This is a genomic window from Paenibacillus albidus (assembly GCF_014644435.1).
In the GTDB taxonomy this organism is placed as follows: domain Bacteria; phylum Bacillota; class Bacilli; order Paenibacillales; family Paenibacillaceae; genus Paenibacillus_AQ; species Paenibacillus_AQ albidus.
Genome location: NZ_BMKR01000005.1, coordinates 1 through 331462, shown reverse-complemented (window position 1 = coordinate 331462; position 331462 = coordinate 1). Strand labels below are relative to the sequence as shown.

The following is a 331462-nucleotide window of genomic DNA, read 5'->3' as shown; positions in this document are numbered from 1 at the left end:
AGTTTGATCTATTATCCATGAGTTGTACTTTCCGTGTCCACCTCTTAGTCTAAATCACTGAGTCCGCTTCCTTGCACCGCCGGCCTTTTTATTTACTATATTCTCTTAAACTCCTCCCATCATTTACCGTAATATAGTAAAATTAGATTAAAGGAGCTGATAATTTGTGAAAAAAGCAATCATTGGACTGGTAGCCGGACTGCTGATCGGATCGGCAGGAATGGCCGCCGCCGCGACTACGCCAACCGTACAGGCTGTATTCGCCAAGTTTACCTTTACCGTCGATGGCCAGAAGCAAACACTTAAGAATGATCCCCTGCTCTATAAGGGAACTACATACCTGCCGGTCCGTGAAGTGGCGCAAATGACCGGTTATGCGCTGGAATATGACAACACGCAGAAATCCATTGCGCTTAAATCCAAAAAATCCGATGTAGCCGTGCTTACTGCCGAGAACTGGATTCCCCTCGACGAGCTCAAAAACTTCAATATCACCGTAACAGGCAATTTAACGGATACCATCACCTTGATCTTAGGGCCCAAAACCATAGACATTCCCGTTCCGGCTAGCAAGTCAGGCCTTTACACCTCCAAAACCGTATATGGGAATGTTGAACTTCATTTTACCGAAAAAGACACTCTGATTGAATTAAACAGTTTAAAAAAGGCCGGTTTCATTCAGTAGTTCCATAACCATCCTATTATTTCATTAGTGGGAAGACCGAAATAAATAAGCCCTTTCAATTCCCGGTAGGAATTCGGAAGGGCTTATTTACATTCGCGATCAGAAGTCTTTATTATTGAAGGACTGAACATATTTTTTAAAGTCTGGCCTATATAATTCTGTGTAGGTATCATTCGTATATTCTGTAATCACACTTCGCCAAAAAAGGACAGCAGCTTCATTTGAACTCATCTGAGCAACCTTCCAATTCGCCTTATACAGATTAAATGCTTTAATGGCAGCTTCCTTTCCGAACCCATTCCTTCTATGTTTCTTGAGAATCATGAAATCATAAATAACATGTGTTGGATCCGGATCAACGTCATAGTTTTCAAAGAGAACAACTAGGAAGCCCATAATTTTCCCATCGTGAACAATAAAAAAAGGATTCCATCGAGGGTCTTGCCAATAGTGATCCAAACTAACACCAAATAGTCCGCAGCTGTTTATGTCTTCCTCGGTAAATTGGCTAAAATCATAAAGATATAACTGATATATATTGTGCAGCGTAACCTTACTTTCCTCCGAAACAGAAATGAGTTGAACCACTTATCTTACCTCCTCGAAAGGTTATTTAGGGCTCTTTTATCCTCCATACAATCTGACCAGTCTGATTAACATATACTTCTCCATCGTCGCTATAAGCATAGGAGAGCCCATTTGAAAATGGCTGCGCCCATGAAAGTGTTGGTTGAATAACCCAATCCCCTTTTTTATTGATGAAGCCCGTCTTGCCGCCCGATTCAGCTGCTGCGAGCCCCTCATAAAAGTCACTTGCTGCATCAAACTGGTTGGAAATAATCATCGTCCCTTTATGATCTATATAGCCTGCTTTCCCCTTCACTCTAACTGCGGCCAATCCCCCGGAAAAGGAGTGAGCTTCCTCATAAATAGCAGGAATCGCTATTTCTCCTTTTTTATTAATAAAGCCAAATTCAGATCCCTTTTTCACAGCTGCCAAACCTTCAGAAAAAGAATCTGCCTTTGAATACTCTGCATTTATCAGAACATTACCTTTTTTATCGATATAAAAGAACGCTCCATGGAGCGTAACCAAAGCAAGCCCCTCTGAAAAATCTATAGCGCTGTCATATTGCGCCTTTATAATTATCTTCCCTAGAGAATCAATATATCCATAGCTACTACCTATTTGAACAGCCGCCAAACCTTCGGAAAAACTGTTAGCTTTTTTAAAGTGCGGCTTTATAATACTAGCTCCAGTAACGTCCATATAGCCATACTTAGATACGGGATCAAGAGTTCTATACGCTGCAAGCCCCTCTGAAAAATCTTTTGCATCATAGTAGTTCCCTTTTGGGATAACTAATTTCCCCTGCTGATTGATGAACCCAGCAAATTTCCCACTTGAATATACAATGGCCAATCCTTCACTAAAAGGATAAGCATTTGTAAACTTCGTTTGATAATCAATTACATTCTTACCTTGCGCATTGATATAACCAAATTTCCCTCCGTTTGATGCCGAAAAAAGATTTTGCTTGGAGTACAGAGAGACAATTTGCGACTTACCATACCACTTTACTTCCAAACCACTTGCTTCACTGATAACTCGAAGAGGTACATAGGTTGCGCCATTTATAATCTGGGGTGCTACCTGAAGCGTAGCAGGAGTATTATTAATCCATGCAGTGTTCTGATCAATTACTAATTGAATAGTAGTCCCTGACTTATCTCCGGAGATAGTTTTACTTACAGAGTCATAACTAACACTAAAGCCCAATGTTTTGAAGATTTCTTTAAAGGGAACCAGGACAGTGTTATTCTTCATAACTGCCAAGTGCTCTCCTTGCATGATACTCCCATATAAAACAACTTTAATTCCACTTTTCGCCAAGGCTGTCCCTTGACTGACTAACGCAATCATAAATAGAGTAAAGAAAAATAAAAAAGGCTATTTTTGATACTTTCCTCATCCCTTACAACTCCTTATATCCTAATATTTGCGATCTTGATCACCCCTAAAACGGAAATGCAACAATAACTAATATCAACAAAACAATTCCTATAATCGACATTAGAAGGCCTTGTTTGCCTTGCTTGCCTTGCTTGCCTTGCTTGCCTTGCTTGGATTTGCTTTTCATATAGAAGTACCCACCATTAAAAATCAGTGTTCCGCACACCATTACCATCGACCAAGATCGTAAGGACTGATCTTCGACGTTATAATCCTTGTTAAGCAAAAACAGACTTGATAGAATGGTTGCCACTGCAAAAAGAATACCAAGCACTCTAAAGACCCTTTTCATTTCATCGCTCCTTCAATTCACATCCCCAAGCAAAGCTATAGAGTATCGGCATTTCCAATCTTAATAGGGTAAGTATATTTTATATGGAGTATTCTGTAAATGAAACCGGTAATGTACATTTCTCTATTAGATCCCCGCTGCGAATGGATTGGTTTTATCTCATCTAGTCCCCATTCTTCCGTATCTAATTCCGGCTTTATGCGCGATGACTGTTGTTTGTTCACTTCCCTGCTCCCTCCTTCTAAACCATTCCAACGTACGCTATGTATTAAGCCGGCCGTCAAGGGGCACAACCTGATGATCTCGACCGTGATAACATCGGGGATCTCCATCAGCATACATTTTGCTACGACGTGACATAGGTGAAATCCGAATCTCATCTATATCCCTACATTGCAAAACAATAGATACTGGAGTTTAGGAATTGGATCTCCTCAAAAAAAAGTAACTCCTATTCTAGACTAACATACAGACCAAGTAACTTAGGCATTCATAACATAGACATGAATACAGAGGAGGCGATATTGTTATGAGAGAACATCGAGATTATAAAAAAATTAAAAGAGGCCTTGTGCGAGGAAAAAATTGTCACAGGAAATTTAAATGCCCTAAGATCATCAAGTTGAACAAGTTTTCACCTAAGATTAAAATAAATGCCCCAAAAGGGCCGCAAGGGGTGCCTGGCGTACCAGGTGTGCCAGGAGTGCCAGGGGTCCCAGGCATTCCCGGAGTGCCAGGGCCGACAGGGCCGCAGGGTCTGCAAGGTCTGCGAGGGCCGCAAGGGCTGCAAGGGCCGCAAGGGCTGCAAGGGCTGCAAGGGGCACAAGGGCTGCAAGGTAACTTAGGCGCGCCTGGCGCTCCAGGGGCTGCAGGCGCCACGGGGGCTACAGGGGCTACAGGCGCTGCCGGTGCTACAGGCGCTACAGGCGCTGCAGGTACTATCGGTACTGCAGGCGCCACAGGGGCTACGGGGGCTACGGGCGCTACAGGGGCTACAGGGGCAGGAATTGGTGATTTTATAAGTATCTTTAGAGCGGATCCAGGTCCTGGTACAGATGCGATTCCTGGAAACACAGCTATTACATTTACTGGAGTTTTAGCTTTACTTGGAACTGCATTTACTTTTACAGCTCCCTCAGACACAGTTATTATAAATGAAGTAGGCTTTTACGATATTAGTTTTGCTGTCCATAATCAGGGGAATGCTGCCTTTAATGTTTTATTAAATGGAACGCCTATAACTCCGTTACCTTTTACAGGGAATGGTGGAGGTCCGACAACTGCAGAAGTAATTATTCAAGTAACCACAGTTCCAAGTACCCTTCAGATTGTTAATGCTAGTGCTACTCCAGTCCTGCTTCATAATGCACTCAATACAACACTTACAATCACTAAGCTTACCTAAAATAAGCCCAGATTGTCGAGAAACCCAGGTCTTTTGGAGATCTTGGGTTTCTTTTTAGGTTCTAGCGTATATAGAATGGGAAAAGTAAGGGGGTTCCCCCGTTTTTCCAGGCGACCCAGGTGGAGCGCCATCTTCTTCACGTTCTGCACGACTGTTGTCATCAGCGCTTGTTCCCTGACGTTTTAAGTCCACGCAACCAACAATATCGAAACCCATGGAGCTCTTGGCATCCGCGAAGCTTCGCTCTATCGTCTCTACATGCCGGGTCACGACTCCCCTGTGGTTTCGGGATTGTGTACACTCACTCAGCAGCGGACAGGTCCTTGCAATGCTCCGGATCGGAAGCGTACGGTCGGTAACCCTTTTTTAAAATTCCCTCATCCCAAATTGTAGTCGGCGCAGATATCGCTCAGGAAGCTCATATTTCTCTCGCGCGGTCAGTCGGGGATTACGCTGGGATTACCAAATGAGTCCGGTAGACGCGACGAGGGCTTTCAACGGTTTAGCCGGTGGATTCATGTGAGCAGGTACCCGCCGGACATTACTGGCTAAGCGCTTCCTCGCTGGCTTTCAGACAAAGGAGTTATATATAGTCCCAAAATTCTGGAGGTTCATGAATAAGCACAGTGTTATTTGGAAACCCATCCTGAAGGGCCTTAAATACCGTATTCCGCAGATCTCTGGAAATCATCGCGATCATATACCAATTACATGAGGGGTATTCAGGATAGTTCCATGTTCCTTTTCGATAGTTCTCATACAGGAGAAACCTCGAAGGATCACCATCCCGATCTTTCCATGTAGGGTGAACGGCATTTCTAGAGACAAATATGCCGTCTTTCGCCTCAGTCTCTTCCTTTGTAAATGTACAGTCCAAAATATTACTAAGTTTTTTCATAAGACTGAAATCATCGTCAGCAATATTTTCAAATCCAAAAACAAAACTGTGGTAGTTATCATAAAGCTTATCTGTAAACTCTTCAAAATTATCGGCAAGATGGGTTATAGTAAATTCTTCAGTATAAACATGTGTGATTGAAGGTTCACCAAGAGGGCCACAATTACGATAGTCAAAACAGTATAAATCATGACCATCACCAGCAAACGGAAGCAGACCTTTTGGCAGCTCATATTCTTCAGCGGTTTCTAAGCTTCCAAGGATACCTCCGAACTTTTCTCCAATCCCTTCAATTTCATTTATAGTATAATGGCCCTCATCGTCATCAGAGAAACCATCGAAACGAAGGCTTCCTCCATTGTATTGATATGTTAATAATTCAAGATAGAATTTAGGCAGAGATACTTTCAATATCTTCTCTGCGTTTTCAATCATCTGTTCCGTAAGGGGAGGATGAGTAAAATATTCACTCTCTTCCAGTAAGAACTTCCTCATAAATACGCCTCCGATAATTAAGCAACTTATTATTTCCCAAAATGTTTTGAATTCAATAAACTTCGACACCAGGCAACCAATCCCTTTATTTGTAACTCCACAAAAAAGCACCCATTGAGGTGCTCTATTCCTCAAGAGTGATGTAATCATAATCCGTGTTCAACTATTACACTTCAATAAAGAACCTTTCTATTCTAGGCATCCTACTTACCGACAAGCTTTATCGGTTCACCATACTCCCGCCTCGCGCTCCTCGAATGTCAGGAACTTATTAATCCGGTATCGCTCAAAAGCCACTTCCACTGCCGGTCATACAGGTTCTGCCTCCTAAAGCCCAATGGTATATATTTTTGCGATTTATGATAAAATTAAGTGGATTTTATTTCTAATTGAGGGAACTGCGAGGAAATGGTAATGTTAATATTAGGTGTGATAATTTTAGTGTTGGGCTTTATAGACTATAAATCCAACGGTTTCCGCTTCTCTTCTCTTGTCCCCTTAATTCCCTGTAAGGGTAGAGGGTGGTTAACCCTATGCCTTTTTTATAACAATGCCGTCGGGATCAACCTCATCTGAAATCCCTTTGAAGTAAGGATTCTCGGCAGATACAGTGCCATCGGGCCAAGCCTTGCCCTGGCACACATCCCCCACAAAAGACACCCGTCTTAGTTGACCCAATCTTCCCAATAAACGAATGACTTCAAATTCGCAGGATGTTGATTTCCATTCATCAGTCATTGTTTATCTCCCCTTATGGGCTATAAGTCAAAATGCTGTATCATAAATAGAAAACAGACCCTTTTTAGGAGGTAATATGAAATATTTCACTCGGCTTTTGTTCTTTGTCTCCCTTGTAGTGTTCGTAACTTACTCTTTTGACGCTGTTGTTGAGTACAATAAAATGTTTCTTTATATCATCATGTTTGGATTGACTGGTTCATTTATAACAAGTTTTCTCGGAGAAAAAAGTAAAATGAACTCTTTTATAAGATGGGTCTCGGCTGCTTTTGTGATTGTTTTTTTAGCTTACGTTTTTATTTTTGCATTCCTATGGTCATCAGCAAATAGACCTTAACTGGCTGACCGGCCGATATTCCTCACCTCTGAAACTGTGTATGCGGATCTTGTCTTGTCCCTTCCTGATTCCGTGTTCAAACGATTCCCTTTAAAGGTAAATAAGGGAATGAACTCTTGGTTGGCGGTGGAGCGAGAATATGTATTCGCAAATAAAAAAAGATAAGATTTCAAAACCTTCGACACAGCTGCGCTACTTTACTTATCGATGACGGAGCTCCCATGAAGGCCATTCAGAAACAACTAGGCCGTGCAAGAAAACAAACGGCCTCTGACACTTATGCTCATGTAACTAAAAAACTTAGTCGAGACACTGCGGACAGATTCAATAAATTCGCTCCTGAAAATTCCCGTCCCCAATCCGTCCCCAAATTGTAAATCAAATTAAATAAAGCACCCAGTTCATTTTCAAACAAAAAGAAAAAAGCCTTATAAATCAAGGCTTTTCCGTGGTAATTCAATATAGGACGGATGGGGTTCGAACCCATGACCCCTACCCTGTCAAGATAGTGCTCTCCCGCTGAGCTACCGTCCTGCAACGAAATTTATAATAACATATTTACGGCATAAATGGCAATTGTTTTTTATAAATCTGTGGGCACAGTTGTTTAATTAACATTCTGGTAGTCTTTAAACTATCGAAAAATAGCAGCTCACTGGCACCTTTTTACGCTTCAGGTGGCTAGCAGCATGCCAGAATAGGCGCTCAAGTCTTTTCACTGCATTTTGTACATCAGGCTGCGGGTAATCCCGGCTAATTTTCGATTTGAGTGTATTTGGTGCATCAGAAATAGCGGAAAGGGCTGAAAACCGCCTGTTTTCTAAATTCCCACTGTACGAAATACATCAGAATTGATTTTTGAGCCACTTCAGAGTGATTCTAATGCACGAAATGCATCAGAATTGCCTCCGCTCCCATTGGACTTAGACGTGGGCTAGTCACACACCATAAAACTCTCACTTTCATCGCAGATAAGGTGCGGTAGGTTTACTTTTGCCCTGCTCCTGCTCCTGCTCCTGCTCCTGCTTCTGCTTCTGCCCCTGTCCCGCTCCTATCCCTGCCCCACCCCCTGCTCTTGACCCCGCTCCTGCCCCCCTGCTTTGATCTTCTTTTCGGGTGGCATTGAACGTGGGTCTCTACAGCCATCGAATAGCAGCGTGCGGGCAGCAGTGACCTTAGTAACAATGTCGCAGCACCTCGCGCACTTCACTTCACTTCACTTCACTTCACTTCACTTCACTTCTCTTCTCTTCTCTTCTCTTCTCTTCTCTTGTCCTGTCCTGTCCTCTCTGCACATTAGTTTCGCCACAAACGGAACAAACCCCGGCTCATAAAGAGCCGGAGCTTGCACCAAGCACATCTTTTATTTCTTACGCCAGGAAGGCTTTGGAGATGATAACCAGCAAAATAAACAGCACCAAAATGCTGGTAGTCGATGTAAATCCACCATAGCCACCTACATTGTTACCCCCGCCACAACATTCGCTCATTGTTTATTCCTCCTTTGTGTTTGATACATCATAGAATATGCATAGAGGCCTTGCATGCTTGGGTGTAAAGGAAAGGAGTTACTTCCTTCAACTGCCCGGAGAGCTGCTCGAAAGCAACAATTTTACTTTTCAGGAAGAATGAGCTTATCAAAAGGCGGTTCTTATTTTATAATAAAAGCAGTTATTCTTATAAGGAGGCGCTTTTGTTGAATAAGTTGCTAAGGAAACTATACTCCGAATATTTGGTTATTCCCCGCCCCTTTCGGCTACTGATGTTATGGGGATGGATTATTTTGTTCTTCGTGGCCGGCTATAAATTTAAGTGGTTCTACTAAAAGCCTTCAAGCCAGCACCCGCAGCACATCGTCGATCTTCCGTCTATGGGATAACACGCCATAATTCATCCAGGCCATAAAATCCACCTCATGTACACAACCGTTGCGGACAGCCTTTAGGCCTCGCCAGAGCGGGCTATCCAGCAGTTCACGCCCTTCGCCCTCCTGCTTGTCAAAAGTAATGAACAGGTGGTCCGCATGCAGGCGGGACAACCTCTCCTGTGTGAGTTGCACACGCCGTTCCCCTCTTGTCCACTCCGCTGCCAGCGGATGAGCCAACAGGCCCAACTCCCGGTATAACACATTTCCTATGTAACCAAGCTCCCCGCATCCATACAAGACCACCGCACGGGCAGATATCCGCAGTACAGCCACCGTTTGTGTACGTACCGAGCGCCGGAGCAGGTCAGCAGCCTTTTCAGTTTGCTGCTTATAGTCCTGCAGGATATCCTCGACCCGGTCCGTTTGTCCGAAGACAGACGCTATGGAGCGAAGAGTCGAACGCCAATCCTCACACCCAAATGGCAGCTTGAATAACGGGGCAATCCGGCCGCATTCTTCCAGGTTCCACCGCTCATGCCCGCTATTCAGCATAATCAGCTCAGGCTTATGATCCGACAACCTCTCTAAATCTCCGGAAGAAACATCGAATTCGGGAATGTGGTCAAGACCCAGATACTCTTGTTTGCCCCACTGGGCGTGAGTGTATTGCAATACCGGCATAATCCCCAGTGCCACCAGATAATCCTCCAGAAACGGAGCAAATATACGCATTGTCCCCTGATGGGAATGCCGGTATTGCCCGGGTGTCACCCCAAGCGTTCCTTTGAACCGCCGGCTAAAATAATACTCATTGCTGTAGCCCACGGCCTGAGCAATGTCATTCAGACGGTCTTTTGTGAGCAGCAGCAGCTGTTGAGCCCGCTCGATGCGGATGCCATTCATATAATCCAGCGGAAGTTGTCCGGTAATCTCTTTGAACAGTCCCGTATAACGGGCCCGGCTGATCCCTGCCATTGCTGCCAGCTGATCTACGGTGAGCGTCGTGGAGTAGTTCTCCTGTATATAACGAATGGAACGCTGCACTGCGTGCTTCGGGTCTTCTTTTTGGGATGACGGAGGATTGGCCCGAAATATCAGCAGCAGCAGCTCCTGAAACCGGGTATGGCTTGCGAACTTTTCGATTTCCTCCACGGACCCGCGTTTCTGATATAAGGCATCCAGCAGCAGCAGCGCTTGGGAGAACGGTTGACAAGCTGCCGGACCACAACGGATCAATCCACCAGTTGGAGCGAAATTAAGGGAGGGTATACGTTCGCCTGAGCTGCCTACGACGTCGATCTTCAATCGGTAAAAGCTCATTCCGCCCTCCCCGCTCTCCATCTCGCCAAACATCCCCGGCTCAAACATCAGGCCTGCGCCTATAGTTAAAGGAACATGAACCCCATTCAGAATGATCCGGCCTACACCTGCCGTGATAACGATTAAGGTATATTCCTGGAAGACCTCTTTACTGCTTCTGATCCCGGATGGCTGCCTAACCTGCTCTATATCCAGCAAAGAGTAGAATATCATTTCCCGCTGTCCTGTCCCGGGTCCTTCTTTCATCCGGCTCCCCTCCTAATTGAGAATGATTTTCACTGTTTACAGTGTAAAACAAAAAAGAAAGCCAATCAACCGTAGTTGAGTTGCTTTCTTTATTTGTTCTTCGTATGTCCTTCGTGTGTCCTTCGTATGTTCTTCGTTTGCTTCGTTGTTATTTCACCATATATTTGAGCAGATCATCCAGCTTCATGGAGTTAGCCGTAATGGCGCCCGATTGCCAGTGGGAGCGTTCCATTTTGTACACATTGCCGTTTTGGATCGCCGGGATGTTCTTCCAGAGCGGACCTTCCAGCGTTTTGTAGGCTTCCTGATTCTCCGGGTCTTCCCAGGTTCCATTGGCCGGAAAAACAATAATATGGTCTGCCGCAAGCTCAGGCACCACTTCCTCTGAGAGGGCGGACTGGTATTCAGTCATCTCGGCGGCCATGGGAATAGGCTCAAGCCCGAACTGGTCGTAGATTAATCCGGTAAGTCTGTTCTTGACACCAAAAAGTGCAATGGATTTATCCGCTACATTCAGCCGCAATACCGCCACCTTCTCTTGCCCGACGGCCTGCTGCAGCTTCGCTTTTCCGTCCGCTGCCTTTTGTTCATATTCGGCCAGTACGGAGTCCGCTTTGTCCGGAATATTCATCACATCCGCCACTGCCTTCAGAATTTCGGTAGAATCCTGGAGAATGTTTTCTTTCAACCGGTACGTTGGAGCAATTTTGGAATAGAGCTCATATTTGGCCGCATCCACTGCACCATCCACGATAATGAGATCGGGATTCTGGTCCAGCAAAGCCTCCAGACTGCCGGTGATATCGAATTGCGGGACCGAAAGATTCAGATAATCCTGCTTGCCCCAGCTCGGATGATACCACTGCACAACCGGCGTAACCCCCAGTGCCGTGAGATAATCCTCCAGATACATACCTGCTACACGCTGTGGATGCGCCGGAATTTCCACCTCACCGAACTCGTCCGTTACGATACGGGTAGCACTTTCTTTATCACTTTTTGCTGTACTCCCCGGTGCTGCACTTGGCAAGGCGTTCGCTGCATTGCCTTGTCCCGCTGCTTCCGGGGATGAAGGGCTATTGGCACCGCATGCAACAATTCCCATCATCATCCCCAGGATTAACGCCGTTCCGGCCATCTTTCTACCCCATCTATACATCTTGATCCCCACTCCTGCCTGTTTATCGTTGATAATCATTATCACTAGAATGATTACAACGACAATCATAGCGCATGAGCGTTCTGCAATTCAATGCACTTTCTCTTGCGATTTCTTATACAAACTCTTTTCAATTGATTTCTCTACTCCGCTGTCTTCCATTCACCCTTCTCTTCGATGAACTCCAGAAAAAAAGGACGTTCGTCCGGCGTCTGATTGGGTGAATGGACGGCCAGCATAAACTTGTTCTCAAATGTCTTGAAGACCATGCCATGTCCACCGTCTTGATGAAAAAGCGGCTGTTCCTGGTGTATCCACGGCCCCGCAATCCCTCCGCCCTCCGAATGTGCGATGCCAAGGGCATAAGTATTGTGGATGAAGCTCGCCCACAATAGATAAAGAGTGCCATCGTCTGCCTGGAACAGAAAGGGACCATCCGTCACATAATTCTCCTGTCCCTGATATTTGATAGAACTGTAAGGTGTCGTCCAAGGTGCTTCCGAACCCCGGAACAGAACAACCGGCTTGTCTGCGGCCTGCCGCAAATCTCCGGAAAGACGCATGGCGCAGATCTCCCCGTCCCCGGTCTGCTGCCATTCATGGCAGAATATCATCCACGGCTGCTGCTGTTCATCCACATACAGGGTCCCGTCAAGCGAGCTCCATTCTACAGGGGTTACCGGACCTTCACTATGCGGCAGGAACGGGCCGAGCGGATGTGCTGCCGTCAGAACTGCGGTCCCCAGCAGCTCATTGTCCTTGCGGCGGAAGGTAGCGAACATGAAATAACGCCCGTTGTATTCATATACCTCCGGCGCCCAGAAGTTCTTCTCCGCATAGAAATCCGGTCCGGGGCGAAAGGCCGCAAACGGCCCTTCACAATGTTCCAAATCCGTACCCGTATAGACATCGAATCCTGTTCCCCGGCCCCAGATATTGCTGTCGGTACTGCCGAATAAATAATAGAGCCCTTCACGCTTCACCGGCAGCACAAACGGGTCCCGGATCTGCAGGCTGACATTCTTAATCATCCCTATTCCCCTTTCTTGAGTTTTTTCAAAGTATAGGTCTTGGTCGTAACTGCGGTGAATGTTTGGACTTCCGGCCGCTGTAATGTTCTGGTTCAATCTATCTAGCAGTATTCCGGCACAATGACACCTATATCGCTGATGCTGGTCATAGCCCCGTTGTTGTAAGCTAGCTGTTCATTGCCTTTGACTGCGAAAGCTATCTGCTTGCCCTCATACCAGATGCTTCCCTCAATCGTCCGGCTGCTCATCCCGATCAGCTTGAGCAACCTGCCCGCCCGGTCCGTTACAACACGTACGCCAAAAGGAAAGCTCAGATACTCCTCACCGTTCCGGCAGATGACCGCCCTCTCCCGTGTTGTAAGCAGCTCATACGCATGGCCATCCACCGTCCGCGCATATTCCGTCTCCTCCGCTGCTGCCTCTCCGTTATCCATGGGATAGGGAAGCAATCCGGTGAACCAGAGCTCCCCGCCAGCCACAGGCAGAATGCCGCATAGCCGTTCCACATAATCCAACAGGCAAAGAATAGCCGGGGAATAAGTCTCTGTATACCCTTCTTCTCCCGTCCATGGACTCAAGCATTGTCCGAACCGGCTCATCCGGGACAACGCCCCGAGGATCGGCTGGATCACCCAGGTCAATTCCACATAACGGCCATGATGCTCAAAAGCATGCGGGGCGCGGATTAGACTCAGGAAGTTGGAAGCCCCGCCCCAGCTGTTGTAACTGGAGAAGGGGTCGAACCTGGGATCATCCATGGCCAGGGACGTAAAGGGATATTTGGCAAAAAATTTACGGGTATTCAGCAGATACCGCCTCAGCATAACATCAAAAAATTCGCGGTCCCCTACTTCACAGGCCAGCACGCGCAGCAACACATCCGATTGTACACGCACAAAGCGGCCGGTTCGGTCACGGTCATAGAAGAAGTGATCCTCTTCATCGAAGCAGGACTGGAACAGGCTGGCCCGGCTCGCTGCTGCTTTCGCCAGCCAGACGCAGCCATCCTCTCCCAGCTCCTCGGCGATCTTCGCCAGATACAGCCGCTGGCAATAGACATTGGCTGTTAAATCCGGGGCCAGAAAGGGCAGGATCGGCGAATCCGGATCACACTGGGCCGCATCCTCCATATGCGCCGTATCAGGCACATGCCAAAAACGCGGAGACAGGTCATGTCCGGTGTCAAAGGTGCAGAAAGCTTCCACGCAGCCGCTCCCGCGCGTATTCCGGTGGAGGGAGAGCCAAGTGTCAAACCGTCCCATTGCTTCGTACATCCGGCGGAGGAACGCCTGGTTGCCCCCCTGCTGTTCATAGTGATTCCAGACACTCCGGGCCAGTGGGGTGACCATCTGAATCTGCCGGAAAGCCGGGCCTGCCTGTGTGACTTTATAGGGCAGCAGCCCATCCTCCCGCTGATGCTCTGCGAACAGGCTGAAGGTAGAACCGGCCACTCCGGGCAGGAAGCGGGACAAAAGTTCGGCACTGATCGTCCCCGTGCTCTCCAGCCAGCAGCCCGGGTAAACACCTCCCTCATGAAGCACCGGAGCCTCTCCGGAATCAGCGGGCACTATACAGTCCATAAGCTTGTGCAAGGCTGAGTAGTAAACGGCTTCCAGCCTGCCCGAAGAGGCGGTAAATTTGACCCCGGACGACTTCCACTCCGCAAGTGCAAGGTAATCCGACGGTTTCTTCAGCATCCCCAGCCGATCTTCGGGGGATAACTCCCGTAGCCTCATCAGCCGTTCATGGTCCATTTCCTCATCTCCTTATGCTCCGTTTAAGGGGTGCTGCCGAAAATTTGCAGCGCGCCGTTATAGAAATCCGCTACCCCCTGCTCCACGCTTTTTTGACCAAACCCTATTTCCTGCACCGCTGTCTCCGCCAGCTTGGAGAATTCCGTAAAGTTCGGCGGGTTGTAGCTTACGGCAAAAGGCTCCTTAAGCGTCGCCTCAGACACACGGTTGGTGTAGTCATAGACGATCTGCTCCTGCGCAGAGGCATCCAACATCAGCAGCTCGCGCATCTTGGAAGTAACGGGAACGCCGCGGTCACTGCCTAGAATACGGGCGGCATCGGGATCGTTGACCCAGTAATTCATCAGTGTGGCAACTTCCTTCGGATGCTCGGTCTTCGCATAACCGGACAATCCTTGGCTGGATTCAAAAACAACCCCTGTTCCTTTTGGACCGCGCGGCACCTGAACCATGGTCAAGGTGTCCTGAATCAGGTTCTGATGGGCAGTGAATTGATTCGAGGGAATCAGGCTCATGGCCACCTTGCCGGTGACGAGCAGCGATTTGCTGGTATCTCCCGGCGGATTGGATACCTGCAGGTCTGGAGTTACAATGCCGCCTTTTTTATACATGTCGTTCCAGTAATTGAACCAGTCCACAGCATCCTGCTCTTCAAAGCTCAGCTTACCTTGCCCCATGTCGTAGAGCTGCTTGCCTCTTTGCTTCAGGTAAATATCCATCCCTTCTACGGTGAAGTTGTAGGTGCCATAATAGCCTTTGCCCAGCTTCTTCGAGATCTCTTGGCTGATCCGGCTGTATTCTTCCCAGGTCCAGCCATCGGCCGGAACCGGGACCCCGGCTTTTTTGAATAATTCCGTGTTGATGGCCATGCCCCGGGCATTCGCTCCGGCGGAAATATGGACAAGCTTGCCGTCCAGTGTGCCGTATTCCACCATCGCCTTGTCCATATCGGCAAGCTTCAGCTCTTTGTCAACATAAGGCTGCAAATCGAGCAGCACTCCTTTTTCCGAATAATCTATGACATTGCCGCCGAGAAAAAACACATCGGGCGCCGTCCCCGAGGCCAGCTGGGTATTCAGCTTATCAAAGTAACCGGAGCTGGGAGCAAACTCCCCTATCACCTTGATGTGCGGATGTTTCTCCTCAAATTTGCGCAGCGCCTCATTGGTACGGTCTGCCCGTTTCTGGTCGCCCCACCACATGATGCGCAGCTCAACCTGATCCACGGATGTTTCCGGACCGCCGCCCGCTGCCCCTGCATTCTCCTTATTTCCGCTCCCGCCGGAGCATGCGGTCGTTCCAGCCAGCAGCAAAGCCATCATGCCTACCCCTAAATGTCTTCTCATTCAGACTAACCTCCCATGATATGGTGTAATCGCTTGCAGGTCTCATTTCAGGCCTGTGGTCGCAATTCCTTCGAGAAAATGCTTCTGAAACAGCAGAAAGATGGTCATAATCGGCACCAGTGAAAGTACCGACATCGCCAGCAGAGCTCCCCAGTCGGAATCGCCGGAAGGGTCATACAACGAACGGATGCCGAGCTGCACCGTAAACAGCTTGATCTCGCTCAAATAGATCATCTGGCTGAAGAAATCATCCCATGTCCAGATAAACGTGAAGATCGCTGTCGTGATCAGCGCCGGAACCAGCAACGGAATGATAATGCGGAAGTAGAGCTGGCCGGAGCCGCAGCCGTCAATGGTCGCACTCTCATCCAGCTCGCGCGGGATGCCGCGGATGAACTGGATCATCAGCAGAATGAAAAAGGAGTCATGCGCCAGCCACTTGGGCACAATCAGCGGCAAATACGTGTTGATCCAGTCCAGCTTGCTGAAAATAATATATTGCGGGATCAGGAGCACGTGGTAAGGCAGCATAATCGTCACGAGCATGCAGGCAAACAGCACACTTTTGAAGCGGAATTCCAGCCGGGCAAATGCGTAGGCGGCCAGCGAGCAGGTCAGGATATTGCCAATTACCGACAGCACGGAGATCACAGCGGAATTCAGAAAAAAACGGCTGAAAGTAATGCCCTGCAGCCCCTTCCACCCATTCACATAATTGTCCAGGGTAAAGGTCTTGGGCCACAGCCCGGAGCTTGCGAAGATCAGATTATTGGGCTTAAAAGAGCTGGCCAGCAGCCACATCACTGGATAAAGCATCAGCAGGCCGCAGGCGATAATTAGCAGGTGTTTGCCTGCCTTGAAGAGGTTGGGCCGGTTCGCCATCCGTCACTTCCCCTCCCTTCCGTCACCGTAGAAGACCCAGAATTTCGAGGTCACAAACACGATCGATGTGAAACCGCCAATGATAATCAGCATGATCCAGGCCAACGCTGCCGCATAGCCCATGTCGAAGAATGAGAACCCTTTCAGATAGAGGTACAGCGTATAGAACAGCGTGGAGTTGACCGGACCGCCGCGGCCGTCGCCAATCACATACCCCGGGGTGAACACCTGGAACGAATTGATAATGCCCATGACCAGGTTAAAAAAAATAACCGGGGACAACATCGGCAGGGTAATCTTGAAGAACTGCCGCAGCTTGTTCGCCCCATCCACCTGGGACGCTTCATACAGATCGGCGGGAATCTGCTTGATCCCGGCCAGAAAGATGACCATCGCGGAGCCAAACTGCCAGACGGACAAGGTGACAATCGTGGAGAGAATGTAGCTCGGATGGGATATCCAGGCCGGTCCTTCAATTCCGAATAGGCCGAGGAAATGGTTCACCAGCCCGTCGCCGGCAAAGATCTGCCGCCAGACAATGGCGATGGCCACACTCCCCCCCAGTAAGGAGGGAATGTAATAGACCGTCCGGTAGATACCCAGCAGCCGGATGCCTTTGTTCAGAGCCAATGCGACCAGCAGGGCAAAGATCATTTTGAGCGGCACCGAGAACAGCACATACTTGAACGTCACCGCCAGGGAACGGTAGAAATAATCATCGGCCGTAAAAATCTGCCTGTAGTTGGCGAGGCCCAGCCACCGTGGGGCGTTCAGCAAATTATATTTGGTCAAGGACAGATACAGGGAACCCAGCATGGGGCCCAGGGTTAAGCCGAAAAAGCCGATCAGCCAGGGAAGCAGGAACAGGTAAGCCGTGCCGCCGCCGTGCCTGAAAGCCGATCTGTGAGCCATTTTCATATGCGCCTTCTCCTTTGCTTGGATTGGATATAGGCTCATTATAGAAAGGTTCACGGCCGGCTTGAATGCTATTTCTTCGGCTCTGTGTTATCAAATTTTTCGGGTGGCTGGCGGAGGCGGTAGTCGGAGGGTGACTGCCCGAACCTTTTTTTGAAGGTGGAGCTGAAATAGCTGGCGCTTGAGAATCCGCTCAATTCGGCAATATCCGCCAGGCCAAGTGTGGTATTCTCCAGCAAATGAACGGCCTGGGCCATCCGGGTCTCGGTCAAATAGGCAATAAAACTTGTGCCAACCTTTGTTTTGAACAGCTCCGAGAAGTAGGAGACATTGTAATTGAACCGCTTGGCCAGTTGTGTCAGATGGAGATCATACATGTAATTTCCGGCGATATATTGCTTGGCCTTGGCGACCGCCGAGTCGTCGGCATCCCCGGCGGCCTGACCCCTGGAGGCCTGCCCGGCCAACTCCAGCAGGAACCGCAGCGCTTTGTCGACGTTGTCCAGCCGGCGAACCATTTCAGGGCGCAGCCATAGCTGCTGCGCTCTTTCCCGTCCTTCCGGGGAGCCGCCCAAGGTCGTATCGATCAGCAGATTGAGCTGAAAGATCAGCTTCACAAAAGCGGACTGCGACTTCACAAAAGCCAGCTCCAGTTCCCGGTGAACCGCAAGCCCGAAGCTGTCCAGCCGCCCTTGAACCAGTTCCCCGCGAAGAACGCGGCTTCTCTCCTCGGTGAGCAGGTTGTCTGCCTCAGGATGCTCTTCTCCCGGGTCCCCGGCAATTCTTTCGGCCAGATTCCAGGCCAGCAGTGCAGACATAAAACCTTCTTTCCATTGTTCAAAACCCTCCACCCGGCCGCTGCAGCCGAGGGCAGGCTCCACGCCCAAATGTCCGGTGATGCAGGCCGCCAATTCCGCCGCCAATCGGGCGGCATCCACAGCTTCATCCCGTACGATGTAGTGAATCAAGGCGGGGTAGCCGGGATCACGGAAAACCTCGCAGACTTCGGCATGCCCGGCGGCAAATTCCCTGCCCATCAGCTCAAACGCCAGACGCAGCTTGTCCGGCGTACGCCCCTCCCGGCTGCACCCGGCTGCCCATTCGCGCAGCCCTGCGGTGATGAAACGAACGCCACAGTGCTCCCATGTCTCCAGCTCAAAAAGCCTGGCCCGCTCTTGATAACCGCCACTGTTCTCTGCTTCCCCTTTTACTAGCTGAACCAGAAAATGCTCCTTCATCTCCCGGTAGTATTGGGAGAGCCGCCACTCGGTCAGAGCCCGCCTGTCCTGGCCGCTGCGCTCCTCGTCCAGTTCCTGCTTCACCCTGTGCAGTACGGCCATTAACTCATCCCCCGCGACCGGCTTCAGCAGGTAATCGCGGGCCTGATTACGCACCGCAGCCCGGGCATAGCCGAAATCCTCGTAGCCGGTGATAACGATCATCTTCAGCTGCGGATACAGCCTGTGTCCATCCTCCAGAAAGGACACACCGTTCATCACCGGCATGTCCATATCTGTAATTACGATATCGACAACCTCCTGCTGAAGCCGCTCCAGCGCTTCCGTTCCATGACCCGCTTCACCGACAACAGTCATCTTAAGCGCCTCCCAATCGGCTTTTAGACGCAAGCCCTGGCGGATCTCCGGTTCATCATCCACGATCAATACGCGATACATGCTCATTCCTCCTCTGAACGGGCAGACTTAATTCGATGTAGGTACCCCGCTCCGGTTGCGATGCCACCTTAAACACAAATAACTCCCCGTAGTACAGCCGGCAACGGGCCAGCACATTGCGCAGCCCGATCTGGCGTGATTTGCTGACCAGGATCTGGTCCAGCTGCTGGTACACGGAGCTGGCTTCCAGCTCCCGGACCAGCTCCGGTGCCATGCCGATTCCGTTGTCGGCAACCGATAGACAGACCCGGCCCTGCTCCTGCCGCACCATGACCGTCACCCTTGCCTCGGATTGCCGGATAAAGCTGTACTTCACGGCGTTCTCGATCAGGGGCTGGAGCAGGAATTTGACGATTTCCAGATCCTCCAGCTCCCCCTCCTCCTCGATCCGCAGCTGCAGCCCCGCGCCGAAACGGACCTCCAGGATAGACACATAATAACGTACATATTTCAGCTCCTCGCGGAGCGGGATCAGATCCTCGCTGATCCGCAGCGAGAAGCGCAGCATTTTGCCCAGGGAATCAATCACCGTGACCGTCTCTTCGGTCCGCTGCTGGATTGCCAGGCTGCTCATCAGCTCCAAGGTGTTGAACAGAAAATGGGGATGGATCTGCATCAGCAGCGCTTTGTATTCGGCCTGCTGTCGCAGGAGCTTTTGCTCAAATTCGGTTTGGATATGATGGCGCAGCTGCTTCACCATAGTGTGGAACGTATCCGTGGCATAATCGACTTCGCTGCGTACCCTGCGCCCCTGCGGGGTCAGGCGTTCCGCCTGGACGAAATCCCCTTTCTGCACATGGCGCATCGCCGATACCAGCCGGGAGAGGGGTTTCGTCACACCCGATGAAATCCAGTAGGCTAGCAGCAGCGCGGCAATGAGCAGTACGGTAGCAAAACCGATGATCGTGCTGCGCAGCTTGAAGAGCTTCGCATAAAGATCCTGTTCCGAGACAAAGCCCACGAGCATCCAACCCGTGATGGGCAGCTTTTTGTAGACAAGTATGTGACTGGCCCCCTGCGCGTCCTTGAGATAATCAACCCCCTGCATCGCCTTATGGGCAAGGATCGACTGGACTTCCCTGGCGGCACCCGGATAAGCCTGATATTCCTCCTGTGACAGAATCGGGTGCCCCTGCTGATCCAACAAGAAAATGGTACCGCTTTCACCAAGGTGTATACGATTCAGCGGCTCCAGCAGGAACTCGGCTTTGACATTGACCTTCATCACATTCCGGGCCAGAGACGGCTCAAAAATACCAATCGGCAGCAGCAGGCTGACCACCTCATAGGGTTTCGCTCCCCTGATCTCAGCCTGATCCTCATGCGCGGGGACCCAGTGATTGCTATGCCGGATAAAATTCCTGTACCAGTCCTCCTGCTTATAAGAGGCATCTTTTACCACCTGGTTATCTGCGCTGATCCTCATCCCCTCTTCCCGATAAATAGAGACGGAGGAGACACTTGTATAGTTATTGGTGGTCTGGGTCAGCAGCTTGCTCAGCGTGATATTGGACAGCATTTTCTGTCCGTCGGTGGAGTCCGGATCGGACAGCACCGCATCCCATTTCTTCGTTACATCGCTGTTGAAGATCAGGGACGACAAGTCATAGCTTTGCAGCAAGGCCATATGGATAAAGGAGCCGTATTCGTCCATTTTCTCCAATGCCGAAGACTCAATATAGGAGCGGATAATGGAGCGGGACTGGTTAAAGAGCAGCCATGACATCGTCCCGAACGACAGCAAAAGCAGCACCACGAAAAAAGCGATCAAGCGGTTTTTGAGCGAATAAAAGATAAGACCCCCTCCTTCTTGCAGCAGAATTACGGTCTATTATATAACAGAATAAAAAAAATTGATTTCTGGCTCCATCTATTCTACAATAAGCTCATAAACGCGCGTTTACGATTAAAGGGGGGTACACCATGCGCAGCGAAGATATTGCTAAGTTAGCCGGGGTTTCGCGAAGCACGGTATCCCGGGTGATCAACAATTACGCAAATGTCCCTGAAGAGACCCGGCTCAAGGTGCTGAAGATTATTGAGCAGCATCAATATGAGCCGAACAGCTTTGCGCGGGCGCTCGCCGGCAAGAAGACCGATACCATCGGGCTGTTCGCAATCAGCATGAATGAGAAGGAGAACACGACCCGGATCTATCAGAATAACTATTTCGCCCCGTTCGTGGATGCCGTAGTAGACACAGCGAACGTCCGCGGGTGTTATGTCCTGATTCATACGGTCTACTCTCCCGACGATTTCCTGAAGGTCAAGCAGGCTTTCCTGCAAAAGCGGATTGACGGCGGCATCATCGTCGGCACACAGAAGGATATCGATATCGTCCGGGAGATGGTTGGACTGGAATCCCCGCTCGTGCTGATTGATTACGACATTTCGGAGATTATGACGGAGCACCTGGACCGCAACCATCTGGCTATCGTGAATTCCAAGGATTATGAAGGCACGACGGAAGCGATTGAGTATTTGATCGGCCTGGGCCATAAGGAGATTGGTATCATCTGCGGGCAGATGAATACGTATTCCGGACGGGAGCGTTACATGGCTTATGAGGATACACTGAAGCGGCATGGACTTCCTTTGCAGCAGCAATTCATTCTGAAAGGGGATTTCCTGAAGGAAACCGCCTATGAAGAGGTCACCAAGCTGCTGGAGTCAGGCACTGCCTTGCCTACCGCCTTCTTTTCTTCCAATGATGATATGGCTATATCGGTCATGGAAGCGTTCTCTGCACATGGAATCTCCGTTCCCGAAGATATCTCTATCGCCGGATTCGATGATATCCAGCTGGCCTCGCGTATTCAGCCCAAGCTGACGTCCGTACGTCTGCCTATCTATGAAATGTCCAAGGCTGCCGTTGAGAAAGTCATCGAGCTGTGCGATGCGCAGCATCCGACCTTCAGCACGATCAGTTTTCCGGCCCGGCTGATTGAGCGGGATTCCTGCCAGCCGCCTAAGAAGTAAGCTTTACAGCAGCTTGTACCGCACTGATCTATAGTTTTTTGAAATCTCCCTTTCCCCCGAGGGACTTTTTTCCCGCTTCAATAAACGCGCGTTCACAATCGAAAGGAGAGTTTTCTCTTATGAAATTCGGAACCTTTGACGACAACCGTAAAGAATATGTAATCAACACCCCCAAGACACCTTATCCTTGGATCAACTATTTGGGCAATGAGCAATTTTTCGGCCTGATCTCCAATACTGCCGGCGGTTACACTTTCTACAGAGACGCCCGTCTCAGAAGATTGACCCGCTACCGTTATAATAATATCCCGCTCGACACAGGCGGCCGCTACTACTATCTGTATGACAACGGCGATTTCTGGACCCCTGGCTGGATGCCGGTGAAACGCGATCTGGATTCCTATGAATGCCGTCACGGTCTGGGGTATACCTCCATTACCAGTGAGCGCAACGGTATCTCTGTGAATCAATTGGCGTTTATTCCGCTCGGCCACAATGCCGAAGTGCACCGTCTGGTGGTGAAAAATACAGGTTCTGCGGAGAAGTCCGTGAAGCTGTTCTCTTTTGCCGAATTCTGTCTGTGGAATGCCCAGGATGATATGACCAACTTCCAGCGCAATCTCAGCACCGGTGAGGTTGAAGTGAAGGATTCCGTAATTTATCACAAAACCGAATACCGCGAGCGCAGAAACCACTACGCGTTCTACTCCGTGAACAAGCCGATTGACGGCTTTGATACGGACCGTGAAGCTTTTGTCGGCATGTACAATGGTCTGGACAACCCGCAGGCCGTAGCTGCCGGAGAAGCCACCAATTCTGTAGCCAGCGGCTGGTCCCCTATCGGATCGCACGCGCTGAACATTACCCTTGCACCGGGCGAGGAACAAAGCTTCATCTTCGTGCTAGGCTATATCGAGAATCCGGAAGATGAGAAATGGGAAGCTCTGAATGTCATCAACAAGAAACCGGCACTGGCCGTTATGGAGCAGTTCGCTACCGATGCCCAAGTAGATGCGGCCCTTGCGGATCTGGCGGCATACTGGGATAACCTGCTGTCCAAATATCAGATTCAAAGCGGCGACGACAACCTGAACCGCATGGTTAACATCTGGAACCCGTATCAATGTATGGTTACCTTCAACATGTCCCGTTCCGCTTCTTATTTTGAATCCGGAATCGGCCGCGGTATGGGCTTCCGCGATTCCAACCAGGATTTGCTCGGCTTCGTGCATCAAATTCCTGAACGTGCCAAAGAGCGTATTCTCGATATCGCCGCGACACAGTTTGAAGACGGCAGCGCTTATCACCAATATCAGCCGCTCACCAAAAAAGGAAACAACGAAGTCGGCACCGGCTTCAACGATGATCCGCTCTGGCTGATCCTCGGTACGGCCGCTTACATTAAGGAGACTGGCGATACTTCGATCCTGGATGAGCAGGTTCCTTTTGACAGCAACCCGGATAATACAGCGACCTTGTTCGAGCACTTGAAACGCTCCTTCGAGCATGTAACGAACAACCTCGGACCGCATGGTCTGCCGCTGATCGGCCGCGCGGACTGGAATGACTGCCTCAATCTGAACTGCTTCTCTACCGAACCTGGTGAATCGTTCCAGACTACGGCGAACATCGAAGGCCGTGTAGCGGAATCCGTCTTCATCGCCGGATTGTTTGTTTTCGTAGGGCCGGATTATGCGGAAATCTGCCGGATGCGCGGGCTGGACGATGTGGCTGCAGATGCTGTAGCGAAGATCGACAACATGCGTGAGATCACGTTGACCCACGGCTTCGACGGCGACTGGTTCCTGCGCGCCTACGATCACTATGGCGACAAGATCGGCAGCAAGGAGAATGAAGAAGGCAAGATCTTCATCGAGCCGCAAGGGATCTGCGTGATGGCCGGTATCGGCGTGGAAGACGGTCAAGCCGCGAAGGCGCTAAGCTCGGTTGAAGAACATCTGGATACCGAATACGGCATCGTGCTGCAGCAGCCGCCTTACTCCAAGTACTATCTGAACTTGGGCGAAATCTCCACGTACCCTCCGGGCTACAAAGAGAATGCCGGTATTTTCTGCCATAACAACCCGTGGATCATGATCGCGGAGACGGTGCTGGGCAACGGTAACAGAGCTTTTGATATTTATAAAAAGATTGCTCCAGCCTACCTGGAGGATATCAGCGAAGTGCACCGTATGGAGCCTTATGTGTACTCGCAAATGATCGCAGGTAAAGACGCCGTCCGTCACGGCGAAGCCAAAAACTCCTGGCTCACCGGTACCGCTGCCTGGAACTATGTGGCGATTACCCAGTCCATTCTCGGCATTCAGGCAGACTTTAACGGTCTGAAAGTAGACCCTTGTATCCCTGCCGAGTGGGACAGCTTCGAAATCACCCGTGTCTTCCGTGGAGATACGTATGTGATCCAGATCAAGAACCCGAACCATGTGTCCAAAGGTGTGGCCCGCCTGACCCTGGATGGCACGGCCGTTGAAGGCAACATTATCGCTCCTGTGGGCGACGGTGCCGTGCATCAGGTCGTTGTGGAATTAGGTTAAACCACCAAGCAAAAACCCCGTGCTCCGCTGATTACAGCGGAGAGACGGGGTTTTTGTTATCTGATTTTATGAGCACAAGGCGTAGGTGTTATCCCTCATTGTGCGGAGGTGTCAGGGCCGGAGCTAGTGGGATCTCTCCACCCGTTGACTGGCACCGGCGCAATCAAGGTAGGAAATGATTATTTTTTTGATAACTGATTTAGAGCAACTTAATCAGCTCTTCTAGCTCATCAAGCAATACTTTTGCAAGGACAAAATCAGTATCTTTTAAAGCCAATTCTATTTTCGTTTCAACTGACTTTTTCTTTTGTTCAATTTCTAAATAGTCTCTATCAAAATGACTAGCATAAATCATCTTTTTAAATTTTCGTATATTCATCTTTCTAATCGTCTTATCGTCAATGATTAAAACATAATCCATACCATTTACCACAGAATAGAAATCATGCGAAATCATAAGAATCGCACCTTTATAGTCTTCAATGGCTTTTTCCAGTGCTATTTGTGAATAGGTGTCTAAGTGACTTGTCGGTTCATCAAGAAGCAATACGTTTGCTTTACTTGCACAAACTTTAGCCAATTGAAGCATATTTTTTTCTCCACCAGATAAAGATTCTATCTTTTGATTAACGATTTCTCCTTCAAAGCCATAGTCTGAAATATATGATCTAATTTCTTCATAAGTTTTAAACCCAGCATCGATGAATTCCTCTAGTATTGTATTAGAATCCTTCAGCATTTCGCCTTGAAGCTGAGATAAATAAGCCACCTTAACATCAGCATTTATTTCAATTGAATCATGATTATTTTTAAAGATTTCTCGGAGTAAAGTCGTTTTTCCGGTACCATTTGGACCGATAAGGGCTACTTTATCAGTAGATTTTATCTCAAAGTTAACATTTTCCAAAAGCAACTCATCAAAGGCAACACTATAATTATTGACATTTAAAACAATGGTGTCTTCTTCAATTTCATTATCAATTCCAAAACTGATATTCGGTTGCTTAATATCTACAAACGGCGCTTTAATTCTACGAGCTTCCAATCTTTCTTGAAATTTAACTCTGGCTTTTAAAGCTTTCCCTCTAGATGCTTCTGAATTATAAGTTGCGATAGCTCTAAGATTATTGATGATGTTCTCATTTCTCTCAATTTCTTCATCCTCTGCGATTGTGAGTTCTTGTAACTCAATTTTAGTTTGAAGTAATGAGAAGTTATAATCAATATATCGTCCATCAAACTCTTGGATCTCCATGTTTTCAAGGTGCATAATTTTGTTAAAACAATGATTCAATAGATATCGGTTGTGCGTAACCACTAGCAGTATTCCTTTATGAGAATTAATAAGATTTTTAAGCGCATTTAGGTTTTCAAAGTCTAAAAATACATCCGGTTCGTCCATAATCATTATGTCTGGACACTCAAGCATTTCCTTTATCACTTGAATAAGTTTGAATTCCCCACCACTAAGGTCGGCTACCCTAAGATCTTTTCGCTTCATGAGGTTTGCTAGATTTAGTTTCTTATTAATATTGCTTTCAAAATCATCCCCACCCATTGCATCAAATGCGTCTAAAGCTAATTGATACTTTTCTAGTAACGGATCAATATCCGATGATGTTTCCATTTCAGTGCAAATCAATTGAATTTCACTTTGAATCTTAATAAATTCTTCTCCTATATATTCAAAAACAGTTGTTTCTTTAGTTTTGTCTGGTTGTGAGAACTGACTTACATACCCAATTTTGCAAGTCGGGTCAATCTCTAACAAGCCATCAAACAAATATCTTTCTGGATCCATCAGTATATCGATCAGTGTACTTTTCCCACTGCCACTTGTTCCTATAAAAGCGCAATGTTGTGCCTCTTCAAGCGTAAATGAAATGTTTTTATATAGTTCTTTTTGCGGAAATGAGAAGGATAAGTTATCAGCTTTTATCATAATATTACCTTTCTTTATAACTAAATTTGTGACTATTATTAGATGTATTGAAGAGCATAGGTTTTGAGTTTACCGTTGACAGAATAACACTGTTTACAACCAACTTCAATCATTTCACATCAAAGTTGTTCGTGAAATCGAATGAGAGGTATTGATTTACAAGCGATTACGTATGGTTTTGAATGATCATATATCCACTTTAAAAGCACGTATGTCATGAGTGCTGCGAATAATTGCACCAGCCGAACCCGTTTCGCCTTCAGATCGTGGACTTCCAGCAGTTCCTGGAAAAGAGTCGCCATTATATACTCAAATCGACCGTAATTAAGACTAAATAAGCTGCCTCCGGTAAAGTCCCGGAAGCAGCTTATAGTTTAAGATCCTTAATCTGTCTTCTATAATATGGCGTCGCTACCAAAGAGTTAGGACCGGCCTTCGGCGATCCATACCTTCATCTCTCCGCTGCCGCGGTTGCCCCAGAGGTAATAAGGGACCGCCTTGACTGGGACTGGCTCCACAGGTGCCTTGGTCCTGCCATACAGCCCTCCGTTCCAGCCTGACGGGTTCACCCGCAGCCCGGAAGTCTCGACCACAACCGCCCCGCCAAGCAGCGTCTCCTCGAACCTTTCGCTGAATCCGCTGTCTGCAGACAGTGAAATTGAGCTGAGCGGCTCGCCGTTGTCGACGCCTTCCAGACAATATACCAGCGGTCCACGCTGAATAGCAGCTTTGTGGGCATCCTCCCGCAGCTGCGGATGGGCGAATACAAGATGTGCCTCCATCGGCAGCCGTATTTCAATCACATCTCCCGCCTGCCATGCTCTCCGGATTATCCGGTAGCCCTGCTCGATCTCTTCATCCATCGCCACTGCCTTGCCGTTCACGGTAATCTCCATCCCGGTGCTCCACGCCGGAATACGCAGGGCCACCCCGAACTCCGCTGCTGCACCCGGGGCCGGATTCACCTCCAGGCTAATATGGCCTTCCCACGGATAGCTGCTTTTTTGCTTGATGCTTACCTCCGCACCGCCCAGCTTCGTGCTCAGCTCACTGCCGATGTACAGATTCGTATAAAGTGTGTCGCCGTGCACCGTATATACATACTGGTTCAGCGAAGTCAGCAGGCGGGCCACATTGGGCGGACAGCAGGCGCAGCCGAACCAGCCCTGCCGCTCAGCTTTGACATGATGTTTGCCGGGATTGCAGCTGCAGGCCTGCGGCCAGACCTCCAGAGGATTCACATAGAAATAGTGTTTGCCGTCCTGTGCCATGGAACCAAGCACATTGTTGTAAAGCGCCCGTTCCATCACCTCGGCATACCGGGCATCCGGTGTCAGACGTAACATCCGCTGGGCGAAAAAAATCAGGCCGATGGAAGCGCAGGTCTCCGCATAAACCGTATCGTTCGGAAGATCATAATCGAAGGTAAAGGCTTCTCCGTGATGGGTGGAACCAATGCCGCCGGTGATATAAAGCTGCTTCTTCTCGATATTGTTCCATAGCCGTTCGCAGGCTTTGCGTAGCGTCTCATCTCCGGTAAGCGCGGCAAGGTCGGCCATTGCAGTATACATATATACCGCCCGTACAGCATGCCCGGTTGCTTCGTTCTGCTCTCTTACCGGTACATGGGACTGATTGTAGCTAAGATCCAAGGAATCCGTCTTGCCCGTCCAAAAGTTGGTTTTCCCGCGCTTTTCCCACTCTTCTTGCAGGAAATGCGGCTGCTGCCCGCGCTGGTCGATAAAAAAGCCGGCCAGCTGCAAATATTTCTCTTCTCCTGTCAGACGGTACAGCTTCACCAGTGCCAATTCGATTTCCTGGTGCCCGTCGTATCCCTTCAGCTTGCCTTCTTCCGGCCCAAAGACGGAAGCGATATGATCGACCATCCGGCGCATAATATCCAGCAGCTTCGGCTTGCCGGTGGCTTCATAGTATGCCACAGCCGCTTCAATAAAATGCCCCGCACAGTACAGCTCATGGCAGTCGTTCAGGTTGGTCCAGCGCTTCCCTGGTTCTTTTATAGTGAAATAGGTATTTAAATACCCATCCTGCTGCTGGGCCTCGCCGACCAGGTCGATCACCGCATCCGCCTGCCGTTCCAGCTCCGCATCCCGCTGAATAGCCAGCGCGTAGCCTACCGCTTCCAGCCACTTGGCGACATCACTGTCCTGAAACACAAAACCGTGGAACCCCCCTTCTCTCCGGCCTGCCGCAATCTCAAAGTTGGCAATGGCGTGGCTCGGCTCCGCCTCCGGCACCCTGTCATGAAGCGCCTCATATTGATAGGGAATCACAACCTCCTGTACCAGCCGGATATACCGGCCCCAGAAATCGTCCTGAATGCTGACCTTAGGATTTATTGTAACGTTTTGAACCTGCGTAGTTCTGCTCATCGCGCTCTCCCTTTCTACTTGTTTCCTACTCGCTATTTGTAATTATAGACGGTACAATAAAGTAAAAACAGCAGCATACACAACTTAGTTTTTGTACTATTTCACACTCATAAACAAGAGAAAGCCCGGCGTTCGGCACCGGGTTTTAAAAGGAGGATCAAATGACATTTCCACCTGGCTTTATCCATCTGGCTGCCCCGCCTTTTCCTTATTTTCTGGAATGCAGCCGCACCCTGTATGAACCCGGCGATTCGCACCCGAGCCGCAACAGCATCGGTCTATTTGACCTGATTATTGTGGAACAGGGATGCCTGTTCCTCGGCGAAGGCAGCAGACAATGGGACGTTCCGGCCGGCCACACGCTGCTGCTGCTTCCGGACCGTTATCATTATGCTGTGAAACCTTGTGAAGAGGTGACCTCTTTCATCTGGATACATTTCCATACTGTCGGTTCCTGGACGCTCGCGGAAGGAGATCCGGTCTATATGAACCGCGAAGCGCATTTCCGGGATTTCCTGATTCATCCGTACACGATCCGTATCCCGCAATTCGGTCCTCTGCCGGCTCCTTTCGAGCGCAGCGGCCAGGCGGAGCTGCTGCTGCAGCTGTCCGCAGGACGGCGTTCCAGTGCCGTGTGGCAGCAGCAGCGGATCTTTGAAGAAATGCTGCGGATGATGGACCTGGCCCAGCATGATTCCACCGGCAGCCAAGCCATGGATATCGCCGAGAAGACCGAGGCCTATCTCCGGAATCATTATGCGGAGCCGCTGACGAATGCTTCGCTTGCGGACGCGCTGCACTTTCACTACAACTACCTCGCCCGCTGCATGAAGCGGGTATATGGTCTGACACCGATGGAATATCTGACCGATTACCGGCTGGAGCAGGCCAAGCTGCTCCTGCTCAAGACGGAGATCCCGATCTCCGCTGTTGCCGAGCGTACCGGCTTTGAGAGCACCGCTTATTTCTCACGGCGTTTTGCCCGCAGAATCGGTACCTCTCCGCTGCGCTTCCGCAAGCAATATTCCCGTTAACTTCGGGAAGCCGAATTTCCGGGCCAAGGACCCGCATAAAACAAGCCCCGCCGGACAAGCTAATTTCACATTCTTACTTCATCCATCCTAAAGGAGCTGTTCCCATATGGTTATTCCAAGCAGCAACCCCAAAGACGAAGCGATGCATACTGGCCCAACCTTCACAGCATGGCAATTTGCCGCCAAAGCCCAAATCACCCTGTCCACGCTGCAGGCTTTTCATTATCATGCTGCGGATCAGGAACTGAAGCACTTAATTGATGACCTGATGGATCAGACCCAGCGCGGAATCAAGGACTGTGACAAACTCCTTAGGGCGGAAGGGATTCCGCCTTTCCCTCCGCTGCCTGACCGTCTTTCTGTGAAACCTGCGGAGATTCCCTCCGGTGCCCGCCTCTCCGATCTTGAAATTGCGGCCGCACTTTCCGGCGTAATCTCAATGAGCCTGGCAGAATCCAGCCAGCTTATGAACATGTCCATCCGGGCAGACCTTACGGCTTTATTCATGAAAATACACGCGGCTTTGGCAGCCTCGGGGCTTGCTCTGCTCAAAATAAACAAACACAAGGGCTGGCTGCCCCCCCTTCCCGTTCAGATCAGACAGCCGGAGCTCGTTCACGCCTGAACCCTTTGTCTCTATCCTGCGCCAAGCAGGATTTTTTTGATGAGAAGCAATTTTTTTCCATGATAAAGCATATTCATAAGACATGCCTTATTAGGAGATGTTGAATATGCGGTTCTGGTCAAAATTCATGGTCATCTTGATGGGCAGTCTGCTGATTGCCGCAGGGACTAATTTTTATCTCGTACCTTATAAAATTCTGGATGGCGGAATTATCGGAATCGCCCTGATTATTAATTATTTATCGGGGCTCAAAATCGGACTGGCCATTGTTATCTGCAGCGTTCCTGTGTTTCTGCTTGCCTGGCTGAAGAACCGGGAGCTTTTTGCAAGCAGTCTGCTCGGTCTTCTGTCCTCCTCCATCCTCATTGAACTGCTGAGTCCGCTGCAATATCACTTCCTGTATTATTTTGAGCTCGGCCCGGTCTCAAGCGCCATTATCGGCGGTTTTCTGATGGGCAGCGGCCTGGGACTGATGCTCCGTTTCAAAGCCAGCACCGGCGGAACCGATTTACTCGCACAATACATCACCCGCTATTTCCCCCTTAATGTAGGCCTCATTATTTTCATGACCGATTTCCTGATTATCGGGGCCGGAGGCTTGCTGATCTCCAGAGAAACCTTCCTGCATTCGCTTTTCACCATCGCAGCCGGCGGTGTCGCCACAGGTCTGCTCACCCTGAAAGACTGATTCCTTGGTGGAAATAACTATGCATATACACGATCATATGTTCGTATTATAATAAAGAAAATTCCCTTCACGCAAACCCAAACACTGGAGAGTGTCTCATGAATAAAGAACGCATCATTATGCTGTCTGATTGCCAAAGCTTCTATGCCTCTGTCGAGAAGGCGGCCAATCCCGAGTACAGCAATAAGCCGCTTGTGGTTGCCGGTGATCCGGCACGGCGGAGCGGCATTGTTCTGGCTGCCTGCCCTATAGCCAAAGACTCCGGCATCACTACGGCCGAGACCTTGCGCGAAGCGCTGGGCAAATGTCCCGAGCTGGTGGTAGTCAGGCCGCGCATGCAGCATTATATCGACGTCTCTGCCCAGATCACCGATATTCTGCGCACCTTCAGCGATCTGGTGGAGCCTTATTCCATTGATGAACAGTTCATTGACATCACCGGCAGCTTGTCCCTATTCGGCAGCCCCCGGCAAATCGCTTCGGCGATCCAGCAGCAGATTCGCACAGAGACCGGCGTCTATACCCGTGTCGGCATTGGCTACACCAAGGTCACAGCCAAGATGGCCTGTGATCTGTGGGCCAAGAAGAACAGCGATGGCCTGTTCACCCTTACCCGGGAACAGCTACCGTGCCTGCTCTGGCCGCAGCCCATCAGCCAGTTGTTTATGGTCGGCCGCCGCATGTCCGCCCATTTTCACAGCATGGGCTTAACTACCATCGGCCATCTAGCCCGCTTGCCTTTGGCTGAGCTGAAATGGCATATGCGGGAGAAGTTCCGCAAGAACTGCGACATTGACGCTGAGCTCTATTGGCGCATCGCCAACGGCATAGACGACAGCCCGGTGCAACCGTCTACCCACGAGACCGCCCCCAAAAGCGTCGGCCACCAGATGACGCTCCCCCGCGATTACCGGACAATGGCGGAGATCAGGACGATCCTGCTGGAGCTGGCTGAGATGGTCTGCCGGCGCTGCCGCAGCCTGATGGTCAATGGGGCGGTCCTGTCCGTCGGCTGCCAGGGAGCCAGCTTCGACAGGCCGACCGGATTCTCCAGACAGTCCACCATGAGTGATCCTACCAATGCCACCAATCTGGTGTATGAGGCGGCGGTCTCTCTTTTTCGCTTACACTGGGACGGACAGCCCGTGCGCCGGGTCCACCTGAGCCTCTCCAATCTGTCCGACGAGAACCAATACCAGCTGACCCTGTTCGAATCCCGCCCCCGCTACCGCGAGCTGGAGCGGGCTACCGACGGTTTGAAGAATAAATATGGAGATACGATTATCGGGCGGGCCGTTTCCTTTACGGGTGCCGGACAGATCAAGGACCGGGCCGGCAAGATTGGCGGACATTATAAGTAAGCAAAAGTTTAGGGTTGATCTTTTTAACCTCAGCGGCGACAATCGGATATATAACATTCAAGGGGAGGATCGAAAGAAGTTGGAAAGCACAGGCAGTGACAGCAACCAAAGCAGCTTCAACACAAGCGCAACCACAAGCCCCAGCTCTACCTATGAGATCATAGACCTCTGCCTGCTGGCCGGTAAAATCATGCTGCAAAGCGGTGCGGAAACCTATCGTGTAGAGGATACCATGACACGTATGGCGGCTTCGCTCGGGTGCCCGGGCGCCCACAGCTACGTAACCCCAACCGTCATCATGTTCGCCACCAGCCGGACCGAACCTGCCAAGCTGTTCCGGATTGCCGAGCGGACAACGGATTTGCAGAAGGTGTCGGAGGTCAATGATATCTCCCGCCGTCTCAGCCAGCAGCTGATTACGGCTGAGGAGGCACGCGTGCGGCTTGGCACCGTGGATGACGCTGCCCATGCTTACCCGGTATGGCAGCAGATTGTGGCAGCCGCCCTGACCGGCGCTTGCTTCACCGTCATGTTCAAAGGCAGCCTGTGGGATGCACTCCCGGCACTGCTGGTCTCGGGACTTGGGTATGCCGCCGTAATTTATCTGCACCGGCTGGTCCAAATCCGTTTCTTCGCAGAGTTCAGCGCCTCTTTCCTGATCGGCATGTTGACCTTCTTCTCGGTTAAATATGGCATTGGTCAGGAGATGGACAAAATTATTATCGGCTCGGTTATGCCTCTGGTACCGGGACTGCTGATCACGAATGCCGTTCGCGATCTGATGGCCGGCCATCTGGTGTCCGGCTTATCCAAAGGCGCCGATGCTTTTCTGACCGCCTTTGCCATCGGCACCGGAATCGGGCTGGTACTCTCACTTTTATAACACCTACGCGAAAGAGGTTAGCCCTTCATGATTTTGCAGCTTATAACCAGTTTTATCGCCGCTGCCACGTTCTGCATTCTCTTCAATGCACCGAAACGGGCTCTGCTGCAGTGCGGAACCGCCGGCATGGTGGGTTGGGTTGTCTACCTGCTGCTGGATGAACGGTGGGACACCGTGATCGCCACTTTCTTCGCGACCGTGGTCGTCGGAGTGGTCAGCCAAATGTTCGCCCGTTCCTTCAAGATGCCTGTCATTATCTTCAGCGTCGGCGGCATTATTCCGCTTGTCCCGGGAGGCCTTGCTTATGATGCCATGCGGAAATTCGTAGAGAAAGACTATATTGACGCTGTCCAGATTGCCACTCAGGCTCTGCTGCTGTCGGGAGCGATTGCCACCGGCCTTGTGCTCAGTGAAGTGCTGGGGCAGTCCATCCGCCGCAAGAGCAGATAATCTGGACAAGGACCGCACGCAGCAAGAGGGTGCCCTCCAGCCGAATGGCTGAAGAGCACCCTTTTTGTTGTAAATAAAGAATCAGCCAAGTATGCTGTTGATCTTGTTGTTCTTGATCCAGGATAACGCCAGCGTCCCTTCCCCCGCATGAATGCCGACTACAGGGACAAAGGTCATAATCTCCGTCCCAAGCCCGGGGGCCAGCTCCTGGATATCCCGTTCCAGCCGCAACGCTTCCTCCATATTGTTGGCATGCATAATGCATACCTCCTTGATCAGCCCTAGATCCCTCTTCAGGGTATCCAGCAGCTTCTGCTTGGCTTTCTTGAAGGTGCGGATCTTCTCCTCCACGATTACTTTGCCTTCATCAAAACGCAGCAGCAAATGAATGCGCAGCAGTTGACTGAGGACCAGCTGCGAGCCGGATACACGTCCGCCGCGGTGCAGCTGGGTCAAGCTTGAAGGGAGCAGGTAAAAGGACATATTGTGGACGATATTCTCTATCTTTTCTTTAATCTCCCGCACCGGAAGGCCCTGGCTGTGCCAGTGCACGCCCCGCATAATCATCTCACGAATCGGGTAGGCGCCAACCTTGGAATCAATACCAACCACAGAGGCCCCGGCAATCTCGGCAGCCTGCATAGAGGTATGATAAGTACCGCTAAGCTCGGACGAGCAGTGCACGGCAATAATCTCTTCATATTGGTCTTTCAGCCGTTCATACAGTTCAATGAACTCGCCGATCGGCGGCTGCGAACTGCTCACCTCTTCATGCTGGCGCATTTTGGCATAGAACTGGTCTGCGGTAATCTCCACATTCTCCTGAAAGCACTCTTGATTGACAATGAGGCGCAGAGGAACAATATAGACATGATTATTCCGGGCAAATTCGTGGTCGAGCGTACTGGTGCTGTCGGTGACCCAAGCGATAGGTTTCATAGATTCACTGCTCTCTTTCATGAGTGAGGTTACTTCTTCCTGTACCGTTGAACATGTATAGAGTATACAGGATAACTGTAGCCACACGGGGAAAACAGAGCCGGAATCGCATAATATTTTCTACAACATTCGACAAAATTTCACATCGCACATGACAAATATACCTAGGAATTGAAGATAGATTTATGTTATGAAAACCACGGCTTGCAGCAAAAATCCCCTTCCCCGCCCTCATCGGACCTTCCTAAACCAGCGCTCGGTAGTTACATTAAGGTGTACCCTTTACATCCATGCTAAGACGCATTCCTGTTACATTACTTGGGCTAATTTATGATTGCTCAGATCTGGCCCTGCATCTGCCATTTTGGAGGTCCAACATTCCCTGTTGGCGGGTTGCGCTCGCTTTTAGGAGAAGAACCGATTACCTTCGGCCGCAAGCCGTATTTGTCAGGAACCGATCAAGGTTATCGTCCAGTTCTTCTCCTGGATTCTAAAATCAAGCTCCCGGTAATCCCGCGACAGATCGTCCACCTGCTTCTGAATCTGCACCACATCCACAGTCCGCTGGTACCGGACTTCTGACCGGCTGAAGCGGTCCTGTGTTATAGAGGCTTGCTCCAGCAGGTCACTCAGCAGCTTGCGCAGTTGAAGCATCCGGTCACGTTCCGCCAGAGCGTCAGCAAGCGTCCAATGCTCGTCAAAAGCTACTCCCGAGTTGGTCCTGTTGATCGCTCTGACCAGTTTGGCCAGCTCATTTACGCTATGCTCCAGCTCACGCAACAAATCCTTCGGCTGCTCTGCCGGCTCTTCGCCCTCCTGTACCTTCACTACCCTCTCCAGCCGCTGCTTAAGCTGGGCTATTTTACGCTGAAGATCACTTCGGTTAACCAGCGCTTCTGCTAATTTCATACCTGCATCCTCCCTATAATTTTCTGGTAGCTGGCGATATCCAGCCTTCTGCCGAATTTAGTGCCGATTTCCTTGAAATAAGCACTTCGTTCATATCCATTCTTAAGAAACAGCCGGCAGCTGCGTTCATTCTCAGAACATACAGTGGCCACCAGCACGTGGAAATCAAGCTCGGCCGCTCTTTTTTCAATAAATTGCAGCGCATGTTCCCCTATACCTTTACCCGTACAGCCGGGTTTCAAATACACACTGATTTCTCCCGAGCTGTCATATGCCTGCTTGTTTTTATGTCTGGCAATCCCCACATAACCCTGAAGTTCGGCACCAAGCTCTATCGCATAGGATTTAAACCGTGGTTCCCCGGTTAATACGGATTCACGCATAACTGGCAACGTCAAAGGTTCAGTGTGAAAAGAAACCGTGGTGTTAAGCACGTAATAATTGTAGATATCCAGCACTTGGGGCAAATGCTCTTCCCTGATCTCTGAAAAAGACACCTCAGCAGCAATGTCGTCGCTCATCTGTAAACCTCCCAAAAGACTCATCTGCTTACAGCAGGTATTTATTTGCAATTAGTATAACGCAAAGAGGGAAGCCAGAGCAAAATGTACCAAAAACACGAATTACGCACCTTGACAAAAATAAAATTATGTGTTATAATAATAAATTAATCTATTGAACTGAAATTTCCTTTCGGTTATGATATGCATTAGCCTCACGGCATCGCTCTTATTCCATTAACGGAGGGAAACTATGCATATTGCCAAAGGAATTGAAATGTTGGAAATCACCCTGCAAGTCATGAACAAGAACGAAATGATCTACCCCACCTTGCTCTGGGATGAGGACACAGCTCTACTGGTGGATACCGGTTATCCGGGCCTGCTCAATGCCTTTAAAGAAGCCCTGGACAAATGCTCTGTTCCATGGTCTAAGCTGCGGCAGATTATAATTACGCATCAGGACCTGGATCACATCGGCAGCTTGACTGATATACTGAAGGAGCACGGAGCCTTGCCAAAGACAGTTCTGGCCCATAGGCTGGAGAAGCCTTATATCGAGGGCAGTTCAATGCTGCTCAAACATACCCCCGAGGCCCTCGCCGCGGCGGAAGCCACACTGCCCCCGGAGGTGCCGGAGGAATGGCGCCGCGCTTTTCTGCATGTACTGTCCAATCCGCCCAAAGGAAGAGTAGACATCACGTTGGCAGATGGAGAGCAACTGCCTGTTGCCGGAGGCCTTACTGTCATTCATACACCCGGCCACAGCCCGGGGCATCTTAGCCTGTATCATCACACCAGCCGGACGCTCATTGCCGCAGATGCTCTGACGGTTGCGAACAACGGGGAATTATGCGGACCCGATCCCGCCGCCACCCCCGATATGGAGACAGCCCTTGCCTCCCTGGCGAAGCTCGCAGCCTTTGAGATCGACACCGTGATCTGCTATCACGGCGGCCTGTACCGCGGAGAGGCGAGCCGCAGAATCGCCGAATTGGCACGCGGGCTTCACTGAACAAAAGGCCAAGCCGGTGTTAGCGGCTTGGCCTTTATAGAGCTGGGCAAGGGTGCGAGGGGAACCACTCAGCTTCTGCTGCATTTTGTACATTAGAACGGCCCGATTTATGGGTTGGAGCCGATTCTAATGCATTTTGTGCAGCAGGATGTGGAACACCCCAACAAAATTAAGGATTTCAGCAGATTCTGCTGTACGAAATACATCAGGATGCTCTTTTTCACTTAAAACAGGAGATTCTGCTGCACAAAGTGCAGTGGAATCTCCTGTTTGTTTGCCCCAGGTACCTGAATTAAGATTCAGACACCACTGTGAAGCGCTCACGGATATGCTGTGGCTGCTCAATCTCATCCACTATGGCAATCGCATAATCTTCGTAGCTGACATAACTCTCGCCTTTGGAGTTGACCAGCAGATGGTCTTTGCCTTTTACATACGAGCCGGTCCGCTCACCAATTGCAAAGTTGGCCGACGGGCTGACAAACGTCCAGGACAACGAATCGGTTGCTTGCAGTGCCTCCAGATTCTTCGCTTGATTCGAGGCCGTAGGCTTCACAAAATCAGGGAAATCCGGCGTATCCACCACTTTCAGCGTCTTGGCTTCATCCACATAAAGACTGCCTGCGCCGCCGACCACGATCAGTCTCGTCCCAGACACATTCTTCAGCGCATCAATCAGCACATTACCGGCATCCACATGTTGGTGTTCCTGACCGAACGGAGCCCCGAAGGCATTAACAACAACATCAAAGCTTTTCAAGTCGTCCGTAGTCAACGCCAACACGTCTTTTTCGATAATGGCAGCTGCACTTCCGGCCATCTTCGAAGCCTCCCGCACAATAGCGGTAACCTCATGTCCTCTGTCCAAAGCTTCTTTGACGATACGGCTTCCCGCTTTGCCGCTTGCTCCGATAACTGCGATTTTCATCTTGTATTACTCCTAAATTCTGTTGTAAGTACGGTTTATGCTTTCAAGACCAGCCGGATGCCGATATTCCAAGGATCTGCAAAAGCAGGTACTCCGCCCTCTTCACGAACGGTATAACCCGCTTGGCGCACGCGCTCCACCACAGCAGAACGTTCCTCTTCATTCGGCAGCAGCAAAGTGAAATAATCGATTCCCGGGGCATCTGCCGGTGCGGCAGGAGCACCTTTGCCGGCCCAGGTATTAAGGCCAATATGATGATGGTAGCCGCCGGCTGAAATGAACATCGCCGCATCCCCGTAGTTCGCCATCAGATCAAACCCAAGCAGATCCACGTAGAATTCCTTCGCCTGGCCCAGATCGCCAACATGAAAATGCACATGCCCCATCACAGTACCTTCAGGAAGCCCATTCCACACCAGCCCTTCGGAAGCCTCCAGCAATCCCTCCACATCCACCGGATCTGTAGTCATGACTACATGGCCTTGCGGATCATGCCTCCACGTATCCCGCGGACGGTCACGGTAAATTTCAATGCCGTTATTGTCAGGGTCCTGAATATATAAGGCTTCGCTGACCAGATGGTCCCCCTGTCCAACCTCTATGCCCTCCGCAATCAGATTGCGCACCACCAGCCCCAGACTCGGACGGTCCGGAACCAGGATGGCAAAATGGTACAGTCCGGCTGCCGAATTTCGGCGCAGTACCTTGGCATTCGCAATCTCCCGCAGGATGAGGAGTACGTTCCGGCCATCCGCCGTCATCTCCACTTCATGCCCTGCCTGGCGCAGCACCTTTAGCCCCACCACGTTTTGGTAAAAAGCCAGCGATCTCGCAAGATTGCTCACGCGAATCTGCACCAGCCCGATCTGGACATCCTGATGCAATGTTGTTGCTGTCATAATTCTATTCCTCCTCTTTCCTAACTTCGCTAAGTTGTAGAATGCGTCAAAAACCCTAAATTTATAGACTATACACCCGATGCAAAGGATGATTGGCACAAGCACCCTGTAACTATATTCGTTACAATATAACTATATTTAGTATAGCTGGTTTCATTAAGTTTGTAAAGATGAGGGATTCATTTATTATGTTTGGATAAAAAAAAGCCAACCCCTGAGGTTGACGAAGATAAACCTTCTTCTATAAGAGTGAAGGGTTGCAGCTACTTCTGCAACCCCCTGTATTGCCCCGTTCTAAGCTCCTTCATATACGGCTCAAGCAACGGCATTTCCGCCACCGCCGCACGCTGGATCTCCAGCTCAATATCATAGGGGACGCGCACAAACTGGATATTCAGAGGACCTGTCGAAGTTTCCCCGTAATGACCTTCCATAATGACATACGAGGCTAACGTCAGATCCAGCGGATTGCCCACACTGCCCGCATTAAACAAGGTTTTTCCTTTCAAATGTTGAATAAATGCATTATGAACATCCCCGTAACCCGCGATATCGGCTTCTCTCTGCTCTGTACAGAGTTCGGAAGATTCAAACAAGGAGAGACGCAGCGCCAGTTCATCCCAAGGCTGAACCCGCTCATATAAGCTGCGGGGCGACGCATGGAACAAACGGACAAATTTACCGCTCATCATAAATTCTATGCAAAAAGGCAGCTTGCTTAAATAATCCAGACGCTCCTCGCCGGCTACCTGCTGATGCCACTTCACCGCTTCAAATTCACTTTCTCTGCTCACAAAATCATCCCAATTGCCCTGAACGACGCGTTCACAATGGGTTCTGACCCCATCGATGGCCGTGTCCCCGCCCGGTCCCTTGCCGATAATATCCCCGAGACAAAAAATCCTCGTGATCCCGCGTTCCCGGATATCGTCCAAAACAGCTTGCAGCGCCGTAACATTACCATGCACATCTGATATGATTGCAATTTGGTCCATACAACGTCCTCCGTCCATTCCCTTTTTCAAAAGCCTTTTACAAAAGCTAAAACTAATGACAATCACTTAGTTTATCTGCATAGATCCTGTAATTTTCCTCATCAAAACAAACAAACTGAATCTCAGCGATCCCCATGTGGGTCCTGATGAATGATAACACCTCACCAATAGCAATTTCAGCCGCCTTGGGTTTGGGAAATCTATAGATGCCCGTGCTGATATTCGGAAAAGCGATGCTTGTACAGTTCAGACTACGTGCCAGCGCAAGTGTATTCCGGTAACAACGTCCAAGCAGTTCCGGCTCCTGCTGCCCCCTGTTCCAGACCGGACCAACGGTGTGAATAACGTAATCCGCCTGAAGCTGTCCGGCCGTGGTATAAACCGCCTCTCCAACAGGGCAGCCCCCTTGCCTGTTCCTTATCTGCACACATTCCGCAAGGATGGCCGGGCCTCCGGCTTTATGAATCGCCCCATCAACCCCACCGCCGCCAAGGAGACTGGTGTTGGCGGCATTCACAATTATATCGGCTTTGCATTTCGTAATGTCGCCCCGGATTACTTTTAAGCTGACTTGATTATGGATTATGATTTCTTTCATCATTGTACCTCTCTATAGATAAATTGACGATACACCTGTTTAGAACACACTCCAGCAAAAAAAAGACCAGAATCCCGTGCGAACACGTTCTGATCTTTCGCTGCCGCTCCCCGGGATTACAGCCTCTTAGCTGACAGGGATTCCATTTACGATCTGCTCAAGCGTGACTTCCTGCAGCACGTTCTCCATCGCCTTCTGGGCGAGCGAGAACACGGGAATAATGGCACCGGCAATATTTTTGCCGACGGGACAGTCCGGATTCGGATGTTCATGCACGGAGAACAAGGAGTCCTCTTCAACAACATTTACCGCCTTGTAGATCTGGAGCAAGGTAATCTCGGCAGTGCTGCGCGCGAGCGTAGCTCCGGCAACGCCTGGACGAACGTCTACAATACCCGCTTTGTGCAGCATCCCTGTAATTCTGCGGATGACTACCGGGTTGGTATTTACACTCCCGGCAATCCATTCGGAGGTGCTTTTACCTTCTTTGTTGCTGTCAATCAGTGTACAAATATGAATAGCAACCGCAAACCGGGTGCTGATGTTCATCGGAATCTCTCCTTTGGTCTCGCGTGAAACAATAGATGCAACAATAATAGTTACATTCTACATCATTGTCAATCCCTACATATCATCCATCTTCTTCTCCCCGTGCCTGGTGTCCCCGCGCTGCTGCGTAAGCGGCGAATCAGACTCCCGCTTACGCACTCGTCAGAATAATCGGCGCTCCCTTAGTTACAATGATTGTATGCTCAAACTGCGCCACCCGGCTGCTGTCGGTCACGCTGAGCGTCCAGCCATCCGGCTGCTGCTCGACATAATCAATACCGGTAGACAGGAATGGCTCAACGGTTATAACCTGCCCTTCCTTCAATACCCTTGTATCGCGCGGGTTAAAAAACGGCAATATTTCGTAAGGCTTCTCATGCAGCGCTTTGCCGATGCCATGGCTGCACAGGTTGCGGACAATGGTGTAGCCGTGGTGGCGGGCTTCCTGCTCCATCACCCGCCCGATCTCATTGACCTTCATCCCGGCCCGCAAATGGTTAATCACGCTCATCATCGTCTTTTCGGTACTGCTGCACAGGTGGAGAAGCTTGTCATTGTAAGGGGGCAGCTGAAAAGAAACGCCTGCATCCCCGTAATACCCGTTCAGTTCTGCTGAAACGTCTATATTAATCAGATCTCCGGCTTTAATTACCCTTGAACCGGGAATGCCATGGGCTACCTCTTCATTTATACTGATGCAGGTACTTCCCGGAAATTTGTAGGTGACCTGCGGAGCCGACTGCGCGCCGAATTCCTTCAAGATAGCTGACCCTGCCTGGTCCAGCTCCGCAGTCGTCATACCGGGCGTTACCTTTTTCTTCATCTCTGCTATCGTGAAGCCTACCACCTTGCCTATGGCTGTTAATCCAGCCAAATCTTCTGCTGTTTCGCTTGTCATCTGTCCTTCTTCCTCCCGATTCTGTATGTATACCATCCTCTATACCCGGCCGGTTTCCAAAGGAAACGCGCGCACTTTCCATTCTATTCCATAAACCCTCGTCAGGGAATAGGATACGCTGATCTGCCGTACAGAATCCCCCGGAGCTTATCGGCATTTTTGGCCGGAATGCTGTACCCTTTGCTTGTGCTGTCGAAGGCTGCCACCAGCAACCCCTCATTCCCCCGTTCCTGGCCCAGCGCCAAATCGTACTCCTGTGTATAGCCGTCGCCGTAGATCAGCAGCATGTCATAATCGGCTGCGTAATCCAGATCCCCATTAATTCTTGTGCCTTTGTTCATCGCATCGGCGAATGCCTGAATATAGGAAGCTTCCGTAATCGCCTTGTTCTCCAGCGCCTTCTCCAGCTGCGGATTCGGAGTCAGGTCGATTTCCTCCACCCACCTCGCATTAATATATCCATAATCGTTCTGACATCCGCTTAATACCGCAGCCAATAAGACAGGCACTATCCACAATAACCTCCTGATGGGAACCACCTCCGCAAGTAAATGTCCATATCCTAACTGCGTCCAACCGGGTATTTTTGCGCGTTTTTCGCCATCTTGCTGCGGATAATGCCTTCAATGTCAAAGTCCATGCCGTGGGCCATCGTAATACAATAGATCAGTACATCCGCCAGCTCATCGCCAATCTCTTCCCGTTTCTCAAGAGCCGGTTCTTTCCATTCCCCCCATTGAAAATGCTCCAGCAGCTCCGAAGCCTCCAGACTGATTGAGATGGCGAGGTCCTTCGGATTGTTTTTTCCGGTCCAGCCGCGCTCGTCGCGGAAGGCGATGATTTCTTCAATTAACTTGTCCATGCAGCTTCTCTCCTTAGACTTCTCTCTTTTCTTCCGGATGATAAATGATCCGAATGTAGTCCGAATCTTTGCTGTCCATATCTCCGAGGAACATCCGTTGATGTTCGGGAACGTTTTCGTACAGCTCCTTCAATCGGGTCCGGTTGTACTCTGTCGGGTATTCCAGATAATTATAGTAGGCTTGCCTGCACAGCTCATGTGCTGTTTTGCCGCCTTTTAAACGAAGCTCCAGCTCCTCCAGCTCTTTGTATTTCTCTTGGAGATCTGCGGCATATCCGCCCTCGGCCAGAGTTAATTCCCCCAGATGATCAAGAATGACCACGGTCGGCTGCTCTACAGCCGTGAAAAAGATCCCATCCTGAATATACGCCTTTACCTGCTCCAAATCCAGCTCCAGACAGACGGCAGCACTATGACATATTACCCGCCCGTCTTCATATACGACCAGATGAACCAGGTGATTGCCACCTTCGTGCTTCATGAACAGAGTAAACCCTTCGCCTTCTTTAGTCTCATAGAAAAGTTCACGCTTGAGGTAAAAGTCTACAGCTTTGGGGCTGTGGGAAACTCTCCGCCGCTCATTCCGCTCTTTCTCCGCCGCTGTGACCTGATAAATATTGCTCCAGTCCGGGTTCAACTGGCGAATCGTCTGTACTACCTGCTCATAGTAACTCTCCGCACTGTATTGCCAGTCAGCCGCCAGCACCTTGTAGCTGCCCAGGCCATGAATCGAAAGGTGCTGCCCTGCCGGAATCTCTGTGACCAGCCAGCCTTTCTCCAGCTTCTCCTTCAGCCCTGCCAGATCTACCAGCTCCCAGCAATTCATCATTCCGTCTTCGTAGACTTCCAGCCCGATATAAAAATAACTGCCATTATGAATGATTCCGCCAATCTTCGTACCTTCCACTCTTTTTGTTCTATAGATGTGCTGCATCTGCTGTACATCCTCCCTGCTCTTCTGAAAAAAAGACCGAGCCCATCCTGTATCGGAGGCAGTCTCAGTCTTCTCAGGCGATATATGTAGTCCTGTCCGGCCGGGCTAGCTTAATACGCCTACCGCTTTGAGCCAAGCCTCTGTAATCAGTGCATGTCCTGCAGTGGATGGATGTACACCGTCCGGAGCCCAATAGGCCGATTCGGCTTTGGCCGATGCTGCGGCGAACAGGCCGTCCAGCGGAACCAGCACTGCGCCATATTCACGCGCCAGTTCACGCACGATGTGGATTTTGGGATCAAGGTCCTGCCGCCAGCCCTTGCGGTCTTCCGGTACCGGAAGTACAAATGGCTCGACAAGCACCAGCTTCGTATCCAGCGATTGCTTCGTGCGCTCGATCAGATCACGGTAAGAAGCCTCGAATTGCTCCGGTGTGGTCTCCTGGCCCGAATCATAACGGCGCCAGGTGTCGTTGACACCTATATAGATGGATACCCAGGTAGGCTTATGCTCCAGACAGTCTTTCTCCCAGCGTCCCTGCAGATCTACGGCACGGTTGCCGCTGATGCCGCGGTTGATAAAGGTAAGCTTCTTCTCGGGATACAAATTCCCCAGTCGCCCGGCGATCATTAAGGCATAACCGACACCGAGGGATGAAGCGTCTTCATAATTGCGTCCACAATCGGTAATGCTGTCGCCCTGGAACAGGATAATGTCATTTTCCTTAAATACCATAAATGGAATCCTCCTCTGACTGCTTCTATATGAAACCCTATCTATTATAGCAAAATCATCCTAATAAACGGAAACGCATTCTCGTAAAATAAATCAATAACATGGATATTTTTTCATTGACGAACTTCTGCAGACATGTTATCTTAACTTTAGCAGGTAACAATTAGTAAGTTCATTTAATATAATCAGTTATTAATAAATATTAACCTATTAAATACAATAATGGAGGAATGCGATATGAGTACATTTACTGAATTGGTCCAGGCACGCAGATCGGCAATGAATTTTGTGGAAGGCATCAAGATCCCCCAGGCGGAGCTGGAGGAAATGTTCTCTTACGCCCGGCTTGCCCCATCGGCTTTCAATCTTCAGCATACCCATTACAAGGTGGTGGCTGACGAGAATCTGAAGGAAGAAATCCGCAAAGCTGCTTACGGACAATACAAAATCCACACTGCCTCGGCCGTTATCCTTGTGTTAGGTGACAAACAGGCTTATCTGCAAGCACCTGAAATCTACAGCGGCCTGAAATTGCTCGGCGCAATGTCTGAGGAGGAGTTCGATAAAACCATCGAATCGATTAACAGCTCCTACATAGATAATGATGCTTTTCAGCGGGATGAAGCGATTCGCAATGCTTCCCTGTCCGCCATGCAGTTTATGCTGATCGCCAAAGACAAGGGCTGGGATACCTGCCCGATGATCGGCTTTGATGCGGAGGCTGTCAGCAGAACGCTGAATTTGCCGGAGCATATGGTGCCGGTAATGATGATCACCATCGGCAAAGACAACCAGCGCAAGATCAGACCCCGCGGCTACCGCAAGCCGGTTAACGAGTTCGTAGAATTTTTCTAAGATTAGCCGGAAGACCCGCCATAAATGGGGAATCATCCGTCATGCCCGTCCAAGCACCTTCTGATTGATCTCATAGAATAGAGTATCACATGAGAAGGAGCTGAAAGACATGACCAAAGTCATTATTGATTACAATGCTACTGTAGTTACCCCCATTGCCAATGGCGTGAATATTCCAGTACCCAACACCCCTGTGGGCGTTTCCATTGCCACAACCTCGGTGTACATCGATCCTGCGAATCCCGCCTCTGCTACCAACAGAGTGGAGTTAACAGCAACCTTCGGGTACCGCTCTATTGCCGGAGAGCCGGAGATTATTGTACGTATATGGCGTGCAGGCACGGAAATCTACTATGCACTGGCAGGGGACGCCTTCAATGGTGTCGATGAATACTCGCTTGTTTCCTTGCAAATGATCGAGCATGCTCCGCTGGGAACACAAAACTATCAATTAATCGTAGAAAACCGTAACCCTCTTTCAACAGCAAGGGTTATTGGCCCGATTACATTCACGGCCATAGCCATTGGCGGCTAAACTATACTAAAAAACACGGACACCTTCTAAACAAGGGTGTCCGTGTTTTTTTAACGTTATATTTTCTTAAAGCGCCATAGCACACTTTGGAAATCGCCGTGGAGGTGCGGCACAGGCAAGCCCGCATACATAAGGTGATCCCCTCCATACACGCCACCGCCTTCAATCCACTCATAATCACTTTGCGGATCGAGACCTTTCAGGCGCAAATGGTACAGCTTGTCGTTCGGCTCAGCGAGCACCCGTACATAGATGGCCACCGCTTCGGATTTATCTTCGGCCACAATCATCCAGGCCGTCTCATTCCCTTCAAAAGGGCTGAGCAGTCTGTACTGCTCCCCGAACTGAACCAGAGAACGCAGCTCCTTGTAAAGAGCTACCTGTTCCTTCACTGTAGCCTTCTCTTCTTCCGTGAACTTTGTCAGGTCCAGCTCATAGCCGAAATTGCCGGACATGGCGACATGCCCGCGCAGTTCAAGCGATGTATTGCGGTGCACCTGATGATTCGGCACCGCCGATACGTGGCTGCCCATCGAGCTCAGCGGATACACAATACTGGTACCGTATTGAATCTTCAATCTGCTGATCGCATCGGTGTTGTCGCTTGTCCAGGTCTGCGGCATGTAGTAGAGCATACCCGGATCGAACCGTCCGCCGCCGCCGGAGCAGCTTTCGAACAGGACGTTCGGGAATTCGGAAGTAATCCGCTCCAGGACACTGTACAGTCCCAGCATATAACGGTGCGCCGTTTCACGTTGCCGCTCTGGCGGCAGCAGTGCCGAACCGATCTCCGTCATATTACGGTTCATATCCCATTTCACATAGGAGATTGGAGCACTGCGCAACACGTCGGCAATCTGGTCGCCGATCGCCTGGCACACATCAGCGCGGGAGAAATCCAGCACAAGCTGCATCCGCCCTTCAGTCCGGCGGCGGTTCGGCACATGCAGGCACCAATCCGGGTGCTGGCGGTACAGCTCACTGTCCGGGGAGATCATCTCCGGCTCGAACCAGAGACCGAACTGCATGTCCAGCGCATTCACACGTTTGGCCAGATCTTCCAGCCCTTCCGGCAGCTTCTTGCGGTCCACGAACCAGTCGCCGAGCGAGCTGCGGTCATTATCCCGGTGCCCGAACCAGCCGTCATCGAGTACGAACAGCTCCATGCCCAGCTCACTGCCCGCCTTGGCAATGGCTTCGATCTTGCCGGCGTTGAAGTCAAAATAAGTAGCTTCCCAGTTGTTCACAAGGACCGGACGGGTCTGGTCACGGAAGACACCACGGCACAGCCGGGTCCGGTACAGCTTATGGTACGTGCGGGACATGGCCCCGATGCCATCCGCCGAGAAGACCAGTACGGCTTCCGGGGTCTGGAACGACTCGCCTGCTTCCAGCAGCCAGCTGAAATCAAACGGGTTGACACCCATGGACAAGCGGGTAGTCTTGTACGGGTCCACTTCGGCTTGAGCCGTGAATCCGCCGCTGTAGACCAGGCTGACCCCGTATACATCGCCGTGATCCTCATCCGCACCCTTGGCAAGCAGCGCAATGAAAGGATTCTGTCCATGGCTGCTGGAGCCTCTGCGGCTCTCTATTCCCTGCAGACCTGGAGCAAGTGCTCTGCGCTCCACATTCCGCTCTCTCGCCCAGGTTCCGGACAGATGCAGCAGATCATAATTGGAGTCGCGGAAATCCACGCTCATGCTTAAGGTCCGCAGCAGCTTCAGGGAATCCGTTCCTTCATTAATGAAGCGCACAGAACGCGTGAGCGCGTTAAGCTCACCGAAGACAGTATAGGTCAGAATAATCCGCAGTCCCGCTACGGCATCCACCAGTTCCAGTTCCAGGGTCTCCGCTTCATCCTCATGTTCGGCATAAGTCGCAGGCAGCCCTTCCAGTGTTGGTTTGCCTTTGTAGATACGGTGCTTATCATAAATCGCCTCGGACGTGGTCGTTCCGTTCGGTGCCTGGATCTGATAGGCCGGATTGCGGAAGTCTCCTACGCCGTAAGCCGGATATTCCTGGGCAAGCGTATCGTAAGAGAGCGACATATCCTCCGGAAAGGGAGTGGGCGAGAATGAACAGCGTTCAGTCCGTTGCAGAATCGTAGCCAGCGGGCCCGAACGGATTTTGCGGCCCCAATACACATGTGCAGGTATGCCGGTGTGCAGCAGTTGAATGACATAGCTGGTTTCTTTGCTTTGCAGATGAAAAACACGGTCCTTCGAATCGTAGAAAATACTCATGATTTCCTCCATATCCAATTGATAATTGAGTAGCTTGCCATATCTGTTTTAAATCATACCCATTATACAATATAAGCCGCGTAAACGCTTTATTAATGCATAGCTTTTGTGTTTATTTCCATAACTCCATTCGCGCTTTATATTTCTCATTTACGATGGTCTCCAGCTTGGCCATGCCGATCGCATCCATCTCCTGAATCATATTGTCATACAGGGAGAGGGCTTCACTTTCAGTTTTGGCCATGATAATTTTGGCGATGGCGCTTTTTTTGATATCTTCATATTTCTGGGCAATCAGTGCTTCCGGCGTCCCCGCATCCGGCCCCAGGTTCTCATATTCGGAGGTATCCCATACACTGTCGGCCAGAGCCTCTGAAGCATGCAGATTTCTTACATCACGTCTATATTTGGAGGCCATATCAAACGGGGTTCCGTCACTGCCGCTGCCGTTGTTGATGAACCAGGTATATCTTCTGATGCCGGTCGCTTCCACGGTTTTATCCCATTCGCTCTGGAACTTCTCTACAATGTCTCCAATCGGCGTGTGTTTGCCGTCTTTCAATTCCCAATCCTTGCCTTCGACGCCCCACATCAGCAGATATTGCCCTTCTTCACTCGCCAGATAGTCAAAGAATTTAATGGTCCGCACAGGGTCCGGATTGCTTTTGGTAATCCCGATTGCGTCCCAACCCAGCGAGCTTCTGCCGCCGTAGGTGGTTTTGTCCGCATCCACTCCCGGTGCAACCACTTTGTAGGCAAACAGCTGGCGGTCCTCTTGATCCGTGCCGTCACTGTTTTTGCGCAGAATGGAGTTCGGAGTATCGAGCTCCCAATAGGAGCCTTCCGTCGAGAACACATTGCCGTTGGACACTTTTTGCTTCCAGGTCTCTTTTTTGTTGACCACAAATTCAGGATCTACAAGCCCTTCGCGGTAGAGCTTGTTCATATAAGCCAGCATCGCTTTATATTGCGGATCACGCACATCCTGCTTGAGGGTACCCTGGTCATCGTAATAGGTCTTCATCCCGAACATGCCCTTGAAGGTGGACAGCAGAGAGATGTAATTGCTGTAATCCCAAGTCGCTCCCAAGGAAGCTTTGCCGTCGATGGTTGGATATTTCTCTTTGAATTTTTTCAAAAGGGTATAATATTCTTCCGAAGTAAACGGAGCAGCCGGATTATTGGCGCGTTCCGCCTCGCCCAGTTCAATCAACAGATCCTTGCGCATCTGAATGCCGGCCACCGGCTCTTTTTCCAGCGAGTACCAGTTATTCAGGTAATAAGTCTTGCCGTCCGCGCTTCTGGATTTATTGATGGTATCTCCGTACATTTTTTTAATATTCGGCCCGTATTTCTCAATCAGGTCATCCAGCGGAATCAGCGCCTCTGCGGCGATATATTTATTGATTAGATCATCCGTCCGTGAGATCAGTACAATGTCGGGAAAATCATTGCTGGCCAGCATCAGGTTCAGCTTTTCTTCAGCGTTGCCGGTGGTTGGCACCATTTCGATGGTCACGCCCGTTTTTTTGGTGATCTCCTGTGCTACCGGGTTGGTGAACGGCTGGTCGAAGTTTTTGTCAAAAAACTTAAAGGTGATTGGAGCTGTATCGCTGTTCCCGGCATTGGCATTGCCGTTTGTGGTTGCTGCCGCATTGTTCCCGCCTCCGCAGCCTGCCAGCAGAGTGCCTGCCATCCCTAATGCCAGCCCCAGCAAGATTGGTTTCTTAGCTTTCTTCATCATAAATTCCCCCATGTCGTTTGTATTCTATGGTTACATTTTAACGGAACCCAACGTCATGCCTTCGGCAAAAAAGCGCTGCACCAAAGGATAAACCAGCAATATCGGCAAGGTGGCAATAATCGTAATTGCCATGCGGATGCTTTGCGGCGAAATGGCCTGCCGGATGGAAGCATTTGCTCCACTGGTCATTTGGCTGGTATCTGCCTGGTTAAGAATCTGCACCAGCTTCGCCTGCAGCGTCTTCAGTTCCATGCTGCTGGTAAAAGCATAAGAGTCAAACCACGCGTTCCATTGGTCAATTGCCAGGAACATCCCTACGGTGGCCAGCACCGGCAGGCAAAGCGGCAGGTACACTTTTAAAAAAATCTGCAGGTCATTCGCACCATCGATCTTCGCCGATTCTTCCAGTTCGTGCGGCAATTCGTTGATAAACGTGCGGACAATAATCATATAGAATACATTCACCAGATTCGGGATGATAAATACCCAGAACGTATCCAGAAGCCCCAGTGACTTGAGCACCATATAATACGGAATCAACCCGCCGGAGAAATACATGGTGAAAAGGAAAATAAAGGTAAGTGTTTTCCCGCCGATAATATCTTTTCGCGACAGGACGTAGGCCAGCATGGTGATTGTAAATAAGGACAGCGGCACGCCGACCACTGTTCTGGCGATGGTCACACGCAGGGCACTCCAGATTTGCGAATCCCCCAGCACCGTCTCGTAACTTTGCAAGCTGAATTGTCTCGGCCAGAAGGATATGCCCCCCCGCACCGAATCCGTGGCATCATTCAGAGAAATGGCCAGAATGTTCAGGAACGGCAGAAAGGTAACACAGAATACAGCCAATAATATCAAATACACGATGCCCTTAAAAATAAAATCATCCCAATGGGGCGCTTGTCTCAAGCTCCTCACTCCTTATCCCGTATAATCTTAGAACAACGCTCTTTTGAATACCTTATTGATGGTGGTCAGCAATATAATCGACACGACCGATTTGAACAGCCCCACAGCGGCTGCATAAGAGAACATCCCTTGGCTCAGACCGTAACGGTACGTATAAGTGTCAATAACATCGGCGGTCGCCATAATGGATTCGTTCTGCATCAGGTAATACTGGTCGAACCCGGTATTCATTACGTTTGCCACGGCCAGAATAAGCAGTATAATGGCTGTTGGCTTCAGGCTTGGCAGCGTGATATGCAGCATTTGCTTCCACTTGTTCGCGCCGTCCACTGTGGATGCCTCATACTGCTCGGGATTAATCCCGGCAATCGCCGCCAGATAGATGATCGAATTATAGCCCATGGACTTCCAGGTGTTAGCGCTTGCGACAATACTCCAGAAATAATTTTTTTCCTGAAAAAACAAGATGCTTTCGTCGATCAGCCCCAGGCTTTTCAACATGCCGTTGACCATTCCGTCCGAGGACAGCAGCGTGATAAAGATATTGGCAGCAATGACCCAAGAGACGAAATAAGGCAGATAAGCTACGGATTGCACCGTCTTTTTAAAAAATTTATTCTTCACTTCATTCAGCGCCAGCGCGATAATAATCGGGGCCGGAAAGCTGATCAGAATCGTCATCGCACTGGAGAGAAGCGTATTGCGCATCAGACGAAGGAAATCGCCGCTATTGTAGAAATATACGAACCAGTCCAGGCCCACAAATTTGCTTGTGAAAAATTGTGACCAGAACTCTCCTCCCGGCTGATAATTGACAAACGCCATGTATAACCCGAACATGGGCGCATAAGCGAATGCAATGACCCAAACACAAGCCGGAATCAGCATCAGATATAAATATTTGGCCGATTTGAGACGGCGCCAGGTCTCTCCTTTGTCCCGCTTGGCCTGCTTGTTCTTGAATGATGATGAAGCCAGCTCCACTCTCATGTGTTCAACCCTTCCTTTCCTGCTCTTCTTGCTGTAATGTCTACCGTGCACCGGTTATAGCTAAATTATAAGAGCGCTATCATCGGTCAATCCATACAACAATTTAAGGATTGATACCGCAAATCGCCTTAATTGCAGGTCTCATCTTTCAATTTTCAACAAAACATAACCCAAACCGCCGAATCTGCTCCGGCCTTCATTGTTCAAATCTTTTTCAGAGCCTAGAATAGAAAGACGTAAGGGGGTTATTGTATGTATTCGCTGCTGCTCGTGGAAGATGAACGAATTGAGATGGAATTGCTGGAGCACTATGTGCCCTGGAAGGAGATGGATATCGAGGTTGCAGGCACGGCTAAAAACGGGAAAGAGGCTCTGTTGAAACTGGAGTCGCTGGCACCCGATATCGTGCTGACCGATGTCCGGATGCCCATTATGGATGGGCTGGAATTTGCCCGCCGGGCGAGACAATGGAACAAGGACATCAAGATTGTGTTTCTGAGCGGGCATAATGAATTCCAATATATTAAAGAGGCGTTGACCGTGGAAGCTGTGGGTTATCTCCTCAAACCTATAGATATGGAAGAACTGCGCGATTTGATGGAAACGGTGAAAAAAAAGTGTGATGAGGATGACCTGATCCGCCGTAATCTGGACACGGCCAAAGAACGCCTAATGGCCAAATGGCTGATGGAGAAGGACGGAAATGCCCGCCGGGAATGGGCTGACCAGTTGTTTAAGTTGTCCCTGCCCTTGCCCTCCCGCGCAACCTATGCAGTAGTCCACATCACACTCGATCAGGCCTATGGAAGCCAAGGCCAACGCCGTTATCCAAGGGCCTCGCTGATTGCCGCCTTGCAGTCCACGGTGTCCGGAGATTTCGACTACGCCATGGGGGTGGAGCTGGAGGAACGGGCCATCGGACTGATCCTGATGTCACACAAGCCGCCTGCGGCTGCGGACAAGTCTTATTGGGAGGAAGTGCTGTACAGCGTATCCCCCTCATTGGATGCTTGGCGCCTGACGCTGGCCGTATCGGATGAAGGTGAATCCGTGGATGAATTGCCCCAGCTCTACAGGCAGGCCAAAAAACGCAGCGAATGGAAGTTCCATCTGGGTACAGGCAGGGTGATCACTGCCGGAGATGCCCTAGAGACAACCGACACGGAGATCAAGCCTGAGGGGTATGCCGCTGAACTATGCCGGGCGCTTACCCTTGAGGACGAGCCCGGGATGAAGACGGTCATTGCGGAATTCATAAGCAGGCTCAGGCAGGAGCGGGTCCGCAGGAATGGGGTCATCTCCCACCTGCTTGGCTTGCTTAGCGAAGTCGAGCATGAATTCTCGGCGCTGCTCGTGAACACGTCGGGCAGTATGCTTTTTATGAATCATTGGGAGCAGTTGTCCCAACTTCCTTCCATCGACGATCTGGAGCAATATGTGCTGGAAGTATGCCGTCAGATTCTCGCTATAATCCAGAGCAGATCGGACACACAGCCCCAGAAGCTGCTGCACAAGATTACAGAGCTGATCCAGCAGCGCTTCTCCACTCCACTGACGGTTGAAGAGATTGCCAAGGAGGTCTATCTCTCGCCCAACTATGTGCGGACCCTATACAAGGAAGCAGCTGGTGAAACGATCCTGGAAGCGATCACAAGGTACCGGATACAGCGGGCTATTGAACTGCTGGCGAGCAAACACCTCAAGATTCATGAGATCTCGCGTTCGGTCGGTTATGAGAATGTATCGTATTTCTGTTCCGTGTTCCTGAAGCACAAAGGCTGTACGCCTAATGAGTACCGCAAAAAATTGATATGGTAAAGTTGGTGAACCGTTTGGTTAAGCTGCGGAATTGGATGGGCACTCTTTTGATGAACATGAATCTGCGAAGAAAGCTGTTTGCTGTTTTTTTTGTGGCTTCCATTCTGCCGTTGTCTCTGCTGATCTATTTCTCGTATACCTCAATCAGAAACGAGCTTAGGGATCAGTCTTATGAGACTATGATCTCAACCACCGCACAGATTAACGCCAATCTTCAGAATAAACTGGATTATTATGTGAAAATATCCAACTCCCTGTTCCTGGACGGCACCCTGCGCGGCTATCTGACCCATACTTACAACGATAATCGTTTGTATTTGGAAGCCTACACTTATTTCGACAATTTGTTAAGTTCGGTAAGGATCAGCAACCCGGACATTTCCGGCATTACCATCTACACGGACAATCATTCCCTGCCCAAGGACAATGTGCTGATCAAAGCACTGGACGAAACTGCGGACAAGGAAGGTTTCTTCAAGGCGCTTGAGGGGACTTACGGGAATGCCGTCTTTCTTACACAGTCCTCCGGGAACAAGCAGGCCCCCACCTTGAGACTGGCCCGTCTGCTCAACAATTACAGTCTGAATTATCCCTACGGAATCCTGTCCATGGACATCGCCGAATCGGATATTTATTCGCTGATTGCCGAAGAAGATGAGAACAAAAGCATCTATATCGTGAACAGCGAAGGGAACATTCTGTCCAGCAAGGACAAATCGGTCTTGGGCTCACCGCTCCAGGAGCTGCTGCCCGACCCTTTTCCCGAAGAAGGTTCGGGGAAATTTGACAGCATCTATAAAGGAGAACAGGTTCTTGTCGTGTACGACACGCTGAATTACGGCTGGAAGACGGTGACGATTGTGCCCTATAACAATTTCGCCGCTCTGGCCAAAGCCGCCGCCGCGCGCCTGATGCCCGTGGCCTTGATCTGTCTGCTGCTTGCAGTCTTTCTTATCTATATTACGGCGGGATTATTCACACGCAGGGTTATTGCTCTCCTAAAAATGATCCGCCGGGCAGAACGGGAGGAATTCACAGATGCACCGCAGGAGATGGGCAATGATGAAATCGGGCAGCTGAGCCAGGCTTTTCATAGTATGTCCGGCCGGATCAGCAGTCTGATTAACGAGGTGTACAAGAAGGAAATTGCCAAACAGGAGATTGAGATGAATGTATTGCAGGCCCAGATTAACCCCCATTTTCTTTACAATACGTTAGCCTCCATCTCCTCGCTGGCGATTAAATATGAGGATGCCCGCATTCACAGGATGGTGACCGATCTGGCAAAGTTTTACCGGATATCACTCAATAAAGGGAAACATATCATCTCGATTAATGAAGAGATCACCTTAACGAAACATTATATGGCTATTCAACAGACGCGTTTTGCCGGGCTGCTGAATATGCATTATCAGATTGAAGACAACCTTCTGCCGAAGAGAATCGTGAAGCTGACCCTTCAACCTTTTGTGGAGAATTGCATCAACCATGCCATTTGGGATGATGAAGCCAGATTGAATATCATTATTCGCGGTTATCCGGACGGGGAGGATCTTGTGCTGGAGGTTATTGACGACGGTATGGGGATGTCTGCGGGAAAAACCGCACATATTCTCGAACAGGGGAACAGCGGCGGTGAACATTCCTCGGGCTATGGGATCGCCAACGTCAACCGCCGTCTGAAGCTCCTGTTCGGTGAAGGTTATGGCGTACAGATTTTCAGCGCCCTTGGCATTGGGACACAGGTCAGCATCCGGATACCGGGTTCGGGAATCCCGCGTGAATGAACGCCTCTTATTTGGCGTACTGCAGAATCGCAACCGCTGCCCGCTCCCTCCGCTCGGCATCCTCACTGCCCAGCGCCTGCTTCAGAATGTCCAGGGCGGCCGCGATGGTTGCTTCATCCACCCGGACCCGGTGTTCTACAGGTTCGCTTATGGCTGCAACGTCTGTGATCCACAAATCCAGCCGGGCAGCGGCAATCGGTTCCTGAAACTGCGTAACCGCACCTTTCTCTGCAAGCAGCTGCTGCACACCCGGCTGCAGCGCCACCCGCGGAATATGGGTTAGCCAGGTAACCCCGCGCCGATGTGCGTTGTCCCCGTCCGCAGCTTCGGCCGGCTCCACATAGAAATAGTCCCCCAGATCACCCAGGTGCACCCAATCGCCGTCCGCAACCAGCACATAATCGCCGTCCTGTATCGTATGGGCGAAGATGACCGCTGCTTCGACATGCTCTTGCAGCTCCACTCCCCGGTATCCATAGAGGCGGATCATTTTCTCTTCGATCTCGGCTCTTCCGGCATTCTCCAGATCGCCTAACCCGGGATGGCCGATGCTGACCATATTATTGTTCAGGAACTCAGCGACCCGCTCACTGCCGCGCGGCCCTGCCTTAAGTTGAAACAAATTCATGGCTATCCCTCCGTATCCTAAACTCGGGCTGAAACCCGCTGAATCGCTTTTATAATACCATAAATTTCTCGTGTATTTAGCAGTTATCGCTATCGGGGGGCCAAGAATGCAGATCAAGCGAAATACTAAGTATAAGCAAGATATGAAGCGCTTACATTTGAATGCCGGATGATTTCCCGGAATATCTGAGGATTCTGGGATTTTACTAAATGTACGCAGTCCTGTACAGTATAGATATCAACAACAACACAGGTTGTTGATCCTATATCTTAGTCCTGACGGTGATATCATAGCTTCCCTCTTGGTTTAAGCGAAACGGGCTGAGCTTCCTAAAGCTCAAAGGACGACCATTAATCCAATCGTGCCAGTAGGGTAAGACCTGAATTACACGGACAGGACGGGCAACATGCCACTCTCGGACGATTCTATCCGGGTTGAGAACAAGGGTAGATAAGGAGTCTGAGAATACGATGGGTATAGTGAGTATAACGTAAAACCCCTATTATTGATGAATTTATCATAATAGGGGTTTTACGCGTCTTATGAGTTATTGTCCGTACTGGCTGAGTTTCAGATAGACAACCTGCCACAGAGCAAGGTCAGATCAACCGTTATTTGTTGAAGACCCTTCACCCGAATCCGCTCCACCTGCTCCTCTTCTACTCCCCATAATAGCGGAGTCATATTCAGCAATGAATCCAGCAGACTGCTGCTCACCGGCAGGCTGTAACGCAAATGCTCCACATCCATATTGGCAAAATGATCTTTAAAGCGCTCCAGGGTCCGCTTATTGGAATAAGCCTGTGTATTCAGCGGCTTCCTGATTTGCTCTCTTAATTCTCCAAGATAATCACGACCGGGAATGACCTTAATAACCTCACCCTCCCTAGACAGCATTCTGTGAAACTCGGAGTAATTGGAAGGTGACAGTATATTAAGGATGAAATCGAACCCCTTGTCGGCAAATGGGCAACGGGCGAGGTCGGCCACACACCATATGCTGTTCCGGTAGGCCCGGGCTGCACTGATGATGCCTTCTTTAGAGAGGTCAATACCTACTCCCAGAGGTTCCGTTTGTGTGCTTCCAGCGATGTTGTCGAGAATGGCCGTCAGATGAGAGCCTTCTCCGCACCCCGCATCCAGCAGCCGGACCCCTTGTGGTCTCCCGCTGCCGCTCGCCGCAATCCTTTGGCCGATGATTTCATACAAAGGATCATAGAATCCGCTTTGGCATATCGCTCTGCGGGCTGCAAAGAGCCGTTTATCGTATTTGGTCTTAACCTCCCGGCGGGAGAAATTAAGTGTTCCATATTTGGACAGATCGTAACAATGTCCCCTGGAGCAAATGAAACTTTGGAACTTCGCCACTTCCATTGAACTCCCGCACAGGGGACAGCGGAAAATCTGCACATAACTGACCAGAGGGAAAGAAGAATTATGATTTATAGACAAAATAAAGCACCCCGTTCATTCGTTATTGGTGAATGAAAAAAGGCACAGTCAAATAAACATAAGCCATTCTTAAAAAAACGGCCCATGTTCAATGATCTGTACCTCTTTTACCGTAAACGAATGAACTTGATAATCATAAGAGAACGCTCCTCTATACTCCTATAGATTTAAACTGCTCCCCTATCGTACCATAATCCTGCTCTTGCAGAAACTGTGCAAGTCTCGCACTGGCGACCTTTAGCGGGTAATCGGAAATCCGGCACAGGATGCCGCAGACCATATCAATGGTCTTACCCTGGAGCGTCCGTTGCACAGTTCCGTGAGGCGGTGGATTCAGGACAATCCCGGGCACAAGGGCTATTCCCAAACCGGCAGCCACATAATATTTCAGTGCCGTCATGCTCCCAATGACTCTCGTGTCCAGCGGAGGACCGCCCGACTCCTGAAGTACGCTTTCCAGTTTTTTGCGGTAGGGGCAATTCACTGCAGTGATCAGCAGACGGTGGCCACGCAGGTCCTCCGCAGTAATCTCCTCCTTATACGCAAGCGGATGCTGCCCGGGCAGCAACAGGGCAAACGTTTCCGTAAACAGTGGTTCAAAATACAGCTGCTCGCCCAGCTCCGGGGCCGAACACAATGCCAGGTCAAGCTCTCCATGTTGAAGTTGCTTGCTGAGCGCCGCTGTACCGGCGATTTCAACACTGACATCCATTTTGGGGAAACAATCCAAAAACGCTTGCAACAGCTGCGGGAAACGATAGCTGGCCGTCGGGTCGGTTACTCCGATGCGAATCCGGCCGCCGTCCCCTGACCGGATATCCTCCATGCTGCTGTACAGCCGTTCCATATCACTGACAATGAACCGGCTCTGTTCATGAAACAGTCTGCCCGCTTCCGTTAAGGTGATCTGCTTGCCGCGTTCGATCAGTTGAACTCCCAGATCCGCTTCAAGCTTCTGAATCTGCATCGTAACGGTAGACTGCGCATATTTCAGCTCATCTGCCGCTTTGTTGAAGCTGCCGGCGCTCACTATCGTCTGAAAGGTTTTTAATGTTTTTAGATCCATTCTCTATCCCGCTCCCGGATTCAATATTATTGAACAAACAATTCACATAATTCAATTATACAGAATCAACTAAAACATATACACTGGTTCTAGCAGCAAATTGTTTTAGAATAAGGAGGAATGACCCATGGATTTGATCAACAAAGTTGCCTTGGTAACCGGAGGGGGCACAGGAATCGGCAGCGCTATCAGTCAGGAACTGGCCAAACGCGGCGCCAAGGTGGCAGTGAATTATTCCCGTTCAGAAGCAGGAGCACAAGAAATTGTGCAACGGATTAAGGCTGGAGGGGGCGAGGCTATTGCCGTTCAGGCAAATGTAGCTGATGACGAAGAAGTACGCCGGATGGTTGCAGCAATTGCAGAGGAGTGGGGGACTGTTGATGTGCTTGTGAACAATGCCGGCATTACCCGGCATATCCCGCTGGAAGATCTGGAAGCTGTTACAGATGAGGTATGGAACGAGCTCTACAATGTGAATGTAAAAGGTATGTTTTTCTGTGCCCGTGCCGTTGCGCCTTACATGAACAAGAACAAACACGGCGCAATCGTCAATCTTGGCAGTATTGCCGGAACAACCGGCTCTGGCTCTTCCCTTCCCTATGCCGTATCCAAATCGGCTGTCCACGGGTTAACCAAATCGCTGGCCCGCGCTTTGGCCCCGGCAATCCGGGTGAACTGCATCGCTCCGGGCGCAGTAGTGACCAGGTGGTGGGCTGGCCGGGAAGAGCAGATGCACAAGCTGGCTCCGAATCTTCCGCTGCAGCACCTCTCAACCCCGGAAGATATTGCGTCTTTTGTCTGCGCTGTTCTGGAACAAGAGGCCCTCACCGGACAGGTAATCACTCTCGATAGCGGACAGACGATGTGAGTTAACTTCGTCTTCTGAACAATCCAACAATTGACAGCAGCAGGGCCAATATCGATACGCCTAAAGCCACATAACCCGCCGGGGATGTAGAAGACTCTGCATCGCCTGCTTCCTGCGCTGGCTCCTCCATGTTCATGGAACCGTGGGAATGATCGTGTCCCGATGCCGATTGGACGATCTCTGTCACAGCGTGCGGGGTGTCTGTCCCTTCCTCACCGGACCACTGCACCAAACTTCCGTCAGCGTAGTGTTGGTAGGCATCCCAGGCGATATCGCCCGCAGTGTCAGGGTTCTTGGCAGTAAAGTAAAAGCGCTGGAATTGGCCGGCCAGAATACCTTCTCCTGTAGCTTTCCAGCTTACTTTGTTGCCTTCAATAGTCACTTCCCAGCCTGGCGAAGGCTCATATTGCTTAAATTCTGCCCCTTGCGGGATACGCAGGTCAATCTGGATGGTGGCGCTGTCTTTTTCGGAAGGGACTTTGAGGGTGTAGGTCTCCCAGGCTCCCGTCCCGGACAAAGCAGGCGCTACGGTGACATGTGCACTGGCAACTGCTGTGAATAATAGCAGCAGGGCTGCCGAGGGCATAAGTAGAGTGATAAGTTTGCGTAATAAGTTATTCATGGTTCTCCTCTTTCCTTCTCATCGTTTGGGGAAATCCCGTTCCCGCGAAGCCAGCCCCTGTTCCAGGGCGTATCGTGTCAGCTGGGTGCGGTTCTGCAGCTGGAGCTTTTGCAGAATGTTCTTTAAGTGATTTTTGACCGTATGTTCCGAGATTCCAAGACTCACCGCAATCTCTTTGTTGGTGGAGCCGGAAGACACACAGCCCAGTATTTCCTTTTCACGGGCTGTTAATGCTTCGCCTTCCTCCTTGACAGCCGTCACCGAAAATTCCTTCAGGATTTGAAAAGCCAGCTCCCGGCTGAGCGGAACCTCCTCGCTCACTATGGCCTGGAGGTATTCGATCCAGGTGGAGGGAGCCAGGTTCTTCAGCAAATAACCCTGTGCGCCCTGCTTCAACGCTTCGAACAGATAGGAAATCTCATCGGAAACGGTTACCATGACGATTTTGACATAGGGATATTCCTGCTTGATGCGCCGTGTGGCTTCCAGCCCGTCCATATCCGGCATCTGCACGTCGATCAGAAGCAGATCCGGCATCCACTGGCCTGTAAAAGCAATAGCCTCCGCCCCGCTCTTCACAGCTCCAATCACCTCAAAGCGCTCATCTAGCGACAAAATCTCGCACATGGCCTCTCGGGCATGCGCATGGTCATCCACAATCAATACCCGGCAGCGGTTCATCTCACAGCCCCCCTTTGACAATCTCCACAAGCGTACCTTCATCCACGGAAGAGACCCGCAGGTTCCAACCCATGCTGGCTGCACGTTCCTTCATGATCTGCAGTCCATAACTTCCGCTGACGGTAAACGGATCATGCCGGAATCCGCCTCCATTATCTCTGACCGTTACCCTCCAGTGTTCCCGGCTCCCCTGGCCCGAAATAGATACCTCAGTGGCACGGGTATGCTTGCGTACATTAATCATGGCCTCCCGGATACAGGACAGCAGCTCTGCTTGTTCCAAAGGCATTAAGCTCTCATCCGGCAGGCCCCAGTCCAGCGATGCATCGATCATCACCTCTCCGGCAATTTGCGCAAGCTGGCCTCTTACGGACTGCTCAAGAGTTAAATTTATTGGACCTGAAGCCGGAACCTTGAGGCTCGCAATCGCTTGCCTGACATAATGATTGACCTCATGAACCGTCTTCGCAATCTGCTGAACACTGTCTTCACTGACTTCATTATTTCTGCGGTTTTGCTCCAGCCGGTCGATCTTGACAGACAGCAGAAACAGGGACTGGGCGATCCCGTCGTGCAGCTCCCGGGCCAGTCCTTCACGCGCTTCCATCGCATGTTTAGCCGCACGCTCCTGTTCCAGCTCACGCTGCCCGCGCTCCATCATCGAGAACAGCGGGAGCAGCAGGACGATGCTTACAGTGAACACAAGTACCGGTGTCAGATAGTTCCCCATATCCATGGAGAGATACGGCATCAGAAACTGATGCCGTACAATTTCCCATATCCCGACCATCAGCGTAGGCAGCAGCAGGATCATTAGCTTGATTCGTGTATACGTGGCTGGTCCCCTCCTGTACAACTATTGATAAACATAGCATCACAGCCACAGGGCTGACATGACTCTTTTGGGCTATATGGACCGTTATTTGTTACAAATTTAAGTATTATTAATTTAGACAATCAAGAAGCGGACAGGCCTCCCCAATACCCGGATGTGAATAGCCCTCCCCTGTACAACCCATTCACTCTGCATATTTTGCCATCCAATCGGCCCGCCATTCCTGAAACGACTTCGGCTGGATCTCCTCCAGAGATTTGCCTTCCAGATTCCAGTATCCACCGTCCTCGTCTTCTTTTCCTTCCGGAAAAGAAGTTCCCCCAATCACTTCAGCCCCGTCCATATAGACGTATACATGTACATTAACTTTCGCTAAGGGATGGTTTCTGACCGTAAAGGCTTCCACTTGAATGGTGCGGCCTAGATACTGTGAAATATCACCGGACTGCAACCCCCAAAAGATCATGTAAGGAAGGTTCGTAAGTTTGTCCCGGGTAAGCTCGTAACGCTCTGCCATGCCTTCGTATGAAACAATCTCGTACCCCTTCCGCTCCAAATACGGCTCCACAATACGCCGTTCCTCGGACACTTCATTCGGCTTCGCCAAGCAACCGGCAAGGAGCAGGACCAGCACTACAGCTGTAAAATATTTCATATCAGTCACCTCTACAGCTAGACGGTATACTCACTCCGAAGGTTGCAGCCCGCTAAGGCTAAGAGGATCACTACGGCGAGATATAGCGTCCATATTGAATATCCAGTTCCTTGAACTGCTCCCCATCCTGGTTCAAAAAGAACGTACTCACACCTTCCGCTCCCCACCAGTTTAGTCCAAGGAGTATCCCTTGTTCCGTTCTTGCGGCCAAAAGAACCGAGAACATCTCCGGGGTGATCTCTCCACCATCATCTACCCGCCAGACCGAATACTCATCTCCCTGTATGACCGCGGGATAGTCCATATACGTGTAATCCTCGCCGGACTTCAGCACGATGCTGAACAACATATCGTTGCCGTCCCGAACGAATTGGGTGACGTAGACTTCTCCTTCGGTTCCGAGGTCAGCCAGCTTCCAGATCCGCAGGATCTCCCGTCCCTTGGCCGTTGCAATTGTACTGCCAATAGCCTCATCTACCGCCGGAGCCTCCGTATCTTTGGCAGCAGGGGTTACAGATACAAGCGCCTCCACATCAAACACACTGTCATCCGCCATATAGTAGGTCTCGTTGGGGGCCGCAGCCCCCTCTTCCACAGCATAGAGGTATCCTGACAAGTTGGGAATATTCACAGCTGTTTCTCTCGCAGTATTATCCTCGCTTGCCGGCTGCCAGTTCAGGTATTTCACCTTAAGTGTCTGACCGTTATGGCCAACAGCAAGGGTAAGCTTGGACATCTGCTGTTCCTTGCCTGCGCCATCGGTAATCAGAATCCGCTTCCCTGTCGTATCTCCAAAGCCCAAAGTAGACTGCAAAGTACCAGGCTCCAGAACGCTGCTAGGCGGGGGTGTCTGTGTAGGCGGGGGTGAAGCGTTTGGCGTTGCAACGGCAGGAGAGGCCCCAGGACTAGGCTCCGGCACAATATTATTCGTTCCTGAACACCCTGCCAACAGCAGACATAGGACAAGACCCATGATGACTTGCTTCATCTGTATCCCTCCATACTGATTAGTCGCGGCAAACTATTATTATTTAAATATATCCATGCTCAAATAACGCTCACCGGTATCCGGGGCCATGCAGAGCACACGCTTGCCAAGGCCCAGCCGCCGCGCTTCCTGCATCGCCGTCCATACCGCCGCACCGCCGGAAGGTCCGAGCAGAACACCTTCCCGCGCAGCCATGTCACGCACGGTTTGCAGCGCATCCTCGTCTGTTACCTGTACGATTTCATCGTACACCTTCGTATTGAGAATGGCCGGCACAAAACCCGGGCTCGTACCAACCAGCTTATGCGGCCCAGGTTGTCCGCCGGACAACACCGGTGAACCCTGCGGCTCCACAACAACAATGCGCACATCCGGCAGATGCTGCCGCAGCACTTCGCCTGTACCGGTAATCGTTCCGCCCGTTCCCGAAGTGGCTACGAATACATCCAGCTTTCCTTCCATCTGCTCAATGATTTCAATCGCAGTGGTTGTGCGGTGAATGTCCGGATTGGCTGTATTCTCGAACTGTTGGGGAATGAAGCTGTTCGGCACCTGCAGCCCAAGTTCCACGGCTTTGGCTATAGCTCCCGGCATCCGCTCTGCCGCCGGGGTCAGCACGACTTCAGCACCATAGGCTTTTAGGATGTTGATCCGTTCCCTGGTCATATTGTCCGGCATCACCAGAATGGCTTTGTACCCTTTGGCTGCCGCATTCATCGCCAGTCCAATCCCGGTATTCCCGCTGGTCGGTTCGATAATGGTGCCTCCCGGCTGTAAACGTCCATCTTGTTCGGCTTGCAGGATCAAATTATAAGCAGCCCGGTCTTTCACACTGCCGCTCGGATTGAAGCTCTCCAACTTCACATAGACTTCCGCGTCCCGGGGCCCGGTCAAGCGGTTCAGACGCAGAACCGGTGTATCTCCTATCAGTTCGGTAATATTATTAACCACTTTGGGTAACATGGGCCTGAAACCTCCTTTGATTGCTTGTACTAACTTTCCGACTATCCTTCATTGTAACTGGAGAGCATACTTCTGTCGATTCTGTGCTCAGGGCTGAACGTTTGCTTAAAGAAGTAACAGGCATATAAAAAGACCGCCGGCCCTGCCCTCTTGGCAGGTTCCACAGCGGTCTTAAATAGCTAAAAAATAAACTTCTATTCATACAGATTCCCATTGGCCAATTCGGCCAGCTTGACCTCATTAAGCACACTCAGTCGTCCCCGCTTGCGTTCAATAATGCCCTGCTCGATAAACTGGCGCACCACACGGTTCAAATGCCGGTAGCTTGTGCCGAGCAGTTCGGCGGTCTCCACCAGAGTCGCGGTCCGGATCTCTTCCATACGCCGGACGCCGGTGTTGTCAGCGAATAAAGACATCAAATAGCTGGCAAAACGGTTCTCTACCGGATATAACAGGTTAAGCGCCGTAGTCTGGCCCAGCGTATACAGCTTGTGGCTGAGTTCGCCAACCATGAAGCGCAACAAGGCTGCGTTATTCTCCAGCTCTTTGAGCAGCCAACGCCTTCCGGCAAACAGAATCAGGCTCTGTCCGACGGATTCGACCTGATTTTTAACTATGTACTGGTGAAGCAACTCCACATCGCCAATCACGGACATAGGTCTCGCAAACCGTACCAGCATCGATTTCCCATTGGGCAGCAGCGTGTGAATCTTCAGCTTGCCTTCCACCAGCACAAACAGACCCTCCATCTGATCGCCTACAGAACAGATCGCCTCGCCAGCCTCATAGCGCCTTAGTTCCATTTTTTGCGTAACAGCCGGACTAAAAATGCCGTCAAGACCGTTCTTTACCACCAGCGCGCGGACCGCTTCCCGGTCGTTGATCATTTGCATTGAACGCAACCCCTTTGCTTGCTCCAGTGTAAATTAGATTGCCCCGCAGCAAAAGGACATATGTCCTTCGTTATTCTCTCCTATGTTAAATGGTTCTGCCCAATCCCTGCAAGCCAAAAAGCCGGACAGCTTCGGCTCCCGGGTACAGGAATTCCGAAATGTCCGGCCAGATGAAACGTAAATGACAGGCGAACTACAGACTGTTAATATTGACCGAACCCACTTGGCGAATCCGGATCTGGTAAATATCCTGGCTGCTGTAGTTGCTCATGTAATCAATATAAGCAGACGTTAAGCGCTTCGGCAGCAAGGCCATGATTACTCCGGCAAATCCGCCCCCATGCACGCGGCAAGCACCTTCTCCATGTTGTGCAATAAACAGCTCGGTCAACGCGAGGTACAACGTTACGCCTTGCAGCTCAGGTGTGGTATTGGAATAACAGTTCTGCAGCCATTTCCAGGATGAATTTCCGGAGGCTGTGACGAGCCTCAGGAAATCCTCGGCACGGTTCTCGTTCAGTGCAGCAACCTGCTGGTCCACACGGTTATTCTCCTCAAAAAAGTGCAGCGCTCTCAGCACCGCGCGGTCTCCCGCTTCGGCTCTGACCTCCGCCAATTTCCCCAGCACTTTGCCGGCATCCAGTTCGCGGAGCACCTTTGCTCCAAAATAACCGGCTACAGCCTTCATCTCACTTGGTATTGAGGAATATTCATCGCTCAGATTGGCATGATTCGCACCGGTAGGAACAATCAGGAGATCATATTGTTCATTGATGGCAGCAAAATCAAGATTCTGGATCACTGGCACCTGAGGGTCCGCAAAGTCAATTGTGATCAGGCCGCCGTAACCGCAGGCGATTTGATCCAGCAGACCGGATTGCTTGTCCCATTCGATATTTTCGGCATATTGTCCGATTTTGGCGCAAGCCACAACATCCATCCGGTTATCGTTATAGAAATAATTAAGAATGGAACTAATCAGCATCTCAAAAGAGGCCGAAGAACTGACCCCCGCTGCACTGATGACATCACTGGTAATGCAAACCTTGAATCCGCCGGTGGCAAATCCGAATTTCCCGAACCCTTTCAGGATGCCTCTCACCAAAGTTTCTGTGCCGGAGCCATCGACATGCTCCTCAAGACGGCTCAGGTCAATGGTGAAATCTTCATTATAGGTGATGCTTTTGATGCTCACGATCGGGTCATCTGTTTTTTCGGCTACACCGATACAGTCCATGTTGATGCTGGCTGCGATAACTTTGCCCAGATTATGATCCGTGTGGTTCCCGCTGATCTCGGAACGCCCGGGCGAACTGAACAAATATACATCCTGCCCGCCGTATCTTTGTTCAAAATCTTTAATCAATTGGCTATAACGCTCGATCTGGCCGGAAATTACGTTCTGGTCATCCCCGTACAGCAGGTTGAATTTCTTTTTCAGGCTCTCTGTTCCCAGCAGTTCCAAGGTTTCTGTAATGGACGGCATTCATAAATCCTCCTAAGTTCAGTTCTATACCTCCTTAAGTATAGTAAAAAGAAGCAGAACCTGAATAGAATTTTGTTACTTCATCATGGATTAATATGATTTAAGCCGGTAATTCCTATACCGCCGCTTCATGGTTCAAAGTAATCCGCCAGTGCCCGGTCCGCGCGAAACTGCGCCAGATTAAACGAAGGCCATTTATGTACCGTCCGTTCCATGTCCTGCCATTTACTCCGCATCTCTTCGTCCAGGATACCGCCTTCCTGGCGGCTGAATTCAAGCAGGTCCGGTACGGTACCGGGGGAAAGCGTGGTTAAATAATACGTATCCAGATTGCCGCTCGCCTTGTAGCGCTCGATATTTTTGTTCGCAATGATGTGATCCATACCTATATAATTCATCAGCACGTAGGACAGTAACCCCAGCACAATATAACATTTGGCCAGTGGAAACTTCGCCAGCCGGATACGCACAGCCGCCAGCACCAGCAGCAGCCCCAGAAAGATCATAAAGGCATGCACCAGAAAACGGATATACGTGTAGCCATAGGCTTCTTCATACAAGGCCAGCCGTGTGTACGCGGAATAGAGCATGACCATCGAGCAGAGAACCATAATGTACAAGAAGGTATTGATGACAGTTCGCAAAAGACCGGAGGTTATTCCTGAAGGCTTCAGACCCAGCAGCAAAATCACAAAATTGATGGCCGTCACCAGCATCAGCTCCAAAAATCCGCTGCGCGCATAGTCGGCATACGTGCTCCCCTCCGGTACTACCCCTTCCCAGGCCCCAAACAAATAGGAAAACTGCACAAGGACATACAGGACATATACTGTATTAATCACCGCCAGGACAGTGGTCAGAATAACGGGATCGATGGTTAAGGGCACTGGCTGCGGATGGGGAACGGACCTCAGCTGCGGCCCGAATTCCTGGCGCGTCGTACCCCATACATAGGTTTTGGCATCAACGAATCCCCAGAGGAATCCGAACAGGCCAAAGCTCAGCAGAACGATCCAGAGCGTACGTGTAAATCCTTGACCAAATGAGATATGATCCAGTATATTCGGCAGCTCCAGCATTACATGATGGAAGACTCCGTCCGCCGAGGACAACAGCGTAAACACTATCAGCAGCAGCGGGAAAGAAATCACCAGCCCGGTCAGTACCTTGACCACCACTTTCTTCCGCTCATCCTTCACTTTGCCGCCCCTGCTGCCCCGGAGAACAACAAGCGCCGTGCTCCAATGCCGGAAGCTCTGCAGAAAGAAATGCTCCAGCGCGATGCCGGCCAGTCTCATCCGGCTCCAGTCCGGACGCCGTTCACTGAGCATATAAGTCATGTGCAGCACAATCAATACAGGAACAACAAGCAGATTCAGACCATAAAAAAACAAATTGTAAAAGAAAGCAAACGTCAACGACAGAAGAAAAATGGCCCCCAGCCAGACAGAGCTGAAGAATGTGAACGTTCTTTTTTGGTCCTTGGCAAAATACAGCATAAAACCGTAAAACAGACACACATAGATTGGATAAGAGACTCCGGGCATGGTTCCATAAAAAAGATACTGATGAACAACAGCGAGTACAGCAGCAGCAATCAAAGCGGCCAATGCTCGTTCCGGCTTGAATACAGTCCGCTCAGTTACCGTTTCATCGCTCATGGTAGATCCCCCCATATAAGTACTATCTATCCCTAATTGTAGATGATAAAATAAGAAGAAAAAGAGAAATTAAATTTCGATTATTTCCTATTTTACGAAAGGAACCTGAGCCAATGAAGCTGCACAGCCAATTTTTGAAGCTGCATTCGCATTATGGCGGAGAAACCGAAGTCTCAGCCACACTGGATGAACTCGCGTTGATCCTCGGCTGCACCCACCGCAATGCCCTGCATATTGTAGGCAAAATGGTTCAGCAGGAATGGATCATCTGGACACCCAGCCGGGGACGGGGTCGCCGCTCCCGGCTGGAGTTCCGGGTGCAATCCGAAGAGATTGCACTGCAATCCATGATGCAGGCGATCAGCCGCAAGGATGTGCACAGTGCTATCGAGGGCATCCGCACCCATGCCCGTTCTTCGTCGCTGCAGGATACGCTGCAAGGCTGGCTGTTCACCTATTTCGGGCATCACACCGAGATCCGCAGCGACAAGCAGATCGATACGCTGCGGTTGCCGATTACCCAGCAGCTCCATACCTTTGACCCGCTCTACATGAATCTGCTCACCGAATCGTTCGTGTCCAGCCATGTTTTCGATGGACTGGTGCGGCAGAGCGGCAATCATGGCCAGATTATGCCGGGTCTCGCCCATGCTTGGGATACCGATGAGAGCCGGACGGTCTGGACCTTCTATCTGCGCAAGGAAGTCTTGTTCCATCACGGCAAAGTACTGACGGCCGAAGATGTGGTCTATTCGTTCCAGCGCCTGATGCAGACCTCGCAGCGGACGCTGTACAGCTATATCTTCAAAGAAATTCAAGCGGTTGCTGCGCTGAATCCCACTACCGTCCGCATTCAGCTAAAGAAGCCGAACGAACTGTTCCTCCCCTTCCTTGGAACGAGCCGGGCGGCGATTGTGCCGCGGGACTTGGACGGGCTGGGCGAGAGCGGCTTTGGCCGCAGACCGGTGGGAACGGGGCCGTTCAAGGTGGCCGAGATGAGCGAGGATACTTGTGTGCTGGAGGTGTTTCCGTATTATTTTCAAGGCCGCGCCCATCTGGACCGGGTCGAGATCCTATATGTTCCCTGGCACATTGAAGGCGCTGCTGCCGAGACCGGCTCCGCCTTTCATATTATCCAGAACCCTTCTTCTTCCGCCGATCCTTCCTCCTGGAGCCGGATTCATTCCGAGTCCTGGGTAAGAAAGTTTGTCACCTGCAATACGAAGAAAAAGGGGCCGCTCAGCGATCCCCTGCTCCGGGCGAAACTTGTTGCGTGCCTGCGGGAGTCCACAAACTCAGATTCGAACACGGAAGCGGACTTGGCTGATCCTGCGGACATTGCCGGAAGCGGCGCGGTTTCCCCCGTTGCCCTGCAGATTGCAACAATTCCGCAATACACCGCCGATGCGGAGGCCATCTCGGCCAGACTGGCTGGGCATGGCTTCGCCTGCACCGTGGTCTGCGTTTCCCCCGAGGAATTCAAAGGCCCGATCCGGCTGGAATCCGACCTGATCGTCTTCTCCCTGTTCCGCGATCAGGATGAACAGCTGCGGCTGTTCGATCTATACCTGACGCTCTCCCAGCATGTCGAGCCGCTGACCCGGGTCGATATCGAAGGCTGGCTGCACATGATCTCACGGGAGCCTGATCCGCAGGCCCGGGCTGAGGATTTCAAACGGATTGAGGATCGCCTGATCGGCGAGCATCATTTGCATATCCTCTACGAGAGGCCCAGCCAGACCGATTATCTCCCCTCCGTGCGCGGCGTAACCTTCAACAGCCAGGGTTGGGTTGATCTTCGCCATGTCTGGTTCCCGCCCAAGGTATAGAAATGCCCCGAAGCCAATGGGACACGGCTTCAGGGCATGGTTGTGGAATAAAGGGAAAATCACGCCTTAATTTCACCGGCAGCGGATGAATTTTGACTACTATATAGAATGAACTTGAGATTTTTCCAATATAGGTTTTGGTCGTAACTGCGGTGAATGTTTGGACTTCCGGCCGCTGTTGTCGTAAGAATTTCTTGATTTTACCGCTATTCGCAGTGGAAATCTGGGAACAGCTTATGCTTACGATGCGAGCTTTCCTGCGGAAAGCATTCGGGCGGACGCTATCGCTCCTACAGTTCCAAAATTCCCCCTCCGTTACTCTCAACCTGTTATTGTATTTTTCAGTTCATTCTATATAGAGGGAAAATTGCCCGCTAATAGGTTCCGTTTTGCCACCAGAGGGGCTTTTCATGAAATTAAGGGGTGGAATTCCCTATAAAATACCGATAATCAGCATTTCCATGTATTTAGCGGGTAATATTCCCCTTAATGCTTTTGACGCATCCGATTGTGTCAGCCGGGCGGGTTGATGCAGCATCCGTTCCGGTATAGATGATATTGCTCTCAAACTGCTTCAGACAATGGTATTACATTCGGCCGGGCAAGCCATCCATTAACCCTTTGCCGATAAGGTTGGCGGAGACCGGCGGTTTGCCGATTTCTCTTGACCACACGGACAGCTGGCCAATATGATGAATTTCATGGGCGATGACATGCCGCATCACTTCGCCCCAGGCATCGGTCACCGCTCTCCCATCCGGAAGGTGGTCTTCAAAGATCCTCCGTTCGAGCCCATCATGCCAGGCCTCAACGAAAGGCTCCACATCGAGACGGAATTTGGCATCCAGTGCCCGTACTTTGTCCAGACTGTTATACTGCTCGAAATCCTCCTGGAAATCCGGCTTGCCCTGGATGGCCTGAATCCAGCTCCATTCCACATCTGTGATATGAAACAGGGTCTTCAGAATGCCCCCGACGCCGCCCGTGCGGGTCTTCAGCAGCTCTTCTCCCGAAACGTCCTCGCACCACTGGTACCATTCTTCTCTAATCATCCAGTTATAATGAAACAACGTCTGCATGAATCAGCCTCCATAAGTTCGTTTTGTGTCCTATGTACCAGTGTATCATGTGTAAATAAGTCCCGGCAGGCCCCGAATGATTTTATACAAACTTTCCTGACGGCTGCGTGAGCGGCTGATAATGCTCAGATTTCCAGATCATTTTATTCCTATTTCTTCATTTAAAGGAGAGTCCACATGAAACGTATAACCAAACGAGTGCTGCTGGGCACAGTGTCAGCCCTTTTATTCTATATCCTTTTCATACCCCTTCCAACTCCCGAATTAACCATAAGACGTTATATGTTATTCAGATCACCAATCACTGCACTAACCGGGGATATCATCGAGGGACAAATTAAGAATGACCCCAAATACGGGAACCTGTATGTTCTACCTAAAGTTGAAATATCTTTCATCTATGTCCAAAAAAATAATTTCGGGTGGTATGTTACCACTCAGGGTACTGCTCCTTAAAGCACCTGAGGCAAGCAAGCCCCTTTGCTGAACAAAATCACCCTATGGGTGAATAACAACCCGGAGCTTGCGAGGCCCGGATTGTTGTTCAATAGGCATGATTATCGTCATATGGCTTGCTTAGAGCTCACATTGTTATACAACGTGTCATCTCTCGCCCATATAGGTGGTTAGGACATGCATTGTTGAGCGTGCGATTTGGCGTGGATCCCTCTGCGGATATGATGAGGTCCCTTCACGTTCTATCCACGGCTGATGCGGACAGGAAATCCCTTATTGGGGAGGATTCGTCTATTCAGCGGGATAAACGGACAGAGATTCCGCTAATTGTCCTATCTTCCCTCATTCCAGGGTCAATCGAACGATATAACGGCTCCTGAGTCCGAATCCCCCTGGAAAGCAGACTTTTTCGTAAAATAAGGTTTTCTCTGTCCGCTTCACTCCGCTGATGGAGCCCAATCCCCCTGCACAACAAAGAAAAAGTCGCAATTCCCAATAAGCGGAGAATTGCGACTTTGTTTTATTTACTGCTTGTAGAGCAACAACTTATTTCCAGGCCCGGGAAATCGTAAATTCATATTCCAATATGCCTTCGGAGCTAATGCGATACTCCGGATGGACCGGAGCGCCCCAGCTGTCATCTCCGCCGACACCCATCTGATCACCGGCTACGGTGACAACGGTATAATGAACCGGCGGCAGCTCGTACTGATGATAAGCATTCTCCAGTTCAAAAGCTGTAAACGGAGAAATCCGGCACTGCACCGGCTTAGTGGAGGGTGCGGTAATTACAATCCCTGCTCCGCCAGCATTCGTTATTGCAACGCGGCGTACACCGGTGCGGTTGCCCGACTCCTGCGGCACTACATAACCTGATACACTGTCAGCGGCCACAGTGCTGAATTCACCCAGTCTCGCGCCCTCACGGCGGTCACTGTAATTTTCTTCCGGTCCCAGTGCCAGCCATTTCAGCTGATTGTAGTCCGCCGGGATTTTGAAAGCACAGGCAAAAATCGGCAGTTCAGGCAACCCTGCAGTCCCTTCATAACGCGACTTCACCACAAGGCTTCCGTCCGGCAGCACCGTATAGGCGACATTCACCAATACATCCGGACTGATGTTCAAGCGGTAACTAAAGGCTACTGTCACTGCTCGTTGTTCCTCAGTAAGCTTCACCTCAAAACATCTGGGCATCAGACTGGCCGCGTACCAGGCTCCTGCCTGGAAACCTTGCCCCAGGCCCTTGTCGTTATCCGTAGTCGCTCTCCAGAACAGCGGTGCCGGCGGATAAGCAATCAGCTCCTTGCCCGAGTAATTCAGGGAAACCAGACTGCCGGCCTGCTTGGAGAAAATGATGCTGAAGCCCCGGCCTTTAACGCCGATGTTCACATCCCCTTCTACAACGCGCAGATCCGGTTCGTCTCCCTGTACGGCAGCAGGGACATTGCCTCCATTCGCTGCTGCCGTAAAGATGTGCTGGCCAAAGGCAACCTCGTGTCCGGCTTCGGCCCACAGCGTACTTTCCTTGAGACGCAAGGATGTATTGATCCAATACTCCCCTGCACCGGTGATCCACTCCTCCAGAGCAAACTCCACAAATCTATCCGTTTGCGGGGCTACGTGAAGCTCAAGAATACCGCTGTGCAGCTCTCCGCCTGCATTATGCAGGCTATAGTGCAGAGCATACTCGCCTGTTCCCCGGAAAAGACTTTCATTGCGGATCATCACACCCTGCCGCTCCGGGTGCAGCTTAATATCCTGATAGAGGAACTTCACTTCCTGCATCTTCGGGGACAGCTGGCGGTCGGCGTAGACGATCCCGTCCGTACAAAAGTTATAATCGGTTGGCCGGTCGCCGAAGTCTCCGCCGAAGGCCAGGAATTCCTTGCCGTAGCGGTCTTTTTTAACAAGCGCCTGATCGATATAATCCCAGATGAATCCACCTTGATACAGCGGATATTTATTCTCCAGCTCGGCGTATTTGTTCATGCCGCCCAGTGAATTGCCCATAGCATGCATGTATTCACAGTTAATAAAAGGTTTCTGCGGATCCGCCTGCAAATATTCCTCAATGCTCTCCACCTTGGCATACATCCGGCTCTCCATATCGCTCGTATCGTTATAACGGCGGTCGTTAAAGACTCCTTCGTAATGCACCAGCCGGCCCGGGTCCGTCTTGCGGAAATATTCGGAGACCTTATAGATCACTTCGCCCCCGAAGGATTCGTTGCCGCAGGACCAGATGATTATCGACGGATGGTTTTTGTCCCGTTCTACCATGGAGACTGCGCGGTCCATGACAATATCAAGCCATTCCGGCTTGTCACCAGGGATGACCCAGGAAGGTTCAATGGCACCTATTTTTTGCCATGAGCCGTGGGTTTCAAGATTCATTTCATCAATGACGTAGAGACCATATTCATCACAAAGTGCATACCACTCTGACTGGTTAGGATAATGTGAAGTCCGCACAGCGTTCATGTTGTTCTGCTTCAAGGTCTTGATATCATAGAGCATATCCTCCATGGTCACCGCCCGGCCTCTGCGGCAGTTGAACTCATGGCGGTTCACACCTTTGAACATGATCCGTTTGCCGTTAATCGTCATGATCTTGTCCTTCATCTCGAATGTACGGAAGCCGACTTTTTGCGGCACAACTTCAATGAGCTTCCCGGAATCGTCTAGGACATGGATATAGAGGTTGTACAGATTAGGGAGTTCTGCACTCCACAGAGCTGCCGCTTTAACCTCTATAGACAAATCAAGCGGTGCTCCTGTCCAATTGCCCTCGCTCCGGCCCGCCTGCTGTCCCTCAGGATCAAGCAGGGTTACCTGTACCTTGCCACCCGTTGCCTTGCCCTCCAGCTCCAGACTCAGGTGTAGAACACCATCTGTGTACGTGTCATCCAGGTCCGTACGTACGAATACATCTCTCACATGCAGTTCAGGCACCGTATACAAATATACTTCACGGAAAATTCCGGAGAACCTCCAGAAATCCTGATCCTCCAGCCAGCCGCCGGTACTGCGCTGATACACTTCAACCGCCAGCTTGTTATCCCCGTTCTGGCGTACATACGGCGTCAGATCAAATTCCGCAGGGGTGAAACTGTCCTCGCTGTAGCCGACGAACTCGCCGTTCAGCCATACATAGAACGCCGACTCCACGCCCTGAAACGAAATATACAGCGGCTTATCCTGCATCCCGGCAGGTACCGCAAAGTACTTCACATAGCTGCCCACCGGGTTGTGATCCTGCGAAATGTGCGGAGGCCGCAAATGCTCCAGCCCGTCCCAGGGATACATCGTGTTCACATATTGCGGGTTGCCAAAGCCCTGCAGCTGCATATGGCCAGGAACCTCAATCTCCGCCCAGCCTTCGGACGAGAAGTTTTCCTTATAGAAATCTGCGGCCCGGCTCGCCGGATTCACCGCATAATTAAACTTCCAGCTCCCATTCAGGCTATGGCGCAGCGCCATGCCCGCTCCCTGCTCCGCCTCTTCCAATGTCTCATAATATTTATGATCCGAATGTGCCTTCATACGGTTCACCGCAAATACACTTACATCCTCCAGCCAATCCAGGCCGGGCACTTTTTTGTTCACAGTCACTTCCGTATCCCCTTCCCTTCTTACTTGTATAGGTGAAATCTAGCCCGTCTTTAGAATTACGCTGCAAGGGGTTTGGGTATGGATCAACTTAAGGAACGAAGAGAAAATTTGGAACTGTAGAAGCGCAGCGTTCGCCCGAAAGCTTTCCGAAGGAAAGCTAGCATCGTAAGCATATGCTATCTTGGATTTCAACCGCTAATAACAGTTCAATTCAGAAATCCGAAGATAACAGCGATCGGAAGTCCAAATGTTTATCGCAGTTCCCATGGTTGATCCTTGACTTAACGCCTTACAGCAATCTAACAACGGCCTATTTCACCGATCCCGTCATTCCGGCCACAAACTGCTTCTGCATCAAAAAGAAGACTAGCGCCGTTGGAATCGTACCGATCACAATGGCAATCAGGATCATCCCGTAATCCGGGGAGTACCCTGAGCCGAGCGTGGAGATCAGCAGCGGCATCGTTTTGGTCTCCGGCGTCTGCAGCACAATGAGCGGCCACAAATAGTTATTCCAGCTGGACATGAAGGTGATAATGGCCGCTGCGGCGTAAGTGGTCTTCATTGTCGGGAGAAAGATCCGCAGGAAGATGCCAAACTCCGTCAATCCGTCAATCCGTCCGGCTTCCAGCAGCTCTTTGGGAAACATTTTGGTGCTTTGTCTGAAAAAGAAGATCAGAAACGCCGTCGTCATGGTCGGAAGAATCACCGAAGCCATGGTATCAATCCCCAGCACCGGAACCACATTGGAGATCCGGGCAAACATGCGGTAGAGCGGCACCATCATGGCCGCAAAAGGAATCATCATCGACAGCAGCAGAATGTTGAAGACGATGTCTTTGGAACGGCTGCGGTAGACCTCAAACCCGTAACCGGCCAAGGAAGCGATCAGCAGAGACAGCACTGTAGTGGTGATCGAGATTTTGGCCGAATTCAGCAGGGACAGCTGAAGATCCGTCGTTTCCAGCAGCTTGCGGAAGTTCTCCATCAGGTAGCTGCCCGGCAGCAGCCGGCCCCCCGTTACATCTACGGATTTATTGGTCGAGCTGACCAGCATCCAGAGGAACGGAAAAATTGAAATGAACGACACAATGCTTAAAAAAAGATAGGTGAAGAAACGTTTACCCTTACCCATTTTTCTCACCTGCCACTTTAAACTGTAAGAACGAAAGCAAAATAATCATGATTACAATGGAATAGGATACGGTAGCGGCATATCCGAAGTCAGCCGAATATTTGAAGGACAGGTTGTAGATATACTGCGAAATGGTTTGCGTCGCATTCCCCGGTCCGCCTTTTGTAATATTCATAACCTCATCGAACAGCTGCAGGGTACCAATAGTAGACGTAATCGAGGTAAACAGGATGATTGGCCTCAGCAGCGGGATGGTAATCCCGAAAAACTGCCGGGTTGCCGAAGCCCCATCAATTCTGGCTGCCTCGTAAATCGAGTTGTCGATATTTTGCAGAGCGGACAAGTAAAAAATCATGTTATACCCTGTCCAGCGCCACGTAATCGCAATGATAATGGTGATTTTGGCCCAAAACGGATCGGTGATCCACTCAATCGGAGCGCTGATCAGATGCAGCTTCATCAGGAAGGTGTTGACCAGTCCATTGCCTGCAAACAGATATTTGAACACGATCGAATACGCTACCAGTGAAGTTACGCAAGGCAGGAAGATCGCCGTCCGGAAAAAGCCCTTGAATTTCAGCTTGCTGTCATTAAGCAGCACGGAGATGAAAAGTGCAAGCACGATCATTACCGGCACCTGGACGAGCAAATAAATAAAGGTATTTTTAACGGAAGTGATAAAGGTAGCATCCTGAAACAACCGCTTGTAATTGTCAAGGCCGGTAAATACCAGATTGGTTCCTGTTCCTGTCTGGAAGGACAGGATAAGCGCCTCGACCATCGGATAGAAATAGAAGATAACAATCAGAATGACGGAGATCAGGACGAAAGACCATCCGGTTAATCCGCTTCTTCTGCGAGAATGTAGAGTTGCATTTGCACTTTTCACATCGGTCCAGCCCCTTTGAATATAGGTTGAATGTGCTTCTCAGGTATGAATAAACCCTGGACGCGGGTCTCACTCCCAAAAGAAGGAGGAGCGGGATGCACGCCCAAGGTTTACTGGTGAAACCCTCAGTTATTTAATCTGTGATTCGGCTTGCGCCTGGGCATCGCTTAATACCTTGTCAATGGCCTTGCCGTTCAGGTAATTCTGCATTTCTACAATCAGAATATCTTCGATCGCATACGTATGAACACCGTAGTTGACACTTGGAATTTGCTCTGTCCAAGCGGCAAAGTCCGAAACCACTTTTTGACCGCCGAAGAATTCATTGGCCTGACCATACGCTTCTCCGCTCGCAGCGGCTTTGAATGTACCAATGACACCGATATCCGTCAGTAATTTCTGGTACATTTCTGTATCCGCACCAAAGGTTTTGGCCATGAAATCCGCAGCCGTTTCCTTGCCGTCGACATTCATAACATACCAGGAGCTGCCGCCAAGGTTGGAAGCATGAACCGATTTATCGTTGCCTGCCAGCTTCGGAAGCGGAGCCACTGCCCATTTCCCGGACTGGTCAGCTGCTGCTGTAATCGAAGGCGTGATCCAGTTGCCCGTTGGAACCGAAGCCACATCACCGTTATTCAGGGCAGCTACGAACTGGCTCCAGTCCGCATGTACATTGGCAACATTGGAATCTGTAAGATTCTTGTAGACCTCAAAAGCTTCCTTCAGAGCGGCATTGTCCGCGATGTTCGGGGTTTTGCCGTCTTCCGTCAGATACCAGGAGCCGGCGGATTGAATCATCATCCGGATCAGGCCGAGGTCATTCGGATCCAGTGTGATCAGTGCTTTGCCGGTTTTGTCCTTCACCTTTTTACCGATTTCAATATAATCGTTCCAGGTGATATCCTGCAGATCGGACAGCTTGTATCCGGCCTGCTCCAGATAGTCGGTTCTTACATACAATCCGGTTACGCCGGAATCGAACGGGATACCGTATTGCTTGCCGTCAAGGCTGGTGGGTCCGCTTTTGTAATCGGCGAAGTCAGCTCCTTTGATTGAATTGCTCAGGTCATAGAACGAATCTTTATAGGACTGAAGGAACCCTTGCGAGCGATAGTCCTCGATCAGAACAATGTTGGGCAAACCTTTTGTGGTTCCGGAGTTCAGCCCGGTGTTCAGCTTCTGAATGATATCATTCTGAGCATACTCCACAATATTGATCTTCACATCGGGATTTGCAGCAGTGTACTGCGCTTTGGCAACTTCGAGGGCAGCGATATTAAAAGCCGGGTCCCAAGCCCAAATGGTAATCTCCTTGGCTGCTTCAGTGTTGCCTCCGGCATTGCCGGTATCCGCTGTATTCTTGTTGCCCCCATTCGCACCGCAGGCACTCAGGATCAGCATGCACATCAGTAATAACGCAAAGGTCTTTTTCATTGTCTTCCTCCCCATTTTCTGTATAGTGTGTTTTGAAAGCTTTTTCTGTAAGCGTTTGCTTATCTACATGAATATCTTATCACTGCCTCCACAGGTTTCGTTAGAAATTACTTTGTGCGGATTTGTCATTCTATTGACACATTGAAAGCGTTCCCTTTCCCTCCGTTTGTACTTTTTTTGGGTATTAGGATTAATTTTGTGTCGTAATCAGCGGCAGTCGGATTTTAATGGCCGTTCCTTCATTTATGTTGCTCGTAATTGTAATTCCATATTCTTTTCCATATAAAAGAATTATCCGGTCATGAACATTTTTGATGCCGATGCCGTTAAACAGCTGTCTTTTACTCTCCGGTCCGAACAAGGACCGTTCGGGGCTCATATTCTCCATCCCATCCCCGTTGTCCACGACTTCCAGAATCAGCATTCCCGCATCCTGTGAAGCGAGTACATGGATATAACCTTCGTTTTTACGGTTAAAGGCATGAAAAAAGGCATTTTCTATAAAGGGCTGAATAATCAGCTTCGGGACCCGGGCCTCCGTACAATCCGGCGAGACAAAAAAGTTCACCCTGATCCGTTCCCCATAACGTACGTGGTTAATAAAGACATAGGACTTCAGATTCTCCAGTTCCTCTGCCATTGAGATGGTCTCACTGACATTGCTGAGTGCATGCTGCAGCATGGAAATCAGGGCATGAATGGTCTGTACCGCCTTGTCCTTGCTGCCCTGCTGCACCAGGAAATTCACCGACGCAAGCGTATTATACAAAAAATGCGGATTGATCTGGTGCTGAAGCGCTGCCAGCTCGGCATTGCGCTGCTCTTTTTGCGTCAAGACAAGTTTGTCCACGTAATCGTTTAATTCATCCAGCATGTAATTGTAGGCGTGTCCCAGCTCCTGAAATTCAAAGCTTCCGGTTACAGTAATGTAGTTGTGGAAATTTCGCTCCGTAATCTTGGACATTTGGCGGCTAAGCAGCGTTAAGGATTTGGTAAGCCTTCTGGAAATCAGAAAAACAACAATCAGTGCAACGAGCACAATGGCCGAGCAGAAGAGCGCTACCATTTTGGTGTCAACCATCTGGCCAAGCGCCGTTTGTTTATCAATCAGATTCACAATGTAGAAGTCGTACGAGGGCAGAACATCGGCAAGCACAATCAAATCTTTGCCACGGAAATCCACGTTCACATAATCGAGGCCTTCCTGTTCAATCTTGCGGGCGTAGCCGAGCAGATCAGTGGCCTGCTGACCCAGCAGCTCATTCCGGTTACTGGAGACAATCTGCCCTTCCTTGTTCAGAATCGCCACATCATTGCCGGTACTGACAAAACTTTCGTAAAAAGACTTGAAGTCCCCCTCCTGAATGGTGATATACAATGAACCGTAGATATCCCCGGTAGTCCGTTCCATCAGGGCCTTACTGGCCACAATCACCGATTCTTGGGAAGTTGGTTGGTTGTTTTCCTGGTAAAAGTGGTACATCAGCCTTTTCGGCTCCGCCAATGTACTCTGGGTCAGCTTTTGTTTATTCAGCTCACTGTCGGTCAACAGCAGATTGTTCGTATTCGTAGCATAACTGCGGCCATTCTCCCCCATAATCTTGATCCCGACCTCATACCTGTCCACATTGGATTGAATCCGTTTCATCTGGGTGGTCATGTTGTAGTAGGTTCGCAGCATCGCCTGGGAAGTGGAGTCCTTTTCGCTCAAAAAGCTCTTAATCGTCCCGCTGAGCTGAGTGTTATTGGTGGCCGTAACAATGGAATAATGAAAAGATTCAAAGTTCGCCTTGATCTGGCTGATCACTTTGGAGTTGGTAATGCTGAAAGTCCCCATGAACAAACGCTCCGACATCCGGACCGTGGTCCATGATGCAGAGAGCGCAACCGCTATGATGCTGATAACCATCACAATGAATATCTTGATGAACAGACTGTGAAATTTGAACCGCTCCCAAAAAGCTTTCATGCGTATCTCCTATTCCTGACCGTAATGTTGGCGTCTATATGCGCTTGGAGACAGGCCCGTATACTTCTTAAAGACTTTGCAGAAATAACTGTGATCCCCGTACCCTACCATGCTGCTGATCTCCGAAATTGGCGCCTCACCTGCACGCAGCAGTTCCGCGGCCTTGCCGGTGCGGATACTGTTCAAATGCTCCTTAAATCCCTCGTGGTTATGAGCGGTGAACAGACTTGACAGATAGGATGGGTTAAAGTGAAAATGACGGGCCAGGTCGGTCAGACTCAGCGGCTCCGCATAATGCTCCTCAATGTACTCCAGCAGCTTTTTCATATTGGTAATACTGCCCGCAGACGGGGCCGCCGAGGAGACCAGCACCAGCACCCGGTCCAGGAACCGCTCCAGAACTCCCACCGCTTCGTCGGCAAACAATGCTTCGTCAATGGCCCGGAAAAGCGAATATTTCTGTTCCTCCAGCTCTTTGATGTGGCTGAATTGATTGGTGAGATTAAAGATAATATTGCCCAGAAAAGATTTAAACCCGAAGATATCGCTTTCATAATGGCCAGCTAAAGCGGCCACATGCTCCCGCAGATTCGTAAAGGCCTCATCCAGATGCAGCCGTTTGATTTGCTCGGTAAATGCAGCCAGGTTAAATTTCTCCGGGGGATGACCCGTCCTTGGCAGTTCATCATGGATCAACAGCACCTTATTCGGAAAAAAGAACCGGTATTCCAGCAGCTTGAGATAGCTCTCTTTATAGACTTCCCCCGCTTCGGCAAATGCCCGGAAGCTTGTACTGAGCCCCCAGCGCAGCTGCGGCTGGCGTTTGGCCAATGACAGCGACAAAGACTTCACATCCTGCATCAGATTAGGCCAACGTTCCTCCGGCAGATTCAGCAGAAGCACTCCTGCTTGTTCTCCGGGAACCGCAAAGCAGACGATTTCGGGGATGCTCTGCTTCAGAGATTGGATAATCTCTGCCTGTTGTGAGTCTATGCCCTCGCGTTTCTTGTCCTGATCAGCACTATCGCAGCCGAGGAAACTGAACACTTCATGAGGAAATTGCTCATGCAGCGCAGCAGCCTCCACCTGAACTTCATAACCGGAGATCAGCCTGCTGAGCAAATAATCAATGGATAACGTCTGATCCCCTGCCTCCACGGCAGATTCCAAGCCGGGAATCCGAGCGCTCGTCTTCTGGAGTACCTGCAGCAGCGCAGCAGCCTCCAGCTTAGGCTTCAGAATGTAATCAGCTACTCCGTTCTGAAAAGTGGAGCGGACATAATCGAATTCACTGAAGCTGCTAAGCACAATAACCTCCATTTGCGGGTAGTCCCGCTTCACAAGCCTTGTCAATTCTTCGCCGTCCATTACCGGCATAACGATATCGGTTATAATAATATGCGGCTTCAGCGCTTCCAGACAATCCAGCGCTTCCTGCCCATTGGATGCTTCTCCTACAAGCTGAAAGCCTTCGCGCTCCCAGTCAAGCACATATTTAATTCCCTGGCGAACTAGGATCTCATCATCCACAATCAGTACCTTGCACAGTTGGTTCATAGAACCTCCACCTACCCTTAAGTCATTTCGTCACGCTTTCAGAACCCATGAAGGGATTATAGAGCGCGATCCTCCGCAAGGTCAAATGGCAGATTTGCCAAGACTCACCGCAGGATATGCGGTTTACAGGTTAAAAAGGCCGGAAGCATAAGGCTCCGGCCTGCATTAAGTTCATATATTTTTATAGGTAGTCCTGCTCAGATATATTTCCGGTACCCCTCAACCTGCTCCTCCCGGTACCCCAAGGCTTCATAAAAAATATGCGCCTCCTTGCGTTTCTCTCCGGATACCAGAATAATGTAATAACAGTCCCGCTCCCGGGCAGCCTCTTCAATGGCCAACATCAGCTTCTTGCCTACTCCCTGACGCCGGGCCCGCGAGGAGACCACCACATTCTCAATCACCATAAACGGTCTGCAGTCGCCGACCAGATCATGACAGACAATCCCCATCAGCGATCCCAGCAGCTCCCCATCCACAAAAGCCCCCAATAAGATATATTGGCTGTCATCTTTAATTCTTCTAAAAGCCGCTTCAAATGTGCTAGTATCCGAGGGGGTATCGATCAGTTCCTGATATAAATTCTGCAGCGCATGGACCGAGTCCAATTCGATTTCTTTTGTAATTACCATCTGTTCATCCTGCTTTCAGCTTTTGCAAATAGTATACCTTATTTACGGACCTGCAGGTCAAACTCCTCCTTCTTACCGTCCCATTCCACTTCCACCCGGATCACGGATTCTTCTTGTTCGTGTGCTCCATTCCCTCCCAAACTCTGGATCTTCAAATCATTCATACGTATGGGCCCTTTCATCGTTTTACCTCCGCTGCTCATTCCTTTATAGCTATATTTAAGCTGCTTGATTTTTGCCTTTCACATCGTCTCTATCGCCCAATTTACTCCAACGAAAGGCATTTTTGCCTTTCACTTCGCCTCTATCGCCCGATTTCACTCCAACGAAAGGCATTTTTGCCTTTCACTTCGCGACTCCACATCCCCAGCATATATAGATGCAATAGAAATATCGAGCGTTATCAGGCGCTGGGATTTTTTTCATCAGTTTTGAGCTTATCCTATTTAAATCGGCAAGTAGAAACGGCTGCGCCGTCCTTAAAAGGACGGTATCCGTTTCAGCGAGAAATATAAGGATAAAGTATAGGGTGAAACTTATACTTTCTTATATTTCAAAAAAAGGACCGCACTCACTTACAAGTACGGCCCTCTTGTATGCTATTTGCCTTCCTCGGTAATATCCTTCGGAATACGGCGGGCAATATCCGTGGCAATGGCCGCCTGGATGACCGCAAGGCGCACCTGCTCCACCACTTTTTCATTGAAAATACTTGGAATAATGTATTGCTCGTTCAGTTCATCCAGATGAACGACCGAAGCAATGGCCTTGGCTGCCGCCAGCTTCATCTCCAGATTCACCGTTCTGGCCCGGCAGTCCAGCGCTCCGCGAAAAATCCCCGGAAAACAAAGCACATTATTGATCTGGTTCGGATAATCGCTTCTCCCGGTAGCAAGCACCCGGGCAAAGGGCTCGGCCAGCTCCGGCTCAATCTCCGGAGTCGGGTTCGCCATCGCAAAGACAATATTGTCAGAGTTCATGCTCTTCAAGTGATCCACCGTCAGAATCCCGCCTTGAGAGACACCAATAAATATATCTGCGCCCCGTACTGCATCGGCTAATCCGCCTTTCAGGCCTTCGGGATTGGTAACCTCGGAGAGTCGTTTCCATTCCGGATTGGCATATTCGGCGCCTCTGGCGAGAATGCCATCACGATCCACCGCATAAATGTGGCGTGCACCTGCCGCAAGCAGCAGATTGCAGATGGAGACCCCGGCAGCTCCAATTCCCACTACAACAATTCTGGAGGTTTCAACGGTCTTGTCCACAACTTTGAGCGCATTCAGCAGACCTGCGAGCACCACCACGGAGGTACCGTGCTGGTCATCATGGAACACCGGAATATCCAGCTCTTCCGTCAGCCTGCGTTCAATATCAAAGCAGCGCGGCGAACTGATATCCTCCAGATTAATTCCGCCAAACCCCGGTGAAATCGCTTTCACAATATTGACGATTTCATCCGGATCTTTTGTGTTCAGGCAGAGAGGGAATGCGTCAATTCCGGCAAGCTGCTTGAACAGCATCGCCTTCCCCTCCATCACCGGCATGGCTGCTTCCGGCCCAATGTCTCCTAAGCCAAGTACGGCGGTCCCGTCGGTAACAACAGCGACTGTGTTTCTTTTCATAGTTAGTGTATACGCTTTGTTCGGATCTTCGTGAATCGCCATACTGACACGGGCCACCCCTGGGGTATACACCTGGGACAGGTCCTCCCGGTTCTTGATCGGCATCTTGGGTGTAACTTCAATCTTACCGCCGATATGGGCCAGGAATGTCCGGTCCGAGACATTGATCACCCGGATTCCCGGCATACTTGACAAAGCACCGACAATCTCTTCATTTCCCGCATCCGCCACATTTACCGTGATATCCCTGGTCGTCACGTCCTTGCTGGCCCGAATGACGTCAATGGCCACAATATCTCCGCCCAAAGCAGTAATTCTGGATGCAACATCCCCAAAAGACGCCACCGATTTACGAATCTCCAGCCGGATAATCATCGTTGTCGCAATCGACATAGATTAAGCCCCCCTTTTCTTCACAAGCTTGTCTCCAATATACTACATCCGGGGGGGTAAATCATAGCTGGCCGTTTTTAATACCACTTTCAATCAGCGGTAATGGTATGTTTTAGTAAAATACAACACACTCATCATCTAATTTCGGGGAATGCCATTCTCCAGGAAAAACGGATAACGCGGTCGTTCTATGTATTCCAGCTGCTTTCCGTTCTCAAGATCTCCCTGCTACTCATAAACCAGCAGCCACTGCAGTTCCTGCTCCTTCACCCCAAGCTGCAGCAACGCCAACCGGTATTTGGCCGCACGGGCTGCATCTTTGGGTGTGCGCAGCTCTGGCGGAATCCGGCTCACATCCGAATTATCCACGATATCGCATACCTTGGCGATGGACGCGATCTGATTCTCCATGCAGCGCCGGATAAAGTCGGGATAAGTCTCCCCTTTCACCTTGGTCAGGTGCTCAATGGCCAGCACGACTTCTTCTTCCAGCCCCTTGTCCCGAAGGTCATCAAGTGTTACGGCGGTGTCCTCGATCAAGTCATGTCCAATGCAGGCTTTGACCGCCAATTGAAAGGTCTCTTTGGGAATGCCCCGGAAAACCTCCAGCTCCACCGCCTTTCCGAACACGTTCAATGCAACGCGCATGGGATGCAGGATATAAGGTTTGCCGGATTTGTCAGTTTGTCCTTCATGAGCCGCATAGGCTAATGCCATTAATTCATTCAGATTCATCCCGGTTCCTCCTGTACACATCTTCTTCCTCCAATGTACCATTCTTGCCAGGAAATAAAAATAGAGCGCCCGTGAAAACGCCCCTAATCTTAAATGAAGCTCGTATTTCACCGGTTTGGAAACTAACAGACCCGCAGAACGCTGCCGCTCTCCTTCTCGTAATGGTTCCCTGCATTTTATACATCAGAACAGACTTTTGAGCGATCCGAGCACGATTGTGCTGTACTAAATACATCAGAAACACTCAAGTTGGCTCAACTTTTGTTCTCAAAGGTATACAATCGGCCATTTGCCGGAGTGAAAAAATAATCTCCTGCATACCCTCTGCGGTGCAGCTCTTTACGGAGCACTTTCATAAAAGCGCCATGAGTCACCAGGAGGACATCTGCCCTTGGCCCCGACTCTATCTGATCCACCAGACGTTTGGCTCTGTGCGCTGTCTCCTGACGTGTCTCGGCTTGGGAACGGTGGGAAATATACCAGGCGATTCTCCCCAAAATCAACCATACGTATAGCGGCAGCTTAATCGGCCAATGAAAGACAGCAGCGATCTCTATTTCCCTCAGCTGGTCTGTGGACTGAAATTCCTGGGGCCAAACGGCCTTAGCCGTTTCACATGCCCGCTGCAAATCGCTTGACAGACAGTAGCTCCATTCTGCATGCAAGGGTGGAAGCTCCTGCGGAGGCGCAAGCGCACCTACATTGTATCCCTCTACCCACTGGTTGAATTGTTGCGGAGTCATCCACTTCCCGGTGCTGGGGTGTACAACTTTGAAGTGACGGATTAGTCCTATTCTCATGGTTTCCTGCCGATATAAAGCAGATGTGAAGAGATGCCGAGAATCGACGAATCATTAGCGGTCTGAATAAGCAGATCCAGCAGTTTCTCGTATTCGCCTTGATCCCGCCAATGCTGCATTTGTCCTTCATTCAGTGTAGCTGCAAAGCTGGAAGAACCAATGAGTTCAAGGGTTTTGAACCCCTTATTCTCCATGTATGGCACCACTTCTTCCAGATGAAAATAATAAGCCCCCGTGAAACGGCCCTCATCCTTATGATTAAAAACCCCATCGCTAAAGAAGGTTTGAATGGCGTCAAGGTTATCGTTGGGTCTCCACTGAGACGGGGATTGCAGTGAATTTATCACCATTCTCATCCGGCTCTGAACAGCAATAAACACCACCCCGTTCGGCTTCGTTACACGGTACAATTCTTCCAGTGCAGCTGCCCGCTCCCCTTCTTCCTGCAAATGATACAAAGGCCCCAGCATTAAGCAAACGTCAAATTGTTCATCCGCTATTCCCTTCAGATGGGTTGCATTCAATACGTGGAATCCATGAAACTTCGTGGTCAGGCCGAGTTCGGAGGCTTTTTCCCTTGCGATCCGGATATGTTTGGGTGTGATATCCGTAAGCGTCACACGAAGACCCAGCTTCGCCAGCTCCATTGCATATTTGCCGGGTCCGGCACCATTATCAAGCACTTCCCCTGTTACGGGCAAATACTTTTTGATGTAATACGAATTAATGATAAATTCGAGGGGTTCTCTTTCCAGCCGTCCCCATTCATCAAATCCTGAATAATAATCAATGATTTTGTTCATCTCAAGTGACTCCTTCGGCTAATTTGAATCCTGTCTACCCTTTCAAATCGTCTGCCGGCCTTAGGCACAGACGCGAAGCAGCTTCATGATGGCTTCCATACATGATTGTTTGTATAACTCGTGCTGGTCATCCGAATCCGTCATCAGCCACTGAATCAGGCAGCCGTCGATGACCGCACGGATGAGCGGTGCCGCCCTATCAGGTGTGAGCTCCCGTGAGAAAACCCCTTCCTGCTGGCCGAGCAGCAGAATCTCCGTGCTGATGGCAGAACAATTGTCATAGAAACGCTGATTGATCTCACGGTAAGCGGGTTTCCGGCTGGCACGGGCCAGAAAGTCCAGGTAGACACGGTAGAACTTGCGATTTTTACCCGGGGACACAAACACAGACTCGATATGAGCCGTAAGTTTCCCCATCGCTGTATCCTGCTGCTGGGCGGCAGTTTGCTCTTGTTCAAATATCCTGCCCGTCAGCCATTCCAGCAGTTCAATCAGGACCGCGTCTTTGTTCTCAAAATAATAATGTACAACTCCCTTGCTGACCTCTGCATGATCGGCAATGCCCTGAAGGGTTACCGCATCGTACCCCGACTCGGACAATGCCTCAAAAGCCGCGAACAGAATTTGCTTGCGTTTCTCTTCAGATTTCTTGTAACGGACCATACAACCTCCACATTTCAGGAAATAATGCATATTATATCACAGACATTAAAAAGTTGACCGGTCAGAATAAATCATATATAAAGAACATAACTACTCTTTCGTATTAAGGAGACCTCCATGATGACAGAAACATTTCAAGCCCTGGTAGTTGAGAAAGCAGAAGCGTCTTTTTCCGTCACCGTAAAGCCTTTAACTTTCTCGGATTTGCCCGAAGGGGATGTGCTCATTAAAGTAGCCTACTCCAGTGTGAACTATAAGGACGGCCTGGCCAGCATTCCGGATGGCAAAATCTTAAGAAGCTACCCGTTCATCCCCGGCATCGACTTGGCAGGTGAAGTCGTATCCTCCACAGACAGCCGTTATCGCGAAGGGCAGCAGGTCATAGCCAGCGGATATGGCATCGGCGTCTCCCACTATGGCGGGTATAGTGAATATGCCCGAATTCCTGCCGACTGGATCACGCCGCTGCCCGCCGGATTGACCCCGAGAGAGGCCATGATCTATGGCACTGCCGGCTTCACAGCCGCTTTGTCCATTCAGGAGCTCGAAGCACACGGCATGACCCCGGACAAAGGCAAAGTACTCGTCACCGGAGCTACAGGCGGTGTAGGCGGAGCCGCTGTGGCCATACTCGGCGCAAGAGGATACCATGTAGTTGCCAGCACCGGCAAAGCTGCTGCAAGCGAATATCTGATGAGCTTGGGCGCTGCCGAAGTGATCTCCCGTGAAGACGTAACGGGCGAAACTAACAAGCCGCTCGACAAACAGCTGTGGCAGGCGGCGGTTGACTCCGTTGGCGGGAATACACTCGCTGCAATTCTAAGCAAAATCGCTTATAAAGGCTCTGTTGCCGCCAGCGGTTTAACCGCAGGTACGGCCCTTACGACTACTGTGCTGCCTTTCATTCTGCGGGGGGTTAATTTGCTCGGCATTGATTCCGTGATGTGCGATTTGCAGACACGGCACAAGGTATGGAACCGCATGGCCGGTGACCTGAAGCCGGATTCGCTGGACCGCCTAGTGGATCGTGAAGTGACACTACAGGATGTATCCGGGGCTTTGGCGGCGATCCTAAAGTCAGATACGCAAGGCAGGGTGCTCGTCCGCATAGCTTAGAGAACAACAAACGGTTGCCGTCCTTGAGGATGGCAACCGTTTTTCCTAAGAACACTATACCTTCCTCACCGCCTGCTGCTCTACTCCTGTTCAACCACTGGCTGGACAAAGGGGGGCTGCTGCACATACGGCTGCCGGTAATACTGGGCATACCCCTGATTATAAAATCCTTGTGCCGGCTGTGTGGGGGTCTGGTAAGGATAAGCTTGCTGAGGCAGGGGCTGGACATAGGGATAAGGCGCATTGGCACTGGGCGCATTGGCACTGGGCGCATTGGCTGAGTTCATCGCATGGGCCTGATTCATCGCATGAGCTGTATAAGCCGCATTTTCGGCCTGTACTGGACCTTCCTTGCAGCAATCCGCAGGCGGACCAATAAAAGTGCCGGGTTTCACCGGTGCCAGCGCCTCTTTCAGCGAAGCTTCGTTAAGGCAGTAAGTATGGGCAAGTACGTTCGCAGGTGTCTTGCACAGGATGTCGGAACCTAGGATCACATTCGGAACCGGTGCGTTAAAGACAGCCAGCAGATGGGTGTTGTCTGCTGTTGCCACTTCATAATGCCACCAGCCCTGGGGTACATTTGCAACCTGCCCGGGTTGTATCGGGAAATGCAGCAATTCATTCGTAAACGGATTGATCAGAGAGACCACCGCAGAGCCGCAGATACAGTAGACCAGCTCTGCTGCGTTTTGGTGGTAATGGGGCTCCACTACGTTAGATTTGCTCAGAAAGATATCAAGCAGTGATACATTATCGAGCGTATTCAGCTGTTTGACGGATAACATGTTGATGTAGTTGCAGGCATCTTTTTTAAAGAGAGTATTCCGGTTCACATCGTAAGTAAACTGCGTATCGGGTGAGGTGTAATCCATATAAGACGTCATTATGCATTCCTGCCCTTCTCATAGCTTTTGTAAGCTTCCTGAGGATAAGATATGCATTCGCCTATGCCCGGGTGCAGAGTAACCCCTATAACACTGACTTCCGGGATCTATTCTTCTGCAACGACGGTCCTGTTTCTTCCCGAGCTCTTGGCCAGATACAGCGCCTGATCCGCTTTTTCCAACAGCTCCTCCCGGGACCCGGCATGGGTTGGGTAATGGGCAATCCCCTGAGAAACCGTAACACGGGTCGGTATGGGGACATTGCTGTTCTCCACTGCGGTACGGACTCTCTCGGCCACGATAAAAGCATCCTCAGGTTTGGTCCGTGACAACAGGATGACAAATTCCTCGCCTCCATAACGGCAGCATACATCATCAGGCCGCATGGAACTGCTGATCATTCGGGCAACATGCCTCAGCACCTGATCGCCAGTCAAATGGCCGTATGTATCATTCACAAATTTGAATTTATCGACATCGATTACAATAAGAGAAAAAGGATGCTCCTGTACGATCCACTCCTTCAGGGTAAGCTCCAGCGTCCTGCGGTTAAGCAGTCCTGTCAGGGGATCGGTAGCTGCCTCCTGAGTCAATAGGTCCGTCTTCTTCTGGATATTGGACACGGCAAGATAAACGGCATTGGTCAACAAATCGGCTTCCCTGTTCCAATGCGGCTTAGCACTCGGCAACTTAACCTTTTCCTTGCCGACCTTGTTTACCAGATCCGCCAGAGACACAAACGGTTCGGCCAGTCTGCGTGCCAGGAGAATTACGCCGAGCAGCAGAGCCATAAACGGCAGCAGCGTATACCAGATAATGGTCCTGAGGTGGCTCACTAGCTGTTTGTGCATCACATCCGCCGGTGAGACAACCACCACTCCCCATCCGTTGGCCGGCACACTGGAATACCCTGCGAGCATTTCTGCCCCCCGGCTGCTAAGGGTTTGCTGCTCTCCGCTTTGCCTGTCCATCAGTTTCTGCACGACCTGGCTGCTGCTGACATCCTCTCCTATGCGGGTAATATCCGGGTGAAACAGCAGGTGCCCGTCGGAATCCACAATATAATAATAGGACCCCATTTCATCGATCCCGCCGTTGCCAAACATCAAATTCATCACATTATTCTCCTGAAGGTACAAGGTTCCGGCGAGAATACCCAGGTAGAGGCCATCACGGCTGATAAGCGGCTCGCTCATAAATACAATCAGCCTCTTGGTGGTCGATGTCATATACGGGGCTGAAATAAAAGGGGCTTTCAACGCAAGCGCCTCCAGCCCGGCCTTTGAGGTCAGCTTTTTGCCTGCGGTTTTGAGAGTAGACGGGGCCACATTTTGAACCACTCCGTCTGCATTCACCAATGAGATGGAATTAAAATAATTGCTGCTGTTGCGCAGGACTTCGAGATATCGATCCACTTCCTCAGGCATCATGGTATCGGAATTGGCCAGCATGCCGGCATTATACTCCAGGCTGCTCTGCATGGATTGAAACAACGAATCCATAGTATGGCTTATTCTAGCCGCCTTGGAGTAATTCAGATGCATCGTGGTTTCGATTAATGATTGTTTCTTCGATTCATAGGAAGCTATAAGAAGAATGGTTGAAGTTAGCAGAACCGCCAGAGTCACGAGGCCGGTAAGCAGCGAGGTGAGACTTATCTTGTTTTTCTCTCGGGGTTTCCCGCTTCTCGTGGACAACAACAAATAAACCCCCTTGTGTACTGAAAAAGCAGCGTTTCGTATTTTTCATTATATATTATATTTCGGGTATATTCGACAAAATAAACAGCTCAGCGCATGCCAAACATTCTGGCGGCGAACGACTTCCGCTTCAGCTGCGGTCCCTCCAGAAATTTGCCGCTGATCCAAAAAGAGCCGGAGAGGATGCTTCCGGCGGTTAAAGGCTCCGCAAGCAATCTTGTATCCGTCACCACATCGATCTCTCCGCCCAGTGTATTCACCAAGGCCCATGAAAAAGAAAAGCCGGTATATTCGTTGACAATCTCCCGTGTCTGCAGCACTTGTCCGGTAAAAAAGGCGGTTGCTCCCGGATCATCTGTCTCACCGAACAGGCCTGAAGGAATAAAGGATTCCGGAGCCAGCTTGATCTCCGTCTCCTGGGAATTCATGAACTGCTCTTCATCCCTGTACACGTATAGTTCATGGGAAAATGCGGTCAGCTGTACACGGAGAATCTGCGGCAGCTCAAGGATTCCATATAACGCACGGTCCGGAATATCAAAGACCAAAGGATAAATGCCACTTTTCCCTCCCGGCTCAGGATCAGCCCATCCGTGAAAGGCTCCATCCAAAACCGCATCCGTCTTCCGGACCACTTCGGCAGTAATACCGAGACAACGGTCAGATTGCCCTGTATAGTGCGGGTTCATGCCGATTATTTCATGTTTTGGATTGAGCTGCAGCCACAGCTCAATCCCTTCGTTTGCTTCCAGATGGACATAGATTCCTTTGCCGGTCAGAATTCGTTTGCCCTGCTTTAGGGCAAACTCCGCCAGCTTGTTCCAATCAGATTCCTGCTCTACGTCGAACCCGATTGATGTCATATGATTGACCATCTCTGCACACCTCACCCTGTACGTTTGTGATACTAAAGAGAAGAAATCCTCAGCATTTTACCATAAAATAAGTAGATAGGGGACAATCATTGTGAAAAAAGTCATCAGTCTTGGCGCGGCAAAACCAAAAACAAACCTTATGTGTCCGAGGAACTATACGATGCCAAGAACAAAATCACCCTACGGGTGAATAACAACTCGGCTTACGAGGCCCGGATTGTTGTACAATAGGCAAGATTATCGTCATTTGGCCTTCACGATCTATCCGCGGCTGATGTGGACAGGAAATCTATTGGAGAGGATTCGTCTATTCAGCAGGACAAACGGACAGAGATTCCTCTATTGGCGAGGATTCGTCTATTCAGTTGGATAAACGGACAGAGATTCCGCTAATTGTCCTATCTCCCTTCATTCTAGGCTCAATCGAACGATATAACGGCTCCTGAGTCCGAATCCCCCAGGAAAGCAGACTTTTTCGCAAAATAGGGTCTTCTCTGTCCGCTTCACTCCGCGGATGGAGCCCAATCCCCCTGCACCGCTATATCATCTGAAGGTTCCAAGATATCCACTGGTCATTGCATCATTTCCTAAACAATAAAAAAAGCGACCGCGATAAAGACGGGATCGCCTGTGAGAAGTAACTTTTAGAAAACACTTCGGACAAGCCCGCCATCCGCGCGCATTGCCGCACCATTGATCTCCGCGGACAAGGGGCTGCTGAGGAACGCAACAAATTCCGCTATCTCCTCGGGCCGGATCAGCCTTTCAATGATGGAAGTTGGCCGATTCTCCTTCATAAACCGCTTTTCGGCTTCTTCAATGCTGAACTGCTCATCTGGATACAGGGTCTGGAGCATCGTTTCCACTCCTTCTGTCAGCGTGGAGCCGGGAAGCACCGTATTGACGGTCACCCGGGAGACTGACAGCAGCATGGTTTTGGTCGCACTGTAATGGGCCATTTCCCGATCATGGACTGCAGATAATGGCGCGCCAGAACACATCCTTTTCCACCAAAGTTAAACCATAAGGTAGTATTACACTTGTCCAAAACCTTCAATGAAGTGTAATATTATGGTATAAAAGACAATCCCGTGCGGATTGTACTCCCACATCCACGGAGGGTCTTATGACTCTATTAAAAGACAGTTCCAACCTTGACCAAGCAAAAACAAAACATGAACAGCTTTGGGCTGATTTTCTGAATACGGATGAAGAAACCGTCGATCGTATTTTGGACAAAGCAAGAGTAGGCTTACTGCCCATGCCCGAGAAACTGCGCAGCCGGCTTCGCCCTTTCCGCACACCTCTGCTATGGCTCATTCCGCTTGGCGCGCTTGCAACCGCTGTTTTGCTGTATGTGGTTTTCATTTGGGCTGCTTTATGGGTGGAGTAACCTTAGCTATTCCCCGAGCAGCTTGATAAAGTTCGCCGGAAGTGTAAATTGCTGATTGTTAATAATGATCCGGCGGAGCTCTTCATCCGAATCTTCGCCCTGTGCATCCTTGATTTCCTTGATCTCACGGTGCAGGCGCTCCATTTGCAGATCAAGCGCGTTGGCGGAATCCGCCGCATGCTTGAGTTCACGGGTCAGATGTTCGGGAACCGCCTGATCGTATTTATAGAAGATTTTATGCTCCAGGCTGGCCCAGAAGTCCATGGCAATCGTCCGAATCTGAACCTCCACACATACTTGCTCCTGGCAATCCGACATAAACACGGGAACCTCAACTAGCAGATGCAGGCTTTGATAGCCGTTGGGCTTGGGGTTTTTGATATAATCCTTAATATCGAGAATTTTCAGGTCGTCCTGCTTCTGGAGCATTTCACTGACATGATAGATATCAGAAATAAAAGAACAGGTAATGCGAAGACCTGCGATATCCTTAATGCTGTTTTTGACGGCGGTCAAGGAAAACTCCTTATTTTTACGAAGCATCTTGTTCATAATGCTCTCCGGGGATTTAATCCGCGATTTGGTATGCTCAATTGGACTGTAATCATGGAGTGACTGAAACTCCTGCTTCAGGATTTCAATCTTGGTTTCGATCTCATCCAAGGCAAATTTGTAGATTAACATAAAGCGGGTAAGCTCATATTTGATCTTTTTAAACTGTTCAATCTGATTTAGGGTATTCATTGTCATTCTCCTCTTCACAAACTCTCTATCATTAATCATAGCCTAACCGGCTCCCGGAATTCAAATATGCCTGATTCTAGGGCGTGTATTCAAACCCGAACCAAAGGAGAACAGAGGGAAGTAAGGGAGAGAAACCGGAGGAAGGCTTCCCTATTCCCCCTGCTTTGCATCCTCTCATTCCTCCCATTCCGGGGGTTTGAATACACTGCCTAGACTACCTGTTATCAAAATAATGCTACTTCCCCGGAGGATCCCGCTGAATTGGCCAAGACAATTCCATCCAAAAGCAGTACAATAGGCGAGGTGTATCTGTCGGTAATTCAACAGGGCTAAAGCAGAACCGACGTTTCACCAGCACTGAAATCTGCCCTGCTCAAGGAGGATATTCCCCGTGGCCCCAAATCCCATCCAAGACACTAAAGACCCTGACGGTGTTTGCCATCACCTGGCCGATTTTTGTAGAAATGCTGTTCCATATCATGATGGGAACTGTGGATACGTTTATGCTCAGCCATATATCCGACGAGGTCGTCTCGGCGGTCGGCATTTCCCGTCAACTTATTGAATTTTCGATTATCCTGTTCAATTTGCTCGGACTGGGTGTAGGCGTTGTTATCTCCAAGCTGCTCGGTGCGGGGCGTCTGCAAGCCGTCAGTCAGACAGCTGCCTCGGCGTTAACCTTCAATCTATTGTTCGGACTTGTGATCAGCCTAATGTTCATTGTCAGCAGAGATGGACTTCTCTCCTTCTATAAAGTGCCTCAAACCGTCCATCAGGATGCGGCCCTTTATATGATGCTGGTCGGAGGTTCTCTATTCCTCGAAGCCTTGATGCTGACGGCTGGACCTGTCATCCGCTCACATGGCTTCACCCGGGATACGATGGTGGTAGGCATTGGTATGAACATTATCCACCTTATCGGCAATGCACTGCTGATTTATGGGTGGTTTGGACTGCCGCAGCTTGGGATCATGGGAGCCGCATTGTCCACTGTGATCAGCCGTGTAATCGCCTGTGTATGGATTTTTTGCCTGCTCTACAAACGGGTGGAGCTGCCTATCCGATTAGCTTATTACTTCCGGATGAAGTGGCAGGAGCTGATGGCTATTCTGAAGATCGGAATTCCCTCCGGCCTCGAATGGTTGTCCTATCATTTCAGCAACATGGTGGTTACCCGCTTTGTCAGCTTCATGGGTCTGACTGCGGTAACTGCACATGTCTACAGCAATACTATTATTTATTTCTTTATGCTGTTCGGCATGGCTATCGGGGAGGGAACCGAGATTATCGTAGCACGGCTAATCGGCTCGGGACAAAAAGAAAAAGCCTACCGCCAGCTGTTAACAAGCCTGAAATGGGCCATGCTCATTACCATAGCCACACTTATCGCCGGCATCCCGTTCCGCAAGCAAATCTTTGACTTTTTCACAGACGATCCGAGTGTCATTGCCATTGGAGCTTCCATTCTTCTGCTCTGCCTTTTCCTGGAGCCCGGACGGGTATTCAATCATGTCGTCATTAATTCGCTGCGGGCCGCCGGTGACGTTCAATTCCCGCTGATGATGGCGGTGATTTCCATGTGGGGAATTAAGGTGCCGTTAGCCTACGTGCTCGGGATTCATCTGGGTTATGGTGTTCTGGGGGTATGGATCGCTCATGCCTTCGATGAATGGGTGCGCGGTGTATTCCACTATTTTCGCTGGAAAGGGCGCAAATGGCAGCATAAATCATTGCTGTCCCCGCAAATGCTGGAGGCCGACTCGGCTTAACCAAAGGACTTATGCCGGCCCATCCAGGCAGAGCTCAAAAAGGCTATCTCCGGTCAATGACCTGGAGATAGCCTTTTTGAGGTCTAAACACTAGACCAGTATTTCCTCAACGGATAAATTGCGTTCCTTGGACAGATCTCTGAAGGTATCATTCACCTTCACGAGCGGTTTGAACATATCCGCCGGGTTATTCATCACGATGATTCCCGTCTCACCATTGCTGAGCTGTACGCTTTTCCCGACAAAGTTGGGCAGCAGATGACTGGTCAAGGCTTGTACCGCATTGCCGTTCAGCTTGCCGAATCCCATCTCGTGCACCTGGCGCAGTACGGTGACCAGTCCCTGCTTGGGACGATTCCCTCTTGCCGTTGTCATTCCCATATATACATTCGCTACCGAAACGATTTGAGTATAGGGGTGAATCTCGTTCTTGCGGATCATCTTGGGGTAACCTGAGCCATCCTCGAATTCATGATGCTGCAAGGCCACCAGTGCCGTCGTCTCATCTGCCATAGACTTGCGGATAATATCGTATCCGTACAGGGTATGGCGTTTCATTTCTTCCTCTTCCTCTGCGGTAAGGGGGCTTTGCTTGCCAAGAATGGACGGGGAAATCTGGCTTTTCCCAATATCGTGCAAATAACCCGCCCGGCTGATCTCATACCGTTCAGCTTTGGTATGACCGAGCCATGAGGCTATATAATAAGACAACAATCCGACTTGCAGGGAATGGTTATATGTATCGATGTCATCTCGTTCAAGCAAGAGCAGAAGGGATACAACATCCTTGCGCTCATCCAGCGTTTCCAGAACCGGCTGCAGAGTACTGTCCACCATGGTTTGCGTGAAGCTTCCTTTGGCCAATGCTTCCAGAAAAAGGCCTTCATAGTTTTGAATAGCTGTGTCAAAATTTCCTTTTAAATCCTGGCCGAGACCGGAAATGTTTTCTTCTGGCGCTGCCGTACGCGGTTCGATATCCACATAATCAATTTTATGTCTGATGAGAATCGTGATTTCTTCACTTTGGACAACCGTTTTTTTGGGAAGCACGTGCAGGCCCACACTATTGAAAGTGTCTGTCATAAGACAATCGCCGTGTTTGAGATCCGTGACATGAACTTTCAAGAATCAGCACCCCTTCATATGTATTAGGAATATTTTCCTTAAGCGTTGATTTGATCATAGTCTATAAGTATCCAAAGTGACAATATGGTTAAAGTCTCAAACAAACTGGTGGCTAGTTCCAGAGAATCCCCTACTTTCGACTCCCCACACCTTTGAAAATAGAGGATTAAGTCTCACTTCTCACCTCCTCAAGACCCATTCTTTCAATTACTTTATAACTACTCCACCTTGTAAATCTACATTACTGTGACACAAATCGCCAAATATTCAGGAGTTCAGGTGCCAAAGAGCCCGTTCCGGTCCTGTTCTACAATTTCCAGCAGCTTCTCAAAATCCTCATCCGGCTGCAATTTGTCAACAAAATGCCAGTCATTCTTCCGGTCTCTCCAATAAATGGCCCAGCGGTTGTCGTTCATACGGAACTGGGCTACGCCCAATGTTGTCCATTGCCCATACAGGAATACAGGCCGGTCTTCAACCAGAGTGACCATATTCTCATTGATTGTATAGCTCAGTTTGGTGTGATGATTAAAGAAGCTGGAATTTTTGGTGTTTATATATTCATCCATTATTTTACCGATTCTTTTTTTGGTAAACGGGTCTAACATGTAGATCACCTCATTCAATACAATACATGTGTCGGAATCTCGGCTATCACTTTGCCGATCAACTCATCTTTCGAAACAAAAGGTTCATCCCATAAATGGGCGTCGTAACTGATATTCCGGTTGTCGCCAAGAAAGAAGTAATGATCTGCGGGAACCGTAACCGGTCCAAAAGCATAGTTCATGGTCTCCTTCAGGTAGGGTTCCTCCACCTTGACTCCATTGCGGTAGAGCGAACTCTCCTTAATCTCGACGGTATCCCCAGGAAGTCCTATTAAGCGTTTTACATATCTGTTCTCTTCTTCCCCCGCTACCGGAGGTGTAAAGACCACTATATCACCATGCTCCAGAGTGGTCAGCCACAGCATTTTTTCCACAATTAGATGGTCATTGACCTGAATAGTAGGTATCATCGAACCTGTCGGCACTTTCATCGCCTCTGCAACATACACACGGACAAATAAAGAGATGACGACTGCAATAAGAATACTTGGCACGTATTGTTTTAATATTTTGTACATGATTATTCACCTCTTCCTAGGGTTACAGCCGGAATCAGATCCCGAAGCGCCGGGTAATGGCGCTCATCTCAACATCCACATCTATAGCGCATGACTGCGGCACATGTATGACCAGCAATCCGCCAAATATCTGTTCCCACTTTCCCTGGCTCTCTGTTATTTTTTGCTTGAGCATCCGCAGCTCGGCAGAGTGTACAGCTTCCTCGCTCAAAAGCCAGGCATACCGCTTAAGTCCGGATTTCTGCACCGTCTCCTGGTAGTAGTAAATGCCGCTCTCTTCTTTTAATCGGATAATATCGCCCATCGCAACAGCCGGATTAAAAATCGGCGTTTCTTCAATTCTGTAATTGTCCTTTTCCACCAGCGTGACATCCAAAATCTCAATCTCGCGGCTAAGTTCATCGAAACATATATGAAGTCCCAAGGGTTCTGGCATCGGTACACCCCTCATTTACATTAAAATAAATCAACTTATATAAAGACATTATATTTTATGAGATTCGCAGCTTCATATATACCTAAAATATCCAGTTCACCGGATTAGCCGTTTCTCTGGCCCAGCCCTCTGGCAATAATCCGCTCCAGCCATTTCCAGGGCAGCAGGGTTTTGCCGACAATCAACAGGCGGGCGCCTTTGCCGATGGGGTAACGCAGCCGCGGTGCCTTCAGCGTGGTTATATAGCCAATCAGATCAGCCACTTCCTGCGGATCGGGTGCCGTCTCGGCAGATTTCCGCGAGTAGTTGAGTACCGAATCCAGCATGTTTTCATACGGGGAACCGGCTGTCCGGCGGATATGCCCGATCCCTTTGTTCCAAATAGGGGTACGGTAGGAGCCGGGTTCAAGCAGAACTACGTGAATTCCAAAAGGCCGCATTTCATGGCGCAGGCTTTCACTGAAGCCTTCAACGGCAAATTTGGAGGCGGCGTATGGGGCGTACCCCGGGAAACCCGCCAATCCGCTGACGCTGCCAATGTTGACGATAGTGCCGTGTCCCTGCCGGCGCATTACAGGCAGGACTGCCCGGGTAACCGCCACCAGTCCAAAGAAATTGGTCTCCATCTGCAGCCGCCAATCCTCCATGCTGACCTCCTCCACAAAACCGCCCACCGCAAGTCCCGCGTTGTTAATCAGGAGGTCAATACGGCCAAAATTCCTGTTTATGTCCGTTACGGCTGCACTAATCGAATCCTCATCCGTCACATCCATGCCCACCATATGTATCCCCTGGAGAACCCCGGCCTGTGCCGCCTGTCTCTCCAGCCCCTCTTTGCGGTTCAAATCGCGCATGGTAGCAATGACTGTGTAGCCCTTCGCAGCTAAAGTAACCGCCGTGAGCAGTCCAAAGCCGCTGGATGTGCCGGTAATCAAAGCCACTGCCCCCTCTGCGCGACTGGTATTGGCTTTCATGCTTGTTCCTCCTTGCATCTGTATATCAAGCTTAAACGCTCAGCGGCGCTTATAATTTCAATTTCTGCATGAGCGGAACACCGACACGGTTCAGCAGCTTGTCCAGCACAGTCCAGCAGATACGGGTGAGCCAGGGAAGATGCCGGTCATATACCGCTGACACTTCAATGGCAGCGGCAGCGCCCCGGTTCCTCTTGAATTGGCCTACTCCCGAGCTTTCATGAAGCAAAGCTCCATGCTCTTCGGCAAGACCGATCAGCACAGCCGACAACATACGGTACAAGCCCGTGGTTTGCGGAAGGGCCGTATCATACCCGAACAGCGGAGCAGTCATTGCGCCCTCACGGCTATAATAGCCGAGCACACCGTCAAGCCTGCCTTCCTTTCGCAATCCATATAAACAAAGCGTTCCGCTCTCCAGCGCCAGACGGATATAAGCTTCCGTGAATTGTGGATTGTGAGTGGAATATTTCTCAATATACAGGAGTCTGTACAATTCCACGATTCGCGGAATATCAGCATCGGCGAATTCATGTGGCGGCACGACCTGATAGCCATGTTTTGCAATCAGAGCCCGGTCGCGTTTCAAAAGCCATCTGGCTTTGGAACCGACAGGGTGCCGCAATAGATAGATTTGCCGGCTGGGTACAAGCTTGCAGCCATATTGCTGCAGCTTCTCCAGCCATCCCCGGCCCGTCTCTTCACATAGTGAGCGGTACATCAGTGCATAACCGGGAAATTGCCGCGCAAGATAATCCAGCAACGCCGTCAGCTCTTCCCCATCTATCCCGGGATACAGGTTCGTGGACAACAGCCAATTATTAATCTGCACGACCCGGTTGAAACGGGCCCGCCGCAGAAGGATTCCAACCCCGCTAAGCGTAATGCCGAGAATCCCCTCCAGGAGCTTGTTATTCAGGAGCGCCAGTTCTTCCCTGGCATAGCTGACATAATGAGTGTACGGTGAGCTTACATAACTGTTCCCATACTCTTCCTCATTGATTGTTATCGGAACCGGCAGCCCATCAATCGTAACTACCTCTATTCTTGTACGCACATTCCCTATAAAATGTTCTGCTGTCTGCTCCATAAAAGGTAAAAAATATCGTTTCGCATAACAGCCATATTCCGTATCCGGCCAATCCAGTTCCCCAATATTATGCCGGTCATAGCGTTTAAAGGTATAACTCAAAGAACCCAGCGCCTTTCCACCCGCCGCAGCTTCTGCGGACCGGGAGTGAATTCATAGTCTGTGAATGTGAGCTGTGGAGAAATGCAGCCGAGCCGCGAACAGAGCTGTAACAGCTCTGCGCCAATTAATCTCCCTGTTTCTTTCCTGCTCCTGCCGCCCGGGCGGCTGCAGAATGAGATCTCCATATCAAGCGGACTATGCTGGATCACACGATAATGCTCGATATCCGGGGAAGCCTTTATCACTGCCCTTGTTACAAAATCCGGAAAGAGGGTAATCAGCTCACCATTTACGTAATGTGGAAGATACAGGATATCGTCACAGCGCCCTTCAATACGTTCGATGGATGTAAAAGGCGAGCCGCAGACGCAAGGCTCCACGGCCTCTGTCAGAATGTCATTCAGACGGTAGCGGATAATCGGCTGTGCAGTTCTGGAAAAGTCCGTCACGATCGGCACAAACCTCCGGGAGTTTTTGTCCAGATATTCCTTTTCGATGTGAACAATATCTTCGTTCAGGTGCAAGGTGCCATGTTCACAGGTAGCCCCCAGAAAACCTTCCGTACATTGATACGCCTGCTGAACCTGTTGGCCAAATGTCTCTTCAATTACGGTCCGGTCCAGCGGATCAAGCACTTCAGCGACCGAGATAACCGTCCTTGGAACCAGACCCAAACGCCCTGCCTGCCGTTCATCCGCGAGCAGCCGCAGCATTGAAGGCGGGGCTATCCAAATGTCAGGACCAAAAGCTTCCATTCGTTCAATCAGCTGCGGGATCGGTTCCAGCAGGTCAAAAAATCGAAATTCCAGACGTCCCCGGCTGACCGATTCGTACAGATTGCTGTTCGCCCTTAGAAAAAAGGCGATCCTGGCGCGTTTCCAAAGTCCCCCGGGCAGAAGTTTGCCAAGCACGGCTCCGGTCCAGGCCGCCTGCTCTGCTTCGCTCACGAGAAAGATACCGCGGTTGCCGGATGTCCCTGAAGACAAACCCACGGTTATTCCGTTTATCGTTGGTTTGAAGTGACGGCTGGACTCGGCCTCATAAGCAGTGGCAAACGCCTGGGTTTTGGTAATCCCTACCGTATTAAGTGCCGTGAAGTTATCCATCATCACCGCTTTTTCGATTATAGGGAAACGCCGCCACTCGCTTGCAGAAATCCCCGACCACAGCTCCCGGTAAAACGCGGAGCTCCTGCGGATCTTCTCCACATGCCGCCGGATACGCCGCTCCTGCCACGCGGCAAGTTCGGTTTCGTTCTTCCATCTGTTCTTGCGTCTGGCCTGGAAATAGTGATAAACAATCAGCAGTACACTCCTCACCGGATCCCCCCCGTTCCCCATGCTGCCAGGGCCTCACGGCAATGACTCGGCACAATTCTCAGCTCCGGGTACTGCATATGTATCTGGCGCAGCCTCTGGAAATTCATTTCATAATCAGCGCGGCTGTCCATGATCAGGCCCGCTACCGGATGTGGCCTGCGGTTCTCGCGGAAGGCCCGGCTGGACCAGACCGTGTCGGCGCACAGCAGATAGTCATGTTCTGCAGTAGATACGAACAGGCCCATCATTCCGGCAGCATGTCCGGACATCTCTACTGCCAGCAGACTGCCGTCTCCAAGCAAATCAAAGGCCTTTTCAAACGGCAGGCTGTGTTGAAACTCGCGCTGCGCCGACTCAGGCGTTACCGGCAAGGAGCGGGCCAGAAAGTCCTCGGGCAGCAAGCCCGGCAGAAACCCTGCCCGCAGAGCCTTGATCCGTCCCAGACTGCGGACAGCATCATACGATTTCTGCAGGTAAATGAATTTAGCCTGAGGAAAATCGCGTACCCCGCCAATATGATCGGCATGAAAATGGGACAGCACCACGTATCGGATATCCGCTGGGTCAAATCCCGCTTCCCGCAGTCTGTGCAGGGCACTGTCCCGTTCTTCAAACACTACGGGTGTGATATGCCTGTATAAGGAATCGGGCAGGCTTGCCGTTTCCTGAAAAAAGCGGACACTGTAACCCGTATCGAACAAAATGGGTCCCAAATCCGGGTGCCGGATCACCGCATACCCGGCGGGAAACTTAACCGGTCGCAGCGCGCCGCCCCGGAGGGTTAGAAATTCCGGGTGCACACAGTAACCGGCTGACAAGATCGACAACGAAACGGGGCGGGCACTTATCATCGCTGTTCCCTCCACCAATCCGCAAAGTGCCTGAGCCCTTCTTCAATGCTGGTTCGGGGCTTATAGCCCAGCATCTCCTGTGCCAGCGTAATATCTAGCGTCTGGGACAAGGCCAGGGTGCCTGCTGAATACCTGGTGAGCAGCGGTTCGCCGAGCCCGGGGATTATCCGGTGCACCCCTTCCAGCACGGCGGCCGCCCCGTAAGCAGCACGGTAGGAAATTCTACGGGCATGCAGCGGAAGCTTCAGCAAAGCGAACAGCTCAGTAATCAGCTCCCTGAACACAACCGGTGTTCCGTTGGAGATATTATAGATTCTGCCAACGGCGGAAGCAGGAGCGTTATGGCTTAGCAGCATCGCATCCACTACATTGCCTACATACGTCAGATCGATCAATGCATCGCCACCGTTCATCAGCGGCACCCCTCTGCCATTATTGGCCAGCAGAATCCGCGGAAACAAGGCATTGTCCATAGGTCCAAAGATAGCCCGCGGGCGCAGAATGACCGTCTCCAGCCCTTCCGCTCCCGCCTGCATCACCACCTGCTCTGCCACACGTTTGGTAGCCGCATAAGCATTGGCATATTTATGCGGCAGCGGATCATTTTCCTTGATCCCCACTCGGGGTTTGAAATTAAAATACAGACTGGGTGTGGAAATATGGATGAGCCGCTTCACCCCATGCCGGATGCAGCCATCCACAACGTTGCGGGTGCCTTCCACGTTGCAGCCATAAAATTCCCGGTATCTGCCCCATGGAGCAGATAAGGCTCCACAATGAAATACGTAATCCTGTCCCTCACAGGCCTTGGCGACAGCGTCTCCTTTCCGGAGGTCTTCCCCGAGAAAAACAGCGCCTTCCTTCTCGATTTGGGCTCCGATCCCCGAATTGCGCCCAAGCCCGCTGACCTGCCAGCCCAGCTCTGTCAAGCGCCGCACCGTATGGCGGCCCAGAAAACCCGTGGCTCCCGTTACCAATGCTTTTGTCATGATTCACCGTTCCATTCTATGTCATCAGTCAAAGCTTCCGTTATCGATATCTTTTTCTGCCTGGAGGTGCGGAAGGCCGCATAGACTACGCGCAGCTGTTCAGCAAAAGGCCGCCTGTCCTCCTTACGGCAGACGGCATCCTCCGCTTCCCGCAGCGCCTTCCCCCAGGCCTTCCAGGCACCAAGGTTCCGGTTGCGCCGCAATCCGCAGGCCAGCATCGGAAGGGTCAGCATCACCTTCCGGCCTGATTGCGGCCTGATCACCCCGCCGCTGCGGACCAGCTGCTCTGGATCAAGCAAGGCCCGTTCCAATCCATCAGCCGGAGCGAATAAATGTATGCCGCTTGTGGCCCGGGGATTGCATTCGATCGGATACAACATTCCCTGCCTGTCTTCAATGAAATCAAAACCGATCTGACCACTGAACCCTATGCCTCCTGCAAATCTGCGAACCCACTCCAGCACCCGCGGGTGCTCCAGAGACTCGAAATGGACGCTTGCACCCACATTTCCTGTGCGGTACACACTTCCATAAGCGGCATGTGCGACCACAGTGCCTTCATGCACCACGGAATAAGTGCATATTGCCGTTCCCTGAATATACTGCTGGGCGACCCAGGGAGAGGCAGAGGATACTTCAGGATATACTTTCCTGTACCGATCTTGAACTTGCACAGGATTGGTGTGTTGCACTCTCCCCGTCTTGCGCGGCACGATGGCTTGGGCCGCAAACCGGGAATACGCCGGTTTCAGGACCACCGTCCTTTTAATACGTACATCGTCTTCCAAAAGGCGGCGCCATTCCTCACGCTCTGTTACCAGTACGGTTTCGGGGACGGCCAAACCAAGCTCTTTGGCCCATGCGATAAAATCCCCTTTATGATGCAGCCTGCGCAGCATCGCCCTCTCGCTGCAGAGCACCCGGCAATGGCTGCCCAGCCGCTCCAGTCCCCGGGCAATATAAAAAATCTCTTCGCATGTCGGTATCAAGATGTCCATTTGAAACTGGAGGATCAACCGCTCAAGCTCCTGAAGGTACGCCTCTGGCTGCTGCCGGGGCGGCGGCACCTGAAAAGATTGCTCCACAGCCGCAGATACCCGGCAAAGATGGTAAGCCGCACTCTCTGCCACGAATACCCGATGGCCTGACTGCTTAAGCAGCCTTGCGAGCTCCAAAGCCACCGGAGCCCGGCCGCCGGTAATCAGAATCTTGTACCCGGTTGAGACTTGCTTGTGCTGGCTGCTAATAGTCAATAATCATGCCTCCCAAAGACAACCCGGCGGCGGTGCCAATCAGCAGCAGACGCTCACCGCGCTTGATCCTCCCCTGGTGAATGGCTTCATGCAGTCCCATCGGAATGGAGGCTGCAATGGTATTGCCATGATTGGGAGTGATGTTCAGGAACTGCTCCTTGGTGATCCCCAGCTTCTTGCGAAGCAGCCGCATGGCCATGGCACTGCCTTGATGCGGGATTACAAGCCGGAAATCCTCCATTGACGTTCCGGACTCCTCAAACAATTCCTGAATAAAACCGGGAAGCAGCTTGGAGGCCATACGGAAGATGCCCTGTCCGTCCATATGAAACAAATAAGGCCGCTTATTCTCATTAGTGTAATGCTGCGCATGTTGCCTCGTGCCGCCTCCGGCGATTTCCGAGTAACGTGCCCCCTTGCTGTAGGTCTTCAGCGCCGTATGTACAATCTGCGCGGAATCTCCGGCTGGCGAGGGTCCTATAATAACCGCTGCGGCTCCGTCACCGAACAACGCTGCACTCTCTTTGTCTTCCCAGTTCAGACCGGCCGAAGCGATCTCAGTAGCAACCAGCAAGACATGCTTGTAGCGTCCAGCCGCAACCATATATGACATTACGTCCAGCCCTGCCAGAAAACTCAGGCAGGTGGAATCGATATCAAAGGCGGGCACCCCGGATTCCGCCTGTCCCATAGCCTGCTGAATAAAAACAGCGGTGCTCGGGAGCGGCTGCTCCTTCGTACCGCTTGTGCAGACCAGGCAACCGATGTCGGCGAAGCTCAAACCGGCATCGGCCAGAGCAGCCTCGGCGGCCCTGGCGCCCATACTGGAGGCGGTCTCCCCCTCACTTACATAATGCCGATGTCCGACGCCAGTTGCTTTGCTTACCCAGCCGTCCGGGACTCCCATTCTCCGATCCAAATCTTCATCTGTTACAATAAGGCCAGGCAAATATTTGCCGGTACCCAGAATTTTAACGCGTCTAAGCTGCATGTCCTTCATCTCCTCGTAAACCCCTGGCATTGACCACATTGTCTAGCTGCCGTAAATTAATCAGTGGCAATCTATGAAACTTATAGAGATCCCCGTCTGGGATTTAAATGTAAACCTTACCTGTATTCTACTAGATTTCTGCCTATAAGGACATGCCTATTCACACAATAAGCAAACATCCGTTCTATTTCCGATTGACTATCCATTAATTACAAGCTATAGTAAAAGAATAATTACACAATGCGTGCGGGCGAAGCACCTCGCAGGAACGGCAGATCTCTGCCGATCCTGGGGGTGCTTTTTTTTGCGCTCATACACTATTTTCCATAGGAGCTGAGGACAATGTCAAATCTCGTACACAGAAACGCAGACCGGAAGAACAAACATGGAAGAAAGAATAATTGGAAGGTAATATCCGTAATGATTCTGTTGTCTTTCTTCATCGGCATTCCCCTGCAGTCCGGCGCTGCCGCAGCCGCAGATTGGGATGCTGCTCTGGATACCATTCATAATCTTTACGGCAGCTATTCCACGCTGCAGGATACCCTCAAAGAGGATACACTGAAGATCCAAACCCTTCGCAAGCAGAACAACGCCGAGTTGAAAGCAATCAAAGCACAGCTGCAGGCGGTAGACCAGGCTCTTTTAACCCGGCTAAAGACAGCTGCCGACACCATCCGCAAGAAACACGCCCCGCTGCTGGAGCAGTACACGGCGCTCGGACAGCAGGCAACGGCAGCCAGGAAAGCGAAGGATATCAAACGCGCCACTATGCTTGACTTGAAGCGCAACAAGCTGAAGACTGCCGCCGCAGCAGCAAGGGCCGAGGTAAAGAAAGCCGCAGAGGCCCTCGCTGCAGCCCGCAAGCTGACCGCCGGCAAAATCCAGCCGGCCAAAAATGCGCTCACCGGAATTCCGGCACTAAAAAAACAGATCAAGGAAAGCGGCAAGGAGCTGAGTACAGCACAAAAAATCCGCTCGGAAGCGGACAAAGGGTACAAAGCCGGTGTTAAACAGGGGGATGCGGTAAGTGCAGCGGCACAGCTGAAATTATCCTTTAGCCAAATGGGCCTCATCCATAACCTGCAGCAGAAAATTTACGATTGGGAGAAGCGAATTGCTGTGTCGCTGGGTACAGCAAAGAGCAAACTCCCCAAATAAATTAAGCAGTCTACAGGAGCTTCACAAGCATGCTAATGAAACCCGCTGCCGGTACCAGCATCAGTTGGCCCAGCAAGGTGCCCAGAAATCTAGAGCCCATAAGCACCACGTATATTTTGCCCAGCTGGCTCCGGTACTCCCTGTTTTCAGTGGCTTTATGTGTAATAATGCCGAGCTGCGGATCAATAAATACCGTCAGCAGAATGGTCGCCATCCCATTGATCAGACCCGATGCCTGGGAAGCTGTGGTGCTGAACTCTGGCACCAGATGTGCAGCATACAGTGAAGAAAGTACACCCACTGTGTAGAAAGCAGTGACAAATATATTCATGACAATAAAACGTTTGGGAATGCCCAGGTACCGGAAATAATAAAGCGATAGCTTGGGCTTTCGTATGTATTTTCTGGTGTTCTTCAACTGCCCGATAGTCACGCTGGTCAATAGCTTCGGAATGGATCCTTCAATCTCCAGCCTGGATATTACACGTTCGAATAAACCAACAAAAGTAGGGAATATGGCGATGGCGATCAAAGTGCCGAGAGAAGAGGCCAGCATGATTATCTTTAAATAATTCAGCAGCGGAAAGCTGTCATGATCCTTGGCATAATCCACAAACTTGGCGGTCAGAGGGGCTTGAACCAGGTTGGCTGTGCGGGAAATCAGCACAATGATGCCTGTCAGGGACAAGGCTATGGCAATTTTGTTCAGTCTCACACCCGCCAGCCGCACCGAGTAGGATAACGTCTCCGCCGTATGGATAATCATGGTAAGAATGCACACAATGATCAGACTGTTCGTCATATTCTGAATTCAACTCCATGAGTGTATTTAACGCTGTGGCGGTGTCACTGGCGCGGTTTTATGATCCGGACCCCACACCAGTCCAGAAGTGAGGCAGCCCCTATTCCCGCAGTATATCTGACCAGGTCCAGCCACAAGAAACCTTTGCCCAATATTAAACCTCCAAGAACAGTGGCTCGCCATGCATTAATCCATTCGGCCTGATACAACTGGCTGCATTCAATACCGAAGCAGAAGAGCAAACTCAGTATCACTGCCACAGGCCATGCTTGCCGTGTCCACAGAAGCCGGAATCCACAATAAATCATGACGGCCCACAGCGCATCTCCAAAATGCAAGGAGACGAAGCGGGGCAGATGCTCTGCAAAGTTCCTCGTTAAGAGACCGAGCACAATTGCTGCGAGGACCGCACCAAGATAAACCAGCTTCGCCTTCAAGTCAGTCATTCCCTTTGCTCCAAAGCCGCTCTGCCAGAATCAGCTTCATTCCTTCAAATTCCAGCTTGTAGATATCCGGTTTGGAGATTTGTGTGAAGAACTCATAACCATATTTATCGTCGAAATAATTCATAATAATGGTCATGATGTTCCCATGTGTGCCCAGTGCAATTTTGCTGCCTGCATGCTGCTGGATTAGCTGCTCTATGACAGGGATGGCTCGCTTCTGCGCATCCCGTGTGCTTTCACCGCCGGGCATTGTATAATCCTTGTCGGCAAACGATTGCCGGATCCCTTCCATGATCACTTGATCGTCGATTTCCCGCTCCGTGCTGGCAATCGCCCTTTCACGCAATTCCTCATACAGCTTTATCTCGAGCCTTCCAGTATCAGCCATAATCTGCAGGGTGTCTATCGCTCTTTTGTAGGGACTGGATACCAGATAGCCAATCCCTTCCACCGCCAGAATTTCATTAATTCGGACAGCATCCGCTTTGCCCTGCTCGGACAACCCCCGTTCCCTCTCATTCCCCACTACAAAAGGCGAAACGGCATGTCTAATCATATATAAATAAGTTCTCATAATCTCTCCTATCGGACCCGTCCCGCGACCAGTCTTTCCCTGGTATGCGGCCATACCGTCCGGGGATGTAGCTCCATCGTCCGGGCTGTATCGAAACATAAGGCGACGGGTGCGTTGATGATGATTTCTTCATGGATTTGTGCCATATTTTCCACCCGGCTGTAATTTATTTATAGCTTCTTATTCCATTCATCCGTTGTTCTGCCGTCAAATAAGGCTTGTGCGCTGGCGGAGTCTTTTTTGAAAATCTCAGGAGGGAAGGGAATCCCCAGCTGCGGGAAGTCCTCCTCTTTGAAAAACTTTACCTCTTCAGCCTCGCCATCCAGGCCCTTGAGACTGCGGTTAATCATAGAGCATTCGAACACAATCGCCAGGTATTCCACTTCATCGCCGTTGGCGTAGGTATACTTGAACTTCTCGCCCCCGTATACTCCTATAATCCTGTCCGGATTCACCATCAGTCCCGTCTCTTCATATACCTCTCTGCGCAAAGCACGGGCCGGGGGCTCCCCCGGTTCAATGGCTCCTGCGGGCAGCCCCCAAAAACTTTCCTCCGGTTTGCGGATCAGCAGGATCTCATCCTCCGCATTTCGGATCACAGCAGCGACGGATGGCATCATTAATAAACCGGAGCCCACATGTTCTCGCAGATTCCGGTAATAGTCCGACATTGGCATGTTTCCCATTCCCTTCCTTCTTGAAATCCTTCTACTATGTTGAATTATATTCCAAGCCTATTCGTTTAAATCCCTGTCGACTGTTTATTGTAGCGTATATTCCAGAAAAATACAGCCCCTCTGTTCTGTGACAAGCAAAAAAACCAACGTCTCCCACTAACTTGGGACCCGTTGGTCTGAGTGTTTCCAGCTATAATTCATAATTTTCCCTGGCCAAGCTCCAAATCCTTCTCTTCCCGGCCGCGCAACCTTGTCCGGCAGGTCCACAGCAAATCTGCAGCGAACAGAACAGCCGCCCCGGGCAGCATGTAGCCCCACAGGAATTGAATCTGCCGGTATAACAATACCATCAACGGCTGGATGGTAAATACACAAGCCATAATCAGAATCCACCAATACAGGGAGAACCGTAAGCAAATATGACCTTGCCATTGACAGCGCAGGCCGGAATAATCCCACCACTGCTTATGAAACAGCCTTTGCAGCAGCCAGCCGCTGGCGAATTCCACGCCCGTTGGAACAAGCAGTCCCAGCAGCAGAAACAACCACCATGGCGGAGCAAGCTCACCGGCCAGCAGCATCAGCAGCGGTGCACAGCCATACATCGGCTTGAAGGGACCTTTCAGGAAGCCTTCTTTGCGAAAGCTGCCTTTGCTGTACAGATTGTAGCTCCCTTCCAGCACCCAGCCCAAAAAGGAATACATGATGAAATAAAAGAACAACTGTCCTGCCGTTGCTCCCGGCGCAAGCCTCTCCATTGTTCCGACCTGTACAAACATGATATTCCCCCCGAATGACTGAATTCTCCTTAGACAGATAACGAGGAATATTATGCCTTTCTCAGGCAGAGGTTATGCGTCCAAGCGGCCGGTTGTGATATCCATTTCATGCAAAAAGGAGCAGATTGCTCTGCTCCGGCTTCATTCCTTATGTTGTTCCTTCTGTTCCTTCAAGAGCGGTGCCAGCGGCAGAACATCCCCGGGACTTTTAAGGGAGTCCAGCTTCATGTCACTGCGGACCCCAAAGTCAGAACCGTATTTCTTCTCGTAATTACCCGCCAGAGCATCTCCGCGTTTGTGCCGATACCTGCCGTTCTCGTTCTGACTACGCATGTCCTTTCCTCCCCGCCATAAATTTCCGTGCTGCTTGAGAAATCTGCGATGATCCTGGAGAATACGCTGTGCTAAGCCTGTATCACATTTTTAGGCAGTGTAATCAAACCCATTCCGGGGGTTTATTACACTGCCTAGTATACAATATTTGGGCCGGTAAAAAAACAGACACTCCCGCACCTGAACCGGCGGGAATGTCTGTGGTCTTGACGAATTCATCTATTTAACATTCTTGGGCAGCGGATCGGGATGGGCCGATTCTGCCGGTTTGGCTACCCAGTCATCCGCTTCCGGCTCAATGTCCACACCATTCTCCATCTTTTTCTGTTCCGCAAGAGAATCTCCGTCTTTGTTTTCCTTGTTGCGGATCGCCGCTTCGTCTTGAATATGATCTGACATGTGAATTCCTCCTTTGGTAAACTACGCTATAGGCTTGCCTTAGTTATAGTTACCCGATGAGGCATTTTGCAAACATAGCTGCTTGAAAGGAACATTTATAATTTCATGAAATCTAATCATAGTATGCCCTGAACACTATATCCTGCTCATAGTTGCCGAATCCGCGTCCAAACAAGGTTAATCCGCCCCGTCTGCGGCTGTTGTCCTCAGCCGTGAAACGGAACGTCCATTGATCCTGCTGCCAGTGCACATCATCAAGCGTTGCTTCCGAGATCTGCTGGCCATCCATGAATGTGCCTCCGGCATTGATCTTAAGCACCTTAAGCAGCCCGTATTGATTGACATCCGGATGCCACCAGGCAGGGGTCAGCCGCCCCCGCGAAATGCCGAAATCCCCCGGACTAGTCCACTGGCCAACATTCAGCCCGTTCAGCATAAATCCGATATCTGAAGGCCATTTCTCATTGACATGCGGGGCCTCAGAACCGATCTCCATGGAGATTTCAATCTCCCGTACCACCTGATCTTTAAACAGATAGTTCGGCACCTTGTACTCCACATAACCTTTGGCAAACCAGAGGATTCCCGCATCCACCCGTTCCGGGTCCAAAAAATACCGCGGATCGTCATAATAACCGATCAGCTTCTCGGGAGTGGCAATTCCGCAGGTAGGCGAAGCCTGCAAATCCGTATATTGCCCGACTGGCACCGCTACCTCAAGCACCTTCCCGGCGACGGTGCGCTCACCCGACAATTTGATCTGCAAATAATTCGCGGACAGTGAACAATATTTATAGGTTCCACCCTGGATTCTCTTCATTTGCGAGCTGACAATGCCGGCTTTCTGCAGCTTGGACACATGGGAGCTGACGATGGCACTGCTGAGAAAAAGAGCTGCGGCCAATTCCTTAATATGCATTTCCCGGACGCTCAGCAGATCAATGATCCTCAAACGGGCTTCACTGGCGAGCGCCTCGTAGACCCGGAGTGATTCGGAGTCGGTTGTTAAGTACATTTTATAATCCCCCAATGGATAGAATTCGCTTTTATATTAATCCTCAATAATTATATTGCCTATTATATAACGATATGGGTATTATGTAAGCATAATTTGCGAATTCGATTAATTTATTCATTAATTCTAATTTAGGGGGATACATGATTATGAGCATTCAATCCACTATGATTGTTGACAAGGATTTCAAGCTGGCTGAGGTAGACCCGCGGGTCTACGGTTCATTTATTGAACATCTGGGACGGGCGGTATATGGAGGAATCTATGAACCGGGCCACAAGACGGCTGACGAGCAGGGCTTCCGCTCCGATGCGCTCGCAGCCATCCGCGCCCTGAACGTGCCAATCATCCGCTATCCCGGAGGAAATTTCGTATCCGGTTATAACTGGGAAGATGGCGTTGGCCCCCAAGAGAAACGTAAGCGTTCTCTTGAACTGGCCTGGTGGACCACCGAAACCAATCAGGTAGGCACGAACGAATTCGCGGACTTTGCCAAGCTTGTTGGCTCGGAAGTGATGATGGCCGTGAATCTGGGGACACGCGGAATTGATGCTGCCAGAAATCTGGTGGAATACTGCAACCACCCCTCCGGTTCCTACTACAGTGATCTGCGGATCGCTCATGGTTATAAAGAACCGCATGCTTTCAAAACCTGGTGCCTCGGCAATGAAATGGATGGCCCCTGGCAAATTGGAGCCAAAACGGCGGCAGAATACGGCAGACTGGCGAATGAAACAGCCAAAGCCATGCGTTGGGTAGACCCGACCCTGGAACTGGTCGCGTGCGGCAGCTCGGGCAGCGGGATGGATACTTTTGCCGAATGGGAAGCCACGGTACTTGATCTCTCTTACGACAACGTGGATTTCCTCTCCCTGCATACGTACTATAACAACAACGAGGATGACACACCAAACTTCTTGGCCCGGTCGCTGGATATGGATCAATTCATCCGCAGTGTAGCCGCAACCGCCGATTACATCAAAGCCAAGAAAAAAAGCAAAAAGACCATTTATCTGTCCCTCGACGAGTGGAATGTCTGGAAGTCGCAAGGCAGCAGCCGGGCCGAACAGCTGTGGCAGGTAGCGCCGCCGGAATTTGAGGATGTATACAATATGGAGGACGCGCTGGTCGTGGGCTGCTGCCTGATTACCCTGCTCAAACATGCCGACCGGGTCAAAATGGCCTGTATCGCCCAACTGATCAACGTGATCGCACCGATCATGACCGAAAACGGCGGTCCACTCTGGCTGCAGACAACCTACTATCCATACCTTCACACTTCAATTTATGGCCGGGGAACAGTATTGCACCCGTTAATTACAAGCCCGAAATATGATTCCAAGGATTTCGCAGATGTTCCTTATCTGGAGGCCATCAGCGTATATAACGAGGAACTGAGCGAGGTGACCGTCTTTGCCGTGAACCGGCATCTGTCCGAAGGCCTGGAATTGACCGTCGATCTGCGCAGCTTTGGTGCGGTACATGTACTGGAGCATATTGTCCTGGAACATGAAGAGCTTAAAGCCTGCAACACCAAACAAAGCCCTGAAACTGTGGTCCCGCATAACGGCGGCTCCGCGCAGGCAGAAGGCGGACGGATGACCGCCCTGCTCGCAAAGGCCTCCTGGAATGTGATCCGGCTGCGGGTCAACACCTGATCTCTTTCGGCCCGTGCGACTCACTGGCTCACGGATTAGTGAACCATGAGCCAGACAATCAACGGGCCGATAACGGAACCGGCGATGGCACAGACTGTCATCGCAACAGAGCTCATGGAGACCGACTGCTCGCCATATTCCAGCGATTTGGCTGTGCCAAGCGCATGCGAGGCTGTTCCCAGCCCGATGCCGATTCCGGCCTCGCTTTGAATGCGGAACAGCTTCAGGATATAGGGTCCGCCAATCGCTCCGGTGAATCCGGCGATCATTACAAACACGGAGGTCAGGGAAGAATCCCCGCCCAAGCTGCCCGAGATCTGGATTGCTACGGGTGTAGTAATCGATTTGGGCAATACGGACAGGACGTAAAGTCTGGAGAACCCAAGCCAGGTTGTCAGCAGCATCCCGCTGCACATGCCAATCAGCAGACCCGCGATGGACCCGCCTAGTATGGCCAGCAGATTCTGGCGCAGCACATGACGTTGTTTGTACAGCGGATAGGCCAGTGATACTACTGCTGGTCCCAGCAGACGGTTAATCCACTGGCCTCCAATCATATAAGTCTCATACGGGATTTCAAACACCAGCAGCAGCGCGACCACCGCAGCAGTAGCCGTCAGCGCCGGCAGCAGAACCGGGTGGTGAAAGCGTCTGTAGATCAGGGACATAACGATATAAATCGCTACGGTTAGCAGCACAATTCCGGTGGCGGTTATTATCATTATAGTTCCTTTCCTTTCGCTCTCAGGCTGCGGCCGCTAAGGCCCCTTCCGTTCCTCCTGCTACTGAGGGCTGCAAGCCACTGGCTGGAGTGTGCAGCCACACCAATCGTCAGAGCCGTGCTGACAACCAGGACCAGAATCAGCAATACGCCTCTGCCGCTAAAAATATCCATATGATTTACAATTCCGGCTGTTGCCGGAATGAAGAATAGTGGCAGATATGACAAGATGGCGCTGGCTCCATAATCAATAAAGCGGACAGGAATCACCTTGCACAGCAGCAGCACAAACAGCAGGAGCAGGCCAACTATACTGCCGGGAATCGGAAGATGCAGCAGCTTTTGCAAGTAATCACCAGCCATGTAGAACACATACAGCGGCGCGATTTGGGCGAGGATGCGGATGATTTTCAAGGGTGTGTATACTCCTTCATAAGTGAAATCGGTGTTTATCTGTTCAGACAGACCTTTATAAGACTAACAGAGATTTCATGTAAATATCTATGATTTTTCGCAATTTTTCTGATCAATTTCAGGAAATTCAATAGGGTAACGCAAAAAAGTTCACAGTTCCTCCGTTATCCGAAAGAACTGTGAACTTTGTATTTTGGCTAAAGACGGATATAGATACCCGACTTGTCATCGGATATTTTGAAGCGGGGGTAACGGATGCACTCTGCATCGTCCTGCTCCAGCTGCAGCAGCCACTTGGCATAGTGTTCAAGCCCCTGCTCAGAGATGTGACGGATCAGCGCCGGGGTGGCATCTTCCTTCCTAATGCTGCCTTCTTCCGGATAGAACAGCCCCTCAGTGACATCTCTCGACCCCAGGTCGATACTGCAGCGTTGCATTTCCTGGCCAAGCTTGGTGTTGGCTTGTTTATTATACCCACTGAATCACTTGCTCCGCCGATTGCCGTGTTTTGGGACGCGGCTCCTTCAGGCGGTAGCCAAACGCGGCCATGCAGGAAATTCCGAAATGCGCCGGGTCCATAATCCCCTCTTCCGTCAGAATCCGCTCAATTTCCTTCTTGTCAAAACCTTCTATCGGGCAAGAGTCGATGCCAATCTGGGCAGCGGCTGTCATCATGTTGCCAAGGGCCAGATAGGTCTGACGGCTGCTCCATTCAAACATGGCCCGCTCGTTACCCCATAAGCCGAAATCAGTTCTGAGGAATTTATCATACATAACTCCTTTGCCTGCTGCGACCTCTGCCGGCAGCTGCTGCACCTCCTGCATCATCCCTTGAATATAGTCCGAAGCGGCACCCATATCTTGGGGAAGCCTGGATAACAGCAGAACGAAATGACTCGCTGTCGGCAGCTGTTTCTGCGCTCCCCAGGCATAGGGACGCAGCTTTTCACGAATCTCCGGGTTCTGTACAATGACAAAACGCCAGGGCTCAAAGCCAAAGGAGCTTGGGGATAAACGGCCGGTCTCCAGAATAAAGTCGAAATCGGACTTGCTGATCTTCCGGCTGCTGTCAAATTCTTTGGCCGCATGTCTGAACTGGTAGGCGGACAAAATGTCTTGCTGGGTAGCGGTTAAGGTCTTCATCATGCATACTCCCTTTCTTCATCCATAGGTTGACTGTTTATTAATCACATGACTAATATTAAATCAAGTATAATGATTATAGAAGTACTTACATTATTGTTATGTAGTATACAAAATGATACTTAGGGAGTTGAGAGGACCTTGCGAAATCGAAAAGGCGGATTCGGGGATTTTCCCGACAGCAATAAGGAAGCTTGCCCAGTGGAATTCACTCTGGATGTCATTGGAGGGAAATGGAAGGGCATTCTGATCTATCATTTAATGGACGGGACCAAACGGTTTAATGAATTTCGCCGGATTTGTCCGGGCATTACACAGCGGATGTTGACTTTGCAGCTGCGGGAGCTGGAAGAGGACGGTGTGATCCACCGGGAGGTCTATCATCAGGTACCGCCCAAGGTAGAGTATTCTTTGACTCCTTTTGGCCAAACCCTGGGACCGATCATTAATCTGATGCGGATTTGGGGCGAGGAATACCAAACAAAACAGCTTTCCGCAGAAAGCTGCCCTGTTGAAACGGATATTCAGCTGTAGCCAACCTTTAATCCTTGGATTCACCATTAAAAAAAGCCTCTGACTTACTCCTGTGCTCATCCGTAACCTGACCGGCAATCGCCCGGACCCCTGCCGCTATAACAGCTGCATCATCCGTAAATCCAAGGCCGATGAACGCATCCGGAATCGTGTCCAGGGGGGAGATGAAATAGGCCAATGCTGCAAAAGCGATTCCTTTTGCCCAAAGCGGCGTCTTGGCGTCCACGGCACAATAATACATGGCAATGGCATCTTTGGTGAACGGGATCTTGCCGGCGAATTTCTTTGTTTTGGACCAGAAATTCTGTTTGACGAGTTCTTCGTTCTCCTTGCTGAATGGCAAATGCTCCACGGGGACTTTGGCGCTGCTGTTATCTGCTTGCATCATCAGGCATTCCTCCCGGAAGTGTCAGTAAATATGAAGATACGTCATTATATCATAATACGAGCCCTTATTAACTTCGGGCGGTCAGATTCTCCCCATCCTGATCAGGAGAAAACGCCGCCCTCCCCATATGTAGAATAAACTGGTCACGGCTAAAATCAGAATAAAAGGCAGCACATCAAGCCGTGGCGACAAGGCGGTCCCGCGCGGGAACATCACATAATAAGCGGCTGTAAAGGGGAACCAGGCCCCAATCGTTGCATGCAGCCCGGTGAGCACAATGTTGGGTATGACCATGGACACCGATAAAATCAAAGACGAAGCAAAGGAGCTCAGCCTCAGGGAAATCCATAATTGCAAAGCGGCAAAGGGTAAAATGGATAACCAGCCCCCCACTATGCCAACTAACAAGGCCCTCCCATCCAATTGACCTGGAACTCCCGTTCTGAGGCCCGCCAGCAAATAGGTGAGAACAAAACAAATCTGAGTTAACCCCATAAGCAGCATCAGCATCCCCAGTTTGGACCAGTAAATTCCGGTGCGGCGAATGGGCAGCGTTAACAGTTGCTTCCAGCCACCGTGGATATGCTCATACCGGCAGAGCAACGAGGCAAATATCCCCACGTACAACGGATAAAAAAACAAGGCATGAAATTCAATCATGTGATGATATAAGGTATCCCAGGAAGGCGGGAAAAAGGAAGCCAGATTGTCCAAACTATTGATTCCTAGCACCGTGACAACGGCCAGGTCAATTCCAATGAGAAGGAGAATGATCAAACGCTGCACCTTCATCCACTCCGCTGACATCAACCGTTTCATAACGGCCTCCTTTATTTAATAAAATTGTTTTTTGTGAAAATGGAACGCTCCTGCCGTTAGCAACACAAGACCAAATACCAGGCTGCATCCGATCCACAGCAAGTGCTGCGGGTTGAACGGGGTGGCCAGGGCAGGATATGTCCATGGCCATATTTTTATCCACCAGCTATGCGTATCCCGCGCCAGAAACAGACTGGTAACCGCCCCCAGGAACCCGATGGCCGCCGGAACAGCCTGATTGGAGAACTGGACCGACAACCACCATTGAAATGCCAGTGCCGCTATGGAGGCCAAACAGCTGTATAAAACTTGCTTGACCAGAAACAGAAACGGCAGCGGATCAGAAGTATAGAAGGACCACAGGATGCTCATTCCGGCAATGATCAACAAGGCTGTGCCCAGCAGCAGAGATAAGATCCAGAGGGTCTTGCTCCAATAGATCAACTGCCTGGATACAGGCAATGTGACGAGCTGCTTCCACTGCTGCGCTTCATATTCCACTCCGGCGAACATGCTGGCGAACAGCGCCGTATTGAGCAGCATCGTAAAGGGCAAAAACATATATATCACATTAAATGCGGCATATACTCCTTGCGGGGTTTTGCTGAAGTATAAATGCCATTCGAGCGCAACAAACGCAACGAACAAAATGGAGCTGATCACCGGAAGCAAGATGGCGGAAGGTTTAAGTTTCATCCCCTCTGCCAGCATCGCACGCCTGATCATAAGCTCGCCCCTTTACCCGTCAATTCCAGAAAAATATCTTCGAGCGATTTGGCCGTTTCCTTCACCTCGAGAATGTTGAACCCGCTCAACGCCTTAAATATTTGCGCCTGCATAAGAGGGGTTTCCCCTTCCAGCGATACCGATATCGTACGACCTCTACATTCCACCCCAATCCCCTGTTCTGCAAGGGTACGTGCGGCTTCTTCCGGACGGTCTAGCGCAAGGTGCAGTACTTTTCGGCTTTTATTTTGCAAGGTAACAAGGCCGCCCTGAAAGACCAGCTTGCCGCCGTTGATAATGCCGATCTCATCCGCTATAGTGTCCACCTCGCTCAGCAAATGGCTGGAGAGCATAATCGTTAGCCCCTGCTCGCGGGTCAAGGTCAACATCAGCTGCCGGATTTCCTGAATCCCCGCCGGATCAAGCCCATTTGTCGGCTCATCCAGAATCAGCAATTGCGGTTTCCTCAGCAGCGCGGAGGCCAGTCCGAGCCGCTGTTTCATCCCCAGCGAATAACCGCCCACCTTTTCCTTGGCACTTTCGGTCAGCCGGACAATGGCCAGGACCTCATCGATCCGGGAGTCCGGCAACCCAAGCAGCGTGGCAAGAATTTTTAAATTTTTATAACCTGTCAGATGCCCGTAATAGATGGATTCTCCACCAGCGAGCCCACCTTGCGCAGTATGTCCAGGCTGTTCTCCGGCATCAGCTGCCCAAAAAGGCGAATCGTCCCGGCATCGGGACGTATCAATCCGAGCAGCATTTTGATACTGGTTGTTTTACCGGCTCCATTGGGTCCCAAAAACCCGTAGATTTTCCCCTCCGGCACCCTCAAGCTCACATCATTTACCGAAATCCGTGTTCCGAACCGGCGTGTCATTCCCTCCGTCTCCACAATCAGCTGCGACACTCACAATCACCTCATATTCTGTAATACAGACAATTGTAGTCACCGGGAGTTGCAGCCAGGTAAACAAAAGTAAAAATCAAGTAAAAAAACCTGAAGCTACTCTGAGGGTTGAAGAAGCGAACCGGCAACGTAATTCAGATGGACAGAAACTACAGTGCCCTGATGCTGTTCGCTATGTATGGTCACCGTTCCTCCATGTTTTTCCACAAAATCCCTGGCAAGTGCAATCCCCAAACCGGAACCGTGTAGCCTTGTATGGGCGGACAGCCCCTCGTTTTGGCCGCCGGCATTCAGATGGGCAAGCTTACCTGGAGGGATCCCCTGCCCATTATCACGGATAAACATCGTTACTCCTTGTGGCATACAGCGCAGCTCCATAAGAATATGGCTTCCTGCAGGATTATGTACAACAGCGTTCCACAACAAGTTATGCAGCGCACGCTTAAGTAATCGGCGGTCAATAACAAGCTCCTGCTGTTCCTTATTGGTTTCAAAAGCAAAGGTAAAAGTTTCGGCAAGCGTCTGCTCAGCCAGGTCTGTAACAATCTTTCTGGTGAACTCAACGATTTCCGTCAGTTCCTTATGCAGCGGGAGTTCACCGCTATCCAATTGGTAGGAAGCATTCATATCCTCGATCAGCTGCTCCACCTGGATTGTTTTTTGTTCAATCAGTGCACCGAACTGCGCCATTTCTCCGGCGGACCAGTTATACTGCTGAACAGCAGCAATCATGGAACCATACCCGCGAATATAGGCCAGCGGTGTTTTAAGATCATGCCTTACCCCGGCGATCCAGTTCTTACGGTTCTCATCCCGTTCACGACGCTCATTCTCCGCCTGTCTAAGCACACGTGTTAACAAGGTCAACTGCCCGATAATTTCTTGATAAAAAGAATACGGCACCCGGATTTCATCCCCGGCAGCAGGCCTTCCCCGCCAATCGGTTCTTACCGGCTCCTCGTAATTCCCCTGTGCCAGCTGTCTCAGCCAGGTGAGCATATAAGAGACAGGTTTCGTCAAACTCCAGATAAACAGTACCAAGGCCAATAAACATAGCAGCAAAAAGACACCGGTCTGAGTCCAGCTCATGCTTCCTTTCTTTAAAAAAGGGAAAACTTCACGCAGTAAAATTAGGACAGTAGTAATGACTACCCAGCCAGCCACAACGCACACACTGAGGAGCAGCAAAAAAAGTGCGAGGCGTATTCCGATGCGCAGAAAGGTTCTCATGGCTTCCCCGCTGGCGCAGCCTCGGTATCAAACGGGGGACGCGGGACAAATTTATAACCCAATCCTCTAAAATTGACGATATACCTCGGCTGTTTGGGGTCCCGTTCAATTTTGCTGCGGATTTTGGATATGTATATCACGACTGTTTTTTCATCGCCAAGCTGCATCTGACCCCAGACCTGTTCATATAACTGTGCCACATTGAACAGGCGGCCCGGATGCTCGACAAAAAACAGCAACAGTGAAAATTCCTTGGCTGTACAGTGAACCCACTCGCCGCGAACACAAAGTTCTCCCGTTTCTTTGTTCATCTCAAAGTCGGCAAATTGATAGGAGGCCGGAGTTTTGTCCTGCAAGTATAACCGTCTTCTCGCCAGCTGTGCCTTTATCCGGGCCATAACTTCCAGCGCATTGAAGGGTTTCGTAATATAGTCATCTCCGCCCATGGCAAAGCCGGTCAACTTGTCATAATCGGCTGTTCGGGCCGTCAGAAACAAGATAGGGGCATACGTCCGTGTCCGCAGCTCCAGACACAGCTCGAACCCGTTCCTGTCCGGGAGCATCACATCCAGCACGATTAAATCCGGATTATAGCTGTCCAGCACCTGCAGCGCTTCGGCTCCGGTTCCCGCAATCTGCACGTCCATGAATCCCTCTTTGATCATCAGCAGCTCCAGCATATGGGCAATTCCAAGTTCATCTTCAATAATGAGTATACGTTCCTTCATATTGCCTTCCTCCTTTTACCATATTTATTATACTGCATAATTAAAGTCCGTTTCCAAGTAGGATAGACGCTAGTGCCCCGGGTGAACGCTACGCGAACGGACCGTTGTTCCAATCGCTCTGGTCCCCAGATTTTTTTCATTCCCCTTAGCGGTGAAAATCCGGTGACCAAGGCGAACGCTATCGCTTTTCCACAATCGTTCCGTCCTCTCCGCTGTTTAAGTGGGAAAAATTTCTATATCCACCCACGCATTTCAAAAAGAGCGGTTTTGGGCAACTGAAAAGCTACCGGGGATTCCGGTATTCAAAGCAAACTGCCAATGACCAAAAACGAGGACGTCCCATAAGTAGATTTTTCGATGAATGAGACAGTTCTGTGATTAAAAAAGGCCGTAAAATGTCAACAGAGCAACAATCCTCCCGTTACTGGAGAATCGTTGCTCTGTGTTTTTTGGTCATTAGCTGCTTGCTACCCCATGCCTTCTTAGACTCACCGTGACCTCTCGGTGGCCAGCAGCCTTGGTGCACTGGGCTCTAGCGGAGATTCCTGGCAATCGTCAATTCGGTAATGGACTATCGTTCCCCGGATTGCATGCGGTGTATCACTGTTCTCCTGTTGATAAATATCTTTTTAATAACAAAACTGCTTTAGCCCGGTCATTGGTACCGATCTTGGTATAAATGTCACTTAAATAGTTCTTTACCGTTCCCTGAGTCAAAAATAGTTTTTCGGCAATTTCCTTTGAGTTATATCCCTCTATAAGCAGCCTTGCTAGGTCAAGCTCTCTTTGCGTTAGCTCAGGTTCCTTACCTGCTATTCCAAAGCTGCTGTTCTTATTGCGGATATTGAGAGCAAGCTTTTGTGCCACTTTACCAGTAAGCAGCAAATTACCGGAAAGCGCTTCATTGATAGATTGAACAAGCTTCTCTCCATCGATGTCTTTAAGCAAATAACCGGAAGCTCCGTTGCATAAAGCCTCTATGATATACGCATCATCGTCAAAGGTCGTTAAGATGAGTATGATCACATGCGGGTGGAGCCTCTTAATGGCTTCGGTTGCCTTTACGCCACCCATACCCGGCATGCGGATGTCCATCAGGATGACATCCGGAACAACCGAGTGAAGCCGTTCAAGCGCTTCTTCGCCGGTTAGAGCCGTCCCAACGATCTCTATCTCCGATCTTATCGAAAGCAAAGTTTCCAGACCTTCAAGCATAATTCTCTGATCATCCACAAGCATGACTCTGATGTTGCGATTGCTATCCATTAACCGTCCCCCTTTGCAACAGGCATCCGGACATGGAGTGTAAATCCCTTCATCGGTTCACTTTGCACACTCAATTGACCTCCGATGGCTTCAATTCTTTCTTCCATCGATTTCAGACCAAACCCATATATGAATGAATCGCAGCCGCTTCCATTGTCCTTTACAATAACCTGAATCGTATCTTGCTCCTCAAGGACAGAGATCTTAATAGCACTTGCTTTGCCATGTTTTAGCGCATTGGTGATCGATTCCTTTATGAAGTTGATCATGACATACTCCTGAAGTGAGATTAGATGGGTGACCGCCTCATAGTGCAAAATAAATTGAACACCCGTCTGCTTCTCAGTATCGGTCATGATCTTCTGTATTCCTTCCATAAGCCCCAAGTCGCCAACAGTCCCGTCTTTTGCTTTTAATGTTTTGACAACCTGTCGGATGTTGCCGAGTCCTTGCTTCAGCTGCTCGCGTGCGATGAGGATCTTCCGAAGTGATTCCTCCGGTTTTCTATTGAAGAGCAGTTGGGCTCCCTCAAGGGCGACAATCGCTGTAGTTAACGTATGTCCCACCGTATCATGAACTTCTTCCGCAATCCGCGTTCTCTCTTTTAATGCCGCCATCTCTTCTCTCGTTCTAGCTTCCTGAATCAAAGATTCGTTTAATCGAAGGTTAATATCCCTTTGATTGAGCAGTAGCTTGGTGCTCCAGATGGGTATTACCAAAAACGAATAGCTCAAAATATGGAACATATTCCGCCATAAATCTTCTCCGCCTGGTGACCACAAAAAAATGTAGGCTAAATATCCACCATAGGCAAACGGAAAGGCGTACCACGACTTGTAATGCAACAGAAGATCCGCAATAAAGAGAACAAATACGATACTCTCAATTTCTGTTCCGCTTCGCAGGAATAAAAAAAAGAGGAGAACGATTTCGACAATCGGGGATACGGCTACAATCGGATGATACTTGGGATGATTTAACACTTGTTTCGAATGTCTTATGAAATAGAGCCCGATCAGGATCGTAACAACCATAAAGCCTTTATATTGAGATAAAACAAAGTAAAGCAATAGCAGGATCACGTAAGCGCACGCCAGTCCATAGAAAAATAATCTCGATACTTTCGTATTGCTTAGTGTATGAACTGTTGAAATATTTATGAGACCACACATCCCTTTAAATGGATCACTTACAGGAATCCTAAAACGACCGCAGTAACGGCTAAAAGCAAGGGAATAGCTTCCACCCCATGAATGATGACCGACGGCCAAAAGCTACGATATTTAGCGTTCAAAAAGCCGTAAAAAAACGATCCGACGAGAAGTATAGGGATATTCGATATTTTATGCAGGTGATAGGCAGCGAACAAAACACCGTTCATGGCCCAATCCCATTTTCCAAAAGCTCCCTTCATCTGGGGTAACAGAATGCCTCTGAAGAATAATTCTTCTCCAAGTAAATAGTTAAACAAGCAACTGACAAGCGCAATTCCGAGCAAATACCAGTCACCTACAAATTCAGGGCTCACCAGATTTTGTATATCTGCATAATCCTTAGGAGTCATGAAAGGGAAAAGCCGGTTCATCGCTTCTCCTATAAACGTGAACAAACCTGAGCTTTCAAAGAAAAAGGCGTACAGAATGATCGGAATCGTGAATAAATAAGCGAGTTTGTAGACTTTAAACGTTTTCGGATGAACCGGATGATTCAGCCACAGTCTTTTTTTCAGGTTCGCCCAGCTTAAACGGCCAAGTTCCCTTTTCAAAAGGATGACGGATAGTACAAACTGCCAGATCATGCCGACAATCATAAGCATCCAATAGAGAATACCCGGATGTATACTGACCATTGGTACCAGAATCGGCATCAGTACGAATCGAATAAAGAACATCGGCAACGTGACTAAAGCCCATAAACCCAATATTTTTCCAACACTATACTGCTTGACTACTATTTCGTTATCCAACCTTCCCACTCCTTCTCGACAAATATATTTCCCGAAGTAAATATATTAAAAAAGACCGTCATATGATAAGTGACGATCGTCATAAACCATGGATAACATCTCTTCCCACAATTACTTTCAGAAAAAAACCCTCAATCCCGAAGGAAAGAGGGTCTTAATGATGTGCTTATTGTGCGATTTTCTTCTCAATCGTTTCAAATCCCTTTGTGTCATTCCACATTCGATCAGCTCTTATCTTTTCAGCAACACTTCCTGCTCATATTTCTTCACTTCGCTCAACCAGCCTTCACGGACAGGCACACCTTGCTTCGCACAGTAGTAATCCCAGACCGCTCCGAAGGGATAGGATTTGAACTCCTCAACCAAGGCCAGTCTGGAGGTGTAATCTCCGGACAGCTCGATTTGCTTGAGCGTTTCCACCGGCTCCAGCATCGCCCGCAAGAGCGCTTTAATCGTGTTGCGCGTACCGATGACCCAGGCGGCAATATGGTTAATGCTGCCGTCGAAGAAATCGAGCCCGATATGGGTCCGGTCCAGCAATTGGCCGCGGACCAGCTCACGGGCGATCTCCAGCAGCTCGTCGTCCATCGTAACCACATGATCGCTGTCCCAGCGTACCGGGCGGCTGACATGCAGCAGAAGCCGGTCGCCGAACATCAGCCAAGAGGACAACTTATTGGAGATCACCTCGGTCGGATGGAAATGTCCGGCATCAAAACAGACGGCCTTGCCCATGCTCAAGGCATAACCCATATAGAACTCATGCGATCCGACGACATAACTCTCCGAGCCAATGCCGAACAGCTTGCTCTCCACAGCATCGATGTTATAGCTCTCGTCAATCTTTTCGCTGAAGATTTCATCAAGCGATTCCTTCAGCCGCACCCGTGGAGACAGCCGGTCGACCGGAGTATCCTTGTAGCCGTCCGGCACCCAGAAATTCGTTACGCACGGCTGGCCCAAGGCTTGGCCGAAGGATTCGGCGATCCGCCGCGAAGCTTGGCAATGCTTGATCCAGAAGTCACGGATCTCCTTGTCAGGATGGCTGAGGGTAAAGCCGTCTTTCGCTTTTTCATGGGAGAAGCAGGTAGGATTGAAATCAAGTCCCAGCCCCTGCTCCTTGGCCCAGTGCACCCAATTCTCAAAATGCTTGGGTTCGAGCTTGTCAAGCTCTACCTCCTCCTCCGTATCGGCATAGATCGCATGAAGATTGACCTTGTGACGTCCCGGAATCAGGGCCAGCGCCTGCTCCAGGTCCCGGCGCAGCTCTTCCGGCGTACCCGCCCGCCCGGGATAACTGCCTGTAACCGCAATCCCCCCGCCTAGCTCTTTGTCCTTATTCAAAAAACCTTTTACATCATCACCCTGCCAGCAGTGCAGCGAAATCTTGATCTCGGCCAGCTGTTCCAGCACCTGCTCCACATCAATGCCGTGCAACGCATAGAGTCTCTTCGCCTCATTATAGCTATTTAGTATGCTTTGCTCCATAATTCTCCTCCTTATGACCTGATAGTAAGATGCCAGCCAGAAAATTTCGCCAAAGCCGCCGCCTTCATGTCTTCCAGCGTGGCCTGCGGTTCATATACGGTTACTCCGAATGAGCGGTGAATGACGTCCCGGACCTCATGGATATCCCTGATCTCTCCGGAGCTGATAAGCTGCACAGCCAGGTTGCCCAGCGCCGTGGACTCGGTCGGTCCGGCATGGACCGCAATGCCGAGAAGATCGGCAGTGATCCGGCACAACAACATGTTGTTTGATCCGCCGCCCACGATATGAAGCCTGCCAATCCGTTCGCCAGTCAGCTGTTCGAGGTCTTTGACATAGCAGTAGTAAGACAGCGCCAGGCTGTCAAATATACATCTCGCGATTTCACCCAGGGTATGCGGCAGCGGCTGGCCCGTCTCGGCACAATACCGGCGGATTTCCCCGGTCATCGACGAAGGGTTCAGAAACCGCTCTGCATTGGGATAAATGATCGACCGGAACGGCTGGACGCTTGCCGCCAACTCCACCAGCTCCCCGTAGCTGTAGCGCCCTCCATTCTCCTCATGCACCTTCTGGATCAGCCACATCCCCATAATGTTCTTGAGAAACCGGGTCGTGCCGTACGCCCCCCACTCATTCGTATAATTGCTCTTCAACGCGTCGGGACCGGCAATCGGGGCTTTACGCTCGACGCCGATCAGCGACCAGGTCCCGCTGCTCAGATAGGCCCAGGGCTCATGGCCTGCCGCCGGAACTCCCAGCACAGCCGAAGCCGTATCATGAGAAGCTGCGGCAATGAATTGACATTCCGGCAGCTCTCCGCTGGCAGCCATTGCGGCATCCAGCCCTCCGAGAGCTTCTCCCGGCTCCGTAAGCGGCGGAAATTGGGTTCTGGCAAGTCCCAGCAAGGATAACAATTCTTCATCATAGTCCCGGGTATGAAGGTTCAGCAGCGCCGTTGTGGAAGCGTTGGTAACTTCGCTGATCTTCCGGCCCGTCAAGCGGAAATACAGATAGTCCGGAACCAGCAGAATGGATTCGGCTGCCTGCAGCTCCTGCTTGTCATGCACGTACAGCTGATACAATGTATTAAAAGAAAGATACTGGATTCCTGTCTTTGCGTAGATAGCTTCAAAGGGAAACTTCCCGTGCAGCTCTTCAGCGGCACCCTCTGTGCGGGAATCACGGTAAGCATAAACCTCATGTATGCGCTCTCCATTCCGGCCGACAAGCACGTAGTCCACCGCCCAGGTGTCAATCCCTACGGTACAGCGGTCAATCCCCCTCGTTTTGGCCTGGCGCAGACCCTCCACGATTTCCGCGTATAAATAATCCATATCCCAATAGAGATGCCCGCCCTTTTCTGCGAATCCGTTCTTGAAACGATGAATCTCCGTCAAGGTCAGGTTCCCGTCCTGCTGAATTTCTCCCCAGACCACACGTCCGCTGGAGGCACCAATATCAACGGCAATATGATGCTGATCACGCTTGCTCATCTGCACCTCTCCTCTTACTCAGTTCAACCAACCAGCAGAGCGAATACGATGCCTGGACCGTGTACGCCGATGGTCAGATCATTCTCGATATCCGCCGACCGGCTGGGGCCGGAGATGAAATGAATCCCGGCCGGCAGCGCCCCCTGCCCCGCTTCATCAAAGGTAACCAGCACCTCACCCAGCCGGGTTTTGAGCCGATCCAGCGGAATGATGGCAATCAGGGCCGTGGGCAGCAGGCTGACCGAACGCCCTTTCTCCGGGGCGGATAATACCGTAATTGATCCGGTATAGGCTACCGCATAATCGGCAACCACGATCCCGATGTCGGCTTCGGCGGCGCGGTCCTTCCAGGCCTCTTCGGCATCGGTATTCCAGACGGAGATCTGCGCTTCCGCCAGCTCCTCTTCCAGCCGCAGTACAGCCAGCTCGGGAACATTCTGCCGCAGAATATACCGGGCCAGCATCTCTTCTGCCTTGCCGGTAATATAAGCCTTCACCCCGTCCATATCCGCCAGCCGGGCAACGATTCCGCCGGCCGCCTCGAAATTGGCGGTGAAGTGTTCAATCCGCTCCTCCGGGCTCCACTGGAACTCCTGCCAATACTCCGGCGCCCCCCGGAATGGGTGAGCCGGCGGTGCGGTTGTTCTGGGCCGCTTCAAGCGGCGGGCGATATCCTCCATGAACGCCTGCTGTTTGGCCTTGGACGCTTCGTCCATCTGCGCCAGCCACTCACTGTGCGTATCCTTAGCCATGCCCCCCGCCTCCTTGTAATCCCGTCTTCCGGTTCTTCAGCACCGCTTCCATCCGTTTCAGCATGGCCGGTTCCATCGGCTTCGAGCTCTTGCCAAGCTCCTGCTTCAGCCCTTTCCAGCCCTCGCGGAAAGATTGATCCGCCAGCTTCGGAGCGATCCGGTAATTGTTCCAGCCCTTCAACGGGCCCAGCTTCGAGGGGATGCCGCCGTCACGCACCAGCAGCTTCTGCCCGATCCGGCCGAGCTTCATTACGGCGCTGAACCGCTGTGACTTGGACATAATGGCCGCAAAGCCTTTCATCCCGGCCCCTTCCGCCTTGTCCCCGTATCCGCGCTCCACCTTGCGGCGGCGCAGATAGATCAGCATGTCATGCAGCGGGATTTTGACCGGGCAAGCTTCGTAGCAGGCCCCGCACAGACTGGAGGCTGAGGCGATATCGTCCCATTGATCGACATTTTTATTGAGTGCAGGGGTCAATACTGCCCCGATGGGACCGCTGTATGTCCCGCCGTAAGCATGGCCGCCGATATGCCGGTACACGGGACAGGCATTGAGGCAGGCACCGCAACGGATGCAATTCAGCAGCTCCTGGAATTCCGGATCACCAAGCTGCTCCGAGCGGCCGTTATCCAGAATAATGATATGCTGCTCTTCAGGTCCATCGCCATCCTCTTTGCGGCGTGGTCCGCTGATACCCGACATATAGACCGTCAGCTTCTGGCCGGTCGCCGAACGGGGCAGCAAGGTCGCCATGACTTCCAGATCGCTCCAGGAAGGAATGATCCGCTCCATGCCCATCAGGGTGATCTGTGTCTTCGGCACCGTGGTCACCATGCGGGCATTCCCTTCGTTCTCGAACAATACCATCGAACCGGTCTCGGCAATGGCAAAATTGCAGCCCGTCATCCCGATATCCGCCTCCAGGAATTTCTCCCGCAGCTTGCGCCGGACAAATCCCGCCAGGATCGTCGTCTCGGGCAGTAGCTCTTCTCCTGCTTCCTTGGAGAGCAGCTCCGCAATCTGATAGCGGTTCTTATGGATCGCCGGAATGATAATATGCGAAGGGGTCTCTCCGGCAAGCTGGATAATATATTCACCCAGGTCCGTCTCTACCGTCTCCACGCCAATGGATTCCAGCGCGTGGTTCAGATGCAGCTCCTCGGTGACCATGGATTTCGACTTGACGACAGAGGACGCTTTTTTCCGCTCGGCTATTTCCAGGGAAATTCTCACGGCTTCCTCACCGGTAGCTGCAAAATGAATATGCGTCCCATTGGCCCGTGCATTATCCGCAAACAGGTTCAGGTAATAATCCAGATGGGCAATGGTATGCAGGCGGATTTGCCGCCCGCGCTCGCGCCATTCCTCCCAGTGGCCGTGGTCATTTGCAGCCTTTTGCTTGCCGTCCCGCAGCCGTTCGGTAGTGAAACGAACCGCTTTGCGCAAAAAATCGTTGTTCAGTGCCAGATCGGCACGTTTTTTCACTGTGGAGGGTTTGGTTTCCTGCGCCAATCTATGCGCCGAAGCTTCCGCTGTCCGTTGGCTCATGCTCCATTCACTCCCTCGTACAGCAGCTCGGCCAGGTGCATCACCCGGACCGGTTGGTTCCGGTAACGCAGATTGCCGGCAATGTTCATCAGGCAGCCCATATCGAGGCCTGTAAGAATTTCCGCTTCCGTCTCCAGGACGTGATCCGACTTCTCGGTAACCATCGCTCCGGAAATATCGGACATTTTGACCGCGAAGGTTCCGCCAAATCCGCAGCAATCCTCGGCAAAAGGCAGCGGCACAAGCTCCATGGCCTTGATATTCTGCATCAGCAGCATCGGCTCGTCTTTAATGCCGAGAATCCGCGTGCCGTGGCAGGAAGGATGATAGGTTACCCGGTGTGGAAATACCGCCCCCAAATCGGTTACGCCCAGCACCTGCACCAAAAACTGGGTGAATTCATAGGATTTCTGCTGCAGCTCCTGTGCCTTGGCCAGATGGATAGGGTCATGCTCAAACAGCTTCGGATAATGGTGCAGCATCCCGGTACAGGAACCTGAAGGCGCTATCACAAAATCACTGTCCTCAAAAGCACGGATAATCGTCACAGCGGCAGCGCGTGCTTCATTCCAGTACCCGCTGTTAAACGCAGGCTGGCCGCAGCAGGTCTGCACTTCCGGAAAATCCAGCTCTACCCCGTATCTGGCGAGCAGGCGGGCCATGGCTTCACCGACCCGGGGAAATACCGCGTCACTGACGCAAGTAATAAACAGCGATACCTTCATCCCTTCACCTCCCCTTCTTATGTTGTTGAACCCGGCCGGCTGGCGCTGGCCGGGCTGTAATGTAGTCTTCCTATACTCTATTCAGCTTGATGTTCAGTTTGCTGAGCTGCTCCAATTGTCCGCTCGAAGGTCTGTAGTCGGTAACAATCTCATGCAGCTCTTCCGTCTTGGCCACATGGGTGAACGCCTGAATTCCAAATTTGGAGGAATCGGCGAGCAGAATGACCCGGTCGGCAATGCCGATCATCTTCCGCTTGACCATCGCCTGTTGCTCATTGGATTCACTGGCCCCGCGTTCAAAATGAAATCCCTTGCAGGAAAAAAACAACTTATCCACGTGGTACAAATCGAGCGAACGCTCCGCGAGCGGTCCCACAAAAGACATGGAGCGGCGCGTCAGCTGGCCGCCCGTGGACAGCACCTCGATCCGCTCCTTGCTGCTCAGCTCAGCAGCCACCTTGATCGAGTTGGTGAGCACGGTGAGCGGCATATCCGGCAGCTGCGAAGCCATGTACCAGGCAGTCGTGCTGGCATCCAGCACTATCCGGTCCCCTGGCTTGATCATCATTACCGCTTCGCGGGCGATGTTCTGCTTCTCGGCGGCGCTGGTAATTTCACGTTCGGTGAAGGGGGTCTCCGGCTGGCGGTCACGCAGACTGACCGCGCCGCCATGGGAACGGAGCAGCCGCCCGGCTTTTTCCAGCCGGTCCAGATCGCGCCGGATCGTTTCCTCCGTCACCTGGCATAACACGCTCAGTTCCGAGACCCGGATGCTGCCGCGCTCATTGACCAGCTCTACTATTTTTTCATACCTGTCTGCAATCAGCATGGCTTCCCTCCATCAAGAGTCCCGTAAAAGAGCCTCGAGTTGATTATTTGTTGTCTCTTATCTAGTAAACGCCGCCGGCACACCGCCGTCAATGGTCAGCATGCAGCCGGTCGTCTTCTCCGATTTGGAAGAGGCAAAAAAGGCCACGCCTTCGGCAATATCGCTCGGGTAAATGTTAACCAGCAAAGTTGTGCGTTTGCGGTAGTATTCTTCCAGCTGATCCGGCTCGATCCCGTAGGCGGCGGCCCGCTCATTACGCCAGTTCGAGTTCCAGATCGCCGAACCCTGCAGAATGGCATCCGGCAGAATCGTGTTGGCACGAATGCCGAATTCTCCGCCTTCCGCCGCAATGCAGCGCGCCAGGTGGGCTTCCAGGGCTTTGGCCGAGCTGTAGGCCGAGGCGCTTTTGCCGGCATAGACCGAATTCTTCGACCCGATGAACACCATGCTGCCGCCGATCGCCTGCTCCTTCATCAGCTTGAAGGCTTCGCGGGCCACAAGGAAGTAGCCGGTACCAAGTACGGCAATATTCAGATTCCATTCTTTCAATGAAGTCTCGGCAAAAGGACTGGAGGTGGCCAGGCCCGCATTATTCACGATGATGTCCACGCCGCCATAAAAAATGGAGGTATCCGCATAAGCCGCCGCCACCTGCTCTTCCGAGGTCACATCCATTTTTACCGCAAACGCCCGGTTCTCACCGAACTTGCCGTTAATCTCATCCGCTACCTTCTGTGCACCTTCCAGGTTAAGGTCGGCCAGCACCACATGCGCGCCTTCAGACACCAGCCTGCGTGCCGTTTCACTGCCGATGCCGCCCGCTCCGCCCGTAATGAACGCCACTTTGCGCGAGAATTCAGCTTCCGCAGGGGCCAGCGACAATTTGTAAAGCTCCAGCGGCCAATATTCCACATTGTAGGATTCGTTCTCGCTCAGGGAGACAAAGTCGCCCAGGGCTGTCGCACCGCGCATAACGGCAATTGCCCGGTGGTAGAGAGCTCCGCTCAGCTTGGAATTGCTCCAGCTTTTGCCGGTATTGATCATCCCGACTCCCGGAATCAGAATGACGCGCGGTGCAGCTTCAAACATCACGTCGCCTTCATGCTTGTTGCGCTCAAAGTACGCTTGATATTGCCCTTTGTACGCGGCAACGGCTTCCTTCAGCTTCGCTTTCAGGCCCTCAATGTCGTTCACATCCGGGGTCCACGGAACAAACAGCGGAACCACCTTGGTATGCACCAGATGATCCGGACAAGCCGCACCTACGCTGCAGAGCTCTGCCGAGTTGGCCCCTCCGACAAAACGCAGCACATCCGCTTCATCGTCAAAAGTCAGGATCATCTTCTTGTCATCGCTTACGGCCCCGCGGATCAGCGGCATGACAGCAGCTGCAACAGCCCGGCGCTCATCTTCAGGCAGCGCCTCCGTCTTCAGCCCGCCGAACAGATTCTCCTCCTCCACTTTGCTCTCGATGTAGCTCTCTGCCTCATTAATGATCTCGATGGTCTTGGCATAACAAGCTTCCGGGGTATCGCCCCAGGTGACCAGACCATGTTTCTCCATGAGCACCAGTTCGGCATCGGGGTTCGCAAGTACACCTTCGGCGATCATTTTGGACAATGTAAAACCCGGGCGGATATAAGGCACCCACACGAACCGGCCGCCGTAGATTTCACGGGCAATTTCCTTGCCGTTATGGGCGCAGCACAAGCTGATTATCGCATCGGGGTGGGTGTGGTCCACATGCTTGAATGGTAAAAAAGCATGCAGCAGCGTCTCAATCGAAGCACGCGGATGTTTAGCATCAATCATACAGTTGGTCAGATATGCAACCATCTCTTCGTCCGGCATTTCATCACGTTCAAACAATGGGACAATATCCTCAAGACGCAGTCCGGTGAAGTTGCCGGCTTTCATCGTCGCCAGATCGGACCCGCTGCCCTTCACCCACATCACTTCCACATCGCGTCCGCGGAAATCCTGTACAGTTGTCTTGGTGGAGGTATTGCCACCGCCCCAGTTGCAGACTCTGCGGTCCTCGCCGAGCAGATTGGAACGGTAGACCAGCCCTTCGAGTCCGTTATTGGCTGCTGCAGATTTGGATGAGTCCCATAAGTTTTGTACCATTTTGTGAAAACCTCCGTTTTTGAATGTTTATTTTTTTGTTTATTTTTCTTTGTTTTGATTTTAAACTATTTGTTTGTGTTTGAATAGAGCGTTTTCACAAAAAAGACAAAAAAAATCGGGCCGCTTATATGCGGCTCCGATTGCGACATTGCAATACACCTTGTGCTGTCCCTCGATGATCAGCATCCGGCAGGCATCAAACCTGCGGCCTTTCCCTCTTCTTCGCCTGCCTCCCTAGGGTGCAGCCCGCTCCCCTAAGCTCGTCCGTGAAGCTTGCGGTATTCACTGGGCGGGCAGCCGTGCAGACGGCGGAACACCTTATAGAAATTGGATGGAGTCTGGAAGCCGGTGGCGTAGCAGATTTCCAGATTGGTCAGGCTGCTGCTTCTGAGTAGATGGGCGGCTTTGCCGATGCGTATTTTTTCCAGATAAGAACGCGGGGTGTCGGATGTCTCCTGCTTGAACAGGCGCTCCAGATAATAGGGGCTCAGGCCTGCGTGCTCGGCAATATCCTGCAATAACAGCGGCTCTCTGTATTCCTTCAGCAGAAAAGCGGTGACTTTCCGCACCACGGCAATGTCCGGTGAGTGGTCCACTTCCGGCTGGCATCGTTTGCAGGCGCGAAAGCCTGCCCGCTCCACCTCGTTAAGATTAGTGTAGAAATCGACATTTTGCGGTTTCGGCTTGCGGGACCGGCATGAAGGACGGCAATAGATGCCCGTGGTCTTGACTGCGGTGAAGAACAGCCCGTCATACGTCCGGTCGCAGGCCATGATTTTTTCCCACATTTCCTCAAAAGTCAGATTAATGTTGGCCTCCATCCGGTCCCCCCCTTTCCGATAAGCTTCCTCAACGATATAAATGTGCTGTGGATTGCCCCTCTATGCATTGTGCTGCGTGATGCTCCAGGCAAGCGGTAATCTTGTCAAACAAAGCATTGCCGAAGCTGAACCGCTTCACGCCCCATTCCTTCAGTGTATTGCCTTCCGTCAGTCCCGGTAAAGACATCACATTCAGAGGAACGTGTATTTCCTGCGCAATTAACCTAATGTCCGCCTCCGCCTTCAGCCCCGGCACAAATATTCCGCTTGCCCCGCTCTCCACATAAACAGCAGCCCGTTCCAGCGTCTCCGCCAGCGGTTCAGGTTGTTGCAGATAGGTATCAATCCTGGCATTGATATACAAATCCTTGAACCCGCGCTGTATGAGCGCTGTTCTGATGTCGGACAAGAGCTTGCCATGCCGGCTGCTTTCGCGAAGTCCGGTCTGGCCTTTTAGCGAATCCTCCAAATTGATGCCGGCCACACCGATATCCGCCGCTTTGAGCACATTATGAACAATAGTTGCCGTGTGTTCTCCGTAACCTGCTTCCAGATCGGCAGTCACCGGGACTTTCACATGGTCTACTATTGATTTGATAATGCCAAGATGGCGGTCAAAATCGACGAGCTCTCCGTCAGCCAGCCCCAGCGAACCGGCAATTCCCCAGCTGGTAGTCCCGATAGCGCGGAAACCCGCTTGCTCCAGTTGGAAGGCCGATAACAGATCCCAGGCGTTGCCCAAGAATAAAATCTCTTCTGCAGTGTGCAGTTCATTGAATTGCTGAATATGGTTCATGTGTGCTGCCCCCTAAGATTGGATGTACCTCATTCTAACAGGGGGCAGCGTTACATTTCGTCCTTATTCTTGCGCTTATAGTCGGCAGGTTATCTCGCTGAATTCCCCAGATGCTGCTGAAAAAACTGTACCGCCTGCCGGTGCTGATATTCACTGACCTCATGCCCGGAGAACGGATAATCATTGATCTGCTTGGGCGATTCAATCCGGTTATAGGCGGCATAAATGGTCTCGGGCATGCAGACCGTATCCTTCCAGCCTGCGGACATCAGCACAGGAGCCGTAATCCGCGGAGCCAGATTGACGATGTCAAAATGGGCCAGCGTGTACAGGATCTGCTCCAGCCGCTCCGGATAACGCCGCACATGATCGGCAATCTCCGTCAGGGAGCTGCTGGAATTCAGCACGCCGAAGTCCAGGCGGCACAGGTTGGGAATATCCGCCACAATAGCCGCCACACGTCTACTCAGTGCCCCGGTGAGCAGCGCAAGGCCACCGCCCTGGCTGCCGCCGATGACGCCAATCCGGGCAGGGTCTACGCCCGGCAGTCCGGCGGCTACCTCGATCGCGCGAACTGAATCAATGGCCACCGCCATATAATAGGAGCGCTCCTTATCCAGCAGTCCCTGCGTAATCCAGCCTCTGATCGTCCCGCTCTCGTGTGGCAGCAGATTGCCGGTCTCGCCGCCCTGCCCCCGTACATCAACAGCCAGGACGGCGTAGCCCAGCAGCAGCCAGGAGGCGTAACGTTCCGGGTAGCCGCGGTCGCCGCTATAACCGGGGAAAGTGACCACACATGGCAATTTCCCGTCTTCCTCTTGGTAGCCGGAAGGCAGTATGTACCAGGCATTGACTGTCGTGTCGTCGAACCCCTGGAAGCTTACTTTGCGGACCTCCATCCCGGAATACGGGGTGGTTTCAGGAACACTGACCATCTGCAGCGGCTTCTGTTCATAATGCTCAAGCCTTTCATCCCAGAAGCGGTTCACCGTTGCAGAATCAAGCGTCGGCTCCGGGCGGCAGTTCTCCAATTCCTGCTTGCGAAGTTCAATCGTATTCATGCAAAGTCTCCTCTGTACCTCTAAATTTCGCCTTAAGTTCAACAAGCTTAAAGCTTCAGCCCTATTATACAGAAAAAACAGGCGCTTTGCGGAAGAAAATGGAACTGCCGGCCCCATCAATAACCTATAAATTCCCCTTCGGTTTGTCCCCGATTAAGCCAAGCAAAAACATTTGGGAAAAAGCGAACCCTTTATACGTTTTCGTAACATTTGAAGGGATCGTCAGATCAAGGTCCAAATAGGTGGTTAGTAAAAGCTGTGTAAATTCCTTTTGATTCGTTAAGGAATATTCCTGCAGTTGTTTTACAAACGCCTTGTTAACCTGCTCTCTTCCGCCAAGCGCTTGTTGCAACTCGTACCCTGCTATATACATTTCTACAGCCATCTCTTCATTAGATCTCTGATGTTCAGCTACATAGGCCGAAATCCAGTCACGCACCAGGGACGAGGTATCTTTATTATTTTCCTTGGCAACCTGCTGAAAACTTTCTTTTAGGTCTTTTGATATACGTATGTTCAAATTCATATCCACCCGGCTCATACCTCCTTAAAAGAATACACTAATTGTATTCATCCGCAATCACGTTGTCAACACATTGTAATCACATTGTGATCACATATATAAATCATCCCAGCGCTATAGCAAACAATCATATCCAGTTAGTCAATGCTTATTCTTCACAGTGCCGGGTGACGGACAGGGATGAAGAAGGAATGCGAAAGGAAATGGCGCCGCTAAGGGTGAATTCGTATTTCAATGCACTTTGTACATCAGGCTGCGAGTAAACCCGGCTTTTATTCGATTTGAATGTATTTGATACATCAGGAATCGCTGAAAAGGCTGAAAACCCCCTCTTTTCTAAACATTCGCTGCACGAAATACATCAGAATGGACTTTCGAGCCATCCCAGTGCGATTTCGCTGCATCAAATACATTAAAATTACTTTTAGCCCTAAAACGTACTGGTAGGTACTGCTTCGGCTGGGCCATACCGGTAGAGCTCCGGCAGAGTTCCAGCAAAGTTCCAGCAGAGTTCCGGTATAGTTCCATTAGAGTTCCAACGCCCCGCTACCGTTCAACGTGTCCGCCACAAAATGTTCATATTGTTACCGCCAGATTATTCATGTGTCCAGGTACCCTGGTGTCCCGCCTCCCTTTTGAAGAAAGCGCTCTATATTTCCTCCCCTGATTTGGCAGCCGCAGACAACTTTATCCTTGCAACCCTTTACAACCCTTATTATGATTAATATTAATGCTAAACGTTTCATACATTTCAAAAGGAGTGATTGTCTGATGAGATACGGAACACTTGCCCACACCGTGGGCTGCCTGCCCCTTAACGAACTGACGGCGGAGCTGCAGCGCCACGATATCAGCTTCGTACAACTGGCCTTGTCCAAAGCTATTCAGGACCTTGATACCTCGACCGGCAAGCTGAGTCCCGGCTTGGCCAATTATATCGGAGAAGCCTTCGAGCGGGCCGGCATCCGCATTGGTGTACTGGGCTGCTATATCAACCCGGTCCATCCCGATCCGGCAGTCCGCAGGCAGGAAATCGAACGCTTCAAGGAGCATCTCCGGTACGCCCGTCACTTCGGCGCCCCCATGGTGGCCACCGAGACCGGCGCACTCACCACCTTTCAGGAGCTCGATCCTTTCCGTTATGAAGAAATAGGCTGGGAGACCTTGCGGGCAACCGTAGAGGAACTGGCGGAGGAGGCTGATAAATGGGGGGTATTCCTCGGACTTGAGGGAGTGTCCTCACATACCTTGTCCTCTCCCGAGAAAATGCGGCGGATCCTTGACGAGGTTCCTACAAGCTCGATTGGCGTGGTGTTTGACCCTTGCAACCTGATCGGGGAAGACATCGACCGCCAGGACGAAATTGTCGACAGCTCCTTCAAGCTGTTCGGGGACCGGATCATTCTGGCCCATCTGAAAGATATCTACTATTCGGACAATACGATGCACCAGGGTCCTCCCGGAGGCGGGGCTTTCCACACGGCAACATTCCTGTCCAAGCTGCAGGAGCATAAGCCCATGATCGATGTGTCGCTGGAGAATATCACCGGCCCGCAAATCAATGAGACCGTAGCGCTGCTGAAGAAACTGTCCAGCAAATAACAACAGCCTGTATCACCCGTGTCCAGAATGGCTTGAAGTTCAAAGCCAGCCTCTGACACGGGTCTTTTTATCGCCATTTCATGGATTGGCACCCATTGTCCGTCAAGTCTGGAACTTTAACAGCCGGATTGAATAAAATAGTATACATAATGGATTGGAGTTTATGCAGTTCTTGCAGAAGGGGTGGATTATACGATGAGGTTCACATTTCCCATTCTGACCTTATGCCATGGCGGTGCGCAGCGTATGCTGGTCGAGCTCACTAACGGTCTTACCGCCCGGGGGCATCATGTGACCATCCTCATGCCGCTGGATGGCGTAGTTTGCTATGCGGTACATTCCCATATCCATCGTACAGACCATACGGTACTGCGGGAATCCGATTTCCCGGGCGCCGACGTGATCGTCTCCAACTTTTATACAACTGTCGCTGTAGCCGAGGCTGCCAGCCAGAATGGAAAAGGGCGACACGTCAGATTGTCCTTGTGCTACGAGCCGCTTTTTTTGCCGGAAAATGAAGTGTCATTCCCCTCTTATAACACAACCCGCAACCTGATTGTATTGTCAAAATGGCAGCAGGAGCTGATCCGTCTGAATCACGGGATCACCGGACATATCGTTCCGGTCGGCATCAGCCCCGCCTTTCATAATATGCATATCCGCCACACCCTGCAGGAACCGCTTAATGTCAGTGCCATCCTGCGCAAAACCGAGCACGGCTTCTCCTGGCATCGTGAGCAGGACTATTTGCTCCGCCAGCTGGATCTGGTCCATGCGGCATGCCCGGAGGTAACGATTAATCTTATTAGTCCGCCGGATGAGTTCTACTCCTCGGGTTGGCTGCAGAGCTTGAAGGCCAGCGGATACTACCGGTTCTTCACGCCAAATGACGATCAGGAGCTATGTTATCACTACAATGGGGCCGATATTTTTGTAAGCTCAAGTATTTTTGACACCGGCTCTCTGCCGGGACTGGAAGCGATGCGCTGCGGCGCGGCCTTGGTATCCGTATACTCGGGCGGTAATCTGGAATATGCCCGTCATGAAGAAAACTGCCTGCTGTCCTACCGGCATGAGAACCGGCTCGCTGAAGATATCATCCGGCTCGCAAAAGATGTGGGCCTTAGACAACGTTTGGCCCGTCAAGGGGAGCTGGACACCTTCAGCTGGACTTGGGAGAACAGTGTACTGACATTTGAGCAAGCCGTTACTTCATTTTTCTAAACCAATCTTCTAATTGCCAAAAATAACATCCTGTTTTCCTGTGCGTGTATCATTCCAGACCGCAGCCAGGGTATCCGGAAAAATAGTCGCCGCAGTAATATAATCCCCGATAAGCAGAACTGGCGTTGGAGAAGTGCCGTTAGGATTCGTGGATACATCCGTTAAACGCCGGTTGCTGAAAGACAATCCGCTGTTGAAGGACTCCGCGACAAAAACATCGAGCAGGAAGCCGTCCAGCCGATTCGTATAATAGATTACTCTTATGGTTCCATTGAACGGCGAAACGGTGATGGAAGGGGAAAAATTCTGCGAGCCGGCCGGTGCTCCCGTAATGTTCACGGGGGTGGACCATAACAAACCATCCTGAGAACGGGAAAAGAAAATATCGGCATAACCCAAACGGAAATCGTTCCAGACCGCATACACGAAGCCTCCAAAGGGTCCGGCGGAAATATCGGTTCCCAGGCTCAGGTTGGTCTGCACCCGGAAGGCATAATTCGGCACCGGGAGAGGACTGGGCACCGGAACGGTGTTGGCCAGAAATGTCGCCTCACGTGTGACGGGCGGACTGAAAGTGAGACCGCCGTCCTGCGACACGCGGATATAGGCATATTTGGGGGCGGGACCAAGCTGGATATACCCTGCATACACCTCTCCCGCCAGGCCCACAGCCAAAGCCGCACGATTCAGTTGCCCTCTGGGATCGGAGATTCTTTGCGGCCGCTCCCAGCTTAAGCCTTGATCGACAGAACGCTGAAAAAAGATCGCCGAGTTCACCGACAAATCATAAATAGGTGTATACCCGATATAGGCATTTCCCCGATAAGGGCTGGAGGGCGACCGGTCCACGGCTATGAATGGCTCATCGTTATGAACATACAGCCCATAACCTAATTGTGCCAGAACGGGCGGATTAAACGTAAGGCCGTTATCGAAAGAGGTGTAGGTCGCAATCGTACCGTCATTAAACTCATTGAAAAAATGGACAGCCACAATAAACGTATTCGGAAAGGTATAGTCAATGGTTGGAGCTTCCGCACTCATATACCCCGGGGCCTGCGGCAAAATGGTGCCGGACCAGGTTTGGCCGCCATTCTCTGAACGGTAAACGCCTGTAAGCGCAGTTCCGGTACTGTCATCCACAGAGACCGCCACCAAAAAGTTCGGGCTCAAGGTGTTTACCGCAATAGAGGGTTCAATATGGTTGCCCGGTAAATTGGCGGTAACATTCACGTTAACCAATGCTGATCCTCCATTTCATGTTGAAATCAGGGACAACCTGTCAATATAGGTTAGCTGAGTCTGAAGAATGTTATGCAGAACCGTCCCGGCCGCATCCACGGTATGGATATTTACAATCGTATTGACCGCGCTGTAAAAGTTGAGCTGCACTTCATAATAATCAGCCAGATTCACAGAGTAGGACTGGACTATAAGCTGCTGGGGATTAACCTGAAACAGCGCTTCGCCGACCGGTATCCGGGTAAAGCTCGCGCCCCTGAACTGAAAAATCAACAAAGAAATGTTGATTGTATTACTATTGGAATCATTCAGGCATGAGACCTGAACCCTGTCGGCATGGGTAGAACCTGCTGCCGGGTTGTATACCGCTCCCGTCGTGAAGGGCATTATCCGCCTCCTTCCAGACTTCATTTTTTTGTGCTTCCCAGTGACCTTGTGATCGTCTCTTATACATATGTATGCTTAAATTGTCCTATACCGGGCAGTCATTTAGATGGAGCACAACGGTCCGTTCGCGGTGCGTTCACACCGAGCGCTGACATCAGGCCTACTCACAAACAATAAGGGCTATCCCAAGCAGCCACTTCATGGCTTTGGGACAGCCCCGCTGTCATTTAAACAATCGACAAGCCCGAAAAGATAATGGGCCCTATAACACTGGGAGGATTCACGCTGGAAATGGAAGAAACGGTTAATGCATATGCAGTGTATCCTGCAGGAATGCCTGTATCCACATACGCTATTGAAACCGCGTCGAACAGATGGTCCACCGGACTGCTGGAACGGATCATGTAAATGTTCATCCCATTCCGTTTAATCGTCAAGATCACATCGGAAGCAGAGATTCCGGAGTTTTGAAGCCCTACCGTTGCCTGCAGCTGTACAGAGCCATTCGTACCGACGTTCACTCCGAACTGGCCCAGAATCATGCTGTCCGGAACGCTGATTACGGAAAGTGAGGCGGATTGACTGAAGCTGGTCGGGAGACTTTTGCCGAAATCGATAATTGTCCTCATGTCCGTCACCCCAGCGAAAGTCCCGAAAAATTCACAGGACCTATCAAATTTGCCGTATTGGACGCACTGGGGTTGACAATGGATACCGTCAGTTTATACGAAAAATACCCGGCAGGCACATTCGTGTCGACATACGAAAAACAATAGGACTCATACAATTTCACAGCCATCGCACTAGCCTTAACTGTAAAAATCGTTGTATCGCCGCGTAGAATCGAAAACAGAAAATCGGGACTCCCCAGAACCGTTTGTATACCTACAGAAGCATTGAGTATGACATTACCAGCCTGGGCCGTGGCCAGACCAAATTCAGGCAATGCATTGCTTGACGGTGAACCGGCTACCGGTATCGAAATGGACTGGCTAAAGCTGGACAATACACTTTTTCCAAAGTCAATCACCTGAGTCATCCGCTACCCCCTCTTCATCGTACCCTTCCTCTTGAACAACATATGAACTCAGCTACAAAGTGTCTGGACAAAGCGGACATACCGCTCCATAATCTTATCCTATGTCTGCAGCTCCTCGTACTTGTCACCCAGTACTTCCCTGAAATAATTCCGGTTATAAATCATGCTCGGATGGGAGGGATAATAGCGGATTGCCGTTTCATTATGAATATTCGCCTTCTCACGCTCGCCCAGCCGGTCATAACATAAGGCCAGCTGCAGGTGCGGCAGCCAGGTGGAATAAGCGGCATTCCTTAGTCCCATGGAATCGTCCAGACTCGGCAGACCCACCGCAGTCTCATACCAGTACACCGCAGCCTGCAGCCTGCCCCTCTCGAACAGCCAGGCACCCAGACGGCAGCAGCATTCCGGGCGGGGGCTGTCATATTGCAAGGTTCGGCACAGTGCCTGAAATGCGCCTTCCGCATCGCCAAGCCGCTCCCGGCATTCTGCAAGCTTCATGCAGGCTTGAATATTATCTTCAATCCAGCCAAGGCCGCCGGTGAGGAATGTCTCATAATAACGGCAGGCTTCTTCATTCAGCCCGTGATCCCGCAGCTCATTGGCATAATAATACTGGTCCCTTGGAGAGAACACTTCGCCCTGCTGCGCACGTTTTTGATAGATACGCAGGTTTCGGTCCGTATGCTCCTTGTCTTTTGCATGGCTGACACAGACATCACTTCTGAAAGAAGGGCCGCTTACCTCCAGATATTCATGCACCGGACCGATCCATTTGAAATTGCAGCTTCGCCGGACGAGACGGTTGCGGCGCAAGCTTGAAGTAACATTCCCTTCGGAATCAAAAGCCAGATTATACTGCATATTGACAGTGTGTATGGACTCCGGCAGCTCTTCTTTTAGTTTCATAAAAAGCTTGTAATCCTTTTCTTTCAGATAATCATCCGCATCGAGCCATAGAATATACTCCTGGGTCGCTTTACTGAAGGCAAAGTTGCGGGCGGCCGAGAAATCGTCGATCCACTCAAACTCATACAATACAGCTCCGAAGGAGCTGGCCACCTCTGGGGTCCGGTCCGTAGACCCGGTGTCCACTATGATAATCTCATCTGCAATCTCGCCCACGGAAGCCAGGCAGCGGGGCAACCCTTGTTCTTCATTGCGGACGATCATACACAAGCTGATCGTAATCATGTACACCCTCCTATAGTTATTTTGGTTATGTGATCGCGCGGGGTCCGGTTCTATATTGATATGCAAGCAACCGAGCTAAGCATCCCTGCACTTCCCCCAAAAATAACTAAGGACCGTAAATTACCCGAAAGAAGCTATCTGTCCCCTGCAAAACGGGTCTTGAGAAGGCTGTTGATCTTCTCCGAACTGAACATCATCGCCACTGCGTACAGCGTCACCAGATACGGAAAGATCCCCATCCCCAAAGGGGTGCGTGTGGCCATCAGCCCCAGCAGCGGCGGCAACAGAGTCGTCCCTGTGTAGGCCATCGCCATCTGATACCCCATAATCCGCTGGGAATGGTCCTTGCCGAAACGGGCAGGCGTCTCATGCAGCAGGCACGGGAAGATAGGCGCACAGCCCAAGCCTACGAGAATAAAGCCGGCCAGCGAGCAATAAAGCGGCAACGGAAGCAGCAGCAGCACCGCACCCGTTAAGGCTGTCAGCTGCCCGGCCCGGATGAGGATGCGGCTTTTGACCTTCAGTGTAATAAAGCCCGTGATTAGCCGGCCGGCAGTAATGCCTGAAAAATACAAAGATACCCATTGCGCCGCTACTGCAACGTCAACTCCCTTCACATTGACCAAAAAACTGCTGCCCCATAACCCCATTGTCGTCTCAACGCCGCAATAGAGCAGAAAAGTTAGCAGCGTTAGCTTGACACCTTTAATCTGCAGCGGCTTCACAACACCGGATTTCACGAAATGACGCGAGCCGTCGCCCGCCTCCTGAACCGGCTGTTCTGCAGCAGCCGGCCCGGGTGAGCCGGCCGCCTCATGCCCGGTCCTTTTCCACAACGGGAGCGTTAAGAACAGCAGCGCCACCAGAGCGAACTGAATCCAGGCCACCGCAAGGTATCCGCTTCTCCAGGAGTGCTCCGAAAGAATATAACGGGACATGATAATCGGTCCAAGGGTAGCGCCGATTCCCCAGAAACAATGCAGCCAGCTCATATGATGCGCCTTGTAATGGGACGCGACATAATTGTTAAGTCCAGCATCCACCGCTCCTGCACCCAGTCCAAGCGGCACTGCGAGTAAGGCAAGCCATAGAACCGAGGTTGAGAAAGAAAAACCCAGCAATGCGCATGCTGTCAGCATGCAGCTGACCAAAGTCACTTTTCCTGTGCCGAACCTGTGTATGACGAAGCCGCTGGCCAAGCTGGACACGATAGTTCCGCCTGCCACCGTCATGGAAAGATAACCTGCCGCCGCAAGCGGGGCTCCCAGTTCCGGCCGGATGAGCGGCCAGGCCACACCCAGCAGGGAATCCGGGAGCCCCAGACTGATAAAAGCCAAATAAATAATAATCAAGAAAAGCGTTGCCATATATCAATTACCACCTTTATCCACGGAATGCCTTGAGAGTACAATATCCGGTTCGAGTGTTGCGAGGGTCCGTTCGATCATCCCGCCGATGTAATCAACGGCAAAATCTTTGGAAAGCAGCAGTTCCGGAACAGCACCGGCCGGAAGCTGTGCACGGCATGACCCCGTTATGGCCGGAAGATGCTCCGGAGTCAGGGAGCTGCCGTACAGAACCACCGTGTCCGGATTCAAAATACTGCTGAGGGTGACGATCAGCTTAGCCAGGGCCCCGCTGAGCCGTTCAAAAGAAGCATACAGCCCCGCCTCTGTCCAATCAATTCCTAAGGGCAGCCAGGATATTTCACCCGCAAAGTTGCCCTTTCCCTTGTGAAGCTTGCCTTGAATCATAATTCCCGATCCGGGCGGGTACAGCTCGGGAAAATAAATGTATACAACCGTCCGGTTTTTCGGGAGTCCACTGTTTTTGCTGAAGCCAAGGACTGCCGCATTCACATCGTTCTCCATAATGACCGGCACGCCGTAGCGTTCCTGCAAATGCGCCGTAACTGGTTGTCCTATAAGCTCCTTGTAGTCGGAAACAACCATTGTACCCGCGAATTCCGCCCCCGGCAGCCCCAAACCGATGGCCTGAACAGCCGGGTATTCCGCCAGCAGTCCGTCAATGATCCGCTCCAAGACGGGAATGTTCACCCCTTCAACTTCACATTCCGCCTGATGTACAGCCTTGCCGTACAGGTTGACCACCGTGCTGCGGACTGTAATCCGCCCATCTTGTTCATGCGTATAAACAATAAGCGCCTGTGCATAATCCTCGTTGTACTTGAATTCCTGAGCCGGACGCCCTCCTCTGGAGGAAGCCAGTCCCCCTTCTTTAACCTCTTGGGTTTGCAGCAATTGCTGCAATACGGTTCCTACAGTTACAAGGCTTAGTCCCGTAGCTTCCGCAAGCTGCTGTTTCGTTCCGCTTCCCCGCTCCCGCAGCGCTTTGCGTACCAGGTTCATATTCACCTCTTTGATGACAATCGCGTTGCCGCTGATCCGTTCCATCTTCCCCCTCCAATATATAAATACTTTATTAAAGTATTTTAATAACTTTGAACACAATAACAACTTCCTTTATATCTGTCAACAGAAAGCTGTCTGAATATAAAAAAGGGGCTTTCCAACCCCGGACAGTTACGGGATTGAAAAACCCAAGTACAGTGGGGCTTGCGCTTAGGGTTTCCCCTTGTAACCCGCAAGCTGTACGATCATAATAACAAGAACGAGCAAAGAAATGAGTTGATCAATACTCATCGCGTCCGCCTCCAATCCCGCTTTAGGATGGCTCTTCGGACGGCATTTCCTCTCCCAAGGACTGCTTCGTTCCCCCTACCAGATTATGAGCCTGAAGTGCAGTTTATGACCCCACTTCAGTCTATTCCATGCCGGCTGACGGACAAAAAGCAACTTTTCCGCAGCTCTAAAGGTCAATAGAGTTATAGAACAAAGGAGGGGCAGCATGTCAAGCGAACCAGCGGAATTCTCCAGCATGAACGCAAGCGCATTAACCACTTTAATGGAAACCTACGGCGAAGACGTGTGGAATTATGCCTATTTTCTCGCCCGCAACAGGGCCGTTGCCGATGATATCGCGCAGGAGACATTCATCAGAGCCTACAAATACCTTCACTCCTTCCGGGGTGAAGCTTCCGTGAAGACCTGGCTGCTGCAAATTGCCCGCAACCGCTGGTATTCATACCGAAGCACCGCTTTTGTCAGGAGGGTTACGTTAAAAGAAACGGCGGGACTGGACCTCACGGCGGAATCCGCTGAGGAAGACTTTCTGCGCCAGTCGTTAAGCGGCGAGGTCTGGGGGCTTGTACTCAGCCTCCCCCGAAAATACAGGGAAGTCCTGATCCTCCAGGCACATTATGGCCTGACCATGGATGAATTGGCGCAGACCCTCGGTGTGTCTCTGTCTGCAGCCAAGTCGCGCCTGCGGCGGGCCCGCCGTCAAATGAATGATCTCTGGGAAAAGGAGCTGACACCCGAATGAACAAACCTTCTACAGATTGGGAGAAACAACTGGCCTCAAAACCGTTCAAAGGCAATCACTTCACCCCGCAAATGCAGCAGGATGTGGAGCAGCGTGTCAACTCCAGGCAGCGGCGGCGTCCCCGCACCTGGACTTTTGCCGGAGCGCTGGGGCTTGTGCTTGCAGTTGCCCTATTCATCGGATATACAGGGATCGGCCGGATCTCCGGCGGACAGAACCTTCCGGGCCTAGCCGCTCCCAGCCCGTCCGCTACGGGCAACGGAACATTGCCGGGATCGGATGCCGCGTTAACACTGGCCTTTCCGTCTACGGATGGCAGTGGTGAAGTCGAGCTTCCGCTTCAGGTCACGCGCGCAGTTCTGCATGTGGATGACGGAACCCATCCGGTGAATACACGAGTTCCTGAACTGCCGCAAATGTCCTTCCCGATCGCCGGGGAGCTTGCGGATCAGCTGGAGGCGGTTCTGGTGTACCGCCCCGATATGGAGGGCGGTTATCTGCTTCTGGCCCCAGCCGGCTGGCAGGCTTCCGCATTGGTTGGGGCAAACGGTTCTTATGGCGTAACCCTCCAGAACCCGGACGACCCGGGAGAAACTCTCCACTACACCGACAATGCGTGGGGTTGTGCAGGCTGCGCCATTGGCAGCATCGGGACTTATTTTCCGGGCAAAGCTGCCTGGGCCGAGGAGCAAGGATTTGCCGTATCGGACGCCGATTCTCCGGAATTCGTCGAACGTTATGTCCTGGGTACTGCCGGAACCGGGGCACGCACCGTAAGATATACGCTGGCTGCCGATGCTGAGGGGTACGAAGCCTCCGGCTCCGCCTATTATGAAGAAGGAGAATGGGGATATTTGCACCGGCAGCTGGAAATACGTTTAACCTCCATCCTGAAGCAGCAGCAGATGCTGGATACGATCATGAGCTTTTTTGCGGAGAATCAGGGTCCGCCTCGACTTCCGCCCGCAGAATCCAAGAGCACGGAACCAAATGCCTACACTATCGGTACACTGGTGACCGCCTTACAGGAGCAGGGCATGAAGCTGAGCGGGGTCAAGGCTGGAGAAGAGCAGCTTTTCCAAAAAAAGCTCAACGGCGTATGGCCGGACGAACTGATCATCGATCGAACGGATTCGCCTTCCCGGCCGGAACGGTTGTCCGTGTATACTTACGCTGACCAAACAGAGACCGCAGCCGGGCTGGATGCGCTCAAGCTTGAGATTAACCGCACGACCTACGACGGGGGCGCCCGCATCTACCCGCATGTCTTTCGGGGCGCCAACCTGCTGGTAGTCTACTGGACCGGAGGCGACAGTGAGGTGCCTTTCCACTATGACAAGACAATCAAACAGGTGCTGCTGGCTTTGGAGCATCCGGAAGAATAAGCGAAAGGAAAGACGCGGGTGCCGATTTTTGCTATAATCTATTCAATTCGTATTTTATGAATTGAGATATCGCAGAAGGAGACGTTCACCTTGTCAAAAATTATCACAACCCTAACCATCGCCGGAAGTGACTCCAGTGGAGGCGCAGGCATACAGGCCGATCTCAAAACCTTTGAAGAATATGGCACCTACGGCTTCAGCGCCTTGACGACCATTGTGACGATGGACCCCGACAACGGCTGGCATCATAATGTATATCCCGTGGATGCCGCTATCGTTGCCGAGCAGCTGAAGACCATCTTTGCAGGCGGTCCGGTAGATGCCATGAAGACCGGCATGCTGGGCAGTGTCGATATTGTACGTGTGGCCGAACAGGCCATTAAAGAGAATTTACAGACCAATGTCGTGATCGATCCGGTTATGGTGTGCAAAGGCGAAGATGAAGTGCTTAATCCGGACAGCGCCCAGGCCATCCGTGATTTGCTGCTGCCCCTGGCCACCGTAACGACACCCAACCTGTTTGAGGCCGGTGTATTGTCAGGTCTCGGCAAGCTTACTACGCTTGAGGATATGAAGGAAGCCGCCCGGCTGATCCATGGCCTCGGCGCCCGGAATGTTGTCGTCAAAGGCGGCAAGGCACTCGGCGGTGATCAAGCCATAGATGTATTCTATGACGGCTCCGGGTTCACCGTCTTTGAAGTGGCCAAGATCGAACCGGCACATAATCACGGCGCAGGCTGCACCTTTGCCGCCGCGATTACCGGCGGTCTGGCAAGCGGGCTTCCGGTAGACAAGGCAGTGGCCAAAGCCAAAGACTTTGTCTCGGCAGCCATCCGCAGCGGTTTCGCCCTGAACCAGTATGTTGGACCAGTCTTCCATGGCGGCTACCGTCTGGAGAAATAAAATCGCCACAAGAATCAGCCGGATTCCACTTGCGAATCAGGCTGATTTGCTGTGCCCAGTCAGGTTAACCTGCTTGAGTCCCTGCTGCCATTGTAACGATAGTGATCAGGAGGTATACGTTCTGCCAAGCCCGATCTCGGTTAACAACTGGCGGTAGGCAATGGAGGTGCGGTCGGCGGGAATATGGGCTTCGGCCAACAGGTCCAGCGGCAGATCTTCCGGTGTCTGGGATTCGACCATCTCCCGGTCCTCCTGAAACACTTGCAGATTGAATCGGATCGTATCCTCAACAGGAGCATTTTTGTCAAAATTTCTCGAGATCGGGCAGAAAAGCCGGGTGTAGCGGGCAGATACCGGTGACGCGCAGTTCAAGATCATCAGTCTGCCGTTCTCCGGAAAATGTACGGTGAGCGAGGCCGCAAACGGCGGGAATACGCGGAATTCGCGCAGCCACATGAATCCTTCCGGGGCCGGGTTCTCCTGGCCTTTTCCATAGTTGCTCACTGTACTCCAATATTCGGCCAGCAATTGATCGCCTTCGCGTTTGACTTTATATTGCGGAACCTCCGTGTTATTGCGGTCCCCAAAGGTTTCCGTGTGGACGTAAGCAAAGTGTGAGACGTCCAGAAACCCTTCCATCTGCCGGCCGGATGAACCTGCAATATCAAAGCTCGGCGGCAGGATATTGATAAAATCGGGATCCTCCCATCCGGGGAATGTTGGTATTTGTTCCACAGCCGAAGCCAGCGACGTCCAGATCAAGCCATAACGCTCAACTGCGGGATACACCGTCAATTTCAGCTTGGGTGAGATTTTGGCGCTGGGATGCGCCGGAACGGCGGTGCATTTGCCCTCGCAATTATAACGAAATCCGTGATAAGGACAAACAATCTCTCCTTCCTCCACCCAGCCAAGACTCAGAGGGGCCCCCCGGTGAAAGCACAGGTCGCGGGCAATGACCACCTTGCCATGACTGCGGTAACAGACCAGCTTCATATCCAAAAGCTTCACAGCAACCGGCTTCTCCTGAATCTCATCGGCAATCGCAACCGGGTACCAGTACTCCGATAATATGCGCCAATCCTCAGGCGAGAAGGTGCAATCACGGGGAAGTTCTGTATCTGACGGCAGTTTCTTTATTTCTTCGATCATGTTTGCTCCACCTCTCTGATTCGCTATATGTTTACACAGTCAATAGCAGTATATGTTATCTTATATTACTCGTTGCGTATATTTTACTACCATAATTCATGAATGAGCAACGAGGAAATTGTGTTTTTCGTTCAACATTCCAAAAATACACTCCAAATGTTATGCATTCTGACGCAATTGAACTTTCATTGTTCTACATCCACACAAAAAAAATCACCCTAACGGGTGAATAACAACTCGGAGCTTACGATGCCCGGATTGTTGTACAACAGGCAAGATTATCGTCATTTGGCTTGCTAAGAACTCACATTGTAGTACAACGTACACAACTCTCGCCCATATACAGTGGTTAAGACCATTGTTGTACTTTTCGATTTGGCCTGGGTCCCTCTGCGGACACGATGAGGTCCCTTTACGATCTATCCGCGGCTGATGCGGACAGGAAATCCCTTATTGGGGAGGATTCGCCTATTCAGATGGACAAACGGACAGAGATTCCGCTAATTGTCCTATCTCCCCTCATTCCAGGCTCAAACGAACGATATAACGGCTCCTGAGTCCGAATTCGCCAGGAAAACAGACTTTTTCGCAAAATAGGGACTTCTCTGTCCGCTTCACTCCGCTGATGGAGCCCAATCCTCCTGCACCGCCTATTTCATCTGAAGCTTAAGCCATGAAATGGCTGTATGGAACGTCCCTTTGTTTTTACAGGCGTGCGCTCCGCGAACAGCCCCTTGTTCGGGTCGCTGTTTTATGCGGGACAAGTTTTCACCATTGAAATCGAGTGATTAGTTGGAGGTTTTCCTATTACAAAAATCCACTTCCTTTGCCGGGCGCCGATTTCTTCATTAAATTCATAAACTCATTTATAAAGTTGGCAGGATCTTTTTCCACCATATAAGGGAATACCCCTTGCTTGGCGTGCAAATACAGCACCCCGTGGCCGGGGTTTTCCCCGATTCTTTTGAACGACAGATCATACACCTCACTCAAGGGAAACTCCCGGTAAGCCGAAACAATCTTGCTCTCATACAATTGCAGCGTTCGATAATGTGTAACCGTCTGCTGCTCCAGTGGGGTGACAACCCTCTCCACTTTGTAATACGGCTGAACAGAAATCATAACGTGCCTATCACTCCCTTAGATGCTGATCCATCAAGAAATTTAAGAGCAGCCGGTTAAAATCCTGGGGCTGACATAAATGACTGGGGTACATCGCATCAGGCAGAACCGCCAGCTGGGCCGCAGGAAACAGCGCCGCCGTCCTCCGGGCCTGCTTGAGGCCCCACTCATTCTGGCTCCCTGCCACGCACAGGACGGGAATCCGGAGCCGCTCCGCATAAGCAAACATGTCAATCTGACGTAAAGCGATCCGCTGTTTGATTAACTCCGTCGGCCGTTTATGCAGCAGCTCTTTGCGGAGAATATGGTAGGCCGGCAGCCACTTGTTATAGGTCATTCTTAAGGAACGGATGAAGAACTCCGCCGGCAGATAATGGGATATCCAGGTGCAGGTCTCAATAAAATCCCACAGCTTCCGGTTTTTCATAGAGATATGGTCAAACAGCCCGCTGTCCACCAGCACCAGCGCACTGACCTGTTCGGGGTGCTGCACGGCAAATTTCTGAGCCAGCACTCCACCGCTGGAGCAGGCCACCAGAATTACCTTGGGTATCCCCAGGTTTTCCAGCAGCGCTCTCAAGTCTTCACACTGTGTATCCAGGATACGGTTGACCTCCACATTCATTTTGCCCGACAATCCGCTTCCTCTCAGATCCAGGACTATGACCTGCAGCCGCTTACGGAAATATTCGACTTGCGGCTCGAACAGATGATGTGAGGTAAGGTGATCGTGGATGAACACCAGGGGGACACCGGCACCGTATTTTTCATAATAAAGGGAAGTTCCATTCAATTGTATCTGCGGCAAAATCATCTGCCTCCTCTCTCCTACGCTTACGGGGTTAGCTGACGGATTCGGACCCGAAGAGTGGCCCTACTCGAATCTATTCGAGATTCACCCCTGATGATTGCGGCCGTAGACCGGCATCCATCATTGGTTCCCCCGCTTCCTGTCTGGAATTCAGCGATTATAACCATGTCTTGAAAAGACTATCATTTCCTGTGTACAGATGCATCTTTCTGTGCCTTTTCCAATACAGGCTTTAGATCATCCTGAACGCTGTTCTCCCATAAGGGAACTCCTGAGCGGTAAGCCGATCTTCCATTAAGGTGCCCGGCTACCGGTGAAGTAATAAAGACAAACGCAATAGCAAGCAGCAGCTTAACACTGACCGTATCTAGATAGAACCAGAAGTAAAGGAAGGCCCCGAGCAGGACACAAAGTACACCAAGCGTGGCACTTTTGGTTGCGGCGTGGGAACGCAGGTACACATCCGGCAGGCGGATCAGCCCAAAAGCGCTCAAAGCGCAGAACAAGGCCCCCAGCAATACCAGCAATGCAATAAGCAGCTCACCGATCATAGTCCTCACCCCCTTGTTCGATTACGGACCCTCTTTCAATATATCTGGCCAACGCCGTTGTTCCTATAAAGGTAAGAATGCCTATCACCAGAACAATTTCAATAAAATCCTGCGTCTTCAGCTGCATACAAAGGACAGCAATCATAGCCAGAAGATTGATCCCTATCGTATCCAGGGCGGCGATGCGGTCCGAGCGCGTCGGGCCTTTAATCAAGCGGTAGGAGCAGGCCAAAGTGGCCAAGGCGAGAATGGTCAGGGCTGTTGTCAAAAGTATCGGCACCATCACCGCGTCACCTCCAGGATCGCTTGTTCAAAGGTTCCGCGAATCTGCTCTCTGAGTTGCTCCGCATCTTCGATATCCATCGCATGAATATAGAGGGTCCGGCCTTCCGGGGATACCTCAAGGGTCAGGGTTCCCGGGGTCAGACAAATCAGACAAGACAGAATCGTAACCTCCCAATCCGAGACGAGAGTGGTCTCATAGGCAAAAATACCGGGACGGATGGTCAGCTTCGGACGCAGAATATGCCTGATGACTGTCAGGCTCGACACCACAAGTTCACGTCCGAATAATAGCAGCAGCTTCAGTATGGACCATACCCGCTTCAGATAAAACGGCTCCTTGCGAAATTTACGCAATACGAGCAGAACGGCAATTCCGAGCAGGAAACCCATTGTAAACCGGGATACCGACCAGTCATTATATAGCAGCATCCACAGAATTGCAATGAACAGATTTAATAAGATTTGATAGGCCATTCTTGATCTACTCCTTCATTACAGCTTCGATGTAAAGTGCGGGAGAGACAAGCACCTCACCTGCTTGTGACACATAGCTGTACACCTGCTCGGCTCCCACGCCCATGCAGATCACGAGAGCAAGCAGTCCGGCTGCCAATACTGTCACACCTCTTATATGAACCTTCGGATATTCTCGATCCGGCTCATTTCCCCAGAACGCCAGACGGAACATTTTGATTAAGGAATAGAGCACGAGGAAGCTGGAGCCGAGACCTATCAAGGACAGGGTGAGCATGCCGGACTCAAGTCCTCCCCGGATAATCAGTACCTTTCCGGCAAAACCGCTGAATGGCGGTATGCCTACAAGGGTAAGCGCCAGGGCAAAAAACATCCAGCCGAGCAATGGATAACGTTTGATAAGCCCCCCCATGGCTTTTAACTGATCGGTTCCCGCGGCAGTGATGATGATACCTCCAAGGATAAACATCAGACCTTTGGCCAGCATATCGTGCAGCAGATAAAATACTGCACCGTCCAGTGAATCCGGGGTCGCCGAGGCTATACCAAAGGCTACAAAACCTACGCTGATAATAACGTTATAATTAAAAATGCGGGGGATGTCATGATAAGCAGCAGCACCCAGCCCGCCCAGAATCATCGTGGCCCCTGCCATCCAGGCGATCCACGTGTGCGTAAAGCCGGGATCATTCACAAAGATAAGAGTAAAAGTGCGAATGATTGCGTACAGGCCGACTTTAGTCAGCAAGGCACCGAACAACGCTCTTACAGCCGAGGGCGGAGCACTGTAAGAACCCGGCAGCCAGAAGAACAGAAATAAACCTGCCTTTAGCGCAAATACGATCAGGAACAGCATTGCTATCACATTAAGCACACCGCCCTGTCCTGCCTCAGCCACACGCTGGGACAAATGAGCCATATTTAATGTGCCAACCGCTGCATACAGATAAGCTACTGCGGCCACAAACAATGTGGAGGACACAATATTAATTAACAGATACTTGGAGGTTTCCCGCAGCTGAAGTTTCGTTCCGCCGATCGAGATCAAGGCATAGGACGCGATCAGCATGACCTCAAAGAAGACGAACAGATTAAAGATATCTCCCGTAAGGAAGGAGCCGTACACCCCAACCAGCAAAAAATGAAAAAAGGTATAGTAATAAAACCGTTCCCGTTCTTCTCCTATACTGCGGAAGGAATAGAGCAGAATCGCCAGACCCACCACAGAGGTCGTCAACACAAGCAAAGCGGCCAGCATATCCCCTACAAAAACGATGCCGTAGGGGGGCATCCAGCCTCCCATCTGCAGTGTCTGTATACCTTCCACATGAATACGCTGTACGAGAATTACAGCAACCATCACATTCAGAACCGCACTGACCACACTTATAAGACGCTGTAAAGGAAGCTTTTCCTTCAGAAAAATCAGTACAACTGCGGAGCATAAGGGAATCAGAATCGGAAGCACCAAAAGATTGCTCATTGCTCCTCCCCCTTAAGACTGTCCATTTCATCCGTGCCCAAGGTCTGGTACGCACGGTAGGCCAGAACAAAAAAGAAGGCGGTCACTCCAAAGCTGATTACGATGGAAGTCAGAATCAAAGCCTGCGGCAGGGGATCTACATAAGTTTCCCCTTGACCGCCCAGGACAGGAGCGGACCCCGTCTTGAGCCCGGCCATCGTCAGGAGAAGAAGATGGACTCCATGGGTCAGCAAGGACGTACCCAAAACAATACGCAGCAGGCTCTTGGAGAGAATCAGATACACGCCAATCGTAAATAAAATACCAACAGCTACAGCCATAATCAGTTCCATGTTACTCATCCCCCCCTATGGTAAATATAATGTTCATAGTCACACCCACTACAGCCAGATAGACCCCGAGGTCAAATAACACCGCTGTAGCAAGCTCCGTATCCCCCATAACAGGAAGCATGAAATGGCCGAAGGAATGGCTGAGAAAAGGTGCTCCAAAAATAAACGAACCTGCAGCAGTCAAAATCGCAATGAGCAGTCCCACCGCCGTAATCATACGGTAATTCAGCGGAAGGACTTTGCGGACCGTATCCATCCCAAAGGCAATGGCCATCAGAACCAAAGCTGCCGAGGTCATCAGTGCTCCAATGAAGCCCCCGCCCGGCTGATTATGTCCGGCAAAAAACAAATACATGGAAAAGGTGATAATTATGATTACGATAACTTTGGACATCGTCCGCAGGATGACATCATTACTCCGGAGCAGCAAAGCCCGATTTTCCCGCTTCTCTCCCGGAATGCGGCCTGACACTCCAGGCTCCATTCTCAGGTTAACCAAGCCATAAATCGCCAGGGAAGCAACGGCCAGAACCATAATTTCAAACAGGGTATCAAACCCCCGGAAATCCACGAGAATGACATTGACTACATTTTTGCCGCCTGCCAGGGAATAACTCTCTTTAAGGAAAAATTCCGAGATGGCTGGAAACGGACTGCTGCCCATCGCAGCCAAAGCAATAACCGTCATCGTCAGACCCACACCCACAGCGATCAGCAGATTCGGCAATCTAAAGCCTGACCGTTCCTTCACCGTCTTCAGCTTCGGAAGATACTTGAAGCACATGAGGAACAGGATAACAGACACCGTCTCCACGATCATTTGGGTTAAGGCAAGATCGGGAGCACGGAAAATGACGAACAGCAGAGTCACCATGTAACCTACGGCTCCGGTGAACAGAATCGCATTCACCCGCGACTTAGCAAAAGGAACAGCCAGGGCCGCAAGCAGCATGACCGCAACAACTACCGTTTCATATAAAGACAGCGGGGCATAATGACTCATCCCCAGCGTAATCCCTTCGGCCCCCAGCAACGCACTTCCAAGCGCAAGGATAAAGAATCCAAAGATATACAGCAGATAATGCCGGTTGGAGCCGGTCATATACAGGCTCGTCAAACGGGCCGATCCCCGTTCCATAAGAACCAGCGATCCGTCATACAAACGGTTAAGCGAATCCCTTCCTTTCCATTCCCGCTCCAGGAACTTCAAGCGGCTGTAACCTCTGTACAATATAACGCCTACAGCGACAACGCCCAGTGTCATAAAGATTTCCGGGGTCCAGCCATGCCAGAAATGAATGGAGACCGGGAATGTCTCTGCCGGCGGCAATAATCCGTAATGAACTGAGGCCACGGCCGGCTCAATCAGAGAATGGGACAGGAGATTCGGGAAAAAACCGAATATCACCGCCAGGGAAACCAAAAGCACCGGCGAAAGCAGCAGACCCAGCGGGGCTTCATGCGGTACTTTATCCAGCTTCTCTTTCTGAAGCTTGCCGGTAAACGTCTTGAAGACCAGAATCATGCTGTACACAAAAGTGAATACACTGGCCGTCCAGGCGATCACAGGGAACAGGATGAGCCACGACTTCACCTCCAGAACATTGAGGTCCCGAATATTCAGCAAGGCGGTAAAGAACATTTCTTTACTCAGGAAACCGCTGAACGGCGGCAGCCCGGCCATGGAAAAGGCTCCGATCAACGCCACGGAGAACGTAACCGGCATTAAAGAGATTAACCCGCCCAGCTTGCGCAGGTCCCGGGTGTTCGTCTCATGGTCAATGATGCCCACCACCATGAACAGAGAACCTTTGAAGACTGCGTGGTTAATGAGATGAAAAATAGCTGCCGTTGTAGCCATAGCGTACAACACTGACTCCTCCGTTCCCGGGAAAAAGGCGGCGGCGGAACCAAGTCCAAGCAAGCACATAATCAGCCCCAATTGGCTGATCGTCGAATAAGCCAGCAGGGCTTTCAGATCCGTTTGTTTAATGGCTTTGAAGGAGCCGAACAGGAGCGTAATCAGACCCACAATCGATATCAGCCAGAACCATTCGGACTGACCGGCGAACACCGGGCTAAGCCGCGCCACCAGATACAGCCCTGCTTTTACCATTGTAGCGGAATGCAGATATGCACTGACAGGCGTCGGCGCCTCCATCGCATCAGGTAGCCAGATATGAAATGGGAACTGTGCCGATTTGGTGAAAGCCCCCAGTAAAATCAGCAGCAGCGCCGGAATAAACAACGGTTCACCGGTCAATCCGTCAACTTGCGTTATAATTTCCCGGATACTGTAGCTTCCACTCATCACATAGAGCAGGTTGAACCCGGCGAACATGGCCAGACCGCCAAAAACTGTGATCAGCATGGACTTGAGTGCCCCATAACGCGATCTTTCCCGGCGGTGCCAGAAGGCGATCAGCAAAAATGACGTAATGCTGGTTAACTCCCAGAAACCATAAAGCACCATGAGATTATCGGACAAAACCACACCCAGCATCGCGCCCATAAACATAAGCAGATAGATGTAGAAGTGATGGATGGATTCTGTCCGTTTATTCAGATAATAAATGGAGTATAGAATCACAAGCGCGCCCATACCCGTAATCAGCAGAGCAAACAGCAGACCTAACCCATCCAGATACAGGGTTATATTTATCCCCAGCGAAGGCATCCAGGGTATCGTCGACAGTGTATATTCTCCAGCCCGCACACCCTGTATTTGCATCAGAAAGTACAGGAACAGAGCCACCGGTATGGCCAAAACAGTCCATCCCGCATGCAGGCGCGGAACACGCCTTGTAAGCGGCACGAGGACAGCTATCAAAAAAGGTATCCAGATTGTTGCATGCAGCATCGGTCAAGCTCTCCCCCGGTTCAAATTTTAGTTTGTTTAAGGTTCTTCATTTAGTGTCCTTTATGGGGCTTCACCCATTCACTTTGCAGAATTCTTAAATACTGCGCTTCCCCATTGTTCACAATTTTGAATAAGCCGCTGTTGAAATCCGTGTCCAGCTCACGAAAAAATATCCCTTTTAGCGTCTCCGCTCCGCCAGGCTCATCGCTAAGCCTATAACTGTCTCCAGGGTTCTGCTTGACGAGATACGCGGCCACTCCTTGTTCATGGGACTGCTCCAGCAGCTCAGGATAACGCTGTACGGCCACAATATGAAGATCAATCGGCCCCAGCCTTTCCATTAATTCATCGATAATATCTCCACGGGTAATCTCCTCCCACAAGGTTTGACTGGACCTGCCAATAATAATCTGGGTAATTCCTCTCTCCCTGGCCGTTTCCACGATAACCTCGGCTGTTTTCTTCCCATTGCAGCTGCGAACCAGAAATTCTCCACCGGAATCCTCCGTCTGTTTTTTCCATCCTGCGAGATATCGCTCTTTATCCTGGTTATATTCATTGTCCTTGGGTGCATCTACCGTCAGTACGCTTAAAGGAGCCCCTAGCAGCCCGGAGAGCTGGCTCCCCCGCTCAATCAAACGCTGCCCGTGCGGTCCATAGTGAACACATACCATAATGTTTTCATTGTTCTGCCGGATCGTCATTCCTTATACCACCTTCCACTATTTTCCATGTAAAAACACAAAAAGAGCCCGCTGTTGGCAGGCTCCTCCGGTCAAACTCATATACAATTACTGTTCATTATATCGCCCGGCCAAAAAATTGTAAAGGTCCAGTCTGAAACCGTTCACCTCTAAGTATAATCTGTCGTAACCTTCGCTATACAGTGAGCCTCTGCCCATTTTCAATGTAGGCTACAAACCGCCTCGCAGCCGGAGAAATATGGCGATCTTCTCTCCACTTCAAGCCTATTTCCCAATACCATCCCTCATCAGTAATCGGAATCCACACAAGCTCATCCAACATCAATCCCATAGTCTTAGGCAGGACAGATATACCGAGATTAGCCTTAATAAATCCGGCTACTGTGATTAAATCCTCGGCTTCATACGCCGAACCAAGTACAAAACCAGTATGTTGGAAACGCGACATAATGGTCGCTTTTAATCCACAGTTGTTTTTCAAACCAATGAATGGTTCGCCCGACAACTCCGCCAAACTCAAAGCTGAACGATTCGCTAAATGGTGCTGGGAGGATACAACAATATACAAGGGGACCTGCTGGATAATTATCCATTTATGATTGTCTAAAGTAGATTCCTTCGATGTAATCATAAGATCCGAGTGTCCTTGTTCCAAATGCGCATCTATATCTCCAAGATTCCCTTGTGTCAATTCAAAGCGGACTTTGGGATAGTCTAATTGATAGCTTCGGACTAAATTGGGGATTAAGTCAACGCCAAGGATATTGAGATAGGATAAAGTAATAACCCCCGTATCCGGGTTAGACCATTCTTCAATTTCTTTTACGCCGTTTTCAATGTTTTGCAGTGCTTTGCCGATCCATTTAGAGAACATGGCGCCATTTCGGTTCAGCTTCACATTTCTTCCATTGCGCTCAAACAAAGGAGCGCCGATTTCGTTCTCAAGTTTGGCAATCGCATGACTTAGCGCCGGCTGGGTAATGCCGAGTGCCTTAGAAGCCATCGTCATGTGTTCTAACCGTGCAACCGTCATAAAATACTCTAATTGTGTGAGCTCCATTATTTGACCCTCTTTATATTAATATTATTCATGAGTTTCATTAGTATAATAAATTGGACGTTATAAAAGAGTCAAGTGTAATATTATATTCAGCTCCTCTTGAACATCACCTAAAAGGTTAAGGGACTGAGCGCTGAACTCACGGATTCAGTTATTCATCATAAGGAGGGATAGATATGAGTAGAACATTCGAGTACTCGGCAACAGAATTCAGAGGCAAGAAAGTGCTTGTAACGGGCGGGACAAAAGGAATGGGACGAGCTGTTGTGAATAGACTTGCAGGCAGCGGAGCGACAGTCCTGACAACGGCCCGTTCCGTATCAGCTGACATGCCAAATTCGGTTGCATTTGTTCAAGCAGATCTTGCATCACCTGAAGGGGTAGAGCAAGTGATTACAGCAGTGAAAGAACAGCTTGGCGGAATCGATATTATTGTCCATTGTGTAGGCGGATCAACTACTCCACCAGGTGGCGCTCTTGTTCTTAGTGATGACGATTGGCTGCAGGCTTTAAATTGGAATCTTCTGACCGCAGTCCGGCTTGACCGCAGCCTAATTCCATTAATGTTGGACAATAAATCAGGTGTTATTCTTCATTTCACCTCAATCCAAAGAAGATTGCCTCTTTATGAAACCACATTAGCTTATGCAGCGGCTAAAGCTGCTCTCGCTAATTACAGCAAAGGGCTGTCTAATGAATTTTCTCCCCGTGGTATTCGGGTTAATTCATTGTCCCCTGGTTTTATTCAGACTGAGGCAGCAGATGCGCTAATTGACCGGATGGCAACTGCTACAGGAAGCAGAGAGAGTGCACTCCAGCAGCTTATGGATTCGCTTGGAGGTATTCCAATCGGCCGGCCGGGATTTCCTGAAGAAGTCGCTGAGCTAGTTGCATTTCTGGTTTCCGACCGTGCAGCATCCATTACAGGAAGCGAATATGTCATTGATGGCGGAACCATTCCGACAGTTTAATTATTCAAACTAACTAAGGGGGAGAAATAATGGAGATCGATCAATTACCTTCTGTGATCCGTAAATATATTGACGCCTCGAATAAACCCGATCCGGAAGCATTTGTCAATTGCTTTTCAGAAGATGCCGTTGTGGTGGATGAAGGAAAAAAGCGGATTGGTCAAAAAGCGATTAAGCAATGGAGTGATCAATACCATTTTGGAGCAAACGTAACGTTAGAACCAAAAGCAGTAAAAGAAAATCAGGATGAGGTTATTGTAACCTGCAAGCTCGATGGAACTTATGACAAAACAGGTTTACCCGATCCGTTATTGCTGGAATATCATTTCAGTATTGTAGATGATAAAATTGTGAGCTTATCGATTTTTTAAGCGCCCACGTCTATCTCGCTCCAAAAAACAAGGGATGTACCCAGAGCCATATCATGGCTCTGGGTACACCCCCTCTGTTCAAAATTACTTTGGATAATAAGAGAACCCGGGATATTTAACAACCGGCCATTTTTCCTTCCTCAAGGCATTCATGAGTTCAGGACCTACATGTAAATTGCTTGCGACCAGTTCGGCAGGAGTAAGCGCCATCCACTGATTGAGCGATACATCCTGAAATCTGTCACTTTTGAAAATTTCCAGAAACCATAACGTCTCTGTGCCGGTATTCTGAATATAATGACCGTACGCGAACGGTACATAGCCGACATCTCCAGCACGGTAATCAAAGGTTCTTGCTATACCGTTCGGTGCGAAGACAGTCATACGCCCTTGCCCGGTAAGATAATATTGCCATTCATCATTGTTGGGGTGCCAGTGCATCTCCCGCATGGCACCGGGTTCAATTTCGACGAGTGCAGCGGCCACTGTTTTTGAAATCGGAAAGTTAGAGGAGTCCACGATCCGTACACTGCCACCAGGAGTTTTTATAGGCGGCTGGGCCAATAACCGGTGTGTGAAACTCTGTGGAATTGTACCGTATGGAGAGTCAAGTTTTTGAGATTCAATCGGTCCGGGGACATTATCCTGATAAATATAAACTTGTTCGGATGGAATATGATTAAAGGCGTCTATCGGCACTCCAAAGTTTGCTGAGAGAACATCTTTGGGTGTGTGGGCAAACCAGTCCGATATGGACAATGTATCAAGGTCTGAAAAATGCCCGTCATCGAAAACAAGTAAAAATTCACATCCATCCTCCAGCCCTTGTATCGAGTGGGGGAGTCCAGCAGGGAAATACCATAAATCTCCCGGTCCGACATCGGCAATAAAGTTACGCCCATGTTGGTCTACAGATGTTATTCGTGCATGTCCAAGCAGCATGTAGGACCACTCCGCTTGTTGATGCCAGTGCAGTTCGCGCACCCCTCCGGGGGTTAAGCTCATATTGACAGCGGCTAGGGTTGTTGCGACCGGAAGTTCCCGAATGGTAACTTCTCTTGACCACCCACCATGGTTGAGCGTCATATGCGCATCGGAAAAGGAGAACCGCAGGTTCGGGAGGAGTCCGGCATCAGTCACTGGAGGAACCAGCAGATCGGGATTTTGCATATCCCTCATCACATCTCTTGGGCCTCTATCCACTCCACCGGCGCCGTCGCTGCGAATCGGTTGTGGAATAGTTTTAGACGGAAACGGTCTATGCGTCTGATTATCCAATTCATTCACCTCACAATTCGGAAAAATATCCGTTGTGAAATATTTATGTTACCCCACACGAAATATGCACATCACTCCCGCCCTGATCATCAGCGGTTGTACAAACGCCGATATTCCTGCGGGGTCTGTCCGGTATGCTTCCGAAAGCGTGCAATGAAGTAACTGCTCTGGGAAAATCCGGAACTCTCCGCCACTTGCTTAATAGTCCACCCGGTAGACATTAAGTGCTGTTTGGCTACAACTAGACGGCATTCAAACAGCCACTCCATGGGAGTCCGCCCCATCACTTCGTGGAACATCCTGCTAAAATAATAAGTACTGAAACCCGCCTGCTCCGCCATTTGCAGAAGGGTCAGCGGTTCTGTACAGCGGGTTCGGATATATTCCGCAGCCTCTCTCATCCGGGCGCGCTTGTCCAGCATGGTTGCTGTTCCAACCGTCTCCGCGCTCATCGCCAGCTCAGCAAGCAGTTCATATAGCTTGACCGCCAATTGCACCTCGTTCCTATCGCCGGGAGAAGCCAGCTCCAGCAAACTCCCGCTTAAGCGTTTTAACTTTGGCACATCACCATAGGTAAACATCCAAACAGATGAAATCCCCTTGCCGTTCAGCAGCCTGTCCAGCCCCTCGTCTGCGATGTGTACCCAAAACACTTCCCAAGGGTCCTTTGGATCCGTTCGATACCCCTGCGCCAGTCCCCGCCCATAATAAAAACCTTGTCCTGCTTCCAAAGCATATTCCTTACCGTTATCTAATACATATCCTCTTCCGCTTAACACCAGATGTAAATTTGCCTCTTGCAGCTGTCCCTTAGCCCGCCGTTCCTGGTGTTCGGGAAAATCGGAGTATTGGCCAATCATAACCGGATAACCTGTGTAGTATTTGTACATAGGTTCAGGCAGCACATAGTGAATGATCATAACGCCTCCAAAACGCAATATTCTAATATACTGAACAAAATGATGTTATTTCGCTTTATATATTAAAGGATTATAATGAATTTATAAAGGGCTTTATACAACAAAAAAACACTATACTAAAATAAGGGAATGATCATTGTGGACAAATCCATTCCGGGGGAAGCCTTCCAGCTGGGAGTATGCTACTACCCTGAACAGTGGCCGGAGCAGATGTGGGATGACGATTACAAGCGGATGCGGGATATCGGCTTTAGCATAGTTCGCATGGGGGAGTTTGCGTGGAATTTTTTTGAACCGGAGGAAGGGGTATTTGCTTTCGATCTGTTCGACCGTGCCATCAACCTTGCTTATCAACACGGACTGAAGGTTATTCTCGGCACCCCGACGGCGACGCCGCCCGCCTGGATGACCCATAAATACCCTGAAATTCTTAATGTCACATCAGATGGTGTACAGTATCAACACGGGATGAGACGGCACTACAATTACAGCAGTCCGGTGTACCGCAACTATTGCGCCAAAATCACCGAGGCGATGGCTGTTCATTATGCGGACCATCCCGGTGTAGTGGGCTGGCAGATCGACAACGAGCTTAACTGCGAGGTGAACGTATTCTACTCCGAAGCGGATCATGCGGCTTTTCGCGCTTGGCTGAAGGAGAAATACGGTTCGTTGGACGTTTTGAATCAGGCCTGGGGCACTGTCTTCTGGAACCAGAGTTACTCAGACTGGGGACAGGTCCATTTGCCGCGTACTACTCCAAGCAACTCCGCTAACCCTCACCAAACACTGGACGAAAAGCGGTTTATCTCGGATAACACGATTTCCTTTGCCCGTTTGCAGGCAGAGATCTTGCGAAAGCTTGCACCACAGCAGTGGGTCACAACCAACGGCATGTTTGGTCATCTGGATAACCATGCCATGACGGACGAGCTTCTGGATTTCTTCTCTCATGATTCGTACCCGAACTTCGCTACCCTATGGAACGATGCCGGTCGGGAGAATCCGCTCATGGACCGCATCTCATCCAACCAACTGGCCAAAGTTCGTTCAGTTTCCCCCAATTTCTGTATCATGGAGCAGCAATCGGGCCCGGGCGGCTGGGTGAACAAGATCGCCCAATCTTCACCCAAACCCGGACAGATGAGATTGTGGACTTATCAGTCTGTTGCTCACGGGGCGGATATGCTCTTATATTTCAGATGGCGGACGGCAACATTCGGCACCGAGATTTACTGGCATGGAATTAACGACTACCATAACCAGCCCAACCGGAGGGTGGCTGAGGCAGCAGACATCAGCCGTGAGTTGGCCAAAATAGGGGTTGCCATTGCCGGGTCCCGTTACGTGTCAGAAGTCGCCATTCTGCAGGATTATGACAATGAGTGGGACGGTGAATTCGACCTGTGGCACGGCCCGCTGACGAAAGAAAGCCTATACAGCTGGGCCAAATCCCTGCAATTCAATCATATCCCTTACGATTACCTGTATCTGAAAGACACGAGTGCGCTGGATGATCTCATTCAGTACAAGGTGCTGATCTACCCTCATCCAGCCATCATGTCAGAGGAAACGGCGGAACTGCTCAAGCAGTATGTGGCAGGGGGAGGCAAACTTCTTTTCGGAGCCCGCACGGGTTACAAGGACAAGCGGGGACATTGCCGGATGTCGCCATTCCCAGGTCCCGTGGCGGACTTGTGTGGGGTGACCGTGGAAGACTTTACGCTTATCGTTAACGAGAAATCCACACCAAACATCCGCTGGACCGACGGCGGGAATGAAGCCGGGACGCCAGCAGATCTGTTCAACGATATTCTCCGCCCGGCAAACGAAAAAGTAGAAACGCTCGCCGTATTCGATGGAGACTATTATGCAGGGAAACCGGCACTTACCCGGAACCCATATGGTAGCGGTGAAGCCTACTATTACGGGGCTGCATTCAGCCGCGAAGTTGCGGATGCATTGATCGTTCGCTTGGGAATAAAGCCTGCTTTACAAGATTGGGCGGAACTCCCTCCTGAAGTGGAAGTTGCCATCCGCGAAAAACAGAATCGCCGTTTTGCTTTTTTATTGAACTACTCGGACCATCCAGTCCAAGCCCGTCTCCTGCGGGGGACCGAAGACATGCTGGAAGGAGTAAGACTTGCAGCGGGAGAATTGAACCTTCCCCCTTACGGGGTTAAGGTTTTAGAGTTGGAGTAAAATATTTAAAAGAAAGGGGCTGTCTCATAAGTGGATTTTCCACGACAGAGACAGCCCTGCTTTTTTTAGAAGGATTGTAGATACGATACCCGCTTAAACAGCGGAGAGGACGGAACGACCCGCGGAAAAGCAATAGCGGCCGCCTTTGTATCCGGATTTTTACCGCTAAGGCAAATAAATAAAATCTGGATACAACAGCGGTTGGAACAACGGTCCGTTCGCGCAGCGTCCTCGCCAAACACTCACGTATATCCTACTCAAAAATAAGGACTACTCCAACTCAGTCCCAATCCCCTTTTCCCTGGCCTTCTTCACGTAATATACCGCTGTAGCGATATCGAAAACGGCCATACCCATCGGGCAGAAGAAGATCGGCTCATCCGCGGCGAATTCAGTGAGGCTGCGGCGGGAGACGACATCGGTAATCCTTTGGGTGCCGGCACGGGTCAGCCCCTGTTCCAGATGGAGCCGCTCTACGTCAGTATTCTCGCGGCAAACTTCATCCCAATCGTCGACGATGATGGCTTTTACCGAAGCTAACGCCTCAGGCTTGTAATCACGCAGCGAAACATTCAGCAGAAGACTGCCTTTGGCAGGGGGAATATCGATATACCGGTGATCGGATACGGTACACGTGATGCAGATATTGGAATGCCGGTAAACGTCCGCCCACGTCTCTGCCACTTCCACCCTCTCCCTGTAGAGAAGCGGGATTCCTGACAAATCCGCTCTTTTTATATCGAAAATGCGGATACGTTCAATTTGATCTCCGTACAGAGCTGCCGCCATTTGCAAATGATATTGCCCAATCGGGCCCCAGCCGATAATACCGAGATGAATCCGTTCCAGCAAGCGAGCCTGCAACAAGTGATGGATCATCAGCCCGCTGATGGAAGCCGTCCTTACGATGCTGGGGAGCGGCGAATTCAGGACGGCTGAAGGCTGGCCCGTAATGGGGTCATTCAACACGATGATGCTATGCGCGCGGGGAAGACCTGCCTCTATATTATCCGGGAAGCTAGATATCCACTTGATCCCTGCTGCTTGTACGTCTCCCCCTACGTATGCGGGCATGGCAATAATCCGGTTGTGAGGTTTCTTATACCTTAGGTAAGGCTTTACCGGCTGCGCGTAATCGCCAGAATCGATAATGCGCACCGCAGATTCTACCGACTCCACAAGGGTAGGCCACTCAAGGCCTACTGCCCGAATGTCCTGGTCGCTTAAGTACAGCATACCGTTTCCTCCTTTTGCCGTTATTAGGCAAGGACATCTCCACCTTCAGCCGAAAGCTCCCCGCCGAACTGGCTCTGAATCCATGAGTCCGAGTATACGGTATCGAGGTAACGTTCCCCCTTGTCATGCAGAATGACCGCGCAGACAGACCCCGGAGTCAATTCTTGCTCCATTTGCTTGACGGCGGCAATGACCCCTCCGGAGGATGCGCCGGCCAGGATCGATTCATTCTGCGAGAGCGCCCGGCAACCTTTTACAATATCTGAGTCCGAGACATACACGATACGGTCGATCAGATCCGTTCTACAGAAGGGCGGCACGATGCCGGCACCCAGTCCCGGGAACCGCCGTCTCCCTTTATTCCCGCCAAAAATAGCACTTCCCTCCGCGTCGACGGCCACGATCTTGGTCTTAAGCCCGTGATCCCTTGCATATTCCGCCAGGCCCCGAATGGTGCCGCATGTACTGACGCTGCAGAACAAATAATCCACTTGGCCAAGCTCAGCCACGATTTCTTTCATTGTCGTATGGTAGTGGGACAGATAATTATTGGGGTTCGCATACTGATTCGGCCAGTAGCTGCCCGGTATTTCCGCCAGAAGCTGCTGCACACGCTTCAGCCTGGCAGGCAGAAATTCACCTGTCTCGGGGTCTGGATCGGCAACATAATCAATTTTTGCGTTCAATGCCTTCAGGATTTGAAGATTCGTCTCCGTTGTTCTGGGGTCGACAACGCTGATCAAACGCATCCCCAAGTATTTACAAATCATGGCCAAGCTGATCGCCATATTTCCGGAACTCGATTCAATGACTGTAGTTCCCGGCCCTATTATTCCTTCCTTCCAAGCCTCTTCTATCATCCGCAGGGCAGGACGGTCTTTCGCGCTTCCCCCCGGGTTCAGCAGCTCCATTTTTGCGTAGACCTCAAACCCGCTGTTCTGGAACAGGTTGGCAAGCTTGATTAAGGGGGTATTCCCTATGGCCGACAAAATGCCTCCATGGATATTCCTCTCTACCCTATCTTTGTCTTTCTGGTAATATAACTTTTTGTTCTTAACCTTCCCGCTGTCCAGCGGTTCGCCTTTGGCTACTATAATCACCTCAATATCGTCAAGCAGATGATTACGAATCATCATACCGATTTCCGGAATGCACTCCCTGATCTCCTCCCTGATAGCCGGAATAGTGGAGTGAACCGCAGATTTACTTTTGATATAAACGGTCAGCGCATTATTCCTTACTTTGACCCGGATGATCGCATCTTCAATATGACGGTAGACGACCTGTTCGATATCGTACAGGCTGATTTTCTCCCCGTGTTTCAGTTCCCGGCCCACCCGTTTAACAATAGACTCAAAGCTCTGCTTCTCTACGCCATTGATCATTACGGGCCTGAAGTCCCTTACGACATCATAGGTAACGAAACGAAGGGCAGGCAGCATCTTGCGGACGCTAGAGGTAAGTACCAGAACACCTTCATCTTTACCCAGCGGCCTCAGTTCCTCGCCTAATTCATGCGTCCCGATCCCTTCTGCAAAAATCCCATCGACAAAAATATACCGGCCATGATCATGGGAGTAATAAGCGATTGTACCCATTTCAATGGAGCCGTACGTATCGGTAATGTCGCGCGGATCAAGACCGAACAGGCGGGCCATATTCCGCTGCCACCCCTGTGAGGCGATTTCCCCGACCAATATGATTTTGCGTATTCCGAAAACGCGCGGATCACCGGCGGCATATACGATATGGTCAAGGATGGAAGGCATCGTGTACAGCAGGTCAGGCTTAAAAGCTTGAAGCCGTTTAATGTGCTGTTCGATCGGTAGCTCAAAAGGGATGGAACTCCCCTCCAATCCTAACCGTTCAAATATGGACAAAATAGTGTTCGCTGCATGTCCGGTGCCCATATCCGCCAAAGCTCTTGTGCATCCGCTTCCTGCAATTAGCTCACCGAACAGCTTTGTTTTGATATCAATGTAGTGCTTATCGTCTTCCTCTGAGTAAAATATGGCTTTTCTGCGGCCGGTGCTTGTGCCCGATGTCCTATATACAGCCAGAGAAGGGTCGAGGGATTGGGTATAATAATACGTTTCAAGAATTTTCGACGTCAGAAGTGGAAGGTTCTGCAGATTATAATTCGTGTTCTCTCTGCCGATCAGCTCCTTGTACCAAGGAAATATCTCAATGACTTCATGCACCTTATCCTGCAATTTGTCTAACGGCATCATGGGCCGCCTCCTGCTCCGCCGCATGCTGCAGCCTCATTAGATTAACACCTGCAATAATCATATGTAGCATTCGTATGGTGTGTTCTTTTATTGTGTGCTGCCCAATCAAAAGCTGAATTGTTCCCGTAATATAGCCTATAGGCTAATTGAGACGGAGGGATACAATGAAGGAGCAGATCCGGCGTATATCCAATAAGCTGACGAAGACAAGGGTTCTGGCAAGAAGCCAAAAGTTAAGGAGGCATATCCCGGTAACGAGAAAAATGAATCAGAGTGTACTGCATGAGATGCTGCAAAAATATCAGATGGTGTACATTAAGCCATGCTGCGGATCTTTGGGGCAGGGTGTGATCCGGGTTGAAAAAACGGCAGGCAATAGCTTGAAAAGCAAGAACGGCGGTGATCATGCCCGTAGGAAAAGGATGTCTTACCGCTATCAGACCGGTACGCAAATACACACATTCTCTGACTATGACAAGGCATATCGCGCAATCCATAGGGAAACCCAGGGAAAGTCCTATCTGGTACAGAAAGGAATCCGGCTCCTGGTTTACAAAGGCCGCCCCTTCGATATCCGGGTGATGGTACAGCGAAATCTTAAGGGCCAATGGGAAGCTACGGGTGTTGCAGGACGCGTGGCTCATCCTCATAAGGTGGTTACCAACGGGAGCCAAGGGGGGACGATTTATCCGGTTGAGGAATTATTGAACGCCTACACAAGCACAAAGACGCGCAAAGCATTGATTGCGGCAATGAAAAAAATTGGCGTGAAGTCCGCCCGGCAGCTAAGCACTGCCTACCCCGGCCTTCAGGAAATCGGCGTGGACATTGCCCTCGATCGGCGTCTTAAACCATGGATCCTGGAAGTGAATACGGCCCCCGATCCTTGTCCGTTCACTAAGCTGAAGGACAGCAGGATGATTCACCGAATCGTTAGATATGGTAAGGCATATGGGCGAACTTATAATCTGAAGTGTATGAAGGCTAGGCAGGGTGTGGTGTAAGATAACAGGTTGTCCACTCGCACGAAGTAATCGGAAGCCTCCTTCATAATAACCATAGGACTACTAATCGGATCACTTCCTCTCGAACCCCCCGGATTGCTTTAAAAGGCTCCTTGCCTCTTCCGCCAGTGCTCCGGCCTGAATCATCACAATGCGGTCTTAACATGCTGCCTGGAAGCCTCGTAGGCTTTATCATAATAGAGTTTAAGCACCCATACCCTGGGAAACATATACAAGAGGCCGCCCTCTGGTCATTTTCGACGACTTGAGAGCGGTCCGTTTTCTTCTTCATAGTTGTTCACACAATAAGGTGCGACACCGAGACGTTTCTTGAATGCTTTCGAGAAAGAGAAGATATTGGGGTAGCCTACCGAGTGGGCAATTACTGACAAGGTAGAAAAGCTTGTCGTTCTGCAGGTGGTTCCGCGTGAGTTTCTTGATCAAGACACGAAATATTTCATTAACCCGACCGGGCGGTTCTGGGCATCGACGACTTTGCCATTAAAAAAGGACACACGTACAATACGGGCATTCACAATCTTGGGGGCGAAACCATGTTGGATTTGCTGACTGGACGCAGGCTGGAAGACCTGCGTGCCTATGCTCGCCAGCACCCCGACTTTCTTACGAACGGGGCAGCTCTATGGAAAAGCATATTTGATTGTCAGAGCTTGATGCCGAAATGCGGCCATGATGCAATTCAACAACTTGTTTTGCAATCGCTAGGCCGAGTCCGGCACCTCCATACTGTGTTGATCGTGAGGAATCTAATCGATAAAATTGTTCGAAAATGCGCCCAATTTTTTCAGGCGGAATGGTATACCCGCTATTCATAAAATAAAGCTTCACCGTGGAATCCGATAAATTAGCATGAATTTGAATTTCACTATGATCAAAGCTATAGTAAACAGCATTGCGTAATAAGTTATCAAATACGCGTTGCATTTTATCTACATCACACGTCAATTCAATTTCGCTTGGTAAATCTAAACGATACGTGAGATTTTTGCCTGAAAGCAGGGGATGTAACTCAAAAAGCATTTGTTCGAGCATTCGGTTTAAGTTAACGGTGCTATAATTTAGCGAAACATGCGCCAAATTGAATCGCGTAATCTCAAAAAATTCGTTAATTAATTCATCTAATCGTTCAGCATTTTTCAATGTTACCTGGATATAGCGATCATGCATTTCATGAGAGATTTGTTTTTCATCGCGTAACAGAGTTAAGTAGCCAATGATGGAGGAAATAGGCGTCTTTAAATCATGCGCTAGATACACCACTAAATCATTTTTTCGTTGTTCAGCTTGCCGCGCAATGATATCTTTTTCTTTTATGCTTGCTTTTATTTGATTGAGTTGATCTTCTGCCTCTTTTAAAACAGAGGGTAAGACGATTTTTTCTGTATCCGGATTGTCAATCGATTCTAACCTAGCGGCAAGCGAAGATAAATAAGAGATAAGTTGCTTCCATTGAATGAACACGATGATAATGGGACTTGCAGCTAATGCAATGAGACCCAATAAATCAATGCGGTTATTTATCCATTTTATTGTATTGGACAATCCCTTGTATCCTTCCAAAGGTGGGAAGGAATTAAGCCAAAGCATGGTAAGCGCGGCAGCAAAAATTAATGTGAAACTGATTAATAACGATATAAGAAACCGCAGAAGCATTCGCTTGGTTATGCGTTTTTTCATCTGTTTTTCATTCAATTTTGTACCCGACTCCCCATACAGTTTTGATGAATCCCGGCTTTCGTACAGGCTCCTTTAGCTTCTCACGAAGTCTCGCAATATGTGCCATCACCGTGTTATTGTTGTCTAAAAATTTTTCGCCCCAAACTTCTTCGAAAAGTTGTTCAGACGATACAACTTTTCCTTGGTACTCGCATAAATGCCACAAAATCGAGAACTCTATTGGTGTTAATGACAATTCTTCACCGTATAGGGTACAAGTATGGGTTTCTTTATTGATCACAAGCCCTCGAATATCATACTCTACGTGTTCTTTTACTGAAGCATGGCTTTTCTCGTTATATCTTTTATACCTGCGTAATTGAGTTTTTACTCTCGCCATCACTTCCATGGGGTTAAACGGTTTTGTAATATAATCGTCTGCACCGATTGTAAGTCCTGTTATTTTATCCATATCTTCTACCTTAGCTGTTAGCATAATGACCGGATAAAAAAATTGTTCGCGAATTTTGCTGCATAGCTTGAATCCGTCAATATCAGGCAGCATAACATCAAGAATGGCCAAATCGAATTCCATCTGTTCAATTTTCTTCAATGCTTCTGTTCCACTATGAAATTTATAAACAACATAACCGTCATTTTTCAAATATACTTCCAATAAATCTGCGATGTCTTTTTCATCTTCTACGATTAAAATGTTTACATCCACTTGTTATTTCACATTCTTCCATCTTGTATTTGAAAACGGATATTCACTTTTGATTACCCCTTTCTTGTTTATTATATGCCAAGGGATTCGCCGATGCACGAATGATCCTATCTATCTCGTGAATTCACTCCGCTTCAGTATGACCTTATGGAAGAAAGATATTCAGAATGAAAAAATCCCCTCAAGTAAACGAAAATGAGCTATTCTCACATTGTTTATCTAAAGGGAATCATATCAAAATTGGCGCTCCTGCCTCATGTTTTTATCAACGATCGCTTTCTAGGAGTTTGGGTGAACCATCCAGACCGTAAACTTCATCATAGGCGTCGAAGATCTTTCGGGCCACTGGCGCAGCGCTTGAACCATAACCGCCTTCAGGTATGACGACAGCGACGGCTAGTTTCGGTTTTTCACGGGGGGCGAAAGCAATGAAAACACTATTCTCTAGCCTTTTTCTTTGACCGTCCACGTAGATATCTTGCTCCGATGTACCTGTTTTTCGTGCAAAATCAAATTTGAAATCGTCAAACGCTCGAAGTCCCTGCGTGTTCATACCGGCTATCACTTCCTCCCAATATTGCTCTGAAAATACTACTGTATTTAATACCTCGCGCTTGTATTCCTTAATGACTTGGCCATTTTGATCTTCGATCTTGCTGACAAGCTGCGGCTTGATGCGCTCACCTCGATTCGCTAGGGTACTTGCATATTGCGCCAATTGAAGGGTTGTATATTTCCCCGACTGACCGAATGATGCATACGCCATAGCTGCCAAATAACTTCCTGCCTGTTCAATATTATTATATTCGACGGTTCCAACGTGCTCATAGGGCAACCCGGATTGAGTCGAAACGCCTAAACCGAAATCCTTCATATATTTGTCCCAAATTTCAATGGATTGGGATCCATACTTGTCATAGAGCTTTTCCCCGATCCAATCGACCATAAAAGCGTTAGAGGAATGCTCAATTGCTTTTCTGGCATTTAACGCTCCAAACGCTCTCCCCCGGGCGTTCCGAACTTTTGAATTATCCTTTCCAAAAAAAGCAGCCCCCTGGTCGTTGTAATAATCGTTAAGACCAAACAATTTCTCATTGAGCCCAATTAATACGGTTAACGGCTTGATCGTAGATCCCAGCAATACCAGTGATTCTAATTGGTTACCGGATCGACCGGAGGAGTAAGGCGATATGGTTCCGTTCCTATAGTGATTCAATACGGTGCTCCAATCATCGGAACCATGTTCCCATACATTAGGATCATAGTCAGGTATGCTGGCCATAGCTACGACGTTGCCTGTATCCACTTCAAGGGCTACTGCATAGCCCGTCTGGGCGTTGGGATGTAATTTCTCCGAAACGGGATGGGTACGAAGCCATTGTAATTGATCGACAATTGCCTGTTGCGCAGCTACCTGAATATCCTTATGGATCGTCGTATGAACATTGTAGCCTTTCTCGGGGGATATCATCGTCGGTACGCCGTCAACCATGTTTCGCGGATTAACCGGAATCCTCCTGTAGCCGTTCTTTCCACGCAGTATTTCCTGAAACATCATCTCCAATCCGTCTACCCCAACCTTCTCCCGCTCCGTATACATAAGCCCCGGGTCCTTCAGAGTCTTGTTCTTTGCATCCAACTCTTTATATTTCTTGATTTCCTTCGTTCCTCGAAACTCCTTCAAATAGCCGATCGTCTGGACTGCAACTTTATCAGGGTTGTATTGCCGTTGGCTTTCTTCTACGACTTCAATGCCAGGGTATTCACTTTTATGCTCCATAAAATAAGCAACTTCTCTAGCTGTAAGATTTGCTTTTATTCGACGTGGTGCATAACCAGGCTGCATTTTATAATCAAGATCCATCGATTTCATCACGTCTTCGATCGTCAGTTTGTCTGCTGTAGGTTCACCATAATGATTTAATACTTTGACGATTTCCGTTGCTAGCTTTTCAACCTCCATCCGATTCTTCTTTCCTATATCAGATGAACTGTAGTCCTTGAGGAGTGTAATATACAATGCTTGCGTTGAGGTGGAATAAGCAAGCGCTGTTCCCGAAGCATCGATAATGCTGCCCCTGACCGGCTCAAGCGGGTAATTTTTGACCTGCCCGATAGTTTCCAAATCTTTAAGGCCAGGTTCCTCTACGAATTGAAGAATGGCCAGACGTATAATGATGGTACAAAATAAGAGGAATGTGCCAAAATAAAATACATTTACTCTCAAGTTCATGGTGTCCTTGTTTTTTATTTCAGTTCGTTTGTTTCCTTTCAACCTTCAAATCATATCCTTTCAAATACTGTAGCTCCTGCGACAGAAACAGATCTTCCCCGCCCATGTAAATGTCCTCTAACATTGCCCGGCCGAAGGTGGAAGTGCCTGCTGCTTGGCTCCAATTTTTGTGATAACAATCGCAACTAGGGCTGACAACAATGTAACGGAAACTAAATGCGAGACGCTGTTCGATAGAAGCAGCCAGCTTAAGTCGGTTACCTTGCTGACACCGCGCACGAGCACGATAATTAGCGGATGGACAATATACATCCAGGTGCTGATCTGACGCAAATTTCTATTGCTCTTTCCAAGTAGCGATATGAGCCATTGGAACAGGTAATAGGCGGCAGGAACCAAAAAGACATACATGCTGTCATGCCTTGGCCATCCATGGCGTTCAAGCAGCACCCCCTCCGCAAGCATCAAGCCCAGGAAGACCGCAAAGCAAACCGCGCTTACCCGCACCGAGTGAAAAGATCCTGGCCGAATCCCAAGACTTGCGCCTAATGCAAGGAATATCGGTGAGAAAAATAGACCATTTCTCGTATAATCAAATATCGTGAACAACTGCGAATAGATGGCATGTAGACGAGGGCTCATTATGGTTATTCCGAAATAGCTGTCACCGAGCAGGCCGATCATATACAGCAAGCCGGTGATGGCGAACAGAAGCGGAAACGGAACCTTCTTATATAAATAAACCGTCAAATAAATACCTAGGAACAATGCGGGGAAATACCACAAATGATATAAGGTGCCGTCGAACAGAACATCTTTCACAAGACCGAGCCAACCGAACTCTTTAAAATACCCCGCGTACAGGTTGACTGGAAGATAAATCAAAATCGACAGAAGGTAAAGCAATCCTATTCGGTACGCATAACGATGCACCATTTTCCAACTCGGTCCGCTTGGTTCAGACGACTTTCGAAAAAGGAAGAAGCCCGAAGCCATAAAAAAGAACGGTACTGCAAGCCGTGCGAGTATGCCGGTGAGAAGAAAATCACCATATACGGTGTAAGTTGCTAATGGACGTGTATGGATAGCAATAACTAGAATTGCCGCAATGATTCTGAAATGATCGATTGCACCGTAGTTGTTTCTGGATGTCATCATATCCACTATCCGTCAGCGGCGAGCTCTAACAGCTTGTCAAGTATGTTCGCATAAGTCATGCCGCTAGCTTGAAGCATGTTGGGATAACGGGAGCTCGATGTGAAACCCGGTATCGTATTGACCTCGTTGAAAACAATCCTTCCATCAGTGGCCATGAACATATCTACCCGCGCAAATCCTCTGCAACCAAGTATTTTATAAATAGACAGTGCTGTTTCTTTAACCTTACTTGCCGTAACCTCGTCAATGCGGGCTGGCAAGTGAATCTTCGAACTATTCAAGGAATACTTTTCAGAATAATCAAAAAAATGTCCGTTGAGTTCAATCTCGTCAACAACACCGATCATGGGATCAGAATTGCCCAGGACGGCACATCCCACTTCGAAACCGTCGATATTTTGTTCAATGACAACTTTGTTGTCGTGTGTAAAGGCGTGTTCTATACCTGAGGCCAACTCCTTCATGTTGTGAACCTTCGTAATACCGAGTGAAGAACCTGACCTAGCCGGCTTAACGAAGAGTGGGAACCCCAGCGATTGTGCTGCTGACAGGACCTCTTCCATTCTTTCTCTCTTATCTACCGTAAGGGAACGCGCAGTATCAATGCCTTCGGCCTTCACAAGCTTATGAGCCAGCTCTTTGTCCATGCATAACGCGGAGGACAACATATCACATCCAACAAACGGTATGCCCGAAAGTTCCAATAAACCTTGCAAGGTTCCATCCTCTCCGTATTTGCCGTGGAGCACCGGAAATACGACATCAATCGGCGTTACATGATATTCTGTATGAACAAGCTCAATGAGTCCCTTTACCTCTCTGCTTGGCGAGAAAAAGGATGGCGTACAGTCTAAATGAGTATGCCAGCAGTCATTACGAATATCCTCGATATTTCCCCTATATCTAAGCCAAGTGCCCTCCCGTGTAATTCCAATTAATACAAGATCATACTTATCGGTATTCAAGTTTTCGATTACTGAAGCTGCTGAGCTTAAAGATACGTCATACTCACTGGAACAACCGCCAAACAATACCGCAATTGTCTTCTTGTCCATTGTATAAGCCTCCTGAAGATATTAGATTTCTAGATTTTTGGAGATAACCGTAACAATGAATCCTTCACGATTTGTTCCGGATACGCTGTAAGAATCGCATTTTATGATCGGGATATTGGTAGATGTCTCCCCATTGGCCGGCACGTAATAAATCTTGGTTGTCATGTTCTCTTCTTTTATAATTAGCTGCTCCCCAGAATACCGATGTAGCTCAACAAAATCGATGTACTCCTCCAGACAAAGATTGTTTTCCTCCATAATCCTGGAATGAGGATACCCTACATATCTAAAGTGCCACGGCTCATGAGAAATGCGGGTAATCGATTCTTTTTCCCGCTTATATCGGAGAATAAATCCATATTGTGCGGCATTGCGCCGAAAGGACCTGTAAATGCCCGTATCTGGGAAGGAAGGCGCAATAAAATCAATTTTTGTTTTCAGTCTACCGACGTCGATCGCGAGTCCCGTTTGATGTTCACTGTGATCAGGCAAAGCTACATATTTGGATGTATATTCGGAGCCTCGTTCAATTAAAGAATCTTTATAGATTTGTAATTGATCTTCTTTCGTTCGATATCCGCTGACTGCAATAATTTGATCCATCCCTCCGCAAGCTTTAAGAAGAGAATGGAATTGATCAAGGCAATACTTTTCCAAAAGCATCCCTTTGCTTAATTGCTTTATTGAAGGCAAGATGTCCAAAGACGCTAATTGATTGGCATGTATTGGCCTTCTGATAGGGTTTTGGTAGTTTATTAATACTAAATTCCCTTTGAATACTTCTTCATTACTTGTACAGATTTCAAAATGCGTTTGTTCTACTTCGGATGGTTTCATGCTGACTCCCCCCGCTATTTCTGTAAATTCTGGCCACTCTGTCCGTGATGGAACTCGTTATTTCTTGCGATACGCTGCCGATATGGTTGGCCAATTCAGGAATTAGTATTTTCTCTTCTCCCGAGCAACCCATGAAAGTAACCTTTGTCCCCTCAGGAAAATACTTGGGAAGTTTCACCATCAATTGATCCATGGAAATTTTCCCTACAATTTCTGCACGGCAGCCCTCCACCAGTACTTCCGTATTTTGCATTCTTTGCGACCAGCCATCGGCATAGCCGATTGGCACGGTTCCTATCCATTGATCCGTTTTTGTTTGATAAGCATTGTTATAGCCTACATATTCCCCTTTTTTCAGTCTTTTCGTTTGTATTAACCTACTGTGCAAACTGAATGCCGGCTTTAATTTTATGTTGGTTACTTGCATTTCAGGATAAAATCCATAGATGGCAGCTCCGATACGAACCATATCCATGGACAATTCAGGGAATCGAAGTGCTGCTACACTTCCTGCACAGTGATAATGGTTGATGGGAATGGGCAACATCTTGCTCCATTCTTTCATTTCCTGAAAACGTTGAAGTTGAAGCTCAAGATAACTGCTGTCTGCCTCACCTGCCGTAGCGAAATGTGTATAAAACCCATCAACCACGATATCCGGTGCTGTCAGCCAGGGAACAATTTCTTGCCACTCTTCCAGAGTGCGTATTCCGATGCGCCCTAGTCCAGTATCCATTTTTACATGAACATATAGTTTATACAGGGCATTGACAGGCTTGTATGCTCGCATCTCCTGAAACCACGACGCCCGAGTGACGGTTAGCATCAGATCATATTCTAGAGCCAGAGATGTGAGCTCGGGACGAATCGGAGTCAAAATAAGAATCGGTTGTTTCAAACCAGCATTCCTTAATCGGATAGCTTCTTCAATAAAGGCAACTCCTAAATAATCTGCCCCTGCCTGTACGGCCTCTTTAGCCGTTTCGATATCTCCGTGGCCATAAGCATTTGCTTTAACCACTGCCATCAGTTTGGCAGAACCAGGTAGAAATTGGCGGATCTTCATTACATTCTCGCGGATTTGCGTTAGATCTATCTCGGCCCAAGCATCACGGTACATCAGAAGGATCTCCTACACCGAACGGGTTGTTTATTCTCAATTGCCTTCTTCATATAATCCGCATAAACACTTATCAAGGAAACGTCATGTTCAATCGATTTTCCGAAATATATAGTAAATAACATTCTTTTCATCGTTTACCTCCTGAGGTCGTGATTCTAGGATATTGATTCGTTTTAAGCTTTCAACGTAAAACAAAGCCACGTATCAAACGTCAAAAACGCCTATGTGCTCGGTAATTTCATCTTACCGGGGACATAGGCGTTTTATATTCGTTGCTTATCACAAGATCCTAACTTTTCTATACGGAATTTCTTACGATTTTCTTACCGACGTGGGTTAAAGAGTTTCACTTCGAAATAAGCAGCATCCTTTAAGGATTGTATCACGCCGCATCTCTCGGAATTTCCTGAACTGCATGATTGAGAAAGGCTCGCTCCAGAAACTCCGCCTTCCACTAAAAAAAACGAACCCACACTTGCGGATAAAATAGAGATCGCCCAGAAGTATATCTATGAAAAACATAGCATCAGCTTCGTGTTGCGTGTGATTGAAGTGGAGCACTCCACGTATTTATGCCCATGTGAATAGACAGCAGCAATCAAAAAATAACCAACAGAGTCGGTCGCCCTGCATCCGGTTTATGTTATACACAGGACGGTAGGCCCGTTAGTGACGAGCTGATTTGCGAATGGATCATGGAGCTTCTAGCCAGCGAAGGCGCGAATTACGGCTACCGCAAACTTACGGTGCTTCTTAAACGACGCTACAGGCTGAGAATTCCTGCCGGGTGTACGTCCACAATAATAGCGTCATTTTCGAAGCGGAGGCCTGAATCCTATCAGGAAATATTATTGCACCCTTATCTTTGGCAAGAGGGGGAGATACGGGCGCTAAACGCACCGGTATCCTTTGACATCGCAATGGCTTCAATACAACCGCATACCTTTATTGCTGGACTTTTTAATTCAAACACAGACCAGCAGAATAGGATCCCTCTCCGGGACTGGTTGTTTATCCGGAGGTCCAAACAGGCGGCATAGCCGAAAACAGAGACAATATTCTTTTAAGGCTCTCCACCTTTGCTGGAATAATAGCTTATGTAATCAGCGGCACGGGCCCTGACTTCATCAATAGTTTGACAATCCGTAAAATCCCCTTCATCTTTCATGTGACTGAAGAACGATTCCATGGGGGCATTATCCCAGCAATTGCCTCTGCGTGACATGATTACTTGAAACCAGCCATGGCTATGAACAGCCGCGTTTTAGGATGGGTGTAATGCATACCTTGGTCAGAGTCGAGGATGGCTTCAGGGTGAATGTTTCCGCCCAGTCGTTCCAACAGATGATGTAGCGTTCGTTCGACAAGGCTAAGCTCCGGCGGTGTTTCAGCCAGTGCCGGAACGCCTCAGTATCCAGCTTCGCCATGGAATGAAATAGAATCCAGGCAGAAGGCCTCCAATCGGAAGGTTCCTGTAACAGTACATGTCACAACCGTTTTCGTAACCCTGCAATCCGACCATTCGAACCCAATGATATATCACTTCGTGGCCTAATCTGATAATAAACCATAAAAATCGGAGCGTAATTTCTCCATCCCCGATTCATATCCCACATTTATATCTACTTCAGCTATAATGCTCATTACTAAAATCACAAATATATAAATGGCTCCTTCGCATCCACAAAGGTAACCGGGAGGCCGCCGACCAGCGGTTTCAGCCATTCAGCCATATACTTCATGCCCCATTCCTCGGACCGCTCATGGCCAATCACAATCATTGCTTTGTTCATGCCGAGCATAGAGGCATCATTAACGTAAGCGCATAATGTCCACTCCGTGATATCACCGCAAATCATCACGTCCAGATCCTTTTCCTGCATAAGCTCCATTGGCATTTGCTCCCTGCCCAGCCCGAGGCTGCCGCCTCCAACTAATATTCCTATACGGGCGCAAGCCGCTTCCGGATTGCCAACGATCTGAATGACCTCCATGCCAAGTCTCTGTTTCAGGAAGCCTGCCAGCGCTCCGACTGTTGTCTCTTCGATCTGATACCCCCAGGAATCTTTCCCGTCAAGCTTCTTATCCTCCCACTCCAGCTCCTTGAGAAGACCGTCATAAATCCTGTCCGTATCTGCTAAATGCATGTGGTCATGGAATCTCCAGATCGCAATCCCGTGCTCCTCGATCAGCTTTTTCTTGGCCAGATATACCGGGTCCTTCTGAAGCCAGTCCAGGGTGTCCATTCCCGTATAATAGGTGGGCTCATGAGTAATAATCAAGTTCGCTCCGATGGCAATAGCTTCCCGAATGACATCAACGGTCGCCATAAACGTAGTAACGATTCCTGTTACTTCCATGTCCTCATTGCCGCTCGCGAACACATCACAAGTCTGTTCCAGCTTGCGGCCTCCGCAGCAATCAAGCAAAATCCTGTCAATAACCCCCTGCACTTTCATAAGCATATTCTCCTTTTCATTTCTGTCGTCAGCCTTTGACTGCACCAATCACAACGCCGCGGGTCAAGTATTTCTGCATAAAGGGCAGTACGAACAGCACCGGCACAATGCCCAGAACCGCCATAGCCATCCGCACGGCTGTGCTTGGCAGCTGTACTGTCTCTGCCCCGAGTACACTGCTGGCCTGACCGGAATTGAGGAATTGAATGTTGCTCATCAGCTGCATCAGCAGATTTTGAATCCCATATAATTGCGGTTTCGACACAAAATACAGCGCGTTGATCCAGTCGTTCCAATAGGCGAGTCCCATAAACATACCGACAGTTGCCATAACCGGCATGGACAAGGGAAGCATGATCCGGAAGAAGGTCCGCAGCTCCGACGCGCCGTCGATTTGGGCAGCTTCAATAATTTCCAGCGGAACATTATTTTTGAAATAGTTCCGAACCAGCAGTACATTGAAGCCGTTAGCCAGCAGGTTGGGAAGGATCAGCGCCCACAAGGTATTTTTAATATGGAAATATTGCGTCCACATAATATATGAAGGTACGATCCCACCGCTGAACAGCATGGTGAAGAAAACAATAAACGCCAGCACATTGTGGTATTTGAAATCTGTCCGGGACATGGGATAAGCAAGCATGCTTGTTATCAGCAGCCCAATTCCGGTTCCCAGTATCGTGACCGCAAAGGAAACCCCATACGCTCTGACGAAGGTGTATGCTGCAGATTGGATGTACCGGTACGCTTCAAGACTTGTATGCTCAGGGAAAAAGCTGTATCCGTTTCGGATCAAAGTCGTTTCATCGGTGAACGATGCAATCACAATCAGAAGGAAAGGTAAAAAAGCAAAAACCGTCAGCAGGATCATCACGATCGCAGAAAAAACAGTAAACGTTCGTTCTCCTCTTGTTTGTATCATAAGCATTTCCTCCTAGAACAATGCGTTTTCTGGATTAACCTTCTTGACGATGGCATTGACCGTAAGAACAAGCGCAAATCCGACCAGCGATTGATACAAGCCGGCTGCCGCCGACATTCCAATATCATTCAGCTGCATCAATGCGCGGTAGACATACGTATCAATCGTTTGAGTAGTGCTGTACAGCGCACCGGAGTTCATAGGAACCTGATAGAACAGGCCGAAGTCGGAGTTGAAAATCCGTCCCATGGACATCAGCACCAGTACAATGATTGTCGGCTTCAGCAGCGGCAAAGTAATCATACGGATCTGCTTCAGCTTCCCGGCACCATCAATTTTGGCGGACTCATAGATGCTCTTGTCGATTCCGGCAATGGAAGCGAAATAGACTATCGAGCCGTAGCCTGCCGTTTTCCAGATCTGAATCAAAACCAGCAGATAAGGCCAATACTTCGGCTCCGAATACCAGTTGATCTCCGGAAGACCGAGCGGACGAAGAATCGAATGATTCACAAAACCGCTGTCTGCGTTCAGAAAGGCGAAGACGAGCAAAGAAAGGACAACCATCGAAATCAGATTCGGAAGAATCAGGCCAGTCATGAACAGCTTCGAGTACATTTTACTCAGCAGCTCCGACATAAGGATGGCAATGATGATCGAAACAATCGTCCCGAGCGCGATAAAGACCAGGTTGTATAGAAGGGTATTTCTGGTCATAATCCAGGCATCGCTTGTCTGGAACAGAAAGGTAAAGTTTTTTAAGCCAATCCAGTCGCTGCCAAAGATGCCTTTTGTGTAATTGACATCCTTGAAAGCGATGAACACGCCGAACATGGGAAAATAGCTGTTAATGATAAAGTATAGCAAGCCCGGAGCAGCTAAAATCAATAAAGGAAGTGTTTTTTTGAGAGGTTTGGATTTAGGTTTGGCTATCATGCCGGATTCACCTCCATTGCTGAAGATAGGCCTCTATTTGCGGCTCTACCTTCAGCAAGTTCTTTTGAATGATTATTGTTGCGCAGCAAGCCATTGATCCAGTTGTTTCTGCTTGCTGTCTATGATTGCCCCAGCGCCTGCATCTTTCAGCGCACTAATGAATTTAGGAATGATCGTCTCAGGGTCCACCGATCCGCTGACAAGTGCAGGTAAAAATTGATTCACAACGTTGTTCACTGCACTCATCTGTGTCTTCACTTGGCTTTGATCAAAGATAAATCCGAAATAAGGTGATCTTTCTGTATCCTTGTTTTCTTTCAGCTTCAGTTCAACATCTGACCAGTTGATCCCCTCGAACTGGTACTGAAGGGACTCGGAACCCACGATTCCAGAACTCAGCATTGCTGTGTAGGGTACCGTATTGGCGTCCATGCCTTCCGGGAATTTCACGTGATGCTCATCAACCTTCAGGTAATCCTCCCCTTCAACCCCAAAGAGGATGGTATTGATCAGCTCTGTGTCGGTATACAGCAGGTTCAGGAACTTGACAGAGGCTTCCGTTTCTTTAGAAGTGCTGGATACCATCCAAGTTACGGCATTAACGGCGCTTGTATCGAAATAGAACGGGGCAATTCGTTTGGTTTCAATATTTTTCCCGGCTTGCGCACTCAGGGTTTGGCCCACCTCCATACCGCTGTAGCCTCCAAGGAAGGAGAAGCCGCGTCCGGAAGATACCATCTCCATTGCTGTAATCGTCGTTGTTGCGGTATCCTTCTGCAAATACCCCGCATTGAACCAGTCTCTCATCATCTGAATCCCGTTCTTGAAAACATCGGATTCATAGAAATTAACGACCTTTCCATTGTCGCCGATTACGACACCGACTCCGGTTGTATCTGTCAGGTAATCTACCTTGCTCGCACCTTTCATCAGATTCACAAGCCCCGTATCCGTTGGATTCACATTAATCGGGCCAAACGGAACCACATCGGGTGACTTCTTCTTAACGGCAGCGAAGACGGCAGGCAGATCCTCCACCGATTGAATATTGTCAGCCGAAATACCTGCATCTGTCAGCATATCGGCGTTGTAGATAATATTAGTAGGCAAAGCCATCCCTTTATTCACCGGAATACCATAAATATGTCCATCCATCGTTGTGGTTTTGAGGATGTCCGGTCCGAAATCCTTCTCCAGAATAGCAGTCAACTCTTTACCGTATTCCGGGAGAAGCTCTTCGAGCGGAGCCACCTGACTTTTGGACACATAGTTGGAGAATTGTCCGAGAGTGGTGAAGATATCCATTTTCTCTCCGCTCTGGAGCGCCAAGTTGACTTTCTGGGCATAATCAGCCGGACCGTAAAGGCGGAAATCCACTTTCACACCGATCTTTTTTGTTGTGATTGCATTGATCGCGTTCGTCACCTTGCTCAAATCATCGGGAATCCGGTTGAAGGACGGCAGGGCAAATACGATTTCAGCAACTTTTGCATTGGCTTCCGCATTCTCAGAATCATCGGCCGATGTATTCGAATTGCTGCCGCAGGCCGAGAGCAGTGAACCGCATACTACCATGGACAACAACAGTGAACCTAACCCCTTTTTACTTTTCATGATGATGCCTCCTGTTCTGTATTTTCACTTTCATTGTACTTCTTTGGAGGATTGCAGGCTTTCAAAAAGACGGGCTGTTTTTTCGAAAAACCGTGTTGCAGCAAGAAGCTCCGCTTCTCTGTGGAAAAGCGGAGCTTCTTGCTATCTAACAGTTTTGTGCTTTGAACGATAGGCTATCGGTGTTTCTCCTGTCAGCTTTTTGAATACCGTCGAGAAATAAGAAATCGTATCAAATCCGGCGTCCATAGCGATCTCGCCAATGCTCGCCGTGCTCTCAATAAGCATTTGCTTCGCCGCTCTGATGCGGTAGTCGTTCAGATACTCCTTGACCGTCTGGCCGGTCTCGTTCTTGAAGACCTTCGCCAGGTAATCCGCTGTCAGATATACACTTGCGGCGACATCCTCACGACTGAGGTCTTGTCTGTAGTTTTCTTGGATAAATCGCTTTGCTCTCTCGACAACCCCTTCGGACTGCAGTACTTCTTTGATTGAATCCACCGTTTTGTCCGTAAGCGCCTCAGCCCACTTCATGAAGTCAAACACACTGCTGTCGGCTTTCTGGACCAATGCTTGGGTCACATCGTCGGCAAATAACCGATGCGCCTGGATATGCTGCCGCGAGAGAAGGGAATAGACCACTTGAAGGAAGTCCTCCCGGATCGAATGAAGTGTCGTTGAATCCAGCTTATTCAAGCTTGTCAGCAATTCCAGCTCTTTCTTCAGCCGATTCACAATCTGGACCTTCTCCTTCTGGACGAACAACATGGTGAACAGCTCAATGTCAAGGGTAAAGCGCTCCGTAATATCATAATGAAAGGGTTCATTCGGCAAATGCACTTTCCCTCTGAAAATGATATTGGACTCATCCAGCTGCTCCAGCTCCGTTTTGATCTGCGAGAGTCCTGAGACCGTAGTCTTCTCACTGAAGTAACAGGTAGCTGTACACTTCAAATATTGCCTGCACATCAGAATAATATTCTCTGCGCTGTCCTGCAGCCACTTCATATCGATCTTGCTCTCGATAAGGATTGCATTGTAGAACACATTATCGACTTGATAGGCGATAATCCGGCCTAAGCTCACCTGGCTGATGAGAATTTCAGAAATCAGGTTAGAGAGAGCATAATGGAAGATGCTCTCGTCCCACTCTCTCTCGATCTGGGAACGTGGAACACTTACGAGAAACAGGATATATTCCGTATGGACAGACAAGGATAACTCACGTTTCTGCACTTCACTCTGAATAAGATGGATTCGGGGAGACAGCGTGGCTGTCAGCACATCACTCCAGAATCCTCTTTCCACCAGATCTTTGTTCTTCAGCCACGCAAGCCCCATCTTGCTGTATTCACCCATCATCATCTTTTTCTTCAGCGTATCCATGGACTTCCGCAGCGCCGCTTCCAGCTCCTGCTTATCCAGCGGCTTGACCAGATAAGAGTCGGCATCGTACGAGATCGCCTTGGAAGCGAAGCTGAAGCTCTCATGGCAGGTTAAAAATATAAAACCTCCTTCATATTGGCGGTCTCTAGCCCACTTGATCATATCAATACCGGAGCCTCTTGGCATTTCGATATCGCAAATGATTAAATCGGGCTCGCCGTTATCGAATAATTGTTTCGCATCCTGTATGTTATGAGCGGTCTGCACTTCGGTTATTCCAAATTCATCCCAGTTCACAATACCGAGCAGGGCTTCAACCGTAGGTATATCATCATCAATCAACATACAACGCATATTATCCCCCCTACAACATTGGCTGGCCGGATTTGTTTACGGGTATCCACATTTCTACTCTTGCGCCTGACGTCTCTGCATTGGACAGCTTAAGCAGATCGTCACGATTGTAGAGCAGCTGGAGGGTTTTGCGGATATTGGCTATCCCGACCCTGCCCCCATCCTCCGTCACCTCTTCGGCCTCCGACTGGCTTAGCCATTCGGAAGAGAAGCCTCCTCCGTTATCCTCAATCACAATACTGACGAATGGGCTTCCGTCTCTTGTCTCTGACCGCACTCTTATGAAGATTGACAGCATTTCTTTATAGAACATTGCGTGCTTGAACGTATTCTCAACGAAGGTTTGAATCATGAATTGAGGAATGGGCACCTGTCGGGCTTCATCATTGATCTCTATCATGAAGAATACTTGGTCAGGATAACGGATTTCTTGCATCCGGATATAATTTTCGGTATGCCTGATCTCTTCCTCCATCGAGACTTCCACAAGTCCTCCCTTAAACATATACCGAAGATGTTCCGACAGGCAGTGAATCAGTCGCCGTATTTCTTCATTCTTATTTTGATACGTCAAGCTGGTGATCGTCGAGATCGCATTCAGGAAAAAATGGGGTCTGATTTGCATCTGCAGATATTTGATTTCTGCGCGGCTTATTTCGATCTGTTCTTCATAGGATTGAATCTTCAAATCCTTGATTTCGCGAACCATGGATTCGAGCGCATGGAACAGCTTCATAAACTCCAGGGAGTACGGTACCCCCTGAGGAACCTGGTACTCCAGCTGCCCCTGCTCAACCACTTTGGCCGCCTTCACCAACTCAAGGATCGGCTTCAACACATCCCTTGTTAAGAACCTCAGCACGAGCGGTACAACGATAGCCGAAAGAACCGCTAATAAGGCGATGCCCCACTGAATAAGCTTCAACCCCGAGAACAGGCCTCCCTTGGCAACCATATTTGTGATCTGACCAAACTCTCCAATCGGTTCGGAAATGATCAGGAAGTTACGCTGATACTCTTTGGTTAAGCTACCCAAGGTGGTGTCTGCCTCTTTCAGGTCGATATTATTCGCAGATAAAATAATCCCCTGCGTATTACTCAATACATACCGGTTCTGATCGTTACTCCCCCTGTCTACCATCGATAACAGGGTGTCCGCTTTGACTAACGTTCCAAAGCTGACTTGTGAATAGGTGATGTACTTGAACAAATAATAATCACCCTGGATCTGGAACACCTTCCATTCATCACTTTCATCTGCTGGACCGGAGCTGAACTTGTGCATATTGAGGAAATCGACCAGAGCGAGCTTATCCCCGGATTGAATCCGGCTGCTGAATTGTTCCAGCACGAGCTCGCCGGAAAGTCTGATAAACATGCCATCACTGGAATAATCGTTTGCCATTTTCGCCAGCAGGTTATTTTTGAGCTGCTGCACTTTGAAGTATCGGCTGCTCTCATCCATGTTGGCTAAATTCACTGCGGCATCAATGTTATTATCGAACACCTCAATTAAATCTTTGGAAAAATTGTTGAAGTTATTATGAATGTTAGCCTGATAGATGGCAAGCGTATTACGCGAGCTTGTTAGTGCATTGCTTCGTACAACCTCCAGGGAGTAAATATTACTAAGAACAAGGATAGACAGCAGGATGGCAAGAATAACTGTCATCTGCACCGAAAACTTGAACACGATACTGTTTGTTCGAATCATACCACCACTTCTTCCTCCCCGGAATTCAGTAAGCCCCTGAGCCGATTCATTCTCGATCGGACCCAGGGGCGTACAAGTATGCGATTTTCAGTTAGTTAATATTCAAGCATTTATTACATAGGCACTATCTTCCACTGCCCACTTCAGAGCAGCTTCGATATGCTTATCCCAGAAATCCCATGTGTGCGCTCCCGTGCATTCCTCATAAAGGTGTCCGGCCTTCTCACCTTCAAGAAAATCATGGAACCGGCGGTTGACATCCAGCAGGAAGTCCTCTGTCCCGCAAGCCATATACAGCTTCGGCAGTTCAAGCCCCTTCGCCTTCACATCAAGCACAAGCTTCTCCGGGTCTTTATCACTGCCAAGCAGCTGACTCAGATCACCAAAGACGCTTGTGTAGTATTTATAGCTGGCGATCCCGTCATTGTAATCCGGGGCTATGTTAGCAATTCTATAAGGAATAAGTGCCGATGACAAGGCTATAATGCGGCCGAATTGCTCTGCATATTTTAGACCGTTGCGGATCGCTCCATAGCCACCCATGGATAAACCGCCAATCCATGTATCCTCGCGCGCCGCAGACAGCGGGAACAGCTTGCGCGTGAAGTCCACCAGCTCCCTGCCGATATATTCGCCGAAGTATTCTCCCTTGTTCTCATCATCCAGGTAGAAGTGATTTTCTCCTGCGGGCATAAAGACCGCAACCTGATATCTGTCCGACAACTCCCTGATCCGCGAGAAGTTCAGCCAATCGCTGTGGCTCCCGGAGAAGCCGTGCAGCAGATAAACCGCCCTCAAAGGTTCTCCCGACCATACCGGCTGTCCGAACCCTTCAGGCAGATCAACCGGCAATAACGCATTAAACGTTACCTCTCTTTTCAGACATTTCGAATGAAGGCTTATTTGCAGTGTAGCCAAAATAATCACCCCTTAACAAAATTCGGATTATACCAGAATATCCTTTCGTCATATACCATTCTATTGCTTCTGCATACGCAATACTTCAAAAAAACCGTTCTCTTTTTTCAATTCAAAGGCACATCACGGGAACAGAGCCAGAGCTCACGGATTCAAGGCTCTTGCCATAGCGTTGATATAGCCCGTTCTGGCACGCCGGCTAATCTCGGCTGTTGGAACGACGTGCTCAAAGCCATGATAGCCCCCGGGATAGAGATGAAATTCCACATCGACGCCGGCCTGAGCCAACCGGGCGACGTATTCGATCGTTTCGTCGCGAAACGGATCTAGCTGTCCGACGCAAGTATAGGCGGGAGGCAGATCAGCCAGATTATCCGCGCGGCTGGGGGCCGCGTAAGGAGAAATATCTCCTCCGGCAGGGCCGCCAAGATACATCTCCCATGCGGCCAGGTTATTGGCCCGGTTCCAAACCGCAGGATACGTAATCTCATGGCTGGAGAGCGTAAGATTGCGATCGTCAATCATCGGATACAGCGGCAGTTGGAAACAGAGGGAAGGACCGCCCTTATCTCTGGCCATTAATGCCAAGGCGGCGGCCAGTCCTCCGCCTGCGCTCGCCCCGCCGACTGCAATCCGGGCCAAATCAACATTGAGCTCGTTGTTGATATCAGCCAGCCACACTAGCGCCGCGTAGCTGTCCTCTATCGCTGCCGGGAACGGATGCTCAGGCGCAAGACGGTAGTCGGGCGAAACGACGACGCAGTTGGCTGCCTTTACAAAGCTTTCACATAACGCATCATCCGCACTGGGATGGCCAAGCACATATCCTCCACCATGGGTCCACAGAAGAGCAGGCAGCGCATTTTCATTTCTCTGGGCCGGTTCGTAGATTCTGACCAACATTTTGTTTGAATCGCTAACGGACAGATACCGTTCTGTAATGCGAACGAACTCCGACTTTTCCGCAGGTAATTGAATATTTTGCCTGGCAGAATCCAGATCATCGGGCAAATGAAACGGTGGCAATTCTGCTGCTCCTTGTTTTAATTCCGGAGCCACTCGGTTAATAAAATCCATCTATGTTACCTCCATTATGATTCCTTTGTGAATGAGTCTGCCTTCATGACGATTAATCAAGTTGTTGCTTTTTCAGATAATCTGACCGGAAGAATGGTCTCAAGCGGTACCTGTTCGCCAGCGATCTGCAGAAGCAGATACCGGACGGCCAATTCACCCATCATCTTGATCGGCTGTACGATCGTAGTCAAATCCTCCGCATCCCCGACCGAGATTCCATCGTATCCTATAACTTTGACTTGATCGGGAACGGCTTTGCCAAGCCTTCTGCATTGCTTCAAAACTTGCAGTGCCAGCATATCACTGCTTGCAAATACACCGTCGAGATCGGGATGTTCCTGAAACAAGCCGCTTACTAACTTCTCATACTCTTTGTACTTAAAACCGTTCAGGTCCGTTTGCTTCACTATGAACTGGAACTGGGCGTCTTGTCCGCTGACTTGTTCCAAAAAGGCGTCATGCCTTTGCTTGGCTAAAAGACTGAGCCTTAAATTACCGCTGAGATAGGCTATTTTCCTGCATTTTTTCCTTAACAGCAATTGGGTAGCCAATACTCCTCCCTGATAATTATCTGAGGCGATAAAAGGAATGGATTTAGAAATTTGCCGGTCCAAAGTTACCAGCGGAAGGTTGATTGACATATAATCTTTCACGCTCATCGTATGACTGCCCATTATAATGCCATCGACCCGGCTGGCCCTCAGCAAATCAATATATTCTTTCTCTTTTTTCTTGTGGTGCAAGGAATTACACAGCATGAGCTTATACCCTTGGTCGTAGGCAAACGCCTCAATGTGCTTGGTCACTTCTCCGAAGAACGGATGGGAAATGTCGGGAAGGATTAGACCAATAATATGGGATTTCTTGCGGAGTAAAGAGCGTGCCACCTCATTCGGCTGATAATTCATCTCCTCCATGGCTTCGCTTACTTTTTTCTTCAGACTGTCACTTAAATACCCCCGATTGTTGAGAACACGGGAAATGGTCGTGACCGAGACTCCTACTTTTTCTGCAATATCTTTAATCGTTACAACCATCCATAACCTCCTAGCCAGGATCAGCCCTCTTCATCCGTTCTGAGGAACGAGAGAGGTTTTGTATCAACCGGTTGATATAAAGGGGCAGACCCGGCCTATGGCAGGAAAGCCGCTATCGCTTGGTTTTATGTCGTGCCACGTTCGACAAGAGTAACCGGGAACGTGTTAACCATAGAAACCTCTTTGCCTTCGATTTGCTTAACAACCAGTTGAATGATAGAATCGCTCATCTCCTGAATCGGCTGTCTGACTGTGCTAAGACGCGGCGAGATCAGCGATGCGATCTGAACGTCATCGTAACCCACAATTTTGATCTCTGAAGGAATATCTTTTTTCAGCAGATAACAAGCATGAATGACCTCTGCAGCAATCACGTCGCTGCTGGCGAATACACCGTCTATTTCAGGATGCTCTTGAAAGTACGCGATGATTGCAGCGTTGTTCTCGATGTGCTTGCTCCCTTCAGCATCCAATTGCAATTGCAACGGTTCCATTCCTGCGCTCTCCACCTCAGCTTCATATCCCTGCCTTCTCTGGCCAGCCAGCATAGAACGATGCTGGGGACCGTCTATTCCACGAAAAATGAAGACAGGATGAAGACAGCCCTTGTTGATTAATAATCTCGCAGCGAGTTTACCGCCTTCTAAATTATTCGAGGTGACAACAGGAATATCTTCCGATATAACGCGATCGAATGAAACAATCGGCAGATCCAAGTGAAGATAATGCTGGACATCGAGCACAGCACTGCCCATGATGATTGCATCGACTTGATTCTTTTTCAGCATCTCAATGTATTCCACTTCTTTGGAGACGTTGCGGTTGGAATTACATAACAATAGTTTATAGCCCTTATGATCCGCGTAATATTCAAGATAGTAAGTCAGTTCAGCAAAAAAAGGATGCGAGATCGTCGGTATGATCAGCCCGATCATATTGGATCTTTTTCTGAACAAGGCCCGGGCCATTTCGTTCGGCTGATAATTCATCTCCTTCATCACCCGATAGACCTTTTCCCTCGTCTTTTCACTGATATAACCTCTATTGTTAAGTACTCTAGAAACGGTATTAATAGAAAGTCCCGCTTTTTTTGCGACGTCTTTAAGATTCGGCATATAAACCACCTTGTTTTTTAATTCCAATTATAGATGAATTCTGCATGTATTTCAGCTACTTAGTTGGATCTCCCTTATTTCAAAGCCCCTTCCGTAATACCTTTGATGATTTGTTTTTGTAAAAACAGATAGATGATCAGCACGGGAATGATTGTCATAATGAGTCCAGCCATTAATGGAGCATAATCAACGGAATAGGAAGAAAAGAACGTATAGGTCGACAGCGGGAGCGTCTTCTGGTCTGGAGACAGCAGCACGAGACTGGGCAGCAGATAATCATTCCAAATCCAAAGCACGTCCAAAACAAGCAGTGTTACAAATACCGGCTTCAACAAGGGCAGCACGACACTAAAAAAAGTTCTCAGCGTTGAACTGCCTTCAATAAAGGCGGATTCTTCCAGTTCATAAGGAATCCCTTTGATAAATCCGTGAAAGGTAAAAACGCCAAAAGGAACCCCGAATCCCAAATACATAAACATCAGCGTTAATTTCGTATTCAGCAGCCCCATATTCCCGTATAGCATCACCAACGGAATCATGAGTACCTGAAAAGGAAGTGCCATGGAGGCCAGCATGAGGAAGAAGAGCATAGAATTGAGCTTCCATTTATAGCGTACGAATAAATATCCTGTCATCGCCGAAAAAATAATGATGATAAATACGGAAATAGCCGTGATAATTAACGAATTCATGAATCCCTGTAAAAAGTCCATATTGTCAAACGCACTTGAATAGTTCCGGAAATTAATCGTTGTAGGAAGCGACAAGGGGCTTTCGAAGAATTGCTGCGTTGTCTTGAAAGAGTTCATAATAATCAGCAGGAAAGGAGTTAAAAATGCAAGCAGCAATACATACAAAAACCCCGTTTTTAGCCGAGAGAGGATGCGCTGGTTAGCATTCATTAAGATTCCACCTCCAGTTTCTTGAGCAGATAAGATTGAGTCAAGGCTATGATCGCTACGACAGCAAACAAGACGACGGCTTCCGCCTGGCCGATGCCATATTGATTGGATAGAAATGCTTTTTGAACGATATGGTAAGTGGCAAGCTCCGTCGAATTAAAAGGTCCTCCTTTGGTTAAGGCAAGGTTGATGTCGTAAGTAAGGAATGAACGGGACAGTGAAATGAAAATACAAATGACGATGGCGGGAACCGTAAGCGGCAGTATGATTTTACGAATAACTGAAGAGCGGTTGGCTCCGTCTATGCTGGCTGCTTCCAGAACGTCATTGGGAACACCTGTAAAGCCGGCGATGTAAATGATCATCAGATAACCGACCAATTGCCAGGCCGTTGCAATGATGAGCGCCCAGAATGCGGTCCCTGTGTCTGTCAGCCAGGAGGTTTGAAACATTTCCCATCCGTATTTATTGCCCAGGTAAGGCAGCACCTGTGAGAACAAGGTCTGCCATAAGTATCCCAAAACGATACCGCCGACCAAATTGGGAGTGAAGAAGCCTGTACGCAGCCACTGTTCCCCTTTTCCCCCTCTGGTCAGTGCCAGCGCGATAAAAAAAGCAAAAACATTGGCAATAACCACTGTAAAGAAAACATATTTAAGGGTAAACCACAATTGGCTGAGGAAGACTTTATCCTGAAACACTTCCAAGTAGTTCGAAAAACCGATTAAGCTACTGTCTCCTGTCCGAACATCCCAATTCGTAAAAGTCAAATATAAGCCGACGATGAACGGTATAATCACAACAGCGGCGAATGCAAAAATGGAGGGACCCCCGAAAACCAGAAATGTTCCTACGTTCTTTAACGATAACTTTTTGTTCATAGTTCTGCCCCCTTTCATGAATAAAAGATGGGCTGAGGGGCCCCCTCAGTCCCATCCATTCATTTTAAAACGAATGAAATGCTCCTTTATTTCCCTGCATACGTTTTCCAGTAATCTTGAACCTCTTGTGCCAGTCCTTGGCGGTCGATTTTTCCTACCAGGTACTTTTGCATCGATGCTCCGGTCTTTGCCCAGTAATCCTGTGGTAAGTAATTAATCACACCGATGTTGATAATGTTCCCTTCTTCTATATATTTGCTGACGGCATTAGAAATGATGTTAGTACTTTGTGCCTTAAGATCCTTGTAAGGCATGGACAGCCCCATTTCGGAAATAATTGCGTTTTGTCCTTCTTCGCTTGTTACCATCCATTCGATAAAGGCTTTTGCTGCTTCCTGCTGCTCAGGCGTTGACTTCGAATCATCTATGGCGAACAGTTTTGGTTCGCTGTAAGCTACTTGAGCGTTGCCAAAATCAGCCGGGTTATTGCTGATCGGTAACGGAATGATGCCGAATTCATCGTCGCGATCTTCAAGCGTTCCAATTACAGCCCAGCTCCAGTCACCCATGAAGTAGAAGGCCGTATTCCCCTTCGCAAAATCCGCGCTGTCCCGATTGTAATCTGCGACAAGCGGGTCGCTTTTACGGGCATTGTACTCCTTCAGCAAGTCGAAGGTATCCATCAGACCGGTAAATTGCGGATTCTCTGTCAAATTGACCTTCCCGTTCTTCAGTTCTTCCACAAATTTGCGATTGTCATCTACATTCTGCGACTGCAAAGAATAGGTCAATCCTAAATAATGAGCCCCCATAGACCAATCTGCCCCGTGAACCATCACCGGTGCCTTGCCTGCCGCTTCAATCTTCTTAAAAAGCGCTTCCAAATCGTCGCGGGTTTTCACCGATGCAGGATCAAAGGTTCCGCCAATGGCTTCCTCCACCGTACGCTTGTTGTACAGCAGACCGTATCCTTGGGCCGTCCATGGAATACCGAGGAATTGGCCATCCAGCAACGCGCCTTCAATAGCACCCGGATTGGCCAGTTCTTCATATTGGGCCTTCTCTGGCTCCAAATCAAGAAAATCGTCCTTATACTGAAGTATAGTTCCTGCATCAAGGTTGACAATTGTAGCCGGATTTCCTGAGGCCAGCAGGGATTGGAACTTTTCGAGCTGCGCTCCACCGATCGGTGTAGGAATCAATTCAATAGTCACGTTCGGATGAAGTTCGTTATACTTCTTAAAAAGCTCCTCAAACACTGTATTGACTTCTGCAGAGGTATTAAAGAACGTAAGCTTGACGTCCTTGGAGGCTTGCTGTGTCTGCGCCTCTCCCTCTCCTTCTTTTGCAGAGTTGTTTGGAGAATTACTTTTGGAACATCCGGCCAACACCCCCATTACCAACGCTAAACAGATAACGAAACTTGCATACTTTCTCAATTTCAAGTGATTTCCCCCTAACTTTAGATTGTTTGAACACGCTTTCATTGCTGATGCAATTTTATGATAACCGGTTAACATTCTTATGTCAATCGGTTATCATAAAAAAAACAAGAGGTTAACATACTGTAATTTCGTTAACAAAACGATTAGTTTTCAGCATACTGTAACTCCGGTTTATTTTGAAGGAAAAGAGCACATGATTGAAAACGACCGGACTAAAGCATTTCGAGCCACCACAGTGAGTCGTACGGGATATGTTATTTCATTTTCTGGCTATGTTTGAAAAACTAAAAAACGCCTGAACCAACAAGACTATCGCCACTTCAATGGAATTATGCCATCGGAATGGTTCATCTTGTTGCAAAAGAAGCCATCAAGCAATTGGGAATTCCTTATCCATCTCCTGATTTTGTTGATGACTTTTCCGAATTCATTTTCTATACCGCAGGTTATTTAAACCAAAGGTGGCAGCCTAGTGTCAACAAATTTAATAAATGCATATTTAACTAAGGAGTATATAGCAGTAACTAAAGACACACAATCCAAGTTATTTTTAGTGTTATAATTTTCTGTAATGAAGAATTTTCATTATTTTCAAACGTACCATTAATGATGTTAATAATGATGCCAAAATTGATGGAGGCCATTTTTATGAGCATAAAACTTTATTTGACGCGACACGGTGAAACGGAATGGAACGTTGTGCATCGCATGCAAGGTTTTGAAGATTCTCCCTTAACAGAACGCGGAGTTCGTCAGGCTGAAAGCTTAAAAACCGCCTTGGATGCTGTTCCCTTAGACATTGTCTACACGAGTCCGAGTCCCCGAGCAATGCGAACGGCAAAATTAATTTGCGGGGACAGGAATATACCATTGGAAACTTCCGAAGCACTGATGGAAATGGGGTTTGGGATTTGGGAAGGACGCGTTCACACTGACGTGGAGGCCCAGTTTCCTGAGCAATGGAATCTTTTTTGGAATGACCCTGAGAAGTTTGCAATAACTGATAGCGAAACGTATACGCAAGTGCATGACAGAGCCATTGGATTCTTAAATGAAGTTCTGCAGAAACACCCCGGGAAATCGGTGCTCATTGTTACGCATACCATTGTAGTCAAGATGCTGATGGCTCATTTTGCCGGAAGCGAAATCAAGCAGCTATGGAAATCGCCTGATATCCTTCCAACTAGCCTTTCAAGAATCGATATCACGGATGATGTTGCTGAGATTATACTGCATGGGGACGTCAACCATTATAAAAACTTGTAAAAAAACAGCGATCGCGGAATTTAAGTCGGGCATTAAGCCTATCTTTCTTGTCCTCCAAAGGGACCAAGTTCATGTCACGGGCATAAGACAAGAACTTTGTCCCTTAAAAAGGAAAACGAGCTATGCGCGGATCCTCCATGAACTATATTTTCTCTCCTGACAAGTATTCCTATTACCAAGCAAAATGCGCATTTTCCTACTTTAATAAATCTCCATCCCCTCAGAAAGCTTGAACCCAACGGCCCGTTTCTTGGGGTCATCCACTGTATACATGACATTGACTGCAAGATCGTCTTCGTAAAAGACGTAGGCAAATTGAATATTTTCCACTTGAAAACGCGACGTTTCTAAAGGCTTGGCCGAAAACTCAATATCACGTTCTTTTTTTAAAATTTGATTCACATAATCAAGGGTCTCTTGGCTTTCGTTGGCGGGTACAACCGTAAATTCATGCTTGTATTTGTTCATAGCGGGGATTGAAACAAGAAGCCATGATTAGCATCTGGAACCGTCTCGCCGCTGAAGGGTTGACAAAGGCGGCGCTCTACAGTACGATTAGAACGATCATTCGATCTAATCCGAGGAAAGGAGGCTTGCATGCCGATGTTCGAGCGCTACAACAAAGTACAGAAGGCCGTCTTGGAGACGACGCTGCACCTGATTATCGACCGCGAGCTGCAAGCGACGTCGATGTCATTGATCGCGAAGGATTCCGGCGTCTCGACCGGGAACATTTATCACTACTTCAGCAGCAAGGAAGACATCATCAACGAGCTGTACAAAGCCATAGTGCTGTTCAACGGCGAGTTCGTCATGAAGGGCATGAATGAAGCCGAGTCCGTGCTGGAACGATTCCGCCGGGCGTGGCGCAGCGTGATCGAGCTGGGCAAGCAGCACCCGAAAGGATTCCGGTTCATCGAGCAGTACTCGTTCTCGCCTTATATTTATGAGCAGTCCAAGCTGGAAGCCTACAAGGGCGGCTGGTGCGGGCCGTTGGAAGAACTGTACCGCCGGGCGGTCGAAGAAGGACTTTTCGTCTCCCTTGATTCGCACATGATGGTGCAGATGCATTACGGCTCTATCGTCTATCTCTTGAAGAGCCATCAGCAGAACATGCTGGAGCTGACGGACGACGTCGCTGAGCAAGCGATCTTGGCCTGCTGGAACGCGGTGAGCAAAGAAAAAGGTTGGAACGGCTAAGTTCGGCCTGCTTCTTTTCGCCAAGTTTAGATCGAACGTTCGATTGAATTTTTGCACCGCCAACGGGCTCCGAGTTCGATTAACCCATTGTCCGCAATACATCATTGTCAAAGTAGAATGAACGTTCAATTTGGTCGGAATTAAATTATTGAATCGGGAGGAAATCATAAAATGACTACGAAAAAGACGATTTTCATTACAGGCACCAGCACGGGGCTCGGCAAGCTGACGGCCATTCATTTTGCGAAGCTCGGCTGGAATGTCGCCGCGACGATGCGCACGCCGGAGAAGGAAACGGAACTCACCGCTTACGACAATATCAAGCTGTTCAAGCTCGACGTCACGAACCTAGCGGAAGTGAACTCCGCCGTCGACGATGCGATCGCTGCATTCGGGAAGATCGACGTCGTCGTCAACAACGCCGGCATGGGCGTCTACGGGGCGTTGGAGCTGGCGGAGGAAGATACGATCGACTGGCAGTTCGCCGTGAACGTCCGCGGGCCGATCAACGTCACCCGCAAGTTTTTGCCGCATTTCCGGTCCATGGGCGGCGGCATGTTCATCAACATCAGCTCGTTCATGGGCTTTACGACGGCCGTTCCGCTCGGTTCGCTGTACAACATGTCCAAGTTTGCGTTGGAAGGCTTGACTGAAGGACTCTATTACGAGCTTAAGCCGCTTAACATCGAGTTGCGTCTCATCGAGCAAGGCGGTTCAAGTGGAAACAATTTTCAAAACAACATCCGCTGGAGCAAGGACGAGAATATTACTGCGTACGAAGGCCTGATGGACAAGGTCACTGCCTTGATGGCCGAGGCTGCCGAGAGCGGCGCTCTGTTCGACCCGCAAACCATCGTGGACGCCATCGCTGCTCAGGCGACGGGCGCGAGTCGTCAATTCCGGACGGTCGTCGGAGAGGCTGGCAACAATTTGCTTGCGCTGCGGAGATCCGTCCCCATCGAGGAGTACCTGGAAACGATCGCGAAAGGTTTCGAATGATGCACTCGCCCAGTAAGCTTCATTGTTGAATTTATATATCACAGCCTCGGGCTGTTTATTGCGGAAAACACATCATTGTTTTGTCCATATATGGAAAACACTACAGCTTCTTGTCGTCGTTTGGAAAGGACAAGAAGTTGTATCCATATAATAAAAAACCGCGTTAAACGCGGCTTTTTGTGTAAATGGTATGTAGGTAATTTTGTGTCATTGTACATTGTTATTGTTGTCAAATTTTCAATTTTAACCGAAAAAAGCACTTAAGCAAAAGCCCGCATCATCCGAAAATGAATCCAAGCCAGCTTAAGTGCTGGGCGCCTTCCAGAAACAAAACGCTAAGTCCCGCGGCTCATCTCCTCATCCTGCCGTTTCAGCTCGCCACGCTCAACCGGTCATTCCGCGACCATAACGAAATCGGCAAGTAGGTAGCCGGCGCAGCATGTGCGAATGCCCTTCTTCCGCTGATATGCCGTCCCGTCTCCTCCATCCTCACCCCCCTAGACAAAGCCTGATCAGATCATCCACATGGGCGGTAGCCAAGCATTCCACCGTGTCGGCGGCTCCGTAATAGATTTTCACTTCTCCGTCCTCCTCCAGCACCATGCCGCCGGGGAAAATGACGTCATTGCGGAAGCCCCCGTCCGTCTCATAAGGTGCTTCAGGCGCAAGCAGCGGCGATGCGCTCATGCCGAGGATCTTCTTCGGATTGTCAAGATCAAGCAGCATAATGCCGGCCGTGTACCGCTTCTTCCAGGACGGCTCCCAGCCGTTCTTCCCTCTGGCGGGATCGATATCCACTGCATGGAACGTGGTGAGCCAACCCTTACTCGTCTTTACGGGTGGTGCCGCCGGGCCGATCTTGTCATTGGCGAACGGCACCTGCTCCACCGCCAGCAGCAGCTCGGAACGGCCCCAATAGATCAGATCCGGCGACTCCGAGATCCAGGTATCGAACCGGTCAACTCCGCCGCGGCTGTACACGGTGAACGGCCGTTCCAGCCGGACGAAGTTGCCGCCGATTCGCTCCGGGAACAACACCATATTTCGCAAGTCCGGTGTAGACAAGCTCAATATGTCGAAGGATTCAAAATCGTCCGTCACTGCGATACCTCCCCGGATGCCGTGCTGTGTATCTACGGCGAAGCACATGTAGCAACGACCGTCGATGACCGTCAGACGCGGATCGTAGGCACGTATGATCTCTTCGTCGCGCAGCTTGAAGATCGGCTTCGGCCCTGCCGTCCAGTGAATGCCATCGTTGCTGAAAGCGATACCGAGATCCGTCGTGTGAGACGGCTCGATGGTCTGCTTCTCCAGGGAGCCGTAGTCGTTGCGGAATACCATGACGTAACGGCCACCGAACTTGGCGACGCCTGCATTGAAGACAAGCGCGGTGGGATACGGCACACGGGCAGCGTCCAGCACGGGATTAGCCGGATGACGGCGAATGAGCAGGCTGGACTCCAGTGCTCCGATGATGGGCATATTGGTGGTTTTCATCTATCGACATCCTCCTAGACGCCCATGTCCTGCGAACGGATAGTCGATCGTAATACGCCCTGCTTGGCAATCGCCAATGCCGCTGTAAAGATCGGCCTTGCCGTCCGGGCGCATCACAATGCCGGAAGAAAAGACGCAGTCGACTAAATACGGTGCCTTGGCAGGTCCCGGCAGGTAGCAGGGACGACTTCCGATCAGACGAAGGTCAGATGACTCTCGGGTTGTTGGATCGAAGACGAAGGCCATGTTCAGGTACACCTTCACTTCTCCTCCAATCTCATCCTTATCCTGGTAGCAAATGTGTCCAATGATACCGATTTTACCACTATCTAGCAGATAAGCCTGATTGACGCCTCCCCATTCGCCTTTCCCGAAAATGCCGTGAATGTAAGATGCGTTCTCGATGACGTCCGCAGTCAACTCTTCCAGTCTGTCAATAACTGTGAAGCCGATCATGGATTCGCTCCCGTATTTACCTCTCATCTCGGTGCTGCGCGGACGCGAGAAGACGCCGATCTTGCCGTCCGACAACGGAACAAGGCGGATATCCTTCATTTTGTTAGGCCCGGTTGTGAAGTAGTACAAATTGTGGAGATCGGTGCCCCGGAAGAAATAGCCGAAAAACGTACTGTATCTTCCACTCTGATATTGCACATGAGTCCCGCCCATGACAAGCTCATCACCAATCTCACTGATGTAAGGATCCTCCAGAGTATAGATCATGCTATCTTTCACCACGGTCCATTCATCCTGTCCCGCTTCCTCGAACAGTCGGACCCAAGAGCGGGCCCATTCCTCGCGGTGTTCTACCCGTCCGAACAAATAGCGCTTCCCGTCCCGTTTGAATGGGATCGAAATATTGTAGACATCAAAACCGTCCACACCATGAAATTTCAAGGTTGCACTCTCATATATCTTTTTTGCCGCTTCAAATTCAATTCTTTGCTTCTGCAGGGTCAAATTTCTCCACCCCTTCCTTTTGTTTTCGACTCGTTTATTTAAGAGAAGCCTGATATTCCTGGAACTGCTTCTGGTATTCCGTAACCACCTTATCTAAACCGGCTTTCCTCATTTTTTCCAGTGCGGCCGGGAAGGCCTTATCGTATTCTAGGACGCCCATATAAATCGGAGTGATGCTTGCCGAAGCTTCCGACAAAATGTTGGTGTACTCGGCCCTTACATTCGTCGGGTCAAAAATAAAGTTCGCCGCGATACTGTTGACCGCATTCGGATTTGGCTCAAACAAGACTTTGTTGTTTTCGGGAATGCTATTCTCCAAGTCAAAACGCATGAAGTTTACGTTACCGTTTTGCGAATCAGATCCTCTATACCCCGGATTATTATTGTTATTCGGATCTTTGATCGGCTTAAAGTCCTTCTCGCCGTCCTTGGTGTAGTGCTTGCCCTCGATGCCATATTGAACCAGATCATAGTTCTCTTGACTTGCCAGCATCCAATCCAAGAATTTGACGGCCGCTTCCGGATGTTTGCTGTTCACCGGTACGGCATTCCCGTTTTTGAAGGTGAGCGGACGCAGATATTCTTTCTCCGGGTTAAACCACACAACACCGATATCGTTTACAGTGGCCTCTGGATTGTACTTCTTGAGTCCGCTCAAGCTTCCGCCGGTTCCCAGGCGGACGAACCATTCACCGCTGTCGAGTTGCGCATCTACCTGCTCCTGCTTCATGACCAAGATATCGGGATTGGTAATTCCCTTTGTGTATAGCTCGCGCATGAAGGACGCATCCTTCTTGAATTCCTCGGTCTCAATCCAAGACTTGACCTCGCCGCTTTGATTCACATAGAAGAACTTATCCTTCACCGTGAACGGGAAGGTGTCATAAGTCCGGTGCAGGATGGACGTATGCAGGTAGATTGGGTCAAAGTCCGCCCGTGTGCCCAAATAGGGCTTGTTGCTTCCCTTCCAGTTCTTCATGACAATCTCCCAAGTGCTGATCAATTCAGCCGGAGTAGTCGGCTCTTCGAGATTGTTCTCGCGGAGAATGTCGCGGCGAATATTGAACTCACCTTCACTCGCCATTTCAACCCAATAAGATGGAGCGGCATAATAGTTGCCATCGATTTTAGCCCCGTCGAAGATATCGTCCGGAATATATTTCTTCAGATTTTCTCCATACTTTCCGATCGCATCCGTGATATCCGCCAATGCACCGCGATTATAGTAGCTGGAGAACGGCGTACGGTCCTGCATGACGTGGAACAGGTCGAAATCTTCGCCAGTGGACAGCATCAGGTTCAGCTTCTGATCCCACGCATCCCACGGAATGTAGATTTTCTCTACCTCAACGCCGACACCGTCCAGAGCCAGCTTCTCATTGACCTTTTGGAACACTTCCTTGTAGTCTTTCGGCTCCGTGCCGGGAACCAAATATTTGATTTTAACCGTCTCTGCTGGCTTGCCGTTATTCTCCGGCTTCGGAACTGAAGAGTTGTTTTCCTTATCCGCGGTGTTGGTTGAATTAGAATCCTTGCTGCATCCAACCAGTGTCGAAAGGACAAGCACCACAGCTAATAGAATTACGTAATATTTTTTCATAAAAAATGGACCTCCTTCTATAGTGCTTTATTTATGTTAACCCCGAAGGGATGATATCAGCCTTTGACCGAACCAATTACCAGACCTTTGACAAAATACTTCTGCAAGAAAGGATACAGAAATATGATCGGCCCGATCGTCACGATCGCCGTCGCCATCTTGACCGATTCCGAAGGAAGCGTGATATCGCTTGTTCCGGCCAGCATCGTCATCTCGTTCAGCATGCTGATCTCCGATTGCATCTGCAGGAGCATAAATTGCAGCGGGTACAAATCCTTGCCGTCAATCAGCATGATCGCATTCCACCAATTGTTCCAGTAATCAAGTCCGTAGAAGAGCGCAATCGTCGCCAATACCGGCTTGCATAACGGAAGATAGATCCTGAAGGCAATCGTAATATCGCTGGCCCCGTCTATGGTCGCCGACTCCCGCAGTGAGTCGGGTATCCCGTTCATGAAATTGCGCACAAGGAAGAGGTTGAACGGGCTGAACAGCAGCGACGGAATGATCAGAGCGAGGATATTGTTGGTCAATCCGAGCGACCGGTTCATCAGATACCAGGGCACAATCCCAGCGGAAAAAATCATGGTGATAAAGAAATAGAGTGCCAGCAGATTGCGGTATTTCACATTTTTGTTCGCCAGGGTATAGCCGGCCATGGAAGTAATCAGAACCGCCAGCACCGTGCCGACGATCGTGACAAAGATGGAGATTCCGTAGCTCTGCATGACTTGGGAGCCGCCCGTAAAGATCAGCTTATAGGCATACAGGGAGAACTCCTCCGGGAAAAGGCTGTAGCCGTTCTTCAATATGGCATCCTCATCCGTGACTGAGATCATCAGCACCAGCAGCATCGGAAGCAAAGAAAGCGCCGAATAAATCGTAATCAGAGCATACATGACCGTCTTGCCGATTGAAAACGCCTTCATTTCTATTCCTCCTAAAATCTTTCCTCGGTAAGCTATTGCCGGAACCGGATTTTAATACAACGCGCCGTCTTTGAAAAATTTGCGGGTAATGGCATTCGTACCGAAGACAAGGATAAATCCGACGACGGACTGGAACAGTCCGACGGCCATTGCCTCGGAAGGATCACCAATCTGACGCAAAGAGCGGAATACATACGTATCAATGATGTCCGTGGTCGAATACAAGGTGCCATTGTCGCCGATCAAGGCGTAGATCATCCCAAAATCGCCGTACATGATTTTGCCGACCGAGAGCAGCGTCAGTATAACCACCGTAGGCATCATCAACGGAATCGTAATGCGCATGCACATCTGCCACCGGTTGGCCCCGTCAATCTCGGCAGCTTCATACAAAGTCTCATCGATTCCGGTAATGGTAGCCAGATAAATAATGGCGCTCATCCCGGCGCCCTTCCACACATGCATGACGGTAAGAATAGCCGGCCATGCATGCTGCTCAGTGTACCAGTTGACCGAGGCAATGCCGAACTGGTTCAGCAATTTGTTCACGATCCCCATATCCATTGAAAAAAACGCGTACAGCACATAGCTGATGACGATCCAGGATATGAAGTTCGGAAACAGCATCATCGATTGGCTGATCTTAACGAACAGCTTCTTGCGTAGCTCGTTCAGGATCAGTGAAATCGCCAGCGCCGTCAGCGTGCCGAAGACGATAAAGAGCAAATTTAGAAAGATGGTGTTAAAGGTGACCGTAAACGCCTTGTTCGACCGGAAGAAGAATTCGAAGTTCTTTAATCCTACCCACTCGCTATGGAATATTCCCTTTGCATAATTGAATCGCTGGAAAGCAATGAGCATATACGGATACGTCATATACCCAAAAATAAAGGTGTAGGCCATCGCAGGCAGAACCAGTATATAAGACGTACCGTTTCTGCGAATGTCGGACAGCATATCGAATCCCCGTCGCCGTTTCTTTTCCAATTTCTGTTCCTCCCCTTAGTTATGAATGCCGCCTACCGCTTCACACCAGCAGCCGATGTTATGTTTCCAGATTAGTCGGAGCGCCCAGCGGCTGTCTATTTTAAAATCCGGAGAACCCTTCCACAATGCGGCACAAAGCTTCCAAATAAACGAACTGGCTTTCATTTTTGCGTGATGGAGTACCTTTTTAGCCGATTATGTCCTAAAGTAAAGAGATTATATTAGCAGGATTGGGAGGAATTCTTCATGCGGACCACCATGAATCGGCTTGTTCGGTACAAGGCGTTTCAAAAACTTACAATCTCATATTTCCTGCTTGTTCTTCTAACCGTCAGCCTGCTGTCTGGTGTCCTCTTCTATCTCTTCTCCAGAAGTGCCGTCAAGGAGATAGACCGCAATTCCAAAGCTATATTGTCCCAAATCACTTACGCCTCGGATGTGGTCTATAACCAAGTCATGACAATCGGCAATGCATTGCTCATCCAGCCGGAGATCATCTCGTTCCTGAACGACACGGTAGAGGACAAGATAAACAATTATCATATTTTTCAACAGATGTATCAGATCACAAGTGTTTATCCTTATATTCACAGCATTGGGATCTACCGGCCTTCTACGGGAACAACAGTCGATACAGCCGGGCTTCCATTCGACTCCTCGCTCACCGCCCTCAGCGCGGAGCGTTACATGGAATTCTATCCGCGTAGCCTGACCATTGCCGGCCGTAACAACGATGCGCCACTGCAGCTTCTAACCTTTCTGCTGTACCCGGATTTTTCATTTCAAACCTCCGACAACCCGCTTATCTATATCAATGTGGAAGAGAAGTCAATTCTGACGACGATCCGCAAGATCAGCAAAGCGGATGCCGCGAGCAACGTTTTCGTCATCAACAACGAGGGCAAAGTCCTCTCCCATACCGATTCAAATTTGTTCCTGGAAGATTTGTCAGAGGAACAGTATGTGCAGCAAATTCTGAATCAGGACAAGGAGGAGAACAGCTTCACAGCAAATATTCATAATAAAAAGCATCTGGTCACTTATGTGAAGTCGGAGGAAATGGACTGGTATTTTGTAAGCGCTTCCCCTTACTCCGGGCTCATCTCTAACATTGACCGGCTCCGCAGTGTTACGCTGCTTGTGACGGCCGGGATCGTACTGACAGGTCTGCTGATCTCTATTTTTCTGACCAAGAGTATTTACAGGCCGTTATCGACGCTGTTTGAGAAGATCATGCCGGACACGGATTCTCCGGTCTCCGGTTCGCCGTTCATCGATGAATATAAGATGATGGCCGAGATCTTCCATTCATTGGAGGAACGGGATAAATCGATGCAGTTCGTGATCAACCGCTCTTACCGAACCATCCGTGAGCATTATCTGCATTCATTGCTCCGGGGTCATCCGCTGGAATGCTCAGTTCCGGGCGAACTAATTCGGGATATCGATGAGAAAGTGTCCGGGCCTTATTTTTGCGTGTTGGTATTCAAAATCAATGAGCTGGAGCCGGGAAAAGGGAGGATGGAGGCGGAACAGCAGCCGCTGCTGCTGTGCTTCGCCCTTGGCAATATTGCAAAAGAGATGCTGGAGCATATCGGGGCATGTGATTACTTGAATATGGGGGAGAATGAAACCGCCATGATCCTTCAGTGCGCGAAAAACCAAACGCCGGAGGAACTCAAACCCGCCTTGCGCAATATTCAGAGCTTTCTGAACCGTTACTTCAAAGTGACGGTATCTATCGGCGTAGGGGATATAAGCTATGGCAGGAGGAATATCCCTTCCTCCTATACTTCGGCGCAGCAGTATGTTAAATATCGGCTGATCTACGGGAAAGAATCGGTTCTGGATGCCATAGCGACGCGGCCCCATCTGATGACGGTCTTGAGCTATCCCAGCGCCTACGAGAAGAAGTTAATCGATACTGTGCAGTCCGGCAAGCCGGAGCCTATCCGCGATGCCATCGGACAATTCGTAGAACAAATCTCAAATGGTTCAATCAATCAGATCATTACCTACAGCATCCAGCTCATGCTGTCCTTGCTCAAACACTTTGACTATTTGCAGCATGTGCCGGATTCGAATTTCAACGAGTATCTGGATGCGGTGACCGATATTGAATCCGCCGAACATCTGACGGAAATCAGGGATACTTTCATTCGCTATTGTTTCAATATCTGCGCATTAATCGAAGAGAAGAATCTCTGGATGAATGCCCAGAAACACAATATTATCATTGAAAAGGTGCAGAATTACATCCAGGAGCATTATGCCGAGCCGAACTTATCCCTGGAGCTGGTGTCCAGCATCGCCGGCCTGTCGCCAAGCTATCTGGGAAAGCTGTTCAAAGGAGCAACCCGGCAATCATTCAGTGAATACCTGAACCACACCAGGCTGGAGAAAGCAAAGGATTTGCTTGCTTCCACCCATGAGACTGCCGCCAAAATCAGTGAATCGGTAGGCATGTACAATATCACTTACTTCTCCACGCTGTTCAAGAAAAAGTATGGCCTGACTCCCTCTGCCTACCGCGAGCAGGAGGCGATGAAAAATCCTGATAGCGCTGGAGAATAGACAACAAATTTCTTACATGTATGGTAAGATATCGACTCAAAATCCTTTAACTATGCAAGTGGATAAGGGGGGGGAGGGTTAAACTAGTTCGGAGAGATGGTTAAAAAACTAAAAAAAGCCTGAACCAACAAGGGTTCAGGCGACGACAATTCATATTCTATTATTCACCATTATATATATATATTGACTAACAGCAGATTCAGTGGTATTTTGTTCATGAAACCGGTTTCCCCACTTTATGCAAACGTTTGTCCCTTTATCTGAAGTGCTTGGACTCTTCCGCGGATGCGCAACCGCTGCAAGCCGAGCCAGCCAGTTTTGAGCAATAATTGCAGCATATCCTGAAAGGAGAAAACTGATGAAACCTTATAGTAGATTAATCACAACCGCAGTACTTTCGTTCAGCCTGATTCTTGGCACTGCGTTACCTGCTTCGGCAGCGCCGGATACCAGCGTTACTAACAAACTCAACTACAGCACTGATGTTATCTACCAGATTGTTACCGACCGGTTCGTGGACGGCAACACGGCCAATAATCCGACCGGTGCCCTCTTCAGTGCGAACAAATCCAATTTGAAGCTGTATTTTGGCGGAGATTGGCAAGGCATTATCAACAAGATTAACGACGGATATTTGACCGGCATGGGCGTTACGGCCATCTGGATCTCTCAACCGGTGGAGAATATCACTTCGGTCATTAACTATTCAGGAGTGACCAACGCCCCTTATCATGGCTATTGGGCCCGTGACTTCAAGAAGACCAATGCAGCCTTCGGCAGCTTCAGCGATTTTCAGAATCTTATAACAACGGCTCATGCCAACAATATTAAAGTTATTATCGATTTTGCCCCCAATCATACCAGTCCGGCTTCTTCAACAGACGCCAGCTTTGCCGAGAACGGTGCGCTTTACAATAACGGCTCACTGCTGGCCAAATACAGCAGTGATTCGAACGATCTGTTCCATCATAACGGAGGTACGGACTTCTCCACCATTGAGAGCGGAATCTACAAGAATCTTTACGACCTCGCGGACATCAACCATAACAACACCACCATTGACACCTACTTCAAAGAAGCGATCCAGTTGTGGCTGAACATGGGTGTTGACGGAATCCGTTTCGACGCGGTCAAGCATATGCCCGAAGGCTGGCAAAAAAGCTACGTCTCCTCGATCTATAGCAGCGCCAACCCTGTTTTCACGTTTGGTGAATGGTTCCTTGGCGTCGATGAGGTCAGCAACGAGAACATCAAATTTGCCAACAACAGCGGCATGAATCTACTTGATTTTGCCTACGCGCAAGAAGTGCGTGAAGTGTTCAAAGACAAGAGCGAGGCCATGACCGACCTTAATACCATCCTGTCCTCTACTGCATCAAGCTATAATTATATCAACAATATGGTTACCTTCATCGACAACCACGATATGGACCGGTTCCAGGAAGCCGGGGCCAGCACACGGCCAACCGAGCAAGTTCTGGCGCTTACGCTGACCTCGCGCGGTGTGCCCGCGATTTACTACGGCACTGAGCAGTAAATGACAGGTGTAGGTGATCCGAATAACCGGGCGATGATGACTGCCTTCGATACCAACACAAACGCCTACAAGTTGATTAAGGCATTGGCGCCGCTGCGCAAGTCCAATCCTGCGCTCGCTTACGGCTCGACAACTCAGCGCTGGGTCAACGACGATGTGTATATCTTTGAACGCAAATTTGGAAAAAGCGTTGCCCTTGTAGCGATTAACCGTAATACAACGCAATCCTACCCTATCACCGGCCTGCTGTCTTCGCTTCCGGCAGGAACTTACACAGATGTGCTCGGCGGCCTGTTGAGTGGCAATTCAATTACCGCAAGCTCCACCGGAGCTGTAACGAATTTCACACTCGCCGCCGGAGGAACGGCCGTCTGGCAGTATACTGCTTCTGAGACCATTCCTTCCGTCGCTAATGTAGGGCCGACTATGGGTAAACCGGGCAACACAGTTACCATCGACGGACGCGGCTTCGGCTCCAGTGCGGGCACAGTTTATTTCGGCACGACAGCGGTTACGGGTGCTAATATTGTGAGCTGGGAAGATAGCCAGATTCAGGTGAAAATCCCCGCTGTTGCAGCAGGCACTACTAGCGTTTCTGTCAAAACAGCTGGAGGCGTTACCAGCAACAGCTTCGGCAATTTCATTGTCTTGACTGCCGACCAGGTGACTGTTCGGTTCAAAGTCAACAATGCTACTACCGCTTTGGGGACTACAGTCTACCTGGCCGGCAATGTTGCCGAGCTTGGCTCCTGGACCCCTTCGGCAGCCATCGGCCCGATGTACAATGTCGTTGAAGCCTCTTATCCGACATGGTACTTCGATGTCAGTGTTCCGGCAGGAACTGCGCTGCAGTTCAAGTTCCTGAAGATTAACGGCAGCACATTCACATGGGAAGGCGGTAACAACCATACGTATACCACACCGGCCAGTGGCGTAGGCACAGTAACGGTAGACTGGCAGAACTAAGATTCAGGTCAAATAACAGAGCAGAGATGCCTTCCGTACGTGGAGGTATCTCTGCTCTGTTCAGCCTCCTCGCGCCATTGTTTCTTTGTTAAGCACTCGCTGTACATCACTTAAAGTAATTTGGCACTTAACGGGTTGCGTTGTTTAACCTCTTGTACAGATATACTCAAGGTATAATTTCCGTAATAGAGAATTTGTTCAAGAAAGAGATTTAAATTTTCCTGGGAAGTTACTTTTATTTTTAAATGGTAACATCCTCCCCCCGATATCCGATGAGCTTCTACCACTTCGTTTCGTTTATCAATATAACGTAAAAAAGAATTGTGGTTAGCTTCTTTCATATTGATAATGAGAAACCCCGTATAAGCAAGTCCTAGTTTCATCTCATCTATAATTATGGAGTAGGCTTTAATTATACCGTTATCCTCAAGTTTTCTAATACGTCTTCCTACTGCTTGTCCAGTCAAATGAATTTGTTGCCCCAAGTCTTTCCATTGAATACGTGAATTTTCGGTTAACAACTGAAGGATGAGAAAATCAATGTTATCAAATTCCATACCCTATTCCTTTCACCTTGAATTTATGCACATTGAGCGTCCCTGTAGAAGCAGCAACTAACGCGCTAAAGTTCTTCAATGGTTTAGACAGAATAATAAAGACAATATTTATCATGTCCAGCATATTGCTTCTGATGCAGTGTCGCTTCTTTCTGCCAAACTAACAGCTTTTTCAAGACCGCGTTAGAAAACAAATTAAGAGAAAATGGAGTGACCAAGTTTATCTTGTAGGTATGATGACTCAAATTGTGTATTGATGCCACAGTCAGAGCTACAGTGGAGCTAGGATTCGAAACGACACTTATTGAAGAAGCTACAGCTTGCTTTTTATTTGCAGTAACCGGATCTGTAATCGTTATTGTTCGAGATATCACCAATAGTCATTGTGAGATAACAGCTTCTAACGGCATACAAATCCTGGAATCCGCGACGCGCCAAAATTCGTGCAGCTTTCTTTCCCTGAACCCAACTGCTGGAAAATATAATCACTTCATCATTCGGTGCAAGATTTTTGCTCCACAGGAACGGTAATCTGCCAATGGATATATTTATCGAGCCCGGAATATGTCGAATCGAATATTCACTTGCATCTCTAACATCCAGAATTTTCACATTTTCCCAGCGTTTACGGAATGGATCCCACTCTTCACTTCTGATAAAAGTAAGTGCTCGCAGAGGCCACAATTGGATTAATAACCACAAACCAAACAGTCCGGTTAAAATATATACCATTGTCATATGGTATTCCTTTCTTATTTTAGTTTATTAACATATCACCATGAAACGAAGCCGGCTCCATATGAATGAGTGCCAGCTTTAGATTAGTGCTTTATTGAGTGTATGCTTCGTAAAGCTGATCTAATTTCCGTTTTAATTCCTCAAACCGGACAAAACGGTCTTCCCTCAAATACTCTTTCTGTTCGATAATCAAGAGCATCACCGGGGCGCTCAGGATCAGAAATTTCCCCGCAACCTCTTCGACTGTGCTGGCATCGATATGCCCTAAACGGATAAGTGGATAATGGGACAAAAGCTCTTTGAGTTTGGGCAGTAAAGCATGGCAGGTGCTGCAATCGGGCTTGGATATATATAAGAAGCTCAGCTCATGTTGTTGAAGAAAATCCTCGATTTCCCGAATCGCAGTCAGTTCATATACTTCTTTCATAGCGTCGCAGCTCCGGTCTGCGTATTGAAGTCATTCTTCTTTATTTTGGAATGATCCATGATCTACGCCCCCTCGATAACAGTTAACTAGTTAATTAGTCAATCATGTCTAAATAGTATCCTGTTGCATACCATTTGTCAACCTAGACGAATCGTCTCCAATCCAAAAATTGGCGACCCATCCCAGTAAAATACTCTGAGGAGCAGGTCGCCGATTAATCTCTTATTAACTAATTCTGTAGTTTAACAATTGATTTTTCTATTCAATCAGATTGTATCTCGTCAATCTTTGGATATGAACAGCAAGGTACGCCAGTTCCTCGTTCGGAATTGTTTTGCCGTACACCTGTTCAATGTACTCCTTGATCTTCAAGGCGCCGAGCATAACCTGCGGATAAAGACCTGCAATCTGCTCGAACAAGGCGTTGTCGCTGTCGTTAAGCATCTGGTCCGAGTAGAATCGTTCGACGAAAAATTTGACGTGTGTGATGAATCTTGAGTAATGAATATTGTCCGAATCCAGATCGATATGAAAATTGTAGCGCACCAAATTCACGATGCTTCCAATCATCTTGGCATACCTCATGCCGTTCCCGGAATCCGACTGGTCACTTTGCGCATTGATCAGGTGGAAAGCGATGTTGGCGGCTTCTTCGACCGGGAACTCAACTTCAAGTTTTTCATTTACCAATTTTAGAGCGTACATGCCAATTTGAAATTCATTCGGGTAATAATTCTTGATTTCCCAATACACTTTATTGGTAATATTAATCCCTTTCCGTGTTCGTTCCACGGCGAAATTCAAATGGTCCATCAGCGTGAAATATATACTCGTACTTAGTTTCGTTTTCAACTGCACCTCAGCATGCCCGACGATTTGCTGAGTCAGTTCGACAATTACAGGAGGAATGGTATCCAGTACACCAAGCAGCTCTTTGACTTTATTATGCTCAACGGGAATGAAAATCTGGTGAGCCTGGTCTTCTTCAACGAACGTTCCTGCTTTTTTCCCATAGCCAATTCCCTTACCGAACAATATAAATTCTTTTCCGTTCTGATCCTCTACCAATATCACACTCGAATTCAACGCTTTTTTAAGCTTAAGCATTGTTCCCACCTTCTTATGAAAAACTATGTCCTGGCTACTCTAAGTACTCCCCATTTGATAAGATGACCTTTTTATACCAGTAAAAAGAGTCTTTCCGTACGCGTTTATAGGTGCCTTCCCCTTGGTCATCGACGTCGACGTAGATCAACCCGTACCTTTTCTTCATTTCACCCGTACTTGCGGAAATGATATCAACCGGAGACCACATCGTATACCCTAAGACCGGCACACCGTCCACGTTGATCGCTTTCTTCATTTCTTGAATATGTTCTCTCAAGTAATTGATCCGATAGTCGTCGTGCACCGTACCATCTTCTTCCAAACGGTCAACTGCCCCCATGCCGTTCTCGACAATCATTAGCGGAATCTGGTAGCGATCATACAATAGATTTAGGGAGTAACGAAGTCCCATCGGGTTGATTGTCCACCCCCATTCGGTCGTCGGAAGATAGGGATTATTATAGCCGGTCTTCACTCCGTTCAATCCCTTCATCACGAGATCGGTTTCCTTGCCTACGACATGTGTCAGGTAGTAGCTGTAAGAGAGAAAGTCGACTTTCCCTCTCACCAACTCTTCGGTATCACCATCTTGAGTAGGGAGCACTATTCCTTCGCGCTCGAATTCCTTTAATTTGTAAGCGGGATAATAGCCCCGGCACTGAACGTCGCAGTAAAATAACATCTTGTGCATAAAGTCGTCGTTCGCCTGTACATCTTCAGGATCGCAGCTGTTCGGATAAGAGAAGTGCCCTGCGTACATCATGCCTACCTTATTTTCAGGATCGATTTGATGGGCCATCTGCACAGCCTTGGCACTGGCCAAAAACTGGTGATAGGCCGCTGTCATTCTTACCTGCTCGTCATCAGAATCAATGCCTCCAGCCATCCATGACTTAGTAGACATGACATTAATTTCATTGAAAGTAATCCAATACTTCACTTTTCCTTTATACCGTTTAAACATGACTTCACTATAATTCAGGTAAAAATCGACGACCCGACGATCCGTCCAAGACCCGTATTTCAACAGACCGAGTGGCGTTTCGAAGTGAGAAAGGGTAACCAGAGGCTCGATCCCGTGCTTCTGGCAGGCTTCGAACACCTTATCGTAGTACCGCAATCCTGCTTCGTTCGGTTCTTTCTCATCGCCTTGTGGGAAGATACGAGTCCAGTTAATCGACATCCGGTAACATTTAAATCCCATTTCCGCAAAAAGGGCGATATCTTCCTCGAACCGGTGGTAATGGTCGATTGCAAGATGACTCGGATAGTATCTGCCCTTGATAACTTCCTTGGTAATCTCCCTCTGCACATCGTGGCTGCCCGCCGTCATGATGTCTGCCGTGCTCAAACCCTTGCCGTCTTCGTTATAGCCCCCTTCGCATTGATTCGCCGCCGTCGCTCCTCCCCACAAGAAGTGTTCTGGAAATGCCTGACTCATTCTTCTTCGCCTCCGTTTAATTGATAACAGGAGTGACGAGCATCAAAGTCCCTCGCTCTATCTGCTCCGCATCCGCTTTTGTCACCACATACTGATCTTTATTCGTAACTATCGTGATGGCAACCGGATCGTATCCCGCTTCAATAATGCCTTCTACATTAAATCTCATTAGCAGGTCCCCGGCCTTGACTTCGTCTCCGGCCTTCACCAGCGTTTCGAAGTGTTGACCGCGAAGCTTGACGGTGTCGATCCCGATATGAAACAGCAGCTCTACTCCACCGCCGACTAACATTGCCAGCGCATGCTGGGTACGATATACGATCTGGATTGTGCCGTCCGCTGGCGCGTACAATTCTCCTTTTGAAGGTACAACCGCAATTCCGTCTCCCATGGCTTTTGACGAAAACACTTCGTCTTTCACTTCTGAGAGGGGAATTACCGTGCCGGGTACCGGCTGCTTCAAACCGATCCCTTCGCCCACCACAACATCTAAACCGGATGTATCCGCTGTCTGTTGTACGTTTTTACCCGGCCGTTCGCCGGACTTTTCTATCTCTTCTTTCCACAGAATGAGCGTGAGGACGAACGACAGTACATAGGAGACGAACAGACCGCTGATAGCGTACATGAAGTTTCTTCCGTTGTCCGGATTGATAAACATTGAGATACTCGCCAGACTCGGGCTGACGACCGTCGAACCGGCTACACTAAACAATCCCAGCGTCGCGCCGCCTACAAAACAGGAAATGACAATGCTGATCAATACACGCTTCTTCTGCAGAGTAATTCCGTAAAGCGCAGGTTCCGAGATTCCGAATATGGCAGAGATTCCCGAAGAAATGGCCAGCGCCCGAAGCCCCGAGTTCTTCGTTCGGATCGCGACCGCGAAACAAGCGGCACTTTCGGCCATATTGTGCGCCAGCAGAGCGGGCAGCATGAGGAATTCTTTGCCGGTCGAAGTAACCGAGTTAACAACGTAAGGAGTCATGGCTTTATGCATTCCGGTTGCTATCATAAATGGCAAGATGGCTGCCAGGAGTCCTACGGCTACCCAGCCAAATTGATTAAATATGAACAAAACGGCAGTTGTCAGATAGGTCCCCAGTGTAAAGCCTACAGGTCCCAAGATCAAGAGAGTCACAGGAACGGTGAACAGCAACGCCATCATCGGGATGAAGAATACGCGAATGGGCTTCGGCGAGATCCTGGTGAACATTTTTTCCATACAGGCGTAGAAAAGCACACCCAAAATGGAAGGAAATACTTGTGACGTATAGTTAACGTTTGTGATGGAGAATGACAGAAAGTTTGCTCCTTCGCTCATTAACTTGGTCATATCCGGGAACAGCAGAACGCTCATGGCAGCCGCGGCCACGATATGATTCACCTTCATCTTTGTTGCCACAGTAAGAGCAACCAGAATCGGAAGGAAATAGAAGACCGAACTGCTTATGAAGGTTAGGATCAGGTACGTTTGTCCAGTCTTGTCGACCAGATTCAATGTAGCCAGCAGCAACAGTAAAGATTTCAAGATTCCAGCTCCGGCCATAGCAGGAATCAGCGGCTGGAATACACTAACCAGGAAATCCAGGATGACGGGGCCGATCTTTTTTTTGCTTTTATCCCCCTTATTCCCCCCCTTTTCTGCAGCGCTTCCACTTTGACTGTCAAATCCCCCTAGCTTAAGCAGTTCGTCGTAAACTTCGATTACTTGGTTACCCACAACAACCTGGAACTGTGAGCCCTTCACAACGCTCAGTACGCCGGGCACCCCTTTAAGCGCTTCCATATTGGGCTTGTCTTCATTTGCCAGTGTGAAGCGAAGTCTGGTAGCACAATGACCCAGATGAACGACGTTCTCTGCCCCGCCTACATTCTTCAGGATTGCGGATGCCATCCCTTTATGATCCATCTTAAATCCCCCTTTGGATACTTTTTTAAAAAAAAGAACGAACAAAAAAGGCAGAACCCAAAAGATTACACAACTCCCATAGGGAAATTGTTAATCTTCATGGATCCTGCCTGCATTACCAGTGACATGTCCGCTCTATTTGATTGGATTTATATTATCATGTCCATTTACGATATGCAACAGTAATTATTTGAATGAGCTTCTCCTGACTCGGTCTTCCGGGTTCCTTGAACGCCTGATTGTAAAAAAGGAACCAGCTGAGTGGTTCCTTTTTAATATATAGTTTTTTTGTATTTAGGCGTTATTTTCCTGCAGCATTCAGAATTTTATTTTTAAGTGAATCCTTCGAATTCACACCAACCATTTGATCAATCAGTTTGCCGTCTTTAAACAGCAGTAAGGTTGGGATGCTGCGCACGCTAAATTGCGCAGCCAATTCCTGCTCCTCATCGACGTTTACTTTAGCAATGTTGGCTTTCCCCTTTAACTCATCCGCCAATTCCTCAACAATAGGAAGCTGAACCTGGCATGGACCACACCAAGGTGCCCAAAAATCAATTAAAGAAACTCCTGATTGAATATGATCTTGAAACGTATCTCTTGTCAAAGCTGTTGCACTCAAATGAATGTCCTCCCTCAAAATGTTCTTTAATATAATTCAATGATTTCTCCACTCGCCTTAATAATCTACGTTGTGCACTCTTATCCGATCTTTGACACTGAGACATCACCGCTGATGTCGATTTGAACTCCGGCTTTTTTAAGCATATTCCCAACGTCGCAGTTCCGGTCGGCCGCTGCTAGGGTCCGGTCGGCGGATTGTATCTGTTCCTCAGTTGCACCGGCAGGGAGCACAATTGCCGGGTAGTGGGTGATCTTGAATCCCTCTTCTTTGGAGACACTTGCTTCCGAATGCATCTTCAGGCTATCTACAGCGAGGCTTCTCGCCTCCAGCGTGCCTACTAGCGTCATCAGAAAGCAGGTTGCGGCGGAAGTGACCAGCAACTCCTTGGGCTCGGTACCTTCACCAGTGCCGCCGAAGGATTGAGGCATTGCAATTTCTGTTTTGAGATATCCAGCTTCGACTGTCCCGCTTCCGCTTTTATTCCCGTTCCATTCCATTTTCAAGGTTGTTTTTGACTGATCCATGTTTTACCTCTCCTTTATTGTAGTTAACTAGTTAATTAGTCATTTATAATTAAATGATATCCTGTTTTATATTATGTGTCAAGCTACCCCTGTCAGACTGTAACTGGGTATGAATGCTTGATTTTTATCCGCTACTTCATTAAGCTGTACATATCTAAATTAATAGACAACCCACCAAGAAAGCAGGTCGTTCAAGATGGAAGCTTCAGGCTTGCTCTTTAATATCGATGCCGATTTCCCCTTGCCTATTCATATACAGCTCAAAGAACAAATCAAATGGCTTATAGGGAAAGGTCTGCTAAATCCGGGTGATACACTTCCCTCCACCAATCAGTTGGCTGAACAGCTATCGATTAACCGCAATACCATTCAAAGCGTGTATACCCAATTGAAAGAAGACGGACTTCTTCTGATGCAGAAGGGTCGGGGAACGCAAGTTGCCGGAGAAGAAGAAATCACCCGTTTCAAAGCCAACCATCCTCATTTTTCTTTTGTGGAGCAAATGATTGATGAGGCTCACGAATCAAATTTTGTAATCGATGACCTGCTGCTGTCCGGATTTGCTTATGTGCAATTGTTTGGCCAGCGCCAAAAACGGAAGCAGCGTTATCTGTTCATTGAATGTAAGATGAGCTCCTGCATCTTTTATCTGGATGAGATCCGAAGATTAACCTCTGCCGAGATTCAAACGATCGATGTAACTTCGCTTCCAGACGAGGATTTGAAACAGGCTATACACAATGCGGACGTGATAGTTACGAGAAGCGATTTGGCTGAAAAATTGAGAGTATTCGTTGACGAAGCCAAAAAGACACTTATTTCGGTCGGTTCCACGGGCGACGTATCATTGCTGCTTAATATGATCAGACAGCCTTAAGCTGCCTGTCTCATGCTCCTCCACGACAATGAAAAAGCCGGTCTGCTGACCGGCTTTTTCATCTATATTTTAATTTCCTCTCCCTTATTAAATTGTGGAAGGTATTCGCGGTGGGCTTCCAGCAATTCATCCAGTACAGCCTTCGCCGCATCGCCGCTCGTCACCAGTGGATTCAGAGTAAATGCTTGCAGGGCGGTTGCATAATCCCCCGTAACAGCAGCTTCGACTGTCAGTTCCTCCATGGCTTTCATTACCTGCAGCAGCCCGCGCTGGGCTGGAGGGAACGCTCCAAAGTGAACCGGCTCTGCGCCATGGGCTGTAATAATGCTCGTTACTTCAATAGCGCTTTCGTAAGGAAGATCGCTGATCGTCCCCCGGTTCCGGGTATTCACTACCATTCTTGTCCCTTTATTGTTGTAAATCGAATTGATGATCTCACAGGCCGCATCGCTGTAATAAGCCCCTCCGCGTTTCTCTAGCTCCTTGGGCTTGTAGTCGAGATTCGGATCTTTATACAGCTCAAACAGACTCTCCTCCAGACGCTTGACGACCTGACCGCGGGTACCTTCTTCCTTAGCCTCTTCAAGCTCCTCTTTCAACATACTGTCGGTCATATAATAATATCGGTGATAAGGACAAGGCAGCATATCCAACTGGGCGATCTGTTCGGACAGAAACCGCATTTCTTTGATGTTCTCAACCAATTTCTCCGGTTTGGCATCCGGCCCGTACAATTTATCAATAATTTCGGCGGTAAGCTCCTTACCGTTCCGGTCATACACTTTATGCCAATGAAGATGGTTAATGCCTGCAAATTTGAAGAAGAGCTCCTCTTCTGCCGTATCCGCTACGGCTGCTTCGTTCTTGACCGCGATGATCGGAACGTTGCATAAACCGATCACTTTCTCCCACTGCCCGTACCGGAGCACAGCCTCCGTAACCATACCTGCCGGATTCGTGAAATTGATCAGCCAAGCCTCCGGACACAGCTCTTTCATATCCTCCACAATCTCAAGGACGACCGGAATGGTCCGAAACGCCTTCAGCATACCGCCCGCTCCGTTTGTTTCCTGTCCGATCATACCGTGACGAAGTGGTATAGTCTCATCTTTAATGCGTGCATCCAGCAGCCCTACCCGGAATTGGGTTGTCACAAAGTCCGCATCCGCAAGCGCCTGTCTGCGATCAAATGTCAAATGAATGTCACATTCAATCCCTGCTGCTTTTATCATCCGCTTCGCCATGGCACCTACGATTTCAAGCTTTTCTTTACCCACCTCTATGTCCACAAGCCACAGTTCGCGGACCGGAAGCTCAAGGTGCCGCTTGATAAAACCTTCAATTAATTCTGGTGTATAGCTGGAACCGCCGCCGATCGTCACAATCTTCAATCCTTTTTTCAAAGAGAACGCCTCCTGTATGACTCTTTTTTTCTACACCTTCACTTTATTTTATGGAATGCATTACAGGTCAAGCTCTCTTTTACTGGATTAAAAAAGGTCGCAAAATGAGGTTTGAATGGAGCTTAAATATGCTATGCTTTAGGCTAGAGGTGAGAATCCATGACCAATATTCAGGAAATCGCGCGCCTTGCCGGCGTGTCCACAACTACGGTCTCGCGTGTCATCAATCAACATCCATATGTAAATGAAGCCAAGCGTAAAGAAATACTCAAAATCATTGAACGACTCGATTATGTACCCAATTCCAACGCAAAGTCCCTTAAAGAAGGAATGACACGGATTATTGGAGTTCTAACCGGAACTTATACGACCTTGTCCACATCATTCATCCAAGCTTTTAACACCAGCGCAAATAAGCATGGATTCAATGTAATGCTGTTTATTACGAACGGGGACCGCCAGCAGGAACTTATCGCACTTGAAATGCTGCGCAGCAAGCAGCTCGATGCCTTGATTTGTCTATTTCGAACCAACGAATGGAAGGTCATCGAATCTTATACCAAATACGGTCCGATTGTAACCTGGCAGAGGCTTGTGAGTGATACCATCCCCTCAGTCTTCATGGACCATTATAAGGGCTATACGCTGGGGCTTGAATATCTGTACGCCAAAGGATACCGCAGGATCGCAAACGTATTCTCTTCAAAGGGATTAAATACGCCTGAACGGGTCAGATCTTATCACGATTTTGCAGACAAGTATCAATTGAAAGCCAACAGCTTCCCGGATTTCCACGATAAACTCACCATATATGACGGAGAAGAGGTGGCAAGGTGGTGGATCGGACAGAATGACAGACCGGACGCTATCGCTTGTTCGAATGATAATGTAGCTGCCGGACTCCTCACAGAACTTCGGCGTGCCGGATTCTCCGCTCCGGGTGACGTCGGCATACTGGGATTCGACAACACTGAGTTGGCTCATCTGCTCGATCTGACAACAATCCACTATCCCGCAAACAAACAGGCTGAGAACGCCTTTTATATCATTCTGGATATGCTGGGTCAGCCTGCTCCCGAAGTTCATACTCTGGAATTTGAACTGATCGAGCGGAAATCCACATGAAGCTGAATAGCAGAAAGAGATCCATTGATACCCCATTGAATTCGTGTACTTTCGGCAAGTATCGAAGGATCTGAAAATCAATATTATCAAATTTCATATTTATTTTTTCATCATGAAAAGGTTTTACGCAATATTGTTTCTTCAAATTATCGATTGTGATCCAGAAATGATTTATCATTGTATTTGTAATCAAAAAAATATAAATGAGGTGGAGAAATGGGTACAGCTTTAATCTTGGTTGATATTCAAAATGAATATTTTCCAAATGGGAAGATGGAATTAAGCAATCCTGAAAAAGCAGCCGTAAATGCTGCTAAAATTCTTGAATGGTTTAGAGAGAATAACAAGGACAATATCTTCCATGTCCAGCATATCGCAAGTAATCCAGCGTTAGGATTCTTTCTTCCGGATACGGAGGGAGTTAAAATAAATGATTCTGTTCTGCCATTAGATCACGAAGACATTATCTTGAAAAATTTTCCCAACAGTTTTTTGAAGACTGAATTAGAAAACAAATTAAAAGAAAACGGAGTAACCAAGGTAGTGATTGTAGGTATGATGACGCATATGTGCATCGATGCCACAGTTAGAGCTGCAGTGGATCTTGGTTATGATACTACACTTATTGAAGATGCATGTGCGACAAGAGACTTGGCATATCAAGATAAGGTCGTGCCAGCCGAACAGGTTCATAATGCGTTTGTCAGTGCACTTCAAAGCATGTACTGCACTGTTACTTCGACTGAGGATTTCCTGCAACAATAAACTGAATACAATCTTCAAAACAAATAATATAGTAAAAAGGGGAGTTTGTTCAAAACAAACTCCCCTTTTTACTTATAAATGACATATGACATGCTAATTTTGTACCGCATCAACCTATTGGTAGCGTAGCATACAAGTTTACAAGCATTTTGCATAGTTCAATACTAAATTCCAAGAAAAAAGCCGAATGGATCATTCTCATCCACTCAGCTCATAGGATTATTTTACAATAATTTGTATAATATCACTTTCCGTTGTTCCACTTCCATTCATAAACTCACCGCGATATTGATAAATGCCAGGAGATTTCCCTGAAATTTGTGTAATGGCCGATTGAGCACTTGGTGTTTGTGAAGATAAAGATTGCGTTTCAATAAGTTCGCCATTTTCATATAATCGATACTGTGCTGCGTTCGTGCCCCACCACATATTAGCAGTAATGTTATAGTTCCCATCTTGATCCCAGTTGTCACTGGACAACACAGGTTTGCCGGGATTCGCCTCAGCCACGGTGACGGTGTGTGGATCGCATGAAGTCTTTCCATACAAATTCGATAACTCACATGTATACACATAGGTTCCATTCGGCTTTCCTTGAATAGGAATAATAGAAGTCTGGGCAGCTGGCGAAACATCGGCCAGTGACTTCGTTTGGATCAATTGGCCATTCTCGTACAACTTATACAGTGAGCCATTGTTTCCCCACCACATATTCATCGTAACCTCATAATTGCCATCATTTAAGCCTGTCGCAACACCGCTATTATTCGAAAGTGTCGGTTTACCTGGCACCCCATTTGCAAGCAACGCCGGACTAACGGAATGCCGTTCGAACTTGACTGCATCAGCCCTCGTATAGATCATATCGGCAGGTAGAGTTGGCGGATCTACCGTTGTCGGAGTAACCCTGGTTAAACGAACATACTCGCTGCCGTCTCCAGTAAAGTCGAACGTCCCTAGATTAACCCAACCCGACGAGCCGACGGTTGCATCGATATACGTGACCTCGGTAACCGACTGATGCTTCACTTCCACTTTGACATAATTATCGTTTGCCGTCGTATGGACGAGCTTGTAGATGGAGACCGTATATTTCCCCTCTGGAAACTGGCCTTTCCACGTCGCTGATGATCCTTGAACGGTAGAGTAACGGGACTTAACCCCAATTTTGTATCCGGCTAAATTGCTTTGGCTCCAAGATCCTTCTGTCGTGTATAACCCGGTCGTATTCGTGCTGTCGACAATAACCGTTAAGTCCCTGATCGTTATTGTCAAAGGCGGTGTAGTTAAGGTCACCCCGTCAATCGTTACAGTGGCCCATACCTCAATGTGATCCGTTTCCCCGTCCAGACTTAGAAGAGTCAACAAACCGCTACTGTCCACTTCTGCCAGATCGGTTCGATCAACGAAATACTGCACATTTGCCTGTGATAGATCACCAATCAGACCGTTATCCAAATAGCCGGTTACGCTTAGTTGTGCGGTTTGAGTCATTTGCAGTTCGTCCCGATCCGACAGGATCACCGCAGACTCCAATTGCGGCATCTTGTTCGGGTCCACCCACATCATCGCATCGGCAACTATTCGTGACTTATTGGCCTTATTGGTTAATTCCACGTACCCGCTATCGCCTGCTGCAAAAGGATAATCACCCAGGTGCACCCAAGCCCCATTAGCCGTTGTCTCATCAACGGTAACCGTCTCGGAGCCACCGCTATAATAAACAGTAAATGAGGCATTCGTTGCCCAATTTTCACTGGTAGCGGTTATTTGCGGAAGCTTGTAATACACACTGTAAGTAACACTTACCGGCAGCTCAGGCCGCCATACAATTCTGCTTGTCGCTGTGCCTGCAGTCGATTTGGCATACACATAGTTATCATAGTAATAGTCGTTAGCCGTTGTATCCCGTATCCAGACGCCTTCTGTCTCCGCCTCCGTATTATCCACAATGATAGATGAACCATCCTGCCAATCCGGTTGAACTGGAGTTACCGTTACCTGATCAGGCAGATAGAGTGTCCGCTTGCGGGTCTGTTTCCCGTCCGATTCCACATAATAAGTGAAGGTTTGGGATAAATCGTTTACCCGTATCGACCATTCCATCGGATATATCGTATCTGGAATGGTCGTATACGTAGCCCCGCCATCCAAGGAATAATGGATCGTCGCTGGTTTCGTCGTTTTTGCCTGCACATAAGCATCGTAGGCCGTTTCGTCGGGCTTGACGATCAGCATGCCTTTAACCGCATCTATTGGACTGTGGATATCGAAGAAATAACTTGCATCCGATGTATCAGCAGTTCTGACCTGGTGCAGCGGCACATCAATGTTGAGTCCTTCTACAATGATAGCGGTTATTCCCTTGCTTGAAACCTTGGCTTGAATGATTCCGCCACTCATAACCGCTTGCTCTGGTGTGCCATTGTCGCGGATGATGGTTACGGTATAATCTTGTGCCGGGTTGAACCCAATGATTTGCGCATTCAATTCGATCGGAGTCTGAACTTCAGCTGACGATTCGTTGCTTAACCCGATGTAGAATTTATTCCCGCTCTCTCCCGTTATCCAGTTCAATTGAGGATGGTTGGTCTGAATAATCCCCTTGGGCATCCAGAGCCAAACGTTGGAATTACCGTAAAAATGACCTGGTTTGTTTCCATAGAGGTGATATTTGAACCATAAAAAATTAGTTTCAAATACAGAAGGAAATGTAATACTCCCATTCGATTTCAAAGATTGTTCGCTGATCAGATAATCCATCGTTTGCCCAAGTTGCGCCGGCATATGGTGATAATAGATAGATGTAGCCCCGCTTGGGCCTTCCAGAGGAAACTCTGGTTCAAGTTGACTAACGGCGAAGCCCTTATAGTAATAACCTGGATAGTTGGAATATCGTCCGATGACCGCATTATGAGCGATATCCTGCAGCAGTTTATCGCCTGTATAGAGCGACAATCTCAGCATGAAAGGAGCCTCCTGCGCATTCATCCGATAATAGCCAGTTGTACTTCCCGCCTCAAATGTCAACCCATTGGGTGAAATAAGCCAACTTTCCGCTTGTACGCCCCCGGCTACGTCTTCAGGGAGCTTACTCCTGGGATAATCGTATTTACCACTTTCCGGCCAATGGAACGACTCCGCGTAATTATACGTCTCCGGCTGCGGAATCGTAACCGTGCCTTCAGGAACCGGACGAGCAACGAACATGGTGGCGTACCGTTTGGCTTCCTTGTACGCGGCATTCAAGTATTTGGGATCCTTCGTTTCCTCGTAAAGCTCCAAGATCTCCATCCACAGCTTGCTATAATAATAAATAAACTCATTTTTACTCACATTCACGGATTCAGGAGTATCGATATGTTGAATGATATAACTGTCGGCCGCTGCCTTGGCAGCCTGTAAATACTGTGCATCCCCCGTCATACGGTACATCATAAGGGGCTGAATGACAGGCCCCCGATCTTTCTGGTCAGGATCACGCACAAGGTACTCTTCCTGCGCCAGCGCCCCAATTCCTGCCGAAGTACCCATCATCTGATTGACAGCGGATACGCTTGAAAAATCGAACGGCAAGGTTGCCATTTTCCATAACGACGGCACGCCGTATACTGGCTTCTGCGTCGGTGACCAACCGATTCCATTTCGCGATACACCGTACTGGATGGACGGCAGCGCCCTCGTATCGTAAAGCTGGTCGTCTCCGGTCAAATAGTAGGCCCCCAGAAGAACTGCATTCGATGTTGTTCGAACGCTATCCTCGTTCTCAATATCAATGAAGCCCTTGGCTCGGTTCCACCAGCCGCTGGGCGATGGGACATAATTAACAGAGTCGTCCCCCTGCGGCTCTATCTTGAGCAGATCGATCATATTGAACATCGCGTCAGTAAGTGACTGATCAGCGACATTTTCCCGATATGCCGAATAACCGTATTCACTGCGAAGAATATCCCCGTAGACCTCATATAGACTGCTGTTTTCAGCGATTAGCCCCATATGAAATTGATATGTGCTTTCTGCGGTCATTTGCGAATAAGTTCCTAGCTGAGGAGCATAAAGGATCGGCTGCACGCTGCCTTCGTTGTTGACAAGACTCATGCCAAGCCGTTGTTTGGAAACGCCGCCCGTCGGTTCAAATTCGACAGGAAGCTCTTCGGACGGTACAAATACGCCATACGAAAAAGCGTTCCCCAAGCCATCGTTCTTTTCAACCAGACTCATCGGAGCGCTCAGCTCCCTTAAGCTTGTTGATTCCACCGAACCTACCATTTTTGCATGCGACCTGAATCCATTTAACACTTCATTGACGCCAGAGATCTGCTCTGTTGTGAAAGACTGATAGCCGATCACATAATTGCCATCCCGGCGAGGTGTAAAGGCGAAGGAAACATCTGGTTTGTCGCCTGCCATGGACCAGTTCACTTGTAAATCATAATCGCTTCCATGTGAAGAATCGGTTAATATCGCCGTGTGGCTGTCGGGGAAATCGATCTCGTCGAATGTAATCCAGCGTTTGTTCATCGTATCGTAGTAATTGGTTCGACTCCCCGCATTCCCATCCAATAGAACCCATTGTTCTTCAAGTCTTTCCGCCACATTATTGACAGGCACCCAGTTCCCCGTATCCGTGTCCTTGTAGAACATATCACGAACGATGGATTTGCCTCCATCCCAAACTGCTTCAAAGAAGGTCGCCTTATAGTTTGCGTTTTCAATGCTGCCTTTTTCCGTGTAACTGAGATTCGCCAATGTACGGCTACGCAGCGGAGGCAACGGAGGAGCTTGCTGCCGGATATTCCCTTCAAACTTGACCGCATCGGCCCGCGTAATGATCGTTCCGGTCGTAGGCTGCGTTCGAGTCAGTCTGACAAATTCGCTATCATCACCACTGAAATAATAGGACCCCAAGTCAACCCATCCGACCGATGGGCCCGACGAGGGCCTCAGATCCATAAACATGACATCCGTAATCCCATTGTGAACAATTTCGATTTTAACATTACTATCTGCTTTATCCGCCCAATCAAGCTTGTTGAACGAAATTCTCGCCGTCCCTGCTTCCAATCGCGGATTCCATGTGATACTTCTTCCTACAGCATCGGTAAATTTGGAACTGGAATTATTGTATCCCTTCACTCCCGTACTTGTAGTCCAATAAGGAGCGGAATACCCGTTATTCGCGTTATCTACATCAGTGGTGACGACATCATCAATCGTGATGCTTCCATCATCAATGATGATTGTCTTATGAGGCTCTTTTTGCTGAATATTCCCTTCGAACTTGACCGCATCAGCTCGCGTAAGTATCGTGCTCGTGGTGCTGGTAGACCGAGTCAATTTGACGAATTCTTCACCAACCCCGGAAAAATAGTACTCTCCCAAATCAACCCATCCCGCAGAAGCGCCAAATGAAGGTCTCAAATCCGTAAAGAGAACATCTGTCGTTCCATTGTGGACGATTTCAATTTTTACATTGCTATCCGCTTTATCTTCCCAGTTAAGCTTGTATAACGAAATTCTCGCCGTTCCCGCTTCCAATCGTGGATTCCATGATATCGTTCTGCCTGCTGTACTCGTATATTTGGAACTGGAGTTATCATACCCTTTCACCCCTGTACTTGTGGTCCAATTCGGAGCCGAATATCCGTTGTTCTCGTTACCCGCATCAGGTGTCACAACATCATTGATCGTGATGCTCCCGTCATCGATGATAATCGTCTTATACGGTAAGGTCTCCGCATAAGCGGTCCTTATTCCGTCTAGGCTGAAAGGGACTAATATCGTCACGATGAAAACGATTAAGAAAAACAGCTTCCTTTTTATCATACAACTCACAGCCTCCCTTAAGTTGATAACGCTTTCAAAATAATAATGCCCTCCTTTGTTCGAAGATCGTAAAGAAGCAATTAGCCTTATCCTTCTGGCTATCCCGCTCCGCCGTTTTTATCATAGCATCTCACATAACCGTGAAATTTCTTTAATTTCAAGAATTTCTTATAAAATTTTAAGTAAAAAAATAAACCTACATCATAACTAACCGTTCAACTGCAGTCAGTTATGATGTAGGTCTTCCAATTGGACAAAGCCTAATGATCAATTATAATGGCGGCTGCACCAATAACAACTTCCCAAGCTGGATCACCGTTTGATCATACCATTCTGGATGCTGCCGGACATGCTCACTGCTTCGTTCATTGCCGCATGCCTCAAACACAGCCGCTTTGTCTGTCTTTTCGGTATCGACTTCGAAGCGAACCGTATGTTTCCCATTTGGGAGCTCCGGCAAGAATACATACTGATTTCGATTATGATCGTTGTATAGTGTAAATCGATCGACAATAAAGGGTTCTCCGCCATCCACCGACACTTTCAATCTGCCAGAATCAGGCCCCCCGATATCGAATAACCCGATACGGGTTCCCTCGAACTGTACCGTGATAGCTTCTCCAGGATCGACTGCTCGCCATAGGCCGGGGAACAACCAATTGTACTCTCGAACTAAAGCAAAATCATCGGGAGTCTTGTAAGACCATCCTGCGGAAAAGTTAGTGATATTATCCAGTGATAGCATGGTCGCATACTCCCAAGGATTAGCCGGGACCAACGGATTCTGAGGCAAGTGATGTTCCAACCTTCCCAGATGATCTCGAAGTTCGCTAATTTTCTCAAATGACCGGGTGATCGTATCCGTGTAAATCTGGTGTCCTTCGGGAATGGTCGGATGGATCGAATCATGCGTAAAAATAACGGCTCCGGGAATGGACACGTCTTCCCTTGAGGTAAAAACGAGTTTTCCCTCGGACACCAAGTGACTGACCGCTACGCCCAGATGAATCGAAGGAATACCATAATAGTCGGCCACTTCCTCTTGCATTAGAGCCCCCTTCTGGTATTCCCCAGACTGAAATCCGGCCAGATCCCGCTCCTTCAGCGTATAAACGAACAGGATATCGGTAAACCGGCTCCGCTTGCGGATCTGACGGACAATTCCTTCGATCCGCGCCTTGGATTCGGGATCTCCGCCATCGTTACCGACAAATTCAACAAATACTAGATCAGGCTGATGACGCAGTACATCTGTCTCCAAACGGGCACAGCCCAAATCCGATCCTGTCCCATTAATGCCTGCATTCACAGAGCGGATATCCGCTTTGGGATATTGCCCTCGAAGCCAATCCGCCGTCATGACCCTGTATCCTTCAGAACGCGTATTACTGCCGCCAAAATAGACGATTGTTACTGTATCCCCATTTTCCAACTTCTGAATTACATTAGGCAGCCCTCTTCGAGGGAAAAATTCCTTCATCGTGACTTCACCTGACCTCATTTATCAATTTTAGGAGCAAACAATTTTACAGCAAACACTTCAAAATAAGGCGAACCATACGTTGCACAGAAATCGAAGCGGATTCGGGTTACATCTTTCGCATCCACCTTATGTTTATTCAAGGTGAGATAATTCCCACGAGTTATGATTTCCCTCTCGGTTCCGTCTTCTAAGGTTAAGGTCATAGCATAATCTTGGATAAGGGAATCGATCGGATCATCGAAATGCTCCAGATCCAACTGTGAATTGAAAACAAGATGGATTTCGTCTACATTTTTGGGGCTTGCAAAACAGAATTCCAACCATTCCTGTCCTTCCGTACGTTCAGAAATCCAGCCGTTCGGCAGACCATAAGGTCTGGAGAAGCCGTTGACGACATTCTCGGGATTATACATATTCTGGGATGGTAACAGATCCATGAAGCAAATGCTCTTATTGAATTTCTTCAGCCTGGACGGCTCTTCCGGCCTATAATGGAAGCTGACCGCTCCTGTCATTTTCTCATCATTGCCGTATACGGCAAGGCTCGCCGTACCTTCCAATACGATGTAGATTTTGTCGTCAGCCGGTTTCTTGCAGCCCAAGTCTAGCGTAATCCAGTCGTCATGACCGGCTGCAATAACCAAGCGGTAGTCTTTCAACTCACTGGTGGGAATGTAGTTTTCCTTCCGTTCCCCGCCAAACAGCTTCACATGCAGAGTTTCCGAATGCTCGGACTTATTTTTAATTTTGATCCGTACGCTTTCAGCCACGGATGTCTGAATCGGCAAGACCAAACATAACCCTTTCTCCATGGAAATCTCTTCGGTTGGATGAAGATTGTCATAGCTGCGCTGAGACGAGGCACGAATAGTTAATCCTTCAGCGAAGTAAGGATCCAATTCCTCTTGAAGTCCTACAATCGTTTGCCCGTCTCGAAGCAGCAGCGCCTGCAGCTCCCCCATATGAGCTTCGACTATGGCCGCGGGGTCTACCTCATATTTCAAGCATAACGAAGCAGCCGTTCCAACCGCCTGCCCCATACAACCGCAAGTTGCCATTACCCTTGTAGATCCAAAAGCCACATGGGTAGCACTTATATTGCGACCAGCGAACATGAGATTAGGAATATTTCGTGAATATAAACTGCGGAAAGGGATATTGTACAATCCAGGCACGAAATTCCATGCTGTAGCCGGCCCCTCATCGTAGATGCCCTTATTAGCATGTAAATCCATATACCATCCTCCGACGGATACAGCATCTTCGAAATGCGGCTTTGCTGTAAGATCGTTCTGAGACAACATGTGTTCCCCTATGAACCGCCTCGACTCCCGCTTTCCCGGAATCGGGCATACATAATCCAAGATGAGATTGTCTACATCATCAAATTCGCCGCTATTTTTGATATAATCCCAAATCCCGTACACCAATTTCCGCAGCTCCAATGCGATGTCTTCATTATTCTTGATAATATCCATATGTCCGCCGTATTCCAGCCACCACAATCCGCCAAGCCCGTTGATTTTTCTCGGAAAAGCCCTATGGTTTAGGCCTTTTCTGATACTATCGAAAAAGGCCAACTTCGTAATATCATACGCAAAGCCAGGCCTTTTGTATGGAACGGAATATTCTACGTCACGGGCTTGAAACAGGATCGTATCGCCCATGGTGTAATGGTCCGCCACTTCAGGAGCCAATTCTTCCTTGTATTCATGCTTCGCTTCTCTCCCCCATCGGAAGAGCGCACCTGCTTGATATCCGACAACTCCATCTCCGGAGCAATCGATGTAGGTTCGGCTTTCAAAACGAAATTTTCTTTCGGAAGCCAATTGAAGGCCCTCCACCCATTTAATTCTGCCGTTCTCCATGCCCGTTTCATGCACGCATGTATTCAGAAATAGAGAAATGTTAGGCTCACCATAGACCATATCCAACAAGACCGTATCCGAAAGCGAAAGCATAAGCTTCTTGTTGTATAACGGATTATAGTGAAAAATCTTCAACTTGAGTTCTTCCACCAATCCGCCCTCGCGTGCATAATAAGATGGACTGTTTCCGAGATATGCCGAGCCGTTGATATGAACCCTGACCTCGCTGCTCGCATTTCCCCCAAGAACCGGCCGATCATTAATAAGTGAAACCTGCAGCCCTTGGCGTGCGGCAGCAATGGCAGCGCATATCCCAGCAATACCTCCGCCTACGACGGTTACATCTGCTTTAATAAGCTCCATTTTGATAACCTCCATGATTAGATCCTTCTATCATGGTAATCCTTTTGATGCCCTTTTTTTTATATGATTCCGCGAAAAATTTATACATTTTTTTGCAACCTTATTTGGATTCATACCGTGTCATTTTTATCCGATATTGCTTAGGAGTATCACCCGTATATTCTTTAAATAATTTGCAAAAATAACCTTCATTCACAATTCCTACTTCCTCGCACAATTCCAATAAAGAATAATCCTGAACATTTAACAGTTCGAGAGCTAATTGAATTTTTTTACGGTTGATGTAGCTGATAACGCCTTCGTTCATTGTTTTTTTGAATAAGCTGCTAAAATACGATGGAGCTAAATTCACTTCCTCGGCAATCGCCTCAAGCGTTAATCGCTGTTTCAGGTTTTTCTCTATAAACCGCATAGCACTCATGATTTCTACACGATGTAAAAGTTGGCCAGTGTGTACATATTCGAATGTGAAGTCGCCAATAAAGGCAAGCTGCTCCCGGAATGTCATAAATTTCATGGGAAACTCTGATGCATCCGTGGCCAACGAGTTCCCCGTTTTAAATTTCGCAGTAATATCTCTGTACAAGTCTTGAAGCATAGGTGCCATGATGGACTTATGAATTTTATAATTCGTCACAAAATGGTTCAGATCAGCAAATGCTTTCTCCAGCTCTTCCTTGGAAACCTTTCTTTTCACCCCAGCAAGAAAATCAGCCAGCTTCTGCTGAAATTCTTCTTTTTTGTCATTATGGTAATGGAAGCGATGCATAGGTGTTTTTACTACTTTCTCAGTATGATAATAGAAATCATCACTCACATTGTGTGCTTCCGTGTAAGCTTGTTTGATAGATTCCCAGCCTCGGTGCGGACCTCCAAAAGCGACGGATACCCTTTGATTCAAATATTGGTGCAAATGGGAGACGATCTGCCCCCCTAATGCCTGGCAATCATATTCCGTTTCCAGATCACTGCGATTATTTTCCCAGGAAAGAAAGCCAATAAAACGATTATCGGATAGATCTGCAGCTACACCACTGCCACCATTCATCACCGTTTCTTCGATTATATTCGTAATCGCATATCTCAAGATGTTTTGATCAGACGCTGAATAATCGTTCCGGAAACTTTCATACATATTCATTTCGACAATGAAGCAGCGATAGTTGGCTTGAAAGAAATGAAACTGCATGCGGTTGGCAAAATCCGATGCCCGGTGAGAAGGAATTTCGCCTCTGATAAGCTCGTTAAAAAATTGCTTGCGGACTCTATATTTATTTTCAAGCACGGATACGTTTAACGATTGAAATTCCGCTTCTTTTTTCTTAACCTCATTTAAAATCCCGGCTGCCTTATCCAAAGCCCGGTTCAAATCCGCTTCCCTGAGCGGAACCTTAACAATGTATTCCAATACGTTGGCTTGAATGGCTCTCTGGGCGTATTCAAAGGATGAATAAGCGGTCAAAAGAATGAACTGGGTACGGGGAAGCGTTGGCTTTAGCTGCTCAATCATGGAAATCCCATCCATTCGCGGCATAACGATATCAGATATCACGATATCCGGCTTAAGCTTTACGATCTCCTCTATCCCCTCCAGCCCATTATTCGCTTTTCCCACCAAATGAAATCGCCTATCCCTAAGGGAGAGCTCGTGAAAAAACAATTCCAGTCTCTGAATGATTAGATCCTCATCGTCAACAATGAAGCAGGTGTAGTCTCTCACTATCATGCATCTCCTTTAAACAAGCCTGCTGGGAATAAGGCCTGAACACGGGTTATTTCCTTAGGTATGCTTATGATTTGGAGTCCGAACTGTTCTCCGTAGTGAAGTCTGATCCGGTCATGAATATTGTTTAATCCGATTCTTTTCCTTTTCACTTCCACATCACTTGGTTCTGAGATTAAAATATGCTTTATTTTATCAGCTGGAATACCCTCGCCTTGATCAACGACTTCTATGATGACCATGCTGCCCTCCCTGTAAGCATGAATAGTAATAGGGCCTTCGATCCCCCCTCCGTTATAACCATGGAAGATACTATTCTCTACAAGGGGCTGAAGCAGCATTCTAAAAACCGGAAAGTCTATTAACCCTGCTTCGATATTTTCAATCAAGTGGAAGTTTCGGTTATAGCGGATGTTCTGGATCGCGATATAGTCCGATACATTTTGCAATTCCTGACGCAGTGAGACCTTCTCTGAAGCGTCGGCTATCCCATATTCCAAGATTGAAATAAGAGACTCGATCACCACATCTACTTTCTCTATTTGTCCGAGCCGTATGACATTGCTGATAGAACCAAGCGTGTTATACAGAAAATGAGGGTTTATTTGAGACTGCAGCACTTGAATTTCCAGCTTGCGTTCAAGTTCATTATGAAGCTCTGCTCCCCGGATCAGTTCCACAATTTGCTGCAGCATACGATCGAATGCCCGGGAGAGATCTCCAAACTCATCGTTTCGGTTAATGGATATAGTAGTTGTCAGGAGGCCTTGCTCCACTCGCTTCATTTTTGTTTTGAGTGCATAGAGCGGAGTCCTTATATATTTGGCAATAAAAAAGGAAACGAACAGGCTTAAGAGAAAACCTGCAGCTAGAAGCTCGATATAATAGGTTTCCAATCTGGACAAAGCCGCTTTCAAGCGTGATTCATCGTTGATCGAGATGATGGTCCAGTTGAATTTTTCCGTCGGTTTTTTCAGAAGGGAGACCTGAGTCCCCTCCTTGGTATGCAATTGAAGGCTTGTTTCGGTAGTATCCAGAATTTGTTCCGCTGACGTTTCACCGATTGAAAAAGTATGATCTTGAATATTCAGGGGGCCCTTATTTTCCGAAAATCCGGCAATGATTTTTCCCGATGCGGTGATTAGAGCCAAATTCATTTGTTCTTTTCTATTAATCTTGAACAAGGTTTCTTCAATGGCATTGAGATCCAGATCTACCGCAATGGCTATAGGAAACGGAGCGCCGTTCAGATATCGAACCATTGTAACGGTCCAGCCGGAATATTTAGATTTGTAAGGGTCACTGACAAAGGTAGTCCTTCTGTTCTTGTCAGCCGCATCAAACAATGGTTCTCTTTCAGCTAAAGGTTCATCGAATATCCGGGTAGGTGTACTTCCGCCTAGAATGGATAAATCGCTTTTGATCAAATAAATATTACTGACGTAATTACTGTTAAGTTCATACAGCTCCCTTAATTGCTTTTTAATCACTTCCGTATTGTCAATGTTGGCTTTCACCGATGATTCGACCGAGAACAGGATCGTCTGGAAGGAGGAGAAATTAACTGTGAAATACTGGTCTATCTTGTCAAGGATTTGGTTGGTGTAATACACGTCCGTGGTTCTTATTTCCTTTTGAACATAGCGATAAGACAACTGGCTGATCAAGATTATGCAGCTTAATACAAAAGCAAACACGATAAAAAATAATTTTAAAGGCAAGCTGATTCTTCTTCGCATCGATCATCTTCCTTCTAAATCTGTATTGAACAAATAATAGCATATGACAATAAAGAGAGGGGCTAATTATAGCCGCTCTCTTCGTTTAATTTACTTGATTAAGCCTGCTTCTTTAAATTGTTTGATTACGGACTCCTTATATCTCTGCATGTCAAACTTGGTCTCCAATGTATCGAGGAAATTGTCCCAGTTCGAAAGAGGTTCTTTGCCAGTCATAAATTTGACCAAGCTTTCATTGATGTAACGCTGGCGGTCAGCTGCTAATGAATCGTTCGGGTCTTCAGTCAATAAATTCCCGGGCAAAGTAGCCGCCACGTATTTCTGATTGTTCTCAAAAGCTTCTGCCGTCTTAGGATTCTGGAAGCTGAAGTACTCAGCATCATCACCACGACGCGGCATTCTATAATGATCGACCCATAGGTACTTTTCTTTCATGTCCTTCGATAATTCGGAGGTTTTATTTTTGATCTTGCCGTCCACCAAATCCCAATGAATCCCTTTAATGCCGTATGCAAAATTCGGATAGGCTTCTTTGTCCGTAAAGAAATAATTCAGCATGGACAAGATCCGAATGATTTTGTCCTTATCCGCTTTTTTGGATATGGCCCATGAATTGCCTTGGAACGATTTTCTCTCTACAATCTGATCACCATAAGGACCTGTCATTGGAGGAATAACAATCCATTCCGGCACCTCTCCACTGATTTCTTTCATTTTCTGCTGATAATCGGGTTCCAGCCTGCGGGCGTCTCTTATCATGAAGCCGACTTTACCCTTAAATAACTTTTGGTCCAACAAATCGGGCGTATTCATCGTTACCCAGTCCGGATCTACAACCTTGGCTTCCATCATTTTATTGATATAAGCGAGCGCTTCTTTCATTTTGGGGTCGGTAAACAGGAACACCGGTTCATTGTCCTTCACATCAATGGCTGAGGGAGGATTGACACCAAACATCCACATCAGACTATCGAAGCCGTAGGTTTGCAGATTGCCTTCTTTATTCATACCGCCTATGAATCCGTACGTATCGTTTTTGCCGTTACCGTCCGGGTCTTTCTCTGTAAAGGCTTTCATAACTTCAAAGAGCTCGTCAGGTGTCGTTGGCACTTCCATATTCAGCTTTTTCAGCCAATCGTTACGGATGAAGAAGCTTCGACTGATACCGTTTACATTATCATAACCTGGAACCCCAATGGTTTGTCCCTGATAGGACACCGCCTCCCAGGAGTCGCTGCTGAAACGTTTCTGCAATTCAGGAAATTGATCAAGATACGGTGTCAAATCCGCAAGAACGCCTTGGTCATAATATTGCGCGAGATCAGCCCGGCTCTTCAAGAAGATCAAATCTGGAATATCTCCGCCAGCAATGAGCGTATTTAATTTAGTCGTTGCTTGCCCTGATTGAGGAATCATCATTTCCAAGTCGATATTTACTGCTTTCTCCAACATTTGGCGTTGGATATCTTCTTCACGGGGAGGAATCGGAGCAGCAGCATTGAAAGTGCCTTGGTTAAACATCGAAATTTTCAATTTGGTTTCAAAGGGACTAGACTGGCCTTGTGAATTACTCGAAGCTGTCGATGTAACTTCTTTTTGTTCCCCACATCCTGACAATACCGTTCCCACACCGACCATTGCTGTCAGAATAGCAAATGGAATCGCTTTACGTTGCATAATGACCTCTCCTTTGCTTCTATATTATCACGGTTTCCCCGTAACAACTCAGGTTGGAATATCTTTTAACCTTTAACCGATCCCAAGAGCACACCTTTGGTAAAATGTTTTTGCATAAATGGGTAAACGATTAAAATCGGAACCGTAGTCACGACAACTGCAGCCATTTGTACAGCGAACGTACTAACAGCTCCGGAATTGGCAAGCGAATCAGCACTTTGTGTTGCGACGTTAAGCAGGATGTTGCGCAAGATAACTTGAAGCGGCATTAAGTTGGAATCATTGATATAAACAATAGCATCGAAGTAACTGTTCCAATGCCCAACTGCGTAAAATAAGGAAATTGTGGAAAGGACGGGCAAGGACAAAGGTAAAATGATCCGCCATAACGACTGAAGCTCACTTGCACCGTCTACCCTCGCTGATTCCTCGATTTCAGCAGGCAATTGCTCGAAAAAACCTTTAATGATTACCAGATTAAATGCACTAATGAGAGTTGGAATAATCAATACCCATGGACTGTTTAGCAATCCCAGAGAGCGGATTAATAAATAAGTCGGAATTAATCCTCCCCCAAACATCATGGTAAAGACAATGAATAGTAAAAATGAGCTTCGCCCCGGCAAATATTTTTTGGATAACGGATAAGCCGCTATTACCGTAAAAAACACATTAAGCAAAGTGCCTACAATCGTTCGAAACAATGTAATTTTATACGCCTGCCCGATACCATGAGAAATGAATACTTCTTTATAGGCTAGAAAGGTAAAGGTTTCTGGTATAATAACAATTCCTCTTCTTAACACTTCCGATTCTGGCGTCACTGAAACAGCAACCACATATAGAAAGGGTAGTAAGCAAATTAGGGATAGTAAAATAAGAATAAAATAAACGACTGCTTGCCAGACTTTTTCCCCGATTGTCAAATTGATCATTTTGATAACCACCTCACCAAATTTGCCCATCGAATTTTTTGGCGAGCTTATTCGCTGCCAAAACTAAAACAAATCCGATGACCGCTTTAAACAATCCCACAGCAGTAGCTAAGCCAATCTTAAGTCGCTCGAGCCCTTCACGGTATACCCATGTGTCGATAATGTCGATCTTCTCCTGATTAAAGCTGTTGGCAAACATGAATATTTGGTCAAAACCTGCATCCAGAATATGGCTTAATTTAAGGATCAGCATCAGAATCATGACTCCTCGAATGCCGGGAAGTGTTACATGCCATAGCTGTCTCCACTTGGAAGCGCCATCAATCCGAGCCGCTTCATATAAACTCGGATCAATTCCTGCTAATGCTGCAAGGTACAATATAGCTCCCCATCCAATATCCTTCCATATTTCTGATAAGATGATCAGCAGTCTGCCCCAGGCAGGTTCCGTTAGAAAGGAGATGGGTTCAACACCAAATTCCTTCAAAATCATATTAAAAAGACCATCTCCTGGGGCTAATAATGCCACCATCATTCCATAAACAATGACCCATGACAGAAAATGGGGCAAATAAGTGATCGTTTGTACGATTTTCTTAAACCATTGGGTATAAACTTCATTGAGCAGCAAAGCAAGTACGATAGGAGCTGAGAAACCGAACAATAGCTTATACAGCGATATGATAATCGTATTTCTCATGATGTCCCAGAAATAAACGCCGTTCATAAAATCTGTAAAATTTTTAAATCCTACCCATGGGCTATCCCATAGTCCCAAAGCCAGGTTATAGTTTTTAAAAGCAATAATGATTCCCGCCATAGGAATGTATTTGAATACGGCAAAATAAACTAATGCCGGGAACAAGAGAGCATACATCACTTTATACTTTTTTATCGTTCTTATCCATGAATTCCGCTTTTTGGAGAGGGGAATGGCGTCCGCTGCCAATTTCGCTTGCATATCATCACCTCGTCTTTATTTATATTTGTATAATAGCATCCCCCTACCCGGATAAATTTCTGTAATTTCAAGAATTTCTTATAAGATATTAAGTAAGTACAGCCTTGGATAATTCCAATACAATTTAATTTTACTTTGCACTATCTAAAAAAATAGGTCTATGACCGTTTAGATCACAGACCAATCATTTTCGTTAATAATTCAATTTTACCTCTCCCTCTAGGAACACCTACAGAAGAAAAAATTAAATGTATTTTTAAATCCACAGCGACTTGTTCTAAATAATTAGATGTAAAATCACTACCATGGTCTGTATAAAATTTTTCAGGTATACCGCAGACTTGCCAATCTGACCTATTTTTATTCCAAATTGCTTGATGGAGAGATAATGAGGTTTGTATCGCTGACGGTGCATGAGAGGAAAGGTAATAACCAGCAATAGCACGACTATAATCATCTAGAATGATCGTTAGCCATGGACGAATCACTTCATTGTTTTCATTCAGAACTTCTATATCTAATAATGTATGATCGGCTTGCCAGATTTCATTAGATTTACTTGCTTCTGTTCTATATACCAGATCATACTTATTTTGAAATGAATGTTCTCCTTCATGAGCTAGTGTGGTTAGAGAGGAAGGTATAGCTTTTATAATAGAAGAAACTTGATAATAGCTAGGAACTTTTAAATTCTTCTTTAAACAGAAAGAGATGGTTTTTCTGTGTATGGAAGTAATTGTAAGTCGTTTATTAATATTTCAATACTACTTGACATGTGAATGAATTATCGATATAGTGTGAATCAGTTCACACTTCACATTAAGGAGTAATCTATGCCAAAAAATACTTTCTTTCGTTTAGATGAAGCAAGGCGCGAGGAAATATCTAATAGCGCTATGCATCTTTTTGTTGATAATCTTTACGAGGATATAACTATGAAGATGGTTTTGGATAGTTTGTCCATGCACCCCGGAACATTTTATCGGTATTTTGAAGACAAAGATGACCTTTATTGTCTCTTAATACGTAATGTGACCCAGAAAAGAGCTGCGTATTTTAATAACAGTAATGAAGATTCCCTTTTCCAGTTTTTCCTTACTGGCTTATTTGGTAACGTTAATGGCATTGTGACCGAGCCACTGAATGAGTTGGAAATCAAACTCACTGAAACACTTTTATACATTCCTGAGAACATTCTGCTTAAAATATATCTGAATGTGCTAAAGGGCGAGTCATTCCCCTTGATCAAGGACATTTTACGCCGAATGAGGGTTGATGGATATCTCCGACCAGATATTGACGACGACCTGATTTCTTTTATGTTTGAGTCAATGCAGTTTAATTTAGTCCTGTTTTTTAGGGAATTCGATATTAAGGACTCTAAGCTGCAACATAAGATTAGCAAGTACTTTGCTGACTTTATGGGTCATGGGCTGCTTGAAGATCATAAATATTCTGAAATTGTTAGCGATCTCAAGAAAGCCAAGGAGTAGATATGATTCACTGAAGATAGGATGTAATAGTTTCACAGTTTTGAAAAGCGCTCATAGCACAATGTATGTATTTCACATTCGCCACTTTTATTAATTAAGGGGGAACAAGAAAATGAAAACTTATGACGCATTTCCAGAACCAATTGGCGGCTATACTGTCGGTCGAACCCAGATGGATTTTGAGTACACGGCATCAGATCACTCAAAAAGAGAACTGACAGCGTTTGTGTACTATCCGTCCGACAGTAGCGAAGGTAAGACTACATCAACGTACATGTTTCCTGAAGTCTACGAAATGTTTAATGAGCAGCCACTTGTCACTGAGTATCTTAAAGGGAAGGATTTTTTCTCTATAGATATCAAGACCCAGTGTTACGACGACCTTGCTCTCTCCGGGAAGGAAAAGCGCTACCCGGTGTTATTCTATGTTTGCGGCGGGGGCGGTTCTCCAGAATGGGGTACAGTGATCTGTACAGACTTGGCAAGCATGGGATATGTTGTGGTAAGCATCGGCCATCAGAATAGCACGATGTATAAGCGTAAAGATGGGCGCCTGTTTAATGTATCAAAGGATTTTTCGGATGTCATTATAGCGTTTTCTGAAGATCCGGAGATGCGGGCGTTGGCTGGTAAGATGGAGATGCGGCCTGACGATGAAACTGCCATTGAGATGTGCCATAACGTGCTTACACTGCCGATACTTGCCAAGTTAACAGAGTATAGTGAATTACAGGCAGAAGATGTAAGGTATGTAGCCGATTATCTTTACAAACTGGACTCTGGAGAGCTGAATTCCATCTTTAAGGGCAGATTGTTGCTTGACATCGGCATGGGCATAGTCGGACATTCTTATGGAGGGCCTACGGCGGCGAGTGTTTGCCGGGACGACGACCGGTTCGCCTGCGGGATTGGCTTGGATAGCGGTGCGTTCGGCCTTCTCGACAGCGACCTTAAGAAACCCTTCTTGCTACTGTTTTGTGAACCTAACTATAACATGAATGCGATAATTGGCGCTAACAATAGCATGGAAACCTATTATTTCTCTGTTGATCGTGTTGCGCATTTAGATTACTGCGACATCGTGTTTACCAGTGTTAATGAGGAACTCAGAGGCGAACGGGATGCTATGGAGATGCGAAATCTTGTTACAGACTATACGAAGAACTTTTTTGATCATTACATACTGCAGAAGGCTGCAAGTGTGGAAAGTCTGGCATACGATGGCGTGGACTTGATCAAGAAGACCAGCAACAAATGACATCTTTTCGCAGGCATAGTACAGATTTTGCCTCAGGCATTTTTTAAATTTGACGAAATGTGGAATATGAAACGGCCGTTATATGTTACGGATAATTACTCAACAAACCCCGAGGAAATGCTATCTAATTCCTTAATTCACTAGAAGTATTCTTTAACAATAAGAACAGAAAATTTATTTTTATTCACCGAAGAACAAATATAATATTGATTTTCATAGTAGTCTATACTCACAAATTTGATCGCTGTTGAAGCTGGTATGGATTGCCTAAATCAATATGGTATCCATGTATTCTGCGATTCGGAAGGGACGCTTACAGTGGTTAATTTGCCTATAGGTAATTAGATGAAGTTGATGATCAGCTTTTTAAAATAAGGCTGATTTAAACATTTATATGATTTAGATAAACATCAAAGCGGCCGCCCAGGGATCATTCCCCTGAGCAGCTGCTTTTGTTTATGGGCTATGAGGACTTATCAAGTTCTAGGGATAAATCCCTGTGATGCCGATTACCAGTTGTTCCCCGACACTCTGATTACATTAAACCCAGGACTCTTGTCTTCTCCATAGATGGCCTTAATGCCGGAATTGTTTAGCTTTACGTTCGTAAAGCTGGCTGCTCCAAGCACCGGCCCTTGTCCCTGCTCTGCACTTGCGACCAGCTTGATGCCGTAGCGCGGTGCATTGTTAACGTTGATGTTCTCCAGCCGGACGTTTTGCATCGGATTTTGGTTAGGGTACATAGTCTGGAACATCAGTCCAAAGTAAACCGGATTGTTGATATCTACATTACGTACAACGATATTCTTGAACGCCCGGTCGCCTGCGTAGAACCAGATAGCTCCAAAGTTTTGATAGTCGTTAATCTTATCGTCGGCTCCAACGCTGGTCCAGAAATCTCCACCGGTTCGATCCAGCGTAATTCCATCAAAGACGGTATCCTGGTCGCCGAATCCCAGCGTGTTATAGCCAAAGCTGTAGCTGTTGATCGTGATGCCCGGATACGTCAGGGTGTCTGCCGCATACAGATTGGAGAACAGGTTGTTCGAACCGCCGTAGATCGCGAAGGCAGCGGCCCGTCTGACGTTAACTGCGGTAAGATTGGTGTACTTGTTGCCTGTGTTGTACGATCCTCCTGCATCGGCTGCACTGAACAGGGCAAAGGCGTCGTCCCCGGTAGCGCGCGCGTAATTGTTGTCAATGACATTGTTGGAGGAACCGTTGGTCATATTGATTCCGTCCGCGAATGTATTTTTGATACGGTTGTTCTTAAATGTGTTGTTGGAGGAGTTTACTCCCCAATAAAGGCAGACAAAATGCTCTACCCATGTATTTTGCACAGTAACATTCTGTATCCCGTTGCCGTCGATGAACTTGCCCGGTCCGTCTACACGGTACTGATAGTTGCCCCAGGCAGACAGATCACGAATCACAGAGCCGTTAGCGGCAGAACTGATATTAAACCCGACGTCCGTATTAGATTGGGTTTGCGGCGCGACTAATTTGGTATGCCACGGACCGGCACCGATAATTTCCGTTGCGCGTCCATAAAGGAAGATTTTGCTGCTGAGCTGCCACTCCCCTGCCGGAATAAAAATCCCCTTCTTCGCAGGGTCCTGTCTGAACTCGTTGAGCGCCTGCTCGATTGATTTCGATGCCGACACCTGCACATACTTGTCCGGGTCAGGATTCGACGCCGGAGGAGCGACATTTTCAATTTCTATCATGTCCAGATAAATCCATGATACGTCTCCGGCATCCTTTTGAATGCGGATTTTGGTTCCTGCCGGATAGACCTGATCCAGCAGGAGCTGGGAGTCCTCATACAGCCAGTACGCTTTAGTTCCAGAGTTATCATAACCGAGCCGTCCCAGCGTTTGCGGAGTAGCATACAGGTAAGAATACTTGGTGTTTACCGTGAATTTACCTTTGTTTGTGCCATTGGCATAAATGGTAACCGTTCCGCTCGTGTTTTCGGCAACCGCGTTCCGAAGCACAAATGCATTTGCCGGGGACGTCAGCGTAAATTCTACGTATTCACCCATTGCATCCAGATGCACAGCCGAACGGCCTGAGGCTTCACCTGCAAAATCCCCCAATGTGTAGTTCGGCGTCAGCCTTGTGCCGTTAGTCGTATTCGAGGCTGACTCCGCTTCGATTACGGTAAACGGCATGTTTGCGCCTCTGCCGATATAAAGAATCGACGAGGTAGAGTTGTTGCTGCGTTTGGCCGTAACTTCATTCGCATCCGCAGCAACCGTTGCAGTTACTGTGTAGCTTCCATTGGTAGCCGTCCAGGTTCCCGGAAGGCTCACATTGACGGAAGCACCTGTTTCAATCGTTCCGCTGTAAGAGCCGTTCAGCGTCTGCAGTGTCGCCCCGGCCGCATTCTTAAGTACAACCGTAACAGCATGCTCGCTGCTGGTGCTCGCCATATTGCCCTGGTTTTTTACACTGACCGTAAATGATACCGCACTGCCCGCAGCCGGGCTGCCCGGGTTCCATGAAACCGACGGAATCAGGTCAGCACTCGATACCGGAGCAACAGTGAGCTGGGACGGGCTTGTAAAGCTGTTGTTCCCTTCATTTTGCTCCGTTACCGCGTTATTCTCGTCCACCTTTGCGCTGACCGTGTATGTGCCTGCGTTTTGCGGTGCAGCATTGACGGTAACCTCCGCTGAGGCCCCGGCCGCGAGCGCCGCAACCGGTGCGCTGCCTGCCAGCGTGTTATTCAGATAGAAATTGACAGACGTGGCCGCCGATTCGGCTGTCCCATTGTTCTTCACCGTGGCACTCAGTGTGAGGGCATTGGATTCCACCGGGGAAGCCGGTGTCCAGCTGGCGCCGGTTACTGTCAGATCCGGATTCGTTCCCGCTGTGCCGAATACCTGGAATTCAGCAATCTGTCCGGCAGGCGCGCCGGAGTTCGAGGTGATGTTCAGCTGCACCCGCTTGACCTTTGCACTGACTGGAATGGTCACCGTATTGCCGGCAGCCGGATCGAACGTATACGACTTTGCCGCCGACAGGCTGCTGAACGTGGTGGTGTTCTGGTCGTGGCCCAGCACCTGAATCGTCTGCGTACGCGTACTCCAGTCCGGTGACGGGTTCAGCTTCAGCACAACTGAGGAGATGTTGTAGTCTGCACCGAGGTCCAGCGTCAGCGTGCTCGGGTTGCTTCCGCCTTCCCAGTACGTATTGACATCATTGTCGTTCGCATTGGCTGCTGCGTACGTATGTGTAACCGAAGAGGCTGAGATCGCTTTGCCCATTGCGACATTTGTACCTGCCGGAGGCGTGGTCGGCACCGGAGTTGCCGTCGTGGTCGGCACCGGAGTTGCCGTCGCGGTCGGCACCGGTGTTGCCGTCGCGGTCGGCACCGGTGTTGTCGTCGCGGTCGGCGTTGGCGTCGGCGTCGGGGTGGTGCCCGGGCCGTAAATCTCAAACTCGGATAGCTGTCCGGCCGGCCAGCCGGTGTTCGCCGTGAAGCTCAGGCGCACATACCGGGTGCTGGTTTCCGCAAAATTGATCGTCACCGTGTTGCCGGACGAAGGATCGAAGGTATACCCGTTCGAGCCGACGATGTTCGTAAATGTCGAGCCGTTCGTGCTGCCTTGCACGGCCAGCGTCTGCGTACGCGTCTCCCAGCCGGCCGGCAGCTTCAGCACGACTTTATTAATCTCAGTGCTTATACCCAGATCGACCTGGATCCATTGCGGAAATGCGTTGTTCGGGCTTTCCCAGTAGGTTCCCGCATTGCCGTCTTTTACGTTATTCGGACTGTAAACATCTGCCTGTCCACTGGCCGTTACCGTATTTCCAAGTGCAAGGTTCGGTCCGTCCGCTGCCGATGTACTGGCCGGAAACAGTGTCAGCTGCGATAAAATGATGATCATTACCAATAACCAAATGAAGACAGGGTTTTTCCTTTGATAACCAAACTGACTGTTCATAGTGTCGCCTCCTTCTGATTCTTGTACGTCCTTGACTTATTGCAAACATCGTGATGGGAGCCTGGGGAGTCTGTTATCGCCTACCCTCTTTTAAGAAAGCCCTTTCATTAATACAAATTTCCTGACTGCCCTCCTCTCTATCAGGATCATTCACACCCCGTAATTGGGAGATACCTTCATTATATTTCCCCTGTTGTAGCCAGCTAAGATGTAATACTATTCAAATCATGTCAATTAGTACAAAAATGCAAAAAGGGAGTTATCTTCAAACTCCCGAACTCCCTTTTTGCAAACTATCTATTGAATGCTGACAGCAACAAAGGGCATTATGGCGTGAAATATAACCTTTCTGTCAACCTTATCAATAATACTGGCGCTCAGAAGGTAGTGAAGATTTATCTTGCTGCACGAGGAGCCGCATATTATGCAGGCGCTGTTCAGTGGAGTGGTGAGGGGATTACTTATAGAGTCCCTAACCTAACCGCAGGTGCGGACACTCCCGGAGATAAACAACCGGCAGTTGAAGTCACTACAGTGACACTGGCCGCGGGAGCCAACATTACCCGGACGATTACAGTCTCAACTGCGGGTGCAGCCTCCACTCCTGCCCTGATCGACTTTCAAACTATCTAAGCAAATACAAGTAAAGAAGCCCTAAAGAAGGGCTTCTTTACTTGTGAATACACATTTGGCTTCAACCTGGTGGGTTTAGTGGGAAAACAATCTTATTTACCAAAACCAGTCGGAATTACTCGTATGGTGTGACTGACACGATCTACCTTCCACACTCCACCGGTATATACCAAATAAGCCGTCCGATCTTCAACATATTGATCTTCCGCCGTCAACCCGTTTGCTACAATGACCGATTCTGATAACGTCGCGGTCGTTTTGCTCGTATATTCTACAGAGGTAATAGGGGTTTCGTACTTAGCCGATTGTTCTTTATTTCGATTAATTGATTTAATGAACTTATCTGTAAAATAAGGCTTAAAGTGAGTGGAAACGTTCTTAATGGAAGAGACATCCATCGCTTCATTTAATTTTTTGGACAACAGGTTCAGACGTGCGTCCGTGATTCGCTGTTTGGAAGAGAGTGATACGGTCGGCTGCTCCATATTTACAACAATCTTCTTTGTTCCGACTGTAATCGTCGCTTGTTTTGTTTGTTGGTTCCATCCGACATTAGCACCTAACGATTGACTTACAAACCGCAGGGGAACGTAGGTGGTCCCTTGGATAACTTGGGCTGGGGCATCCAGATCTATTTTCTTAACATTACTTGGATCAACGGGTAAAGCATACACCAGCGCTCGTTTGAAATTCGCAGCAAGCAATATTTTGGAATCTCCTTTGTTAATCGACACTATTTTTTCCTGTTGGCTCCATTCCACGCCAGCCCCCAAATGCTGAGAAACGGTACGTAATGGAATCAGTACCCGATTGTTCAGCAATTGGCCGCTAGCCACTGTTTCCCCTTGACTGGCTGCAGAACTCGGAACCGAAAGAGCAGGCAAAACGAGCATGGCGGCAGCCACCAGCGTTAAACTCAACTTTTTAAACATAACAACCTCCTGTTAAAATAATGAATTTTATTTTTCTCTAAAAAATTGGTTCGTTACTACGACTGATTCTCACGTTCAATATTATGAAATTTATTAATTAAAATATCTAATTCTGTAGACGCTTTTAGCAATGCTATGGAGTCTAGATTTTGCTCCTCACCAAGCTTATTCAGCTTGCATCTCTTTTCTTCAATTTCTATGGACAATTTTTTAGCGAATCCATAAACATTCCTCCCAAAATATATATCCAATTTCAGGTTAGAATGAATGAACAGGTTAAATTTCCAGTTCATTAAAAAGATTCCCCCACAATGCCGGGGAATCATCATTCTTCCCCGGCATTGTTTATCCAGTTTTAGCTTTATTTAAATTTTGAATTACTCGTAGATCCTCATCGGTTATTTGATCCACACCAGTTCCATATGGATCAAATACCGAATGACAAAGTATTCGATTGAACAGCCTCAACTAGATCTTTGGGTACCTCATGAAGAATGTCTAAATTCTCTCCATCAATACTTTTAGCTTTCTTTTTTATAGCATTCTTTTCAAAACTGAATTCTAATTCTAATTGGCACATATCTTCTGGGTAACTAATCGATTCTTGAAAAGCTCCATAAGGAGCAATATCCATCATTAGGTAGATCTCAATTAGTAAGTTACACTTCTTTCCAAAACAAAATATTTGAAATTTATGTTTCGGGCTGTGAAGTGAAACATCCTCATCATTTCTGACCGCATCAATTGCAGCTTGTTGCGGTAGAAAAAGACTGAAGCCCTTGTCTTCAAGATATGAAAACAATTGCCCCATACTTGATTCGGACAATATGACATCATTCCAGCATAAGCTGCTTGATGGAAGAATACAGTTCATCTTTGGTTGGTCAGAGTCTAAAAAGTGATGAAGAACAATAAATGTTTCATTCTTGAACACTGCCGACCAATTCCTAACTACTCCGTGAAATGAAAAATGGTTATACTCTAAATAACGCCAAACTTCAGCTGCAGTTTGGTTAAATCTCTTTAACTCACGTTGGGTGCTTTCTTTAGTTTGTATTAAATACTGGCATCCTGTTTAGAAGCAATCCATAACTTATGTTCATAAGGGTCAACTGCCCTTACGTCCTGTTATCTTTTGTATATTTGTTCGCCTTCGCGAGTTTCGTTCCGCGAACCGATGCTGCGGCGTATACGACGAGCGCAGTCCAAATGAGCGCGAAGCCGACGAGCAGAACCGGCGAGACCGTTTCCTTAAACACGAATACGCTCAATAACAGCATGATCGTCGGCCCGATGTATTGTACGAAGCCGAGTGTGGATAGCGACATCCGGGCGGCCGCACGCGCAAAAAATAGCAGCGGCAGCGCCGTTACCACACCGGAAAGAAGCAGTTCGGCGAGCATAGACGAAGGCAGCGTCCATGCCGTCGACTCTCCCACGGCCGCCAAATAGATCCAGTAGCCGAGCGCGATGGGCAGGACTACAGCCGTCTCCGACAGCAAGCCTACAGAAGCGTCTTGCACGGTCTTCTTCTTCGCAAGGCCGTACAAGCCAAACGACGCGGCCAGCGAGATCGCGACCCACGGGAAACGCCCGTAGTCGATGGCGATGATGAGCACCGCGGCGCCAGCGATGGTAATCGCGAGCCATTGGCCGCGGTTTGGCTTCTCATGAAGGAAGACGACCGCTAGCAGCACGTTCAGCAACGGGTTCAAATAATAGCCGAGACTTGTCTCGACGACATGCCCGTTGTTGACCGCCCAGATGAAGATGAGCCAATTAACAGCGATCAGCAGTCCGCTGGCGGCGAGCGACAGCAGGTGTGAGCGGCTAGCCGCAATCCGCTTCATGTCACCCCAGCGGCGCTGGACGGCGACGAGAATACCCATGAAGACGAACGACCAGACAACCCGATGCGACAGAATTTCGCCTGCCGGCACATCGTTAAACAACTTCCAATACAGCGGGAGAACTCCCCACATGATATACGCAATAATAGCGTTGACCAACCCGTTGTTCATTATCAATCTCCTCTTCTTACTCCGATGTCTGAACGGATTATACGCCTCGATCCTGGTTAAGTAAAGGAATTAATCGGACAAGCAGGAAGCCACGCTCTTGTTCAGCTGCCGTTGTATTTTGAGATATCGTTTCCCGTTAGATTTATGGATCTTGTAGCCTTAATGCCACCTACCCCTTATTCCATTAATCTCCCTTTACTTCATTATCGTTCGGAATTAATTCATACAAGGCACGAACATCACAACCGATGGAATCGGCAATCGATATGGCGATTTTGAGTGGCATCACTCTTTTGTTTTCAATAAAGTCGTAAACTCGTTCCGATTTAAAAAGCAAGTCTTTTGCCAGCCATTCCGCTGACTTTCCGGATTCCATCAATCGTTCATTCAGTAAGCAGCGTCCTAGTTCAAATTTCAAGAAGCGATGACCTCCCGCGTAACATAATATTTAACCTTAAGCGTTGTCCATTACCAGCATGAATATACCTTATAAAGGGGGTTAAAGATCAACGGCAATAACGAAACAACCCTGAGCATTTCTGCCCAGGGTTGTTTTCGACCGATGCTTTCGGATTGGTGATTATTAGATACGAGTGGACTATATAAGGAGCGTAACAATGCTAAATTTAATGGCGCAGGCGACGACCGGTTATATCGTACTACGCTATCGTTCCACGTTTGCTTAATACCTCCTCCTGCGGAGCCCTAAATCAATCCCGATCACCATATAAGCTGCTTTATTTCTCGGCGTCATCCGTGAGATTGATTAATACGTCGTTTACGTGAGCCGTGTCGTGATGCTCGTGGTAGACGGCGATTTTATCGCCCCGGAGCTCAAAGAGAAAATGATAATGGTTCTGATAGCGACGTCCACTCTTCAACTTCATTGTTGAGTAGGCTTCCACTGCCACACGGTCCCCTTGGATGGTCCAACCGGTAGGGACGATCTGAAGTGGCCCGTCAGTAATGTCGTCTAGCGGGGCCAGCATCGATCGGAATTCATCCTTGGAGACGAACCCGGGGTGTGGAAGCCCGCTCATCCACCACTCGACATCATCGGTGAGCATGTCGAGAAGTTCGTTCAACGGCTCCGTGTTCTGAGGGTCACCCCATCGACCTTGCCCATAAAGGCTAAGGAAGTGTTCAATTATCTTCTTCTTGGCTGTGTCGTTCATTTCTTAATTCACGCTCCATTGTAGAGTTGAACAAATATTTTTCGCACCTGTCAAATTTCCGTGGGAAAGGCTGATTTCAAAAACACAGACCGATTCGGCTACGGGCGACCTACAACCAACCTCATGGCGTAAAGCATTTGCTTGCTGCGCTGGATTTAAAATCAGATCAGTTGTATGGCCATGCTTCAAAAACGAAGAAGCATCAGGATATTCTTAGTTTCTTCCACTTGCTTCGGCACCGGTTTCATCGGTCTGAACGCTTGTACATCATTCTAGACAATCCCTCTCCGCATTTGCATCACAAAGTGAAAGAATGGGCCGATTATGATAGTATTCTAGCCGATCAAGTGGAACTGAACGTCCTATATCCGTGGCGCCTTATTATTTTTCTATTAATATCCATAATTGCCACAATTGAGGCGTAGTTATTATAAGATCAGAATGAAAAAGTCTTAGATGTACGATACCGGGGAAATTATTCTCATATAACTGATGCTTCAAACTTAGTGATGCTGCACTGCTTACTATGGTCTCTTTGGTAACTTCACTGTTTAATTGCAATATAATAACTATATAGGCATTGAAATGATAAAGCAGTTGCGCACCTGCCATCCTTCGCAGAGCAGCCGGAAATCCTGTGAGCTCAAGCCGGGGGGGGCTGCCTTTAAGTGATTATCCAGCTTCATACACACACCGAAAGGCCCGCGCTTGTGCGGGCTTTTCGGCATACAAATCAAACCTTACGGTGCCACAAAGAAGAATAGCTGATTGTCCGCTCCGGTTTTCTATCCGTTCCCGCGTTAGTGCGCTGGAAGGAAGCGAACCTATCTGCAGCCGCACCGCTAAACCTTGTCACGAAAGCAAAAGCTGACGCGGTGGCGTATGAGCATCCGCCGACTCGAACAAAAAAAAGGAAGATATTTATAATATTACACTCCTGCAATAATAAATTAGAAAATATACTTTACAAAATCGTTTAATTACTTAAGGAGGGCTTAGTGTACAATTTTGAAATTACATTTAAATTTAAACAAAAGAAAGATACAAGGAGGTTTATACATGAATCAAAATTCCAGTAACAATGAAAATGAAATCATGGTTGCTCAGCCAAGGTCCCCCCTTGCGCAGGGAGAACAGAGTCTCTCTGTTCGTCAACAGGAAGCAGTTTCAGACGCCGCACTCCAAACTACATCAGAAGTTACCCAAACCCTTATAAATGCCGGGAATACCGCCAGCACTTTGGGATTATCATCATGGAAGATAGCAGGCGGGATTCTTGCATCTATCGCCAAAATACTATGGAGGACTAATTCAAATCAAAAACAATGGGAAGAGATGATCGGTGCAGTAGAAATTCTCCAATTCGCAACAAAAAGCCTACAGAATATTAGTTTCTGTAGGCAGGGGAGTTAATTTTTATTCACTTTAATGTACAAATTTCATTTTCTGCGAATACTTTTCGCATGAGTCGTGGAGTTTTTTGCAGCTTTCATGATCCATCACACACACAAACACTAAAATGCACGCGCCGTTTACTACCCGCACCGACTATACCCGCAATTCCCGCAGGTCTTACAGCCCTCGACATTAATCAGGGAAGCGCCGCCGCAGGAGGGGCACAGGTCACGCGAAGCAGTGGCATGGCTGTGTGCAGCATGTCCGCCGTGGCTGTCTTCCGTAGCCGTGGCTGCCGGAACGCCGGATTTCAGCTCAGCGTTCAGCGCCTCGGTGAAATCCTCCAGCTCCAGCGTGGCGGCGATCGGTGCCGGAACATGGTCGTCATCCCTGTTGTGCTGCACATGGGATTCCAGTGCCTTGGCTACCGCATCGGCAATAGACTCTACGCGGTTCGCGCCGAACCCGATGGCCCCGGAGCCGCCGATGCCCTTGAGGTGTTTGATCAGCAGTTCGACCTTCTCCCCGTGATCGCCATACCGCAGGAACAGTGAGCAGACACGGCCCAGCGCTTCGGCCATGGCAAAGACGTCGGAACCAGCCTTGCCTACGTTCAGGAAAATCTCAGCCGGTATTCCGTCCAGATCGTTAATGGTGATATACGCCATGCCGAACGGCGTATTGATCTTATAGGTCGCCCCGCGCAGCACTTGCGGACGTTTCTTGTATTGTTTGTCCAGCACGCCAGGAGCCGCAGATGCAAGGGTACTTTCCACAGCAGGTGCAGGTTCTGCTGCCGGAGTCTCCTGCTTCTCTTCTTTTCTGGTAGTCTCCAGAACCTGTACGTCACGGCTGCCGTCACGATAGATCGTTACGCCTTTGCAGCCGAGATCGAAGGCCATTTCGTACAGCTCTGCCGTTTCCTCAACGGTGAAGTCGGATGGGCAGTTCGCCGTCTTGGAAATCGAGCTGTCCACCCAGCGCTGGATTGCCGCCTGTGCGCGGATATGATCCTTGGCGGACAGATCCATCGACGTTACGAAGTAATCAGGAAGCTCCTCACCCGGATGGGTATCCAGCCATTCCTTGGCAATCGGCACAAACTGCTCGTCATACCCAAGCCGGCTCTGACGGAAATATTTAAAGGCAAAATACGGCTCAATACCGGTTGAGGTGCCGACCATCGTTCCCGTGCTGCCGGTAGGCGCTTGGGTGATGACTGTAACGTTGCGCATACCGTGCTCCCGGATTGCTTCGCCCACTTCGGGATAGGTTCCGGTAATATTCCGCATAAATCCGCTTTGCAGATATTTCTCCGTATCAAAGGCCTGGAATGATCCCTTCTCTGCGGCGATCTCCGCCGAGGCCAAATAAGCCTCCCGGGCCATGAAGCCATACAGCTTGTCCAGGAACTCAAGGGATTCTGCGCTGCCATAACGGATGCCCAGCTTGATCATCAGCTCCGCCAGCCCCATAGTGCCAAGGCCTACCCGGCGTTCCAGCTTCTGATTCGCTTCGTTCTCGGGGAAATGGTACGGTGTTGTGTCGATAACATTATCCAGGAAACGAACTGAATAACGGGTGGTTGTCGCCAAATCCGCCCAATCTACATCATGGTTCTCCTCGTTGTAGAACTTGGACAAGTTCACGGCTGACAGGTTGCAGACCCCCCAGCCGGGCAGTCCTTGTTCACCGCAATTGTGGGCCACTATACCATCAGCCAACAGGGAATGCGTCACCGGCTCGGTAATGTCATACACCGTGACGGTTTCTCCCGGATCTACCGAAACAACTTTGGATAGGAACTTCTCGGATTTACGCGAAGATCTGGCGATCCGTTCAAGCGCCTGCTGTTTTCTGGGAACACAGCCGAAGCCGATTTTTTCTTTGAATTCAAGAATGTTATTGCCTGTCAACACCAGCTCATAGAAACCTTTGGATGCATACGTCCGATGTTCACCAGCTAGGGTTGTGTACTCAAACTGTGATTGTGATTGTTTAGGGCGGGCATAGATATGTCCATGAATCCCGTAATTAAGCAGCAGGAGCTGAACCCCCTGCAAAAGCTTTTTGGAAGATGAAGTAAGCCGGACTCCACGCCGCATATCATCCCGTTCATAGACGGTTCCGTCTGCACTGAACAGCCCTTGCAGAAACGCGGTCACCGTCGTCTCGGATGAAGTAAATATGGCCTCGGGCACTTCTTTCTCCGGTGCCTTGACTGCTTTTACTCCAAGCTCGGTCAGCTTCTCAAGCAGCTCTTTACGCCACCAATAGACCTGTTTAGTCCCGTTCGTCCGCTCATACACTTTTGCTGTCACACCAGTGATCTTCTCACCTGCTGCAACCAGCCGCTCCACTGCATCCTGGTCACCGCCGCCAAACACCATGCCGATATCGCCGCGTCTGGATACCCAGCCGTCTCCTGTTAACCAACCCAAGAACAGCCCCCAATCTTCTCCCAGGTTATCCTCAGCTGCAAAACGGCCTTGGCCCGATTGAATATAGACATAATCCTCGGCGGTTATATGCTGTGCCTCTTTCCAGCCGCTGCTGGTATACAGACGGTGATCCTTCGTCACACTGAGCTCCATCCCGTTCCGCAGTGACACGACTACGGTCTCTTTCTTGCCTGTCGGAAATACAGTGGCACGCCGCATCACTACACCTGGAATTTCATAAGAACGCCCATTTACCACCTTAGCCTGCTCCAGCAAACGAGAATCTGTCCCCACCAGGAACGTTTCGCCGGCGGTCTTCTTGTACAAATCTTCTATGGTAATCAAACCAAATTCGGTTGTAATTCTTGTGCCGGGATGAAAGCAAGGATTAGTACAAATAATCGGGTTGAAATACCAGCTGTTGGACATCTGGTTGTAGTATTCCATGAATACAACACCCGGCTCCGCTGATTTCCAGGCCGATTCAATAATGGTATGCCACACCTCGCGCGCCTTCACCGTACGGTATGGAATGACCCGGCGGTTGTCCGCTTTCCATTTATCCAGATCCCCGTCCCACAGGGTGTCATAATCCGGATCGGTTGTATCCGGGAAGACCAGCTCCCAATCCAGATCCTCCTTCACAGCCTTCATAAAAGCATTGCTGACGCATACGGACAGGTTAGCATTGGTGACCTGACCCATCGTCTGCTTCACGGTAATGAAATCGAGCACATCCGGATGCCAGTCATTGATCATCAGCATCAGCGCACCGCGGCGGCTGCCGCCTTGCTCAATCAGTCCGGTGGTGTAGCTAAACAATCCGCCCCAGGAGACAGAACCGCTGGAGGAGCCGTTCACCCCTCTGACAATAGCCCTCCGCGGGCGCAGTGAGGACAGATTAATGCCCACGCCGCCTCCGCGGGCCATAATCTCGGTCATTTCCGACAACGTCTGCATGATGCCGCCGCGGCTGTCTTTGGGAGAAGGAATAACATAACAGTTAAAAAGGGTCAGTTCCTCGCTTGCACCTGCACCTGCGGCAATCCGCCCGCCCGGCACCAGCTTCCAATCATCCAGAATCGCCCGGAATTTGCCTGTCCATTCTGCCTGCAGCTCAGGCGTTTGTTCTACAGAAGCCATCGCCGAAGCCAGACGATCCCACATTTCTTCCGGCGTCTTCTCTATATTAAGCGTCAGCTTCTCCACATCCGACTGCACCAGTTGGCCGCTGCGGGTCTTGACCGTAACGCTCCGTCCGCTGCGTTCTACAATCTCTCCGACTTCCTTGGTCGGAAATTTGGGATCATCTTTAGTCAGCACCAGCACCACGTCACCTACCTTGGCATTGTTGCTGTCCGCATCCTTCCAGGCATAGCGATCCAGAAATATCTTCTCGCTCAGTCCCTCAAGCCGCTGCTTTCGTTCTGCTGTACCCAATACAAAAACCTCCCGCATGTGTAATTGACCTGTCGTTACTGCGGCCTTGTTTCAGGAAATTATCTTGTCAATGACAAATGACCGCAGGGTCTGGCTTCCTGAATACTTATTTCAAAGAATCGTCACAATATATGGTGTTAACCAACCTCTAAACTATACCACATATTGTATCAGATGTTCTTTCGGAGAAAAGCGGATTGTTGGGGAAATATCCCTGGTAAATCCCGTTTTTTCTCGTTCTTGCTCTTTTTTTGAATACGGCCCTTTAAAAATAGCAGGTTATGAATCCTCTTGATTACGAGCATACTACTTCTACGTACTACTATCTATCTCAAGTATCTGAGGAGGCCCTATGACGCAATTATTCCGCAATTCCCCGCTGCCCGAAGGCAAGAAGAATGCACCTTTGCTGCCCGTCCCCCTTTCTTTTGACCGGGGCTGGCTGCAGGAGCTGGAGCAAAAGCTTGACAAAGGCGGACCATGGGGCGACTGGAGATTGACCCGACTGGGGATACAGGGTGTCCAATCCGGCCTGGTAACCAGCTTCGACGAGCTGCAGTGCCTCCAGCACCTAACCGGGTTATCCCCGCTGCCCCACCAGCTGGATACGGCTCATAAAGTGCTTTTTGAGATGTCGGGACGGGCGATCCTCGCAGACGAGGTGGGACTCGGCAAGACCATTGAAGCAGGGCTTGTGCTAAAAGAATATCTGGTGCGCGGGCTGGTCTCCAAAGTGCTGATTCTGGTGCCGGCCTCGCTTGTCCTGCAATGGGTGCGTGAGCTGAATGCCAAGTTCGGCATCTCTGCGGTTGCCCAGAAAAAGGCATATTCCTGGGGCAATGATATCGTCGTAGCCTCCATGGACACGGCGAAACGGGATCCCCACAAGGAATTCCTGCTGGCCAATGAATACGACATGCTGATTATCGACGAAGCCCATAAATTGAAAAACAAGAAATCGACCAACTACCTGTTTGTCCAGCAGCTGCGCAAAAAATATTGCCTCCTGCTTACCGCAACCCCTGTTCAGAATGATCTCGGCGAGCTGTTTAATTTGATTACCCTGCTGAAGCCGGGGCAGCTCGGAAACCAGGGGGATTTTGCCGCCAACTTTGTCGTGGATAAACGTCAGCCGAAGAATGAAGGGCAGCTCCGGGAAGAGCTTTCCAAGGTTATGATCCGCAACCGGCGTGGTGAAGGGCCTGTCAATTTCACGAAACGGAAAGTCCGCAATATCCCGCTGACGCTCTCGGCTGAGGAGAAAGATTTATATGACAGCGTGACTTCTTTTGTCAGAGATCAATATCAGGAGGCCGGCGGCAATCTGAGCAGCATGCTCTCCCTCGTTACCCTTCAGCGCGAGGTGTGCAGCAGCCGGGATGCTGTGTTTATTACCTTGGTCAATCTGATCAAAAAACTGCCTGCCGACTCCCCCAAACGCGACCGGATGATGACGCTGCTGCAGACGCTGCGGACGGTCAAAAAAAACACAAAAGCCGATACGGCACTGTCGCTTATCCAGGAGATGAACGAAAAAGTTATCGTATTCACGGAATACCGTGCGACCCAGGAATATCTGTTACAGTATTTCCGTGAACATGGGCTGCAATGCGTCACCTATTCAGGCGGGATGAACCGCGGGAAAAAAGACTGGATGATGGACCTCTTCCGGGGCCGCGCCCAGGTCATGATCGCTACCGAGGCGGGCGGCGAAGGTATTAATCTGCAGTTCTGCCACCACATGATTAACTTTGACCTGCCGTGGAATCCCATGCGGGTTGAACAGCGGATCGGGCGGGTGCACCGGCTGGGCCAGCAGAATGACGTGATCATTTATAACCTGTCCACACAGGGAACCATTGAAGAGCATATCCTTCATCTCCTGCATGAGAAAATCAATATGTTCGAGATGGTCATCGGAGGCCTGGATGTTATCCTTGAACGCCTGGAGAAGAAGGAATCTCTGGAGAAAAGCTTGTACAAAATCATGCTTGAATCCCGCAGTGAAGAAGAGCTTCGCCAAGAACTGGACCATATAGGAGAATCGTTCAGTGAACTGACCCAAGATGTTCAGCAAGAAAGCGGGGCGGTGAAATGACACTCACCCCAGCACAGATCCGCAAGCAGGTTATGGATTATCTGGAAGCGACGGAATGCCATATTATTGAAGCCTCACCGCATCATGTTACAGTCAAGCTGTCGCCGCGGGCGGATCAGATGCTCACAGACCGCCCTTATTATTGGGGGTTTGTCGAGCGTACCGGGGCTCCGCCCGAGACATTGTCCTTTACGTTCGTGTTTGATCCGGAGCAGTATGACAACCAGGCGTCCGCGCCGGCACCTCCGGTAATGCCGTTTGGGCTCAACTCCCCTGTAACGAGCAGCGGCGGTCCCGGGCTGGGCAGACCTGCCGAAATCGAAGCCGCCGCAGAGCCTGCCGCTGTTCCGGGCGGTCCCACAGGGGACCCCAAGGAAGGCATTCTGGCCCGTTATTTCGGGATCGTTCCGGCGCTGCCGCGGATCGGTCCCGGCATGATCCGGCGCGAGGATGTGATCTACGGCAGCCGGCGGCTGCGGCAGATCTGGACGGCAGCCCGGGATGAAGGCAAATATCTGTATCTGTTCGAGGACCCGGGCAGCCGGCAGCGGAACACGGTGTTCTCGGCAGCGTACGAGCCATGGCTTGGCGTCTGCTATAAAGTGGAGATGACCTGCGATCTGAAACGCGAGGAGCTCCATTTTATAGGAATATCACTCACATCAGGGGCCATTGAAGACGATTTCGCAGTCAAGCTTGCAGCCAGGGCACTAATTCCGCGACTGCCTGAGAATGTGCATATTCAGCCTCATGAGCTGTCACCGTCGGCGGCAGCAGAGCGGATCGAAACCCATTTGACCGCTTATCTGGCAACGCTGGATTACAACTGGGCCGCAGAAGCCCGTGAGCGTCTGCGGATGGAACTGGCCATCGTCGATGTCTATTACAAGGAACTGCTTAAAGATCCGGATGAGGAGAAACGGCAGGCCACGGAAGAACAGTACAATCGCCGCCGCACCGAAACCACCTGGCAATATGAGCCGGAAATCGCAGTTTCTGCGATAACCTGCGGACTGTTTCATCTGCGGAGTACGTAGAATGCGACCCTGTCCGCTAAAACCAGGCAAAAAAACAAAGGAATCCCCGTACTGTCCTCTGACAGCAAGCAACAGGCTTTTTGCGGCTTGTCCGCTACAATAACAGTATGAAAAGATAAGGAAAGGTGAATGGGTGCATGAAAAATAGATTGCTGCGCAGGCCAGGACTCAGGTGGACCCGCTGGCTGCTTCTGCTGCTCTGCCTCACTTTGGGTACCGCTGCGGCAGCCTTCCCCTCAGCTCTCTCCGCTACCGGCAGCCGTGTCAGCGTGATGCAGACTGTATTGCAGAACGACCTCCCGGTGCTCGAAATCAAGGCTTCGCCTGCTGCAGGAACCCTTCAGGATTTTGTGCGGGATACCCTCAGCAGGCTTGCCGCCGACCCGTCTTTCGGGGCCTGGAAGGAAGCGGAACCCGTGTATTATCCGCTGGGACCCGGTACACATAGCTGGCTTGTCAATGTGATGCAGGACAAGCAGCGGATCGGCTATTTGATCATCTCCGCTACGGATACCGGCGGTTATATGCTTAGTGAATACGGAGCCGGAACCTCCGGGCTTCCCTACAGTCTGACCGATCTGCGCCAGTATCTGGTGCAGGAGGGCATCATTCATTCTTCTTATTCAGGTAAGGTTACACTCACGGCACTGTATGCACCGCTACTGCCGCTCTGGAAAATATCGCTGGACGGGAAGACTGTTTATCTCAATGCTGCGGTTCCTGAAGTTCTGCCTTGGAACGCCGGCAAGGCCGAACGTATACTTCAAGGCGCACCTGCCGGGATTCACCATACCGTAACCAGCAGCGGCCCGGCCTTTTCTCCCGTTCCGGCCTACCGGAGCGGAGGCACAGATGACCCGGGCGCAGATTTGCTCTGGTTGACCTCTCCGCAGCTGGCAGCAGTCAGCCTGGACAATCCAGCCAACCTGCTCCCCCCTCTTAGCAGCCTGGCCTTCCAGGCAGCCGGTCAGAATGATACGGTGGGAGGACCTTTTATGATTACAGGCTACCAGCTCTGGCAGCCTGATCCCGGTAAGGGCCAAATACAAGGAAGCCCTGCCGTCTACGCCGCTTCCGGACCGGATGGCCGAAGATTCCTCCCTTTTCAAATGCTTATAGAAAAAGGCTCTTTGCACCAGCTGCCGGATACGCATTAGCGCTCTTCTTGACGGACACACGAAAAAACCTTCCACTGCCGTGTATGGCGCTGGAAGGTTTTTTTGAAACACCATTACTTCTTTCACCTACTTGCGTTTCCACTTGCTCCACCAGATAGACCAGGACAATGGAAGCATCCCGAACCATTTTTGCGACCAGGGCTGCTTCGCCGCCGCCCTTCGTTCCTTGATACTGCGCGGGTCCTCAATATATACAACCACTTTTTCGGTAATGTATTTTACAAGTTCTTCCCCACTGGAAGCCATAGACGCCACCTCCCGAATGTTAGTCCATCATCAGACGTATCCTGTACCCTTAGTATGCCCATCCGGGGGTGGTTTAAACTCTAGCCCCTGTTCCCGAATAGGTTCTGCTGCTGGAGCACAATCTAACAAAGTATCCAGCCAGTTTATCCTTTTCAGACAAGGAGGTTTATATTGTGGATATAGTGCTTACACCTAAAAGTATTGCGCTGCGCCGCCGGTTCATTGCTGCTCTGGCACCTCTTCTGCTATCCCTGCCCTTGTTGCTGCTGTCACAGCCCGGCCAGGTATCCGCTGCGTTTGCCATAGAAGCTGCTCCGGAAGAGCGCCAGCCCTTGCTGGGCCATGGCCACCGGATGATTCTGATTGATGCCGGCCACGGGGGGATTGACGGGGGCACATCATATGGCGATATCCTGGAAAAAAACATTACCCTGGACATCTCACGGCGTTTGTTCCTGCTGCTGCGCAGTGACGGGTTCGATGCCATCCTGAACCGCAATGGCGATTATGCGCCAAGCGACGAGAACCGCTGGCTCCGCAGCTCTTCCCGCCATCTGCGGGATCTGGCCCAGCGGAAAGAGCTGGCCGAGACGCTCCCGGCCAATGTGGTTGTCAGCATCCACGTCAACTGGGCACCTTCTCCTGCCAAGCACGGACCGCTTGTATTGTACCGCCAGGAAGGACGCAGCTACATGCTGGCCAAGTCAATCCAGAACCAATTGAACCGGCTGTACCAGGTCGAAGGCGATCCGAGACCCGGGAAACCGTTCTATCTGCTTAACAAAATAACCGCCACAACGGTCATCGTCGAGGCGGGTTTTATCAGCAGTCCGGTTGACCGCGCCAAGCTGTGCAGCGGGAAGGGCCAAGAGGAAATAGCGGAAGCTATCGCGGGCGGAATTGCGGCTTATCTTATGGAAATGTAAGCGAAGGCCGTGGACTCCAGTGCCACTCTTCCCTGACCAAATCGGAAATTCCGACAAAATCAACCTGCCCTTTCATAGCCTCTATGCCGCTGCGGATGCCTGCAGCGGTTTTTTTACCTTGAATACCGACATGGCCAATCGTCACACAATACCGCTGATCCTCAGCCTTCTCCCCCACAAGGCGTAGTTGTTTAATGACATGATTCACCGAATGGGTGTCATCCAGAAAGATGTGATTTTCTACAGGGGGCAGCCCCATCTCACGGGCGATTTTGCCGACAACTGAACGGGAATTAGTCTTGCTGTCGAGATAAAAAAGCCCCCGTTCCTTGCAAACCGCCAGTACAATGCGCATTACCCGCTCATTCCCTGTCACCTTGGAGCCCATATGATTGTTTATTCCGATCGCAAAGGGAACATTATCAAGAGCGGCTTCTACACGGCTGTGCACCTCTGCATCACTCATATCTGCAAGGATAGCCCCCGGCCCCAGCCAGGAGGGCTTGCCCTGACGCGGCTCCATCGGCAGATGGAGCAGAACGTCATAGCCGCGTTCGTGCGCCCGCCGTGCATCACTTTCTGTCGTGGACAGAAAAGGCATAACGGCTACGGTAAGCTTGATGGGCAGCGAGAGGATTTCGTCCGTTCCCCGCAAGCCGTTGCCCAGGTCGTCGATAATGATCGCAACCCTGCTGCGGGTTGCGGCAGAATCCTTCTTCTGGGATGAGGTTGCGGCTTGCAAGGGGGCAGAAGCGCTTACGGCCCCCTCGGCTGCGGGGCCGCAGACCCCTATAATGAGTGCGGGAAGCAGCAGATACAGCAGATAGTGTTTATACTTTCCCTTCGAATCATGCAATGAGATCGCCTCCTTGGTATTGGGCCAGTGCTCTCATTGTTTGGATTCAGCAGGTTAAATATGTGTCAGGGGGATACGCAATAATTAGCAATCTGCGGCTTAGGCCATTTGTCCAAGTCTATCCGCTGTCTGTATGGCTTCCAGCACATCACCTATGCAGACCTCAATCGGCATATTCCGCATTGGCCCGTCTTCTGTACAACTGGCCTCCGCCACAATTAACAGTTTTTCATGTTCCGGGTTATTAACCCCCAAATCCTCCAGTGTTACGGGCAGGCCTACTTCTCTGCAGAAATGGATCATCTGCCGGATCTCATCAATCGGCGCCTGTTCCAGAACAAGCTGCTCAATCGTTCCGAAGGCTACCTTTTCTCCGTGATACATTTGCCGGCACTCCTCAAGAAATGTCAGCCCGTTATGTATGGCGTGGGCTGCAGCCAAGCCGCCGCTCTCAAAGCCGATCCCGCTTAAATAAATATTGGCTTCGACAATATGCTCAAGTGCCGGGGTTATCTTCCCTTCTCTGGCCGCATGCAGGGCATCAGCTCCATCCGCAAACAGCGTATCCCGGCAAGCCCGCGCCAGTGCAAGAGCGGCAATGGAAGAACCCCCTCCGGCCAGCGTGACCGCGCCTGATTGATGGCAGGCTCTGGCTTCATAGAACGTTGACAATGCATCGCCCATTCCTGCCGAAAGCAGCCTTGGGGGTGCTTTGGCAATGATGCCTACATCCGCGATAACGAGGTCAGGGTTTCTGGTTAGCGGAAGATAGCGGTCAAGCCGACCTTCGTCCGTATACAAGACGGACAATGCACTGCAGGGTGCATCTGTTGAAGCAACGGTAGGAACAATCACAACCGGAAGCGAGGCGAAATGGCTGACGGCTTTGGCTGTATCCATTGTTTTGCCGCCGCCAATGCCAAGAATCACTCCGATATCCGAGCCTTCCATGTCCCGCAGAATAGCCTCCACCTGGCTTTGACTGCACTCTCCCCGAAACACTTGAAGCTGTACGGCCATAGCCACCTCGCTGAAACTCTGCTCTATCTCCTCCTTGTAATGGGCATATATAAATGGATCAACGATGGCATAGCCATTCCGTACACCGAGATTGGCAACATGCACACCCAGTTTGGCTATCTCGCCTTGCCCTTGTATATATCGGGATGGAGCTGTTATGATCTGCGTCATTTCCCTTCGTCCCCCTCTTTAAGAAATCCTCACAGATTCATCATACGCGTGGCCGCTCTTCATCTGCTATGAGAAAAAGCTCCTTGGTTCCAAGGAGCTTTCAGGTCAACTTATATTCCATTATTTCTGCGCGGCCGCTAACGTTGCCACCCCTGCTGCCGATGCCGCACCACTCACACTTGGCACTTATGAGTACTGGATTATAGAACTTTCCGCAGACTAGAGATGCGCGGGTGAGATGCTCATAGCCTTCCCTCTCAGAGTGGCAAACGTACGCACACCCGCCATCGCTCGACCCTCATGGTTACGTTCCGATACCCCCCATCCCCCAAACCTCATGGTTACGTACGCACACCCCCATCCCTCGAACCTCATGGTTACGTACACACCCCCGCCATCCCCGTTGCTTGATGACAGCCTGGTGTGAGATAAGTCTTTGGTTGAACTACATTTCGTACATTAGAACGTTTGCCAACCGCGCTTTTTTGCCATTTGGCTGCATTTTGTGCATCAGAACTTGGATAAACCGGGCTTTTTTTCGGTTTAGCTGCATTTTGTACATCAGGAAAGGCGGAACATGCCTGGATTTCGATGTTTGCGAAGTTTGCGATGTACAAAATACATCAGAATAGCCTTTCAGCTACTCCCGGTGCGATTTGACTGTACTAAATACACTGGAGCGGCAGCCGGCCATACTGCCCACGCCGTTATGTACACCCGAAGAGAGCCTGGTGAGTCTTTTGCTATTTTACAATTGGATGCTGCAACCCTGCTGCTCGATCATTTCGATCAGGTGTAGCTGTCTAAATACGACTCGGAAAGTTCCCCGCATTACCCGCACCGGATGTCTTACCGCAAAAGCTCCGGAATGTTCCTGCCGCTGGCCTCGTACAAGTAATAACAGATCCGCTCTTCCCGCACTTTAGTCAAACCTTGGCTCTTTATTTAATCACTTTCTCGATTTGCTTCACCGCAGCACCGGGAAATAATTCGGCAACGCGGTTGACAATCAGCTCCCTGGATTCCTTGGGTTTGACAGAATAACGTGAAGTCACCCATTCCGCGCCAAAGACATTCTCGCTGAGCGCGTAGCAGCCGATGCCCCAGCCATACGGCCGGCCGTGTTTATCCTGCTTATATTGAAAATTTTTGGCCGTAATATACGTCTGCATCTGTAAATTCGTCATTGCGGTATCGAATCCGGAGGCCCCGTCTTTGCCGAATCCGGCCAGCCGTTTGAGATCGGTGGAGAGCAGCCCCTCCCCGTGTTCGTCAAGTATATCGATAATCCGTTTGCTCTGCATGGTCGCCAGACCGTCATCATACCGGGCATCAAAATCATATCCGTCCCTGCGGTAATTGGCGAAGTCGGGATACCATTCCCGGCTGATAAACCCCGCTTTTTTGTGAAAAAGCTTGGCGTACGCAATTTCCCCATCTGCCGCAAGAACCTCCCGCCACTCCCATGGACCTTCCATATCCTTTGCAAACCAGCGGTTGGCAGGCGTGCACTCTTGCAGGGAGAACCCTTCGATCTCACAGCGGAACAGCGGCAGGAAGCCAATCTCCCGGACCAAATCAGCCAGCTGCTCTGCATCCGTAATCTTAGGCAGCTTCATGGCTGTCCTCCCGGCGCATACGTCCAGCCGCCATCCTCATGATAAATCATCAGCTTGCTCATCCCGCCATCGATGGTGATATTCTCCCCGGTTATGAATCCGGATGCATCGCTGCACAGAAACAGAACCATTGATGCAATATCGGGTGGCGTTCCCACGCGCCCTGCCGGATGCTGCAACCGGTCCGGCCCGGAATGCACAGCTTCAACTTCCCCGTTGCCATGGTAAGCAGCGGTATCTATCCAGCCCGGGCTGATGGAATTAACACGCGCTTTCCCGGCCAAGCTGACGCTGAGACCGTGGGTAAGCGCGCTGATGCCTCCTTTGGCAGCGGTGTAGCTCTCCGTGTCGGCTTGCGACATCGACGCCCGGCTGGAAGCAATATTCACGATTGAGGCACCGGGTGCCAGAAAGTCCTTGAGCAGCAGGGTCAGATAATATGGCGCCGTGACCCCGATCCGCTGGACATATTCAAAATCCTCATAGCTGCACTCTGAAAGCAGCCCTTTTTTGCTGATACAGGCATTATTAATCAAGTAGTCCACTCGTCCAAATCTGCGGATAACCTCTGCGGTAAACTCCGAAATAACGGATTTCCTGGCAATGCCCCCTTCATAGAAGAACAACCGCTCCTCCCCGTAACGTTCCACCAGCATCCTGCCGGCATCCGGGTCCATATCAATACAGGCTACTGCCGCACCTGCTTTCAGGAACTCTTCGGTAATGCAGCGGCCGATTCCATTGGCACCGCCGGTGACGATACTCACTTTCCCCTGATAGTTCATGTTCCGTCCTCCTGTGGTTCATATCGGGCTGTGTCTTTTACTATATAAAATCATCCCGTGAAAAACAAATCGTCCGATCTTGTTCAGTCTTGCCTAGTCCTTTGACGATAACCCCAGGATAACGCTCCGTAAACCTTTCACAGGAGGTTCTCTGGATTTCCCTTGAGATTTTGCAAACATAGTTTTTGGAAATTGGTACAATAAAAAGACCCGTAAATCGCTCCAGGAGCAATTCACGGGTCTTTCGGGTGAAACAGGATGCGGTCGAGAGGACTCGAACCTCCACGGTATTGCTACCACACGGACCTGAACCGTGCGCGTCTGCCAATTCCGCCACGACCGCATATTGTAGTGATCACATCTAAGCGAACACAAGATAGATCATACCATGCTGAGAATCGAACGTCAATAATTATTTATTATTCATTTCTATCCATAAATTTCTGTATAATTATTGCTTTTATTAGCCGATAAGAGGTATAATGAGAACAAATGTTCGCATACTATAAATGAGGTGATTTATAATGGCGACTACTAAGCTAAAGTCACATACTGAAGGCGTTACCCCAGATGAACTGTCCCTTGTCAGAAGCTACCTGCTGCTCACATATATCCATAAAGTATTCGAACGCGATTGCCGCGTAATTGGCAAGAGCGGCCTCTTCAAGACCCCCCAGCTCTACATGGAGCTTGTATCCAGCGGTGCCAAGAAGACCTCCATAATGCTGCAGGAGGTGAAGCGGGAGCTTGCTTCCCATGATTTGAAGATTACTACCGTACGCCAGGATCAGCGCGGCGTTGAAGCACAATATATGTGCAGAGGATATAACGGTGAGATGAGCATCTTGTGGCCCGTGTTCCGCAGAGAAATGATGGTACGGATGCGTGCCTACCTTGGATTGGCTACAGAGTTGTCCATCCTGAACCGGGAAGAACATGCGGAGCAGCTGGCCTTGTCCATTTAAGACAGCTTTCCAGCACCACCTTGATAGAATAACAGCGCCCTCCCAATTTCTTGGGAGGGCGCTGTTATTCATGCGTGTATTATCTATTCAACAGGAGCTTGTCTAGGTTCACTGAAAGGCTGATAGATATAATTGCGGTCCAGCTTAACGACTCTCTTATTGGGGCGGCGTACCATAACCTGCTTATCGTCCCAAGCCAGCACAATTCCTTTTACATCATTGCTTTCCAGATTATCACGCACTACGCGTATTCTCTCCCCGGAGATCCGGTAAGCATCCAGCTGTTCGTCGCTAATCATGTTTCTTCCCCCTCACGACAAAGACCCAAATGATAATCATCTGGGCCTTATCCTTTATCTATGCTGCCTGCAAGCTTGTTGCTTCCGCGGCTCCTATATTAGCGCTTCATTCTTCTCAAACCAGAAATCGAGAACTTTAGCGGACATCACACGTTCTTCCAGATACTCCACTTGATTCGTGGTGAATTTCTCCCTCCAAGGGAAGGACAATTCTTCACACAAGCCCTTGATTGTCAGAAGCTCCGACCAGGCTACATAGCGTTTGTACCAAAAAAACTGAGGATGTTCAATCATATAGGGATACAGATCGTCGAACTCCGTATGTTTGCAATCCAGCGCACGCTCGAAGTGATCCTTGGCCTCGGTTAGTTTATCAATAAGAAATTGCTCTGTCACCGGTTCTTTCCCCATTGTGACGCCTCCTCTCCTATGTCTAACTTTTATTATAAAGGAAAACTCAGAGGGTGAAAAGCCGTTGTTTTAAAAATAGGCTTGTGATCTTCGGAACAGCCTCTTCTATTCGTCAAACACTATAGTTCCTTCACTAAGAGACCTAATCCGCACCAGCGACTCCAGACGAATGCCCTGCTCCCGGATCGTACGTGCCCCTGCCTGAAAGCTCTTCTCCACCACTACACCCAGACCCACCAGTTCCGCACCGGAACGCTGAATAATTTTGATGAGACCCCGGGCGGCATCCCCGTTGGCAATAATATCGTCAATAAAGAGGATTTTATCATCCGGGGAGATGAACTGGCGGGACAGCATAATGTCGGTAACAATCCCTTTGGTAAAAGATGGCACCCGCTCACATAACGCATCAGGATCAGCAAGCAGCGTTTTTTTGCGGCGGGCAAAGACCAGAGGCACATTCATGACCAGGGCGGTGGCAAATGCCACGGCAATGCCCGAGGATTCCACAGTCACGACCCGCGTAATTCCAGCCTCCACGAATCTCCCGGCAAATTCCCGTCCCATTTCCATCGTCAGTTCCGGATCTACCTGATGATTGAGAAGAGCATCCAGCTTCAGAACTTGATCCGAAACGACGACCCCTTCCTGCAAAATCCGTTGTTTCAACACTTCCATATTTTGAACCTCCAGTACCTTTATAATTGCAGACCTTCCACTGTATTAAATATCCAGCGCTTCCCCGCGGAAGTCATGTCCTTCTGCTCATCATCATAACCTGTACTATACAGAGTGCACAAGGCAATCCTGCTTAACCCTGCCAAAGAGCGCTCGTCTGCATTAGCAAAACCTGAAGGAGGAGCGCCATGAAGACCCATATCCGCACATTGCAAATTGCATTTACTTATATCGGCACCATTGTAGGAGCCGGATTCGCCACCGGACAAGAAATCCTGCAATTTTTCACTCAATACGGCAGCTGGGCGGTGTTGACCATCCTGCTCTCCACCATCCTGTTCATTTGGCTGGGGACCAAAATGATGATTATCGCCCGGAGGATCGAGGCGGAATCATATGAGGATTTTAACCGTCACCTGTTCGGAGCAAAAACAGGAGGCCTGATCAGCTTGTTCACCATGTTCATCCTGATCGGCGTCAACAGCATCATGCTGGCCGGGGCAGGCGCCATCTTCCAGGAGCATCTTGGACTTCATTATCAAACTGGACTGCTGCTCACCATGGTAGGCTCCTACTTCCTTTTGAAACGAGGAATCTCCGGCATCCTGCAAATGAACAGCATCGTGGTCCCTTTGATGCTAAGCCTCTCGCTGATCATCATCTTCAATACCCTGCAGGTTCCGGGTGCAGAACGTTTCCTGTTCCTTTCCACCGATCATAGCCCTTTCAGGGCCTGGCTGTCCCCTCTGCTGTACACTGCTTTTAATCTGGGGATGGCCCAGGCTGTCCTGGTGCCAATGGCCCGGCATACCCGGGAAGAAAAGGCTCTGCTGCGGGGAGGCATTCTCGGCGGACTCGGTATTGGCTTCATGCTGCTGGCTGCCCATTTTTCCATGAGCTCACAGATGCCGGGAATCCTCCAATTTGAAATTCCAATGGGCAGCATCGCCTTCCGGCTCGGAACCGTGGTGCAGACCATTTACTTGTTGCTGATCTTTCTGGAGATCTTCAGCACATTTGTCGCCGATATTTACGGCGTTGCCATGCAGCTGCAGCAGCGGTTGCCGCTGGCCCCTTCCCTGATTACACCCCTTCTGATGCTCGTCTGCTATCTGTTAAGCCAGTTCGGCTTCAGTTCCCTGCTCTCCTTGTTCTATCCGATCTTCGGAGGGTTGGCACTGGTCTGGGTCGTCAAGCTGCTCCGTGCCCCTATTAAACCTCCAGCCGGCACTCCGCCCCCTGCCGATCCGCCCTCCAAAGAAGGTTCCTGGCTGCATATAAAACCGGCAACCCGAAAGTGACGGGATTGCCGGTTTATGAGGAATTAGGGGAAAGGAACCCGGTCAGCTTTTGGCTTCTTGTTGAACCTGCAGATACGTTTTTTTCAGCTCATTGGCGACGCGGGTGAGCGAATACAGGCTTTTCGCTTTGTCCCATGCCGAACGTGAGAGCTCATAGCGGTAAGCGGGATCAGAGATAACCTTCTCCAACGCGTCGGCCAGCGCCACCTCGTCATCCGGCTTCACCAGCAGGCCGTTCACACCGTCTTCGATCTGTTCCGGTATACCGCCCACATTCGTGCCAACCAGGGCCAGACAGCTTAACGCAGCCTCTGCAAAAACCGATCCGAATGCTTCTGCCCGTGAAGGAAGTACGAAGATATCAAAAAAGGGCATAAATTCTTCCGGATGCAAAGTGTAGCCGTAAAAGATCGTTTCATTGTATATTCCCAGAGCTTGGGCCAAATTCTCAAGTTCCGCCCTTGAAGGACCATCCCCGATAATATGCAGCACATATTCGTACCCGCGGGACTTCAGCTCGGCGCAGGCTTTAAACAACGTATCCAGCCCTTTGGCCGGAACCAGGCGGGTTACGGTAACAAGCTGCGGAACGCCGTTGTCATGCGGGACCGGCTTAAATCTTTTCTCATCGAAACCGTTCGGAATCACTCCAATTCGCTCAGGATTTGCTGTATAGGCGGACATATATTCGGCAAAAGAGCGCGACACCGTCATCAGCCGGTCACTGACCTGCTCCAGCTCGCGGTAGAGGGAGACCAGGAAACGGTGCTCCAGACCGCCTTCGGCAATAACTCCATTCAGAATCAATTCACGTTCATAGCTTGAATGCAGCGATTGAATCAATGGAACATCCGGAAACACTTTTTTCATCGCCAAACCGGCAATCGGATGATGCGCATGGATCAGATCATAACTTTTACTCATCCGCAGCTTCGTCCACCACAAATAATCACGGTAAGTCTGGATATATTTTTGCACGACCGGACTTTCCCCGTACACGGTCCAATCAAAGGTCTCAAATTCTATTTCTTCACGCCCTTTGTTGCGGATCCGCTTGGGCAGCCAGAATAAATCCATCTCCCAGCGGCTGGAGCGAAACCGCTCCTGGAGATACGGAATCATGGAAGAGACCCCACCGGGCTGTTCCGGCGGGAAGAAGAGCGCTTGCAGCAAATTCATATGGTACATCCCCTTTTCGTTTGCCCAGACTACGGTGAGAACCGGCAATTATGATATAGTGGTCTATATGTACATTTGAATACGATAAGTCACCTACTCTGATTTTATCGGTATCCCCCTCAAACAGCAACCAACAAAAAGGAGAATGAATTATGAAGGAAGAACGGCTGCCTGCCGCTTACACCACGAGCATGAGAGAAATGCTGGGGCAAGAGGCGGACGCTTTTCTGGAAAGCTATAATGACAAGCGAACCCAGGGCTTGCGTTTTAATCGTCTAAAAAGCTTTGCCGGTGCAGGCCGCAGAGCCGCTGAACACTCAGAGGTTCTGTTTAACCTGAAGCCCGTTCCGTGGTGTTCCGACGGGTTCTATTATGAAGAGCCGGCACGTCCGGGACGACATCCTTATCACGCCGCCGGATTATATTATATTCAGGAGCCGTCGGCAATGTCCGCAGCCGGGCTGCTGGCCCCCCTTCCGGGTGAGACGGTGCTCGATCTCGCCGCTGCTCCAGGCGGCAAGACAACGCATATCGCCGCTTTGATGCAGGGACAGGGATTGCTGGTTACAAATGAAATCCACCCCGAACGGGCAAAAATACTGGCCGAGAATGTCGAACGTCTCGGGATTACCAATGCTCTTGTAACCTGTGCAACCCCTCAAGAGTTGTCCAAGCGGTTCCCGCAGAGCTTCGACCGGATTATGGTGGACGCTCCCTGCTCGGGGGAAGGTATGTTCCGCAAGGACCCGGATGCCACCCGCGAATGGTCTCCGGATCATGTGGAGATGTGCGCGGCCAGGCAATGGGACATTCTGCAGGATGCTTATCTCATGCTGAAGCCCGGGGGACATCTGGCCTATTCGACATGCACCTTTAACCGTATGGAGAATGAAGATACCATCGCCCGCTTGACCGCAAGTTATCCCGATCTGGAGCTTGTGGCGCAGAAGCGGCTGTGGCCGCATTTGGAGAAAGGCGAGGGGCATTTTGTCGCGCTTCTGCATAAACAGCCGGCAAGCGGGACAGAATCGGGCGGGAAGCGGCGTGCCGGCAAAAGCCGGGACAACAACAGCGCCAGAACATATGCCGCTGCACGCGGAGCCTTTCAGCAATTTGAAGCCTGGGCAGTAGACGAGTTGCCGGGATTCCAAGGCCATGGTGTGCCGATTCTGTTCGGCGAATCCCTGTATCTGCTGCCGGAGGCTTTTGACGGCAAGCTGCATACGGGTCTGCTGGAGGGTCTGCGTGTGCCGCGTGCGGGCCTGCATATCGCCCATATGAAGAAGAACCGGATCGAACCGGCCCATGCTCTGGCCATGGCGCTTCAATCCGGACAAGCGGTGCGCAGCTATGATATGACGGGAGAAGGCCCTGAAATCGAGGCCTGGCTGCGCGGAGAGAGTCTGCCTGTGCCTGCGGATCTGCACGGCTGGACACTGGTAACCGTAGACGGCTTGCCGGTCAGTTGGGGCAAAGCCAGCTCCGGCCAGCTGAAGAACCATCTTCCGAAGGGACTACGGATGATGAAAGCCCGTATTGATACTCCTTAGGCAGCTGTCCGTTTCCAGAATCCTCCCCGGGCATATGATGTCATTATCCCAAAGTGCTGCGGCTGAAAAGTCGCGGCAGTGGGAACCAGACATGAGCCAAGGGAGGAATCAGACATGGGTGCAGTTCACGGAGGTTTCACATCGACCAGTGCGATCCTGGTACTTTTCATTTTGCTCGTTATCATTTCCCGTTCGTTGTTCGTCTAATTCCAATCATTATAACAAGTCATGTTTGTGCACAAAGCGGCTGTGGCGCTTTTTAAAGGGCGCCACGGCCGCTTTTTCCTGTTATTTAACGCCTATGTAACACCGCCATTTGGTATTCTCGTGTATCTGGACGGATTGAAACCCTGCCTGGCGGTACAGCAGCTCCATCTCTTCGTTTGTTGTATGAGTTGTCATATGATAGTTTATTTTATAAATTTCCGAGACCACAATCAGTGTTCCGCCATGATCCAGCACCCTGTATATTTCCTTGATGTCGTTTGGAAGGTTCATTCTGCCTGCCGCGACCACCTCTTTGTTCTTGTGTATAGATGTATCTACCGCCTGCTGCGAATAATCCAGTCCATAGATATCAGTATCCGGCATTCGCGAGGCGAGCAGCTGCAGAGTTTGTCCCCCACCACAGCCGATATCCAGAACGGGAGCCAGCTTCATCATCTGGATGTGGGAAAAAGCCCAATTCACTATTGCAGTGTGCGCTTTATTCATGATACCGATCATCATTTTACCCACCCAGCCCCGTGGATTCTTTGCTTGAGCGATCAATGCTTCCATAAGCCCCATTCCAATTCCCCCTGAAAATAATTGATACCTTCATTCGATCTCCCCATGACAAACAGCAAAAAAGCATAAAGCAACCTTGCCGGTGCGTTTTATGCTTTATACTTTTAAAAATGAGGGATGCCTGAAGGCTGTTTGATATGGATTAGCGTTCGTCACCAGCCTTCGATCTGTTCTAATGTATATCGTACATCAGAATGGTTTAAACGAGGCTCAAACTCTACAATGATGTATTTTGTACATTCAAAGGACAGCCATAAGGCACTTTTCGGCTAATGCTGCGGTTCCTGCTGCACCAAATACACTGAAATCCTAAAACAAGCCTACTTTTGCCCATCCTGATGTATAAAGTGCACTCTAGCGATCTCCGCCCTAGGCTTACAGCGTGCCTCCCGGGAGGTAGCTTTCGAATGCGCCATCTATTCCCGCCTTTTAAAGGCTGATCCTGTAACAAGTGGTTATAATGCTGTTATTAAGTTAAGCAATACTTCACCAGCGCATCCCTGACCCCGAACTGATTGTTTGTTCCGGTGATGGCATCGGCTGCCGCCTTTACATCCAGCGGAGAGTTATCCATCGCAATGCCCAGACCTGCGTATGTAAGCATCGAAATATCATTGTAATAATTGCCTATGGCCATCACTTGTTTCTGATCAATCTGCAGGCGGGCTGCCAAATTCTTCAGCGCATTGCCTTTGGAAGCATCCTGATGCATAAAGTCGGCGAAAAACTCTCCACTTCGCACAATGTTATACTGCTGGGTCCATGTACTCCACTCCCGCAATGCCTCACTCAGAATCTCCGCTTGCGTAAATACCGTGAACTTCACAATCGGTTCGCGGAAATCCTCCCATGCAGGCAGTGAAGCCGGAATAATACGAAAATACTCATACATGTGATGGGCTTCCTTGGTCAGATTCTCCACATTGTCTACATACATTCCAAAAGCAGTATTGACGTCAAAGTGGATATTGTGCTCCCGGCAATATTCGATATAAGGATCGAGTCCGCGCCCGTCCATGCTGAACTGATGCAGTACCTCCCGGTCCTCCACCCGGACTGTCGAAGCTCCGTTATGGCCGATCAAATATCCCTTCAAGCCCATCTCTTCCATAAAAGGCAGCGAGTTCTGCGGACTGCGGCCCGTGCAGAGCACAATCAGTCCTCCCTGGCGCGTAACTTCGGCGACCGCTTCTTTATTCTCGGTGCTTAAATGATGATCATCACTGAGCAGCGTCCCGTCCACATCGATTGCAATCAACTTATAGTTCATGCTCCACCATCCTGACTTTCTTTTTTTATCTCTGCAGCAAACCCAGTTCTTGTGCGGTCAATTCCCGGTACGCTCCAGGAGTCAGACTTTCATCCAGCTTCAGTTCTCCCATGGATACACGTTTCAGAAAAGTCACCTTTTTGCCGACCGCCTGGAACATACGCTTCACCTGATGGAACTTCCCTTCGGTGATGGTCAGCGAAATAAACGAAATAACTTTGCTGCCACGCTCTCTGCCAAGGATCGTTAACCGTGCCGGTTGTGTGAGATATCCGTCATCCAGCTCTACTCCAGCGGCAAAAGCAGCCACATCGTCAGCATCGACCTCTCCCTCAACTGTAGCCTCATAGGTCTTCGGCACATGCTTGCGCGGGGACAACAGCTCATGCGCCAGCTTGCCATCATTGGTGAGCAGCAGCAACCCTACCGTATCCTTATCCAGCCTGCCCACAGGAAATGGCTCAAAAACAGCATATTCATGCTTCAGCAGGTCCACCACCGTCCGGTCCCGCTTGTCTTCTGTGGCGGAGAGAACACCTGGCGGCTTATTCATCATAAGGTAAATATATTCACGGTATATAAAAACCTCGCCACCGACCTCAATTTGGTCCTGATAAGGATCTACATGCATACCGCTGTCCTTCACTGGAACCCCGTTCACCGTAATAAGTCCCTGTTTCGCCTGCTTGCGGATATCACTGCGCGAACCCGCCCCCATATGGGACAACACTTTATCCAGTCTTTGTTTCTTGGCTCCCTTATCTGCTGCGCTCATGCCTCAGGTCCACCTCCAGCCTGCAGGGTATTCATTCTTCAGCATACCGTCCTGCCACTTGCCCCAGCCTGCGCTATAGCCGTCTATACAGACAAGCACATAACCTTTTAGACCGCTGCCATCCTTCACGGACAACCGTTCCCGGGGAATGGCCAGCGTCTCTCCTTTGAGATAGGATACCGCTTCACCGTTCAGGCTGGATAACGAGAGGCTTCGTACACTCTCCGCCGGGTTAAGCGCAGTGGCAAGCGGATGCCCGGGGATAAACCTTCCGTTACGGACCTGTCCCACATACCAGCCGGGCCGAACCGTCTTCAGACCATTCAGCTTTTCCTTCGGAAGCGGGGAGATATACAGGTGATCACCGAACAGCACTGGATGCCCTGGCGGCTGCATGCCCAGCTGCTCAGTAATAAAGTCGGCATATACGGCCAGCACTGTTTCTTCCCCGAGGGGGCTGTGGCCTGCCACTGCGGAGCGCCCGGATTTACCTGAAGCCCGTCCACCTTTGCCTTTTGCTTCCTCACCTCTGCCGGCTGCTCTGGCAGCTTTGCCCTTTGGAGCCTTCTCCCGCCGGGCCGCAGCGAGCAGCGGCGATTCCGCTTCCACTTCCGGGCGTCCGCTTCCATCGTGACGCAGCACAGCCATGAAGTGGCCTTCGCCCTTCACCCGATGCGGCCAGAGGCGGGCCGCTCCTGCCATTTCACCGAATCCGGGGGAGAACGAACCTCTCCCGCCTACCGGAATCAGCTCAAACTGGGGATGGGCCGAGAGAAATTCGCCAATACTGCCCTCATTTTCTTCTATCGCAAAGGTGCAGGTCGAATAGACAATCGTTCCTCCGGGGGCCAGAGCTGCAGCTGCCGATTGCAGGATTTCATGCTGCATGGCGGCATATTTGGCCGGGGTGCCGGGGTCCCACTGCTTCACCATATCCTCATCCTTGCGGAACATTCCTTCGCCCGAACAAGGTGCGTCAATCAGGATTTTATCAAAAAATCCGGGGAATGCCGCCGCAATCCGGTCTGGATTCTCATTCAGCACAATCCCGTTGCGCACACCGTAGAGTTCCAGATTTTTGGCCAGCGCCTTTGTCCGTTCAGGGTGGAGGTCATTGCTGACGAGCAGCCCTTGTCCTTGCAGCTTGGCGGCAATCTGAGTGGATTTGCCGCCGGGGGCGGCGCAGAGATCCAGTACCCGTTCTCCCGGCAACACATCCAGCAGTTCAACCGGCGCCATCGCACTGGGCTCCTGAATATAATACAGGCCGGCGTGGTAATAAGGATGTTTGCCGGGTTTTACCCCTTCTTGTGTATAAAAGCCTGTAGGGCACCAGGGAATGGGCTCAAGCTTAAAAGGAGACAACGCAAGCAAAGAGTCTACCGGTATTTTCAAGGTATTAATCCGAAGCCCGCCATAAGGTGCATCCAGATATGAATCTGCAAACTTTTGATATTCTTCTTCCGACCCCAGCAGCTCTTTCATCCGTTGCATAAAAGTGCCGGGCAGTTGTACCGCCATGTTGCCTTCCTCCTGCTTGTTATGCCCATAGGATCGATTCAGAACGTTCACCTATGCATACAGCCTTATATTTAACTAAGGGAACACCCGGCGGGTGTCCCTTTAGTGTAGTGCTCTATAGGATATCCTCTAATGCCTGGATGACGGTCTCTGCGGACCGCGGCGCTGAGGATGATTGGGTACAATAACGGAAGCCTGACTTTCTACTTCACCGGCCAATTGGGGATCGATAATTTCAATGGTCAGATCGTAATATGGAAAAGGCCGCTCCCGGTAAGTAGTCAGCTGCTCCACATACGCCTTGACTTCATGGATCAGCTTGCCAAGATCAATGCCGAGCGCATCCTCAGGATAATCCTGCAATTTGGCAGCCGCTCCGCTCAGCATCAACAGCCCGCCCCGAACATTCCGGTTGCGGAAATGGTATAAGCCGACGGCTACCTGAAGCAGCCCCTTGTACAGCGGGTCACGCCCTTTAGCCAGCCACAGCTCCTCTAGCACTTCATGGCATTCAAAATAGTCCCTGTCCCGGTTGAAATACACCAGGTAGGCCAGGTACAGAGGTTCATAGGCCATCCGGCAGGCTGCCCTTCTTCGCAACGGACAGGAGTCCTCTTACATGATCGAGCAATTCCTTCATGGCTTCCATGTCCTGGCTCTGCCAGATCTCATTGAAACGTTCCTGGCTTTCTATCGCCTCGTTGACCAAATGATAGAAATACAATTGGTGGATGGCCTTCAGCAATTGGGTCGTCATGTTGGAATTTTCCTCAAACGTCTTTTGCGCCTCCAGAATCTCCTCGCGGATACTGGACATCTCGCTGTCCAGGATAGAGGCCGCTTCCGCTGCCGTTTTGAGCCGCACACGCATCTCATCCGGCAGGCTCTCGCGGTATTTGTAGTTCAGGGAATGCTCAATCGTCGCCCAGAAATTCATGGCGAGCGTACGGATCTGAATCTCCGCCAGAACAATCTTTTGCCCAAGCGCCGTCTGTACCGGGTATTTGATAATCATATGAAAGCTGCGGTAGCCGCTCTCTTTATAATTGGTAATATAATCTTTTTCGTACAGCACCTCCAGGTCCTTGCGGGCCCGGATATATTCAGCCACGCGGCGGATATCCTCCACGAATTGGCACATAATGCGAATCCCGGCGATATCCTCAATCCCTGTCTCCAGGTCCTTCATATCCACATTAAGCCGCTGGGCCTTTTCCAGAATGCTGGAGAGCCGTTTCACACGCCCGGTCACGAATTCGATCGGCGTGTATTCTTCCCGTTTCTTGAGCTCCGAGCGCATTGTTTTGAATTTAACCTTCAATTCCTCCACAGTTTGTTCATATGGAAGCAAAAAAGTACCCCAGTCCCTGCCGTCCATCGCCTTCATCCTCCTGTCCTCTCGCCTCTTCAGTGATCTGCTCCTACCGCTTCAGAGATATGCCGGAACCCGTCCTTCCGCAGCAGCTGACGAAGACCGCTATGCACTCTGCGGTTAACTTCCGGTCCTTCGTAGATAAGAGCCGTATAAATTTCGACCAGGCTTGCACCTGCCCGGATTTTGTCATAAGCATCCTGTGCGGTAAAAATTCCGCCCGAGCCGATAATCGGCAGCTTCCCGCCCGTCTGGCGGTAAATCATACGGATAATTTCCGTAGAGCGGTCACGCAGCGGCTTTCCGCTAAGCCCTCCGGTTTCTCCCGCCTTTTCGCTTTTAAGCCCTTCGCGGCTTACCGTAGTATTGGTAGCAATAATACCATCCATCCCGGTGTCTGTCAGCGTATGTACCATATATTCAAGCTCGGTGTCGCTGACATCGGGGGCAATCTTGACCAGCAGGCTTTTGGTTACACCGCTTAATTTACGTTGGATTTCCATCTCTTCCTTCACCTCTGCAAGCAGAAAAGACAATTCACTGCCATGCTGCAGGCTGCGCAGATCCGGTGTATTCGGCGAGCTGATATTTACCACAAAAAAATCACCGTACGGATAAAGCGTACGGATACACTCGCGGTAGTCCTCATGCGCTGCTTCATTGGGGGTAACCTTGTTCCGTCCAATGTTCACTGCAATGGGAATCCGGCGTTTCTTCAGGGCCTTGAGGCGCTCTGCCATTGCCGCCGCTCCCTCATTATTGAAGCCCATCCGGTTAATCAGCGCCTCATCCGGCAGAAGACGGAATAACCTCGGGCTGTCGTTGCCGGGTTGCCCTTTGGGCGTAACCGTGCCAACCTCCATGAATCCGAAGCCGATCGACGAGAAGCCGGTCACCGCCGCCGCATTTTTATCCAGGCCGGCCGCCAGTCCCACCGGGGTCGGAAAATGCTGGCCGAACAGGTCCACCGCCAGATCTGCCGTTTCCGGCACACCGTACATCAACCGCAGCGCCGCGCTGCCTCCGGGAACCGATGAAGATTTATCCAAACCGCCTATCACGAGATGATGTGCCTTCTCGGGGTCGATTTTAAAAAAAATAGGTTTGCCAAAATTACGATACAGCACCATTCTCGCTCCTTCAAGGGGGTTGTCTGCTGGAACTTATGTCTCCCCGTGTCTATGGGTTTCTTCTTGATTTTAGCCTTTTCCGGGAGAAAAGAAAAGTTTTTTGCCCCGATTGTCCCTCTCCCCCGGAACGCATGGTATAGTAATTTTGCGCTAAACCCATTACAATGTAAGGGTAATCAACGATTAAGGAAAGAAGGTAGGACTGATATGTCAACGAAACGGAAGCCCCCTACACTGCAGCAGAAGAAAGAAGAAGTCAACCGCAAAGCGATTATGTGGATTGGCGTCAGTCTCGTTCTGCTGATCCTTCTTATTGTCGTTCTTTTTATAGTTGCAGGGAATTAATTAATTCAGCCAGTTGTATACTTTGCGGGGGTTGGTCTGATTATGGGATGCGCCAGCAGTATAACGTTCCTCTGGCAGCAGCAGCTGTTCAGGCAGAACCCCTTTACCGATTTGCACTTTAGTTCCCATTGGGATCAGCGCAAACAATTCCTCCACATCCTCCCGGTTCATCCGGATACACCCCAGCGATTCATCCTTACCGATACTGCCAGGCTCATTCGTGCCGTGAATAGCATAATTGCTCTCTGAAAGCTGCATCCCCCGGCTGCCGAATTCCCCGTTGTCGTGGCCGTTTGGATTAACAACCTTATCCGAGATCTCAAATTGGCCTTCCGGGGTCTTGTCACCACCTAAACCCACCTCATAATTCCGCAGCATTACAGAACCGCTGACTACGGCCAGGCGGTGTTTTTGTTTGTCTACAATCACTTTAAGCGGTCCCTCAAAAAAAGGCACGTCCTGCAAGCCGCTCCCGTCCGCTGCCGCAGATGGAACATTGCCGCCCGCTTCGCTGCCCGGCGTAACGGCAGGTCTGCCCGCAGCAGGAGATGGAGAGACAGATGCAGACTGTCCGGCTCCGGAAGCGACTTTGACGAGAGGTGCGAACTTCCGTTCCATCACCGGGGTAGTCCCTCCAAGCCAGTTACCCGGAAAAGGGGCGGCCAGCTCCTTCAGCGAGGCCGGAAGTTTGCCTTTAGCCTGCCTGTAGCTTCCAATAGCGCTCAAGAGCGCCGCCAGGTCCTCCTGCTCCGCTTGCCACTGCGCAGCCTGCCGGATAAGCTCACCGGGGTCCGGGGGCGTACAGGCACAGACAGCAGCTTCATAGGACTGATATTCTACCCGCCCGTCCCCCGTCTTCTCCACTGTGGCGACCAGCGGCAGCTTCTCTTTCCACAGCAGCCATTTACCGGAACGCTTCATCCCAAGTACAGCTGTCAGGGAAGCCGCCTCATTATTCCGAAGCAGGGAAGACATGACTTTGCCCGATGTTGCCGCATTCCCGCTCTCTCCGGCGGTAAATCCGGTCCTTGCCGCCTGCGGTACTTGAGTCGCCTGCGGCAGCAGTACCTGATCCGCAGGCTGATCCTTGGCCGGCTCGGGTGCGGCGGCCTCCTCGATTCCGCTCTGAGGTTCTCCTGCCGGACTTAAGCCCGGAGCCACCGCTGATGGCAGCAGCAACAGCAGCAGCAGGGCCAGCACCATCAGAACACGGCGGGTTCTCTGCCTGCGCCGGTCACGCTCGCGGCCTGCCTGCAGTAGACCCTGCTCGTACTCACGCAGCATGTCTGCAGGCACCTTGCTGTGCTCAAAGGCCTCGTAAACTTCGCCTGCCTGATTGAAGCAATAGTTGGCTTTGCCATGCTGGCCGTTCTTATAGTATTCCTTACCAAGCAAGTACCATGCCATCTTATTATCCGGATGCATCTGTACATATGCTTTGAGATGCTGCGAATTTTTCATCGGGACCTCCGCCTGTTAAGAATATCCTTCATTATTACTATCGGCCGGAACTGCAAAAAAAGACATCCTTGGCCGAATATTGCTACCGGCGGAGGATGTCTCTATTGTGTGTAAAACGGTACCCGTTAAAGGCAATTAGCCTTCTTTATTAAAAGGCTCGTCCGCAATCTTAATGGAGTCTGTCGGACATCCGTCGCAGGAATCCTGCAAATCGTCGAACAAATCGTCAGGAATGGCGGTCACACCGTGGTTGCCGTCATTCTCATAAATGACCTCGGCCAGACCTTCGTCATCGTAATCAAAAATATCAGGGGCCGTCGCGCCGCATGCACCGCATGCAATGCAAGTATCTTTCTCGACCCAAGTGTACTTAGCCATAGTTTTCTCTTCCTCCCGTTAAACAAATACGAGCGCTGTAATTACAGCGTCTTATTTTTCTCATATTAATATAAAAAGAATACAATTTCAATCGATTTTCAAGACGTTTGCATTTCTGCCTCAACTTGCGGGGCCCAACAACTGCGTGCGGATAACATCATTTCACGCCTCATCCGGCCCCATGTGCGTGAGATTATCCTTTTGCAAAGAAGTCCCCCGCTCCTTGTGATTGCGAATCCGCGCCGAATGCGTATCGCTGAGCATCCCAGCCGTCAGCACCGCGTTCTCTCCGAATTTGTTGCGCAGCATATCCATCGTTTTGTTCAGCGACTCCTTTTTAGGCTGGCGCTCATAATCGAACAGGTCAAGCTGGATCGCAGACTCCTCTTTGGCCGTCAATCCCTGCAGTGTAACACCAAGCAGCCGCACCGGCTTACTAGCGTTCCAATGCCGCTGGTACAAGCCGCAGACGGCCTTATAGATATCCTCTGCGCTTTCGGTAGGCGCCTCCAGCTGGCGCGAGCGGGTAATAGTCTTCATATCGGGCGTGCGGATGGTAAGCTGGACACCCGAAGCCACCAGTTCTTGCCGACGCAGCCGTCTGGCGACCTGATCGCTCAGATTCAGCAGAATCGGCTTTGCTTCTGCCAGCCCGACTACGTCCCTCGGCAAAGTGGTAGTATGGCCAATGGACTTGCTCTGTTCCCGCTCTGGATTCACAATCCCGTGATCAATGCCGTTGCCGGCGCGCTTCAGCCAGGAGCCCATAACTCCGAAATGCTCCACCAGCATCGCTTCATCCGCGGCGGCCAGCTGGCCAATGCTGTAAATCCCCAATCTTCGCAGCTTCTCTGCAGTCTTGCCGCCAATGCCAAACATCTCGTTGCACGGCTTGCTCCAGAGGATCTCCGGAACATCGCGCAGACGCAGCACCGAGATGCCGCGGGGTTTCTTCAGATCCGAAGCCATCTTCGCCAGCAGCTTGTTGGGGGCGATGCCAATGGAGCAGGGCAGCCCCAATTCCTCCATAATACGCCGCTGGATAGCTTCGGCAATTTCCAGAGGGGAACCGAACTGGCGCGAGCCGGTAATGTCCAGATAACATTCATCTATCGACACGGCTTCCAGCAGCGGGGTATAACTATAGGCAATCTGCATAAATGCATTCGAATATTTACGGTATAGATGAAAGTTCGGCTTAATAACCATTAAAGAGGGACAAATCCTCAGCGCTTTCTGCACCTGCATACCTGTAGAGATTCCCAGCCTGCGTGCCGCATAGGAACAGGTTACAATAATCCCTTTCCGCAGCTCTACACTTCCGGCAACCGCTGTAGCCTTGCCTTTGTATTGCTCAGGGTCCTCCGCCTCATGAACGGAGCAATAAAAAGCATTCATATCCACATGCAGAATAACCCTTCCGCTTGCCGGATAATATTGATCGACGTTCTGCACAATATCTACCTTCTTATCTTCAGGGTTGCTATTGTCAGGTATAGAATACCCCTTCCGCCCACCGGAGGTCAACCGGGTGACGCCGCCCTGTAAAGTTCTTTGTTACATTCCCGCGTAAAAATGCTATAATATAAAAATTAATTTCTTGTCTACGCTTCCGAGGCGAGTTTAGCACGAAACGATTCCGGAAGACGAAGCTCACAAAACTTTTAGGAGGACTCTCATGTCTAAGTCCATCTCCATCTTCGATACAACACTGCGCGACGGCACCCAAGGCGAAGGTATCAGTCTGTCGGCGGACGACAAGCTGAAGATTGCCAAGAAACTCGATGATCTGGGTGTGCACTATATTGAAGGTGGCATCCCGGGAAGCAACAACAAGGACATTGAATTTTTCAAAAGAGTGAAAGAGCTGCATCTGAATGCGACCATCACTGCGTTCGGCAGCACCAGACGCAAAAATTCCCTGGCTGAACATGACGACAACCTGAAACGTATGATTGACGCGGGTGTTCCGGCAGCCACACTGGTCGGTAAATCCTGGGATTTCCACGTGCACACCGCACTCCAGACCACTCTGGAGGAGAATCTTGCCATGATTGGCGACTCCATCTCTTTTTTGAAACAGAAAGGACTGGAGGTTATCTTTGATGCTGAGCATTTCTTTGACGGCTACAAGCACAACCCCGAATATGCAGTAGCAGTAATGGCAAAAGCCAAAGAGGCCGGAGCGGACTGGCTGGTAATGTGTGATACGAACGGAGGCACCCTGCCGCATGAAATCCAGGAGATTGTCGGTGCATTGTCTCTGAAGCTTCCCGAGGCTTCACTCGGCATTCATACCCACAATGACTGTGAACTGGCTGTCGCCAATGCGCTCAGTGCCGTCCGGGCAGGAGCCCGTCAGGTGCAGGGTACGATTAACGGATACGGAGAGCGGTGCGGCAATGCCAACCTGTGTTCCATCATCCCCACCCTGCAGCTGAAGATGGGAATGCCTTGCATCCCGGGGGATTCTTTGCCGCAGCTTACGAATACGGCCCGTTTCATCAGCGAAGTTGCCAATGTCAATATGCCGGTCAACCAGCCTTATGTCGGGGCGGCTGCTTTTGCCCATAAAGGCGGCATTCACGTCTCGGCCATCCTGCGCGACTCACGCACGTATGAGCATATTGCCCCGGAGCTTGTCGGAAACAAACAGCGTGTGCTTGTCTCCGAGCTGGCAGGTCAGAGCAACGTGTTGTCCAAAGCCCAGGATATGGGCCTGAGTCTGGACCCGAGCAGCGAACAGGCGAAGAAAGTTATCGACCGCATCAAGGACCTTGAGCATCAGGGGTATCAGTTCGAAGGGGCCGACGCCTCACTCGAGCTCTTGCTTCGTGAAGCCACCGGTGAGATGAATAATTTGTTTACCTTCGAATCGTTCAAGATGCTGGTGGAGAAAAACGCCGGACAGCCCGTAGTTTCCGAGGCTTTTGTAAAATTGAAGATCGGCGGCGAGAGTCTGTATACGGCAGCTGAGGGCAACGGACCGGTCAACGCCCTCGACAATGCGCTGCGGAAGGCTCTGCTGACGCGTTTCCCGAAACTCAAGGAAATGCACCTCTCCGACTACAAGGTTCGTGTGCTTGACGAGCAGGATCAGACGGCCGCCAAGGTCAGAGTGCTGATTGAATCCAAGGATTATAAAGACACCTGGAATACGGTAGGCGTCTCCAGCAACGTTATTGAGGCCAGCTGGGAAGCGCTCGTCGACAGTATGCGGTATGCATTGCTCGGGCAGATCTCGCTTGCGAACGAAACCGTCGACCATAATGGGCCCAAAGGTCTCGTGAATCATTGATTCCCCAGAATCTGCAGGCACAGCAGCACAGCTTAAAGCCCTCATTCAGACAGCTCATTGTTCTGAATTGAGGGCTTTGCTGTGTTATGCCGGACATCCGGGTTGACCTAGGAGCCGGTAAGCGAGATAATTTTCTTTTCCAGGTCTTCCGGACTTAGAACACCCAGAATGATCTCGGTAATCACACCGTTTTTGTCAATAAATACGTTAGTCGGGAACACCGCGCCGTTATATTTGGCGAACACCTCTCCTTTGAGGTCGAACATCACGGGAAAAGTCAGCTTATATTTCTTAATAAAACGTTCGGCATTCGGTTTATAGTCCTCGCTCGTCACGTTAATGCCGTATACATCGAGCACATCCTTGTATTTGTCTGCCATCCGGTTCAGCTCAGGCGCTTCCTGCCGGCAGGGGTCGCACCAGGATGCCCAGAAGTTAAGAATAACCGCCTTATCCCGGGGACCGTCAACTGTATAGTTATTGTTGTCATTTCCGGCTAGCGTAAAGGCAGGCGCAGGTTTGCCTGCTCCAGGTCCAGCCGAGACAGGCGTGGCCTGCTGCCCCCATACTGCCGTTCCCTCCGGCTTCAGCTGCTGCCAGAGCACAACGCCAGCCAGCAGGACAATCAGGAACAGGACGGCTAAATTGCGTATTTTTACAGAACTCATGGCAATCGGTTCCTTTGCGAATGGAGTAGTTTTCCCTATTGTACCCCCATTCGCTTCAGTTTCAAACCATCCTTGTTTCTTTACCAAAAAAAAGAGGATTTCGTCAGAGACGAAACCCAAGAAGAGAGGGGGTGAACAAATGACAGCAACCCCGGAAAATCTCCAGCCTATCGGGCTGAAGCTTTCCGCTCAGCAGGCACTGGGGAGGCACCTGCTGGCCTGCCTTCCGCATGAAGCATGCGGCGTTCTGGTGGGTACTGCCGCAGCGGGCGGCATGCGCATCGATGCATACATTCCGATGCGCAACGTAGCGCCAGACCCGCTGCATTCCTTTGTGCCCCATCCGGAAGATTGGGTCAGAGCCCTATATGCCGATCCGGCGCCGATCGGCCTGTTCCATTCGCATCCACATGCCCAGCCCCTTCCCTCGGCTGCGGATCTGCAGGGGCTCGCTGCCCTTGGCAATACTTTCCGGATCTATCTGATCGGCTCCCCTGGAACGAAAGAAACGTCCTCTCCGGTCTTGAAAGGGTATTATATTGAACGTTCGCCGGACAAGAACAATAAATGTGCTCCGCGGCTCATAGAAGCAACGGTCTACGCTCTGCTTAAATAAGCATACAGATCCCCCAGAGTCTGGACCTGGCGTTTGTGTGCAATCTCGCGCAGATAGGAGACCCAAAGCTTTGCAGTCATTTTGGCATCCTCCAGCGCATGATGGCGGCCGTGGATGGGAATATCATGAACGGCCAGCAGTTCATCCAGGGTGTAGTTGCTGCGCTGCGGCTCCAGCCAGCGGGCCAGCATCATCGTATCCAGAACCCGGTGGGTCAGCTGAACTTTGGAGGTCTTCCACAGCGCCGCGTTCAGAAATGCTTTATCATGGGAGCTGGCATGGGCTACCAGCACACGATGGCCTACAAAAGACATGAAATCATGAAGTCCATCCATCAAGGAAGGCGCCGATCTTGTCATGTCCCCGGTTATTCCGGTCAGCTCGGTAATATTCTCGGGGATCGCTGTCTGGCAGTTGACCAGCGTATAGAAACACTCCTCTTCCTTGATGTCTTCGCCTACAACCCGGATGGCACCAAACGACATGATTTCATCCCCGTGCTGGTGAGAGAATCCTGTCGTCTCCAGATCAAAGATCACCGTCTCCAGTTCCGAAAGCGGGGTGTGCAGCACCTCGGGACGCCGTTTTTCACGCATCAGGGAACGAATAAAAGCCATTTGCTGCGCGGTTTGCTGAGCCGATTCCCCGCCTCTGATGGAAGCGATGGCTGACGGCATTCCGCCTTGTCTCAGATTGTTCCAGAAGCCGCCGCCTTTATTCGGTTCCTTCATGACTGCCTCCTTTCCGCTGACCGGAGCTGGCGCTGCAGCGCTTTATGAATACGTCTGACAAGAAGCAGACTTTCCCTCAGCTCAGCCATAACCTGCTTATTCTTGAGCTCACTCTCCGCGATATAATCGCTGCTGGACAATAGACCATCCTGCATATGGTAGGGAGTATTGACCCGCATTCGCAAAGCGGTCAGGAACGACCGGCCAATCTCTCCCAAATACGGGTACTCCCCCAGCCTCTGCAGTTCTTTCACCCTGCCCAAAGTCGAGTTCATCCTCACGCCGTACAGCAGGGACAAATGCCTCACACTGTTCACCAGCGGAATATATACCCCGTACTTAATGTCAAAGCCGCCGGCATGGTCTCCAAAGCGTTCTGTAAGAACCTGCCCCAGGAGATTCAGGGTCGCCTTGTGACGAACCGTATTCCTCAGAATGGCATTTTGCAGTTTAACGTTTCCGGAAAGTCCGGCATAAAAAGCTTCCTTCCACTCGCCGGACAACTGCGCATTCCCGGCTACATGGCGCATGTCCGAAGAAATGATAAGATAACGGATGGGCTCCCACTCCAGCTGGCTCTTCCAGCTCTCCAGCTGCGCCTTCCATTCCGGCAGCGTCATATTCCACATCGGTTCAGAGCACATAACCCTGCCTTCGCATTTCTCATATCCTGTTGTTTCCAGCAAGTCGGACAGCATGGAGCCAAATGCCGCAAAATACCGCTTCTTCTCCCCATCCGGTTCCCCTTCCACAATCAGACCATTATCCTGATCGCTCCAGAGAGTCGCTTCCTGCCTGCCCGCACTGCCGAATACGATAAAGGAATAGGCACAGGGAGGCGGGCCGTAGCCCGCCTCCTTCATCTGCGCCTCAACTATTCCTACCGCCGCCCGGGCAATCAGGTCGTGCATGGCATTGACCCGGAGCATCCATTCCTCAATGGGAATCACATTTAACTGTTCCAAAAGCACATTCTGGCAGTCGCTGCGCTTTGCCCTCAGCTCCTGCGGCGAACCGGCCGTTGCGATGGATGTATAGCTTTTCTCATGATTCCATTCGTTTGACTCCATCCGATCCACACGGCCCGCCTCCCTGCAAGTGAATGATATAAATGATTAATGCTTAAGGGTCTTGGATTTGCTTTCAGATTCAGAGATCAGCTTCATTTGTTCAGGGTATCCATAAGTTCCATGCTCACTGATATCCAGACCCATTAACTCTTCCTCTTCCGTCACACGAAGACCGGTAACCATTTTCATAATATACAGAATGATGAAAGACATTACCGCTACGAAAATGAATGTGCCAACCACACCGAGAATCTGCACTCCCAGCTGATGGAAGCCGCCCCCGTAGAACAAACCCGCTCCACCTACCAATGCACCTTCTTCAATAAGTCTAGGTGCTGCGAACAATCCTGTAGAAACCGCACCCCAGATTCCGGCAATACCGTGAACAGAGAAGGCATAGATCGGATCGTCCAGACCGGCGCGTTCAAGCCATTGGGAAGTCATGAACGTAAAGGCTCCGGCCACAAAACCGATAATGAGCGCTGCCCATGGTTCTACGAATGCACAGGCACCTGTGATCGCAACCAACGCAGCCAGCACACCATTCAGCATTGCAGGAATATCCGATTTGCCAAAATACAGCCAGGAGGCAATCAATGCAGCCAGACCGCCCGCTGCCGCAGCAACATTAGTCGTAAGCGCTACATAGCCGAAGAATCCGCCCATCGGGGACAAGGCACTGCCCGGGTTGAAGCCGAACCAGCCGAACCAGAGAATGAGAACACCAAGTACGGTAAAAACTTGATTGTGGCCCGGAATAATAACCGGCTTGCCTTCTTTATTGAATTTCCCCAAACGAGGTTTGAGCAAAATCGTTGCAACCACCGCTGCAGTAGCACCTGTAAGATGGACCACCGTGGAACCGGCATAATCCTGCATGCCCAGCTCAGCCAGCCAGCCGCCGCCCCACACCCAGTGTGCAACCACCGGATAGATCACAATGGAGAACAAAATTCCGAAGATAATGTATACACTCAGCTTTGCACGTTCCGCCATGCCGCCGGATACGATGGCCAGGGAAACTGCTGCAAACGCCATTTGGAACAGAAATTTAACATTTAGCGTAACGTCCGAGAAAGCGAGTGATTCAAACAGCGAAGCCGTGCTGTCACCGCCGTAGAAGAAGCCCGTAGTTCCGAAGAATCCATTGCCGTTACCGAACCCTAAGCCAAACCCGAAGGCCCAGAAGCACAGGCTGGCAATCGCAAGAGTCAAAACGGTCTTGCCGGCTACGTGACCGGCATTCTTCATCCGTACAGAGCCCGCTTCCAGCAGGGCAAATCCCGCTTGCATAAAGAATACCAGAATAAAGGCCAGAAAGGTAAACGCCGTGTCCATACCGATTTGCAGCCCCACAGTTGTTGGACCGTCAGCAGCAAAAGCGCTAACCGGGTAAACCATCAGTGTAATCATGGCCAGCAACATCATCAACCATTTTTTTCTCATTGAAACCCCACTCCCCAGTGTTATATTTTCTAACAAAGCGTGAAACTCTTAATGTCATTATAATCAGAAGTCAGGTAAATTGACAAGAGTAATTTTCGCTTTGCTTTAATTTATTTAGGCATCCTGTCTATATTTGCCGGGATCATTCTCAAAAAGCCTATATATACTGGGGTTTCCGGCCACTTCAGCACATGGCATTTCTTATTTATGGAGCTGATTATGTAATATAATGATCTTCCAATATTCAGCATATAACCAGGATATAAATCAGAAACTAAAAAGAATTCGCTATAACCTAACACAATATGTTATATATAATATACCAGAACATATCCTTGAATCCTTTCGTTCCTTTCATCATATACTTTAGGTAAGTGTGACGTTTGACTGTACGGTTTTAGGTTTGATATCATTATAACTACACAATAAAGAAGCAGGGCTGCCACCCTGACAAACGGTTTGGCAGCCAAAAGAAACGAGGTGAATGGACTTGGGGATATGATCTTATACCGCATTGGCGAGCTGGCCAAAGCCTCCAATATCAGTGAGCGTACCATTGATTATTACACTAAGCTGGGACTCATTGTTCCGGAATCCAGAAGCAAAAAGAATTACCGGTTGTACAGCCATGAAACCTTGGTGTCTCTGGAACGTATAAATCAATTAAAGCAAGACAAGTATACATTGGAAGAAATCAAAACCATGATGAGCAAATGGAATGAGGAGCTTACCGAAACGGATGTATCTGATAAGCTGGTCGAGCTGGAGATTCATATGCAGCGCCTCGAACGTGAGGTCAAAGCACTCGAGCCAATGATTAGCGGACTCAAGCCGGGACAGGCAAGACGCGCACTCTCCACCCTGCTTCCCCAGGGTGCTGCCTGTATGGAAGCGATCCGCCTTCTGCTCACACAAGGGCCGCCAATGTAAACATAGTTACAACTACTATGGAGGAATGCACATATGATGTACTTATTGGTAATAATAGCTTTTCTTTTCTCTTTGTGGGCTCAATTCAGGGTCAAAGGAACCTTCAACAAATGGTCCAAGGTCGCCAATGCCAACGGCATTACCGGCTATGAAGCCGCCCGTCACATGCTGGACGCCAACGGACTCAGTGACGTCCCTATCGAGCCTGTACGTGGCGCTCTCTCCGACCATTACGATCCGATCCAACGGGTTGTGCGCCTGTCGGAACCCGTATATTACGAAAGTTCCATTTCAGCTATCTCCGTTGCCTGTCACGAGGTCGGCCATGCCATACAGCATAAAGTACATTATCCGATGCTGACCTTGCGCCACCGGATGTTCCCTGTAGTGAATATCGCTTCCGGTGTCGCCCCGTTCATGCTGATTGCCGGCTTTCTGTTCAGCTCCATGAATCTGGTCGGTCTGGGGATTATCTTTTTCTCCGCCGCAGTCGCTTTTCAACTGGTGACCCTGCCGGTAGAATTCAATGCCAGCAACCGGGCCCGCCAAGTCATGGTGGAGCAAGGCTACATCCGCAATGAGGAAGAACGCGGAGTCGCCAAGGTCCTTAACGCCGCTGCATTAACCTATGTTGCCGCCGCTTTGGTCTCCCTGCTTGAATTGCTGCGCCTGATCACCATTTTCCTCGGCAACCGCGATTAAAGCCTTTGCAAATTTAACGCCAAACACCCCGGAAGGCCAAAAGCCAACCGGGGTGTTTGTTATATGCATATTCAAATATACGTCTTTTATTTAACTCTGCCTCAAAATAAGCTGTTGACAGACTAACGGACCGGAGAAATGTTATTTCGCGAAATCAGCTCATTTTTCTGGCCAAACGGACTCAGGTGCCGCGAAATGATCCATTGACCCTCATTTTGGGCTAGAGAACATACAATAAGAGCACCTCTGTCCGTATAAAAGGACAACACCCTTCGTTGCCTCAAATAAGATCCCCTGAGTCCGCTTCCTTGCACAGCCGATCCCGGTGACGAGTGGTTGCCGGGACCAAGTCAACCGCTGAATACGGATTTGACCCTTTACTTCACTCTAAAATAAGTAAGCAGGAAGGTCCGGAAAGATCGTGCAACCAGGGGAAGCTTGCCGTCGGTCCGGTGAATTAACCCAACCGTACGTGTCACAGCCGGCTCCACGATCCTCACCTGGGCTGGCTGCAGCGGGTTGGTCTGAAAGAGCGCCATCTCGGGAAGCAGACTGACCCCCATCCCTGCCGCCACCAGACCGCGAATGGTATCGGTCTCTCCGCCTTCAAAAGCAATCTGCGGCTGAAACCCGGCCTGCATACAAGCTTGCCAGACAATCGGCCGCAGCGAATATCCCTGGCTGAACAGCACAAACTTCTCATCCTTCAGCTGCTCCAGCCGGATGACCGTCTCCCCTGCCAGCGGGTGATTCTGCGGCAGGATGGCAAAAAGCTCCTCCGTCATCACAACATCACCCGTTACCTGTTCGTCACTCCCCGGAAAAGGCGAGATAAAAGCCAAATCTACTTCACCCGAAAGCACATCCTTGATAAGCGAGGGGTAGGTCCCCTGTTTAAAGCGAAACTTGACATGCGGATAATGCTGGCGGAATTCGGCTACTATCGTTGGAATCAGATGCGTACCCAGACTATGCGGAAACCCGATGCGAATTTCCCCGCGTTCCGGGTCCAGAAATTCATGCACCTCCGCTACGGATCGGTCCAGTTCCTTAAGCAGGCTGTCTACCCTTTTGCAAAAGAGCTGACCCACCGGAGTTAACTGCAGGTTGCGTCCTTTTTGCATAAACAAGTCCACCCCGAGCTCCTGCTCCAGCTGATGAATCTGGCGGCTTACCGCAGACTGGGCCACATGCAGCTCCTCCGCCGCTCTTGTGACGTGTTCCTTCTGGGCAACCTTCAAGAAATATTGCAGCTGTCTAAGCTCCACGCTTGTCACCGCTCCTGTCTTCGGCTTTTTTTGAATATACGAATAATAAGGCCATAGATGAAAAAGCCTGCTACCAGGCCGCCGATATGGGCCACCCAATTGACATAAGGAATTGCAAAAGACATAATAACCCCCATCACCAGCAACCCGTACAGCGTTTTACGGGAACCTTCATCCATAATGGCACGCTGCAGTAAAGCAATGTACAAAAACGCGCCATATACGGCGTAGATTGCCCCTGAAGCGCCTACAGAAACCGTACCTCCCCCGGTAGGCGAGGGTGTGCTTAAGAGCATGCTCAATACATTGGCGAGCACTCCTCCTGCCAGATATAGCAGCGTATAACGCCACCAGCCCAGCAGGCGCTCAAGCGGCGGCGCAAAGACCACGAGGGCAAAAGCGTTAAAGAACAGATGTGAGAACCCGTTATGCAAAAACATCGCTGCCACATAACGCCAACTCTCCTCCTTGAAGGGACTCAGATCCACCATCGCACCGTAATCGACAAGCGTCTGCAGATCCGTTGATCCTCCGTTAAAGGTAAGAACAATAAACATGATTACATTCGCCAGAACAAGCAAGCAGGTTACAGGATAATACCTTATATAACTTCTCCAGTTCTCGTACCGTATGAAAATCATAACACCCATCCTTTTATGTATTTGTATAGCCGTTGGACATCATCTATCTAAAAAGATTATAATTTATTGTGGCAGTAACAATCCAATATAGCAATTCGAGGAGGAAACAAGGATATGACCCAAGAAAGAACTGGCGCAGCCACCTTCAAAAGCAACCCCATCACGCTTGTAGGACCCGAACTCAAAGCGGGCGACACTGCACCGGATTTTGTCCTGAGCAAGAACCTTCTGGAAGAAGTGTCCCTCAGTGATTATGCCGGCAAAATCAAGCTGATCAGCGTTGTCCCTTCTCTGGATACCGGTGTATGCGATGCGCAGACCCGCCGCTTCAACAGTGAGGCCGCCGAACTCGGCGACGATGTAGTAATCCTCACGGTCAGCATGGATCTGCCCTTTGCCCAAGCCCGCTGGTGCGGAGCCGCCGGAATTGACCGGGTCATCACTTTATCCGATCACAAGGCTGCTTCATTTGGACAGGCCTATGGTGTCCTGATTCAGGAGTTCCGGTTAGACATGCGTTCCATCTTTGTAATCGACAAGAATGACAAGCTGGCTTATGTCGAATATCTTGGCGAGATGGCAGAGCATCCGAATTATGAAGCAGCGATTAACGCAGTCAAAGGCCTGCTGTAGACTTCCTATCTTCCCCGAAGAATTAATATTCTTATATTTTGAAAAAAGCGGCAGAAGGGCATCCTTCTTCCGCTTTTTATAATGTTTCAGATATTCCGGCAGCAGACTGTTTCTCGCAAAGGAAACCGTCCGAAACCGCATACAATCCCTTCTCTTTAAGAGGCAGGGCTGATCCTTATTTATCCGTAGCATTAATCCACTTTGTATTTCCCAAGCTTCTTGTCAAGCGAATCATACAACCGCTGAATCACACGGTAATTGGCCCCCAAATCGCCTAGCGATCCTCTGGAGGCGGAGTACAAATCGACAGCACATCGCACAGGTGTGGTACTGAGGACCGAAACCGTGATGTCGAGCGTACGGCCGAAGGCTGTCTTTTTCTCAAGAATGATCTCTCCGACAGACTGCACTTCATGCAGCACCTTGAAGCCAGGTATCTTCTTCAGCGTTGCCGTCACTTCATCCCATGCCTTGTCTCTGGAAAGATTGTAGTAACGAGTTTTGAGTGCTGGATCTTTGGCACGGTCGCTTGTTCCATCATGACTGCGAAATAAGCCAACCAAGGTTCTTTTCAACGACAAAATTCTTCCCCCTCTTCAAATCCCAAGTTCATTAGTCTAAGTGTAACACTCTTATGCCCGGAACAAAAGAGCATAGCTCACTTTCTCCAGGCTCCCGAAGGACAGAAAGGCGCCCTGTTTCCTATGTATTGCGGAAACAGGGCGCCTGGCAAGAACATTGTAAAACCCGCCTATGCCGTCCGGCTACAGTGTCTTCTGAACCTGCTATAGCAGGTGGGTGACCGCAGTCAACGTTTTTGAATTCCCCAGGTCATGTAGACAGGGCCTTTCAGCTGCGTTCCATGTAGATCTCCCAAGACATTATCATTGGTTCAAAACAACGAGCAACCGTAACGTGCATCGCAGGAATTACAATTATTATATTGCGTTTTGACGAAAATGTAAACCTGTATGCGCTTTAAATTTACACTTGGATTATATTCCCGCCGTCTTCCGCAATCCCAGGCCACTTTATGTTATATCCGCTTAAGATCCTTATCCTCGTTCTCCCGCGTTTCTTCCTCTTCCTCGGACTCGCCGTTTGCGAGCGCAGCCGCTTCTTCGTCTGCCAGCTTCTTTTTCTCAACCTGCAGTTGCAGCTTGTTGTAAGTAGCATAGAAGTTAAAGAATGCCAGCATAGCGATCAGAGTCGGAATACAAATGAAATAAAGCGCCGGATACCGCAGACCTATATAGACCAGAACCCCTGACCCGATCAGCGTGGAGAATACACGGAACGGACGGGCGATCGTCAGCAGAAAGGAATTTGTAACCACTTCTTTGAAGGTCATTTGGTAATGAACTACGATGGAGAAAAAGTTAAACATGGATACAAACAGAATAATCATCAATACCAGCATCAGAATGCCAACAATCTTGAAATTGGCCATCTGCGTCATATAGACCGTCACATCGACGTACATAATGACGAACAGCAAAGTATAAATGACGCCTCCCAGCATGCTCTTTACATAATTCTCTTTATACCCTTGAAAAAAAGTGCGGAAAGTCCCGATATCCGTATTGCCCATAACCCACTTGCGTACTACTGTAAATAACGCTGCTGTTGCCGGGAACACTGTGAAAGGCGCCAATATCCCTAATGCCCAGTTCAATGTGATCTGTTCATTGGGCCCTCCCTGATTTGTTCCCAACATCAAAATCTTCATAAATGCCACAAACAGAAATGGAATTGAACATAACGCCCATAAAATATTACTGAAAGCGATACGTGATATCCATTCCGTGATGCGATATAAACCGCCCATTGCTCCTTTAAACTCCAATGCCCTTCCTCCTGTCTGTCTCGCGCATACTGCGTATCTTTACTATACCTTATTTGACCCGTTCTTTTCCAGCGCCCAAGTTGAGGATTTATAGGTGATCATCTATTCATTTCTTTCATTTCGTCCATATATTAGAAACGTAACCCAGACAATTACCAATTTCAAAGGAGGTAATCCCATGTCCGGACCAGTTGGCTACGGAGGTTGGACTTCTACTGCCACCATTCTTGTTTTGTTCATCCTGCTTGTGATCATCACTCGCACTTTCGTATAACTTAACAAAAAAAGACGAGACCGCAAAGCGGATCTCGTCTTCTTAGGTTGCTCAGCTTAGATATCGAAGGAATCTTCGCGTTTAGCCGGACGTGTGCTGGTGCTGCTGCTTGGGCGGGAAGCCGGTTTGCGTTCACCGCTGCGGCTCGCATCACGGGAGGCACCAGAATCACGGTTACCTTTGTAGCCGCCGCCATAACCACCACTGCCGCTGCCGTAATTGCTGCCGCCACTGCTATATCCGCCACGGCTTCCGGTGCTGTTGTCGCGATTGCCACGGTATCCGCCGCCACCGCTGCCGCCGCTGCCGCTGTATCCGCCACGGTTGCCGCCGTAACCGCCGCTAGGCTTGCGCCCGCTGCGGATATCATTCTTGCCGCCACGGCGTTTCGCACGGATCGGATCTTCAGGAGTCAGCTCGATCTGAGCATCCTTCGTGTCACCGGTAAGAAGCTTCATGGCTGCAGACAGCAATTGAACGGAATCATATTGCTCCAGCAATTGAATGGCAATTCCCTTGTATTCATTAAGCTCACCATTCTCTACCATACCCAGCAGGCGTTCTGCTGTAATGCGTTGCTTGCCTTCAATGGCTTCAGCCATAGTTGGCAAAGGCTTGCGTGTAATGCGGTGGCGAGTCACACGTTCGATCAGGTGCAGATGGTCCATTTCGCGTGGAGTCACAAAAGACCATGCAGTACCTTCCTTGCCTGCGCGGCCTGTACGGCCAATACGGTGTACATAGCTTTCCGGATCTTGCGGAAGGTCAAAGTTGATAACGTGAGTAACACCGGACACATCCAGACCACGAGCCGCTACATCCGTTGCTACCAGCACGTCAATGCTGCCATCACGGAATTTGCGCATTACCGCATCACGCTGGTTCTGGGAAAGGTCGCCATGCAATCCGTCTGCGGAATATCCGCGTTTTTGCAGGGCTTCGGCCAGTTCATCAACCCGGCGCTTTGTACGTCCGAAAACAATTGCCAGGTCAGGAGATTCCATATCAATCAAACGGCTGAGTGCTTCAAACTTTTGGCGTTCAGGAACTTCTACATAAGCCTGGTCAATCAGAGGTGCACTGATTTGCTTCGGAATAACCGAGACGTGCTGAGGATTCTTCAGAAATTGTTGCGCAAGACGTTGAATGTTGGGAGGCATTGTAGCAGAGAACAGCATCGTTTGGCGTTCTTCCGGCACGAGCTTCAGGATAGACTGGATGTCTTCCATGAAACCCATATCCAGCATTTCATCCGCTTCATCCAATACAACGGTTTGAACATCGTCCAAACGGATGGTTTTACGGTTGATATGGTCAAGGAGACGGCCTGGGGTACCGATGATGATTTGTGGTTTTTTCTTCAATCCGCGGATTTGACGGCCAATATCCTGTCCGCCATAAATTGCCAGGGAACGCAGGCCTTTGAAACGGGCCAATTTACCGATTTCTTCCGCTACCTGGATGGCAAGCTCACGGGTTGGCGTCATAATGAGTGCGCGGATTTTTTCATCTTCACGATCGATTTTGGAAATCAGGGGAATACCGAAGGCTGCTGTCTTGCCTGTACCTGTCTGTGCTTGGCCAATTAAGTCCGAACCGGCCAGTGCAAGCGGCAAAGACTGCTCTTGGATCGGTGTAGCTTCTTCAAATCCCAGTTCCAAAATTGCTTGTAATACTTTAGGCTGCAAATCAAATTCAGCAAATGTTTTCAAATTATTCGTGCTCCTTTTATATAGTGGACATTCCACATGCTTGTCTGTATTCTTAAGTAGCGGTAAACACATATATAGGCTGTCCAATTATTCAGGATTCTCTGCATGGTTTAGCGCGTATTTGGGACCAAAAAATGTCCTACTTCCCAGGCACTTCTATGTACCTGACCAATTGTAATCTTACATTCCAGTGCAATGCAAAAATACCATTGTAACGTTCTACTCAAGAATATCCTATACATTATATCACAAACTACAAGAGGAATACCAGTGTATTCCTTTCTTTCATGATTTACATTTCGCAACAGGGGTGAATTTGCTTGTTAAAACGAATTGGGACATACGTAAGTGTTATATTAGGTTCAGCCTTGATTGCCTCCGGCTTCAACCTCTTTTTGATTCCGCAGCGCCTGCTTAGCGGCGGGGTATCGGGGCTGTCCATGCTGGTGGGGTACTTTACCCCTTTTGACATCAGCCTGTTGTATCTTCTCTTCAATATACCGCTGCTCGCCGCAGGATGGTTCCAGCTTGGGCGGCGGTTTATCGTGCTTAGCATGTTGTCCGTAGGAGCCACTACCTGGTTCATGACGTTGATTCCGGCAAAAGCGGTCGCTTCCGATATGCTGCTTGCCTCCGTGTTCGGCGGCGTCCTTGTAGGTATTGGCTGCGGCATTTCATTCCGTGCCGGTGGTTCCTCCGGCGGTTTCGATATTCTGGGCTCCATCATAACCCGTTACCGGGATTTCCCTGTGGGCACTGTAATGGTGGCACTCAATGCGCTCGTCATTCTCGCGGCTGCCTATTTCGACGGAAACTGGAACCTTGCATTGGCTTCCATGGTCTCCATTTATGTGACAGGCAAAGTCGTGGATATGATCCACATCAGCCATATCAAGGTCACCGTATACATTGTTACCAACCGGACCGACCAGCTGCTCCAGCAGCTGCTGGGACTGCAGCGCGGAGTTACAAAAATTAAGACTGAAGGCGCTTATTCCCATGTGGAAAAGGACATGCTAATGACAGTAACAACACGTTATGAGCTGGCTGAGCTCAAACGGATCATCAAAACAACGGATCCGCAGGCTTTTGTGAATATAGTGGAAACTGTCGGCGTGATGGGATCATTCCGCAAACGGTAACGAGAATCCATGCACATACTTTGGAAATGTGATATATTATACTCACGCAGGCCCCCTACAATTTCATGAAGATTCTGCCTTACCCTTTTTTCCGGCACTTCGTTTTTCTGAGTGATCCCTGAATTTATTTTCAGTACCATTCGAAAAAGGAAAGGGTGATTTTTGTGGAAATGGAAACGGTAAAACTGTCAGCAATCGTCATGAGGTGGTATCCTGATATGATGCCGTTTCTCAAACAGGACGAACTGAATTCTGTGATCGTTCTGCGTGACGGGCTGAGTATTCTGGAACCGGCTGATGCCATGGATATTATCCATTACAGCATCTGTGAACATCAGAATTCTGCGTATCTTCATTAAGCAAGCTGCAAGAGGATTTCTTGATTCATTGCCGTCCGGGTTCGGCCATACTGCCGAATCCGGGCGGCATTTACTTTGTAAATAGCGTTTAGAAACGGTGCAGCCCGTTTATAAACATCAAGAGCGGTTTTTACAACATTTCTATTCAGGAAGATTTGTTACAAGTCTGTTCTTTTTAAAGAGCAACCGTTCCTATATACTTAAAAGCAACGTACATACAAGGGAGAGAGAAAACAAAATGAACATCACCTGGGCTTTATTGATGATGGCCCTGGGAAGTGTAGGCGTGCAGCCAGGCCATCATGACGCCGATGTGGCAACGGTCTTGCAATCTGCCAAGAATCCCCCCATCGTCGCACAAAACAACAGCAACCCGGCAGCATCTGCTTCACCAAACCCCGCAGGGGTTAAACCATCTGCCACTCCCGCAACGGAAACGGACGGTCCTGATTCTGCACTGCATGCCGATCCGCAGCCGGACGCGCCAAAGGTTAAAGGCATTTATGTAACAGCCTACAGCGCAGGCGGTGCACGGATGGAGAAGCTGCTTGCCTTGCTAGACAATACGGAGCTTAATTCCATGGTCATCGATATCAAGGATGACGCCGGCTATATCACCTATAAGACGGATAACCCGGAGCTTTTGGCCATGGGCGAATCGCAGAAGTTCATCGGTGATATCAACAAGCTGATGGAACGCCTTAAGAAGCATGAGGTGTATCCAATTGCCCGCATTGTCGTATTCAAAGACTCCGTGCTCGCCAAAAAGAACCCTGAATTATCCTTCGTCAATAAAGATGGCAGTGTTTGGGCCAATAAGGGCGGCGACAGCTTCGTCAACCCGTATAGTGAAGACGTCTGGAAATATAATGTGGATATTGCGAAAGAAGCAGCCAAGCTGGGCTTCAAGGAAATTCAGTTTGATTATGTCCGGTTTCCGGAAGGATTCGAAAAACGCGCCGATACACTTAAGTACACCAAAAACGCTAAGCCGCGCGTTGAAATCGTTTCTGACTTTGTCAAATATGCCAAATCGGAGCTTGGTCCCCTCGGTGTCCGGGTATCCGTTGATATTTTCGGATATGCAGCCTCTGTCCCTGCAGCCGAAGGCATCGGCCAGGATTTTGTGAAGATTTCCAAAAATGTGGATGTCATCAGTCCAATGGTCTATCCCAGTCATTACTCGACCGGCTGGTTTGATGTAAAAGATCCCGATAAGGACCCTTACGCTACTATCAAGGGTTCCATGGTGGATACCCACAAGAAACTGAATCCGCTGGGCAGCTACAAGCCGATCATCCGGCCATGGATTCAGGATTTCACAGCCAGCTGGCTTGGAAGCGGACATTATATCAAATACGGCAAACAGCAGGTTGAAGACCAGGTTCGCGCACTTAAGGACCAGAATATTGATGAGTTCCTGCTCTGGAATGCCAACAACCGTTACACCGAAAATGTTAATTACGAGAAATAACCTATTTTGCTCTAATCTTCCTATATTCTAATAGCACTACTTATTACTCCTTCAGTGAATACGGACCCGGCAGCTGCCGGGTCTTTTACTGAGTTCATGAACTTTATTAATCCATTCAGACAAAGAGGCGCAAGTCATGAAACCAACTACTTCCTTACAACAAAAAACAGGACAGTTCCTGCATATTTTACTTCCGATACTGATTACGCAAATTGCTTTGTCTGCCATTACTTTCTTTGATACCAACATGTCGGGCAAATTCGGCACAGCCGACCTGGCCGGCGTTGCCATTGGCACGAGCCTGTGGATTCCCGTCCAGACCGGACTGAGCGGAATCCTGATGGGGATTACCCCCATTGTCTCTCATCTTATGGGCAGCCGGAATGACAAGGATGTTGCTTACCAGGTCACCCAGGGAATGTGGCTGTCGCTGCTCATATCACTGCTTGTTCTACTGGCCGGCTTCTTGTCACTGGCTCCTATTCTCGACTTTATGAATCTGGAGCCTGCTGTAAGAGATATCGCCTTCCGCTTTCTAAGTGCGATCTCCTTTGGTGTTATTCCGCTGTTCGGATACACCGTGCTGCGCAGCTGCATTGACGCTCTTGGGCAGACCCGTGTCTCCATGTTCGTCACGTTGATCGCCTTGCCCGTCAATGTGGGTCTGAATTACCTGTTGATCTACGGAAATTTCGGCTTTCCCCGCATGGGTGGGGTGGGAGCCGGCGTAGCCTCGGCGATTACGTATTGGGTGATCTTTCTGGTTGCCTTGCTGATCATCTACCGTTCGGAGCCATTTGTAAGCCTCCGGCTGTTCCGGAGTCTCCACTCCATGTCGCTGCGCAGTTTCAAAGAGCTGCTGAGGATCGGCGTACCTATCGGCTTCTCAATCTTTTTTGAGACGGCAGTCTTCTCGGCCGTAACCTTGCTGATGAGCCGGTTCGACACTGTTACAATAGCGGCGCATCAGGCAGCCATTAATTTTGCTTCGACTCTGTATATGATTCCACTGAGTATTTGCATGAGCCTGACCATTCTTGTCGGGTTTGAGACTGGCTCCGGCCGACTGAAGGATGCACGGCAGTATAGCATCATCGGGATTGGCCTCGCTGCCGCCCTCTCACTCGTTACGGCACTTGTGCTCCTGTTCGCGGGTGATCATGTTGCCGGTTTGTATTCCGATGAGCCGCAGGTGATCTCGCTGATTCAGCACTTCCTGATTTATGCGATTTTCTTCCAGATCTCTGATGCGATTGCTACTCCTACCCAAGGGGTGCTTCGCGGCTACAAAGATGTGAGCCCCGCCTTTGTGATATGCTTTATCGCTTATTGGGTCATAGGCCTGCCGGTCGGCTACATTCTTGCAACCTATACGGACTTAGGGGCCTATGGGTACTGGATAGGACTGATTACCGGCCTCGCTATCGGAGCTCTGCTGCTCCTGGCCCGTCTCGTCAAGGTTCAAAGGAGTTATGCTGTCAGAGCCGCTACAAAATAAATGCAGGACCTGCAAAAGTTACAAAAGAAAAGGAACAGTGCGGATATCCCGCTACTGTTCCTTTTCTTCTTTTGTAGTACAGCTATCCTCTTGGTTCGGTTCAGCGGCTTTTGACGAGCAGTTCCACCGCTTCCTTAATGACCTCATTGGGAGCGTTCCCCTTATCCAGCTCTTCCTGGATACATTGCTCCAGATTGGCACCGATGACCGCACCCACCGTGCGGTCCACGGCGGTCCGGATCGCCGTTAACTGGGTTACAATTTCGCGGCAGTCCTGCCCTTCTTCCAGCATGCCCAGTACACCCCGCACCTGTCCTTCGATCCGTTTAAGCCGATTCCTGATCGCTTTATCGTATTCCATCGCTGATCACATCCCTTAAATAAATAAATTCACACCAGCGTCTTCAGCCGCACCCAGATAGCTGGCAACTCCGCCAAAATCGACACCGTCCATTAATTCCTCCGGTTTGATGCCCATAATATCCATACTCATCGTACAGGCAATCATACGGACGCCCGCTTTAACCGCACCCGCCATCAGCTTTTCCAGTGAATCAACATTCTTCTGCTCCATGGCATGGCGGATCATTTTGGGACCCAGCCCGCCCATGTTCATTCTGGATAAAGGCAGATGTTTCGTTCCCTGGGGCATCATCATCCCGAACATTTTTTCCATGCCTGTTTTGTCAATGCGGGGGGCTTGTTGCTTACGTAAAACATTCAGACCCCAGAACGTGAAGAACATGGTGACTTTCTTCCCCATCGCCGCTGCACCCGACGCAATAATAAAGGAAGCAATCGTCTTGTCGAGATCCCCGCTGAATACAATCATCGTTGTTCCTTCCCGGTTGTGTGCATCTGGAGCAACAGGGAGTCCGGCTTGCCCGCCAAGACCCTTGCGGACCACGGCTTTTATTTGACCGCCTGCCGTGTCCAGGGATTCCAGCGAATTCCCCGTCTTCAGGCTCCACTGCTCAATATCTGCTGCGAAGCCAAAATCCGTGGCGGTGATCTCCAGCTTTTGGCCAGCTTCCATACTTTGGACCGTCTCATATACTTTGAGTATAGGCCCCGGGCATTGCAAACCGCAAGCATCCAGCAGGATTAACGTCTCATCTGCGGGATTTACATTAGTTGTTGTCTTCATAGAACTCTCCCTAGCTGCTTCCCCGCTGCCATCCGAAGGTTTGCCGGCATAGCCTTGGCTCCCTCTTGCCATTACAGCATAGGTTTTGAAACCTCCGTCGACATTCCGCACCTTATATCCATGCTGGGTAAGCAGTCTGGCGGCAATATATCCCCGCAGGCCAACCTGGCAGGCGACAGCTATTTGTGTTTCGCGGGGAATTTCGGCCAGCCGTTCTCTAAGTTGGGCCAGCGGGATATTGATCGAGCCTGGAATGAATCCTGCCAAACGCTCCACTTCGTCTCTGACGTCAATCACCCATCCGCCCCGCTCGACAAAATCATCCACTTCATGCCACTGTATATTATACACCAGCCCGTCTATCACATTGGAAGCCACATATCCCGCCATATTCACGGGATCTTTTGCCGAGGAATAGGGCGGAGCATAGGCAAGCTCAAGCTCGGCCAGCTCTTGGACTTTCAATTGACCGCGAATCGCTGTGGCGATTACATCAATCCGTTTGTCTGCACCATCGGCACCCACAACCTGTGCTCCATATAATGTTCCGTCGACCGGATGAAAAAGAAGCTTCATGGCGAGGGGAGCGCTGCCGGGATAATACCCTGCATGGGAATTGGGATGAATATGAATGGCTTCAAAAGGTTTCCCAAGCCGGATCAAGGTCTTCTCATTGCTGCCCGTCGATGCCGCTGTCAGGTCGAATATCTTGATGATAGCCGTACCCAGCGCCCCATTGTGCGTTATAGCTCTGCCGTTAATATGATCGGCTGCAAGCCGGCCTTGACGGTTCGCTCCCCAGGCCAGGGAGACCATTGTCTCGAAACCATGAAGATAGTCGCGTACTTCAATCGCATCGCCTACCGCATAAATGCTGGGGTCACTTGTCTGAAGCGTTTCACTAACCTTTACCGCTCCGCGAAAACCAAGCTCAAGTCCGCTGTGACGCGCCAAATCGTTCTCGGGCACAACCCCGATCGCCATAATGACCATATCGGTCCTGAGATTGTTCCCCGAAGCCAATCGCAGCAGTTTTCCTTCGTTTTCAAAAGCTTCAACAGCTTCATTCAACATCAGTTCCACCCCATGCAGCTTCATCTGTTGTTCCACGAGCCGGGCCATTTCCGGGTCCAGTGGGCCCAGCAGTTGGGAACCCCGGTCAATAAGCGTGACCGCAAGTCCGCGTTCCCGCAAATTTTCGGCCATTTCGAGGCCGATGAAACCAGCCCCAATGATTGTGGCATGCTGCGGGTGCTTGTTGTCCACATAGCTTTTAATAACATCGGTATCCGGAACATTTCTCAGCGTAAATACATTCTTCGCTTCCGCAATTCCCGGAATGTTCGGCATAACCGGCTTGGCACCGGGTGATAAAATCAAAAGATCATAAGAACGTTCCCCAACTTCCCCGGTGATTCTGTTTCTGAACCGCAACAGCTTCTGTTCCCGGACAATCTCAGTAACTTCCGTCTGAACATTGACCTCTATATTAAAGCGGTCCTTGATGCCTTGCGGAGTCTGCAGGAACAGCTTGTCCCGGGAATCAATAGCCCCGCCAATATAATAAGGAAGACCGCAGTTGGCAAAAGATACAAACTCCCCCCGCTCAAAAATAGTAATCTCGTCCTGCTCATTTAATCTGCGCAATCTGGCTGCAGCGGAGGCTCCACCCGCTACTCCTCCAACAATAAGAATACGTCTCTTCATCTGTTTTCCTCCTCGTTAATATACCCTATGGGGTATAATATATACGGGTGGGGGTATATTGTCAACTCTGAGGTTCTCCACTCCCAGCAGCCAAATAGAGCTTGAGCCTTATTTATTTGGAGTTATCCACATAAAAAAGCCCAGCGGGATTCCGCAGGGCTTGGTAGAACAAGGGATGATTATTGGGACAGGCGTGAAGCCAATTCGTAGAGCTCCAGGTTGAAGTCCTTTTTGGTGTTAACAACGACATCGATATCCGTAAGGGTAAGCTCCCCTTTGATAATACCGCAAGCTTTATCCGACTCGCCTTCAATCAGCTTGCGGACAGCAAAGTCACCGAGACGACTGGCCAGGTTGCGGTCAGCCGGAGTTGGAGTTCCACCCCGCTGAATATGTCCAAGCACGGTAACTCGAGCATCAAGAGAGGCATGGCGGTCTTTAAGGGCCAGGGCTACATCTTCACCTTTGCCTACCCCTTCGGCCACGATCACAATACTGTGACGTTTGCCTTTGGCGAAATTGTCGCGCATCCGGTCCGCAACCTCATTCAGGTCATACGGCATTTCCGGCACCAGAATCGTTTCCGCGCCTGAAGCCAGACCTGCATAAAGAGCAATATCCCCGCAGTGGCGTCCCATAACTTCAACGATGGAAGAACGCTCGTGGGAAGACATGGTATCACGAAGCTTGTTGATAGCATCTACAACTACTCCAACCGCAGTATCGAAACCAATCGTGCAGTCTGTAAAGGAGATATCGTTATCAATGGTACCCGGCAGAGCCATGGTCTTGACCCCCAGCTTGCTAAGCTTGTTGGCCCCTTGATAAGAACCGTCTCCTCCAATAACCACCAGACCGTCGATACCCATTTCATTCAGAATATCCGCACCTTTTTGTTGGCCTTCAGGCTTCAGAAATTCCAGACAGCGCGCAGATTGCAGGATAGTGCCCCCACGCTGGATAATATCGCCGACACTGCGCAGATCCATTGGGAAAATATCACGGTTCAGCAGGCCCTGATACCCGCGCTGAATTCCGTACACTTCAATTCCGAAGAAAAGTGCACTCCGGACTACCGCACGGACGGCGGCGTTCATCCCTTGCGAGTCTCCACCACTGGTTAATACTGCGATCTTTTTGATTGTTGCCATTCTGTTGTTCCTCCTTAGAATTGTGCGGAGCCCCGTCCTGTAAAATGGATACGGCCCGGCAGCATTGCTAGTACATATGCTTGCGTATCCAGCGGCTGTGGACGAAAAAGAATAGCCTTGTGAGCGGACTTCCCTTCATCAGACGTTTGGATACAGAGCGAACTTCCCGCTGTTCGCTGACTTTTGGATCGGATAAATAGAGTGCCAGCAATCCCTCGATGACCATACGATGCATTGAGGTCTCGGGAAGATTCCGGACATCCTTGCGGGCCCATTCCACAATGGAAGCGATCCGGTTCAGCATGATATCAGGGTTGTCATAATAATTGCAGAAGTTAAGGTCACCGCCGGCACGGTCCTCATCCTGATCGATCAGGTAATCCAGCATAATGTGCAGACCGCACACATGCGGAAAATAGGCCGCACGTATGGAAGACGCAGCGGAGCTGCTTAATCCGGGATCACAGGATGCCAGAAACAGCATAAATACACCAAGCGTAGATCCCGTAGCTGCCGCAAACTCATTCCAGTGTAAATGAGGAGCTCTTTCCCCCTCTTCCTTCCACCAATCCTTCAGGGCATCCTCCCTTAAATCCGGATTGATGTGCTTATAGACCTGCAGATCTGTATACAGCACAGCCAAATCATGGATCTCCTGTACCGCAGCAGAATAACCCGGCAGCAACGCGACCATCTCCTGGCATTTGCGGACCAGTCGGTGCAGATAACCGCCATCATTCTGCTCACTGCGCAGCGCATAATAGTTCACAGGACTTGCTTCCGGATGAATCGCATCCAGCATGGATTGATGCAGCAGCCGGAAATCGTCAGGATCCTGAGAAGTACTGCGGTCACAGAGGTTGTCCAGATAATCGCTGATCGTTTGATAAGCAACAATAAGCGGAATAAGTATATGTCTCATCGATAAATTGCCGGCGGCATAAATACCGCCGCCTTCACAATGAAACTGTTTGGTTTCAATGCTTGCGAGCGCTTGCTTCCGCAGCTCGGGATCGGGAATCCCTTCCGCATCCTGACGCCAGAACTGAAGACATTCTCTCACTTCCGGCAGCACGTACTTGTAGACCCTCTTCATCAGCCCGATCGGGCCGCGGGGGCTAAGGTAACGGCCTTGCTCAATTTCACTCAATGACAGTGCCTCCACATTGTTGTCTCCTTATCCAAATCATCATTATTATAATATGATCAGCGTATTTGTACAAACAACAAAATCACTTTCGCAAAACGTTTGAAAGATTCAGAAATACCACAATATTAAGAAACAATGCCGGAATCCTTTATGCTATACTAGCCTTATTTGATATCCGGAGGAGTGCAACTTCATGTTTTCAACCCGGTCCGGCAACCCGTTCAGCGATCAGAACTGGCTGCGTTCCTTTATGTTTGTGCTTTACGGCACCAGTGTGCTTGTCGTTTCCTATTTCCCGTTATTTTATACACATTTGGGCTTCAGCAGCTCCCAAGTTGGGTTTCTGTACGCCCTGGGACCGCTCATTTCCATCTTGTCCAATCTGTTCTGGAGCATGATGAGCGACCGGCTTGGAACCATCAAAAAGATTATTGTCCTGTTGCTGGCCGGGCAGTTAATCACGGCCCTGCTACTCGCCAGAGCTTCCGATTTCTCATCCGTAATGTTTATATTATCCTTATTCTATTTCTTCTATTACCCTATTTTCCCGCTTGCCGATACTATGGCCATCAAAATGGCCCAGCGGTATGGGCGCAATTTTATTTCTATCCGCGTATTTGGTTCAGTAGGTTATGCCTTTTTTGCGCTGACGGTGGGATATGCGCTGAGGGCCTTGGGTTCCTCCTGGAGCATGGCGGTCTGTATTATTATCGTTATCGGGGCACTTCTGATTACAATCGGACTTAAAGACGTCAAGCCTACTCCCGGGCTTCAAGAGCAAGAAGAGGATATCCTTAATAAACCCCGCAGTGCAGACGGCCTCAAACAAATACTGCTGCGAAAAGAGGTGCTGTGGTTCTTCAGCTGTGTCTTCGTGCTTGCCTTGGGACACCGTATGAACGAAGCCTTCCTCACCCTCAGTCTAAAACAGCTGGGTGCCGGCGAGGAAGTTATCGGATGGGCGCTGCTTGCCTCTGCGGTAAGCGAGATTCCGATTTTCTTTCTGTTAAGCAAATATGGAGAACGCTTCAAAGAGCTTCCGCTGCTCGCCCTGGCCAGCCTCATGTATGCGATGCGTTTTCTCTTTATGTCACTGGCACAGCACCCGGGCTCCATTATTGCGATTCAGGCCCTGCACAGTGTCTCCTTCGGTATTTTTTATGTAACGGGGGTGCGGTACATCACAAGGATCATTCCCGATCATTTACGGGCTACAGGACTCGCTATTTTCACGGTGATCTGGTCCAGTGTTGCCGGACTCCTGAGCGGTACTTTTGGCGGCATTCTTTACGAAAACGCCGGTCCCACCGTATTTTATTTACTGGCCACGGCCTTTTCCCTGCTGGCTTTTGCCGGATTTTTGGGGAGGCATCTTTCCGACTCCCTTTTGCGGCCGTCTGACAAGTGAAATTCCTGACCATAAAGAGACCGGCAAGCCTTCTGGCTGCCGGTCTTTTTATGCAAAAAAACACAGCCTTGTGAGGCTGTGTATTGTGTAAGTGCTGGTTGCCACTCTTGCAAGTGCTTGCCATACGAACCCTATATTTATAGCAGCAAGATAAGCTGCTATTTCTTATAATTTGACTACGTTAGCTGCTTGGGGACCACGGTTACCGTCAGTGACTTCGAATTCAACCGCTTGACCTTCATCCAAAGTTTTGAAACCGTCGCCTTGAATTGCCGAGAAGTGCACGAATACATCTTCGCCGCCTTCTACTTGAAGAAAACCATAACCTTTTTCTGCGTTAAACCATTTTACTGTACCTTTCAAATGAACAACCTCCTAAAAATACCGCCATATATGGCGTATACTTACATTATACTCCTGTAAAATGCGAAGTGCAATCCATCTTTTGCTTCAATAATTGAATTAATTTGCTTTTCTCTTCTCCGTTGCGTTATCATGGAGCCAAAAGCCAAAAATCGCCAGGGTGGTAATCATAATGATCAAAAAACATGAAATATACAAAACAGACAAATGGAATATGATGACTGTGGAGGTCCAAGGCCGGTATATTATTCTCCGGGAAATTTCCGACCAGTGGGGCGAAGAAACCCATACCTTCCTCAGCCGTCCGGCCATGATGCAATGGGTACACAACCGGTTCAATAAAGAATCCTATAAGGATAATGAGGAAGAGTACAACAATATTATCGCCGCGTTCAAGCAGGTATAGCCGATTATGGATAATGAGAATCTCACTATTTATATCATTGTCGTGCTATGCCTCGGCGTTGTGCTGATCATGGGCAAGGACAGGGTACCTCCCCGCCTGAAGCGGGGCATGGCCTTGACCGCTGTGATTCTGATCGCCAGCGCCTTTGTTTTTGTCATTTACAGTTTGCTGGCATAACTTCAGATTGGCAAGCGGCAGAAGGATTAATAATCAGGATTTGGCAGGGCATACTAAACCCACCTAACATTGTCAGGAGGCGGGTATTATGCCCTTTGTGTCCAAATCCCTCCCTCTTCTGCTGGCGCTTAGTCTGCTCCCCGGGGATTTATTATCAGCAAACCCCCTGCCGGAGAATATGCCGGCTTCATCTCATCATTCGAGGAGGATTTCTATGGAACAATTACCAAAAAGAAGCGAAGTGCCTGCTGAGAACCGCTGGAAGCTTGAGGATATGTTCGGTTCCCAGAAGGACTGGGATGCTGCATATGCAGAAGCCAAGACGCTTATCAAGCAAGCAGCCGATTTCCAGGGAACGCTGGATTCCGCTCCTGCCCTGAAGGCCTGCTTCGAGCTTGATGACAAGCTGGGGCTGCAAACGGAAAGACTTTATGTCTATGCCCATATGCGCCAGGATGAAGATACAGCGGCTCCCACTTACCAGGCCTTGTCGCAAAAAGCGAAGCAGCTTGGTGTAGAAGCCGGCGAGGCGACCTCGTTTATCACACCGGAAATCCTCTCCCTGCCGGTTGAGAAGCTGGATGAGTTCATCGCAGACCCGGAGCTGTCCGATTACACGTTCACCTTAACCGAAATGAAACGCGAAAAAGCACATATCCTTTCCAAAACTGAAGAAGCTCTGCTGGCCCAAGTCGGCAACATCTCACAGGCACCGCAGAATATTTTTGGCATGCTGAACAACGCCGACCTCAAGTTTCCGAAGATCAAGGGTGAGAACGGCAAAGAGGTGGAGCTGACCCACGGAAATTACATTCAGTTTCTGGAAAGTGCAGACCGTGAAGTGCGCCGCGGCGCTTTCAAGGCGGTCTATGAAACTTACAGCAAGCAAAAAAACACCATTGCAGCTACCCTCAGCGCAAATGTGAACAAGAACGTTTTTTACTCACGTGTACGCAAATACCCTTCTGTCCTGGAGATGTCGCTCTACGGTGACAATATTCCCAAGGAAGTCTACACTAACCTGATTGATACGGTTCACCAGAGCCTGCCGCTTATGCACCGCTACATGAAGCTTCGCCAGAAGCTGCTCGGCGTCGATGAGCTGCACATGTATGATCTGTTCGCTCCTCTGGTCGATGAATACAAGATGGATATTACTTTTGATGAGGCGAAAAAGATCACTAAAGAAGGTCTGAAGCCGCTAGGCGAGGATTATTTGAAAGTGCTGCAGGAAGGTTATGACAATGGCTGGATTGATGTGTATGAGAATGAGAACAAACGCACCGGCGCATACAGCTGGGGGGCTTACGGCACCCACCCTTATGTCCTGCTGAACCATAACGACAACCTGAACAGCATGTTCACCCTGGCGCATGAGATGGGGCACGCCCTGCATTCCTATTATTCGGACACTACGCTGAAATACCGGGATGCACAGTATACGATTTTCCTGGCAGAAGTGGCTTCCACTACAAACGAAGCCCTGCTGATGGATTATCTGCTCAAAAAGTCGACCGATCCAAAGGAAAAAATGTACCTGCTCACCTACTATGCCGACCAGTTCCGCGGCACCGTATTCCGGCAAACGATGTTTGCTGAGTTCGAGAAGATCATCCACCAGCGTGCCGAAGAGGGTGAATCCCTGACACCGCAAGATCTATCCAGCATCTACTACGATCTTAACGTGAAGTATTACGGCAAAGATATGGTTGTGGATAAGGATATCGAGATGGAATGGGCTAGGATTCCGCATTTCTACAACAGCTTCTATGTATACAAATATGCGACCGGCTTCTCGGCGGCAACCAGCTTTGCAAAGCAGATCCTGGAAGAAGGCAAACCGGCGGTGGACCGTTATCTTGGCTTCCTCAAAAGCGGGGGCAGCGACTACTCCATTAATATTTTGTCCAAAGCCGGTGTCGATATGTCTTCCCCTGAACCGATCCGCGAAGCGATGAGCGTCTTCGAAAGTGTGATCGAACAGATGGAACAGTTGACCAAATAAGGCATAAAGTTTAGTATTGCATTAATCCCTTGCCCTTTCCGGGCAGGGGATTTGTACTGTCACCTTGCACGAAGGAGGAAGTTTCCCCATGAGAATTCAATGGTCGCTTATTGCCGGTCTTATCTTTGCACTTCTTACAGCTGTATTTGCTGTGATTAACGTAGATCCGGTTCAGGTTAATTTCGGTTTTAATGTTGTGAGTATCCCCTTGATTCTGGTTATTCTCGGCTGCGCACTTATCGGCGGGATTATTGTCGGTTCTTACGGCATTTTTCGCCAATACAAGCTGCAAAAGCAAATCAAGCTCCTGTCCGCCGAGCTAGCCAAGCTCCGGGATGCCCATACATCTCTGGACGGCCTGCCGTTTGACAACGACAACCCATCCGCAAGCCCTTCAGCCGAGCTGCAGGAAAAGCTCTAGAAAGGCTCCAATGAACAGGAGGAATATCCATTGTTGACGATCAAACCCAATGAAGATTACATTCTTGCGCTGCTTAAAAAGTTGCTTGATACGCCCAGTCCCAGCGGCTTCACCGCTCAGGTTATGAAGCTTGTTGCTGAGGAAGCCGCAGCCCTCGACATTCCGCTCAGCTGGAATGAAAAAGGCGGCGTGATTCTATCCGTCCCCGGCTTAGATCCTTCGCGGACCATCGGTCTAAGTGCTCACGTAGATACACTCGGTGCGATGGTCCGCTCCATCAAATCCAATGGAACCCTGCGGCTGACCTCTGTGGGCGGCTTCACCATGAACAGTATTGAAAATGAATACTGCAGCATTCACACCCGCAGCGGGAAGACTTACACCGGCACCATTCTTACCAGTCACCCTTCGGTGCATGTATACACAGATGCCCGTGATTTCAAGCGTTCTGAGGAGAATATGGAAGTTCGCATCGACGAGCTTGTCTCAACCAAAGAAGAGGTCATGAAACTTGGCATCGCGGTCGGGGACTTCATTTCCTTCGACGCCCGGGCGGTAATTACCCCAAGCGGCTATATCAAATCGCGTCATATTGATGACAAAGCAAGCGTTGCTGCCCTGATGGGCCTGCTGGAGAGCATCAAACGGGAAGGCTGGAAACCGCTGCACAACCTGTCACTGCTGATCTCCAACTATGAAGAAGTCGGACATGGCGCTTCCTGGATCCCCGGCGGTATTAGCGAAATGATCGCTGTGGATATGGGCTGCATGGGCGATGATCTAAGCTGCAAGGAAACCGATGTCTCCATCTGCGCGAAGGATTCCTCCGGGCCTTATGATTATGCCATGACAGGACGTTTGACTCAGCTGGCTGAAGAGCTGACCATTCCTTATGCTGTAGATATTTATCCCCAGTATGGCTCTGATGCTTCCGCCGCGCTGAAAGGCGGCAACAACATCCGCGCGGCGCTCATCGGACCAGGCGTACATGCCTCCCACTCTATGGAGCGCACTCACAAGCAAGCCGTCTTTAATACGGTCAAATTGCTGGCTGCCTATGTCGGTGCGAACTGAGCTTCGCAGCAACAAGCTCAAAGAGCTATGGAAACGGAGACCGGTGCTGGCCCTGGGCGTCCTGGTCGTGGTGATTATTTTGCTCGCCGGGCTGCTGCGGTCAGACATGCTTTTTATGGACAAGTCTAATCCTGAAGCCTTTGATGGTCTCCCCCAGCGCTATACCTATCTTGAAGCCGGCAAGGATCAAGTAAAGCTGCACATGATGTCCGTTAAGCCGGAGGATGTCAGATTAAGAGCGGATAAGACCCCTCTTCGGCAAATAGCCGCTTTTGGTATAAATGGCGGGTTTTTTTACGGGGAAGATCTGCTGTCCATTGCCATCATGAATGATCAGCCTGTGAACGGCGCGCAGCGGGCGTATGGTTCCGGATGGTTCAATGCCAAATACGCGCGTGGAACACTAGTCTGGGATGGAGTTACAGGCGCTTTTTCAGTGCAGGTGGTCTCCTCGGCGGAAGAACTCACTGTCACGGACCGCTCCCGCTACTTCGCTCAAGGCGGCATCAGCATGAACCTGCAGCACGAAGCACTATGGGAGGCGGCAGTAAAGGCCGAGCAGTTGCCCTACGCCGATGAGCAGCGGATGCGCTCTGGCCTCGTCTACGACAAGACAGGCAAGGTGTGGCTGATTGTCACGCCATCCCTCTGTACAGCGGCTGAGTTCCGCACAGCCGTTCTGGAGGCCGTTCCCGGTGAAGGCCGCGAAGGCATCTTCCTCGACGGAGACGGCTCCTCGCAGATGAATGCCGCCGAGCGTGTATTGGAAGGCGATTCCCGGCCCGTGGTGCAGATGATTGCGGTGGCGGGGAAATAAGGGGGGATACTGTGCTTAGTTATTCTCGTGGTGGATTCAAGTCTCCGAGCGGAAGGATTTCCCCTGTTCTTCGCCCAAGCCGAAGTAATGCCGGAAATTATAAATAAGCGGATTCCAGCTTGCCGGATTGATGTGATGATCGCCGAGCACCAGCTCACTTTTGACATGAACCTGCGCGCTCAACGTCTCAACTATGGCAAAATGCGGGGCATCTCCGGGAATGCGAATATGCTTGACCCTTGCCTCAATCTGGATTGGACATTCTGTAATCCGAGACGGCTGTACCTGGACTGAGGCGGTTCTCGTAAAGCCGGCATAGGCAAATTTATCCTTAACATACTTAAATCCTGCATCTTGCTTGCTGGTTGGAACGGGATTTTTTCCTGTCAGTGAAGCTAACCTTTCGACCTGCTTCCACTGTGCCGCTTCAGGCAGATTAATTACACATTCAGGATGACGCTGCAAATTCTCCAGTGCTTTGCCTCCGGCTCCAAGTCCGAGAACGATATGATCTCCAAGCGCCCAGGACGATGAAATCGGACTGATATTCACCGTTTCATCCTCATTTAATGTAGTCAGCAGCACTACAGTTGTGCCGTAGTAGAGTATTTTGGGGGTTATGGCTACGGTTCTATTCTCTCTCTCACTTCTATCCTGCATGCTCCATTCTCCTCTGCACATTAATTCCTCTATAGTGTAATATATAGATATTACAATTCGTATCGAAATATGGATTACATAGAGGAGAGATGTATATGCAGGCCCAGACTGCAGTAGCCAAGGTTGCCTCCCTGGTCAGTGAACCCTCCAGAGCAAGCATGCTGACTGCGCTTATGGATGGAAGACACCACCCCGCCGGTGATCTGGCTTATATGGCCGGAGTCAAACCCCAGACTGCCAGCTTTCATTTACAAAAAATGGCCGAGGCCGGAGTGGTCTCCATGCATAAACAAGGCAGACACCGTTATTACAGCATCGCCAGTCCCGAGATTGCTCAGGTGCTTGAGCTTTTGCTGACGATATCTCCTCCAATGGAGATTAAATCGTTCCGGCAGTCTGTTCAGGATCAGGCCATGCGCTCAGCCCGCACCTGTTACGATCATCTGGCCGGAGCTTTTGGCGTACAGCTGACCGCTGCCTTGCTTCAGCAGGGCTGGATTGCTGAAAATGACAGCACCTACACGGTAACAGAGCAAGGCACCGGTGCGCTGGAGGATTTCGGCATTGACCTTAGTCAGGCACGCCGAAAACGCCGGGCATTCGCGCCGAGGTGCCTCGACTGGAGCGAACGACGCTACCATCTGGCCGGTGCGCTCGGAGCCGCTGTGCTGGACAACCTGCTGGAACGCGGCTGGGTAACCCGTCAGCCACAGACACGGGCAGTGAAGGTCACGCCTGCGGGAGTTACGGGACTCGCCGCCGTGTTCCCTATGTCGTTTCAGGAGAAGGAGTAAGCTCCTCTAATCTCCTCTGAAACGGTGCCTTACATTCGGGCGTGGCACGCGCTGCCGGCGAATCCTAAGGCATTTTTGCCTTTCGTTCGCACCAATCCGGCTCACTTTGGCATATTCTAAGGCATTTTTGCCTTACATTCACACCAATCCGGCCCACTTTGGCACATTCTAAGGCATTTTTGCCTTTCGTTCCGTAGTACCACTAAACCCCTGGGGATCACAGCTCCCCCTCCGTTGTTGCACCTACAGAACATAAGCAGCACAAACAAGCGGACACCTCATTTCCGGTGTCCGCTTGTTTGATCCTTGTCGCCTCCGGCTTGGCAGCGTTATTGGCCCGCCGCATTCGCCTCATTTATCCCTTGCCTGATGCCGCAATCTTCTCAGCCAGCTCGTTCAGATAGGTCCAGCGCTCCATCAGGCGTTCCAGCTCAGCTTCGCCCTGACGCTGCTGCTCCACCAGCTCCTGCAGTTTGCCGGAATCGGCAAATGCCGCTTCCATTCCCGCACTGATGTCTACCAGATACTGTTCAGCCTGCTCGATTTGCTCATCGATACTCTCATATTCCTTCTGCTCCTTGAAAGTAAACTTGAGCTTCTCCTTAACAGCGGCCGGCCGGCCGGTCTCTGCGGCAGGGCTCTGCTTCACGCTCTCCTTGCCCGCGGTGCTGCCGGCTGGCACATTTTTGGCCAGCCATTCCTCATATTCACTGTAATCACCGACATGAAGACGAATCTTGCCGTTCTCAAAGGCAATGATTTTATCCATAGTACGGTCGAGAAAATAGCGGTCATGGGATACGGTAAAGACAACACCAGGGAACTCATCCAGATAGTCCTCCAGCACCGCAAGCGTGCCGATATCCAGGTCATTGGTCGGCTCATCCAGCAGCAGCACATTGGGCGCTCCCATCAGCACACGCAGCAGATAGAGACGTCTTTTCTCCCCCCCGGACAGCTTGGAGATCGGCGTCCACTGCATTGCAGGCGGAAAGAGAAAACGCTCCAGCATTTGGCCTGCCGTAATCACGCTGCCATCGGCGGTCTTGATAACCTCCGCCTCTTCCTTCACGTACTCAATGGCCCGCATGCTGTCATCCATATCCTGATGCTCCTGCGTGAAGTAGCCCAGCTTAACGGTGGCACCCAGCTGTACTTCTCCGCCGTCAGGCTGGAGCCTGCCGGCTATGAGGTTAAGCAACGTTGACTTCCCGCTGCCGTTAGGTCCGACAATGCCTACCCGATCCTGCGGGACAGCGATATAGGTTAAATCTTTAATCAGCTCACGTCCGTCAAGTACTTTGTACAGGTCCTGGATCTCGATGATTTTTCGTCCCAGCCGGGTTGAAGCAACGGAGATATCCAGGGAACCACCGGAAGTGCTGCCCTGGCTTTCCTTCAGTTTCTCGAAGCGGTCAATTCGGGCTTTTTGCTTGGTGGTCCGCGCTTTGGCACCCCGGCGGATCCAGGCCAGCTCGGTGCGCAGCAGATTTTTGCGCTTCTGCTCCGCAGAAGCTTCGCGTTCTTCCCGGTCGGCCTTTAGCTCCAGGAAACGGGAATAGTTTGCCTCATAACGGAACAGACGCCCGCCATCCAGCTCCAGCATCACGCTCGCCACCCGTTCCAGAAAGTAGCGATCATGCGTAACCATCAGCAGCGCTCCGCGCCGTTTTTGCAAATATTGCTCCAGCCAGGCCACTGAATCCGTATCGATATGGTTAGTAGGCTCATCCAGGATAAGCAGCTCCGACGGGGTAATCAATGCGGCCGCCAAAGCTACACGTTTGCGTTGTCCACCCGAGAGCGTGTCCATCAAAGCGTCGAACTGGGTAATGCCAAGTTTGGTCAGTACGGTTTTGGCTTCACTTTCCAGCTGCCACGTGCCCTGAGCGTCGATTACCTGCCCAATCCGTACCAGTCTGGCTTCCAGCTCCACATTGCCCGGCGTGCTCTCCAGCAAGGCCAGCGTTTCCATATATTCACGCATGGTGGCAAGCTCCGGATCATCTCCGGCAAAAACCTGCTGCAGCACCGTATAGGTTGGGTCATATGGCGGATTCTGCGCCAGATATTGCACCCTTACATCATTGCCAATGGCAATATTTCCTTCATCGGGCGTATCCAGACCCGCTATAATCTTCAGGAAAGTTGACTTTCCTGTACCATTCACGCCAATAACGCCAATCTTGTCCCGGTCATCCATCCCGAAGGAAGCCTCACGGAACAGTGTTTTCTCCCCGTAACTTTTGGACAGATGTTCCACGGTCATAATATTCATGCGGGTATCCTCACTTGCCTTGTATTTTTCCAATAAAAAAATCTATTCTGCGGGATTTATATTCCCTATAGCCCCGCCTATAAACAGGTCGGCAACAAATTGAGCCCGCTTGTGTGCATCGGCCTCGGCAAATTGCGGATCGAATAAAATGTCCATTTTGAGCCGGTCCAGCATCCCAATATAGGATTTCGCCATCAGTTCCGGTTCTACCGCACCGCCTTCCACCAGCACTTTCACTACTGCCTGCATATATTGCTCCATAAAAAGCGCCATATACGCAACCAGCTCCGGGTTGTTGTTCGGTGCCCTGAAAAAAAGCTTGGTATGCTGCTTCCGCTCATAATAATAAAACAGGTGATGCTTCGCAATAACCGACAGCTTGCCGGGCAGACTGTTCTCTGCTCCCAGCTTGACTTCAAGCTGCTGCAGGAACCCTTCACAGTCCCGGCGCGTCACCGCCATGAACAGGTCTTCCTTGCTCTTGAAATATAAATAGACGGTCCCCTTGGCAATACCCGCCTTTTCTGCAACTTCCGACATCTTCGTTTCGTAAAAACCACCTGAACCGAAGAGCGCATACGCGGCATCCAGGATAGCTGTATGTTTTGGATTGGATACACTGCTCATCGGTTCACCCCCTTACTGTGCCACCATATGGCTTAATATGAAACCTGAATCCCAAGTCTATTTGCATTGTATTACCCCAGTATGTTCACCAGCAAGGCAACACCGCCACCGAGAATCGAGCTGACCGCATTCACCGCGTCATTGCTCATCCAGTGCCAGCCCCGCCCATACACGGCTGGTTTGCCGCAGTGCTGTTCACCCTCCACTTCACGCCCGCAGACGGCACAGCGATTCATCCGCTGCACCGTAGCTCCGAGGATGGAGTCGGCAAAAGCACCCGCCAGACCGCCCAGCAGTCCCGCCAGCGACAGCAGCCATAAGGCATGTCCGGACATGCCGGACAATGCCATAAGCAGCCAGGAGGAGGCCCCGATCAGGAGGCCTCCGGCTGCAGCGGCAAGCGTACCCGGCAGGGACACGCCTCCCGAAGCTCCCGCTTGAAGCACTTTGCCGGTCAGCACGGAACGCGGCGGTTTCCGGCTGAGTGTGCCAATCTCCGTAGCCCAAGTATCCGAGGTGACGGTAGCCATTACCCCGATGAACCCAAAAATCCATAGCTCCAGCGGATAAATGGCATACAGCAGCACCAGCAGCATGCCGAGTCCGCCGTTGGCAAACACCTGCCCGGCGTCACGGCGGCCTGTCTTGGCATACGTCTTCTCCAGCTCTGCCTTGTTATCATGACGGAGCTTCGAAAGCAGGCTGGAGGTGATAAAAAACATTAGCAATATACCGAACCAAAATGCATTGCCGGCACCAAAATAAATCGTACCCATGGCGATTGCCGCCAGCATGCCGGAGAGACTTAACGACCGTTTCCAATAAGCCGCTCCAGAGACAAGTATGGCGCCGCTGGCGCCGATAATCCATTGCAGCATTCCTTCAACTCCCGGTTAGCGTTCTGTGCGCTCTTTTTAACCAATCAGGCAGGTGCCCATCAGCTTGTCGCCCCAGTACAGCTCGAACGAGTCACCTGGAACGGTGGGGCCGACGCCTGCCGGAGTTCCTGTAAATATAACATCATCTTTACCCAGCCCATAACGCGCAGCGATAAAGTCTATGATCTTTTGCAGTGAAAATATCATATTCTGCACATTTCCGCGCTGCACTTCAACCCCATTTTTGACTACTGTAAAATCGGTGCTCTCCAGCTCTTCCTGGTCAGGGAACGCCATATAGGGCGTTAATGGGGCGGAATTCTTAAAGCCTTTGGCGGCGGTCCAGGGCAGGCCTTTTTTCTGCAGATCATTGTGCACATCCCGCAGTGTAAAATCCAGACCCAGCGCCATCACGTCAACCAGCTCCTCCACACTCATTCCGGGCACATAATCACGCGCGATCCGCAGCACCAGCTCACCTTCATAGTGGATCAGGCCGGCATCTTTGGGAAGATGGATGATGGCTTTATCAAGGGACACCGCCGCATGTGAAGGCTTCAGAAAGATCAGTGGCTCCACGGGGACCTTGTTCCCCAGCTCCTCCGCATGTTGTTTGTAGTTACGTCCAACGCAGTACAGGTTATTAACAGCAGCGCACATCAGACATTCAGCTCTCTTTCCCGTCGATTTGGAGTAGAATCAGATCATATCTTCAAAAACGTATCGCCCCACACATCGGGACGGTTGGTACAGATCATTATATCAGAATGCATGTCCGCGAGACGGCGCATTTCCTTGGCTTTGTTCACGGTCCAGGCCATTATTTGAATGCCCCGTTCGGCCAGCAGCCCAGCCAGCTTGGGATTAAGCCGCGCGGAACTGATCGACAAGAAGGAACAATTCAGTTCATGCACCTTCTGTGCCGGATCACCCTGCCGGGAATCATAGATCAGTCCGGTGCGGAACCTGGGGTCCAGCTCCTTGATCCTTTGCAGGACTGCGGCATCGAATGAAGTCAGCACCACTTCGCCTTGCATACCTTTTGCGGAGATCAAGTCCATGACGGCCCGCTCCAGGCCGGGATACATATCGCCCGTGGTCTTCAGTTCAATGTTCAGGCGCAGCTTGCCGGAAGCAAGGGTGAGCACTTCATCCAGCGAAGGCACCTTTTCTCCCCGAAAAGCACGCCCCTTCCAGCTTCCCGCATCCAGTCGCCTGATATGCTCCCAGTCCATATGTTTGACTTTTCCGTGGCCATTGGTTGTGCGGTCCAGGCTGAAGTCATGAATAACGACAGGAACCCCGTCTTTGCTAAGCTGCACATCAATTTCCATCCAGCGTACAAATGGCAGGGCAAGCGCCATCCGCACTGCGGCAAGTGTATTCTCGGGAGCCTTGCCGGAATAACCCCGATGGGCTACGCACAAGTTCTTCATCATAAGGAACCTCCCAGCACATGTAATGTCTCCTCCAATGAAGCGGGGAATAACGCTATCGCCCGCCGCCCCTATTGTTCCAAAGTTTCCGCTTGACCGGGAGATTAACGTCTGGACTGCTTAACCTTACCATCATTGCCGATCTTCACAAGACCGCCCGATATGGATTCTATCCGCTTGAACAGCAGCTGCCCGGCAACATCATTCATGGGCACAGGCTGGGCCAGCTCCGCATCCATCGGTAAAAGCTTCATCGAGCACTGGCCTTTACTACTACATTCGGCCTGGAAAACCGCAGTTTCCCACGTCTTCGCCGTTGCCGATCTTGTGAATATAAAATTACCGGTACTATAGGCTATCCATTTGTCTTTATAAGGCTCGATGCCCTGCAGTACATGGGGATGACCGCCGATCACAAGATCCGCCCCGGCATCAATGAAGCTGTGCCCCAGCGTCTGCTGTGTAGTGTCATATTGCTCCACCCGCTCCCGGCCCCAGTGAACCATGACGACCACCAGATCTGCTTTGTTCTTGGCGTCGGCAATCGCCTTTAGCCCTTCCGCACTGTCATACACGGAGGCCAGTCCCGGACTGTCCGCACCGGCCTGCCATTTCATCTCAGGCATGACCCGGGTGAAGCCAAGCAAGGCGATCTTGATCCCGTTCCGTTCAAAATATTGCGCGGAATAAGCTTCCTTGCTGTTCAGACCCGCACCCACATAGGAGATCCCTTTGTCTTCCAGGTGCTTCAGCGTATCTCTCAGCCCTTCCTCGCCTTGGTCCAGCGTATGGTTATTAGCAAGGTTGACTGCATCCACACCTGCATTCTTCAGCGCGGCAAGTGCCTCCGGCGGGCCTTTGAACACAAACTGCTTATTGGCCGCACCGGTTCCGCCGGTCGTGATCGGTGTTTCCAGATTCAGTACAGTCAGGTCATCCTGCTTAAACAATCCATCCAGACCCGCATATGAATAGGCATATCCTTCCTTCTTCAGCAATTCACCTGCTTTGCCGGAAAAAATGGTATCCCCGCCGAAATTCAGCTTCACCGTCTGCCCGCTCCCTGCTTCAGGAAGTCCGGCAATCTCGTCGGGCTCAGTAGTTTGTTCGCTGTTTCCCTTCGTCTCCGGTTCGGCCGTCGCTTCGGGAGTTGGCTCGGGAGTCGGCTCCGGCGTCGGCACTTCTTCCGGCTCAACATCCGCGGATGGAGCCAGAGTGGCTTCAGGGATTACCGTAGGAACCGGCTCTGCCGCAGGAGTCGGTGTTGCCGGTTCAGACGTGGGAACAGGTGCAGGCACGGCTTCCTGTCCGCCGCCCGGTTCAGGCGTAGGCGAGAGCTGCGTTGCCGGAGGAGGGGCTGCACTTTGGCCGCCATTCTCACTTACAAAATAATAGGTTAATAGGCCGGTTATCAGCAAAAGCAGGCAGGCATTGGTCCAGGCCCAGACCGTTCGGCGACGGCGCTTGCGGGATTTGCTGTTCTTCTGTCTGGAACTAGATCGCGGCGGATACATAAGCGCTGTGTTCTCCTTTGTCCTAAAATTGTCTCTATTATAGCATATCTGACACTTGTCTCTACAAATAGGAGAGACGGCTGAGACGGGTTCAGATTCATTACGTGCTGGCTGAAAGCCTAGTCTGATGTATTTTGTGCAGTAGAATCGCTCATGAATGTCCCAAAACGGCATTCTGATGTATTTCGTGCAGTAGAAACTCAGAAATCGGCCGTTTATCACTCTTTACCGCTGTTCCCAATGCATAAAATGCATCCAAATCAAAAATCGGCCCGGCTTACTCGCAGTCTGATGCACAAAATGCAGCCAAACGGCGCACAGTCCCAGCTTGTAGTGTGGTGTACTGGTGCTTGAAGCATCTTGTAGAGTGGTGTACTGGTGCTTGGAGCAGCTTATAGTTGTGATGTACCGGTGCTTGGAGCAGCTTATAGTGTGATGTACTGGTGCTTAGAGCAGCTTGTAGTGTGGTGTACCGGTGCTTGGAGCAGCTTGCCATAAAAAAAGGCGAGGCGACTACTCCGCCTCACCGTTGATCTCCCCAAAGCCGACTTAAGTCTCAGCTATGGATGGATGGTTGATGGTTGCTGAACTATCCACTATCCCAGGCTATTCCGCCAGATTCCCGGCAGCCTTTTCCGCGATCAGCTTCGCCTGTTTGATGCAGTCGGGCATGCCGATGCCATCGTAGCCTGCTCCGAAGGCATAGACCCCCGGCAGCACTTGCTCAAGCGCGCCGCGCAGCCGGGCGATAGCCGCCGGATGGCCGACAGGATACTGCGGCATGGAGTGGGTCAGACGCGTAATCTCTGTGAACAGAGGTTTGGCGGTAATGCCCATGATCTCCCGCAGATCCTTGCGTACAAGCTCCTCCAAAGCGTCGTCCGGGAGCTGTACGTTCTGTTCATCTCCGGCACGGCCAACATAACAGCGCAAAAGCACCTTGTCGTCCGGGCTGGTATGCAGCCATTTGGTCGAGGTCCAGGTGCAGGCCGTAATATTCCGGCCCTCTTTGCGCGGCACCAGGAACCCGGAGCCGTCATATTCGGTGTTGATCTCCCGCTTCGGGAAGGCCAGCACAACATTTGCCACAGAAACATAATTCACAGCATCCAGCGCCGCAACATCCACATGGGGCCGAAGCAGCTCGGCTGCGGCAAAGTTCGGCGTAGTAACATAGATATCATCCGCCGCCAGCCGCTCCCTATTGTCCAGCTCCACCTCGTAACGGGAAGTCCCCCGCTCCAGCGCATTTCCGCCAGATGACCCCGGCTTCAGTGCGGCAATGGATACCGCTGCCGCCTCCGTCCGCTGCTCCACATCATGCAGCTCATGAATCAGACCATGCACAAGGCTCTGCAATCCTTTGCGGAAGGTCAGAAATGCACTTTTCTTGGTCCCCGTATGCGTCTCCACCGGCTTCCGGCCCGTGGTCATGCCGCGGATCAGGCTGCCATACTGCCGCTCCACTTCGCCAAACTGCGGGAACGTGGCCTGGAGGCTGATTTTGCGCATATCACCGGCATAAATCCCGGCCAGCAGCGGCTCGGTCATATTCTCCAGCACTTCCGGCCCCAGCCGCCGTTCAATCAGGTCGCCCAGGGATTCGTCCTCGGTGCTGCGTCGCGGCGGAAGCACAAAATCCATCATTGCCCGCATTTTGCCCCCAAAAGAGACCAGTCCGCTCTTCAGGAACGGCTTCAGCTCCGTCGGAATGCCAAGCACGAGTCCGGCAGGCATCGGATGAAGTTTGTCCCGCTGCAATATGTATGTCTTCTTGGCATTCGGATTGGTCGTCACCAGTTCATGATCCAGCTCAAGCTCCTTGGCCAGATCACTCATTGCCGTCTTGCGGGCCAGAAAGGAGTCGGGCCCCTTCTCGATCACAAAACCGTCACGATGCAGGGTCTCTATCTTGCCGCCAAGCGCCTTGTCCTTTTCTACAATCACTATATCTGCAGTCACACCCGCCAGCTTATAATACTTGCGCACATAAAAAGCGGCGCTGAGACCGCTAAGGCCTCCGCCGATAATGACAACCCTGCGGGAAGTCCGGGTCATGACTGGCTCACCTTCATTTGTTCCACCTTCGTACGCACGACATCGCTTAAAACTGCCATATATGCAGGATCACTATTCAGCGATTCGATCCGCATCAGACGCAGATCCAGCTCACCGGCGACAGCCTGGGCCTCGATATCAAGATCATACAATACCTCCAAATGATCGGAGACAAAACCGACAGGGGCCACCAGGACATATTTCACCTGTTCATGGCTTAGCTCCCGCAGCGTGTCCAGCACATCGGGACCGAGCCATGGCTCGGCTGTGCGGCCTGCGCTTTGCCAGGTGAACTGCCAAGAGGCCACACCCGCTGCTTGTGCAACTGCTTCGGAGGTCTGCAGCAGTTGGTCACGGTAAGGATCCCCCATGGACAGGATTCGTACCGGCAGACTGTGTGCGCTGAATAATACACGCACTTCGTCCCGGACAGCTCCAGCCTCCTCGAACTGATCCAGTCTCGCGGATACTCTGCGGCTCAGCACATCAATCAGCTGCGGATGCAGGTGGTAGCTTTCTACAAAGCCCATTCCCACCTGGCATTCCTCGGCTTTGGCCTGTGCGCGTTTGATGTAGGTTCCCACACTCATCACCGAGTAATGAGGCGCAAGTACAATGCCTACCGCTTGGGTAATTCCGTCTCTGGCCATAGCTTCCACACCATCTTCAATAAAGGGATGGGCATGCTTCAGCCCCTGGTAGCAGACAAATTCCACATCCTTCTGCGCAGAACCGCTGTTCAGTGCAGCCTGCAGAGCTGCCACCTGACGGTCCGTATTCTCGCGCAGCGGAAACACCCCGCCAACAATTGCTTCATAACGGTCCTTCAGCTGTTGCAGCTGTTCTGCAGTCGGCGCGTTGCCGTGCCGAATATGGGTATAATAAGCCTCTACTCCATCCAGGCTTTCAGGAGTGCCGTACGACATGACCAATACACCAATTTTTGTTGCCACGGATTCCATCCCCTTTACGATTTCTGTAATGCGGCTCGCGAATATTCGTGAATATACTCCGTGAGTTCCCTTAGCTTGTCCAGCGAAGCCTCCGGAAATAATCCATGCCCCAAATTGAACACGTATCCGGGCTCCTGAATCCCTTCATCAATCAGCTGCTTGGCCCGTTCCTTCAGCAGATCCATCGGTGCAGTCAGCAAATACGGGTCCAGATTGCCTTGGACGGCGAAGCCGCCCCCCAGTCTGCGCCGGCCTTCCGCCAGGCTGACACGCCAGTCCAGTCCGATTACATCGGCCTGAAGTTTCGTGAGGCTTGGCAGCAATTCCCCCGAGCTGACACCCGGGAAATAAATTTTGGGCACATCGAGATCGGACAACTCGGCAAAAATACGCGTAACCGTAGGCAGCACATACCGCTCAAAATCCTGCGGCGCAAGTGCGCCCACCCAGCTGTCGAACAGCTGGAAGGCCTTGCCTCCACTCTTCACATGGCTGCGCAGGTAGGCGATCACCATATCGCCCAGCTTGTCCATCAGCATCTCCCACACACGGGGTTCGCTGTACATCATTTCTTTGGTGCGGATATACCCTTTGGACGGCCTGCCCTCAATCAAATAACTGGCGATGGTAAAAGGCGCTCCCGCAAAAGTAATCAGCGGCACCTCCAGCTCCTTGTCAAGAATGGCGATGGTCTCCAGAATGTGGCTGAGATCGCCTTCAATATCAATCGGCTTCAGCCGTTCCACATCGGCTGCCGAGCGGATCGGATTCTCAATCACCGGTCCGATGTTCTTCACAATGTCAAACTTAACGCCGATGGACGCCACGGGATTCATAATATCCGAATACAGGATGGCCGCATCCACACCCAGCTTGCGTACCGGCATCAAAGTGACTTCGGCAGCCAGCTCAGGCTGCTTGCAAATTTCGAGCAGGGAATACTTTTCTTTGATTTTACGATACTCGGGATCATAACGGCCGGCCTGCCGCATGTACCATACGGGAACGTGCTCCGTGTCCTGCTTGCGGCAGGCGCGGATAAAAGTGTCATTGTAGGTCATCATAAGGTCTCCATTAGATTTTATATTGGATTTGAACACACATACTACTTATTATGCCCTTTTTAAAACGCGGTAACAACCGCTTACAAGGTTAGGGAATGACAATCCTATGACATTACTATGACAAGTGTTGCACCGCCGCTTCCACAATTTATGATATACTGATAGAATGTCGTTTTTTAGCGAACTCTGGATTTATTGAATTCTCTGAAAGGAAGTGAAAGCACTTTGAAGAAATGGGAGACTTGGAAAGTCAACCTCATGGTGCTTTGGTTCGGCCAATTTCTGGTCAATGCCGGAATGACAATGATTACTCCGTTCCTCTCGCTTTACCTGGCCAAGGATCTTGGTGTTCAGGGCGAGCATGCGATCGGAATCTGGGCCGGTCTTATTTTTGCCGCAAATTTCATGACTTCATTTCTGTTTCAGCCGCTCTGGGGCAAGCTCTCCGACAAATACGGACGCAAAATCATGCTGCTGCGCTCAAGTTTCGGCATGGCCATTGTTATTCTGCTGATGGGCTTTGCCCAGACGCCTTGGCAGCTGCTGCTGCTCCGCCTGCTGAACGGGACCATCTCCGGCTTCAACCCGGCTTCCATCGCCTTGATATCCGGCACGACCCCCAAACCGCGCATGGGATTCGCCATGGGACTGATGCAGTCGGGTTCGGTGGCCGGCACTATCCTGGGCCCGCTGATCGGAGGCCTGCTCGCCGACTGGATCGGCTTCCGTCCCATTTTTTACGTCGTAGGTGCACTGCTGTTCATCGCTTCGCTGCTCGCTTTGTTTCTCGTCAAGGAGAAATTCGACCGCGAAGAAGCCGCGCATGTGCCGCAGGCCTCCGTGCTGGCAGGCCTGCGGGAATTGATCAAGGTGCCCCAGCTGCCCGCCCTGTTCGGCGTAACGTTTTTGCTGCAGTTTGCCATGATCAGTCCGATGACGCTGCTGCCGATTTATGTGGAGAAGCTGCACGGTTCGGCCGTGAACATCGCTTTTTGGGCCGGGATGGTGAGCGCCGTCACCGGCATTTCCAACATGATCGCCTCCCCGGTCCTCGGCAAGCTAAGTGACAAAATCGGAGCCCATCGCATTTTGACCTTCGCCCTGATTGGGGCCGCCGTCTTTCTCATCCCGCAGGCTTTCGTCACCAGCGTCTGGCAGCTGATTGTCGTGCGGTTCCTGATGGGAGTCTTCATGGGCGGCCTGCTGCCCAGTGTGAATGCACTGATCCGTTCTTATACCCCGGACGGCAAGGAGAGCCGCGCGTTCGGCTTCAACAGCAGCACGCTGGCTCTCGGGAATATGCTTGGCGCCATTATCGGCGGTGTTCTGTCCGGTTATATCGGGATTGAAGGTTTGTTTATTCTCTCCGGCGGTTTCCTGCTCATCAATACCGTCTGGGTGCGGCTCAAGCTGTATAAACGCACGGAGCCGCGCTGGTTCCGCTAAACAGGGTTACTTGACAACCGCCAGGGCCAAGCCGTCATAGGCAGGCAGCAGGGTACTGGTCAGGCGCTCATCCGTGGCAATCATTTCATTAAAACGGCGCATTGCCTGAACGGCTGGTCCGTTCTTCTCCCGGTTCAGGGTCCGGCCGCGCAGAAAGATATTATCACCGGCAATCACTGCGCCCGGACTGGCCAGCTTAATCGCGTATTCAAGGTAATTCGGATAATTCTCTTTGTCTGCATCAATAAAGAAGAAATCAAAGCTTCTGCCCTCTGCTTCCAGTGCCCGGAGGCTGTCAAGCGCAGGCCCAATCTTGTATTCAACGGCATCGCCATAGCCGGCCAGCTCCAAATGGCGGCCCGCCAGCCCGGCATATTCCGCCTTCAGCTCAAGCGACATCAGCTTGCCGCCCGGAGCCATGCCGCGGCACAGACAGATGCCGCTGTAGCCGCCCAGCGCACCGATCTCCAGAATGCGCGAGGAGCGGGACAAGCTGACTAGCAGGGTAAGCAGTCTGCCGTAGCCCGGAGCGATGGAGACTTCGGGCATGCCGCTTTCGGCGATCTTTCGGGTTACCTTAAGCAACAGCTCATCTTCTGTATAAAGTTGTTCACTGTATTGTTCCTGGTTCTGGTTCTGGTCAAGCATAGATATTCTCCTTTAATCCTTGGCATAAGGGGCATATTAAGGAGGGCGGTCATTGTGTAGTCCTCCGCATTCCCCTATACTTAATTGTACTGGCTTTTTGTGTTTATCTACAAGTTAAATGGAGTTGAGAGCATTTTGGGAAAATTACAATTAATCGCTACTGCCCCCATGGGCCTGGAAGCTGTTGTAGCTCGTGAATTAAATGAACTGGGTTATGAGACCACAACCGAAAATGGACGGGTATTGTTCAGCGGGGATTATATCGATATCTGCCGCTGCAATCTGTGGCTGCGCACGTCGGACCGCGTGCTGGTCAAGATGGGCCAGTTCCCGGCCAAAACCTTTGATGAATTATTCGAAGGTGTCAAAGCCATCGCCTGGGAGGACTGGATTCCGGAGCACGGGGAATTCCCTGTTGAAGGACGTTCGCACAAATCTCAGCTGACCAGCGTACCGGCCTGTCAGGGCATTGTCAAAAAAGCCGTCGTAGAGAAGCTCAAGCAATCTTATCATACGGACTGGTTCCGGGAAGACGGCCCGCGGTATGTGATCGAAATGATCCTGTTGAACGATATCGCCTTGATCACACTCGATACTACAGGACCCGCGCTGCACAAACGCGGCTACCGCAGACAGGCTACCGAAGCGCCGATCAAAGAGACGATGGCGGCCGCGCTGCTGCAGCTCAGCCGCTGGAACGGCCACCGGCCGCTTTATGATCCGTGTTGCGGTTCGGGCACCATTCTGATCGAAGCTGCCATGATCGCCTGGAACATCGCACCCGGGCTGCGCCGTTCGTTCCCGTCCGAGCATTGGCCGGTTATTCCCCAGCGCCTATGGGAAGAGGCACGCGAAGAAGCCTTTGACGCGGTGCGCGACGATTACCCGCTGCAGCTGACCGGGAGCGATATTGATCCGGCCGCCATTGAAATTGCCGAAGCCGCCGCCAAAAGTGCCGGGCTGTCCGGCGAGATCACCTTCAACGTCATTGCGGCGGCCAAAGCCAGACCGCAAGGCGAATACGGCTGTATCATCACCAATCCCCCATACGGCGAACGGATCAGCAGCGACAAGGAAGTCGAGAAGCTGACCCGGCAATTCGGAGAGATGATGCTGTATCTGCCGACATGGTCCTTTTTTGCCATCAGTCCCTACAAGGAATTCGAGCAATTCTATGGCCGCAAAGCAGACAAGCGCCGCAAGCTCTATAACGGGCGGATTGAGTGCCAGTATTATCAATACCTGGGCCCTTTGCCGCCGCGAAATCCGCAATAAGCAAGCTTCTCAGTCTAAAGAGTGAACTTCTATATCCAGCGGACATCCGCTCTCTATCAGGGAGGGTGTCCGTTTTTTTACCGTTACCTTATCCATGCAGCAAGGAGGTTCTAAAGTGTCTAGTGACTCTGTTTCCACAAGCGGCTCTGCAGCCACCCGTAGGCTCGCTGCCGTTCTGCGCTCCCGCTATTGCGGTTATCTCCTGTTCCTTGGCGTGATATTCGCCAAACTGGTTTTTCTGCACAACGGGCTGCATGCCCCCAATATTGATATGAACGGCATGGACCAGCTGATTGCCCTAGGCTCCGTCATGCTGCTGTCCTTTTGGACGTTTTGGCTGCCCCGCCGGGGCCAGACCTTGGCTTTGATCTGCCTGAACATTCTGCTTACCCTGTTGATCTATGCGGATATCGTCTATTACCGCTACTTCACAGATTTCCTCACCATTCCTGTGCTGCTGCAGGCGGGACAAATGGATGCGTTGGGGGACAGTGTATTTGCGCTGCTGAAGCTTACCGATCTGTATTTGGCCAGCGACTGGCTGCTGCTGATCGTATACGCAATTCTGCGCTCCATGTATCGGCGCAGCCTTCCGGTCCAAACGCTGCATCCCGTTCAACCTTCGCCCCCAAGCTCCCGTGCGGCAGGAATCCTCCGGCGGACCGCGAGCGGGATTACAGCGCTGATGCTGGGAGGCCTCCTGACCTTCGGCCCGATTCATTCTTACGCCACTACGTGGGCACGGGAACTGTTCACCGGCAACTGGTGGAGTCTGGCGATGTACAATGTGACCGGGTTAATTGGGTTTCACGGCTACGACCTCTATCAATACGCCAAGGATCACCTGGGTCCGCAGCCAAAGCTGACCATGCAGGAAGCTGCGGAGATGCAGAGCTGGTTCAGCCGCCAGAGTGCGGCACAAAGCGCGGAGAACGAGAGCTTCGGGCGCTACAGCGGCAGCAATGTCATCGTTATTCAGGCGGAAGCATTTATGAATTTTGTCGTGGGCCGTTCGGTGGGCGGACAGGAGATTACGCCGAATCTGAATGCACTCCTGAAAGACAGCTATTATTTCAGCAGCTTTTATCATCAGACCTCGCAGGGACGGACCTCCGATGCAGACATGGCCTCCAATGGGTCACTTTATCCGCTGGTTTCAGGTTCTGTCTTTGTGCGTTATCCGGGCAATCAATTTGACATGCTCCCGGCGATCCTGAAGGAGCGCGGCTACAGCGCTAATGCCTTCCATGCATACGAGGGCAGCTTCTGGAACCGGCAGATTATGTATACGGAGATGGGCTACGATCATTTTTACAGTAAAAAAGATTTCGACCTCGACGAACCGCTTGGCTGGTCGCTGGGCGATAAATCCTTTCTCCGCCAGTCCCTGGACATCATGGATGAGGAGGATAACATTCCAAAGCCCTTCTATGCCTTCCTGACCACACTGTCGAGCCATCACCCGTATTTGCTGCCTTCCGAGGCGCAGGAGCTGGACACCGGAGATTTCGACGGAACGATATTCGGTAATTACCTCCAAGCGGTCCATTATACGGATGCGGCGCTTGGGGAACTGGTAGAAGAGATGAAGCGGCACGGGTTATGGGACAATACCATTCTCGCATTTTATGGTGATCATGATAATTCGATTGCGGAGACAACCTATTACGAGCAGTTTCTCGACAAAAAACTCTCCCCGCTCGATATGCAGCAAATCATGCATCAGGTCCCGCTGCTTATCCATCTGCCCGGAGGTTCCGCCCCGGTAACCGATGCCAATCCGGCAGGTCAATTGGACCTTACGCCTTCCCTGCTCCATCTGCTCGGAATTCCCCGCTCTCCCTATTATCTGATGGGCAATGACCTGTTCAGCGGGGCGGAGCGGCTTGTAACCTTGCGGAGCGGCGCATTTGCGGACCCCAACCTCACCTATCTGCCGGGGGAAGACGGTCAATTCGCCAGCGGCACCTGCTATAGTCTGAGCTCGCGGGAAAGTGTGGACACAACATTATGCCGTACCGGGTTCGAGGAGAGCCAGACGCGGCTGCAAATTTCGGATAATATTATGAAATATGACGCGATCCGGGTGCTCAGAAGCAATAGGGCAGCCGGTAAATAGCGGACGTTCTGTATAGTTATAGTTCTCTACTACTCAAACTCTTTAACCCAGCGGTTGGCTCGACCCTCGGAAACAAGTCGTAACCCATCGGCCTTGGCAAGCCTGCGGACTCAGCGGTCCTTATTTGACGAAACGAAAGGTTTTGTCTGTTTCTACGGACTCAGGAGCCCCTATTTCATAATTTCTAGCACACATCGGGGGTGATTGGATCATTTAGCGGCTTCTGTGATTTAGACTAAGAGGTGGACACGGAAAGTACAACTCA

Annotated in this window: 303 protein-coding genes, 2 tRNA genes, 1 other RNA gene, 7 pseudogenes and 1 riboswitch; of the genes and pseudogenes, 78 read left to right on the top strand and 235 right to left on the bottom strand. The window is 49.8% G+C overall.

What is annotated here, in order from left to right:
* Positions 1–166: 166 nt before the first annotated feature.
* Positions 167–685 carry a stalk domain-containing protein gene (locus IEY53_RS08095; RefSeq protein WP_189023733.1) on the top strand — a complete coding sequence of 173 codons (519 nt, stop codon included), beginning with the start codon at positions 167–169 and terminating at the stop codon, positions 683–685.
* 99 nt (positions 686–784) lie between these two features.
* On the opposite strand, the gene IEY53_RS08090 is transcribed toward IEY53_RS08095, so the two are convergent.
* The 4 genes from IEY53_RS08090 to IEY53_RS08075 form a co-directional block, all read right to left on the bottom strand.
* Entirely contained in the window at positions 785–1273 is a 489-nt protein-coding gene (locus IEY53_RS08090) for a GNAT family N-acetyltransferase (protein WP_189023732.1), read from the bottom strand.
* Positions 1274–1298: 25 nt separating this feature from the next.
* Entirely contained in the window at positions 1299–2513 is a 1215-nt protein-coding gene (locus tag IEY53_RS08085; protein WP_189023731.1) for a WG repeat-containing protein, read from the bottom strand.
* A 190-nt stretch (positions 2514–2703) separates the two neighbouring features.
* Positions 2704–2991: a hypothetical protein gene (locus tag IEY53_RS08080; RefSeq protein WP_189023730.1), complete on the bottom strand. Its 288-nt coding sequence runs from the start codon at positions 2989–2991 to the stop codon at positions 2704–2706.
* A 35-nt stretch (positions 2992–3026) separates the two neighbouring features.
* Entirely contained in the window at positions 3027–3215 is a 189-nt protein-coding gene (locus IEY53_RS08075) for a hypothetical protein (RefSeq protein WP_189023728.1), read from the bottom strand.
* Between the two features lie 479 nt (positions 3216–3694).
* Between IEY53_RS08075 and IEY53_RS35700 the strand changes: the two genes are divergently transcribed.
* Entirely contained in the window at positions 3695–4396 is a 702-nt protein-coding gene (locus tag IEY53_RS35700; protein ID WP_189023727.1) for a collagen-like protein, read from the top strand.
* A gap of 110 nt (positions 4397–4506) precedes the next feature.
* Here IEY53_RS35700 and IEY53_RS34995 read toward each other — a convergent pair.
* The 3 genes and pseudogenes from IEY53_RS34995 to IEY53_RS08060 all read right to left on the bottom strand — a co-directional run.
* A pseudogene (locus tag IEY53_RS34995) lies at positions 4507–4763 on the bottom strand (transposase); the annotation flags it as partial.
* Between the two features lie 216 nt (positions 4764–4979).
* The gene (locus IEY53_RS08065) at positions 4980–5789 is read right to left on the bottom strand and encodes an SMI1/KNR4 family protein (protein ID WP_189023726.1); all 810 of its coding nucleotides are present in this window, start codon (positions 5787–5789) and stop codon (positions 4980–4982) included.
* Between the two features lie 531 nt (positions 5790–6320).
* On the bottom strand, positions 6321–6527 hold the full coding sequence (locus tag IEY53_RS08060) for a hypothetical protein (protein WP_229696043.1): 207 nt from the start codon (positions 6525–6527) through the stop codon (positions 6321–6323).
* Positions 6528–7025: 498 nt separating this feature from the next.
* Between IEY53_RS08060 and IEY53_RS08055 the strand changes: the two genes are divergently transcribed.
* Positions 7026–7241, top strand: a complete 216-nt coding sequence (locus IEY53_RS08055; protein ID WP_189023769.1) for a tyrosine-type recombinase/integrase — start codon at positions 7026–7028, stop codon at positions 7239–7241.
* Positions 7242–7326: 85 nt separating this feature from the next.
* Here the strand turns inward: IEY53_RS08055 and IEY53_RS08050 are convergent.
* The 11 genes from IEY53_RS08050 to IEY53_RS08000 all read right to left on the bottom strand — a co-directional run bounded on the left by IEY53_RS08050 (position 7327) and on the right by IEY53_RS08000 (position 20831).
* A tRNA-Val gene (locus tag IEY53_RS08050) sits at positions 7327–7398 on the bottom strand.
* An 836-nt stretch (positions 7399–8234) separates the two neighbouring features.
* Positions 8235–8354, bottom strand: coding sequence for a dihydroorotate dehydrogenase (locus IEY53_RS08045; RefSeq protein WP_189023725.1), 120 nt, complete (start codon positions 8352–8354; stop codon positions 8235–8237).
* Between the two features lie 341 nt (positions 8355–8695).
* Positions 8696–10297, bottom strand: coding sequence for an AraC family transcriptional regulator (locus IEY53_RS08040; protein WP_189023724.1), 1602 nt, complete (start codon positions 10295–10297; stop codon positions 8696–8698).
* A gap of 148 nt (positions 10298–10445) precedes the next feature.
* The gene (locus tag IEY53_RS08035; protein WP_189023723.1) at positions 10446–11456 is read right to left on the bottom strand and encodes an ABC transporter substrate-binding protein; all 1011 of its coding nucleotides are present in this window, start codon (positions 11454–11456) and stop codon (positions 10446–10448) included.
* Positions 11457–11599: 143 nt separating this feature from the next.
* A complete protein-coding gene (locus IEY53_RS08030; protein WP_189023722.1) occupies positions 11600–12487 on the bottom strand; it encodes a glycoside hydrolase family 43 protein in 888 nt (295 codons plus the stop codon).
* 101 nt (positions 12488–12588) lie between these two features.
* Entirely contained in the window at positions 12589–14241 is a 1653-nt protein-coding gene (locus tag IEY53_RS08025; RefSeq protein ID WP_189023721.1) for an MGH1-like glycoside hydrolase domain-containing protein, read from the bottom strand.
* A 23-nt stretch (positions 14242–14264) separates the two neighbouring features.
* The gene (locus IEY53_RS08020; protein ID WP_189023719.1) at positions 14265–15587 is read right to left on the bottom strand and encodes an ABC transporter substrate-binding protein; all 1323 of its coding nucleotides are present in this window, start codon (positions 15585–15587) and stop codon (positions 14265–14267) included.
* Positions 15588–15629: 42 nt separating this feature from the next.
* A complete protein-coding gene (locus IEY53_RS08015; RefSeq protein ID WP_189023717.1) occupies positions 15630–16469 on the bottom strand; it encodes a carbohydrate ABC transporter permease in 840 nt (279 codons plus the stop codon).
* 3 nt (positions 16470–16472) lie between these two features.
* Positions 16473–17387 (bottom strand): carbohydrate ABC transporter permease, encoded by a 915-nt coding sequence (locus IEY53_RS08010; RefSeq protein ID WP_189023715.1) that lies wholly within the window; start codon positions 17385–17387, stop codon positions 16473–16475.
* 68 nt (positions 17388–17455) lie between these two features.
* Complete coding sequence (locus tag IEY53_RS08005) at positions 17456–19060, bottom strand: response regulator (RefSeq protein WP_189023713.1); 1605 nt, start codon at positions 19058–19060, stop codon at positions 17456–17458.
* Positions 19035–20831 carry a sensor histidine kinase gene (locus tag IEY53_RS08000; RefSeq protein ID WP_308424212.1) on the bottom strand — a complete coding sequence of 599 codons (1797 nt, stop codon included), beginning with the start codon at positions 20829–20831 and terminating at the stop codon, positions 19035–19037. Before IEY53_RS08000 ends, IEY53_RS08005 begins: the two co-directional genes overlap by 26 nt.
* A 152-nt stretch (positions 20832–20983) precedes the next feature.
* Here IEY53_RS08000 and IEY53_RS07995 point away from each other — a divergent pair, with 152 nt between their 5' ends.
* Positions 20984–22039, top strand: a complete 1056-nt coding sequence (locus tag IEY53_RS07995; protein ID WP_189023711.1) for a LacI family DNA-binding transcriptional regulator — start codon at positions 20984–20986, stop codon at positions 22037–22039.
* 119 nt (positions 22040–22158) lie between these two features.
* Positions 22159–24594, top strand: coding sequence for a glycoside hydrolase family 94 protein (locus IEY53_RS07990; RefSeq protein ID WP_189023709.1), 2436 nt, complete (start codon positions 22159–22161; stop codon positions 24592–24594).
* A 199-nt stretch (positions 24595–24793) separates the two neighbouring features.
* Here IEY53_RS07990 and IEY53_RS07985 read toward each other — a convergent pair whose 3' ends face one another.
* On the bottom strand, positions 24794–26536 hold the full coding sequence (locus IEY53_RS07985) for an ABC-F family ATP-binding cassette domain-containing protein (RefSeq protein WP_189023707.1): 1743 nt from the start codon (positions 26534–26536) through the stop codon (positions 24794–24796).
* A gap of 422 nt (positions 26537–26958) precedes the next feature.
* A complete protein-coding gene (locus IEY53_RS07980) occupies positions 26959–28929 on the bottom strand; it encodes a glycoside hydrolase family 127 protein (RefSeq protein ID WP_189023705.1) in 1971 nt (656 codons plus the stop codon).
* 161 nt (positions 28930–29090) lie between these two features.
* Between IEY53_RS07980 and IEY53_RS07975 the strand changes: the two genes are divergently transcribed.
* The 6 genes from IEY53_RS07975 (at position 29091) to IEY53_RS07950 (ending at position 33970) form a co-directional block, all read left to right on the top strand.
* Positions 29091–29963: a helix-turn-helix transcriptional regulator gene (locus IEY53_RS07975; RefSeq protein WP_189023703.1), complete on the top strand. Its 873-nt coding sequence runs from the start codon at positions 29091–29093 to the stop codon at positions 29961–29963.
* 106 nt (positions 29964–30069) lie between these two features.
* A complete protein-coding gene (locus tag IEY53_RS07970; protein WP_189023701.1) occupies positions 30070–30588 on the top strand; it encodes a DUF3231 family protein in 519 nt (172 codons plus the stop codon).
* A 106-nt stretch (positions 30589–30694) separates the two neighbouring features.
* On the top strand, positions 30695–31276 hold the full coding sequence (locus IEY53_RS07965; protein ID WP_189023699.1) for a YitT family protein: 582 nt from the start codon (positions 30695–30697) through the stop codon (positions 31274–31276).
* A gap of 98 nt (positions 31277–31374) precedes the next feature.
* Positions 31375–32637 carry a DNA polymerase IV gene (locus IEY53_RS07960; RefSeq protein WP_189023697.1) on the top strand — a complete coding sequence of 421 codons (1263 nt, stop codon included), beginning with the start codon at positions 31375–31377 and terminating at the stop codon, positions 32635–32637.
* Between the two features lie 190 nt (positions 32638–32827).
* Positions 32828–33520: a threonine/serine exporter family protein gene (locus IEY53_RS07955; protein WP_215178861.1), complete on the top strand. Its 693-nt coding sequence runs from the start codon at positions 32828–32830 to the stop codon at positions 33518–33520.
* 27 nt (positions 33521–33547) lie between these two features.
* Positions 33548–33970 carry a threonine/serine exporter family protein gene (locus tag IEY53_RS07950; RefSeq protein WP_189023693.1) on the top strand — a complete coding sequence of 141 codons (423 nt, stop codon included), beginning with the start codon at positions 33548–33550 and terminating at the stop codon, positions 33968–33970.
* An 81-nt stretch (positions 33971–34051) separates the two neighbouring features.
* Here IEY53_RS07950 and fakB read toward each other — a convergent pair whose 3' ends face one another.
* From fakB to IEY53_RS07935, 3 genes are all read right to left on the bottom strand, one after another.
* Entirely contained in the window at positions 34052–34930 is an 879-nt protein-coding gene (gene fakB, locus IEY53_RS07945; protein ID WP_229696041.1) for a DegV family protein, read from the bottom strand.
* A 426-nt stretch (positions 34931–35356) separates the two neighbouring features.
* The gene (locus tag IEY53_RS07940) at positions 35357–35818 is read right to left on the bottom strand and encodes a DIP1984 family protein (protein WP_189023691.1); all 462 of its coding nucleotides are present in this window, start codon (positions 35816–35818) and stop codon (positions 35357–35359) included.
* Entirely contained in the window at positions 35815–36339 is a 525-nt protein-coding gene (locus IEY53_RS07935) for a GNAT family N-acetyltransferase (RefSeq protein ID WP_189023689.1), read from the bottom strand. The genes IEY53_RS07940 and IEY53_RS07935 overlap by 4 nt, the downstream gene beginning before the upstream one ends.
* A gap of 232 nt (positions 36340–36571) precedes the next feature.
* Between IEY53_RS07935 and IEY53_RS07930 the strand changes: the two genes are divergently transcribed.
* Positions 36572–37333 (top strand): MBL fold metallo-hydrolase, encoded by a 762-nt coding sequence (locus tag IEY53_RS07930; RefSeq protein ID WP_189023687.1) that lies wholly within the window; start codon positions 36572–36574, stop codon positions 37331–37333.
* 292 nt (positions 37334–37625) lie between these two features.
* On the opposite strand, the gene IEY53_RS07925 is transcribed toward IEY53_RS07930, so the two are convergent.
* The 10 genes from IEY53_RS07925 to IEY53_RS07880 all read right to left on the bottom strand — a co-directional run bounded on the left by IEY53_RS07925 (position 37626) and on the right by IEY53_RS07880 (position 44731).
* The gene (locus tag IEY53_RS07925) at positions 37626–38261 is read right to left on the bottom strand and encodes an NAD(P)-dependent oxidoreductase (protein ID WP_189023685.1); all 636 of its coding nucleotides are present in this window, start codon (positions 38259–38261) and stop codon (positions 37626–37628) included.
* A gap of 35 nt (positions 38262–38296) precedes the next feature.
* Complete coding sequence (locus tag IEY53_RS07920) at positions 38297–39160, bottom strand: VOC family protein (protein WP_189023683.1); 864 nt, start codon at positions 39158–39160, stop codon at positions 38297–38299.
* 263 nt (positions 39161–39423) lie between these two features.
* Entirely contained in the window at positions 39424–40155 is a 732-nt protein-coding gene (locus tag IEY53_RS07915) for a metallophosphoesterase family protein (protein ID WP_189023681.1), read from the bottom strand.
* A 52-nt stretch (positions 40156–40207) separates the two neighbouring features.
* A complete protein-coding gene (locus tag IEY53_RS07910) occupies positions 40208–40756 on the bottom strand; it encodes an O-acetyl-ADP-ribose deacetylase (protein WP_373293821.1) in 549 nt (182 codons plus the stop codon).
* Positions 40757–40879: 123 nt separating this feature from the next.
* Positions 40880–41302, bottom strand: coding sequence for an Rrf2 family transcriptional regulator (locus tag IEY53_RS07905; protein ID WP_189023677.1), 423 nt, complete (start codon positions 41300–41302; stop codon positions 40880–40882).
* A gap of 151 nt (positions 41303–41453) precedes the next feature.
* Positions 41454–42200, bottom strand: coding sequence for a type I methionyl aminopeptidase (map, locus tag IEY53_RS07900; protein WP_189023675.1), 747 nt, complete (start codon positions 42198–42200; stop codon positions 41454–41456).
* A 101-nt stretch (positions 42201–42301) separates the two neighbouring features.
* A complete protein-coding gene (locus IEY53_RS07895) occupies positions 42302–42709 on the bottom strand; it encodes a YhfM domain-containing protein (protein WP_189023673.1) in 408 nt (135 codons plus the stop codon).
* A gap of 53 nt (positions 42710–42762) precedes the next feature.
* Positions 42763–43062, bottom strand: coding sequence for a nucleotide pyrophosphohydrolase (locus IEY53_RS07890; RefSeq protein WP_189023671.1), 300 nt, complete (start codon positions 43060–43062; stop codon positions 42763–42765).
* A gap of 13 nt (positions 43063–43075) precedes the next feature.
* Positions 43076–43996: a DUF7638 domain-containing protein gene (locus tag IEY53_RS07885; protein WP_189023669.1), complete on the bottom strand. Its 921-nt coding sequence runs from the start codon at positions 43994–43996 to the stop codon at positions 43076–43078.
* A 105-nt stretch (positions 43997–44101) separates the two neighbouring features.
* Positions 44102–44731, bottom strand: a complete 630-nt coding sequence (locus tag IEY53_RS07880; protein WP_189023667.1) for an SGNH/GDSL hydrolase family protein — start codon at positions 44729–44731, stop codon at positions 44102–44104.
* A 237-nt stretch (positions 44732–44968) separates the two neighbouring features.
* On the opposite strand from IEY53_RS07880, the gene IEY53_RS07875 reads away from it, so the two are divergent.
* The gene (locus tag IEY53_RS07875; RefSeq protein ID WP_189023665.1) at positions 44969–45586 is read left to right on the top strand and encodes a nitroreductase family protein; all 618 of its coding nucleotides are present in this window, start codon (positions 44969–44971) and stop codon (positions 45584–45586) included.
* 109 nt (positions 45587–45695) lie between these two features.
* A complete protein-coding gene (locus IEY53_RS07870) occupies positions 45696–46121 on the top strand; it encodes a hypothetical protein (RefSeq protein ID WP_189023663.1) in 426 nt (141 codons plus the stop codon).
* Positions 46122–46177: 56 nt separating this feature from the next.
* On the opposite strand, the gene IEY53_RS07865 is transcribed toward IEY53_RS07870, so the two are convergent.
* From IEY53_RS07865 to IEY53_RS07850, 4 genes are all read right to left on the bottom strand, one after another.
* Positions 46178–48367: an alpha-galactosidase gene (locus IEY53_RS07865; protein ID WP_189023661.1), complete on the bottom strand. Its 2190-nt coding sequence runs from the start codon at positions 48365–48367 to the stop codon at positions 46178–46180.
* Positions 48368–48479: 112 nt separating this feature from the next.
* Complete coding sequence (locus tag IEY53_RS07860; protein WP_189023659.1) at positions 48480–50108, bottom strand: extracellular solute-binding protein; 1629 nt, start codon at positions 50106–50108, stop codon at positions 48480–48482.
* 33 nt (positions 50109–50141) lie between these two features.
* Complete coding sequence (locus IEY53_RS07855) at positions 50142–51023, bottom strand: carbohydrate ABC transporter permease (protein WP_189023657.1); 882 nt, start codon at positions 51021–51023, stop codon at positions 50142–50144.
* Positions 51024–51050: 27 nt separating this feature from the next.
* A complete protein-coding gene (locus IEY53_RS07850) occupies positions 51051–52013 on the bottom strand; it encodes an ABC transporter permease (RefSeq protein ID WP_189023655.1) in 963 nt (320 codons plus the stop codon).
* A gap of 252 nt (positions 52014–52265) precedes the next feature.
* Between IEY53_RS07850 and IEY53_RS07845 the strand changes: the two genes are divergently transcribed.
* The gene (locus IEY53_RS07845; RefSeq protein ID WP_189023639.1) at positions 52266–53831 is read left to right on the top strand and encodes a response regulator; all 1566 of its coding nucleotides are present in this window, start codon (positions 52266–52268) and stop codon (positions 53829–53831) included.
* Positions 53825–55618 carry a cache domain-containing sensor histidine kinase gene (locus IEY53_RS07840; RefSeq protein ID WP_189023638.1) on the top strand — a complete coding sequence of 598 codons (1794 nt, stop codon included), beginning with the start codon at positions 53825–53827 and terminating at the stop codon, positions 55616–55618. The genes IEY53_RS07845 and IEY53_RS07840 overlap by 7 nt, the downstream gene beginning before the upstream one ends.
* Before the next feature lie 7 nt (positions 55619–55625).
* Here the strand turns inward: IEY53_RS07840 and IEY53_RS07835 are convergent, their stop codons facing one another.
* From IEY53_RS07835 to IEY53_RS07825, 3 genes are all read right to left on the bottom strand, one after another.
* Positions 55626–56246, bottom strand: coding sequence for a DUF8426 domain-containing protein (locus IEY53_RS07835; RefSeq protein WP_189023637.1), 621 nt, complete (start codon positions 56244–56246; stop codon positions 55626–55628).
* A 570-nt stretch (positions 56247–56816) separates the two neighbouring features.
* Positions 56817–57620: a methyltransferase domain-containing protein gene (locus IEY53_RS07830; protein ID WP_189023636.1), complete on the bottom strand. Its 804-nt coding sequence runs from the start codon at positions 57618–57620 to the stop codon at positions 56817–56819.
* 229 nt (positions 57621–57849) lie between these two features.
* A complete protein-coding gene (locus tag IEY53_RS07825; RefSeq protein WP_189023634.1) occupies positions 57850–58764 on the bottom strand; it encodes a LysR family transcriptional regulator in 915 nt (304 codons plus the stop codon).
* 127 nt (positions 58765–58891) lie between these two features.
* On the opposite strand from IEY53_RS07825, the gene IEY53_RS07820 reads away from it, so the two are divergent.
* The gene (locus tag IEY53_RS07820) at positions 58892–59632 is read left to right on the top strand and encodes an SDR family NAD(P)-dependent oxidoreductase (protein ID WP_189023633.1); all 741 of its coding nucleotides are present in this window, start codon (positions 58892–58894) and stop codon (positions 59630–59632) included.
* Between the two features lies 1 nt (position 59633).
* Here IEY53_RS07820 and IEY53_RS07815 read toward each other — a convergent pair whose 3' ends face one another.
* The 9 genes from IEY53_RS07815 to IEY53_RS07775 all read right to left on the bottom strand — a co-directional run bounded on the left by IEY53_RS07815 (position 59634) and on the right by IEY53_RS07775 (position 68416).
* Positions 59634–60254, bottom strand: a complete 621-nt coding sequence (locus tag IEY53_RS07815; RefSeq protein ID WP_189023632.1) for a YcnI family copper-binding membrane protein — start codon at positions 60252–60254, stop codon at positions 59634–59636.
* A gap of 18 nt (positions 60255–60272) precedes the next feature.
* The gene (locus tag IEY53_RS07810; RefSeq protein WP_189023631.1) at positions 60273–60935 is read right to left on the bottom strand and encodes a response regulator; all 663 of its coding nucleotides are present in this window, start codon (positions 60933–60935) and stop codon (positions 60273–60275) included.
* 1 nt (position 60936) lies between these two features.
* The gene (locus IEY53_RS07805; RefSeq protein WP_189023630.1) at positions 60937–61749 is read right to left on the bottom strand and encodes a sensor histidine kinase; all 813 of its coding nucleotides are present in this window, start codon (positions 61747–61749) and stop codon (positions 60937–60939) included.
* A 205-nt stretch (positions 61750–61954) separates the two neighbouring features.
* A complete protein-coding gene (locus IEY53_RS07800) occupies positions 61955–62425 on the bottom strand; it encodes a DUF4830 domain-containing protein (protein ID WP_189023628.1) in 471 nt (156 codons plus the stop codon).
* A 70-nt stretch (positions 62426–62495) separates the two neighbouring features.
* Positions 62496–63413 carry a hypothetical protein gene (locus tag IEY53_RS07795; RefSeq protein ID WP_189023627.1) on the bottom strand — a complete coding sequence of 306 codons (918 nt, stop codon included), beginning with the start codon at positions 63411–63413 and terminating at the stop codon, positions 62496–62498.
* Between the two features lie 39 nt (positions 63414–63452).
* Positions 63453–64376, bottom strand: coding sequence for a cysteine synthase A (gene cysK / locus IEY53_RS07790; RefSeq protein ID WP_189023625.1), 924 nt, complete (start codon positions 64374–64376; stop codon positions 63453–63455).
* Between the two features lie 194 nt (positions 64377–64570).
* Complete coding sequence (locus IEY53_RS07785) at positions 64571–65269, bottom strand: Crp/Fnr family transcriptional regulator (RefSeq protein ID WP_189023623.1); 699 nt, start codon at positions 65267–65269, stop codon at positions 64571–64573.
* A gap of 193 nt (positions 65270–65462) precedes the next feature.
* Positions 65463–66755, bottom strand: coding sequence for a galactokinase (locus IEY53_RS07780; protein ID WP_189023621.1), 1293 nt, complete (start codon positions 66753–66755; stop codon positions 65463–65465).
* 128 nt (positions 66756–66883) lie between these two features.
* Positions 66884–68416: a DUF4153 domain-containing protein gene (locus IEY53_RS07775; protein WP_189023619.1), complete on the bottom strand. Its 1533-nt coding sequence runs from the start codon at positions 68414–68416 to the stop codon at positions 66884–66886.
* Between the two features lie 113 nt (positions 68417–68529).
* Here IEY53_RS07775 and IEY53_RS07770 point away from each other — a divergent pair, with 113 nt between their 5' ends.
* Entirely contained in the window at positions 68530–70245 is a 1716-nt protein-coding gene (locus IEY53_RS07770) for an ABC transporter substrate-binding protein (RefSeq protein WP_189023617.1), read from the top strand.
* Between the two features lie 587 nt (positions 70246–70832).
* Here the strand turns inward: IEY53_RS07770 and IEY53_RS07765 are convergent.
* Positions 70833–71324 carry a DinB family protein gene (locus IEY53_RS07765; RefSeq protein ID WP_189023615.1) on the bottom strand — a complete coding sequence of 164 codons (492 nt, stop codon included), beginning with the start codon at positions 71322–71324 and terminating at the stop codon, positions 70833–70835.
* Positions 71325–71501: 177 nt separating this feature from the next.
* Here IEY53_RS07765 and IEY53_RS36365 point away from each other — a divergent pair, with 177 nt between their 5' ends.
* Positions 71502–71780 (top strand): YjcN family protein, encoded by a 279-nt coding sequence (locus tag IEY53_RS36365; protein ID WP_505819927.1) that lies wholly within the window; start codon positions 71502–71504, stop codon positions 71778–71780.
* 546 nt (positions 71781–72326) lie between these two features.
* Here IEY53_RS36365 and lacZ read toward each other — a convergent pair.
* From lacZ to IEY53_RS07700, 13 genes are all read right to left on the bottom strand, one after another.
* Positions 72327–75386 carry a beta-galactosidase, LacZ type gene (gene lacZ, locus IEY53_RS07760; protein ID WP_373293823.1) on the bottom strand — a complete coding sequence of 1020 codons (3060 nt, stop codon included), beginning with the start codon at positions 75384–75386 and terminating at the stop codon, positions 72327–72329.
* 316 nt (positions 75387–75702) lie between these two features.
* Entirely contained in the window at positions 75703–76527 is an 825-nt protein-coding gene (locus IEY53_RS07755) for a carbohydrate ABC transporter permease (protein ID WP_189023611.1), read from the bottom strand.
* Positions 76520–77416, bottom strand: a complete 897-nt coding sequence (locus IEY53_RS07750; RefSeq protein ID WP_189023609.1) for a carbohydrate ABC transporter permease — start codon at positions 77414–77416, stop codon at positions 76520–76522. The genes IEY53_RS07755 and IEY53_RS07750 overlap by 8 nt, the downstream gene beginning before the upstream one ends.
* Positions 77417–77545: 129 nt before the next feature.
* Entirely contained in the window at positions 77546–78853 is a 1308-nt protein-coding gene (locus tag IEY53_RS07745; RefSeq protein ID WP_189023607.1) for an ABC transporter substrate-binding protein, read from the bottom strand.
* A 190-nt stretch (positions 78854–79043) separates the two neighbouring features.
* A complete protein-coding gene (locus IEY53_RS07740; protein WP_189023605.1) occupies positions 79044–80822 on the bottom strand; it encodes a cache domain-containing sensor histidine kinase in 1779 nt (592 codons plus the stop codon).
* A 9-nt stretch (positions 80823–80831) separates the two neighbouring features.
* Complete coding sequence (locus IEY53_RS07735) at positions 80832–82379, bottom strand: response regulator transcription factor (protein WP_189023603.1); 1548 nt, start codon at positions 82377–82379, stop codon at positions 80832–80834.
* 197 nt (positions 82380–82576) lie between these two features.
* Positions 82577–83011 (bottom strand): GNAT family N-acetyltransferase, encoded by a 435-nt coding sequence (locus IEY53_RS07730; RefSeq protein WP_189023601.1) that lies wholly within the window; start codon positions 83009–83011, stop codon positions 82577–82579.
* A 38-nt stretch (positions 83012–83049) separates the two neighbouring features.
* The gene (locus IEY53_RS07725) at positions 83050–83193 is read right to left on the bottom strand and encodes a hypothetical protein (RefSeq protein ID WP_189023599.1); all 144 of its coding nucleotides are present in this window, start codon (positions 83191–83193) and stop codon (positions 83050–83052) included.
* Between the two features lie 417 nt (positions 83194–83610).
* Entirely contained in the window at positions 83611–85029 is a 1419-nt protein-coding gene (locus IEY53_RS07720) for an NAD-dependent malic enzyme (RefSeq protein ID WP_189023597.1), read from the bottom strand.
* A 228-nt stretch (positions 85030–85257) separates the two neighbouring features.
* Positions 85258–85764, bottom strand: coding sequence for a GTP pyrophosphokinase (locus tag IEY53_RS07715; RefSeq protein ID WP_189023595.1), 507 nt, complete (start codon positions 85762–85764; stop codon positions 85258–85260).
* Between the two features lie 254 nt (positions 85765–86018).
* Positions 86019–86564: a histidine phosphatase family protein gene (locus tag IEY53_RS07710; RefSeq protein ID WP_189023593.1), complete on the bottom strand. Its 546-nt coding sequence runs from the start codon at positions 86562–86564 to the stop codon at positions 86019–86021.
* Positions 86561–87367: a class I SAM-dependent methyltransferase gene (locus tag IEY53_RS07705; RefSeq protein WP_189023591.1), complete on the bottom strand. Its 807-nt coding sequence runs from the start codon at positions 87365–87367 to the stop codon at positions 86561–86563. Before IEY53_RS07705 ends, IEY53_RS07710 begins: the two co-directional genes overlap by 4 nt.
* A gap of 60 nt (positions 87368–87427) precedes the next feature.
* Complete coding sequence (locus IEY53_RS07700; protein WP_189023589.1) at positions 87428–88030, bottom strand: TetR/AcrR family transcriptional regulator; 603 nt, start codon at positions 88028–88030, stop codon at positions 87428–87430.
* 120 nt (positions 88031–88150) lie between these two features.
* Between IEY53_RS07700 and IEY53_RS07695 the strand changes: the two genes are divergently transcribed.
* A complete protein-coding gene (locus IEY53_RS07695) occupies positions 88151–89146 on the top strand; it encodes an acrylyl-CoA reductase family protein (RefSeq protein WP_189023587.1) in 996 nt (331 codons plus the stop codon).
* A 296-nt stretch (positions 89147–89442) separates the two neighbouring features.
* On the opposite strand, the pseudogene IEY53_RS07690 reads toward IEY53_RS07695, so the two are convergent.
* The 3 genes and pseudogenes from IEY53_RS07690 to IEY53_RS07680 all read right to left on the bottom strand — a co-directional run.
* Positions 89443–90030: pseudogene (locus tag IEY53_RS07690) on the bottom strand (cupin domain-containing protein); the annotation flags it as partial.
* Positions 90031–90137: 107 nt separating this feature from the next.
* Positions 90138–91730: a sensor domain-containing diguanylate cyclase gene (locus tag IEY53_RS07685; RefSeq protein WP_189023583.1), complete on the bottom strand. Its 1593-nt coding sequence runs from the start codon at positions 91728–91730 to the stop codon at positions 90138–90140.
* Between the two features lie 89 nt (positions 91731–91819).
* Positions 91820–92593 (bottom strand): hypothetical protein, encoded by a 774-nt coding sequence (locus tag IEY53_RS07680; protein ID WP_189023581.1) that lies wholly within the window; start codon positions 92591–92593, stop codon positions 91820–91822.
* A gap of 587 nt (positions 92594–93180) precedes the next feature.
* On the opposite strand from IEY53_RS07680, the gene IEY53_RS36025 reads away from it, so the two are divergent.
* On the top strand, positions 93181–93246 hold the full coding sequence (locus IEY53_RS36025; protein WP_373293822.1) for an excalibur calcium-binding domain-containing protein: 66 nt from the start codon (positions 93181–93183) through the stop codon (positions 93244–93246).
* Positions 93247–93249: 3 nt separating this feature from the next.
* Here the strand turns inward: IEY53_RS36025 and IEY53_RS07670 are convergent.
* Positions 93250–93570 (bottom strand): annotated as a pseudogene (locus IEY53_RS07670) (SDR family oxidoreductase); the annotation flags it as partial.
* A 161-nt stretch (positions 93571–93731) separates the two neighbouring features.
* On the opposite strand from IEY53_RS07670, the gene IEY53_RS07665 reads away from it, so the two are divergent.
* Positions 93732–93998 carry a hypothetical protein gene (locus tag IEY53_RS07665; protein WP_189023579.1) on the top strand — a complete coding sequence of 89 codons (267 nt, stop codon included), beginning with the start codon at positions 93732–93734 and terminating at the stop codon, positions 93996–93998.
* Between the two features lie 6 nt (positions 93999–94004).
* Here IEY53_RS07665 and IEY53_RS07660 read toward each other — a convergent pair whose 3' ends face one another.
* On the bottom strand, positions 94005–94742 hold the full coding sequence (locus IEY53_RS07660; protein ID WP_189023577.1) for a GTP pyrophosphokinase: 738 nt from the start codon (positions 94740–94742) through the stop codon (positions 94005–94007).
* Positions 94743–95173: 431 nt separating this feature from the next.
* Here IEY53_RS07660 and IEY53_RS07655 point away from each other — a divergent pair, with 431 nt between their 5' ends.
* Entirely contained in the window at positions 95174–96511 is a 1338-nt protein-coding gene (locus tag IEY53_RS07655; RefSeq protein WP_229696040.1) for an MATE family efflux transporter, read from the top strand.
* Between the two features lie 90 nt (positions 96512–96601).
* Here IEY53_RS07655 and IEY53_RS07650 read toward each other — a convergent pair whose 3' ends face one another.
* The 11 genes from IEY53_RS07650 to IEY53_RS07600 all read right to left on the bottom strand — a co-directional run bounded on the left by IEY53_RS07650 (position 96602) and on the right by IEY53_RS07600 (position 106767).
* Entirely contained in the window at positions 96602–97636 is a 1035-nt protein-coding gene (locus IEY53_RS07650; RefSeq protein WP_189023575.1) for an HD-GYP domain-containing protein, read from the bottom strand.
* A gap of 275 nt (positions 97637–97911) precedes the next feature.
* Positions 97912–98244: a DUF3024 domain-containing protein gene (locus IEY53_RS07645; protein WP_189023573.1), complete on the bottom strand. Its 333-nt coding sequence runs from the start codon at positions 98242–98244 to the stop codon at positions 97912–97914.
* A 14-nt stretch (positions 98245–98258) separates the two neighbouring features.
* Positions 98259–98762 (bottom strand): signal peptidase I, encoded by a 504-nt coding sequence (lepB, locus tag IEY53_RS07640; RefSeq protein WP_189023571.1) that lies wholly within the window; start codon positions 98760–98762, stop codon positions 98259–98261.
* 34 nt (positions 98763–98796) lie between these two features.
* Positions 98797–99198 (bottom strand): DUF4265 domain-containing protein, encoded by a 402-nt coding sequence (locus IEY53_RS07635; protein ID WP_189023570.1) that lies wholly within the window; start codon positions 99196–99198, stop codon positions 98797–98799.
* A gap of 104 nt (positions 99199–99302) precedes the next feature.
* Positions 99303–100172, bottom strand: coding sequence for an SDR family oxidoreductase (locus IEY53_RS07630; protein WP_229696039.1), 870 nt, complete (start codon positions 100170–100172; stop codon positions 99303–99305).
* A 49-nt stretch (positions 100173–100221) separates the two neighbouring features.
* The gene (locus tag IEY53_RS07625) at positions 100222–101364 is read right to left on the bottom strand and encodes a GNAT family N-acetyltransferase (RefSeq protein ID WP_189023566.1); all 1143 of its coding nucleotides are present in this window, start codon (positions 101362–101364) and stop codon (positions 100222–100224) included.
* The gene (locus IEY53_RS07620) at positions 101361–102683 is read right to left on the bottom strand and encodes a F390 synthetase-related protein (protein ID WP_229696038.1); all 1323 of its coding nucleotides are present in this window, start codon (positions 102681–102683) and stop codon (positions 101361–101363) included. Before IEY53_RS07620 ends, IEY53_RS07625 begins: the two co-directional genes overlap by 4 nt.
* Complete coding sequence (locus IEY53_RS07615; RefSeq protein WP_189023562.1) at positions 102680–103534, bottom strand: MBL fold metallo-hydrolase; 855 nt, start codon at positions 103532–103534, stop codon at positions 102680–102682. The genes IEY53_RS07620 and IEY53_RS07615 overlap by 4 nt, the downstream gene beginning before the upstream one ends.
* The gene (locus IEY53_RS07610) at positions 103531–104523 is read right to left on the bottom strand and encodes an NAD-dependent epimerase/dehydratase family protein (protein ID WP_189023560.1); all 993 of its coding nucleotides are present in this window, start codon (positions 104521–104523) and stop codon (positions 103531–103533) included. The genes IEY53_RS07615 and IEY53_RS07610 overlap by 4 nt, the downstream gene beginning before the upstream one ends.
* Positions 104520–105776 carry an ATP-grasp domain-containing protein gene (locus tag IEY53_RS07605; protein ID WP_189023558.1) on the bottom strand — a complete coding sequence of 419 codons (1257 nt, stop codon included), beginning with the start codon at positions 105774–105776 and terminating at the stop codon, positions 104520–104522. Before IEY53_RS07605 ends, IEY53_RS07610 begins: the two co-directional genes overlap by 4 nt.
* Positions 105766–106767 carry a beta-ketoacyl-ACP synthase III gene (locus IEY53_RS07600; RefSeq protein WP_189023556.1) on the bottom strand — a complete coding sequence of 334 codons (1002 nt, stop codon included), beginning with the start codon at positions 106765–106767 and terminating at the stop codon, positions 105766–105768. The genes IEY53_RS07605 and IEY53_RS07600 overlap by 11 nt, the downstream gene beginning before the upstream one ends.
* A gap of 342 nt (positions 106768–107109) precedes the next feature.
* Between IEY53_RS07600 and IEY53_RS07595 the strand changes: the two genes are divergently transcribed.
* Positions 107110–107928 (top strand): hypothetical protein, encoded by an 819-nt coding sequence (locus IEY53_RS07595; protein ID WP_189023554.1) that lies wholly within the window; start codon positions 107110–107112, stop codon positions 107926–107928.
* A 10-nt stretch (positions 107929–107938) separates the two neighbouring features.
* Here IEY53_RS07595 and IEY53_RS07590 read toward each other — a convergent pair whose 3' ends face one another.
* The 9 genes from IEY53_RS07590 to IEY53_RS07550 all read right to left on the bottom strand — a co-directional run bounded on the left by IEY53_RS07590 (position 107939) and on the right by IEY53_RS07550 (position 112953).
* Positions 107939–108730 carry a lipid II flippase Amj family protein gene (locus tag IEY53_RS07590; protein WP_189023552.1) on the bottom strand — a complete coding sequence of 264 codons (792 nt, stop codon included), beginning with the start codon at positions 108728–108730 and terminating at the stop codon, positions 107939–107941.
* 44 nt (positions 108731–108774) lie between these two features.
* The gene (locus IEY53_RS07585) at positions 108775–109176 is read right to left on the bottom strand and encodes a ribosomal maturation YjgA family protein (protein WP_189023550.1); all 402 of its coding nucleotides are present in this window, start codon (positions 109174–109176) and stop codon (positions 108775–108777) included.
* Positions 109169–109750 (bottom strand): histidine phosphatase family protein, encoded by a 582-nt coding sequence (locus IEY53_RS07580; protein WP_189023548.1) that lies wholly within the window; start codon positions 109748–109750, stop codon positions 109169–109171. Before IEY53_RS07580 ends, IEY53_RS07585 begins: the two co-directional genes overlap by 8 nt.
* 8 nt (positions 109751–109758) lie before the next feature.
* Positions 109759–109896 (bottom strand): hypothetical protein, encoded by a 138-nt coding sequence (locus tag IEY53_RS07575; RefSeq protein ID WP_189023546.1) that lies wholly within the window; start codon positions 109894–109896, stop codon positions 109759–109761.
* 24 nt (positions 109897–109920) lie between these two features.
* Complete coding sequence (locus IEY53_RS07570) at positions 109921–110427, bottom strand: NUDIX domain-containing protein (RefSeq protein ID WP_189023764.1); 507 nt, start codon at positions 110425–110427, stop codon at positions 109921–109923.
* A gap of 197 nt (positions 110428–110624) precedes the next feature.
* On the bottom strand, positions 110625–111206 hold the full coding sequence (locus tag IEY53_RS07565) for a putative ABC transporter permease (protein ID WP_229696037.1): 582 nt from the start codon (positions 111204–111206) through the stop codon (positions 110625–110627).
* 141 nt (positions 111207–111347) lie between these two features.
* Positions 111348–111539, bottom strand: coding sequence for a hypothetical protein (locus tag IEY53_RS07560; protein ID WP_189023544.1), 192 nt, complete (start codon positions 111537–111539; stop codon positions 111348–111350).
* Between the two features lie 219 nt (positions 111540–111758).
* Positions 111759–111938 carry a hypothetical protein gene (locus tag IEY53_RS07555; RefSeq protein ID WP_189023542.1) on the bottom strand — a complete coding sequence of 60 codons (180 nt, stop codon included), beginning with the start codon at positions 111936–111938 and terminating at the stop codon, positions 111759–111761.
* Positions 111939–112050: 112 nt separating this feature from the next.
* Complete coding sequence (locus tag IEY53_RS07550; protein WP_189023540.1) at positions 112051–112953, bottom strand: ArsR/SmtB family transcription factor; 903 nt, start codon at positions 112951–112953, stop codon at positions 112051–112053.
* A 149-nt stretch (positions 112954–113102) separates the two neighbouring features.
* Between IEY53_RS07550 and arfA the strand changes: the two genes are divergently transcribed.
* Positions 113103–114611, top strand: a complete 1509-nt coding sequence (arfA, locus tag IEY53_RS07545) for an arabinosylfuranosidase ArfA (RefSeq protein WP_189023538.1) — start codon at positions 113103–113105, stop codon at positions 114609–114611.
* 35 nt (positions 114612–114646) lie between these two features.
* Here the strand turns inward: arfA and IEY53_RS07540 are convergent, their stop codons facing one another.
* From IEY53_RS07540 to IEY53_RS07525, 4 genes are all read right to left on the bottom strand, one after another.
* Positions 114647–115333, bottom strand: a complete 687-nt coding sequence (locus IEY53_RS07540; protein WP_189023536.1) for an LrgB family protein — start codon at positions 115331–115333, stop codon at positions 114647–114649.
* A complete protein-coding gene (locus IEY53_RS07535; protein WP_189023534.1) occupies positions 115333–115746 on the bottom strand; it encodes a CidA/LrgA family holin-like protein in 414 nt (137 codons plus the stop codon). Before IEY53_RS07535 ends, IEY53_RS07540 begins: the two co-directional genes overlap by 1 nt.
* Before the next feature lie 197 nt (positions 115747–115943).
* Entirely contained in the window at positions 115944–116183 is a 240-nt protein-coding gene (locus IEY53_RS07530; RefSeq protein WP_189023532.1) for a hypothetical protein, read from the bottom strand.
* Between the two features lie 31 nt (positions 116184–116214).
* The gene (locus tag IEY53_RS07525; RefSeq protein ID WP_189023530.1) at positions 116215–116889 is read right to left on the bottom strand and encodes an NAD(P)H-dependent oxidoreductase; all 675 of its coding nucleotides are present in this window, start codon (positions 116887–116889) and stop codon (positions 116215–116217) included.
* Between the two features lie 141 nt (positions 116890–117030).
* Here IEY53_RS07525 and IEY53_RS07520 point away from each other — a divergent pair, with 141 nt between their 5' ends.
* Positions 117031–117423, top strand: a complete 393-nt coding sequence (locus IEY53_RS07520; RefSeq protein ID WP_189023528.1) for a winged helix-turn-helix transcriptional regulator — start codon at positions 117031–117033, stop codon at positions 117421–117423.
* A 7-nt stretch (positions 117424–117430) separates the two neighbouring features.
* Here IEY53_RS07520 and IEY53_RS07515 read toward each other — a convergent pair whose 3' ends face one another.
* From IEY53_RS07515 to IEY53_RS07420, 21 genes are all read right to left on the bottom strand, one after another.
* Positions 117431–117811 carry a YkvA family protein gene (locus IEY53_RS07515; protein ID WP_229696036.1) on the bottom strand — a complete coding sequence of 127 codons (381 nt, stop codon included), beginning with the start codon at positions 117809–117811 and terminating at the stop codon, positions 117431–117433.
* 81 nt (positions 117812–117892) lie between these two features.
* On the bottom strand, positions 117893–118630 hold the full coding sequence (locus tag IEY53_RS07510) for an ABC transporter permease (protein WP_189023526.1): 738 nt from the start codon (positions 118628–118630) through the stop codon (positions 117893–117895).
* 15 nt (positions 118631–118645) lie between these two features.
* Positions 118646–119356: an ABC transporter permease gene (locus IEY53_RS07505; protein WP_189023524.1), complete on the bottom strand. Its 711-nt coding sequence runs from the start codon at positions 119354–119356 to the stop codon at positions 118646–118648.
* Positions 119353–119946 (bottom strand): ATP-binding cassette domain-containing protein, encoded by a 594-nt coding sequence (locus IEY53_RS35880; RefSeq protein WP_308424210.1) that lies wholly within the window; start codon positions 119944–119946, stop codon positions 119353–119355. Before IEY53_RS35880 ends, IEY53_RS07505 begins: the two co-directional genes overlap by 4 nt.
* A gap of 41 nt (positions 119947–119987) precedes the next feature.
* Entirely contained in the window at positions 119988–120266 is a 279-nt protein-coding gene (locus tag IEY53_RS35875) for an ATP-binding cassette domain-containing protein (RefSeq protein WP_308424209.1), read from the bottom strand.
* A gap of 96 nt (positions 120267–120362) precedes the next feature.
* Positions 120363–121355: a sensor histidine kinase gene (locus IEY53_RS07495; protein ID WP_189023522.1), complete on the bottom strand. Its 993-nt coding sequence runs from the start codon at positions 121353–121355 to the stop codon at positions 120363–120365.
* Positions 121356–121492: 137 nt separating this feature from the next.
* Positions 121493–122224, bottom strand: a complete 732-nt coding sequence (locus IEY53_RS07490) for a response regulator transcription factor (RefSeq protein WP_189023520.1) — start codon at positions 122222–122224, stop codon at positions 121493–121495.
* Positions 122225–122824: 600 nt separating this feature from the next.
* Positions 122825–123490 (bottom strand): response regulator transcription factor, encoded by a 666-nt coding sequence (locus tag IEY53_RS07485; RefSeq protein WP_189023518.1) that lies wholly within the window; start codon positions 123488–123490, stop codon positions 122825–122827.
* Positions 123490–124761 (bottom strand): sensor histidine kinase, encoded by a 1272-nt coding sequence (locus tag IEY53_RS07480; RefSeq protein ID WP_189023516.1) that lies wholly within the window; start codon positions 124759–124761, stop codon positions 123490–123492. Before IEY53_RS07480 ends, IEY53_RS07485 begins: the two co-directional genes overlap by 1 nt.
* Positions 124680–125456 (bottom strand): CPBP family intramembrane glutamic endopeptidase, encoded by a 777-nt coding sequence (locus tag IEY53_RS07475; RefSeq protein ID WP_189023514.1) that lies wholly within the window; start codon positions 125454–125456, stop codon positions 124680–124682. The genes IEY53_RS07480 and IEY53_RS07475 overlap by 82 nt, the downstream gene beginning before the upstream one ends.
* A 231-nt stretch (positions 125457–125687) precedes the next feature.
* The gene (gene rhaA, locus IEY53_RS07470) at positions 125688–126944 is read right to left on the bottom strand and encodes an L-rhamnose isomerase (protein WP_189023512.1); all 1257 of its coding nucleotides are present in this window, start codon (positions 126942–126944) and stop codon (positions 125688–125690) included.
* Between the two features lie 11 nt (positions 126945–126955).
* Positions 126956–128440 (bottom strand): rhamnulokinase, encoded by a 1485-nt coding sequence (rhaB, locus tag IEY53_RS07465; protein ID WP_189023510.1) that lies wholly within the window; start codon positions 128438–128440, stop codon positions 126956–126958.
* Positions 128441–128463: 23 nt separating this feature from the next.
* Positions 128464–129192 (bottom strand): LutC/YkgG family protein, encoded by a 729-nt coding sequence (locus IEY53_RS07460; protein WP_189023508.1) that lies wholly within the window; start codon positions 129190–129192, stop codon positions 128464–128466.
* Entirely contained in the window at positions 129185–130741 is a 1557-nt protein-coding gene (locus IEY53_RS07455) for a LutB/LldF family L-lactate oxidation iron-sulfur protein (RefSeq protein WP_189023506.1), read from the bottom strand. Before IEY53_RS07455 ends, IEY53_RS07460 begins: the two co-directional genes overlap by 8 nt.
* A complete protein-coding gene (locus IEY53_RS07450; protein WP_189023504.1) occupies positions 130738–131466 on the bottom strand; it encodes a (Fe-S)-binding protein in 729 nt (242 codons plus the stop codon). The genes IEY53_RS07455 and IEY53_RS07450 overlap by 4 nt, the downstream gene beginning before the upstream one ends.
* 70 nt (positions 131467–131536) lie before the next feature.
* Positions 131537–132295 (bottom strand): DeoR/GlpR family DNA-binding transcription regulator, encoded by a 759-nt coding sequence (locus IEY53_RS07445; protein ID WP_189023502.1) that lies wholly within the window; start codon positions 132293–132295, stop codon positions 131537–131539.
* Positions 132296–132352: 57 nt separating this feature from the next.
* On the bottom strand, positions 132353–134422 hold the full coding sequence (locus IEY53_RS07440; protein ID WP_189023500.1) for a bifunctional aldolase/short-chain dehydrogenase: 2070 nt from the start codon (positions 134420–134422) through the stop codon (positions 132353–132355).
* A gap of 254 nt (positions 134423–134676) precedes the next feature.
* On the bottom strand, positions 134677–135243 hold the full coding sequence (locus IEY53_RS07435) for a bifunctional transcriptional activator/DNA repair enzyme AdaA (RefSeq protein ID WP_189023498.1): 567 nt from the start codon (positions 135241–135243) through the stop codon (positions 134677–134679).
* Between the two features lie 28 nt (positions 135244–135271).
* Positions 135272–136039 (bottom strand): isocitrate lyase/PEP mutase family protein, encoded by a 768-nt coding sequence (locus tag IEY53_RS07430; RefSeq protein ID WP_189023496.1) that lies wholly within the window; start codon positions 136037–136039, stop codon positions 135272–135274.
* A gap of 89 nt (positions 136040–136128) precedes the next feature.
* Entirely contained in the window at positions 136129–137100 is a 972-nt protein-coding gene (locus IEY53_RS07425) for an acetylxylan esterase (protein ID WP_189023494.1), read from the bottom strand.
* A 124-nt stretch (positions 137101–137224) separates the two neighbouring features.
* Complete coding sequence (locus tag IEY53_RS07420) at positions 137225–137632, bottom strand: ribbon-helix-helix domain-containing protein (protein ID WP_189023492.1); 408 nt, start codon at positions 137630–137632, stop codon at positions 137225–137227.
* A 762-nt stretch (positions 137633–138394) separates the two neighbouring features.
* Here IEY53_RS07420 and IEY53_RS07415 point away from each other — a divergent pair.
* Both IEY53_RS07415 and IEY53_RS07410 read left to right on the top strand, forming a co-directional pair.
* Positions 138395–139225 (top strand): sugar phosphate isomerase/epimerase family protein, encoded by an 831-nt coding sequence (locus IEY53_RS07415; protein WP_189023490.1) that lies wholly within the window; start codon positions 138395–138397, stop codon positions 139223–139225.
* 195 nt (positions 139226–139420) lie between these two features.
* A complete protein-coding gene (locus IEY53_RS07410) occupies positions 139421–140449 on the top strand; it encodes a glycosyltransferase family 4 protein (protein WP_189023489.1) in 1029 nt (342 codons plus the stop codon).
* A 9-nt stretch (positions 140450–140458) separates the two neighbouring features.
* On the opposite strand, the gene IEY53_RS07405 is transcribed toward IEY53_RS07410, so the two are convergent.
* From IEY53_RS07405 to IEY53_RS07375, 7 genes are all read right to left on the bottom strand, one after another.
* On the bottom strand, positions 140459–141691 hold the full coding sequence (locus IEY53_RS07405; protein ID WP_189023487.1) for a sialidase family protein: 1233 nt from the start codon (positions 141689–141691) through the stop codon (positions 140459–140461).
* A 15-nt stretch (positions 141692–141706) separates the two neighbouring features.
* The gene (locus IEY53_RS07400; protein WP_189023485.1) at positions 141707–142078 is read right to left on the bottom strand and encodes a hypothetical protein; all 372 of its coding nucleotides are present in this window, start codon (positions 142076–142078) and stop codon (positions 141707–141709) included.
* Positions 142079–142305: 227 nt separating this feature from the next.
* Positions 142306–142707, bottom strand: a complete 402-nt coding sequence (locus IEY53_RS07395) for a hypothetical protein (RefSeq protein ID WP_189023483.1) — start codon at positions 142705–142707, stop codon at positions 142306–142308.
* A gap of 5 nt (positions 142708–142712) precedes the next feature.
* Entirely contained in the window at positions 142713–143117 is a 405-nt protein-coding gene (locus IEY53_RS07390) for a hypothetical protein (protein ID WP_189023481.1), read from the bottom strand.
* A gap of 99 nt (positions 143118–143216) precedes the next feature.
* Positions 143217–144311 carry a glycosyltransferase gene (locus IEY53_RS07385; RefSeq protein WP_189023479.1) on the bottom strand — a complete coding sequence of 365 codons (1095 nt, stop codon included), beginning with the start codon at positions 144309–144311 and terminating at the stop codon, positions 143217–143219.
* A 134-nt stretch (positions 144312–144445) separates the two neighbouring features.
* Positions 144446–145678 carry an MFS transporter gene (locus IEY53_RS07380; RefSeq protein ID WP_189023477.1) on the bottom strand — a complete coding sequence of 411 codons (1233 nt, stop codon included), beginning with the start codon at positions 145676–145678 and terminating at the stop codon, positions 144446–144448.
* A gap of 3 nt (positions 145679–145681) precedes the next feature.
* A complete protein-coding gene (locus tag IEY53_RS07375) occupies positions 145682–146725 on the bottom strand; it encodes an ROK family protein (protein ID WP_189023475.1) in 1044 nt (347 codons plus the stop codon).
* A gap of 454 nt (positions 146726–147179) precedes the next feature.
* Here IEY53_RS07375 and IEY53_RS07370 point away from each other — a divergent pair, with 454 nt between their 5' ends.
* The 3 genes from IEY53_RS07370 to thiD all read left to right on the top strand — a co-directional run bounded on the left by IEY53_RS07370 (position 147180) and on the right by thiD (position 150004).
* The gene (locus tag IEY53_RS07370; RefSeq protein WP_189023473.1) at positions 147180–147716 is read left to right on the top strand and encodes an RNA polymerase sigma factor; all 537 of its coding nucleotides are present in this window, start codon (positions 147180–147182) and stop codon (positions 147714–147716) included.
* The gene (locus IEY53_RS07365) at positions 147713–149101 is read left to right on the top strand and encodes a DUF4850 domain-containing protein (RefSeq protein WP_189023471.1); all 1389 of its coding nucleotides are present in this window, start codon (positions 147713–147715) and stop codon (positions 149099–149101) included. Before IEY53_RS07370 ends, IEY53_RS07365 begins: the two co-directional genes overlap by 4 nt.
* A 90-nt stretch (positions 149102–149191) precedes the next feature.
* Complete coding sequence (gene thiD / locus IEY53_RS07360; protein WP_189023469.1) at positions 149192–150004, top strand: bifunctional hydroxymethylpyrimidine kinase/phosphomethylpyrimidine kinase; 813 nt, start codon at positions 149192–149194, stop codon at positions 150002–150004.
* 105 nt (positions 150005–150109) lie between these two features.
* On the opposite strand, the gene IEY53_RS07355 is transcribed toward thiD, so the two are convergent.
* The 11 genes from IEY53_RS07355 to IEY53_RS07305 form a co-directional block, all read right to left on the bottom strand.
* Positions 150110–151156 (bottom strand): Rieske 2Fe-2S domain-containing protein, encoded by a 1047-nt coding sequence (locus IEY53_RS07355; protein WP_189023468.1) that lies wholly within the window; start codon positions 151154–151156, stop codon positions 150110–150112.
* Between the two features lie 807 nt (positions 151157–151963).
* Positions 151964–152278 carry a hypothetical protein gene (locus tag IEY53_RS07350; protein WP_189023466.1) on the bottom strand — a complete coding sequence of 105 codons (315 nt, stop codon included), beginning with the start codon at positions 152276–152278 and terminating at the stop codon, positions 151964–151966.
* 10 nt (positions 152279–152288) lie between these two features.
* Positions 152289–153086 carry an alpha/beta fold hydrolase gene (locus IEY53_RS07345; RefSeq protein WP_189023464.1) on the bottom strand — a complete coding sequence of 266 codons (798 nt, stop codon included), beginning with the start codon at positions 153084–153086 and terminating at the stop codon, positions 152289–152291.
* Positions 153087–153094: 8 nt separating this feature from the next.
* Positions 153095–153255: riboswitch (cyclic di-AMP (ydaO/yuaA leader) on the bottom strand.
* A 16-nt stretch (positions 153256–153271) separates the two neighbouring features.
* The gene (mnhG, locus tag IEY53_RS07340) at positions 153272–153640 is read right to left on the bottom strand and encodes a monovalent cation/H(+) antiporter subunit G (protein ID WP_189023462.1); all 369 of its coding nucleotides are present in this window, start codon (positions 153638–153640) and stop codon (positions 153272–153274) included.
* The gene (locus IEY53_RS07335; protein ID WP_189023460.1) at positions 153630–153923 is read right to left on the bottom strand and encodes a Na(+)/H(+) antiporter subunit F1; all 294 of its coding nucleotides are present in this window, start codon (positions 153921–153923) and stop codon (positions 153630–153632) included. The genes mnhG and IEY53_RS07335 overlap by 11 nt, the downstream gene beginning before the upstream one ends.
* Complete coding sequence (locus IEY53_RS07330) at positions 153923–154399, bottom strand: Na+/H+ antiporter subunit E (RefSeq protein WP_189023458.1); 477 nt, start codon at positions 154397–154399, stop codon at positions 153923–153925. Before IEY53_RS07330 ends, IEY53_RS07335 begins: the two co-directional genes overlap by 1 nt.
* 7 nt (positions 154400–154406) lie before the next feature.
* A complete protein-coding gene (locus tag IEY53_RS07325; RefSeq protein WP_189023456.1) occupies positions 154407–155882 on the bottom strand; it encodes a Na+/H+ antiporter subunit D in 1476 nt (491 codons plus the stop codon).
* Positions 155879–156214 carry a Na(+)/H(+) antiporter subunit C gene (locus IEY53_RS07320; RefSeq protein WP_189023454.1) on the bottom strand — a complete coding sequence of 112 codons (336 nt, stop codon included), beginning with the start codon at positions 156212–156214 and terminating at the stop codon, positions 155879–155881. The genes IEY53_RS07325 and IEY53_RS07320 overlap by 4 nt, the downstream gene beginning before the upstream one ends.
* A 1-nt stretch (position 156215) precedes the next feature.
* Positions 156216–159074 (bottom strand): Na+/H+ antiporter subunit A, encoded by a 2859-nt coding sequence (locus tag IEY53_RS07315; RefSeq protein WP_189023452.1) that lies wholly within the window; start codon positions 159072–159074, stop codon positions 156216–156218.
* A gap of 50 nt (positions 159075–159124) precedes the next feature.
* Positions 159125–159778 carry a universal stress protein gene (locus IEY53_RS07310; protein WP_189023450.1) on the bottom strand — a complete coding sequence of 218 codons (654 nt, stop codon included), beginning with the start codon at positions 159776–159778 and terminating at the stop codon, positions 159125–159127.
* A 175-nt stretch (positions 159779–159953) separates the two neighbouring features.
* Positions 159954–160838 (bottom strand): LysR family transcriptional regulator, encoded by an 885-nt coding sequence (locus IEY53_RS07305; RefSeq protein ID WP_189023448.1) that lies wholly within the window; start codon positions 160836–160838, stop codon positions 159954–159956.
* A 176-nt stretch (positions 160839–161014) separates the two neighbouring features.
* Here IEY53_RS07305 and IEY53_RS07300 point away from each other — a divergent pair, with 176 nt between their 5' ends.
* Positions 161015–161809 (top strand): SDR family oxidoreductase, encoded by a 795-nt coding sequence (locus tag IEY53_RS07300; RefSeq protein ID WP_189023446.1) that lies wholly within the window; start codon positions 161015–161017, stop codon positions 161807–161809.
* Between the two features lie 29 nt (positions 161810–161838).
* Entirely contained in the window at positions 161839–162180 is a 342-nt protein-coding gene (locus tag IEY53_RS07295; protein WP_189023444.1) for a nuclear transport factor 2 family protein, read from the top strand.
* Positions 162181–162264: 84 nt separating this feature from the next.
* Here IEY53_RS07295 and IEY53_RS07290 read toward each other — a convergent pair whose 3' ends face one another.
* Positions 162265–163458, bottom strand: a complete 1194-nt coding sequence (locus tag IEY53_RS07290; protein ID WP_229696035.1) for an oxalate decarboxylase family bicupin — start codon at positions 163456–163458, stop codon at positions 162265–162267.
* Positions 163459–163547: 89 nt separating this feature from the next.
* Positions 163548–164378: an AraC family transcriptional regulator gene (locus IEY53_RS07285; RefSeq protein ID WP_189023443.1), complete on the bottom strand. Its 831-nt coding sequence runs from the start codon at positions 164376–164378 to the stop codon at positions 163548–163550.
* Positions 164379–164507: 129 nt separating this feature from the next.
* Here IEY53_RS07285 and IEY53_RS07280 point away from each other — a divergent pair, with 129 nt between their 5' ends.
* Positions 164508–166580: a beta-galactosidase gene (locus IEY53_RS07280; RefSeq protein ID WP_229696034.1), complete on the top strand. Its 2073-nt coding sequence runs from the start codon at positions 164508–164510 to the stop codon at positions 166578–166580.
* A gap of 270 nt (positions 166581–166850) precedes the next feature.
* Here the strand turns inward: IEY53_RS07280 and IEY53_RS07275 are convergent, their stop codons facing one another.
* Both IEY53_RS07275 and sbnA read right to left on the bottom strand, forming a co-directional pair.
* Entirely contained in the window at positions 166851–167816 is a 966-nt protein-coding gene (locus IEY53_RS07275; protein ID WP_189023441.1) for a 2,3-diaminopropionate biosynthesis protein SbnB, read from the bottom strand.
* Between the two features lie 23 nt (positions 167817–167839).
* Positions 167840–170044: a 2,3-diaminopropionate biosynthesis protein SbnA gene (sbnA, locus tag IEY53_RS35870; protein WP_308424208.1), complete on the bottom strand. Its 2205-nt coding sequence runs from the start codon at positions 170042–170044 to the stop codon at positions 167840–167842.
* Positions 170045–170211: 167 nt separating this feature from the next.
* On the opposite strand from sbnA, the gene IEY53_RS07265 reads away from it, so the two are divergent.
* Positions 170212–171051 (top strand): YheC/YheD family protein, encoded by an 840-nt coding sequence (locus IEY53_RS07265; RefSeq protein ID WP_189023439.1) that lies wholly within the window; start codon positions 170212–170214, stop codon positions 171049–171051.
* Between the two features lie 476 nt (positions 171052–171527).
* Positions 171528–171677, top strand: a pseudogene (locus IEY53_RS36275) (transposase); the annotation flags it as partial.
* Here IEY53_RS36275 and IEY53_RS07255 read toward each other — a convergent pair.
* From IEY53_RS07255 to IEY53_RS07155, 21 genes are all read right to left on the bottom strand, one after another.
* Entirely contained in the window at positions 171676–172659 is a 984-nt protein-coding gene (locus tag IEY53_RS07255; RefSeq protein ID WP_444544127.1) for a sensor histidine kinase, read from the bottom strand. The pseudogene IEY53_RS36275 and the gene IEY53_RS07255 sit on opposite strands and share 2 nt — an antisense overlap.
* A gap of 97 nt (positions 172660–172756) precedes the next feature.
* The gene (gene vanR / locus IEY53_RS07250; protein WP_189023437.1) at positions 172757–173455 is read right to left on the bottom strand and encodes a VanR-ABDEGLN family response regulator transcription factor; all 699 of its coding nucleotides are present in this window, start codon (positions 173453–173455) and stop codon (positions 172757–172759) included.
* A gap of 265 nt (positions 173456–173720) precedes the next feature.
* Complete coding sequence (locus IEY53_RS07245; protein ID WP_189023752.1) at positions 173721–175688, bottom strand: peptidoglycan D,D-transpeptidase FtsI family protein; 1968 nt, start codon at positions 175686–175688, stop codon at positions 173721–173723.
* Between the two features lie 117 nt (positions 175689–175805).
* Positions 175806–176846 carry an acyltransferase family protein gene (locus tag IEY53_RS07240; protein ID WP_189023435.1) on the bottom strand — a complete coding sequence of 347 codons (1041 nt, stop codon included), beginning with the start codon at positions 176844–176846 and terminating at the stop codon, positions 175806–175808.
* Positions 176847–176851: 5 nt separating this feature from the next.
* Complete coding sequence (vanG, locus tag IEY53_RS07235) at positions 176852–177901, bottom strand: D-alanine--D-serine ligase VanG (protein WP_189023433.1); 1050 nt, start codon at positions 177899–177901, stop codon at positions 176852–176854.
* Positions 177902–177922: 21 nt separating this feature from the next.
* Positions 177923–178738 carry a D-alanyl-D-alanine carboxypeptidase family protein gene (locus tag IEY53_RS07230; protein ID WP_189023431.1) on the bottom strand — a complete coding sequence of 272 codons (816 nt, stop codon included), beginning with the start codon at positions 178736–178738 and terminating at the stop codon, positions 177923–177925.
* Positions 178704–179858 carry an alanine racemase gene (gene alr / locus IEY53_RS07225; protein ID WP_189023430.1) on the bottom strand — a complete coding sequence of 385 codons (1155 nt, stop codon included), beginning with the start codon at positions 179856–179858 and terminating at the stop codon, positions 178704–178706. Before alr ends, IEY53_RS07230 begins: the two co-directional genes overlap by 35 nt.
* A 1066-nt stretch (positions 179859–180924) precedes the next feature.
* Positions 180925–181050, bottom strand: a complete 126-nt coding sequence (locus IEY53_RS07220) for an IS3 family transposase (RefSeq protein WP_229696032.1) — start codon at positions 181048–181050, stop codon at positions 180925–180927.
* A gap of 463 nt (positions 181051–181513) precedes the next feature.
* Positions 181514–182320, bottom strand: a complete 807-nt coding sequence (locus IEY53_RS07215) for a Nif3-like dinuclear metal center hexameric protein (RefSeq protein WP_189023426.1) — start codon at positions 182318–182320, stop codon at positions 181514–181516.
* Between the two features lie 28 nt (positions 182321–182348).
* Complete coding sequence (locus IEY53_RS07210; protein WP_189023424.1) at positions 182349–183242, bottom strand: carbohydrate ABC transporter permease; 894 nt, start codon at positions 183240–183242, stop codon at positions 182349–182351.
* Positions 183243–183254: 12 nt separating this feature from the next.
* Positions 183255–184178 carry an ABC transporter permease gene (locus IEY53_RS07205; protein ID WP_189023422.1) on the bottom strand — a complete coding sequence of 308 codons (924 nt, stop codon included), beginning with the start codon at positions 184176–184178 and terminating at the stop codon, positions 183255–183257.
* Between the two features lie 72 nt (positions 184179–184250).
* On the bottom strand, positions 184251–185792 hold the full coding sequence (locus IEY53_RS07200; protein ID WP_189023420.1) for an ABC transporter substrate-binding protein: 1542 nt from the start codon (positions 185790–185792) through the stop codon (positions 184251–184253).
* A gap of 141 nt (positions 185793–185933) precedes the next feature.
* Positions 185934–187529 carry a response regulator transcription factor gene (locus tag IEY53_RS07195; protein WP_189023418.1) on the bottom strand — a complete coding sequence of 532 codons (1596 nt, stop codon included), beginning with the start codon at positions 187527–187529 and terminating at the stop codon, positions 185934–185936.
* Positions 187530–187539: 10 nt separating this feature from the next.
* Entirely contained in the window at positions 187540–189243 is a 1704-nt protein-coding gene (locus tag IEY53_RS07190) for a sensor histidine kinase (RefSeq protein ID WP_189023416.1), read from the bottom strand.
* Between the two features lie 102 nt (positions 189244–189345).
* Positions 189346–190161 carry an alpha/beta hydrolase gene (locus IEY53_RS07185; protein WP_189023407.1) on the bottom strand — a complete coding sequence of 272 codons (816 nt, stop codon included), beginning with the start codon at positions 190159–190161 and terminating at the stop codon, positions 189346–189348.
* 144 nt (positions 190162–190305) lie between these two features.
* The gene (locus IEY53_RS07180) at positions 190306–191238 is read right to left on the bottom strand and encodes an alpha/beta hydrolase (RefSeq protein ID WP_189023405.1); all 933 of its coding nucleotides are present in this window, start codon (positions 191236–191238) and stop codon (positions 190306–190308) included.
* A 56-nt stretch (positions 191239–191294) separates the two neighbouring features.
* Positions 191295–192275 (bottom strand): LacI family DNA-binding transcriptional regulator, encoded by a 981-nt coding sequence (locus IEY53_RS07175; RefSeq protein WP_189023403.1) that lies wholly within the window; start codon positions 192273–192275, stop codon positions 191295–191297.
* A 125-nt stretch (positions 192276–192400) separates the two neighbouring features.
* Complete coding sequence (locus IEY53_RS07170; protein WP_189023401.1) at positions 192401–193390, bottom strand: LacI family DNA-binding transcriptional regulator; 990 nt, start codon at positions 193388–193390, stop codon at positions 192401–192403.
* Positions 193391–193464: 74 nt separating this feature from the next.
* The gene (locus tag IEY53_RS07165) at positions 193465–194292 is read right to left on the bottom strand and encodes a carbohydrate ABC transporter permease (RefSeq protein WP_189023399.1); all 828 of its coding nucleotides are present in this window, start codon (positions 194290–194292) and stop codon (positions 193465–193467) included.
* The gene (locus IEY53_RS07160) at positions 194292–195173 is read right to left on the bottom strand and encodes a carbohydrate ABC transporter permease (RefSeq protein ID WP_189023397.1); all 882 of its coding nucleotides are present in this window, start codon (positions 195171–195173) and stop codon (positions 194292–194294) included. The genes IEY53_RS07165 and IEY53_RS07160 overlap by 1 nt, the downstream gene beginning before the upstream one ends.
* A gap of 86 nt (positions 195174–195259) precedes the next feature.
* A complete protein-coding gene (locus IEY53_RS07155; protein WP_229696031.1) occupies positions 195260–196618 on the bottom strand; it encodes an ABC transporter substrate-binding protein in 1359 nt (452 codons plus the stop codon).
* A 648-nt stretch (positions 196619–197266) separates the two neighbouring features.
* On the opposite strand from IEY53_RS07155, the gene IEY53_RS07150 reads away from it, so the two are divergent.
* A complete protein-coding gene (locus IEY53_RS07150; RefSeq protein WP_189023395.1) occupies positions 197267–197884 on the top strand; it encodes a histidine phosphatase family protein in 618 nt (205 codons plus the stop codon).
* A gap of 207 nt (positions 197885–198091) precedes the next feature.
* Here IEY53_RS07150 and IEY53_RS07145 read toward each other — a convergent pair.
* A pseudogene (locus IEY53_RS07145) lies at positions 198092–198352 on the bottom strand (DUF8821 family protein); the annotation flags it as partial.
* A gap of 129 nt (positions 198353–198481) precedes the next feature.
* Here IEY53_RS07145 and IEY53_RS07140 point away from each other — a divergent pair.
* Positions 198482–199084 carry a TetR/AcrR family transcriptional regulator gene (locus IEY53_RS07140; protein ID WP_229696030.1) on the top strand — a complete coding sequence of 201 codons (603 nt, stop codon included), beginning with the start codon at positions 198482–198484 and terminating at the stop codon, positions 199082–199084.
* 171 nt (positions 199085–199255) lie between these two features.
* Positions 199256–200083, top strand: coding sequence for an SDR family oxidoreductase (locus IEY53_RS07135; RefSeq protein WP_189023394.1), 828 nt, complete (start codon positions 199256–199258; stop codon positions 200081–200083).
* Positions 200084–200572: 489 nt separating this feature from the next.
* On the opposite strand, the gene IEY53_RS07130 is transcribed toward IEY53_RS07135, so the two are convergent.
* From IEY53_RS07130 to IEY53_RS07110, 5 genes are read right to left on the bottom strand one after another with little or no spacing between them, the layout of a single operon-like run.
* Positions 200573–201568 carry a glycoside hydrolase family 130 protein gene (locus tag IEY53_RS07130; RefSeq protein ID WP_229696029.1) on the bottom strand — a complete coding sequence of 332 codons (996 nt, stop codon included), beginning with the start codon at positions 201566–201568 and terminating at the stop codon, positions 200573–200575.
* Positions 201569–201583: 15 nt separating this feature from the next.
* Entirely contained in the window at positions 201584–202543 is a 960-nt protein-coding gene (locus IEY53_RS07125; protein WP_189023390.1) for a DUF1861 family protein, read from the bottom strand.
* A 34-nt stretch (positions 202544–202577) separates the two neighbouring features.
* Positions 202578–204143, bottom strand: a complete 1566-nt coding sequence (locus IEY53_RS07120; RefSeq protein WP_189023389.1) for an extracellular solute-binding protein — start codon at positions 204141–204143, stop codon at positions 202578–202580.
* A gap of 56 nt (positions 204144–204199) precedes the next feature.
* Positions 204200–205072: a carbohydrate ABC transporter permease gene (locus IEY53_RS07115; protein WP_189023387.1), complete on the bottom strand. Its 873-nt coding sequence runs from the start codon at positions 205070–205072 to the stop codon at positions 204200–204202.
* A 51-nt stretch (positions 205073–205123) separates the two neighbouring features.
* A complete protein-coding gene (locus IEY53_RS07110; protein WP_229696028.1) occupies positions 205124–206059 on the bottom strand; it encodes an ABC transporter permease in 936 nt (311 codons plus the stop codon).
* A gap of 246 nt (positions 206060–206305) precedes the next feature.
* Here IEY53_RS07110 and IEY53_RS07105 point away from each other — a divergent pair, with 246 nt between their 5' ends.
* Both IEY53_RS07105 and IEY53_RS07100 read left to right on the top strand, forming a co-directional pair.
* A complete protein-coding gene (locus tag IEY53_RS07105) occupies positions 206306–208633 on the top strand; it encodes a helix-turn-helix domain-containing protein (protein ID WP_189023385.1) in 2328 nt (775 codons plus the stop codon).
* 358 nt (positions 208634–208991) lie between these two features.
* Positions 208992–211136, top strand: a pseudogene (locus IEY53_RS07100) (alpha-amylase family glycosyl hydrolase).
* A gap of 110 nt (positions 211137–211246) precedes the next feature.
* On the opposite strand, the gene IEY53_RS07095 reads toward IEY53_RS07100, so the two are convergent.
* From IEY53_RS07095 to IEY53_RS07060, 8 genes are all read right to left on the bottom strand, one after another.
* Positions 211247–211693: an Lrp/AsnC family transcriptional regulator gene (locus tag IEY53_RS07095; RefSeq protein WP_189023383.1), complete on the bottom strand. Its 447-nt coding sequence runs from the start codon at positions 211691–211693 to the stop codon at positions 211247–211249.
* A 327-nt stretch (positions 211694–212020) separates the two neighbouring features.
* A complete protein-coding gene (locus IEY53_RS07090; RefSeq protein WP_189023381.1) occupies positions 212021–212431 on the bottom strand; it encodes a rhodanese-like domain-containing protein in 411 nt (136 codons plus the stop codon).
* A 91-nt stretch (positions 212432–212522) separates the two neighbouring features.
* On the bottom strand, positions 212523–212858 hold the full coding sequence (locus IEY53_RS07085; protein WP_189023379.1) for a thioredoxin family protein: 336 nt from the start codon (positions 212856–212858) through the stop codon (positions 212523–212525).
* Positions 212859–213116: 258 nt separating this feature from the next.
* Positions 213117–213965, bottom strand: coding sequence for a PRD domain-containing protein (locus tag IEY53_RS07080; protein WP_189023378.1), 849 nt, complete (start codon positions 213963–213965; stop codon positions 213117–213119).
* A gap of 34 nt (positions 213966–213999) precedes the next feature.
* Entirely contained in the window at positions 214000–215406 is a 1407-nt protein-coding gene (locus tag IEY53_RS07075; RefSeq protein WP_189023368.1) for a glycoside hydrolase family 1 protein, read from the bottom strand.
* A gap of 16 nt (positions 215407–215422) precedes the next feature.
* The gene (locus tag IEY53_RS07070; RefSeq protein WP_189023366.1) at positions 215423–217318 is read right to left on the bottom strand and encodes a beta-glucoside-specific PTS transporter subunit IIABC; all 1896 of its coding nucleotides are present in this window, start codon (positions 217316–217318) and stop codon (positions 215423–215425) included.
* 301 nt (positions 217319–217619) lie between these two features.
* A complete protein-coding gene (trxA, locus tag IEY53_RS07065; RefSeq protein WP_189023364.1) occupies positions 217620–217940 on the bottom strand; it encodes a thioredoxin in 321 nt (106 codons plus the stop codon).
* Positions 217941–218020: 80 nt separating this feature from the next.
* Positions 218021–218467 (bottom strand): OsmC family protein, encoded by a 447-nt coding sequence (locus IEY53_RS07060; RefSeq protein WP_189023362.1) that lies wholly within the window; start codon positions 218465–218467, stop codon positions 218021–218023.
* 196 nt (positions 218468–218663) lie between these two features.
* On the opposite strand from IEY53_RS07060, the gene IEY53_RS07055 reads away from it, so the two are divergent.
* Positions 218664–219344 carry a GntR family transcriptional regulator gene (locus IEY53_RS07055; RefSeq protein ID WP_189023360.1) on the top strand — a complete coding sequence of 227 codons (681 nt, stop codon included), beginning with the start codon at positions 218664–218666 and terminating at the stop codon, positions 219342–219344.
* Between the two features lie 62 nt (positions 219345–219406).
* On the opposite strand, the gene IEY53_RS07050 is transcribed toward IEY53_RS07055, so the two are convergent.
* Complete coding sequence (locus IEY53_RS07050) at positions 219407–220747, bottom strand: 6-phospho-beta-glucosidase (protein ID WP_189023358.1); 1341 nt, start codon at positions 220745–220747, stop codon at positions 219407–219409.
* A 159-nt stretch (positions 220748–220906) separates the two neighbouring features.
* Here IEY53_RS07050 and IEY53_RS07045 point away from each other — a divergent pair, with 159 nt between their 5' ends.
* Together IEY53_RS07045 and IEY53_RS07040 are read left to right on the top strand one after the other, a co-directional pair.
* On the top strand, positions 220907–221872 hold the full coding sequence (locus IEY53_RS07045; protein WP_189023356.1) for a LacI family DNA-binding transcriptional regulator: 966 nt from the start codon (positions 220907–220909) through the stop codon (positions 221870–221872).
* 216 nt (positions 221873–222088) lie between these two features.
* Positions 222089–222637 carry a cysteine hydrolase family protein gene (locus IEY53_RS07040; protein WP_189023354.1) on the top strand — a complete coding sequence of 183 codons (549 nt, stop codon included), beginning with the start codon at positions 222089–222091 and terminating at the stop codon, positions 222635–222637.
* 219 nt (positions 222638–222856) lie between these two features.
* On the opposite strand, the gene IEY53_RS07035 is transcribed toward IEY53_RS07040, so the two are convergent.
* The 9 genes and pseudogenes from IEY53_RS07035 to IEY53_RS06995 form a co-directional block, all read right to left on the bottom strand.
* A complete protein-coding gene (locus tag IEY53_RS07035) occupies positions 222857–228424 on the bottom strand; it encodes a golvesin C-terminal-like domain-containing protein (protein ID WP_189023352.1) in 5568 nt (1855 codons plus the stop codon).
* A 310-nt stretch (positions 228425–228734) separates the two neighbouring features.
* On the bottom strand, positions 228735–229943 hold the full coding sequence (locus tag IEY53_RS07030) for an SGNH/GDSL hydrolase family protein (RefSeq protein ID WP_189023351.1): 1209 nt from the start codon (positions 229941–229943) through the stop codon (positions 228735–228737).
* 17 nt (positions 229944–229960) lie between these two features.
* Positions 229961–232192 (bottom strand): FAD-dependent oxidoreductase, encoded by a 2232-nt coding sequence (locus tag IEY53_RS07025; protein WP_189023349.1) that lies wholly within the window; start codon positions 232190–232192, stop codon positions 229961–229963.
* A gap of 85 nt (positions 232193–232277) precedes the next feature.
* The gene (locus IEY53_RS07020) at positions 232278–233903 is read right to left on the bottom strand and encodes a response regulator (protein ID WP_229696027.1); all 1626 of its coding nucleotides are present in this window, start codon (positions 233901–233903) and stop codon (positions 232278–232280) included.
* A complete protein-coding gene (locus tag IEY53_RS07015) occupies positions 233900–235639 on the bottom strand; it encodes a sensor histidine kinase (protein WP_189023347.1) in 1740 nt (579 codons plus the stop codon). The genes IEY53_RS07020 and IEY53_RS07015 overlap by 4 nt, the downstream gene beginning before the upstream one ends.
* 90 nt (positions 235640–235729) lie before the next feature.
* Complete coding sequence (locus IEY53_RS07010; protein WP_189023345.1) at positions 235730–237316, bottom strand: extracellular solute-binding protein; 1587 nt, start codon at positions 237314–237316, stop codon at positions 235730–235732.
* A gap of 65 nt (positions 237317–237381) precedes the next feature.
* Positions 237382–238251: a carbohydrate ABC transporter permease gene (locus IEY53_RS07005; RefSeq protein ID WP_189023343.1), complete on the bottom strand. Its 870-nt coding sequence runs from the start codon at positions 238249–238251 to the stop codon at positions 237382–237384.
* Between the two features lie 13 nt (positions 238252–238264).
* Positions 238265–239212: an ABC transporter permease gene (locus IEY53_RS07000; protein ID WP_189023341.1), complete on the bottom strand. Its 948-nt coding sequence runs from the start codon at positions 239210–239212 to the stop codon at positions 238265–238267.
* A gap of 173 nt (positions 239213–239385) precedes the next feature.
* Positions 239386–239967: pseudogene (locus IEY53_RS06995) on the bottom strand (integrase catalytic domain-containing protein); the annotation flags it as partial.
* 78 nt (positions 239968–240045) lie between these two features.
* Here IEY53_RS06995 and IEY53_RS06990 point away from each other — a divergent pair.
* Positions 240046–240705, top strand: coding sequence for a TetR/AcrR family transcriptional regulator (locus tag IEY53_RS06990; RefSeq protein ID WP_189023339.1), 660 nt, complete (start codon positions 240046–240048; stop codon positions 240703–240705).
* 112 nt (positions 240706–240817) lie between these two features.
* A complete protein-coding gene (locus IEY53_RS06985; RefSeq protein ID WP_189023337.1) occupies positions 240818–241963 on the top strand; it encodes an alpha/beta hydrolase in 1146 nt (381 codons plus the stop codon).
* 509 nt (positions 241964–242472) lie between these two features.
* On the opposite strand, the gene IEY53_RS06980 is transcribed toward IEY53_RS06985, so the two are convergent.
* The gene (locus IEY53_RS06980; RefSeq protein WP_229696026.1) at positions 242473–245916 is read right to left on the bottom strand and encodes a CARDB domain-containing protein; all 3444 of its coding nucleotides are present in this window, start codon (positions 245914–245916) and stop codon (positions 242473–242475) included.
* A gap of 333 nt (positions 245917–246249) precedes the next feature.
* Here IEY53_RS06980 and IEY53_RS06975 point away from each other — a divergent pair, with 333 nt between their 5' ends.
* Entirely contained in the window at positions 246250–246549 is a 300-nt protein-coding gene (locus IEY53_RS06975; RefSeq protein WP_189023335.1) for a hypothetical protein, read from the top strand.
* A 92-nt stretch (positions 246550–246641) separates the two neighbouring features.
* On the opposite strand, the gene IEY53_RS06970 is transcribed toward IEY53_RS06975, so the two are convergent.
* The 6 genes from IEY53_RS06970 to IEY53_RS06945 form a co-directional block, all read right to left on the bottom strand.
* Positions 246642–247481, bottom strand: coding sequence for a copper amine oxidase N-terminal domain-containing protein (locus IEY53_RS06970; protein WP_189023332.1), 840 nt, complete (start codon positions 247479–247481; stop codon positions 246642–246644).
* Between the two features lie 56 nt (positions 247482–247537).
* Positions 247538–247774: an aspartyl-phosphate phosphatase Spo0E family protein gene (locus tag IEY53_RS06965; RefSeq protein ID WP_189023330.1), complete on the bottom strand. Its 237-nt coding sequence runs from the start codon at positions 247772–247774 to the stop codon at positions 247538–247540.
* A gap of 134 nt (positions 247775–247908) precedes the next feature.
* Positions 247909–248415, bottom strand: coding sequence for a hypothetical protein (locus tag IEY53_RS06960; protein ID WP_189023329.1), 507 nt, complete (start codon positions 248413–248415; stop codon positions 247909–247911).
* Positions 248416–248599: 184 nt separating this feature from the next.
* Positions 248600–249502 (bottom strand): EamA family transporter RarD, encoded by a 903-nt coding sequence (gene rarD, locus IEY53_RS06955; protein ID WP_189023327.1) that lies wholly within the window; start codon positions 249500–249502, stop codon positions 248600–248602.
* 184 nt (positions 249503–249686) lie between these two features.
* Positions 249687–249920, bottom strand: coding sequence for an XRE family transcriptional regulator (locus tag IEY53_RS06950; RefSeq protein ID WP_189023325.1), 234 nt, complete (start codon positions 249918–249920; stop codon positions 249687–249689).
* Positions 249921–250239: 319 nt separating this feature from the next.
* On the bottom strand, positions 250240–250677 hold the full coding sequence (locus IEY53_RS06945; RefSeq protein ID WP_189023323.1) for a nuclear transport factor 2 family protein: 438 nt from the start codon (positions 250675–250677) through the stop codon (positions 250240–250242).
* 1059 nt (positions 250678–251736) lie between these two features.
* Here IEY53_RS06945 and IEY53_RS06940 point away from each other — a divergent pair.
* Positions 251737–252090 (top strand): hypothetical protein, encoded by a 354-nt coding sequence (locus IEY53_RS06940; RefSeq protein ID WP_189023321.1) that lies wholly within the window; start codon positions 251737–251739, stop codon positions 252088–252090.
* A 122-nt stretch (positions 252091–252212) separates the two neighbouring features.
* Here the strand turns inward: IEY53_RS06940 and IEY53_RS06935 are convergent, their stop codons facing one another.
* Positions 252213–255953: a ribonucleotide reductase barrel domain-containing protein gene (locus IEY53_RS06935; protein ID WP_373293815.1), complete on the bottom strand. Its 3741-nt coding sequence runs from the start codon at positions 255951–255953 to the stop codon at positions 252213–252215.
* Positions 255954–256305: 352 nt separating this feature from the next.
* Between IEY53_RS06935 and IEY53_RS06930 the strand changes: the two genes are divergently transcribed.
* The 3 genes from IEY53_RS06930 (at position 256306) to IEY53_RS06920 (ending at position 260245) form a co-directional block, all read left to right on the top strand.
* The gene (locus IEY53_RS06930; protein ID WP_189023317.1) at positions 256306–258051 is read left to right on the top strand and encodes a DEAD/DEAH box helicase; all 1746 of its coding nucleotides are present in this window, start codon (positions 256306–256308) and stop codon (positions 258049–258051) included.
* Positions 258048–259088, top strand: coding sequence for a YqhG family protein (locus IEY53_RS06925; protein WP_189023315.1), 1041 nt, complete (start codon positions 258048–258050; stop codon positions 259086–259088). The genes IEY53_RS06930 and IEY53_RS06925 overlap by 4 nt, the downstream gene beginning before the upstream one ends.
* A 137-nt stretch (positions 259089–259225) precedes the next feature.
* Positions 259226–260245 (top strand): hypothetical protein, encoded by a 1020-nt coding sequence (locus IEY53_RS06920; RefSeq protein ID WP_189023313.1) that lies wholly within the window; start codon positions 259226–259228, stop codon positions 260243–260245.
* A gap of 87 nt (positions 260246–260332) precedes the next feature.
* On the opposite strand, the gene IEY53_RS06915 is transcribed toward IEY53_RS06920, so the two are convergent.
* Positions 260333–260512, bottom strand: a complete 180-nt coding sequence (locus tag IEY53_RS06915; protein ID WP_189023311.1) for a YqzE family protein — start codon at positions 260510–260512, stop codon at positions 260333–260335.
* Between the two features lie 173 nt (positions 260513–260685).
* Between IEY53_RS06915 and IEY53_RS06910 the strand changes: the two genes are divergently transcribed.
* Entirely contained in the window at positions 260686–261438 is a 753-nt protein-coding gene (locus IEY53_RS06910) for an N-acetylmuramoyl-L-alanine amidase family protein (RefSeq protein ID WP_229696025.1), read from the top strand.
* On the opposite strand, the gene IEY53_RS06905 is transcribed toward IEY53_RS06910, so the two are convergent.
* The 6 genes from IEY53_RS06905 to IEY53_RS06880 all read right to left on the bottom strand — a co-directional run bounded on the left by IEY53_RS06905 (position 261425) and on the right by IEY53_RS06880 (position 266232).
* Entirely contained in the window at positions 261425–262294 is an 870-nt protein-coding gene (locus IEY53_RS06905; protein ID WP_189023309.1) for a divergent polysaccharide deacetylase family protein, read from the bottom strand. The genes IEY53_RS06910 and IEY53_RS06905 overlap by 14 nt on opposite strands.
* 99 nt (positions 262295–262393) lie before the next feature.
* A complete protein-coding gene (locus IEY53_RS06900) occupies positions 262394–263485 on the bottom strand; it encodes a glycerol dehydrogenase (RefSeq protein ID WP_189023307.1) in 1092 nt (363 codons plus the stop codon).
* A 377-nt stretch (positions 263486–263862) separates the two neighbouring features.
* Positions 263863–264102 (bottom strand): hypothetical protein, encoded by a 240-nt coding sequence (locus tag IEY53_RS06895; RefSeq protein ID WP_189023305.1) that lies wholly within the window; start codon positions 264100–264102, stop codon positions 263863–263865.
* A gap of 324 nt (positions 264103–264426) precedes the next feature.
* On the bottom strand, positions 264427–265104 hold the full coding sequence (locus IEY53_RS06890) for an AlkZ-related protein (protein WP_189023303.1): 678 nt from the start codon (positions 265102–265104) through the stop codon (positions 264427–264429).
* The gene (locus IEY53_RS06885) at positions 265101–265889 is read right to left on the bottom strand and encodes an SDR family oxidoreductase (protein WP_189023302.1); all 789 of its coding nucleotides are present in this window, start codon (positions 265887–265889) and stop codon (positions 265101–265103) included. Before IEY53_RS06885 ends, IEY53_RS06890 begins: the two co-directional genes overlap by 4 nt.
* A 259-nt stretch (positions 265890–266148) precedes the next feature.
* Positions 266149–266232 (bottom strand) — tRNA-Leu (locus tag IEY53_RS06880).
* A 181-nt stretch (positions 266233–266413) separates the two neighbouring features.
* Between IEY53_RS06880 and IEY53_RS06875 the strand changes: the two genes are divergently transcribed.
* A complete protein-coding gene (locus IEY53_RS06875; protein WP_189023301.1) occupies positions 266414–266854 on the top strand; it encodes a YhjD family protein in 441 nt (146 codons plus the stop codon).
* Positions 266855–266937: 83 nt separating this feature from the next.
* Here IEY53_RS06875 and IEY53_RS06870 read toward each other — a convergent pair whose 3' ends face one another.
* From IEY53_RS06870 to IEY53_RS06860, 3 genes are all read right to left on the bottom strand, one after another.
* A complete protein-coding gene (locus tag IEY53_RS06870) occupies positions 266938–267153 on the bottom strand; it encodes a hypothetical protein (RefSeq protein ID WP_189023300.1) in 216 nt (71 codons plus the stop codon).
* Positions 267154–267246: 93 nt separating this feature from the next.
* Positions 267247–267564 carry a hypothetical protein gene (locus IEY53_RS06865; protein ID WP_189023299.1) on the bottom strand — a complete coding sequence of 106 codons (318 nt, stop codon included), beginning with the start codon at positions 267562–267564 and terminating at the stop codon, positions 267247–267249.
* A gap of 105 nt (positions 267565–267669) precedes the next feature.
* Positions 267670–268242, bottom strand: a complete 573-nt coding sequence (locus IEY53_RS06860) for a xanthine phosphoribosyltransferase (protein ID WP_189023298.1) — start codon at positions 268240–268242, stop codon at positions 267670–267672.
* Positions 268243–268430: 188 nt separating this feature from the next.
* Between IEY53_RS06860 and IEY53_RS06855 the strand changes: the two genes are divergently transcribed.
* Complete coding sequence (locus tag IEY53_RS06855; RefSeq protein ID WP_189023297.1) at positions 268431–269543, top strand: YkvI family membrane protein; 1113 nt, start codon at positions 268431–268433, stop codon at positions 269541–269543.
* A 42-nt stretch (positions 269544–269585) separates the two neighbouring features.
* Here the strand turns inward: IEY53_RS06855 and IEY53_RS06850 are convergent, their stop codons facing one another.
* Entirely contained in the window at positions 269586–270722 is a 1137-nt protein-coding gene (locus tag IEY53_RS06850) for a glycosyltransferase family 4 protein (protein ID WP_189023296.1), read from the bottom strand.
* A gap of 152 nt (positions 270723–270874) precedes the next feature.
* Between IEY53_RS06850 and IEY53_RS06845 the strand changes: the two genes are divergently transcribed.
* Both IEY53_RS06845 and IEY53_RS06840 read left to right on the top strand, forming a co-directional pair.
* Positions 270875–272272 carry an RsmB/NOP family class I SAM-dependent RNA methyltransferase gene (locus tag IEY53_RS06845; protein WP_189023295.1) on the top strand — a complete coding sequence of 466 codons (1398 nt, stop codon included), beginning with the start codon at positions 270875–270877 and terminating at the stop codon, positions 272270–272272.
* A 114-nt stretch (positions 272273–272386) separates the two neighbouring features.
* A complete protein-coding gene (locus tag IEY53_RS06840) occupies positions 272387–272479 on the top strand; it encodes a sporulation protein YjcZ (protein ID WP_189023293.1) in 93 nt (30 codons plus the stop codon).
* A gap of 81 nt (positions 272480–272560) precedes the next feature.
* Here IEY53_RS06840 and IEY53_RS06835 read toward each other — a convergent pair whose 3' ends face one another.
* The 7 genes from IEY53_RS06835 to IEY53_RS06805 form a co-directional block, all read right to left on the bottom strand.
* A complete protein-coding gene (locus IEY53_RS06835) occupies positions 272561–273061 on the bottom strand; it encodes a class I SAM-dependent methyltransferase (protein WP_189023291.1) in 501 nt (166 codons plus the stop codon).
* Positions 273062–273530: 469 nt separating this feature from the next.
* Entirely contained in the window at positions 273531–274331 is an 801-nt protein-coding gene (locus IEY53_RS06830; protein ID WP_189023289.1) for a Cof-type HAD-IIB family hydrolase, read from the bottom strand.
* 25 nt (positions 274332–274356) lie between these two features.
* Entirely contained in the window at positions 274357–275106 is a 750-nt protein-coding gene (locus tag IEY53_RS06825) for a pseudouridine synthase (RefSeq protein WP_189023287.1), read from the bottom strand.
* A gap of 3 nt (positions 275107–275109) precedes the next feature.
* Complete coding sequence (locus IEY53_RS06820; RefSeq protein WP_189023285.1) at positions 275110–276627, bottom strand: RsmB/NOP family class I SAM-dependent RNA methyltransferase; 1518 nt, start codon at positions 276625–276627, stop codon at positions 275110–275112.
* Positions 276628–276756: 129 nt separating this feature from the next.
* Positions 276757–277203, bottom strand: a complete 447-nt coding sequence (locus IEY53_RS06815) for a DUF309 domain-containing protein (protein ID WP_189023283.1) — start codon at positions 277201–277203, stop codon at positions 276757–276759.
* On the bottom strand, positions 277193–278005 hold the full coding sequence (gene yjbM, locus IEY53_RS06810) for a GTP diphosphokinase (RefSeq protein WP_189023281.1): 813 nt from the start codon (positions 278003–278005) through the stop codon (positions 277193–277195). The genes IEY53_RS06815 and yjbM overlap by 11 nt, the downstream gene beginning before the upstream one ends.
* A gap of 29 nt (positions 278006–278034) precedes the next feature.
* A complete protein-coding gene (locus tag IEY53_RS06805) occupies positions 278035–279126 on the bottom strand; it encodes a quinone-dependent dihydroorotate dehydrogenase (RefSeq protein ID WP_189023279.1) in 1092 nt (363 codons plus the stop codon).
* A 210-nt stretch (positions 279127–279336) separates the two neighbouring features.
* Here IEY53_RS06805 and IEY53_RS06800 point away from each other — a divergent pair, with 210 nt between their 5' ends.
* Positions 279337–279474 carry a hypothetical protein gene (locus IEY53_RS06800; RefSeq protein ID WP_189023277.1) on the top strand — a complete coding sequence of 46 codons (138 nt, stop codon included), beginning with the start codon at positions 279337–279339 and terminating at the stop codon, positions 279472–279474.
* Here IEY53_RS06800 and IEY53_RS06795 read toward each other — a convergent pair whose 3' ends face one another.
* From IEY53_RS06795 to IEY53_RS06785, 3 genes are all read right to left on the bottom strand, one after another.
* Positions 279475–280935, bottom strand: coding sequence for a L,D-transpeptidase family protein (locus IEY53_RS06795; protein WP_189023274.1), 1461 nt, complete (start codon positions 280933–280935; stop codon positions 279475–279477).
* Between the two features lie 135 nt (positions 280936–281070).
* Positions 281071–281313 carry a ferredoxin gene (locus IEY53_RS06790; protein WP_042126345.1) on the bottom strand — a complete coding sequence of 81 codons (243 nt, stop codon included), beginning with the start codon at positions 281311–281313 and terminating at the stop codon, positions 281071–281073.
* A gap of 162 nt (positions 281314–281475) precedes the next feature.
* Positions 281476–282768, bottom strand: coding sequence for a DNA polymerase IV (locus IEY53_RS06785; RefSeq protein ID WP_189023272.1), 1293 nt, complete (start codon positions 282766–282768; stop codon positions 281476–281478).
* Positions 282769–282991: 223 nt separating this feature from the next.
* Here IEY53_RS06785 and cimA point away from each other — a divergent pair, with 223 nt between their 5' ends.
* Complete coding sequence (gene cimA, locus IEY53_RS06780; RefSeq protein WP_189023270.1) at positions 282992–284611, top strand: citramalate synthase; 1620 nt, start codon at positions 282992–282994, stop codon at positions 284609–284611.
* A 107-nt stretch (positions 284612–284718) separates the two neighbouring features.
* Here the strand turns inward: cimA and IEY53_RS06775 are convergent, their stop codons facing one another.
* On the bottom strand, positions 284719–285279 hold the full coding sequence (locus IEY53_RS06775) for a TlpA family protein disulfide reductase (protein WP_189023268.1): 561 nt from the start codon (positions 285277–285279) through the stop codon (positions 284719–284721).
* 139 nt (positions 285280–285418) lie between these two features.
* Here IEY53_RS06775 and IEY53_RS06770 point away from each other — a divergent pair, with 139 nt between their 5' ends.
* Entirely contained in the window at positions 285419–285895 is a 477-nt protein-coding gene (locus tag IEY53_RS06770; protein ID WP_189023266.1) for a M67 family metallopeptidase, read from the top strand.
* Here the strand turns inward: IEY53_RS06770 and IEY53_RS06765 are convergent.
* From IEY53_RS06765 to IEY53_RS06755, 3 genes are read right to left on the bottom strand one after another with little or no spacing between them, the layout of a single operon-like run.
* Positions 285877–286626 carry an exonuclease domain-containing protein gene (locus tag IEY53_RS06765; protein ID WP_189023264.1) on the bottom strand — a complete coding sequence of 250 codons (750 nt, stop codon included), beginning with the start codon at positions 286624–286626 and terminating at the stop codon, positions 285877–285879. The genes IEY53_RS06770 and IEY53_RS06765 overlap by 19 nt on opposite strands.
* Entirely contained in the window at positions 286623–287696 is a 1074-nt protein-coding gene (locus IEY53_RS06760; protein WP_189023739.1) for a DUF294 nucleotidyltransferase-like domain-containing protein, read from the bottom strand. The genes IEY53_RS06765 and IEY53_RS06760 overlap by 4 nt, the downstream gene beginning before the upstream one ends.
* Before the next feature lie 45 nt (positions 287697–287741).
* Positions 287742–289142, bottom strand: a complete 1401-nt coding sequence (locus IEY53_RS06755; RefSeq protein ID WP_189023262.1) for an ammonium transporter — start codon at positions 289140–289142, stop codon at positions 287742–287744.
* Between the two features lie 498 nt (positions 289143–289640).
* Between IEY53_RS06755 and IEY53_RS06750 the strand changes: the two genes are divergently transcribed.
* Positions 289641–290072, top strand: a complete 432-nt coding sequence (locus tag IEY53_RS06750; protein ID WP_189023737.1) for a MerR family transcriptional regulator — start codon at positions 289641–289643, stop codon at positions 290070–290072.
* Positions 290073–290105: 33 nt separating this feature from the next.
* A complete protein-coding gene (locus IEY53_RS06745; RefSeq protein WP_189023260.1) occupies positions 290106–290774 on the top strand; it encodes a zinc metallopeptidase in 669 nt (222 codons plus the stop codon).
* Between the two features lie 377 nt (positions 290775–291151).
* Here the strand turns inward: IEY53_RS06745 and gltC are convergent, their stop codons facing one another.
* Positions 291152–292042: a glutamate biosynthesis transcriptional regulator GltC gene (gene gltC / locus IEY53_RS06740; protein WP_189023259.1), complete on the bottom strand. Its 891-nt coding sequence runs from the start codon at positions 292040–292042 to the stop codon at positions 291152–291154.
* 5 nt (positions 292043–292047) lie between these two features.
* Positions 292048–292683, bottom strand: a complete 636-nt coding sequence (locus tag IEY53_RS06735; RefSeq protein WP_189023257.1) for a rhomboid family intramembrane serine protease — start codon at positions 292681–292683, stop codon at positions 292048–292050.
* Positions 292684–292797: 114 nt separating this feature from the next.
* On the opposite strand from IEY53_RS06735, the gene tpx reads away from it, so the two are divergent.
* Positions 292798–293316, top strand: a complete 519-nt coding sequence (gene tpx, locus IEY53_RS06730) for a thiol peroxidase (RefSeq protein WP_189023255.1) — start codon at positions 292798–292800, stop codon at positions 293314–293316.
* Positions 293317–293507: 191 nt separating this feature from the next.
* Here tpx and IEY53_RS06725 read toward each other — a convergent pair whose 3' ends face one another.
* The 3 genes from IEY53_RS06725 to IEY53_RS06715 form a co-directional block, all read right to left on the bottom strand.
* Entirely contained in the window at positions 293508–293897 is a 390-nt protein-coding gene (locus IEY53_RS06725) for a DUF1499 domain-containing protein (RefSeq protein WP_189023253.1), read from the bottom strand.
* 159 nt (positions 293898–294056) lie between these two features.
* Positions 294057–294248: non-coding RNA, 6S RNA (gene ssrS, locus IEY53_RS06720), on the bottom strand.
* A 104-nt stretch (positions 294249–294352) separates the two neighbouring features.
* Positions 294353–295162: a YesL family protein gene (locus IEY53_RS06715; protein WP_189023251.1), complete on the bottom strand. Its 810-nt coding sequence runs from the start codon at positions 295160–295162 to the stop codon at positions 294353–294355.
* A 178-nt stretch (positions 295163–295340) separates the two neighbouring features.
* Here IEY53_RS06715 and IEY53_RS06710 point away from each other — a divergent pair, with 178 nt between their 5' ends.
* Complete coding sequence (locus IEY53_RS06710; protein WP_189023249.1) at positions 295341–295436, top strand: dihydroorotate dehydrogenase; 96 nt, start codon at positions 295341–295343, stop codon at positions 295434–295436.
* A gap of 56 nt (positions 295437–295492) precedes the next feature.
* On the opposite strand, the gene cshA is transcribed toward IEY53_RS06710, so the two are convergent.
* The gene (gene cshA, locus IEY53_RS06705) at positions 295493–297148 is read right to left on the bottom strand and encodes a degradosome RNA helicase CshA (RefSeq protein WP_189023247.1); all 1656 of its coding nucleotides are present in this window, start codon (positions 297146–297148) and stop codon (positions 295493–295495) included.
* A gap of 320 nt (positions 297149–297468) precedes the next feature.
* Between cshA and IEY53_RS06700 the strand changes: the two genes are divergently transcribed.
* From IEY53_RS06700 to IEY53_RS06685, 4 genes are all read left to right on the top strand, one after another.
* The gene (locus tag IEY53_RS06700) at positions 297469–298290 is read left to right on the top strand and encodes a YitT family protein (RefSeq protein ID WP_189023245.1); all 822 of its coding nucleotides are present in this window, start codon (positions 297469–297471) and stop codon (positions 298288–298290) included.
* A 170-nt stretch (positions 298291–298460) separates the two neighbouring features.
* Positions 298461–298649, top strand: coding sequence for a hypothetical protein (locus tag IEY53_RS06695; RefSeq protein ID WP_175374354.1), 189 nt, complete (start codon positions 298461–298463; stop codon positions 298647–298649).
* A 238-nt stretch (positions 298650–298887) separates the two neighbouring features.
* Complete coding sequence (locus IEY53_RS06690; RefSeq protein WP_189023243.1) at positions 298888–300123, top strand: putative glycoside hydrolase; 1236 nt, start codon at positions 298888–298890, stop codon at positions 300121–300123.
* A 136-nt stretch (positions 300124–300259) separates the two neighbouring features.
* Entirely contained in the window at positions 300260–301621 is a 1362-nt protein-coding gene (locus IEY53_RS06685) for an MATE family efflux transporter (RefSeq protein WP_189023241.1), read from the top strand.
* A gap of 100 nt (positions 301622–301721) precedes the next feature.
* Here IEY53_RS06685 and IEY53_RS06680 read toward each other — a convergent pair whose 3' ends face one another.
* The 4 genes from IEY53_RS06680 to IEY53_RS06665 all read right to left on the bottom strand — a co-directional run bounded on the left by IEY53_RS06680 (position 301722) and on the right by IEY53_RS06665 (position 306776).
* Positions 301722–301982 carry a metal-sensitive transcriptional regulator gene (locus tag IEY53_RS06680; RefSeq protein WP_189023239.1) on the bottom strand — a complete coding sequence of 87 codons (261 nt, stop codon included), beginning with the start codon at positions 301980–301982 and terminating at the stop codon, positions 301722–301724.
* 15 nt (positions 301983–301997) lie between these two features.
* Positions 301998–304475 carry a DsrE/DsrF/DrsH-like family protein gene (locus IEY53_RS06675; RefSeq protein ID WP_189023238.1) on the bottom strand — a complete coding sequence of 826 codons (2478 nt, stop codon included), beginning with the start codon at positions 304473–304475 and terminating at the stop codon, positions 301998–302000.
* Between the two features lie 179 nt (positions 304476–304654).
* Positions 304655–305626: a 6-phosphofructokinase gene (gene pfkA / locus IEY53_RS06670; RefSeq protein ID WP_189023236.1), complete on the bottom strand. Its 972-nt coding sequence runs from the start codon at positions 305624–305626 to the stop codon at positions 304655–304657.
* A gap of 67 nt (positions 305627–305693) precedes the next feature.
* On the bottom strand, positions 305694–306776 hold the full coding sequence (locus tag IEY53_RS06665; protein WP_189023234.1) for a tetraprenyl-beta-curcumene synthase family protein: 1083 nt from the start codon (positions 306774–306776) through the stop codon (positions 305694–305696).
* A 193-nt stretch (positions 306777–306969) separates the two neighbouring features.
* Here IEY53_RS06665 and IEY53_RS06660 point away from each other — a divergent pair, with 193 nt between their 5' ends.
* Positions 306970–308184, top strand: a complete 1215-nt coding sequence (locus IEY53_RS06660) for an MFS transporter (RefSeq protein WP_189023232.1) — start codon at positions 306970–306972, stop codon at positions 308182–308184.
* Positions 308185–308349: 165 nt separating this feature from the next.
* On the opposite strand, the gene IEY53_RS06655 is transcribed toward IEY53_RS06660, so the two are convergent.
* Positions 308350–308547, bottom strand: a complete 198-nt coding sequence (locus IEY53_RS06655) for a cold shock domain-containing protein (protein WP_189023230.1) — start codon at positions 308545–308547, stop codon at positions 308350–308352.
* Between the two features lie 172 nt (positions 308548–308719).
* On the opposite strand from IEY53_RS06655, the gene IEY53_RS06650 reads away from it, so the two are divergent.
* The 6 genes from IEY53_RS06650 (at position 308720) to IEY53_RS06625 (ending at position 313447) form a co-directional block, all read left to right on the top strand.
* Positions 308720–308953 carry a hypothetical protein gene (locus tag IEY53_RS06650; RefSeq protein ID WP_189023228.1) on the top strand — a complete coding sequence of 78 codons (234 nt, stop codon included), beginning with the start codon at positions 308720–308722 and terminating at the stop codon, positions 308951–308953.
* A gap of 6 nt (positions 308954–308959) precedes the next feature.
* The gene (locus tag IEY53_RS06645; protein ID WP_189023226.1) at positions 308960–309130 is read left to right on the top strand and encodes a hypothetical protein; all 171 of its coding nucleotides are present in this window, start codon (positions 308960–308962) and stop codon (positions 309128–309130) included.
* A gap of 214 nt (positions 309131–309344) precedes the next feature.
* Positions 309345–311135: an oligoendopeptidase F gene (gene pepF, locus IEY53_RS06640; protein WP_189023224.1), complete on the top strand. Its 1791-nt coding sequence runs from the start codon at positions 309345–309347 to the stop codon at positions 311133–311135.
* Between the two features lie 88 nt (positions 311136–311223).
* A complete protein-coding gene (locus IEY53_RS06635; protein WP_189023222.1) occupies positions 311224–311556 on the top strand; it encodes a LapA family protein in 333 nt (110 codons plus the stop codon).
* A 33-nt stretch (positions 311557–311589) separates the two neighbouring features.
* The gene (locus IEY53_RS06630; RefSeq protein WP_189023736.1) at positions 311590–312630 is read left to right on the top strand and encodes a M42 family metallopeptidase; all 1041 of its coding nucleotides are present in this window, start codon (positions 311590–311592) and stop codon (positions 312628–312630) included.
* On the top strand, positions 312614–313447 hold the full coding sequence (locus IEY53_RS06625) for a hypothetical protein (RefSeq protein ID WP_189023220.1): 834 nt from the start codon (positions 312614–312616) through the stop codon (positions 313445–313447). Before IEY53_RS06630 ends, IEY53_RS06625 begins: the two co-directional genes overlap by 17 nt.
* 36 nt (positions 313448–313483) lie before the next feature.
* Here IEY53_RS06625 and IEY53_RS06620 read toward each other — a convergent pair whose 3' ends face one another.
* The gene (locus tag IEY53_RS06620) at positions 313484–314107 is read right to left on the bottom strand and encodes a flavin reductase family protein (RefSeq protein ID WP_189023218.1); all 624 of its coding nucleotides are present in this window, start codon (positions 314105–314107) and stop codon (positions 313484–313486) included.
* A gap of 95 nt (positions 314108–314202) precedes the next feature.
* On the opposite strand from IEY53_RS06620, the gene IEY53_RS06615 reads away from it, so the two are divergent.
* Positions 314203–314901, top strand: a complete 699-nt coding sequence (locus tag IEY53_RS06615) for an ArsR/SmtB family transcription factor (RefSeq protein WP_189023216.1) — start codon at positions 314203–314205, stop codon at positions 314899–314901.
* Between the two features lie 355 nt (positions 314902–315256).
* Here the strand turns inward: IEY53_RS06615 and IEY53_RS06610 are convergent, their stop codons facing one another.
* The 9 genes from IEY53_RS06610 to hemE form a co-directional block, all read right to left on the bottom strand.
* On the bottom strand, positions 315257–317179 hold the full coding sequence (locus tag IEY53_RS06610) for an ABC-F family ATP-binding cassette domain-containing protein (RefSeq protein ID WP_189023214.1): 1923 nt from the start codon (positions 317177–317179) through the stop codon (positions 315257–315259).
* 42 nt (positions 317180–317221) lie between these two features.
* A complete protein-coding gene (locus IEY53_RS06605; protein WP_189023212.1) occupies positions 317222–317806 on the bottom strand; it encodes a TetR/AcrR family transcriptional regulator in 585 nt (194 codons plus the stop codon).
* 71 nt (positions 317807–317877) lie between these two features.
* On the bottom strand, positions 317878–318681 hold the full coding sequence (locus IEY53_RS06600; protein ID WP_189023735.1) for a DUF92 domain-containing protein: 804 nt from the start codon (positions 318679–318681) through the stop codon (positions 317878–317880).
* A gap of 39 nt (positions 318682–318720) precedes the next feature.
* Positions 318721–319344 carry a fumarylacetoacetate hydrolase family protein gene (locus IEY53_RS06595; RefSeq protein WP_189023210.1) on the bottom strand — a complete coding sequence of 208 codons (624 nt, stop codon included), beginning with the start codon at positions 319342–319344 and terminating at the stop codon, positions 318721–318723.
* A gap of 44 nt (positions 319345–319388) precedes the next feature.
* Positions 319389–320120: a glycerophosphodiester phosphodiesterase gene (locus tag IEY53_RS06590; protein ID WP_189023734.1), complete on the bottom strand. Its 732-nt coding sequence runs from the start codon at positions 320118–320120 to the stop codon at positions 319389–319391.
* Between the two features lie 104 nt (positions 320121–320224).
* Complete coding sequence (locus IEY53_RS06585; protein WP_189023208.1) at positions 320225–321634, bottom strand: CapA family protein; 1410 nt, start codon at positions 321632–321634, stop codon at positions 320225–320227.
* Between the two features lie 606 nt (positions 321635–322240).
* On the bottom strand, positions 322241–323692 hold the full coding sequence (gene hemG / locus IEY53_RS06580) for a protoporphyrinogen oxidase (RefSeq protein WP_189023206.1): 1452 nt from the start codon (positions 323690–323692) through the stop codon (positions 322241–322243).
* Entirely contained in the window at positions 323689–324645 is a 957-nt protein-coding gene (hemH, locus tag IEY53_RS06575) for a ferrochelatase (RefSeq protein WP_189023204.1), read from the bottom strand. Before hemH ends, hemG begins: the two co-directional genes overlap by 4 nt.
* Positions 324646–324659: 14 nt before the next feature.
* Positions 324660–325706, bottom strand: a complete 1047-nt coding sequence (gene hemE, locus IEY53_RS06570) for a uroporphyrinogen decarboxylase (protein ID WP_189023202.1) — start codon at positions 325704–325706, stop codon at positions 324660–324662.
* Positions 325707–325934: 228 nt separating this feature from the next.
* On the opposite strand from hemE, the gene IEY53_RS06565 reads away from it, so the two are divergent.
* On the top strand, positions 325935–327155 hold the full coding sequence (locus IEY53_RS06565; RefSeq protein ID WP_189023200.1) for an MFS transporter: 1221 nt from the start codon (positions 325935–325937) through the stop codon (positions 327153–327155).
* 6 nt (positions 327156–327161) lie between these two features.
* On the opposite strand, the gene IEY53_RS06560 is transcribed toward IEY53_RS06565, so the two are convergent.
* Positions 327162–327803, bottom strand: a complete 642-nt coding sequence (locus IEY53_RS06560; RefSeq protein WP_189023198.1) for an O-methyltransferase — start codon at positions 327801–327803, stop codon at positions 327162–327164.
* Positions 327804–327938: 135 nt separating this feature from the next.
* Here IEY53_RS06560 and IEY53_RS06555 point away from each other — a divergent pair, with 135 nt between their 5' ends.
* Both IEY53_RS06555 and IEY53_RS06550 read left to right on the top strand, forming a co-directional pair.
* Complete coding sequence (locus IEY53_RS06555; protein ID WP_189023196.1) at positions 327939–329078, top strand: THUMP domain-containing class I SAM-dependent RNA methyltransferase; 1140 nt, start codon at positions 327939–327941, stop codon at positions 329076–329078.
* Positions 329079–329193: 115 nt separating this feature from the next.
* The gene (locus tag IEY53_RS06550; RefSeq protein ID WP_229696024.1) at positions 329194–331197 is read left to right on the top strand and encodes an LTA synthase family protein; all 2004 of its coding nucleotides are present in this window, start codon (positions 329194–329196) and stop codon (positions 331195–331197) included.
* Positions 331198–331462: the final 265 nt, after the last annotated feature.

Bases quoted from the DNA above. Each gene is read 5' to 3' on its own strand.
- IEY53_RS07505 (WP_189023524.1), bottom strand. From the start codon at position 119,356: ATGATCAGGCGTGCGATGCTGGCAGAGGGGATGAAACTTAAACCTTCC.
- rhaA (WP_189023512.1), bottom strand. From the start codon at position 126,944: ATGGAGCAAAGCATACTAAATAGCTATAATGAGGCGAAGAGACTCTAT.
- IEY53_RS06775 (WP_189023268.1), bottom strand. From the start codon at position 285,279: ATGAGTTCTGTAAAAATACGCAATTTAGCCGTCCTGTTCCTGATTGTC.
- IEY53_RS07660 (WP_189023577.1), bottom strand. From the start codon at position 94,742: ATGAATACCCTAAATCAGATTGAACAGTTTAAAAAGATCAAATATGAG.
- IEY53_RS07555 (WP_189023542.1), bottom strand. From the start codon at position 111,938: ATGTCAGATCATATTCAAGACGAAGCGGCGATCCGCAACAAGGAAAAC.
- mnhG (WP_189023462.1), bottom strand. From the start codon at position 153,640: ATGATCGGTGAGCTGCTTATTGCATTGCTGGTATTGCTGGGGGCCTTG.
- IEY53_RS07330 (WP_189023458.1), bottom strand. From the start codon at position 154,399: ATGGCCTATCAAATCTTATTAAATCTGTTCATTGCAATTCTGTGGATG.
- IEY53_RS07580 (WP_189023548.1), bottom strand. From the start codon at position 109,750: ATGAGAACTTATTTATATATGATTAGACATGCCGTTTCGCCTTTTGTA.
- IEY53_RS07210 (WP_189023424.1), bottom strand. From the start codon at position 183,242: ATGATACAAACAAGAGGAGAACGAACGTTTACTGTTTTTTCTGCGATC.
- IEY53_RS07975 (WP_189023703.1), top strand. From the start codon at position 29,091: ATGACATTTCCACCTGGCTTTATCCATCTGGCTGCCCCGCCTTTTCCT.
- IEY53_RS07835 (WP_189023637.1), bottom strand. From the start codon at position 56,246: ATGAATTTGTTTCAACTTAAGGCAGGGCCGCGCGGCAGTGAGCGGGTC.
- IEY53_RS06835 (WP_189023291.1), bottom strand. From the start codon at position 273,061: ATGGGGCTTATGGAAGCATTGATCGCTCAAGCAAAGAATCCACGGGGC.
- IEY53_RS07150 (WP_189023395.1), top strand. From the start codon at position 197,267: ATGAGCATAAAACTTTATTTGACGCGACACGGTGAAACGGAATGGAAC.
- rhaB (WP_189023510.1), bottom strand. From the start codon at position 128,440: ATGAGCAAGCGTGATCAGCATCATATTGCCGTTGATATTGGTGCCTCC.
- hemE (WP_189023202.1), bottom strand. From the start codon at position 325,706: ATGACCTACAATGACACTTTTATCCGCGCCTGCCGCAAGCAGGACACG.
- IEY53_RS07800 (WP_189023628.1), bottom strand. From the start codon at position 62,425: ATGAAATATTTTACAGCTGTAGTGCTGGTCCTGCTCCTTGCCGGTTGC.
- IEY53_RS07445 (WP_189023502.1), bottom strand. From the start codon at position 132,295: ATGCTGATTGCAGACAGGTATGAAAAAATAGTAGAGCTGGTCAATGAG.
- IEY53_RS07450 (WP_189023504.1), bottom strand. From the start codon at position 131,466: ATGAAGGTATCGCTGTTTATTACTTGCGTCAGTGACGCGGTATTTCCC.
- IEY53_RS07915 (WP_189023681.1), bottom strand. From the start codon at position 40,155: ATGGACCAAATTGCAATCATATCAGATGTGCATGGTAATGTTACGGCG.
- IEY53_RS07460 (WP_189023508.1), bottom strand. From the start codon at position 129,192: ATGGCTAAGGATACGCACAGTGAGTGGCTGGCGCAGATGGACGAAGCG.
- IEY53_RS07830 (WP_189023636.1), bottom strand. From the start codon at position 57,620: ATGGAAGTGGCGAAGTTCCAAAGTTTCATTTGCTCCAGGGGACATTGT.
- IEY53_RS07920 (WP_189023683.1), bottom strand. From the start codon at position 39,160: ATGACAGCAACAACATTGCATCAGGATGTCCAGATCGGGCTGGTGCAG.
- IEY53_RS07860 (WP_189023659.1), bottom strand. From the start codon at position 50,108: ATGAAGAAAGCTAAGAAACCAATCTTGCTGGGGCTGGCATTAGGGATG.
- IEY53_RS08030 (WP_189023722.1), bottom strand. From the start codon at position 12,487: ATGATTAAGAATGTCAGCCTGCAGATCCGGGACCCGTTTGTGCTGCCG.
- IEY53_RS06920 (WP_189023313.1), top strand. From the start codon at position 259,226: ATGAAAAATAGATTGCTGCGCAGGCCAGGACTCAGGTGGACCCGCTGG.
- IEY53_RS07015 (WP_189023347.1), bottom strand. From the start codon at position 235,639: ATGCGAAGAAGAATCAGCTTGCCTTTAAAATTATTTTTTATCGTGTTT.
- IEY53_RS07175 (WP_189023403.1), bottom strand. From the start codon at position 192,275: ATGGTTGTAACGATTAAAGATATTGCAGAAAAAGTAGGAGTCTCGGTC.
- IEY53_RS07165 (WP_189023399.1), bottom strand. From the start codon at position 194,292: ATGAATGCTAACCAGCGCATCCTCTCTCGGCTAAAAACGGGGTTTTTG.
- IEY53_RS07635 (WP_189023570.1), bottom strand. From the start codon at position 99,198: ATGCCAGAACCCTTGGGACTTCATATATGTTTCGATGAACTTAGCCGC.
- IEY53_RS06940 (WP_189023321.1), top strand. From the start codon at position 251,737: ATGAATCAAAATTCCAGTAACAATGAAAATGAAATCATGGTTGCTCAG.
- IEY53_RS07870 (WP_189023663.1), top strand. From the start codon at position 45,696: ATGACCAAAGTCATTATTGATTACAATGCTACTGTAGTTACCCCCATT.
- IEY53_RS07365 (WP_189023471.1), top strand. From the start codon at position 147,713: ATGAACAAACCTTCTACAGATTGGGAGAAACAACTGGCCTCAAAACCG.
- IEY53_RS06755 (WP_189023262.1), bottom strand. From the start codon at position 289,142: ATGAGAAAAAAATGGTTGATGATGTTGCTGGCCATGATTACACTGATG.
- IEY53_RS07130 (WP_229696029.1), bottom strand. From the start codon at position 201,568: ATGCCCATCATCGGAGCACTGGAGTCCAGCCTGCTCATTCGCCGTCAT.
- IEY53_RS06930 (WP_189023317.1), top strand. From the start codon at position 256,306: ATGACGCAATTATTCCGCAATTCCCCGCTGCCCGAAGGCAAGAAGAAT.
- IEY53_RS07315 (WP_189023452.1), bottom strand. From the start codon at position 159,074: ATGCTGCATGCAACAATCTGGATACCTTTTTTGATAGCTGTCCTCGTG.
- IEY53_RS07825 (WP_189023634.1), bottom strand. From the start codon at position 58,764: ATGGATCTAAAAACATTAAAAACCTTTCAGACGATAGTGAGCGCCGGC.
- IEY53_RS08035 (WP_189023723.1), bottom strand. From the start codon at position 11,456: ATGTATAGATGGGGTAGAAAGATGGCCGGAACGGCGTTAATCCTGGGG.
- IEY53_RS07985 (WP_189023707.1), bottom strand. From the start codon at position 26,536: ATGATAAAAGCTGATAACTTATCCTTCTCATTTCCGCAAAAAGAACTA.
- IEY53_RS07565 (WP_229696037.1), bottom strand. From the start codon at position 111,206: ATGTTTGTACAGGTCGGAACAATGGAGAGGCTTGCGCCGGGAGCAACG.
- IEY53_RS06635 (WP_189023222.1), top strand. From the start codon at position 311,224: ATGAGAATTCAATGGTCGCTTATTGCCGGTCTTATCTTTGCACTTCTT.
- IEY53_RS07715 (WP_189023595.1), bottom strand. From the start codon at position 85,764: ATGAATCTGAATGAATTAATGGCATTAGCCTATGCGGCTCATGAAGGA.
- IEY53_RS07905 (WP_189023677.1), bottom strand. From the start codon at position 41,302: ATGAACATCAGCACCCGGTTTGCGGTTGCTATTCATATTTGTACACTG.
- IEY53_RS07375 (WP_189023475.1), bottom strand. From the start codon at position 146,725: ATGGAACGGATCAGCGGCAACGCGATTGTCATCAAAGAGGTGAATATG.
- IEY53_RS07385 (WP_189023479.1), bottom strand. From the start codon at position 144,311: ATGATTACGATCAGCTTGTGTATGATCGTCCGCAATGAAGAACAAGGG.
- IEY53_RS06795 (WP_189023274.1), bottom strand. From the start codon at position 280,935: ATGAAAAATTCGCAGCATCTCAAAGCATATGTACAGATGCATCCGGAT.
- rarD (WP_189023327.1), bottom strand. From the start codon at position 249,502: ATGAACAACGGGTTGGTCAACGCTATTATTGCGTATATCATGTGGGGA.
- sbnA (WP_308424208.1), bottom strand. From the start codon at position 170,044: ATGCCGTTAGACAAATTGCAGGATAAGGTGCATGAAGTCATTGAGATA.
- IEY53_RS07730 (WP_189023601.1), bottom strand. From the start codon at position 83,011: ATGGTAATTACAAAAGAAATCGAATTGGACTCGGTCCATGCGCTGCAG.
- IEY53_RS06840 (WP_189023293.1), top strand. From the start codon at position 272,387: ATGGGTGCAGTTCACGGAGGTTTCACATCGACCAGTGCGATCCTGGTA.
- IEY53_RS07245 (WP_189023752.1), bottom strand. From the start codon at position 175,688: ATGAACTTGAGAGTAAATGTATTTTATTTTGGCACATTCCTCTTATTT.
- IEY53_RS07890 (WP_189023671.1), bottom strand. From the start codon at position 43,062: ATGGACAAGTTAATTGAAGAAATCATCGCCTTCCGCGACGAGCGCGGC.
- IEY53_RS07350 (WP_189023466.1), bottom strand. From the start codon at position 152,278: ATGATTTCTGTTCAGCCGTATTACAAAGTGGAGAGGGTTGTCACCCCA.
- IEY53_RS07820 (WP_189023633.1), top strand. From the start codon at position 58,892: ATGGATTTGATCAACAAAGTTGCCTTGGTAACCGGAGGGGGCACAGGA.
- IEY53_RS07010 (WP_189023345.1), bottom strand. From the start codon at position 237,316: ATGCAACGTAAAGCGATTCCATTTGCTATTCTGACAGCAATGGTCGGT.
- IEY53_RS07850 (WP_189023655.1), bottom strand. From the start codon at position 52,013: ATGAGAGTGGAGCTGGCTTCATCATCATTCAAGAACAAGCAGGCCAAG.
- IEY53_RS07875 (WP_189023665.1), top strand. From the start codon at position 44,969: ATGAGTACATTTACTGAATTGGTCCAGGCACGCAGATCGGCAATGAAT.
- IEY53_RS06980 (WP_229696026.1), bottom strand. From the start codon at position 245,916: ATGAACAGTCAGTTTGGTTATCAAAGGAAAAACCCTGTCTTCATTTGG.
- IEY53_RS06615 (WP_189023216.1), top strand. From the start codon at position 314,203: ATGCAGGCCCAGACTGCAGTAGCCAAGGTTGCCTCCCTGGTCAGTGAA.
- pfkA (WP_189023236.1), bottom strand. From the start codon at position 305,626: ATGGCAACAATCAAAAAGATCGCAGTATTAACCAGTGGTGGAGACTCG.
- IEY53_RS06560 (WP_189023198.1), bottom strand. From the start codon at position 327,803: ATGCTTGACCAGAACCAGAACCAGGAACAATACAGTGAACAACTTTAT.
- IEY53_RS06800 (WP_189023277.1), top strand. From the start codon at position 279,337: ATGTCAACGAAACGGAAGCCCCCTACACTGCAGCAGAAGAAAGAAGAA.
- IEY53_RS07170 (WP_189023401.1), bottom strand. From the start codon at position 193,390: ATGCCGAATCTTAAAGACGTCGCAAAAAAAGCGGGACTTTCTATTAAT.
- IEY53_RS06710 (WP_189023249.1), top strand. From the start codon at position 295,341: ATGTCCGGACCAGTTGGCTACGGAGGTTGGACTTCTACTGCCACCATT.
- IEY53_RS06845 (WP_189023295.1), top strand. From the start codon at position 270,875: ATGAAGGAAGAACGGCTGCCTGCCGCTTACACCACGAGCATGAGAGAA.
- IEY53_RS07970 (WP_189023701.1), top strand. From the start codon at position 30,070: ATGGTTATTCCAAGCAGCAACCCCAAAGACGAAGCGATGCATACTGGC.
- hemG (WP_189023206.1), bottom strand. From the start codon at position 323,692: ATGACCCGGACTTCCCGCAGGGTTGTCATTATCGGCGGAGGCCTTAGC.
- IEY53_RS06650 (WP_189023228.1), top strand. From the start codon at position 308,720: ATGATCAAAAAACATGAAATATACAAAACAGACAAATGGAATATGATG.
- IEY53_RS08045 (WP_189023725.1), bottom strand. From the start codon at position 8,354: ATGAGCGAATGTTGTGGCGGGGGTAACAATGTAGGTGGCTATGGTGGA.
- IEY53_RS07865 (WP_189023661.1), bottom strand. From the start codon at position 48,367: ATGAGTATTTTCTACGATTCGAAGGACCGTGTTTTTCATCTGCAAAGC.
- IEY53_RS07380 (WP_189023477.1), bottom strand. From the start codon at position 145,678: ATGGCAACGCTTTTCTTGATTATTATTTATTTGGCTTTTATCAGTCTG.
- IEY53_RS07265 (WP_189023439.1), top strand. From the start codon at position 170,212: ATGAAGGAGCAGATCCGGCGTATATCCAATAAGCTGACGAAGACAAGG.
- IEY53_RS07305 (WP_189023448.1), bottom strand. From the start codon at position 160,838: ATGGAGCTCACACAATTAGAGTATTTTATGACGGTTGCACGGTTAGAA.
- IEY53_RS07435 (WP_189023498.1), bottom strand. From the start codon at position 135,243: ATGGAGGCCAACATTAATCTGACTTTTGAGGAAATGTGGGAAAAAATC.
- IEY53_RS07025 (WP_189023349.1), bottom strand. From the start codon at position 232,192: ATGGAGGTTATCAAAATGGAGCTTATTAAAGCAGATGTAACCGTCGTA.
- IEY53_RS07720 (WP_189023597.1), bottom strand. From the start codon at position 85,029: ATGTCGATTGCGACAACGATGATTATCCGGCTGGAGATTCGTAAATCG.
- IEY53_RS06825 (WP_189023287.1), bottom strand. From the start codon at position 275,106: ATGAGCGCAGCAGATAAGGGAGCCAAGAAACAAAGACTGGATAAAGTG.
- IEY53_RS07540 (WP_189023536.1), bottom strand. From the start codon at position 115,333: ATGATAATAACCGCCACCGGAATTGTGCTGCTAACCGTAGCGATTTAT.
- IEY53_RS07775 (WP_189023619.1), bottom strand. From the start codon at position 68,416: ATGAGCGATGAAACGGTAACTGAGCGGACTGTATTCAAGCCGGAACGA.
- tpx (WP_189023255.1), top strand. From the start codon at position 292,798: ATGACCCAAGAAAGAACTGGCGCAGCCACCTTCAAAAGCAACCCCATC.
- IEY53_RS07430 (WP_189023496.1), bottom strand. From the start codon at position 136,039: ATGAACCATATTCAGCAATTCAATGAACTGCACACTGCAGAAGAGATT.
- IEY53_RS07925 (WP_189023685.1), bottom strand. From the start codon at position 38,261: ATGAAAATCGCAGTTATCGGAGCAAGCGGCAAAGCGGGAAGCCGTATC.
- IEY53_RS06860 (WP_189023298.1), bottom strand. From the start codon at position 268,242: ATGGAAGTGTTGAAACAACGGATTTTGCAGGAAGGGGTCGTCGTTTCG.
- IEY53_RS07490 (WP_189023520.1), bottom strand. From the start codon at position 122,224: ATGAAGGAACGTATACTCATTATTGAAGATGAACTTGGAATTGCCCAT.
- pepF (WP_189023224.1), top strand. From the start codon at position 309,345: ATGGAACAATTACCAAAAAGAAGCGAAGTGCCTGCTGAGAACCGCTGG.
- IEY53_RS08015 (WP_189023717.1), bottom strand. From the start codon at position 16,469: ATGGCGAACCGGCCCAACCTCTTCAAGGCAGGCAAACACCTGCTAATT.
- IEY53_RS07735 (WP_189023603.1), bottom strand. From the start codon at position 82,379: ATGAACCAACTGTGCAAGGTACTGATTGTGGATGATGAGATCCTAGTT.
- IEY53_RS07215 (WP_189023426.1), bottom strand. From the start codon at position 182,320: ATGAAAGTGCAGGGGGTTATTGACAGGATTTTGCTTGATTGCTGCGGA.
- IEY53_RS07955 (WP_215178861.1), top strand. From the start codon at position 32,828: ATGCTGCAAAGCGGTGCGGAAACCTATCGTGTAGAGGATACCATGACA.
- IEY53_RS07075 (WP_189023368.1), bottom strand. From the start codon at position 215,406: ATGAGTCAGGCATTTCCAGAACACTTCTTGTGGGGAGGAGCGACGGCG.
- IEY53_RS06620 (WP_189023218.1), bottom strand. From the start codon at position 314,107: ATGCAGGATAGAAGTGAGAGAGAGAATAGAACCGTAGCCATAACCCCC.
- IEY53_RS07195 (WP_189023418.1), bottom strand. From the start codon at position 187,529: ATGCGTTGTATGTTGATTGATGATGATATACCTACGGTTGAAGCCCTG.
- IEY53_RS08040 (WP_189023724.1), bottom strand. From the start codon at position 10,297: ATGAAAGAAGGACCCGGGACAGGACAGCGGGAAATGATATTCTACTCT.
- IEY53_RS06695 (WP_175374354.1), top strand. From the start codon at position 298,461: ATGGAAACGGTAAAACTGTCAGCAATCGTCATGAGGTGGTATCCTGAT.
- IEY53_RS07740 (WP_189023605.1), bottom strand. From the start codon at position 80,822: ATGAAAGCTTTTTGGGAGCGGTTCAAATTTCACAGTCTGTTCATCAAG.
- IEY53_RS07135 (WP_189023394.1), top strand. From the start codon at position 199,256: ATGACTACGAAAAAGACGATTTTCATTACAGGCACCAGCACGGGGCTC.
- IEY53_RS07320 (WP_189023454.1), bottom strand. From the start codon at position 156,214: ATGGAACTGATTATGGCTGTAGCTGTTGGTATTTTATTTACGATTGGC.
- IEY53_RS07575 (WP_189023546.1), bottom strand. From the start codon at position 109,896: ATGGCACAAATCCATGAAGAAATCATCATCAACGCACCCGTCGCCTTA.
- IEY53_RS08060 (WP_229696043.1), bottom strand. From the start codon at position 6,527: ATGACTGATGAATGGAAATCAACATCCTGCGAATTTGAAGTCATTCGT.
- IEY53_RS07930 (WP_189023687.1), top strand. From the start codon at position 36,572: ATGCATATTGCCAAAGGAATTGAAATGTTGGAAATCACCCTGCAAGTC.
- IEY53_RS07240 (WP_189023435.1), bottom strand. From the start codon at position 176,846: ATGATGACATCCAGAAACAACTACGGTGCAATCGATCATTTCAGAATC.
- IEY53_RS06685 (WP_189023241.1), top strand. From the start codon at position 300,260: ATGAAACCAACTACTTCCTTACAACAAAAAACAGGACAGTTCCTGCAT.
- IEY53_RS07390 (WP_189023481.1), bottom strand. From the start codon at position 143,117: ATGACTCAGGTGATTGACTTTGGAAAAAGTGTATTGTCCAGCTTTAGC.
- IEY53_RS06830 (WP_189023289.1), bottom strand. From the start codon at position 274,331: ATGAACTATAAGTTGATTGCAATCGATGTGGACGGGACGCTGCTCAGT.
- IEY53_RS08010 (WP_189023715.1), bottom strand. From the start codon at position 17,387: ATGAAAATGGCTCACAGATCGGCTTTCAGGCACGGCGGCGGCACGGCT.
- IEY53_RS07300 (WP_189023446.1), top strand. From the start codon at position 161,015: ATGAGTAGAACATTCGAGTACTCGGCAACAGAATTCAGAGGCAAGAAA.
- IEY53_RS07070 (WP_189023366.1), bottom strand. From the start codon at position 217,318: ATGGATCATAAAGGGATGGCATCCGCAATCCTGAAGAATGTAGGCGGG.
- IEY53_RS06865 (WP_189023299.1), bottom strand. From the start codon at position 267,564: ATGGGGAAAGAACCGGTGACAGAGCAATTTCTTATTGATAAACTAACC.
- IEY53_RS06985 (WP_189023337.1), top strand. From the start codon at position 240,818: ATGAAAACTTATGACGCATTTCCAGAACCAATTGGCGGCTATACTGTC.
- IEY53_RS07090 (WP_189023381.1), bottom strand. From the start codon at position 212,431: ATGACAATGGTATATATTTTAACCGGACTGTTTGGTTTGTGGTTATTA.
- IEY53_RS07425 (WP_189023494.1), bottom strand. From the start codon at position 137,100: ATGAATACGATTGAACTTCGCAAGCAGGAATTGGAGAACTGCCGCCCG.
- IEY53_RS07610 (WP_189023560.1), bottom strand. From the start codon at position 104,523: ATGACAAAAGCATTGGTAACGGGAGCCACGGGTTTTCTGGGCCGCCAT.
- IEY53_RS07880 (WP_189023667.1), bottom strand. From the start codon at position 44,731: ATGGTATTTAAGGAAAATGACATTATCCTGTTCCAGGGCGACAGCATT.
- IEY53_RS07755 (WP_189023611.1), bottom strand. From the start codon at position 76,527: ATGGGTAAGGGTAAACGTTTCTTCACCTATCTTTTTTTAAGCATTGTG.
- IEY53_RS07840 (WP_189023638.1), top strand. From the start codon at position 53,825: ATGGTAAAGTTGGTGAACCGTTTGGTTAAGCTGCGGAATTGGATGGGC.
- IEY53_RS06745 (WP_189023260.1), top strand. From the start codon at position 290,106: ATGATGTACTTATTGGTAATAATAGCTTTTCTTTTCTCTTTGTGGGCT.
- IEY53_RS07120 (WP_189023389.1), bottom strand. From the start codon at position 204,143: ATGAAAAAATATTACGTAATTCTATTAGCTGTGGTGCTTGTCCTTTCG.
- IEY53_RS07560 (WP_189023544.1), bottom strand. From the start codon at position 111,539: ATGCGTAGTCAGAACGAGAACGGCAGGTATCGGCACAAACGCGGAGAT.
- IEY53_RS06885 (WP_189023302.1), bottom strand. From the start codon at position 265,889: ATGAACTATCAGGGGAAAGTGAGTATCGTCACCGGCGGTGCCAATGGA.
- IEY53_RS07645 (WP_189023573.1), bottom strand. From the start codon at position 98,244: ATGTTAGACCCGTTTACCAAAAAAAGAATCGGTAAAATAATGGATGAA.
- IEY53_RS06965 (WP_189023330.1), bottom strand. From the start codon at position 247,774: ATGAACTGGAAATTTAACCTGTTCATTCATTCTAACCTGAAATTGGAT.
- IEY53_RS06815 (WP_189023283.1), bottom strand. From the start codon at position 277,203: ATGGCCTATGAACCTCTGTACCTGGCCTACCTGGTGTATTTCAACCGG.
- IEY53_RS06605 (WP_189023212.1), bottom strand. From the start codon at position 317,806: ATGAGCAGTGTATCCAATCCAAAACATACAGCTATCCTGGATGCCGCG.
- IEY53_RS06925 (WP_189023315.1), top strand. From the start codon at position 258,048: ATGACACTCACCCCAGCACAGATCCGCAAGCAGGTTATGGATTATCTG.
- IEY53_RS07600 (WP_189023556.1), bottom strand. From the start codon at position 106,767: ATGCAGCTTAGACGCGTTAAAATTCTGGGTACCGGCAAATATTTGCCT.
- IEY53_RS08065 (WP_189023726.1), bottom strand. From the start codon at position 5,789: ATGAGGAAGTTCTTACTGGAAGAGAGTGAATATTTTACTCATCCTCCC.
- IEY53_RS07200 (WP_189023420.1), bottom strand. From the start codon at position 185,792: ATGAAAAGTAAAAAGGGGTTAGGTTCACTGTTGTTGTCCATGGTAGTA.
- IEY53_RS07550 (WP_189023540.1), bottom strand. From the start codon at position 112,953: ATGTACTTAACAACCGACTCCGAATCACTCCGGGTCTACGAGGCGCTC.
- IEY53_RS07455 (WP_189023506.1), bottom strand. From the start codon at position 130,741: ATGAGCCAACGGACAGCGGAAGCTTCGGCGCATAGATTGGCGCAGGAA.
- IEY53_RS06680 (WP_189023239.1), bottom strand. From the start codon at position 301,982: ATGGAATACGATAAAGCGATCAGGAATCGGCTTAAACGGATCGAAGGA.
- IEY53_RS07795 (WP_189023627.1), bottom strand. From the start codon at position 63,413: ATGAAGCAAGTCATCATGGGTCTTGTCCTATGTCTGCTGTTGGCAGGG.
- IEY53_RS07585 (WP_189023550.1), bottom strand. From the start codon at position 109,176: ATGACTGACTTGAAGGCGAAGCTGGTTTATCTTGGTGCGGTCCTCGCA.
- IEY53_RS07995 (WP_189023711.1), top strand. From the start codon at position 20,984: ATGCGCAGCGAAGATATTGCTAAGTTAGCCGGGGTTTCGCGAAGCACG.
- IEY53_RS07295 (WP_189023444.1), top strand. From the start codon at position 161,839: ATGGAGATCGATCAATTACCTTCTGTGATCCGTAAATATATTGACGCC.
- IEY53_RS06760 (WP_189023739.1), bottom strand. From the start codon at position 287,696: ATGGAGTCAAACGAATGGAATCATGAGAAAAGCTATACATCCATCGCA.
- IEY53_RS07085 (WP_189023379.1), bottom strand. From the start codon at position 212,858: ATGAAAGAAGTATATGAACTGACTGCGATTCGGGAAATCGAGGATTTT.
- lepB (WP_189023571.1), bottom strand. From the start codon at position 98,762: ATGTACAAAATATTAAAACAATACGTGCCAAGTATTCTTATTGCAGTC.
- IEY53_RS06765 (WP_189023264.1), bottom strand. From the start codon at position 286,626: ATGAAGGAACCGAATAAAGGCGGCGGCTTCTGGAACAATCTGAGACAA.
- IEY53_RS07000 (WP_189023341.1), bottom strand. From the start codon at position 239,212: ATGCAAGCGAAATTGGCAGCGGACGCCATTCCCCTCTCCAAAAAGCGG.
- IEY53_RS07160 (WP_189023397.1), bottom strand. From the start codon at position 195,173: ATGAACAAAAAGTTATCGTTAAAGAACGTAGGAACATTTCTGGTTTTC.
- IEY53_RS07960 (WP_189023697.1), top strand. From the start codon at position 31,375: ATGAATAAAGAACGCATCATTATGCTGTCTGATTGCCAAAGCTTCTAT.
- IEY53_RS07335 (WP_189023460.1), bottom strand. From the start codon at position 153,923: ATGGTGCCGATACTTTTGACAACAGCCCTGACCATTCTCGCCTTGGCC.
- IEY53_RS07030 (WP_189023351.1), bottom strand. From the start codon at position 229,943: ATGAAGGAATTTTTCCCTCGAAGAGGGCTGCCTAATGTAATTCAGAAG.
- IEY53_RS07665 (WP_189023579.1), top strand. From the start codon at position 93,732: ATGACTCTATTAAAAGACAGTTCCAACCTTGACCAAGCAAAAACAAAA.
- IEY53_RS07285 (WP_189023443.1), bottom strand. From the start codon at position 164,378: ATGATCATTCACTATGTGCTGCCTGAACCTATGTACAAATACTACACA.
- IEY53_RS07845 (WP_189023639.1), top strand. From the start codon at position 52,266: ATGTATTCGCTGCTGCTCGTGGAAGATGAACGAATTGAGATGGAATTG.
- IEY53_RS07205 (WP_189023422.1), bottom strand. From the start codon at position 184,178: ATGATAGCCAAACCTAAATCCAAACCTCTCAAAAAAACACTTCCTTTA.
- IEY53_RS07180 (WP_189023405.1), bottom strand. From the start codon at position 191,238: ATGGATTTTATTAACCGAGTGGCTCCGGAATTAAAACAAGGAGCAGCA.
- vanG (WP_189023433.1), bottom strand. From the start codon at position 177,901: ATGGACAAGAAGACAATTGCGGTATTGTTTGGCGGTTGTTCCAGTGAG.
- IEY53_RS06970 (WP_189023332.1), bottom strand. From the start codon at position 247,481: ATGTTTAAAAAGTTGAGTTTAACGCTGGTGGCTGCCGCCATGCTCGTT.
- IEY53_RS06875 (WP_189023301.1), top strand. From the start codon at position 266,414: ATGGCGACTACTAAGCTAAAGTCACATACTGAAGGCGTTACCCCAGAT.
- fakB (WP_229696041.1), bottom strand. From the start codon at position 34,930: ATGAAAGAGAGCAGTGAATCTATGAAACCTATCGCTTGGGTCACCGAC.
- IEY53_RS07115 (WP_189023387.1), bottom strand. From the start codon at position 205,072: ATGAAGGCGTTTTCAATCGGCAAGACGGTCATGTATGCTCTGATTACG.
- IEY53_RS07980 (WP_189023705.1), bottom strand. From the start codon at position 28,929: ATGAGCAGAACTACGCAGGTTCAAAACGTTACAATAAATCCTAAGGTC.
- IEY53_RS07780 (WP_189023621.1), bottom strand. From the start codon at position 66,755: ATGCCGTCCATTACAGAAACCTTGGAACTGCTGGGAACAGAGAGCCTG.
- IEY53_RS07105 (WP_189023385.1), top strand. From the start codon at position 206,306: ATGCGGACCACCATGAATCGGCTTGTTCGGTACAAGGCGTTTCAAAAA.
- IEY53_RS07395 (WP_189023483.1), bottom strand. From the start codon at position 142,707: ATGAGGACAATTATCGATTTCGGCAAAAGTCTCCCGACCAGCTTCAGT.
- IEY53_RS06585 (WP_189023208.1), bottom strand. From the start codon at position 321,634: ATGTATCCGCCGCGATCTAGTTCCAGACAGAAGAACAGCAAATCCCGC.
- IEY53_RS07815 (WP_189023632.1), bottom strand. From the start codon at position 60,254: ATGAATAACTTATTACGCAAACTTATCACTCTACTTATGCCCTCGGCA.
- IEY53_RS06900 (WP_189023307.1), bottom strand. From the start codon at position 263,485: ATGACGCAGATCATAACAGCTCCATCCCGATATATACAAGGGCAAGGC.
- IEY53_RS07440 (WP_189023500.1), bottom strand. From the start codon at position 134,422: ATGGTACAAAACTTATGGGACTCATCCAAATCTGCAGCAGCCAATAAC.
- IEY53_RS07355 (WP_189023468.1), bottom strand. From the start codon at position 151,156: ATGATCGAAGAAATAAAGAAACTGCCGTCAGATACAGAACTTCCCCGT.
- IEY53_RS07910 (WP_373293821.1), bottom strand. From the start codon at position 40,756: ATGATGAAAGAAATCATAATCCATAATCAAGTCAGCTTAAAAGTAATC.
- IEY53_RS08080 (WP_189023730.1), bottom strand. From the start codon at position 2,991: ATGAAAAGGGTCTTTAGAGTGCTTGGTATTCTTTTTGCAGTGGCAACC.
- IEY53_RS08020 (WP_189023719.1), bottom strand. From the start codon at position 15,587: ATGAGAAGACATTTAGGGGTAGGCATGATGGCTTTGCTGCTGGCTGGA.
- IEY53_RS07095 (WP_189023383.1), bottom strand. From the start codon at position 211,693: ATGGAATTTGATAACATTGATTTTCTCATCCTTCAGTTGTTAACCGAA.
- IEY53_RS07810 (WP_189023631.1), bottom strand. From the start codon at position 60,935: ATGAACCGCTGCCGGGTATTGATTGTGGATGACCATGCGCATGCCCGA.
- IEY53_RS06595 (WP_189023210.1), bottom strand. From the start codon at position 319,344: ATGTGCGCTGCTGTTAATAACCTGTACTGCGTTGGACGTAACTACAAA.
- IEY53_RS07525 (WP_189023530.1), bottom strand. From the start codon at position 116,889: ATGAAGACCTTAACCGCTACCCAGCAAGACATTTTGTCCGCCTACCAG.
- IEY53_RS06625 (WP_189023220.1), top strand. From the start codon at position 312,614: ATGTCGGTGCGAACTGAGCTTCGCAGCAACAAGCTCAAAGAGCTATGG.
- IEY53_RS06855 (WP_189023297.1), top strand. From the start codon at position 268,431: ATGAAGACCCATATCCGCACATTGCAAATTGCATTTACTTATATCGGC.
- IEY53_RS07935 (WP_189023689.1), bottom strand. From the start codon at position 36,339: ATGAGCGACGACATTGCTGCTGAGGTGTCTTTTTCAGAGATCAGGGAA.
- IEY53_RS08085 (WP_189023731.1), bottom strand. From the start codon at position 2,513: ATGAAGAATAACACTGTCCTGGTTCCCTTTAAAGAAATCTTCAAAACA.
- alr (WP_189023430.1), bottom strand. From the start codon at position 179,858: ATGTACCGTGATGCTTGGGCCGAGATAGATCTAACGCAAATCCGCGAG.
- IEY53_RS07570 (WP_189023764.1), bottom strand. From the start codon at position 110,427: ATGCCAATGTCGGACTATTACCGGAATCTGCGAGAACATGTGGGCTCC.
- IEY53_RS06890 (WP_189023303.1), bottom strand. From the start codon at position 265,104: ATGAAGCTGCCTAAGATTACGGATGCAGAGCAGCTGGCTGATTTGGTC.
- IEY53_RS07275 (WP_189023441.1), bottom strand. From the start codon at position 167,816: ATGCTGTACTTAAGCGACCAGGACATTCGGGCAGTAGGCCTTGAGTGG.
- map (WP_189023675.1), bottom strand. From the start codon at position 42,200: ATGACAAGCGAAACAGCAGAAGATTTGGCTGGATTAACAGCCATAGGC.
- IEY53_RS06850 (WP_189023296.1), bottom strand. From the start codon at position 270,722: ATGAATTTGCTGCAAGCGCTCTTCTTCCCGCCGGAACAGCCCGGTGGG.
- IEY53_RS07950 (WP_189023693.1), top strand. From the start codon at position 33,548: ATGATTTTGCAGCTTATAACCAGTTTTATCGCCGCTGCCACGTTCTGC.
- IEY53_RS07630 (WP_229696039.1), bottom strand. From the start codon at position 100,172: ATGAAAGCCAATACCAGTCGCGCAGAGGGGGCAGTGGCTTTGATTACC.
- IEY53_RS07765 (WP_189023615.1), bottom strand. From the start codon at position 71,324: ATGCAGACGTTGTTTCATTATAACTGGATGATTAGAGAAGAATGGTAC.
- IEY53_RS06750 (WP_189023737.1), top strand. From the start codon at position 289,641: ATGATCTTATACCGCATTGGCGAGCTGGCCAAAGCCTCCAATATCAGT.
- IEY53_RS07615 (WP_189023562.1), bottom strand. From the start codon at position 103,534: ATGATAAGTGCCCGCCCCGTTTCGTTGTCGATCTTGTCAGCCGGTTAC.
- cimA (WP_189023270.1), top strand. From the start codon at position 282,992: ATGTCTAAGTCCATCTCCATCTTCGATACAACACTGCGCGACGGCACC.
- IEY53_RS07060 (WP_189023362.1), bottom strand. From the start codon at position 218,467: ATGGATCAGTCAAAAACAACCTTGAAAATGGAATGGAACGGGAATAAA.
- IEY53_RS07705 (WP_189023591.1), bottom strand. From the start codon at position 87,367: ATGAACAAAATCATTGATTATTATTCAGGATTTGATGAATGGGGACGG.
- IEY53_RS08025 (WP_189023721.1), bottom strand. From the start codon at position 14,241: ATGGACCATGAACGGCTGATGAGGCTACGGGAGTTATCCCCCGAAGAT.
- yjbM (WP_189023281.1), bottom strand. From the start codon at position 278,005: ATGGACGGCAGGGACTGGGGTACTTTTTTGCTTCCATATGAACAAACT.
- IEY53_RS06590 (WP_189023734.1), bottom strand. From the start codon at position 320,120: ATGAAGAACTTGTGCGTAGCCCATCGGGGTTATTCCGGCAAGGCTCCC.
- IEY53_RS07515 (WP_229696036.1), bottom strand. From the start codon at position 117,811: ATGATGCAAGCAGATAACAGCAGCGCCAAAGTCCCCGTGGAGCATTTG.
- IEY53_RS06915 (WP_189023311.1), bottom strand. From the start codon at position 260,512: ATGGCTTCCAGTGGGGAAGAACTTGTAAAATACATTACCGAAAAAGTG.
- cysK (WP_189023625.1), bottom strand. From the start codon at position 64,376: ATGTTACCCAAAGTGGTTAATAATATTACCGAACTGATAGGAGATACA.
- IEY53_RS07695 (WP_189023587.1), top strand. From the start codon at position 88,151: ATGACAGAAACATTTCAAGCCCTGGTAGTTGAGAAAGCAGAAGCGTCT.
- IEY53_RS07990 (WP_189023709.1), top strand. From the start codon at position 22,159: ATGAAATTCGGAACCTTTGACGACAACCGTAAAGAATATGTAATCAAC.
- IEY53_RS06820 (WP_189023285.1), bottom strand. From the start codon at position 276,627: ATGGCGGTACAACTGCCCGGCACTTTTATGCAACGGATGAAAGAGCTG.
- IEY53_RS07965 (WP_189023699.1), top strand. From the start codon at position 30,695: ATGCGGTTCTGGTCAAAATTCATGGTCATCTTGATGGGCAGTCTGCTG.
- IEY53_RS07700 (WP_189023589.1), bottom strand. From the start codon at position 88,030: ATGGTCCGTTACAAGAAATCTGAAGAGAAACGCAAGCAAATTCTGTTC.
- IEY53_RS07005 (WP_189023343.1), bottom strand. From the start codon at position 238,251: ATGATCAATTTGACAATCGGGGAAAAAGTCTGGCAAGCAGTCGTTTAT.
- IEY53_RS06690 (WP_189023243.1), top strand. From the start codon at position 298,888: ATGAACATCACCTGGGCTTTATTGATGATGGCCCTGGGAAGTGTAGGC.
- IEY53_RS07190 (WP_189023416.1), bottom strand. From the start codon at position 189,243: ATGATTCGAACAAACAGTATCGTGTTCAAGTTTTCGGTGCAGATGACA.
- IEY53_RS07485 (WP_189023518.1), bottom strand. From the start codon at position 123,490: ATGGATAGCAATCGCAACATCAGAGTCATGCTTGTGGATGATCAGAGA.
- IEY53_RS07785 (WP_189023623.1), bottom strand. From the start codon at position 65,269: ATGCAAATGATCAACGACCGGGAAGCGGTCCGCGCGCTGGTGGTAAAG.
- IEY53_RS07370 (WP_189023473.1), top strand. From the start codon at position 147,180: ATGTCAAGCGAACCAGCGGAATTCTCCAGCATGAACGCAAGCGCATTA.
- IEY53_RS07770 (WP_189023617.1), top strand. From the start codon at position 68,530: ATGAAGCTGCACAGCCAATTTTTGAAGCTGCATTCGCATTATGGCGGA.
- IEY53_RS07510 (WP_189023526.1), bottom strand. From the start codon at position 118,630: ATGAAACGGTTGATGTCAGCGGAGTGGATGAAGGTGCAGCGTTTGATC.
- IEY53_RS07940 (WP_189023691.1), bottom strand. From the start codon at position 35,818: ATGAAATTAGCAGAAGCGCTGGTTAACCGAAGTGATCTTCAGCGTAAA.
- IEY53_RS07255 (WP_444544127.1), bottom strand. From the start codon at position 172,659: ATGCTTTGGCTTAATTCCTTCCCACCTTTGGAAGGATACAAGGGATTG.
- IEY53_RS06790 (WP_042126345.1), bottom strand. From the start codon at position 281,313: ATGGCTAAGTACACTTGGGTCGAGAAAGATACTTGCATTGCATGCGGT.
- IEY53_RS07020 (WP_229696027.1), bottom strand. From the start codon at position 233,903: ATGATAGTGAGAGACTACACCTGCTTCATTGTTGACGATGAGGATCTA.
- IEY53_RS06610 (WP_189023214.1), bottom strand. From the start codon at position 317,179: ATGAATATTATGACCGTGGAACATCTGTCCAAAAGTTACGGGGAGAAA.
- IEY53_RS07045 (WP_189023356.1), top strand. From the start codon at position 220,907: ATGACCAATATTCAGGAAATCGCGCGCCTTGCCGGCGTGTCCACAACT.
- IEY53_RS07495 (WP_189023522.1), bottom strand. From the start codon at position 121,355: ATGAGCTGGACTCAGACCGGTGTCTTTTTGCTGCTATGTTTATTGGCC.
- IEY53_RS07325 (WP_189023456.1), bottom strand. From the start codon at position 155,882: ATGAGCAATCTTTTGGTGCTTCCGATTCTGATTCCCTTATGCTCCGCA.
- IEY53_RS07415 (WP_189023490.1), top strand. From the start codon at position 138,395: ATGAGATACGGAACACTTGCCCACACCGTGGGCTGCCTGCCCCTTAAC.
- arfA (WP_189023538.1), top strand. From the start codon at position 113,103: ATGAGCATTCAATCCACTATGATTGTTGACAAGGATTTCAAGCTGGCT.
- IEY53_RS07220 (WP_229696032.1), bottom strand. From the start codon at position 181,050: ATGGAATCGTTCTTCAGTCACATGAAAGATGAAGGGGATTTTACGGAT.
- IEY53_RS07230 (WP_189023431.1), bottom strand. From the start codon at position 178,738: ATGAAACCATCCGAAGTAGAACAAACGCATTTTGAAATCTGTACAAGT.
- IEY53_RS36365 (WP_505819927.1), top strand. From the start codon at position 71,502: ATGAAACGTATAACCAAACGAGTGCTGCTGGGCACAGTGTCAGCCCTT.
- IEY53_RS07055 (WP_189023360.1), top strand. From the start codon at position 218,664: ATGGAAGCTTCAGGCTTGCTCTTTAATATCGATGCCGATTTCCCCTTG.
- IEY53_RS07080 (WP_189023378.1), bottom strand. From the start codon at position 213,965: ATGCTTAAGCTTAAAAAAGCGTTGAATTCGAGTGTGATATTGGTAGAG.
- IEY53_RS06735 (WP_189023257.1), bottom strand. From the start codon at position 292,683: ATGATTTTCATACGGTACGAGAACTGGAGAAGTTATATAAGGTATTAT.
- IEY53_RS06990 (WP_189023339.1), top strand. From the start codon at position 240,046: ATGCCAAAAAATACTTTCTTTCGTTTAGATGAAGCAAGGCGCGAGGAA.
- IEY53_RS07310 (WP_189023450.1), bottom strand. From the start codon at position 159,778: ATGACGATCCGGCAGAACAATGAAAACATTATGGTATGTGTTCACTAT.
- IEY53_RS06870 (WP_189023300.1), bottom strand. From the start codon at position 267,153: ATGATTAGCGACGAACAGCTGGATGCTTACCGGATCTCCGGGGAGAGA.
- IEY53_RS07530 (WP_189023532.1), bottom strand. From the start codon at position 116,183: ATGCAACGCTGCAGTATCGACCTGGGGTCGAGAGATGTCACTGAGGGG.
- IEY53_RS07590 (WP_189023552.1), bottom strand. From the start codon at position 108,730: ATGACGAACAGTCTGATCATTGTGTGCATTCTTACCATGATTATCCAT.
- IEY53_RS07040 (WP_189023354.1), top strand. From the start codon at position 222,089: ATGGGTACAGCTTTAATCTTGGTTGATATTCAAAATGAATATTTTCCA.
- IEY53_RS07725 (WP_189023599.1), bottom strand. From the start codon at position 83,193: ATGAAAGGGCCCATACGTATGAATGATTTGAAGATCCAGAGTTTGGGA.
- IEY53_RS07280 (WP_229696034.1), top strand. From the start codon at position 164,508: ATGATCATTGTGGACAAATCCATTCCGGGGGAAGCCTTCCAGCTGGGA.
- IEY53_RS07400 (WP_189023485.1), bottom strand. From the start codon at position 142,078: ATGCCCTTCACGACGGGAGCGGTATACAACCCGGCAGCAGGTTCTACC.
- IEY53_RS06645 (WP_189023226.1), top strand. From the start codon at position 308,960: ATGGATAATGAGAATCTCACTATTTATATCATTGTCGTGCTATGCCTC.
- IEY53_RS07410 (WP_189023489.1), top strand. From the start codon at position 139,421: ATGAGGTTCACATTTCCCATTCTGACCTTATGCCATGGCGGTGCGCAG.
- IEY53_RS08005 (WP_189023713.1), bottom strand. From the start codon at position 19,060: ATGTATCGCGTATTGATCGTGGATGATGAACCGGAGATCCGCCAGGGC.
- IEY53_RS07885 (WP_189023669.1), bottom strand. From the start codon at position 43,996: ATGCAGCACATCTATAGAACAAAAAGAGTGGAAGGTACGAAGATTGGC.
- IEY53_RS07595 (WP_189023554.1), top strand. From the start codon at position 107,110: ATGTCAAATCTCGTACACAGAAACGCAGACCGGAAGAACAAACATGGA.
- IEY53_RS07140 (WP_229696030.1), top strand. From the start codon at position 198,482: ATGCCGATGTTCGAGCGCTACAACAAAGTACAGAAGGCCGTCTTGGAG.
- IEY53_RS07680 (WP_189023581.1), bottom strand. From the start codon at position 92,593: ATGACATCAATCGGGTTCGACGTAGAGCAGGAATCTGATTGGAACAAG.
- IEY53_RS06770 (WP_189023266.1), top strand. From the start codon at position 285,419: ATGACAGCAACCCCGGAAAATCTCCAGCCTATCGGGCTGAAGCTTTCC.
- IEY53_RS06945 (WP_189023323.1), bottom strand. From the start codon at position 250,677: ATGAACGACACAGCCAAGAAGAAGATAATTGAACACTTCCTTAGCCTT.
- IEY53_RS07745 (WP_189023607.1), bottom strand. From the start codon at position 78,853: ATGAAAAAGACCTTTGCGTTATTACTGATGTGCATGCTGATCCTGAGT.
- IEY53_RS07710 (WP_189023593.1), bottom strand. From the start codon at position 86,564: ATGAGAATAGGACTAATCCGTCACTTCAAAGTTGTACACCCCAGCACC.
- IEY53_RS06675 (WP_189023238.1), bottom strand. From the start codon at position 304,475: ATGAAGAGACGTATTCTTATTGTTGGAGGAGTAGCGGGTGGAGCCTCC.
- IEY53_RS07805 (WP_189023630.1), bottom strand. From the start codon at position 61,749: ATGATCCTGCTGCTGCCTACGCTGATGGTCGGGATATGGGAAATTGTA.
- IEY53_RS06660 (WP_189023232.1), top strand. From the start codon at position 306,970: ATGTTTTCAACCCGGTCCGGCAACCCGTTCAGCGATCAGAACTGGCTG.